The organism is Klebsiella michiganensis, from assembly GCA_000963575.1.
GTDB lineage: Bacteria > Pseudomonadota > Gammaproteobacteria > Enterobacterales > Enterobacteriaceae > Cedecea > Cedecea michiganensis_A.
In genome coordinates this window covers 1439981-1901353 of the sequence record CP011077.1, presented here as the reverse complement: position 1 = coordinate 1901353, position 461373 = coordinate 1439981, and the positions used below count along the sequence as shown (strand labels likewise).

Below are 461373 nucleotides of genomic sequence, written 5' to 3'. Positions count from 1 at the left end.
GCGTGCCGTGCCAGCTGCGGAGCTGATCGTTTAGCTGAGCGATAACCGTGATGGAATCGGAAAGCCGGGCGTTCGGATGAGGGGCATTATGACTACACCCCACCAACACGATGCATGCCACTGCAATAAGCCACAAACGCATTTTCAGACAACTCCCGGTCTTGCTGTTTCCAGTAATTTAGCCTGTCGCCCGGAATTATTGCAAGCTTTCCACGATGTTATAGCGGGCTTATCAGCATACTGTGCCCTTCGATACGCAATAATCGAAACGGCATTTGGTAGGCAGCCGCTAAATTTTTCGGCGTTAGCACGTCGTCCCGCGATCCCTGGGCCACCATTTTCCCCTCACGCAATAGCCATACTTTATGGGCGTGGCGCAGGCTATGGTTCAAATCATGGCTGCTCATCACGACCGCAATGCCGGCGTCGCAAAATCCGTGTAGCAGGCGATCCAGCGCGGCCTGCTGGGCCACATCCAGGCTATTCATCGGCTCATCCAACAGCATAAGCTGCCCTTCCGGGTTGACCGAAGGATCAACCTGCAGCAGCACGGCCGCAAGCCGAACGCGCTGCCATTCCCCCCCGGAAAGCTGATTGACCGGTCTGGTCAGCTTGTCTGAGAGCCACAGGGACTCCGCCAGACGCAGCATTGCCACTTCAGACTCAGGCGAAGATTGATGCAACTGCAGGTAATGCCAGACGGGCATCGCAAAAGGAGGAAGCTGTTGCTGGCTCAGCCAGGCACGATGCCGGGAAAGCTCGGCGGGCAACCAGCCGTCAAGCGGCCGCTGATTAAACAATAGGCGGCCTTGCCCGGCGCTTAACCCTGCCATCCGCGTGAGCAGCGTGCTCTTGCCCGCCCCGTTCGGCCCGACAAGATGGATAAGTTCCCCGGACTCCACCGCCGCAGATATCGGCCCAACCCGGCCCGCGACGGTGACGTCTGTCAGTTGCAACAGGGACAAATTACTTAGCCAAAGCCTGTTTAATGGCGTCCAGCACCAGCGGATCTTCCGGCGTCATGTCCGGAGAGAAACGCTGAACCACTTTGCCATCACGGCCAATCAGGAATTTTTCGAAGTTCCACAGGATATCATCAGGGTAAAGCGGGCCGCGCCCTTTGCTGCTCATCCGCTCCAGGAAACCGCTACCTTCCGGGGCAACAGCCGCCGGGCGAGCGTCAATCAGCTTTTGATAAAACGGATGGCGGTGCTCGCCGTTGACATCGATTTTGCTAAAAAGCGGGAACGTCACGCCATAGGTGGTGCTGCAGAAGGTTTTGATCTCTTCGCTGCTGCCAGGCTCTTGCCCCAGGAACTGGTTGCACGGGAAGCCCAGCACGCTGAAACCCTGTGCCTCAAAGTCTTTTTGCAGATTCTCCAGCTGCTCATACTGCGGCGTCAGGCCGCATTTGGAAGCGACGTTCACCACCAACAGCACTTTACCCTGCCAACTCTCCAGCGTGGTGTTTTCGCCGTCGATTGTGGTGACTTCGGTATTCAGAACATTACTTTGCATATCATCCTCTTCCTCAGTGAGCCGAATTAACGTCCGGCTTTCAATAATAGCCAGATAAACACCGGCGCGCCGAGCGTAGCGGTCACTACGCCAATAGGAAGCTCGGCGGAGCTTAAAGCGAGCCTCGCGACCACATCCGCACCGGTTAACACCGCGGCCCCTGCCAGCGCGCTGGCAGGCAGCAAAACGCGATGATCTGTTAGCCCGGTAAGCCTCAGCATGTGCGGGATAACCAGGCCGATAAATCCAATAGCCCCGGCAAGCGCCACGCTCACACCAACCAGCCAGCCGGTAGCCACAACTAAAATATTGCGCCACAGCCAGACAGAAAGCCCCAGCTGCCGGGCTGAGTTTTCGCCCAGCGCCATCAGGTTGAGGGGAGCATGCAGCCGGCACAGCCAGACAACGACCGGCAGCAGCGTCACCATTAACCAGCCCTGCCGCCAGTCCACGCCGCCAAAGCCACCCATCATCCAGTACATCAACTGGCGCAGATCCAGGCTTGAGCTAAAGTAGACCGCCCAGGTCATCAGGGCGCTACAGATAATCCCGAGCGCGACACCTGCAAGTAATAGACGACTGGTGGAAAGATGACGACGGGAAAAACGTAACAGAATAAGAGTGATCGCCAGGGCCCCAAGAATCGCGCACAGCCCCAGCGCCCAGCCCGGCAGCATCCCCTGCCCAAGCAGGAGAGCGAAGACCAGCGCGACGCCGGCGCCGTTGGAGACGCCCAGTAAACCAGGCTCAGCCAGAGGATTTTCAAACAGCGACTGCATAATCGTGCCGGTCACGGCCAGAGCCGCCCCCACCAGCAGGACGGCAAGCGTTCGCGGCAAGCGGATTTGCCAGATGAAGAGCCGGGCCTCATCACTCCCCCAGGAAAGGGGGGAAAACCAGACATCTCCGGCGCAAAGGCTCAAGACCAGCATAGCCGCCGTGGCTAAGACCAGGGCTATAAGCCAGCGTCGCTCAAAGCGGCGTTGTCTGGTTACAAAATTCAGCATTCCGTAAAGGCTCCCCCTGCCCCATTTATGCGCATGATTTTACGGGGAGTTTGCCGAAGAGGACAAGCAAAGAAAGGTCGTAATGGCACGCCTGTCCCGAATTACTCTTTGGCAGGTCGTTTGCGCGTAAACTGCTGTTCCAGCATTGAGCTTCCCCATTGTTCGCCCTGCCATTCCCGGGTTAACTCAAATCCCATCGATTCATAAAGATGGCGAGCCGCATTTAATCCGCTAAAGGTCCACAGCCGTACAGCGGAAAAACCGTAATCATCGCAAAAGCGCATCGCCTCACGTAAGAGCGCTCGCCCGATACCGCTGCCGCGGCACTCATCGTCGAGAATAAACCAGCGCAAATGCGCTTCGTGATTGCCCAGGTCCTCACCATCAATGGATACAGAGCCCACAATTTTGCCATTGCGGCATACTACCCAGATGCGGTTACAGGGCCTATCCAGACGCCCTGCAAACTCCGCCAGCCCGGCTGCCACTTTGCCTTCAAAAAAATGGCCAAAGTTATAATGTGTTGAGTAATAGCTGGCGTGCATTTCCGCCACCCGGCCAATCACGCCGGGCTGGTATCCCGTGAAGATCTCGAAATTATTTCTTCCCTCGTCATCAGCCGGCTCGCCGCGACAGGCTTTTAGCGCCAGAGCATAGTTGGACAGCCCATCAGCGACCGATTTCTGTGCCTGAGCATTCAGATGCGCCAGGGCTTTCTCTACGCGCATTCTGCCGTACCGATGAATGTCCCTGACCGTCTGTTTACCCTGGGTGGTCAACTGGAGCCGTCTGGCTCGGGCGTCTTCGTCTGAAACACTCTCGAACAGCTCCCCCGCCTTTCGCAGTTTGCCTATCATTCGGCTGACGCTCGACTTCTCCAGGCCAAGAACCTGAACCAGATCGGCTGCTGTGGCGTTCTCCCGCGAATCAATTTCCAGCAAAGCATGAACCGCAGAAGCGGAGTAGTTCGTTGCGGCAAGCGTTGAGTTCAGAAAACCAAGCTCGCGCACAACCTGCCGCGACGAGGCGCGGATAGATTCAATAAGAGTGCTGTCAGACATGAGCGTTACCGTTGAAATATAGTTGTACAATACAACCATTCAGGTGCAATGTTTGTCAAGCGCATGCCGCCAGGTAACAGGACTTAAAAGCAAAAGAAAAAGGCCGCGAATGCGGCCTTCATTTTCAAATCTAGTAAATTGAAATAAAAGGACTTATTTCAGGTCGCGTCCACATTCTGACCACATCGACATAAAACCCCGGTTATGAATTGGTTTATTTTTACATCCAGTGAATTTGTTGCTGTCCGCCAGTTGTGGGATGGGGCAGCATCAAATCCGCCGGGCTTTCACTCTACCAGAGTATCACCGGCATTAAGTTTCCTGAGCGCACGATTTTACCCCAACCTATTTGTCGATTTCCCGCAGATTCCATCCTCGAAAATTAGTTCACATCCCGCCCCATCCAGCGCGTCAGTCACGCTGTGGCGCGGTATTTTGCTCATTTATTGATAAGCGCACATAGCCAATCTGCATCAGTTTTCTCCATTCAAAAGCCGGAATGATGACAGTTAGGCTACAAATCTGCATTTTTCTTAAACCTTAGCTTAGTATTCATGATGTATGAATATGCATTTAATTAGCCAATTCCATTGGTATCTTCTTGGCAAATTACGATTCCACCAGTACAATTGTTAGATCTTCTAATGAAATTTGTATATATTTTCAATCTCAGCATAAGGTTGTGCATATGCTCTTTAGTTCATACCAATTCATTTTCTTTTTTCTACCGATAACTTTCTTTATATATTTCTGGCTTAACCACCTAAAGCTATCAATAGCTTCTAAAGTTTGGTTGATTTCTGCCAATTTGTTTTTTTATAGCTGGTGGGACATTAGTTCCCTTCCAATATTGCTTCTCTCAATAATTGTCAACTTTTCAATCGGTTCATATTTAAGAAGTGAAAATTTAAAACCAAATTCAACAAACAGAACAAATAGTCATAAAAAAGCAGCTTTTATACTCGGCATTGCATTCAACCTATTACTACTTGGGTACTATAAATACACAAATTTCTTTTTAGACAATTTGAATTCGTTAGGCACACATTTCAAGTTATTGCATATAACATTACCTCTCGCCATTAGTTTTTTTACATTCCAGCAAATTTCTTATCTTGTCGACAGTTACAAAGAAAGAACTAAAAACTATAGCCTTTTGAATTATTTCTTGTTTACAACATTTTTCCCACAGCTTTTTTCCGGACCCATCACTTATCACAAAGAAATAATCCCACAGTTCTCTTCCAAGTGGAACTCATTAAAAAACTATAGGAACATTTCGATTGGCATTTTTATTTTCTCCATCGGACTTTTCAAAAAAGTAGTAATTTCAGATGTGTTTGCAAAATGGGCGGATTCGGGCTTCGATGTTGCATCACATTTAACTACGATAGATGCATGGCTCACTAGCCTAAGCTATACATTTCAGTTATATTTTGATTTTAGTGGTTATACTGACATGGCAATAGGTGCTGCGTTATTGTTTAACATAAAATTACCAATTAACTTTAACTCACCTTATAAAGCATTAAACATTCAAGACTTTTGGAGGCGCTGGCACATTACCCTTAGCCGCTTTCTTAGAAACTACATTTACATTCCACTTGGTGGCAACAGGAATGGTGAAACAATAACATATGCGAACCTTCTAATAACTTTTTTATTAGGCGGGTTATGGCATGGTGCAAATTGGATGTTCATAATTTGGGGCTTATTGCATGGCTTAGCCCTTATAATCCATAGGATATGGAGCAAGCTAAAATTCTCAATGCCACGATTTTTCGCTTGGTTTTTAACCTTTAATTTTATTAACATCACATGGGTATTTTTTAGAGCAAAAGATCTTGATTCGGCAACTAAAATTTTAAGTGGGATGATTGGTTTACAAGATGCCTACATTAAAGCTCCAGTGGAAATAGAAACATGGAAGCTTTCTTGGTCCGGTTTTTTCTTAGAAAAATTCCTGCCAGGGATTCCTCTCGGAATATCCGAAAACATTATAACTTTTATTTTTATGATATTAGCCTTTGTCATTATCACCCAAAAAAATACAAGTGAACTATCTTCAAGCTATTCTGTAAGAAAACGAACAGCCGCATCTATCTTATTGTTCACCATTGCTATGCTAACTGCTCTTTCTGGAGCAAATAGCGTTTCACTGTATTCAAAATTCTGAGCCACAACATGAAAAAATTCGTCCTTACATTTCTTATTATTTCAGCGTTGATTCTCTTGCTACTACCAATTTACAATCTGACTCAGTGGAATAGAAGCTTAATAGAATACTTCACAACAAAGCAGTACTATAAACTGGACTCAGTAACAGCACCTGTTAGCAACATTTTATCAAAATTTGGAATTAGTCTTTTCCCTGATCAAGTAATAGTTGGGAATGATGGCTGGTTATTTTTAGGTGACCAAGAGTCTAACACAGTTTCAAATAGGCGCCTGGGGGCATCTGATAATGATTTGGAAAGTGCAAAAAAAATTGCAATTGCTATGCAAGAATGGAATAAATTCTTTTTAGATAATGGAGTCAAGGAATTTAAAGTATTAATCGGTCCTGATAAAGAAATTATATATAAAGAGCATTTGCCTAAATGGGCATACCCTTCGGAATACAGACAAATTAGCGCAGTCATTGATGCCGACAAAAATGGTATTTTTGTTGATCCAACAAAATATTTAATTGAACAAAAACAAAATTTTAAAGAACCACTTTATTATAAAACAGATACTCATTGGAATGCATTAGGAGGATGGTTAGCTTTTGATTACTTCATGAGTAAAGTCTTTGATAATGAAAAATACCATGCATATAAAACAGGAAAATATGTCGGATGGAACGAGAAACAAGGTGATGATCTATCTCGATTTCTTCGTACGGAAAATATCACCACCGATCATTATCAGAACGTTGATGTCATTTCAAATGATGAAATAAATATTTCGCGGTATGATCTAAAAACCAACTCTTTAATTAGTAGCGGCGTGAATGTGCTTATTGATGCACCAGACAATCCCATACGAATAATTTCAAAAAACGCCAGAAATAAAGCTAAAGTACTTTGGCTAAGAGACTCATTTGGGACAGCAATGTCGCCATTTATGGCCGCATCATTTAGTGACGTAGTCCAGCTTCACTACTTCGGTTCTAATCCCGAATGGTTATATGAAGTCATAAAGACCTACAAACCAGACTATGTATTTGTTACAAGCGTTGAACGAAGCATTATTAATAACTTCTTTCTATCGCCTCCGCCCCCCTCTGCTTTGAAATACTCGACTTCAGAAAATGGCATCGAAGGAAAGCTTGATATCACACATGATATCAAAACAAACAATAAAGAATATATAATTACTGGTGGAGATCCCTTTGCTGTATATGACTTTGACCCTAAGCTCATCACTAACGAAGACAATCTTTATTTAAATGTTAGCTGTAACAGATCTGAGTCTGATTTGATGATTCAAATCTTCTGGAGCACTAATAACGATTCATTTAGTGAGGAAAATAGTATCAACCTTATTTCACCTCAAAGAGGAGCAATTATCAATCTATCTAAAATAATAAAATCAACAGAGCCCTCTGGAAAATTAAAAATAAGACTCGACATACAACCCGAATCTATTTCTGACTGCATGGCATTCAAAATTAATACGATACAATTGATTCACCCCAGGCACTAAAAAGCATTAATTTATTAACAATACAATGAAAGGGAGTTAACTCCCTTTCATTGTATAAAGAACTATTGTTTTATAAATAACTTTTCGTCATGTCTCCGTAGTCACTCTGCGTACTGTAAAAAAGCAACGGATATGTAAATAGAGCCGTTTTAGTTCCATGCGGCGTTTTACGGGAGGAGATCATCATCACACCCTTTTCGGGGAATAAAACGCCTCAAAGAACAAACACCGGAGGCGAGGTATCTGACCACTGACGAAATTGAAATACTGCTATCCCGACTGAGTGGCGATAATAGCTTAATCGCGGTTTTATGCCTGAGTACCGGTGCCAGATGGGGCGAGGCTGAAAGATTAAAAGCGGAACATATCGTTCACAATCGTGTGTCGTTCGTAAAAACCAAAACGAACAAACCCAGAACTGTGCCAATTTCTGATGCAGTGGCTCAGGAATTAGTGGGCGATAAGAAAGGCTTTCTTTTTCCCAATGCTTCGTACAGGGAGTTTAGAGAGACGTTAAAACTGATGAACCTGACTTACCTGCGGGACAGGCAACTCACTCGTTGAGACATAGCTTTGCAACTCACTTCATGATCAACGGCGGGAGCATTATCACCCTGCAGAGGATACTCGGTCATACCAGGATTGAGCAGACAATGGTGTATGCGCATTTTGCGCCTGAGTTCTTACAGGACGCCATTACGCTTAATCCATTGAGGGGGAATTTATGTCCACAATGAGTCCACACTGCTATGGATTTTGGTGGGTTGTGATGGCCTTCTCAACCGCATTGCACCTTTGTATTCCGGCACGTTAGCGTGTCATAAGAAAAAAAAGGCCGCGAATGCGGCCTTTTGTTAACTCAGGTTACTCGTCTTTTGGCGACGCGTTTTCAACCCGACTTTTTAGCTTCTGACCAGGTCGGAAGGTCACCACACGGCGCGCCGTAATGGGAATATCTTCACCGGTCTTCGGGTTGCGCCCGGGACGTTGGTTTTTATCGCGTAAGTCAAAATTACCAAAGCCCGAGAGTTTAACCTGCTCACCGTTTTCCAGAGCGCGACGGATCTCTTCGAAAAACAGCTCTACCAGCTCTTTGGCATCTCGTTTGCTAAGCCCAAGCTTATCAAACAGATATTCTGACATTTCAGCTTTTGTAAGCGCCATACGTTCAATCCCTCAATGATGCCTGGAATCGCTCTTTTAATGCCTCTACACATTTTGCAACGGTAGCGGCCATCTCCTCTTCTTCGAGTGTACGGCCCGTATCCTGCAGGATAAGGCTTATGGCCAGGCTCTTGTAGCCATCGGCTACGCCCTTGCCACGGTACACGTCAAATAAGTTTACGCCAACTACCTGATTTGCGCCAACTTTCTTACACTCGGCCAAAACATCTGCTGCCGGGACGTTTTCAGCCACTACAACAGCGATATCGCGGCGGTTTGCCGGGAAGCGAGAAACGTCCTGCGCCTCAGGCACCACGCGGTCTGCGAGCTTGTTCCACAGCACCTCGAACACCACAGTGCGGCCGTTAAGGTCCAGTTTACGTTCCAGCTCAGGGTGAACAACACCAATGAAACCAATGCATTCACCTGCTAAATAAATGGCAGCACTTTGCCCAGGATGCAAGGCCGGATTTGTCTGCGCTCTGAATTCGATGTCTGAAAGTTTGCCGGTAAGGGCCAGAACGGACTCAAGATCGCCTTTCAGATCATAGAAGTCAACGGTGTTACGCGCCAGATCCCAGTGCTCTTCATAGCGGTTGCCGCAGATAGCGCCCGCCAGCATAAGATCCTGACGAATCCCAAGGTCTGCCTGAGTATCAGGCACAAAGCGCAGGCCGGACTCGAAAATACGCACGCGGCTTTGCTGGCGGTTCTGGTTGTAAACCACGGTTGTCAGCAGGCCACTCCACAGCGACAGACGCATGGCGGACATGTCGGTAGAGATAGGATTAGGAAGAATCAGATTTTCTTCGCCCGGGTGCAGAAGCTGCTGAATTTTCGGGTCGACGAAGCTGTAGGTAATAACTTCCTGATAACCTTTGTCCACCAGCATGGTTTTCACCCGCTTCAGAGAGAGGTCAGCTTCGCGATGGGTGCCCATCACCAGCCCAGCCTGTACCGGGCTGTTTGGAATACTGTTGTAGCCGTAAACGCGGGCCACTTCTTCCACCAGGTCTTCTTCAATTTCCATATCGAAACGCCAGCTTGGCGCAACGGCAGTCCACTGGGACTGTTCTTCGGTCACTTCGCAGCCCAGACGACGCAGAATGTCGCTGACCTGAGCATCTTCGATGTGGTGACCAATCAGACGGTCCAGTTTGCTACGACGAAGCGTAATGGTGGCGCGTTTAGGCAGATGCGCTTCGCTTGTGACATCGATAACCGGGCCAGCTTCACCGCCGCAGATATCCACCAGCAGACGGGTCGCTCGCTCCATCGCTTTGTACTGCAGCGCAGGATCTACGCCACGCTCGTAGCGGTGGGAGGCATCGGTATGCAGGCCATGACGGCGCGCCCGGCCGGTGATGGACAGCGGGCTGAAGAAGGCACATTCCAGCAGCACGTTCTGGGTTTCGTCGTTAACACCTGAATGCTCGCCGCCGAAGATACCGCCCATGGCCAGGGCTTTGGAGTGGTCAGCAATCACCAGGGTGTCGGCATTCAGCTTCGCTTCGCTGCCGTCCAGCAGCACCAGGGTTTCGCCCTCTGTCGCCAAACGCACCACGATCCCACCGTCAATACGGTCCAGGTCAAAGGCGTGCATCGGCTGGCCAAGCTCCAGCAGCACATAGTTGGTGACGTCAACCACCGCATCGATGGAACGGATGCCGCAGCGACGCAGCTTCTCTTTCATCCACAGCGGCGTGGGTGCCTTAACGTTGATGCCTTTCACAACGCGGCCCAGATAACGCGGGCAAGCTTCCGCCGCGTCTACACGAATTGGCAGCGTGTCATTGATAGTCGCGGCTACGGCTGTAATTTCTGGCTCAGCCAGCGGCAGTTTGTTCACAACCGCCACGTCGCGAGCCACGCCGATAATACCGAGGCAGTCGGCACGGTTTGGCGTGACGCTGATTTCAATGGTGTTGTCGTCGAGCTTCAGATATTCACGAATGTCGGTGCCGATTGGCGCGTCCGCTGGCAGCTCGATGATGCCGTTGTGGTCATCGGAAATACCCAGCTCGGAGAAGGAGCACAGCATCCCTTCCGATGGCTCACCGCGCAGTTTGGCAGCTTTGATTTTGAAATCACCCGGCAGCACAGCGCCAACGGTCGCCACGGCGACTTTCAGGCCCTGACGGCAGTTTGGGGCGCCGCAGACGATATCCAGCAGGCGATCGCCGCCTACGTTAACTTTTGTCACGCGCAGTTTGTCGGCGTTCGGGTGCTGGCCGCACTCAACCACTTCCCCGACCACAACACCGTGAAAAGCCCCTGCTACGGCATCAACGCCGTCCACCTCAAGCCCTGCCATTGTTATCTGGCTGGAAAGTTCGTCACTGCTGTTGGCTGGGTTTACCCATTCGCGTAACCAGAGTTCACTGAATTTCATTGGATATCCCGCCTTTATTTGAACTGTTTGAGGAAACGTAAATCATTTTCGAAGAATGCACGCAGATCGGTCACGCCATAGCGCAGCATGGTCAGACGCTCCATGCCCATACCGAAGGCGAAGCCGGAATAAACTTCCGGATCGATGCCCACGTTACGCAGTACGTTCGGGTGCACCATGCCGCAACCCAGAACTTCCAGCCACTTGCCGTTTTTACCCATCACGTCCACTTCTGCGGACGGTTCGGTGAACGGGAAGTAAGACGGGCGGAAGCGGATCTGCAGATCCTCTTCGAAGAAGTTATTCAGGAAGTCGTGCAGTGTTCCCTTCAGATTGGTGAAGTTGATGTTGGTATCAACGATCAGGCCTTCCATCTGGTGGAACATCGGGGTGTGGGTCTGGTCGTAGTCGTTACGATAGACGCGGCCAGGGGCGATAATACGAATTGGCGGCTGCTTGTCTTTCATGGTGCGGATCTGCACGCCAGAAGTCTGGGTACGCAGCAGACGGGTCGCGTCAAACCAGAAAGTATCGTGGTCAGCACGCGCCGGGTGGTGGCCTGGAATATTCAGCGCATCGAAGTTGTGATAGTCATCTTCAATTTCAGGACCGGTCGCTACGGTAAAGCCCAGTTCGCCGAAGAAGCTTTCGATACGGTCAATGGTGCGGGTTACCGGGTGCAGGCCGCCATTTTCGATACGGCGGCCAGGCAGAGAAACATCAATCGTTTCTGCCGCAAGGCGTTCGTTCAGCGCGGCGCTTTCCAGGGCGGCTTTACGAGTGTTCAGCGCTTCCTGAACCTGCTCTTTAGCTTCGTTAATCACCGCGCCCGCTGCCGGGCGTTCTTCCGCTGGCAATTCACGCAGGGTGGTCATCTGAAGGGTCAGGTGCCCCTTCTTCCCTAAATATTCGACGCGTACGTTATCTAACGCGGCAACATCCTGGGCATCGTTTATGGCTGCTTTGGCACTGGCAACCAGCTCTGCGAGATGTGGCATGGTATTCCTCTTATGCCGGCAAACTGCCGGGGTAGTTGGTCTGATTCGAAAACGAAACGCAAAAAAAAAGCCTCCGGACAGGAGGCTTTCGGCGCTGTTTTTCGTTTCTTTTCTTACGCGCAAAGCCCCCTGAGTCAGGCGCTAAAGTAAAAAAAGAAGCGGAAAATAGCAGCATTCATGCTTGCAGTTACCTTATTTGACATAATTTCGCTTTGGCTATTGAACGAGCTACGGCGTTGAAAGTCAATAATTTGATTGTGTTATGCCCTAATAATTCGATTTGTAGTAAGGCTGCAGGCTCGATTATCCCCGAGGCTTACTTAAGTAAGTGACTGGGGCCAGCGAGTGCAGTTAACGCAGCTACAGATTGAAGTATGACGGGGATAAATTAAAAGAGGGAGCAAGCTCCCTCTTAAAACTGGCTTATGCCAGAGCTGCTTTCGCTTTCTCAACCAGGGCAGTGAATGCCACTTTGTCGAATACGGCGATGTCAGCCAGGATCTTACGGTCGATTTCAACAGAGGCTTTTTTCAGGCCGTTGATGAATTTGCTGTAAGAGATACCGTTCTGACGAGCTGCAGCGTTGATACGTGCAATCCACAGCTGGCGGAACTGACGTTTACGTTGACGACGGTCGCGGTAAGCGTACTGACCAGCTTTGATAACAGCCTGGAAGGCAACGCGGTATACGCGAGAACGCGCACCGTAGTAACCTTTAGCTTGTTTGAGGATTTTTTTGTGACGAGCACGTGCAATTACACCACGTTTTACGCGAGCCATTTAGCTCTCCTGTTTCTATTCTGAATTAATTAAAAAAAGTTTACTTATGCGTACGGCAGGCAAGCGACAACCAGGCCCAGATCCCCTTTGGAGACCATGCCTTTCGGACGCAGATGACGTTTACGTTTGGTAGACTTTTTAGTCAGAATGTGACGCAGGTTAGCGTGCTTACGCTTAAAACCGCCAGAAGCAGTCTTTTTGAAGCGCTTAGCGGCGCCGCGTACTGTTTTAATCTTTGGCATTTCAATTTCCACTTCGCATTGTTAATAAAACGAACCAGTAGGCGAACAAAATCCGCGAGGCCGAAGCCCCACGGTCTGTTACTTGATGGCCTTACTGTTTCTTCTTCGGAGCAAGCACCATGATCATCTGGCGGCCTTCGATCTTCGTTGGGAAGGATTCGACTACTGCCAGTTCACTCAGATCGTCACGGACGCGGTTAAGCACTTCCATACCAATCTGTTGGTGTGCCATTTCACGCCCACGGAAACGCAAGGTGATTTTGGCTTTGTCTCCGTCTTCCAGAAAGCGAACCAGGCTGCGGAGTTTTACCTGATAGTCGCCATCATCGGTACCAGGTCGGAATTTAATTTCCTTAACCTGAATAACTTTTTGCTTCTTCTTCTGTTCCTTAGAAGATTTGCTTTTCTCGTAGAGGAACTTGCCGTAGTCCATGATGCGGCAAACAGGCGGCTCGGCGTTTGGACTGATTTCGACTAAATCAACCCCAGCCTCTTCGGCTTTTTCTAAAGCTTCATTCAGACTGACAATACCAATCTGCTCGCCATCAATACCGGTCAGACGAACCTCAGTGGCACGAATCTCTCTGTTAATGCGATTAGGACGCGCCGGTTGAACTCTTTTTCCGCCTTTAATACTTTATTCCTCCAGTTGATGAAGATTGCGGCTGCGAATTTCTTGCTGCAGCTTTTCAATCAATTCGTTGACGTCCATGCTCCCCAGATCTTTGCCGCGGCGGGTACGAACGGCAACTTTGCCTGCTTCGACCTCTTTATCGCCACAAACCAGCATATAAGGGACACGACGTAACGTGTGTTCACGGATTTTAAAGCCTATCTTCTCATTTCTCAAGTCCGCTTTTACGCGAATGCCCGCATTTTGGAGTTTACGAGTCAATTCGTTAACGTATTCCGCCTGGCCGTCAGTGATATTCATCACCACCGCCTGTACCGGAGCAAGCCAGGTTGGGAAGAACCCAGCAAACTCTTCGGTCAGAATACCGATGAAGCGTTCCATTGAACCTAAAATGGCGCGGTGAATCATTACCGGCACCAAACGCTCGTTATTTTCGCCAATGTAAGAGGCGTTCAAGCGGGTTGGCAGGGAGAAGTCAAGCTGAACGGTACCGCACTGCCATGCGCGATCCAGGCAGTCATACAGCGTGAACTCAATTTTCGGGCCGTAGAATGCACCCTCACCCGGCTGATAGTCAAACGGGATATTGTTTTCCTGCAGCGCAACGGCCAGATCCGCTTCCGCGCGATCCCACATTTCGTCGCTACCGATACGTTTTTCCGGACGGGTAGACAGCTTCACCACGATTTTCTCGAAACCGAAGGTGCTGTACATGTCGTATACCATGCGGATACAGCTGTTTACTTCATCACGAACCTGCTCTTCAGTACAGAAGATATGGGCGTCGTCCTGAGTAAAGCCACGCACACGCATCAGGCCATGCAGCGCGCCCGAAGGCTCATTGCGATGGCAGCTACCAAATTCCGCCATACGCAGCGGCAGGTCACGGTAAGACTTCAGACCCTGGTTGAAGATCTGTACGTGGCCCGGGCAGTTCATCGGTTTGATGCAGTATTCACGGTTCTCAGAAGAGGTGGTGAACATCGCGTCTTTATAGTTGTCCCAGTGGCCCGTTTTTTCCCACAGGACGCGGTCCATCATGAACGGACCTTTCACTTCCTGGTACTGGTACTCTTTCAGCTTAGAGCGCACAAACACTTCCAGCTCGCGGAAAATAGTCCAGCCGTCGTTGTGCCAGAACACCATACCCGGCGCTTCTTCCTGCATATGGTACAGGTCAAGCTGCTTGCCGATTTTGCGGTGATCGCGCTTGGAAGCTTCTTCCAGACGCTGCAGATAAGCATTCAGCTGCTTTTTGTCAGCCCAGGCGGTGCCGTAAATACGCTGCAACATCTTATTGTTGCTGTCGCCACGCCAGTATGCACCAGAGGTTTTCTGCAGCTTGAAGTGATGGCAGAAACGCATGTTTGGCACATGAGGCCCGCGGCACATATCCACGTATTCTTCGTGATGATACAAACCTGGTTTGTCATCATGGCTGATGTTTTCATCAAGAATGGCGACTTTATAGTTCTCACCGCGATTGACGAAAGTCTCGCGGGCTTCCTGCCAGCTCACCTTCTTCTTGATAACGTCGTAATCTTTCTCGGCCAGCTCGTGCATACGCTTCTCGAGCAGCTCAAGATCTTCCTGCGTCAGGGTGTGGTCCAGATCAACGTCGTAATAGAAACCGTTGTCGATAACCGGGCCAATCGCCATTTTGGTGTGCGGCCACAGCTGCTTGATGGCATGACCCAGCAGGTGAGCACAGGAGTGGCGAAGAATTTCCAGACCCGCTTCGTCTTTCGCGGTGATAATGGCAAGCTTCGCGTCGTTTTCGATAATATCGGAAGCATCAACCAGTTCACCGTCTACGCGGCCAGCGATACACGCTTTGGCAAGGCCTGGACCGATATCCAGCGCAACGTCCATTGGGCTAACGGGTTTGTCGTAATGGCGTTGGCTACCATCAGGAAGAGTAATAACAGGCATGTTAAGTCCTTATCTGCAGTGGTGACCCACACGAAAGATCACATACAGTAGAGAAATTGGATTTAGAACAGTTCGTTGCGTAACCATTTGACCAACAATCGCCGAATTGGTACGCAGTCTGGTATACAAATGAAAAATGGCATCGCTGCCATTTCACCTGAAGCTTTAATGGTAACACTAACGGAAAGGGGAATACATCCTTTGTTGCCCGGAACTGCCCTGATAAATAAGGCCTCCCCCCACCTTCTTCAGGGAGAATCAGGCCGCTTTTTCCTTCTCTTCCACCAGCACCAGCGGGCATTTTTTTACCTTACAAGCCTGGGAGTAAGCCAGTTCGCACACCGCGCAAAGGTCTCTTAGTTCCGACTCATATTCGTATTCCATGAAATAGCGAAAGGTCCCACCGCCGGACTCAGTGCGCCAGAATCGCTGCGGCTCCAGAATTTCGTCAAGCTGCCTGAAGGTCAGGGCTGAAGGGTTATGAAACCCCACTCGTACACGATAGATAGTCATGCACGATTATTCTCAGGACACGCCGAGTTTTGCCAGGCGGTTTTGGTTCTCAAAAAGATAGGAAAAAACGAAGAGTGGGCACACGAGGTGAAAAAAAGCCGGAGATCATCCGGCTTCTTAGTCTTACATCTTATACCCGAGCGTAATTTGCGTACGTCTGTCGGTATGGTTTGGTGCAGTTGACGGCGGATCGGAGTTCCAGGTCACGTTATAGCCTACTTTCAGGCCAAAATGCTCACTGATAGCCACATCCAGCGCCGTTTCGGAGTTCACCGTGGTGTCATCACTGCCCAGCACGGACACGCCCTGAATAAACTTAGCGTTGTCGGTTAGCTGCCAGTTATAAGTCGCAGACGCATAGCCCAGCGCCTGAGTCTCATTTTTACCATCGGTAAATTCGTCATAACGTACACCTGGACCAAATTCCACACGCAGGCTGTGAACCGGACCATTCAGCAACTGACGACCATAACCCGCGGTGAAAATATCGCGCGCATGATAGCCGTTGTACCGGTCAGTCAACCAGCTTGCCTGACCGAAGAGATAGTCATAGTCAGTCATGTTGTAACGACCACGCCCACCTGCTGAGTATTTCTCAGAAGAGCGCACGTCGTTGGAAGAGGTGTTACTGGCGGTACCCCAAATTGACCAGGCGGTAGCCGTGTTGTACCAGGTCATATTGGTGTTAGCAGTCAAGTTGGAACTTTTGGTATTGCCTGCCTGCGCAAGATAGCCTGCATTCAGATTACCTTCGAAGGGTTTCTTCGCGGTAGTCGGGTCATCCATGACAGTAAATACTGAGTCATCTGCCACTGCGAAGTGGCTAAAGAACGCTCCACCGGTGAGTAAAAGCGCAACCGGCACTGTCTTTAAAAGCTTCATTTATTAATCCGTACAACACAAAAAAGAAACCATTAAGGTTCCGGAATCTTTCCTCGGGATCAAATCTAAGCCGACGCGGAAAGGTTACAAATTATAAAAATTCCGCAATAACATAGCAATGGATTCTTGTTTCATTTTTTGTATAAGAGCACTCTTAAAACATCTTTATTTTCATAAGGATACGAAGATCATGGTTTTTGCATAATCATTCGATAAATCATGATTTTAATTAACTTTTCACTTCCCGCTTCGGTGCTAGGCTTTAGGACAATGGCTAAAAAAGGAGGAGACATGACCGCTATTTTTACACTCACCCTCGCCCCTTCCCTCGACAGCGCCACCGTCACGGCGCAAATCTATCCTGAAGGGAAGCTTCGCTGCACCTCGCCCATATTTGAGCCCGGCGGCGGCGGCATAAACGTTGCCCGTGCCATTGTGCATTTGGGTGGACATGCCACGGCGATATTCCCCGTTGGCGGCGCTACTGGCCAGCATCTTCGTGACCTGCTGCTCGAAGAGCGTGTCACCGTGGACACCGTTGAGGCGAAAGACTGGACCCGCCAAAATCTGCATGTCCATACCGAGTCTACCGGCGAGCAGTATCGATTTGTTATGCCCGGAGCCGCCCTGACGGATAATGAATTCCTGCAACTGGAACAAAAAGCCCTCGCCCTCCATCGCGGCGATATTCTGGCGATCAGCGGTAGCCTGCCCCCGGGCGTTGATCTCAATAAACTTTGTCGACTAGTCAAAACGGCACAGGAGAAAGGCATCCGCTGCATTGTGGACAGCTCGGGAGAAGCGCTGAAAGCCACCCTGGCACTGGGCAACCTCGAACTGGTGAAGCCGAACCAAAAAGAGCTAAGTGCATTAGTCCAGCGCGAGCTTACGCAGCCGGACGACGTGCGCGCCGCCGCACAGCACCTTGTTGACAGCGGTCAGGCAAAACGCGTTGTGGTTTCTCTGGGGCCTCAGGGAGCCCTGGCGGTTGATGCACGCGAATGCGTGCACGTCGTGCCGCCGCCGGTCAAAAGTCAGAGTACCGTCGGTGCCGGAGACAGCATGGTTGGCGCTATGACGCTCAAACTGGCGGAAAACGCGCCGCTGCTGGATATCGTTCGCTATGGGGTAGCGGCCGGGAGTGCCGCGACGCTGAACAAAGGCACTCGCCTCTGCTCGCTGGAAAATACGCAGAAAATCTACGCCTGGCTACGAGGCTAACGTTTCGTTGCAGAATAAACAGACTGCCGAGGGGCGAGAATATCGCCATTCCGGCAGCATGAACTATGCTAAAACCTTCAGGATAACAACGGGGTGACTATGAGTGATGTTGAACGCTATGTGATAACGGTGCAATTTGAGGAGCAAAGCCTGACCGACATCAACGAGCTGAACAATCAGCTCACCCGCGGCGGTTTTTCTCTTACACTCACCGACGATCAAGGCAAAATTCACGAACTTGGCCCGGGCAGCTTCGGGCTAATCAGTACGCTCGATGAACAAGAAGTTGAAGCGCTGGCCAGAGGGCTGGGGGCCGTGGCGCTGGGAGCAGAGCCTGCCGTCATCGTGACCCGCTGGGAAGTTTGGCAGAAACAAAAGTAAGTAGTGGCCGGGGTTGTGCGTCAGCGCGTGTTTTTGTCCGGCAAACGGCGATAAGCTATTGATTGCAGTGTCTACCAGCAAACCTGGGGAGAAAAGTCATGTGGCAAGCCATCCGTCATTTGTTAAGCGAGCAGTTGGGCGAGGCAGATATTGAACAGCGCACCGAGCTACCCGGCGGCGAAATTCACGCGGCATGGCATATTCGTTATGCGGGCCACGAGATCTTCGTCAAGTGTGACGAGCGCGAAATGTTGCCCATCTTCACGGCAGAAGCCGACCAGCTAGAACTGCTGTCGCGCAGTAAAACTGTCAGAGTGCCGAAAGTCTGGGCGCTCGGCAGCGACAGGGATTACAGCTTCCTGCTACTGGAATATCTGCCCTCTAAACCTCTCGATGCCCATAACGCGTTTCTCCTCGGCCAGCAGTTGGCCAGGCTTCATCAATGGAGCGACCAGCCGCAGTTCGGTCTCGACTTCGACAACGATCTCTCCACCACGCCACAGCCCAACGCCTGGCAGCGGCGCTGGTCAACCTTCTTTGCGGAGCAGCGCATTGGCTGGCAGCTGGAAATGGCGGCGGAAAAAGGCATCGATTATGGCGATATTGATTTGATCGTTGATTTTATCCAGCAGGCGCTGGCCTCTCATCAACCTCAGCCTTCGCTACTGCACGGCGATCTCTGGTCAGGCAACTGCGCCCTCGGGCCTGACGGGCCCTTTATTTACGACCCCGCCTGCTACTGGGGGGATCGGGAATGCGATCTGGCCATGCTGCCGCTGCACAGCGACCAGCCGCCGCAAATTTACGACGGGTATCAGTCCGTTTCACCGTTGCCAGCGGGCTTCCTCGACCGCCAGCCCATTTATCAGCTTTATACGCTGCTTAACCGGGCGATTTTGTTCGGCGGGCAACACCTGGTTACGGCACAAAAAGCGCTGGAAAAAGTGTTAGCGGCGTAGGCATAAAAGCGGGCCGCTCCTGAACGGAGTGGCTCGCTGTATTATAAAAAGCCGAGCAGCTTGAAGAAGAAATAACCCACCACGATGACAATCACCGGCAGGACATAAAGCGGGAAAATCTGTAGTAAGATCGTGTGATGCGGAACAATCACTTTCGCATCGAGCTGCGCTTTGCTGAGCCCTTCTGCCCCTTTAGCCTGCTCAAGAATCAGCTGATCCTGCACGCCCTCACGCAGGAATTTTGCCTGGCGGCTCATGCGGGCCCCGGAGTCCTGCAGCGCCAGACCGATAAAAATCAGCGCAAATATCAGCCAAAAGAAGACGTTCACCTGGCCGTTAAAATCCGGTAGCGGCGAGTTGTACCAGAAGAGATTCAGGAACGGCGTATTGAAACGCATCATCTCAATCATCACATGGGCGAAATCCATCATCACGGCGTCAATGCCCGGCTGTTTTTCGCTGTGCTGATACATAAATTTCAGGACTGAAATCACCGTCGACAACAGCGCCGGGATAAAGACAACCCAGCCTGCCACGCGCTTTAAAATCGCAATGCGTCCAGCTTGTTGATACGTCATGTACTCCCCTTTATTAGGACGTAACGTTATACGCTCAAAGTCTACCTTGTGTGGCACTATTTCGCCTGAGCTTTGCGGGCTAAATTCGCAAAAGCGGTAGCTTCGGGCTTCGTTTCCGGCTAAAGATACACAAACATTTTATTTTGACGAACAGAAAGGAGTCATTTTATGGCCGAAACGCGCCAAATCCTCGCGGCAATTTTTGATATGGATGGACTGCTGATAGATTCTGAACCACTTTGGGATCGTGCGGAGCTGGACGTGCTGGAGAGCATCGGCGTCGATATTACGCGTCGTCACGAACTGCCTGACACCCTGGGATTGCGCATCGATCTGGTGGTCGAACTTTGGTATTCGCGTCAGCCCTGGACTGGGCCTTCGCGCGAGGAAGTAACCGCGCGCGTTATCGAACGCGCCATTTCGTTGGTTGAAGAGCAACGCCCGCTCTTGCCTGGCGTTGTTGAGGCGGTGAAGCTGTGCAAAACGCTGGGCCTGAAGGTTGGCCTCGCCTCCGCATCTCCGCTGCACATGCTGGAAAAAGTGCTTGAAATGTTCGACCTGCGCCAGCACTTCGACGCTATAGCCTCCGCCGAACATCTGCCTTACAGCAAACCGCACCCACAGGTGTATCTGGATGCCGCCGCGAAACTGGGGATCGATCCGCTGTCCTGCGTGACGCTCGAAGACTCCGTCAACGGTATGATTGCCACCAAAGCGGCGCGGATGCGTTCCATTGTGGTGCCTGCCGATGAGAACTTTGCGGACCCACGCTGGTGCCTGGCGGACGTCAAACTCCCTTCGCTGGTTCAGCTGACCGAAGCAAGCCTGAAAGGCTAAACCTGTCGGGCGACTGATGTCGCCCATTTTTCTGACAAAATGTTACACCGTCACCTCTTCCGAATACTGTACAAAAACCCTATACTGGATGAATCGACAGTTTCTTCATTCAGGTTGTATCATGACGGCGGAAGGCCACCTGCTCTTTTCTATTGCCTGTGCAGTTTTTGCCAAGAACGCCGAACTGACGCCCGTCCTCGCCCAGGGTGACTGGTGGCATATTGTGCCGTCCGCGATCCTGACCTGCCTGTTACCCGATATTGACCACCCGAAGTCCTTTCTGGGCCAGCGGCTAAGCTGGATCTCAAAACCGGTAGCGCGAATGTGCGGCCATCGGGGATTTACCCACAGCCTGTTTGCGGTTTTCGCCGGGCTGGCGCTGTTTTATCTCAAAGTGCCGGAAAGCTGGGTCATTCCTGCCGATGCGCTGCAGGGCATGGTACTGGGTTATCTGAGCCATATTCTTGCCGACATGCTGACCCCGGCCGGGGTGCCGCTATTGTGGCCATGCCGCTGGCGCTTCCGCTTCCCGATTGTCCGGCCGCAAAAAGGTAACCAGCTCGAGCGGGCCCTGTGCATGGCCCTGTTTGGCTTTGCGGTCTGGATGCCCCAAAGCCTGCCCGAAAACGGTGCAGTACGCTGGTCTTCGCAGATGATAAATTCGCTGCAAACCACCTTTAATAGCTTTATAACCCACCAGTCTGAGCGTTAAACAGTCAAAATCATTCATTTGGTAATAATCAATTCCTTTTGAATATAAGCCAACGTCCTGCCATCTGTTACGCTTTGCAACATAACGGCCGCCCTTGCGCGGCCGCGTGACAATAAATCAGGAGATATGGGGATGAATTTTCCACTGGTAGCGAACATCGTGGTGTTCGTTGTACTGCTATTGCTGCTGGCGCAAACTCGCCATAAACAATGGAGCCTCGCCAAAAAAGTACTGGCGGGTCTGGTGCTGGGCGTGATCTTTGGCCTGGCGCTGCACACCATTTATGGTTCCGACAGCGCGGTGCTGAAAGATTCCATTCAGTGGTTTAATGTGGTCGGTAACGGCTATGTGCAGCTGCTGCAGATGATTGTTATGCCGCTGGTCTTCGCCTCAATCTTGAGCGCCGTGGCCAAACTGCATAACGCCTCCTCGCTGGGGAAAATCAGCGTTCTGTCTATCGGTACGCTGCTGTTTACCACGCTGATTGCCGCGCTGGTCGGGGTGCTGGTTACCAACCTGTTTGGCCTGACCGCTGAAGGCCTGGTTCAGGGCAATGCAGAAAACGCCCGTCTGGCGGCGATTCAGTCCAACTACATTGGTAAAGTTGCAGACCTGACCGTCCCACAGCTGATCCTCTCCTTCGTGCCGAAAAACCCGTTTGCCGATCTGACCGGGGCCAACCCGACGTCTATCATCAGCGTGGTGATTTTTGCCGCCTTCCTCGGCGTCGCGGCGCTGAAGTTGCTGAAAGATGATGCGCCGAAAGGCGAGCGCGTGCTGGTCGCTATCGACACCCTGCAAAGCTGGGTAATGAAGCTGGTTCGCCTGGTGATGCAGCTGACGCCATACGGCGTGCTGGCGCTGATGACCAAAGTGGTGGCGGGTTCAAACCTGCAGGACATCATCAAGCTGGGCAGCTTCGTGGTGGCGTCTTACCTTGGTCTGGCAATTATGTTTGGCGTTCACGCCGTTCTGCTGGCATTCAACGGCGTTAGCCCGGTGAAATACTTCCGCAAAGTTTGGCCGGTGCTGACCTTCGCCTTTACCAGCCGCTCCAGCGCAGCGAGTATTCCGCTCAACGTTGAAGCGCAAACCCGCCGTCTTGGTGTACCAGAATCGATTGCGAGCTTCTCTGCCTCTTTCGGTGCCACCATCGGCCAGAACGGCTGTGCGGGCCTCTACCCGGCTATGCTTGCCGTCATGGTGGCGCCGACCGTAGGGATTAACCCGCTGGACCCGGTCTGGATTGCAACCCTGGTAGGGATTGTGACCGTGAGTTCCGCAGGCGTTGCCGGCGTGGGCGGCGGTGCAACCTTTGCTGCGCTAATTGTTCTGCCAGCCATGGGGCTACCGGTAACGCTGGTCGCACTGCTGATTTCCGTTGAGCCGCTGATTGATATGGGCCGTACCGCACTGAACGTCAGCGGGTCGATGACCGCCGGGACCATCACCAGCCAGTTGATGAAGCAGACCGACAAAGAGATCCTGAACAGCGATGATGAAGTGGAATTAGCCCACCGTTAATCTGAACTGAGATGCAAAAAGGCCGCTATTTCTAGCGGCCTTAATTTGCGTCAAACAACCGAAAAATGGGATTTTCGATTGTTTGGGGCATACCAGAAAACATCATTCATTGCTTTTATTAGATTGAAGTTTAATCTCTCAAGAACAATCAATTCCGTCTGGATCTGGAGGCCGCTATCACTAGCGGCCTTTTTTATACTTCGTTTTCCTGCCGGACCTGTTTTGCCCAGCGCTGTGCCGACTCCGGCAGGGTAAACGGCGGTGACTGGCGGAAGGCATCGCCCAGTAAGACAAACGCTACATACTGCCCGCGCAGCAGATAGACATCTTTAAAACCGTCCACTCGCCATGCATGAGCCGGTGGCGCTGGCTCCACGCGAGGCGTGTAGGTAATGATTGGGCGTGTATTTGGTTGGCGCAGTGGTTTCATAGGCAACGGGATTTGAACTGAATTAGTAAACAACCTCACCATGATAGCGGATCTCCCCCATCTTCGTCGCCCCCCTCTTCTCTGCCTCCGCCCGTAAGGCAAAAAAAGCCCGGCGCAGAGGCTGCAGCCGGGCTCTTTACAACCGGATAGCTTAGGCTTTAGGTGCCTGCGGATCGGTGTCGTATTCAGCACAGGTCTGGTAACCGGAGTTCATCACCCGACCGGCGTCATCCAGCGCAACAAAGTAAGTTTCAGCTTTACCGTTCCTCTGGCCCAGAATATAAGTCTGGCAGGTTCCTTTGGCGTGAATCATGGTCACTTCAGAAGACGGTTTACCGGCAATCTGCTGTACCTGGGCACGGGTCATGCCTTTTTTCACATCTTTCACCACTGGCTCAGTCACCAGATCTTTGGTACGATCGTAAGCGGTACACCCTGCCAGCATAGCCATTACCGCTGCCGCGCCTAAAAATCCTGCAAATTTATTATTCATAATTATCCTCATCAATGAATGTATTGATCCTGCGTGTTAGATAAGCCTGGAATATAAAAGAACATTTTTCAACTCGTTAGCCTTAACGAGTGAAAATTCGGACAATGAGAGTATGCATAAGATTCCCGTCTGGTTTGCAGGAAAACTCGCCGCCTGCAAGGCGGGCAAGTCTTTGAGCCTTGTCGTTTTCAGCGCAACAGGGTAAGTTTTATGGCAATAAAATTTTGCGGCCTGCAGGTTGCAGGCAAAGCTTATTGGAGGGGTTAAATGGCTCTGCAACAAGAGATTATTCAGGCACTGGGCGTCAAGCCACAGATCGACGCCACAGAAGAGATCCGCGTCAGCGTTGATTTTCTGAAAACGTACCTTAAAACCTACCCGTTTATTAAATCTCTGGTGCTGGGGATAAGCGGCGGCCAGGACTCAACCCTGACGGGCAAACTTTGCCAGTTAGCCATCAGCGAACTGCGAAAAGAGAGCGGTGACGAAAGTTATCAGTTTATCGCCGTGCGCCTGCCGTTTGGCGTACAGGCCGACGAGCAGGACTGCCAGGACGCCATTGAATTTATTCAGCCCGACCGCGTGTTAACGGTGAACATCAAGGGTGCCGTGCTTGCCAGCGAGCAGGCGCTGCGCGAAGCGGGTATCGAACTGAGCGATTTTGTTCGCGGCAATGAAAAAGCGCGCGAGCGCATGAAAGCGCAGTACAGCATCGCCGGCATGACCAAAGGCGTGGTGGTAGGAACTGACCATGGCGCGGAAGCCGTCACCGGCTTCTTCACCAAGTATGGCGACGGTGGCACCGACATTAACCCTATTTTCCGCCTCAACAAACGCCAGGGCAAACTGCTGCTGAAAACGCTGGGCTGCCCGGAACACTTGTACCTCAAGGCCCCGACAGCCGATCTCGAAGACGATCGCCCTTCTCTCCCGGATGAAGCGGCCCTGGGCGTAACCTACGTGCAAATCGACGATTATCTGGAAGGCAAAACCGTTCCGGCCGAAACGGCAAAAATCATTGAGGGCTGGTATCTGAAAACGGAACACAAGCGCCGTCCGCCGATTACCGTGTTTGATGATTTCTGGAAAAAATAGTCTGGCATAGTTTTGCGTGAGCAATTCTTCAGGGCGGCACAGTGCCGCCCTTTCTACAGGATAGACATGGACACCTCCTCCCAGCGCGCCACGCTTATCGGCCTTATCGCAATTCTGCTCTGGAGCACCTCCGTTGGCCTGTTGCGCAGCATCAGCGAGCACTTTGGTGCTGTCGGCGGCGCGGCCCTGCTCTACACCGTCAGCGCGCTGTGCCTTTGCATCGTCCGGGGCTTGCCCAAAATACGCGAGCTCCCACCTCGTTATCTCTGGGTCGGCGGGCTGCTCTTTGTTGGCTATGAAATAAGCCTGGCGCTTTCGATCGGCTTTGCCCACACCCGCGCCCAGTCTCTGGAACTGGGGATGATTAATTATCTCTGGCCCTGCCTGACCGTCTTTTTCGCCCTGTTTATTAACGGCCAACGCAGCAACCTGTGGCTGTGGCCTGGACTCGCGCTCTCCCTTGCGGGGATTGTGCAGGTGATGAAAGGCGACGGCGACTGGTCTCCTCTTATGATGTGGCACAACATTCTCGATAACCCACTGGCCTACGGCCTGGCTTTTGCCGCCGCCGTTATCTGGGCGCTGTACTGCAACCTGACGCGACGCTGGAGCGAAGGTAAAAGCGGCGTCAGCCTGTTCTTCTGCGCCACCGCGCTGGTGCTGTGGATCAAGTTCGCCTTTGTTGAACACCCGGCAATACACTTCACGCTATCCGGTACGGCGCAGCTGTTATTTATGGGGATTTCCACCGCCGTCGCCTACTCAGCCTGGAATGTTGGCATTCAGCGCGGAAACATGACGCTGCTCGCCACGGCTTCCTACTTCACGCCGGTGTTATCCGCCCTGCTCGCCACGCTGTGGCTGGGTTTGCATCCCGGGTTTGCATTTTGGCAAGGCGTATTAATGGTGGTAGGCGGTTCTCTGCTCTGCTGGCTGGCCACCCGTCGCTATGGTTAACGGCGATTCACTCTTCACGGTTCGGGCTGCTATACTGGGAAAATAAACAGTAATCAGGAGTTCGATGTGGTCAGGCGGGCAAATACGTCGCGGCTGGAGTTTGAAGCCGCGGCGGTCTATGAATATCCGGAACATCTCAGGCCGTGGCTGGACTGTCTGCCCAAAGGGCCCGGCATCTATGTCTTTCACGGGGATAGCGACGTCATGCCGCTGTATATCGGCAAAAGCGTGAATATACGCACGCGCGTGATGTCCCATTTTCGTACGCCTGATGAAGCAGCCCTTTTAAGGCAGTCTCGCCGGATTACCTTCATCCGCACCGCCGGCGAACTCGGGGCGCTGCTGCTGGAAGCGCAAATGATCAAAGAGCAGCAGCCGCTGTTCAACAAGCGCCTGCGCCGTAACCGTCAGCTTTGTTCCCTGTCTCTTCAGGGGGAAACACCGCAGGTGGTGTACGCCAAAGATGTCGATTTTTCCCGCCAGCCGGGTCTGTACGGGCTGTATGCGAACCGTCGGGCCGCGCTGCAAACGCTACAGGGGCTGGCCGATGAGCATCGGCTCTGTTACGGCCTGCTGGGCCTGGAATCCCTGAGTAAAGGCCGGGCCTGTTTTCGCTCGGCGCTTAAACGCTGCGCCGGCGCATGCTGCGGCAAAGAGACTCAGGCCGAGCATCACGCCCGCCTGGTTCAGGCTCTCGAACAGGTGCGCCTGATTTGCTGGCCATGGAAAAACTCCGTTGCCATTGTGGAACGCAGCCCGGAGATGACCGAGTATCACCTGATAGATCACTGGTTTTATCTTGGCTCCGTACAGCGGCTGGCTGACGCCACAAACCGCCGACAGCCGCCGGAAGGCTTTGACAACGATGGCTACAAGATTCTCTGCAAGCTGATGCTGAGCGGGGAATATGAAGTGATAGAGCTGAAATAAAGACATTCCGGGGCACTTGTTTTAATTCATGATTGACGTTTGTCGATTAGCTGCAATAATGCCCCCCCTATCTTTGTGGGCTAATAATACGTGCTATGTCAGCAATGAAGGAAAGTAACTTGCCTGTTTTTCTGGTTCTTTGTTGCCATATCAATTGAGCAACATTTTGAAATATAATAAAAATAAAGTTAATTAAGGATAATGATGAACAAAGTTTTTATTTCAGTACCGGTTTTATTTTCTTTGCTGCTTGTAGGCTGTGCAACAAAACAGTATCCACAATCTCCATCAGTGACGACAGAAGAAGCCACGGCTCTCGATTGTAAGGCCCTGGACGTAGAGATAGCCAAACTCCATAGCGTTCAGTCAGAGATTGAATCTACCGGGCAATTTGACGGCAGAACAGTTCTTGGTTTTCTGGGTGACTTCGGTATCGGAAACGGGATGGCAAAGGACGAAGCTCGGCAAAAAGCCCAGTCGAGGCTCAATCAGCTTCAATCCCTTAAGCTAGCTAAATGCTTCGGGAACAATGGAAAGTAAAAACTAAAGGCCGCTGAAGCGGCCTTTATTACCTGAAGAAGCAGAAATCCTCTCTCCGCCCTAAACCAGCCAATGCCAAAATGTCTCTTACAAAGATGACGAAGGCAGAAGCCGGGTGATAGCCTCCGGCCAGCCGTCGCTGCAGCCCCAGAGGCGCATTTGCTCGATATCCGGTGCCAGCAGGCGGTCTTTTTCCAGGAACGCGACGCGCTCGCGAATATCCCCGAAGACCTTTTCAAGCAGCGGTGAACTGCTTAACGGCCTGTGAAATTCGATGCCCTGAGCCGCCGCCATGGCCTCAATTCCAACCACTGCCGCAGTGTTAAAGCACATTGCACCCAGACGTCGTGCCGCATAGGTTGCCATGGAAACGTGATCTTCCTGATTGGCAGAGGTGGGCAAACTGTCGACGCTGCCCGGGTGGGAGAGCGATTTGTTCTCGGAGGCCAGCGCTGCAGCGGTGACCTGCGCGATCATAAAGCCGGAGTTAATCCCGCCCTCTTTCACGAGGAACGGCGGCAGACCAGACAGCCCGGTATCCAGCAGCAGCGCCAGGCGGCGCTCCGAAATCGCACCAATTTCCGCCACCGCCAGCGCGATGATATCGGCGGCGAAGGCAACCGGCTCCGCGTGGAAGTTACCGCCGGAAATCACCTCCCCGGTGTCGCTGAACACCAGCGGGTTATCTGAGGCAGCGTTGGCCTCAATCTGCAGCACTCGCGCGGCATGGCGAAGGTTATCCAGACACGCCCCCATAACCTGCGGCACGCAGCGAATGGAATAAGGGTCCTGAACCCGGCCACAGTGGGCGTGGGAATCAACGATTTTACTGTCGGCGAGAAGCGCAGTAACCGCCGCAGCCACATCAATCTGTCCGGCCTGACCACGAGCCTGGTGGATACGCGCGTCAAACGGCTTCACGGACCCTTTGATAGCCTCCAGCGACAGCGCGCCCGCCACCAGCCCGGCCGCAAATACCTTCTCGCCCTCAAACAGCCCGCGCAGCGCAAGCGCCGTCGAAACCTGCGTGCCGTTCAGCAGCGCCAGACCCTCTTTTGGGCCCAGCACTAGCGGCTTAACGCCTGCCAGTTTCAAGCCCTCAACGGCCGGGATCTGTTCGCCGTTAACTCTGACATTCCCTTCGCCCAGTAACATCAGCGACAGGTGCGCCAGCGGCGCCAGATCGCCGGATGCCCCCACCGAGCCTTTCTCCGGGATCACCGGCATGACGCCGGCGTTAAACAGCGCAACAAGGCTGTCGATCACCAGCAGGCGAACGCCCGAATGCCCCCGTGACAGACTGATAATTTTACTGGCCATCACCAGCCGGACTACGTCATCCGGCAGCGCTTCCCCGAGCCCAACGCTATGTGACAGCACCAGGTTACGCTGAAGTTCAGCCAGATGATCGGTGGCGATGGTGGTTTGCGCCAGCTTGCCAAAACCGGTGTTAATGCCGTAGACCACATCGCCGTGGGCAACAATAGCCTCTACCGTCCCAAGTGCGCGCTCAACGGCGGCGACCGCGCCAGGGTCGAGCCTGAGCAGCACATTTCCGTGGTAGATCTCGCGCAGAGTGGCCAGTGAAACGGAACCTGGAGTGAGACTGCATAGCTTCTTTTGCGTTGACATGTCAGCATCCTGTTTGCATCGGGTTTTTGTCTATATTTGTATATACAACTTAACTAATAAACCAAATAATCCGCCAGCGGGTCATAGGACTTTTTTATCGAAGGGTGAGCCGGATCGCGCTTGTGAAATTTATCCAGCACGGGATGCTGCCGGGCGTTTACAGGAAGGGGAAATGGAGAGCAAAACCGCAGTAGCACAGCAGTTTCTGAGGATAATCAGCAGGCAGGAAGAGGATTGCCCGGCAGGCTCCCGGGCATTCAGTCTACAAATAGGTAATTTCGCTGAACAGCAATTGGCCTTCATTTTTTAACAGCCGCAGCGTGTGGCTTCCCTCCTGCCACCAGGCCCCCTGGTCCGGCGACAGCAGTTTATCTTCCAGCTGCCATTCACCACTCAGGACATAAACAACGCCGCCCCGGGTGCCAAAAGTGGTAAAGGTTCTGTCCGCCACCCTCACCTGGGCCCTGCAGCGATCCCGACGCGTCATCACGTTAAAGTCCATCGACATGCCGCGGGTCAGTTCTGCTTTTACCGGCTGCTCACCGGAAAAAGTAAAAGGCTGATAGCGCTTTAACGTATGCCGAAACGCCTTTCCGCCGTCCAGAACGACCTCGCTGCCCTCCAGCAGAGTCATTACCCGGTCAACCTGCGGGAAGACGGGAAACTCGCCGTTGTGGGCCAAAGAGGCGATGCTGGCCCGCCAGTTGAAATCTCGCGTCGCGGGCGGAAAACAGCATATCTCGCGCGTTTCCCCGGCACCGTTGCGCCAGAGGTTCACCGGCACCTTTCGTATATCAAAGAATTCCATCACCACTCCTGAGGACGCACGACATCAGCACGCCCTGGCATTTGCTCTTTAAATTGAGCGGCACCGGCCGGTCATCTTCGCGCCTGGCGGCCTGCTCATCAGTTCTCTGTTTTGTTCGTCAGATCTTTGCCTGACGCCAGTGTTATCGGCAGCCGCTGCCGGTTGCTGTAGCCCTGGTTCTATTTTTGTGACAATGATTTAGCGACTTTTTTATCAGGAAGCAAAGTAAATTTCTCACCCTCAGGCTCGTGCGGTGAATTCTGCGGAGTCAGCTGCAATTTTTTATGTAAGTTGCTGAAATTGAGTGTTTAAAATGGCTTGTCCCACCGACGTGATTATTGTCAGGCGGTATTATTTGAGTCGAGCGAAGGGTAAATGGCGGGGAAAAGGTCAAAAGAGAAAACCGCCGGTCCTGTTCACAGCGTACATCGCTATTGTGAACAAGACCGGCGGTCTTAATTTAGTCGCTCAGGCTTACTGAGCAGCTGGCATTTTACCTTCATGCGCTGGGCGTTCTGTCAGACGCTTCTCAAAATTCGCATTAAACTGTTTTTTCTGATCCGGAGTCAGGATGTTGTAAATCTTGTTCTGGGTTTGCAGATGCGCCAGCATGCGCGCTTTATTCTGCTCCGCCATTTTATCAACCTGCGCCTGTGCTTTGGCCTGGTCGAAGCTGTCGCTGGCAATCACGTCATGCATCGCACGGCGTTCGTCAACGGACGGACGCTGCATCTTGCCGCGCTGTTCTTTCATAATGTCTTTGATTTGCTGTTTCTGCGCATCGGTCAGGTTCAGGTCTTTAAACATCATGTCATGCATCGGGCCGCGCATCATTTTATGGTGCATCATCGGGGCATCCGTTTGCGGCGCCGCAGCCGGGGTTACGTCGGCTGCATGGGCAAGATTAGCGGCACCCAGAGCCAGGGTAGAAGCGACGAACAGTGCAGTTAATTTACGCATATTTTTAACCTTCTCTTTTCATTAAATTGACGACTCGCTAAAACGACGATGTCGTGTTGACGAGAATGAGTTTACGAGTCTTATCGTCAAGGAGACGGTGGCATCCGTAAATCATTGAAAGGGTATAAAACAAGAATGCATCAATTATGAAGAAAATAAGGATTAAGGCAGGAAATAGTGCAACAAAATATAACAACACACTGATTATAAAGACAATACGAAGAGTGTACAGCAATCAACCTGATGAATAAACCCTGTACCCAGGAATTATCCGTAAATAAATGCACAGTCCGAAATGATTAAGCAGCTCAATTATTCAGAGCTGCTTAAAGTTTAAATTTCCTCCAGCATTAACCCCGCTCTCAGCCCCAGAGCCACATCCGGGTTAGGGAATAAAACGTACTCTTTTTCCCCGTTAACGACATACCGCTTCTCGCCGTCTTCAGCCAACAGTGTCCCTCGTGGAAACGCGGTGAAGTTCTGCGTTTGGCCGGACATATACAGCACAAATTTCTCTGACTGCCGGGTGATTTGCTGTGCTACGCGGTAGCGCAGGGGTTCCACCTCGATGACTGGCGGTTCTGCCCCGCTTAACAACGCTGAGATTGCCTCTTTGGTTACCGCAAACTGACCAAGGTCGTTCTGCCCAAACGGCTGGGCTTTTCCCAGCTCCAGCGTGCAGCTCAGCGCCCCGAAATGCTCGCTGCTGAAGTGGCTAAAGGTGCCGCCGGGTTTTTGATGAAACACCAGCGCCTGCAGCCCGGCGCAGCCCAGCCACGTTAAGAAGCTCTCGCTATAAGGCAGCGGCCTCGCCGGGAGCACGCCAAACCGGGGATGATAAGAGCCGCGAATGGCGGTGTGCATATCCAGATGCCAGCGGGTTTGTTCCTCACTTCGCGACCAAAATTGCTCCAGAGCATGTTCCAGCCTGGCCGCCCGCTGAGTTTCCACGCTTTCCGGAAACTGCTGCCAGCGCCCGCCAAACATCCGATTCATGTCACTGTGGGTATAGCGCTTATTCGCGCGCAGCGCCGCCGGATTACCCAGGATAATCATCGTGCGCCACTGCAGAGGCAACTGGCCTGAGATCAAGCGTTCGGTCAGTTGGCTAAGGATTTCCACCGGGGCGGTTTCGTTGCCGTGGATCCCGGCCGAGACAGTCAGCGCTTTTCCTGTCGGCTGGTGCGGCGTCAACGTCAGAATCCCTTCGTCCCACCAGCGCCAGCTGAGGTGAGCATTCTCTCCGGAAATAGGTTCCGGCGCCTTGCCGGCCAGCGTCTGAGCCAGAAAATCTATCATTCTTTCCCCCCTATTGCTGGAACGGGTACACCGAACCTAAATCCAGAATACGCGTCAGTTCATCAAGTGCTTCACGCCCTTCACGCAGTAACTGCGGGTCAGCTAAATCGGCCTGCGTTAAACGGTCGCGATACCAGCGATCAACCCAGCCATTGAGCGTCATAAACAGCGTGTCGTTCATCATTACCGCCGGATTGACGGCGCTAAGCTCTTCGTCCGTCAGTACCACCCTCAGGCGTAAGCACGCCGGACCACCGCCGTTAGCCATGCTTTCCCGCAGATCGAACACCTCTAGCTCGCGGACAGGGTTATCCGCCTCCAGCAGTTGGTTCAGATAGCGCCAGACGCCAGGGTGCTGGCGTGACTCTTCCGGCAGCACGAGCGTCATGCCGCCGTCAGCGCGACTCAGCAACTGGCTGTTGAACAGGTAGGTCGAAACCGCATCAGCAACCGAAACCAATTCGTCCGGAACTTCCAGGGCCCTGAAGCCAGGGACTTTTTCCCGCAGGCGCTGGTAAAGCCCTTGCTGATCCACAAATGCATGCTGATGGCAGAATAACACCTCGCGGTTAGAGACCGCGATAACATCGTTATGAAAAACGCCCTGGTCGATAACCGCCGGGTTTTGTTGAGCGAAGATAACCTGCTCAGCACGAACCTGATTCAAACGCGCAACGGCCTGGCTGGCTTCCAGCGTCTGACGAGCGGGATACCGGGCCGGGGCCTGTCCGCTGTTCGAATCTTCACGGCCATAAACAAATAGCTGTACGCCCGGGTCGCCATACTCGCCGCCTAAGCGGTTATGGTTAGCGGCACCTTCGTCACCAAACAGCGCTACCTGCGGCAGCGCGCCGTGTACCACAAAACGCCCGGGGTCCCGGAACATCGCCCGCAGCACGCTTTCCGTCGTCGGTGCTTCGCTGGCGCGATGGAATTTATTGTTCAGGTTGGCGACGGTGAGATGCACTTTACCGTCCAGCGTATCGGCCGAGGGGGATACCGTCGCCGCATTCGCCACCCACATAGAAGACGCTGAACTGGCGGCGGACAGCAGCTGCGGTGCCTGCCGAGCCGCGCGCTCAACAACCTGCTCGTCGCTGCCGCTAAAGCCTATCTGCCGCAGCACGCCAATGTTCGGACGCTCCTGCGGGGCAATCACGCCCTGCGGATAACCCGCGTCCGCCAGCGCTTTCATTTTCAGCAGCCCCTGCTTCGCCGCCAGCTTCGGGTTGGAAACGCGAAACTGATGCTTCGTCGAGGCTTCATTGCCAAACGACAGCCCGGCGTAATGGTGGGTCAGCCCCACCAGTCCGTCGAAATTGGCTTCACGCGCGCGTTTCATGGCTGTCCCTCACGGCTGAAGTCGAGCCCCGGACTGAGCGTGGACGGCAGCGCGAAGCTCGTACTTTCCAGCGAGGCCATCGGCCAGGCGCAGTAGTCTGCCGCATACCAGGCGCTGGCACGGTGGTTACCAGAAGCGCCCACCCCGCCAAATGGCGCGGTGCTGGCGGCCCCGGTCAGCGGTTTATTCCAGTTCACAATCCCGGCCCGCGCTTCCAGCAGCAGCTGGTCAAACTGCTCGCGCGACGGCGAGATAAGCCCGCTCGCCAGGCCATAGCGCGTGTCGTTGGCCATACGGATAGCGTCGTCAAAGTTGGTATAGCGGTAAATCGCCAGCAGCGGGCCAAACACTTCTTCATCCGGCACGTCTGCCACGCCGCTAAGTTCGACGATGCCCGGCGTCAGTAAAGAGGTGCCCGGACGAATCATTTTTGGCTCCAGCAATGGCTTACCGCCGCGCGCGACGTGCTCCTGAAACGCGGTCAGCACCCGCTCTGCCGCCTGGACCGAAATAAGCCCACCGATAAACGGCTGCGGCATAGCATCCCATTCCCCCGGCTGCAGACGAGCAGACACTTCAACCAGGCGACGAATAAACGCATCCCCTTGCTCGCCCTGCTTCACCAACAAACGGCGGGCGCAGGTGCAGCGCTGCCCGGCGGTGATAAACGCCGACTGGATAGCGACATGAACGGCCCCGTCGATATCCTGTGGATCCTCGACGATCAGCGGGTTGTTGCCGCCCATTTCCAGAGCGAGGATCTTCTCCGGTTGCCCGGCAAACTGACGATGCAGGTGGTAGCCGGTGCCCGCGCTACCGGTAAACAACAGGCCATCGAGATCCGATTGCTGCGACAGCGCCTCGCCGGTTTCGCGCCCGCCCTGCACCAGATTCAGTACGCCAGCAGGAATACCGGCCTCTGCCCACAGCTTCATCACCTGCTCACCGATGCGCGGCGTTAGCTCGCTCGGCTTAAAAATAATGGTGTTGCCGGCAAGCAGCCCCGGCACGATATGGCCGTTAGGCAAATGGCCGGGTAAATTATAAGGGCCAAAGACCGCCAGCACTCCGTGGGGACGATGCCGCAAAGTGGCCGCCCCGTCCGGCATCGCGGTGTGCGTTTCGCCTGTTCTGGTGTGGTAAGACTTGATTGAAATGGCAATTTTGTTGACCATCGCGGTCGCTTCGGTGGCCGCTTCCCAGCGCGGTTTACCTGTTTCCAGGGCAATCGTTTCAGCGAGCGCGTCTTTATTGGCCTCAAGCAGACCGGCAAAACGCTCCACAATCTCCTGCCGCTCTGCAAACGGACGTTTCGCCCAGCCCGGGAACGCCGCGCGAGCCGCACGGCATGCTTCCTCGACCTGGGCTTTATCTGCTACCAGCCCTTCCCACAGCAGCGAGCCGCTCACCGGGTTATGTTTGAGCAGCGCTTCACCGCGGCCCGGTCCCCATTGTCCGTTGATCCAGTTAGTCATACTTTTTTCTCCTCGGGGCACAGGCGCACCACTCGCACGGTATCGCCGCTGGCGCACTTCAGCGCATCGGCAGTTGCGGCATCAATAACCAGTTTCTCGCCTTTGGGATCGGCTTTGATCAGCATCACGCGGAACTGGTGGTAATTTTCATTGGCGACCAGACATACCGGCAGTTCGTCGGTAGCGGGCTGGCCTACAGCGACGGTTTGCAGGCGGCTCTTGCGAATCGCCCGCACGCGGTCGATATCACACTCAAGCGTAGGGCCGCCGTCGAAGATGTCGACATAATTACGATAGCGGAATCCTTCAGCTTCGAGCACGGTACGCGCGGGTGCCGTTTGCGGATGCACCTGACCGATAACCGCCTGTGCCTCTTTGGAGAGGAAGTCGGTATAAATCGGGTGCTTTGGCATCAGCTCGGCAATAAAAGCCTTCTGCCCGGTGCCGCATAAGTAGTCGGCGCGGGCGAACTCCATAGAGAAGAAGCGATTCCCGAGGCTTTCCCAGAACGGCGAATGCCCGTGCTCGTCGATAACTCCGCGCATTTCGGCGACCACTTTGTCGTTAAATCGCTCGCGGAAGGCTGCCATAAACAGGAAACGAGACTTGGATAACAGATACCCGTTCCCCTCTTTGCGCCAGGCCGGGTCGAGGAAAAGCGTGCAAAGTTCACTCGCCCCGGTGTGGTCGTGGGTGAGAAAAAGCGTGGGCAGCGCGTTGTAGATGTTCAACTCTTTGGAGGCATGAACCAGCGTCCCTACCCGGTAGTTGTACCAGGGGTCGTTCAGCCCCACCGCCACCTCAATGGCACAAATCCCTGCCACCTGGCCACTGCGGGTATCTTCAAGCACAAAAACATAGCCCTGGTCTCCCTTCGGTAGCCCGCCCTGCCAGGTCTGCAGCGAGCGTTCGATTCGGTCGGCCAGCGTTTTTTCGTCGGCGGGCAGCGAGGTCAGCCCGCCGCCGGTTTTCCCGGCAAGCTTAAGCAGCCCCGACAGATCGCCCCGTTCAATCGGGCGGATTACCATCATGATGAGACTCCGGCAAGGAAGCGTTCGCAGGCACGTTCAAAGCGATCCAGACCTCGTTGAACTTCCGCTTCGCTGACAATGAGCGCCGGCGCAAAACGCAGCACGTTAGCCCCGGCAATGAGCATCATCAGGCCTTCCTGTGCGGCAGCCTGCAAAATAAGTTTTGCTTTACCTGCATGCTCAGGGCGCAGCGCGCAGCCGATCAGTAGCCCTAACCCACGTACTTCACTGAACAGCTGGTGTTTCTGGTTGATGTGATTCAGGCGCTCAACAAACCAGTCATGGCGCTGTTTCACGCCGTTCAGCACTTCAGGCGTGTTAATGATTTCCAGCACGCGACCGGCTACCGCACTCGCCAGCGGGTTACCGCCGTAAGTGGTGCCATGGGTGCCAACTACCATCACTTTGGCAAAACGGTCGGTTGTCAGCAGCGCTCCAATCGGGAAGCCCCCGCCCAGCGCTTTGGCCGTAGAGAGTACATCCGGCGTCACGCCATAATGCATATAGGCATACAGCGACCCGGTGCGGCCCACGCCGGTTTGCACTTCGTCAAAGATCAGTACCGCGTTGTGTTTGTCACACAGCTCGCGCAGCCCCTGAAGGAATTCTGGCGTGGCCGGGACGACACCACCTTCACCTTGCATCGGCTCGACGATCACCGCACAGGTTTGGTCATTAATCAGATCGCGGGCAGACTGCAGATCGTTAAACACCGCATGGTTAATCTGCGGCGGTAGCGGCGCAAAGTCCTGAGAATAAGCGGGCTGTCCCCCGGCCGTGACGGTAAACAGCGTGCGGCCATGGAACGCATTCTTGAACGCTACGATGCCGCTTTTCTGCGCGCCATAATTATCATGGGCATATTTACGCGCGAGCTTCAGCGCCGCTTCGTTAGCCTCTGCCCCTGAGTTACAGAAGAACACTTTCTCCGCAAAGGTGGCGTCGATAAGCTGCTTCGCCAGCTTCAAAACAGGCTCATTGGTGTAGCCATTGCCGGTATGCCAGAATTTTGCCGCCTGCTCTTCCAGCGCTTTGCGCATTTCGGGATGAGCGTGCCCCAGCGCGTTAACCGCGATGCCACCGGCAAAGTCGATGTAGTCTTTTCCCTGCTGATCCCACAGGGTGGAACCCTCGCCGCGAACCGGAATAAAAGGCGCAGGGGCATAAACCGGCATCATCCATTCGTCGAAATGTTGGCGTGTAATTGACTGCGACATAGTGACCCCTCACGGTAAATAAAAAGTTTATTAAATGTTAAATAATTGAGTGTTTGCGCTGTAAATGTAGATTGCAGGCATCGTGCCAGCCAGCGATAAAAATGCATAAACCGGAGAGGGAAACGAAAAATCAACAACTTAAAAACACCTCATATTCATATAAAGTGAATAAAAAGTGCATAGTTTTAACGTGCCGCCTGATTCGCGACACGAAAACAAGAAATATTATGCAGTGGTAAAATATAATGCTGGAATTGTGATCGCCTTCGGGATTTGCCTGCCGTTTTCGCCCCCTTTTTGCGCATTGAGATCAATTTTGGTGCAAATGTTGCTTTATTTATGCTCGCCGGACGCGCCTATGGCAGCGATTAGCTTCAGCGCAGCAACCCGCGCCGTTTTCTGCTACCATCCTGCAACAATTAACCTGACAACCTGGCAGCGACTATGAAATTTGTCTCTTTTAATATCAACGGCCTGCGCGCCCGTCCTCATCAGCTGGAAGCCATCGTAGAGCAGCATCAGCCGGACGTTATCGGTCTGCAGGAAACCAAAGTGCATGACGATATGTTCCCGCTGGAAGACGTGGAGAAACTTGGCTATCACGTGTTTTATCACGGGCAGAAAGGCCACTACGGCGTGGCGCTGCTGACCAAAGAGAAGCCGATCGCGGTGCGGAAAGGTTTTCCGACCGACGATGAAGAGGCCCAGCGCCGCATCATTATGGCGGAAATTCCGTCAGAGTTTGGCAACCTCACGGTGATCAACGGCTACTTCCCGCAGGGCGAAAGCCGCGATCATGAAACCAAGTTCCCGGCAAAGACCAAGTTTTACCAGGACCTGCAGAACTTCCTGCAAAGCGAGCTGCGCCCGGAAAACCCGGTGCTGATCATGGGTGATATGAATATCAGCCCGACGGATCTCGACATCGGTATTGGTGAAGATAGCCGTAAGCGCTGGCTGCGCACCGGGAAATGCTCGTTCCTGCCGGAAGAGCGCGAATGGATGGCTCGGCTGCTCGGCTGGGGCCTGGTGGATACATACCGCCACGCTAACCCGGAAGCGCAGGATAAATTCTCCTGGTTCGACTACCGCTCAAAAGGCTTCGACGATAACCGCGGCCTGCGTATAGACCTGCTGCTGGCAAGCCAGGGGCTGGCGCCGCACTGCGTGGCAACGGGGATCGACTACGATATTCGCGGCATGGAAAAACCGTCCGACCACGCCCCTGTTTGGGCACAGTTTAAGCTGTAAGGGAAATACTGAAGGTCGATACATCTGCAGACAAGGACAGCGAGATGCCGTTTTTTCCCCCTGACGAGGCGCTAACAGAATGCGTAAAACCCTGTTTTTGCTGCTGGCTACCCTGGTTATCTCGCTGTTAATCCTGCTACCGCCGGGCACCCTTAGCCTGGCGACGCTGCAGAAATATCACGCTCAGCTTACTCTCTGGCATGCCGAACGTCCGGCGCTGATGATGGGCGCCTTCTTCCTCGGCTATTTCCTTATTTCCGCCCTTTCCATCCCCGGCACACGCATTATGACGTTGATGGGCGGCGCGCTGTTTGGTCTGATTGAAGGCACAGTGCTGGTTGCCACGGCGGCCGCCAGCGGCGCAACCGTGGCCATGCTTCTGAGCCGTTACTTGTTGCATGACTGGGTGCAACGACGGTTTTCCAGCACTATGGCGAAGATCAACGCCAGCCTTAAGCACAATATCACGCACTGCCTGTTTGCCCTGCGCCTCGTGCCGGTTCTCCCCTTTTCCATCATCAACCTGCTGATGGGGCTGACGCCGATTTCCGCCGTTCGTTTTGCGGTGGTCACGATGCTGGGCCTGCTACCTTCTATCGTGCTGTACATCAGCACTGGCCGCCAGCTGAGTCAGATAGAAAGCCTGCGGGACATTATTTCCCCGACCATGCTGCTGTTGTTTGCGCTGATTGGCCTGCTGCCCATCGTCTCCCACTGGCTGATAAAAAGAACCCGCTTAAAAAATTAAACGCCTCCGGCTCGCGAAGGCGCCTGGCCGCTACCCCTGCGAAAGCAGTGTTACTTCAACGTTACCGGTAATCGCTCGCGAATAGGGGCACGTCGCGTGGGCGGTTGCCAGCAGCGTTTCCCGCTGGACTTCGCTCAGCCCCGGTAGCCTGACGTTAAGCGTAACCGCCAACGCAAAGTGGCTGTCTGCATCGACTTTCCCCAGCGAAACGCTGGCATCCACGGCGGTTTCCTCCGGAATGCGGATAGCCAGTTTTTTCCCCGCCAGCCCAATCGCCCCCATAAAACAGGCGGAGTAACCGACGGCAAAAAGTTGTTCCGGATTCGTACCTGGTTTGCCAGATCCCGGCGTACTGAGCTGCACGTCCAGGCTGCCGTCATCCGAGCGCCCGTGCCCACTTCGAGCGCCGACGGTGGTGGTATGGGCGGTATAAAGCACTTTCTCAAGTTTGCTGGACATCGTAATTCCTCAATGGTAGGTAAGAAGAGCCGCCATTTAACCGCCGCTATGTATCTGCAATATGTTCTCCGCCGGGCCAAAATGTATAAGTCTGTATCCGCTTCATGACCTGGCTCAAGCTCACTGTCACCCCCACTCCGCTATACTCCCCGCCTTTACGGCTGCGGGCGCGGAATGAAGATGGATGTGCAAAGCAAAAGGGGCGGGAGTGCGTAAGATTATCTTTGCGCTGCTGGTCGTTATGACGGGGCTGTTTCTCTCCCTGCTCCCTCCGGGCACGATAAGCCTGTCGGCGCTGCAGCACTCTCAGGCTGAGTTCGCGGACTGGCATGCTCAGCACCCAGTCCTGGCGGCTGCGGTATTTTTTTGCTGCTACTTTCTTACCGCCGCCCTTTCCATACCTGGGGCCACCCTGCTAACGCTGCTGGGAGGGGCTATCTTTGGTCCAGGGCCAGGCACAGTGCTGGTCACCCTGGCCGCCACCGCTGGCGCAACCGCCGCGATGCTAATCAGCCGTTATCTGCTGCGGGATTGGGTGCAGCGCCGCTTCTCTCGCATGATGGAAAAAGTAAATCAGGGCATACAGCGCGACGGCGGCCATTACCTCTTTGCCCTGCGGCTCGCCCCGGTATTCCCTTTTGTGCTGGTGAATTTATTAATGGGTCTGACGTCAATGGGCGTGGCCCGCTATGCCACTATCAGCCTGCTCGGCATGCTACCCGCGATCGTGGTCTACATTAACACCGGCAGGCAGCTGAGCCAGCTGCAAAGCCTGGGCGATATTCTCTCCCCCGGCATGATGCTGATGTTTGCCCTGTCAGGGCTATTGCCGCTGGCCACGCGCTGGCTGGCCAGACGAACAACGCCATAACGCGCTAAGGACTTACTCTTGCAACGTTTAATACCCGGCATTCGGGCGCTGATGCTTACCCTGACACTGGTCGGCCATAGCGCTATCGCACAGCCTCAAAGCTGGCAGTCCATCCGCCAGCAGGCCAACGGCCAGACGGTTTATTTCAACGCCTGGGGCGGAGATCCCGCGGTTAACAGCTACCTGGACTGGGTAAGCCGTGAGGTAAAGACGCACTACGGCGTGACGCTTAAACTCGTGAAGCTGGCGGACGCGGCCGATGCGGTGAGGCGTATTCAAAGCGAAGCTGCAGCGGGCAGAAAATCCGGCGGGTCGGTAGACCTGCTTTGGGTTAATGGCGAAAATTTTAGCGAACTCAAGCAGGCAGGCTTACTCCACGAAAGCTGGGCGGAAAAACTGCCAAACTGGCGCTATGTTGATGTGAAAAAACCTGTGCGGGAGGATTTCTCTGTGCCGGTAGACGGGGCTGAAGCGCCCTGGGGAAGCGCGCAGCTGATGTTTATCGGCGATAAGCAACGCACGCCCAACTTCCCGCCAAATGCCGAGCGACTGCTGGCCTTCGCCGAGGCCCACCCCGGCAAACTCAGCTACCCGCGTCCGCCCGACTTTACCGGCACGGCGTTCCTTGAGCAGCTGTTGATGGTCTTGACCAAACAGCCAGCCGCGCTGAAAACGGCGCCTGAGTCCGCGACTTTTGAACAAGTCACCGCCCCGCTCTGGCGCTATCTTGACCAGCTTCACCCGTTCCTCTGGCAAAAAGGTAAAACCTTCCCGCCAACGCCGGCGCGCATGGATCGTATGCTGGCCGATGGCGAACTATTGCTGTCGATGACCTTCAATCCGGCGCACGTCGACAACCTGATTGCGCGCCGCCAGCTTCAGCCGACGGCTGAGTCCTTTGGCTTCAGCGCAGGCATGCTGGGCAACGTGCATTTCGTCGCTATCCCGGCGAACAGTAGTGCCAAAGCCGGAGCACAGGTCGTGGCTAATTTTCTGATGTCCCCGGCGGCGCAAATCCGCAAAGCCGATCCGGCGGTCTGGGGAGACGCAAGCGTGCTGAGCAGCAATGCACTCCCGCTGCCGCAAAAAGCACAGCTTGAGGCTCTGGCACCCAAAAGCCAGCATCAGGTTCCTTTCCTGGCTGAACCTCATGCCGCCTGGGTCAGCGCGCTGGAACAAGCCTGGCTTAAGCGCTACGGATCGCGATGAGCCGCAGTTTTACCTTTGCCGGCGGGCTGGCAACAGGGCTGGTATTTATGCCGGTGCTACCGGGACTTGCTCTGATGGTGCCACCTTTAGTAAAAGGCGACGCCTGGCTTGCCCTCTGGCAGGATCCGCAGTGGCCAGAGGCCTTAATCGCCACGCTGGTCTCAACCGCGCTCAGCGTGGGCGGCGCGCTGCTGCTGACGTTGGTCATCCTCTGCGGTCTGTTTCCCGGCGAGCGCTGGCAGCGCTATCTTCAGCGTCTACCGCTATTGCTGGCCTTGCCGCACGTCGCCCTTGCCAGCGGCTTTTTCTTTCTGTTTTCAGACAGCGGCTGGCTGGCTCGGCTACTCCATCTCTCACTCCCGCCGGATAACTACGGCGTAGCCCTCGGCATGATGCTGGCGCTAAAAGAAGCCTGGTTCTTACTGTGGTTCTCAGCGGCGCAGCTGCAAAACGATCGGCTGAGCCGGCAGATCACGCTTGCCGGGACGCTTGGCTACGGTGAGTGGCAATCCCGCCTCCTTGTGCTTGTGCCGCAGCTTTTGCCGCGCCTGGGCTGGGCTTTAGTGGTAGTGACGGCATATAGCCTTTCCGCTGTGGATGCCGCGCTTATTCTCGGCCCAGCGAATCCGCCTACGCTTGCCGTTCTGGCCTGGCAATGGCTAACGGACAGCGATATCCCCCGGCAGAACATGGGGCTGGCGGTATCCTGTGTGCTGCTGCTTTTGCTCGGTGGGTTTGTTATTTTCGGGCGACTGGTCTGGGCACTGTTCCAGCCGTTCACCACGCAATTTTCAGGAAAACGCTATCCGTTGAGCATCACCTTTGTTGGCGCTGGAGTAGGCCGGCTTCTTTCACTGTTTGCTCTCGCGACTAGCCTGATACTCGCACTCTGGTCCTTCGCTGAAGGTTGGTTCTATCCGGCACGATTTCCTGAAAGCTTGACGCTTAGCGGCTGGCGGCAGGCTGAACTGGCGCCCCTGTGGACAAGTTTTGTGGCCGGGCTTATCAGCGCGTTTCTTGCGTTAATCGTGACAGTATTGTGGCTCAAAGGCTGCTCGCGCCGGTACGATCGCTGGCTGTATCTGCCCCTGCTGCTGCCTGCCCTGCCGCTCGCCGCCGGACAGTATCAACTCTTGCTCAGGCTGAACCAGGCCGGAACCTGGGCCGCGCTTATCTGGAGCCATCTTCTTTGGGTCGTGCCTTACACGCTGTTGATCCTGGCCCCGGCCTGGCAGCGCATCGACTCTCGCCAGGTGCTGACGGCGCGAACGTTCGGCTGGTCGCCGGGAAAAATTCTCTGCCGCATCCAGGCCCCGCAGCTTGTCCGTCCTTTACTGGCGGCGCTGGCCGTTGGTTTTTCCGTCAGTATCGCGCAATATTTGCCCACGCTTTATGCCGGAGCCGGCCGGTTTGCCAGCGTCACTACGGAAGCCGTAGCGCTAAGCAGCGGCGGCGATCCGCAACAGTTTGCCATACAGGCGCTGCTGCAAATGCTGCTGCCGATGGCCATATTTATCGCCACAATCTCCGTTAGCCGACTGGCTGGCACCCACAGAAAAGGATTACGTTAATGCTCAGCGTGCGAAATTGCGCCCTGCTACGCGACGGCGAACCGTTGTTGATGGATATCAGTTTTGATGTGGCAGCGGGTGAGGTGGTTACGCTGATGGGGCCGTCCGGCGCGGGTAAATCGACGTTCCTGCACTGGATGATCGGTGATTTACCCCCGGAATTCAGCGCCCATGGCACGCTGCAGCTTAACCAGCGCAGCCTAACGTCTCTGCCCGTCGAACAACGCCGCATCGGCATTCTGTTCCAGGATGCGCTGCTCTTTCCCCACCTTAACGTCGGGCAAAACTTGCTAATGGCGATGCCGGCCTCTGTCGTGGGCCGTTCCCGGCGGCAGCGTCTTATCACGGAAGCGCTGGAAAGTGCCGGGCTGGCAAACTGTGCCCACAGAGATCCAGCGACGCTTTCCGGCGGAGAACGAGCGCGCGTCAGCGTCCTTCGCGCCGTGCTGGCTGAGCCTGAAGCTTTGCTCCTGGATGAACCCTTTTCCCGGCTCGACCTGCCGCTGCGCGAAGGCTTCCGGGAATTTGTCTGGCAAAAAGCAAAAATGCTCAGGCTGCCGGTGGTCCTGGTCACCCACGATGAGCAAGATATTCCCCCCGGGGGACAGGTTATCCGGCTTTAGCCCAGCGAACATGAGATATCGCAAAGAAGCCCACTGAGGCGGGGACTAAACTGGCGGCTCTTTTGCTATCCTTCAGGTTATTAGATGAAACGTGTTTCTCAGCTAACCACCGCCCTGCTGCTTGCCGGGCTGTCCCATGTCGCCTTTGCTGCCCAGATGCCTACTGAAATGAACCTCTCCAGCGTAAAAGCCGAACACGGCGCCGTGATTGATACTCGCCCGAGCGCGTTTTATAACGGCTGGCCGCAGACTTTACAGGGTACTGGCGGCCACGAACCGGCCGCACTCAACCTTTCCGCCTCCTGGCTGGCGCTAATGAGTGACGAGCAGCTTTCGACGTGGGCGAAGCAGCACCAGTTGAATAAAACCGGATTGATGGCGCTGTATGGCGAACACGCTCAGGCCGTTAAAGCCCGTTTTGAAAAGCTGGGCTTTACGCGGATTTCAATGCTGACGGATGCGCTGCAGGATCCTGCCCGGCTGCAAAAACTGGCGCACTTTGAGCAGCTGGTGTACCCGCAGTGGATCGATGATTTACAGAATAAAAAACCGGTCACTGCCGCCCCTGCCGGGGAGTGGAAAGTCATTGAGGCGGGCTGGGGGGCACCGAAAAAATACCTGCTCAGCCATATTCCTGGGGCGGGCTACATCAACACCGAAGAGGTGGAGAGCGAGCCGCTGTGGAACAAGGTATCTGACGACAAGCTGAAAGCCATGCTGGCGAAACACGGCATCCGGCACGATACAACCGTCATTATGTATGGCCGTGATGTCTACGCCGCGGCGCGCGTAGCGGCAATTATGCTGTACGCCGGCGTGAAAGATGTGCGCCTGTTGGACGGCGGGTGGACGACGTGGAACGCGGCGGATCTGCCCGTGGAACGTGGCCTGCCCGCCCAGCCGACGCCAGCCTCCGATTTCGGGGCCCCAATTCCAGGCCAGCCTCAGCTGATGCTGGATATGGCACAGGCCCGGGCGCTGCTGCACCGCAAAGATGCTTCTTTGGTTAGCGTTCGTTCCTGGCCTGAATTTATCGGCACCACCAGCGGGTATAGCTACATCAAGCCAAAAGGCGATATTGCGGGCGCCCGCTGGGGGCACGCTGGCTCTGACTCCACGCATATGGAAGATTTCCATAACCCGGACGGCACCATGCGGGCCGGGGACGATATCGCCGCGATGTGGAAAAACTGGAATATCATGCCGGATCAGCACGTTGCCTTCTACTGCGGCACCGGCTGGCGCGCGTCAGAAACCTTGATGTATGCGCGGGCGATGGGCTGGAAAAACGTCGGCCTGTATGACGGCGGCTGGTACGAATGGAGCGCGGATCCTAAGAACCCTGTCGTTAGCGGCGAGCGTAAACCGAACTGATGCTGATTTGGGCATTGCGCCCCTCACCCTGACCCTCTCCCCAAAGGGGAGAGGGGATAAATAACATGCCCTTCGCCTCTTAGGTTGAGGGGTTTCAATCTGAGGATTTATCCTGCCGTTTTAACGTCTTATACCCGCCCCAGACGCGGTTGAACGTGGTCAGCCAGCACAGCCCGCCGAAAATCCACGCCAGCCAGGCAAACCAGCCCGGAAACAGGCAGCCCAGCACAAACAGCAGGATGGTTTCAGTGCCCTCCGTCAGCCCCCCCAAATAATAAAACGACTTATGGGCGTAGCCCGGATTGGCGATATCGTGCTTCTGCGCCAGCGCAGCGAACGCCAAAAAACTGCTGCCGGTGCCGATGAATGAAAACAGCAGCCACGCGCCGGCCAGCCCGTTTTGCACCGGGTCCGCGAGAATAAAGCCAAACGGCACAAGAGCATAAAACAGAAAGTCCAGCGTAATATCGAGGAAACCACCGGCGTCGGTTAACCCTCTTCGTCTCGCCAGCGCGCCGTCCAGACCATCAAGCAGCCGGTTAAACATGATGGCGACCAGCGCCGGGACATACCACTGCAGCGCCAGAAAAGGTAAAACCAACACGCCAGTGAAGAACCCTGCCAGCGTCAAACGATCCGGCGTGATGGCAGGCTTATCCAGCCCGGCGGCCATAAGATTGAGCGCAGGTTTAATCCGGGGATGCAGAAAACTGTCGAACATCTAATGGTTTCCCCTGGTCGGGCATAATCCCTGGGAGGGGATATCCAGCGCAGCGTTAAAGCGAGCCGAAAGATTCTGAAAGGCGATCAGCGCGGTTAGCTCGGTCACCGCCTGGTCGTTGAAATGCTGCCTGAGCGTCCGCGTGAGTTCGTCGCTTACCTGCGGCGGCGTGGCGGTCATCGCCTCGGCGTAGGCCAGCGCGGCCCGCTCTTTCTCGCTAAACACAGGCTCATTTTGCCAGTTAGCCACCGCCAGCACCTTATCCATCGACTGGCTGCGTTCCGCGAGGCGCAGGCTGTTGGCGTCGATACAAAACTCGCAGCTACACTGCTGTGACACGCGGGTCATGACCAGCGAGCGGGTCACCGGGTCTATTTTTGCCCGACGTCTTTCCAGAAAACCAACGAACAGCGCAACCAGCCAGAATAAATAAGGTAACCGCCCCCACCAGCGGGTCGGGTTTAGCACCGAGCCAAAATGCTTCTCCTGCATCGCCACGATCGGGCGCAGGCTCCGGGGCAGCGTTTTCAGGGGGGCAATCCAGGGCGTGCTTTTCGTTTCCATGCTTCAGTCACTCTTTTGCTGACATCTCATGGCGGGTATTATGCCACGCCAGCCCCACGAAGAATGGACACCCATGTTAAAAAACTTTGATGTTGTCGCGGCTATTATCGAGAGCGAAGGAAAAATTCTGCTCGCCCGCCGCCCTGAAAATGGCGATCAGCCCGGTCTGTGGGAATTTCCGGGCGGGAAAGTCGAAGCGGGAGAAACACAGCCCGCAGCGCTTGCGAGGGAGTTACTGGAAGAGCTGGGGATTACGGCGCAAATCGGCGACTACGTGGCCAGCCATCGTCGCGAAGTCACCGGGAGAATGATTCATCTCCACGCCTGGCATGTTGGAACCTTTAGCGGTGAACCTACCGCCCATTGCCACAGCGAGCTGGTTTGGTGTGACCCGCCGGCAGCGTTTGATTATGCCCTCGCCCCGGCGGATATCCCGCTGCTTAACGCGTTTATGGCTTCACGCGACGCCAGACCAGCGGATTAGTCCCTAAAACTTTGTCATCGCGCTGGCACTGCAGCAAAATACCTTCCGTTTTTACCACCGCCCCTTCGGAATAGTTTTTGTTTTCATAAACACAGCACTGGTTACAGGGTGGCGTCTGCGGCTGATTGCTGTTGGTAAACACTTCCGGCGGCACCATCACGTCAACGTCAGGCTGACGGTGCTGCACCGCCATCGCTGGCAGACTCATCATTAGCACCGCGGCGGCGGCGAGCAGGCTTTTTACTGGCATCATCACTTCCCTCTTTTTTGGCCCAACGTTTTGCTTTTTTTCCGTCATCCTGGGCTTTGATGCCCTTAAATGCATGGCGCACCGGGGTGGTTCGCGCCTGGTGAATCAGGTCATAAAGCGTTTGCACCAGCGGCTGCATAAAGTCCTGATATCTGCACTGCTTTTCGCTGATTTGCGTCAGCGTTGACTCCCAGTGCGCGGTCATGTCCGGCCTGGCGGCCAGCTCCGGCAGCGAGTGGATCAGCGCCCGCCCGGCTTCCGTAGAATGAATATAGCGCCCTTTCTTGACCAGGAAAGCGCGTTTGAATAACAGTTCGATGATCCCGGCTCTTGTCGCCTCGGTGCCCAGTCCGTCTGTCGCACGCAGGATCTTTTTCAGATCTTTATCCTGCACAAAGCGCGCAATCCCGGTCATCGCAGACAGCAGCGTCGCATCGGTAAAGTGGCGCGGCGGCTGAGTTTGCCGTTCAACCACTTCGCCATGCTCACACAGCAGCTCGTCCCCTTTCGCCACCACCGGCAGCGGCGTGCCGTCGTTCTCTTCGTCGCGCTCTTTACTGCCCAGCAGCGCCCGCCAGCCCGCCTCCGCAAGGAATCGCGCTTTGGCAATAAACTTGCCTCCGGCGATATCCAGATCGATGGTGCATTTGCGGAATACGGCGTCGGCACAGAACTGCATTAAGTATTGACGGGCGATCAGGCCATAAACTTTAGCCTCATTTTCACTCAATGAGATTGCAGAGCTGCGCGCGGTCGGAATAATCGCGTGGTGGGCATCCACTTTTTTATCATCCCAGCAACGGTTGCGCAGGTCGGCATCCACCGCAGGCTGCGGCAGCAAATCCGGCTGGTGTACGCCGATGGCATTCATTACTGCATGCCGCCCGGCAAAGTGTTCTTCGGGCAGGTAGCGACAGTCGGAACGCGGGTAAGTGATCAGCTTATGGGTTTCGTATAGCTTCTGGCAGATATCCAGCACATTCTGGGCGCTGAGCCCAAAGCGTTTCGCCGCTTCAATTTGCAGGCTCGAGAGCGAAAACGGCAGCGGCGCAGTTTCTGATTCCCGTTTATCGTTATAGGCGGTGACTAGCGCCGGGTGCCCGGCGATCCTCGCCACGACGTGCTCCGCCAGCTTGCGGTTCAATAACCGCCCTTCTTCGTCCTGATGCGGTTCGCAGGATTCGCTTGGCTGCCAAACTGCGACAAAACGCTCGTCGGCAGGCGTTACGATGTGGGCTTTCACTTCGAAATAATCTTTGGCGACAAAGTTTTCGATCTCTTCATCACGGCGCACAACCAGACCAAGCACCGGCGTCTGTACGCGCCCCACGGAAAGTACGCCCTGGTAGCCCGCATTACGCCCGAGAATGGTGTAGGCCCGGGTCATGTTAATCCCGTAAAGCCAGTCGGCACGGGCCCGAGCCAGCGCCGAAACGCAAAGGGGAATAAACTCGCTGTTGGCGCGCAGACGGGAAATCGCCCGCTCCACGGCCTGCGGGTTAAGGTCGTTGATCAGACAGCGCTGCACCTGCTGGCGTTTTTCCGGGGCCAGTTGCAGATAGTCCAGCACTTCGTCCACCAGCAGTTGCCCTTCGCGATCGGGGTCACCCGCGTGGACCACTTCGGTTGCCTGAGCCAGCAGCTTTTTAATCGCGTTGAGCTGTTTAGTCACGGACGGGCGAGGCTGAAGCTGCCATTTTTCCGGCACAATAGGTAAGTCAGCGAGGTTCCAGCGGGCATATCGCCCGTCGTAGGCATCCGGCTGCGCCTGCTCCAGCAGGTGGCCAATACACCAGGTCACGACCTGGCCATTGCCGCATTCAATAAACCCATCGCCGCGACGATGAGGCTTAGGCAGCACGTCGGCAATGGCCCGCGCAAGACTTGGTTTTTCCGCAATAAACAGCCGCATGAATTAACGGATCTCGATCATTGGGCGGCCAGCGCGGGCATCTTTCAGTTCACCGATAGCACTGAGCTTAATGCCGTTACGCTCAGCGGCCGCAAAGACTTCGGCTTCCGCGTCGGCACGCACCGCCAGCAGCAGACCACCGGAGGTTTGCGGATCGCACAGCAAATTGCGCCAGGCTTCTGGCATGTCGCCGACGAGTTGCCCGTAACTGGCGAAGTTGCGGGAGGTCCCTCCCGGCACACAACCCTGCTCAATGTAGCTCTCTACGCCCGGCAGTTTTGGCACACACTCGTACCAGACTTCCGCCTGGACGCCCGCCCCTTCGCACATTTCGCTCAGGTGGCCCAGCAGGCCAAAACCGGTTACGTCGGTCATCGCGGTCACCCCCGCAATGTCGGCAAATTCCGCACCGACTTTGTTGAGCTGGCACATAGTTTCTGCCGCCAGGCCCTGATGCTCCGGCTTCAGCAGTGATTTTTTCTCGGCGGTCGTCAGCACGCCAATGCCCAGTGGTTTAGTCAGGAATAGCTTACAGCCCGCTTCAGCAGAGCTGTTTTTCTTCACTCGCTCAGTAGGCACCACGCCGGTCACCGCAAGGCCGAAAATAGGCTCAGGGGCGTCAATCGAGTGGCCGCCGGCCAGCGAAATCCCCGCCTGCTGGCAGACAAATCGCCCGCCCTCAATCACCTCACGGGCAATTTCTGGCGCCAGGGTGTTGATCGGCCATCCAAGAATGGCGATCGCCATGATAGGTTTACCGCCCATCGCGTAAATGTCGCTGATGGCATTAGTTGCCGCGATGCGGCCAAAGTCGAAGGGATCGTCCACTATCGGCATGAAGAAGTCAGTGGTGCTGATAATACCGGTGCCGTTGCCCAGGTCATAAACCGCCGCATCGTCGCGGGTTTCGTTCCCCACCAGCAGATTCGGATCGACAAACTTCGCCTGCTCGCTGTGCAGGATGGTTTCCAGCACTTTCGGGGAAATTTTGCAGCCGCATCCTGCGCCGTGGCTGTACTGGGTCAAACGAACGGTTTGCTTCATGGACATCTCCTGTCGTTAGGTATTTCTACTCTGAATACTTCGATGCGGCCAATCCCCCCGCAGCCTGAAGTATGACGGGTATATGGTAGCGCTCAAACGCTCTGGTGGTAAGTCTGACAGTCCTAATTCGCGTGCCATTGCTCACTATGCAGGCAATACGTCTGTTTTGTGAAGCCAGGCCGCATTTTGCCGATACGCTCTTTTACTCGAATATGACAGAAATGTTACAACCATCTGGCAACGAATTGGACAACTAACGCAAGTAAGGAATAACAATGAAAAAACGCGTATTAGCCTTCTGTATTGCCGGCCTGTTCTCCTCAGCGGCCTTCGCACTTGCACCTCCGGGAAATGACACCACCACCAAACCCGATCTCTACTATCTGACTAACGCTCAGGCCATTGACAGCCTGGCCCTGCTGCCACCACCGCCGGAAATTGGCAGCATTGCATTCTTAAATGACCAGGCAATGTATGAGAAAGGCCGCCTGCTGCGCTCGACAGAACGCGGCAAACTGGCGGAAGAAGATGCCAACCTGAGCGGTGGCGGCGTGGCTAACGCTTTCTCCGGCGCGTTTGGTTCGCCGATTACCGAGAAAGAAGCGCCGGAGCTGCATAAGCTGCTGACCAACATGATTGAGGATGCAGGGGACCTGGCCACGCGCGGGGCGAAAGAAAAGTACATGCGCATTCGCCCGTTTGCCTTCTACGGTGTACCGACCTGTAACACCAAAGAGCAGGATAAGCTGTCGAAAAACGGCTCTTACCCGTCCGGGCATACCTCAATTGGCTGGGCTACCGCGCTGGTGCTGGCGGAAATCAACCCACAGCGCCAGAACGAGATCCTGAAGCGCGGATTTGAGCTGGGCCAAAGCCGGGTGATCTGCGGCTACCACTGGCAGAGCGACATTGATGCGGCTCGCGTTGTGGGCTCTGCCGTAGTGGCCACGCTGCATACTAACGCCGCCTTCCAGCAGCAGCTGCAGAAAGCGAAAGAAGAGTTTGCGAAACAGCAGAAGAAATAAGAAGTGAAGTCCCTGCCGGGTAGCGGCCCGGCAGGGTAATACCCAATCAGAAACGAGATACGAATGCTGAAGTGTCGGGGGCGCCGATCGTCGTCGATGCTTTCAACTGCGGGGTTCCGAGGTACAGGAAGCCCACCACTTTATCCTGTTCACGGCCGCCCAACCCTTCGCGAACCAGATCGTTTTCAGTCCATGCGCCGCTGCGCCAGATGCCGTTAAAGCCCTGGGCAACCGCCGCCATCTGCATCGCCATCACCGCACAACCTGCAGAAACCACCTGCTCCCACACTGGCACTTTGTGATTAGCATCGCAATGCGCGACTACAGCAATAATTTGCGGGGCGCGGAACGGAGAAGTACGCGCCTTTTCAATGCTTTTTTCGTCCATGCCGGCGGCAATGGCTGCTTTTTCTAAAAGTTGAGCGAAGCGCTCGCGCCCTTCCCCTTCAATAACAATGAAGCGCCACGGCTGGAGCGTACCGTGGTCAGGCGCACGCATCCCGGCACGCAGGATATTTTCCAGCACTTCACCTGCCGGAGCTGGCTCGGCCAGGCGGGACGCGCTACGGCGGTTAATCAAAAGTTCAAGTGCATCCATTTAAAAGCCCCTTACTGACGTGAAATGACTGGCAAAGCGCGGAGATTGCCCCAGTCTGTTAAATGATTTTCATTCACAAAATTAACACAGCCGTAGTTTTTGTTACAGCGCCGCCCCGATTTCCTGCTGACATTTCCTCGCCCTCTCTTTAGGATAGCCTTTACTTTCGCCGCTTTAGCCAGCGTCATTGCGGCGTGCGGGTAATACCCCTGTTGAAGGTTATGGAGAAAACATGCGCACCATTGGGCGATTTATTAGCGGCTTTTTTAAGTGGACCTGGCGTCTGCTTAATTTTATTCGGGAATTTATTCTCAACTTGTTCCTGATCCTTCTGATCCTGGTCGGGGTCGGTATCTGGATGCAGGTGAAAAGTACGCCAGCGGAGCCTGCGCGCGGGGCGCTGCTGCTGGACATCACCGGCGTGGTGGTGGACAAACCGTCGGTCAGCAATAAGCTGGGCGTGATTGGCCGCCAGCTGGTGGGCGCCAGTTCTGACCGTCTGCAGGAGAACTCCCTGTTCGACATCGTCAACGCCATTCGTCAGGCGAAAGATGACCGCAATATCACCGGCATCGTGCTGGATCTGAAAGATTTCGCCGGAGCCGACCAGCCTTCTATGCAGTACATCGGTAAAGCGCTGCGCGAGTTCCGCGACGGCGGCAAACCGGTTTATGCCATGGGCGATAGCTACAACCAAAGTCAGTACTACCTGGCAAGCTTTGCCAACAAAATCTGGCTCTCGCCGCAGGGCATGGTTGACCTGCACGGGTTCGCCACCAACGCGCTGTATTACAAAACCCTGCTGGATAAGCTGAAGGTCTCAACTCACGTCTTCCGCGTCGGTACCTACAAATCAGCGGTTGAACCATATATTCGCGACGATATGTCACCTGCCGCGCGCGACGCGGACAGCCGCTGGATTGGCGAACTGTGGCAAAACTATCTGAACACCATCGCGGCAAACCGCCAGATCACCGCTCAGCAGGCGTTCCCTGGCGCGCAGGCGCTGCTGGATAGCCTGCAGAAGCTGGAAGGGGATACGGCAAAATATGCGCTGGACAACAAACTGGTGGATGAGCTGGCAAGCAGCGCGACCGTGGACAAAGCGCTGGTTAAGCAGTTCGGCTGGAGCAAAGCTAACAAAGACTTTAGCTACACCAGCATTTACGACTACAACGTGAAAAAACCGTCTGACCAGGGCGATGCCATCGCGGTGATCTTCGCCAACGGCGCGATCATGGATGGCGAAGAAACCCCAGGTCAGGTCGGCGGCGACACTACCGCCATGCAGATCCGTGAAGCTCGCCTGGATCCGAAGGTGAAAGCCATCGTCTTCCGCGTGAACAGCCCTGGCGGCAGCGTAACTGCGTCCGAAACCATCCGTGAAGAGCTTGTTGCCGCGCGTGATGCCGGGAAACCAGTCGTGGTTTCAATGGGCGGCATGGCGGCGTCTGGCGGGTACTGGATCTCTACCCCGGCAAACTACATCATTGCCAACCCAAGCACCCTGACAGGCTCAATTGGTATTTTCGGCGTCATCAACACTGTAGAAAACACCCTCGACGCGATTGGCGTGCATACCGACGGCGTGTCAACTTCGCCGCTGGCCGACGTGGCCGTAACCAAGAAGCTGCCGCCTGAAGTTCAGCAGATGATGCAGCTCAGCATCGACAATGGTTACAAGCGCTTTATCGGCCTGGTGGCCGCTTCCCGTAAGAAAACGCCGGAGCAAATCGATCAGATTGCTCAGGGCCACGTCTGGACCGGAGAAGACGCTAAAGCTAACGGCCTGGTGGACAGCCTGGGTGACTTTGACGATGCCGTCGCCAAAGCCGCGGAACTGGCTAAGCTGAAAAGCTGGCACCTGGCGTTCTGGCAGGATGACGCAACCTTCACCGACATGGTCTTCAACGCCATGACCGGCTCGGTGCGCGCCGCACTGCCGCAGGCCATTCAGGCTTACCTGCCTGCGCCACTGGCGGACGCCGCGCTGGCAGTCAAAGCGCAAAATGATAAGTTCGGCACCATGAACGACCCGCAAAATCGGTACGCCTTCTGCCTCACCTGCGGCGATGTGCGTTAATTTACTCAAATGAAGCAAAGCCCGGTTAATGGACTGACGCCATAAACCGGGCTTTTTTTTTCCGTCATCCTCTCTATACTCTGCCGCAAATATCGAAAGCATCGAGCAAACCCATGCAAAAGAAATCCATCTACGTTGCCTACACCGGCGGTACCATCGGGATGCAGCGTTCTGAACACGGCTACATTCCTGTTTCCGGCCACCTCCAGCGCCAGCTGGCGATGATGCCCGAGTTCCATCGCCCTGAAATGCCGGACTTTACGATCCACGAATACGATCCGCTGATGGACTCTTCGGACATGACGCCCGAAGACTGGCAGCACATTGCCGACGACATCAAGGCCCATTACGACGAGTACGACGGCTTCGTGATCCTGCACGGCACGGACACTATGGCCTTTACCGCCTCGGCGCTCTCCTTCATGCTGGAGAACCTCAGCAAACCGGTTATCGTCACGGGCTCGCAGATCCCGCTGGCGGAGCTGCGTTCAGACGGGCAAATCAACCTGCTCAATTCGCTGTACGTGGCGGCCAATTACCCGATCAACGAGGTGACGCTGTTCTTCAACAACCGCCTCTACCGCGGGAACCGCACCACCAAAGCTCATGCCGACGGCTTCGATGCCTTTGCCTCACCTAACCTTGCGCCGCTGCTGGAAGCCGGGATCCACATCCGTAAATTGAACACGCCGCCGGCCCCGCACGGCGAAGGCGAGCTGATAGTCCACCCGATAACGCCGCAGCCGATTGGCGTGGTCACCATCTATCCCGGCATTTCTGCCGACGTCGTGGGCAACTTCCTGCGCCAGCCGGTGAAAGCGCTGATCCTGCGTTCTTACGGCGTGGGGAATGCCCCGCAACAGGGCGCATTCATTAAAGAGTTGCAGGAAGCCAGCGCGCGCGGCATCGTGGTGGTTAACCTCACGCAGTGTATGTCCGGCAAAGTGAACATGGGCGGCTATGCCACCGGCAACGCCCTGGCGCAGGCTGGCGTTATCAGCGGATTTGATATGACGGTGGAAGCGACGCTAACCAAGCTCCACTACCTGCTGAGCCAGGGTCTGGATGCCGAGGCAATCCGTGATGCGATGTCGCGTAACCTGCGTGGTGAACTCACTCCCGACGAATAAGGAACGCCAATGGCGCAACGTGCTTTGCTGTTGATTGATTTGCAGAACGATTTTTGTGCCGGTGGCACGCTTGCCGTACCGGAAGGTGACAGCACCGTTGAGGTGGCTAACCAGCTTATCGAGCTGTTTAACGTCCGCGGTGAAAGCGTGGTCGCCAGTCAGGACTGGCACCCGGCAAAGCATGGAAGTTTCGCCAGTACTCAAGGGACGGCCCCCTTCACGGAGGGCACGCTCGACGGCCTGACGCAAACCTGGTGGCCCGATCACTGCATCCAGAACAGCGAAGGGGCAAAACTTCACCCGCTGCTGAAGGCGTCCGGCATCGATAAAATCGTCTATAAAGGCCAAAATCCGGCTATCGACAGCTACAGCGCGTTTTTCGATAACGGCCACCGGCAGCAAACCGAACTGGATGCCTGGCTGCACGAGCATGGCATCCGCAGCCTGGTGGTGCTGGGGCTGGCAACAGACTTCTGTGTGAAATTTACCGTGCTGGACGCCCTGAAGCTGGGCTATGAGGTGACAGTCATCACCGATGGCTGCCGCGGTGTTAACCTGCAGCCGCAGAATAGCCTGCAGGCATTCCAGGAAATGGCCGTTGAGGGCGCAACGTTAATGACCTTCGCCGATTTTACCTGCCAATAATTGTAGGGGCGGCCCCCGCCCCACACTTTTGTATCGATTCCGCTCACACTCTACGCTTTTTTTGCTCGCCCTCGCCTGGGAGCGCTCTCATAATCATATTCAATGAATTTATTCAGCACGTTAGCTGATTTCGCTTTCCGCCGTTTTCGTCTCTGAACGTGGCCGGGAAGCTTTTATGTCGTGCCCGTCAAAGAGGAATCATTATGTCATTCACAGGTAAAATGTTACCGCTGGTGGCCGCGGTGACGCTCGCCTGCAGCGGCGTTGCGCAGGCTGAATCTTTGCTTTCCGTGGGTTACTTCAACGGCGGCGGTGACGTCACTGCCGGCCCCGGGGGAGATATCAATAAACTTGATGTTCGCCAGATAACCCACCTCAATTACTCCTTTGGCCTGATTTATAACGACGAGAAAGGCGAAACCAACGAAGCGCTGAAAGACGCGTCAAAACTGCATCAAATCTATCTTTCCCCAAAAGTTATCTCGGATCTTGAAACCCTGCCGACGCTGCGTAAACAGAACCCACAGCTGAAAATATTGCTGTCGGTGGGCGGCTGGGGTGCCCGCGGTTTCTCTGCCGCTGCGGCAACGCCAGAGAACCGCGCGGTATTTATCCGCTCGGTACAGGAAGTGATGGACAAGTATGGCCTGGACGGGATCGATCTCGACTGGGAGTTCCCAGTGAACGGGGCGTGGGGTTTGGTGGACAAGCTGGACGCCGACCGGGACAACTTCACCGCCCTGCTGAAAGAGCTGCGTAAAGCCGTGGGCGATAAAAAACTGGTTACTATTGCCGTCGGGGCCAACGCCGAAAGCCCGAAAAGCTGGGTTGATGTGAAGGCCATTGCGCCGGTGCTGAACTACATCAACCTGATGACCTACGACATGGCGTACGGCACGCAGTACTTCAACTCGAATCTTTATGATTCGAAAAAATGGCCGACGGTGGCCGAAGCCGACAAATACAGCGCTGACTTCGTGGTGAATAACTACCTGGCCGCCGGGCTGAAACCGCAGCAGATGAACCTGGGCATCGGCTTCTATGGCCGCGTACCTAAGCGCGCCGTAGAGCCAGGCATCGACTGGTCAAAACCCGATGCGCAGAAAAACCCTGTAACGCAGCCCTACTTCGGTGCACGCGAGCTGGAGCTGTTTAAAACCGCGCTGGGCGTGGATTTGACGAAAGACACTTACGTCAAATACAACGATCTGGTGAAGAAAATGCTGAACGATCCTCACAAGCGCTTTACCGAAGAGTGGGATGACGACGCGAAGGTGCCGTACCTGACGCTTAAGTCTGCTGAAGGTAAACCGCTGTTCGCGATTTCTTACGAGAACCCGCGCTCGGTGAAAATCAAAGCCGAGTACATCAAAGAGAAGGGTCTGGGCGGCGCGATGTTCTGGGAGTATGGCGCGGATGACAATAACCAGTTGGCGAAGCAGCTCGCCGAGTCACTGGGCATCGATCACGCTAAATAACGGTTAAAAAAGCAAAACTAAGGGAGACCAGCGAGTCTCCCTTCTTGTTTATTGCAGCTTCATCGTCACAAACGGCGCTGGCTCAATGCCAAACTCCGCTTTGAGCTGCTGCTTGCTCTTCATCACCATCTGACCATTGGTGTCGATAGTCATGTGCTGCGCCTCCGTGTTGTGGCGCGCCTGCCACAGCATCACCAGCTGGAGGCTGTTGTCTTTTTGCTCCTGGGTCAGCGCCACGCCATCAGGCCACTTTCCCAGTTCGACCGCGGTCGCCAGACGCTGATAAATTTCTGGCGTCATCACGCTCAACATCTCATCCAGATTGCTCATTTTGCACCCCGTCGCGGAATAATTAGCTGAATCGATTCTTCAGCCATCAACCTGTTCACTGTTTTGCCCGTCAGTGAAGCTCAGGGAGGCTGAGTTAACGCAATACCGCTCCCCGGTTGGCTGTGGACCATCCGGGAAAACATGGCCCAGGTGTGCGTCGCAGCTACCGCAGCGGATTTCAACGCGCTCCATGCCGTGTGAATTATCGGTCAGATAACGGATAGCATCGGGGCTGACAGGTTCGTAGAAGCTAGGCCAGCCGCAGCCCGAGTCGTATTTTGTTTCCGAAAGAAACAGCGGGGCCTCACACACCAGGCAATGATAAATCCCGTCACGCTTATTATGCAGCAAACGCCCGGAATAAGGCGGTTCAGTACCGTGCTTCTGGGTCACATAATATTGCATTTCGCTGAGGTTTTTCTTATTTGAATCAGGGGGTAATTGATTAGACATAGGTGTACATCTCGGTCAGTTCAATTGGGACAGCTCACGGCACCATTCTAACAAAAAATTAACAACGCCGTGCTGCTTTTTGTTCTAAACTTAGCCCTGAAATTCTGGCACGGCACAAAGCGTGACGTGAATCACATTATTGTTGGGACTGGCGTTTAAAATCCCCCGCATCGTCCCCATTTGGATTTAAGCCCAAAAGGAAGCGTGAGGCGTTCAGTCGTACAAACCCTGGTCACAGGATTGATTTGTCGCAATGATTGACACGATTCCGCTTGACGCTGCGTAAGGTTTTTGTAATTTTACAGCCAACCTTTTATTCACTAAAAAATAGCTGGTGGAATACTATGACTATCAAAGTAGGTATCAACGGTTTTGGTCGTATCGGCCGTATCGTTTTCCGTGCTGCTCAGGAACGTTCTGACATCGAAATCGTTGCAATCAACGACCTGTTAGACGCTGACTATATGGCTTACATGCTGAAGTACGACTCAACTCACGGTCGTTTCAACGGTACTGTAGAAGTTAAAGACGGCAACCTGGTTGTTAACGGTAAAACTATCCGTGTTACCGCAGAACGTGACCCGGCTAACCTGAAGTGGAACGAAGTGAACGTTGACGTTGTTGCTGAAGCAACTGGTCTGTTCCTGACTGACGAAACCGCTCGTAAGCACATCACTGCTGGCGCGAAAAAAGTTGTTCTGACTGGTCCTTCCAAAGACAACACCCCAATGTTCGTTCGCGGTGCTAACTTCGAAAAATACGCTGGCCAGGACATCGTTTCCAACGCATCCTGCACCACCAACTGCCTGGCACCACTGGCTAAAGTTATCAACGACAACTTCGGTATCGTTGAAGGCCTGATGACTACCGTTCACGCAACTACCGCTACTCAGAAAACCGTTGATGGCCCGTCTCACAAAGACTGGCGCGGCGGCCGCGGCGCAGCTCAGAACATCATCCCTTCTTCTACCGGTGCTGCTAAAGCTGTAGGCGTTGTACTGCCAGAGCTGAAAGGCAAACTGACTGGTATGGCGTTCCGCGTTCCTACCCCTAACGTGTCCGTTGTTGACCTGACCGTTCGTCTGGAAAAAGCTGCTTCTTACGAAGAAATTAAGAAAGCAATCAAAGCTGCTTCCGAAGGCGCAATGAAAGGCGTTCTGGGCTACACCGAAGATGACGTAGTATCTACCGACTTCAACGGCGAAGTACTGACTTCCGTGTTCGATGCTAAAGCTGGTATCGCACTGAACGACAACTTTGTGAAACTGGTTTCCTGGTACGACAACGAAACTGGTTACTCCAACAAAGTACTGGATCTGATTGCTCACATCTCCAAATAAGTTGAGATGAGAATCTGATTCTAAAGGGCGACTTCGGTCGCTCTTTTTTTTGCCTGAAAGCTCCAGGACTAAGGAAAAAAGAAATGATTAATAAAATTTTTGCACTTCCGGTCGTCGAACAAATTACGCCTTCTCTTACCCGCCGCGTAAACGATGAGCTGGACGTCATCGTCGTTGATCACCCGCAGGTCCGGGCATCTTTCGCGCTCCAGGGCGCACATCTGCTCTCCTGGCAGCCTGCCGGTGAAGATGAAGTGCTGTGGCTGAGCGACATCACCCCATTCCATAAAGGCAAAGCCCTGCGCGGCGGCGTGCCGATTTGCTGGCCGTGGTTTGGCCCGGCGGAGCAGCCTGGCCTGCCGGCACACGGTTTTGCCCGCAACCAACCGTGGACGCTGAGCGCGCACAATGAAGATGCCAACGGTGTGGTGCTGACCTTTGAGCTGCATAACAATGCAGAGACGCTGAAGCTGTGGCCGCATGAGTTCACGCTGTATGCCCGCTTTAAGTTGGGTAAAACCTGCGAAATTGAACTGGAAGCTCACGGTGAGTTCGAAACCACCTCTGCCCTGCACACCTACTTCAACGTCGGCGACATCGCGGAGGTGAAAGTCAGCGGTCTGGGTAATCCGTACATCGACAAAGTGCTGAATGAAGCCGCGGGCCAGTTGACGGACGGCGTACAAACCTTCCCGGACCGCACCGATCGTCTCTACCTTGAGCCGGAAGAGTGCAGCGTCATTCATGACGCAAGCCGCCTGAAGCGCACCCTGAACGTGGTGCATCACCATCATTACAACGTGGTGGGCTGGAACCCTGGCCCGGCGCTGTCCGTTTCGATGGGCGATATGCCGGATGACGGCTACAAAACCTTCGTCTGTGTAGAAACCGCCTGCGCTTCGAAAAAACAGAAAGCCAGCGCAGAGAAACCTACCCGCCTGAGCCAGGCTATCAGCGTGGCGAAGAGAGGCTAAAGGGCTTTTCACCAGCTTAGGGCAAAGGCGGCAAACCCTTGCCCCACAAAAAAGCAAACGGGGCGCCAGCGCCCCGTTTTAGTGCGTCAATTGCACCAATTAGAAGCTGTAGTTCACACCCGTCAGCAGCACACCGGTCCAGTTGCTGTCGACCATTGGGCTGTCGGTCACTTCTTTGGACAGACGCATATAGCGGCCCATACCGAACACGTTCCAGTCTGCATTCAGCTGGTAGTTAACGGACAGCTCAACATACGGCGACCAGCTGTTACCCGCGTCATACTCGTTCAGACCGCTGCGGTTGGATTCCTTGCCGCTCACGCCATAGTAGTAGTCGTTTTGATTCTTGCTATCCCACACGATACCAATCCCCGGCGTCACCGTCAGGCTATCCGCATTGTAGCGGTACAGCCAGGCAGTATCCCAGGTAATGCCGTTGCTGTTGTCGAGGATATCCCCGGCCAGCACGGTACGCAGGAAGCCATAATCGGTGTTATGTACCCAGGACAGGCCGGCCATCACGGTGGAGTGGCGGTAGTCCAGCGCACGCATGCTATCGTAGTTGCTGTCTTTCGGCCTGAAATGCAGCGGCGAATAGTAGGCGGTCACGGACAGCTTATCGGCCTGGTCATTCCACAAGTAGTAGCCCGCGTTAAAACCACGGAAGTAGAAATTGTCACCTTCATAGCCCAGCAGAGGCGCCGGATAGACGCGGTTCTGGTCACCTTTGTAAGGGTTTGGCGAAACCAGCGCACCCGCACCGATTGACCACGGGCCCTCTGCGTGCGCAGCGGTAACGGAGGAGGCAAGCAGTACGCCTAATGCGAGAAGTTTGAATTTGGTCACAATCCTTTCAGTCCTTTAATCAAATAATCAGCGCAGGAAGTGTAACCGCCCTTGGCTCCCATCCCAAATAATTTACTTAGTCACAACCTTCAACCAACTTATTAGCTTCCCGCAATCTGATGACGGCGGATTTTCAGCTTCATGTCAGTCTAATGACAGCGAACACTGCCCCTTATCTCAAATACGAAATTTTTAGGATGAGTTATTGATATGTCATTGAAATTGAGCGTTGGCCGTATGCAAGTTTTGCAAATGCCATCTACGCTTTATTTTAGGAAGGTGAATCGCTGAGACGGCAGCGTGAGCGCCCGGTACCAACCTGGCACAAGGGTTGCTGTTCATTTAGCAGACGTCTTCCGGGGAGCCTCTATTACACATACCAACGGCTCTTTAACCTGTGCTAAAAACGAAAGGACGGCATGCCATGAATATATTCGATCACTATCGCCAGCGTTATGAAGCTGCCAAGGACGAAGAGTTCACACTGCAGGAATTTCTTGCTATCTGTAAACAAGATCGCAGTGCCTACGCGAATGCGGCAGAACGGCTATTGACGGCCATTGGTGAACCAGTGATGGTAGACACTGCCACAGAGCCACGGCTGTCCCGTCTCTTTTCAAACCGGGTGGTTGCCCGTTACCCGGCGTTTGAAGAGTTTTATGGCATGGAAGAGGCTATCGAGCAGATCGTGGCCTATCTGAAACACGCGGCTCAGGGTCTGGAAGAGAAGAAACAAATTCTCTATCTGCTGGGGCCGGTGGGGGGCGGTAAATCATCGCTGGCAGAGCGCCTGAAAGCGTTGATGCAGCGCGTACCGATTTACGTGCTGAGCGCCAACGGCGAACGCAGCCCGGTCAATGACCATCCGCTCTGCCTGTTCAACCCACAGGAAGATGCCTCGATTCTGGAAAAAGAGTATGGCATCCCTAATCGCTACCTCGGCACCATCATGTCGCCGTGGGCAGCAAAACGCCTAAGCGAATTTGGCGGCGACATCACCAAATTCCGCGTAGTAAAAGTTTGGCCGTCCATTCTGGCCCAGATTGCCATCGCGAAAACCGAGCCTGGCGATGAGAACAACCAGGATATCTCTGCGCTGGTCGGTAAAGTGGATATCCGCAAACTGGAACACCACGCCCAAAACGACCCGGATGCTTACGGCTATTCCGGGGCACTGTGCCGGGCCAACCAGGGCATCATGGAGTTTGTGGAGATGTTTAAAGCACCCATCAAAGTGCTTCATCCACTCCTGACCGCCACCCAGGAAGGCAACTACAACGGCACAGAAGGCATCTCTGCCCTGCCATTTAACGGCATTATTCTTGCGCACTCGAACGAATCGGAGTGGGTTACCTTCCGTAATAATAAGAACAACGAGGCGTTCCTTGACCGCGTCTACATCGTCAAGGTGCCTTACTGCCTGCGCATCTCGGAAGAGATCAAAATCTACGAGAAGCTGCTCAACCACAGCGAGCTGTCCCACGCGCCATGCGCCCCGGGCACTCTGGAAACGCTTTCTCGCTTCTCAATCCTGTCGCGCCTGAAAGAGCCAGAAAACTCCAGCATCTACTCGAAAATGCGTGTCTATGATGGGGAAAGCCTGAAAGACACCGACCCGAAAGCCAAGTCCTACCAGGAGTACCGGGACTATGCCGGGGTCGATGAAGGCATGAACGGGCTCTCAACGCGCTTCGCCTTTAAAATCCTCTCCCGCGTGTTCAACTTTGACCACGTCGAGGTCGCGGCGAACCCGGTTCATCTGTTCTATGTGCTGGAACAGCAAATTGAGCGCGAGCAATTCCCGCAGGATCAGTCGGAGAAATACCTGGAGTACCTGAAAGGCTACCTGATCCCGAAATATGCGGAATTTATCGGCAAAGAGATCCAGACCGCCTACCTCGAATCTTACTCAGAGTACGGGCAGAATATTTTTGACAGGTATGTCACCTACGCTGACTTCTGGATTCAGGATCAGGAGTACCGCGACCCGGATACCGGCCAGCTGTTTGACCGGGAATCCCTGAATGCGGAGCTTGAGAAAATTGAAAAACCGGCCGGGATCAGCAACCCGAAAGATTTCCGTAATGAAATCGTCAACTTCGTGCTGCGAGCCCGGGCCAATAACAACGGCCGTAACCCAAACTGGACCAGCTACGAGAAGCTGCGGACGGTTATCGAGAAGAAAATGTTCTCGAACACCGAAGAGCTGCTGCCCGTTATCTCGTTCAACGCCAAAACCTCCACCGACGAGCAGAAGAAACACGATGATTTTGTCGATCGGATGATGGAGAAAGGCTACACCCGCAAGCAGGTTCGCCTGCTGTGTGAATGGTATCTGCGGGTCCGTAAGTCTTCTTAAGGGAGTTTCCTGCAGGTCACGCCGGGCGGCGTGACCTGTTTGCGCACCTGGCATAAGCAGTTGGGGGAACTATGGCCTACTTCATAGACAGGCGGCTTAACGGCAAAAACAAGAGCGCGGTCAACCGCCAGCGCTTCTTGCGTCGCTATAAGGCGCAGATCAAACAGTCGATTTCCGGGGCCATCAACAAGCGTTCGGTGACCGACGTGGACAGCGGCGAGTCCGTGTCCATCCCCATTGAGGATATCAACGAACCGATGTTTCATCAGGGTCGCGGCGGTCTTCGCCACCGCGTCCATCCCGGCAATGACCACTTTGTACAAAATGACCGTATCGAGCGCCCTCAGGGCGGTGGCGGCGGCGGTGGTAGCGGCCAGGGTCAGGCGAGCCAGGACGGCGAAGGCCAGGATGAATTCGTGTTCCAGATCTCCAAAGATGAATATCTCGACTTGCTGTTCGAGGATCTGGCTCTGCCTAACCTGAAGCGTAATCAGCACCGGCAGATCACCGAATTTAAATCCCACCGCGCCGGCTTTACCTCTAACGGCGTCCCGGCCAATATCAGCGTCGTTCGCTCGCTGCAAAACTCGCTGGCGCGCCGCACGGCGATGAGCGCGGGGAAACGCCGTTTGCTGCACGAGCTCGAAGAGACCCTCGACACCGTCAGCCGCAGCGAACCCGCTCAATTGCTTGAAGAGGAGCGTCTGCGTAAAGAGATTGCGGAGCTGCGGGAAAAAATTGCCCGCGTGCCGTTTATCGACACCTTCGATCTGCGCTACAAGAACTACGAGAAACGCCCGGAACCATCGAGCCAGGCGGTGATGTTCTGCCTGATGGACGTTTCCGGCTCCATGGACCAGGCGACGAAAGACATGGCCAAGCGCTTTTATATCCTGCTCTACCTGTTCCTGAGCCGGACCTATAAAAACGTGGAGGTGGTTTATATTCGCCACCATACTCAGGCGAAAGAGGTGGACGAACACGAGTTCTTCTACTCGCAGGAAACCGGCGGGACCATTGTTTCCAGCGCCCTGAAGCTGATGGATGAAGTGGTGCAGGAGCGTTACGACCCGGCGCAGTGGAACATCTATGCTGCCCAGGCTTCGGACGGTGATAACTGGGCAGACGACTCGCCGCTGTGTCATGAAATCCTGGCGAAAAAACTGCTGCCGGTGGTGCGCTACTACAGTTACATCGAAATCACCCGCCGGGCGCACCAGACCCTGTGGCGTGAGTACGAAAACCTGCAGGCCACCTTCGAGAACTTTGCGATGCAGCATATCCGCGATCAGGATGATATCTATCCGGTGTTCCGGGAACTGTTTCAGAAGCAGACGTCAGATTCGCACGGCTAACTCATGCAAATCATTGAGTTATATACTGAAAAACCTGTTGCCAGACTTATTCAATTGGCAACAGGTTAATGCCCTCAGGGACTGCCACAGGAATGAGGTCGTGTCTGTCTGCACAGAAACTGCCCTACATTCAAAAAATACACATCCAGACTGCCCCCCTATTTAACCGCGGCATTTCCCCCGTCAGCAAACAGGGCTGAGCCGGCGACAAAACTGGACATATTGCTTGCCAGAAACAGGGCGGCGCTGGCTATCTCTTCTGGCTGCGCCAGACGTTTCACTGCATGCAGCCCGGCAGCCCAGGCTCTCTGATGTTCATCACCTGCCATCCGGGTTTCCGTTCCTCCGGGCAATAAGGCATTGGCACGTATCCCCTGGTCGGCATAATCTGCGGTCAGACCCTTAACCAATCCCATCAGCCCGGCCTTAGCCGCCGCATATGCAGCCATCCCCGGCAGACCCACACTGGTTCCAACAAAGCTGGAGATAAAAATAAGAGAACCTCCACCTCTTTTAAGCATTAAAGGAACCTGACTACGGGCACCGAGATAACCGGCTGTCAGGTTAACGGCCAGCGTATGCTGCCATTCATCGGGTGTAATATCGGCCAGGGGGCGAATTGCTCCCGTTGTACCGGCATTATTGACTGCAATATCAATACCTCCGAATGCTTCAGCGGCCAGGGCAGCAATAGCCGTATGCGTTTTCTCTTCACCTGCATCCCCGGCAAAAACCCTGGCATCGCTCCCCGCGGAACGAAGCTGCACAGCCAGCTCATCCAGTGGTGTCCGACTCCTCGCATTCAGAATTAACGAAGCGCCATGGTGAGCAAACAAAATAGCAACCGCACGCCCGATACCCGTCGATGCTCCAGTAATAACGGCGACTTTTCCGTCAAGTAATTTCATCATCTTCCCCATTTCATGACTGAGATTCCGAAACTCATTTGAATCTTTCTGTTAATTTTCTTGATGTGTGTCACCGGTTGATTTCAGCGGCTTATCCGTAAGCTTATGTTCGGGCTATGCAATAAAAACTCTGTTTCTTGCTATTTAATTAAATTCTTGATGGATAAGAATGGAAGTGTCTAACCAGCATGGTGGTTGCCTGAAAGTTGGCAATTGTCGTCGCTACCCCAGGGCAGAGTGCTGGAGACCGGAGATTAAAATCCTCTGGTGCAGGCCAAATAAACAATGAAAATCCGTCCGTTAAGGCTGCTTTTTTGTGCCTGAATTTTGCCCGGGGAATTACCGGGGAGGACGAGGGAATGACTGCTGGCAAATCACAGGGTCAAACTCCTCGAGGCGGTTTGGGGAATTTTTTAGTCCATTTATATTCGCGAGTGACATCCTGGTGATGGCTCCGGACGCAGACCAGCAATAGCCAGGCCACCACGGGTGGCGGAAAATCAAAAGCCGGTGAAGCACCGGCTTTTTCTATTTTCAGTCGCGAAGATAACAAACGGGTAATCGGAATCAGGCATGCGCCCGCTTATTGATGAAGTTCAATGTCATATCCCCACTGCTTCCAGTGAGCAAGCTGCTCTTGCTGCGGTTCCGACAGCGTTTGTCCCGTCCACAAAAAAAGATGCTGCCCCGGGAAAAGCTCCGGGCGTAACGTTTCCACCGGTTCGGCAAGCACGTTAACATTCTTGTCTCTGCGGGATAAACGCCACGCTTCCAGCCACAAGGCTGTTCGATCGTCTGTTTGCCAGCCGATGAGCAGGATCTCTTCCCCACTTTGGCCCTGCGTTTCTGCCAGGCATTGAGCGCAGTGGCGGATTAATACCCCATCCAGCAGGCTGCGCATCAACGAAGCCGTCGATTCATCCTGAGCGAGTTTGTTTCTCACGGGTAGTAAAAGATTGTCGATAAGCAGGTCAGCGCTGTGTTCCCGGCTTAGAGACACAATTTTCTCACGCAGCTTTGCCGGGTTAACTTTCCTGAGCAGAAGCATCATTTCTTCCTGCAGCGTCGCCCACAGCTGCTCTTCCGGCACGTGGCTACGCTCCAGCAGGGCTTTCACTTTGCCCACGGAAACGCCTTTGCTCATCCAGTATTTAATTTCTTCAATGCGCTGCACGTCCGCATCATCAAACTGCCGATGGCCGCCCTCGCTGCGCTGAGGCTTCAGCAAACCGTAGCGGCGCTGCCAGGCACGCAATGTGACCGGGTTGATACCACATCGCTCTGCTACATCACCGATAGTGTAATAGGCCATAGTGTCCCTCCCCGTACACAGATCTCACGCTTCCATTAAAACACTAGTCAATCTGTTCAATGTGTACAATTTTTTCCCGGCTTGTACAAGTGAAACCTAAAAGCTTTTGAGCCCCCCCACCAGCACAGAAGTTACAGCTCGGCTTTACGCTCTGGCCAGGCAACCATAAAAGAGCCCCCCACATGGGGTTTGGCAAACAGGTCTCCCTGGAAGTGCGAGATGCCCGCCGCCTCCAGCCACATCCACTCTTCGGGTTGTTCAATACCCGTGGCGGAGACCGCAATTTCAAGCGAGGCGCAGCATCTGATGATCGCCATGATAATGGCCTGTCGCGGCCCACTTTTATGGATGTCCCGAATCAGCTCCCGGTTAATCTTGAGTCTTTCTGGTTGAAACTGCGCCAAGAGCTGCAGGCCGGCAAAACCCGCACCAAAATCGTCAATCGCCAGCTTGATACCTGCCGATTTAAGATGCCTGATGGCCTCGGTAAACGCTTCCATCTGCGGAATAATCTCGCTTTCGGTAAATTCAATCACCACCTGCTCGGGGACAAGTCTATTTACCTCGATATCCATCAGTAGCTGTTCTACGGTGCCGGGTATCATCACCAGCGTCATTGGCAGCAGATTAATGCATAGCGTTTGCTGGCCAATGCCCGCGGCCTGCGCTGCGGCAAAAGCCGCCTTCGCATTCAGCAGATCGAGCCGGTAAACATCGCCCCCCTGGTCTTCAGCGAAACAGGGATCCACTGTTAACGCCTCAATCGCCGCGACGGAACGGGCCATTGGATCAACCATAGGCTGAAAGGCTATTTTTTCACCGGAAGTAAGTTTGTCGGATGCCGGATGAGCTGGCGCATCGATAATAAATTCCCACGAGCCACGCGGAGGGATCTCAAAATAGTTCTCTTTTTCCGTCGACTCGATAAAAGTCCGGAAAAAACGCAAAGCGCGGTCATCGTAAGCCAATTGATAGCGGCTGGTGCCCTTCTCCAGAACGACCTGTAATACATCGTTTTTATCGTGCTCTCTTAAATCAAAAAGCTCCATTCCCACACGCCCGAAGCGTCGGGCCGGCGCGTAATCACAAAGCAGCTCAACAATGTTGTAATGGCGATCGTCTTGACGGATAGCGTCATAAATCTTCTGCACACCAGCTTCCGGCCCCTCCAGCAATTGGAAAAAATGCGTGCCGTTGAAAAGCAGTATTCCCGTCACATTCGCGTCAATATTTTTAGCGTTTGCCGCGGTAACCATCTCCTGCAAAACCTCGAAAGGGGTGCTGGTATGAATATGGCTGCGATAGATGACAGTGGTGAGCATGGTCGTTCCCTGCGGAAAGTGGAGGTCATAACTTAACAGATCCCCGCCCTGACGTCGCCAGAAACTCAACAAAACCTAAACAACTGAACAACATCCAGCATTCTGATCATCGTTACCCGCCAACCAAGATGTACAACTTCACGCATCGGTAAAGCTAAAGCAACACAAATATAACATCATGATAAATAAGAATTAGCACTTTTAATCAAAAAATAGCAAGCGAAGTAATACACCTTTATGTACAGTTTTTATAGCAATTGCATAACTTAGTTAACATCTTGCAAAGTGTGAACTTACAGGAGCGACTTATGCGACAGAACACTTTTTCACCCGAGAACAGCGCAGAAAACGATATTGCCCGTTACTTCAGCGGTGCAGCACCCCTGTCTCAGCAGGAAACGATGGGGCAAATCGTGCTCGAAATTCTGAGCGATGGCCGCAACCTGAATCGAAAAGCAATCTGTACAAAATTGCTCTCTCGCCTGGACCGCGTCTCTGAGCCTGCAGAAGAAAAGCACTATCAGGCACTGCTGGGCATGCTTTTCACTCGCTAACGAGATAACCGGCCCGGAGTTCTATCAGATTAACGGCCTGCGTTCTCCGCACAGAGCGTAGCCCCAGTTGTAAATGCTGAATCCTTCCTCATTCTCAGGCTCCGGCTAATGACTTCATGCCAGCGCAAACCCTGGCGAGGAAATCAGGAGTAAAGACGTGCAGAGAAGCGACGATGAACAATTAACGGACGAGATTATCGGTGAGGCAGCGTTATCGCTGCTTAACGGCAACAGCGCAATAAACACCCGCGCCTTAGTAGCCAAACTGGAAGCGATGTTGATATCAGACCCAGACCCACGGCGGCGTAACGTGCTGCAGAAAATTATCGGTGAAATCGAGGGCGGCGTTGCCCGGGTTTCCGCGGGCAAGACAGAAAAAGAAGCGCGTTCAAGAGCGGTAGAGACAAACCAGCATAACGTTAAAAACGTCCACTAGCGGCCCATGGCCAATAACTGAAAAACGGTGAGTGACTATGACACAGCTAATTTCCAATACCTCTGCAATGCACACCGGACTTGCTGACAAAGCATTATCCGACTACATCAGAAGCACCGGAGACAGGCATGCCGAAGAAAACGCAGCCATTTCTCAGGCAATCACGGCCATTCTGTCTGCCAATCAGTCCGTCTCCAACAAAGCCATTATTATCTGGCTGGTAGATGCACTGGAGACCACCGACGATGTGGTGATGTGCGATATCTACCGCAACGCACTGGAAATTGTTGTCGGCCACACAATGGACGATATTTAAAAAGTGCACCACGCATAAGAGGCCGGCATTGACCGGCCTTTATTCTTGTTGGCTAAAGCGCTTTCTTCATAAAGAAACGGCTGGTGCCTTCGGGCAAACAGTCTATTTTGCCAAACTCCTCCCAGCCGTGCTTGCGGTAGAAGTCCGGTGCCTGAAAACTGATGGTATATAAAAAGGCGGCCACACAGCCGCGCTGGCGCCCTTCTGCTTCAAACGTCCTGAGGATCTCGCTTCCCAGTCCATGGGCTCTTAGCTCAGGCGGCAGATAAAACAGATCGATAAACAGCACACCCAACGAGGAGCGCCCCAGCATTCCGCCCACGACTTTCCCGCTCTCGGGACTGCGCACCACAACCGCCAGCGGCCGGCGATCGTTTAGCCCACTCATGGCGGCGTTAAACTCAGCCAGCCCCGCGTCGATCGGCAGCGAATGCTCCTCGCTGATGTAATCAGAAATCTCTAGTTTGAAACCCGACATCGCGTTCTCCACTGATTCTCCCCTCGTCACCCTACCAGTTCTTGCGTTGAGCCCGGCCGACAACACTGTATATATTTACAGACCACAAAAGCAAGAGTCGAACATGATGAAAAGAGAACGCTACCAGCTTTCCGTTGCCGTATTTGTTGTCCTGCGCCGCTGCGACGAAATTTGTCTTATCCGCAGGGCCAACACCGGCTGGATGGACGGCTTCTACAGTCTGCCCGCAGGCGGCCTTGAAAGTGGTGAAACGCTACTTAACGCCGCGGCCAGAGAAGCAAAGGAAGAAACGGGCGTCACTATCAAGACGGAACAGCTAAAGCTCGGCCATTCGATGCACGTAAAAACCGAAGATCGTTCCTGGACGGGCCACTTCTTTCTCTGTTCTGCCTGGCTGGGGCAGCCTTACGTCGCCGAACCAGACAAGCATTCTGAGCTACGCTGGATCAATATCAGGCAACTGCCGGACAACACTGTGCCCTATGTTAAGCAGGCCATCAGCGCTATTATCAACGGCGAGATTTATTCCGAATACGGCTGGTGACTCTATCCCTGTGGATGTGCCCACAGACGCTGCGCCATCGGTAACCAGCCAGGCAACGTTGCCCGATACCAGTTGAGATATTTGGGTAATATCTGCGGATGACGATGGTGCAAAATACTCAGCACCTCCGTAATCAACCAGGCTTTTGCCACAACGACATGCCGGACCAGAACGGGGGCCAACCACTGAGGGGCGGCCTGTCGATAGCGCTCCACCATCTGGTTGATGTCGGCGGGATCGCCCATGCCTTTAATCAAAGGTGCAAGATCTATTGCCGGGCTGCCGTAGCCAAAACGCTCCCAGTCAAACAAGACCAACTCCCCCTTTGCACGGCGTCCCCAGTTCCCCACATTTGTATCACCCGACACCCACTGCTGCGGCTCAAACAGCTCATCGCTGCACGTCTGGAAGTTCAGCACTATCGCCTCTTGATCTGTTGGTAACTGGAGCATGCTCAGCGCCAGGTCGGTTTGCTCGGCACTCCAGGAATGCCGCCGGAATACTCCAGAAGGTTTCGGCGGGCTGTGATGAATTATCGCCAGCCTTTCACAAAGTTCGCTTGCTGCATGTAGTGTTTCCAGCGTTAAGTACTGCGGAATAAATTCGATGATCAGCCGTCGTTCCTGCCGATTTAGGGAGTAAACGTTGGGGATGCCAAGCCCCCTGGCCCTGAACGCAGGGGCATGATACTGATAAAAATAGAGTTCAACCTCAGAAGCATTTTGCTTTTCAATGGCAGGTTTTCCCTGGAAGCCACATTCACGGACGATGGCGTTCCCCATCTGCGTCAGCACGTTATCAGCCATCTTTTTCCCTAATTTTTGCATGTCAGATAACTATTATCGCGATAGGATTAAAATTCAAAACATAGGCTTAGAAAGGCGACAAGAGGCAGCGCAATGACACCCCACGCAAAAGGTGAAGACGTTCATCAACAACTCATCGAGTTACTCGAGCAACAGCGGGCACGCTACCGCGTGGTGAACCACGTCGCGGCCGGAAAATGTGAAGAGGTCTCGGCTATCCGCGGAACCGAACTTGGCCAGGGCGCAAAGGCGCTGGTCTGCAAAGTCAAAGGCAATGGCGTCAAGCTACATGTGCTGGCCATTCTTGCGGCGGATAAACAAGCCGATCTGAGCCAGCTGGCACTGCATCTGGGCGGCCTGAAAGCGTCGCTGGCAAGCCCGGCTGAAGTGGATGAACTCACCCGATGTGTGTTTGGCGCCATCCCACCGTTCAGCTTTCACGCACAGCTGCGGCTGGTGGCCGACCCGTCTATTTTCGAGCGTTTTTCGGAAATTGCCTTCAATGCAGGATTGCTGGAAAAGTCAGTGGTGATGGATACGCAGGATTACTTGCGCATTGCACGCCCGGAGCTGGTCAATTTTCATCGCCCCGAATAGTTACCCGAGGCGTTCGAGACAGAGGACAGACAGCACCAACCCCGAAGCGATCCCGAGAAATGCGGCTGTGATGCAAATCGTATCGAATAACGCTGGGTCGCTCATCCTTTTCTCCTGTAAGTCATCGCCCGCTGTCAAACCGCTCAATTATTGACCTAAAAAATGACAGAATGATGAACGGCCACAGAATCTCTGCCGGCCATTCGCCACAACAATAAAAGTGAAGAACCTCTTATTTGGCAAGGATATATGATGATTTTTGACCCCACGCTTTTGATCCTTCTGGCCCTGGCTGGATTAGGTTTTGTCAGCCATAACACCACCGTCGCAGTTTCAATTCTCGTGCTGATCATTGTGCGCGTGACCCCGCTGAACACCTTCTTTCCGTGGATTGAGAAACAGGGCCTGACGGTGGGGATTATTATTCTGACTATCGGCGTGATGGCCCCGATAGCCAGCGGCACCCTGCCCGCCAGCAACCTGATCCACTCTTTCACCCACTGGAAATCACTGGTGGCGATTGCCGTGGGGATTGCCGTGTCCTGGCTCGGCGGGCGCGGCGTGACGCTGATGGGAAGCCAACCGGGTCTGGTGGGCGGTCTGCTGGTTGGCACCGTCCTTGGCGTCGCCCTGTTCCGCGGCGTACCCGTTGGGCCGCTGATCGCCGCCGGGCTGGTTTCCCTTATTGTGGGTAAGCAGTAGCCCCCTGCCGCTGCCAGCGATGGATGCGCCAGGCAAGCGTGCTGCACAGCAGGTAATAGACCAGGCCGGTAAAGATGAAAATCGCCGCCGGGTATATCTGCACCCGGCTGTTGACCTGCCCGGCCACAGTTGTCAGTTCCGGTACGTTGACGATAAACGCCAGCGATGTGTCTTTGATAAGCGAGATAAATAGCCCGGCAAATGACGGCAAAGCGTTGCGCAGCGCCAGGGGCAGCAGTACCAGCCTCAGCGTTTGCCACGGCGTAAAACCGCCGGCGATAGCCGCCTCATTTTGCCCCTTCGCCAGCGCATTCAGCGCCGCCAGCGTGGTGTACATCACCGCCGCAGAGGTGAACCAGGCCAGTGCCAGCGTGACGGTTAATGGCCCCGGTAAATCACGCCCGGTAATGGCGGGCAGCAGGAAATAGAGCCAGAAGATAACAAATATCAGCGGAATGCCGCGGATCAGATCGGCCCAGATGAAGAGCACGCGCCGAACCATGCCGCCGTAACGCCAGGCGGCACAGGCCAGCAATAAACCGAGCACAAGGGCAAGCCCGCCAGCGCCCACGGCCATTATCAGCGTTAGCAGCACGCCCCCAGGTTCACCCTGAGCCATTCTGCCCCACAGTAAATAGTCGAGATTGTCGGTAATAACCGAAACGTTAGCTACCATGCTGTGCCTCCGGTTTTATTCCCCCTGCCTTATGCGGCCCAGGTTTCCCTGGAGCAAAGAGTGTAAACAGCCCGCTCATTGCCAGCCCCAGCAGCAGATAAAGCATCGTGCCTGCGGCAAAAGCCCCCAGCGCATGGGCGTTATAACTTTCAATCCGACGCACCTGACTGGTGAGTTCGGCAAAGCCAATTCCGGTGGCCAGCGAAGAGAGTTTCATCAGATTGAGATATTGCCCGACCACCGGCTGCCAGGCGTTGACCACGCCCTGCGGCAGCAGTACGGTACGAAAGAGCTGCCACTCAGAGAAGCCCTGAGAAAGCGCGGCTTCGGTTTGCCCCTTCGGCACCGCCTGTAATCCGCTGCGGATCTCTTCCACCAAAAATGCCGAGGTGAAAACCCCTAACCCCCACGCCGCACAGAGAAACTCCGGCGTCAGCCACCAGACGCCGCCGGGCAGCTGAGACCAACTGTGATCGTCGTTAATAAACCCGCGCCAGCTCTGCGGGAGCGCGTTCCACGCGGCGAAATACCAGAACAGAAGCTGCACCAGCAAAGGCGTATTCCGAAAAACGGAAACCCAGCTCGCCGTGAAGTAGCGCCCCGCCCGGCCACCGGCGAGCCGTAGCCCCAGCAGCAGAACGGCAAACAGCGTGGCAATCATCATCCCGGCGAGCGTCACCCACGCGGTAGTCAGCAAACCGGAGATAAGCCAGGCCCGAGGCGCCCCGCTTAACACTCCCGCCCAGTCAAAGTAGTTGTTCATAGCTCGGCCCTGGCGTCGGCATGCAGCGGATCGAGTACCTTTTGCAGAAAACGACGGGCGCGGGGATGCTGTGGCGAACGGAAAAACTGCGCCGGTGCCGCCTGCTCGAGAATGGCCCCCCCATCAATGAACACTACGCGGTCGGCTATTTCACGGGCGAACTGCATCTCATGCGTGACCACAATCATGGTAATGCCGCTGTGGGCGAGATCTTTCATCACCTGCAGAACTTCACCGATCATCTCCGGGTCGAGGGCCGAAGTCGGTTCGTCAAACAGGATAATTTGCGGCGAAGAAGCCAGCGCCCGGGCAATAGCCACGCGCTGCTGCTGCCCCCCGGAAAGCTGCGCCGGATAATGCCGGGCTTTTTCTGCGAGGCCGACCCGGGCAAGCAGCGCCAGAGCCTGCTGGTGCGCCGCCTCACGCTTCCAGCCGTGAACATGCGTTAAGGACAGCGTAATGTTTTGCTCCGCCGTCAGGTGGGCGTAAAGGTTAAACTGCTGAAACACAAAACCGATCCGGCTCCGCAGGCGGCGCAGCGCGCTGTTATTTAGCTCTCGGGTTGGTTTGCCATCGATGAAAATATCGCCATCGCTGAGGGTCTCCAGCTGGTTGATAAGCCGTATCAGGGTGGATTTTCCCGAGCCCGATGGGCCGCAAATCGCCACCACTTCCCCGGCCGCAATCGTCAGGTCTATCTCGCGCAGGACGGATGTTTCACCATAGTTTTTACTCGCTTTGCGAAACTCAACGCTGGCGGACTGCAGATGCAAAAAATCCGCAGCCGAAGCTGCGGACAAATGAGGCGGTCTTTTAAACATATTATTTGGCTACAATTTTAAAGCTGCGCGGCTGCGGGGTTTTGCTGTCGGGGCCAAACCAGGCATTGTAGATTTGCTCTGCCTGGCCATTTTGTTCCAGCTTCACCAGCTCGTCGTTAACCGCTTTCAAAAGGGCCGGCTCTCCTTTCTTCACGCCAACGCCAATCTCTTCCTTGCTCAGCAAATCCGGCAGGATTTTAAACTTCGCCTTATCCGGCGCTTCGGCCAGTAGCCCGGCAAGAATAGTGCTGTCCTGAGTGATAGCCTGGACGTTACCGTTGCGCAGCGCGGTAAACGCCAGTGGAATATCATCATAAGAAAGCACTCGAATTGACGGGAAACGCTGTACCAGCGCCTGTTCTCCGGTGGTGCCTTTAACCGCACCCACGCGCCCTTTCGCGTAATCATCAAGCTTATCCGGCCCGGATGCCGGCACCAGGAACTGCTGCCCGGTCACAAAATAAGGGGTAGAGAAGTCCACCACCTGGGCACGTTCCGGCGTAATCGTGATATCCGCCACGATCAGGTCAACCTTACCGGACTGCAGGAGCGGAATACGGTTGGCCGGGTTGGTGGCTACCAGCTCAAGCTTAACGCCCAGAGATTTGGCCAGTGCTTTCGCGAAATCAACGTCATAGCCCACGATATCGTGTGTTTTAGCATCTATTGAGCCAAAAGGTGGATTTGCGTCAAAAGTGGCCACTTTAACCACTCCCGCTTTTTGAATATCCGCCAGCTGGTCTGCGTGAACCGCGGTGGAGGCCAGGCCGGACAGGGCCAAAGCCAAAGCAGAGAGCGTTAACTTACGTTGCGTTGTACTGTGTGTAATTGTGTGCGTTAAAGCCTTTACCTGTGCCATTGATTTTCCTTGTTATCCCGTCTGTGAGCGAGCTATGTCTTTACGCTCGCACAAGCGCCGTCACCTCGCCAATGCTTAATCCTGCATTGCATATGCAGAAAACATATTAGTTAATCGTGAGTTAAATCTTTTACTTATAGATTTAACAAATAATTGAGTTAAGTGATTATTTTAAAAATAAAAAACTGACGATTTATGGCATAAATTTGTGACTAACCCGGTAGTTTTCAGATTTGGCGGAAAAGTTTCCCTTCTCCTGGACCGATAAGCTTTTCAAATAATAGGAGAGGCAAAATGAAATCACTGGCTCACAATTTGTTGTTATTAATTTGCTGTTCGATTTTGATGTCCGCCCTGGTTACCGCCATTTCACTCTACGGCAGCCACCGAAGTGCCCAAAGTACGGAAAGTGGCCTGCTGGCCAAAGATCTGATGTCCGACATCAAGCCGGCGCCGGTGTATTTAATTGAGCTGCGTCTGGTGCTTTCGCGCGTGGTGGAAGGCACGCTGAGCGTCGATCAGGCCGATGCCGAAATCAAGCGCCTCAGCGCGCAATGGCATCAGCGGGTTGACTACTGGAAAGCCACCCTGCCGCCTGAGCTGCAGCAAAACCTGCTCGGGGAGCAGTACAATGCCGGGATGGCGATGATTAAAGATGCCAACGATCTAGTGGAACTTATCCGCTCTGGCGCCCCGACGCCGCTGTTTGAAAAGCTGAAAGCGGCCGATAAAGACTTTTTCGCCCACCAAAAAGGCATTGAGTCATTTGTCAAAGCCTCCGCCGACTATGCCGATAACGCGGTGGAAAAAGCCCAACACAGCAGCGCCAACTCTACCCAATGGCAGTTGATTGGTTCCGGCGCTGCCGTGCTGCTGTTACTGGTGGTCGGCTGGTGGGTACACCGCACAATTTTCCGCTCGCTGGGCGGAGAGCCAAGTGAAGTGGCCGAGATTGCCAACGCCGTAGCCTGCGGGGATCTTACCCGCGAAGTGAAAGTGCGCGACGGCGACAGAACCAGCGTCATGGCCGCGATGGAAACCATGTGCCAGCAGTTAACCATGGTCATCCATCTGGTTCACGAAAGCAGCAACCAGATTTCCACCCGCTCCAGCGAAATTGCCAGCGGCAATATTGACCTGGCTTCCCGCACCGAAGAGCAGGCCAGCGCGCTTGAGCAAACGGCTTCATCCATGGAAGAGATGACCGCCACGGTTAAGCAAAACGCAGAAAATGCCCAGAGCGCCAGCCAGTTGGCCAATACCGCCTCGAGAAGCGCGGAACAGGGCGGCGCGGTAGTGGCGCAGGTCGTGGAAACCATGGACGGTATTTCAAGCTCCGCCAACAAAATCACCGACATCATCGGCGTTATCGACAGCATCGCCTTCCAGACCAACATTCTGGCGCTCAACGCGGCGGTGGAAGCCGCCCGGGCCGGCGATCAGGGGCGCGGTTTTGCGGTTGTGGCAGGCGAAGTTCGCAGCCTGGCCCAGCGCAGCGCCAGCGCGGCCAAAGAGATTAAAGAACTGATTGAAGATTCGGTGCATCAGGTGGCCAGCGGCAGCAAGCTGGTGAACGAGGCAGGCAAAACCATCAACACCGTGGTGCAGGACGTGAAGCGTGTCGCCGCGTTGATGGTGGAGATTACCCACGCCAGCGATGAGCAAAGCAGCGGCATTGAGCAGGTCAGCACGGCTATCAGCCAGATGGATGTCACCACCCAGCAAAACGCGGCGATGGTGAACCAGGCCTCCGAAGCGGCGGAATCGCTGCTGGCGCAGACCTATGAGCTGAATACCGCCGTGTCTCAGTTTAAGCTGGCTAGTCTGTAAAATCGTCCCCGCCCAGGGTGCTTAAATAGCGCCCTGGCGTGGTGCCAAGCGCCTTTTTAAACATGGTAATAAACGCCGTGGTGGAGTCGTACCCCAGCGACTCCGCCACGTTTTGCACAGTCATCCCGCTTATCAAATAACGCAGCGCAACGATGAGCTGCATCTGCTGCCGCCAGCGTATAAAACTCAGACCCGTTTCTTTCACCACCAGCCGGGCAAGATTGCGCTCGCTCATCGCCATTTCATCGGCCCACTGGGCCAGCGTTCTCTTTTCCTTCAGATTTTTCGCCATGCTGTCCGCCATCGCACGTATTTTGGGGTGCGAGGAGATTGGTAGCTGGAGCTGTTCCACCGGCTGATGGGGCAGCTCATCGAACAACACCTGCACCAGCCGTTGAGTGGGCGCGCAGCCGAGATGTTCATGGGCAACGTTAGACAAACGCAGAATCAGTTCCCGCACCAGCGGCGAGATCTTCAGCGTGCAACACTCCTGCGGCATGGCAACCACATCCGGCTCAATAAACAAAAAACAGAGCCGCGCGTCCGCCGTCACCCGGTTACTGTGCGGCATTTTCCCCGGCACCCAAACCGCATACTGCGGCGGCACCATCCACATCGAGTTGCTCACTTCGCTGGTGATGCCACCGTGGAGCGCCAGAATCAGCTGCCCTTTTCGGTGAGTGTGGATGGGCTTTTCGTTATAGGTTTGCGCGGCGCGAATGCGAAATGCCAGCGCGGGCGTCACGATGCTGTCCGGGTCAAAACCTTCGAGATCCAGGTCACGTTCCATAGCATGTCCGAATTTAGCGATAATCTGTCATTTTAGCTTGATTCGTAAAAAGGCAGAAGCGTGTATCTTTGCCTTACCGTTTTTCAGGATACCAACACATGACTTCCACGACTTCAGCGAGCAAGCAGAACCGAGCCCTGCTTCTGCTCGGCATTCTGATGATTGCCACTACCCTGCGCGTCACCTTTACCGGCGCGGCACCGCTGCTGGATATGGTGCGCGATGCACTTGCGCTGTCCACCGCACAGATCGGGATTTTAACCACCCTGCCCCTGCTGGCCTTTGCGGTTGTTTCCCCGCTTGCCGCCGGGATCGCCCGCCGCTTTGGCACCGAGCGCAGCCTGTTTGGCGCGCTGTTGATCATTTGTGCCGGGATTGCTTTGCGCTCCGCCGGCCACGCCGCACTGCTGTATATCGGCACGGCAATCATCGGCTGCGGGATAGCCATGGGCAACGTGCTGCTGCCCAGCCTGCTTAAGCGCGACTTCCCCGGCCAGGTCGCCAAACTCACCGGTGCTTACTCGCTAACGATGGGCGTTGCCGCCGCGCTGGGCTCCGTGATGGTGGTACCGATTGCCCTGCACGGCTTTGGCTGGTCCGGGGCAATGCTGTCGCTGATGATCTTCCCGCTGCTGGCGCTGATTGTCTGGCTGCCGCAGCTTGGCAGCAGCACGGTGATGAACCTTTCCGGCAACCCGGCGCTGCACAGCCGCGGTATCTGGTCCTCGCCGCTGGCGTGGCAGGTCACCCTGTATCTTGGCATTAACTCCCTGGTGTATTACGTGATTATCGGCTGGCTGCCTTCCATTCTGATAAGCCACGGCTACAACGAAGCTGAGGCCGGGTCGATACACGGCATTCTGCAGCTCGCCACCGCCATTCCGGGGCTGTTTGTCGGCCTGATCTTAAGCCGCCTGAAAGACCAGCGTGGGATTGCCGCTCTGATGGCGCTGCTGTGGTGCATGGCGACGCTCGGCCTGTGGTTGCTGCCGGCCTTCTCCATCTTCTGGGTATCGCTCGGCGGGTTTGGCTCCGGCGCGGCAATGATCCTGGGGCTCTCGTTCATTGGCATGCGCACCGGCTCCGCGCATCAGGCGGCGGCGCTGTCCGGCATGGCACAGTGCGTAGGCTATCTTCTGGCCGCCTTTGGCCCACCGGTGATGGGGAAAATTCATGACATCACGGGCAGTTGGGCAATACCTTTATTGGGTTGCGCGCTACTTTCTGTCGTCATGGGCATCTTTGGGGCTTATGCTGGGCGTCAGAAAGAGATTGGCGCGGCGGAAAAAGCCGCTGGCTGAGCAGGCCCGCAAGGAGGATCGAATGGCATCATCTGCACCGCAAAACATTTTTGACGACCCGGTATTTTTTGAAAATTACCGTCAGTTACGCGAGCAAGACTCCGGCCTTAACGGGCTGCTGGAGATCCCCGAGCTTTACTCTCTGCTGCCCGCGCTGGATGGCCTGAAGATCCTCGACCTGGGCTGTGGCTTTGGCGACTTTGCCCGTTTCGCCCGCGCCCACGGGGCGGCAAGCGTAACCGGTTTTGATATCTCGGAAAAAATGCTGGCTCAGGCGCGCGCCGCAACCCAGGACGCAAACATCAGCTACCACAATTTACCCCTGGAGCAGTTCTCGCCGAAGGGTGAAACCTGGGATCTGGCTATTTCGTCGCTGGCGCTGCACTACATCGAAGATTTTGCCCGGCTGAGCAACGCTATCTTTGCCGCGTTAAAACCCGGCGGGGAGTTTATCTTCTCCGTGGAGCACCCGATGTGCACCGCTTTCCCGGTAGGCTGGCAGCCGTACAAAGAAGAAGTTATCTGGCCGGTCAATCACTACCACCAGCAAGGCTTACGCCACACCAGCTGGTTCATGGAGGATGTGCAAAAATACCATCGCACCACGGAAACCTATGTGAATACCCTGCTCGACAGCGGCTTTGCTCTCACCCGAATGCTGGAAACTAAGCCGACGGCAGAAACCCTTGCGCAGCACCCGCGGCTGGCCAAAGAGATGCGCCGCCCGGCCTTTTTGATTCTCCGGGCGACGAAACCTCGTTAAAGAGAAAGCCCGCGATGCGATTTAAGCCAGAACCGTGCCTCACTTTATGCCCGGTACTGAATTAACCCGCAGATTCGCTTCTTTTTTACCCTCACCCTCCCCTGAGGGTGAGGGTAAAAACAATATTCTCAACGGCCTGTTTTCCCTCTCGCCCCTTTGGGGAGAGGGTTGGGGTAAGGGGCCTTTCTGTTTTATCTCTCCGCGGCGGCCAGAAAAGCCTCAACCAACGGGGAGGGTTTTCCTTTCAGCGCATTTCGCTCATGCTGGAACAGCGTCGCCACAAAGAACGGATGCCCCTGCAGTTCAACCGCGCGGATCTCGCCCTGTTTATCCCAGCCGGTTGGCTTCAGCGGTTCGTCGGCAAGCGCGGTGGCAAACAGCTCCGCGATACCGTAGTTGCAGTGGTATCCCTCTTCAATTTCCGTCTTGCCATAGGCGCGCCCGGCGACGGAATCGGCCAGCAGTGTAATCGTGTCCGAAACTTCGACCAGCGAGCAGCTCAGGCGTCCAATCACCAGCCGCCCTTCGCTTGCGGTTTCCGCATGGCCAGCATCTTCCCAGCCGAGCACGTTACGCGCATATTCCACTACCGCATACTGGAACCCGGCACAGGTACCGAGGAAAGGCACCCCGTTTTCTCGGGCAAAGCGAATGGCAAGATAAGCTGCGTCTTCGTTCAGGTAGGGGCTGGAAGGCACGCACCAGATTGCATCGTAGCCCACCAGATCTTCAGGGCTGGTCACGTCCAGCGAGGAGACCCAGTCATAATCCGCGCTGATGCCTAGCACGGCAGCGGCATTATCTAACGCCTGAGGAATGGCCTGATGCGCAATCACCGCCGGGTTATAATCACCGATAAGCGCAATACGTAAAGTGGATTTCAACTGTGAGTCTGACATGCTTCTGTTGGCCTTATGTTTGAGGGAAGAGAACAACATAAGGAATGATAGAGTAGGCGTTTTGCTTTACGCTGGCAACCGCAAAAATTGGCAGTCTTTCGCCTCTTTCCGCCATGGCAAACAATGTAGTAACGTGTCAGGTTCACTTCTGCGAACAAGAATATGAAAGCAAAAATACTGGTTAGCGCCTGCCTGATGGGGTTCAAAGTCCGCTATGACGGCCGCGAAAAATCGCAAACTGGCGCCGCCCTCGCCCGACTGCAGGCTGAAGGTCGCCTGGTTATCCACTGCCCAGAACTCGCCGCCGGACTGCCAACGCCGCGTCTCCCCGCTGAACTTAGCGGAGGCAGCGGGGAAGCCGCCCTGCAAGGTCGCGCCGTGATTCTGGAAAGCGATGGCAAAGACGTCACCGAACCTTATCTTCTTGCCGCCTGGCTCGCGCTTCAAACCGCCCGGGAGAATAACTGCCTGTTTGCTATCCTTACCGACGGCAGCCCAACCTGCGGCAGCCAGAAGATTTACGATGGCCACTTTGCAGGCAAAACAAGGCCGGGCCAGGGCGTAGCGGCAGCGCTGTTGCGTCAGCACGGCATCGAAGTCTTTGCCGACCATCAGATCCCGCTGTTGCTGAGCAGGCTAGAGGTCGTCGATAAGGAGGAGGCATGATCCGCTGCAAACGAGTCTATGAAGCCCCGGCTGAAGATGATGGCTACCGCGTCCTGGTGGACAGGCTGTGGCCAAGGGGGATGAAAAAAAGCGATTTGCGCTATGATGAATGGCCAAAGGAACTGACGCCCTCAAACGAGCTACGCAAGGCCTTTCACAGCGAAACCATCGACTTTGCGGCGTTCAGCGAGAGCTACAGACAAGAGCTAGAGCAACATCAGGACGCTGCCCGGGAGCTTGCCAGACATGGCGATAACGGCATCCTGACCTTGCTGTATGGCGCAAAAAATACCGACCAGAACCATGCGCTGGTACTGGCGGACTTTTTACGCCACTGCCGGGATTAATAGCTGAGGTGAAGCTCGTCTTCCTGCGGGGAAAAATCTTTGTCCAACGGCATTAAATGTTCGGCGCGCACGAAAGCGTAGCCCTGCCGGCCATCAAAGGCAATAACTTCGCCGGTTACCAGCCACAGCGGATAGTTTGCCTCCGGCGGCAACTGTGTCACCACGCCGGTTACCGGATTAACAAAGCGCTCCCCCGGCTGGCACAGCCCGAACAGTTCAACCGCTTTACCAATATTCACCCGCCCGGCGGCGGTACGCGCGCCGATAATCATCGCCAGGCCGCCCGGTTTTAATTGAAACATTGCTGCTCCCCTCACTTTTTCGCCGCAAGATCAGAACATTCCTGGGGCAAAAAGTAAACGGTATGGCCAGCTGAAACTAAGGTTTTTCTTAAATTATTTTGCGAGCCTGTCCGACAGCGCCGCAAGAAACAGCCTCAGCGCGGCAGGCAGATAGCTCCGGCTCCGGTATATACCGTAGATCCCCATCGAACGCGGCGGCCAGGCCTCAAGCACCTTAACCAGTTCTCCACTCTCGAACCGTGGCTTCGCATCCTGAACCGGCAGCATGGCAATCCCCACCCCGTCCGCTACCGCGTCCATCAGCACGACAGAGTCATTGGCACTAAAATTACCGCTAACCTCAACGTTCAGCGGCTCGCCGTTTTCATCCACCATTTGCCAGATATTGCGCAGGAAATAGCTATATTGCAGGCAATTGTGGTGCTCAAGATCGCCCGGCGTGCGGGGCATCCCTCTTTTCTCAATGTAGGACGGCGAGGCATAAAGCCGGGAGTCACATTCCCCCAGACGGCGGGCAATAATATTGGGATCGAGATCGTTGGTAATGCGAATAGCCAGATCGATACGCTCCTCAATCATATTCACCGCCTGGCTGCTAACGTGCAGCTCCACTCTAATGTCAGGATAGTCGCGCAGGAAATCGGACAAGAAAGGCACAATGTAATACCGGGCGCCAAACTGTGAACAGGCCACCCGTAGGGTACCCGAAGGCAAATCCTGCTGCTTCTGCGCCGCAATATTTTCCGCCACCTCGTTGAGCGCCCGGGTTTGCTGCAGCACCCGCTCACCGGTGGGCGTTATCGTCAGTTTCCGGGAGGATCGGTGCAGCAGCCGCTCTCCCGCCCAGTGCTCCATTTGCTCGAGATAGCGGCTAACCATTGGCCGGGACATATTTAACGCTCGCGCCGCCGCACTCAGGCTGCCCAGCTCGCAAATGCGGGTATAGACTTTTGCAGCAATGATTCTGTCCATTCCTTCGCCCATCTGTTCGATTTATGAAACTCATATTACCTGAATAAGGCCATTACGATTCACAAAATGCAATTTACACTGTTTCTCATTCCCAACCGGACCCATTGATTCAGTTAATCAGGATATAGCAGATGAAAACTCACACCCTTGCCGCCGCGACCGCCACGCTGTTATTCAGCAGCGCAAGTTTTGCCGCCCCGCTAACGCTTGATGTTTATAACCCTCAGGATAAGGGCGTCTTCCCGGTCACCTCTACGCTTGTCAGCGGCCCAACGGAAGCCACGCTGGTAGATGCCCAGTTCAGCGTCAAAGACGGTGAAGCGCTGGTGAAGATGATTCAGCACAGCGGCAAAAAACTGACCCGCGTTCTCATCACCGCCGGCGACCCGGATTACTACTTTGGCCTGGAGCCGATTGTTAAGGCTTATCCGCAGGTGAAAATTGAGGCCACACCGCTGGTCGTGGACCATATCAACAAAACTAAAGCAGAGAAGCTCAAATACTGGGGCCCTATCCTGAAAGATGGCGCGCCGAAAGAGGTCTTTGTGCCGCAGGTGACGCACGCGACAACCTTTACCGTTGACGGCGAAAAAATTGAGCTGCGCCAGCCCGCTTCTCACGCGGCGTATCTGTGGATCCCGGCCAATAAAACGATCCTCGGCGGCGTCGGCGTCAGCTCTGGTATTCACGTCTGGACCGCCGATTCCCAGACCAAAGCCGCCCGCCAGGAGTGGCGCGATGTGCTGGATGAAATGGCGGCCCTGAAGCCGCAGCGCGTGATCCCGGGACACTATATTGGCAAGGTCAATCCAGGGGCGGCCCCGGTGGTCTTCACCGGCGACTATTTAGCCGACTTTGAGCTGGCGCTGAAGAAAGGCAAAAGTGCCCCGGTAATTGCTGAGATGAAGCAAAAATATCCGGGCCTGGCCGATGAAAGCTCGCTGGAGATGAGCGCCAAAGTGAATACCGGCGAAATGAAGTGGTAATTCGCTAAACGTAAAAAGGGAGCCAAGGCTCCCTTTAATATTACGCACAAATTAAAAAGGGAGCCTGCGCTCCCTGTTTATTATTTGAAGTCGACCTTCATCAGCTCAGGAATCGAATAATCCCGGGTGGTTTCCACACAGCGGCTGATGTAATCCACAAAGCGCGGTGGCGGAGACATGCCTAAATCCAGCAGCTTCTCGTTGGAGAAACGGACGTTCAGCATAGAGAACTCCCCGTACAGGCGCATCGCACGCAGCATCAAACGCTCATTGCACGGCCCGTAAATGGATTTGAAGCTTCTGCGGCTCTTCACCAGTTCGCTGTAATCCACCTGCTCGTAATTGGAGAAGATAGGCGTCTGGTTCAGCGCGCTGGACATCGCTTCATCGATGTCAGCAAAACGAATGCTGCTCACATCCCCGGCGGAGATATGGTAGATCTTCTCTTTCAGCGAATCACTCTTCGCCAGCAGGAGCAGCGCTTCTGCGCAATAGTCCACCGGAATAACGTCGATTTTGTCATCCAGGGAGCACATGAATTTCCCGAGCATCAGCACCATGCGGAAGACCCAGAAGATGCTGCTGGACGGGCGGCAGCCCTGCTCGCTGTGGCCGACCACGATGGACGGACGAGCGATAACCAGCGGCAGCTGCGGGAACTGCTCGGACATCATGCGTTCGATGGTAGATTTAGACCAGGTGTACTGCACCAGGTGCTCTTCTTCTGGCTTGCTCGACATACTTTCGGTCACCAGCGTACCTGCATCTGGTACACAGGACATCGCGGTGCCGACGTGCAGGAAACGCTGCAGGCCCTTCACCTGGGACATACGGCGAGCAAACTGTAACGTACCCTCGACGTTTACCTTCCAGATCAGCGCATTCTCGCCAAACGATGCAACCGCCGCACAGTTAACAACGTGCGTGACGCTGGACAGTCTTTCATCATCGAGAAAATGCTCAGGCTCGGCTAAATCACCCAGCAATATATTTTCCGGGTTAATTTGTGCCAGCTGTGCTTCAGTACAGCCGAAATTAGCAAGGTTATTTCTGATTCTGGCCACGCCCTCCTGAGGAGAGTTCGCTCGCACCAATAACAATACGGAATTGAAAGATGATTCAGAGAGGGATCGGGCTAAAACCGCGCCGCCCAGGAAACCTGTCGCACCGGTAATCAAAAGTTGACTCATTATTATAACCTCAGGAGTGAAAACACGAGCATAGTAAGATGGCAAAAATAAACGCTTCCTCAATAAAGCGGATTACCCATACATAATGCCCAGCACTTTCGTGTAACGGTTTGTACATCCTTGTTTTAAAAGAAAAATAACCATTAAGAAATTAATTTCAGACGTAATTATTTTGACTATTTAATGATGTCGGGAATATTAAGAAAACCTTAATAGACGATAAACAAAACCGCTATTTCTCGGCAAAGATGAACTCTTTTAAATTTGCAGGAAATAAAAAGCCCACAAAAGTGGGCCAGAAGTGGGTTACAAAAACAGTCATCTTTTCCGGGCCGAAGGTGGCCCGACAGTGGCCGGGCAGGTCATTCCCGGGTTTGCACCCAGAACGCATGAATCAGGCCGGGGAAGTAGCCCAGCAGGGTAAGGATGATATTGAGGATGAAGGCCCAGCCAAAACCTTTGCCGATAAGCACACCCAATGGTGGCAGGATAATTGTGAAAACGACTCGCCAAAACCCCATATAAACTCCTGATAAATTCGGTTAATCCATGCTAAAAAACGACTTACCTTTAAAGCGTAGACGAATCTTAGACGTTTGCTCAGACCGATTATTCTGGAAAATTTAGTTTTATAACTCATCGTCGAAAAAAAATATCATGTGGCCCTTGCTAACCATAACAACTCAGGATAATTTCTTGCCTTCGGTAGCTTGATGAACCCTCATTCCGCTATCGAAATATGCCTATATTTCTCCTCCACTGGAGGGGCCGGAACCACTCAAAAAAAGATCCGGTCGATCACCAATTATATTAATGATGATAGCCTTATGGTGACCCGGCGTTTGCCGGGTTTTTTCGATTATATTCCCGCGAATAATGCAATCAACGCCAATGCCGCAGGTGCGGCCTGTACATAAAGTATTTTTTTGCTGGCGGTTAAACCGCCAAATAAACCAGCGACCAGCACGCAAATAAGGAAAAACAGTTTAAATTCATAGCCGCTGCTCGCCGCCAGCAGCCCATAAATTAATCCTACCGCTAAAAAGCCGTTGTACAGCCCCTGATTCGCCGCCAGGGTTTTCGACTGACGCGCAAACTCGGGAGACAACCCAAAAGCCTTTCTCCCCGCAGGCTTATCCCACAGCACCATTTCAAGCACCAGAATATAAAGGTGAATCACAGCCACCAGGCCGATAAGAATATTGGCAATCATTGGCAATTCCTGCAGGGGTTATAGTCTCGACGGCCGCCGGCTAAACTTCATAGCCAAGCGCCTTGATCACCTGCTCCATCGCTTCACTGGTCAGCGGGGAGCGTTTGATTTTATGATTTGCCAGCATGGTTCTGACCACGCCGGCAATCACGATATGTTTAGGCTCCTGCCCAAGATCCCGCATTTCCAGCACCACCTTGCCTACCACGCGGCACATCTCCTGATACAACACTTCATCTTTTGCTTTTTTATCCATCTCGCCTCCAGCTTATCTGTTTGATCTTACAGTAGCATTTAACGCCATCGGCGACTAAAAATAGCAAAATAATTTTTCACGCTTTTTGGAACAGCTCACGTTACAGGTTAGCTTCCGGTGAAATGCGTTCCACCAGCATAAACTCTTCAAATATTAAGGGCATATCTTCAGAAAATTCGCCATTTCGCTCAAAAAAGAGCTGATGCTCGCGCCGCCACCAGGAAAGGCTTAAATCCCCTTCCCCCTCCTTGCGGGCCTGCTCTGCACTGACCTGTGAAAACTTCAGAGTCATTACAGACAGCGTTTGGATAACACACACCGGGTCCCCGCTGCCGTTTAGAATAATGCTATATCCACCGGGCACGGGAGCTTCATCCCCGCTCTCATGGACTGGAGCCGCGGAGCATGTCGCTGTTTTACGCCCCTTTAAAACTAAATCCACCAGCTCGTCAGCCAGTTCAGGCGAATCGCCAAATGCCCATACCTGGGCATTGGCATATTTCTTTTGGTAGTCAGTGAGTCGCTTAGACATGGACTATTTCCCTCTCCTTTTGGGATTGAAATCCCCCCGCACAAGCCAGAGCACGACGTTATTCTATCTTCAGCGCTGGCTTTGAAACTGTTTCGATCGCAAATAATCCTCTTCAACCTGCATTTCAAACAATGTTTTTGAAGGGATGGCCAGGCAGGCCTGCATTTGCTGGCTCGCCAGATCGTATTCCAGGTGATGGCCGTTATTTAGCGGAGAGCTTCCGATTTGACGCCAGACTTCCCGGGAAGGCCATTGGGCATAGCCTATAAAATTTCCATTTTGATTCCTGTGCAGGCGCGAACCTAAAGAGCCACTCAACCGATAAATCCCTTCGGTTCTTTTAGCCCACGCGCGAATAAACGCCTCTTCCTGGCCAGCTTTGACGACAAATTCATACATCGCAATAAACATGTTAACCTCGGATACAGTTGAACGTATTCTTGATCGTAGAGAAAGGCAGAAGAAACATGTCTATTATTGTGCCCTGCCCTGCCATCAGACAATGACATTAACGGACAAACGAAAATCAATATGAAATATCAGTATCTGTTGCCACTTTTATTACTGGCGGGATGTGTCTCCCCGCCTCAACATCAGGGCGTTAACTGGGGGGAAGGAAATTGCCCACGCCCTGCCGTCGATAATATTTCCCCTGACAATACCCTGGTGCTGGAAGAGGGGAAAACGCTCAAATGCCAGATCCGGCCTTACGTATCACGCATGGCCTGCCAGGGCATCACCGATAAAACCGGCGCGGATGGGGTAATTTGCCAGAACAGTAGCGGAAAACAGGTGGCATTTCTGTTTGATAAGAAAGGGGTGCTCACGCAGCATCGATTTTTCTAGCGCATTGGCGATAAAATGAACCCACAATGAGAGCCCGCGGGCCCTCATTGTTCGAAATGGCAACCAGTCTAATCAAATTTAAATATTATGTCCGAGCATCTCATGATTTTATTTTTCTCTCGAGCGGATTTTGAATAAGGATCGTTGAGTCGTTTTGGGTCACTTTTATCAAGCTTGTCATAGATGTTAAGCTCCTCATTCTCTTCACCGCCCACGCCCAGGCAAATATTCGCGTAACGGCCTGGCTTATTTTCCGATTCTCCCCACACCAGCTCCGATGCAGGTTTATTCGCAGCATACGCATGGGCGGTTAGCAACACAGCGCAGATGATAAGCATCTTATTCATAAACAATCCCTTTTATGATAATGATAATCAACTGCAATTTTAACATTTTCGTGTGGCGTAAAGACAATCAGTTTAAAACTGAACATTATTGGCCAAAGCAGTAAAAAATTGGCGTACTGAAAGACGGCCCTGAACACGCTTACCCCAGGATCAGGACATCAACCGCCCTCTGTACCGCCACATCATCCAGGCCATTGGTATAGAGCTTATGTACCATATCGGCTATCGACTCGCGCGATAACGCCTCTTTTCGCGCCAGCAGCTGTACAACAGCCGCCCCGATTACCTGCAACGTTTCAGGATGAAGCTCCTCGAAGGCGTGCTGGTCCTTGTCCATACTTACTCCATAAATAAAATTCCCTGTCTTTCTAAACTAGCACAAGAGAACTCGGACAAAACGGGGATCTTGTCCTAATCCGCTTCCCTTTTACAACGTCGGCAAATAACTCATTGATACAACTCTGTAACATTTCACGGATTTTTTATGTCTGAATTTTACAAGAGGAAAAATGCCCACCGAATACTGACCTGTTCAACATCTTCGGAAGCGATTATCATTAAAAAATATATGGGCACTTCGGGGGAAGTATGCTGCATTTTGATGTCTTTGGCCGCCGAATGGGCGTAAAAAAAGTAGGTGAACAATGGCTGCTTTATCGCGTTGATCCCAATGAGGGGAAATATTCCCGGATTTATGATGTGGTCATCCCGGCATGGCTCGAGGAGGAGGAACTTCCCGGCTGGCTCGGGGATATTTACCATGAGGCAGCGAGTGAAAAGTATCCGGATGTCCGCGTAATTAATTCCGCAGCGTCGCCCTCAGGCAAAGCTTGAGCATATAATAAGGCTGGCATTTATGAGCAGAAGGCTTAACAGGGATCCTCGCACTAAAATCAGAAATATACCCAGACGCTTAAACGCGCTTGCCCATTGGGCCACAACGTTTAATAACCCTGAACGCGCTTTGTTCTCAGAAGATGAGTATTACTGGAATTTTAAAATCCCGGTAGAGATCAATCTTGTTCAGGGGAAATACAGCAAACTTAAAACCAGGGCCGCTTGTGCTCAGGCTTTAATTAACGCGTGTTCAAATCTTATTAAGGCCACTGCTGATATTAATTATCAGCCACGGATTACCACTGTTATATGCCTCCCGGATATGTTTACAAGCGAACTCTGTTTATATCGCTCGGAGGAGTATTACCAGAGCTTCATCACTGAACACCAGTCTGAGAAAGGCGCTTCTACATTGATCAAAGATCGCAGCCTTGCTGCTGAATGGGGACTCGTTCTGCCGGCTAATGTACAGGAGCTGGGTATCACGCTCGAAGACTATAGCAGCGAAGACCGTGATGAATGGTTCTGCGGGGAACGCTGGTATTATGGCCAGGTCATGTGAACGGGCTGCGTTGACGTGATGCAGGCTTCCCTGCATCATGCCTGCGGAATGTCTCCCAGCCGGGAATACACCGCCAGTCCATGCTGACGAGCCACCTCAATGTCCATATCAGCCCCTTTAGACTCGCCTTCAATACGGTATATGGCCCCAGCGTTGCTTTGGGGCTGATCGATAAACCTTTCATCGAGGTGATTTTGATTGGTGGCCGGCTGTACAAGCACTCAATTGTTACCGTTGGGGCGGCGGCTATTGAAGGCATCAGCAATATTCACGCGGATATTTTCTTTATGGGTGTGACGGGCGTGCACCCCGAAGCGGGGTTAACCACGGGGGATTACGAAGAAGCATGCATAAAACGTGCACTTTCCGGCAGAGCGGCAGAGCGGCAGAGCGGCAGAGACAGTCGTGCTGGCGTCACCGGAAAAGATCAACACCGCCTCATCATTCGTTATCGGCGACCTGGGATTAATCAACACGGTCGTGATTAACAGCGACACCGATGAGAATTGGGTCAACAGCATGGAAGCAAAAGGTATCACGGTGATGAAAGCTTAATGCCCGTTTACCAGCAGGCTCAGCCCGGATGGAGTGGGCCTGCGAGTGGCACAAAGTGAACAAACTGCGGCTATTCTAATATTGCCTTATATTTCTCAGGATATATGACTCAATTCCTGATGTATAAAATCAATCAGCGCTCTTATTTTACCGGGTAAATAACGCCGGTCGGAATACAGTGCATACAACTGCAGTGGGGCTGCCGATTGTTCAAACTCAATCTCGATTAACCGGCCATCGTTAATGTAGGGCTGGCAGGCTTGTTTCGCCAGAATGGCAAACCCGACACCGGAGACCGCCGCTCGCCCCGCCATCTCTCCGCTGTTGACCCGATAATGACTTTTCACCTTAATCGTCTCGAATCCCCCCTTTTTATTAACGAACTGCCAGGGTGCCCCTTTCAGGGCACTGACCGTGGTAATACAGGGCAATTCTTCAAATTGCTGTATACGAGCAGGCGTACCGTAACGCTGAATGACGGACGGCGCTGCCACAATGGTGCAAGGGATGGTCAACAGATGACGGGCGATGTAGTCGCTGTCATCCATCTGACCGCGACTAACAATAATCGCTAAATCCAGATCGTCCCGCAGGGATTCGAACCCGGACAGATTGGTGACGCAGCTGATTTCCAGGTCCGGGTGCCGGCAGGCGAAGTCGGCAATAACAGACCCGAGCAATGCAGGCCCCAGTTCATTAGGAATACAGATACGCAACGGGCCCTTGAGTTGCACTTGCCGCAAAGTCAGTTCTGTCTCAGTTTGCTCGAGCGCCTCCACTAATGGCTTCGCTCGGGTAAAGAGCAAATGCCCTGCCTGAGTGAGTTTCATATGTCGGGTACTGCGTTCAATGAGCTTCAGATTCAGTTTTTCTTCTAACTGAGCAATACAGCGGCTTACATTGGATGTCGGCATTTCAAGCACTTTCGATGCCCCGACAAAACTTTCTCTTTCCACCACGGCGATAAACACTTTCAGGGTATTAAAATCAAGAGCCGGACGCATCCACTATCCCATAAATGATAATAATAAGTGCCATTTCTACCACCTAATCACCCACTTTGATAGCAGTTAAACTCAGGCATCTTTCATCCACAGGTTGCCTGCTATGCCCCCGGTCACACAGATATTTAACGATAAATCCCTTATGCGGATAGCGCTTATCATGGCTTTTATCCAGTTCACTAACGCGCTGGAATACATGATGTTCAATCCTGTTTTTGCTTTTATGGCCGCAGATTTCTCGGTTCCCGTCGCCTTCGCAGGCTATGTTTCCGGGATGTATACGTTCGGCGCAGTTCTGTCGGGCATTATTGCCTTCTACTGGATAGGTGGTTTCAATAAGAAACGTTTTTTAATCGCCAATATGGCGCTGCTGGGTCTGCTGACGCTTTTGACCACTTTCACCGCCAGTTTTAGCCTCCTGCTGGCATTACGATTCTGTGCGGGCCTGGTAGGAGGGACGACAATGGGAGTGGGCATTAGCATATTGATCAACCACGCCCCGGCTAACTTGCGCGGAAAAATGCTGGCAACGGTGATTGCGTCATTTTCGATGGTCAGCATCGCAGGCATGCCCACGATATTATTTCTATGTACTCATTACGGCTGGCATACCGCGTTGTGGTTAATCAGTACCCTGTGTTTGTTAGCCTTGCCACTGATTGTCTCCTTTATCCCTCGGGATCCGGTCTCTGGCGGCGCATTCCCTGCACTGCCTCTTGATACGAATACTTTACTGTTCGCGTCAGGTAATGCACTGGTGCAGTTTAGCCCGATGCTGATCATCCCGGTTCTGGTGCCATTAATGACCCAGTTGCTGGGTGCTTCTGTGAACCAGTTGCCCGGGCTGTTCTTCGCCGGGGGGATTGCCGGGTACCTGTCTACTAAAATAACGGGCGCCTTAACCTCCCGCTTTTCTGCTTTGAGTCTGGCTACGGGCTCAACCGTCGTTTTTATACTGAGTTTACTACTTCCCTTTCTGGGCTATCCCCATGCGGCGCTGTTTATTATTTTATTTCTCGGGGCATCTTACGGTCGCCTGGTTTCATCTTCGGCGCTTACCATCCAGTTTCCTGATGACAGGCAACGAGCGGGATTTGCTTCCCTACAGACCTCAATCATGTATTTGATGACTACTGTCGCATTTTTCCTGTCCGCTTTTCTATTACCCGAGCATGACATAGCCCCACAGAATATGAACTCTTTGCTGGCGCTATGCGCCATCTCCGCATCAGGGTTCCCAGTTATCGTGATTATTTTGCAGAAGAAACTGGCTACACGGGCAATTCAGGCTGAACGCCTGATGAGTGATTAGTCTAGTGGCTGATGCGTGCAATGTGGACGGAAAGCAAGGACGCCAGGTTCGCGCTGAGCGAAGCGCGGAATTTGGTTTAATATCTTTGCCCGCGTGGTATATGGCAGCTAAAGCTCGACGTCCTTCAGGGAGAATAGTTGTTGAAAATGGTATTTACTCAGTGCTACAAGAAAAGGGCAGTTTGTATAATGACTACTCCAGAGACTCAACGAATACAAGAAGATCATAAAATGATTACATCAGCTCAGCCAGCAACCACAGTCACCACCACCGGTACCTTCATCGGTGTGGACGGATCTGTGACTGGCTTCTGACGAAACAGACTCTAAATCCCCGCCAAACCGGACGGGGAAAAAAATATCTCCGTTCATAACCCTCTGAATGGAGAAAAATATGATTTTATCTGAAAATGCACTTTTAATTATCGACATGCAGCAGGGACTTTTCCGTGGCCCCACTTCCCCGTATACCTCTGACGCCGTTCTGTTAAATATTCGACTGCTGATTGAAAAAGCGAGGCAGGCTCAGGTGCCCGTTTTTTTTGCCCGCCACACCGGCCCCAATGATTCCCGATTCTCAGAACAAAGTCCGTTAACACAACTGATACCCGAACTGAACGTAAACGCTGAACAGGATGTGGTGTTTATTAAAAAATTTCCTAACTGCTTTCGTGATACAGCGCTTCAGCTTCAGCTCAGACAGCGAGGTGTGAAACAGCTGGTTATCGCCGGTATGAAAACAGAATTTTGTGTGGATACTACCTGCCGCGCAGCGCCAGAACTGGGGTTCGGGACCGTGCTGATTTCAGATGCGCATACAACAATGGATAACGAATATTTGTCAGCGAGTGAAATCATCGCCCATCACAACGTTACGCTGGCTGGACCGTTTGTGACACTCGCCACAGCAGCTGGCTGGTGCTTTCATTCTGAGAAATGAGTGTTAACCTGGAGCCGCCCCACGGCGGCTAAAAATCCTAATGTTCGCTTTCGTCACAAAGTGGACGTTCAGCCCCATCATGATTCCTGCTTTGCTGGAGGCAGCAATTTTTTCGCTTCATGAATGAGCTTTTCAATCTCTACCAGAGGGATGCATCCTTCATAGCCTGAAAAAGAGAACTCATGAGTTACATCGGAATAGAAGACTTCAGCAATTTGCCGAAGCGGGGATGTTCCAGCCTCAGATAGTTCGAGATACATACCATCACGGATGACATCGCTTCCACGGGTTAGGTTGTACTTAACCTTAGCCATAACGTTTATTTTCCATTTTTCATGTTAATGACACTTCTGGTCGAACGCCATAAAATCTAAAATATATCCCAGAAGGTAGTTTGCACAAATCCGCTCTGAGCGAGGAGCGAACCTTGTATTCACACCTAAACGCCCTCTTACTCTGTTGTTCCCTGATGAAATACCAATTTCAATTAAGAATTACCCAGCCGAAATATCCCAACATGATAAGGGAAGAGATGCACTGCTGTGCATCTGGATTCAATGTTTTGTGGTGCAAAATGCGAAATTATCTCTAACGCTGTTAAGTCGGAACATTTTCTTCACCAGAAAGAGCTTAGATTGTCTCTGCACGATCAACTAACACGCCCGGAGTAATTCGACGAACCGGGGATCACTTCCAGTATTCGTATTTTGTCGTCATCACGGCTTTATGCTTGTCCGCATATTGTTTACCCGTTCGATCGGTTGGGACGATGGAGATATCCATATTGGCGCGTACGCATTCTCCATGTGAATTCCACTCCTCGCAGGTGGTAAGGGTTTTTTCGATGGTGAAATACGTCTGGGTCTTGCTGAGAGACAGCTCACGCCCCTTGTTATCATAGGAATACTCTTCGATGGTTGAAGGGGATTCAGTTTTGATCAGGCGATGGTTGTCATCATAGTTGTATACAAGAGTATAATTTTCTATCGCCAAACTGCCTTTGTTTACCGTCTGCGCCAGCAATCCTGATGCATTGAAAACATAGTCTATTGTGCCCACAGTGGTTTTGTCTTTATCTCCTGGCTTACTGGCCGCGATAATCGAGCGGTTAACCGCATGGCTGATAATTCCCTTATCGTTAAGCTGGTACATTCCCTCCAGAGTCTGCCGATATAATTGCGTAGTCTTGTCAGTGTTGTTATCGGCCACGACCCCATTTGCGTCCACCTGGATGCGCCAGCCAAATTCAGTTTTATTCAACTGAATTTCACTGTTTGCTGTGAAAACTGTTTTCGGGCCTGTTGAGGTTTTGACCTCTTTTATACGGCTGCCAAGTAGCTCACCGCATTGGCTAAAGTTGCTTTGAGCCGATACGCGGAGATATCCATCAGGGCTATCAACAGTGATTTCAACAGATTTGGGGACTTCTGTTTTTGCCTGCTGGCTCAGGAGGATAAAATTGTTCAGTTTGTTTTTAGCGAAGTCCTCCGCTGTGCATTGTGCTGCATGAGTCTGGAATGTGCAGAAGAATAAAAAAGTCATGAACAGATTTTTATTATTAAATAGCATTGTTGGTTGTCCTTATGAACGAAGTTTGAAGCCCAGTCGTCCAGAAATTTACGCTAAGTACATTTTTTGAATGATGGTGGCGGGTTATTTTTAAGACATGCGGCTGGATATACCCTGAAAATGCGAACGGTTACAATCTTCCTGGCTGATGATAGCGCACTGCCCGTCGGTGGATATGAGGTATTTCTATTCAGTCAGGCCATGGCACAGGTTCGCCAATATAAGTGTGTGTGCAACAGCGACACGCTATCTTAACCTCCTTCCCCGTAATCGAAGGATTTACCTGTTGCAGAATTCCATTCTCATCAACAAACAAACCCGGATAAAAGCTGCTTTCGTCAATGCAAACTAAATCCCTTTGCTGATGCTCATACAGCGCGACCAGCCAAAAAACAGGCTCGGTAGAATCAAGACGCCCACATACTTCGCTGAATATGTCATCCCACGGTTTACCGATCTGTTTGATCAGAAAGTGAAACAAGGGTGTGTAGTCCCGACCTCGTTTTTGCCCACTATGCATTGTCTCGCGCTTTACCAGTAGCTCATCTCCGCCTTTTTTGCGATTACGTTCCCAGCGATATTCAGCACCTGGGTTATTAGAATGGTGCCGTGTAGTCGTGTTAACACTACGATAGAGTTTTCGGGGCTTATTCTGTTGGTGAATACGCATGGCTCGATCTCGTGCATCCTTTCTTTTGAAATTCAGTAACTCCTGCCGGAGCTAGATTCAATAGCTTATGTCAGTATAAAAAATGGTCATGTTTGAAGGTGGTTTCATTTTGCTGAAATACCTTCCCACTGACAACTACCAAAAAGTCCACTCTTGTCACAAAGCAGACCTATTAGCAGGGTCAGCGCCACTCAACTTCTCAAGCTACCAGGGGAGATCGCGTGTCCTCCAGCAGCCTTACCACCACGTTCAAAAAAACCAGAAACAGATGCGGTGTTGAATGGGAGGAAGGAACAGCACCAACCTTCCACGAGCAGCGTTCTTTATCGGAGAGAATGTATAGAGAACAAGGGATAAATACCAAAAAATTACTTGGTCACCGTTCTTCAAAGATGACCGACAAATATAACGACGATCGAGGCAAAGACTGGGTAGTTATCGACTCTAAAACGGGGTAAATGAGGTGGAGTTTTGGGGAAGAATTTTGGGGAAAGTTTTGGGGAAGATTTTAAGGAAGCAATAAAAAACGGGAACCATCAGGCTCCCGTTGTCACATCACCAGCGGCGCTGATTACATGTGTTTAATGATAGCGTCGCCAAACTCTGAACATTTCAGCAGTTTAGCGCCTTCCATCAGACGCTCGAAGTCATAAGTTACGGTCTTAGCTTCGATAGCGCCTTCCATACCCTTAACGATCAGGTCAGCTGCTTCGAACCATTCCATATGACGCAGCATCATTTCTGCGGACAGAATGATGGAGCCTGGGTTTACTTTGTCCTGGCCTGCGTACTTAGGCGCAGTCCCGTGAGTCGCTTCGAACAGCGCGCAGTCGTCGCCGATGTTTGCGCCCGGGGCGATACCAATGCCGCCAACCTGTGCCGCCAGGGCATCAGAAATGTAGTCCCCGTTCAGGTTCATACAGGCGATCACGTCGTATTCCGCAGGGCGCAGCAGGATCTGCTGCAGGAACGCATCGGCGATTACGTCTTTTACAACGATCTCTTTGCCGGTGTTCGGGTTCTTGATTTTCACCCACGGGCCGCCGTCGATAAGCTCGCCGCCGAACTCTTCGCGAGCCAGCTGGTAGCCCCAGTCTTTGAACGCGCCTTCGGTGAACTTCATGATGTTGCCTTTGTGCACCAGAGTCACGGAATCACGGTCGTTGGTGATAGCGTATTCGATGGCCGCACGCACCAGGCGTTTGGTGCCTTCTTCGGAGCAAGGCTTGATGCCGATGCCGCAGTGCTCAGGGAAGCGAATTTTCTTCACGCCCATTTCGTCACGCAGGAACTTGATAACCTTGTCAGCTTCGGCGCTGTCCGCTTTCCACTCGATACCCGCATAGATATCTTCGGAGTTCTCACGGAAGATAACCATGTCGGTCAGCTCAGGCTGTTTCACCGGGCTTGGGGTACCCTGGTAGTAACGTACCGGGCGCAGACAAACGTACAGGTCCAGCTGCTGACGCAGGGCAACGTTCAGGGAGCGAATACCGCCGCCAACTGGGGTGGTCAGTGGGCCTTTGATGGCCACGCGATAGTCACGAATCAGGTCCAGAGTTTCTTCTGGCAGCCAGACGTCCTGGCCATAAACTTGGGTAGATTTTTCGCCGGTGTAGATTTCCATCCAGGAAATTTTCCGCTCGCCGTTGTAGGCTTTTGCCACGGCAGCATCCACCACTTTAATCATGGCAGGGGTCACGTCCACACCGATACCGTCCCCTTCAATGAACGGGATCACCGGGTTGTGAGGAACGTTGATTTTGCCATTTTGCAGGGTGATCTTTTTACCTTCCGCCGGAACGACTACTTTGCTTTCCATTCACCTCTCCTTCGAGCGCTTCTGGTTTTTTGTTAATGATTTGTAATTTGCGGGCTCATACTACTGCAATATCGGGCTCGCGCCAATCACTCATGTTTTCCGTTATAATGCGTCAATCCACCCGCGCTGAAAACACTATGAACAAAACTTCTTTTAGGAATCACCAAGTTAAACGATTCAGCAACCCACAAGCCGCCAGGCGCAAGAAGCCTGACGGGCCAAAGAAGCTGGTTATCTTCAATAAGCCCTACGATGTGCTGCCGCAGTTCACCGACGAAGCGGGGCGCAGTACGCTAAAGGATTACATTCCTTTACAAGGTATCTATGCCGCAGGCCGTCTTGACCGGGACAGTGAAGGGCTACTGGTGCTTACCAACGACGGGGCGCTGCAGGCAAAACTGACCCAGCCAGGCAAGCGCACCGGCAAAATCTATTATGTGCAAGTGGAAGGCGAGCCGACGGAGGAAGCGCTGAGCGCCCTGCGCAACGGCGTCGAGCTTAACGACGGCCCCACGCTTGCGGCAGGTGCCGAACGGGTTGCCGAGCCAGAGTGGCTCTGGCCGCGTAATCCGCCGATTCGCGAACGTAAGGCTATCCCCACCAGTTGGCTGAAAATCACGCTTTATGAAGGCCGCAACCGCCAGGTTCGCCGCATGACGGCACACGTGGGCTACCCTACCCTGCGCCTGATCCGCTATGCCATGGGCGACTACACGCTGGATGGTCTGGCCAACGGCGAGTGGCGCGAAATCTCCCCGGAGCAACTGAAATGAAAAAGATACTGCTGCTGAGCTTACTGATCGGCTCCACGACCGCTGGCGCGGCGAGCTTTGACTGCGCCAAAGCCAGTTCGCCAGATGAAAAAGCGATTTGTGCCAACCGGGCGCTGAATGATAAAGACGTCGAAATGGCCACCAAATACCAGTTTTTAAAGGGGCTGTTTGCCATGGGCGGCCAGGGCGCTATGCAGGATCAGCAACAGGCGTGGCTTAAAGAGCGTAAAACCTGTGGCGCAAACGTCGCCTGCCTGACCACACAGTACAATAAGCGCCTTAGCGCGCTGGATGCCATTTACGCCAAAATCGACAAACCGCTTTAACCCAGGAGAAGCGATGTTTAAACCGCACGTCACCGTGGCCTGCGTTGTTCAGGCCGAAGGTCAGTTTTTAGTCGTCGAAGAAACCATTCAGGGCAAAGCGCTGTGGAACCAGCCCGCCGGGCACCTCGAAGCCGACGAAACGCTGCTTCAAGCCGCGAAGCGCGAGCTGTGGGAAGAGACGGGTATTGCCGCCGAGCCGCAAAGCTTTATCCGCATGCACCAGTGGATAGCCCCGGACAACACGCCTTTCCTGCGTTTCCTGTTTGCTATCGACCTGGACAAACAGCTGCCGACCACCCCGCACGACAGTGATATTGACCGCTGCCTGTGGCTTGATGCCGACACCATTATCAATGCAGCCAATCTACGCTCGCCGCTGGTGGCAGAAAGCATTCGCTGTTATCAGCAGGAGCCGCGTTATCCCCTGTCGATGCTGGGGGCTTTTAACTGGCCGTTTACAGAGGGTGTCAAGTAGCAGGCTGCGTGTTAGAATACGCCGCTTTGAAGTTCAATGTCGTGAGTCTCTCCATGTCTGATAACAGCCAGAAAAAAGTGATCGTCGGGATGTCCGGCGGCGTCGATTCCTCCGTTTCCGCTTACCTGCTGATGCAGCAGGGCTATAAGGTGGAAGGCCTGTTCATGAAGAACTGGGAAGAAGACGATGGCGAGGAGTACTGCACCGCAGCGGAAGATTTAGCCGATGCGCAGGCCGTTTGCGACAAGCTGGGCATTGAACTGCACACCGTTAACTTTGCCGCAGAGTACTGGGACAACGTGTTCGAACTGTTCCTCGAAGAGTACAAAGCCGGGCGCACGCCAAACCCGGACATCCTCTGCAACAAAGAGATCAAATTTAAAGCCTTCCTGGAATTCGCCGCAGAGGATTTAGGCGCCGACTACATCGCCACCGGTCACTACGTGCGTCGCGCCGATGTGAACGGTAAAAGCCAACTGCTGCGCGGCCTGGACGGCAACAAAGACCAGAGCTACTTCCTTTATACGCTGAGTCACGAGCAAATCGCCCAGAGCCTGTTCCCGGTCGGCGAGCTGGAAAAACCAGAAGTGCGCCGCATTGCCGAAGAGCTGGATCTGATCACCGCCAAGAAAAAAGACTCCACCGGCATCTGTTTTATCGGCGAACGCAAGTTCCGCGACTTCCTGGGCCGCTACCTGCCAGCCCAGCCGGGTAAAATTATTACCGTGGACGGCGAAACCGTAGGCGAACACCAGGGGCTGATGTATCACACCCTCGGCCAGCGTAAAGGCCTCGGTATCGGCGGCACCAAAGAAGGGTCTGAAGATCCGTGGTACGTGGTCGATAAAGACGTCGCCAACAATATTCTTATCGTCGCCCAGGGCCATGACCATCCGCGCCTGATGTCGGTCGGGCTGATTGCCCAGCAGCTTCACTGGGTGGATCGCGAGCCGCTAACCGCGCCGCTGAACTGCACGGTGAAAACCCGCTATCGCCAGACGGATATCCCCTGCACGATTACGCCGCTGGACGACGAGCGCATAGAAGTGCGCTTTGAAGAGCCGGTGGCAGCCGTGACCCCAGGCCAGTCCGCGGTGTTCTACCTCGGCGAAGTGTGCCTCGGCGGCGGCATTATTGAGCAGCGTTTGCCGCTCGTCAGTTAATTACACACAAGGACGCAGCCTGGTGGCTAAAAACTACTACGACATTACTCTCGCGCTGGCGGGCATTTGCCAGTCAGCCCGTCTGGTTCAGCAGTTGGCACATCAGGGTCATTGCGACAGCGACGCCCTTCACGTCTCGCTCAACAGCGTGATTGACCAGAACCCGGGCTCAACCCTGGATGTTTTTGGCGGCAGCGAAGCGAACCTTAAGCTCGGGCTTGAAACCCTGCTTGGCGTGCTGAACGCCAGCAGCCGCCAGGGCCTGAATGCCGAGCTGACGCGCTATACGCTCAGCCTGATGGTGCTGGAGCGCAAACTCCACGCGGCCAAAGGCGCGATGGACACGCTCGGCAATAAAATTAACGGCCTGCAGCGCCAGCTGGAACACTTCGATCTCGAGTCCGACACGCTGTTAAGCGCCATGGCCGGGATCTACGTGGATGTCATCAGCCCGCTTGGCCCGCGTATTCAGGTCACCGGTTCCCCTGCCGTGCTGCAAAGCCCGCAGGTGCAAAGTAAAGTGCGCGCCGCGCTGCTGGCCGGGATCCGTGCCGCCGTGCTGTGGCATCAGGTTGGCGGTGGCCGCCTGCAGTTAATGTTTTCTCGTCGTCGCCTGACCGATCAGGCCAAACAAATTCTTGCTCATTGTTAACCTCTCAGGAGTTGTTATGGAATTATCCTCACTGACCGCCGTTTCCCCCGTTGACGGGCGCTACGGCGACAAAGTCAGCGCTCTGCGCGCTATTTTCAGCGAATTCGGTCTGCTGAAATTCCGCGTACAGGTCGAAGTACGTTGGCTGCAAAAGCTGGCCGCGCACGCAGCGATCAAGGAAGTTCCTGCTTTTGATGCGGACGCAAACGGTTACCTTGATAAAATCGTCGCGGAGTTCAGCGAGGCTGACGCCGCCCGCATCAAAACCATCGAGCGCACCACCAACCACGACGTGAAAGCGGTGGAATACTTCCTGAAAGAAAAAGTGGAAGCGATCCCTGCTCTGCACGCGGTGTCCGAGTTTATTCACTTCGCCTGTACTTCCGAAGACATCAACAACCTGTCCCACGCGCTGATGCTCGACACCGCGCGTAAAGACGTGGTGCTGCCGTACTGGCGTAAAATCATCGACGCTGTAAAAGATCTGGCCGTTCAGTACCGCGACATCCCGCTGCTGTCCCGTACCCACGGCCAGCCGGCTACTCCGTCCACCATGGGGAAAGAGATGGCGAACGTCGCTTACCGCATGGAGCGCCAGTTCCGCCAGCTCGGCAACGTTGAGATCCTCGGTAAAATCAACGGCGCGGTCGGCAACTATAACGCCCACATCGCCGCTTACCCGGAAGTAGACTGGCACCAGTTCAGCGAAGAGTTCGTGACTTCCCTGGGCATCCAGTGGAACCCGTACACCACCCAGATCGAGCCACACGACTACATTGCCGAGCTGTTTGACTGCATCGCGCGCTTCAACACTATTCTGATCGACTTCGACCGCGACGTGTGGGGCTACGTGGCCCTGAACCACTTCAAGCAGAAGACCGTTGCCGGTGAAATTGGCTCCTCCACCATGCCGCACAAGGTGAACCCGATTGACTTCGAAAACTCCGAAGGTAACCTCGGCCTGTCCAACGCCGTGCTGCAGCATCTGGCCAGTAAGCTGCCTGTCTCCCGCTGGCAGCGCGACCTGACCGACTCCACCGTGCTGCGTAACCTGGGCGTGGGTATCGGCTACGCGCTGATCGCCTATCAGTCCACCCTGAAAGGCGTGAGCAAGCTGGAAGTGAACCGCGACCGTCTGCTGGACGAGCTGGATCACAACTGGGAAGTGCTGGCGGAGCCAATTCAGACCGTGATGCGCCGCTACGGCATCGAAAAGCCTTACGAGAAGCTGAAAGAGCTTACCCGCGGCAAGCGCGTTGACGCCGAAGGCATGAAGCAGTTCATCGACAGCCTCGAGCTGCCGGAAGAAGAGAAAACCCGCCTGAAGGCCATGACGCCGGCCAACTATATTGGCCGCGCCATTACCATGGTTGACGAGCTGAAGTAATAAAGAATGGCCCTCTTCGGAGGGCTTGAGGTTGCTGGCCAGAAGGAAAAAAACGTGGTTTTTCCCTCCTGGTGGTTATCAGCCGAAAATCAATAAATTGATTTTCCTGTTTTCTTTAATAAGCCGTCTGGTAATTCTTCTCTCGCCAGAAGCTTTTCAGCAGTCTAAGGCCCTCTTCTGAGGGCTTTTTTTTGCCTGCTGTTTGCCCCCTCACCCGGCCCTTTCCCAAAGGGGATAGGGGAAAACAAGTGACCAAGCACATTTATTATCTCCTCTCCCCAAAGGGGCAACGTACAAACAAGTGACAAAGCGCATTTTTTATTCCCTCTCCCTCAGGGAGAGGGTTAGGGTGAGGGCCTCCAGCTTTATTAAATTATTGACTCAGCTTTAATCTCCATAAGGGCATTGTTTATACGAGGTTTATTTCCTGTCATTAATAATTAGCGCTAAACTAGCAATACTATGAATGGATTGAGGAAATACAATGCGCGTACTGGTCGTGGAAGATAATGCCCTGCTGCGTCATCACCTGAAGGTACAGCTGCGTGAAGCAGGCCACCAGGTGGATGCGGCCGAGGATGCCAAAGAGGCAGACTATTTCCTGAATGAACATACTCCGGATATCGCTATTGTTGACTTAGGCCTGCCGGATGAAGACGGCATGAGCCTGATCCGTCGCTGGCGCAGCCACGACGTAACCATTCCCATTCTGGTATTAACCGCCCGTGAAGGCTGGCAGGACAAAGTTGAAGTCCTGGGCGCCGGGGCCGACGATTACGTCACCAAGCCTTTCCATCTGGAAGAGGTTGTCGCGCGTATGCAGGCGCTGATGCGCCGTAACAGCGGCCTGGCCTCGCAGGTCATTTCCCTGCCGCCGTTCCAGGTCGATTTGTCCCGCCGCGAGCTGTCGATTAACGACAACCTGATCAAGCTCACCGCGTTTGAATACACCATCATGGAAACCATCATCCGCAACGCCGGGAAGGTGGTCAGCAAAGATTCGCTGATGCTGCAGCTCTACCCGGACGCCGAGCTGCGCGAGAGCCACACGATTGACGTGCTGATGGGCCGTTTACGTAAGAAAATTCAGGCTGAATACCCGCAGGAGGTGATCACCACCGTGCGTGGGCAAGGCTACAGATTCGATCTCCACTAAATGCTGAACATCTTCCGCCATATACTGCCGCTTTCGCTGCGGGTTCGTTTCTTACTGGCTACCGCCGTGGTTGTCATGGTGCTTTCCCTGGCTTACGGCCTGGTGGCGCTGGTTGGCTACACCGTTAGCTTCGATAAAACCACTTTCCGCCTGCTGCGCGGTGAAAGTAACCTGTTCTATACGCTCTCCAGCTGGAAGGACGGCAAACTGCAGGTAGATTTGCCCGACAACATCAGCATACAAAGCCCGACCATGGCGCTGATTTACGACGAGCACGGTAAACTGTTGTGGATGCAGCGCAACGTCCCGGACGTGGTACAGCATATCCAAAAAGAGTGGCTGACCGGCAACGGTTTCCACGAGCTGGAGGCAGACTACGCGACCAGTAGCGCCCTGCTGGACAACGACAAAGACCGCCTCGCCCAGCTGAAAGACATGCACGATGACGACAGCGACGACGGCAATGAGATGACGCACTCGGTCGCGGTCAACCTTTACCCGGCGACAGAGCGCATGCCGGCTCTGACCGTGGTGGTTGTGGACACCATTCCTATCGAGCTGAAGCGTTCCTACATGGTGTGGAGCTGGTTTTTTTACGTCCTGCTGGCCAACCTGCTGCTGGTCGTCCCGCTGCTGTGGCTTGCCGCCTGGTGGAGCCTGCGTCCGATTCAGGAACTGGCGCAGGAAGTACGCGAGCTGGAAAAACACGATCGCGACAGCCTCAACCCGGAAACAACCCGCGAACTGACAAGTCTGGTACGGAACCTGAACCAACTGTTGCGCACCGAGCGCGACAGGCACGACAAGTATCGCACCACGCTGACGGACTTAACCCACAGCCTGAAAACCCCGCTAGCCGTGCTGCAATCGACCCTCCGTTCGCTGCGCACCGACAAGATGAACGTCGAGCAGGCCGAGCCGGTGATGCTGGAGCAAATCAGCCGCATTTCCCAGCAGATTGGTTACTACCTGCATCGCGCCAGTATGCGCGGTAACAGCACATTGCTCAGCCGGGAGCTGCATTCCGTTGCGCCGCTGCTGGACAATCTGTGCTCGGCGCTGAACAAGGTTTACCAGCGCAAAGGGGTGAACATCACGCTGGACGTTTCGCCGGAAATCACCTTTATCGGCGAGCAAAATGACTTCATGGAAGTGATGGGCAACCTGCTGGATAACGCCTGTAAATACTGCCTTGAGTTTGTGGAAGTGACCGCCCGCCAGACCGACGACGCGCTGCATCTGATTGTGGAAGACGACGGCCCCGGCATTCCGGAAACCAAACGTGCAATGGTCTTCGATCGCGGCCAGCGGGCCGATACGCTGCGCCCGGGCCAGGGCGTCGGGCTGTCGGTTGCCCGCGAGATTGTTGAGCAGTACAACGGCGAGATTCAGGCCGGGTCCAGCATTCTGGGCGGCGCGCGCATGGAGGTGATTTTTGGCCGCCAGCAGCCGGAACAGAATGAAGGGTAGAATAGTCCCGTAACCTGGCTTGCTCTTATTTATACCCTAAATAATTGAGTTGCTGGCAGGCGGCAACGCAGGGAATCCCCTGAGGCTGACTTCGGTAAGTGACCGGGGTGAACGAGGAAAGCCCAACGCACATGTAACTTGAAGTATGAAGGGTATATAATTCGTGTCAGGCTCCTCCATTCGCAGGCAGACAATAATATGGATTATCACCTGGATTTAAACTGGCCCGACTTTATTGCACGCTACTGGCAAAAACGCCCTGTGGTGCTGAAACGCGGCTTCAAAAACTTCATCGACCCTATTTCACCGGATGAGCTGGCCGGCCTGGCCATGGAAAACGAGGTGGACAGCCGCCTCGTCAGCCACAAGGGCGGTAAATGGCAGGTCAGCCACGGCCCGTTCCAGAGCTACGATCACCTCGGGGAAAACAACTGGTCGCTGCTGGTGCAGGCCGTGAACAACTGGCATGAACCTTCCAGCGCCCTGATGCGCCCCTTCCGCGCCCTGCCCGACTGGCGCATTGACGACCTGATGATCTCCTTCTCTGTGCCCGGCGGCGGCGTAGGCCCGCACCTGGACCAGTACGACGTGTTTATTATTCAGGGCGTGGGCCGCCGCCGCTGGCGCGTGGGTGAAAAAGTTGCCATGAAGCAGCATTGCCCGCACCCGGACCTGCTCCAGGTTGAGCCGTTCGACGCCATCATCGACGAAGAGATGGAGCCGGGCGACATTCTGTACATTCCGCCGGGCTTCCCGCACGAAGGCTACTCGCTGGAAAACGCGCTGAACTATTCCGTGGGCTTCCGCGCCCCAAGTGGCCGCGAGCTTATCAGCGGTTTTGCCGACTACGTGCTGCAGCGCGAGCTGGGCGGGTTACGTTATACCGACCCGGACGTGCCTGAGCGCCAGCACCCGGCAGATATACTGCCGCAGGAAATAGACCAGCTGCGCGAGATGATGCTGGACATCGTTAATCAGCCGGAGACCTTCCACAGCTGGTTTGGCGAGTTTATTACCCAGTCCCGCCATGAGCTGGACGTTGCGCCGCCGGAGCCGCCTTATCAGCCGGATGAGATCTACGACGCGCTGCAACAGGGTGACAAGCTGGTGCGCCTGGGTGGCCTGCGCGTGCTGCGCGTGGCCGGAGAGGTGTACGTGAACGGCGAGAAGCTCGACAGCCCACACCGCCCGGCGGTGGAAGCGCTGGCCAGCCACATCAAGCTGGACGCCGAGAAGTTTGGCGATGCGCTGGAAGATCCTTCCTTCCTCGCCACGTTAGCCGCCCTGGTGAACAGCGGTTACTGGTTCTTCGAAGACTAAAGCCCTGCCCCGCCTTTGCCGTTTTTATCATGGCAAAGGCGGGATACTCCTGCCAACCGCGTGGCTCTCTCACGCCGCATCCAGCCGCCAGCCCTGTAACAACTGCACATTCACGGCCTGTTGCACCGCCAGCGGCGCAGAATGAAACGCGCTCAGCCCCTGCCCGTCCTGCAAACGTAGCTCCAGCAGATACCGCTCTCCCTGATAAATACAGCTTTCGACGCTGGCAACCGGCCCGCTGCCCGCGATCTGCACATGCTCCGGGCGAACCAGCACCGGCACGGTTTTATCGCGCCCCGACCGATCCAGGCCGCCATGCAATGCTGCGAGATCCAGACTTTGCAAACCCGGCGATACGGCGAGGGACAGCACGCTGCCCTGGCCGATAAACCCGGCCACCCAGCGATTTTGCGGCTGCTGATAAAGCTGCTGTGGCGTGCCCCACTGCATCAGTTCGCCCTGGTGCATCACGGCGATATGGCTGGCGAGCGCCATCGCCTCCGCCTGGTCGTGCGTGACGTAGACAAACGTCGCCCCCGTGCGGCGGTGAAATTCGCGGAAAGTCTGCTCCATGGTGGCGCGAAGATGGCGGTCGAGATTCGCCAGTGGTTCATCAAGCAGGACAACTCGCGGCTCCGAAACCAGGCAGCGCGCCAGCGCCACCCGCTGCCGCTGCCCGCCGCTAAGCTCCTGGGGCGAGCGCCCGACATAGGCCCCAAGCTCCACGATCTCCAGCGCCTCCATCACCCGCTTCTGACGCGCCGCGCCATTAATCTTACGCAGCTTCAGCGGGTAGCCAACGTTTTCGCCCACGGTCATGTGCGGCCACAGGGCGTAGGACTGGAACACCATCCCCATGTCACGCTGTTCCGGCGGAACGTGGGTGCCGCTGTCGGCCAGCAGCTTATCACCCAGCAGCAGGCGACCGCCGCTCAGCGACTCCAGCCCGGCGACAATCCGTAGCGTGGTGGTTTTGCCGCAGCCGCTCGGCCCCAGCAGGGCGGTAAACGCCCCTGAAGGGATCGTCAGGTTGAGATCCTTCACCACTGCCTGTTCACCAAAAAACTTACTGAGCTTGTCCAGCCTTAGCTCTGCCATGGAATGACTCCTTTCGGTAAATAACGGCCCAGCGTGCCGAGTAACAGCATCACCACGGCGACCAGCAGCACCACCAGCACGGAAATCGCCGAGGCCATCACCTTGTCGCCGCTTTCGTCGAGGTTGAAAATCACCACGCCGAGGGTTTCTTTCCCGGCGCTCCAGAGCAGCGCGGAGACGGTCAGTTCGTTCACCGCCGTGAGAAACACCAGCAGAGCACCGGCAAAGGCCGCCGGGGCCAGCAGCGGCAGCACGATGTGGCGTAACCGTTGGGAGGCATCCGCTCCCGCCAGGCTCGCGGCCTCCTCCATCGCCGGATCCAACTGCAGCATGCTGGTGTGAACCGGCTTCAGGCAGACGGTAAGAAAGCGGGCAAGGTAGGCGAAGAAAATAATCGTCAGCGTGCCGCTGAGGCTGACGTTCAGCAGCGGCAGCGGGCGCGCAAACAGCAGAATGCAGGCGATGGCCAGCACCACGCCGGGCAGCGTGTAAGGAATGTCGATCAGGCTGTGCAGCCAGCGCAGCGGCCGGCTGGGGCGGCGTACCAGCAGCCAGGCCAGCGGCAGGCTCAGCGCCATCAGCAGCCCAGCGGCACTGATGGAGAGCAGCAGGCTGTTGGTCAGCGCCCGCCAAGTGGCGCTTTGCTCATCAAAAATGCCGGTCCAGGCGGCAAACGTCAGCGTGTCGCCGTTGAGCGGCACGCCCAGGGTTGGCACCAGCGAGGTGGCGATCAGCGCCAGCAGCGGGGCCACCAGCATCCCGCCCAGTACGAGCGCGAGCAGGATCTCCACCGCCAGCCGCCCCTTCCCCGGCGCGATACTTGCCGCCCGCCCGGCCATGCCGATCAGCGGCAAAGCGTAACGCCGCTGCATGATGCCCTGCAGCGTCACAATGGCGACGGCCAGCACGCCCATCAGCACCGAGAGCGAGGCCACCTCGTTCAGCATCGACGGGCCAAAACTGGAGAGCGCCTGGTAGATGTAAACGGGCAACACGAAATATGAGATAGGGATGCCGAGCATCGCCGGGATCCCAAAGTTACCGAGGGCGGAAACAAAGGCCAGCGCCACCCCGGCCCACAACGCGGGTCGGCACAGCGGCAGAATGATGTCGATGAAAACCCGCCAAAGAGAAGCGCCATTCAGCCTCGCCGCCTCTATCTGTTCCTGCGGCAAACTTTGTAACTGCGTGCGCAGGGTGAGGAACACCAGCGGGGCGTGCTGGATGCCGAGCAGGAAGGCGATTCCCTCTGCGGAATAAAGCGGATTGGGGCTGCCAAACCCCGGCGCCAGGCCCAGGCTGTTGAGCAACACGCTGCCGGGGCCGAACAGCTGCAGCCAGCTCAGGGCCGTGACCTGCGGCGGGATCATCATCGGCAGCATAAAGAGAAACGCCCACCCCTGGCGGCCCCGGATGTTCATCAGCCCGAGGCAGAAGGCAAACAGGCTGCCCAGCAGAAGGGAAAGCAGCGCCCCCAGGCCGCTGGTATACAGGCTGTGCCATAGCGCGACCCAGGTGTTCGGGTTGCTGAGAACGCGGCCCAGGCTGCTGTTGCCGCCCAGCCGCCAGTCCAGCAGCGCGGAGACCAGCAGTTGCAGGGTGGGGAGCAGGCTCAGGAGCGCAATGACGACGATAAGCAGACGCAGCAGCCCTTTCATCAGGCTGCCGTCTTCAGGGCGGGACAATGCCGGGCTGAGCATCAATCAGCGGCTACCGAACAGGTCGGCAAATCGCTTTTTGTTCGCTTCGGTGTCCGCCAGCGCCTGGGCAGCATCAAACGGCATGATTTTGATGCTGTTGCGCGGCGGGAAACCCTGCGGCACCGGCAGGCTGGCATCGGCAGGCAGATAGCCCTGTTTCAGCACCTGCTCCTGGCCCGCTTTGGAGAGCACGAAATCGATAAACGCCTTTGCCGCTTCGGGATTTTTAGCGCCCTTCATCATCGCCACCGGCTCGGTGACAATACTCACACCTTCGGTCGGGAAGGCAAATTCAATCGGCGCGCCTTTGGCTTTCTCACGAATAGCCATGTAATCGACCAGCACACCGTAGGCTTTGCTGCCGGAGGCAATGGCGTTCATCACCGCCCCGTTGCCGCTCTGCGGCATTGCCCCGTTGGCTTTCAGTTTTTCGTAGTATTGCCAGCCCAGCGTCGGGGCGCCCATGACTGCGGCCTGATGGATCTGCGCCGCGCCGGAGTAAAGCGGGCTTGGCAGCGTGGTCATGTTCTTCAGCTCGGGTTTGAGTAAATCGAGCCACGAGGTGGGTTTGACCGGGGCTTTGCTGTGGTACGCGATGCCGGTGGTAATCAGCTTGGTGCCGAAGTAATAGCCGTCCTTGTCATACAGCTGGGCATCAAAACGCGCGGCTTCGGGTGACTTGTAAGCCGCCAGCAGGTTTTGCTGTTTCAGGGATTCCATGGTCACGCTGTCGGCAATCAGCAGTACATCCGGCACTGCGCCCCCGGCCGCCATTTCCGCCTGTAAACGGGCGGTCAGCTTGCTGGTGCCGTCGCGGATCCATTTCACTTCGATGTCCGGGTTCGCTTTTTCAAAGGCGCTGACGGTGGTCTGCGCGTCTTCATTGGGCTGGCTGGTGTAAAGCGTTAAGGTAGATTTTGCCAGAGCAGAAGTACTCATTACCGCCAGCAGCATCGTCAACAACACATGTTTTTTCATCATTTTATGTCCCTTTTTTCCGTTGCGACGATTAAACCAGCCGAATCTGACAAGAGTATGACCAGAACCTGGCGAGCAGATATTTCAGACTAGCAGGATAAGTAACCCCTCTGGCCGCCCGATGATAAAAAATGGCAATCCGATCGCCGCCTGACCATACTTGGGAGATATTAATAGGGACATTGAGCGCCATCCCATGAGCAAAACTTTGCATACTTTCCTCCTGACCTGTCTGTTATTTGTCGGCCTGTTTCTGAACGCTGCAAGTCCCCTTGCCGCGCAAACCGAAGGCCAGGAACCCAGCCTGAAAGAGATTGCCGGGCAGTTAAAGCAATATAAGACGCAAATAGACAACATTAAGCAGCAGGTTTCGCAGACCAATACCGACAGCCGGCTGATCAAGCTGTTCGACACCACGCAAAAGCTAGGCGTGGAGGTGGATAACCTGGCCGCCCTGCTGCAGCCGATGCATGAGAAAGTTCAGGCTCAGCTGCAGGTGCTGGGGCCGGCCCCGGAATCAGGGGCGGGAAATGAAACCGCCAGCGTGTCCCGGCAGCGCAAGGCGCTGAACAGTGACAAAAAGCAGATTGATGAGGCCATCAGTACCTCGCAAAGCCTGCAAACCAATATCCGCGCGCTCGGTATCCAGATTAACGATCTCCGCCGCACCTACTTTAAATCCCAACTGGCGTCGAACAGCGGGAGCATGTTGAGCGGCACCTTCTGGCTGCAGGAAGCCGATACCCAGGCCGTGGATATCCAGCGCTTCAATGCCTTCGGCGATCGGCTGCTGGAAACCTGGCAGGCGGCCTGGGAACCCGAGTGGTTCTGGGGCACCTTCTGGCTGCTCGTGGCCGCCGCCGGGATTGCGTTCTCCGGCTGCTACCTGATTGAGCGGCTGCTGGTCTGGATCAACATCACCTGGTTGCCGGATGGCCGCCTGCGCCGCAGCTTCAACACGCTGGCCAGCACGTTAGTAACCATGTTTACTATTATGCTGGCGCTTTCGATTGTGAAAAGTGCCTTTTCTCGGGTGGCAGAGTTCTCTCCCCAGGTTAACGATTTTGTCGATGGCTTCGTCCAGCTGGCCGTGTTCTGCTCATTAATATATGGCGCTGGCCGGGCGTTCCTTTCCCTGAAACGCCCCTCTTGGCGGCTGGTGCAAATCGACGACAGCGTGGCAGAAAGCGTGCGCTACTTCCCGCCGCTGCTGGCAATTCTGGGCCTGGTCATTGGCTGCCTCGACCTGATTAATAATACGATTGGCGCCAGTCTCGGCACCACGATCCGCGCCAACGGGCTAATTTCTGCCGTCATGGCCAGCGTGCTGCTGATAATGATGCTGCGCGTGCAGCACGCCCACCGGCGGCTGGAAAAGAATGGCGAACCCGCCGAGAAGCGCTCCCGGCTCGACGCCTTAGTCTGCCTGCTGGTCATGCTCGCTTCGCTGGTGATTCTGGCTTCGCTGCTGATCGGCTACATCGCCTTCGCCCGCTACCTGACTTACCAGGTCATCTGGTTCGGCATGGTGCTGGTGGCGTTTTTTTATCTGGTGACCTTCGCCACCGACTTTTTCGCCGCCGTGTTTTCACCGCACACCGCCACCGGCCAGGCGATGAAAAAGTCGCTGCGGTTTAAAGACCGGCACCTTGAGCAGCTGGCGGTGGTATTTACCGCCTTCACCAAATGCGCGCTGATACTCATGACCATCATCGCGCTGTTTAACGGCACCTTCGGCACCACCACGCCGAGCCTGTTGATCAGCAAGCTGGTGGCGATTTTAAGCGGCGACGGGCTGAAGCAGCTGCATATCGTGCCCGGTAACTTGCTGAACGCCTTGCTTTGCCTGGTGATTGGCCTGTACATTCTACGCGTGACCCAGCGCTGGCTCAGCCAGGAGCTGCTACCCAAAACCATTACCGATATCGGCATTCGCGCCTCGCTGATTACGCTGTTTACCAACGTTGGCTACGTGCTGCTGATCCTCATCACCCTGGCCGCGCTGGGCATTCAGTGGAACAACCTGGCCTGGATTGTCAGCGCCCTGTCGGTAGGGATTGGCTTTGGCCTGCAGGAGATTGTGAAGAACTTTATCTCCGGCCTGATCCTGCTGACAGAACGCCCGGTCAAGGTCGGCGACATGATCGGCATCGGCGGCATTGAGGGCGACGTGCGGCGGATCAACGTGCGCGCCACGGAGATCCAACTCAGCGACCGCTCGACGATGATCGTCCCCAACTCGCAGCTGATTTCCCAGAACGTGCGTAACGCGACGATGGGCAACGCGCAAGGGGTGGTCACCATCGCCCTGACCTTCCCGACCAACATTGACCCGGAGCTGGTGCGCGATTTGCTGCTCAGCGCCTATCAGGACTATGAGGTGATCCTCCCCACGCCTGCGCCGTATGTGCGCTTCAGCCAGCTGGGGCCGGAAGGCATTATCCTGAGCGTGACCGGCTACGTCGCCAGCCCGCGCATGGTCGGCTCCAGCAAAAGCGAACTGCTGTTTAATATCCTCAAGCTGCTGCGCAAAAATGAGGTGAACCTTTCCAGCCCGCAGGAAGTTGTTTTTATGAAGCAGCGGGCGAAGGCTTTAGACGATGACAATGAGTTTTCGTCTTAGGTTGCGCCGGGTTTCCTTAATACTTGCCAGACTCTCAGGTTCCCTGCCCGCCTTCGCCGTGCTTTGTCACAGAGAAGGCGGGACGCCGTTTATTTAGTGCAGACCCTGCACCAGTTCGCCATTAGTCCACGCCAACCCTTTCTTCGTGCGCACGAAGCGCGGCGCGGTTAAATTCTCTTCCAGCAGGCTGAACAGCTGGCAGAGCAGATCCGTCATCTGCGCCTGTTGCCCCTGCCCAAGCTGCTGGCCCAGCAACACCTGGGTCAAGGCTCCGCAATAGTCACAGAGCATATCGGAATCGGCTTCAGACACGGTACAGGGGGCTGCCTCTTGCCCCTCTTCCACCGTTAACCGCTCAATTAAGTGTGGCGGCAGCGGATGCTCCAGAACCACCCTTAGCACGTTAAACCCCGCCAGCAAACGCCCCACCAGCGCGATGTATTCCGCGTGGCTATGTGTTTCGATTAATTCATCCATCCAGCAGCGGCAAATATGCAGCACATGAAATAAATCGTCCCTGCCGCCCAGCGGTATTTTTAATAACGCCGCCATGTCCTGAGCAATAATGGTTTGATCCTGCGTCATTGTCGTGTGCGTGAATGTGTTACTATCGGCGTTAGCCATGATGTGACTCCTGGTTAGTTACGTTGTGGTTAGCCCCCGTCTGGTGTTGGTGCACCGTTCGGGGGCGAATTCTTTCCTGGGTTACTTTGATTGCTTCCTGAACACTACACTCTGTTTTTATACTGGATAAGTCAACAGTGGTTTTGTGGGAAAATACTGGAGATGGCAAAAAGTCGAGTGGGATCGCGGAAATATGATAACTGGAAACTGGGGTTGCATTGGGGAATGTCTTTTACTTCCGTTGCTCTTTTTGGCTGCTATTTAACTCTCTATATTTATGAGGCATGAAGCCTGCTCTAAAAATTGTCCAATAAATATTATTCCCATCCCAATTCTCTGTACGTCTTTTTATCCTGCTCAGGAAAATCCGTCGTATATTCTCCCCAGCCGCGGAAATGATAGTACTGTGTCATTGCTTCAAAGTGGGAAACTGCCTCGCAGGACCAAATCAATCTGGATCCTGGGTCGAGCAATTCACGAGCGGAGTCGCCTGGCTGACCTGCAAGGCAAAACAAGTCCAGCCCATCTTCATTTGTCCAAAGTTCATGTATCATCAAATATGCTTTCCAAATCTTAAGGTCAACTGTCAATCATAAGAGCGACTCAATAGCTATATTTATACCAGAAAATCGCTAAAATGAGCGTTAACATTAAACTACATGATCGGCCATGGAAAAAGTATGACATTGTTTGAAGAATGTAGGGCTGCACTTAAAGCCGATTTTACGATTGTTGAAGGTGAACAGCTGGATCAGGCTATGGGTGTTTTTCACCAATACCCATGGCAAAACGGAGACATTGCATGGTCAAAAATGGATTTTATTGATTATGAAATCAGAGATACGCTGCTGAGTGACATGGCATTGAAGGACATGCCCGTTTTTGTCATCACGGATGATGCAGACATCCCCGTGTTCAAAACACAGCTAAGTTTGATTATTAGCAATAGCTATGATGTGATGGCGCTGTCTCCTAAACTATTTATTTTTAATGAACAGATAATGATGAAATCATTGTTTCCACATGATGTTATGCGGGTTGGGATTAATCGAGAGTAAAGTGGAAAGTATTATTATCTTTATTTTTTATTTCTTTTTTAATGAATCAAAAATGCTGACGCCTCTTGTGTAGCAGTAAAGGCGATTATGCAATACATCATCTCCGCCCTTGATTACAGACGACTCACCACCGGCCTTATCCCTTCCCCCCTACAATTCAAAATTAACCCAATACCGAACATCACAGATTTATAGAGCAGGTTATACGCCACACCGTCTTCCAGCATTACGTTCAAACAATGATCAGGGTATTTTTGGTGATAAGCTCTTCAAATAGAAATGGATGGCTATTCTTTTGATAAACGCTGCCGCATGTCTAAACTCCAGCCGGGCATCAACCCAGCCAGAAATTATAAGCACCAGAATAAATAGAATATTTTCATGAGGGATAAGTCCCTTAATTTAAGGGGCGTCCCGCCCCTTTCCTTTCACTCATCTATCGCAAAGCGCACATCACCCCTTCTTCGCCGTCAACTCAGCAATCCGCACAATCACCGCCACCGCCTTCTCCATTCCTTCCAGGGTCACGAACTCGTGCTTGCCGTGGTAGTTATAGCCGCCGGTGAACAGGTTCGGGCACGGCAGGCCTTTGAAGGACAGCTGGGCGCCGTCTGTGCCGCCGCGAATAGGTTTCATGACAGGCTCGATGTCGCAGTCGCGCATCGCCTGCTGGGCCACTTCGACAATATAAGGATGCTCGGCCACCTTTTCGCGCATATTGTAATAGCTGTCCTCGATTACCAGCTCGATATAGCAGTCCGGGTGCAGGCCTTTGCCAACCTTTTGGGCGATATCCATCATCTTGCGTTTGCGGGCTTCGAACTGCTCGCGGTCGAAATCGCGGATGATGTAGTGCATCTCGGCCCGGTCGACGGAGCCTTTTATGGTGTTCAGGTGGTAGAAGCCTTCGTAGCCCTCGGTGCATTCCGGGCTTTCGTCCGCCGGGACTTCGGCGTGGATGCGCGCCGCCAGCGACAGGGCGTTAACCATTACGCCTTTGGCGGTGCCGGGGTGCACGTTGTTGCCGACGATTTTGATGGTCACGGAGGCGGCGTTGAAGTTCTCGCTTTCCAGCTCGCCCACTCCGCCACCGTCCACGGTGTAGGCCCACTCGGCGTTAAAGGCGTCGACGTCGAAGAAGTGCGCCCCCTTCCCGACTTCCTCGTCCGGGGTGAAGGCCACGCGAATATCGCCGTGCGGCACGTTTTTGCCTTTCAATACCGCCAGCGCGGTAATGATTTCCGCCACGCCCGCTTTGTCGTCCGCACCCAGCAAGGTTTTGCCGTCGGTGGTGATCAGCGTCTGGCCCATCAGCTGGTGCAGCACCGGGAACATCACCGGGGAAAGGATCTCATCGCCAATGCCGAGGGCGATGTCGCCGCCGCGGTAGTTCTCGACAATCTGCGGGTTCACGTTTTTGCCGGTGAAGTCCGGCGCGGTATCAACGTGGGAGATAAAGCCAATAGCCGGGACAGCATGCCCGACGTTCGACGGGAGCGTGCCCATCACCGTGCCGTGGTCGCTGAGCGTGACGTCCACCAGCCCCAACTGCTCCAGCTGCTCTTTTAACAGGCGCAGGAGCTTCCATTGCCCTTCGGTGCTCGGCACCTGCTTAACGCCGGGCTTGGATTGTGTATCCAGAGAGACATACTGCAAAAAGCGCTCAAGTAATTTATCCATTTAGCCACCCTCGTTTTTAGTGACATCAATTATCAATAAGCCGCATCGGGCAAATATTGCGTCAGGTCACTTTTAGTCGGTTACGGAAAAAAATAGTTTTCACGGAACGTAACAAAGCCAGGGTAAAACGTACCTTTAACCGTAGACGATAACGGCCAGGCTTTGTGGCCATCGGGATTGGCGATCCCGCCGCTTTGCCGTAGAATGCGAGCCCTTACTCAACGTGCCAAAACCCAAGGTGGTTAATCACAAACCCCGTATCCTTCGCTCCGGATACGTCATTTATGGGACAGCGTAAAAAATTGAAAAAACAGCCTCGTTCGCACTCCATGCTGGTCAACCTGGCGGGAGTCGCCAAGCGCTTTGATGGTAAATCTGTAATTTCTGACTTCTCTCTCACCATTAATCATGGTGAATTCCTGACGCTGCTCGGCCCTTCAGGCTGCGGCAAAACCACCGTACTGCGCCTTATCGCCGGGCTAGAAACCGTCGATGCCGGGCAAATCACGCTCGATAATCAGGACATCACCCATGTGCCTGCCGAGCACCGCCACGTCAATACCGTTTTCCAGAGCTACGCCCTGTTCCCGCACATGACGGTGTTCGAAAACGTTGCCTTTGGCCTGCGGATGCAGAAAACGCCGGCGGCAGAAATCCCCCCGCGCGTGACCGAAGCGCTGAAAATGGTGCAGCTCGAAGAATTTGCCCAGCGCAAACCGAACCAGCTTTCCGGCGGCCAGCAGCAGCGCGTGGCCATCGCCCGCGCGGTGGTGAACAAGCCTCGGCTGCTGCTGCTCGACGAGTCGCTGTCGGCGCTGGACTATAAGCTGCGCAAGCAGATGCAGAACGAACTGAAAGCCCTGCAGCGCAAGCTCGGCATTACGTTTGTGTTCGTCACGCACGATCAGGAAGAAGCCCTCACCATGTCCGACCGCATCGTAGTAATGCGCGACGGCAAGATTGAGCAGGACGGCACGCCGCGAGAAATTTACGAAGAGCCAAAGAACCTGTTCGTGGCGAGCTTCATCGGCGAGATCAATATCTTCGACGCGACGGTGCTCGAACGTATCGACGAGCAGCGCGTGCGGGCGAACGTCGAAGGCCGGGAATGCCACATCTTCGTGAGCCGGCCGGTTACCGTCGGGCAAAGCCTGAAGGTACTGCTGCGCCCGGAAGATTTGCGGGTGGAAGAGGTAAACGACGCCCGGGAAGTGGACGGGCTGATTGGCTACGTGCGCGAGCGCAACTATAAAGGCATGACGCTGGAGTCCACCGTCGAGCTGGAAAACGGCAAGCTGGTGATGGTCAGCGAGTTCTTTAACGAAGATGACCCGGACGTGGATCACTCCCTGGATCAGAAAATGGCGGTGACCTGGGTAGAAAGCTGGGAGGTTGTGCTGGCCGATGAAGAGCTCGCGTAAATTCCAGAATGTGGTGATTGCCACCGTGGTGGGCTGGCTGCTGCTGTTTGTCTTCCTGCCCAACCTGATGATCATTGTCACCAGCTTCCTGACTCGCGATAACGACAGCTTCGTGAGTCTGGTGTTTACGCTGGATAACTACACCCGGCTGGCCGACCCGCTGTACGCCCAGGTGCTGCTGCACTCGCTGAATATGGCGGCGATAGCCACGCTGGCCTGCCTGGTGCTCGGCTACCCTTTCGCCTGGTTTCTGGCGCGGCTGCCGGCCAAGGTGCGCCCGCTGCTGCTGTTCCTGCTGATTGTGCCGTTCTGGACCAATTCGCTGATCCGCATTTACGGGCTGAAGATTTTTCTCAGCACCAAGGGCTACCTCAACGAGTTCCTGCTGTGGCTGGGGCTTATCGACACGCCTATCCGTATCATGTTCACGCCAGGCGCGGTGATTATCGGCCTGGTGTATATCCTGCTGCCGTTTATGGTGATGCCGCTTTACTCCAGCATTGAGAAACTGGATAAGCCGCTGCTCGAGGCGGCGCGGGATCTCGGCGCCAGCAAGCTGCAAACTTTTGTGCGCATTATTCTGCCGCTGACCATGCCGGGGATTATCGCCGGCTGCCTGCTGGTGATGCTGCCGGCGATGGGCCTGTTCTACGTCTCGGACCTGATGGGCGGCGCGAAGAACCTGCTGATCGGCAACGTGATTAAGAGCCAGTTCCTCAACATCCGCGACTGGCCGTTTGGCGCGGCGACGAGCATTACGCTGACGCTGGTGATGGGCCTGATGCTGCTGGTGTACTGGCGCGCAGCGCGCCTGCTGAATAAAAAGGTGGAACTGGAATGATCGGACGCCTGCTTCGCGGCGGCTTCATGTCCGCCATTTACGCTTTTTTGTATATTCCGATCATCATCCTGATCGTGAACTCGTTTAACAGCTCGCGCTTCGGCATTAACTGGCAGGGGTTCACCACTAACTGGTACAGCCTGCTGATGAATAACGACAGCCTGCTGCAGGCCGCAAAGCATTCGCTGACGATGGCGGTGTTTTCCGCCAGCGCCGCCACGCTTATCGGCTCGCTTACCGCCGTGGCGCTGTACCGCTATCGCTTTCGAGGCAAGCCGTTCGTCAGTGGGATGCTGTTTGTGGTAATGATGTCCCCGGACATCGTGATGGCTATCTCGCTGCTGGTGCTGTTTATGCTGCTGGGGGTGTCGCTCGGCTTCTGGTCGCTGCTGTTTTCCCACATCACCTTCTGCCTGCCGTTTGTGGTGGTCACCGTTTACTCGCGCCTGAAAGGGTTCGACGTAAAGATGCTGGAAGCGGCGCGTGACCTGGGCGCCAGCGAGCTGACCATTCTGCGCAAGATCATTTTGCCGCTGGCGATGCCTGCCGTGGCCGCCGGCTGGCTGCTGAGCTTTACCCTGTCGATGGACGACGTGGTGGTATCTTCGTTCGTCACCGGGCCGAGCTATGAGATCCTGCCGCTAAAAATTTACTCAATGGTCAAAGTTGGCGTTTCACCGGAAGTGAACGCCCTGGCCACTATTCTGCTGTTACTTTCACTGCTGCTGGTCATCGCCAGCCAGCTGATTCTTCGCGATAAAACTCAACCTCAGGGGACGTTAAAATGAAAAAATGGCCACGCCACCTGCTTGCTGCGGGCGCTCTGGCGCTCAGCCTCGGCGCCGCTCATGCCGACGACAGCAAGACGCTTTATTTCTACAACTGGACCGAGTACGTACCGCCGGGCCTGCTGGAGCAGTTCACCAAAGAGACCGGCATCAAAGTGATTTATTCGACCTACGAGTCGAACGAAACCATGTACGCCAAGCTCAAGACCTACAAAGACGGCGCATACGATCTGGTCGTGCCGTCCACTTACTTTGTGGCGAAGATGCGCAAAGAAGGGATGATCCAGAAGATCGACAAGAGCCAGCTCAGCAACTTTAAAAATCTCGACCCTGAGATGCTGAACAAGCCGTTCGATCCGAATAACGACTATTCCATCCCGTATATCTGGGGCGCCACGGCGATTGGCGTGAACAGCGACGCCATCGATCCGAAGAGCGTCACCAGCTGGGCCGACCTGTGGAAGCCGGAGTATAAGCAAAGCCTGCTGCTGACCGACGACGCCCGCGAAGTGTTCCAGATGGCGCTGCTCAAGCTTGGCCTGTCCGGCAACACGACCGACCCGAAAGAGATTGAGGCCGCTTACCACGAGCTGCAAAAGCTGATGCCCAACGTGGCGGCGTTTAACTCCGACAACCCGGCCAACCCATATATGGAAGGCGAAGTGAATCTCGGCATGGTTTGGAACGGCTCGGCCTGGGTGGCCCGCCAGGCGGGAACGCCGCTGGAGATTGTCTGGCCGAAGGAAGGCGGGATTTTCTGGATGGATAACCTGTCGATTCCGGCCAACGCGAAGAACGTCGACGGTGCGCTGAAGCTGATCAACTTCCTGCTGCGCCCGGACGTGGCTAAGCAGGTGGCGGAAACCATCGGCTACCCGACGCCAAACCTCGAAGCCCGCAAGCTGCTGCCGAAGAACGTGGCGGAAGATAAGTCGCTGTACCCGGATGCGGAAGTGATTAAAGCCGGGGAGTGGCAGAATGATGTGGGTGATGCGAGCGCGCTGTATGAGTCTTATTATCAGCGGTTGAAGGCGGGACGGTGATTGTCCCCTCACCCTAACCCTCTCCCCAAAGGGGAGAGGGGACTGGATCGAGTTAGGTTTTCACTCCTCTCTTCAAAGAGGCAAGGGAACTGGATCGAGCTCTGTTTTCCCCCTCTCCCTTCCAGGGAGAGGGCCGGGGTGAGGGTTTACCGCCGACTACAATCCCTTCAAAAGCTTATCCACAAACTCAGGTACCACCTGACTCGCCAGCCCGTAATGCTTCTCTTCAAACTCGCTGCCGACCTGGCTCGGCTCCAGGTTCAGTTCCACGGTGTGCGCCCCCTGCAAACGCGCCTCATGCACAAAGCCCGCCGCCGGGTAAACGTGCCCGGACGTCCCAATGGCAATGAAGTAGTCTGCGGTGGCAATCGCCTGGTAAATCTCATCCATGCCCAGCGGCATTTCGCCGAACCAGACGATGTGCGGGCGCAACGCCGATGAAATCTGGCAGCAGTGGCAGCGGTCTTCCGGAGTGATGTCGTCCTTCCAGTCCAGCACCTGGCCGCTGCTGGCGCAGCGAACCTTCAGCAACTCGCCGTGCATGTGGATGACGTTTTTACTGCCCGCCCGCTCGTGGAGGTTGTCGATATTCTGGGTCACCAGCACAAAGTGGTCACCCAGCGCCTCTTCCAGCCTGGCCAGCGCCAGGTGCGCGGCATTCGGCTGGATTTCCGGCTGCTGAAGCTGGCGACGACGGTCGTTATAGAACCGCTGCACCAGCGCCGGGTCACGGGCAAAGCCTTCCGGCGTGGCCACGTCTTCGACGCGGTGCTCTTCCCACAGCCCGTCGGCGGCACGGAAGGTGCGAATACCTGATTCGGCGGAGATCCCCGCCCCGGTGAGTACAACGACTCTGGGTCTGTCCATCGCTTCCGGCCCTATCCTGTCTCTGAAAAAGATGCGCTGACGCAAACGTTGGCGCAGCAGGCGTTTGTTCTTCCGGAACCGGCTCAGCCGGTGCTGACGACGAGAAAGCATGACTTACTCCGTATAGTGGAGGAATGCCGCACCACGCATACCGCCTGCGTCCCCGTGGCGCGCCTGTTCAATACGCGGCACTGCGGCAACCGGCAGCAGATACTTCGGCAGGCGTTCCGGCAGTTGGGCGTAGATATCGCTAAAGTTAGACAATCCTCCGCCAATCACCACCAGATGCGGGTCAATTGAGGTCAATAAATTGCCGAGGCAGGCCGCCAGCAGCTCCAGGAAACGGTCCACATGCTCGATAGCCTGTTCGTCACCCTGGCGGTAACGGGAGATGATCTCTTTCGCGTCCAGCGGCTCCTGGTAGAAGTGCTGCCACAGCCAGGCAAAGCCGCGCCCGGAGAGGTAGTTTTCGATGCAGCCGTTTTTACCGCAGCCGCAGCGGGTGAAGGGAATATCGCGCCCGAGGATTTCCAGCGCGTCCACCGGCAGGCGGGTATGGCCGAATTCACCAGTGATGTAGCTCCGGCCGGTAACGGATTTACCGTTGATGATGATGCCGCCGCCGACGCCGGTGCCGAGGATCAGCCCCATCACCACCGGGTAGCTGAGGAATTCGTCGTCCCAGGCTTCGGAAAGCGCGAAGCAGTTGGCGTCGTTGTCGATGCGCACATCGCGCTCAAGCATGGCGCTGAGATCTGCGCGAAGCGGCTTGCCGCTGGCAGCGGGAACGTTAGCGGCGTACAGCGTGCCGTCGTCGGTTTCCGGCATGCCCGGAATGCCGATGCCAACCGAGCCACGGCAGTTAAACTTCTCGTCGGCCTGTGCCACCAGCCCGACCACCGCGTCGAGGAAACTTTCGTAACTGTCATGAGGAGTAGCAACCCGGGCTTCCCAAAGTAAACGCCGCTGTTGGTCGTAAACGCCGAGTGCAATCTTAGTGCCGCCGATATCAAATCCGTAATACATCGCTGCTCCCAATGCCCGTTGAGCTTCAAGCTGCGCCTGGGTTCTGCCGGATCACAGCTCGAAGTATGTAGGGCAAATTATAGTTAATTAAATTTATTGTCCGCTTAACACCCTTGCCGGATCGATATTGCTTGCGCGCCGGGCCGGGTACCAGCTTGCCAGAAGGCTAAGTACCAGCGCCGTCACCAGAACGTAAACCACGTCCAGCCAGTGCAGCTCAGAAGGTAAGAAATCAATGAAATAAATATCACCGGACAGGAAATGGTGCCCGATGAGCTTCTCAATTACGCCGATGATGTTGGTCAGTTGCCACGAGGCAAGCACCCCGACTACCACGCCGCTGACGCTGCCGAGCAGCCCGGCCAGCAGGCCGTACCAGACAAAAATAGCGCGAATCAGGCCGTCTTTGGCCCCCAGGGTGCGCAGCACCGCAATGTCGCTGCTCTTGTCTTTCACCGCCATCACCAGCGTGGAAACGATGTTAAAGCAGGCCACGCCTATCACCAGCACCATCGCCAGATACATGATGGCGCGGATCATCTGAATATCGCGGTACATATAGCCGTAGGTATCAATCCAACTGCTGATACGCACGTAGGAATTGGTTGCCAGCCCCGCGTCGCGCACCAACTGCCGGGCGTTAAAGACGTCATTCACTTTGATGGCTATCCCGGTGACGCTATCGCCCATATCCAGGTAGCCCTGAGCATCCTGCAGCGGCACCATTGCCAGGCTGTGATCCAGCTGGCCGCTTAGGGACAGAATACCGGCGATCTGCAGTCGGACGCGCTTCGGCTGCATCAGCTTGGTGCCGCCGTCATTGTTGGGGATCATGATAGATACCCAGTCGCCCTGCTTCACCTTCAGCGCGTCCGCCACGCCTTTGCCCATAATGATTTGCTGCTGCCCGGCCTTGAAGTTCGCCCAGGCATTGTTCTGGACGTATTGTGGCAGAGCGCTCAACTGCGTTTCCTGCACGGGGTCAACGCCCTTCACTTCAACGGCGCGCAGGTTTGCCCCGCTTTCCACCAGCCCGGTAAAACGAATATAAGGCGCGGCGGCCACGATGCCTTTGACGCCCTCCACCTCGGGCAGCGCACGCTGCCAGTTGGTAAAGGGCTGATTCACCGGCTCAATGTCACCGTGGGGCACCACGGCAAGAATGCGGTTTTTCAGCTCGCGCTCGAAGCCGTTCATCGCGCTCAGACCGACGATCAGCACCGCCACGCCAAGCGCGATGCCGAGCGTGGAGATCACCGAGATCAGCGACACCATGCCGCTGCGGCGTCGCCCGCGGCTAAAACGCAGGCCAATCAATAAAGAAAGCGGGGAAGCCATTACTGCGCTCCCATCAAGGTCAGTTCGTTGGTTAAGCGGCCATCGCGCATTTCCAGCTGGCGGGACATACGCTTAGCCAGCTGCAGGTCGTGGGTGACCACCAGGAAAGCGGTGCCCTGGCGCACGTTCAGCTCGCCCAGCAGCTCGAAAATGCTGTCGGCGTTGCGCGCGTCCAGGTTGCCGGTCGGCTCGTCCGCCAGCACCAGGCGCGGATTGTTCACCAGAGCACGGGCAATGGCCACGCGCTGACGTTCGCCCCCGGAAAGCTCTGACGGCCTGTGGCTGCTGCGGTGATCCAGCCCAACGGCGGCCAGCATTTCCAGCGCGCGTTTTTGCACCTCTTCCGGCTTTTTCTTGCCGATGAGCAGCGGCATCGCCACATTTTCCAGCGCGGTGAAGTCCGGCAGCAGGTGGTGGAACTGGTAAATAAAGCCCAGCTCGCGATTACGCAGTTCCGCCTTCGCCGCCGAGGAGAGTTTGCTCATCGCCTGGCCGTTAAATACCACATCGCCGGAGGTGGGCGTGTCCAGCCCGCCCAGCAGGTGCAGCAAAGTGCTTTTGCCGGAGCCGGAGCTGCCGACGATCGCCATCAGTTCACCCGCGTTGATGCTGAAGCTGACATCGTGCAGCACATCCGTTTGCACCTTGCCTTCCTGATAGCGTTTGCACAGGTTGTCACACTGCAACAGGACAGAATTACTCATAACGTAAAGCCTCAGCGGGTTGGGTCGCGGCGGCACGCCACGAAGGGTAAAGCGTAGACAGCAAAGCAATGGCCATCGCCACGATGGCAATCACCACAACCTGTACCGGTTCGATGGCGACCGGCAGGGCCGCGCCATCAAGCAGGATGCCGATTACCGGCATTAAATTATTCAACTGGCTGGCAAGTAGCGCCCCGAGTAAAGCCCCGAGCAGCGCACCAATCACGCCCGCCCCGGCGCCCTGAACCATAAACACCGTCATGATCTGGCGGCGGGTCAGCCCCTGTGTTTGCAGAATCGCCACCTCGCCCTGCTTTTCCATCACCAGCAGGCCAAGGGAAGTAATGATGTTAAAGGCGGCGACGGCGACGATCAGGCTCAGCAGCAGCCCCATCATGTTTTTCTCCATGCGCACGGCCTGGAACAGCTCGCCCTTGCGCTCGCGCCAGTCTTTCCATTCGGTGCCCTGCGGCAGCGTTTGCTGGCTGAGGACATCTACCTTGAGCGGCTCAGCCAGCCACAGACGCCAGCCGGTGATATTGCCCGCCGGGTAACGCATCAGGCGCGAGGCGTCCTGCTGGTTGACCAGCATCTGGTAACCGTCCACTTCGCTGTTGGCCGCGAAGGTGCCAATCACGGTGAACAGGCGCTGGCTCGGCAACCGCCCCATCGGCGTGAACTGGCTGGCGGACGGCACCATAATGCGGATGGTTTCCCCGCGCTTAACGCCCAGCGAACCGGCCAGTTGCTCACCGAGGATGACGTTATACTGCCCGGCCACCAGATCGGCCTGCTTAACGTTAACCAAATACGGTGAAAGCGGATCTTTCTCGTCCGGCTGCACGCCCAGCATGACGCCAACCCCGACGCTGCGGGCGCTTTGCAGTACCACGTCACCGGTGGTAAGCGGCGCAATACGCGTCACGCCCTGAAGCTTCAGGAAATCAGCGGGAAGTTGTTGAGGATTAATGGAGCCAGTGGATGAGGTGACCAACGCCTGCGGCATCAGGCCGAGGATGTTGTTTTGCAGCTCACGCTCGAAGCCATTCATCACCGAAAGAACCGTGACCAGCGCCATCACCCCGAGAGTGATGCCAATCGTCGACAGCCAGGAGACAAAGCGACCGAAGCGGTCCGCTGCTCGCCCACGCATGTAGCGCAGGCCTATAAATAACGCGACAGGTTGATACATGAAATCCGTCTTGTTGCGATGGTGTATTTGCTCTGAATAAGCCGGGTTGCAGGGTAGGCCTCTGCAGCATGAAGTATGACGAGCAAACAAAGATCCGGGAAGTATACGACAGCTATCCGGCCAAATGAATTCCGTCGACTAAATTATTCCCGTTACATCTCAAGTGCCTGCACCTTTTCTTAAATTTACCAAATCAGAGTCAAAAACAGACAATTGGGGTCGAGATCGCATCGGTTTGTCACCAGGATAGCAGGCCCATCATAACTGGAGCCCGTAACGACGCGGATATGGCATGAAGAAAAAGCAACTCTGGATTAACCAAATCAAAGGATTATGTATTTGTCTGGTGGTTATCTACCATTCGGTGATCACTTTCTACCCTCACCTCACTTCCCTCGGGCCTGGCCTGAATCAGTATGTCGCCAAACTCTGGGTTTACCTTAACCTCTACCTCGCCCCCTTCCGCATGCCGGTGTTCTTCTTTATTTCGGGCTACCTGATCACCCGCTATATACACGAAGTGAGATGGCGCGACAGCGTGGACAAACGGCTGTGGAACATTTTCTACGTGCTGCTGCTGTGGGGTTTGATTCAGTGGGTCGCGCTGACGCACCTCAACCAATGGCTGGCGCCAGATCTCGAGCGCAATCCGGTGTCTAACGCCGCGTATGCCGACTCGCTGGGGCAGTTTGCCCTGAGCATGGCGAAAGCCAGCACCAGTCTGTGGTATCTCTACGCCCTGTTGGTTTACTTCGTGATGTTTAAAGCGCTGCGCCGCTACCGCATCCCGGTGCTGATGGTGCTGATGGGCATCAACGTCGTTATCGCCTTTGTGCCGCTGCCGTGGTGGGGGCTGAACAGCGTGGTGCGCAACATGGTTTATTACGGCCTCGGCGCATGGTTTGGCCCTTTGCTGATGGCCTGGGTGAAGAACTTCCGCTTTTCGCAACACCCGTTTGTCTGCGCAGGCGTAGCCCTGGGATCGCTGGCGCTTTACTTTGTGAACGTGCCGCTGGTGATTTCTCTGGTGTCTATTGTCGTTATCCTGCGCGGGTTCTACCTGCTGAACGGCTGGCGCGAAGCACGCGAAGACGGCTTTCTGAACGTGGTTGGTTCGAATACGATTGCCATCTACACCACGCACCGCATTTTGATCGAAGCGATAAGCCTGATCGCGCTGGCTAAAATCAACGACGGTGACCTGTCCGACTCGCTGGTGCTGGCGATTCTGCTGGTCTATCCGTTTGTTAGCCTCGGCATTTGTACGCTGGTCGGACTCGGCTTCCGTAAACTCTCCGTGGCGCTGTTCGGCGACCTGTTTTTCTCGCCTCCCGCAAATATCGCCGCCAGCCGGTAAATGACTGAGCAGCCCGCCAGAGCGGGTTGCTTTTACATGGACTAAGCCTGTACGTCGCGAGGAACGGCTGCCGGCATGGCCGGTGTCTCCTGTGACGCTACCGCTGGCGGTACTTTGCGGTATTTGTCCAATAAGTGAATCTGAATTTTGCGAAGCCGGTCGCCGTTCAGGCGATAGAAGCGGAAATAGAGCCCCAGGGTAATGGCAAAGAATAAGGTCGGCAGCGCAATCATGATGAACTGCATCCCGAGAATGGTTTCGGCAGACTGTACCACGTTAGGCGTATAGCCAATCACGCCCAGCACAACCGCGATAAAGAAGGCCGCAAACGCCGAGCCGCCCTTCACTACCATCGTTTGTACCGCATAGGCAATGCTTTCACAGCGAACGTGAAACTTATACTCCCCGTAATCAACGGTATCCGCCACCATAATCACCTGCAGTACCCAGAACAGTGCGGTACCGACGTTCAGGAATACGCCCGCAAGGCAAATCACCAGCACATTAGCCGACCCCGTCAGCGCCATCACCAGCAGTACGCCGCTGCTGACTATCGGCAGAAGCGACGCTCCCGCCCATAAAATACGTCGGGACAGCGCTTTCGCCAGGCGTGGGAAGAGTATTAGCGTGAGCAAGTTTGCCGCCCCAGCATAGGAGAGATAGTACGGGAACAGATCGGCATTACCGACGACATAGGTGAAGTAGTAAATGGCAAAGCCAGTGATGATATTGGACGCGACGTTGTAGGCCAGGGCCATTCCCAACAGGCACGAAAGCTGATCATTTTTGTAGATCAGGGCAAGAATCGCTTTCAGCGACAGCCGGCTACTGTCCGCCGTGGCTTCGCTGTCTGACGAAAACACCTCATGCACGTTACGCAGCGTGACTATCGTTGAGGCGATAAAGAACGCGATCAGTACCAGCGTGAACATCTGAAAACCAAATCCGCGGTCTGCCCCACCCACATAGTTCACGAACGGCAGCGTCACTCCGGCAGTCACAAAGCCAGCCAGGCTCGCAAAAAAGCGCGGGAACGGCACCAGCTGCTCGCGTTCGCGTTTATCGAGCGTGATGGTTGGCACCAGGGACCAGAATGGGATGTCCATCAGCGTGTAGGTAGTCCCCCACAAAATATAGGTGACACAGACAAACACCAGCTGCGTAGTGCCTTCAAACAGGTGGGCGCTGAAGAGTAAAAACAGCACCAGCGAGTTCGTCAGCGTTCCGAGCAGGATCCATGGTTTAAATTTACCCCACCGGGAGCGCGTGGCGTTCACAATCCAGCCCATCACCGGGTCGTTAAACGCGTTCCAGATTTTTGCCACCAGAAACAGGGTTCCCACCACGCCTACGGACAAACCCACCACATCGGTGTAATAGTACATCAGGTACATGTAGACAATACCGATGGCGAAATCCTTACCAAATGCACCGAATCCGTAACTGAGTTTTGTTTTCAGAGAGATGCTCATAGGGTACCGGGTCGCTGTTACCAGCGCCCGCCTTCTGTTATTAGAGAGGTCAGCGCCGGGGCTTATGCCCGGCGTCATTTTTATTAGCGATGCAGCCAGGCTGGCAGCCAGTCACCGTGGGCGACGATCAGGTCATCCACCAGCGCGTAAATCTCGTCTATGCCCAGTACGGCGGCGGTATGCGGATCCATCAGTGCCGCATGGTAAACGCGGGCACGGTTTTCAGTCAGAATGGCCTCGGTCAGCAGCGTCTGCACGTTGATGTTGGTTTGCATCATGGCGGCCAGATGCGACGGAATCGCCCCGACTTTTGTGGGCTGTATACCGTTGGCGTCCACCAGGCAGGCCACCTCCACACAGCTCCCCTGCGGCAGGTTATCAATAAGCCCGTCATTACGGACGTTACCGTAAATCACGCTAGGCTCACCGGTCCAGATGGCATTCATAATGGTGCTGGCATACTCGCGCGACGGCTTAATATCGATGCGTTCAGCTGTTTTGTACTCTGCCAGCTCTTTATGCCAGGTCGCCAACTGCTCGACGCAGCGTTTCGGGTACTCATCCAGCGGCACTTTATAGCGCTCAATCAGATCTTCACGTCCCGGCTTGATAAACCACGGGGTATATTCCGCAAAGTGTTCTGATGATTCGGTGACAAAATAGCCCAGTTTTTTAAACATCTCATAGCGCACAATATTCTGGCAGCGTTCATTACCGTGAATATTCGGTTTCGGTGCCTGGCCCGCTTCATAGGCCGCGAGCAGCTCCGGATAGAGGTTGACGTAATAACCCTCCGCGGTTTTGCGTTCCAGCTCAAGATAGAACGCCATATGGTTAATCCCGGCGCTGCGGTAGCGCAGCGTGGCAGGATCAATGTTCAGGTCACGGGCCAGTTCTTCCGCCGTGCCCTGCACCGAATGGCACAGTCCCACTTGTTTGATATGCGGGTAGCGGGCATACATCGCCCAGGTGTTCATCGCCATCGGGTTGACGTAGTTAAGCATTGTCGCATCCGGGCAAACTTCGGTCATATCGTCGCAAATCCGCCACAGATGTGGAATGGTGCGCAGGGCGCGCATAATGCCGCCAGGGCCGAGCGTATCGGCAATAGTTTGCTCCAGCCCATGACGCTTACAAATCTCAAAATCGGTGACTGTACAAGGCTCGTAGCCGCCAATCTGGAAAGCAACCACCACGAAATCCGCCCCTTGCAGCGCTGTTTTTTGATCGGTGTGGCAGGTTATGTGGCCGGAAGCCCCGGCGGAATCCATCAGTTTACGCACCACGATGTGTGACTCTTCCAGACGCGTCTCGTCAATATCCATCAGCGCTATGTGTGCCGATTTGAGCGCTTCGCGATGAAAAACATCGCCCAGAATATTTTTGACGAAGATGGTCGACCCCGCGCCGATAAAGTTAATTTTTGGTGCTGTCATCATGACTCTCCAGATCAGTAGTTAACGTCTGCATCGTGGCACGCCCGCCCGGCAAAAACCTCCATCTTCCCCAATGAGCACTCCCGGAAACTCAGATCTGACGCCGGTCAATACGCGATCTGAGCTTTTGGGAGTAAATAGGCTGAAAAGCAGAGTATCCGGCCTGCTAACCAGGCTAATATCTCTCAATGAGGCGGAAGCAGCGTCCTTACTGATGGCATGATTCTGATAATTCAGGAACCGGAGTGACGATGAGCGACGAACCCATTACCTTTCTGCCGCCTGATCCACATATGTGCAACGGCGATGAGAAGCAGACCCGCAGCCCGCTATCGCTTTATTCTGAATATCAGCGTCTGGACATCGAGCTGCGCCGCCCGCACGCCATGGCCGCCAGCCACTGGCACGGCCAGGTGGAGGTCAACGTGCCGTTTGACGGCGATGTCGAGTACCTGATTAACAACGAAGTCGTGCAGATAAAACAAGGCCATATCACGATGTTCTGGGCCAGTACGCCGCACCAGTTAACGCGCCCGGGCCACTGCCGGCAAATGGCGATTTTTAGCCTGCCGATGCACCTGTTTCTCTCCTGGCCGCTGGACCGCGAACTGATTAATCACATCACCCACGGGATGGTGGTGAAATCGCTGGCGACCCAGCAACTCAGCACGTTTGAAGTCCTGCGCTGGCAGCAGGAGGCCAGCAGTCCGAATGAACAGATACGCCAGCTGGCGATCGATGAAATCGGCCTGATGCTTAAACGCTTTTGCCTTTCGGGATGGCAGCCTATCCTGAAAGACAAAACTTCGCGTACCCACAAGAACAGCGTCTCGCGTCATGCACAATTCTACGTCAGCCAGATGCTGGGCTTTATTGCCGATAATTACGATCAGGCACTGACCATCAACCACGTCGCGGATCACGTTAAACTCAACGCCAACTACGCGATGGGGATTTTCCAGCGCGTCATGCAACTCACCCTCAAACAGTACATTACGGCGATGCGAGTAAACCACGTGCGTGCCCTGCTCAGCGATACCGACAAAACCATCCTCGATGTGGCGATGATCGCCGGCTTCCGCTCCAGCAGCCGATTCTACAGCACCTTCAGCCGCTACGTCGGCATGTCGCCACAGCAATACCGCAGGCTCAGCCAGCAGAAAAGACAAATGCTCTGAACCGCACCGATGGTTATTTTCAGCGGTTGCACTCCCGCCGCCATCACGGATAATAAGTAGAGAAAATTTATATTATTACCGTGAAAACACGGCTTTCTGGAGAACGCGCGCTGACTATGCCTGTACATGTCCGTTACAACCTACCGAGTAAACCTGGCGAACAACGCCTGCTGGGCGAACTGACCGGTTCGGCCTGCGCCACCGAAGTCGCCGAAATCGTTGAACGCCACAGCGGCCCGGTGGTACTGATTGCCCCGGACATGCAAAACGCGCTGCGCCTGCACGATGAAATTACCCAATTCACCGACAACCTGGTGATCAATCTCGCCGACTGGGAAACGCTGCCTTACGACAGCTTCTCGCCGCATCAGGAAATCATCTCGTCGCGCCTGTCCACGCTTTATCAACTGCCGACCATGCAGCGCGGCGTGCTTATCATGCCGGTGAATACGCTGATGCAGCGCGTATGCCCGCACAGCTTCCTGCACGGCCACGCGCTGGTGATGAAAAAAGGCCAGCGTTTGTCGCGGGATACCCTGCGCGCGCAGCTGGAACAGGCCGGTTACCGCAGCGTCGATCAGGTGATGGCGCACGGCGAGTTCGCCACCCGTGGCGCCCTGCTTGACCTCTACCCAATGGGCAGCGACCAGCCGTACCGCATTGATTTCTTTGACGATGAAATCGACAGCCTGCGCGTCTTCGACGTGGATTCCCAGCGCACGCTGGAAGAAGTTGATGCCATCAATCTGCTGCCGGCCCATGAATTCCCGACCGACAAAAACGCCATTGAGCTGTTCCGCAGCCAGTGGCGCGACAGGTTCGACGTAAAGCGCGACGCGGAACATATCTATCAGCAGGTCAGTAAAGGCACGCTGCCTGCCGGGATCGAATACTGGCAGCCGCTGTTCTTCAGTGAACCGCTGCCGACGCTGTTTAGCTATTTCCCGGCCAACACGCTGCTGGTGAATACCGGCGATCTCGAAACCAGCGCCGAGCGCTTCTGGCTGGACGCGAACGCCCGCTTTGAGAATCGTGGGGTGGATCCGATGCGCCCTCTTCTGCCACCGGAAGATCTGTGGCTGAAGACCGACGCGCTGTTTAGCGAACTGAAAGCCTGGCCGCGCGTGCAGCTCAAAACGGATTCGCTGGCGAAGAAAGCCGCCAATGTGAATCTGGGTTACCAGTCGCTGCCGGATCTGGCCGTTCAGGCGCAGCAAAAAGCCCCGCTGGACAGCCTGCGTAAGTTCCTCGAGTCCTTCACCGGGCCGGTGATTTTCTCGGTCGAAAGTGAAGGCCGCCGTGAAGCGCTGGGCGAACTGCTTGGCCGCATCAAAGTGGTACCCAAACGTATTTATCGCCTGGAAGAAGCTGAAGGCAACGGGCGCTATCTGATGCTCGGCGCCAGCGAGCACGGCTTTATCGATACCCTGCGCAACCGGGCGCTGATTTGCGAAAGCGACCTGCTGGGCGAGCGCGTCAGCCGCCGCCGCCAGGACAGCCGCCGCACCATTAACCCGGACACGCTGATCCGCAACCTGGCCGAGCTGCATGCGGGCCAGCCGGTGGTTCACCTGGAGCACGGCGTGGGCCGCTACGCCGGGCTGACCACGTTGGAAGCCGGGGGCATCACCGCCGAATATCTGATGTTGACCTACGCGGGCGACGCCAAACTTTACGTCCCGGTTTCGTCTTTGCACCTGATCAGCCGTTACGCCGGCGGTGCGGATGAAAACGCGCCGCTGCACAAGCTGGGCAGCGATGCCTGGTCCCGCGCCCGCCAGAAAGCGGCGGAGAAAGTGCGCGACGTCGCCGCTGAACTGCTGGATATCTATGCGATGCGTGCCGCCAAAGAAGGCTTTGCCTTTAAGCACGATCGGGAGCAATACCAGCTGTTCTGCGACAGCTTCCCGTTTGAAACCACCCCGGACCAGGCTCAGGCTATCAACGCCGTGCTGAGCGATATGTGTCGCCCGCTGGCGATGGACCGGCTGGTCTGCGGCGACGTAGGCTTCGGCAAAACCGAAGTTGCGATGCGCGCCGCATTCCTGGCAGTGGAGAACAACAAGCAGGTAGCGGTGCTGGTGCCAACGACCCTGCTGGCCCAGCAGCACTACGACAACTTCCGCGACCGCTTCGCCAACTGGCCGGTGCGCATTGAGATGCTCTCCCGCTTCCGCAGCGCCAAAGAGCAGACCCAAATCCTGGAGCAGGCCAGCGAGGGGAAAATCGATATTCTTATCGGCACCCACAAGCTGCTGCAGGCCGATGTGAAATGGCGCGATCTGGGGCTATTGATTGTCGATGAAGAGCACCGCTTCGGCGTGCGCCACAAAGAGCGTATTAAAGCGATGCGTGCCGACGTGGACATTCTGACGCTGACCGCAACGCCTATTCCGCGAACCCTGAATATGGCGATGAGCGGGATGCGCGACCTGTCTATTATCGCCACGCCACCGGCCCGCCGCCTGGCGGTGAAAACCTTTGTGCGCGAGTACGACAATCTGGTGGTGCGTGAGGCCATCCTGCGTGAAGTGCTGCGTGGCGGCCAGGTGTATTACCTCTTTAACGACGTCGAAAATATCCAGAAAGCCGCCGACAAGCTGGCCGAGCTGGTGCCTGAAGCGCGCATCGCCATCGGCCACGGCCAGATGCGCGAACGTGAGCTGGAGCGGGTGATGAACGACTTCCATCACCAGCGTTTTAACGTGCTGGTGTGCGCCACGATCATCGAAACCGGGATCGATATTCCGACCGCCAATACCATTATCATTGAGCGGGCCGACCACTTTGGCCTGGCGCAGCTTCACCAGCTTCGCGGCCGCGTCGGGCGTTCTCACCACCAGGCCTATGCCTGGCTGCTGACGCCGCACCCGAAAGCGATGACCACGGATGCGCAAAAACGCCTGGAGGCCATTGCCTCGCTGGAAGATTTAGGCGCCGGGTTTGCGCTGGCTACCCACGACCTGGAAATTCGCGGCGCGGGCGAGCTACTGGGAGAAGACCAGAGCGGGCAGATGGAAACCATCGGCTTCTCGCTCTACATGGAGCTGCTGGAAAACGCCGTCGACGCGCTGAAAGAGGGCCGAGAGCCATCGCTGGAAGATCTCACCAACAGCCAGACGGAAGTCGAGCTGCGTATGCCCGCCCTGCTGCCGGATGATTTTATTCCCGACGTCAATACGCGCCTGTCGTTCTATAAGCGCATCGCCAGCGCCAAAGGTGAGCATGAGCTGGACGAGCTGAAAGTCGAGCTGATCGACAGATTTGGCCTGCTGCCGGATGCGGCCCGTAATCTGCTGGATATCGCCGCGCTGCGCCAGCAGGCACAGAAGCTTGGCGTGCGTAAGATTGAGGGCAATGAAAAAGGCGGCACCATCGAGTTCGCGGAGAAAAACCACGTCGACCCGGTGTGGCTGATTGGCCTGTTGCAGAAGCAGCCCCAGCATTACCGCCTTGACGGCCCTACCCGCCTGAAGTTCTTCCAGGAGCTTGAAGACCGGAAAACGCGTATGGAATGGGTGCGTAACTTTATGCGCAACCTGGCGGAAAACGCCGCGGCCTGACGCCTCTGCGCCTTACCGTCCGGTAAGGCGCAACTTTCTGTGACATTTACACATCCTTTGCAATCCCCAGGATTTCCCGACACGTAACTCAGCGATAATTGGCGTCTATCTGCCTCAAAGATTAGCCATTAAAATCGCAGGGTCTAAGCTATGTTTGCATCGCGTACTTTGTCTTTCCACCGCTGGTTTACCGCCGCAGCCTTACTGGGTGCCGTGGCAATGGCGCTGCCTGCCAGCGCTAACGATTATCCACTCCCCGCCGCTAACAGCCGCCTGATCGGCAAAAACCTGTTCCACCAGGTTGAAAACGATGGTGGTTCGCTGGAGGCCATCGCCAAAAAATACAACGTCGGCTTCCTGGCGTTGCTGCAGGCCAACCCCGGCGTTGATCCTTACGTTCCACGCGCCGGGAGCGTACTGACCATCCCGCGCCAGATGCTGCTGCCGGACGTCCCGCGCGAGGGCATTGTGATTAACCTCGCCGAGCTGCGCCTGTACTACTTCCCGGCAGGAAAAAATACCGTCACCGTTTACCCGATCGGCATTGGTCAACTAGGCGGAGATACGCTGACCCCGACGATGGTGACAAAAATTTCCGACAAACGAGCCAACCCGACCTGGACGCCAACGGCCAATATTCGAGCGCGCTACCTGGCGCAGGGGATTAAGCTCCCGGCCGTGGTTCCTGCCGGGCCGGATAACCCAATGGGCCACCACGCGATTCGCCTGGCGGCGTTCGGCGGCGTTTACCTGCTGCACGGCACTAACGCCGACTTCGGCATCGGCATGCGCGTCAGTTCCGGCTGTATCCGCCTGCGCGATGGCGATATCAAAGCACTGTTTAATACGGTTCCGGTCGGTACTTCAGTGCGTATCATTAACACACCAATCAAAGCCTCCGTTGAGCCTGACGGCTCCCGTCTGGTTGAGGTTCATCAGCCGCTGTCCAAAGCGATTGATGACGATCCTAAAGTCCTGCCTATTGTGCTGAACGAGCAGATGACGCAGTTCCGCAACGCGCCTAAAACCGATGCGCAGGTGATGCAACAGGCTATGGAGCACCGTTCCGGGATGCCGGTCAACGTCAATGCTCACGCGGCTGACCAGCCAATAAATGCAATCTAAGTCTGGTTTTACGCGTAAAAAAAGGCCCTGTCTTTCGACAGGGCCTTTTGCTTACAGTGGCATATAACGAATAAGGTCAAACGTATTGAGGGTTAACGTCTGGCTTATTTATAGATGACGGCAGTACCGTGCAGGGTGTTCGGACCGTTAACGGAGGTAATACGGAACGATTTAGCGCCCATTGCATCGGCCTTCGCGGCCAGCTGTTCTTCCAGGGAAGAGAGGTTGCTGCCCGCATCGGCGCTGATGTTGCCGACTTTTTGCTGGCCGGCAGGCGTAGCGGAGACTTCAACAGCCGCAAAGCTTGCAAATGAGAGTGAGCTAATCACGGCGGCAGCGAACAGAGTAGTTAAGGTTTTCATGATTTATGTCCTAAGCAGGTGAATGTTAGGTCGTTAAACTTAATTAGTTAACGATCGATAACTAAATCATAATCGTGATCTACATCACACGTCAACACATTTTAATAACGACCGTTAATTAATTAAAAAAAGCGCTATTTTTCATCGTGATAAGAAATAATTATTTTTCATAACGTGGCGCTGGCTACCGCCGCCGATTATTTTTATAATAAGTGTTCACTAATTAGACAGAGGTTAAACGGCACGTATGGCAACCGAGACATTAAGTTGCAGCAAAAAAAGCCGTGGCCGTCCAAAGGTGTTTGACAGGGAAGCTGCACTCGACAAGGCCATGACACTCTTCTGGCAGCATGGCTATGAAGCAACATCCATGGCGCATCTGGTAGAAGCCACCGGGGCAAAGGCCCCAACGCTCTATGCGGAGTTCAGCAACAAAGAAGGGCTGTTCCGCGCGGTGCTGGATCGCTATATCGCGCGCTTTGCCGCCAAACACGAAGCTTGCCTGTTCTGTGAAGAGCAGACCATGGAAGCCGCGCTGGAGAACTATCTTTCAGCGGTTGCACAATGTTTTACCGACAAGAGCACCCCTGCCGGCTGCTTTATCATTTGCACCTCATCCGTGCTGGCCGCGTCGTCGGAAGACATCGCCGCAACGATAAAAGCCCGCCATGCAGTGCAGGAACAAACGCTGCTGCGTTTCCTTGAAATACGCCAGCAAAAAGGTGAGATCCCGGCGGAACGCAATATTCGCTGCCTGGCGAAATATCTGTGCTGCATCATTCAGGGGATGTCGGTCAGCGCCCGCGAGAACGCCAGCTATGAAGAGTTAATGCAGATTGTGAAAACCACGGTAATGCTAATGCCGCAGTTGAAGAAGATCTGACGGGGCGGCCGATGGCCGCCTTATCTATTCTCTACGTAATTCGACTTGCAGGACAAAAAGACTTTCCGGTCTTTTTGAACAGCGTTTACGCTGCCCCGGAGGGGCGAGGCTTGCTGAATAACGGCTGCAGGCAACGCACCTGCAGCCTGAAGTATGACAGGTATATTAACGCACGCGCCCTTTCGCCCAATAGGCCATAAAGTTAATCGCCTCGTGCTCAACGCCGCGTTCGCCAATCAAATGGCGGCGCAGGAGCTTAACCACCGTCGACTCCGCCGCCACCCAGCCGTAAAACTCGTTGCTGCCGGTGGTGGCTTTATCCCACAGTAACTCACCTTCGGCCTCTTCCTGGACGGCTTCGTGGTGGCCGCTTTCCGGCACCCTCGCCTGCATTTTCACCGCCTGAATCAGGCACTCGCCGTGGGTAGCGGAGACGGTTTTACGGGGTAGCCAGTTGATCTCGGCGAAACCATAGGCGCTCAAGTCCACGCAATCGCCCTCTTCCGGCACCTCAATAAAGGCCTGCACTTTTGGCGGCTGAGCCTGGCGAGCCAGCATTTCCAGAATGCCGCGTGCTGCCGGCAAAGCTGTCTCATCGGCGATAATCAGCGCATTGCGCAGCCCGGCAGGCGGCGTCCATTCATAGCCGCCGCTGTCTTCCGGGTGGGCAGCGTTAGGGGCCACAATCTGGATCGCATCGCCGGGGGCTGAATTAATCGCCCATGCGGAAGCTGGCCCTTCGGTACCGTGACAGACAAACTCCACCGTCACTTCCTGCCGGGCAGGATCGACATGGCGCAGCGTATAAGTGCGGATCACCGGACGCTTCTCTTTCGGCATCCCCAGGGCAATCTGGTACCACTGCCCTTCGGCAGGCAGCGACGGCGGCGTCCCGTCTTCGGATGGGAAGAGCATTTTAATGCGCTGATCCGGCGAGTCACATTTCATCTGTGCCACCTCCGGCCCGCTAAATACCAGACTCAGCAGCGAAGGCGACACGGCCGTTTTCCGCGCCAGTTGAACGTTAAACAGACGGTAGCCCTGAACTCCAGCCATAACTTTTCCTTACGCTTAAATTGCAGAATGACGTGAACTGCGGCGGCTGCGCCAGATAACGCCAGACACCACGGTAAATAACACGGCGGCTAAAAAGGCCACCATAATCAGCGCCGCCTCGGCCCCGGTTTTAGACACCAGCGGCACCAGCATGGCGCAAAGCCCGTAGCCTAGCGTGTGGCTGGTCGCCACCCAGCCGGCCCCGGCACCATCGGCAAGCTTGTCGTTCAGCAGCAGCTGATAGGCCGGGGTCGCCAGCGCGGCCCCGAACGACAGTAGCGCACAGCCGACGTAAAACAGCCACAGCTGCACGGAAATCATCATGGCCAGGCCGACGATCATCAGCAACCCGGCGCTTAACAACAGTGCCATCGGCGTCAGGCGCTGTGGCCTGAGAACGCCAAACTGCGCGGAGAGCGAAGCCACCGCGGCCAGGCTCAGCAGCCAGGCAACCTGATGGCTAATCGCTGCGGTATCGGTGGCAAACTGGCGGGCAAGCGCCGGAGAAAGCCCGAGTTGCATCAGGCTGACAGAGGCCGAAAGCAGCAAGGCACACAGCAGATAAGGCAGACAGTCCGGGCGAAGACGAGCGCTTTTACGCTCGGTTGCCGGCTGCGGCGGCGTGCCCGGTAAGCGCAATAGCATCACCAGCGCAAGCAGGGGCGCTACCATCAGCAGTCCCAACGGGGCCAACGGATGAATCGCCAGCATGCCAGCGGCGCAAAGCGGGCCAAATAAGCGGCCGCTGCTCAGCCCGGAGCTGATGGTTGCCAATGCCGCCATACGCTTTCCTTCCCCGGCACGCTGCAGCGCCCAGACCTGACAGGCCGGCACCATCGCCGACACGGTCAGGCCGTAGATAATCCGCGCCACAATCAATATGCCAAGCCCGACGTAACCCGCGACCGCATCGGTGGCCAGCAGCAGGCTACCCAGCCCCAGCAGCATAAAGCTTGCGCCATATCCCCCCAGCGCCCAGAGCACCACGGGCTTACTGCCCAGGCGCGCGATCTGTTTCCCCCACCATGGCGAGGACGGTAAGAACAGCATCGACCCCAGGGTAAGCAGCGCCGCCCAGACGGACAGGCTCAAATGTGTCTGCATTACCAGCACCGGGATCGCCACCAGCAGGCCATTTTGCCCGACGCCAAGCAGCCCGGCGCTCAGCGCAAGTGGCCAACAAGAAAGGGATTTTTGCGGTGAATCCGCCAGTTCAAGAGATGTCACAATGTTGCTAATCCGTGGGGTTATTGTGCGTATTTGTAAAATTTATTTTATCTATTCTAACAATTGTTATTGATAATGAGAAACGTTATCGGCAGAATACGCATTATCATAACGCGTGGAAACTGTTTGATGATGACTTTGCCAAATAAAACTCTGGCCTGGGATGTGGCCGCACAGTGCTTTCTTAATTCCCTTGTCCGTGAAACCAGCGACTGGCGACTGACCGACAGCCACCCAGCCGAACTCATTATCCCCCTGGGGGAACAGCAGGCGCTCTACTTCAAAGTGGCCTATTTCTCCCCCACCCAGCATCACCGCTTCGAATTCCCGGCCCGCCTGGTCAATGCCACCGGCAGCCAGCCGATTGACTTCGCCACCCTTTCCCAGCTGATTGTCGACAAACTCCAGCACCAGCAAATGCTGCCGGCCACCGGCTGTGAGGCGTTTTATCAGCGCGTAATGGAAAGCCATGCCCACACGCAGCAGGCGATTGAAGCCCGCCATGACTGGAACGGTCTGCGCGAAAAAGCGCTGAATTTTGGTGAAGCCGAGCAGGCATTGCTGGTGGGACACGCCTTCCACCCGGCGCCGAAATCCCACGAACCGTTTAACCAGCAGGAAGCCGAGCGCTACCTGCCTGACTTCGCCCCGCATTTCCCGCTGCGCTGGTTTGCAGTAGATAAAAGCTATCTGGCGGGTGAAAGCTTGCACCTCAACCTGCAGCAGCGCCTGACGCGCTTTGCCGCTGAAAATGCGCCGCAGTTGCTGAGCGAGCTTAGCGACAATCAATGGCTGTTCCCGCTGCATCCGTGGCAGGCAGGCTATCTGCTGGAGCAGGACTGGTGCCAGCTGCTGGTCGCCAAAGGTTTGGTGAAAGATTTAGGTGAGGCAGGAGCCCCGTGGCTGCCGACCACTTCATCACGCTCGCTATACTGCGCCACCAGCCGCGACATGATTAAGTTTTCTCTGAGCGTACGCCTGACCAACTCCGTGCGCACCCTGTCGGTGAAAGAAGTTAAACGCGGTATGCGCCTGGCCCGACTCGCGCAAACTGACCGCTGGCAAACGCTGCAGGCTCGCTTCCCGACCTTCCGCGTCATGCAGGAAGACGGCTGGGCCGGGCTGCGCGATCTCCACGGCAACATTATGGAAGAAAGCCTGTTTGCCCTGCGTGAAAACCTGCTGGTTGGCCAGCCCCAGAGTCAGACTAACGTGCTGGTCTCCCTGACTCAGTCAGCCCCGGACGGCGGTGATTCCCTGCTGGTTGCCGCGGTTAATCGCCTGAGCACTCGCCTGGGAATTACGCCCAAACAGGCCGCACACGCCTGGGTCGACGCGTATTGCCAGCAGGTACTGAAGCCGCTGTTTACCGCCGAAGCGGATTACGGCCTGGTTTTACTGGCTCACCAGCAAAACATTCTGGTGGAGATGCAGCAGGATCTGCCGGTGGGGCTTATCTACCGCGACTGCCAGGGCAGCGCCTTTATGCCGCATGCCGCAGGCTGGCTCGACATGATTGGCGAAGCCCAGGCGGAAAACGTCTTCACCCACGAACAGCTTCTGCGCTACTTCCCTTATTACCTGCTGGTGAATTCCACCTTCGCCGTGACCGCCGCCCTCGGCGCTGCAGGCCTGGATAGCGAAGTGAACCTGATGAACCGTGTTCGCACTGCGCTCAGCGCCGTGCGCGATGAGGTGACGCATAAAGCTTGCCTCGATTACGTGCTGGAAAGCCCGCACTGGAACGTGAAGGGTAACTTTTTCTGCTACCTGCACGACCATAACGAAAACACCATCGTCGATCCTTCGGTGATTTATTTCGACTTTGTGAATCCGCTGCTGGCTCAGGAGGGCTGAATGTTTCAGGCATCTATTGTTCACGGCGGCCACGGGCTGCGCTGTGAAAAACTCAATAAGCCTCTGAATCTGAGCTGGGGCCAGGACGGCGGCGCGGTTCTGCACTGGCCGGGCGAACTGCCGGCAGGCTGGCTGCGTGACGCGCTGGATCAGATGTTCGTTGCGGCGCCGCAGCTTACGTCTATCGTGCTGCCTTATGCCGAATGGCGGGAAGAACCCCAGGCGCTGGTTCTGTTCGATCTGCTGAAAAGCGACATCGTTCACCGCGCGACCTTCTGGCAGCTGCCGCTGTGGCTCAGCGCTCCGGCGAATCAGGCTTCCGGCGAGATGGTGTTTGACGCAGAGCGCGAGATCTATTTCCCGCTGCGCCCAGCCCGCCCGACCGGAGAGGTTTACCGCCGCTATGACCCACGCGTTCGCAAAACGCTGAGCTTCCGCGTGGCCGACCCGGCGCAGGACGCAGAGCGCTTTACCCGCTGGATGAACGATCCGCGCGTGGCGTATTTCTGGGAGCAAAGCGGCTCGCTGGAGGTACAAACCGCGTATCTTGAGCGCCAGCTCACCGGTAAACACGCGTTTCCGCTGATCGGCTGCTTTGACGACCAGCCGTTCAGCTACTTTGAAATTTACTGGGCAGCGGAAGATCGCCTTGGTCGCCATTATCCGTGGCAGCCGTTTGACCGTGGCCTGCATTTGCTGGTGGGCGAACAGCAGTGGCGCGGCGCGCACCATGTGCAAAGCTGGCTGCGTGGACTGACGCACTACCTGCTGCTGGATGAGCCGCGCACGCAGCGCACCGTGCTGGAGCCGCGCGCAGACAATCAGCGCCTGTTCAAACATCTGGAGCCTGCGGGCTATGTGACGCGCAAGGAATTTGACTTCTCGCACAAGCGTTCACGCCTGGTCATGGCGGACCGCCACAACTTCTTTAGCGAGGTAGGCCTGTAATGAATCGCAAGGACTGGGATTTCGTTAACCGCCAGCTGGTGGCAAAAATGCTGGCTGAGCTCGAGTACGAGCATGTTTTTCAGGCCGAATCGCTGGGTGAAAATCGCTACTGCATCAGCTTAGCCGGTGCCGAGTGGCATTTTAACGCCGAGCGCGGTATCTGGGGCTGGCTGTGGATCGATGCGCAGACGTTGCGCTGCACAGACGAGCCTGTATTAGCCCAGACGCTACTCATGCAGCTTCAGCCGGTGCTGTCGATGAGTGATGCCACCGTGGCCGAGCATATGCAGGATCTCTATGCCACGCTGCTGGGCGACCTGCAGCTGCTGAATGCGCGCCGGGGCATGAGCGCGGACAACCTTATCGATCTGGACGCTGACCGCCTGCAGTGCCTGCTGAGCGGCCACCCGAAGTTTGCCTTCAACAAGGGCCGCCGCGGCTGGGGTAAAGAGGCGCTGGAGCGCTATGCGCCGGAGTATGCCAATACCTTCCGCCTGCACTGGCTGGCGGTCAAACGTGAGCATATGGTCTGGCGCTGCGACAGCGAGCTGGATATTCAGCAGCTCATCGCCGCCGCAATGGACGAGCAGGAACTGGCCCGCTTTACTCAAGCCTGGCAGGACAGCGGCCTGGACGACGGCTGGCTGCCGCTGCCGGTTCATCCGTGGCAGTGGCAGCAGAAGATCGCGCTGGATTTCGTGGCCGATCTCGCAGAAGGCAAGATGGTTTCTCTGGGCGAGTTTGGCGACCAGTGGCTGGCCCAGCAATCGCTGCGCACGCTGACCAACGCCAGCCGCCAAGGCGGTTTGGACATCAAGCTGCCGCTGACGATTTACAACACTTCCTGCTATCGCGGTATTCCGGGCAAATACATTGCCGCCGGGCCGCTGGCATCCCGCTGGCTGCAAAATGTTTTCGCCACCGACAGCACGCTGGTCAAAACCGGGGCGGCTATCCTCGGCGAGCCGGCTGCCGGCTATGTTTCTCATACAGGCTACACCGCGCTGGCTCAGGCACCCTATCGCTACCAGGAGATGCTCGGCGTCATCTGGCGCGAGAACCCGAGTCGCTGGCTGAAGCCTGACGAAACGCCAATCCTGATGGCAACCCTGATGGAGTGCGACGAAAACAATCAGCCGCTGATTGGGGCCTATATTGCCCGCTCGGGCCTGGACGCAGAAGCCTGGCTGACACAGATGTTCCGCGCGGTGGTGGTGCCGCTGTATCACCTGCTCTGCCGTTACGGCGTGGCGCTGATCGCCCACGGACAAAATATTACGCTCGCCATGAAAGACGGCGTGCCGCAGCGCGTACTGCTGAAAGATTTTCAGGGCGATATGCGTCTGGTGAAGGATGAGTTCCCGGAGATGGACTCCCTGCCTCAGGAAGTGCGGGACGTTACCGCTCGCCTGAGCGCCGATTATTTAATTCATGATTTGCAGACCGGCCATTTTGTGACGGTGCTGCGTTTTGTTTCGCCGCTCATGGCCCGCCTTGGCGTGCCGGAAAGCCGCTTTTATCAGCTGCTGGCCGCAGTGTTGAGTGATTACATGCAGGAACACCCGCAAATGTCGGCGCGTTTTGCGCTTTTCTCACTCTTTAAGCCACAAATCATCCGCGTTGTGCTGAACCCGGTAAAACTGACCTGGCCTGACCAGGACGGCGGCAGCCGCATGCTGCCAAATTACCTTGAGGATCTGCAAAACCCGCTGTGGCTGGTAACCAGGGATTGAATTATGACAAACACTGTTGATTTTATTGGCGTAGGTATCGGCCCGTTTAACCTGAGCATTGCGGCGCTGTCTCACGAAGCAGAGGGATTTAGCAGCCAGTTCTTTGACAGCCGCCCTGACTTTGCGTGGCACCCGGGCATGTTAGTACCGGACTGTCATATGCAGACCATGTTCCTGAAAGATCTGGTCAGCGCCGTGGCCCCCACCAGCCCGTTCAGCTTTGTGAACTATCTGGTGAAACGTAAAAAATTCTACCGCTTTTTGACCACCGAGCTGCGCACCGTCTCACGCGACGAGTTTTCGGACTACCTGCGCTGGGCCGCAGAAGGCATGAACAACCTGAAGTTTAACCAGACGGTTGAACGCGTTGATTTCGACGAGCAGCGCAAGCTGTTTGTGGTGCAGACCGACCAGGGAGAAACCCTGGCACGTAACATTTGCCTCGGGATTGGCAAACAGCCTCACCTGCCGCCGTGCGTAAAAACCGCCACGCCGACCTGCTTCCACGCCAGCGAAATGAGCCTGCGTCTGCCAAATCTGGCCGGGAAACGCGTTACGGTAGTCGGCGGCGGGCAAAGCGGCGCCGACCTGTTCCTGAATGCGTTCCGTGGCGCCTGGGGCGAAGTCGCCGAAGTTAACTGGGTTTCGCGCCGCAATAACTTTAACGCACTGGATGAAGCCGCCTTTGCCAACGAATATTTCACCCCGGAATACGTCACTGGCTTTGTGGGCCTGAATGAAGACGCCCGGCAGAAAATGCTCGATGAGCAAAAGATGACGTCCGACGGCATTACCGCCGATTCGCTGCTGACCATCTACCGCGAACTGTACCACCGCTTTGAAGTGCTGGGGCAGCCACGCAATGCGCGCCTGCTGCCAAGCCGCTCGGTGACAGGCCTTGAAAGCCGGGGCCAGGGCTGGCAGTTGCTGCTGGAGCACCACCTGGACAAGGGCTATGACACGCTGGACAGCGACGTGGTGATTTTCGCCACCGGCTACCGCCCAACGCTGCCGCAAATGCTTTCGCCGTTAATGCCACGGATGATGATGCTTGATGAGTGCAACTTCAAAGTGCGCGACGACTTTACGCTGGAGTGGAATGGTCCGGCCGGCAATAACATCTTCGCGGTCAACGCCAGCATGCAAACCCACGGGATCGCCGAGCCGCAGCTGAGCCTGATGGCATGGCGCTCCGCCAAAATTCTGAATCGCGCGCTGGGGCGTGATTTGTTCGATCTCAGTACGCCGCCCGCGCTGATTCAGTGGCGCAGCGGCAGCCGGGAAAAACCGCAGCACACCGCTGCTTCCTTAACTCACTATTCCTCTAAATCATTCGAAATGCAGCCCGGCGCTAACTGAGTTTATCCCCCGGAACGCAGGCCGCTGCTGGACGGGGGGTAACCGTTAACCCCGAGACAAATTGAAGAATGACGAGGACACAGCATATTTGGGCCGATGTTAGTCAGCCCATATGAAGGAACAATGATGATAACCAAAAAGCAAACGCTTTGGGCGCTCAATCCGTTACTGCTCGCCATGATGGCGCCGGCAGTGGCACAGCAAACCAGTGACGAGACGATGGTGGTTTCCGCCAACCGCAGCAACCGCACCGTCGCAGAGATGGCCCAAACCACCTGGGTGATCGAGAAAGCCGAACTGGAGCAGCAGATCCAGGGCGGCAAAGAGTTTAAAGACGCGCTGGCCCAGCTGATCCCCGGCCTCGGCGTCAGCAGCCAGAGCCGCACCAACTACGGCATGAACGTCCGTGGTCGCCCGCTGGTCGTGCTGGTTGACGGGGTGCGTCTCAACTCCTCCCGTACCGATACCCGTCAGTTGGACTCTATCGACCCGTTCAACATCGATCATATTGAAGTCATTTCCGGCGCGACCGCCCTGTACGGCGGCGGCAGTACCGGGGGGCTTATCAACATCGTGACCAAAAAAGGCCAGAAAGATACGCAGGTAGAGTTTGAAACCGGTATCAAGAGCGGCTTTAACAGCAGCAAAGATCACGATGAGCGCGTCGCCAGCGCCATTTCCGGCGGCAACGACCATATTTCTGGCCGCGCCTCAATTGCCTATCAAAAATTCGGCGGCTGGTTTGACGGAAACGGCGATGCCACCCTGCTCGACAACACCCAGACCGGTTTACAGTATTCCGACCGCCTGGACGTAATGGGCACCGGGACGCTGAACATCGATGAAAACCAGCAGCTGCAGTTAGTCACCCAGTACTACAAAAGTAAGGGCGATGACGATTACGGCCTGAATCTCGGGAAAAACTTCTCTGCCATCAGCGGCACAAGCAGCCCGTACGTCAGCAAAGGGCTGAACTCTGACCGAGTCCCCGGCACCGAGCGTCACCTGATCAGCATGCAGTATTCCAACAGCGACTTCCTCGGCCAGGAGCTGGTGGGCCAGGTTTACTACCGTGATGAATCGCTGCTGTTCTATCCGTTCCCGACAGTAAATGCGAGCAAAAAAGCGACCGCGTTCTCCTCTTCCCAGCAGGATACTAACCAGTACGGCGCTAAGCTGACCTTCAACAGCAAACCGCTCGACGGCTGGCAGCTGACCTACGGTCTGGACGCGGACCACGAGCGCTTCACCTCTAACCAGATGTTCTTCGATCTGGCCCAGGCCAGCGCTTCCGGCGGCCTGAACAACCAGAAAATCTATACCACCGGGCGTTACCCGGCGTATGACATTAGCAACATGGCCGCGTTCCTGCAGTCCAGCTATGACATCAACGAGATCTTCACCCTGAGCGGCGGCGTGCGTTACCAGTACACCGAGAACAAGATTGATGATTTCATCGGCTACGCGCAGCAGCAGCAAATTGCCTCAGGTAAAGTGAAATCCGCCGATGCTATCCCTGGCGGTTCCACAAACTACGACAACTACCTGTTCAACGCCGGCCTGCTGGTTCACCTCACCGAGCGCCAGCAGACGTGGCTGAACTTCTCCCAGGGCGTGGAGCTGCCTGATCCGGGTAAATACTATGGCCGTGGCACCTACGGCGCGGCGGTGAACGGCCATCTGCCGCTGACCAACAGCGTCAACGTAGGCGCGAGCAAACTGCAGGGCGTGAAGGTTGACTCCTACGAACTGGGCTGGCGTTACACCGGCGACAACCTGCGCACGCAGATTGCCGCTTATTACTCCCTGTCTAATAAGGAAGTCGTCACCAATACCGACCTGACCATTAGCGTGAATGACAATAAACGCCGGGTTTATGGCGTGGAAGGCGCGGTTGATTACTTTATCCCTGACACTGACTGGAGCACCGGGGCTAACTTCAATGTCTTAAAAACCGAGTCAAAAGTGAACGGTAGCTGGGCGAAGGTTGACGTTAGATCCGCCAGCCCGTCGAAGGCCACTGCCTATATTGGCTGGGCGCCGGACCCGTGGAGCCTTCGCGTGCAGAGCACAACGTCGTTTAGCGAGAGCGACAATGTGGGGAATGAACTTAAGGGTTACACCACGCTTGATTTGCTCGGCAGCTACCAGCTACCGGTGGGTAAACTCAGCTTCAGCGTTGAGAACCTGCTGGATCGCGACTACACCACCGTTTGGGGCCAGCGTGCGCCACTGTATTACAGCCCGGGCTACGGTCCTGCTTCGCTGTATGACTACAAAGGCCGTGGCCGCACCTTCGGCATGAACTACTCCGTGCTGTTCTAAGCCTCTTCCTTGCCCGGCAGTCGCCGGGCAAGTTCACACGCTTACCCTTCCTAACAGTTTATCCCTCGACCCTCGCAAAATCGTCTTTTAAAAATAAGGGATATTTTCCTCTCTTATGACCGGAGACAATATGCAAATTGGCTTTATTGGCGTGGGCAGCGTGATAGAAACGGCATATCTGCCGGCGATTCAGCGGCTTTCCCGACATGATGTAGTTTGCTACGGGTTTGATCCCGCCCCACGCTACAGCTCTGATGCCATCACGCTTCTCCCCTCCTTAAACCAGCTTCTGGCGCTGCCGCTTGATCTGGTGTTTATCACCACGTCATCGCTTCAGCATTGGCCGATGCTGAAGCAGGTGCTACAGCAAAGTTCGCTGCCCGTCGTGGTGGAAAAACCCGTCGCGGCAACGCTACAGCAGCTGGACGAACTCACATCGTTGTTGAGCGATCCGGCCATTGCCGCGCGGGTGCTCGCCCTGGATCACTGGATGGTAAGAACCGATGCGGCACGTTTTATCGACCGACTCGAAGATATCGACCGCATCGAAGGATTCCTGCTGGAACCCAGCGGGTTTAATGCCGCCGGAGAGCCCATTGCGCTGAATTTTGCCACCGGCGAGCCCGATACTCGCGAGCTGCGCCACCCGGACGGCGTTATCGTGGACATCGGCACGCACGTGCTGGCGATGATGCGGGAAACGCTGATACAAGCGGGCGCTGACGAAACGCTGGAGCTGGAGTTGCTGCTTGCCAAAGATCGACTCGGCAACGGTATTTTGCCCGGCGATGTCACCACGGCAGAAGGTCAGGCGCTGCTGCGCGGGGAAATGGGCGGCATCCCCTGCGTACTGCAGTTGAACAAATATGCCGGGCCAGCCGGGGGGCAAAAAGGCATCAATATCGTACTGAAGGATGGCCGAGTCATCGCCGTCGACCGCCGCGGGGCGGATGAAACCCTGAGCGTTGGCGATGAGTCCAAGCTGGATCTCAGCGGGCCGCTGTACGACCGCTGCCTGGGAGAGATTATTTTTGCCGGGAAAACGCTGTTTGAACGGGCTCCTGAGGCGATTCCCGCGCTGACCCGGCGCAGGATCCAGGAAGTCAGGGCGTTGCTGACGCTGCAGCAAACGCTGCGCGGCGAGCACTAAAAAAGCAAAACCCGCCGGGGGCGGGTTTGCTTTGAGGCTCGGCATCAAGCTTTGTTGAGTACCAGCTGGCCTTTGCTATCCAGCGGGATCTGGGTGACAGGGTCTTTATCCATGCGGATTTTGCCCTGCTGATCGCCGATTTTGTACGTCACATCATAACCGAGCATTTTTTCTGATTTGTCGTACACGGTCTTACAGCGCTGCTGGGTGGTGGTATAGGTATCCCCATCCTGCATCGCGCCCTGCACCTGGTTCCCGGCGTAACCGCCGCCCAGCGCACCCACTACCGTGGCAACATCCTTCCCGCGACCACCGCCGAACTGATGGCCAAGCACGCCCCCGGCGACGGCGCCCAGGGCAGAGCCTAAAATACGGTTCTCATCCTGAACAGGTTTACGGTGCGTCACGGCCACGTTTCGGCACTCCTGACGGGGTGTTTTAACCGTTTCCTTGATTGGCGTCGCTGACACCACCTGTGCATACTGGGGACCACGGTCGAACACGTTCAAACTGGCTACCGCGGCCACGCCCAGCGCAGCGGCCACGCCAATACCTATACCCGCTAACATTGATTTATTCACAGGACATCCTCCTGACCTTGTTGTTAACCTAATTTTGCACTGCGGTGACAACATTGAGAAATCAGACAACGGATAAAAAGTGCGGGATCGTGCGGCGAAAAGGCGTGTTTAAGACAACTCTGAGCAAGCCGTTAGGAATATGCCGAATTTTATGCTGCTCACCGGCAATAAAAAAACAGCACGGCGGCCTGATGCTTGCCGGTTAGCTTTTAAAGGGGAAAGAGGCCAATGATCTGTCAGCGTTTATTCGTAACTACTTGCGGAGGGTTGAAGTGATGGAACAGAACCACAGCAGCATCACCCAAATCGTGACGTCATTGATGTCATCAATGGACGCGCTCACGATTTGCTACTTTGCGCAGGAAAGCGGTGCGGTGCCGCCGCTGGCATTTCAGGTCGATTTCCCAAGGCTTGAGATTGTGCTGAAGGGAGAGATCAGCGACGGGCCGTATCAGCTCAAAGCCCATGATTTACTGTACGTCCCCGCGGGAAGCTGGAACTGCCCGCAGTGGGATAAACCGGCCACCACCCTCAGCATTTTATTCGGCAAGCAGCAGCTGGGCTTTAGCGTGCAGCGCTGGGATGGGCAGGAATTGCAGAATGTGATGAAACAGCACGTAGCTCGTCGTGGCCCGCGCGTGGGCTCTTTTTTATTACAGGCGCTGAATGAGATCCGCATGCAGCCGCAGGATAACAACACCGCGCGGATGATTGTGATGAGCCTGCTAAGTCACTGCGCCGACCTGCTAAACAGCCAGATCCAGACCGCTTCGCGCAGCCAGGCGCTGTTCGAAGCTATCCGCGATCATATTGATGCGCACTATGCCGGCGCCCTCAGTCGGGACTCGGTGGCGCACGCGTTCTACATTTCGCCTAATTATCTCTCGCACCTGTTTAATAAAAGCGGCGCCTTAGGCTTTAACGAATATCTGAACCACACCCGGCTCGAAAAAGCCAAAGCGCTGCTCAAGGGATATGACCTGAAAGTGAAGGAAGTGGCGCACGCCTGCGGCTTCACCGACAGCAACTATTTCTGTCGGCTGTTTCGCAAGAACACTGACCGCTCACCGTCCGAATACCGACGGCAGTACCACAGCCAGCTGCTGGCTAAAGAGTGATATGGGTGTGCTGAGGGGCCGAAAGCAGTTTGCGCACGGCGCTCATCACCTTTTGCGGCTCGCGCAAAAAAGTATTAATGCCTGAGCGAACATAGCGCGCGTCGCTAAAACGCGCTTCGCCGCTCAGGTCAATATCGGCGATCAGCAGTACAACGTCGGCGCGCCCTATCTCATCCATACTCAGCGGGTTTTCAATGCCCAGCGCGCCCTGAGTTTCAATTTTGACGATCCATTTTTCCTGCTGGCACAGCTTCTCCAGCCGCTCTGCCGCCATGTAGGTGTGGGCCACGCCGCTCACGCAGGCGGTGACCGCCACCAGAAATCTTCCGCCAGTTCCCGTCACCTTAACCTCCCACTGTTACCTGAAAACCCGCAGCCTCAGCCCGCACGCGCACGCGGGCAATCTCTTCGGCCGTTGGCGGCGGGCAGGCTTTCATCGCCCATTCGCCGCCCAGCAGTCGGTATTTTGGTTCGCCATACTGATGGAAGGGAAGCAAATGCAGCTCCCGGAGGCCCGTCGGGGCTAAAAAAACCAACACCCGTCGCACATTTTCGTCTTCCAGGGTAAACCCCGGGATCAGCGGAAGCCGCGGAATGACCCTGATCCCCGCGCTCACCAGCGCTAAAAAATTCTCCAGCACCCGCGGCTGGTTCATTTTCACCACCGTCTGAGCGCTGACGGGATCCATTATCTTTAAATCGAAGAGCACCTCATCGCACTGCTGAGCCAGCGGCAGCAGGCGGCTCAACGGCGCATCGCCTGCGGTCTCGATGGCGGTATGTAACCCCGCCTTGCGCAGCCGCCTGAGAAAGCGGGTGGCGAACCCCGCCTGCATCAATACTTCGCCGCCCGAGAGCGTGACGCCGCCGCCCGATGTGCGATAAAAAATCTCGTCTTTCAGCACCTCGCGCTCAAGCTCCTCCAGCGTGACATCCCTGCCAATGCGCTCAAACGCTCCCGAGGGGCACTCGTCCGCATCGCACAGGCAGGGCGCACAGTGCAGGCATTTACTCTCGCGCCGGACGATTTCAATGCCGGGCGAAATGGACTCCGGATTGGCGCACCACGGGCAGCGGTGCGGGCAGCCTTTGAAAAAAACCACCGTGCGGATCCCCTGCCCATCGTTCAGGGAGTAACGCTGAATATTGAAAATGCGCGCCATGTCAGCGCGCGTCTCCAGTACCTCACAGCTGATGCGCGGTGCGGCGGATAATGTCATCCTGAATCTCCTTCGACAGCTCCACGAAGAACGCGCTGTACCCGGCCACACGCACCACCAGCCCGGCGAAGTCCTGTGGCCGCCCCTGCGCTTCACGCAGAGTATCGGCATTCACCACGTTAAACTGGACGTGCTGCAATTTCAGACTGGTGAAAGCCCGCAGGAAATCGGCCAGTTTGTTCAGCCCGGCATCGCCCTTAAGCGTCTCGGGCGTGAATTTGACGTTCAGCAGCGTGCCGTTTGATAACAGCGTGTTATCCAGCTTACTCACGGATTTCAGCACGGCGGTTGGCCCCAGCATATCCTGCCCGAGCATCGGCGACAGCCCGCCGTCTGCCAGCTGTTCACCCGCATAACGCCCGTCTGGCGTGGCGCCCACCACCGCGCCCAGCGGCACATGCGCGGAGACCGTGTAAGAGCCGGGCGTAAACTGCCCGCCTCGCGGATTGCGGTACTTTTCTACCTCTTTGCAGTAATAACGCAGCAGATCGGCGCTGATGTTGTCCACTTCGTCGATATCGTTGCCGTATTTCTCAAAGCGGTTGATCAGCCTGGCGCGAATTTTCTCCCCTTCCGGCGTGGCAAAGTTCGCTTTCAGCACCGCCAGCAGCTCGTCGAAGCTCACTCTTTGTTGCTCAAACACCATGCCTTTCAGGGCGTGGAGTGAGTCGCTGAGGTTGGCAATGCCTATCCCCTGAACCCCCGAGAAGTTGTAGCGGGCGCCGCCCTCGGTGATGTCTTTGCCCTTTGCCAGACAGTCGCTGATGAACGACGACAGCAGCGGCACCGGAGCCCAGTCCCGGTGGCCGATATCGCAAATGTTGCTGCCCTCCGCCATCAGTGAAATGAAATGGCGGGTTTTCAGACGAATGGCTTCCAGCAGTGTTTCCCAGCTGATGTCCGCGTTGCCTTCGTTTTCCAGCAGCACGATTTCCATCACTTTCAGCAGATTGAACATCGCGATGTCGTGAAGCCCGTAGGTTTTGCCGGGAACTGAAAGCTCCACGCAGCCCACCACCGCATAATCACGGGCATCTTCAAGGGTTACGCCGCGGTTCAGGAACGCGGGCACGATCACCTCATCGTTAAAGATCTGCGGAATACCGGTGCCCAGCCGAATGGTTTCTGCGGTTTTGCGTAAGAACGGACCGTCAGTCAGCTCATTCACGCGCACGCCAAGATTGGGCTGCGGCAGGCGGACATTCTGATAGGCATCCAGGCACAGGAAGGAGAGGATGTTCACCGCGCTGCGCCCGTTTTCCGTCTGGCCACCGAGCAGGGCGGTGTAGCCGGTCGGGAAGCCCGCGAAATAGCGCGCACTGCTGGTTGAGCGCAGCAGTACCACATCGTTGCACTTCACCCACAGAGATTCGAGCATTTCACGCAGGAAAGCCGGATCCTCCCCCTGGCTCAGCGAGGCCTGATAGAAAGGCAGCATATACTGGTCGAAGCGGCCGATGGACAGCGAGCTGGCATTCGACTCGTACTGCAAAATCACATTCATGTACCAGAACAGCTGGCACGCCTGCCAGAAGGTCTTCGGCCTGTGCTCTGCGTTGTGGCGCGAAATGTCGGCCATCTGACGCAGCTCCTGCGCCCGCTGTGCGTTGCCACACTGAAGCGCCAGCGCGTCAGCGAGCACGGCATAGCGCAGAATATGGCGCTGTGAAGCTTTCAACAGCAGCAGCGCGGCGGTATAAAAGTCGTTATCCGGCTCGCGCTGGCAGAGTATTTGCAGCTCGTTCACCAGCGCCCCCAGCCCATTCTCCAACAGGCGCGGGTAATCAATGATGATGTGCCCCTGCCCTTTATCGGTTTGGTTCACGCTGAAAATTTGCGTCGCCACTGCCGCCTTCACCTCATCCGCCATTCTGGCATTGATGAAGTCCTTCATCGAACGCTTTTCCCAGTAGGGAAACAGTTTTTCGCGATAGATCCGCTTGTCCTCATCGCTGATAACAAACTTGTCCTGCGGGCGGGTGGCGAACTGATCCAGCTCCTTCAGCAGCCAGTACGGATCCATTTCCGGCGACATTATCCCGGCACGCGGCTGCACGGTGCGGTTACCGGCAATCAGCTCCTCATCACGGATCGCGATCGCCACCTTATCCAGAATATGCGCCGTCGCTTTGGCTCTGCGCAGGATCACCGGCTCACCTTCCGTCAGCCGATGGCTTTCGGTATAGAGCAGCGCGCGCTCGAGAGAAATTTCACGGGGTCTGGCAAACAGGGCGTGTTTCAGGCGTTGAATGCGATTCGTCATGGGGCACTCCTTCAGTCAGTTCAGGCGGCCCGCCCCGAACGGAGCGGGCCCGGGCGCTAGGCGGTTTGCGTCAGGTGGGCTTCAATCTTGTTCATGATGGCGTCGGCGCGCTTCACCGCGTCGCTAATGTTGACGCGGACAATGGTTTTACCCTGGAAACGCTCTTCAAATTTGATGCCGATATCCTTCGTGAGGATAACCATATCGGCCGCGGTCACCTCTTCCGCCGTCAGGGTATTTTCCTGGCCTATCGAGCCCTGAGTTTCCACTTTAACCTGCCAGCCTTTGGCTTTTGCCGCGGCCTCCAGCGCTTCAGCGGCCATGTAGGTATGAGCGACGCCGGACGGACAGGCGGTTACTGCGATAATTGAAATCATGATCATTCCCTCTTAGTTAATCTCGAAATCCAGCTCCAGGTCGTCTTCTTTCTCAGCGACCGGTTTACTCCGCGCCAGGCTTTTCAGGATGTTGACGCACACGGCTGTGACGACGGCCCCCACCGCAACGGCGGCAATATACCCCAGCTTGCCCTCGACCACCGGCAGGACAATCAGCCCACCCCAGCCCGCATAACACTGCGCGCCGACCATCGCAGCGGTCACCGCGCCGCAGGCGGAGCCCAGCATGATGGAAGGGATTACGCGCAGCGGATCGGCAGCGGCAAACGGGATAGCGCCTTCGGTCGCCCCTACGCAGCCCATCACCAGCGCCGCTTTTCCGGCTTCCCGCTCTTCCGCGCTATAGTTATTGCGCTTCATCAGCGTTGCCAGGCCCAGCCCAAGCGGCGGCACGCAAATCGCCACCGCGGCAATCGCCACAACTGCATACACCCCCTGCGCCACGCAGATAAGCATGAAGGCGTAGGCCACTTTGTTCACCGGGCCGCCCATGTCGAACGCCAGCATCAGCCCCATCACAATCGCCAGCAGCACGATGCTGCCCTGCTGCATGCCCTGCAGCCAGCTGGTGAGGCTGTGCGTCAGCGTCCCCACCGGCTCACCAAGACCCCACATCATGATCCCGGCGGTAATAAAGGTGCCGATAATCGGGATCACAAAGATGGGCATCACCGAGCGCAGCACCTTCGGCACCGGAATGCGCTTGAGATAGAAGACGACTATCCCGCCGATAACCCCGGCGACGATCGCGCCGAAGAACCCTGCGCCAAACCCGTTACCGACCCAGGCACCAATGGCGCAGGGTGCCAGCGCGGAACGTTCGGCGATGGAGTAGCCGATATAAGCTGCGAGAAAAGGCACCATCAGGGTCAGCCCCGCCACGCCAATATCAAACAGCTTTTTCAGGTTGGGATCTGTCGCGGCGTCTGGCACCGCGCCCTTGCCGTACAGCATGACGGACACCGCGAGCAAAATGCCTCCGGCGACCACAAACGGGATCATATGCGACACGCCGGTCATCAAATGCTGACGGGTGTTTTTGAGGATCTGCACCAACTCTTTCATTTGCTGCTCCCGGGACACAGGCCCATATTCATAAGGTTATTGAGGCCACAATAGGCAATCGGCAGCGCAACAGACAGTGGACAAAAAGGCCATTTACTGGACTTTTGTAATATCCGGTGAAAAATGCGATCGCTCTCAAAAAGTTGGTCATTTCGTTCACAAACGCCGATTTGCTGCAACCTGTGAGGCACATCGCATTTCGGCGGAGATATTACATTTATCTAGTTTTTAACAGTTTTGTCAGATAGCCCCTCCCCTTTTCCCCGCTCTATGCTGTCGCCAGACCCTATTTGAATTGAGGAGAACGGCCATGGCCCAGGTTGTGGAATTTATCTGTACCTTGCCCAACGGTGTACACGCCCGCCCGGCAAGCCTGGTGGAGACGCTGTGTAATACCTTCTCATCGTCGATTGAGTGGCACAATTTACGCAGCGGCCGCCGCGGCGATGCCCGCAGCGCGCTGGCGATTATCGGCACCGATACCCTCACCGGCGACGCCTGCGAGCTGCGGATCGAAGGGCCGGACGAAGCCTGCGCGCATCAGAAACTCAGCGTCTGGTTTCAGCGGGAGTTCCCGCACTGTGATTCGCCGCTGGAGCACGCCAGCGAGCAGGAGATGGATGCGCTGCCGGCATCGTTAACTCATCTGAACCCGACGCTTATCCGCGCCCGCGCCGTGTGCAGCGGCAGCGCGGGTGGCACGCTGACGGCAATCACCGCGCTGAACCTCGGTACGCTCAGAGATTTGCCGATAGCCGCCTCGCCGGAGGAGGAGCAGGCCGCGCTGGATAACGGCCTGGTCCTGCTGGTGAAAACGCTGGCGCTGCGCCAACTCGACAGCGACAGCACCACCAGCGCCATCCTCGACGCTCACCGCTCGCTGGCCACCGACACCAGCCTGCGCCAGCATCTGCTCGAGGGCATTATGGAGGGTTTAAGCTGCGCCGAAGCTATTGTCCGCAGCGCTCAGCACTTCAGCGACACTTTCGCACAGTCCGCCAGCCGCTATTTGCAGGAGCGCGTTCTGGACGTCACCGACGTCTGCTATCAGCTGCTTCAGCAGATTTATGGCGAGGCACGCTTCCCGGCTCCGGGTCAGCTGACCCGGCCCTCCATCTGCATGGCCGACGAGCTGACGCCGGGCCAGTTTCTCGAACTCGATAAAACCCTGCTGAAGGGTTTGATTCTGCAAAGCGGCGGCACGACGTCCCATACGGTGATCCTCGCCCGCTCTTTCAATATTCCCACGCTGGTCGGTGTGGATATTTCGGCACTTTCCCGCTGGCAGCATCAGCCCGTCTGGCTCGATGGCAACACCGGCTCGGTGGTTGCCGAACCGACGCAGGCCATCAACCGCTACTATCAACAGGAAGCCCGCGTGCAGGCCGCGCTGCGTGAGCAGCAGAGCGTTTGGCTGGAAAGAGAGGCCAGAAGCGCCGACGGCATCCGCCTGGAAGTGGCCGCCAACATCGCCCATGCCGTCGAAGCGCAGGCGGCCTTCGGCAACGGGGCCGAAGCGGTTGGCCTGTTCCGCACCGAAATGCTCTACATGGACCGCGCTTCCGCGCCTTCGGAAGATGAGCTCTACAACCTATTTTGCCAGGCGCTGGAGTCCGCAACCGGACGCAGCATTATCGTGCGCACCATGGATATCGGCGGCGACAAGCCGGTGGACTACCTCAATATTCCGGCGGAGAACAACCCGTTCCTCGGCTATCGCGCGGTGCGCATTTATGAAGAGTACGCGGCACTGTTTACTACCCAGCTGCGCTCAATCCTGCGGGCTTCCGCCCACGGCAAACTGAAGGTCATGATCCCGATGGTCTCCTCGATGGAGGAGATCCTGTGGGTGAAAGAGAAACTCGCCGAAGCCAGGCAGCAGCTGCGGGCCGCCCAGATCCCGTTTGATGAAAAAATTCCGCTCGGCATCATGCTCGAAGTACCCTCGGTGATGTTCATCATCGACCAGTGCTGCGAAGAGATCGACTTCTTCAGCATCGGCAGCAACGATCTGACCCAGTACCTGCTGGCGGTCGATCGCGATAACGCCAAAGTGACGCGCCACTACAACAGCCTGAATCCGGCCTTTCTCCGCGCGCTGGATTTTGCGGTCCAGGCCGTACACCGCCAGGGAAAATGGATTGGCCTGTGCGGCGAGCTGGGTGCGAAAGGCTCAGTGCTGCCGCTGCTGGTCGGGCTTGGTCTCGATGAGATCAGCATGGGCGCGCCCGCAATCCCCGCGACAAAAGCGCGCCTCGCGCAGCTCGACAGCCGCGCCTGTCGTCAGTTGCTCAACCAGGCCATGGCCTGCCGCACCTCGCTGGAAGTGGAGCACCTGCTGGCGCAGTTCCGCATGACCCAACAGGACGCGCCGCTGATCGCCACCCGCTGCATCTCGCTGGATAACGACTGGCAGAGCAAAGAAGAGGTGCTTAAAGGCATGACCGACAACCTGCTGCTGGCCGGGCGCTGCCGCTATCCCCGCAGGCTGGAAGCCGATCTCTGGGCCCGCGAAGCCGCCTTTTCGACCGGCCTCGGCTTCAGCTTCGCCATTCCGCACAGCAAATCGGAGCACATCGAACAATCAACCATCAGCGTGGCGCGCCTACTGAAGCCGGTTCAGTGGGGCGAAGAAGAAGCACAGTTCATCATCATGCTGACGCTGAATAAACACGCCGCGGGCGATCGGCACATGCGCATCTTCTCGCGCCTCGCCCGCCGCATCATGCATCAGGATTTTCGCCACGCGCTGGTGAACGCGACTTCGCCAGAAGCAATCGCCAGCCTGCTGGAACACGAATTAGAACTCTGACCTGAGGAAACCCCATGGAACTGTATCTCGATACCGCAAACGTCGCGGAAGTCCGTCGCCTGGCCTGTATTTATCCGATTGCAGGCGTCACCACTAACCCGAGCATTATCGCCGCCGGGAAAACGCCCCTGTGGGAAGTGCTCCCGCAGTTACAGGAGGCCATCGGCCCGCAGGGCAGACTTTTTGCTCAGACGATAAGCCGCCAGGCGGAGGGCATGGTGGCCGAAGCGAAACGTCTGACGAATCGGCTGCCCGACATCGTGGTCAAAATTCCGGTGACGGCCGAAGGGCTGGCGGCGATTAAGGTTTTAAAGAGTGAAGGTATTCCGACCCTCGGCACCGCGGTGTACAGCGCCTCGCAGGGCTTGCTTGCCGCGCTGGCGGGTGCGGAGTACGTCGCGCCTTACGTCAACCGTGTCGATGCGCAGGGCGGTGACGGGATCCAGACGGTGCGTGAGCTGCAGACCCTGCTGGATCTTCACGCCCCGCAGTGCAAGGTGCTGGCCGCCAGCTTTAAAACGCCGCGCCAGGCGCTGGACTGCCTGCTCGTCGGCTGCAAAGCGATCACCCTTCCTTTAGACGTAGCGCAACAAATGCTCGGCACGCCCGCAGTAGAGTCAGCTATTGAGAAGTTTGAGCAGGACTGGAAAAACGCATTTGGCAATCTCAACCTCTAAGGAGTGATGTATGGACCGGATCATTCAATCGCCAGGCAAATATATCCAGGGTGCGGATGTTCTCACCCGCCTCGGCGACTATCTCAAGCCCATCGCTGAACGCTGGCTGATCGTGGGCGATAAGTTTGTGCTGGGTTTTGCAGAGAAAACGCTGCGCGAAAGCCTCGACAGGAGTGGCTTAGCTGCCGATATCGAGCCGTTTAACGGCGAGTGCTCGCAAAATGAAATCACCCGCTTACGCGACATCGCCGTGAGCGCAAAATATCAGGCGGTGCTGGGTATTGGCGGCGGTAAGGCACTGGATACCGCCAAAGCGTTGGCGCATTTTATGGATCTCCCGGTGGCCATTTCGCCAACCATCGCCTCAACCGATGCGCCGTGCAGCGCGCTTTCCGTGCTCTATACCGACGCTGGCGAGTTCGATCGCTACCTGATGCTGCCGCACAACCCAAACCTGGTGATTGTTGACACCAAAGTGGTGGCCGGGGCGCCCGCGCGTTTGCTGGCCGCAGGCATTGGCGATGCCCTGGCCACCTGGTTTGAGGCCCGCGCCTGCTCGCGCAGCGGCGCAGCCACCATGGCAGGCGGGCGCTCTACTCAGGCCGCGCTGGCCCTGGCGGAGCTCTGCTACAATACGCTGCTGGAAGAAGGTGAAAAGGCGATGCTGGCGGCGGAAAAACACGTAGTGACGCCTGCGCTGGAACGAATCATTGAGGCTAACACCTATCTCAGCGGCATCGGCTTTGAAAGCGGCGGCCTGGCGGCAGCCCACGCGGTACATAACGGCTTAACCGCCATCCCGGATGCGCACCACTACTACCACGGGGAAAAGGTCGCTTTCGGCACGCTCACCCAACTGATACTGGAAAACGCGCCGCAGGATGAGATAGAAACCGTCGCCGCGCTCTGCTACGCCATCGGCCTGCCGATCACTCTGGCACAGCTGGATATTCAGAACGACGTGCAGGAAAAAATGCGTATTGTTGCGCAGACAGCCTGCGCCCAGGGCGAAACCATCCACAACATGCCGGGTGGCGCCACCGTTGATCAGGTGTACGCTGCGCTGCTGGTGGCCGATAAATATGGCCAGCAGTGTTTACTGCACTGGGAATAAGACAACGGCCCCTCATTGAGGTCACGCCGATCGGTTGGCGGATCCGGTGGCGGGGCAAGAATCCGTAGTCTCTTCAGGGATTACGGATTTTTTTATGTTACTCAGCCAGATTCTCAACACTGTTCATAAGTTTCCCCCCCAATTTGTTGTGCTTGCAGACCGGCTTTCCCCTGAACTGATTGATGAATGTCTGGCGGATACAGGCCTCGTCACCCTGCATAAGCGCCGTCTTTCCATGGAAATGATATCTGGGCTGTCACCGCCATGGCGCTGTTTCGTTCTCATTTCATGGGCCTGCTCGTGCCCCACATGGATATCCTGTTGCCGGGCAATCGACCCGTTGTCTGCCCGGGTGCCGTTTTCAGACCCGCCAGCGGCTCGGGGAGGATGCCCTCCGACTGATGAACGGGGTTAAAAAAGGCCGCAACGCTATGCGCTGCGGCCTCATGCAAAAGCTTAACCGTAAGCCCCCGGCACGGAGGCCGGATTTTCGGGAAGAGATAAACTTAGTGCAGTTTCAGACGCGGACGAATCACGCGGTTGATGCTACCCACCAGCATCATCAGGCCGGTTTTGAAGTAGCCGTGCAGCGCAATCTGGTGCATCCGGTACAGAGAGATGTACACGAAGCGGGCGATACGGCCTTCTACCATCATCGAGCCGCGCATCAGGTTCCCCATCAGGCTGCCAACGGTGGAGAATTTGGACAACGAAACCAGCGAGCCGTGATCTTTGTAGCTGTAAGCTTTGAGCGGCTGGCCTTTCATCTGCGCAAGGATGTTAGTCAGCGCGCGGGAAGCCATCTGGTGTGCAGCCTGGGCACGAGGAGGTACGAAACCGCCTTCCGGGCGAGCGCAGGACGCACAGTCGCCGATAGCATAGATGTCCGGGTCACGCGTGGTCTGCAGCGTCGGCTCAACGACCAGTTGGTTAATACGGTTAGTTTCAAGCCCGCCGATCTCCTTCATGAAGTCCGGGGCTTTAATACCCGCCGCCCAGACCATCAGATCCGCTTCGATAAACTCGCCGTCTTTAGTGTTCAGGCCATGCGCTTCGGCGCTGGTCACCATGGTTTGCGTCAGTACGCGAACGCCAAGTTTGGTCAGTTCGCTGTGGGCAGCGGCAGAAATGCGCGGCGGCAGCGCAGGCAGAATACGTTCCCCGGCTTCCACCAGCGTGACGTTCAGCGCTTCGTTGGTCAGCCCTTTGTAGCCGTAGCTGTGCAGTTGCTTCACGGCGTTATGCAGTTCTGCAGACAGCTCAACGCCCGTCGCGCCACCGCCAACGATAGCGATGTTAACCTTACCGCTCGCGCCGAGGTTGGCGGAGTATTTCAGGAACAGGTTCAGCATCTCGGAATGGAAGCGACGAGCCTGATGCGGGTTATCGAGGAAAATACAGTTCTCTTTCACGCCCGGCGTGTTGAAGTCGTTGGAGGTGCTCCCCAGCGCCATCACCAGCGTGTCATAAGGCAGTTTGCGCTCAGGCACCAGCAGCTCGCCCTTCTCATCGCGCAGTTCGGCGATAGTCAGCGTTTTGCTTTCGCGGTTGATATCCACCACGGAACCCAGCTGGAACTGGAAATGATGATTGCGCGCGTGAGCCAGGTAGCTCAGGGCATCCACGCCTTCATCCAGCGAGCCGGTAGCCACTTCGTGCAGCAGCGGTTTCCACAGGTGGCTGTGGTTACGGTCGACCAGAATAATTTTGGCTTTTTTGCCGCGCCCCAGTTTTTTACCCAACTGAGTCGCCAGCTCCAGACCACCAGCCCCGCCGCCGACAATCACTATTTTTTTCAATGGTGTAGTCAACTTGACCCCCTAAAATATTAACCAATTGTTAATTAAAAGTTATCTAAATAGCCTTTAATTAACAAAGGGTTACTGCACGTTTAACGCCAAACTTTATCGAGAATAACATGAAGGGTGCATTGGTCATACCAAAATTGATGTACATCAATTTTTATGCCGAAAAGATAAACAAAAAGGCCAGCGCGAGGCTGGCTATGACGTTCTCAATAATTCGAGCTGCAGGGCGGCTGCAGGCAACACACCTGCAGCTTGAAGTATGACGGGGAAAATTAGCCCAGAGTTTTAAAGGCTTTAATACGCTGTAAATGCGGGGAGATGTTTTTGAATTTGTGGGTCTGCTGCTCGTCCCAGACAATTTCATAATAGTGATGCAGCGCTTCTGCCGTGCGCCGGTTGTCCAGCGCTTCGTCATTACGCGAGAGGATAACCAGGCAGCGATCGCGGTTCTTCTCCCGGAAGTTTTGCACGCACTTGGTGGTGATATCCGCGTACTCTTCTGGCCTGTCGATTTTCCCTTCCATGTTTTCATGGGGGTAAAGGTTCGGGTTAAAAATAACCTGCCGCATATCGCAGAGAAAACCTATGCGCTCCGCCCAGAAACCGCCGAGGCCAACGCCGCAAATTAAGGGGCGTTCGTCGTCGGTAAGCTGCTGCATCTTGTCGACTTCTTTTAGCAGATGCTGCATGTCATGCTTCGGATGCAGCGTGCTGTAGCCAATCAGCCGCACATCGGGATCGATAAACTGAAGCTGCAGCACTTTTTCATGGTTACCGGGACTGTTTGAGTCAAAACCGTGCAAATAGATAATCATCGCATCCTCACCACCTGAATATTAGCCCGCCTTATGCGCCTGCCACTGTTCGTGCAGCGCTTCCAGCTGCTGGTTCACCTGTTTCCAGCGATCGGATGAACGCAGCTCCTCGCGGGTAAATGACCCTTTATGATACAAACCTGCAACACGCTCTGCTTTGACCGGCGACAGGTTATCCAGCACGCTCACCGCCCCTTTACGATTATTGCAGACGAGGATCATATCGCAACCGGCGTCCAGCGATGCCTGACCACGTTCGGCATAGCTGCCCATGATAGCCGCGCCTTCCATCGACAAATCATCGGAGAAAATCACGCCATCAAAACCCAGCTCGCCGCGCAGTACCGTTTTTAGCCAATACTCGGAGCCGCTCGCCGGGCGAGGATCTACTTCATCGTAGATAACGTGGGCAGGCATGATGGCATCCAGCTTATGCTCGCTAATCAGCGAGGCAAAAATGCGCATATCATGTTCGCGGATTTCCGCCTTCGGCCGCGGGTCGTGCGGCGTCTCTTTGTGGGAATCGGCGGTGACCGCCCCGTGTCCCGGGAAGTGTTTGCCGGTAGTTTTCATGCCAGCTGCATGCATCCCGTCGATAAAACGCGTGGCCATCGCCAGGGCTTTCACCGGATCTTCATGGTAAGAACGCTCCCCAATGGCCGCGCTGATGTGCCCGATGTCGAGCACCGGCGCAAAGCTGATGTCGATATCCATGGCGATCATTTCGCTCGCCATCAGCCAGCCCGCCTCTGCCGCCAGCTTGCCGCCCTCCTCCAGGCCACGAAGTGCCGCAAAAGATTGTGCCGCAGGCAGACGGGTAAACCCTTCGCGGAAGCGCTGCACGCGCCCGCCTTCCTGATCGACGGCGACAACCAGACGGTTGCGCGAAGCCTCACGGATCTGGCGCACCAGTTCCCGAAGCTGCTCCGGATCGTGGTAGTTGCGGGTAAAAAGAATCAGACCGCCCACCAGCGGGTGCTGCAAAATTTCACGTTCTTCAGCATCCAGCTCGAAGCCGGCCACATCTAACATTACTGGGCCCAAAGTTCTCTCTCCTGATGTTTGCTCGCCCGCAGCGCGCGCCACGCGTCGTCTGCCAGCGTAATAAAATAGTGCTCCCCGGTTTGCCGCCAGCGGCATTCATACCAGGACGCCATAAGTAACGTCATCCACGGCTGCCAGCGCGCAACCTGCCGGCGAAGGGCGCCGACGCTTAGGGAAGCCTGGGCAGCATACAGGGCCAGCAGCGCTTCACTGTCGACAGCGTTTGCAGCCAGCACAGCGGCCAGCTCCAGCGCAATATCGCCATCCCCGGCGTATTCCCAGTCTATAAGCCCCAGGCAATAGCCCGGTTGCCGCACCAGATTACCCGCATGAATATCCATATGCAGAGGCGCCAGCCGAAGAGGTCGGGGCTCCTTGCGCCGCTTCAGACGTTTTAATTCACGCAGCCAGGCCAGGGTTCTCCTGTTCGGATCGCTTTCCTGCCAGTAAAACTCAAGCAGCGGGATCAGGCTTATCCGCCAGCCGAACAGTTTCTGCCTGTGAAGATAATACAATAAGCCCGTTAATTCAGTGAGCGGGGGCAGGTTCGGCAAAACCTCACCGTCAAGCCAGCGGGTGAACAGCCAGCCCTCCGCCAGACACCAGGGCTCGGGCGCAATACCGGCAGGCAACTGCCTGAGCGCGAGATGATGCCGCCGGAGGGAAATCCCCGGCAAACGCTGTTCCGGTAGCTTTCTTGCCGTGAAGCTGCCTGCCCCTGTCTCCACGCGGTAACTTGTCCCGCTCAACCCTTCGAGCGCAGAAACACAACCGGCGGCCTGAGCCGCCGGAAGGTATCGAGTCACTACCGCATCGAGCGATGCTTTAGTTGGTTTGCTGAACAGCACCGCTACCCGACCAGATGATTTCGCCAGTTTGCACCAGCATCAGCTGCATTTTCAGCGTTGGCGTGTTCACGTTGCCGCTGGCGTTGGTGTAGAGCACGTACTGAGCGCCGGTGTTACGCGCAATACCAATCGCTTTGCTTCGCGTGCCCAGGCTGTCCTGTGGGGAAAGCCCAAGCTGCTGTTTAGCAATAGAGAGCTGCTGCGCAGAGACCAGCGTGAACTTGTTGTTGTTGGCTAGTGCTCCACGCAAGGCTTCCGTCGCGCTGCTAGTTTGCAGGCTGCCGTTGGTGCGGTTATTGACGCTGTCCACCAGCAACACGCTACCCGGCGTCACGCCGTCTGCCTGCAGCATTTTACCGACCATAGGCTGCATGGCGCTGTTCCAGTCGTAGGTGCGAACCTTAGGCTGAGCCGGAATAGTTGGCTCTGGTTGTTCAACAGGGCCAGGCTGTGTCGGCACGGTCGGTACCGTTGGCACAGTGGGTTCCGGCTGAGCAGGCTGCTCTACGCCAGGTTTAGCTTCTTCTACCGGGGCAGGCTGTTCGCCGCGATTAATACACCCGGTCAGGATCAGCGCCACCGCAGTGACGGCCAGATAACGATGAAGTCCCCTAATCAAAATTCGCTCCTTACAGAGAGAGAAAGACGTACTTTTTTGGCCCCCGGCCACGCTGCCGTCGACTCAATGCGCTGCGAAGACTGCGCCGGGAGGGTAATAGTGCGCACTTTTTCAAGCGGGTGGATTTCCAGCCCTTTTGCATCATACCAATAGAAACGGTAGTACAGCGTGACCGGCTTATGCTGCTCATTATACAGCGATGACTCGGCCACCGTGGCACCGTTCTGCTGAGAGATATCCGGTTTTTCCGCGCTAATCCCGGCCGCCAGCACCGCAGATTCCATGACCAACGTTTGGTCACCGTTCACCGGAATGGCGGGACGAGAGCTACAGCCCGCCACCAGCAGCATCGCTAACAGACTCAGAGAAAAGCGCGACATGGGATCAGTCCTTATGCGCCAGCATTGGGCCAAGCGGACGGCCACCCACCAGGTGCATGTGAATATGGTACACCTCCTGCCCACCGTGACGGTTGCAGTTCACAATCAGGCGGTAGCCATCAGCGGCAATGCCTTCCTGTTCTGCAATTTTAGCCGCAACGGTCATCATACGCCCCAGCGCAAGCTCATGTTCGGCTTTAACGTCATTGGCGGTAGGGATAAGCACATTTGGAATGATGAGGATATGGGTCGGTGCCTGAGGGGAAATATCACGAAACGCGGTGACCAGTTCGTCCTGGTAAACCACATCCGCCGGAATTTCACGACGAATAATTTTACTGAAAATAGTTTCTTCGGCCATGAGCGGTTCCTTGAAGGAGAAAACGGTGATGGGAGTATGAGCGAGGCGCTCAATTGACTCAACCTTCTACACGCTTTTCTTTCGTTAAGTGCTGGCCTTTAAAACAAATTCGTATTTATTCAGCAACAAAAAAGGGAGGCTTTCGCCTCCCTTATCGCTCCCCGAACAAACTTAGTTGTTACGGATCCACTCATCCATTTCGGTTTTCAGGTTATCGGACTTGGTGCCGAAAATAGCCTGAACGCCGGAACCTGCGACAACAACACCAGCTGCACCCAGTTTTTTCAGGCCAGCCTGGTCAACTTTAGCCACGTCGGCCACGCTAACGCGCAGACGGGTGATACAAGCGTCGAGGTTAGTGATGTTTTCTTTCCCGCCGAACGCGCTAACCAGAGCAGGTGCCATTTCGCTGGTTGCGCCAGCGGTGGTTTCTGAGGTGGCGTCTTCACGACCAGGGGTTTTCAGATCCAGTGCCTTAATCAGTACGCGGAAGATGGTGTAGTACACGATCGCGTAGCAGATACCGACAATTGGGAACAGCCACAGTTTGCTGCTGTTTCCGCTCAGCACGATGAAGTCAATCAGACCGTGAGAGAAGGACGTCCCGTCACGCATACCCAGCAGGATACAGATAGGGAATGCCAGACCAGCCAGAATCGCGTGAATCACGTACAGGATCGGCGCCACGAACATAAAGGAGAATTCGATTGGCTCGGTGATACCGGTCAGGAACGAAGTCAGCGCTGCGGAGATCATGATCCCGCCCACTTTTGCACGGTTCTCTGGTTTAGCAGAGTGCCAGATAGCAATTGCCGCAGCCGGCAGGCCGTACATTTTGAACAGGAAGCCGCCGGACAGTTTGCCCGCAGTTGGGTCGCCTGCCATGTAGCGAGGGATATCCCCGTGGAATACCTGGCCCGCAGCGTTGGTGTATTCACCGATCTGCATCTGGAATGGAACGTTCCAGATGTGGTGCAGACCAAACGGTACCAGGCAGCGCTCGATGAAGCCATAGATACCGAAGGCAACAACCGGGTTCTGGTATGCAGCCCACTGAGAGAAGGTCTGGATAGCCGTACCGATTGGTGGCCAGATGAAGGACAGGACTACGCCAGTGAAGATAGCCGCCAGACCGGAGATGATCGGTACAAAGCGTTTACCGGCGAAGAAGCCCAGATACTCAGGCAGCTTAATGCGGTAGAAACGGTTGAACATGTATGCCGCAATTGCACCGGAGATAATACCGCCAAGCACACCGGTATCCGCCAGGTGTTTAGCCGCAATTTCTTCCGCAGGCAGGTGCAGGACCAGAGGCGCCACCACGGCCATGGTTTTCACCATGATGCCATAGGCAACAACAGACGCCAGGGCAGATACGCCATCGTTGTTAGTGAAGCCCAGCGCCACACCGATAGCAAAGATAAGCGGCATGTTGGCGAAGACTGAACCGCCCGCTTCCGCCATAACATGAGAAACGACGACCGGCAGCCAGCTGAAGTTTGCAGACCCGACGCCCAGCAGGATACCTGCGATAGGCAGTACGGAGACTGGCAGCATCAGCGATTTACCCACCTTTTGCAGGTTAGCAAATGCATTCTTAAACATAATAGAGAGTGCTCCTGAGTATTTGTGCTTTTTTTGTACGCATTTACGCATCGAACCGGGGGGAGAACCGGTTCATAAACAGGACATCTAAGTGTCCTTTTATTTATTACGCAGAGTAAAATAAATAACGAAAACTTTGTTTGACGGCTATCACGTTTCTCAGCCGATCGCGCGAAAAACTTTCATTAATTTACATAACTCGCGTACAAATGGTTCAAAACGAGCGTGCACCGCTCATTTTATGGCGGTGCACTTTACTCGCTTAGACTATTAATTACGAGCTTTAAAATAACTATGGATATCAGAGAGATTGCAGGCGGGATAAGGGCATGTGGAACAAATCAGCAAAGTTCTGCGTGGTGGCAATAGCCAGTTCTTCCAGCGAAACGCCCTTCAATACGGCCATGTATTCGGCGACATCCCGCGTCATGGCCGGCTGGTTTTCTTTACCGCGGTGCGGCACCGGCGCAAGGTACGGTGAGTCCGTTTCTACCAGCATTCTGTCCAGCGGGACATAACGCGCGGCGTCACGCAGCTGCTCCGCATTCCGGAAGGTAACTATCCCGGAAAAAGAGATGTAAAAACCCATATCCAGCAGTTTACCCGCAGTTTCTCTGTCTTCCGTGAAACAGTGTAGTACCCCGCCGCACTCTGTCACTTTTTCTTCCTGCAGAATGCTCAGCGTATCGGCCCGGGCATCACGGGTGTGGACGATCACCGGTTTGTTCAGCTCGCGGCCAATGCGGATATGGTTGCGGAATGACTCCTGCTGGCGCGGTTTTGTTTCCGGCGTGTAGAAATAATCCAGCCCGGTTTCCCCCATCGCGATGACGCCGGGTTCGGCGGCAAGGCGGCGCAGCTCTTCAACGTCGTACTCTTCATCCTGGTTCAGCGGATGTACGCCACATGAGAAAGCCACGTTGTCACGCTCTCCCACCAGCTCACGCATTCCCCGATAACCTTCAAGGGTGGTAGCCACAGCCAGGCAAAATTTCACGTCCCTGGCGGCCGCTTTTTCCAGAACGTCATCAACGTTTTTATGCAGGGATTGATAATCCAGGCCATCGAGATGGCAGTGTGAGTCGACCAGAAACATAGTAATACTCTTAGAGATGATGTGAGTGAAGCAGTGCGCCGGGCTGAGCCAGACGCTCCCACGTAAGAAGACTTTCCGTGAGCAAAAGCTCGCGGTTAACCCCTACCACGTTAAGTAACGCATCGCGGCAGGTGAACCAGTGGTGAAGCAGATTTTGCAACACAGCCGGGGAATAACGTGCGCCGAGGCTTGCCACCAGTGGCTGCATATCCGCGTTAGTCAGCCATGCCCCTGCCCCCTGCTGCCACTTGAGGGCATCAACCAGAAGCGCGCAAAGCCAGTGCACGCGGCGGGCGGCGTCCTCATGATTTAATGCCGGTAAAAGCGACAGCATGTTATTCGCATCCCCCGCCTGAGTGAGCTTCTCGCAGAGCTGCTGGCGGGTCTTCCATTGCTCGGGCTGTAAAAGAGCCAGCGCGGCGGCAGGCGCCCCGGAGCTAAGCCGCAGCGCGGCCTGAAGCGCCTCCGCAGAGGCCGTTACCTCTCGCCCCAGCCACGCCAGGGCAAAACGTTCGTCCAGTGGCGCAAGGTGCCAGTAAAGGCAGCGGCTGCGCAACGTCGCGGGCAGGTGCGCGGGCTCGCGGCTGCTCAGAAAGAACCAGGTATTTTTTGGCGGCTCTTCCAGCGTTTTCAGCAACGCGTTCGCCGCGGCCTCGGTCAGCAGATCGGCATCTTTGAGCCAGACAACTTTCGCCCCACCCTGCTGAGCGTGGCCGTAAAGCTTCTCGGTAATGTCGCGCACGGCATCAATCCCGAGGCTGGATTTGCCTTTTTCTACTTCAAGGGAGTAGCTGTCGGGGTGCGTCCCCGCCTGCATCAGCTGGCAGCTATGGCAATGGCCGCAGCTTTTATTGCCTTCCGGGCTTTGGCACATCAGCCAGCGGCACAGCGCGTAGATTAACGCGTCGTCCCCCAGCCCCGGCAGCGCGTGAACCAGCAGAGCATGATGTCCGCGGCCGGCCTGATACTGGCCGATAAGCTGCTCAAACGGGCCGCGAAGCCACGGATACCATTTCACTATTGCTGCTCCCTGAACCAGCTCAGAACGGCCTCACGCACGGCCAGAGAGACATCATCCAGCGGCCGCGTTGCATCGATGGTTTTGATGCGGCTGTCGCTGCCTGCCAGTTCCAGATAGCGGGCGCGCGTACGGTTAAAGAAGTCGATAGATTCCTGTTCAATGCGATCAAGTTCGCCCCGGGCGCGAGCCCGGGTCAGCCCGACTTCCGGCGTCACATCGAGATAAATCGTCAGGTCAGGATAAAAATCGCCCAGCACGGTGTTGCGTAGCGCCATCAGCAGGTGCTGGTCAATCTGACGTCCGCCCCCCTGATAGGCCTGGGTGGAGAGGTCGTGGCGATCGCCGATGACCCAACTGCCACGCGCCAGAGCCGGTTTGATCACCGTCTCTACCAGCTGGATCCGCGCCGCGTAGAACATCAGCACTTCTGCTTTATCGGTCACCTTCTCATCGCCGATCCCGGCATTGTTGAGCGTTAGTTCGCGCAGGCGCTCGGCAAGCGGCGTGCCGCCGGGTTCTCGCGTGAAGGTCAGATCGCTGATACCCAGCTCTTTTAAGGTCGCCACGACGACGTTATGGGCATTGGTTTTCCCGGCGCCTTCCAGGCCTTCGATGACGATAAATTTACTGTCCATTTTTATCCTTGAGAGCTTTGATATACACCTGCACCGCCTTGTTATGGCTGGCGAGGTTGGTGCTAAAGGTATGACCACCTTTACCATCAGCAACAAAATAGAGATATGGCGTTTTTGCCGGGTGCGCTGCCGCCTGCAAAGAGGCTTCGCTCGGCACCGCAATCGGGCCCGGCGGCAAGCCGCTAATCACATAGGTGTTATACGGCGTAGGCGTCTCGAGATCTTTGCGCGTTAGCTTACCATTATAGCTGTCGCCCATCCCGTAGATAACGGTGGGGTCAGTTTGCAGGCGCATGCCAATACGCAGACGGTTAATAAACACCGAGGCCACCCGATCGCGCTCGGCGGCTACGGCCGTCTCTTTCTCGATGATCGAGGCCATGGTCACCAGGTCATTTTCGGTTTTATAGGGCAAGCCATCAACTTTGCTTTCCCATGCTTGCGCCACCGCTTTGACCATTTTTTGATGTACGCGCTTAAGCAAAGCGACATCCGTGGTGTGGGCGGTGTACATCCAGGTGTCCGGGTAGAACCATCCCTCGACCCATTCAGGGTGCTCAAATTTCAGCGCCTCTGCCACGGTCGCATAGCTGTCGTCTTTTAACGTGTGCTGGATGTATGGGGCATCGCGCAGTTGCTCGAGTAAATCACTCAGGCGCATACCTTCCACAAAACGCAGCGGGAACTGTGCCTCTTTTCCACTGGCCAGCAGGCTGAGCATGTCGGTAACCGTCATCCCTGGCGTGAGGCGGTATGTGCCGGCCTTAAATTTCGCCAGCTCCGGCTCGACGCGCAGCAACCATTGGAAGACTCGTGGACGTGTAATCAGTTTTTCTTCATAAAGCTGGGTGCCCAGAGCTAAACGCCCGGTGCCCTGCTTCAGGGTGAAAATGGTTTCCTGTTTAATCGGCAACGGCGCTTTTGCCAGCTGCCGTACCTTCCACATGCCTGCACCGGCGGCAATACCGAGCACAACCAGCAAAATCAGAAAGAAACGAAACATCTTTTTCATCGGTAATCGGTTACTCACAAAGTGGGGCTAAAAAACAGTAAAGTTCACGCGATGTGTAGTGCCAGTCCTGGGCCTGGTTCACCGGTACAACCGGCATCAGTGCGTTGCAAATGATGGCTTCATCCGCATCGGCCAGCGCTTGCGGGCCTTCACTCACTTCATGTACCCGCCAGGGGGAATCGTTCAGGCACGCAATAATACGCTGACGCATAGTGCCATTCACACCCGCCCCGTTAATTCGCGGCGTATAAACGTCGTCGCCTTTGCGCCAGAATAAATTAGCCGCACAGCATTCCACCAGGCTCCCCTGACTGTCAAGAACCAGCGCCTCCTGAGCGGCCGTCTGTTCAAGATGCGTTCGAATAAGAACCTGTTCAAGCCGGTTAAGATGCTTGAGGCCCGCCAGAGAAGGATTAATCCCTATTCTCACAGGACTCAGCGTCAGCGTAATCCCCTGCTCGCGCCAGGCGGGATAAAAGGCAGGGTAAGGCGAAAGAGAAAGCATTCGCGTGGGCTGCGTGCAGTTTGAAGCGCTGTAGCCGCGCCCTCCCGCCCCGCGAGAAATAATCACCTTAAGTACGGCCCTCGTTTCAGAGGCCGCCAGCGTATTCATCTCACCGTTGAGCCTGGCCCAGTCAACCGGCCCTATCATCAGCGCTTCGCAAGCTTGCTGCAGCCGGCGAAGATGATCGGCGTGAAAGCGCACCGAGCCATCCACAACGCGGGCGGTAGTAAAGCAGCCGTCGCCAAACTGAATCGCCCGGTCGTTCGCCGGCAGCGTTTCCTGCCACTGACCATTAATAAGATACATAGGGATTCCTCAGGATACGGAAACATAAGGTTGCCAGAGGGATTTGCGGCCGACAAGAGGGGAATTCTGAACAGCAAAAGGGCCCGCAAGCGGGCCCTTTATGAAACGATTAGATCTTCTTGAAGATCAACGAACCGTTGGTACCACCGAAACCGAAGGAGTTACACAGGGTGTACTCCAGACCGCTCACCTGACGTGCCTCATGTGGCACAAAGTCCAGATCGCAGCCAACATCCGGGTTATCGAGGTTGATGGTTGGCGGTACAGCCTGATCGCGCAGCGCAAGGATGGAGTAGATAGACTCTACCGCACCCGCCGCACCTAACAGGTGGCCAGTCATCGATTTGGTTGAGCTCACCATGACACGGCTTGCATCGGCACCAAAGATAGACTTAACTGCCTGCGTTTCAGCTTTATCGCCTGCTGGTGTAGAGGTGCCGTGGGCGTTGACGTAGCCAACCTGCCCCGCGGAGATCCCTGCATCGCGCAGTGCGTTTTCCATCGCCAGCGCAGCACCTGCACCGGTTTCTGGCGGAGAAGTCATGTGGTAGGCATCGCTGCTCATACCAAAACCAACAACTTCTGCATAAATTTTCGCGCCGCGTTTTTTCGCGTGCTCGTACTCTTCCAGCACGATAACACCAGCGCCGTCGCCCAGCACGAAGCCGTCACGATCTTTATCCCACGGGCGGCTTGCCGCTTGCGGATTGTCGTTACGGGTAGACAGTGCGCGCGCCGCGCCAAAGCCACCTACGCCCAGCGGGCTACTGGCTTTTTCTGCACCACCTGCCAGCATTGCGTCTGCATCGCCATACGCAATAATACGTGCCGCATGGCCGATATTGTGTACGCCAGAGGTACAAGCCGTGGCAATGGAAATGCTCGGACCACGCAGACCCAGCATAATGGTCAGGTGACCTGCCACCATGTTGACGATGGTTGAAGGCACAAAGAACGGGCTGATCTTACGAGGGCCACCGTTAACTAAGGAAGAGTGGTTCTCTTCAATAAGCGTCAGGCCACCGATACCAGAGCCAATTGCAGCGCCGATGCGGGTCGCATTTTCTTCCGTTACTTCGAGGCCAGAATCCTGCATGGCCTGAATGCCAGCAACAATTCCATATTGAATGAATTCATCCATCTTGCGCTGATCTTTGCGCGAGATGATGTCTTCACAGTTAAAATCCTTTACTAAGCCAGCAAATTTCGTTGCATAGGCGCTAGTATCGAAATGGTCGATCAGGCTGATGCCACTCTGACCGGCAAGGAGAGCTTTCCAGGTAGACTCTACGGTATTGCCGACAGGAGACAACATGCCCAGTCCGGTCACAACTACACGACGCTTAGACACGTTTGTCCTCCAGGGAGGGAAAAAATACTAGTGGGACAATTCAGATAAAACTCAGGCGGTCGAATGACCGCCTGGAGATGTTCACTTACGCCTGGTGGCCGTTGATGTAATCAATGGCAGCCTGAACGGTGGTGATTTTCTCAGCTTCTTCGTCCGGAATCTCAGTATCAAACTCTTCTTCCAGAGCCATTACCAGCTCAACGGTGTCAAGAGAATCAGCGCCGAGGTCCTCAACGAAGGAAGCGGTGTTCACTACTTCTTCTTGCTTAACGCCCAGTTGTTCGCCAATGATTTTCTTAACGCGTTCTTCGATAGTGCTCATACTCTTAAATTTCCTATCAAAACTCGCTTTCGCGATGGTTTTCGTAGTGTATAAAATGTTGAAAAAGATGCAACCAAATCCCGGCTGGTCAAACCACGATTTTACGCTATTTTGCGGGCATTCGCCCAAATAACGCAAATATTTTTCACCGTGATTAAACCATGTACATTCCGCCGTTGACGTGCAGGGTCTCACCAGAGATGTACCCAGCTTCGTCAGAGGCTAAAAATGCTACTGCACTGGCGATTTCATTTGCGTCGCCTAAGCGACCCGCAGGAACCTGCGCCAGAATACCCGCACGCTGTTCATCAGAGAGCGCACGCGTCATGTCCGTTTCAATAAAGCCCGGAGCAACAACGTTCACAGTAATACCGCGAGACGCGACTTCGCGCGCCAGCGATTTACTGAAGCCAATCAAACCAGCCTTCGCCGCAGCGTAGTTAGCCTGACCAGCATTTCCCATGGTACCAACCACAGAACCGATAGTGATAATACGCCCATGACGCTTTTTCATCATAGCTCGCATTACCGCTTTTGACAGACGGAAAACAGATGACAGGTTGGTTTCGACAATATCGTTCCACTCGTCATCTTTCATGCGCATCAGCAAATTATCGCGAGTGATACCGGCATTGTTCACCAGAATGTCCACTTCGCCAAACTCTTTGCGGATACTGTCCAGCACGGCTTCAATGGAAGCCGGGTCGGTCACGTTCAGCATGAAGCCTTTGCCGTTTTCGCCCAGATAATCGCTGATGGCCTGCGCACCGCTTTCGCTGGTCGCAGTCCCGATAACTTTTGCACCGCGAGCCACTAAGGTCTCGGCGATGGCGCGGCCGATACCACGGCTAGCGCCGGTAACCAGCGCAATTTTTCCTTCAAAACTCATGGTTTTCCTCGTTTTATTGTTCAAGCGCCGCTGACAGCGTTGCTGGCTCATTAATGGCCGTTGCCGTCATGGTGTCAACAATACGTTTGGTCAGCCCGGTCAGTACTTTACCTGGGCCAACTTCCAGCAGTTGGGAAACGCCCTGCGCCGCCATAAATTCTACAGATTTAGTCCACTGGACCGGGCTGTAGAGCTGGCGTACCAGCGCGCTACGGATGGCTTCCGGCGCGGTTTCACATTTCACATCAACGTTGTTAACGACCGGAATAGTCGGTGCATTAAAAGTGATGTTTTCCAGCGCCGCAGCCAGCTTATCAGCTGCAGGTTTCATTAGTGCGCAGTGGGATGGTACGCTAACCGGCAGCGGCAATGCACGTTTTGCACCGGCGGCTTTACAGGCAGCCCCCGCACGCTCAACGGCTTCTTTGTTACCGGCAATCACGACCTGGCCCGGAGAGTTAAAGTTCACCGGAGAGACAACTTGCCCCTGGGCGGATTCTTCACAGGCTTTTGCAATGGCGACATCGTCAAGCCCGATAATGGCGGACATCGCGCCAGTCCCTTCCGGAACAGCATCCTGCATCAGCTTGCCGCGCAGTTCAACCAGGCGAACAGCATCGGCGAAATCAATCACGCCGGCGCAAACCAGCGCGGAATATTCTCCCAGGCTGTGCCCTGCCAGCAGTGCAGGTGCTTTGCCGCCCTGCTGCTGCCAAACGCGCCACAAGGCGACAGAAGCCGTCAGCAGCGCAGGCTGAGTCTGCCAGGTTTTATTCAGCTCTTCAGCCGGCCCCTGCTGGGTCAGTGCCCACAGGTCATAGCCCAGCGCGTCAGAAGCTTCGCGGAACGTGGCTTCAATCACCGGATAGCTTGCCGCGAGATCGGCCAGCATGCCAACGGACTGGGAACCCTGTCCCGGAAACACCATAGCAAATTGCGTCATGTCGAAAATTCCTTTAATCAAAAACGAACCAGTGCAGAGCCCCAGGTAAAGCCACCACCGAACGCTTCCAGCAGGACCAGCTGACCGCGTTTGATACGGCCATCGCGTACTGCTTCATCCAGTGCAGCCGGGACGGAGGCAGCAGAGGTGTTGCCATGACGATCCAGGGTCACGACGACATTATCCATCGGCATACCAAGCTTCTTCGCGGTCGCGCTGATGATGCGGAGGTTAGCCTGATGCGGCACCAGCCAGTCAAGCGCGGTGCGATCGAGATTGTTCGCGGCCAGGGTTTCGTCAACGATATGAGCCAGCTCGGTCACCGCAACTTTAAATACTTCGTTCCCGGCCATCGTCAGGTGAACTGAATTTTCAGGATTCACGCGATCGATGTTAGGCAGCGTCAGCAGATCGCCATAGCTACCGTCTGCGTGCAGATGGGTAGAAATGATACCTGGCTCTTCAGACGCCCCGAGCACAACGGCGCCCGCGCCGTCGCCAAAAATAATAATGGTGCTGCGATCTTCAGGATCGCAGGTACGTGCCAGCACATCAGCCCCGATAACCAACGCATTTTTCACCGCGCCAGATTTCACGTACTGATCGGCAATGCTTAACGCATAGGTAAAACCTGCACATGCCGCCGCCACATCAAATGCCGGGCAGCCTTTAATCCCCAGCATGGCCTGGATTTGGCAAGCCGCGCTTGGAAAAGCATGCGTGGCAGATGTTGTCGCCACAACAATCAGGCCGATGTCATTTTTATCAATGCCGGCCATGTCCAGTGCACGGAGCGCAGCTTCGTAACCCATGGTTGAAACCGTTTCATTCGGGCCAGCAATACGGCGCTCACGGATACCTGTGCGGGTGACAATCCACTCGTCAGACGTATCAACCATTTTTTCCAGGTCAGCGTTAGTACGCACTTGTTCAGGCAGGAAGCTGCCGGTACCAATAATCTTCGTATGCATTTACGCTCAGTCACTCTTGGGTAATACAGATTCCAGGCGGGCAGCAATTCTGGTGGGAACTTGCCGCCGCACCGCCTGCACTGCCTGTTCAATCGCGACAGCAAACGCTCGCTGATTGGCCGCACCGTGGCTCTTAATCACCGTGCCGCGCAATCCTAACAGACAGGCGCCATTATACTGGTCGGGGTTGAGGTGACTGAATCGCCTTGTCAGGCGCTTTTGTAGCCACTTCTTCAATATAATCAGCCACCACGACCTTTTTTTTCCTTCCCCCTGCGATTTGAGCAGTGAAAGGAACATTCTGACAACACCTTCCATCGTCTTGAGTGTGACGTTGCCGACAAAACCATCACAGACTAAAACGTCCGTCTTGCCGGTGAGCAATTCGTTGGCCTCAAGGTATCCAATATAGTTCATTGAAGGCATTGTTTTTAATAATGCAGAGGCATCCCTGATACTGTCCAGCCCCTTGGTCTCTTCTTCGCCGATATTCAGCAGCGCAACGCGCGGGCGGGAAATCCCCAGCACCTCTTCTGCCATCACGGAACCCATAATGGCAAACTGCACCAGCATCGTGCTGTCGCAGTCAACGTTGGCGCCGAGATCCAGCACCACCGTTTTGCCTTTTTGCTGATGGGGTAATACCGTCATCAGCGCAGGGCGCTCAATACCGTCTATCGGCTTAAGCAGTAATTTCGCAAGCCCCATCAGCGCGCCGGTATTACCGGCACTGACACAAGCTTCTGCCCGCCCTTCTTTTACCAGCTCCAGCGCAACGCGCATTGACGATCCCCGACTGGCACGGATCGCCTGAGAAGGTCTGGCATCACTGGCAATAACCGATTCCGCAGGGATAATCTGCAGACGCGAGCGTTGCTCGAAATCAGCTTTGGCAAGTAATGGCGTGATTGCGTCGGGATTGCCGACTAAAAGAAGATTAAGCGAAGAGTTAGAGTCCAGTGCCTGCAAAGCTGCAGGCACTGTCACGGAAGGACCGAAGTCCCCACCCATGGCATCTAACGCTAGGGTTAGACGTGTCAAGGTTGCGCCAGATTACTTAGCGATAACCTTGCGGCCGCGGTAGAAACCGTCGGCAGTGATGTGGTGACGCAGATGAGTTTCGCCAGAAACTTTGTCCACGGACAGGGTGGTGGTGGTCAGCGCGTCATGGGAACGACGCATGCCACGTTTGGAACGGGTTGGTTTATTCTGTTGTACGGCCATGGACCTTACTCCTCAATTACTTACGCTTTAAACTGGCTAATACGGCAAATGGGTTTGGTTTTTCCGCCTCTGGAGGCAGTTCGCCAAAGACCATGTCCGCCTCGGACACTTCACAGTGTTCAGAATCATGCACCGGAACTACAGGCAGGGAGAGGATAACTTCATCTTCCACCAGCGCCCGCAGATCGATTTCACCGAATTCGTTAACCTCAATCGGTTCATACGCTTCCGGGAGTGCTTCAGCCTGTTCGTCAGAGCGGACCGGACTGAAACAATACGTTGTGTGAACATGATGTTCAAACGGTTTCCCGCAACGCTGGCATTCGAGCGTTACCGTGACCTTTGCATCACCGGTCAAGACCGCGAGGCGCTGGTTATCGATAGCGAATCTCATGGAGCATTCTACATCAGTATCCACACTGACTACAGACTCGGCGATACGCTCAACCTGATCGGAAGCATACACTCCTTCGTAATCAAGGCGTTTTTGAGCCGTACGAACCGGATCAAGAGTCAGGGGTAATTTTACCTTTTGCATAGGGCGCGCATATTAACTTTGTAACGTCATAGAGTCAAAGAAAAAGGCCTGGAAACAGCGCCTTTTGCCATTTCTACCCTAAATAGTTTAAGTTGCAGACAGACGCCCGGCCCAGGTAACTGAGCGCAGGTAACATCTCTGCGGCTTAAAATATGACGGGTATATTCGCACACATTGCGGTGGCACAGTTTAAAATGCCTTCATCCAATTCGCTATCTTTAATGAAAAAAATATGAAACCGATTGTACTGGCTTCCACTTCTCCGTTCCGCCGTAGCCTGCTTGAAAAACTCGGCATGCCTTTTATCACCGCAGCTCCAGATGTCGATGAGACGCCACTCCCCGGAGAAGATGCCCGGCATTTAGTGACCCGCCTCGCTCAGGCCAAAGCGCAGGCATTAAAAGAATGTTTTCCCGATCATCTCATTATCGGGTCCGATCAGGTTTGCGTATTGAATAACCAGATAGCGGGAAAACCGCACACCGAAGAGAATGCCGTCCAGCAATTATTGCTGGCCCGGGGCACCATTGTGACCTTTTATACCGGGATGGCGCTGTATAATTCCGCCAACGGCCAGCTACAAACGCTGTGTGAGCCCTTTGACGTTCATTTCCGCCATTTAACCGAGGAAGAGATTCGGCGCTATGTGCAGAAGGAACAGCCGCTTAGCTGTGCCGGAAGTTTTAAAAGCGAGGGGTTGGGCATTACGCTGTTTGAGCGCCTGGAAGGAAAAGATCCTAATACTCTGGTTGGGCTGCCGCTCATCAGCCTGTGCGAAATGCTGCGCCATGAAGGGTGCAACCCGCTGCTTCTTTAGCAGCGGGCGGGCAGAGGCTTACTTGACCGCACGTACAGCGATATACCTGAGCCGATCGCTGTTGCTGCGGAAGGTTTTAAACATCCGCAGGAACTGCTTGCGGTTCTCCCTTTTCAGCGCATTTCGCACAATGCGAAGCGCGCCCGGGAGGCCTTCGTCATAAATTAATCCTCGCGGTGATAGCAGCGTCATCCCGCCGCTATTATATTGAATGTCGCGAAATCCGGCTTCCTCAAACAGCCCCAGCCACTGCTGCAGACCCAGCGGCTGGGCGTTAACGTTGATCGCCTTGCGCATCCGGGCAACCACCTCTTCAGCCCCTGAGGGATCCTGCAGCATAATATCGTGAGTCAGCAGCAATCCGCCGGGCTTCAGTACCCGTAAATATTCATCCAGAAGACGCCGTTTCGCCTTGTCGGCGTACATCGTCAGCATCGCCTCGTTAATCACCACGTCAAACGCTTCATCCTCAAAAGGGAGCTTTGAGGCATCGGCTAACAGCACTGTTACGAGACTCGACACCCCTCGGGCGTCTATCGTCTGCTGCGCCTTTTGCAGGGCAGCACTGTCCATATCGATACCGATAACGTGGCAGCCAAAGCGTTCAGCAATGCCCACCGACGTGGTCCCCATATTACAGGCCACTTCCAGCACTTTTTTACTCGGCCCCAGCGCCGACGAAGCCAGCAGCCATTCCGTGGCTTTTTTCCCTCCCGGACGCAGGCGCGTTTTACCCAGCCTGGCAAGAAATTTATGCCCAGCCTCATGGCCGCCGTTACTGGAGGGGGTCATACCGCAGCCTCTTGCACCATTGGGACATTTTTGAGCATCACCAGCAGCATTTTCGAAGACTCGATTGCTTCCAGCGAGTGAGGGGCACCCGAAGGCATTCTAAGGATATCGCCTGCCCCAACGCTGACCGCCGTGCCCTCGATGGTCAGCACCACCTGCCCCTCAATGACAATAACGACGGCCTCAAAAGGGACCCGATGCTCTGAAATCGTTTGTCCCCGATCGAAAGCAAACAACGTCAGGTTTCCGCTGGCGTTTTTTGCCAACACCCGGCTGGCAATCCCCTGCTCCGTTAAGGTGATTAGCCCTGAAAGCTGAAGCGCCTCGCAGGCGCCAATGCCGTTCTTTTGCATATAACATTCTCCATTCTTATTTAACGAAACAGAGGGACTACGCCGCGAACGGCGCGCGCCTCACGAACCACATCGGTTAACGCAATGGGGATCTGATACAGGCGCTGCAGCCGCTCTTCCGTGATGGCCTGCTGCACCGGGCCAAACTCGGCACCGCTGCCGGGCCAGAGCATCAGCGCGTAATCAGCGACGTGGAGCGCATGCTGCGGGGAGTGGCTGGTGAATAAAATCGTCATACCGCGTTCTGCGGCTAGCGTTTTCAACACGCTAAGCACATTGTCCTGGTTATGCAGATCCAGCGCCGAAGTCGGCTCATCAAGGAGCAGAATGCGCGGTTCGCAGGCCAGGGCACGGGCAATCATCACCCTTTGCTTTTCCCCGCCGCTCAGACGATCAAAGGGTTGTTCCGCCAGCGCGCTCAGCCCCAGCCAGGCAAGGCACTCAGCAACGATTTCTCGGTCTTTCTTTCCCGGCACCGCGTACCACGGCAGGCGGCGAACGCGCCCCATGCTGACCATTGTCGCCACGTCATAGCTGAACGGACTTTCCGCTAGCTGCGGCACAAAAGCAGCGTCTGCGGCGAGTTCAATCTCGCCCTGTCGACAGGCATCCAGCCCAAGAATCAGTCGCAGCAGCGTTGTTTTACCCCGGCCATTTGCGCCCAGAACTGCGCAAACCTGGCCTTCAGGAATGCTGAAGCTGAGGGAATCAAACAGCGGCCGTGGCCCGAGAGCGAACGACAAATTTTTCACGTTAATCATCACGCGTTTCTCCGTTTATTTACGCTCCGGAGTAGCGCGGCAAAAATGGGCGCGCCGATCAGCGCCGTAATGACGCCCAGAGGGATCTCCGCGCTGGTCACGCTACGCGCCAGGGTATCTACGGCCACCATATAAGAGGCTCCGAGCAAGGCCGAGGCCGGGATAAGCCGACGATGATCGTGCCCGACGATAAAGCGCGCCATATGGGGAATAATCAACCCAACCCAGCCGATGGTGCCGGAAATAGCCACCGTTGCGCTGGTCATCAGGGTGACGCACAGCAGCACCGTCCAGCGCGTCATGCTGACCGGCATGCCCAGAGCCCGGGCGTCCCCCTCCCCCAACGACAGCACGTTGATGCGAAAGCGCAGCATAAAAATGAGCAGGCTACAGAGCGTAATTACCGGCAGGACCAGCCATAATTTGTCATACGTGGCCGACGCGAAGCTGCCCATCAGCCAAAAAACGATGGCCTGCAGGGTATTATTAGGATCGGCAAAATAGGTCATCAATGAGATCAGGGCGGCAAAAAAGGCGTTAATCACCACTCCTGCCAGGATCAGCATCAGCAGGCTCTCGCCTCCGCGTCGAAACCCGAGCACAAAGACCAGGAAAATTGCCGCAACGCCGCCCAGAAAAGCCAGGCTGACGGTCAGGATCATCGATGAGAAAAAGAAAATCGCCAGTACACCGCCAAAGGCAGCACCGGAGGAAACGCCCAGAATCTGAGGGCCTACCAGCGGGTTTTTAAAGATCCCTTGCAGCGCGGCCCCGCTTACCGCAAGCCCTGCGCCAACCAGCGCGGCAATCAACACTCTCGGCATACGCACGTACAGCACGACCTTACCGTCGGTCGGACTCCAGTCGGGGTCGGAATTGTCCCCGATGAAAACCGCATCCAGCAGAATTTGCCAGACGTGGCTCAACGCAACCGGATAGCGGCCAATGCTCAGTCCGCCTATCAACGCGGCCAGCAGCAAGAGCAGCCCCAGCCCCCAAATACCGCCATTTTTTAACATCGGAACTCTCATACAGGACTACCTTCCCATCAGCTCAAAATACCCCTGCGAAGCCCGGTTGACGGGCATTTGCAAAATGGCGTCGAGTTGTTCATCGCTGACGGCGTAGCGGTAAAGCTGCCGGTAACGCTGTCGGATCTCCTCGCGCAGCGGCAGGCTGAACTTTTGCGGATGCAGAATCATCGTCAGCCACTGCCAGTAGAGCGGGGTTTCCTGATTCGGGGCATCCCAAATGAACCCGCCGATCGGGAGCTTGTAGACCCGCAGCTGCTTAACCGCCCGCACGCTGCTTAACAGCGGATGGCGATAGACATCCTCCGGCACCAGGCCCGCTTCAAAATTGCCCAACAAAATCACATCGGGATCCCAAAGCAGTACCTGCTCAATATTTAGCGTTCGGGCGCCGGTCACCTCTTTGTTGAGGCTGATTCCCCCGGCTAAGTCGATATCAAAATTATTGTGCGAGGTGGAGCCAAAGGTCTGGATCCCGTCATTAAAGCGGGACAGATAGAGGACCCGCGGGCGCTGGGGGACTGCAATCATCCCGGTCACCGCCTGAATGTCGGCGATCGTTTTTTCGCGCCAGGCAATCATTTCTGCCGCCCTCTGCTCCTGCTTAAGCGTCACCCCCATCAGCTGTATCCAGCGCTGCGTCCAGACCTCCTTGCCATAATTCAGCGTGGCGACAGTTAGCCCGGCGTTGGTTAAAGGCGCAATGATATCCTCCCCGCGGTGCCCCCACTGCCAGACCAAATCGGGCTTAACGTTCAGTAAAGTCTCTATATTCGGTACAAAGTTGTTGCCTACCGTGTCGCGACGAACGTTCAGTACGTCAGGAAACATTTGGTTCAGCATGCCTTCCCTGGCGGCGACACCGGCAAACGGATGCATGCCCACCAGCTTTTGCGTCCCGCCATCCATACCGACCAGCATTGACGCTGCGGGGATAGGGATCACGACAATACGCTCGGCAGGTTTTTCCAGCGCCACTTCGCGCTGCGACATATCAGTGAAGTTTGTGGCGGTCTCCGCGTGACAGACCGTCGCCGCCGCCAGTAGTGCGGCCGCGCCAAATGGTGTTTGAAAAGCGGTTTTGACGGGATTGATCATGCACCCTCGTTGAGATGAGAATAGTTATCATTTATGATTGAGCATTCTATGCCCGGCAAATGGAGGACGCCTATGACAATTGTCAAAACCGCGCTGCTGGAAAAAAAAGCCTACGCGGCGCTACGCGCAACCGAGCTTTTCGGCGATTTATCTGATGAAGAAATCATGCGCCTGGCCGCCAACTGCGAGCATCTGCATTATCAGGCCGGAGAGATAATCAGGCGTGAAGGCGAGCGGTTCTGCCACTGTCCGTGTATCCTGTCAGGGCAAATTGAGGTTTTCCGGCATACCTGGTTCGGTGAAGAAAAGATATTCGGCATCTTCCGCAGATATGATGTGGTTGCCATTGCGGCCATCTTTATGCCGCATAACCGCTACCCAATGAATTTACGAGCCAGAGGCCCGGTGGAAGTGTTGCTGCTGGGCAGAAATGAAATACTCGGGGTCTGTCTGGGAAATCCCCAACTCATGCAGCGCCTGTTAGTCCATTTCAGCAGCAAGCTCTACGAGAATATCAATCATATTGACTGGCTGACCTCCAGCTCGGCGGAGCAGCGGCTGGCCGCGTGGCTTATCGAACTCCAGTGCCAGCAGGATAGCCAGCAGCTTCACCTGCCTCTGTCCCGGGCTCAGCTGGCGGCAAGGCTTGGGATCCGCTACGAGACGCTGAGCCGCCTTTTCTCGGGCTGGCGGCGCAAGGGCGTCATTGAGATCCAGCCGGGGTTCGTTATCATCAGAAACGGGGATTATTTGCTTGATATTAGCGCCTCGGCGAGGCGGATGTTTTGAGTATTTCTTGAAACAGGGGCGAATAGCCCCCTGCTGTAAGAGAGGATCAGAAACTGTAGGTTATCCCCCCATTCACGCTGAATCCCATCCCGGGGAAGAGGGTGCTGTCATTTTTCGAAACGCTGCGGTTGGCGACGGATGTTGTGGCGTAGCGCTTATTGGTCAGGTTATCCAGAGCAAGATAAGTTGACCAGCCTCTGCTGTCTTTATAGCTGGCTTTCAACCCCAGCACCGCATAACGTTCGCGCCGCTGAATGTTGAGATGGTTACCATGGTCGACGGCCGCATCGGTCGGCGACCAATGGAGATTGGGCCCCAAAGACCAGCCGCCCCATTTATACAGTACTTCACCGGCCACCATATTACGGGGAATACCGGCAATATATTTGCGGTTATATTCGCCGCCCATAAAGCGGAAATCACTCCATGTCCATGATAAACGGTACTCTATATCCCCCGGCCCGGCAGGCACAAGTCCGGTCAGCCCTGCCTCCAGCCCTTGATGTCGCGTTTTCGCCGCATAATTGAATACCCCCACCGCATTGCCCTGCGGGTCGTAGGTGGTGATGTATTCATCTTTTATCATGCTGCGATAAAGCGTCAGCTGCCAGTTCATGCCGGTAAAGAGCTGCCCTTCGCCCCCAATCTCCCAGGTCAGGCCTCGCTGGGGAGCAAGAGGTACCAGCTCACCCTTGCCTGGACTGATTATCTGATTAAACGTCGCTGGCTCATAGCTGGAACTGACGTTGGCAAACAATCGCTGATTGTCGGCAGCCTGCCAGATCAACCCAGCTTTGGGCGTCCAGAATGTCCAGGCCTGATCCCGTGAGTCTCCGGTCTTTTTGGCGGTAACATCACGGCGTGCATGGGTGCCTTTTAGATCGAGATTAAGCAATAACCTGTGGCTCATTTTCCAGCCAGCACCCAGCGTCCCGTAAACATTTTCGGCCCGGCCTTTATAATTCCCGATGCTTTTTTTATCCGCGGCCGTACCCCGACGGTTCTGGAGCAGCGTGCGGTCCAGATTCATATGATCCCATGATGTCGAGGCCTGCCAGGTTACCGGCCCTGTTTCCAGAGCGTAGCTAATCTGTACGCCCTCCGAGTTACTGTTGCTAAGGCGGTAATTCGCCGGGGTAACAAAGTTATCGTGGGTCTTTATGTACCACAGGCCGATGTCCAGCCATTGGTTATCGCCCTGCCAGCTTGACCGGTTTGCCACCCTGGCCTGCTGCACGTTGCGGTGCGGATCGCGCAGGTTAACCATCGGATAAACATCTTTAGGATCCTTTTTCAACACCGCCGGTGAAACGGGGCCAGCAACGTCAAAGCGCAGATCGGTCCAGCCAAACCAGGTTCTGTTTTCAAAATTGTCTACCCGGTAACCCAGGTTACTCCTGACGGTTTTCCGCTGGGAGGCAGAATGGTTACGGTAACCTGCAAAGCGGTCCATGGTAACGGCCAACCGGCCGTCAACGCCGTACTGTTCATTTAGACCGCCCAGCGCCCCCTGAAAACCTTCCCGCCCGAACGACCCATATTCATAGCGAACTCGTCCGGTCTCATCGCGCCCGGTGTAGGAGATAAGATCCAGCTCGCCGCCGAGACTGTTACTTTGAGGATTGATGCTGTTGGCGCCGCGGCGCACGCTGACAAGGCGCGCCTCACGCATATCCAGCGTGCTGATATGGAAACTTCCGTCAGCGTCCGTTGCCGGCAGGCCATCCTGTAGCAGCAGCACGCCGTTTGAAAGCGGTGCACTTTGAACACCGGAGCCCCGAATATTCAACCGCGGCTGATCCAGCCCACCAAAGAAGTTTTGGATTAACACCCCGGGCTGATAATCCAGCGCGTCCTGCAACGTTGCCAGCCGGTTCTCTTCGTCGATAGCCACAAGATTGCTGCCTCCGGCAATCCGCTCCAGCTTTCGCTTTTCTTGCGAATAGTCCGGGGCGAGCCGTCGAAACTTTTCTCGCCCGTCTTCAGCCCTGACAACAATCGTCTCCTCGGCGGCCCTGGCCTCCCCCCCGCAGGCCAGGCACAGCGTCAGACAAAGTAATCTGTAGGGCAGCACCTGCCCGGTAGCGTAGTTTTCCATGCATCCTTCCCTGTATAATAATGAGAATCATTCCCGGTTATTATTCAAACAAAGCTGCGCGGAACCTATGACATTTGTCACAACGAAAATGAGGGGGAAACAGGCGGGCGTACCCGGCCGAAGCCGGGACTTTAGGGCATTCAGGAAACGCGGCGTAAAGCTTTCAGGCAGCGCTTAAGCTGATCGTCCATAGGCGCTTCAATGCGGATCACCTCCCCGGTGTTCGGGTGGGTAAACTTCAGCGCTGCGGCATGCAGGAACAGACGGTTCAGTCCGGTCCCTGCAAGCTGCTTGTCAAACTCGCGGTCGCCGTAGCGATCGTCAAAGGCAATTGGATGCCCGGCGTGGAGGGTATGCACACGAATCTGGTGCGTGCGCCCGGTCACAGGACTGCAGCGAACCAGCGTCGCGAACTCGTAGCGCTCTTCCACCTTAAAGCGCGTCTCAGAAGGCTTACCTTCGCTATTCACCCTGACGATACGCTCTCCGCTTTGCAGAATATTCTTCAGCAGAGGCGCCTGCACCACTTTTACGTGCGACTGCCATTGCCCGCGCACCAGCGCAAGGTAATCCTTCTGCATACCTTTCTCACGCAGTTGCTCATGAAGCGCGCGCAGCGCAGAGCGTTTTTTAGCGACCAGCAAAACGCCGGACGTATCGCGGTCAAGGCGGTGCACAAGCTCAAGGAAACGGGCCTCCGGGCGCAGGGCTCGCAGCCCTTCAATTACCCCGAAGCTCAGCCCGCTGCCGCCGTGTACCGCAGTACCGGAAGGCTTGTTTAGCACAAGAATATGGTCATCTTCATAAAGGATGACGTCGCTCAGCGCGGCGACTTTTTGCAAATGCGGAGAAACGGTCTCTTCCTCACGCTCGGCAACACGCACCGGCGGGATACGTACTTCGTCCCCGGCTTCCAGTTTGTATTCAGGCTTGATGCGTTTTTTATTCACCCGCACCTCGCCCTTACGGACGATGCGATAAATCATGCTTTTTGGCACGCCTTTCAGACGGGCGAGCAAAAAGTTGTCGATACGCTGCCCGGCCTCATCGGCCGAAATTGCAACGATTTTTACTGAAGGAGTCTCTGTTTTCATGGTCGGCGATTCTAATTAGCCCACGCGCATAGCGCCACTCATTTTTATGTGCTTAACTGACAATCTGTTCTGTTTTAAACCGTCCAGACCGCCTTTTTTCATCCCCTTAGTGGCGAGGTAAAAATTGCGGTTAAAAAACTGTAAGAAACAGGACGCTAATAGCAAAAGTCATCTTGCTATAACAAGGTTAGCAGTGGAATAATGTTGCGGTTTTCCGTGTTGAATCTTGTTAGAGCAAGAAAGTTTGCGGAATACCCATTTTGCCTGAACGTCCATCCACGCAGCAATGGCGTAAGACGTATTGTACTTTCAGGCAGTTAGCGGGCTGCGGGTTGCAGCCTGACCGGTAATATGGAATCAACTCTTAAGAAATATTCTAAGGTTATTCCCACGATAATTGCGCTGTATTTCCGTATGAAATACAGGCAACCGACACTTTGCGCCTCTCAGCAAACGACAACCGTGAGGTTGGCGACACGCGTTTAGTCACGAGGCCATCGGTTCACTCCCGGTTAGCGTCACCATGCCCGCAGCTCTGTCGCCAATGTAAGAATAATGAGTAAGTTACGATGAAAAGAATGTTAATTAACGCAACTCAGCAAGAAGAGTTGCGTGTCGCCCTTGTAGATGGGCAACGTCTGTACGATCTGGACATTGAAAGCCCGGGACACGAACAGAAAAAAGCAAACATCTATAAAGGCAAAATCACCCGTATTGAACCAAGTCTGGAAGCGGCGTTTGTTGATTATGGCGCAGAAAGACACGGTTTTCTTCCTCTGAAAGAAATCGCTCGCGAATACTTCCCTTCGAACTACTCTTCCCACGGTCGCCCGAACATTAAAGACGTTCTGCGCGAAGGCCAGGAAGTGATCGTCCAGATTGATAAAGAAGAACGCGGCAACAAAGGCGCGGCGTTAACCACCTTTATCAGCCTCGCGGGCAGCTATCTGGTTCTGATGCCAAACAACCCTCGCGCCGGCGGTATCTCTCGCCGTATCGAAGGTGATGACCGCACCGAATTAAAAGAAGCGCTTTCTTCCCTTGAACTGCCGGACGGTATGGGTCTTATCGTACGTACCGCAGGCGTGGGCAAGTCTGCCGAAGCGCTGCAGTGGGATTTGAGCTTCCGCCTGAAGCACTGGGAAGCCATTCAGAAAGCCGCTGAGAACCGCCCTGCTCCTTTCCTGATTCACCAGGAGAGCAACGTTATCGTTCGCGCCTTCCGCGACTACCTGCGCCAGGACATCGGCGAAATCCTGATCGACAACCCGAAAGTGCTTGAGCTGGCTCGCCAGCATATCGCCGCCCTGGGTCGCCCGGATTTCAGCAGCAAAATTAAGCTCTACACCGGTGAAATCCCGCTGTTCAGCCACTACCAAATTGAGTCGCAGATTGAGTCCGCCTTCCAGCGCGAAGTCCGTCTGCCGTCCGGCGGTTCTATCGTCATCGATACTACCGAAGCCCTGACCGCCATCGACATCAACTCCGCGCGAGCAACCCGCGGCGGCGATATCGAAGAAACCGCCTTCAACACCAACCTTGAAGCGGCCGATGAAATTGCCCGTCAGCTGCGTCTGCGCGACCTTGGCGGCCTGATCGTTATCGACTTCATCGACATGACACCGGTTCGCCACCAGCGCGCGGTTGAAAACCGCCTGCGTGAAGCCGTTCGTCAGGACAGAGCGCGTATTCAGATCAGCCACATTTCACGCTTCGGCCTGCTGGAAATGTCACGTCAGCGTCTGAGCCCGTCTCTCGGCGAGTCCAGCCACCATGTGTGCCCACGCTGTAGCGGTACCGGCACCATTCGCGATAACGAATCTCTGTCACTCTCCATTCTGCGTCTGATTGAAGAAGAAGCGCTGAAAGAGAACACCAAAGAAGTTCACGCCATCGTACCTGTGCCGATTGCCTCTTACCTGCTGAACGAAAAACGTGATGCGGTAAGCGCGATTGAAAAACGTCAGGGCGGCGTGCGTGCGATTATCGTGCCAAACGATCAGATGGAAACCCCGCACTATTCCGTACTGCGCGTGCGTAAAGGCGAAGAAACCCAGACTCTGAGCTACATGCTGCCTAAGCTGCATGAAGAAGAGATGGCGATGCCATCGGATGAAGAGTACACCGAACGTAAGCGTCCTGAGCAACCTGCTCTGGCTACCTTCGTGATGCCAGAAGTACCGCCGGCACCGCAGGAAACCGCGGCGGAAAAACCTGCCGCTGCAGCGGTGAAGCCTGCCGCTCAGCCAAAAGCAGATGCCGCTGAACAACCCGGTCTGGTTAGCCGCTTCTTCTCTGCACTGAAAAAACTCTTCGCCGGCGATAGCGCTGCCGCAGAAGTAAAAGAAGTGAAGGAAGAGAAAGCCGCGGGCTCTGATACCCAGCGCCAGGATCGCCGTAATAACCGTCGTCAGAACAACCGCCGCGATCGTGGCGAGCGTAACGACCGCGGTGACCGCAATAATCGCGATAACCGTGAAAACCGTAATAACCGCGATGACCGCAACAATGAAGGCCGCGAAGCTCGCGAGCCGCGTGAAGGTCGTGACGAAAACCGTCGCAATCGTCGTAACGGGCAGCAGCAGAATGCGGAAGTCCGCGAAGCTCGCCAGAACGTTAATGCCGTAGACGACGCGGATAAGCAGCAGAAATCCCGTGACGAACAGCAGCCACGCCGTGAGCGCAACCGTCGTCGTTCTGACGAAAAACGTCAGGCACAGCAGGAAGTCAAAGCGCTGCAGCAGGACAATGTTGTTGAGCAAGATGCCGAGCAGGAAGAACGCACGCAGGTTATGCAGCGCCGTAAGCCGCGTCAGCTAAGCCAGAAAGTACGTATTGAGTCTGCGGATGCATCTTCTGCAGTGGAAGAGACTCAGGTTGCGCAGGCAGTTACCGAGCAGGCACCAGTTGCGCTTCCTGCGGTTGTAGAAGCCCCGGGAAATGCAGAGCAACAGGATGAAAACGGCGAAAACCGTGAAACTGCCGGTATGCCTCGTCGCTCACGTCGCTCTCCTCGCCACCTGCGCGTAAGCGGCCAGCGCCGTCGTCGCTATCGTGACGAGCGCTACCCGGCGGTATCTCCGATGCCACTGGCAGCAGCATGCGCTTCTCCAGAGCTGGCGTCAGGGAAAGTGTTCATCACCTACCCTGTTGCTCGTCCACACGATCAGCTTGCCCAGGAAGAGGCATTCCAGGCTCACGAAGAGGTCCAGCACGTCAACGTGGCTGAGGCTGCAGCAGTAGAAGCCGTTGCCCCTGAGGAAGATGTTCAGGCTATCGAGCCGGTGAAAGCGGTGGAAACCGTTATTGAACCTGCTGTGGTGGAAACAACCCTGCCAGAAGTTATTGCAGCACCGGAGGCAGAACAGCCGCAGCCTGTTGCTGCAGTAGATGAAGCGCCTGCCGCAGAGACCGTGGAACACATTACTCCTGCACAGGAAGAAACTGTTCAGCCGGCAGCAGAAACCAGCGAGCCGGCCCCGGTAGCGGTAGAAGCCCCGGCGGTCGAAGAAGTCCCGGTCGCGGTGGTTGAAGAGGTGAAACCTGTTGTGGAAGCGGCGCCTGTAGTAGCCGCGCCAGCGACGCAAGAAGTTAACACTGAATCTTCGGCTGTCGCTAAGCACGCCACAGCGCCAATGACCCGTGCTCCGGCTCCGGAATACACGCCTGAAGCGCCGCGTCACAGCGACTGGGTTCGCCCGGACTTTACCTTCAGCGGGAAAGGCTCTGCCGGCGGCCACAGCGCCAGCCATCAGGCAACGGCGCCAGCCACTCGCCCACAAAGCGCTGAATAATCTCCTGCGCTAAGTAAAAAGCCGGTCACCTGACCGGCTTTTTTTATTTCCCTGACCTACAAATATGCGGCAGAATTGCCACCCTGTAAGATGCATTTAAAATGCATTTTATGATAAACACTTCGGTCAATTGTATGATGTAATGCCTGCAGAACTTGTTGAGGAGAACACGCCATGCTCCCTGTGCCGAAAAACTGCATTCACACCCACTCTTCTCCCTTCTGGGATAAAGACTCTGCCCCGGCGGGTCTGTTTCAACGACATCTCGATAAAGGCACTCGCCCCGGGGTGTATCCCCGCCTGAGCGTCATGCAAGGAAAAGTTCGTTACCTGGGTTATGCCGATGCCACCACGCCCGAACCGGAAGCCGAGCTCATCGTTGAAGCGGGTCACTTCGGGGTATTCCCGCCAGAGAAATGGCATCATCTCGAACTAATCACCGATGATGCCGTCTTCAACATCGACTTTTTTGTCGCCCCGGAAGTGCTCCGCTCAATGTAATGACAGAAGGAATCTTATTATGCTGACTATTCCCAAAAACTACGTACATACCCGCGCCACGTCGTTCTGGACCAAAGAGACCGCCCCTGCCGCGTTGTTCACCCATCACAACACCAAAGCCGGCGTTTATGGGCGCCTTTCGGTGATGCAGGGCGCGGTGAAATATTTTGGTTTTCCTGACGCCGATTCGACCACTCCTGATGTGGAAATCGTTATTGAGGCCGGAGCCTTTGCTATTTCTCCGCCGCAAAAGTGGCATCGCATTGAGCTTCTGACCGACGACACTTATTTCAATATCGACTTCTTTGCCTCCCCGGAAGCGAAGCTGGAAGGCACTGGCCTGGGTAAAGTGGTCAACAGCCAGAGGCATTCATGATGAGCAAAGCAACCTACACCGTCAGCGTGACCAACAACAGCAACGGCGTCTCGGTGGACTATGAGACCGAAACGCCAATGACGCTCCTGATCCCGGATGTCGCTGCCGACGTGGTCAAAGACCTGGTCAACACCGTCCGCGCTTATGACACGGAAGACGAACACGAAGTTTGCGGCTGGTAAAATGAACAAAAAAAAGCCCGCTCCGGGGTGCGGAAGCGGGCATATAAAGCGCGTGCAGTTTCATCACGCGCCCAAAACGTTGAAGACTATCGGCTATTAAGCTGGAACAGTGACATGCCTTGCATATCGCTGAAAGCCTTATAGGAGGCTTGCAATGCAGCCTGCTGTTGTACGTAGTTAGAGATGGTGGCATTCCAGTCAGCCCCCACCAGTTGGCTCATCTGATCGGTCTGCGCCAGCGCACGTTGGCTTCCCAAATCATCAAGATTACTCAGCTCGTTCAGCTGCGAACCCAGTTCAGCGCGAACCGTTGATACGTTACTCAACGCATTGCTTAAACCACGGTTTGTTTTTGCTACTGCGGCATCAAGCGCTTTTTTGCCCGCATCGTCCTGCCCCGCCATTGGGGTTTTCAGCGCAGTAATCGCCGAGTCCAGCATATTGAACAGGTTCGTTTCGCTCGGCGTGCCGTCTGGCTCCGGCGTGGCATTACTGGAGATATGATTAAAGACCTGGTCTCCGGTATGGCCAATAGTCATGGTACGGGAAGTGTCTACCTGCTGGGTGATAGGAATGTTCCCGCCGTTGTAGGTCACGCTGCCTGAACCTCCGGTGAACGGTGCCGCTTCTGTTTTATAACCAGCAAAAATATAGCGTCCGTTACCATCGGTGCTATTTGCCAGGTTTAACAGCTGGTTACGGATCCCCTCCAACTCCGTGGCTAAAGAAGCACGGTCATCATCGTTCAGCGTCCCGCTGTTCCCTGCTTTAACCACCTTTTCCTGAGCAGTGGTGATAGACGACGTCACCTGCTGTAAAACACTCTCTTCCAGCGAAACTTTCTGGTTAGCAAACGTTCGCGCTAGCTTGTACTGATCGTTCATGGACTGGGCCTGGGAAAGCACCACGGCCTGCGCTGCCGCAACCGGATCATCTGATGGCCTGTTCACCCGATTACCGGTGCTCATCTGCTCGCCATAATTCAACCATAAACTCTGCGCATCGCTGATGCCGCGCATGTTCTGGTCATATAACATCTGGGTACTGATACGCATGACGCTGGCTCCCGTTAGCGAATATTCAGCAACGCATCAAACAGCGTTGATGCAGTCTGGAGGACCTGGGCGTTAGCCATGTAGTACTGCTGGTAACGCTGCAGGTTGCCATACTCTTCGTCGAGGTTAACGCCCGAGATAGATTGCTGCTGCTTGGTTAGCTGCGTCACCACGTTCCCCTGCGTTGTGCTGGTCACTTTCAGGCTCGCCGTTTTGTTACCCACATCGCTGACCAGGGTGGCATACGCATCGTTAAACGACTTGTTGCCCTCGATCTGCTTGGAGTTTTGCAGATCCAGCATGGCCTGGGCGTTACGGTTATCGCTCTTGCCTGAAGTAGGATCGCTTGCCAGCGCCAGTTTCGCCTCATCTTTAACGGCCAGGCTCATGTTGACCACCGCATCGGATACCGGTTTAACGGTGAAGCTTTCATTGTTGGCGGGCGTGCCGCTCACGCCAACTTTCAGTCCGTCAAAGTTCAGGCTCACGTTGCCGCCAGCGTCCGTGGTAGTGCCAGGATTGATATTGGCGTTGTCCGACAGACGGGTCACTTTCCAGTTCCCGCCCACAAACTCAACCTTGTAATCGCTGGCCTGAATCTGCTTGCTGTCGGTGGGGGTGGCGGTGAGCTGAGTGCCGCTGGTATTGCGGCTGTTGCTCAGGACGGTTGGGCCACCGATAGTAAACAGATCGGTCCCTTTATCGCCGTTGGCATCATAGCCCTGGGTGTGCTGGCTGTTCATTGCCGTAGCAAAAGCTTGTGCCATCTGGCCCAGGCGGTTACGGGCGCTGTCCAAATCCTGAGTGCGGAAGGTGAACAGACCGCCCAAAGAGCCGGTATTCAGCTGGCTTTCTGGAATTTCCACCTTACCGGCGATAGGGTCGACAAATGCCACCGTGGTACGGGAAGGATCTGCGCTGGAGTTAACGGCCGCCAGTTGGTTAGCCGTGTCGCCCTGCACCAGGCTAATACCGTTGCCGATAGAGACGTTATAGGTGCCGCCATCCTGCACGCTAACGTCTACACCCACGATCTGGTTTAGCTGGCTAACCAGCTGATCGCGCTGATCAAGCAGGTCATTCGGTGCTGAGCCAGCCCCCACGCCCTTCAGGCGAGAAATCTGATCGTTAAGGTTAGCAATTTGCTTAGCGTAGGTATTGATTTGGTCCACGCTGCTGCTGATCGAAAGGTTAACCTGCTTGTCCTGATCGCGCAGATACTGGTCGGTCACCTTAAACTGGTTTACCAGACCGTCCGCCTTGCCCAACAGCGCCTGACGAGCCGCCGGATCCTGAGCATTACTGGTCAGCGTCTGCAGCGATGAGAAGAAGTCCTGCATGGTTTTTGACAGCGAGTTGGTGGTCCCGGACAGAATGTTGTCAATTTTTGACATCTGCTGGTACTGGGTTGTCAGCCCGCTGCTTTGCGTCTGAGCCGCACGCAGCTGGTTAGTAATAAAGGAGTCGTATTCACGCTGCACGCCGTTAACATACACGCCGTTGCCAATATAGCCGCCCCCGGTCAGGGTGCTTTTTGACTGGGACAGGATCGTCGTCTGGCGGGTATAACCGCTTACGTTATAGTTAGAAATGTTATTGCCGACGGTGCTTAATGCCGCCTGGGCAGCACTCAGGCCACTCATGGCGCTGTTAATCAGGCTATTGGACATGAAGGTTCCTTGATAGCGTGTGGTCAAAGGTTCTGCTACTTATTATCGGCAGCAGGCCACGGGACTTGAGTCTCTTCAGAACAAATTCGACAAATCAGTGCTGTAGGCTTTAGATACCTTGTCGCTCATGGCTTTCAGCTGCTGGATCATGCCGGTTAACTTGCGCGCATAGTTAGGGTCCGTTGCGTAACCGGCGTTTTGCAGCGCCTGAGCGCCCTGCTCCGCTGAAGACGCATTGGTCACGGCGGCATAGCGTGGGTTTTTCGTCAGCAGGCCAACGTAGTCCGACAGCGCTTCAAGGTAAGAGCTATACACGCGGAACTTCGCTTTCACCTTCTTCGCCTCACCGTTTTCAAACTCGGTGGTGGTAATTTCCGTCGTCGGCCCTTTCCAGCCTGGTGTCGCCTTGACGCCAAACAGGTTAAAGCTTGGCTCGCCTTTCTCGGTGCGGATCTGGCGCTGTCCCCAGCCGGACTCCAGCGCGGCCTGCGCCAGAATCAGGTGGTGCGGAATACCGCTGGCTTCACTGGCTAAACGCGCCGGGAGCGAGAGCTGCGCCAGGAAGTCTTTGCTGTCTCCGCTCATCGGCTCTTCGTTCGACGGCGCACGAGGCACGGCCTGACGCACCATTTGCGTTAGCGTCTGGTTCTGGTAGCTGGTGACAGTTTGCGGATCAAGTTTCATCGGCACCTGACCTGCGGTTTCCAACGGCTCAACCTGCTCGTTGCTCATTTGCTTAACCATCGCATCCGCCAGCCCCAGCCCTTTCGCACTCAGCTGTTGAGCTATTTGCTGGTCATACATGCTGGTATACATGCGCGTGGACTCGCTGCTGAAAATGCCATCTTTCGGCAGCGCCTCACGCATGCTTTTCAGCATCATCTGTACGAACATCCCTTCCACCTGATGGGCAACCTCCTTCAAGTTGCCCTTAGGATCCTGTCCGGCCTTCGCCTTTAAATCATTGAGCGAGTTAGCGTCAAACGCGGCATTGGCAAGTGAACGGGCGTCAGTCAGCATTAGATGATTTCCAGTTTTGCACGCAGGCAGCCTGCGCTTTGCATGGATTGCAGGATAGACATCAGATCGATAGGCGATGCCCCCAGCGCGTTCAGCGCGCGCACCACGTTATTCAGGTTCGCGCTGGAGTTAACGCGCTGCACCGAACCGCCGCTCTGGCGTAAATCAATCTGGGTTTGCGGCGTGACGACGGTCTGGCCACCGCCAAATGGCGTATTCGGCTGGCTGACCTGATTTTGGCGATTTACGGTCACCGACAGGTTCCCCTGAGCAACGGCACAGTTATCCAGCGTCACTTCGCGGTTCATCACCACAGAGCCTGTACGAGAGTTAATCACCACCCGTGCATCCTGCACCGGCATACTCACCTCAAGGTTCTGGATATCCGCCAGCAGACGGACCTGAGAGCTACCGCCGCTTGGCACGCGGATCTGGATGGTACGGCCATCCAGTGCAGTTGCGCTGCCAAAGCCACGGGAGCGGTTAATGGTGTCGGTAATCCGCTGGGCCAGGCTGAAATCATCATCATTAAGCTGCAGATTGAGGGTGTTGCCGTTGCCGAAAGTACCGGCCAGCTCACGTTCAATGACCGCGCCGCCGGTGATACGCCCGCCGTTAAGCTGGTTTACCTGGACGCTACTGCCCCCCGCTGCCGCGCCCGCGCCGCCCACCAGCACGTTGCCCTGCGCCAGGGCATAAACCTGGTTATCCACGCCCTTGAGCGGCGTCATCAGCAGCGTACCGCCGCGCAGACTCTTCGCGTTACCCATAGAGGACACGACAACATCAATATTTTGCCCTGCCCGCGCAAACGCCGGGTATTTTGCCGTCACCATCACCGCCGCAACGTTTTTAAGCTGCATGTTGGTGCCGGTCGGGACGGTAATGCCCAGTTGAGAAAGCATGTTGTTCAGGCTTTGGGTGGTAAACGGCGTTTGCGTCGTCTGGTCACCGGTTCCGTCCAGCCCGACGACCAGGCCATAGCCAATCAGGGAGTTTTCACGCACGCCCTGCACGGTCGTCAGGTCACGAATGCGGTCAGCTGATGCATAAGCCGCGGTCAGCAGCACAACCAACCCGAATAAATATTTAACCATGGTACCCTCGCTTACATCGGCGATACGTTAAGGAAGAAGCGCTGCAGCCAGCCCATATTCTGCGCTTCATTAATGTAGCCGTTACCGACATACTCAATTCGGGCATCCGCCACCTGGGTCGACGCAACGGTGTTGCTGCCGCTGATGGTGCGCGGGTTCACTACGCCAGAGAAGCGGATAAACTCCGTCCCCTGGTTGATGGCAATCTGTTTTTCACCTACAACGTGCAGGTTTCCGTTGGCCAGCACCTGATCCACGGTCACCGTCAACGTGCCGCTGAAGGTGTTGCTGGCGTTGGCGCCGCCTTTACCGTTAAAGCCATTGCTGCCAGAGGCGTTCAGGTCAGCTTTTCCATTCCCCAATAATCCCGAAGCAAAGGTCGGTACCGTGTCAAAGCCAAGCGACGATTTTCCATCGCGACTGGCATTCGCCGAGGAACTCTTACTGGCGCTAACGTTTTCCTGAAGCTGGATGGTCAGGGTGTCGCCGATATTACGTGGGCGACGGTCTTCAAACAGCGGCTGATAGCCGTAGTTCATCGGCTGCGCGGTCTGGAATATTGAACCGTTAATCGTTGGCGCAGGACCAGGCACCGGCTGGGCAGATGTCGCCCCCTCAACCAGCGGTTTACTAGGTACTAAGGCGCAGCCGCTTACGGCCAGCACCAGACTCAGGACAACAGGACGGAGCACCATTGGGTTTTGCATTGCTTTCATCTTCAGGTCACGGCAGCCGACGCGCTTTCACGCGCCGGCACACGCCTTACATTTGCGTCAGTTTTTGCAGCATCTGGTCGGTCGTGCTGACCGCTTTGCTGTTGATTTCGTACGCGCGCTGAACCTGGATCATGTTCACCAGCTCTTCAGCAACGTTTACGTTTGAGGTCTCAACATAGCCCTGATAGAGCAGACCTGCGCCGTTCAATCCCGGCGTGGAATCGTTTGGCGCACCGGATGCCTGCGTTTCGGTGTAAAGGTTCTCACCGATACTTTCCAGCCCGGTATCGTTCATAAAGGTCGTCAGGTTCAGCTGTCCGACCTGTACTGGCGCGGTCTGCCCCTGTAAGGTTGCGCTCACCACACCGTCACGGCCGATAGTCAGGCTCAGGGCGTTTGCCGGCACGGTAATCGCAGGCTGCACCTGGAAACCGCCCGCCGTCACCAGCTGACCATTCTGGTCAACCTGGAAGGAACCGTCGCGCGTATAAGCGGCTGTACCGTCCGGCAGCAGAACCTGGAAGAAACCTTCGCCTTTGATGGCCACATCTTTGCTGTTGTCCGTTTTAGACAGGTTGCCCTGGCTGTGCAGACGCTCGGTGGCAACCGGGCGAACACCGGTCCCGATCTGTAGACCAGACGGCAGCGTCGTCTGCTCAGAAGACTGAGCCCCCGGCTGACGAATAGTTTGATAAAGCAAATCTTCAAACACGGCGCGCTGACGCTTAAAACCGTTGGTGGAGACGTTTGCCAGGTTGTTGGCAATCACATCCATATTGGTTTGCTGAGCATCAAGACCCGTTTTGGCGATCCATAAAGAATTGATCATGTTTGAATCCTGTAATAAGTAAGCCGGGCGTTAGGTCATTTGCAGCAGCGTGTTAGCGCGCTGTTCGTTTTCATCAACGTTGGCGATAACTTTCATCTGCATCTCAAAACGGCGGGCGTTGGCAATCATATCCGCCATTGCCTCTGCCGGTTTGACGTTGCTGCCTTCCAGTACGCCGGACATCACCTTAATGGTTGGGTCGGCCTGCGCTATAGCACCGCGTGTCGCCTGGGCGGTGGCGTTTAAACGAAACAGCCCGTCATCACCGCGCACCACCTCCTGCTGCGTGGCTTTCACCAGCTTCAGTCGGCCAATGGGCGCCACGGTATTCGGCGGGTCGCCCGGATTCAGCGCGGAGATAGTCCCGTCCGCGGCAATGGTAAGCTGCGAACCTTCCGGCACCGCAATAGGGCCACCTTCGCCGATAACAGGCCGGCCACCAATGGTCAACTGACCGGCAGGGCTGACCTGAATGTTACCGTTGCGGGTATAGCCTTCTCCGCCGTCCTGCGTCTGCACCGCCAGCCAGCCATCCTGCTGCAAAGCAACGTCCATCGGGCGCGAGGTGTAGTCCAGCTGACCCGGCGTCATATCGGCTCCTGGCGTTGAGGCAACGACCAGGGTACGGGTTGGCAGAGAAAGCCCTTCAACCGGGACCGCCCGCAACGCATTAAGCTGCGCGCGGAATCCCGGTGTGGAAGCGTTCGCCATGTTGCTCGCCGTGACGGACTGCTGATTCAGCGTCTGGCTGGCAGCGCCCATGGCGGTGTAGATTGCATGATCCATTAAGCCGTCCCTTCAGGCGCTTAGCGCAGGTTAACCAGGGTGTTGAGGATCTGGTCCTGGGTTTTGATGGTCTGCGCATTCGACTGATAGTTACGCTGCGCGACGATCATGTTGACCAGTTCTTTACTCAGATCCACGTTCGAAGACTCCAGCGCCCCGCTGGTCAGGGTACCGAAGTTACCTGTCCCCGCGAGCCCCAACAGCGCCACGCCGGAAGAGTTCGTCGCGGTCCAGACGTTATCGCCCTGGGACTGCAAACCTTCAGGGTTAGCAAAGTTGGACAGCACGATTTGTCCCAGAAGCTGAGTCTGCTCGTTGGAGTAGTTCCCGACCACGGTGCCATCATCGTTAATCTGGTAAGAGACCAGGTCGCCCGGCTTATAGCCGTTCTGGTTGGTGGCCACGATGTTGTTAGACCCGGTGTTCTGCTGCATGGAGTTCAGGAAACTCAGCGCGAAGGTGGCTGGCGTCGCGCCGTTGGTGACGCCGGTCGTCACGTTGATGCTGGTTGGCAACGTGTTCGGGTTTGGAATCGGATCGGCGGCATTGGCAGTAATACCCTGCAGGTTGCCGTTATTGTCGAAACGCATAAACCCGGCGGAGGTCGGCGTGGAACCTGCTACCGAAGAGTCTTTGGTGTAGACCTGCCAGGTATTGTCTGCGGTTTTCACGTAGTACACGTCCATGCCGTGGGCGTTACCCTGGCTGTCGTAAACGGTTACCGTGCCTTTCTTGTTGTAGCTGTTCGCGTTGGTCGGATCGAACGGCGTCACAGTTGGCAGTTTGTCGGTAGAGTTCAGGTTGATCTGCTGGGATGCGGTGGTGGTGGTTTTCGCCGCCATCAGCGTGTTCGGCACGGACAGACCTACCGGGTTCGCACCCTGCTGGATAGTTGGCGGCGTACCGGTTGCCGGGTAGCCGGTCAGCTGCAGCCCCTGCATGTTGACCAGATTGCGGTTTTCGTCCAGCTTGAACTGCCCGTTACGGCTGTAGAACACGGAACCGGAGCTGTCCACCAGGCGGAAGAAACCGTTCTGGCTGATAGCCACATCCAGGCCACGGCCGGTGCTGGTGGTGGTACCGTCGCCAAAGTTCTGGGTCACGCCGGCGACTTTAACGCCCAGGCCCACTTTAGAGCCGGCAAACATATCGGCAAAAGAGACCGAGCCGGATTTAAAACCGTAGGTGGCGGAGTTGGCAATGTTGTTACCAATCACGTCCAGGTTGGTGGCCGCAGCATTTAAGCCGCTGACCGCTTGAGAAAACGCCATGTCTTACTCCTGCTTAGGTTATAGGCTTAAATAATTTGCCTGATTGCATCGAGGGTCGTAGAACCGTAGGTCCCGAGATCCAGTTTGAGGCCATCTTTGCCGTTGATAACACCGCTCACCATGGCGAAGTTCAGCGGCTGAGCCACCAGCTGTGTCCCACCATTCGTGGCATTGATCGCCACGGTGTAAGAGCCGTCCGGCACGTTGGTGCCGTCGTTGGCGCTGCCGTCCCAGGTAAAGGTATGCACCCCGGCACTCAGCCCACCAATCTCGATAGTACGAACCACTTTGCCGTCTTTATCGGAGATAGTGGCCGTGACTTTGTCCGCCGCCTGCTGCAGCTCGACGCCAAACGGCGTGGTGCTGATGGTGTTGGTTTTTGAATCGGTCCCCGCCAGGATTTTGTTGCCCGGGATCATCACGCCATGGCCAATCAGGGCGCTGGCCTGCAGAGACTGGTTCTGGTTGATCTGGCCGGAAACTGAGCCCAGCGTGGTATTGAGTTTTTCGATGCCGCTAACGGTACTGATCTGCGCCAGCTGCGTGGTCAGTTCGTTGTTCTGCATCGGGTTGGTCGGATCCTGGTTTTTTAACTGCGCCACCAGCAGGGTCAAAAAGCTCCCCTGCAGGTCTGCGGCGCTGTTGCCCGTCAGGCTGTTTTTCGATGCGCCAGCCGTAGGATCAACATTGTTAGTCGGATCGTTCATTTTGACTGCAATGGACATATAGGCTCCTGTTACTGACCGAGAGTGAGCGTTTTCATCATCATGCCCTTCACGGTGTTGAGCACCTCGACGTTGGCCTGATAACTCCGGGAGGCGGACATGCTGTTGACCATCTCCCCAACCACATCGACGTTAGGCATACGCACATAGCCACGCGCGTCCGCCAGCGGGTTACCCGGCTGGAAAACCAGCTTGTCCGGGGCATCGCTTTCCACCACTTTGGTCACTTTAACGCCGCCGGTCGCCGCACCGGGTGCGGCGTCAACCTGGAAAACGACCTGTTTTGCGCGGTAAGGCTGGCCGTCAGGTCCGGTGACGCTGTCCGCGTTGGCGAGGTTACTTGCCGCCACGTTCATGCGTTTAGACTGGGCCGTCATTGCCGAACCGGCGATGTCGAAAATATTGAGTAAGGCCATCGATTATCCCTGTAGCACCGACATCATGCTTTTGATTTGCCCGCCAAGCACCGTGAGGTTTGTTTGGTAATTCAGGCTGTTATCGGCAAACTGCGTACGTTCACGGTCCATATCGACGGTGTTACCGTCCATGGCTGGCTGGTCAGGTACGCGGTAGAGGAGATCGAGCGACGGAGTGGAGTGGGTTTGTGCCGGAATATGGCGTGCCGAAGTGAGCGCCAGAGACATGCCGCCTCCTTCAACGCGTCCGCGCTCCATCACTTTTTTCATTTCACTGGCAAAGTCGATATCGCGCGCCTGAAAGCCCGGCGTGTCGGCATTGGCGATATTCGCGGCCAGAATCTCTTGGCGCTGGGCACGCAAATTAAGCGCTTCTTGCTGAAATCGCAGTGCGGCGTCCAGTTTATCGAGCATGCTTCCTCCATGGTCCATAGAATTAGGAATCGTCCGAAAGCTTAAAGCGCCTTACGCGTACGCGATGGGTGGAATAAACGCAAAATACGTCGCTATTTATCGCCTTGATCAAAACGGCTCGCGGTTAAAATCACCGCAATCTGAATACGGAGAAGCGCGATGAGAAGCCTGAAAATCTTGAGCGGCATAGCCAGTTTACTGGTCAGTCAGTTGGCCCTGGCGAGCGCACTCGATGGGCCGCTGACTGAGTATTTCCAACAGCGGCTGGCGGGAATTAGCAATGACGTCAGCGTCAAGGTGAAAACGCCGGAGGCTCAGCTTCCCGCCTGCCCTCAGCCAGAATTCTCAACGCCCGGAAATGCCAAACTGTGGGGCAACGTCAGCGTCATGGCCCGCTGCGGCAGCGACAAACGTTTTATCCAGGTTCAGGTGATGGCCACGGGTCAGTATGTGGTTGCCAGTCGCCCTATCGCCCGCGGCGCAAGGATCGAGGCAAATAGCGTGCAGTTAACACAGGGGCGTCTTGACCAACTGCCGCCACGCACTATGCTGGATATCGGCCAGGCGACAGATGCCGTTTCGCTCCGGGATATTGCCCCCGGGCAGCCGGTTATTCAGTCAATGGTGCGCCAGGCATGGCGGGTGAAGGCCGGTCAGCAGGTTCAGGTGATTGCTTCCGGCGAAGGCTTTAGCGTTAACGGCGAAGGCAAGGCGCTGAATAACGCTGCGGTCGCGCAAAATGCCCGCGTTCGGATGTCCTCAGGACAGGTGGTCAGCGGGACAGTGGATGCTGATGGGAATATTCTGATTAATCTATAATCTTTTTAAAGATTCCGCGGCGACTGCCGATAGTACTATCAACAAATGATACTGACTGGCTCTTACGCCGCGAGCCCCTCGATGAGGAGAGAACAATGAGCATTGATCGCACGTCGCCACTGAAACCGGTAAGCACCGTACAACCGCGTGAAACCAGCGATCCACAGACGCTGAAAAGCCGTCTTGAGAAATCCACAACCGCCAACAGCACCAGCGTTAAGTTGAGCGATGCCCAGGCTAAACTGATGCAGCCCGGCACCGGCGATATCAACATGGAACGCGTTGAAGCGCTGAAGACGGCTATTCGTAACGGTGACCTGAAGATGGATACCGGCAAAATCGCCGATGCACTGCTCCAGGAAGCCCAAAGCTATTTGTCGAGTAAATAACGGTGAGTCGTCTGTTAGAAGTGCTGGACCAAATGACCGCAGTGCTGAATTCACTGAAAGAGGTGATGGACGCTGAACAGCTGCAGCTTTCCGCAGGCCAGATAAACAGCAATGCGCTGCAACGTATAACTGAAGATAAAAGCTCGTTGCTGGCTACGCTGGATTACCTGGAACAGCAGCGTCGCGTAGAGCAAAATGCCGGGGGGGTAACCAGCCTGGACGTTAGCCAGCGGTGGCAGACGATTACGCAAAAAACCCTGCATTTGCGGGACATTAATCAGCATAACGGCTGGTTACTGGAAGACCAGATGGCCCGCAATGAGCAGGCGATCGCGGTGTTAAAACCGCATCAGGCACCCGACTTCTATGGCGCCGACGGGCAGGCAACGTCGCAGGGTAACCGCGGCGGTAAAAAAATCACTATCTGATTTTCCTCGCCAATGAAAGCTGCTGGTCAACACTCTCCTTGACCAGCAGATCGTTTATTTCAGTGAATTCAACACTTTTACCGTAGCGTCGATGTCAATCTCATCTTCTGAAAAGAGATGAGTGGTGCCCTGGAACGTCGTCACCGCCAGTTTTTTCACCGTCCGCATTTCACCCTCTTTTTTCTCGACCTTCGGGCGAATACTGTTCATCAGCAGGCCCACTGAGAGCACCGCATTTTCTTTATCGATCTTGCTGTCCGCGGGTTCTTCTTCGCTGTAGACCACGAAAGACTTGATCGAGGTGATTTTAAGCCGCTCGCCCGCAATAAACAGATGCTTGCTCTCGGGCTCCACTTTCACGGCAAACGCCGACAGCCCTTTATTGTTGGTACCCGGCTCGAAGGTCACCGACGCGTCCTTCTTAATAAGCTCCGGGTTGGCGACTTTAATCACATGGAAATAACGGTTTTCGCCGTTTTCATCTTTGATAAATCCGAAGCCCTTGTCTTCGAACCAGGTTGTGATTATTCCTCTCATCGCTCTGTCACCTAATTAACCTTTCAACATATAAAGAATAGGGTGGCCTGACGAAACCGTCACCCACCCAGAAAAAATCAAATCGTGCGGCGGGCGAAATCTTTCAGCCTGAACCCCAACAGCAGCAGTGTCGCAAAATAAGCGACGACACCTGCCACCACGACCACCATCAAACGCAGCAGTCGATAAGGCATATTGCCCAGATCCCACGCCGGCATAACGTACATTATCCCGATCAGTACCGCGGACATGACCAGCACGGCCACTACCAGACGAAGCAGAAACGCGGCCCAGCCCGCCTGCGGCTTGAAGATGTCCTGCTTACGCAGCTGCCAGTACAATAGCGAGGCGTTAATACAGGCTCCCAGACCAATCGACAGGGAAAGCCCGGCATGTTTCAGCGGGCCGATAAACGCGAGGTTCATTAGCTGGGTCAAAATCAGCGTCACGATGGCTATTTTAACCGGCGTTTTAATGTCCTGCCGGGAGTAGAAACCTGGTGCCAGAACCTTGACGACGATAAGCCCCATCAGGCCGACTGAATACGCCACCAACGCCCTCTGGGTCATCAGGGCATCAAAAGCGGAGAATTTACCGTACTGGAACAAAGAGACGGTCAGCGGTTTGGCCAGAATCCCCAGCGCCACCGCGCTTGGGAGCGCCAACAGGAAGCAGAGACGCAGCCCCCAGTCCATCAGCCGGGAATACTCATCATGATTGCCGGTGGCAAAACTCTTCGCCAGCGACGGCAGCAAGATGGTGCCGAGTGCCACGCCTAAAACGCCGGACGGAAACTCCATCAGGCGGTCAGCATAATACATCCAGGAAACCGAACCGGACACCAGGAACGAAGCAAATATGGTGTTGATGATCAATGAAATCTGGCTGACGGAAACGCCGAGGATCGCCGGGCCCATCTGCTTGATAACCCGCATTGCCCCCGCATCCTTAAAGCTGATACGCGGCAGCACCAGCATGCCAATTTTCTTCAGGTGCGGCAGCTGGTAGGCCAGCTGTAACACGCCCCCTACCGTCACCGCCCAGGCCAGAGCCAGAATCGGCGGATTAAAGTGCGGGGCGGCAAACAGCGCAAAGCCAATCATGCTGAGGTTAAGGAACGTCGGGGCGAACGCCGGAACAGAAAAGCGGTTCCAGGTATTTAAAATCGCGCCCACCAGCGACGCCAGCGAAATCAGTAAGATGTATGGGAAGGTGATGCGTAGCAGGCTTGAGGTCAGCGCAAATTTATCCGCCGTGTCGGCAAAACCCGGTGCCGTAACCAGAATAACCCACGGGGCAGCGAGCATCCCGAGCACGGTGACCAGCGCCAGTGCGAGGGTTAACAGCCCGGACACGTACGAGATAAAGACGCGCGTTGCATCTTCGCCTTGCTTACTTTTGTATTCGGCCAGAATCGGCACAAACGCCTGGGAGAACGCGCCTTCGGCAAAGATTCGGCGCAGCAAATTCGGCAACTTAAACGCGACAAAGAAGGCATCTGTCGCCATCCCTGCCCCAAATACCCTTGCCACAATGGCGTCGCGCGCGAAGCCAAGCACGCGTGAAAACATGGTCATCGAGCTGACGGCCGCCAGCGATTTTAATAGGTTCATTTATTCTGTTATTCCACAAACATGAACGCCTGCAATGCAGGCGTACATGGATGATGACAAGTCGGCATAGTCTACCGATACGGCGCTGAATTGCTACCGCGATATGTTACAGCTTATTCGCTAATTGCCTCGCGCCAGAGCTTCTCCACGACACGCTGCGCCACCAGAGCCTGCTCGCCGGACGTTTCAGGCGCAGTCTGGTTTGCCACACAGTCGATAAAGTGCCGCGCACACCCCGTAAAGCCGCGCTGTTCCAGGGTGGTTTGCCAGCCCGGAATCGGCTGCTCTACCACGCCAGCCCCGCACTCTTCCCGCCACTGACGCATGTCGGTCACTTCATACAGCCCGCCGTCAGTCACCGCCTGCACCCACTCACGCTGGCTTCCGGCGCGGCGATGCATACTGGTGGTCACGCTCAGACTTCCCTGACTGAAATGGTGTTCGGCGTACAGCATTTGCCCCGACTCGTTGGTTTGCAACGTCCCGCTTTGCAGTTGGGCGGAGCCGCCTCCAAGCCAGAGTGCGGTATCCACGACGTGAAGATAGTCATCGAGCAGCGTGAAGCGCAGGTCTCCAGGGCCAACGCTGTCGCTGCGATGTTTATCCATGCGCAAAGATGCCCCGGCAGAGAGCTTTGCCTTTAGCTGCTGATAGCGCGGGGCAAAACGGCGATTAAAGCCCACCATCAGGGTGCGTTTTTTGCGCCCGGCAAGCTCCACCAGCCTTTCGGCGTCGGCCAGGTTTTCAGCCAGGGGTTTATCCACGCAGACGCTAACGCCCGCATTGAGCAGCTCATTCACCACCGCGTAGTGGGCACTGGTAGCGCTATGGACAAAGACGGCGTCGCACTGCGCCGCGAGATTGCTCAGGGAATCGACATACGGAATGCGCCAGGTTTCACACACCGGTAATGCTTTAGCTTTGGTTGGTGAAAATGCCCCCACCAGCGACCAGTCGCCGGATGCACCGAGCACTGGCAACCAGGCTTTCTGCGCGATACCGCCCAGCCCCACGACACCGATACGTAATTTAGTCATCCTTAATCCCCCAGATGGGCGAGCAATGAATCCAGTCGCTGTTTAAGTTCGGCGACCTCGGTTTCCAGCGCGTCCACTCGCGCGCTGAGATCGTCTGGAACCGGGCTGGCGATTTGCTCCTGGGCCACAGAGGCTTCAACCTCCCCGCTAAAAAGATGCATATAGCGGCTTTCGCGTTTGCCGGGCTCCCGCGGCAGACGCACGACAAACGGCCCGTCGTCACGGCCGGCCAGCCCTTCCAGCGTCGCTTCTACCTGCGCCATATCGGTGAACTCAAACATTCGCCCGGCCCGGCTGCGCAGCTCACCCGGCGTTTGCGCGCCACGCAGCAGCAAAGTGGTGATGACCGCCACTTCTGCCGGCGTCAGCTTTAAATTACCAAACTCTGAATTGCAAAAACGCTGCTCGTATTTCGTCACGCGGTTACCAAACCCGCTGACGGTACGCAAATAGTGGCCTTTTACCAGCCCGTCCAACGTGTCCTGGACGTCATGCTCTTTCAGATCCATCACCGGTTCACGGTTGGTTTTCTGATTACAGGCGGTCACTACGCCGTTGACCGACATCGGATATTGCTCTGGCGTAGTGAGCTGTTTTTCCAGCAGGCTGCCGATGACGCGAGCTTCAATCGCCGTTAACTGATATTTCATCTTTTAAACTCCACGACCTGGGGTCCAGTCTTGATTAACCAGCGCGGTGAGAACGTGATCTCGCCATACTCCGTCAATCAGCAAATAATCCTTTGCGTAACCTTCTTTTTCGAAGCCCAAACGCGCCAGCAAATCGCCGCTGCGCTGATTATGCGGCATATAGTTGGCCATAATACGATGGACATTCTGGCTACGCTGCATATAGCGAATTGCGCTGGTCAGCGCCTCATACATCAACCCCTGCCCCTGCCACTTTTCAGCGATGGAATAACCGAGGTAGCAGGCATGGAACGAACCGCGCACGACGTTGGAAAAGTTAGCGACGCCGATGACCTCTTTTTCTTCCGGGTCGAGCAGCGCAAAGTAGTACGCACTGCCCTGCTTGTGCATTTCACTTATCATGCCCAGCCTGGCCTGCCAGCCCGAAGGATAGCAGTAGCTCTCATCCCGAATGGGTTCCCAGGGTTTCAGAAATTGGCGATTCTCGGTGTAGTAATCTGCCATACGCCAGGCGTCTCGCTCATGGACCAGACGCACCACCAGTCGGTCAGTCACCAGGCGAACTTTTGGGGCGTTACTGCGGTAGCCAAACATGTTTATCCCACTCCTTCATCCCGGTTAACGGGGGTCATCTGGTTACTATACCTGTGCCTGGCCGTCGTGTGAAAACAACAACATGACGCAACATCACTTTTTTCGATGAAAGCCTTGAATCAAACTCGTTGAACGATAAAAAAATATTGTCCTGCATCAGGTATTAAAAGCCCGAACGGCAAGCGAGAATAAGTACTTGTCGCGTTTAATTAAGTTCCCTGGAGGGGAGATGTCGCGGGTGGCGCAGGCAAGGAGCCTGGGTAAATATTTCCTGCTGCTTGATAACATGTTAGTGGTATTGGGCTTTTTCGTTGTCTTCCCTTTGATTTCCATCCGCTTCGTTGACCAGTTGGGCTGGGCCGCTTTAATGGTCGGGATTGCCCTGGGGCTGCGTCAATTCATCCAGCAGGGACTGGGCGTCTTTGGTGGCGCAATTGCCGACAGGCTGGGGGCAAAACCGATGATCGTCACCGGGATGCTGCTGCGTGCCGCCGGGTTTGCCACCATGGGTATCGCGACTGAGCCCTGGATGCTGTGGCTTTCCTGCCTGCTCTCCGCCATTGGCGGGACGCTGTTTGACCCACCTCGCTCGGCGCTGGTTGTCAAACTGGTTCGCCCTCAGCACCGGGGACGTTTCTTCTCAATCCTGATGATGCAGGACAGCGCTGGCGCGGTTATCGGCGCCCTGTTGGGTAGCTGGCTGTTACAGTATGACTTCCGCCTGGTGTGCGCCGTCGGGGCCGTGATGTTTGTCCTGTGTGCGGCGCTTAACGCCTGGCTGCTGCCGGCCTATAAGCTTTCAACTATTCGCACCCCGATGCGCGAAGGCATGGGCCGCGTGTTCCGCGATAAACGTTTTATTACCTATGTCCTGACGCTCACCGGCTATTACATGCTGGCGGTGCAGGTCATGCTGATGCTACCGCTAATGGTCAACGACATCGCCGGTACCGCGTCGGCGGTAAAATGGATGTATGCCATTGAAGCCGCGCTTTCGCTGACGTTGCTCTACCCTATCGCCCGCTGGAGTGAAAGACGCTTCCGCCTGGAGCAACGCTTAATGGCCGGCCTTGTGCTGATGACTGTGAGCCTGATGCCTATTGGCCTGGCGTCCAATTTACAGCAGCTTTTCGCCCTGATTTGTACCTTCTACATCGGCTCAATCATCGCTGAGCCCGCCCGGGAAACGCTCAGCGCTTCGCTGGCGGATGCTCGCGCTCGCGGTAGTTACATGGGGTTCAGCCGTTTAGGCCTGTCGCTGGGCGGCGCGCTCGGCTATACCGGCGGAGGCTGGCTGTTTGACGCGGGAAAAGCCCTGCAGCAACCGGAATTACCCTGGGTTATGCTCGGTATTATCGGCTGTATCACCCTTGCCGCCCTGTGGTGGCAGTTTAGCCTTAAACCCGTGGAGCCAACGATGCTTGAGCCCGGTGGTCAGGGATAATTTTCTCGTATCATCTTTTTCCGGTAGCCGCTCCCGCCGTGCCGCATTATGCTGATTAAGAAAGGCACGGCATTGGAGCCACTATTTTGAGGAAGCCTATGAAGAAGATTGTTTTTGCCGCAGCATTGATGCTCAGCGGCCTGCTCTCAGGATGCAACCAGTTAACGCAGTACAGCGTGAGCGAACAGGAGATTAACCAGTCGCTGGAAAAACACAATAACTTCTCGAAGGACATTGGCCTGCCCGGCGTGGCCGAAGCCCATGTGGTGTTAACCCATTTAGTCAGCCAGATTGGACGGGAAGAGCCGAATAAAATTACGCTGACTGGCGATGCCAATCTCGACATGACGTCACTGTTTGGTAACCAGAAAGCTATCCTGAAGCTCAAACTGAAAGCGCTGCCGGTGTTTAATAAAGAGCAAGGCGCCATCTACCTGCAGGAAATGGAGGTGGTGGACGCTCAGGTCGAACCGCAAAAAATGCAGACCGTACTGCAAACTATGATCCCCTACCTTAACCAGTCCCTGCGCAGCTACTTCAATCAGCAGCCTGCTTACATCCTGAGCGAGGACCACAGCACAGGTGAGTCGCTGGCGAAGAAATATGCCAAAGGCATTGAAGTTAAGCCGGGAGAAATCATCATTCCCCTAACGGAATAGCCCCGCCCCCTCAGAGCCATTTTTCTGCTCTGAGGGTTTTGCACAACATCTGCAACATAAGGGGTGCAAACGATAACGTTTCCCCTTATCCTTAGTGCCCGGCATAAAACCAGCCCTTGATGACTGATTTCCCTCTCACGCCGGAGCACATTGATGACCGCATTACCTCAGGTATTAAAAATCCGCCGCCCAGATGACTGGCATATTCACCTTCGTGACGGTGAGATGCTGAAAACCGTGGTGCCATACACCAGCCAGACCTATGGCCGTGCGATTGTCATGCCCAATCTTGTGCCTCCTGTCACCAGCGTGGACGCCGCTATCGCTTATCGCCAGCGTATTCTTGATGCGGTCCCGGCCGGGCAAAAGTTCGAACCACTGATGACCTGCTACCTGACCGACACTCTTGATCCCAACGAAATAGAGCGCGGTTTCAATGCAGGGGTATTTACCGCCGCCAAGCTTTACCCCGCCAATGCGACGACCAACTCCGCTCACGGCGTGACCAGCACCGCGGCGATCCTGCCAGTGCTTGAACGTATGCAGAAAATTGGCATGCCGCTGCTGGTGCACGGCGAAGTCACCCATGCTGACATCGATATTTTCGATCGCGAAGCACGCTTCATTGAAACCGTCATGGAGCCTCTGCGCCGCCAGTTGCCTGAGCTGAAAGTGGTGTTTGAACATATCACCACCAAAGATGCCGCCCAGTATGTGAAAGAAGGCAACTCGCTGATTGGCGCGACCATCACGCCTCAGCACCTGATGTTTAACCGCAACCACATGCTGGTGGGCGGGATTCGTCCGCATCTTTACTGCCTGCCCATCCTGAAACGCAGCGTCCACCAGGAGGCACTGCGCGAACTGGTGGCCAGCGGCTGTGAGCGCGTGTTCCTTGGTACCGACTCTGCGCCACACGCCCGTCATCGCAAAGAAGCCAGCTGCGGCTGCGCCGGGTGCTTCAACGCGCCGTCCGCGCTGGGTGCCTATGCAACGGTATTTGAAGAGATGAATGCGCTGCAGCATTTTGAAGCTTTCACGTCACTGAACGGCCCGCGCTTCTACGGCCTGCCGGTCAATGAAGAGCACATCGAGCTGGTTCGTGTGGCAGAGAAAATGCCAGAGCTGATTGAAGCCGGTGACGACAGCATCGTGCCGTTCCTGGCGGGTGAAGAAGTCGTCTGGTCGGTTAAAGGCTAAATTTTTCAACGCCCCCTGTTGCTTACCGGATATTTAACCTGTATAAATATCCAGTATATTGTACAGGGGGTCGTTATGCGTATTGAAGTGACTATAGCCAAAACCACACCGTTGCCACCCGGGGCTATCGACGCCCTTGCCAGTGAGCTTTCCCGCCGTATCAATCAACATTTTCCCGACACCAGCAGTGAGGTGCAGGTACGTTATGCATCCGGCAACAATCTTTCCGTGCTGGGCGGCGCCAAAGAAGACAAAACGCGAATCAGCGAGATACTCCAGGAGACCTGGGAAAGCGCTGACGATTGGTTCTCTGCCGACTAATACCCTCAATTATGTTGGTACTTTTTTGCCGGGTGTCGCCATCCGGTTTTTTTATTCCCCTCGTTTACCTGATTATTTTTTAAACGCCACTAAAGTCTTTCTTACCCTTCTTTTCGATAACGCCAGAATAGTCTGTCGATTTATTGTTCGCTTTTCCTGAATAATGCGGAAAAATTGTTACCAGGTGATTATTTCATCCCCATGAAGGCCGTAGTATTGATATACTTAAGTCGCTTCACGATAAATCACGCATGAACCTCACTAGCCGTTGTCTTTAAACACGTATAAAAGGGGTTATGATGGAAAAAAATAGTGATGTTATTCAGACTCATCCCCTCGTCGGATGGGACATCAGCACCGTCGACAGCTACGACGCCATGATGCTGCGCCTGCATTACCTGACATCCAATAATCAGAAGCACGATGAAACCGAGATAGGCCAGACGCTCTGGCTGACCACCGATGTCGCCCGGCAATTTATTTCCATCCTTGAGGCCGGGATAGCCAAAATTGAATCCAGTGATTACCAGGAAAGCGATTATCGCAAGCATTGACGACACATGCTTAACAATGGCCACAGGCACCCAGCGGGGTGCCTTTTTTATTTTAAGCGACGCCGTTAATTGCATCGCTCCGGTGAATTAATTACCCTGCTACAGATAATTTTCCACAGAGAAAAGCTTATGAACTACGACCTCATCATTGTCGGCAGCGGCTCCGTCGGTGCCGCCGCAGGCTGCTATGCAACACACTCGGGCCTGAAGGTACTGATGATCGACAGCGGCCACCCGCCTCACGACCAGGGCAGCCACCACGGCGATACCCGCCTGATGCGCCATGCCTATGGCGAAGGTGAAAAATATGTTCCGCTGGTCTTGCGCGCGCAAAAGCTGTGGGATGCCCTAGCCGAGGCCAGCGGCGAGAAGCTCTTCCATCGCACCGGGGTCATTAACCTGGGGCCGGCTGATTCTCCGTTTATTCGCAATGTCGCCTCCAGCGCAGAGAAATTTTCCCTGCCGGTTGAAACGCTGGACGCCGCCGCCATTACCGCCCGCTGGCCGGAGATTGCGGTGCCTGAAAACTACGTAGGCCTGTTTGAGACGGACTCCGGGGTATTGAGAAGTGAGCTCGCCATCGAGACCTACATCAACCTTGCTAAACAGGGTGGCTGCGCCCAGCTTTTTAACTGCAAGGTGACGGCAATCCGCCACGGCGACGACGGCGTGACGGTCGTGACCGAAGAAGGTGAATATCACGGGAGTAAGCTGCTGGTCAGCGCGGGTACCTGGGTCACCAAACTGCTGCCTGACCTGCCGGTCACGTCGGTACGCAAAATCTTTGCCTGGCACCAGGCCGATGGCCGCTACAGCGAGAACAACAAATTCCCGGCGTTTACCGCAGAAACACCCAACGGCGATCAGTATTACGGTTTCCCGGCGGAAGACAACGAACTGAAACTGGGCAAGCACAACGGCGGGCAGGTGATTGACTCGCCCGAGCAGCGCAAACCCTTTGGCGCCGTCGCCAGCGATGGGTCTGAAGTCTTTCCTTTCCTGCGCGAATTTTTACCCGGCATCGGCTGTTGCCTGCACGGCAAAGCCTGTACCTATGACAATTCACCGGATGAAGACTTCATCATTGATACCCTCCCCGGCCACGACAACACCCTGATCATCACGGGGCTGAGCGGGCACGGGTTTAAATTCGCCTCCGTTTTAGGCGAAATCGCCTGCCAGTTTGCGCTGGGTCAAAAACCCGCCTTTGATTTATCTCCATTCGTACTTTCTCGCTTCAAAACGGCGTAGAATCCCCAGGTGGCGGGCACTTCCGCCACTTTTCTGCGGGGCAATCATGATTCGGTTTATTCAATTTTTAACCAACAATATCCGCACACATTTTATTCTGTATCTTATTCTCTGGGCAATTCTTGCGCTGCTCGATCTGGCTTATATCTATTTCTTTTAATTACTCAGGCGTATGCTATATTGACAAATACTGACGAAAAATTAATTAAATATAGTTTTACGACAAATAATTAACCGCCAATTTATATTCCTTCCAACCAAAAAACCATATTCATTCGACTATATTGAATGCATTATGCAAGTGTTATTCAAAAAAACAGATATACAATAAATATATTTCGAAATAAGAATATTTATGTTGATCTGCTGTTAACAGTACGCCTATGTTTTAACTTCTTTAGAAGACTCATGGACGCACAAATATGCAATGGCGAAACTCATCCGAACGCTATGGACATTTTTCGGTTCTGCTCCACTGGCTGGTCGCCGCCACGGTTTACGGCATGTTTGCGCTCGGACTGTGGATGGTCACGCTAGGCTATTACGACATCTGGTATCATAAAGCCCCTGAGATACATAAAAGCATCGGCATATTGTTAATGTCCGTTCTGGTTATCCGTATCCTCTGGCGTTTTATTTCCCCTCCGCCGCCACCGTTAAAAAGCTATTCACGCCTGACGCGCATCAGTGCACTTATCGCACATATTTTGCTGTATGTATTATTGTTCGGCATTTTGCTGAGCGGGTATCTGATTTCAACGGCTGACGGAAAACCTATTAGCGTATTTGGCTGGTTTGATGTGCCTGCCACTCTGACGGATTTCGGGGTCCAGGCCGACTTTGCCGGGACAATTCATCTCTGGCTGGCGTGGACAGTGGTAATAGTTTCCCTGCTACACGCCCTCGCAGCCCTGAAGCACCATTTTTTGGATAAAGATGACACCCTCAAACGCATGCTGGGGAAAGCCCCCCGTTAACTATGGAGAGTAAGACAATGAAGAAAATCCTGCTGGGAGCCACCTTAAGTGCTCTGTTATTCACCACCGGCTCTGCCGTTGCCGCTGATTATAAAATTGATAAACAGGGTCAGCATGCGTTTGTGAACTTCCGCATTCAGCATCTCGGCTATAGCTGGCTGTACGGCACCTTCCGAGATTTTGACGGAACCTTTACTTTCGACGAGGCAAACCCTGCGGCGGATAAAGTCAACGTCACCATCAATACCACCAGCGTGGATACCAATCACGCCGAGCGTGATAAACACCTGCGTAGCGCAGAGTACCTCAACGTGACTAAGTTCCCGCAGGCCACCTTCGTCTCAACGGAAGTGAAGAAAGACGGTGAGAAGCTGGATATTACCGGTAACTTGACGCTGAACGGCGTGACGAAGCCGGTCACCCTGAACGCTAAACTGATTGGCCAGGGGAACGATCCGTGGGGGGGCGTACGGGCAGGCTTTGAAGCTGAAGGAAAAATCAAGCTGAAGGACTTCAATATCACCCAGGATCTGGGCCCGGCATCCCAGGACGTTGACCTGATTATTTCTGTCGAAGGCATACGCCAGTAAAAAAAACAACGCCCCCGGTCAGCCGGGGGCATTTTATTACTTCTCCGGATCCGGAATACCCAGCGTGGTATTCAGCATCCCGCGAGATTTATTAAAGATCTTATTCCCGTTTTCGCGGCCAGCCCTGCGGCGGCGCTGCTCTTCAGGAGATAATGCCAGCTCATCGCGACAAACTTCACTGCAGCAGCCTGAGAATTTCTCTGCGCAGGCCGGGCACTGAATAAACAGCAAGTGGCAGCCGTCATTTTTGCAGTTAGTGTGGCTGTCGCACGGCGTTCCACACTGATGACAATGGGCGATCACATCGTCAGAAATACGCTCCCCCATGCGCTCATCGAAAACAAAGTTTTTTCCGACGAAACGCACCGGCAGCCCTTGTTCACGCGCGCGGCGCGCATATTCAATGATCCCACCCTCAATGTGATACACGTTTTTGAAGCCGTTATGGCGCATCCAGGCGCTGGCTTTTTCACAGCGAATGCCGCCGGTGCAATACATGACAATTTTCTTCTCTTTGTCATCCTGCATCATATCCACGGCTTTCGGCAGCTGTTCACGGAAGGTATCGGCCGGGATCTCCACCGCGTCCTCGAAATGCCCCACTTCATATTCGTAATGGTTACGCATATCGATAAATACCGCGCTCGGATCGTCGAGCATGGCGTTCACTTCTGCAGCTTTCAGATACTCACCCACGTCACTTGCATCGAACGTAGGATCGTCAATACCGTCAGCCACAATACGGTCACGCACTTTCATGCGCAGCACCCAGAAGGATTTGCCGTCATCTTCAAGCGCAATATTCAGGCGCAGATTATTTAATGCCGGATGGAAGGCGTAAATCGCTTCCCGGAGGGCATCAACGCGGCTTTCCGGGACGCTAATCTGAGCGTTGATCCCTTCATGCGCCAGATAGACGCGGCCAAACACGTTGAGGCTCAGGAACAGCTGATACAGAGCATCGCGGGTCGCCTGTGGCGCTTCGATATTGAAATATTTGTAGAATGAGATGGTCGTGCGCGGCTCGGTTTCGGCAAGCATGCGCTCACGCAGCTCCTCATTCGATACGCGGTTGTGTAACACTGGCATGGTGTTCGCTCGCAATCGTTGGAAAAAAAGTGGGCTGCATCATAAAGCAAATAACGCTTATTTACATCCCCACGTTTTGCGCTACATTTTCCTCACTCAACGGCATTCGCGGCAACAATCGATGAAATATCAGGCACTCTGCCGCCGCTTATTTTGGCTCCGCGCCAAAAAATGTCACAATGGAATGATTAGAAGATCCGGCAATTGCCGTCACAAAGGTTTTACATGACGAACTTACCGCAATTCTCTCGTGCATTGCTGCACCCGCGCTATTGGCTCACCTGGCTGGGCATCGGCTTTTTATACCTGCTTGTACAACTCCCCTACCCGGTACTTTACCGCGTTGGCTGCGGACTAGGCCGGCTGGCAAAACGCCTGATGAAACGTCGCGCGAAAATAGCCTATCGCAACCTTGAGCTCTGTTTCCCGGAGATGAGCGAGGAAAAACGCGAACAGATGGTGGTCGCCAACTTCGAGTCCGTTGGTATGGGGCTGATTGAGACCGGCATGGCCTGGTTCTGGTCCACTAAACGTATCAATAAGTGGTGCCACTACGAAGGTGTCGACATCGTTAAGGGTATCGAAAAAACGGGCCAGGGCATTCTGCTGATTGGCATTCACTTCCTGACGCTTGAGCTGGGCGCCCGCATTTTCGGGATCAAAACCCCGGGCATAGGCGTCTATCGCCCAAACGACAATCCGCTGCTGGACTGGCTGCAGACCTGGGGGCGCATGCGTTCCAATAAGAGCATGATTGACCGCAAAGATCTGAAAGGCATGATCCGCGCGCTTAAAAATGGCGACATCATCTGGTACGCCCCGGACCACGATTACGGCCCGCGAGGCAGCGAGTTTGTACCGTTCTTTGCCGTTGAACAAGCGGCCACCACGACGGGAACCTATACGCTAGCCAAACTCTCCGGCGCCTGCGCCGTGCCGTTTGTTCCCCGTCGCCTGCCAGGCGGCAAAGGCTACGAACTGACAATTATTGAGCCAGAGTTGAACCCGCCGCTTGAAAGTCCGGCTGAAACAGCGCGCTGGATGAACAAAATCGTCGAGAAGTGCATCCTGATGGCGCCAGAGCAGTACATGTGGCTGCATCGCCGCTTTAAGACACGTCCGGAAGGGATGCCGGACCGCTACAAGTAACGTTCAGAGGCCGCCTTTTCAGGCGGCTATTTTTTTGCCGATCGTTTGATCGAAAAAGCCCTTTGATTTGCCAGCCCAATGCCAACAGGCGCATAATTAGCAGAGTAATAATTCCCTCTCTTTTCTTTGGCACTGGCAACTTCGGAGCGGTATGACTCCCCCTGACAGCACTATCAACTGGAAGCGTAATCTGGCCGTCGTCTGGGTTGGCTGCTTCCTGACCGGCGCGGCCTTCAGCCTGGTCATGCCCTTCCTCCCGCTCTACGTCGAACAACTCGGGGTCACCGGCCACAGCCAGCTCAACATGTGGTCCGGGCTGGTCTTCAGCATTACTTTCCTGTTTTCTGCCGTGGCCTCCCCTTTCTGGGGCGGGCTTGCCGACCGTAAAGGCCGAAAACTCATGCTGCTGCGTTCCGCGCTTGGCATGTCTATCGTGATGCTGCTGATGGGTCTGGCGCAAAACATTTGGCAATTTCTGGCGCTTCGGGCTCTGCTCGGCCTGCTCGGTGGGTTTGTGCCCAATGCCAACGCGCTGATAGCCACCCAGATACCGCGCCATAAAAGCGGCTGGGCGCTCGGCACGCTGTCTACCGGGGCGGTCAGCGGTGCGCTGTTAGGCCCGCTGATGGGCGGCCTGATGGCGGACAGCTACGGGCTGCGCTCGGTGTTCTTTATCACCTCGCTGGTGTTGTTTATCTGCTTTGTGATGACGCTATTTTTTATTCGCGAGTCGTTCACGCCGGTTTCCAAAAAAGACATGCTGCACGCCCGCCAGGTGCTGACCTCATTGAAAAATCCCCGCCTGGTACTGAGCCTGTTTGTCACCACGATGATCATACAAGTCGCCACCGGCTCTATCGCGCCGATTTTAACGCTCTACGTGCGCGATCTGGCCGGCAACGTCAGCAATCTGGCGTTTATTAGCGGAATGATTGCTTCCGTGCCCGGCGTAGCGGCGCTAATCAGCGCCCCAAGACTCGGCAAGCTAGGCGATCGCATTGGCCCGGAAAAGATCCTGATTGGCGCGCTGACGATCTCCGTTCTGCTGCTCATCCCAATGTCGCTGGTACAGAACCCGTGGCAGCTCGGGATCTTGCGCTTCTTGTTAGGTGCCGCCGACGGCGCGCTGCTCCCCGCCGTGCAAACGCTGCTGGTCTATAACTCTTCCAACCAAATCTCAGGCCGGATCTTCAGCTACAACCAGTCTTTCCGCGATATTGGTAACGTCACCGGCCCGCTGCTCGGGGCCGCTGTTTCCGCCAGCTACGGCTTCCGTACCGTATTCCTGGTCACCGCCAGCGTGGTGCTGTTTAACGCCCTTTACTCATGGATGACGCTGCGCCAGCCCGCCGAACGAATGCGAATTCCGGGGGAATAAGTCTCTGCCTTGCAGATTTTCCCTCCGCGTCGACACTTAACTGGAAATCGTAACGGAGCACCCGCGCCCTGGTCTTTACCACAGGGAGATGGGTATGGGCATGGGTATGGGTATGGGTATGGGTATGGGTATGGGTATGGGTATGGGTATGTATTTTGAAGACCTTTCAAATTTTTTACCCATATTCTATATCAGTTATAAACAACCATCTCAAATTGCTTAATTATCAGAAATCAAAATACTCTAAAAGCTTATACTTACTATCTTTCACTTTATTTAAATAATCTTTAAGCTCTTTATCCATGTCTATGAGCATACTAAATCGGCCAATAGCAACATTATGAATGCCTTGATTAATAATACTAATAAAGCCATCCATGATGCATAACCCTCCCATTCATATGGTATATATATGTGTTATTAAATAAAATCAATGCAAATTTGTTTCATAACAAAATCAATTAACTCATTGATGAGTTCTTTATATTTATCAACTTAAGCTATCAGCATCTTCCCAGTAACACACTAATGGATATACCACACATTTTAATCTGTGATATCAATTTATTACATGTGTCATTTAAATTATTCATTTCATTATTTGTTGATGCTTTCCTTTTTTCGATGTATAAAAATATTTCCATTGCATATCCTCAATTATTATTTAAAGCCACTTCCAGAGAAGATGGATCCATATCAAGCCACATATTTATACCATTTAATAAACTCTGTATAATCTTAATATTATATAAGGCTGATGATGATGCTTGTATAATGAGAACTACTCAATTAGCAACTTCCATGCATATTTATGGCAAACACCACCGCTCCCTACGGTACAATTCATACGCCATAGTTTGCAAAATTTGCGGCATGGGTAATAACCTTGTATTCGGATTCTGTCCCATATAAGAGCCTATAACAGCTTCTGACGTTTTAATCTTACCGAATGGTGGGTTGTCATACGAGATATCAAAACGTTCACTGGTGGGGTACTGGAGAGTATCCCTGATATTGATACTTCCATTGATATTCCTTTGTTAGATTGTTTTCCTTGTAGGTTTCAGTAGTTAAAAAAGCTGATTTCATGGGGGATGTTACGCCCCCCACTAATTTTTGCAGTAGTGAAAATCCATTCAATGAATTAAACTGGAATTTATGTTCAAAAATACACATCATTATAACAGAGCGGGAATTATGAGCATCTTGAAAAAAATAAGAGAATATATTGTAGACAGTGGTAACTCTCATCCTTCAACACCGCATCAATTACAATGCAATAATGCAGATGAGCAATTATTCAGGAATGGTTACTTCAAAGAAAAAAATTCCTACTTTAAAAGTTTGCTTGGCAAAAGATTAGAGGGTAGAGATTGCCTCATAGATAGTGACATGCCAATTCTCAAAGAAGCATATGATAAAGCACATCTGAAGGTTCAATTTGAAATTGACCTGCACTGGAGAAGAACAACTCATATTTTGACTTTGATTCTCGCATTGCTTGTCGCAACAGGCACGATTCTAGGGTTATATTTAACAGCAAAAAATGAACAAAAGTATTTTTATGCTGTAATTACACTTATATTATCTATTATCAGCATATTTGCATCTCGAACATCTCTCGCGATGCTTAACATGAGTCATAAATGGTGCCAAAACTGGGAATTACATGTTGTTATCTTAGAGCCTTTGTTTGCTGGAAAGCTTTATCAAACACATTTAGGAATTGGTAAAAAACGCCCATCCATGTCAAAACTTAATAACATATTTATTTGGATTGCGTTTTCATGTTGGATGACACTTTTTGAAATATCGATACTAGTTTTATCATCAAATATTATAAACTTTTTAATTGCAACAATTATAACATATGCTTTCATGTCTTTCTCTTATTTTCTGATAGGACATGCAATTTTGTCAGAAGATGAAAAAACAATTCATTATGAACTTACACAATATGGAGCAACACCAATTGATAATAACGATCACTTTTATTATCTAAAAATAAATCTTAAAAACATAAAAAGACAGCTAACTTACTTCATCAGTTTTATTTCCGCAATGCTCATTGCAACATTCTTGCTTGTACATTACACATCGACAGTAGAAATAAACTTGACTGATTTACCTGACTTATTGAAAATGAATACAAACATTCTTATACCTTATCTTTTTTAATAAAGGACTTCACAAATGAAAACAGTTTATCATTACTGTAGTGCAGAGACATTTTTAAGCGTGATAAGGTATAAGAAACTCTGGCTAGGTGATATCCGATATATGAATGATCATATGGAAGTAAAATGGTTCATGGAGGCTTTTAAACAGCTATTAGATTCAGAACTCACTGATTATCAACACAAAGCACTTTATAAAAACATAATTGAAAACCAATTAGTAACAAAACCTTATATAAGCTGCCTATCGCAATCTGGTGATATTTTAAGTCAATGGAGAGCATATGCACAGGATGGGCAAGGTATAGCCATAGGTTTAGATTCATGTAAACTTGAAGTAGAAATGAATAAAACCATACGTATAAACACACTTGTTAAAAATAGTTTTTATTTGAACAAAGTAAATTATCTATCGGTTGAGGATGTTAAAGATCTTATTATTAAGACTCTAAATGAATACCCAGATGTCCTCACTTTTTTCTCTAATGAAAACCTTGATTTCTCTAATATCCCACAGGAACTACAGAATAGAATTGCATTTTTAGGAAGGACAATATTACATATGTCTTTACATTTTAAAAACCCAGCCTTCAATGAAGAAAAGGAAGTCCGACTAATTTACAACCACCTACCGGATCATCATACTGATAAAAAAGAAAACCGTAGCCATTCTGATTTTTTAAAAAGTAAGACCATACGTATATCACAAGGGAATTTGACATCACATTATGAATTCCCTATTCCAAACGGTGCCATATCAGAAATAATAATTGGCCCAAAATGTAAGTTTGATATAGATGATGTTAGAGAGTTTGCTAAATTAAGTGGACTCTCACAGGATATTTTTGTGGAAAAATCCAAGGCAAGTTATCGCTAACAAAATCATACTTTGATAATGATAGCAGCCTCTCCATAGCGTGTTAGTTTCAGTATAGATAATCCTATAGTGCTGTAGTTCCACGCTATTAATACAAACATCACCTGACCCTGATCCAAAATCCTGCTCCATTCAGAAACAGAATTCCGGCATGATGACCACTCCCCCGAGCGGAGGTTGTGCCGATGAAAAAGTCACGATTCACCGAAGAGCAGATTGTCTTTGCCCTGAAACAGGCCGAACTGGGGACGTCCGTACCTGACGTCTGCCGAAAACTCGGTATCTCCGATGCCACTTTTTACACATGGCGTAAGAAATACGGCGGAATTTCCCCGTCTGAACTCAAACATATGCGCCAGCTGGAAGAGGAAAACTTGCGACTGAAGAAGCTGGTTGCCGATCTCAGCCTCGACAAGGCCATGCTGCAGGATGTGCTGGCAAAAAAGAACTGACGCTGGCGCGTCTGCGTGAATGGGTCCGTGACCTGCAGGCACGTTACGGGGCCAGGGAGCGGCAGGTCTGTTTGCGCTACGGATCAGCCGCAGCTCTTTCCGCTACCGCTCTGTAGCGGCAGACGACAGTGCACTCCGCCTGCGAATCAGGGAAATCACCGAAACCCGGATCCATTATGGCTACCGCAGGGTTCACGTCATTCTCAGACGGGAGGGCTGGCGGGATAATCACAAACGCATTTACCGACTCTATCGCGAACAGGGTCTGTCCCTGCGTCTCAAACGCCCACGGCGGAACAAATCGGCGCAGCGACGACAACCGCAGCCTCAGGGGTTGTATCCGAATCACGTTTGGGGCATGGATTTTGTCTCTGATGCCCTGTTTGACGGGCGACGGCTGCGCCTGCTGACAGTTATCGACCTGTATACTCGCGAATGCCTGGGAATTTGCGTGGGCCAGAATTTGCGTTCAACAGAAGTGGCGAAAATGCTGAACAGCATCGCGTTCAGACGGCCCTTACCTCAGTTGCTGAAAACCGATAATAGTTCTGAATTTGCAGGGAAAATGCTGGACAGGTGGGTGTATGAAAGGGGTATCCGCATAGACTTCTCACGCCCGGGAACACCCACGGACAATGCGACCGTGGAGTCGTTCAACGGCAGGCTGCGGCAGGAGTGTCTGAACGAGAACTGGTTCATGTCCCTGGAGAATGCCCGGTGCAAAATCGAGGCCTGGCGCATACACTATAACCAGAGTCGTCCCCATTCTGCACTGGGCTGGATGACACCATCTGAATTCGCCGGGAAATCTGCCGGTTGCCAGAATATGCAACCAACATGAGGCCGGTTATTCCTGATTATGACTGGGGCATATTCGGGGTCAGGGTTACAACCTCGATGATATCTATGTTACGTTTTTTCAAAAACATTAACTCTTCAATCGCATCTTATCCTTGCTTACGCGAGAAGCGGTCTACAGATTCGATGAGTAAACAACCTTCAGTAATCTCTCCATTTGCTGCACGCTAAACTTCCCTTTATAAAATTGCGCCCCTTGTGACCAGACAAAACTGCGTCCGATTCCATAATCTTATGGTTGTTCGAGTCTAATTGACATCAAAGTTCAAAAGGTAATTTCACATCTTCAAGAAAATCTTAAATGGTAGTAATTTTACGAGAAATACCCGACAAATCAAATTGTTGAACACTATATACTCTACTATAGATCCACGCTTTGACAGTTTTCAACTCACCACCTATATCTTTTAGTTAAGCCAACCACGCACTCAATCAGGATGATACTATGAATTCACGAGATGATGTATTTTACAATACCCTGGAAGAAGCCATTGATGCCGCGCGGGAGCAGTATCTTGCCGATAACCCGAGCGTGGATGAAGAGAGCGCCAGCGTCGAGCAGTTCAATTTCCAGAAGTACGTTTTGCAGGATGGCGACATCATGTGGCAGGCCGAGTTCTTTACCGACGACAGCGCGGAAGGCGAATGCCTGCCGATGCTCAGCGGCGAAGCGGCGCAAAGCGTGTTTGACGGTGATTTCGATGAGATTGAGCTGCGCCAGGAGTGGCTGGAAGAGAATACGCTGCACGAATGGGACGAAGGTGAATTTCAGCTTGAGCCGCCGCTGGACACCGAAGAGGGGCGCACGGCGGCAGACGAGTGGGATGAGCGCTAGTCGCTATTCATAAGGCCCGTGGCTGGCGTCAATCGGCAAAAGCAAAGTGTCAAAGATCAGCGAAAACGGCAGGTCGAGCACGGTAATATAACGCCATGCGCCCTCGCGTACATCCCAGCGCACGCCGGGGTAATACTGGTTTCCGTGCCCCTGCCCCGGCACCGTCCGGCTAATAATGCTGCCGCAACCGCTCAGCAGAAAGGCCATTATCAGTACCGCAATTATTTTACCCACACACGCTCTCCTGTTCGGAAGCGCTGAGTATAACCATCGCCGGATAAAAGGCAAAAAAATGCCGACCCTGAGGTCGGCATTGGCGGTTGCTGACAAAGAGGGAAAAAGCGTGTTTTTTCCCTCTTTGTGGTTATCAGCCGAAAATCAATGAATTAATTTTCCTGTTTTTATTAACGAGCCGTTGGCTATTTTTTCTCTCGCCAAGGGTTTGTCAGCCGTCTGAAATGCCGACCCTGAGGTCGGCATTGTCACTGCGTTACGGCCTTACTTTGCCGTCAGCGCCAGCGGATTAAGCTGCAGCTTTTTGTAGCTCTCTACCCAGGAGGAATAACGCTCCGGGTTCGCCCACACGCGGTAATGCAAGCGCGACATGGTCATCGGGTCACTCAGCAGTACCAGGCGGCGGTCACGGTTGAGTTTGTCCGGCGTTTCGTTCAGCGCCTGCTCAACGTGGCGGTCACGGGCAATCTCCAGCACCAGACTCTTACGGTGACGAGCCGTTGCCATCGCGGTGCTCAGGGCGTTAAACGACGGATTAAACACCGCGTGCATAAAGCCATCCTCCAGCGTACGGCTGCGGTTCAGCTCCAGATAGTTCTCGGTGTCCACCAGCACCTGAGGCGGGGAATACTCTTCCGGGATCAGGAACAGCTTCCAGCGCTTGGTGCGCAGGCCAAGGCTCGCCCGGCTTGAGAGCACGGACACGAACGGCGACAGGATCAGCGAGAAGACAATCGGCGCCAGCCAGAACAGGAAGCGCAGATCCAGCCAGGCCATGCCTACTGCCCAGACCAGGCCCAGCAGCAGCTGAGAACCGTGGCGCATAAAGGCTTCGCCCCACGGCGTGGAGTCATCGTCACGCTGCGGTGAGTTCCAGACCACTTCCCAGCCCAGGAACGCGCTGACCACAAACACGGTGTGGAACAGCATACGCACCGGCGCCAGCAGCACGGAGAACAGCACTTCCAGCAGCAGTGAACAGGTCACGCGCAGGAAGCCGCCGTACTCTTTAGAACCTTTGCACCAGATAAGAATGATGCTCAGGAGCTTAGGCAGGAACAGCAGAACCATGGTCGAAGCAAACAGCGCTATAGCCAGCTCTGGACGCCACTGCGGCCAGACCGGGAACAGCTGCCGCGGCTGGAGGAAGTACTGCGGCTCGGTCAGAGCGTGTACAACCTGCAGCGCGGTAGAGAGTGCCAGGAACATAAACCATAGCGGGGCGGACAGATACGACATAACGCCGGTCAGGAACACCGCACGGTGAACCGGGTGCATACCCTTCACCAGGAACAGACGGAAGTTCATCAGGTTACCCTGACACCAGCGACGGTCGCGTTTCAGCTCGTCCAGCAGGTTCGGCGGCAGTTCTTCGTATGAGCCAGGCAGATCGTAAGCAATCCACACGCCCCAGCCGGCACGACGCATCAGCGCGGCTTCTACGAAGTCGTGGGAAAGAATCGAACCGGCAAAGTTACCTTCACCCGGCAGCGGCGCCAGCGCACAGTGTTCGATGAACGGCTTCACGCGAATAATGGCATTGTGGCCCCAGTAGTGGGATTCCCCCAACTGCCAGAAGTGCAGGCCCGCGGTAAACAGCGGCCCGTAAACGCGGGTAGCAAACTGCTGGCAGCGCGCATACAGGGTGTCCATACCGGATGCTTTTGGCGAAGACTGAATAATACCGGCCTTCGGGTTCGCTTCCATCAGGCGCACGAGGTTGGTCAGGCAGTCACCGCTCATTACGGAGTCGGCGTCCAGCACCACCATGTAGCTGTACTGGTTCCCCCAGCGACGGCAGAAGTCATCGATATTGCCGCTTTTACGCTTCACGCGGCGGCGGCGGCGGCGGTAGAAGATCTGCCCCTCGCCCTGCACTTCCGCAATCAGCTCCATCCAGGCTTTTTGCTCCGCAACGCAGATATCCGGGTTGTAGCTGTCGCTCAGGATATACACATCGAAGTGCGCCTGCTGCCCGGTGGCTTTAACGGATTCCCACGTTGCCCGCAGGCCGGCAAACACGCGATCTACGTCTTCATTGCAAATCGGCATGATAAGCGCGGTGCGGTGCTCAGGGTTGATAGGCTCATCCCCCACCGTTGACGCAGAAATGCTGTATTTGTCTTTGCCCATCAGCAACTGCAGGAAACCCATCAGCGCGGTCCAGAAACCGGCAGAGACCCAGCAGAACAGCACGGCAAACAGGATCAGGATGCCGCTTTGCAGGATGTACGGCAGCAGCTGCATGAAGGAGACCCACAGATCCTGGCCCCCCATGTCCGCCGGGTTAATCAGCGCCCAGCCCTGGTACGGAAGAATCGTCTTCATGTACCAGGTCGCGACCACGGTTTGGGCCAGCGTGAGGATCAGCAGAATGTAGCGGCGAATCGTGCCGACGGTACGCCATTTCTGCTCAGAGGCCTCTTCTTCTTTAGACGCGAACTTAGACTTCGTTTCGCGGCCAAGCAGGCGATCCCAGAAACGGCCAATCGGGTTGGTACGCCACGGATCCGGGAACATAGAAGCACGCGTCGCTTTCGGCATGGCCTGAAGCTGAGTGCGCCCTTCATCATCGGTAATCAGCTGTTCGCCGCCGAGGGAACCCGGCCAGCTCGCCTCAAGGCGAGCTTTTACCGAAGCCAGAGGAGAATCATCCGCACGTTCAAAATGGTGATGCTGCGCATCAAGCGCCTCATGCACCGCCTGAAGGTCAGATGCAGGCAGACCCGCCTTCTGCTCAGCAGAAAGCGGGAGTGCTTCGATGTAATCGGGCGAGAATTCAGTAGACTTATTCATTGGCAGGCAGCTGGTAGCTCCAGGTTTCACTCAATGTCTGCTCGCCGTTGACCAGCGCAGCACGCATTTCCGTCGTCTTCTTCTCATCTTTCAGCTTCACGCGCAGCGTCAAACGCCAGCCTTTGTTGACCGGGTTATAGCGCACCTGGCTGTCAACGATTTCACCGTTGTCGCCGATGCTGGTCTGTGCGGTGACTGGCGTATCGGCTGGCAGTTTTTTCATGTCTGCCCCGGTAAAGTCCACCACAAACGCAATAGTGCCGTCCGGCTGGCGGATCAGGTTCGACTGCTTCACATCCCCGGTAGAACGACGAGTTTGCAGCACATACGCGTTATCCGGCGCATGCATTTTGTCTTCGTCGCGGCTAAAGGTGATGGTGTACTTAAAGTTCATCTCTTTGCCCGGATCCGGCAGCTGGTCCGGCGTCCAGTAGGCAACGATGTTGTCATTAGTTTCGTCGTTGGTTGGGATTTCAACCAGCTCTACGCGGCCTTTGCCCCAATCCCCTACCGGAGCAACCCACGCGCTCGGGCGCTGATCGTAACGATCGTCTAAATCTTCAAAGCGGGAGAATTGACGGCCACGCTGCAACAGACCAAAGCCAACCGGATTTTCCGTGGCGTAAGAGCTTACGGCCAGGTGTTTCGGGTTGTTCAGCGGACGCCAGATCCACTCGCCGTTACCGGCATGGATAGACAGGCCGTTAGAGTCATGCAGCTCCGGGCGGAAGTTAGTCGTTGGGGACGGCTGATTTGGCCCAAACAGGAACATACTGGTCAGTGGCGCGACGCCCAGTTTGCCCACTTTGTCACGCAGATAAACTTTGGACTGCACGTTCACCACGGTGTCGCGCCCTGGGGTGATAACAAACCGGTACGCCCCGGTCGCTCGCGGGGAATCAAGCAGTGCATACAGGGTTAACGTTTTATCCGTTGGTTTCGGACGTTCAATCCAGTATTCGCGGAAGCGCGGGAACTCTTCGCCAGACGGTAACGCGGTATCAATCGCCAGACCGCGGGCAGACAGGCCATACACCTGGCCGGCGCCAATCACGCGGAAGTAACTCGCCCCGAGCATGCTGACAATTTCGTCGTTCTTATCTTTGCTGTTGATCGGATAGAGCACTTTGAACCCGGCAAAACCGAGATCTTTTACGGTGTCTTTATCGTGCTTTACATCACCGAAGTTAAAATAGTCCGGATTGTATTTGATCTGGTGCACCGCGGTGGCGGTCACTTCGTTGATGGTTACCGGCGTGTCGAAGTACATACCCTGATGGTAGAACTCGAGCTTGAATGGGGTCTTGATGTTGTTCCAGTAAGCTTTATCGTGATTAAACTGGATCTGCTGGTAGTCCGCGTATTTCATCTCGCGGAATTGCGAAGGCAGGTTGCTTTTCGGTGCTTCGTAGCTCTTGCCCGCTAAGGTTTTCGCCTGTTTTGCGACATCATCGATAGTGAACGCCCAAACCGAGGTGGTATAAAGGGACAACATTACCGCAGCGCCAAGCCAGGACACTTTCATCATATTTGCTTTATGTTTCATATTAACCAGCACATCCCCCTTTGTGTGCTTAAATCAATCTATCCATTTTAATGGAAAGTTTTGCTTTCCGACAACCAAATCACCGCTTTGTTCAGCGTACTGGCTCAGGGTTTAAGCAAAATAAAGACAACTGCTTACGCTTTAAGAGTTCATCCTGGCGACAGGATGACATGCTTAGTGTAGGGTTGCCACGAATATGTAGACTGAACTGGACTTTTAGCCTGATGGGATAGGGTCTTAAGGATAAGACGAATAGTCTGAAAATGTCTGGAGTATTATGAGTAAAGCACCGCAACAACGTGAGTTTTTCCTGGATTCTATTCGTGCATGGTTGATGCTGTTGGGGATTCCATTCCACATCTCGCTAATCTATTCGAGCCATCACTGGCACGTCAATAGCGCGGAACCTTCCGCGAGTCTGACGCTGTTTAATGATTTTATTCACGCGTTTCGTATGCAGGTGTTCTTCGTTATTTCTGGCTACTTTTCCTACATGTTATTTCTGCGCTACCCGCTGAAACGCTGGTGGACCGTGCGCGTAGAGCGCGTCGGCATCCCAATGCTTACCGCGATACCGCTGCTGACGCTGCCCCAGTTCATGATGCTGCAATACATCAACGACAAAGCCGGCCTGTGGCATACGCTCACCGGCTATCAAAAATACAATACGCTGGTGTGGGAGCTTGTGTCTCACCTGTGGTTTTTACTGGTACTGGTGATATTAACGACCCTGGGCATGGTTTTGTTTCAAAAAATTAATAATTTTATAATTAGAAACGAACAGAATAATAATTCGCCAATCACCCTGGGAAAACTCTCACTTTTATTTCTCGGCTTCGGCATTTTATACGCCGCGATTCGCCGGACTATTTTTATTATCCACGCGCCGTTATTAAGCGACGGGCTGTTTAATTTCGTGGTGATGCAAACGCTATTCTATCTGCCGTTCTTTATGCTTGGCGCGCTGACATTCAAACGCGAGTCGCTGAAGATCCTGTTCACCACGCCTTCACGCTGGAGCCAGGTGGGCGCGGTTTTTGCGTTTGCCGCTTATTTATTAAACCAGCGCTACGGCAGCGGCGATGCATGGATGTACGAAACTGAAAGCGTGATCACCATGCTAATGGGGCTCTGGATGGTCAACGTGGTGTTTTCGCTGGGCTATAAAATGCTGAATTTTAAATCCGCGCGAGTGACCTATTTCGTTAATGCATCGCTGTTTATTTATCTGGTTCACCACCCGCTGACGCTGTTTTTCGGCGCATTTATCACGCCGCACATCACGTCCAACATCTTAGGCTTCTTTAGCGGGCTGGTCTTTGTGGTCGGCATCGCACTGCTGCTCTACGAGCTGCACCTGCGCATCCCCCTTCTTCGCTTCCTGTTTTCAGGCAAGCCAAAGGAGAAAGCGGCCACACCACAATCATTCGCTGGATAACACAGTAAAGGCCGGGTATAAACACCGGCCTTTTGGTCTCTGCGAAGGCAGAATAGCCTCCACACATTGAAAATTTATGAAAGCTGTGTGATTTATTTATGACACCCGGCTGCAATCTGCTGATAAATCTGCGTGTTCTCATCATCAAAGCAGACAAACACCGCGCGTTCCGGCAGCGGACGCTGGCCAATGTATTTGTAAACCACATCCCACGCTATCCGGGCGGCCTGAGCCTTCGGGAAGCCATACACACCGGTGCTTATCGCCGGGAAGGCAATAGAGCGATAGCCGTTAGCGGCGGCTAAATCCAGGCTATTGCGGTAGGCCAGCTCCAAAAGCTCTGCTTCGTTCTGCTCACCGCCGTGCCAGACCGGCCCCACGGCGTGAATCACCGCTTTTACCGCAAGGTTCCCGGCCTCGGTAATCACCGCGTGGCCTGGGGCGCATTCCCCCTGTAGCTGGCGTACCGCTTTACAGGCTTCCAGCAGCGCAGGTCCGGCGGCGCGATGAATCGCCCCATCCACTCCCCCACCGCCCATCAGCGAAGGGTTTGCCGCGTTGACAATCACATCGACCTCAATCTGCGTGATGTCACCCTGGACGACCTGTATGCGTTCACTCATTAACCATTCTCCAACTGTACTTTGCCGTAGTCTATTCTCGTCGGACGGGGCGCGTACATGACTATTATCGTTTCCGGACATTACAACTTTTGAAAATGTCCGGATATCAGTCACAAAAAACCCCGCCTTAACGGGGTTTCTGTTATTGGATTAGAAATCAACAGTCATAGAAAGTTTCAACGTGCGCGGATCGCTTTGCGTAATATACGAACCACTGTCGTCTACGGAAGCCCAGTATTTCTCGTTGGTGACGTTTTCCACACTGGCGCGCCAGGTCAGCGTCTGCTCGTTAACCTTCGTGCTGTAACGCAAGCCGAGATCGAGCCGTGTCCAGCCGTTGAGCTTGATGCTGTTGTCGGCGCTGGCGTATTGTGACCCGGTACGGATCAGCGTCCCCGTCGCGGTCAGGTTCTGCACCCACGGCAGATCCCACTCACCGCCCACGGACCAGGAATAACGCGGGACGCCAATCGCGTCCTTGCCGTCGTTTGTCCCACCGTTAGTCTTCACCATTTCAGGCTGAAGCCACAGGGCACTGCCCAACAGACGCACGCCGTACACTGGCTCACCGAAGACGTTCAGCTCCATGCCGCGGCTACGCTGCTCGCCATACAGGCCGTAAACATTGTTGCCGTCGATCATTCCCACCGGCTTTTTGATCTCAAACAGCGCCAGGCTACCGCCCACGCGGCCGAAGTCCATCTTCATGCCGACTTCGTTCTGCTTCGACTGCACGACACCGACCACGTTACCGGCATTGGTGGCCTTAGACGTTGCCGTAGGCCCAGGCTGTAATGCTTCGATATGGTTGGCGTAGAAAGAGACCGGCTCCCACGGTTTCACCACCAGGCCGTAAACCGGCGTAACCTTGAAAGCGTCAAAGCGCGATTTCTGGTCTTCCACACCGGTGTAGCTGTAGTTGCGAACCCGCACGTCCTGACGACGAGCGCCCACGGTCAATAACACCTTATCGTCCAGCGCGGAGAGCGTATCTGAGAGCGAGACACCGCCTGTTATAGTGCGGCTCCGCTGGGTTGGGTCGTCCATATTGCTACCGGAGGCAACGGTCGGGAAACGGCTCAGGTCAAGATAAGACGGATCGTAGATATTATTCCCGACAGCAGTTTTACTGGATGACATGGTATAGGCCGCGCGGGTTTTACGGTAAACCCCGGAATAGCCGAGGTTCACGCTGTGGCCGATAAAGCCGGTATCAAATTTCCCCCGCACGCCTCCCATGCCGGAGAAAGCGTCGGCAATGTAACGCGTAGACAGGCGAGTCTGGCTGGTGTGACCATTGTTATCAACCAACTTAGGCACGCTGTAATTGCCTCGTTCGTCGGTTTCACTGGTGCCCAGCGCGCCGTAAAGCGTCCAGTCGTTCGTCACATCATACTCGCTGTGCAGCGCGGCAAAGCGAGATCTCATATCTGAATACACCCACGGTTGCCCGTAATTTGTGCGGTTATCCGGCACGTCAGGCATCTGCGTAATCGCCCCAACCCCTACCCCAATGCGGCCATTATGTACCGTCATCTTCTGGTAGCCACCATCGAAGGAAGTTCGCAGCTTGTCGCCTTTGTAATCCAGCCCCACGCTTGCCAGCGAGGTTCGGTTCTTCTGATCGTGAACTTCACTCTCACCTTCACGGTGCAGCAGGTTAACGCGGGCGCCAAACCGATCGTCTTCCCCAAATCTGCGACCGGTGTCCAGAGAGCCCCCAACCTGCGAGCGTCCGGTGTAATCTACGCCAAGTTGGGTACGCGGCTCATTTTCTGCACGCTTGGGCTCAATATTAATGGCCCCACCCACGCCAGAACCGCCCGGAGGAACACCATTCAGGAAAGCCGTTGAGCCTTTAATCACCTCAACGCGCTCCGCAATAGCCGTGCTGGTTATCTGACGCGGCAATACGCCATACAGGCCGCCGTAAGAGATGTCATCCCCATCCAGCAGGAAACCGCGCACGCGGTAAGATTCGCCGAAGTTACCGTAGCTGCGCACGGGCTGAATGGTCGCGTCATTGCGGATAATGTCACTAATGGTATTGGCTTGCTTATCCTCGATCATTTTTGAGGTATAGCCGATGATGTTGAACGGCACATGGCGTGCATCCTGCTCACCGAGCATGCCCAGACGGCCGCCATTGGCCACCTGCCCGTCCAGGTAAGCAGGCACCAGATCGTTACCGCCCGCCCGGAATTGATTATCCGGAGAGCCCGTTACGGTCATGGTTTCTTCTTTGGCTAAAGTTTTTTGCTGAGGATTTTGCTGTGGCGCGGCGACGGCGGGCATACAGGCAGCAGCGATCAACGCGGCGATCAGGCGCGGTTTAAACCCTACCTGATGAGAAGGTTGGTGAGGCATTTAAATTCCCTGGTAAAATAAAAACAATTAATAAGAACGATTATGATTTTGATCGTGATTATCGTTTCGGAATCAAAAATTGCAAGAAAAATGCCCTGCGAGCACTCGCCTGCCGGGATTCGAGTTATATCGATGGATGAAAATTCGAACGCGGAACGCCCAAAACTGATTTTGAACGTCCCGGTTTATGCACTGTATTACGCTTTGCGTAACAACCAGATAAAGTACGGCGCACCGCAGAGCGTGGCCAGCAATCCAGCCGGGATCTGGAACGGGAAGATAAGGCTTCGGCCCAGCCAGTCGGCCAACAGCATCAGTCCGGCCCCAATGGCTATTGCCACAGCGAGCTGAGGCATTGCGCGGCGAAAGCCGAGCATTCTCGCCATGTGGGGTGCCATCAGTCCGACAAAACTCAGCGGCCCCACGCAGAGCGTTGCCGCGGCGACAAGTCCGGCAGCCAGCACCAGAATACTAATGCGCGATCGGCTCAGGGCAACCCCCAGCGCCTGAGCCGCCTCTCCGCCCAGCGGCAGTATTGTGAGCCAGCGACGTACCAAGGGCGTAAGCCCTATCAATGCCAGCGCCATGCCCCCACTCACCAGCGCTTGCTGCCCGGTCACTTTCCAGGTGGAGCCTGACAGCCACGTCAACACTGACCCACTGCGCGGATCGCCGCTTGCCAGATACAGCGTGAGCAGCGTGGCAAAGACGGTACTCAGCGCCACACCGGTCAGTAAAAGCCTTCCAGGAGCGAGCCCGGTACGGGCTAAAACGAGCATTGCCAGGAGCGTGAGCGCCGCGCCGGCAAACCCTGCCGGTAGCTGCCACGCGCTGACGTCGCCGGGCACGAGAAAGATCAGTAGCACTATGGCGCAGGCCGCGCCGGAACTCACGCCCAATACCTCGGGGCTTGCCATCGGATTGCCGGTCATTTTTTGCACCAGCGTACCGGCCGCCGCCAGCATGGCGCCCGCAGCAAGCGCCGACAGCACTCTCGGCCAGCGCCACTGCCACATTTCCTGTATGCCGATAAACCAGCCTCCGCTTTCCCGCCCAACGCCCAGCGCCAATAAGGCCACCAGCGCCAGGACAGCAGTAATCAGCCACGCCGTGCCGGGAGAAAGCCGGCGTTCCGCAACCGCGCTGACATCAGCGGAAGCAGCCAGACGCTGATGGCGCAGGCGGGGCAATAACCACAGCATTAACGGGGCACCCACCAGCGCCGTCACGGCCCCGGTCGGCAACTCTTGCCAAAAACTGCCAATCCAAATAACCAGCTGATCGCTTAGCAGCAGGAGCAGCGCCCCCGTCACCATCGAAGCCAGGAGCTTAGGCAACAGGCGTCTGACGCCAAACATCCCGGCCAGTACCGGGGCAAACAGGCCAATAAACCCAATAACACCCACCACGCTGACCAGCATCGAACTCAGCAGCAGCGCCAAAAAAAGCCCGCCCACGCGCACCAGAGCCAGCTTCATCCCCAGCCCCCGCAAGACCGTGTCATCCAGGGCCAGCATGCCCAGCGGGCGAATCATTAATACGATGAGTACCAGTACGGCCAATAACCTCGGCCAAAGAAAATCCACGCCGGCCCAGTCATACTGGTTCAGCATCCCGCTGCTCCAGATAAACAGGTTCTGCAGGCGTTCATGATTGAACAGCACGAGGAAGCTTTTCACTGCCCCGCAGTACAATCCCAGCACAAGCCCGGCAAGAATTAGCGTGACCGGCGACATACGCTTGCCCCAGGCTGCGCCTAGCACAATGCTGCCGACGGCCATTGCGCCAGCCAGCGCCGCAAGCTGTTTACCGGTTTCCCCTGCCCCCGCCAGGAACAGCGTGGCGAGGGTCAGTCCCAGCTGTGCCCCAGCCGCAACCCCGAGGGTTGCCGGTTCGGCCAGAGGATTACGCAGGATATGCTGAAACAGACAACCGGCCAGCGCCAGCCCGGCTCCGGTAAGCAGCGCAAGCATGGTCCGCGGCAGCAGACTGTAGTGAAAAAGCATCTGCGAAACATCGGTGACCTGAGGCAGGGTTATCGCTTTCCACCAGAGATCGGCGGGCAGCATTTGCTGGAAGTTGTAGCCGGTCAAAAACAGCGTGAAGGCGCAGAGTAAAAGAAGGATCAGGCGCACAGTGCCTCCGGCAAAAGTTGGCAGAAACGCAGCGCCGAAAAACTGCCGCCGTAAAACCATACCGCGGGCAGCAGGTGTAGCTGGCCATTGCGCACGAAGGGCATAACCCGCCATAACGCAGATTTTGCCACCGTTTTGACCGGATCATCATCGCCGTGCATAAAACAAATCGCCGTAACATTTTCCAGCCTGACCAGGGTTTCAATGCCCACGATGGCGCTGCCCCAGGCATTGGTTTTCCCATCCCAGGCGTTACGCATCCCCAGCCGCTCCAGCAGGTCGTTGAACAAACTGTTGCGGCCAAAGATCATCACCCGGCGGCTATCCAGAAATGAAAACAGCACCAGCGGATTGGGATTATCCGGCAGTTTTCCGCGGGTGGCGGCAATCTGTTGGTGAAAATGGGCCAGGTGTTCGTCCGCCTGCCGCTCGCGACCTAAAAACTGCCCGAGCCTGAGGAGATCTTGTTCCAGCAGCGCCAGCGGGCGGCCAGAAGTATCATTAAAGGCGGTCGACCAGCAGGGCGCGATAGGCGCTAAGTCTGACTCGGCCGGCCCGAAGCCTTTGGAGATCAGAAAGAGAGAGGGATTGAGACGCTGCATCAGTTCGCGGTTGGGCTCGTTTCGCAGCCCGACATCAACGACGGTATCAGGCAGCTTTGGCTCCCCGACCCAGCGGTGATAATTCCGCTTGTCCGCGATGGCCATCGGCATGATCCCCAGCGCCAATAGCATTTCGACCGGGCGCCACTCCAGGGCAATAATGCGTGCTAAATCAAAGCGACTCGCTTCTGCCCAGCAGGGCAGAACTGCCGCCAAAGGCAGTAGGGTAGAAAGCGCCAGCAGGCGTCGACGGCTGAGGTACACATCCATATAAATAGCAATAGTTATCGTTCTAATTACGTTTTGCACATTATGCCGTTGCCCGGCGACAACGCAATCAAAAACTCAGCCCGCAACCAATGCCCCACCCGGCCCGTATGCTGGGACATTATTTAAAAGACGAAACGTTTGCGCTCATCCTGACTAAGCCGGCGGGGTTCAAACTGATAATGCGTGAAAGTTATCTCCGTAGAGTCATCCTCCACATCATTAAGCTCAATCCGGTCAATCGACTTCTCGCCATACAGCGTAATAGAGCGGAACAACCCACTGAGCGTTTCCGCGAAGGGAATTAACACCAGCCGCCATTTCCCCTCCCCAAGGTCGGAAAATTCGCTGATGAAATCTTTCTCAAGCGTTTTTCGGTCAATATAAAACAAGGAGCGTAACAGTTGGTTGAACTGGAACATCTGCGGGTTACTTTCAGCGGTGATCGCCTGAGGCGGCTGGTTTCCCATCACCTGGACCATGCGGTTCTCCCCCACAACCAGTCTCATCGGGAAAGGCTGACGCTGCTGCCACCACAGCCCTTTATGCTTCGTGACCACAATCCGCCCGCTGGAATGCAGGGGCTGCGTCATACCTTTTATCTGGCGTTCCTGTTCAAACTGCGCGCGCATTACCGGCACGGCGGCAAATCGCTTTTGAATATCATCCAGCGTCACCGCCCCGGCCGCCTGTGCCGCCAGCAGAAGAGAAAGGAGCAAACTTTTTTTCACAGCAGTAACCCTATACGTTCAACTCAAACCGACCCGCGCTAGTTTACTCTGCTCTGCAGCCTGAAACCAAAAATACACGGCCCGTTTTGTACGGGCCGTGTAATTACTGGTAAGTCACGTACAGCACGGCTGTTTTGCGCTGTGGGTCGAGGTATTGCACTCGGGTTTGCATCGTACTGTCATTATGAAGGGTTATGCCATCAAGGGAACTGAGGGCAACGGTCTGAGTGACGGGTTTGCCTTTTTCGGTACAGGTCATGGCAACACTGGAATTGGCAGGAGCCCACTGGCAGCCGCCTTCTACGATTTCACCTCGAAAATGGATAATGCCAGAGGATGCGGCCTGCGAAAGCGGTGAAACCGCAATGCCCAGTGCCAGGCAAAGCAAATACTGCTTATAACTTGCTTTCACGTTCATTACTCCTCGATTGCTGTCGTCCCTGAAGGTTATCGGCAGAAAATCAAAGATAATTAAACAGTGATCCATGTTTTTTGTTCTTGCAATACCTCCGTCACAGATATTTGCTCGCCGTCAATACTTCCCCGTCTCTCGCCACTGTTGCTCAAGGTGAAAGGCTTTTCCGTCGCTCAATGTCACGGTGACCGTAACGCTGTCGCCGGGATCAATATTCAGGCTTAACTGCGACAGATCAACTGCCTCATGCGCTTTTATAAATAGTTCACTGCTTTGGTGACTGGAACTTTGCCCCGACGGGCCGCTTTTGGTTGCCACCAGCGTCATGGTGCACTGGCAATCCGCTGCAAGCGTGGCGCTGGGTGTTATCGTGTATATGTTTTCCTGCTGTCGGGTATTAAACGTCAGCTGACTTGAGAGTGCGGCAAGCAACACAAGGGTATGCATACAACCTCCAAAGAAAAACAGGGCCCGGGGCCCTGTTTGCGCGATAACCAGGCCGCTTAATACTGGGAAGCAGTGGCGTGATTGCCGTTCCCGAACTGGGTGACGGACACCAGAGAACTTGAAGCCGTCTGGTTAACCACTGCCCCGTTGTTAGTCCCGAACTGCTGAACATCAATCTGTGCGTTTTTACCGTTCCACTGGCTGAGGGTGGCATTGTTACCGTAGCCATCCTGCAGCAATTTAATATCGCTGCTGTCCGAGCCCTGGCCAACTTTTGCGCCATTAACGGTACCCAACTGTTTAATTTCGGTCTTCGAATAGAAAGCATTTGACTGCAGCGCAGTGGCATTATTCCCGTTACCTTGCTGATATATTTTCAAGGTCGAGTGCTGAGCCTGTTGCGGGTAGGTCGCCATAGCGCCTGCGGAAACAACCAATGCTGCTAATGCTGCAACTTTGAAAAGATTCATACTTAAACCCCCATCGGATTGATAGTTTCAGCCCAAATGCGTTGCTTATCGCTGAATAATGCGAATCGCCATTTGTGACTGGTTTTGCACAACAACTGCTGACTTCTGGGTACCGTATTGGGTAATGTTCGCTTTATTACCAGAACCTCGTTGAATAATCAGCGCCGCATTACCAAATGAATCCTGCTTTATGCTCGCATCGTTGGCGATGCCCTCTTGCGAGATATAAGCGAGGTTATAACTACCTGATTGTTCAATGTTTGCCCGGTTACCTGCTCCGCTTTGCGTAACCTCAGAAAATTGCTTCTGCCCTCTCTGAACCACCGCAGTATTATTATTACTACCAGACTGGCCAATAATGGCCGTTTGATTAAATTGAGGATTACTCAATTCGTTAACGGCAAAATTATACTCAGCGGTTGCGAGATCGTTACTCGCTGCAAGGCAATGACCTGCAAGGCCGACAAACATTGTTAAAACAAAATATTTTTTCATTCTGTCACCCTGCACCAGTTAATTCCGGAACAATATGACGATTAACAAAATGGTAATTTATAACGAACTGACAACGACGTGTTATCGAACCGTTACGCAAATGAGTATGTTACGACAGCCATTAAAAATATCTCATGCCTGGGTGGTATTTTGCATAATAAAATTCACACCAAAGTATTAATACAAAATAAATTTAATAATTACCTCTATTACAACTACCTGATCCAGGGATCGGATAATCATTAGCACACTTATTTAAAGTCACCTTTACTCTCACTGACTTAGCACAACTTAAGCGATGCTTAGTCGGTTTATGAAAAAACCTCGTCACCATGACCAGATTTCTTAAGCGAAGCGGGTAAAAGCTGGAAACACTGTTTTTAAAATTATGAACAGAGTAAGTAAAACAGAAAAAACGAAAATAAAAAACAAAAAATACAACAATTTAAAAGAAAAAAACAAAATAAACTCGTTATACAAAAAGGAAAAACAGTACAACTTTACTATTAATTTTAAATAGCAAAAAACTTTAACTGAAACATTTTAATATCCATAGAAACATTTAGTTACATAGTTAACACTTGCTTTAAAATATCCAATCGCTAAATTAAAAACAGTTACCACTTCTTCAGTTAATTTTCTTTTGCTGACTGAAACAGAATCATTTCGGCGATTAAAACTATTTAACATACAGCACAGTCGCGGCATTCATCACATTATAGAGAATTAATTCTTATTAATTCAAAAGGTAGCGACATAAACCAGGTGGAGTTTCATCATGTATAATGAAGTCCATGCCCTACAGGGCCCTACGTTATTGTTAATGACAAAACCCTCTCTTCAGGCTTCAGCATTATTACAGCACCTGCGTGCCTCTTTAGAATTAAACGGCCGCATTCATAATATTCAACGCCCACTGGATGACGTCCCCGGTAATGTTCTGATTTTGTTTGATATGGCGGAAACCGATAAAAAGACCATCCTGTTCTGGCAGGATAAATTAAGCCGTAAAAACAGTCAGATAAAATTGTTATTGCTTAACACACCGGAGGAATACCCCTTCCGGGAAATTGAAAACTGGCCGCATATCAATGGCGTTTTTTATCTTGCCGCAGAAGAACACAAGGTTATCGAGGGGCTGCGTGGGGTACTGGAAGGTGAATGCTACTTCTCGCAGAAGCTTGCCAGTTATCTGATAAGCCATTCCGGAAATTATCGCTTTAACAGCTCAGAGTCCTCCCGCCTGACGCAGCGCGAAAAGGAAATACTGAACAAGCTGCGCGTTGGCTCTTAGAACGTTGAAATCGCACGTTCGTTGTTTATCAGCGAGAACACGGTGAAAACGCATCTGTACAACTTGTTCAGAAAGATAGCCGTCAAGAATCGCACTCAGGCCGTTTCCTGGGCCAACGATAACCTCCGGCGATAGCCCCATGAAACGTTCAGCCGTATTTATGCTGGCGGCCTGCTGCTGCCTGATGAGCAACGCCCTGGCCGAAGAGGTCGAGATCCCTGGGCTGCTAACAGACCATACCGTCACGTCCGTTGGACACAGCTTTTATCGCGCCTTTAGCGACAAATGGGAAAGCAACTATACCGGCAATTTAACGATCAATGAACGCCCCAGCGCCCGCTGGGGAAGCTGGATAACGATTACCGCGGGCCAGGACGTTGTTTATCAGGCTTTTCTTTTTCCGACAAAACGCGACTTCGACAAAAACGTTGACGTTGCACTGGTCCATACCGATGAGGCGCTTAAACGCAGGCTGATCGATAAGCAACTATTGAGCACCAGCGATTTAACCCACGACGAATTCTAGGAGACAATGATGCGTATTTATCATGCCGTACTGCCCGTGCTGCTATTTACGCCGCTTGCCTGGGGCGGGAATATGGTTTTCCAGTTTGTTAACCCCAATTTTGGCGGCAACCCCAATAACGGCTCCTATTTGTTAAATTCGGCCCAGGCGCAAAACTCTTATAAAGATCCGAGCTACAGCAGCGATCTTGGGATTCAGATGCCCAGCGCGCTGGATAACTTTACCCAGGCACTGCAGTCGCAGGTGCTGGGTGGCCTGCTGACCAATATTAATACCGGCAAACCAGGGCGCATGGTCACCAATGATTTTATCGTCGACATTGCCAATACCGACGGCCAGCTTCAGCTCAACGTCACCGACCGAAAAACTGGCAAAACTTCAACAATTCAGGTGTCCGGCCTGCAGGCGAACTCCACGAATTTTTAGTGGCTTAAAATCATAAATACCTCTTAAAGGATCACGATCATGCAGCGCATACTTCTGATTATGGTGGTGTTTTTATTGAGTGGCTGTTTAACGGCGCCGCCGAAAGAAGCGGCCAAGCCAACGTTATTACCGCGCGCGCAAAGCTACCTCGACCTGACGCATTTGCCGGAAGCAAAAGGCAAGCTCTATGTTTCGGTGTATAACATTCAGGACGAAACGGGCCAGTTCAAGCCCTATCCTGCCAGCAACTTTTCTACCGCCGTACCGCAGAGCGCGACGTCTATGCTGGTCACGGCATTGAAGGATTCTCGCTGGTTTATCCCCCTTGAACGCCAGGGGCTGCAAAACCTGCTGAACGAACGCAAAATTATTCGTGCTGCGCAGGAAAACGGGACCGTCGCCGATAACAACCGCGCTCCGCTGCACTCTCTGATGGCAGCCAATGTGATGATCGAAGGCTCGATCATTGGCTACGAGAGTAACGTGAAGTCGGGTGGCGCTGGCGCCCGCTACTTTGGCATTGGGGCAGACACGCAGTATCAGCTTGATCAGATTGCCGTCAACCTGCGGGTGGTGGACGTCAGCACCGGCGAAGTCATGTCGTCCGTCAATACCAGCAAAACAATCCTGTCATACGAGGTACAGGCCGGCGTCTTCCGGTTCATTGATTATCAGCGCCTGCTGGAGGGGGAAGTGGGTTATACCAGCAACGAGCCGGTGATGTTATGCCTGATGTCCGCCATTGAAACGGGGGTCATCTATCTGGTGAACGACGGTATCGACAGAGGCCTCTGGGATCTGCAGAACCCAGCCGATATTAACAATCCGGTGCTGGTGAAGTACAAGGAACTTTCAACGCCTCCCGCCTCCTGACACTGTCTGCACGAATAAAAAAACCAGCTTCCGCTGGTTTTTTTATTCGCTTAACAATGAACTGGCTTTAGGTTTCGGCTTTTCTCGCCGGGCCGCGAGCCACAGTCCACTGCTTTTCATGGCAAAGCCAAACACCAGGCCTAAAAGCAGCGAAGGCACAACGTTATGCCACTCGCCCTGATTGGCAAAGGTTGCACAGGCGCCGATAAACGTTCCGGGGACAAACGACAGCAGCACATGGCGAGCCTGAATACACATCAGGAAGGCGACAACGCCGGTCATGATATAGCCCAGGATTTCAGCCTGAGGCGCCAGCGCGCTACCGTGAATAATCACCAGCGCCCACAGCACACCGCTGCACAGGGTACACAGTGAAATAAAAAACCCCTTCAGTCCGCCCTGCGGACAGGCAAACCAGGCGGTACAGCCGAGGAAACCGGCCCAGCTCAAAAGGCCGAGACTCACCGCCACCCAGCCCCAAAGGCCTGAGAGAATACCGGTGGTAATTGCTAATGGAATAAGTGTCTTCATGGCGCCGTATCATAGCAGAGGCTTCTCCGCTCACTACGATCTGGCGCACATTTTTTGTAAATCAAAAATCAGCGTTGCATTTTAATTGTGATAAATATCACAATTATTCTTCTTCTGACTCCTGCAGCTCATCGCGCATGGCCTGCAGTGCCTCACGGCTGATCGCCGCCAGGGTGCGGTAGAATGGCGTTGTGGCATGGGCTTCCACTTTGCCAAGGAAAGTCCCACACCACGGCATCAGGTAGTCATCAAACAGCGTCACCTGCGCTTCAAACTCATCTTCCTGAGACTGGTCTTCCAGCCACGAGGCCGCCAGCAATAGCGTTCCGAAATGATCGGCCGGCGACTCGCCCAGCGGCATGCCACGCTGCTTCAGGAACTGGCGTACTTCACCTTCATCACTCCCCGCTTCCCAGGCGGAACGGAATGGCGGCACGCTGCATTTTTCCCCGACAAACAGTGCGTTAAAGTCGGCCGCCAGTAGCTGCGGATCGCAGCTGTTTTGCAGCCGGCCCAACAGTTCATCCTGCTCCAGTGGCCAGCTTGCCGCCAGCTTCCCTTCACGGATCAGCGTAAAAAGAGGTACCAGCAGAGGATCCTGCGGCTGGCGATAAAAAAGCGATCCGAGTACGCGGCAAATAATTGAAAATTCATTCATGACTGGCTCTATCCATTACGGGTGTTAATTACAGTGTGGCAAATTCAGCAATTGGCGCCATCCCACGAGCTTCAAGGAAGCCCAGCAGGCGCCGTGGAGAGACGTTCAGGATCCGCTCTTCCGGGAAATTAATTTCATCGAGGATTTTACGGCATTCGGTGAAGTCGCCCAGCGTAAAGGCTGTGTGGGAGTCAGACCCTAAGGCCAGCCAGCCCCCAGCATCACGCACCGCTTCAGCAATAGCGCGGCAGTTTGGGCCACTGCCAATGCGCGAATGGGTAAATGAGGAGTTATTCAGCTCAAGCGCTACGTTGTACTTTGCCGCCGCCGCCGCAACCGCCGGGATATCAATTTCAAACTTAGGATTACCCGGATGGCTGATGATGTGCACGTCGCCGTTTGCCATCGTCGCGATCATCGCCTCGGTGTGTGTCGCTTTATCTTTCGGCGGGAAAACCGGCTCATGGAAGCCCGCGATAATTAAATCCAGCGCATCCAGCATCGGGCCCGTGCAGTCAATTTCACCGGCGGTGTTTTTAATGTTCGACTCAATACCGCGCAAAATGCCAACGCCGTCTACCAGACGCGGCCAGATACGCATATTCACAAAGTGCCAGTAATGTGGCGCATCCGCCATATCCGGGCCGTGGTCGGTAATGGCGAACAGCTTGATGCCTTTGGCTTTCGCAACGGCAATGTAATCGTGGAGGGTACTGTAGGCGTGGGTGCTGGCAACGGTATGCATATGCAGGTCAACGGGATACATGGCTTTCTCCTTTTCTATTTTGGCTTAAGGATACCAGCAATCCATGACAATTTTTAGCCTGCTTCTGGAACGTTATCAGCCCGGCCAAAGCCGGGCGTCATGGTTAATAGCCGTGCTGAAGCGACACTTCGCCGGAGACCGCTTCCCCGTTTTCCAGTTGAGTAATCGTTTTTGCGATATAGGCAATCGCCTCATCAGGGCGAGTTACCGCCGCAACATGTGGGGTGATAGCCACGCGAGGATGCGCCCATAGCGGGTTGTTCTCCGGCAGCGGCTCTTTAGAGAAGACATCCAGCATCGCGCCCTTGAGCTGTCCGGCATCCAGAGCCGCAAGCAAATCGGCCTCGACCAGATGAACGCCGCGCGCGAGATTTATCACGTAAGCATCTTTAGCCAGTTGGCTCAGTAGTTCACGGTTGATGATGCCGACGGTCTGCGGCGTATTCGGCAGCAGGTTGATCAGCACGCGAGTCCCCTTTAAGAAGGCAGGCAGCCCTTCGCCACCGGCAAAACTCTCTACGCCAGGGAGATCTTTTTTACTGCGGCTCCAGCAGCGAACCGGGAAGCCCCAGGCCACAAGGCTTTCCGCCACTTTCCCGCCCAGCACGCCCGCGCCGAGAATACCGATGGTGAAGTCTTCACGGCGATAATCGTCCAGCGGCCGCCATTCCCCCTGCTGTTTTTGTCTCTGGTAGTCGTCAAAACGACGGAACCAGTGCAGCACCTGGCTGACCGCGTACTCCTGCATCTGCAGACCCATGCCTGTGTCTTCAAGACGGAACAGCGGCACGCCGTCGGGCAACATGTCAGGATGAGCCTGAAGTTTGCTGAGAATAGCGTCAACGCCCGCCCCCAGCGCAAATACACCTTTAAGCCCTTTGCGGCCGCTAAGCATTTCCACCGGAGGATGCCAGACAAGGGCATAATCGGCGGGTTGCTGGTCCCCCTGCTTCCACTGGCGAACGCGCGCGCCGGGCAAGGCCTGCTGAAGGTGATTTAGCCAATACTCGGTGTCAAAAGTGGGGTGATGAAAAATAATGTCCATACTGCCTCCTTTTTTTTCTTAGGCTTACCCGAATCGAAGAGCCATGCAAGTCCCAAAGCAATAAAAAGCAGCATCTTGTGATGGTTTAAGAATCAAGTTGGATGAAGTTTGGCTAAACGCACCAAAAACATGAAATTAGCATTGACGGCGAAGCCCATTTTCCCTAAATTAGCGCCCGTTCCAGCAGCGCTGGAGCGACAATATGGTGAGGTGTCCGAGTGGCTGAAGGAGCACGCCTGGAAAGTGTGTATACGGCAACGTATCGAGGGTTCGAATCCCTCCCTCACCGCCATATTTAAAGAAGAGCTCGCATGCAAATGCGGGTTTTTTTTCGCATGTTGCACCGCGAGGGACGGATGAGAACCCTCGACCAGGGTTCGACAACCTGCTTTAGCAGGTTGGACAGCGGTATCACTTGTGATAACGCTGCCCCGAAGGGGTGAGCTTGCGAATCCATCCCTCCCTCACCGCCATATTTAAAGAAGAGCTCGCATGCAAATGCGGGCTTTTTTTTCGCATGTTGCACCGCGAGGGAGCGGATGAGAACCCTCGACCAGGGTTCAACAAAACGGCAGGACAGCCGTTTTGCATTGCCTCCGGCAACCCGCAGGGCGAGCGCCACGGACGGCGCGAGTGATATCCCTCCCTCACCGCCATATTGACCTTCGCAATCCCCATAATATTTATAAGTCTACTTACATTTACCCCGACCAATAAACCTTATTAAGATAAAGGCTAACAACCGTTAATCACGCCCTACTCACCGGCCCACAAAAATTACCTCAATTAAAAACAGTCAGTTATAAACAAACTAAAAAAAATCTTTCCAACACCTCATTGCGACGTATAATTAACACAAATGAGAACGATCATTCTCATAAATTAAAATACGGAGCCAGCAATGAGTAGCAAGCTAGAAGCCCGGCACAAAGCCCGGCAAAACGACATTATTGCCGCCGCCAGACGCTGCTTTACCAGCAGCGGTTTTCACGCGGCCAGTATGTCGCAAATTGCCACAGAGGCGCAGCTAAGCGTCGGGCAAATTTATCGCTACTTCAGCAATAAAGACGCCATTATTGAAGCCATTATTCACCGTATTATCGATAAGCGTATTGCCGACATGTCGGATAAAAGCCCGACGGATATTATCCCCAACCTGCTTGCCAGCCGAATTAGCCTCAACGAAGAAGATGACACTTTAATGCTGGAAATCTCGGCCGAAGCCACGCGTAACCCACAGGTGGCCGCCTGGCTTGCCGAGGCCGATGAACGTATTTTCAAAACCGCATGTTTACACCTTAAAAAAGACCACCCTCATTTAACCGAAGAGCGTGTGCGCTGCAGCGTTGAAGTCACGGCTGTGATGATGGAGGGTACGATTTATCGCCGCCTGACATCGCAGAAAGTTGAACCCCAGGCCATGGAAAAAGTGTATCGCGAAATCATTAATATGCTGATTGGCATTAACTAGTTTTATTTAAACCAACACCAGGGGAATAACACCTCCCCTACTTTTATTATTTCCGAATATTCGGAGAGAGACGAGTGCCTGAAACTTTATTCCTTGCGCAATAGCGAGGCGGACATCCTTCACCCTGAGAAAAGAGATGAAATATATTCAAACATCTGTAGTCACATTATTTCTCCTGAGCGGATGTAATAATGAAGATATATCGGCACCGACACTTCCCTTCCCGGAAGTGGGGATTACTACATTAGCCAGCCAGCCTGTATCCGTTATTAGCGAGCTTACCGGGAGAACCGCGGCCGCAATGAGCGCAGAAGTTCGCCCTCAGGTCACAGGTATTATCCAGAAGCGGCTGTTTAATGAAGGAGATAACGTTAAAGCCGGCCAGCCGCTTTACCAGATTAATCCAGCCAGCTTCCAGGCCGCTTACAACGAAGCCGCTGCGTCACTAAAACAGGCGCAGGCACTGGTCGTTGCCGATTGCCAGAAAGCCCGGCGCTATGGGCAATTAGTGAAAGAAAACGGTGTCTCCCGGCAGGATGCCGACGATGCGCAATCCGCCTGTCATCAGGACCAGGCCAGCGTGGAATCAAAAAAAGCCGCGCTGGAAAGTGCGCGAATCAACCTCAACTGGACAACCGTCACTTCGCCAATCGCCGGGCGAATCGGGATATCTTCCGTTACTCCTGGGGCACTGGTCTCGGCTGAGCAAGAGAGTGCCCTGGCCACCGTTCGCGGGCTAAACACGATTTATGTGGATCTCACCCGCTCCAGCGTGGATTTGTTACGCCTGCGCAAGCAAACGCTGACCACAAACGACGACACGCTCAGCGTCTCTTTGCTGCTGGAAGATGGCAGCACTTACGCGCAAAAAGGCCGCCTCGCGCTGACGGAGGTTGCCGTGGACGAATCAACCGGGTCCGTCACCCTGCGGGCCGTTTTTGCCAACCCCCAGCAGCAGCTTTTGCCCGGCATGTTTGTCCGCGCCCGGGTTGATGAAGGCATTATGAATAACGCAATTCTTGCCCCGCAGCAGGGCATTACCCGCGATGCCAAGGGCAATGCCACCGCACTGGTGGTCGATGATGAAAATAAAGTCGAGCAGCGGACGTTGGAAACCGGCGCCACCTATGGCGATAAATGGCTGGTACTGAGTGGCCTGAACGCCGGCGACAGGCTGATCGTTGAAGGTACAGGGAAAGTAAGCGTCGGGCAGCAGGTTACCCCCGTGGAAATAACCAAAGACGGAGGTAAAGCCTGATGTTCTCCACCTTCTTCGTTCGACGGCCGGTTTTTGCCTGGGTCATAGCGATTCTTATTATGCTGGCCGGGGTACTGGCGATTCGCACCCTACCGGTCGCCCAGTATCCCGATGTGGCGCCTCCCGCCATTAAAATTTCGGCCACCTACACCGGGGCTTCGGCTGAAACGCTGGAAAACAGCGTGACTCAGGTTATTGAGCAGCAGTTGACCGGACTGGATAACCTGCTCTATTTCAGCTCTACCAGCAGCTCAGACGGTTCCGTCAGCATTACCGTGACCTTTGAGCAGGGCACCGATCCCGATACTGCGCAGGTTCAGGTACAAAACAAAGTTCAGCAGGCAGAGTCCCGTCTGCCGAGTGAGGTGCAGCAGTCCGGCGTGACGGTGGTCAAGTCCCAGAGCAGCTTCCTGATGATAATGGGCGTTTACGACCAGCAGGATAAAGCCAACAGTTCCGATATCGCCGACTGGCTGGTCAGCAACGTTCAGGACCCGATGGCCCGACTTACCGGCGTCGGCAGCTTGCAGGTGTTCGGCGCTGAATATGCGATGCGGATCTGGATGGATCCAGCCAGGCTGGCTTCTTATGCGCTGATGCCTTCCGATATTCAAACGGCGATTGAAGCGCAAAACATCCAGGTTTCTGCCGGTAAAATTGGCGCCCTGCCGGCCTCTGATGCCCAGCAACTCACCGCGACGGTTCGCGCACAGTCCCGGCTACAAACCGTGGAGCAGTTCAAAAATATCATCGTAAAAAGCCAGGCTAACGGGGCAACTATTCGCCTTGCCGACGTTGCCCGGGTGGAAATGGGCAGCGAGGATTACACCTCTATAGCCAAACTGAACGGCCACCCGGCAGCGGGAATTGCCGTGATGCTTGCGCCCGGGGCAAACGCGCTGGACACCACCACGCGAGTGAAAGAGAAAATTGCCGAGTTTGAGCGCACCATGCCGGAAGGCTACAAAATTGCCTTCCCCAAAGACAGCACCGAGTTCATCAAAATTTCCATTGAGGATGTGATTCAAACGCTGTTTGAAGCCATTCTGCTGGTGGTCTTCGTAATGTATCTCTTTTTGCAGAACGTTCGCGCCACGCTGATTCCTGCGCTGGCGGTGCCGGTCGTGCTGCTGGGAACCTTTGGCGTGCTGGCCCTCTTTGGCTATTCCATTAACACGCTGACGCTGTTTGCCATGGTTCTGGCCATCGGCCTGCTGGTAGACGACGCCATTGTGGTGGTGGAAAACGTGGAACGAATCATGCGCGATGAAGGGCTCCCGGCGCGCGAGGCCACTGAAAAATCCATGGGTGAAATATCCGGCGCCCTGATAGCCATCGCCTTAGTACTCTCCGCCGTCTTTCTGCCGATGGCGTTTTTTGGCGGCTCGACGGGGGTCATTTACCGCCAGTTCTCAGTCACCATTATCTCCGCCATGATCCTGTCGGTGATAGTCGCCCTGACGCTGACGCCGGCGCTTTGTGGCAGCGTCCTGAGGCATACCACGTCGCATAAACTTGGCTTTTTCGCCGGCTTTAACCGTCTTTACCGTACCACCGAGCGCAGCTATAAACGCCGCGTAATAGATACGCTTCGTCATTATGCCACCGTCATGCTGGCTTACGTTGCCATCTGCGGCGCGATGGGGCTGGTCATGTGGAAGCTACCGGGTAGCTTCCTGCCCGTAGAGGATCAGGGGCAGATCATGGTGCAGTGGACTTTACCCCCAGGGGCAACCGCCGGGCGCACGGCAGAAATCAACCGCGCCGTCACCGACTGGTTCCTGACCAAAGAAAAAGCCAACACCAACGTCATTTTTACCGTCGACGGCTTTAGCTTCAGCGGCAACGGGCAAAACACCGGCATGGCTTTCGTGTCGCTAAAAAACTGGTCAGAACGTGAAGGTGAAGAGAATACGGCCCAGGCTATCGCCCTGCGGGCGACGAGAGAGCTCAATACGCTACGGGATGCGTCGCTGTTTGCCATGATCCCCCCTTCCGTTGACGGGCTGGGCAGAAGCAACGGGTTTACCTTTGAGCTGCTTGCCAATGGCGGAACTGACCGCGATGCGTTGTTTATCCTGCGCAACCAGCTTATTGCCAAAGCGAATCAGGACCCAGGCCTGCAGGCCGTTCGCGCCAACGATCTGCCGCAAATGCCACAACTTCAGGTGGATATCGACAGCAATAAAGCCGTTTCGTTAGGACTTTCGCTGAGCGAGGTTTCCTCCACGCTTTCCAGCGCCTGGGGCGGGACTTATGTGAATGATTTTATCGATCGTGGTCGCGTGAAAAAGGTCTATATCCAGGGAGAAAGTGATACCCGGGCGGCACCATCCGATCTCGGAAAATGGTTTGTACGCAGCGAAAATCAAAGCATGACTCCGTTCTCCGCATTCGCCACCACTCGCTGGCAATACGGCCCGGAAAACCTGGTGCGCTACAACGGCTCGGTGGCCTTCGAAATTCAGGGAGAAAACGCCGCCGGGTACAGCTCCGGTGCGGCAATGGAAAAAATGGAGGTGCTGGCAAATAGCCTACCAACAGGTACAAACTGGGCATGGAGTGGGCTCTCCCTGCAGGAGAAGCTGGCCAGCGGCCAGGCGCTCAGCCTGTATGCGGTCTCCATTCTCGTCGTGTTCTTGTGCCTGGCCGCTCTCTATGAAAGCTGGTCCGTGCCGCTGTCGGTGATTCTGGTCATTCCTTTGGGGCTGCTGGGCGCCGCGCTTGCCGCGTGGATGCGTGACTTAAGTAACGACATTTATTTCCAGGTAGCACTGCTTACCACGATTGGCTTATCGTCTAAAAACGCCATTCTGATTGTTGAATATGCCGAAGCTGCCGTAAATAAAGGCTATTCGCTTAGCCATGCCGCCCTGCATGCGGCGCAAACGCGCCTGCGCCCCATTATCATGACGTCTCTGGCATTTGTCGCCGGGGTCACGCCGCTGGCCGTCGCCACCGGGGCGGGGGCGAACAGTCGTATCGCCATCGGGACAGGCATTGTGGGCGGCACGCTGACCGCGACCCTGCTCGCGATTTTCTTTGTTCCTCTTTTCTTTGTCCTGGTGAAACGCCTGTTCGCCGGTCAACGTCGTACGAAGGGGTAAACCATGATTCGTCTCTCCGTTATCCTGCTGGCGCTGCTCAGCGCCGGCTGCGTTTCTCTGGATCCTGATTATGAGCGCCCCGCCGCCCCCATCCCGGCCACTCTGCCGGGCACAAATGGCGAATCCCGCGCGGTGGTGGGCCGCTGGCAACAGGTGGTGAACGATACCCGCCTGCAGCAAGTGGTGGGCATGGGGCTGAACAGCAATCGCGATGTGCAAAAAGCGATTGCCGATATTGAAGCCGCCAGAGCCCAGTATGGTATTCAACGTGCTTCGCTGTTTCCCTCACTCAACGCGGAGTTAAGCTCCACGCGCAGCCGCACCACAGAAAGCGGGCTGACATCCAGCGCCCAGGCCGACGGCGCGGTGACCAGCTTTGAGCTTGATTTGTTTGGCCGCAATCAAAGTCTTTCCCGGGCAGCCAGAGAAACCTGGCTTGCCAGCGAATTCACCGCACAAAATACTCGTCTGACGCTGGTGGCCGAGCTAACGACAGCGTGGCTCACGTTAGCGGCCGATAACAGCAATCTTGAGCTGGCGCAGCAAACGATGTCCAGCGCGGAAGCCTCGCTGCAGATAGTGCAAAAACAGCAGCAGATTGGCACCGCGGCCGCAACGGATGTTTCCTCGGCCTTCAGCGTTTACCAGCAGGCGCGAGCCAGCGTGGCCAATTACCAAACGCTGGTTATCCAGGACAAGAACGCCATCAATCTGCTGGCGGGCAGCAGCGTGCCGCCATCATTACTGCCCGGCTCACTGGAAAGCCTGAACCAAAATACCATCACGCTGGTTCCTGCCGGAGTCTCTTCATCTGTGCTGCTGGCAAGGCCGGATATTCAGGAAGCCGAACATAACCTGAAAGTAGCCTATGCCAACATCGGTGCCGCCCGGGCCAGCTTCTTCCCCTCAATCTCGCTGACCGCCAGCGCGGGGGTAGGCAGCGACTCACTCTCCTCGCTGTTTAGCCATGGGATGCAGGTTTGGTCATTTTCACCGTCGATCTCGCTACCGCTGTTTGCCGGCGGCAGCAATTTATCTCAATTGCGCTATGCCGAAGCAGAGCAGAAGGGGCTGATCGCGAGCTACGAAAAAACTATCCAGAGCGCGTTTAAGGACGTGTCGGATGCTTTAGCCCGTCGCTCGACGCTAAACGAAGAGCTGGATGCCCAGCGTCAGTATGTGGCAGCCGAGCAGCAAACTTTTGATCTGGCGATAAAACGCTACCAGGCAGGCATCGGCGATTATCTGACGGCCTTAACGGCCCAGCGCACGCTATGGAGCGCACGTCAGTCGCTGATTTCACTGCAACAAACTGAACTGGAGAACCGCATTACGCTCTGGCAATCGCTGGGAGGCAACGCCAGCTAGCATAATGATTGACCCTCTCCCGCCCAAAGGGATTTGCCGGGCGGGAGCTTTTTCCGACGAATTTGCCTTAAAACCACCCTGACCGCTCACACCTTAACCGAACGCGGCATAATCCATAAATTAGGCTTGACCGAAGAGGGCTGACTCCCTATAGTAGCGCCCCGTTGCCCACCTAAGGTGTGCAGCAAAACAATATGGTGAGGTGTCCGAGTGGCTGAAGGAGCACGCCTGGAAAGTGTGTATACGGCAACGTATCGAGGGTTCGAATCCCTCCCTCACCGCCATATTTAAAGAAGAGCTCGCATGCAAATGCGGGCTTTTTTTTCGCATATTGCACCGCGAGGGACGGATGAGAACCCTCGACCAGGGTTCAACAAAACGGCAGGACAGCCGTTTTGCATTGCCTCCGGCAACCCGCAGGGCGAGCGCCAGGGACGGCGCGAGTGATATCCCTCCCTCACCGCCACATTTAAAGAAGAGCTCGCATGCAAATGCGGGCTTTTTTTTCGCATATTGCACCGCGAGGGACGGATGAGAACCCTCGACCGGGGTTCAACAAAACGGCAGGACAGCCGTTTTGCATTGCCTCCGGCAACCCGCAGGGCGAGCGCCAGGGACGGCGCGAGTGATATCCCTCCCTCACCGCCATATTCAAAGAAGAGCTCGCATGCAAATGCGGGCTTTTTTTTCGCATATTGCACCGCGAGGGACGGATGAGAACCCTCGACCAGGGTTCAACAAAACGGCAGGACAGCCGTTTTGCATTGCCTCCGGCAACCCGCAGGGCGAGCGCCAGGGACGGCGCGAGTGATATCCCTCCCTCACCGCCATATTTAAAGAAAAGCTCGCATGCAAATGCGGGCTTTTTTTTCGTATATTGCACCGCGAGGGACGGATGAAAACCCTCGACCAGGGTTCAACAAAACGGCAGGACAGCCGTTTTGCATTGCCTCCGGCAACCCGCAGGGCGAGCGCCAGGGACGGCGCGAGTGATATCCCTCCCTCACCGCCATATTTAAAGAAGAGCTCGCATGCAAATGCGGGCTTTTTTTTCGCATATTGCACCGCGAGCGACGGATGAGAACCCTCGACCGGGGAACAGACGCAAATGTAGCCCTCGGTTACTGCTTCCCGGCTCTATGCGACAGGTAGTGGTCTATATAAATCCTGTATTCATCCTTTGTCTCTGCCGGGATCTCACTTGCCGCAAAGAAGGTTAGCGCCAGGCCTTCGGCAGGATCATTACTCATGCTGCCTGACCAGCTTGTCACCTCGTACAGCGAGGTAATAACGTTAATCCTGTCTTTATTTTCAAGCGTAAACGTATAGTCCGCGCCTGAAAAAGTGCCGAGTAATGTCAGGCCGTGAACATCAAGATTCGTCTCTTCTTTCACTTCACGAATAGCGGTTTGTTCCAGACTTTCACCCGGCTCAAGCAACCCGCCAGGTAATCCCCAGCCGCCATCGCGCCTGAGCTGCAACAGAATGCGCTGCTTATCATCAGTGATGATGACATTCGCCCCGGCCAGTAACAAAAGCCGGTGGCCCACCAGCGCCCGCATGTCTTCCACATACCCCATGGTTTTCACTCCTGATACACCGCCCAGTTTTTCCAGCGTTTATTTTTATACATGCTTAAGATGAAACCAGCGTGACTCACTCCGTCACTCTTTCTTGCGCTGATATTTCTCCGGCAGTGGTGGAACCGGCCGGCGATCGTCAATCAAATGAAGCACGGTCAGAATCGGATGGTGGAACAGCATACGCGGGCCGCCCCAACGCATTACCTGCTTCATCTCTTCCCGTTTTGCGGACTGATAGCAATGAATGGGGCAATGTTTGCAGGCGGGTTTCTCTTCGCCAAACGCACAGCGCTCTAACCTTTTGGCTGCGTAATCGTAAAGCTGTTGGTAATGATTGGGTTCGGGGCTGGCAGCAGGATTTTTGCGCTCGTACAAGGCGAGCATTTTAGCGATGGTGAGCTTTTCGCGCTGGATACGTTTTCCGGACATGGCAGTACCTGTTTGACCGGTCAAGCGTCCAGCCAATGATTGTCGATAAGGTGCAACTATAATACACCTTATCGACGATGGGCTGAAATACGAACAGATAATTAGATGTCGCGGAAGGTGCCCAGCCGGTAGCCCCTTTCAGCGATAGCGTACTTCAGCGCGGCGGAAGTCAGTACTTCCAGCTCCGCAAGGCGTGGGTAGCAGTAATTGCTTTTCAACAACGTGTTATCCACAAACGACGGGTGGCACATCACTTCCAGCGAAGCTTCCTGCCGCTTAGCCGAGGCATCCACGCACTCCAGCAGCAGGTTTTCTGAAATCGCGTCGCCGTAGAACTCACTGCTAAATCCTTGCGTAGTCCGCACCCCAGCCAGTGAAATATTATCCCGGGTGGCGGCATCCCGATCGACACGCAGCGGAATACCTTTCGCTTTGGCAAATGACGCAACAACAGGGAAAATTTCCGGGATCATGTGTACATGATGGTGGCTATCAAGATGGGTTGGCTCAATACCAAAAATCTCGATAAAGCGCTGATACTGGCTTTCAAGCTCACGCTTGATCTCATCCAGGGCAAGCTGCCCCTGCTCCGCCATTTCCCAAATCCACTTACCCAGCACGCCTGTTTCGCGAGTCAGAACCGGCATGTTGGTCAACGGCTGTCCCAACGTCAGCACAAAATGCATGCCGACCCCCAGCCCCGGGTAGCGAGCGCATAGTCCGGCGGCGTGTTTAATGGCTTCAGCATTAACCATCGCGGTGGTTGACGTCACCACGCCGTGGTGAAACGCTTCGATAATGCCGTAGTTTTGCGCCTTACTCAGGCCAAAGTCATCGGCATTAATAATCAGTAAGCGATCCATAGCATCCCTCTTGAGTGGCCCTCCCCGTCCGGGGAGGGCAAGACATTAAGCCAGTTTTTCGATAGCTTTCGCAAAGTTTGGCAGATGGGCTTTATGGGCAAGCAGCATCTCTTTGGCAATGACTTCCGCATCCTTGTCCGAGTGAATAAGCGGGCTCAGGTTCAGCGCCAGCAGCACGTCGTTGAACTCACCGCTCAGCGCCGCCTGGCTTGCAGCCACTTCGAAACCTTTGATGGTATGAATCAGCCCCATCACTTTCTCGTCAAAGTGAGTCACGCGCGGGTGTGGTCTCGCGCCATCACGCCCAATGATACTGGTCGTCTCGATAGCCCAGTCAGCCGGAATGTTGTCCACGTGACCGTGGTGAGGAATGTTCACGTAGTGTTCAGTCTGCTTATCGTTGTAGATAGCGCTGATCACTTCGCACGCGGCGTCAGAGTAGTAAGCCCCGCCGCGCAGTTCCAGCTCTTTCGGTTTCACATCCAGGTTAGGGTCTTTATAAAGTTCGAACAGCTGTTTTTCGACTTTCTGTACCACGGAAGCGCGCGCGCCGCCTTTGTAGAACTCGCCCATTTCGATGGCCAGCATCTCTTTCTGCTTGAAGTAATACAGCAGGTAAGAGCACGGCAGCAGGTTCAGGGAGCGAATCAGCCCTTCGCTAAACGGCATATCGAAGATGTTTTTCACCGAGTTTGCACTCAGTTTGCCGCTGGCCACGCCGTCCAGCAGTTCAGCAAAGCGGGACTCACCGTTCACCAGCACATCTTTGATGAACACCATATGGTTCAGACCAAAGAGATCGATCCCCAGGTCATCTTCCGGGGTAAGTTTCAGCACGTCGGTAATAAACATCTTCATGCCAACAGGGATGTTGCACACGCCAATGAATTTTTTGAAATTGGTGTGGCGGAATACCGCTTCGGTCACCATACCGGCCGGGTTGGTGAAGTTGATAACCCAGGCATCCGGGCAAATTTCCTGTACGTCTTTGATGATGTCGAAAATCACCGGAATGGTGCGCAGCCCTTTGAACAGGCCGCCTGCGCCGTTGGTTTCCTGGCCGAGATAGCCGTGGCTCAGCGGAATACGCTCATCCAGTTCACGCGCTTTCAGTTGGCCCACGCGCAGCTGGGTGGTCACGAAGTCCGCGTCTTTCAGCGCTTCACGGCGGTCGAGGCTTTTGTGTACCGTCATCGGCACGCCGGCGTGCTCAATCATACGCTGGCAAAGATTGAAAATGATGTCCTGCTTTTCTTTACCGGCTTCGACATCCACCAGCCAAAGTTCGGTAATCGGTAATTCATGGTAGCGCTTAATAAAACCTTCAAGTAATTCTGGGGTATAGCTGCTGCCGCCACCGATAGTAACAACTTTTAATTTCTTAGTCATATAGGCTCCCGTACAGCGCCACGCGCCGTATTTAGAAAATTGAATAAACTAATAAAAATACAATATTGACCGTGGTCGTTAACCAGCACCTTAATTAATGCTGTACAATTTTTTCCGATAACTATTTGGCGTAAAAGAGGTGACTTTCTTAAAGTTCTTAATAAACATACTGGGGCTGCTATAGCCGGACTCAAAGGCAATATCGGTCACCGATGAGTTAGTAATCTCCAGCTGTTTCTTGGCAAAGTTAATGCGGATTTCATTAATAATCTGCATCGGTGTTTTGCCATAATAGCGCTGCGTGGCGCGCGTTAAATACTCCTGCGACTTACCCGAAAGCGCAACCATGTTTAATAAGGCTTTATCACCAAAACGCATTTTGTCGTGCATCCCTTCAACGGTGGATTTTAACCACAATGGAATATCATCCTGATTTTCCGACTCTCGATAATGGCGCAGTCGATTGACAACATAAAAGCTCACCATTTCGAGAAACTCGTTAAACTCCCCTTCGCGGAAATTAAACGAGGCAATAACCGATTCCATAAACGCCAGGAATTCATCCTTAATCTGATAAACCTGTGAGGCCACCAGGTGGGACGGCAACAGCGGCATATAATGCTGTTCAAAAAACTGCTGACTAATCCCAACGTTAAATAACCGGGTCGCGCCAAACTCATAGAAACTCTGATGATGGGAACCGACCGGGATAAAGACGAAATCACCTCGCTCCATCAGCACACGTTTACCGTTAATTTCCTGGTAGTAGCGTCCGGTCAACACAATCGTGAATTCGTAGTAATCATGCTGGTGCAGCCCGCTCACGCTCTCTTCTTTGGTGTAGATAAACGCATGGAAACACTTGCCGTTAAACAGCTGGCTTTCACGAACAATGTTTATTTCCATATTGTCTATCTCTGGCTGCATATGCTGACCTGCTACTTGTCCATTTTTTCGTGTAATTCAATCAACTCGGTGACCAGCTCACGAGCCAGCATCGAGGTCATCAGGTGATCCTGAGCGTGAACCAGCACCAGGCTCACTTTGGTTTTGCCTTCGCCCTGGTCGCCTTCAATCAGCTTAGTCTGCACCAGATGCGCTTCGTTCAGCGCGGCACGAGACTGACTCATCATCTCTTTGGCTCCGGCGAAGTCGCCCTGTTTGGCCTTTTTGAGCGCGCCGTAGGCAAGGCTACGGGCCTGCCCTGAATTGATGATTAATCCCATCACGACTTCTTCGAGGTCGTCCACATCGACTTCAGTTTCAACAACATTATCTAAATCAAACATAATAGTGCTCCCCGGATTCTGAAAACGGGGGAGGCATTCCCTCCCCCGGCTGAACTTAGAATTTCAGTGCGTTAGCGATATCTTCTTCGCTTTCTTCTTCTTCAATTACCGCCTGTGCCTTGTTGGACAGGATAACGAACGGCATGTACACCATCGTTGCGACACCCAGGTTGAACAGCGCCACCAGCAAAGCGGCGACGCTGCCGTTACTGTTGAAGAAGGCGCCCAGGCCGGTAGGCATGGTCCACGGTGCCAGGTTGGTTACCGGCGGAATAATGCCCATGGAGTACGCAATCAGGGTGATAGCGGCCAGAATCGGCTGTACCGCCACAAACGGGATGAACATCACCGGGTTCATGATGATCGGCAGACCAAACAGAATCGGTTCGTTAATCTGGAAGATGCCTGACGGCAGCGCCAGCTTAGCCACCTGACGGTGATCGGCGCGGCGTGAAGCGATGAAGATAGCGATGATCAGACCCAGCGTCGCACCAGAACCACCCAGCAGGATGTAGGAGTCGAGCATTGGTTTTGCCCAGAAGTGGAACTGTTTGCCCGCTTCGATAGCAGCTTCGACAGAACCGTACTGCTGGTACAGCGCCACGTTTTCCAGCGCCCATGGGGTCATGATGCCGTTATCCAGTGCGGTAAGCGCCAGAGAACCGTGAACACCGAAGAACCACAGCAGGGAGTTGAAAATTACATATGCCCAGCCAACCACGCTCCCCATTGACGCCAGCGGAGTCGAAATGGAGTCCATGATGATCTGGTGGAAGTTACTGCCGTAGTGAGACAGCGCCCAGGAGATGATCCCGAAGATAGACAGAATCAGGAAACCTGGAATTAATGCCGAGAACGAACGGGATACCGAGGCCGGCACGCTGTCTGGCAGGGTAATAACCCAGTTCCGACGCACCACAAAGGTGAACAGTTCCGCGACAACCAGACCGATAATCATACCGGAAATAATATTCTGGCCGCCTAACCAGTTGGCGCCCACGGCATAGGCTTCGCCCACGCTATATGGCGTAACGGTCATAAAGGCTGCTACGGATAATAAGCCCGCAGCCAAAGGATCAACCTTTCTTTCTTCAGCCAGCGCCATACCAATGAAAAAAGGTGCCATCAGCGACATTATGCCCAACGTACCGTTGTACACATTGCCGCCGATAGCTTTAAACCCATTCAGGGTTTCAATGGTCTCGGGGTCTAAACGGATGCCTAACGAGTAGAAGAATGATCCTGCGCCGAAGCTCAGGAATACGTTGTTGATCAGAACAAACATTGCCCCAGTGAGGGTTAATGGCATTAATTTAATAAAACCGTTTTTAATGGCATTAACGTGAGGCTGCTTTCCTATTTTTACAGCAAAAGGCAGGAGAACCTTCTCAAGTGAATCAATGACTTTACTCATATTATAAATATCCTTGAAAGCCGTAATTGCTATTACGGCTGTAGGTGTAAGTCGCTCTTTGACGGAAAATTAAACAAAACAAGAATAAAAAATTAACTCTCGGCCGCTGCTTTCTTAATTGCTGCCACAGCCGCTTTCAACACACCCAGCCCATCGACTTTACCGTACAGAGCAGAATCGATAACTTCTACAGGCTTGGTGGGCAACAATTTCTTGATATCTGCCTGCATGTAGGCAATTTGTGGCCCGAGTAACACCAGGTCCGCGTGCTTTCCTTTCTCGCTGGCTAAAGACTCAGAGAAGGCTTCAATTTCTACCGGAACTTCATACTTTTCGGCCTGCGCTCGCATTTTGGTCACTAACAGCGAGGTTGACATCCCAGCGGAGCAGAACAGGTAAATTTTTTTCTTTTGCATAAGTTGTTCCTCAAGTCTCAATACGCTGTAACGGACTTCCGTGGCGTATTGTTGCTGTTCCAAAGCGGGTTTGTGGATAGAGACTATTGTCTCTGCTTGAGGAAAGTATACGGCATGGTTTCTGAAGAGAGATAATTCCTGGGTCTCATAAATTGTCTCTCCTTGACCTGGCGTTATGACCCTCTTCACAGTTTGGCCAAATAATTCGCGCAAATAAAAAAGCCCAAACCGAAGTTTGGGCTTTTGTCTAAATCGTTGAAGACCGTCAGTCGTAGGCGTTCAGCGTGCGCTGACACAGTGCCGAACGCACACAATCCTGCTTGCCAAAGCGAACAACACCAACCATGTCATCCTCTTCAAAACGGTTAAGCGCGTCGCTTAAACCGGACGGTACGCCCGCAGGTAAATCACACTGAGTGATATCGCCGTTGACGATGACCGTCACGTTTTCCCCGAGGCGGGTGAGGAACATTTTCATTTGCGCTGCGGTGACATTCTGCGCCTCATCCAGAATAACCACGGCATTTTCGAAAGTACGTCCGCGCATATAGGCGAACGGCGCAATCTCAACCTTACCAATCTCAGGTCGCAGGCAGTACTGCATAAAAGACGACCCTAAACGTCGCACCAGGATGTCATACACCGGGCGGAAATAGGGGGCGAACTTCTCTGAAATATCTCCGGGGAGGAAGCCGAGATCTTCATCGGCCTGCAGCACCGGACGGGTAACAATAATCCTGTCAACATCCTTATGTATCAGGGCCTCAGCGGCTTTCGCCGCGCTGATAAACGTCTTGCCACAGCCGGCTTCGCCGGTAGCAAATATCAGCTGCTTTTTCTCGATGGCATTAAGATAGTGCGCCTGAGCTTCATTGCGCGCTTCGATAGGTGAATGGTCGCGGCTATCGCGCGCCATGCCTATAGATTCTACGCCGCTCATCTGCACAAGCGTGGTGACCGATTCCTCTTCACGCTGCCGGTGGCTACGCGAATCCCGTCTCAGCACACGTTTTGCTTCGCGACGAGCTTTGATCACAGCTTTCTGTCTTCCCATGGATGGCACCTTACAGTTGGTTTCATTTCCCGCGCCGCCTGAACAGGCGCGATTATGCCCACTAACGGATGAGGTTTGGCTTCCTTGTAAGCCATTAACTGCCGGTTGAGAGGGTGCGTTAAGCGAACGCGAAACGTTGCCTGACGCACCGTTAGGACGCTGATTTGACTCTGAATGGGGAAATTTAGCGGTGAAGATAGCGAAGCCGGAGGAGAGGCCTCCGCGCTGGGTAGTGCGGGTAAAGTGTTTAAGTAACCGTCCAGTACAGGACCCAACCATTCGCGATCTCCGTAGTGATTAAACGTCACAGCAGGGAACTACCGCTCATACTTTTAGTACAACAAACGCCACCCAAAATGCAACATAAATTTCACTTTTAAGTAACGTCTAATCGCAATCCGCTGCTGGATACTGTTTTCGCACATCAATATTACAGAAATATATCAGCGGGATAGCCATAGGGAATTGTAATGAATAATAAGGGCGGTGAATTGTTAGCAAATGAAAAATGAGGGGCATCAGGATTAAGTTGTTTCCATCGGAAAAGCATCTCTGCTTAACCCGCACTCTGAAAGAACGGCTAAGTGTCATTTTTTCTCCCTCGCCCCTATGGGGAGAGGGCCGGGGTGAGGGGAAGAATTATGTCAGGCTCTCATCAACCCCGAATGTTTGTGATGGCCGGTGGGCTTACCGCTTCAGCGGCGATGAGCTCGCCGGGTGCCGGGGGTTGTCAGACGAAATGGCGTTATCCCCCTGCACGTTCACCGTCTCGGAACGTGCAGGGGAAACCGATCTAAGGGAGAACGGAACAATTGAGGTGTAACAGATATCTCTTCAGAAGAGATCCAAAGCAATAATTAAGCCTCAATCATCCCCTGCCCCAAATAATGCTGCTTATCCTGCACGCCGGGCAGCGCGAAGAAATACCCGCCGCCAATCGGCTTCACGTACTCTTCCAGCGCCTCACCGTTCAGCCTGCCCTGCACCGTCAGGAACCCCTTTTCAAGGTCGTGCTGGTAACAGACGAACAGCAGCCCCATATCGAGCTGGCCGGATTTGGTGGCTCCCAGCGAATAGCTGTAGCCTCGACGCATCATAAGCCCCGACTGCGTCTCTTTGGTTCTGGGGTTTGCCAGGCGGATATGGGCATCGAGCGCGATGACATTGCCATCAGGATCGGCGGCGTAGTCCGGTACATCGTGCTCATTTTTCATGCCCAGCGGCGCCCCGCTGTGCTTGTCACGTCCGAAGATAGTTTGCTGCTCTTTCAGCGGCGTGCGGTCCCAGGACTCGACGTGGAACTGAATAATACGCACGGCCTGATAGCTGCCGCCGGTAGCCCAGGCTGGCTCCTGCTGTTGCCTGGTCACCCACACCACGTCATCCATCAGCGGCTTATCATGGCTGTCCGGGTTCGCCGTGCCGTCTTTGAAGCCCAGCAGGTTGATCGGCGTCTCTTTCCCCCGGCTGCGCGCCGCGTGGTTGGAGATAAACCCTTCCCTCTTCCAGCGCACGCTGAGGAGATCGGGTGTGTGCTTGATGATATCGCGCAGCGCGTGGATCACCGTGTCATTGGTGTTGGCGCAAATTTGCAGCAGTAAATCACCATGGCACAGGCCGGCATCCAGTGAATCGTTCGGGAAGCTGGTCATTTGCTGTAGCTTTTTCGGCATCTGCTTTTGCAGACCAAAGCGCTCATCAAACAGTGAACTGCCGACGGAAACCGTGATCGTCAGGTTATCCGGGTAAATTTCTGCCCCAAGGATGCCCGAGTCCATCGGCGGTAACCGTGGATTTGGCGTATCCGGCGCCGGGCCACCGTGGGTCAGGAAGTCAAAGCGCGCGGTTAGCAGGCGGAACAGGCGCTCAAGGTCGGCTTTATCGCTGGCCAGTACGTCAAACGCGACCAGCATCATGGCGGCCTGCTGAGGCGTCAGAATACCGGCCTGGTGCTCACCGTACAGCGGCTGGCTTTCCAGACGACCATCCGGCGGCAGCGTACCCGGTGAAGAGGCCGGATTCGCCGCATGGGCCGCCATCGGGCAACCGCCGCCCACGGCAAAAGCGCCCCCAAGGGCGCCCAGTGTTTTCAGAAGCTGGCGGCGCGCCGGTTGGTGCGCGCCGGTATTGTCCTTATCACTCATGATGCTTAGTCCAGACCCATCACGCCACGCAGCTGAGACAAGTCTTCCGCAAGCGTAGTGATTGGCCCCTTCAGGGCTTTGCGGTCAGCGTCAGTCAGCTTGTCGTAGGTTTCAAACCCGTCTTTGGTGCGGTATTTCGCCAGAATGGCGTCAACTTTCTTGAAGTTGGCATCCACTTTCGCCAGCAGCGCCGGATCCTCTTTGGTCAGTTGAGGACGCAGCAGGTCAACAATTTTCTGCGCGCCGTCGACGTTCGCCTGGAAGTCCCACAGGTCAGTGTGGCTGTAACGATCTTCTTCGCCGCTGATTTTGGTCGCCGCAACTTCTTCAATCAGACCGGCCGCACCACCAACCACTTTGCTCGGCGGGAACGCCAGCTCAGAAACGCGAGTCTGCAGATCCAGCACGTCAGCGTTCAGTTTGTCAGCAAACTGCGCGGCGTCTTTGGTCGTGTTGTCGCCAAAGAGAATTTTCTCCAGACGGTGGAAGCCGGTGAATTTAGGATCATCCGCTTTTTTCTCGAAATCGTCTTCACGGGCATCAATGCTGCTGTCCAGATCGGAGAACAGCTCGGCGATCGGTTCAATACGCTCGTAATGCTGGCGAGTTGGTGCATACAGCGCTTTGGCTTTCTCTAAATCACCGGCTTTCACCGCATCGGTAAAGGCTTTGGTGCCTTTGACCAGCTCCGCTACTTCGGCGGTCACATAGGCTTTGTATTCAGTGATTGGGCCAGTCAATGCCAGAAGATCGGATTTAGGTGCTTCCTGTTTGCCGGTCGCTTTCACCACCAGCTTGCCTTTCGGGTTGGTCAGCAGACCGCAGGTCATGTCGTACTCACCCGGCTGCAGGTTGGCGGTCAGTTTCTGCGAGAAGCCCGGCGCGATGTTCTCGCGCTCCTCGACCACCATCACCCCTTTCAGGATCTCCCACTCCAGCGCTTTCTGGCTGTTGTTCTGAATAATGAACTGGGTCTTCCCGGCGTTCACGGTCACATTCATCGGCTCACATTGTTTATCCGTGACGGTGACTTTTACCTGGGGAATATCCGCCGCCTGCGCGGCAAACGTGGAAGAGACAAGCGCGAGCAGCGCAACGTGCAGTGCCTTCAGACGAAAATGTTTGGTCATGACCTATCCCTATTAAGCAATGAGTAGTTATCACTAAACGGCGGGATGGCCCGCCGGAAATAAATTAACGAGCCGTATTGGTCGCCTGGTTGTCCACGCGTGGCGGCATAAAGAACAGCACCAGCGCAGGAATCAGATAGATGAAGTACATCGCCACTTCGCTAACGGTTGGGGTTTCCTGATAACCAAAAATCCCCTCCAGCAAGGTGCCGGTCAGCGAGTGGGTCGAGAGCGTGTTGCTCATATCGAATGCGATGTCCTGAAAGTGGTTCCACAGCCCGGCTTCGTGGAATGCGCGAACGGCACCGGCAGCAAGACCTGCGGCCACCAGCAGAATAAACAGACTCGTCCATTTAAAGAATGCGCCGAGGTTGAGACGAATCCCGCCCCAATAGATAAGGAAACCTAAAACAATGGCTGTAGCCAGGCCGAGCATCGCCCCCAGCGGCGGCCAAATACCGACGTCCTGCTGGAAAGCCGCCAGCAAGAAGAACACCGACTCCAGGCCTTCGCGCGCCACGGCGAAAAAGACCATCATGATCAGCGCCCAGCCGTGGTTACCTTTGCTATGCAGCGCATTATCCACCGCCTGCTCCAGCTGCACTTTGACGTTGCGGGACACTTTACGCATCCAGAACACCATCCAGGTCAGGATAAACACGGCGATTACCGCCACTATGCCCTCAAACAGCTCCTGCTCTTTCTGCGGGAACTCGCCGGTAGTTTCATTGATAAAGATACCGAGGCCCAGGCAAAGCGCTGCGGCGGCGAAAACGCCAATCCACATCACGGCTATCCACTGGCCGCGCTGGGTACGCTTCAGATAGCTGGCAATCAGGCTAACGATGAGCGCAGCCTCCAGCCCTTCGCGTAACATGATGAGAAACGGAACAAACATGCCTGACACCTCAGATGTGAATACAAGTCAATTGACGTAAAGAAAAGTAAACCATAACGATTGTGATTATCATTAGCGCTGGAAAGAAAAACAAGAGACGGGGGTTACATATTTATGACCAGATGTAAAAAGGGCCGGATGACCCGGCCCTTCAGACTGATGACAAACTTCTGACGAGAGAAGAAATATCAGACGGCTCGTTAAAAAAAACAGGAAAATCAATTCATTGATTATCGGCTGATAATCACAAAGAGGGAAAAACCACGCTTTTTTCCTCTTTGTCAGCAACCTATAAAGGGCCGGATGACCCGGCCCTTGTAAATCATTGCCTGTTACTCAGGCTGCAGCTTGCTCGGCGGCGCGGTGTGATAAACCGCATCGGCCTCGGCGAAACGCTTCTGCATGGAGGCTGACGGCGCTTTGCCCAGCAGGCTCACCGCCACAATCGCCAGGCTGGCGAAGGCAAAACCAGGGATAATTTCGTACAGCCCCAGCCAGCCAAACTGCTTCCAGACCAGAACGGTAGCCGCTCCGACGATCATGCCCACCAGTGCCCCGTTGCGGGTCATGCGTGACCATATCACAGAGAACAACACAACCGGACCGAACGCTGCGCCAAAACCGGCCCAGGCGTAGCTAACCAGGCCCAGCACGCGGTTTTCCGGGTTAGCGGCAAGGGCAATAGCCACCAGCGCCACCACCAGCACCATCATGCGCCCTACCCACACCAGCTCTTTCTGGCTCGCGCCTTTACGCAGGAATGCTTTGTACAGATCTTCGGTAATCGCGCTGGAGCACACCAGCAGCTGGCAGCTCAGCGTAGACATCACCGCGGCCAGAATCGCCGAGAGCAGCACCCCGGCAATCCACGGGTTAAACAGGATTTGTGCCAGCTCGATAAACACCCGCTCGCCGTTTTGCGTCACCGCCCCGGCTTGCTCAGGGTTGTTGTTAAAATAGGCAATGCCGAAGAAGCCCACCGCGCAGGCGCCGGCCAGGCAGAGGATCATCCAGGTCATACTGATCCGACGCGCGTTCACGATGGTGTGGTGTGAGTCTGCCGCCATAAAGCGCGCCAGAATATGTGGCTGACCGAAGTAGCCCAGGCCCCAGCCCATCAGTGAAACGATAGCGACAAAGTTCAGCCCTTTCAGCATATCGACGTTTTCGATGCTCTTCTGCTTAATCACCATCAGGGAATCATCGAGGCCGCCGACGGCAATGATCACCATTACCGGCGTCAGAATCAGCGCGAAGATCATCAGGCTTGCCTGCACGGTATCCGTCCAGCTCACCGCCAGGAATCCGCCCACGAAGGTGTAGAGGATAGTCGCCGCCGCCCCGGCCCACAGCGCCGTTTCGTAGCTCATGCCAAAGGTGCTTTCAAACAGGCGCGCCCCGGCCACGATGCCGGAAGCACAATAAATGGTGAAGAACAGCAGGATCACCAGCGCGGAGATAATACGCAGCAGGCGACTGGAGTCTTCAAAACGCCCGGTAAAGTAATCCGGCAGCGTCAGCGCATTGTTGTTCACTTCGGTGTGAACGCGCAGCCGCCCGGCCACTAATTTCCAGTTGATCCACGCCCCTAAGGTCAGGCCGATGGCGATCCAGCTTTCTGAAATACCGGAGATAAAGATCGCGCCCGGCAGCCCCATTAACAGCCAGCCGCTCATATCCGAGGCACCTGCCGACAGCGCGGTAACCACGCTCCCGAGACTGCGGCCGCCAAGAATATAATCGTCAAAGCTGCGGGTTGAACGCCAGGCGATAAAGCCGATGAGAATCATGCCAAAGATATAAACGAGGAAGGTCACCAGCATCGGTGTGCTAATTGTCATTCAGACTTCTCCATAGCTATTACGCCTGCTCTCTCTGACCAGGCTGCTTCGCGCCGGAACGAGGCGCTGTGTTGTTATCGTGATGTAATGGGGAATGCATCCTGCCGGAACCCTTTATTTTTCACAAACGATTTAACACGGCATTTACATCGTTTGCATCCGGGTTAGGCAAGCATTTTTCACCAGGTTGCACTTACTCACACTTTTAGCGGTTGCACCGTTAAAAAGTGTTAACTTCGTCAATAAATCTAGCGTTCCGCTTAGCTCTCCGTCAGACGAATTTCTTATCTCAGTGGTAACAAATCACCTTTTTTGAGAGTCCGTTATCGGCTTCGATTTAACAAGGTTGCACAAAGTTGCAACTTCATAGATATTGCTGGCTAACAAAGCACAACCCCGAATCATCATTAACCTGGAGACTGTCGTATGGGCACCACCACGATGGGCGTAAAACTGGATGAAGCGACGCGCGACCGTATTAAAGAGGCCGCCTCGCGCATTGACCGCACCCCGCACTGGCTGATTAAGCAGGCGATCTTTAATTACCTCGAGCGTCTGGAAAGCAGCGATGAGCTGCCTGAGCTTCCAGCCCTGCTGGCCGGTGCGGCCAATGAAAGTGAAGAATCCCCGGTTCAGCCTGAAGAAGTGGCGCAACCGTTCCTCGACTTTGCCGAACAGATCCTGCCCCAGTCCGTCAGCCGGGCGGCGATTACCGCCGCGTGGCGTCGCCCTGAAACCGACGCAGTCCCGATGATCCTTGAGCAGGCGCGCCTGGCCCCGGCCATCGCCGAGCAGACGCAAAAACTGGCGTACCAGCTGGCCGACAAACTGCGCAACCAGAAAACGGCTTCCGGCCGTGCGGGCATGGTTCAGAGCCTGCTGCAGGAGTTCTCCCTCTCTTCCCAGGAAGGCGTGGCGCTGATGTGCCTTGCGGAAGCGCTGCTGCGTATCCCGGATAAAGCCACCCGCGACGCGCTGATCCGCGACAAAATCAGTAACGGTAACTGGCACTCACACATTGGCCGCAGCCCGTCACTGTTCGTGAACGCCGCCACCTGGGGCCTGCTGTTTACCGGTCGCCTGGTGTCTACCCATAACGAAGCGAGCCTTTCCCGCTCCCTGAACCGCATCATCAGCAAAAGCGGCGAACCGCTGGTGCGGAAAGGTGTGGACATGGCGATGCGCCTGATGGGCGAGCAGTTCGTCACCGGTGAAACCATCGCCGAAGCGCTGGCTAACGCCCGCAAGCTGGAAGAAAAAGGTTTCCGCTATTCCTACGACATGCTGGGCGAAGCCGCACTGACCGCCGCCGACGCACAGGCCTACATGGTTTCCTACCAGCAGGCGATTCACGCCATCGGCAAAGCGTCCAACGGCCGCGGTATTTATGAAGGCCCGGGCATCTCCATCAAGCTTTCCGCCCTGCATCCGCGCTACAGCCGTGCGCAGTATGACCGCGTCATGGAAGAGCTTTACCCGCGCCTGAAGTCCCTCACGCTGCTGGCGCGCCAGTATGACGTAGGCATCAACATTGACGCCGAAGAAGCCGATCGCCTGGAGATCTCCCTCGATCTGCTGGAAAAACTGTGCTTTGAACCTGAACTCGCGGGTTGGAACGGCATCGGCTTTGTTATTCAGGCCTATCAGAAGCGCTGCCCGTTTGTGATTGATTATCTGGTTGACCTGGCGACCCGCAGCCGTCGCCGCCTGATGATTCGCCTGGTAAAAGGCGCCTACTGGGACAGCGAAATCAAACGCGCCCAGGTCGATGGCCTGGAGGGTTACCCGGTCTATACCCGCAAGGTATACACCGACATCTCCTACCTCGCCTGCGCCAAAAAACTGCTGGCCGTGCCGAACCTTATCTACCCGCAGTTTGCAACCCATAACGCCCACACGCTGGCAGCGATTTATAACCTTGCCGGGCAGAACTACTACCCAGGCCAGTACGAATTCCAGTGCCTGCACGGCATGGGCGAGCCGCTGTATGAGCAGGTGGTGGGGAAAATTGCCGACGGCAAGCTGAATCGCCCTTGCCGCATCTACGCCCCGGTGGGTACGCACGAAACGCTGCTGGCTTACCTGGTACGTCGCCTGCTGGAAAACGGCGCCAACACCTCTTTCGTCAACCGCATTGCCGACGCAACCCTGCCGCTGGACGAGCTGGTTGCCGACCCGGTGAGCGCAGTGGAAGCCATGGCCGCCAAAGAAGGCCAGCCTGGATTACCGCATCCTAAAATCGCCCTGCCGAAAGCGCTGTATGGGGCCGAACGCACCAATTCCAGCGGCCTTGATTTGGCTAACGAACACCGCCTGGCTTCACTTTCTTCTGCCCTGCTGAACAGCGCCGCACAGAAATGGCAGGCCACGCCTGTGCTGGAACAGCCGGTTGTTGAAGGCGAATTAACGCCGGTGAAAAACCCGGCAGAGCCAACGGACGTGGTGGGCTACACCCGCGAAGCCACGAGCGAGGAGGTTTCACTCGCCCTTGAGAATGCCGTCAACCACGCGCCAATCTGGTTTGCTACCCCGCCGCAGGAACGTGCCGCTATTCTCGAACGCGCCGCGGTGATGATGGAAAGCCGCATGCAGCAGTTGATCGGCATCCTGGTACGTGAAGCAGGGAAAACCTTCAGCAACGCCATCGCCGAAGTGCGTGAGGCGGTGGACTTCCTGCACTATTACGCAGGCCAGGTACGAGACGACTTCGACAATGAAACGCACCGTCCGCTCGGCCCGGTGGTCTGTATCAGCCCGTGGAACTTCCCGCTCGCAATCTTTACCGGCCAGATTGCCGCCGCGCTTGCCGCCGGCAACAGCGTACTGGCAAAGCCCGCGGAGCAAACCCCGCTGATTGCCGCTCAGGGCGTCGCTATCCTGCTTGAGGCCGGCGTGCCTGCTGGCGTGCTACAGCTGTTGCCTGGCCGCGGTGAAACCGTCGGAGCCCAGCTCACGGGCGACCCACGCGTACGCGGCGTGATGTTCACCGGCTCAACCGAAGTGGCCTCTCTGCTGCAGCGTAATATCGCTGACCGCCTCGATCCTCAGGGGCGCCCAACGCCGCTGATTGCGGAAACCGGCGGCCTCAATGCGATGATCGTGGACTCCTCCGCGCTCACTGAACAGGTTGTAGTGGACGTGGTTTCCTCTGCGTTCGACAGCGCAGGACAACGCTGCTCCGCCCTGCGCGTACTCTGCCTGCAGGAAGACGTGGCTGACCACACGCTGCAAATGCTCCGTGGCGCCATGGCGGAATGCCGCATGGGTAACCCGGGCCGCCTTACCACCGACATCGGGCCGGTTATCGACGCCGAGGCACAGCAGAATATCGAGAAACACATCCAGGCGATGCGGGCGAAAGGCCGTACCGTATTCCAGGCCGTGCGTGAAAACAGCCTGGACGCGCGTGAATGGCAGTCCGGCACTTTTGTCGCCCCAACCCTTATTGAGCTGGAAAGCTTCGACGAGATGAAAAAAGAGGTGTTCGGTCCGGTGCTACACGTAGTGCGCTACAGCCGCAACAACCTTGAATCATTAATTAAGCAGATCAATGCGGCGGGGTATGGCCTGACGCTCGGCGTGCACACCCGTATCGACGAGACGATTGCCCAGGTCACCGGCTCCGCCCACGTCGGCAACATGTACGTTAACCGCAACATGGTCGGCGCCGTGGTCGGGGTTCAGCCGTTCGGCGGTGAAGGCCTGTCCGGTACCGGCCCTAAAGCCGGCGGCCCGCTGTATCTGTACCGCTTGCTGGCCAGCCGCCCGGAAAATGCGCTGCAAACCACCTTCAACCGCCACGATGCTGAAACCCCGGTGGATGCATCCCTGAAGAGCGACCTGCAGGTTGCCCATCAGGCGCTGAGTGAATGGGCGACCAACCGCGAAGAGCTGAAAGCCGTTTGCCAGCAGTTTGGCGAACTGGCACAAAGCGGGACGCTGCGCGTGCTGCCTGGCCCGACCGGGGAACGCAATACCTACGCTCTGCTGCCGCGGGAACGTATTCTCTGCGTCGCTGACGATGAGCGCGATGCGTTAGTGCAGCTGGCGGCGGTCACCAGCGTGGGCAGCCGTGCGCTCTGGGCGGATGACGGCCTGCACCGCGACCTGGCCAAACAGTTACCTAAAGTCGTACAGCAGCAGATTGATTTTGCGAAGCAGGAAGATCTGTTGAAGCAGCCGTTTGAGGCGGTGATTTACCACGGCGACTCCGACCAACTGCGCAAACTTTGCGAAGCCGTCGCGGCTCGCACCGGGGCGATTGTTTCCGTTCAGGGCTTCGCGCGTGGGGAAACGAATATCCTGCTCGAGCGTCTTTACGTGGAGCGTTCACTGAGCGTGAACACCGCCGCCGCTGGCGGTAACGCCAGTCTGATGACAATCGGTTAACACTCCGCTACCCTACGAAGGCTCTCATCTGAGAGCCTTTTTTTATTTGAGGACAGCTAAATGAAACGCGTGTGTTTACTTGTTGGCGGGCTACTGCTGAGCGGGGCCGCAATGGCCGATGGCTGTGATTCCGCCGCCACCCAGGCCGATATGAACCAGTGCTATGCCGCAGAGTATAAAAAGCAGGACGAGCGGCTGAACAAAACCTACAAAGAAGTGATGTCCCGGGCAACCGACAAGCAAAAAGAGCTGCTTAAAAAAGCGCAGAACGCGTGGATTGCCTTCCGCGATGCGGACTGTGATTTCATGAGTTCTGGCGCAGAACAGGGCTCGGTCTACCCTATGGTACGCGCCAACTGCCTGGCGGATAAAACGCTGGAACGTACCGAGCTGCTGAAGGGAACTCTGGAGTGCGAAGAGGGTGACGTCAGCTGCGTCCTCCCCCCGAAGTAAGCGTGATTAACGAACCCGAATCCCCTCAATAATCATCCGCTGCACGTTTTCTACCGTGCGGCGGAAGAAATCTTCGTCCTGCAGCGTATGGCCGGTGACGGCCTCAACCTGGCTGGCAAAATCCGCGTAGTGCTGAGTCGTGGCCCAGAGCATAAAAATAAGATGATGCGGATCTATCCCCGCCAGTTTGCCGCTCGCGACCCAACCCGCAATAATCGCCGACTTCTCGTCCACCAGCGCTTTCAGATCCCCCGTCAATTCGCCTTTTAGCAGTGGCGCGCCCTGCAGCATCTCCAGGCAGAACAGCTTAGAGGCCTGCGGGTGATCCCTTGAAACTTCAAGCTTGAGGCGAATGTATTCCCCAATCGCCACCAGCGGCTGCAGATCTTCCCGAAAGGCGCGCAGCGGCGCCAGCCAGATGTCGAGGATCTGCTTTAGCACCGCAATGTAGAGCGCTTCTTTGGAAGGGTAATAATAAAGCAGGTTGGTTTTAGACACCTCGGCACGCTCGGCCACCTGCTCAAGACTGGTTCCGTGAATGCCGTACTGCGAAAAAAATGCCAGCCCTGCGTCAAGAATGGCCTGCTTTTTGGCCGCGACGGCTCTTGAGCGGCGTCCAGGGGTTTTAATGTCAGTTGCGGCGGCCATGCGAGCTCTCCTTTTTTTCGCTGACCTGAAGTATAGCTCAGACGCCCTCGCCTTCGGTATCTTCCTGCCAGCCGGGCTCCGCGTTTGCCGCTTTCTTGCGCTTGAGCTTCAGCTCGCTGACCAGCACGCCGAGCACGATCAACGCCCCGCCCACCAGCGCAAGCACCGGGAGACGCTCACCCGCCATGCGGCCAAAGATCCCCGCCCAAACCGGCTCACCGGTATAAATTACCGTGGCGCGGGTCGGCGACACGCTGCGCTGCGCCCAATTCATCGTCACCTGAATGATGGCGCTGAAAATCCCGAGGCCCAGGGCAATCACCACCAGACCAGGGCTGAAATGCGGCACGCTTTCCCCGGCGGGAACCATCGCCGCAAACGACACCAGCGAAGCCGTTGCCAGCTGCACGACGGTCACGCGCTTGATATCCACTTTCCCGGCCCAGGCGCTGATCAGGATGATCTCCGCCGCAATCGCCACGGCACCGATAAGCGTAATAATTTCCCCTGCCCCCAGCGAAAGGCTGGTGCCCTCCGGCCCGGCAAGAAAAATGAGGCCAACAAACGCCAGCGCTACGCCAATCCAGGACATCAGCCCAGGCATGCGGCCAAGGCAGACCCACTGCAGAAGCGGCACAACGGGCACGTACATCGCGGTGATAAATGCGGATTTGCTGCTGGGAATCGTTTGTAGCCCCCAGGTCTGCATACTGTAGCCGATGGCAATCGCCACGCCGATCATCACTCCGGCTTTGATTTCAAGCCATGTCAGCCCGCGCAGCGATTTCAGCGACAGCAGCCCCACGGCAATGGCGGCGGTGGCAAAGCGCAGACCAACAAAGAAAAACGGGTCGCTCATCGTCATGGCGTATTGCACGGCCAGGAAGGTGCCGCCCCAAAACATAGTGATGAGGATAAGCAGCGCTTCCTGCGGCTTAACGGAGAATTTATAACGGCTTAATGGCGCAGACATTGGAGGAGACCGGAAACATGAGGGTGAAAGTCGATGTTCTATAGTGCTTCCAGTCACATTTTGTTGCAATGGGAAAATAAGAAGCTGCCCCTGAAGACGACCTTGCCTAATCGAATAGCCATTTGCCTGCCTGGGCTGATTCTGCAAGCATACGAAGTGTTAAGGGTTTGGGTTCCTCATCATCCCCTCCGCAGGTACACAGCGCGAACAAAAAGAAAGTTTCAGCGGGCCAGTACTTGTAAAAGTCAAAACCGGCAGGGTCAACATTAAATCGCTCGAAATACGCTTTCATAATATCCGCTCCCGTTTCACTCGCCCAAACATGATCGCCAGTGCTTAAACTTGTTTCGATCGTGGCGGGCCAGCATTTACCGGAGAATAAGCCCGGTCTATTAAAACGCTCACAGTACCAGGCGATTACATCATTATCGGTCACCATAACTTGTCCTTTCCCCTTGCTATGGTGTTATATTTCGTGGTTGCTTTATAGGCAATGGTTGAAACATCAGAGGCAACAATGAAGATCCCAAGAATAGGGATCCACCGCCCTGTGAATGCGCCCAAATTTGTCACATAGGCAAACTTTAATCTTTTAATACTGCCAGTGGTTAACGTGGGCAAGCGTCTGGTTTCAATATTCAGATGATGGCGTAACTGCGAACTAAGAATAGATGTTCCAGGCGTCGCGCCAATAGGCTTACCTCTCGTTGTTATCTCTGGCTGGCCTAATAAAATCAGACCAACAGTCAGAAAATCTTTCACGCCAAACTGTTCACTTGCTTGGTCGAGAAATACCCAGAACAATAATTCACCAGCAGATAGGTTAGAATAACCTCTATAAAAATACGTTCCGTTGAGTTCTTCAACTGTATCCATCAGTTTATCACCTATCCGGTTACACGCTCATTCCATGCATCAGAGTATTTGATGTTGCCGTCAAGGTAATGCCATGTAATTTTGCCGTAGCGTAGTTGAACCTGCTCAAGATGACCTGTATTTATCACCCTTTTGGTATCATGCATCATCGGGGTAACTGAGACGATCTTCACACCTTCAAGCAGCATATTGTAATACTCCACCTCCTGCCCTGCATGATTAACTCTGTACCATTTGAATTCAGCGGATCGCAGCGTCTGGCCCGTGGCAACTGCCTTGAACAAGTACGGTGATGAGCTATCAAATTCCTTTTCAAAAACTAATGCGCCATGAACACGCGTTCCCGTCAGTTTCCCTGTAGCGCCATCGGTTGGAATGTATAGGTTATGACTGAAAGACGTAATCTCTATAGAGTAATCTCGATTTTCAACATCAACTGAACCTTTAATGAGAGCACCACCATCATCTTTTAGCCACAGGTAAGCTGGTATTGCCATCCTTACAATCCCCATAGTTTCCATTGTTAATTACCGGCAAGTGTAAACATATTAGGGTGTTCAGTAAATTAGCGACTCAATTAACGCATTGAATTAAATATAAAAATAAACAAAAACCCCACTTTCACCCCAATAAAAACCGCCGGCTAACCGGCGGTTGGGGTACTTTCGGCGCGAGCGTCAATCCGCCGGGCGCTTAACAAAACAACGGCTATTTATTCTTGCTGCCGTGGCTGTTTTTACCCCCTTTCTGACCCGCTTCTGAGGCTCGCTGCGGATCGTTTTTGAAGTTACCGCCGCTATGCTGGCCACCTTTACGGCCTGCTTCTGATGCTCTTTCACGGTCTTCAGCGAAATTACCTGAACCACCACGATGGTTTGCCATTTCTAACCTCCGGATTTAGGACATCATCTTGCATTCAATAAAAGAGAACGTTTTACCACGCGGCCAGGCGGGCCTGCCGCCAACGTAACCGCGTGGGTCTAAGCTTAGTGCACCGGCGCGATTAGGCTTCTATTCAGAAATATCCAGAAACATGCCGGTGAGCTTATCGATTTATCTCCATGGCCCGCGACGATAAGCCGCTCTTATGCATGGTCAAAAAACACCCAATTAAATGTTAGCTAATGCTACAGGGTTAAAATTTCATCTGCGTTTGTGATGTATCAAGGAAAGGTCACTCAGGTTTGCACTCTGCGCCAGAGGTCATATCTTTAAAGGAGTGCAGGAAAACTGCAGTTCAACTGAGGAGTGAAGCAAGATGGCTAAAGTACTGGTGCTTTATTATTCAATGTATGGACACATCGAAACCATGGCCAAAGCCGTGGCAGAAGGTGCACAAAAAGTCGATGGGGCGGAAGTGACGATAAAGCGTGTGCTCGAAACCATGGCCCCGGAAGCCTTTGCTAAAGCCGGGGGCAAAACCCACACTGCCCCGGTCGCCACGCCGCAGGAATTGGCTGATTACGACGCTATCATCTTCGGCACGCCTACCCGTTTCGGCAATATGGCCGGGCAGATGCGTACCTTCCTCGATCAAACGGGCGGCCTTTGGGCCTCCGGCGCGCTTTACGGAAAACTGGGCAGCGTATTCAGCTCCACCGGAACCGGCGGCGGCCAGGAGCAGACCATCACCTCCACCTGGACAACGCTCGCCCACCATGGGATGGTGATTGTTCCTATCGGCTATGCGGCGCAGGAGTTGTTTGATGTTTCTCAGGTCCGCGGCGGCACGCCTTACGGTGCCACAACCATTGCCGGCGGCGACGGCTCACGGCAGCCAAGCCAGGAAGAGCTGGCAATTGCCCGCTACCAGGGAGAGCACGTCGCAGGTCTGGCGGTAAAACTGAAAGGTTAACGGAGGAGTGATGACCACACCACAAGCAAAAGCCCATCACGTTGGCGAGTGGGCAAGTCTACGCAACACCTCACCAGAAATTGCAGAAGCCATTTTTGAGCTGGCGAAATACGACGAAAAGCTGGCCGAAAAAATTTGGGAGGAAGGGAGCGACGAAGTGCTGCCGCTCGCCTTTGCTAAAACGGATAAGGACTCGCTCTTCTGGGGCGAACAGACCATCGAGCGCAAAAACGTTTAACGTTTCCCCTGCCCCTGTCGGGGCAGTTCAGGTTGCAGGAAAACCTCAGACAAGAGAGTAAACATCTGCGGGTAGCTGAACATAAACGAGGAAAATCAATTTATTGATTTTTGGCTGATGATCACACAGAGGGAAAAACCACGTTTTTCCCTCTGTGTCAGTACCACTCATCTGCCCCCTGCCGGGGGCAGACTCTGCTTACTTCACGGCTTCATTCAGCACTTCGCTAAACTTATCCCATGCACAGTAACCGTTGGCATCCGTCGGGCAGCCTTCCAGCTGCAGCGTCACGCGTTTTGGCGGGTGTTTCAGGGTTAATACATCGCCATTGCGCAGCTGTTCGGCGCTCTGATAAACGTATTCCACTTTCAGCAGGTCGCGGTTGCTGTTCTTATCGTGCCAGCGCTGGAACAGAATATTGCCGCCAATCGGGGTACGCTCATATTGCCCAGGCAGCTGATAAGGTTTGAACTGCAGCGCGGTCAGCAGAGAAGCGATGTTAGAGTCATGCCCCACCATCAGCGTCACTTTCGGCCCGGAAGCCGCCTCTTTTGAGGTTAATGCGTTCTGAATGTATTTCACCAGCGGAGCCGCGACGTTGCGGGCGACTTCCGGGGAAGTAAACAGCGTGTCCTGGTAGCTGTTTTTAAGCCGGGAAAGCACGCGCCACTGTTCCGCCGTTTTGATTTTGCCCCACGCAACCTGATCCATCGGGAAGCCTTCGTAATACTGTAGCGTGAACGCATCGACCAGAGCATTGCCCACCTTCAGCGAGCCGTTAACGCCTGGCTCCTGAGTCACATTGGCGCTAAAGACGTCTTTGGGCCCGTTCAACTCACACTGCTGCTTCTCTTTGCAGGTCGGTGAGTTTTTATAGCCGACAATGTGCTCCAGCATTTTGTAGCTGTCGGCCAGCTTATATTCAGTGCGCTGCTTTTCCATCGCCTGGACGGCTTTCGCTTTAAACTCTGGCGAGTCGTTGGTGATAACCGGGTTGAACACCGGGTCCATGGTGCCCATTTTTTCCTGATGATGAACAGGCACATCGCAGCCTGGGAAAGCCCCGGTAATGAAGAACTGCGCAGTAGCGACGGTGCGCTGGAGGCTGTTGGCGTAGGCATAAACGCTGTCCGGTGCCGGGCATTCGCCGCTGGTTACCAGGTTCTGGCTCGCCAGCCATTCACGCATGTAATGCCCCATATACACTTCCAGCACGCCACCTTTGGTGGTGAGCTGCCCGCCAGGTACATCCCACTCCGGCCATGCCTGAGCGGTAGACTGCTCAAGCACGCTGCCGTTGTTGGCCAGCGGCGCGCGCAGATTATGACGGCTCATCAGCAAGACTTGCTGCAGCTGATAGCCGTCCGGCACTGTGTCCGCTTTCGCCAGGCCTGGGGCAAGACAGGCGGCAGCCAGCAATGAGGCAACAATTTTCTTCTTCATTACTTATTCCTCAGGGAGTGATTAATAAATTGTGAAGAATATATTGTGACAGAAAAATGACAGCCGGCCTGCCCGGCGGATCGCAAAAAGCCCTATTATTCCGTTTGTTGTTTCAGCTGTGCTGCAAAGCGCTGGCGGGAGAGTTCCACATAGCGTTGTAACCCATCTCTGTCGATAAAGGCGTTGCTATCTCCCGCGGCAAGCCGGGCCTGTTTCTCCGCCAGGCCAAAGCGGTCTCCTTTGTTTGCCACAAAAATGTCCACCTTCTGCGCGGCGAGCGTGGCAAAGCTGTGGCGGATATCGTCCACCAGCGTCGGATAGTTTTTATTCGCCACCAGATAGTAGTCCGGCGTGGCGAGACTGTCGGCGTATATAAGCGTGTGCCCGTCGGGCAGCACAAACAACCATGATGTACTGCCCGGCAGGTGCCCCGGCGTCAGCAGCGCGGTCGCGGTCACACCGCCCAGCTTCAGCGTCTGGCGGTCGTGAATAATTTTATCCACGGTGACCGGCGGGAAGGGCAGCGCGTCTCCCAGCGCAAAGTCCTCTTTTCCGCCCCGCGCCATTTGGTCAGCATTCGCCCTGCTGGCAACCAGTTTCGCCCCGCTCCACTGCTTCAGTTTGGCTATGCCTCCGGCCTGATCAAGCCGGGCATGGCTATTGAGGATGAACCTCACGTCGCGGATATCAAAACCCAGAGAAGTAATATTCTCTTTGATACCACCGGCGCTGGCGTCAAGCGCGCCGTCGACGAGAATATGTCCCTCGGGTGTGGTAATCAGAATAGACGAGAGGTTTTCAGTGCCGACATACCAGACATTTTCTGCCATGCGGAATGGTTTAACCGGTTTGGCCCAGCCTTCAAAAAGCGAATAAGGCGGCGCCGCAGACAGCGGTTGCGCTGGGTTTATCGACGCAAAACTGCCGGCAGAGAAGGTCGAAATAATACAGGTAAACAACAGGCTATAACGGTTCACAGGTAGCTCCTTTTTGTCAGGAGGCGCAGTATACTGCCGGGCAATTTAGTCCGATGCAATTGAGAATGCATATCGTGAATATCCTGCAATTAGACATGAACCTGCTGAAGGTGCTGTACGTGATGTTAACCACCGGCTCAACCAGCCGAACGGCACAGAAGCTGGCTCTCAGCCCGTCCGCCGTCAGCCATGCGCTTGCTCGCCTGCGTGACGCGCTGGGGGATCCGCTCTTCCGCCGGGAGGGAAACAGCCAGCTTCCCACGCCTTACGCCCTCGGCATTAAAGAGCGTCTAATCCCGCTCTTTGTCTCTCTGAATGAAGAGTTATTTGGTGAAGAACACACTGAGGTGCGCCGCTTTCGTCTTGTCCTGCCCCCGGCGCTTAACGTATTACTCACCCCTGAACTCGCCCGCAAAGGGCATCAGGCCGGGGCCATTATTGAATGCCTGACGTTTGAGCGGCGGGCGTGGCGTGATGAACTGCTGGAAGGCAGAATAGATTTGCTGCTTGCGATCGGCGATCATCAAAAACGCGTCAGCGCCCTGCATTATGAACGCGTAGGCAGCACGCGCCTGATCGCCGTTTTCGGCCAGCCGCTCTCCTCCAGACTCAGCGGGCGGGAAACCCTGGCCTTTGACGAGCTGGCGCAATTTGAACATTTTTATTGTCATCCCTGGCCGCAGGACATTAACGAGCTTGATCGCCAGCAGGCGCGAGCCGGGCTCGAACGCCGTCTGGCATTTACCTGCAGCGACTACGGCCAGCTTGCTCCCGCCTTGCGTAACGCACCGCTGATGGCTATTGTGCCTGCCCCGTGGTTTGCTACCCTGAATGACAAGACCCAGCTTTTTACGCTGCCGCTGTCTGGCGACCAGGCTATTGGCAGCCTGTTTTTGCAGTACCGGACGTCCACCGTGGAATGGAAGCAGCGTCTGATAGACAGCCTGCGCCGCACGCTGGCCGCCTGGTACCATTGAAATTACCGCTCAGCCTCTCAGCAAAAAGTTTTATAATAGAACCTGACAAGCCCATCAGGAGGAATGATGAAACGCAAAAGCCTTGAAGACAGCGTCTGTTCGGTTGCCCGCACGCTGGACGTGATCGGCGACTGGTGGTCACTGCTTATCGTGCGCGATGCACTGAACGGCATGTCTCGCTTCGGAGAGTTTCAAAAAAACCTCGGCATCGCCAAAAATATGCTGACCGTTCGACTGAAACAGCTCGTAGATAACGGAATTTTTGAGCTTCGTCCGGCCTCTGACGGTAGCGCCTGGAGCGAGTATGTGCTGACGGAGAAAGGCCGGGCGCTGCAAACCGTGCTGGCGGCCCTTTCTCAGTGGGGCTGTGAACACCTTTATGCCAGGGATGAAACGCGCAGCGTTCTCGTCGACAACCAGCAGCATCGCCCCATCCGCAAGCTGACCCTGCAGGCCGACGATGGCCGGGAGCTGCAGCCGGGCGAAATCATCACCCAGGCCCGCACCTCCGCCTGAAAAATAAGCACTTGTTATTCAGGTGCTTACTAATTCCCTTTTTATCAATTCCTGCGCATAACGGAAAAACATCCCGCACATTGGTTGCATAATAAAACCATTGCATCTACATTTCCTGAAAGGTTTCATAATGAAACCAAATCACTGTTGTTTAATTTCTTATGAGGTGTTTTATGGCTAATTCCCGTTCTGTCGCGGTAATCACCGGCGCGTCTTCCGGTATTGGTGCTGTTTATGCCGACCGTTTCGCGGCCAGAGGTTTTGATTTGCTGTTGGTGGCCCGGCGCGAAGATCGTCTGCGCGATCTTGCCGCGAAGCTTGAAGCCCGGCACGGCATTACCGTGACCACGCTAAAAGCTGACCTGGTTAACGACCAGGATATTGCCGCCGTTGAGGCTGCCCTGAAAGATCAGCGTATTAGCGTACTGATTAACAATGCGGGTACCGCCCACAGTGCAGCTTTTACCGCCGCCAGCGTGGAACAACACCAGGCGCTTATCACGCTGAACATCACGGCGTTAACTCGCCTGAGCCATGCCGCTCTGCTTAATTTCCAGCAAAAAAACAGCGGGACATTGATCAACATATCCTCAATTCTGGCGGTACAGAGCTGGGTAGGCAGTGCGGTATACAGCGGCACAAAAGGCTATGTTCTGAACCTGACGAAAGTGCTTCAGGCCGAAGCAGCGGGTACCGGTATTCGTATTCAGGCGGTGCTGCCCGCAGCCACGGCAACGGAAATTTGGGATCGCGCAGGCGTGTCGGTGGACTCACTGCCGGAAGGCGCGGTGATGAAAGTGGAGGATTTGGTGGATTCAGCCCTGGCGGGGCTGGACAGCGGCGAAGCCATTACCATCCCGCCATTGCACGACATCCGCCTGTGGGAAACCTACGCCACAACGGCGCAGGCGATGTTTGATGCGGCAGGCGTCGGCCAGCCAGCGCCGCGCTACGTGCGTTAATTTTCCAGGGGCAGATGTCAGGCGGCATCTGCCCCGCACGCCATCATTTACTGACAGGCCACAATGTCTCGCTATAATGGGACAAATTTCTGCCAATATGATGCTGTGATGAAACTGTTTTACTATTCGGCCGCCGGCATGGTTGCTGCGCTGATTGTCCTCTGGGGAGCGTTGATCGTGGACAGCGCCAATATCCTGCAACAAATGTCTGAGCTGATGCACCACATTGAAGATCTGTTCAAGCCCCGTGAACGCTAGCGGTTAAACGCCAGCGCTTGCCCGGAAACGCCCTCGGCAACGGACTCGCCATCCCAGACGAGGCGCCCGTTCACCAACGTGCTTTCAACCACGCCCCCCTGCAAGGTGTGCCCTTCGAAGGGTGACCAGCCGCATTTGTAGGCAATATTGCTTCCCTCAACGCTGGCTCGCTTCCAGGGGTTGATCACCGCCAGATCGGCCCAGTAACCTTCCCGGATATAACCGCGATCCTTAATCTGAAAACGCTCGGCTACCGCATGGCTGGTTTTTCTGACGATAAGTTCTGGAGTAAAAATTCCTCTGGCGCACATATCAAGCAGCGCAGGCAGCGCGTGCTGCACCAGCGGCAATCCCGAAGGTGCGGAGAAATAATCATTCTGCTTTTCCGCCAGCAAATGCGGCGCATGGTCTGTCGCAATAATATCAATCACTCCGGCTTTAACCGCCTGCCATAGCGCCCTCTGGTGCGCGGCGCCCTTCACCGACGGGTTGCACTTCAGCCTGTGCCCCTGCGCCGCGTAGTCATCCTGATTAAAATAGAGATGATGAATACAGGCTTCCGCTGTGATGGTTTTTCTGCGCAGGTCTTCAAGCGTGGGAGCCGGGTCAAACAGCGCCAGCTCGTCGGCCGTGGTGATATGCAGCACATGAAGCCGCGTGCCATGCTTTTTCGCCAGCGCAACCGCCCGGGACGAAGACAGCAGGCAGGCCTCTACCGAACGAATGGCCGCGTGTTCTGCGGCTGGGATCTGCTCCCCATACCGCTTTCGCCACAGCGCCTCATTGCGTTTGATGGTCGGCGTATCTTCGCAATGCGTGGCCACCAGCCCCGGCGCATGCTGGAAAATCGCCTCCAGAATACGTTCATCATCCACCAGCATATTGCCGGTGGAGGCGCCCATAAAAACTTTTACACCACAGGCTGCCCCGGCAGGAAGCGCCTTAAGTTCCTCCAGATTGTCGTTGGTGGCGCCGAAATAGAAACTGTAATTCGCCAGCGAACATTCGGAGGCCCGCTGAAATTTGCCTTCCAGCGCCTGTCTCGTGGTGGTCGGCGGTGAAACGTTGGGCATTTCCATGTAGCTGGTGATCCCGCCCATCACCGCCGCGCGGGACTCGCTGGCTATCGTGCCCTTATGCATCAACCCCGGCTCGCGAAAATGCACCTGATCGTCAATCATGCCCGGCAGCAGCCATTTACCGCCAAGATCGAGCACGGACCACGCTGGCCGGGCCGGGATAGCCGTAGCAATCTTTTCAATTCGGCCATTCACGATCAGCAGATCGCCTTGATAACGCCGCTCTTCATTAATCACCAGCGCGTTGGTCAGTAACAGGGGTTTCATCAGTCGTTCTCTCCGGCTTAAAAAGGCTGCGCTAGCGTCGGGCAACCATCACAACAATAAACAGCCCGCCAATCCCGGCAGTAATAATGCCAATGGGCAGCTCCTGCGGCGCAACCAATACCCGGCTGGCGAGATCGCCGCCGCACAATAAACAGGCGCCGGCCAGGGCGCACAAAGGCAGCAGACTGACGTGCTTAATGGCGGAAAAATGGCGGCAAAGATGCGGCACCATCAGCCCGACAAAACCAATCACGCCGGTCAGCGCTACAAATATGGCGGTCGAAAAAGCGCAGCACAGAAAAATTTCGGTGCGCAGGCGGTTGACGTTGATACCCAGCGAAAATGCTGTGCGATCGCCCGCAAGTAGTCCATCCAGCGACCGCCATCTCAGCAGGCAAAACGCGGCTAACAGCAGCAAACCCCCGAGCGCGAACCCCAGGTTATCCCACCGCGCCAGCCCCAGGCCGCCGAGCGACCAGAACAAAACCGAGCTGGCGGTGCGCTGGTCACCGGCGAATATCAGGTAGCTGGTTAACGCGCCGAACAAAAAAGAGATCGCCAGCCCGCAAATAATCAGCGTTTCGGCGCCCCGCTCGCGTTTAAGCTGAAATAGAGACAGCACCGCCACTGAGGAAAGTAGCCCTCCGCCAAAAGCCGCCGCCGGCAGCGTCCAGGCTCCGAAGAAGTCGCCTAAGCGGGTAAAAACCAGCACGGCCCCGGCTGACGCGCCGGAAGAAAGCCCGAACAAAAAAGGATCTGCCAGTTCATTGCGCGTGGCCGTTTGCAGCAACGCGCCTACCACCGCAAGCCCCGCGCCGGTCATCAGGGCCAGCAGCGTTCTTGGTAGTCGGATGTCCAGCACTATCCCGCGAATCATCGGTGAAACGTCCGTGGCCGTGAGATGCAGCGCGCTTGTCACCTGGTGCAGGCTCAGCCGGACCGAGCCTTCCGTTAAGCTAAGTGCCGTAAACAGCATGCTGAGGCACATAGCCAGACATACCGCCCGGCCGTAACGAGAAGCTAAAAACATCACTGTACCGAGTACAGGACGTGAGCCAGCTTCTCAACCGCGGAGATATTTGCCGGGCCTGGCGTCAATTCGGCGTACTGCAGCTTCAGATAACGGTGCTGTTTAACCGCCGGGGTGAGTTTCATCAGCGGGTGGCGCTCAAGGAACTGGCGCAGCGAATCGGCGCCACCGCTGTTTTGGTAATCCAGCAGGATAATGACATCCGGCTCGGCGGCCGCCACGCTTTCCCAGGAAGTGGTGCCCCAACTGGTGTCCAGCCCTTCCATGGCATTTTTGCCGCCTGCGGCTTCGATAATGGCCTGCGGCATGGCATATTTTCCGCTGGTAAACGGCTTGTCTTCCCCGGAGTCAAAAACAAAGACTTTTAGTGGCCTTGCGCCCGGCTGTGCTTTGGGCAGGGCCGCCAGCCGCGCCTTCCAGCCATCAACAAGCTTCTGAGCAGCCTCTGCCTTACCAAATATTTTGCCAAGCGTAAGCTCATCGTTATAGAGCAGATCCAGGGTGGCTTTGGTTTTGCTTTCGCCGGAGATAGCACAGCTTTCGCTGAGCACAAAAGTTTTGATGCCGTATTTCGCAAGACTTTGGGGCGTAACATCGCCTCCCACTTTCATGCCGTAATTCCAGCCCGCAAAAAAGAAATCGGGCTCGGCGGCCAGCAGCGTTTCAAGTGAGGGATACTTGGGCGCAAGCTCGGGGATCGTCCCCATTTGCTGCTTAAATTCAGGCGTCATTTTGTACCAGCCGGAGATGCCCGTCAGGCCCACAATCTGCGGTTGCAAATGAAGGGCGAAAGCCATCTCTGACATGTTCAGGTCATTTATGACCGCACGCTTAGGCGCCGCGTTAAAGACCACGGGTTTACCGCAGCTAGTGATGGTCACCGGGAAGCCGGAGGCAAAGGCTGTAAAGGAGGTAAAGGCAAGCAAGAAGCCGGTAGCTATTTTTAACATCATAACGATCCCTGAAAATTTACTGTTGACGTGTAGGTTCAAAAAAACGGACTCGTCTGCCTTGCTGGCCGGGATGGTCGACCGTAAAGCTGTCAAGACCGAAAACGGGACGGAGGATTTCTGTTTTTAGAGCCGCATCGGGCACGTTAAAAGCCTGCTGTTGGCCCGCAGACAAAATAAGTACCTTGTCGGCAAACCCTTCGATTAAGTTAAGATCGTGTAAGACGGCAATAACCGTTGTGCCGCGAGCTTTTACCAACATCAGCAGCTCTTCCCGCGCCGCCAGATCGAGGTGGTTGGTGGGTTCATCCAACAAGAGCAAGCGGGAGGTTTGCGCCAGCGTTCGTGCCAGAATCGCCCGCTGTCTTTCCCCGCCGGACAGGCAGGCCAGCGATTTATGCCGCATCCCGAGGACGCCAACCTCTTTCATCGCCCCACAGACAATGCAGCGGTGTTCTGGCTCAGGCATATCCCGGGCAAACGGTAGCCGGCCTAAGGCAACATAATCTTCAATGGACAGACGTAGATCGGGGAGATCGTTTTGCGACATTACCGCTACGAGCTTCGCCCGCAGCAGCGAGTCCAGTTTATTCAAGGGCCGCCCCGCAAGGGTTATCTCTCCTTCGGCCTTTAGCTCCTGGCTCAGCGCCCGCAGCAGCGACGTTTTGCCGCTGCCGTTTGGCCCAATCACGCTTAGCCGCTCCCCTTTTAGCAGCTGAAAATTAATCGCCACCGGCCAGGCTGCGCCCTGCGGACGGGCAATCGCCCGCAGGGAAACGCTTAGCTCGGGTGCTGACTCGGCGGATGGAAAAGACATGCTCAGAACTCGTTGCGCAGCAGTTGGTAACCTTCCACCAGCTTGACGTTGGTGTTAGCCACCTCTTCAGAAAACTGCACTGAGGCAGGGTCAACCCGTGAGTATTGAGTTAAATCAGAGTCAGGCCCGACGCGCTCGGTGGACGGAATATACGTTTGCTGCGGCAGTGTCACCCCATCCACCACCGCGTTATAGCGAATGACGCAGCCGGTTTGTACGTGGCAGTTAAACAGCACGCTGTTAAAGCCGATAAACACTCTCTCGTCGACCCGGCAAGGGCCGTGCACGATAGCCCGGTGCGCAATGGACGTGCCGCTGCCAATGGTCACCGGCGCCCCGCTTTTCGAGTGGATAACCACGCCGTCCTGAATATTCGAATGGGAATGGATAACGATAGGATCCATGTCGCCTTCGGCGTTCAGCTCGTCGGCACGGATCACCGCATAAGGCCCGACATACACATAGTCATGAATAATGACCCGGCCACAAATTACCGCCGTGGGATCGATATACGCTTTGGGAGAGACCTGCGGCAAATGGCCTGAAGGATTTTTACGCAACATGGTGATTTCCTGTCCAGTGAATACGGGCCACCGCGTTATGCGCATGGAGGCTTTCCTGATGCTCAACGCGAAGGCTAAAAGCCTCGCTAAAAGGCGCGTCCAGCATCGCCTTGTTCAAACGGCGAGCGGCGTCTTCGCAAAACATCAAATTCTGTCCGTTTGCCCAGGCGAAAGCCTGTTCGTCGCCGCGCTTAACCACCGTCTGCACCGCCGTCCCAAGCGTGGCCTCACCGAGGTCAATAAGCGCCAGAAACGGCAGCGTGGCAACATCCGGCTTCAGCTGAGAGCTGATCCACGCCCAGCTTCTCTGACTGTGGGGCGTCCCCGGCATGCCCTTCTCGCCCAGCCAGGCCATCATTTCTTCGACGGACACGCCATCGTGCCGCGAGCCAAAATCCCGCAGAAACTGCTGCTGAGCGAGATTGCGGCTAAGCGCCGCCGATGCCGGACAGGTGGATGAATACGGGATCCCCACCCGGATCGTGACGGCAAAAGATTTCCCACACTCCGCCAGGATACTGATGGGATAAGCTTTCCAGCCAAAGTGGTTTGAGATTAAAGATTTGCGCGACAGCAGCAGCTCGCCGGTAATTTCGACGCTGGCGCGGTCGCTGCTGCGCTGGTGCGAAACCAAAAATTCACCCAGCAAGTGGCGCAATACCGCAGGCGTAATTTCGCCCTGGGTTAGCTCGTCCAGCAGCAGATAGATCCGGGACATATGAATGCCCTTTTCGGCTTCCGGAGAACTGAGCAGATTGATCCCGGCGTTCACTTTCGCCGTCATCGGTCGGCCAGCCACCTCCACCGGAAGATCAATCTTTTCCATGCCGACCCACGACAGGGCCGTATCGAATTCGTGGCTTCTAAGGGACTGAATATCAGGCAGCGTTTTAGGGCATAGCATTGGGGTGACCGTCATATAGCGCATCGTCTTCTCGTTAATTTGTAACGTTATAACATAACAATATTGAATGATGCAAAGCGACGTTTCTACTGCAAAGCGAAACCGTCCAGTCACAGGAGAAAACTCGGTGAAAAACCACTGATTTGCTCGATATATCTTATAACCCGGCAAGTGTTGCCCGTGTGTTCACACAATGATAGCATCATGTAAACAGCCATTTAGACGGCTAGACACTTAAACTAAAAAGCATTGAGGAATACCCTATGTGGCAAGAAAGACTCGCGCAGTTGGTCACCACCTGTCATTGGATTGGCGCCAAAGGCTGGGCCCCGGCAACCGGCGGTAATATGTCCATTCGCCAGGATGCCGAGTGGTGCTGGCTGAGTGAATCCGGGCGCGACAAAGGCAGCCTGACCAGCGAGGATTTCCTGCAGGTAGACATTGCCACTAATCAGGCGCCTTCGGGGCGAAAACCTTCTGCCGAAACCGGGCTGCATACTCTGGTTTATCGCCTTTTCCCCGAAGCAAACGTCGTACTTCACGTCCACACCGTGAACGCCACCGTCCTGTCGCGGATTGAGAAAGGCCCGGCGCTGAACATCAGCGGCTATGAAATGCAAAAAACCCTTACCGGCCAGCAGACGCATCTCAACACGGTGCCGATTGCCATCTTTGATAACGATCAGGACATCGACGCGCTGGCAAAGCGCATTGAACGTTATGCCGAACAGATTCCACTTAACTATGGTTTCCTGCTCCGCGGCCACGGTCTGACCTGCTGGGGCAAAGACGTAGCCGAAGCGCGCCGCCAGCTTGAAGGGCTGGAATTCCTGTTTGAATGCGAAATGCAGCGCCGCCTGTACGAGCGTGATTAACCCGCCATTTTCCTGTGTCTGTTCGATAGCGTGAGGCTTGAGGTATGGAGTATTTCCTGGGTATTGATATCGGCACGTCGAGGGTCAAAGCCGTGCTGTTTGACAGCAATTTCCATGCGGTAGCCAGCGCCGCGGAAAACACCTCTCCCACGCTCTCCCCACAGGGCTATGCCGAACAGGATATGGAGCAGCTCTGGCAGTCCGTTGTACGGACGCTGCGGGAAGTGGCCGACAGCCCTGCATTACAACAGGGCAAACTCAAAGCAATAGGTCTGGCGGGCCAGGGGGAAGGCGTTTGGCTCAGCGACAAAAACGGCGAGCCGGTGGGCCCGGGCATACTCTGGAGCGACACCCGCAGCCGGACGCTGATGGACGAACTTCTGCAGTCACCGGGCCTGGATAAAGCCCTGTTCGATGAAACCGGATCTCAGCTACAGCCCTGTAACACCAGCCTTCAGCTATGCTGGCTGAAGCGGAATCAGCCCGAACGCCTCGCCGCCGCCGACTATATCTTCTTCGCCAAAGACTGGATTCGCTTTCGCCTGACGCAGGTCGCCGCCCTTGAGCTGACCGACACCAGCGCTTCGCTGCTGAACCAGTCGAGCGGTGAGATTTCTGATTTCGCCCTTCAGGCTCTGGGTATCGATGACCTGAAAACACGTTTTCCGCCCTTACTTCGACCTGACGCACAGGCCGGGAGCTTAAGCGAAGCCGCCGCGCGGCTTTGCGGCCTGCCGCCAGCGACGCCCGTTGCCGCGGGCGCACTCGACGTCTGCAGCGCGGCGCTGGGCTGCGGCGCGATCCACGATGGGGATATTTATACCATTCTCGGCACCACCTGCTGCACCGGCGTAGTTTGCCACGGGCGCGAAACCGTCAGCAGCGGCACCCGCTTTGTCACCCATACCGAACAGGGCAGCTTTATTAACCTGTTCCCTATGCAGGCTGGCACGCCAAACATCGACTGGCTGCAGCAGCACATTTCCCTGACGCCGGATCTTGTTGCGCTGGAGAAAGAGATTGCCGCTATCCCCCCGGGCAGCGGGGGCGTTTTCTGGCAGCCTTATCTGAATGGCGAACGCGCCCCGTTCTACAGCCCCACTGCCCGCGCCGGGTTCTTTGGCGTGGACCAGCATACTTCCCGCGCGACGCTTCAGCGCGCCGTTTTTGAGGGGCTGGCCTATGCGATTGTGGATTCTCTGACGGGCTATGCCAGCGAGGGCGATCTCTACCTTACCGGCGGCGGGGCAGCCTCCGCGACCTGGCTGCAAATTATCGCCGACTGTACGGGGCGAACCGTCATCGCCAGCCACTTTAATGAGCTCAGCGCCCGAGGCGCGGCGCTGCTTGCCGCCCGCAGCGTGGGCGCGCTGGAACGCTATCCGACTCTCGAACAAACCCGCTATCTGCCCCAACCTCAGGCCCATGCTGCCTACCGGGCGTTGTTCCCGGTATTCCGCCTGCTGCGTGAACAACTCCAGCCGGTATGGCAGGCCCGGCATCAGGCCTTACAACGTCTTTCTCAGGATAATGCACAATGAAAATCGTCTTTACCGCCGAGTATGCAGGCAGCCTTGAACCTTTTAGCCAACTGGGCGAGCTGATTATCGAAGGCTGGGCCATCGGTAAACCCAAGCTTAAGGCCTCACAGATTATCGATCTCGCCCATGACGCCGAGGTGATTGTCACCAGCTATGACGACATCACCGAAGAAGTGATCCACAGCTGCCCTAAGCTGAAAGTGATTGCCTGCACCCGCGCTAACCCGGTCAACATTGATGTTCAGGCCGCGCGGGCTCGTAACATCACCGTACTTTATACGCCAGGACGCAACGCAGATGCCGCCGCCGAGCTCACTCTGGGCCTGATGCTAGGCCTGATGCGCCACATCCCACAGTCCCATGCCGCCCTGAAGCGCGGAGCATTTACCCGCGAAAGCCAAAGCGAGCAGCAAACCCAGTCCGGCCTGCGCAAAGATGTGGTCTGGGACGTTAGCCCGGAAAGCCCTTATGAAGTGTTCAAAGGCGGCGAACTACGCAATAAAACGCTGGGGCTGATTGGCTACGGCAATATTGGGCGACGCGTGGCACGTATTGCCCGCGCTTTCGGGATGAATATTTTGGTAGTAGATCCGTTTGTCGCCGCCGAAGATATCGACGAGCCGGGCTTGCATAAAACCACGCTGGAAGCGTTGTTCCGCGAGTCAGATATTGTCAGCCTGCACTTAAGCAGCGGCCCGCACAGCGATGGTCTGGTCAGTGCGCCGCTGCTGCAAAGCATGAAGCCGGGCGCGAAGCTTATCAACACTTCCCGTGCTTCGGTGGTTGTGGAGGCCGATCTTATCGATGCCTTACGCCATGGGCCACTCGGCGGCGCGGCGCTGGACGTTTACCACCAGGAACCGCTGTGGCGCGATCATCCGTTTATCAGCGAGCTGGATAACGTCATTATTACGCCGCACATCGCCGGAGCGACCCGGGAAAGCATCCAGAAACACACCGCAATGATCGCCGCCGATCTCCAGCGGTTTGTTGCCGGAGAGCCGCTGCTGTACGCCTGGCGCTAAGACAGAAAAACGGCCCCGAAGGGCCCGTTTTTTATGCCAGCAAAGGCGTGGTCGCCATAAAATTCTGCAAATGTTCCCAGTTCACCACGCCAGCGTCGGAGCCTAACCCGGTCGCGACCAGGGCAGCAGTCGCAGACGCTGCCCGGCAGGCTTCGTCCTCCGAAAGCCCCCGAGCCAACGCGGCGATAAATCCGCCGCAATAGCTGTCACCGCAGCCGGTTGTGTCGCTGGCAATCACTTTATAGGCCGGGAAATGCCGGGTCTTGTCACGGCTGAATAGCCAGGAGCCGCGCACGCTGTCTTTAAAAATGCAGCATTTCGCTCCCAGCGCCAGGAAGAAATCCGCAATCTCTGCTGGCGCCTGTCGCCCGGAGATAAACGCGGCTTCTTCAAGCGCGGGCATAAAATAGTCCACATGTGGCAACAGCGGGCGTAGCAGCGCCAGCGTATTTTCATCGGGTGCGATTAAATCGAAGCTGGTGATGACCCCCCGCGCTTTCGCCGCGGCCAGTAAACCAGCGCTCTGGCCGGTATCCATGGCCGCAAGCAGCCCGGTGCCGCCGTGGTGAAGATAACGCGTGTTCAGCACCCGATCAAAATCAGCCTCATCGACGTACAGCTTGTCGGATGCGCCCCGGCAGTGCAGCGCAGGCCGCTCACCGTTCGGGCGAATGGGTAAAATTGTCGCCGACGTCTCTGTTTGCGACGTGCGCTGGATCAGCGAGCAGTCAATCCCCAGGCGGCGATAGCTGCCCAGAATAAATTCGGCTTTTTCGTCTTCTCCCAGGCAGGCAACGGTTGAAGTGCGAATCCCCAGTTTGGCAGCATTCACCAACGCCCCGGCGGCGGTTCCCGCCGGGTTGAGGCGAATTTGCTCGATAAACTGCACACCACCGCCCGGTGGGATCTCCACCACCGGGCGACCAGCAATATCCAGGATGGTCAGACCCACGAAAACAGCGTCAAATTTGCTCATAGTCCCTCAACGGTGTTGCTGGCGCAGACGCGCCTGCCAGAATGAAACGGCCAGCGCCACCACCAGGATCACGCCCACCAGCGCATCTTTCACCAGATAGTTCAGCCCCATCAGGTTAAGCCCGTTATCAATAATCGCGAGGAATAACACGCCGCCAAGAGTGCCGCCCATGCTCACGCGTCCCTGCCGCTGGAATGCGGTGCCGATAAACACGGCGGCAATGGCATCCATCAGATAGGACTGCCCGGCGAGCGGCGTGAACTGACGCAGGTTGGCAGACAAAATAATGCCGCCCACGGCGCACATTGCCGAAGCGGCAATCAGCACCCAGAACAAGGTTCGCTTATCGGCTATCCCGGCAATACGGGCGGCCTCGCTGTTTTGACCAATCGCGCGCACTCGCTTCCCAAACAGCGTCCGCTCGGTGAGTAGCCAGGCGGCGAGCCAAACCACCAGCACGATAAGCACCGACGTGGGGATCCCCCAAACATTGCCCACCGCCAAATCGTGGTATTCCGGGGCCATGCGCCGCCAGGAAATCGCCCCGCCGCCGTCGGTGTAAATGCGCTCGGCACTGCTGGCAATAAACCAGGTGCCGAGCGTTGCCAGAAACGGCTTGATGCGACAGGCGAGGATAAGAAAAGCATTTACCAGGCCTATCACCACACCGCCCAGCAGGGCGCACAGCACCGCCACCTGCCAGGGAAGCTGCCAGGTTTTGAGCGCAATCAACGCCAGCATGGCGCCAAAGTCGATAGCCACGCCGACGGAGAGATCGATCGCCCCGGCACTGACAATCAGCGTCATCGCCAGCGCCACAATCAGCAGAATGGCGCTGCCCTGGAGCAAATTGCTCCAGTTATCCAGCGTCAGGAAGACCGGATTAGACCAGCTGAACAGGGCAATGAAAAACAGCGTTACCAGCGCAAAACCCGCGCGCGACAGCCAGGCCAGTGGTTTTCTCCCGGACTCACCGACCGGAAGCGTTGCCGCCAGAGCAGAAAAAACTTTCATTATTTATTGGCCCCTTTCTGCTGCAGGGCAGAAGCCGCCAGCACCACGAGAATCAACACGCCTTTGATAGCGCCTACCCAGAAAATATTCACCCCCAGCAATCCCAGGCCGTTAGACAAGGCGTTCACCAGGATAGCCCCCAGCAATGCCCCCCAAACGGTGACCACGCGGCGGCGCGAAAACGCCGCGCCAAGGAAGGTAGCCAGCACCGTTTCCATCAGCAATGGCGTAGCGGTTCCGCTGGAGCTGCCCGAGCCCTGTGCGAGCAGCGGGAAGACAGCCAGGCCCGCCGCAACGGCGGCGATAAGCCAGGACGCGAGAATAAGCCGGGGTACGTTAAGCCCGGACATCTGGGCCATATCTTTGCTGCCGCCCGTCGCCTGCAAATGCTGGCCAAAGCGGGTGTGATGCAGCACAAGCTGGAAGCCAACGAACACCAACAGCAGATAAATCAGCGCATAAGGAATACCCAGTACGCTACCGTCGCGAAACGCCACCATCATCGGGTCACTGACGCCGATCCGGCGCTGCCCGGTAAGCAGGTCGGTCAGGCCGGTAAAGGCCACCGAGGTTGAGAGCGTTGCCAGCAGAGGTGGCAGCCCGGCGACCAGCACCAGCAGCGCGTTGATCCCCCCGCACAGCAGACTCAGCGCTGCCACCAGCAGCAATAACAGCGGCCACGGCGTCAGCCACTCGGTCATGCCCAGGCTCAGCAGCGCCACGCCGAAAACGGCAATGGCCGGTAGCGAGAGATCGATCCCCCCAGAAACAACGTCATCTCCCCCGGCCGCAATCACACAAACAAGGCCAAAACTCAGGATCGCCAGCGGGACGCTTTGCACCAACATCAGGCTGATGTTCTGCCAGCTAAGGAACCAGGGTGATTGAATGCTGAGCCAGACCAGCAGGCCGACAAACAGCAGTAGCGGGAATTTTTCAAACAACACAGCGGAACGGCGCGCGCCGAAACGGCGAATTTCAGTACTCATAGCGAATGTTCCTGCCCACCGTTAATCGTCGCCAGCAGCGCATCAAGCGTCAGCCCCTGGGTAGCTAAATCCGCCACCAGCGCACCGCGCCACATCACCAGAATGCGGTCGCACAGGCCAAGCAGTTCGGTTGCGTCGCTGGAAGAGACCAGTACCGAACGCCCCTGTTCGGCAAGCTGGCGAGTGCGCTGATAAATATCGCTACGTGCGCCAATATCGACGCCGAGCGTGGGTTCATCGAGAATAAAAAGTCGTGCCTCGGTGCCCAGCCAGCGGGCAAGAATCACCTTTTGTTGATTCCCTCCGCTCATGAAGCGCACCGGTAGCGCCGGGATAGCAGGGCGAATACTCAGCCGCTCAATCCAGTCGCGGGCTTTTTGCAGCGCCCTGGTGCGGTGCTCCCAGCCAAACGTTGCCGTATCCGGCAGCGAGGCAAGGTTGATGTTATCGGCCGCCGAAAACGGCAGGATCAGCCCCTGATGTCGTCGGTCACGAGGCACCAGCGCCATACCGGCCCGGATAGCCTGCCGCGGCGACCGGATACGACGCGCGCGCCCTTCTATGACGATCTCGCCCTGTTTCGCCGTATTCAGCCCGTAAAGCGTATCCACCAGCACATCACGCCCTGCGCCCAGTAAGCCCGCCACGCCAACAATTTCACCCGGGCGGATCTCAAAGCTGATGTTCTGCAACTGCTGTCCGTCTGAAAGCCCGCGAACGGAAAGCAGCGGCGTTTCGTTCACCGGGGCATTAGCTGCGTGCTCACGCGGGGTATAAAGCCGGTCGATTTCTCTGCCGACCATCATATGAATCACGGCATCGGTATTCTGCAGCACTTCGCGATCCGGATAACCCACCACTTCTCCATTGCGCAGCACGGTTCCGGCATCACACAGCGCGGCGATTTCATTGAGGTAATGGGAGATGTACAGAATGGCGATGCCCTGCTCTTTAAGACGCAGGATAGCGTCGGACACCAGGCTCGCCTCGTGCGCTTCAAGCGGTGCCGTAGGCTCGTCAAAGACCACCAGTTTTGCCGCACCGTCGATCAGCGCTCTGGCGATTTGCACCAGCTTGCGCTCGGCCAGGCTCAGTTGCCGGATCAAACGGTCGGGGTCGAGATCCAGTTGCCAGGTATGGAGGAAAAAGTCTCTCGTCGCCTGCCGCATACGCCGGCTGTCCAGCAGCCCGCCGGCATGGCGGTATTCCTGCCCCAGGAACACCGATTCAGCCACGGTAAAGTGAGGGATCAGATTGAGCTCCTGGTGAATAACGCGTATCCCCTGAGCCTCAATCGCCGCGGGCTTACCTAGCGGAAGCGCGACGCCATTTAGCGTGGCCGTCCCGCCGTCCGCCTTGTAAACCCCGGCAAGAATTTTGATCAATGTGGATTTGCCCGCGCCGTTTTCACCGATAAGCCCGTGAATTTCCCCCGGGCCTATCGTCAGGGTGACCGCGTTTAACGCGGTCACATTGGCAAATCGCTTACTGATGCGGTCCATCACCAGACCGCGTTGCGTTTTTGCAGCGTCCACTACTTCAGCTCACCGTAGCCCAACTTTTTGTACACCGCTTTGGCTTCATCCGGGCCTTTCACCGGGATAACCGGAATAAAGGTCTGGATCGGCAGCTTCTGGCCGGCGAAGTAACGCGCCACGTTTTCGGCAGAAGTCTGGCCAATCAGGTGCGGCTGCTGGGCGACGTTGGCCACCAGCGGACTGTCTTTTTCCGCCATGATTTCCAGCGTTTCCGGGCCGGCGTCGATGGCGGTAACCTTCACGTCTTTATCACGTCCGGTCTCTTCCAGCGCCTGCACGATGCCGATAGCCGGCTGGTCCCAGCAGGCGACATGGATAGCATCCAGCTTACCCTTCGGGTATTGGCTAAGTAACTCAAGGGTTTTCTTCCGGGCATCTTCCGGCGAGTTAGCAAATTGCTCTGCCAGCTCCGGCTGAATAATTTTAATGTCCGGGTAGTCTTTCAGGACATATTTCCATTGGTCATAACGTATGCCGCAAATGCGTAATGAATTAGAGAACGCATTAAATACCGCGACATTACCTTTGCCGCCCAGTGCATCAGCCATATAACGGCCAATAGTTGAGCCCAACGTGTAGTTGTCAGATGTCGTGTTATTCACGGAATACTGAGAAACATGGTCGACGGTAAAAACGGGAATACCGGCATCGCGCAATGCTTTGAATTTAGGCTCCACGGCACTGTCGCCCAAAATACTGATTACGGCATCCACCTTACGGGACAGCAGAATATCGTGGTTATTAGCATGCACCTGGTTATCCCTGCCGCCATCAACGCCGATAACCTTGCCGCCCAGTTTTTCCACTTCTTCGGTCGCGCCCTTATAGGCTTCTCGATCCCAGAAATGCTGAGTGCCCACGACGGCAACGCCGATTGTTTTCCCCTGTAATGACAGCGTGTCTGCGGCGAACGCAACACCCGATGCCAGTGACATCAGGCCAACGGCGGCAGACAAAAGTCTTTTTTTACCCTTCATTGCTATAGTTATCCTGTATTTATTATTCACACTCGCGCCTGATGATCCGGGTTTCAGCCTCGCAGCCAGGGCTTATTCCGCTACGCTTATTTGAAGCAATAAACGTCCCGAACACCCTTGCCCTTCGGCAAAAAAATGACCATTAAGCGACAGCATGACAACAAGCATTATCAAGCCAAAATAAAAAATAGATATATCTTATACTTTCATAGCAATGTCATTAAGTCACTTCAGAATCTGGATATTGAACATGAAAAAAATGCATGTAAAACATATCACAAGAAAATAATTCAACCACACTAAAGGAAAGGCTTAATTATTTTTTCTCAAAAATAAAACCTCGCGAAAATAATATTAAAATGCGATATATCCTCCCCTCATAATTAGAAACACTGCCAGCCGATATAAATGAAACAGCATTCGCTATAGTTTTGCCCATTTACCTGATTTTTCATCGTGAGATGAATTTCCTCTTTGCTGGCACCTCCTCGTATGATGCCGCTTTAGCCCTATCGAAAACGCATGGTATAAGCATGAAAGCGGAACATCAGCTGGCGGTAATGCACTGGGGAACCTACCAGGTCACCACCGAGGGCGATCGTATCGCCGCCATTTCCCCCGTATCCTGGGACAAAAATCCCTCCCGCATCGGCCAGTCTCTGGCGGATTCGGTCACCGGGAATACACGGATTCGCCGCCCGGCGGTTCGCCTGGGTTACCTGCAAAACGGCCCCGCCTCTCGCGAAGGCAGAGGCAAGGAACCGTTTGTGGAGGTGAGTTGGGAGCAGGCGCTGGATCTGCTGGCACGGGATCTTCGCTCGGTGCAGGAGCGCTTCGGCAACGAAGCGATTTTTGGCGGCTCTTACGGCTGGGCCAGCGCCGGGCGCTTTCACCATGCCCAAAGCCAGCTGCATCGCTTCCTGAAAGCCTTCGGCGGCTATACGGCCAGTACAAATACCTACAGCAGCGCGGCCGGAGAGCGGATCCTGCCACATATTCTTGGCCCCTTAAGCCCTCTGCATAAACAACATACTCACTTCTCCGTGCTGGCAGAACACTGCGAAATATTTGTGGCTATCGGCGGGTTGCCGCTTAGAAATGCTCAGGTAAACGGCGGCGGCGCAAACGATCACATGCTGAAGCACTGGCTTGAACGTCTTGAGCAAAATGGCGTGCAGTTCGTGAACATCAGCCCGGTACGAAACGATCTCAGTGCCGTAGAAAGCGCCCGCTGGCTGGCGATTCGCCCCGGCACAGATACCGCGCTACTGCTGGCGCTCTGTCATACGCTGATCGCTGAATCCCTGCACGACGAGGCCTTTATCGACGGCCATACCGTTGGCTTCGAACAGCTGCGCCGCTATCTGTTCGGCGAGCACGACGGCGTGCCCAAAACCGCAGGCTGGGCGGCAAACATCACCGGAATTGATGAGCAACAAATCTTAACGCTGGCCCGAACCATGGCGGGCAAGCGCACCATGATCAACATTTCCTGGTCTATTCAGCGCGCCCGCCAGGGGGAACAGGCCTATTGGGCAACCGTGGCACTGACTTCCCTGCTGGGCCAGATTGGAACGCCCGGCGGAGGCCTGGCTTTTGGCTACGCCTGTACTAATCTTGCGGGTGCCCCTCGCGTGCCTTTTTCCGGCCCTCGCCTTCCCGCCGGGGAAAACAAAATCAAAACGGCAATTCCCGTGGCTCGCCTGTCGGACATGTTGCTTCACCCCGGTGGTGAATATGAATTTGATGGCAAGCTCTGCCGCTATCCCGATATTCGCCTCGTCTATTGGGCAGGTGGCAACGCTTTCCATCATCACCAGGATCTCAACCGTCTGGTTGAGGCGTGGCGCCGCCCGGAAACCATCGTTGCCCACGAGCAGTACTGGACGGCGCAGGCGAAGTTTTCCGACATTGTGTTACCGGTGACCACGTCCCTTGAGCGCGACGACATTGGCAGCGGTAGCCACGACGGCTTTATGATTGCCATGCGCCAGCAAATACCGGCGCAGGCTGAAGCTCAGGATGACTACACCATCTTCTGTGGGCTTGCGAAAAGACTGGGGTTTTATGAAACCTTCAGCGAAGGACGTACCGCAGCTGACTGGTTGCCGCATCTGTATGAATCCTCAAGGGAAAGAGCGCAGGCAGATGGTGTGGAGCTACCGCCTTTCGACACCTTCTGGGAACAAGGGAAACTGGAGTTTACACCTCCCGCTAAACCACAAATTTTCCTGGCTGATTTCCGCGCAGACCCGGGGCGTTTTCCCCTTTCCACGCCGTCGGGAAAAATCGAGCTTTATTCAGCGACCGTGGCCGGGTTCGGCTACCGGGAATGTCCGGGCTTTCCGTTCTGGGATGAAGAAGAGGCGGCTTATCAGCAACAGCAGGCTAAGCAGTGGCCTTTACATCTGCTTTCCAGCCAGCCACGCACCCGACTGCACAGCCAGTACGACCACGGTAGCGTAAGCCGGGCCACAAAAATTCAGGGACGTGAGCCGCTCTGGATGCACCCAACCGATGCGCAAAAACGCGGCATTCAGGAAGGGGAAGTGGTAAAGGTCTTCAATGGCCGGGGGGCAATTCTGGCCGGCGTTCACCTCAGCGACCAGATCCTGCCGGGGGTGGTTCAAATCTCGACAGGCGCGTGGTATGACCCGCAGGATCCTTCCACGCCAGGCTCGCTGGACAAGCACGGTAACCCGAACGTATTGACCGAGGATCGCGGTTCTTCGCGCCTCGGTCAGGGCTGTAGCGCCCAAAGCTGCCGGGTGGAAATAGAAATTTGGCGCGAAGCACTCCCGCCGATTACCGCGTTTGATCCTCCCGCATTTGTGGCCTGAGAGCCAGGTATAGGTACAACGCCGGTGGCTCTGCTGGCGTTTTAACGCTTAATCAAAGTGTGCAAATGTTGCAGGGTGATGTCATCCGGCGCCATCTTCAGCTCGTGGCGAAGAGAAACAGCGAGGTGGTATTCAGCCTGACTAATAGGTACATCCTCTTCACTTAAATAATCGCAAATCGTTTCAAAGGCCAGACCTGTTTCATTGTAATCCACATAATCAATTGCAAACTGGAGACGTTCGTTATCCAGCCGCCCCCGAAATAGCTCGCCAAATTTTTTGACTCTGCTATCCAGGCCCGGCATCACCTGTGTGAACACTTTTTGAATGAAAAAGGGCTCCATCAGCTGTTGGAAATCAGATCTCTTATTACTTTTCATAAAAATCCTGCAAATTTGCCGCGAGCGTCTCTTTCAGGAAAGCAACGCAGGCGCTGACCTCGCGGGAGGCTTTATTTATTGGCGGATAAAGCAAATAGGCGCTAAAAGACGGCACGATATAGCCCGGCAGCAGCGCGACAAGCAGGCCATTTTTCATCGCTTGTTGGCATACCGGATACTGCAGCACGCCAATCGCTTCCCCCGCCCTCAGCATCGTGTAGAGCGGCCGCCAGTGATTGGCGCTGAACACCACGTTTAGACGGGCGCTAACAACTTGGTTATTTTGCGAAATAAGCGGCAGACGACTGTCGTTAAACAGGCCGGAAACTCGCGCAAAGGCGTGATGGATCAGCTCATCCGGAGAGGCTGGCGTACCGTTTCGCACCAGATAATCTGGCGAAGCAACCAGCACCCGCCGCACATCACCCAGCGGATGCGCCACAAAATCGCCCTCACCGGGGTCGCCAAGTCTGAAAGAAATGTCGACGCCCTCCGTAACCGGATCGACGACACGGTCATTCAGGACCAGCTCGATATTTAGCTCGGGGTGTTTTGCTCTCAGCTTTAACAAGGCAGGCATCAGGACTTCTTCCCCCGCGCCATAGGGCGCCGCGATACGAATCAGCCCTTTTAACGCCACCCGCTCATCCACAACCGCCAGGGCAAGATCTGCCGCTGAAATCGCGACTTTACTGCGCTCATAGAATAAAGCGCCGCTGTCGGTCAGGGACATTCGGCGCGTGTTTCGCCGCAGCAGACGGGTGCCAAGGTGAGCCTCCAGCCGCTCTATCCTCTCACTCACCGCCGGCTGTCCGATGCCGATATCGCGCGCGGCGGCGGACATACTGCCCCGCTCCACCACCCGCACATAAATTCGCATTGCCGCCAGAAGATCCATGACCTGAGTATATTGGTTTTTCCGATAGATGAAAGCAGTGGCAGGCACCTACTGCCCCAGCGTGATTTTGGTAACACTGAGGCCTGATGTTATTTACAGCGCTTATCAAGCGCGATTATTAATCAGGAGAATCATCATGACAGAGATCAGACTTTATCTTTTCCAGTCCGGCACTCAGCGCTGTAAGTATCACGATATCAGGATGAATCAGGGTGAAGGGAGCCACTATGAAATCCCCGTCCCCTGGTTTCTTCTGACTCACCCAAAAGGCCACACCATTATTGACGGCGGGCTGGCTTCGGAAGGCCTGGCCGATCCTCGAGCCTATTGGGGAGATGCGGTCGAACATTACCAGCCGTTGATGACCGAAGAACAGGGATGTGTGGCTCAGCTAGGCGCGCTGGGCATTCAGCCCGAAGAGATTCGTTATGTATTACTTTCTCACCTGCACGCTGACCACACGGGCGCGATTGGGCGCTTCCCAAACGCCCTGCATATCGTGCAACGGCAGGAATACGATTATGCATTTCAGCCGGACTGGTTCACTGCAGGCGCCTATTGCCGCAAGGATTTTGCCCGCCCAAACCTGAACTGGCAGTTACTGGATGAGGACGGTTTTGATGTGTATGGCGACGGGACGCTGCGCTGCATCTCAACCCCGGGGCATTCGCCGGGGCATCAGTCGTTCCTGGTGACGCTCGCCAGCGGCCAGGCCTTCACGCTGGCGATTGATGCTGCCTATACGCTGGATCATTTTTATGACCGGGCGCTTCCAGGCTTGATGACGTCTGCCAGCGACGCCGCACGTTCGGTAGCAAAATTGAGGCACCTGACCGAGCGCAACGGGGCAAGGCTGATTCCCGGCCACGATCCCGACGCCTGGCCGCAGTTTACCCTGGCTCCGGCGTGGTACGAGTAATTCAGGTTTCATCTTCGCTCAGCGGCACGGGCAGGTTTATCGTCATCAGCAACCCGCCTGCGGCAGGCAAGCTGGCGCGGATATCCCCTTGATGCGCGTGACAGATTTCTCTGGCGATAGATAGCCCCAGCCCGCTGCCGCCTGAATCTCTTGCCCGCGAACGCTCGCCGCGCGTAAAACGCTCAAAAATATGCGGCAGATAATCCCCGGCGACGCCAGGCCCGGTATCAAGAAACTGGATTTCAATGCTCTGCTCAAGATGGCGAAAACAAATGGACATGCGATCGCCCCTGCTGCAATAGCGAAGCATATTCTCAATGATAATGGTGAAGACCTGTCCCAGACGGGCTTCATCCCCCGAGTAATAGAACTCATCTTCCGCTTCAACCGTAATGGACATACCGGCCGCTTCCAGCTGGGGTTTTAGCCATACGATCCTCTCGTTCAGGACCTCAGAAAGCGCGAATACGCTGCGATGGAGCGAGAGCTGCCCCGCGCTCGCCAGGGAAAGGAGATGCAAATCATCGGTGAGGTGACTGAGGTTTTTCAGCTGCGTCATCACCATGTTTAACTGTTTCTCATCGGCCGGAAACACATTATCGATCATGCCCTGCAGCCGCCCCATAGCCGCGGTGAGCGGAGAGCGCAGTTCGTGTGCGGCGGCCACATGCGCGGCCTTAAGTTCACGTTCGTACAACGCCAGTTGGCTAATCATTTTATTGAAGTTGCTGGCAAAGCGAGTCACCTCAGCCGGGCATTCATCCACCCTTTTCGCCTGCTGATTAAAATCCCCTTGGGCAACAATCTCTGCGACGTCCGTCAGGCTGCGAAACTGCGCGGCAAGCGGGCGTGTGGCCCGTAAACAGCTGACGATAACAAACGGGGTCGCCATTGAAATAAAGATGAACAGCCAGCCCCAGTTAAGCGAGCTGATGGAGGGTGTGCTGTATTCGATTCCCCAGCGGGCATCCACAATTTGATGAAAACGGACAATGTCTAAATCAGGATCCGCCCGCAGCGTCAGGAACTCCTGGTAAGCAGCAGGCGACATATGATGCACAACCCAGTAATACTGAACCGCGTAGATACTCCACATCGCCAGCACAATGAAAAACAGTACGCTAACGGCAACCACGATGATACGAATCGATATCCACAGCAGGAGCGATTTGCTTTTTTTGTTTTTCATGGTTTGCAGAACCTGTACCCGATGCCGCGCACGTTCAGAATCAGATTATCAATTCCCGCCGCCTCAAGCTTTTTCCTTAAGTTGTAGACATGCGTGTCCACCACTCGCTCCAGGGCGTCGCTTTCCGGGAGACACTTTTCAAGCAGAAACTGGCGGCTTAGCGGCCTCGTGGAGGCACGCATTAGCGTTTTCAAAATAGAGAACTCGGTAAGCGTTAAATCCAGACGTAACGGGGAAGCCCCCTCGGGCAACACCTGTGCCACCATATTGGTAACATCAACTTCCAGTGGGCCCCAGCGTAAAACATCCTCTTCGGGGAGTTGGTTAGCCTGAGTGCGTCTGAGCACGGCCTGCACCCGGGCCATAACTTCACCGGGATTATAGGGCTTAACCACATAGTCATCGGCGCCATACCGTAAAGCGCCGATCTTGTCATAGGGTTCGCCCATCGCGGTGATCATAATTACCGGGGTATTGCCCTTCCGCCTGACGGCAGCAAGAATTTCCGTGCCGTTCATCCCGGGGAGCATGACATCCAGCAAAATAAGATCGGGCCTCCAGGTTAGCACCGTGTTCATGCCTGCCAGGCCATCACCTGCCACCGAAACGCTATAGCCTTCGCGCTTTAGATAGGCCTCTAACACATTTGCCGCATCGGCGTCGTCTTCGATCACCAGGACCCGTTTATTTTTCATTTAATGTTACCTTGACAGTTTCTTCACAAATCCCTGGTTGTTCATTGATAAGCCACCAGCATAATCCTTTTACTTACTGAGTGAAGTATGCACAAAAATATAAACACCTGACGATGAGAATCATTATGTTAACGAAGAAAAGCATAAAATACATAATCGCGCCGCTGCTAATTTCCGGTATTTCATCCGCGTATGCAAGTGAATTTAATTCTGATGAAACCATGACAACCTTTGGTCTTGGAGCTATATCCTCGCCGCGATACAGCGGGGCTAACGAACAAAGCACTGCTATTATTCCACTGATACATATTCAGACGGGTAATATCTTCTTTGATTCCATGAATGGACTTGGCATTCATCTTCAAAGCGATAATGGATTATATTTAGAGCCAACGCTGGGTTATGATTCTGGCCGCACAGATAAAAATTCAGGCTGGCGAAAAGGTTCAAATAAACTTAAAGGCATGGGTGACATTTCCTCCACGGTCAACTCAGGTATTGCCCTGGGCTGGGCGGCAGTTCCCTGGCTAGTTTTTGAAGGAAAAACCACGCTACCGTTAAACGATGGCCAGGGCGTATCTTATTCCACCTCGATTAATTACATTCCTGTAATGGATGAGGATAATACGCTGACATTTCAGGCCAGCGCGTTGTTCGGCGATGCTCGTTACATGAATACCTGGTATGGGGTTAATGAGCAGCAGCACAGCCGTTCAGGTTTCTCGCGCTACAGCAGCGCCGGTGGGTTTTACGGCACGGACACCAGCCTGACGCTGACCCATCAGTTTAGCGAGCACTGGGGAGGCTTGATTAGCCTGGGTTACGCCTGGCTTAATAAGAAGGCATCCAACAGCCCCATCGTCATGAGAAAAGACGGCACGACCGGCATGCTTGCCATCAATTATACCTTCTGATCTCTTTTGCCATTATTTATTCATTAAACCAGCTAACCGAAGCACCGTTATGAAGATCGCTCTGACGATGATTTTCATCTTCGTGGCATTTTTCCCTTCGACGGGAGCCCACGATTTTAGAACGTGCTTTTATGGAAATAGTAATTTTCACACCGGCAATGAAACATGTATTAAATGCGTACACTCAAAGTATTATAAGAAACCATTCGCGTATAAAAACAACATGACACATTGTGACTTAGCGAAAACAAAAAACATCAATAATTATATTTCACCTTACTATCTTCGCCACTTTATTAAATCACTCCTGAGGTGATGACCGCGTAAAAAAACTTATCAACATTGAGAGATAACAACATGAAGATTTCAGAAAAAGTGATCGACACCATCACCGGATGGATTGACAAAAACATTCACCACAGATTAAGAATAGAAGATGTTGCCCGTTATTCTGGCTACTCCAAATGGCACTTCCAGAGAATTTTTTTATATTACAAAGGCGAAAGCATAGGCCGGTACATCAGAATCAGGAAATTGCAGCTGGCGGCACAGGATCTCAAAAACACCAGGGAGCGGATCGTAGACATTTCAGCGAAGTATGGCTTTGATTCACAGCAGAGCTTTAACCGGCTTTTTACCCGCAGCTTTAAGATGTCTCCCGGAAACTACAGGAAGGCTAAAGGTTCAGAAAGCTGAGCCTGTTCGCACAGAAAAGCTGCCCCGAGATGGTCGCCACCATATACGGCAGCTCTCAGGCTCAGCTTTCTGAAAGACCCGGGATTAATATGCGCTGCGACACGCATTTGGTTTGCTGCGGGAATAAAAAGCCCGACCGAGGTCTGGCTATTAATCGTTTGTGTTATTCTCAGGCATTGTTCGCAAGGAGGCGTAAATGCACATAAATACCAAGGTCAGAATTGCAACGCTTATCTGTCTTATGGCTGCATATGCCATAGCCCTTCCTACAATGGCTCTTTTCGCAGACTTACTCATAGCTGGTGGTATCGTTGACATATGGAAAGGATCGTACTCATTTGCCGGCCTGCTCAGTTTTCGAAAAATTCTCTATCTGAAATTAGCCGCGCTGGGGGCCGTACTTGGATTTTTCTACTGGCTGTTTTTCTATAGCAGATATAAGCATTACGATCCTTTAGATAAATATTTCAAGTAGCTATTTAAGACACTGCTGCCTGATGTAGTCCTGCAGGCAGTTAACCTGGCCGGTCACTGTTCCGAGTCGCTGTCTGAGAATGAAATAATCCCTCAGCGGAGTCTGTCGTTCCAGGACCGGTGGCATCATTCATGCCGGGCTCGCTGGGGATGGTAAGCACTGGCTGGCAGGTGACGTTGAGGCGCAGCCGCTTATCACCAGCAAAAACGGCGGCGAGCAGCTCTTCAATAGTGCTGATTTGCATCGGCCAGTATTTCGAGTCCCGCGCCGCAACATCGCGCTGGCGGGTCTGCATGCCATTGATCGTTTGCTGGCATTGTTTGCCAACAGCCCCGCATCATCAGACCGTGCTCCAGAACGGCAGGAACTTGAGTGTCTTCAAAAAAACACACATTTCTGCAATTTAGAAATACCCATTTCCAGAAATTACAACAGGTGGTAAGTTGCAAATTCTGAATGGAATAACTGCCGCGGAACTTCAAGGATGAAAAAATATTCATACCCCTATCTGATGTCTGTCACGGTTTTATGCCTTACTGTCATTTTTCTTCTTGTCTGGTGGCATGTATCCATCTGCAGAGCTACGTTTCTGAACTCACTCGCATATCGTTACGCCATTATTGCCTCTGTGACTGTCTCGTTCTTTATCACTGTGTTTCTGGTGAGCAAAGGGATGGTGAAAAGTGGCGGGCTTAATGTTTATATGAAAATTTTTGGTGGCATGAGCATCTTGCTGTTAATGCTCTCATTTTTTCCGGTTGTGACAATTACATACATTTTACCTGGCACATATTCATCTTATTCAGCCCCATACAAGTATACTTCCGGCAGCTCTAAAAATTGCTCTGGCGCTTATGTTGACGATCCCGACCTGGATACCAATATTAGAATTTGTTACCCCTATGGCAATTACAAATATGGCAACATAATCTACATTGAAAAACGAAGTAATTCTTTGGGGATGGTCGTAACCTACGCCGAAACCTCCTGGCAGGGTTATGATTAGCCTGTCGATTTCAATCACTACTACAAGCAATTGCTTTTTTAATAGGTCGCCTATTTCCCCTCAGCCACGGTGAGCCCTCTCCAGTGAGGGGATATAAAATGCCGCCCTGTAGCGACCGAGGCTTTATCTCCTCAACCGGCAGGGTGTGTCACTATCCCCGCCATCCGAAAATTCACGCTCATCGACCGGGACGTTTATATCCCCGACGAAGATTACCTGGCTGTGTACGAATGCGCCGCCCCGGCGATCCAGGTGGCCATGGAGATTTCATATCTTTGCGTCGCGCGCGAAGGCGACGTACTGGATCTGCGGCTCGCAGACATCAGGCATGAAGGGATTTTTATTGAGCAAAATAAAACGGGTAAAAAGCAGATCAAGCAATGGCCCCCTCGCCTCCGGGCGGCGCTTGACCTGGCTATTGAGAAGTTGTCCGGAAGGTCTGCGGCTGGCTTTCTGATTCGTGGGCCATCAGGCGGAGCCATGCATAAGAAAACGTTCAACACCTGGTGGAATAAGGCAAAGAAAGCTGCAGCGATAAAGTTGGGTCGCTCCGTTCCAGGAACGTTTCACGATATCAAAGCGAAGGCCATTTCAGACTACGAAGGGAGCAGCAGGGGCAAGCCACTTTTCTCTGGCCATAAAACTGAAAGTCAGGTGACGACGTATGGCCGCAAAGTGAAAATTTCACCAACGCTCGCGGCACCGGTGCTGAGCCAAACAGAGGGATAATGAGGGAGCTGAAGGCAAGAATATACCAAGTGAATATACCAACACTGTACCAACAGCCCAAAACAAAAAGGGGCTGCCTTTCGGCAACCCCTTAGAATGTTGGCGGAAGCGCAGAGATTCGAACTCTGGAACCCTTTCGGGTCGCCGGTTTTCAAGACCGGTGCCTTCAACCGCTCGGCCACACTTCCAACGAGGCGAACTATAAACATACCCATACTTCATGTAAAGCATGATTTTGTTCAATCGCCTGAAATTTCATCACATTTGTGTTATTTGCCTGAAACAGCAGCAACATGCTCAGTTTGAAGCCGCTTTTTCTGCCCTCCAGAGAGGGCAGCGTCGGCATTAGTGTTTTTTGATGTAGAGATCCTGGGTTAAATATTTGCCCAACGTGCTCGGGGCGTACCCTCCCACGTAAGGTTTCACCAGTTGAACTTTCACATAGTGATAGATAGGGATAGTCGGGACGTCTTTCGCAAGAATGTCTTCGGCCTGCTGATAGTACTTAGCACGTTCTTCCAGGCTGGTGGCCTGCGAAGCTTTGGCAATAATCTCATCGTAAGCAGGATTGCTGTATTTGGAACTGTTCTGGCTATCGCCAGTACGGAAGTTGTTCAGGTAGGTCGCCGCATCATCGTAGTCGGCAATCCAGCCGTAGCGCACCAGGTCGTAGTTGCCAGTGCGTTTAGTATCCAGCATGGTTTTCCATTCCTGGTTTTGCAGCTTCGCCTCAACGCCGATGTTTTTCTTCCACATCGAGCTGGCAGCAATGGCAATACGCTGGTGAGATTCAGACGTGTTGTATAGCAGGTTGAACTGCAGTGGATGCTTCTCATTGAAGCCTGCTTCTGCCAGCAGTTTTTTTGCTTCAGCAATACGCTTGTCGTGGCTCCAGCTGCCGTACTCGGCAGGTTTAAGATCAATACCGCCGATTTTAGGCTGGCTAACCAGCCACGCAGGCGTTTGCCCCTGCCCTAATACTTTCCCGGCGATGATGTCTTTATCGAGCGCCAGATTTAGCGCCAGGCGAACGCGTGGGTCGTTAAATGGCGCCTTAGTGGTATTGAACTCGTAATAGTAGGTGGACAGGTAAGGCGTGACATGAACCTGATCCGGGATCGTTTTTTTAAGTGAGGCGAAGAGCGTTTCCGGCACGGTAGAGGTGATATCAATCTCGCCCGCTTTATAACGGTTGATATCTGCAGTACCGGAAGCTATCGGCAAATAGGTGACTTTATTGATCACCGTATGAGCATCGTCCCAGTACTGCTTATTACGCTCACCAACAACTTTTTCGTTCACCACCCACTGAGAGAGTTTATACGGGCCGCTGCTGACGAAGTTGGCAGGCTGGGTCCATTTATCCCCAAATTTTTCTACCGCAGCTTCGCTCACGGGCACCATAGAGGTGTGGCCGAGCATCAGCAGGAAAACTGAAGTTGGCTGATCCAGCGTCACCTGAACGGTGTTGGCATCCAGCGCCTTCACGCCCAGGCTATCGACCGGCTTTTTGCCTTCGGCAATGTCATTGGCATTTTCGATATGCATCGTGCCCGGATAAGTCGCGTAAGGGGAGCCTGTTTTAGGATCGACTAAGCGTTTCCAGCTCCAGACCACGTCCTGCGCGGTGATAGGTTCACCGTTAGACCACTTGATGCCCGGGCGCAGATGGAACGTCCAGACTTTGTTGTCCTGGTTTTCCCATTTTTCGGCCAGATGAGGCTCGATAGAGCCGTCGTTTTTGACGCGAATCAGGCCGTCAAAAAAGTCGCCGATAATATTACTTTCAACGTCGCTCTCCACTTTGTGAGGATCCAGCGATGCCGGTTCACTGCCGTTGTTACGTACCAGCTCCTGTTTGGCTGCAAGCTCGGTTCCTGGCGGAACCTCTGCTGCCCATGCGCTGGAAATAGCGCTGAGCAGACCCAGAGCAACCAATGATTTTGAAAATGTGTTGTTGTTTGCTTTCATGACCTACGCCTTATTGATGTTATTTAACGACGGTACGGCTAACACTCTTAGTCGGCTTTAGGTAATAAAGCAATATTTTTCAGCCACCTATAAGTGGGTGTTATGGCATTAATTTTGTACAGTGTGATAAAGTGCACGAGGTAAAGATGGGTAAAAAGGCTTTTGTCTAATAAAGGCGGGCATTATGCTCATGACCATAAAACACCTGTAAAAGAGAGAGTTTTAGAATGGATCGCATTATTACCTCCTCGCGTGACCGTTCGTCACTGCTCAGCACCCACAAGGTGCTACGTAATACCTATTTCCTGCTGAGTTTAACGCTGGCGTTTTCAGCGTTGACGGCAACCGCCAGCACCGTATTGATGCTGCCATCTCCAGGGCTAATTCTGACGCTGGTGGGTATGTACGGTCTGATGTTCCTGACCTACAAAACCGCTGATAAACCAGTGGGCATTCTGTCTGCATTCGCCTTCACCGGCTTCCTGGGCTATATCCTTGGGCCAATGCTGAATGCCTATCTGTCCGCCGGCATGGGGGACGTTATTGGTCTGGCGTTGGGTGGCACCGCACTGGTCTTCTTTAGCTGTTCCGCTTATGTGCTGACAACCCGTAAAGACATGTCCTTCCTCGGCGGCATGCTGATGGCGGGCGTGGTGGTGGTGCTGATTGGTATGGTGGCTAACATCTTCCTGCAGCTCCCGGCTCTGCACCTGGCGATTAGCGCGGTGTTTATCCTGATCTCTTCTGGTGCCATCCTGTTTGAGACCAGCAACATCATTCGCGGCGGCGAAACAAACTACATCCGCGCGACCGTCAGCCTGTATGTTTCTCTTTACAACATCTTCGTTAGCCTGCTGAGCATCCTTGGTTTTGCCAGCCGCGACTAACTGATGCGGTAATCCCCAAAAGAGAATGCCTTGTGCATTCTCTTTTTTTTGCCCTCAATCCTGCCGTATTCCGCCCTTAAGCCCACAGAGAAAATTTGCTACACTTCGCCCGATTTGACGTAAATAGCGGATAACTATGTTGACCTTTGAAGGCAGAGAAATAGAGACAGACGCCGACGGCTACCTGAAAAATAGCCAGGAATGGAGCGAGCCGCTGGCGGAAGAGATTGCCGCCAAAGAAGGCATTACCCTGGCGGTAGAACACTGGGAAGTGGTTCGCTTCGTACGCGACTTTTACCTGGAGTTTAATACCTCCCCGGCCATTCGCATGCTGGTTAAAGCCATGGCGAACAAGTTCGGCGAAGAGAAAGGCAACAGCCGCTACCTTTATCGCCTGTTCCCGAAAGGCCCGGCCAAACAGGCCACAAAAATCGCTGGCCTGCCAAAACCGGTGAAGTGTATCTAGTAGCGGATGCCAAAGTTGATCCATTCGCGTTCGGGTTGATGCGGTTCAGTCAGAACTTTATCAACCCTGGCGCTACGTGGCCCGCCGGCTTTTAGCCACGCCAGCAGCTTTTCAACCTGCTCCGCCTCTCCGCAGGCCACCACCTCCACGCTGCCATCATCCAGGTTACGGGCATAGCCGGTTAAGCCAAGCTTTTCGCCCTCACGCTGAGTGCTGTAACGAAAGCCCACGCCCTGAACCATGCCGTGTACCCAACACTTCACGCACTGCTTGTCTGAGTTCACCTTTACCTCCCCTGACGCTCAACTTGCTCTCAGTTTAACAAACCACAGCGTTTTTTCTTTGCAGGCACCCTACACAGTGAGGCTTTTAACGTGAATAAATTGCAATTAGCGGCCCTAAACCGGAAAATGGCGCCCATTTCTTAGCGAAGCAGCAAATAAATTATGAGCGTACGTTTAGTGTTAGCCAAAGGGCGCGAGAAGTCGTTATTGCGCCGTCATCCATGGGTTTTCTCTGGGGCTGTTGCGCGCCTGGAAGGCAAGGCCAGTCTCGGTGAAACGATTGATGTGGTGGACAGCCAGGGCAAGTGGCTCGCCCGCGCGGCCTGGTCCCCTGAATCACAGATCCGCGCCCGCGTCTGGACCTTCAATCAGGATGAGAGCATTGATATTGCCTTCTTTACCCGCCGCCTGCAGCAGGCCCAACAGTGGAGAGACTGGCTGGCTAAGCGTGACGGACTGGACAGTTACCGCCTGATCGCTGGTGAATCTGACGGCTTACCGGGCGTGACAATCGACCGGTTTGGCAACTTCCTGGTGCTGCAGCTGTTGTCCGCGGGCGCAGAGTATCAGCGTCCGGCCCTGGTCGCCGCCCTGCAGTCTCTCTACCCTGAGTGTTCTGTTTACGATCGCTCAGATGTTACCGTGCGTAAGAAAGAAGGCATGGCTTTAACTCAGGGGCCTGTCAGCGGGGAACTACCTCCTGCCCTGTTGCCGATTGAAGAGCACGGCATGAAGTTGTTGGTAGACATTCAGGGCGGGCATAAAACAGGTTATTACCTCGACCAGCGAGACAGCCGTTTCGCCACTCGCCGCTACGTGGATAATAAACGCGTACTGAACTGCTTCTCCTACACCGGCGGTTTTGCCGTTTCTGCGCTGATGGGTAATTGCAGCCAGGTGGTGAGCGTGGACACCTCCCAGGATGCACTGGATATCGCCAGAAAAAACGTTGAGCTGAACAAGCTTGACCTCAGTAAAGCTGAGTTTCTTCGTGACGACGTGTTCAAACTATTGCGCAAATACCGCGACCAGGGCGAGAAGTTTGACGTCATCGTAATGGACCCGCCTAAATTTGTTGAAAACAAAAACCAGTTGGCGGGCGCGTGCCGCGGCTATAAAGACATCAACATGTTAGCAATTCAGTTACTGAACCCTGGCGGCATTCTGATGACATTCTCTTGCTCCGGGCTGATGACCACAGATTTATTCCAGAAAATCATCGCCGATGCCGCCGTAGATGCCGGGCGTGATGTACAATTTATAGAGCAGTTCCGTCAGGCGGCCGATCACCCGGTGATCGCAACCTACCCGGAAGGGCTGTATCTGAAAGGGTTTGCCTGTCGAGTCATGTAGCTTGAAAAGGCGAAAATTGCCCGCATATTCGTATGCAGAGTAATATTCCCGGGAGGTGACTATGATTGCCAGCAAATTCGGTATTGGCCAGCAGGTTCGCCATTCTTTACTGGGCTATCTGGGCGTAGTGGTCGACATTGACCCCGAGTATTCGCTCGATGAGCCACAGGAAGATGATCTGGCCGACAATAGCGCACTCCGCGCGGCGCCGTGGTACCACGTTGTCATGGAAGATGAAGATGGCCAGGCGATTCATACCTATCTCGCCGAAGCTCAGCTCAGTTCTGAAGACGACGACGAGCACCCTGAACAGCCATCAATGGACGAATTGGCTGCCTCGATACGCCAGCAGCTTCAGGCCCCACGCCTGCGTAACTGATTAAAAAACCCCGCGTAAGCGGGGTTTTTCTTATTTTGCCAGCCCAAGACGAGGTATTTCGATCGCCGGGCATTTATCCATCACGACGCTTAACCCCGCATTCTGCGCCAGCACCGCAGCCTGCTCATTAATCACCCCAAGCTGCATCCATAGCGTTTTTGCCCCCACGGCGATAGCTTCCTGCGCCACGCCCCAGGCCGCCTCAGAATTACGGAACACATCAACCATATCAATTTTCTTCGGTACTTCCGCAAGCGTTGCATAACCCTGCTGCCCCAACAGCGTTTTACCCGCGACCTTCGGCGACACGGGAATAACCTCATAGCCTTGTTTTAGCAGGTAATCCATCACCCGATAGCTCGGGCGATCGGGTTTGTCGCTGGCCCCCACCAGCGCAATGGTGCGGGTGGTTTTCAGGATATTTTCGATATCACTTTGTTTCATAGCGCCCCCTAAGATGTTGTCTGAAGTGTATGCCAAAGCCCGCCACCCAGCCATCTTTCTACCGGAAACTCAGGAGCGCAATTTCTAAAAATATGTCTATATGTTAATAGGTAGGGTTCAGGAAAAACTTTGAAACATCCACTCAGCATGTTCACCAGGGAGAGTGAAATGAGAGCAGGTCTGCCACTTGCAGGGCTAATTTTTATGATACCGACCCTGGTATGGGGAACCACGCTGCGCCTTTCCACCGACCTGGATTTACTGGTTCTGGACGGTAAAAGAGTTTCCAGCTCGCTCCTTAAAGGGGCTGACAGCATTGAAATAGATAATGGGCCGCATCAGCTGGTTCTGCGTATTGAAAAAAAAATAGCCAGAGCATACGCCCGGTCTTCTGGGATATCCCCACCGATGGTGATCAGTTTTGACACTAAAGAGATAGACCAGGTCAATATTGTTCTGCAGCTAAAAGATCCCAATCGTTCTATAGCCGCTTTTCAAATTAAGCTGCTGGACGGCCAGGCCCACCCTATTCCCATCCGAACCGATATTTTGGAGATAAAACCGGACCCAACCGGAACAGATTACGAAGAAGAGACGCAACGCTATAATAAATCAGGGAAAAAAGCGTCAATGCCCGGGTTCGCGAACCTCAAGGCCAACGATGACAGTCAGAAATTTGCCATGGCGGATCCAGGCCTTCCACCAGCACAATCTGAAGCATTCACAGAACAACGGTTGAGATACTGGTTCAGTCAGGCCGATAAGCCGACACGGGCACGTTTTTTACGCTGGGCAAATGAGACACCAAACCCATAGCAATGCCGCGAGATACCTCGCTTTTTTGACGTTCTACTCTTGCAGCCCTGGGCGCTTTTAGTAATCTGTTAGCAGCCTAAAACTATCCAGGAAAACAGAATGGAACTAACTACCCGCACCCTTGCGGTAAAAAAACATATCGCACTGGTTGCCCACGATCACTGTAAGGATGCACTTTTAAAGTGGGTACAACGCCACAAAGCAACGCTTGCTAACCACACGCTATATGCCACCGGGACAACGGGTAATTTAATTCAGCGAGCAACGGGCCTTGAAGTCAACGCCATGCTCAGTGGCCCAATGGGGGGCGACCAACAGGTAGGCGCCTTAATTTCTGAGGGAAAAATTGACGTCCTGATTTTCTTCTGGGACCCGCTCAATGCCGTTCCTCACGATCCAGACGTTAAGGCTCTGCTGCGTCTGGCGACCGTCTGGAATATCCCGGTCGCCACCAACCTTTCTACCGCCGATTTTATTATTCATTCACCGGGCTTCAATGAAAGCGTGGATATTCTTATACCGGATTACCAACGCTACCTGAATGAACGCCTGAAATAATCACGGGCGGTTAGTCGCTGGCACCCCAAGCCGCTTAAGTGCTTCAACAAAGACGGAAGGTTCTTGCTTGTTGAACATAAGCCAGACCCGATGGCGCGCTCGCGTCAGCGCGACATAAAGTAAACGCCGCTCCTCTGCATCCGGGAAATCCTCCGGCTGTGGCAGGAGCGCCTGCTCCATGATTGACTCCCGTGCGGGGGCCGGAAAGCCTTCTTTCCCATCCTGCAAGCCAAGAATGATCGCATAATCTGCTTGCTGCCCTTTGCTGGCATGGATGGTCATAAAATCAATATTGAGCTTAGGCCAACGCGTCGAGGCTTTTTCCAGGCTATCCGGACGTAAATGGTGGTACCGCGCCAGCACCAAAATTCGCTGTTCGGGCAAGGCGTACCCACTCAGCTTGTCCAGTAAATCATCGAGCCTGTCATCGGCAAGCAGAGTCACTGCTTTTTTGTCCCCTTTGGAGAGGCTATTGAGCGGCTTGCGCAGTTGATACGGGTTTTGCTGCACAAAACCGTTAGCAATCTCGCCGATTCGATCGTTAAAGCGATACGTGGTATCCAGCGCGCAACTATCGCCTTCACCAAAATGGTGGCTGAATGCCGTTGTGAGCGTCATTTCCGCCCCGCTAAATCGGTAGATAGCCTGCCAGTCATCCCCCACGGCATAAAGCGAAGTATGGGAGTTTTGTCGTCTTAAAGCGGCCAGTAAGGCGGCTCGCTGTGGGGAGATGTCCTGAAACTCATCGACAAGGATATGCTTCCACGGGCTGATAAACCGGCCCTTTTCAAGCACATTAATTGCCTGATGAATCAGGCCAGAAAAATCAACCGCCTCTTCGGCTTTCAGGGCCGCTTTCCAGTTTTTTAACAACGGCGCCATCAGCTTAATACGCTTAGTGAAAAGCTCCCTGACCTCTTCCGGTGCGCTGTCTATCATTTCTGCCTGCGAACCGCCGTGCATCCGCATCAGGCCGAGCCAGCGATCGAGCCGGCTGGCAAGCCGCTTCGCCAGCCGCTTATCCTGCCAGTATTCGCCTTCAGGAACATCCCACTCGAGTTCTTCGCTAAGCCACTGCCGCCAGCCTTTGGCCATCGCTTTTTTTTCCCGGCATTGCTGCTGCCAGCTGTCGATCAGCAATTGATGGCGAGCGGCGGTATCACTCTCAAGCTCACTGACTCGAGGGACTTTTTTACTCCCCTGCTGAATGATGTGTAGTGCCAGCGAGTGGAAGGTTCTGGCAGAAATAGCCTCGGTATTAAGGCGGCTTGATATACGCTCATCCATTTCCTGTGCGGCCTGACGCCCAAAGGCTAACAGCAGAATTTGATCCTCCGTAGCTTCGCCGCGCTGTAACAACCAGCCCGCACGCGCCACGAGAACGGAAGTTTTGCCGCTACCGGCCCCCGCCAGGACTAACAATGAGTCCTCACCATTGACCACGGCACGAGCCTGGGACGGATTGAGGGGTGAACTTTCGACCTGTTCAAAGAAGGAGGCGTATTTTTCCAGCATCCGTTCGGTATAGGCGCTATTGCGTTGGTGGCGACGTTCTTCACCTTGTTCAAGCCAGGCTTTGCATATGGCCCACGCTTCACGGCAGTTCTCGAACTCGCCGAGCCGGGAATGGGGAATCGGTAGGGCCGCAATAGCTCCGCGGAGGTTATCCTGCAACGCCTGCATATCGCTCCGTCGGAACCACACCTCTTTGCGGGTACGCCGGGCTATCTCTTCTCGTTGAGCGGTTAAAACTTCAGCAGCCACCTCGCTCATCTCCGTGCTCCAGTTGAGCCAAAGCGAATTCAGATGGTGGAAAAAACGCTGAGTCTCCGCCCATTCGGTACCGTGCAGGCGCACAACTTTGTCTTCAGGAAGAACGAATTCCAGCTCGCCCCAAACCAAGCCACGCTTGCAGTTAATCGCTATTAACTGATTGAATGGGATGAGGTATTCATGGCGGTCGCCTTTGACCTCAACGCCGGCAGGCAACAGTTTAACCCGATTATAAGGGTGCTGCGCCAAATGCTTGCCGAGAGAAGTTGCTTTGAGTTCCATTACGTTGCCCGATCCGATGTGGGAATTGTTACTCAAGTTTAACTGCCGATGTAATGACGCTCCAGAGTAAAAACGCGTTATAATTTCTGCAGTTAATCATTCTTTATTTTTCTGTCAGGGAAGCGTCACTATGCGTACCGTACTTAATGTTCTGAACTTTGTGCTGGGAGGCTTCTTGACCACCCTATCATGGTTATTTGCCACGCTTATCAGCATCGTGCTGATTTTCACCCTGCCGCTGACTCGCTCCTGCTGGGAAATCACCAAGCTTTCCTTTGTGCCCTACGGCAACGAAGCCATTCATGTCGATGAACTTAATCCACAGGGTAAAAATACGCTGCTAAATACGGGGGGAACCCTGCTGAATGTGCTTTGGCTGATCTTCTTCGGCTGGTGGCTATGCATTATGCATATCATGGCAGGTATAGCGCAGTGTATTACCATTATCGGGATCCCTGTAGGGATTGCGAACTTCAAGATTGCAGCTATCGCATTATGGCCCGTTGGCCGACGGGTTGTGCCGGTTGAAGTAGCAAGAGCCGCGCGCGACGCCAATGCTCGTCGCCGTTTCCAGTAAGGAGCCGTTGTGCTGACCCTAAGCCCACTGGTACGTCGTTATACCTGGAACAGCGCCTGGCTCTATAACTTGCGCATATTTATTGCCCTCACAGGCACTGCGGCGCTTCCGTGGTGGCTTGGTGAAGTCAAGCTGACTATCCCTCTCACGCTGGGCGTTGTGGCCGCCGCCCTGGCCGATCTCGACGATCGCGTAAGCGGTAGGTTACGAAATTTACTGATAACTTTGGTCAGCTTTTTCATTGCTTCAGCATCCGTTGAGTTACTGTTCCCCTGGCCGTGGTTGTTTGCAGTTGGTTTAACGGTATCCACCAGCGGGTTTATCCTCCTTGGAGGATTAGGGCAGCGCTATGCCACCATAGCCTTTGGGGCGCTGCTTATCGCCATCTACACGATGCTCGGTATTTCCCTCTATGAGCACTGGTATCAGCAACCGCTTTTCCTTTTAGCAGGCGCCGTCTGGTACAACCTGCTGACGTTAGCAGGCCATTTGATTTTCCCGATACGCCCGCTACAGGACAATCTGGCACGCTGTTATGAAAGCCTCGCGAGCTTTCTTGAAATTAAAGCCACGCTGTTTGATCCTGATATCGAAGAAGAAAGTCAGGCTCCGATGCTCCAGTTGGCCATGGCTAACAGCCAGTTAGTGACCATGCTAAACCAGACGAAAAGCTCATTACTGACTCGCCTTCGTGGCGATCGGGGCCAGAGAGGAACTCGCCGAACACTTCACTATTATTTCGTAGCCCAGGATATTCACGAGCGCGCGAGCTCGTCCCATATTCAGTATCAGGCGTTGCGGCGATAAGTTTCGCTATAGCGACGTGATGTTCCGCTTCCAGCGTCTGCTCACGATGCAATCCCAGGCCTGCCAGCAGCTGTCTCGTTCTATCCTGCTGCGAGTCCCGTATCAGCACGACCCGCGATTTGAACGCGCCTTTACCCATCTGGACTCCGCTCTGGACCGTATTCGTGCGAGCCATGCAACTGCCTCAGAGATAAAAGCACTGGGCTTTCTGATTACTAATCTGAGGGCCATTGATGCGCAGCTGGCAAACATTGAGTCAGAACAGGCTATTGCCGAGCCGCAGAACGATCCCGAGAACCGTTTAGCCGACGATAAGCTGACCGGCTTCGATGATATCTGGCAGCGACTAAAGCTTAACCTCACGCCAGAATCCGCACTCTTTCGCCATGCGGTGCGTATGTCACTGGTTCTCTGTGTGGACTATGCGTTTATTCAATTCACGGGTTTGCAGCATGGTTACTGGATACTTCTGACCAGTTTGTTTGTTTGCCAGCCCAACTACAGTGCGACCCGTAGACGCTTAGCGCTGCGTATCATCGGTACATTGGTTGGGGTAGCCGTTGGCCTGCCCTTACTTTGGCTTGTCCCGTCTCTCGAAGGCCAGCTAATACTGATAGTCATCACCGGCGTATTGTTCTTCGCTTTCCGCAATGTGCAATACGCCCATGCGACCATGTTTATTACGCTGTTAGTGTTGCTGTGCTTTAACCTGCTGGGAGAAGGCTTTGAAGTCGCCCTGCCGCGAGTGATTGATACACTCCTGGGCTGCGCTGTAGCCTGGGCCGCGGTAAGTTTTGTGTGGCCTGACTGGCGATTCCGTCGACTTTCCCGGGTAGTTGAACGTGCGTTCAACGCCAATTGTCGCTATCTGGATGCGATTCTTGAGCAGTACCACCAGGGGCGTGATAACCGCCTGGAGTATCGCATTGCGCGGCGGGATGCCCATAACAGAGACGCTGAGCTCGCCTCCGTTGTTTCAAATATGTCCTCTGAACCTCGGGTCTCAGCCGAGATGCGGGAAGCAGCGTTCCGCCTGCTTTGCCTGAATCATTCCTTTAATAGCTATATCTCGGCATTAGGAGCACACAGGGAACAACTTAGCCACGGTGATACGCTAATGCTGCTTGATGACGCCGTCTGCTATGTTGATGACGCACTACACCACCTGCCTGTCGATGAAGAACGTGTTCAGACTGCTCTGGCAGAGCTCTCCGCGCGCATCTCACAGCTTGAGACTCGGGCAGAGACAAAAGAACCCCTGGTTCTGCAACAAATTGGGCTATTGATTGCTCTTCTGCCAGAGATCTCTCGTCTTCAACAGCAAATCTCTCAGTGCTCCGAGTAAGGATGTTGGCGCTGCTCATAGCGGCGCCACCAGTCCGTCAATTCTTTTCGAACATCGGCGGGCAGTACCGCCTCATGAACACCACGAATAGCCCCCGCAAGCGCGAGCAACACTTTAATGCCTACCGTTTTCCTGGTGCTGCGTAATTTTAGCCATGACCGTTTGGGACCAAAGAGTTGCAGCGTTTGTGGATCATTGATACCCACCTCACGAAGCATAACTTCAATATTCAGGGAAATGTTGGGGAGATCCTTCAGGCGGCGAGAACGTATCTTAATCTGCGTCTTCTCACGTTGGGCACTTCTTAACGCCTGGGAAGAGAGCTGGATGAGTTTGTCCGGATTTTCCCAAAGTTCTTCATCAACACGGTAGTAATTCAGCGCGACAGGAAGCCCACGTTTACTGTACATCAGAGGGGGGGCCGATTTTTGGATGAAATACTGCGCACACTTTTCACAAGCTCGCAGGTAAAGCTCGCCTTCCGCCACCATAGCAAAAACCACACCTTCGACGGTCAGACTATAACCGCCAAATAATGGCCGACAACCGATTTTACCCAGTGACGAAAGATATTCCCGTGATTTATTAATTCTAAGAAATGTCACCCTTTTCATAATATGTCCTTATATATCAACTGGTAAATAGCAGTTTTAGTTACTCATCCTCTTAATCTCTGAAAATAAGCAAGGTTAAAGGTAATGGCAATGAGAATTTCATCCGTACCGCTTTTGCATACGGAAAATGCGAGACACTTTCCGAAATTCCGGTTGATCTTTGTTCGTACAGGCATTACTGTATATGCATACAGTAACCCATTAGGCGGGATTCACTATGCACTCACATAACGTTCAAACTCACTTTCGTCATGTTGCAGTTACTGCGCACTCCCCGGCGCAGTCTCTCTCTGATAACAGCGTACAGGGGTTAATCAGCGAAGTGGTCTACAGTGAAGAGAGCCCATGGGTTACGCAGTTTATTCTGCTACCTTTATTACAGCAGTTGGGACAACAATCTCGCTGGCAGCTATGGCTGACGCCACAGCAAAAACTCAGCCGCACATGGCTGCAGGCGGCCGGGCTGCCGCTGGCAAAAGTGATGCAGGCAAATCAGTTAGATCCTCTTTGCACCGTTGATGCAATGGTGAAAGCTCTACAGACGGGAAATTACAGCGTCGTCATCGGCTGGCTGCCAGAAGAATTAACAGATGAAGAACATTTACGGCTAACGAAAGCTGCGGAAACGGGTAACGCGATGGGCTTTATTATGCGTCCAACCAGCACAGGAACATCCGGTTCAAGACCACGAAATGGCCTAAAAATTCATTCTAGTTTGTATCATTAAGTAAATTTAGGAGAAATCCTGGAATTTTTTACGCACGCCATATAATCCGCTGCCATGACTCAAAAATGCCCGTGATATGGCGGTTTGACTGGGTTCATTGGACAGGGAGCGAGTTCAAAAAACAGTCCATTCTGTAAAAAAATATGTATGCAAGTCGTTTTTTTTCATATGCCTGACGGACTTCACACTTGTAACTTTCCAACTACGTTGTAGACTTTACCTCGCCAGGGTTGCTCTTCATAACACCGATATATCGGTAGAGTAACAATTGAGCGTAAACCCGGGCGAAGGATTTAACCCTGGGCTTTAAATTGGTTTAGAGCTCATGGCCTTTTGGATGATAATGAGGCGCAAAAAATGAAAAAGACAGCTATCGCGATTGCAGTGGCACTGGCTGGCTTCGCTACCGTAGCGCAGGCCGCACCGAAAGATAACACCTGGTATGCAGGTGGTAAACTGGGCTGGTCTCAGTTCCACGATACCGGCTGGTATAACAAGGACCTGCAAAACAACGGTAACACCCACGAAAGCCAGCTGGGCGCTGGTGCCTTCGGTGGTTATCAGGTTAACCCGTACGTTGGCTTTGAAATGGGTTACGACTGGCTTGGCCGTATGCCTTACAAAGGCAGCGAAGTTAGCGGTGCCTTCAAAGCTCAGGGCGTGCAGCTGACCACCAAACTGGGTTACCCAATCACTGACGACCTGGACATCTACACCCGTCTGGGCGGCATGGTATGGCGTGCAGACTCTACAAACACCATCGCTGGTAAAAACCACGACACCGGTGTTTCCCCAGTATTCGCTGGTGGTGTTGAGTGGGCAGTTACCCGTGACATCGCTACCCGTCTGGAATACCAGTGGGTTAACAACATCGGTGACGCACAGACCGTTGGCGTTCGTCCTGACAACGGCATGCTGAGCGTAGGTGTTTCCTACCGCTTTGGCCAGCAGGAAGAAGCAGCACCAGTTGTAGCTCCTGCTCCGGCTCCAGCTCCAGAAGTACAGACCAAACACTTCACTCTGAAGTCTGACGTTCTGTTCAACTTCAACAAAGCAACCCTGAAACCAGAAGGTCAGCAGGCACTGGATCAGCTGTACACCCAGCTGAGCAACCTGGATCCTAAAGATGGTTCCGTTGTTGTTCTGGGCTACACCGACCGTATCGGTTCCGAGCAGTACAACGTGAAACTGTCTGAAAAACGTGCACAGAGCGTTGTTGATTACCTGATCTCTAAAGGTATCCCAGCGAACAAAATCTCTCCACGTGGCATGGGCAAAGCTAACCCAGTTACCGGCAACACCTGTGACAACGTAGCACCTAAAGCTAAACTGATCGACTGCCTGGCTCCAGATCGTCGTGTTGAGATCGAAGTTAAAGGTATCAAAGAAGTTGTAACTCAGCCTGCGGCATAAGTTACCCTTCCTTGAACAAAAACCCCGCCATGGCGGGGTTTTTTATTGTTTGAGACTTGGTGATGGCTCGGTCACACGCGCTTTCACAGCGTCATTTTTTGCCCAGCATCGCCTGTAGATCCTGTTTAAGCGTCGACATCTTGCTTTCCACCTTCTCTTTGCGTTCCGCATCTTCAATCAGTTGAACAACTGTTTCCGAAAGCGTATTGCCGCGGCGCTGCGCAAGCCCTGCCAAACGTTGCCAGACAAGATACTCAAGATCGATGGATTTCTTACGGGTATGCTGATGCTCAGCGTTAAAATGCCTTTTACGCCGTGCACGAATCGTTTGCTTCATGCGGTTATGCAGCGCCGGGTTCATGTGCTGATCAATCCAGCTCTGAACCAAAACCGGCACATTCTCCAGCGTCAGGAGCTGCTCTACCGCCTCTTGGGCTGCACTGGCTTCAATGTATCGCGTGATTAATTCCCCTTCGCGATGTTTCTTAACCAGATACTTCCACTTCCAGCCGCTCTCGAGATTTTCCAACTGTTGATATTTCATTGTGATCTCAGTGTGACCGTGTAACTTAGTTCAGAATAACAGTTTTTCCGCCATTCGCTGAACTGAAAATCAAAGCTGTGAGGGGGATAAAACTGTGTTACTGCTTTATCCGTGTGCTACCCGAACGATTCTTGTATAATCGCGCCTTTGACATCTCATTAAAAAATATAGCGACTTTGACGACTAATCGACTTGACTGGCGTGCCCTGGTGCCTGATACCGAAAGCTATCAGGAAATTTTTGCACAGCCTTATGATACCGACTCTGCCCCTCTTTCCGCGGTTCAACCTCGTTTAGTTTACGGGATTGAACAACTCAACCTTTCTGTTTCTTCCGCTGACCTGATGCTGGTAAAAGCTCCGGAAGAACAAGAATACCTGGATCTTATCGCCGCCGCCGTTGAAGCATCCCGAGATCGCGCTGAAGAGATTACCGGCGGGCATTATCTCATTGAAGGTGGCCGGGTTACGCTGCGTCCGGCCGAGCACGCTGACGATAACTTTGCGTCCAGCGGAGAAGTGATTACCGCTGACTGGGTTGAACCGGAGCAGCTGTTCGGCTGCGTGCGCCAGTTTGCCGGAGAGGTGTCGCTTGAACCAGGCCTGATCCATCGCGTTAACGGCGGCGTACTGGTACTGTCGATGCGTAGCGTTCTTGCCCAGCCGCTGCTGTGGCTGCGCCTGAAACAAATCATGACTCAGGGGCGTTTCGACTGGATTTCACCTGACGAAACTCGCCCTCTGCCGGTAAAAATTCCGTCATTAACGTTGGATTTCAAACTGGTATTGGTAGGTGAGCGCGACTCGCTGGCCGATTTCCAGGAAATGGAGATGGATCTGGCCTCAGCCGCTATCTACAGTGAATTTGAAGACAATCTGCAAATTGCTTCTGCTGATGAAATGGCGCTTTGGTGCCAGTGGATCTATGCCATTGCCGCAGAGAAGTCATTGCCTGCCCCCGCGGCTGATGCCTGGCCACCGCTGATTCGTGAGGCCGTGCGTTACACGGGCGATCAGGAAATGCTGCCGCTCTGCCCTTCCTGGATTTCACGCCAGCTGCGTGAAGTCGCACCATTTACCGAAGAAAACAGCTTTAATGCTGAACAACTCCAGCAAATGCTCGAGCAGCGTGAATGGCGGGAAGGTTTCCTGGCCGAGCGCATGCAGGATGAAATCCTGATGGAGCAAATCCTGATTGAAACCGAAGGCGAAATGGTTGGCCAGATCAATGCGCTGTCGGTCATTGAATTCCCGGGGCATCCACGGGCGTTTGGTGAACCTTCCCGTATTAGCTGCGTGGTTCATGTCGGTGACGGGGAGTTTACAGACGTAGAGCGCAAGGCGGAACTTGGCGGCAACATTCACGCCAAAGGCATGATGATCATGCAGGCATTTCTGATGTCTGAACTGCAGCTTGACCAGCAAATACCGTTTTCAGCATCCATTACTTTCGAGCAATCTTACAGCGAAGTTGACGGGGACAGCGCTTCCATGGCGGAGCTTTGTGCCCTGATAAGTGCCCTGGCTAACGTTCCGATTTATCAGCACATCGCTATCACTGGCTCTGTGGATCAGTTTGGTCGCGTGCAGCCCGTTGGCGGTCTGAATGAAAAGGTGGAAGGCTTTTTCCGTATTTGTCAGCAGCGTGAATTTAGCGGCGTTCAGGGGGTGATTATTCCTCTGGCGAACGTGCGTCACCTGTCGCTGCACAAAGATGTACTGGAGGCTGTCGAACAAAATAAATTCTCGATTTGGGCAATTGACGACGTGGCTGATGCCCTGCCGTTATTGACCAATCTCCCGTGGGATGGCGAAGGGCAAAACACCCTGATGCGTGCGGTGCAGGAGCGTATTGCTCAGGCTACGGCGCCGGATGTTCGCCAGCGCTTTCCGTGGCCGCTACGCTGGCTCAACTGGTTCAACCACAACTGATCGGACTTGTTGAGCGTACACGTGTTAGCTAACCTGCGTGCTTCATTATAAAAAGGCTTACTGTAGACATGGTAGATAAACGCGAATCCTATACGAAAGAAGATCTTCTTGCCTCAGGGCGTGGCGAACTGTTTGGGGCTGAAGGCCCGCAGTTACCTGCACCTTCCATGCTGATGATGGACCGCGTAGTCAAGATGACCGAGGACGGCGGTAACTTTGATAAAGGTTACGTGGAAGCCGAGCTGGATATTAACCCTGACCTGTGGTTCTTTGGTTGCCACTTCATTGGCGACCCGGTGATGCCTGGTTGCCTGGGCCTTGATGCCATGTGGCAGTTGGTTGGTTTCTACCTCGGCTGGCTCGGTGGCGAAGGTAAAGGTCGCGCGCTGGGCGTGGGCGAAGTTAAATTTACCGGTCAGGTTCTCCCTACCGCGAAGAAAGTCACCTACCGTATTCACTTCAAACGTGTTGTGAATCGCCGCCTGATCATGGGCCTGGCTGACGGTGAAGTACTGGTTGATGGCCGTGTGATTTACACCGCGACCGACCTGAAAGTGGGTCTTTTCAAAGACACTTCCGCTTTCTAATACAGCGCTATTTAGCTTCCCCCTAAAAGCACCCATTGTTCACACTGGGTGCTTTTTTGTTTCTGCCGTAGGCCAGGACTATGCTTTCTCGCCGTGGTTTTTATGGTGTTAATTGCTTAAACAACGTTCGAAATCACAAATCGTGAAGATAAAAAACGCTCCCTCTTGCCTGAAAAACGTTATGGGTTATGTTGATTTTTAGTTTCTCAAATGTAACTAGAGGTTAACAATAATGTCGAATAAGTTACGTATATCTTGCCTTGCTGCGACCGTGCTGCTCTCTACCTCCGCGTTTTCTGCCGTGCCTCAGGGCTATCCGGCGGATTATCAAAAAATCATCGATGCCGCGATCAAAGAAGGTAAAGTGGTGCTCTACTCCACCACCGATACCAAAACCGCTGCCCCGCTTATTCAGGGCTTTGAGGCCGCATATCCGGGCATCAAAGTAGAATATAACGACATGAACAGTACCGAGTTGTACAACCGTTATATCAGCGAGCAGGCTGCCGGCGGCACCAGCGGTGACGTGGTCTGGAGCTCCTCCATGGACACGGCATTGAAGCTCGCCACCGATTATGCCCAGGAGTACAAATCCCCGGAGCAAGGCCAGCTACCGAAGTGGGCTGTCTGGAAAGACAAGGCCTACGGTACCACCTATGAGCCAGTCATTTTTATCTACAACAAACGTCTGATCCCGGCCAACGAAGTGCCTGACAGCCATGAAGCTTTAGCCAAACTCATCGCCAGCCAGCCCGAAAAATTCAGCAAAAAAGTCACCACCTACGATATTGAAAAATCCGGTCTCGGCTTTATGCTTTCGGTGCAGGATCACAAAGCCGATCCAAATTACTTCAAAACTCTCGCCGATGTGGCTAAAGGTGGCCTTTCAGTTCAGTCCTCAACCGGCACCATGATGGAGCGCGTTTCCTCCGGCGAAAACCTGATTGGCTTCAATATCCTGGGCTCCTACGCGGAAGCTCGCGCCAAAACGGACGCCTCCCTGGGCATTGCTTATCCGAAGGACTACACCCTGGTACTGTCTCGCGTTTCCTTTATCAGCAATGAAGCGAAAAACAGCAACGCGGCGAAGCTGTGGATTGACTACGTGCTGTCGGAAAAAGGGCAAAATATTCTCGCCAATCAGGCGGACATTCCTTCCATCCGCAATGATATCGACGGGGACAACGACATCGACGGCATGACCCAAAAACTCGGCAACGCCCTGAAGCCGATTCCGGTGGATGAAACCCTGCTGGAATACCTGCAGCAGAAAAAACGTCTGGACTACATCAAGCAGTGGCGCGAAGCCGCAGCGAAATAACCCTTGATGAGGCGCACCGTCCGGCTGCGCCTCGCTTAACCCGAACACATTAGGCTATTCAGGCTGACAGACCTGAGGGATCGTTACATGGATGCATTACGCAGAAAGTGGCAGAGCCTGCCCCGCGGCATCGTGGTACTGATAACTGCACTGGTTATCTATATTCCGCTGTCGTTTATCGTTATACAGAGCTTTCTTTCGGCCCCGTTCTTCTCCCCGTCGAAGGAGTGGAGCCTCGAATCTTTTGAGTTTATCTTTACCGACTCCGACTTTTACCTGGCGCTGAAAAGCGGCTTTATTCTGGCTTTTGGGCTGGTGATTATTGCCATCCCGTTGGGCGGCATTCTGGCCTTCTTAATGGTCCGTACCGACCTGCCGGGCAGACGGATCATTGAACCGCTGATTCTGGTGCCTATTTTTGTGTCTCCTATGGTACTGGGATTTGGTTACGTAGTGGCCGCCGGTCCGGTGGGCTTCTTCTCCCTGTGGGCACAGTCGCTGCTTGGCTTCGTGCCGTGGAATATCTACGACATGTCGAGCATCGTGGTGATTGCCGGCCTGACGCATGTGCCACATGCCTACCTGTACATTTCCTCGGCCCTGCGCAGCGTAGGCTCCGACGTAGAAGAAGCCGCCCGTACCGCCGGCGCAACGCCGCTTCAGGTCATGACCGCCGTCAGCCTGCCGATGGTTCGCCCGGCGATGCTTTATGCCACCGTGTTACTGTTCTTCCTCGGGCTGGAAGTTTTCGGCCTGATGCTCGTTTTAGGCGATCCGGAAGGCAACATGGTGCTGGCGACTTATCTCTACAAGCTCACCAATAAACTTGGGACGCCTTCTTATCACCTGATGGCCGCAGTTGCGGTGGTGCTGATTTGCATCACTATCCCTCTGGTGATGCTGCAACGCCGCCTGATGCGGACCGCAAACCGTTTTGTCACCGTCAAAGGTAAAGCCTCTCAGGCACGAGCCTTGCCGCTGGGTAAATGGCGCTGGATCGCAGGCGCTGTGGTGGCTTTCTGGCTGACCGTCACCATCGGTGTGCCTCTGATTGGCGTTATCCTGCGCTCCTTTATTTCCAACTGGGGCGTGGGGGTGTCGCTGTGGGATGAGCTGTCGCTCAACACCTTCCGCACTATCTGGGAACAGCCAAACCTGCTGCGGGCCATCGTCAACTCAATGGCGATTGGAGTCATCGGTGGCGCACTGGCGGTGGTTTGCTATCTGTTTATCGGCATCGCCATGCACAGAAAACCAGACAACGTGACCCGCTTCCTGGACTACAGCGTCCTGGTACCTCGCGCCGTACCCGGCCTGCTGGCCGGTCTGGCCTTCCTGTGGGTGTTTTTATTCCTGCCCATGTGGCTTGATAACGCGCTGAAGTCCGGCTGGCTTTCCGGGATGCCCTGGTCCCAATGGCTGCGGGATAACCTTATCGTCTGGCTCCGCTCACTGCGCAGCACGATATTCAGCGTCTGGCTGGCCTATACCGTCGTGTGGATGGCCTATGGCCTGCGCCTAATCTCATCTACCCTGCTGCAGGTTGGCCCGGAGCTGGAAGAGGCCGCCCGCAGCACCGGGGCAAGCCGCGGGCAGATTACCCGTCACGTCACCATCCCGCTGTCGCGTTACGGCCTGATTGGATCCTGGCTGCTGATGTTCCTGATCTTTGAGCGTGAATATTCCACCGGCGTCTACCTGCTTTCGCCCGGCACGGAAACCATCGGTTCCATGCTGGTTTCGCTTTGGGCCGCAGGCGCCATCGATATTGTCGCCGCACTTTCCTTTATCAATATTCTGTTCGTGGTGCTAGGGCTCGGCATTGCCCTTCGTTTTGGAGTGAAATTACATGATTGAGTTATCGGTCGAGAACCTGCACTTAACCTACGGCGACAACCCCGTGCTGAAAGGCGTTTCCATGGATCTGAAACGTGGCGAAGTCGTGTCTCTGCTTGGCCCTTCCGGCAGCGGTAAAACTACGCTGCTGCGCGCCGTCGCCGGGCTGGAAAAACCCACCCAGGGCACCATTGTTATCGGCAAAAGCAACGTTTACGACGGCGCGTCCCGCAAAGAGATCCCGGCCGAAGAACGTAATCTCGGGCTGGTCTTTCAGTCTTACGCCCTGTGGCCGCATAAAACCGTCTTTGAAAACGTGGCTTATCCGCTAAAGCTTCGTAAAGTGTCGACGGCTGAAATCAACCAGCGCGTACAGGCAGTTTTAGATCAGTTGGGGCTTGGACACCTCGGTCAGCGCCACCCGTATCAGCTATCCGGCGGGCAGCAGCAGCGCGTCGCGATTGGCCGGGCACTGGTTTATAACCCGCCGGTGATTTTACTGGATGAACCGCTTTCTAACCTGGACGCGAAGCTGCGCGAAGAAGCTCGCGTGTTCCTGAGGGAACTGATTATCAAGCTCGGGCTGTCGGCGCTGATGGTCACCCACGACCAGAACGAAGCGATGGCAATTTCCGACCGTATTCTGCTGCTGAATAACGGCAAAATCGAGCAACAGGGCACGCCTCAGGAAATGTATGGCTCACCGCAAACGCTGTTCACCGCAGAGTTTATGGGCAGTAATAACCGCCTGAACGGTAAAGTGACTGAAGTCCGCGACGGTAAAGCACGCATTGAGGGCAGCGGCTGGGCGCTCTGGGGCAAAGCCGGGGCGGGCGTCGTGGCCGGGCAGGAAGGCACGGCGGTGATTCGCGTTGAGCGCGTGCGGATTGCCGATCTGCCGGGGGAAAACGGTATGACGCTGCCGCTGTTGACCAGCATGTACCTCGGTGACCGCTGGGAATATCTCTTCCGTACCTCTGGAGATGATTTTGTGATACGCGCCTATGGCAATGAGATGCGAGATGCTCAGCCTCATCATCTGCAGTTGCCTGAACAGCACGTCTGGATTTTCCCTAAACCCTGATTGATTAACCCAGGTTCATAAAGGCGAAACCTCCGCGATGCGGAGGTTTCTTTTTCTAAAGAGACAGTGATTACGCAGTAACCGCCCTGTCTTCCATGGCTTCTCGCCAGCCTCCCATCCAGTACGACCTCTGATTCAGAGTCTGATATGGACAAATCTCTTTTGAGCGTCCGGCGATACCTGCTTGATAACCACGTTGATGTGCCCGTTCCAGGCGATCTCGTTTTTGTCTCTTCATGCCTCGTTTCCCTCATTACATTGTCTGGTGGAAAAGAAAACAGTGATTACAAAATGTGCAACCACGGATAACCAATAACGCGAAATCCAGTGAGCGTCAATGCGCAAAATTCACGCCAATGTCATATTTCTGCGCTATTCTGGTTGTCTTTTCGACAAAAAGTCAGGCTCTCCTGCGGCTAACCGGTTCAGCAAAAAAGAAAAGCTGCGACCACCCGAGGGTGAAAATCGCAGCTTTTTCGTACCAATCATTTTACCTATTAATTAAGGCGTGTGAGCGTCGAAGCAATACTCTTCGCCTCCTGCTGCCAGCCCTGAGCCAGGGTTTTCACCATGGCATCGTAGCCGTCATCCTGCTGCTTCAGTTCGATGTGGAACGGGCGCTTCACAATCTCGCCCTGGCGCTTCAGAAGCCACTCTCCGCTGACAATAACCTTGCCATCATAGCGTCCGTGGAAGCCGGTCACATTCACGCTCAGCGCATCCTGCTCGTGACCTAGCGGCTGGGATGCAACCACCCAGCCCGGCAATGCGCCGCTGAGATTAGTGACCAACGCATTGCGTAGCTGCTGATCGAGCGGGCTGGCCCAAAGGTTGCTGGTAGCGATGACATACTGCACATCGGTCGTCTGGTAAACCACCCCTGTGCCGGCAAGGAAATCAGGCACGGTGACCTGATCGACCCACAGTAAGTGGCTTCCTGGCTGGCTTACGGCCTGCACAGCGGGCTGTGACGTCTGTGGCAGCTGGTAGTATGTTTTGCCGTTATCGCTCCCGCTACATGCAGTGAGCGTTAAGACGGCGGCTAGCGTGAGCCACTTTTTCATGGTTGTGCCCTCTTCGGCTGCGGATCCTTTTTATCCTTCGCTTCAAATACCAGCGAGTTGCTCTTATCGTTCAGCGTGCGCAATACCGGTTGCAGCTCGCGTAGCACCTGGTCAAGACGCTGCATATCCGCCACCATCTTGTTGTACGCCGCAGAGCCTGGCTGGAAGCCTTGCATGCTGCGGTTCAGCTCGCGAAGCGTTTTCTGCATATCTTCCGGCAGCTGCTGCATCGACTGGCTGGAGGTAATCTTGTTCAGGTTATCCAGCGTCTGCTGCAGGTGGCGCATCGTTTTCTGGCTTTCTGCCAGCGTATTCGTGGCCTGTTCCAGCATCGGGTTAATCGGCAGGTTGTTGATTTTATCCAGCGTCTCCAGCAGTTTTTGCTGAATTTGCGCCAGGCCGCCGCTCACCGTTGGAATAATCGGGTAACCCGCGATCTGAGGCAGATCGCCTAATCCTTTATCTTTCGGATAGAAATCGAGGTCGATAAACAGCGCCCCGGTCACCAGGCTTCCGGTTTTCATCGAGGCACGCAGGCCGCGCTTAATCAATACCTGCAGATTTGTCGAAATATCCGCGCCATCTTCGAGCATATTTTTCAGGCGTTCTGGCTCAATACGGATCAGCACCGGAATGCGGAAGTCGTCATTCAGGCTTTGACGCATTTTATCGTTGAAGAACGGAACCTGTGCCACAGTCCCCAGGCGAATGCCGCGGAATTCCACCGGTGCGCCGGGCTGCAGGCCACGCACAGAGTCTTTGAAGAACATCAGGTAATCAATATGGTTGGTGTACAGCGAATCCTGAATACTTTTCTGGTCGTCGAACAGTTGGAAGTCAGCGCCCGTTTCAACCGGCTTACCCCACTCCCAGCCTTCAGGCACGTCGAAGCTTACGCCCCCGCTAAACAGCGTGGTTAAAGACCCCATCTCCACGCGCATCCCCTGGGCGGACATATCCACGGCGATGCCGCTGTCTTTCCAGAAACGGACGTTGCTGGTAATCAGTCGGTCATTTGGCGCCGCAATAAACAGCTGATAGCTAATCGCTCGCTTATTGGTGTCGAAGGTGCTGGTTTCTACCGAGCCTACGCGATAACCGCGGAACAGGACCGGGTCGCCGGGGGTAAGCTGGCCAGCTTTTTTGCTGTCGAGCGTAATGCGAATACCTTTTGCATCAGGGGGAGCCAGCGGCGGAGCATCCAGCAAAGCATAATTCTCAAGCTGTTCACCTTTGGTTCCTGGCTGCAGCTCAATATAGGCGCCGGACAGCAACGTGCCGAGGCCGGAGATCCCTTCGCGACCCACCTGCGGTTTTACCACCCAGAATACGGAATCTTTATGCAGCAGCTTCTCCATCCCGGAATTTAGCCGCGCCTTGATCTCTACATGATGCAGATCGTCAGTTAGCTGCGCGCTCTCCACCACCCCGACGTCTACGCTGCGGCTTTTGATGGTGGTTTTTCCGCCCTCAATCCCTTCTGCGTTGGCGGTTATCAGGGTCACTTCCGGCCCCTGATGGCTGTAGTGATAAAACAAAATCCAGGCGCCAATCAGCGCCGTTACGATGGGAAAGATCCAAACCGGCGACCAGTTTTTTACCTTCTGTACTTTCGCCTCGCCGCTCTTATTTTCCATGTTCGGAAGACTCCTCATCAGTTACATCGTCAGCTCGATCCCAGGACAAGCGAGGGTCAAAGGTCATCGCAGCAAACATCGTCAAAATTACCACTAACGCAAACATTAATGCCCCTAAAGCCGGGTAGATATTCATCAACCCGCCCATGCGCACCAGCGCGGAGAGAACGGCAATCACAAACACGTCGATCATCGACCAGCGGCCAACAAATTCAACAACTTCATAAATCAGGTGCATTCGCTCACTGTCGCGCCTGCCGTGCCCTTTTGCATCCCAGCACAGCCATGCAATGGCGATCATTTTCAGCGTGGGCACCATAATACTGGCGATAAAAATCACCATTGCCACCGGATAAGATCCCTCACTCCACAGCAGGATCACCCCGGCCAGAATTGTGGAAGGGTATTTATTCCCCAGCATTTCAGTGATCATGATCGGCAAAATGTTCGCCGGCAGATAAAGCATAATGGAGGTGATCAGCAGCGCCAGCGTCCACTGTAAGCTGTGCCGGCGGCGAACGTGACCGTGCGTCCCGCATCGTGGGCAAGCCAGGGTGTCCGCCGCAACGATAGCCGTGCAGCAGGAACAGGAGCGCAGCCCCTGCTTAATGCCCGACACGCCGACCTTTAGAGGCCGATGCACCGGCGGCATAGGCGCAATGTCATCCCACAGCCAGCGCCGGTCCACGCACTGGAAAGCACGAAGCTGCAAAATGCAAAACAGGCACCAGGGAATAAAGCTGCTGCCAACGCCAATGTCCCCGTAGGCCATCAGCTTAACGAAGCTGACCAATACCCCGGCGAGAAAGATTTCCGCCATGCCCCAACTCTTCAGTTGGAACAGCACTCGCGCCAGCCAGCGTTTAAGCCCAAGAGGCAATTTAGCCTGGTTAACCAGCAGCAGGATGGTTATCAGGCAAAAAGCCGGCACCGCCTGGACAAAAAGTAGAAAGAAGGTGCCGAGGCTGGCGTAATCCTCAGAAAACATCACGCCGGGAATTTGCATCAGCGTGACTTCACTGCTGATCCCGGCCACCTTCATATTGATGAAAGGAAACAGGTTGGCCAGCAGCAGCATAAACAGCCCCGCCAAAGCGTAAGCCGTTGGCCGCTGACGCGGCAAATACCACTGCGTGACCAACGGTGTGCCACAGCGCGGGCAGGAGGCTTTGTGGCCGTCCTGTAAGGCAGGCAGCGCCACCAGCAAATCACATTGTCGACACAAAATATGCGAGCGATGGTGGTGCGTGGCACACATCGTAACTCTCCTTAGATTACGAGCCGTTTTTCAACGCTTCCAGATACTCCCAGCGTTCAAATGCTTCTTCCAGAGCCTGTTCCGCTGCGGCCATTTCCGCGAGGACTTTTTGGGTCACATCGTGCGGCTGGTTGAAGAAATCAGCATCGGCGACCTTCGCCTGCAGAGCACCTAAATCAGCTTCAAGCTGCTCAAGACGCTGCGGTAATTGCTCCAATTCGCGCTGCAGGTTATAGCTTAGTTTGCTATTGGCACGTTTAACAGGTTCTGCTTTTTGCGCTTCTGCCTTCTCGGATTTAGCCGCAGAAGCCTGACGCAGCGGCTGAGCGGAACCTTGCTGCCCTTTTGCATCATGGTAACCACCGACATAGCGGCCAATTTTGCCCTGGCCTTCGAAAATCCAGCACTCGGTCACGGTATTGTCGACAAACTGACGGTCGTGGCTAACCAGCATGACGGTGCCCTGGTAGCCATCAATCAACTCTTCCAGTAGCTCCAGTGTTTCGACGTCCAGATCGTTGGTTGGTTCATCGAGAATCAGCAAGTTACTGGGTTTTAAGAACAAACGAGCCAGCAGCAGACGGTTTCGTTCCCCGCCAGACAGCGCACGCACCGGCGTCATCGCGCGTTTTGGATGGAACAGGAAGTCCTGAAGATAACCCAGAACGTGGCGCGGCTTGCCGTTCACCATCACTTCCTGCTTACCTTCCGCCAGGTTATCCATCACGGTGCGATCGGGATCCAGCTCGGCGCGGTGCTGATCGAAGTAGGCCACTTCCAGCTTGGTGCCGCAGTGTACGCGGCCGCTGTCGGCCTGAAGCTGGCTAAGCATCAGCTTAAGCAGCGTGGTTTTGCCGCAGCCGTTCGGCCCTACCAGTGCAATTTTATCGCCACGCAGCACTTGCGCGGAGAAATCACGCACCAGCGTTTTGCCCGCTACCTGGTAGTTAACGTCTTCCATCTCGAAGACAATTTTGCCTGAGCGGCTCGCCTCTTCAACCTGCATCTTAGCGCTGCCCATCACTTCGCGGCGCTCACCGCGCTCGCGGCGCATCGCTTTCAGGGCACGAACGCGACCTTCGTTACGGGTCCGACGGGCTTTAATACCCTGACGGATCCACACTTCCTCCTGCGCCAGTTTGCGGTCAAACTCGGCGTTTTGTAACTCTTCCACGCGCAGGGCTTCTTCTTTGGCCAGCAGATACTGATCGTAATCGCCTGGGTAAGAAACCAGCTTGCCACGATCGAGATCGACAATGCGGGTAGCCATATTGCGGATAAACGAACGGTCGTGGGAGATAAAGATAATGCTGCCCTGAAACTCTTTCAGGAAGCCTTCCAGCCAGTCGATGGTTTCTATATCGAGGTGGTTAGTCGGTTCGTCCAGCAGCAATACGCGCGGGGAGCTGACCAGCGCACGGCCCAGCGCCGCTTTACGCAGCCAACCGCCCGACAGCGCAGACAGCTCGGTATCTGCCTCCAGACCAAGCTGCTCCAGCACTTCATTAATACGGCTATCCAGCTGCCACAGGCCCTGATGGTCAAGGATCTCCTGAATGCGCGCCATCTCGTTGAGGTTCTTCTCGCTCGGATCGCTCATCACTTTGTGAGAGATATCGTGGTAAGCCTTCAGATATTCCGCCTGCTCTTCCACCCCTTCCGCCACAAAGTCGTAGACCGTACCCGCAACGTTACGCGGCGGGTCCTGCTGCAGGCGGGCGACGATCAGATCCTGTTCATAAACCATACGCCCGTCATCCAGCGGGATTTCACGGTTGAGGATCTTCATCAACGTTGATTTGCCCGCACCGTTGCGGCCAACCAGACAAACGCGTTCGTTTTCTTCGATGTGTAATTCGGTGTTATCTAACAGCGGCGCGTCGCTAAACGACAGCCAGGCACCGTGCATACTAATTAATGACATGACTATTAATCCCGGGATTCGTGAGTGACTAACCAGCAGTTATGGATCTGGCGGTTGCGCGCAAAGTCCTGCGACTGCGTTTTTTGTGTTATTTCCTGTGCAACCAGGCCCAGCTCCGCCAGGCCGGCGAAGTCCATTTTGAAGCCACGTTTATTGTTGGAGAACATAATGGTGCCACCGCGACGCAGCAGACGCTTCAGATCTTTCATCAGCGCAATGTGGTCACGCTGCACGTCGAAAGAATCTTCCATACGCTTGGAGTTGGAGAACGTCGGTGGATCAATAAAGATCAGATCAAACTGTTCGTCGCTGTCGCGCAGCCAGCCAAGGCAATCCGCCTGAATCAGACGGTGAGCGCGGCCAGTGAGCCCGTTCAGGCGCAGGTTGCGCTCGGCCCACTCAAGATAGGTGCGGGACATATCTACCGTAGTGGTGCTTTTCGCCCCGCCCAGCCCTGCATGGACCGTGGCAGTACCGGTGTAGGAGAACAGGTTCAGGAAGTCTTTACCTTTGCTCATCTGCCCCAGCATACGTCGGGCAATGCGGTGGTCAAGGAACAGACCGGTGTCCAGATAGTCGGTCAGGTTGACCCACAGGCGAGCGTCATACTCGCTCACTTCCATGAAATCGCCCTTCTCGCCCATCTTCTGGTACTGATTTTTGCCTTTCTGACGTTCGCGGGTTTTCAACACCAGCTTGTTGGTTGGCAGCTCAAGTACCGCAAGCGTTGCCGCGATGACGTCAAACAGACGCTGGCGGGCTTTGTTCGGGTCGATGGTCTTCGGTGGTGCATACTCCTGTACCACGACCCAGTCGCCGTAGCGGTCAACTGCCACGTTGTAATCAGGCAGATCGCCGTCGTACAGGCGGTAGCATTCAATCCCTTCCTGACGGGCCCACTTGTCTAACTTCTTGACGTTTTTGCGCAGGCGGTTGGCGTAATCTTCGGCAATCTGGCCACTGGCGGCAGCAACGCCGGCAGGGTTAGCCGCTAGCTGATAGTTTTTCTGTACGCAATCCAGCGGGCCGTTTTTGGCCTTAAACTGACGATCGGCGCGCAGCTGCAGGCAGCTCAGCAGTTCAGGCGAGGCGCTGAACAGTGACAAATGCCAGCCGCCGAACTGGTTTTTCAGGTGGCGACCCAGCAGGCTGTGCAGGGCAATCAGCGCAGGTTCGCTTTCCAGACGCTCACCGTAAGGCGGGTTGCTGACAACCGTCCCCGCCGGGCCTTCCGGCAGCGGATTGGTCAGATTTGCCACATCCTTAACGTCGAAGCTGATAACGTCGGCAAGACCCGCTCGGCGAGCGTTGGCCCGGGCGCGTTCGATCACGCGGCTGTCGTTATCGGAACCGAAGAAACGAGACGGATATTCTGTGAGGCCACGACGAGCGCGAACCTGAGCTTCGGTCACCACTTCTTTCCAGACGTCGGCATCATGCTTCGCCCAGTTCAGGAAGCCCCAGTGCTTACGGTGCAGGCCGGGCGCACGATCGGTGGCGATCATCGCCCCTTCAATCAGCAAGGTGCCGGAGCCGCACATCGGATCCAGCAGCGGTGTGCCATGCTGCCAGCCGGAACGCATGACAATAGCTGCCGCCAGCGTTTCTTTAATAGGGGCCGCCCCGGTTGCATCGCGGTAGCCACGCTGATGCAGACCTTCGCCGCTGAGATCCAGCGCGATACTGGCCGTGTCTTTATTCAGCCAGACATTAATACGCAGGTCCGGCTGCTCACGATCAACATCCGGACGCGGCAGATTTTTACGCGTAAAGGAATCAACGATGGCATCCTTTACCTTGAGCGCCCCGTACTGACTGTTGCGGATAGTTTCGTTCAGGCCGCTGAAGTGCACGGCAAACGTTGCGCCCGGCCCGAATAGCGCGGGCCAGTCGATAGCCATAACCCCGAGGTAAAGATCGAGATCGCTGTAAACTTTGCATTCGCTAAGCGGTAGCAAAATGCGCGAAGCCAGGCGGCTCCACATCAGGCTTTGATAGAGTAGACGAGTATCCCCCTGGAAATGTACGCCGCCCTGAACCACCTGGCAGCTTTGAGCCCCCAGGTTTTCCAGTTCAGTTTTTAACAGCTCTTCAAGCCCACGCGCCGTACTGGCAAACAGAGAATTCATATCGTCACTTATCTGGTAAAAAGAAAATTGTGGCGCATTATAGCTAATCCGCAACGCATGTCATAAAGTTGCCCTCTTAATTTATTTCCCACGGAGGGCGCCATGATTACTTTGTCTCAACTCTTTATTCATCCGGTGAAATCCATGCGCGGCCTGGCGCTCTCCCACGCACAGGCAACCACCAGCGGCTTAGCCTTCGATCGCATCTTTATGGTCACCGAACTGGATGGCACCTTTATTACCGCTCGCCAGCACCCACAGATGGTGTTGTTCACCCCCGCATTCCTGCACGACGGCCTTTATTTATCCGCACCGGACGGCAGCTCGGCCAGCATTCGCTTTGCTGATTTTGCCGCGACGCCTGAGCCGACCGAAGTCTGGGGCTCGCACTTTACCGCCCTTATTGCCCCCGATGAAATCAATCAGTGGCTAAGCGGTTTCTTCTCCCGGCCGGTGCAGCTTCGCTGGGTAGGCGAACACCCAACCCGTCGGGTGAAACGTCACGAAGAAGTCCCGCTCTCTTTTGCCGACGGTTTCCCCTATTTGTTGACCAATGAAGCATCGCTGCGCGACCTACAAAACCGCTGCCCCGCGAGCGTAAAAATGACCCAGTTTCGCCCGAATATTGTGGTAACCGGCGCCTCTGCGTGGGCAGAAGATACCTGGAAAGTTGTGCGCATTGGCGGTGTCACTTTCGACGTGGCCAAACCCTGCAGCCGCTGTATCTTCACGACGGTTAGCCCGGAGCGCGGCCTGAGGCATCCGAGTGGCGAACCTCTGAAAACGCTGCAGAGCTTCCGCAGCGCGCAGGACAACAGCGGCGCAGTAGATTTCGGCCAGAATTTAATAGCCCGTAACAGCGGGGTTATCCGCGTTGGCGACGAGCTGGAAGTGCTGGCCCACAGACCGGCGAATGTTTATGGCCCGGGCGAAGTGGTGGAAAGTCTTGAACCTCAGAGTCAGCCTGAAAGCAGCGTCAATATTGACTGGGAGGGCACGACGTTCCAGGGCAATAACCAGCAGATCCTTTTGGAGCAGCTGGAAAACAAAGGGATCCGCGTCCCCTATTCTTGTCGGGCCGGGATATGCGGAAGCTGCCGGGTTCGTTTACTGGATGGCGAAGTGAAGGCGCTGAAGAAAGGCGCGATTGGCGCCGACGGCACCATTTTATGCTGCAGCTGTGTTCCCGCAGGAAATGTGAGCGTAGCGGCTCGCTAAACGGCCTGATCGAGACTGAGGCCGCTGCTTAAAGGCTGCGGTTTCAGCCGGTCATTCATCACCTTAATGGCATCCCCCAGCTGCATAGTGCGGCCAGCTAACGTTAGCCCTTGCTGAGCAAGCAGGCAAAGTGCGGCATTATCGCCAGTTTCCACCACCAACAGGTTAACCTGCTGCATATTCTCGCTTAGCCACACGCAGGCCCCATCTCCGATCCCCGGCTGCCAGCGGTCACCGTGGGAGACAAAATGCCAGCTTTTCGGCATCTGCGGCTTGAGGAAACGAATCGCCACCAGAGCGTTGAGCACCAGTTCGGCACGCTGTTCTTTCCCTAGCGGTAAATCACGGCATTTTTCTTCGAAGGAGAAATAGAGCGCGGCATCATCGACACAAAAACCTGAGTTTTCAAAGGCATCCGGCGTCAACATTTTACGCGGAAAGCGCGAACGGAAAAGCATACCATTGGCCAAATCGAGCATCATTCGATCGTGCTCTTCATCGAAATACCAACGCCAGTTATCGTCCGGTTTTATTCGCATAATGCTTACCCTTCATTTATCCCGCTGCCGAATTGCATCTCAAATTCGTACCATATTAATAAAAGACCAATATGTTTAAATAATCAACAGTAGTGGAATATAAAACAACCAGGGCCGAAAATAAAGCCCTGGTTGTCTGTAAAAGGTAAATGATCAGAGATGGGTAACGATTTCTTTAATCAGCGGTGGGCCTTTAAAAATGAAGCCTGAGTATATTTGAACCAACGAAGCACCTGCCGCTATCTTCTCACGAGCAGCGACAACGGAATCAATACCCCCCACGCCAATAATCGGCAAACGGCCATTTAATTCCTGAGACAGGCGACGAATAATTTCCGTGCCTTTTAATTGCACAGGACGCCCGCTTAAGCCCCCTGTTTCATCGCAGTGCTTCATGCCCTGAACAAGGCTTCGGTCTAAAGTGGTATTAGTTGCAATGACCCCGTCAATATTATGGCGAACTAAACTGTCCGCCACCTGGATCAATTCTTCTTCAGAAAGATCCGGCGCGATCTTCACCGCCACAGGAACATATTTATGGTGGATCGTTTGCAGCGCCTGTTGCTTATTTTTAATGGCGCTTAAAAGATCGTCTAACGCTTCACCATATTGCAAGGTACGCAGCCCTGGCGTATTCGGTGATGAGATATTGATCGCAATATAGCCAGCATACGGATAAATTTTATCCATGCAGATCAGATAATCATCTTTTCCCTGTTCAACGGGGGTATCTTTGTTCTTGCCGATATTAATCCCGAGCACGCCGTCGAAATGCGCTTTTTTTACGTTTTCGACCAGGTTATCCACCCCGAGATTATTAAATCCCATTCGGTTAATCAGCCCTTCGGCCTCCACCAGACGGAAAATGCGCGGCTTGTCGTTCCCCGGCTGCGGACGCGGCGTCACGGTGCCAATCTCAATGGAGCCAAAGCCCATCGCCCCGAAGGCATCAATACATTCCCCGTTTTTATCCAGACCCGCGGCTAAGCCCAGCGGATTCTTGAACGTTAACCCCATGCAGGTCACAGGTTTTGACGGCACGTTCTGGCGCACCAGCCACTCAAGCGGCGTGCCGGTGACAAAGCGTAATTGCTGAAAAGTTAACTCATGGGCGCGCTCTGGATCGAGCTGAAAAAGGGCTTTACGAACGAAGGGGTAGTACATGAACTCTCCTGGATTCCCGGTGTGCAGACCGGGGCGTTATTATTCACGATCCAGGGGATGATTGGAATTGACCTGTCGCAAAAAAGCCTGAATAGAAGCAAACGTTTTCTTTCCAGGCACGCAATATGCGCTTTTTCGCAAATCTATCCCGGAAAAATCACTTAGCCACGGAAATCATCTCTGCGAGTATCAAGCTAATTGTTATCAATGTTAGATAAAAACAAACAATTAGTTATAAGGAGTCGTGATGCGTGTGATTACCCTGGCCGGAAGCCCTCGCTACCCGTCCCGTTCCAGCTCGCTGCTAGAGTATGCGCGGGAGAAGCTGAGCGCCCTGGATGTTGAAGTCTATCACTGGCACTTACAGAACTTCGCGCCGGAAGACCTGCTCTACGCCCGCTTCGACAGCCCGGCGCTGCTGGCGCTCACCGAACAACTCAGCGCCGCCGATGGCCTGATTATCGCTACGCCGGTCTATAAGGCCTCGTTTTCAGGCGCGCTAAAAACGCTGCTCGATTTGCTCCCCGAGCGCGCGTTGGAGAAAAAGGTTGTTCTGCCTCTCGCCACCGGCGGCACCGTCGCCCATATGCTCGCCGTGGACTACGCCCTTAAGCCAGTGCTGAATGCGCTGAAGGCTCAGGAGATCCTGCACGGGGTGTTTGCCGACGATAGCCAGATAGCCGATTACCAGCACAAACCCCAGTTCACCCCGAACCTGCAAAAGCGCCTGGACGAAGCGCTGGAAACCTTCTGGCAGGCGCTTCATCGCCGTGACTTTGCGGTGCCGTCTCCGTTTAACGTCCGGGGGGTGAGCCATGTTTAATCTGCTCAAACGCCGCTCTCCGTGGCTGGCATTGGCCGGTTTACTCGCCTTTTCAACCTACAGCAACGCCTCGGGTAACAGCCCGGAACAGCTGCGCATTGGTTACCAAAAAGGCTCCGTCAGTATGGTGTTAACAAAAAGCCATCAACTGCTGGAGAAGCAATACCCGAACACCAAAATCTCGTGGGTTGAGTTTCCCGCCGAGCCGCAGATGCTGGAGGCGCTGAACGTCGGCAGCATCGATTTGGGCAGCACGGGCGATATTCCCCCGATCTTCGCGCAGGCCGCCGGGGCAGATCTGCTGTATGTGGGTGCCGAGCCGCCGAAACCTAAAGCGGAAGTGATTTTGGTCCCAGAAAATAGCCCATTGAAAACCGTGGCGGACTTAAAAGGCCACAAGATTGCCTTTCAGAAAGGCTCCAGCTCACACAATCTGGTCCTGCGCGCGCTACAAAAAGCCGGACTGAAGTTTGCCGATATTCAACCCGCTTACCTGACACCCGCCGATGCTCGCGCAGCCTTTCAGCAGGGGAATGTAGATGCCTGGGCTATCTGGGATCCGTACTATTCGGCAGCGCTGCTCAACGGTGGCGTTCGCGTCTTAACGGACGGCAGCGAACTGAATCAAACCGGATCGTTCTATTTAGCCTCCCGCCCATATGCGGAAGCGAACGGCACTTTCCTTCAACAGGTGCTGAAGACTTTTAGCGACGCCGACGCGCTCACCCGCACGCAGCGGGCGGAAAGCGTCACCCTGCTCGCCCAAACGATGGGCCTGCCGGAAGCAGTGATCGCCACCTATTTCGACCACCGTCCCCCTTCAGAAATTACGCCGGTAAGCGAGGCGACCGCAGACAAGCAGCAAAATACCGCTGACCTGTTTTATGAAAACCGCCTCGTCCCGAAGAAGGTCGACATCCGTACCCGAGTCTGGCAGCCCGCCGCCCCGACACAAGGAGCTAAGTCATGAGTCTGAATCTGTTCTGGTTTTTACCCACCCACGGTGATGGCCATTATCTTGGCAGCGATACGGGCGCGCGTCCGGTCGACTATGGCTATCTGCAGCAAATTGCCCAGGCCGCCGACCGCATCGGATTCACCGGCGTGCTGATCCCCACCGGGCGCTCCTGCGAGGATGCCTGGCTGGTAGCGGCTTCGATGATCCCGGTTACTCAACGACTTAAATTTCTGGTCGCACTGCGCCCGAGCGTTGTCTCCCCTACCCTCGCCGCCCGCCAGGCAGCCACGCTGGACCGCCTTTCAAACGGGCGGGCATTGTTTAACCTGGTGACCGGCGGCGACGCCGAGGAACTGGCTGCCGAAGGGGTATTTCTGGATCATGAAGAGCGCTATGAGGCCTCGGCAGAATTTACCCGCATCTGGCGACGCGTCCTCGAAGGCGAAACCGTCGATTACGACGGCAAACACATAAAAGTGAAAGGCGCGAAACTGCTCTATCCACCGGTTCAGCAGCCGCGCCCACCGCTCTATTTTGGCGGATCGTCCGACGCCGCCCAGGATCTTGCGGCCGAGCAGGTTGACCTTTACCTGACCTGGGGCGAGCCTCCCCATCTGGTAAAAGAAAAAATCGAGCAAGTGCGGGCCAAGGCTGAAGCGCACGGGCGGCAGGTTCGCTTTGGTATCCGTCTGCACGTTATCGTACGCGAAACCAACGAAGAAGCCTGGCAAGCAGCAAACCGGCTTATTTCTCACCTCGATGACATCACCATAGCCAAAGCGCAGGCCGCCTTTGCTCGCAGCGACTCCGTTGGGCAGCAGCGCATGGCCGCCCTGCACGGGGGTAAGCGAGACAAACTGGAAATCAGCCCTAATCTTTGGGCCGGTGTCGGCCTGGTTCGCGGCGGCGCTGGCACCGCGCTGGTAGGCGATGGGCCAACCGTCGCGGCCCGCATAAATGAATACGCCGATCTGGGCATCGACAGCTTTATCCTGTCGGGCTATCCGCACCTGGAAGAAGCCTATCGCGTGGGCGAACTGCTATTCCCTCATCTTGACGTTTCGATTCCTGCAATCCCTCAGCCACGACAGGTTCAGGAGAAAGGCGAAGTGGTCGCCAACGATTTTATCCCGCGTAAAGTGGCGCAAAGCTAGGGGGCCCGATGCAAGCATCCGTTCACAAAGTCTTGCTGCGCCTGGCGCCCTGGGCGCTGCCGGTGGCGATTGTCCTTTTCTGGCAACTGGCTTCGTCTGCCGGCTGGCTTTCCACGCGTATTTTGCCTTCTCCAGAGGGCGTCGTGCTGGCTTTCTGGAACCTCTCAGCCAGCGGTGAACTCTGGCAACATCTGGCCATCAGCTCCTGGCGCGCGGTTATCGGTTTTAGCATCGGCGGATCGCTGGGCATGATCTTAGGCCTGATTAGCGGCCTGTCGCGCTGGGGGGAACGCCTGCTGGACAGCTCTGTTCAGATGCTGCGCAACGTTCCGCACCTGGCGCTGATCCCGCTAGTGATCCTATGGTTTGGTATCGACGAGACGGCCAAGATCTTTCTGGTGGCGCTCGGGACGCTGTTCCCTATTTACATCAATACCTGGCACGGCATCCGCAATATCGATCGTGGCCTGCTGGAAATGGCCCGCAGCTACGGCCTCTCCGGGTTTAGCCTGTTCGTACACGTCATTTTGCCGGGCGCTCTGCCTTCCATTATGGTCGGCGTACGTTTTGCTCTGGGTCTGATGTGGCTGACGCTTATCGTCGCCGAGACCATCTCGGCAAATTCAGGGATTGGCTATCTGGCGATGAATGCCCGGGAGTTCCTGCAAACCGACGTAGTGGTGGTTGCCATCGTACTGTACGCGCTGTTGGGTAAACTCGCCGATGTCAGCGCCCGCCTGCTGGAGCACGTCTGGCTACGCTGGCATCCGGCTTATCAATCAAAGGAGGAGATGGTATGACAACTGCTCGTCTGAACCAGGGCACGCCGGTATGGCTCCACGGCGTGAGTAAACGCTACGGCGATAAAAGCATTCTTAATCAGCTTGAACTGCGTATTCCCGCCGGGCAGTTCGTGGCGGTGGTCGGCCGCAGCGGCGGCGGGAAAAGTACGCTGCTGCGCCTGCTGGCCGGGCTGGAAACGCCCAATCACGGAGCGCTGTTCGCAGGTAATACCCCGCTACGTGACAGCCAGGAAGATACGCGGCTGATGTTCCAGGACGACAGATTGCTGCCGTGGAAAACGGTGATAGATAACGTCGGGCTCGGGCTAAAAAATAACTGGCGTGAGGCCGCGCTTCAGGCACTTACAGCCGTTGGCCTTGAAAATCGGGCCGCAGAATGGCCAGCGGCACTTTCTGGCGGGCAGAAGCAGCGCGTAGCGCTGGCGAGGGCACTCATTCATCGTCCGCGCTTATTGTTGCTCGACGAACCCCTGGGTGCGCTGGATGCCCTGACGCGGATTGAGATGCAGGAACTGATTGTTTCTTTATGGCAGGAACATGGCTTTACCGTGCTTTTGGTCACCCACGACGTCAGCGAAGCCGTCGCCATGGCCGACCGCGTGTTGCTTATAGAAGAAGGGAAGATTGGCCTGGATCTGACGGTTGATTTGCCTCGCCCGCGCCGCCTGGGATCGGTGAAGCTGGCCGAACTGGAGGCCGAAGTGCTTGCCAGAGTGATGAAACGAGGTTCAGAGGAGCCGGCACGCGCGGTGCGTACCGGCTGATTTTATACCCTATCCCTGAAAGGGATAGGGGCGAAGCTTATGCCAGCGCTTTGGCAATCTTCTCGAACAGATCCCCGGACAGATTTTCCAGGCCTTTCAACTGCTCCAGTGCCGCACGCATCTTAGCCTGACGTTCCGCGTCATAACGCTTCAGGCGAATCAACGGCTCAACCAGACGAGAAGCAATTTGCGGGTTACGGCTATTCAGCTCGGTCAGCATTTCTACCATAAACTGGTAGCCGCTGCCGTCTTTGGCATGGAACGCTGCCGGGTTGGCTGAGGCAAACGCGCCAATCAGAGAACGAACCCGGTTCGGGTTGCCCAGGCTGAAGGAACGGTGGTTGAGCAGCTCGCGAACCTTCGCCAGCGTGTTGCTGGCCGGGCTGGTCGCCTGCAGCACAAACCACTTGTCCATCACCAGGCCATCTTTGTGCCACTTCTCATCGTACTGAGCCAGCAGCGCTTCACGGCACGGCAGTTGCGCGGCCACCGCTGCGGACAGCGCAGCGATAGAATCGGTCATATTGTCCGCCTGCTGATACTGCTCGCGCACCAGTTGCTCAGCGAGTTCAACCTCGCCAAACGCCAGATAGCGCAGGCAGGTATTGCGCAATGCACGTTTGCCAATATCGCCATGATCCACGCGATAGCTGTCGAGCTTATTCGCGTTATAAATTGCCAGGAACTCATCGGCCAACTCCGCTGCCAGGGTACGGGTCAGCGCCCCGTGAACTTCAGCGATGGCGATCGGATCGATGGTCTGGAACAGCTCGGCAATTTCATTCTGCGATGGCAGAGTCAGGATCTCCGCGGCGAGCGCAGGATCGATCTTCTCATCCAGCAGAATGGCGCGGAATGCGTCGGCCACATGCAGCGGCAGAGAGAGCGGCTGCCCTTGCTGGCTGCGGTTCACGTTGATCTTGATGTAGTTTGCCAGCAGGCTCTGCGCCGCATCCCAGCGGGAGAAGTCATTGCGCGCGTGGCGCATCAGGAACGTCAGCTGCTGGTCACTCCATTTGTACTCGAGCTTCACTGGCGCAGAGAATTCGCGCAGCAAAGACGGCACCGGCTGGAAGTAGACCTTGTCGAAGACGAAAGTCTGCTCTGCCTGGGTCACGTTCAGCACATGGTGAACCGGATGGCCGTCCTTCTGCAGCGGAATAACCTTCCCTTCGTTATCGTAAAGCTCGATATCAAACGGGATATGCAGCGGGTGTTTTTCCTGCTGCTCGGCGGTCGGCGGCGTCATCTGGCTGATAGTCAGCGTGTAATGCTCAGTTTCCGGGTTGTAGTCGTCACGCACGGTGACAACCGGCGTCCCGGCCTGGCTGTACCAGCGGCGGAAATGAGACAGGTCAACGTTGGACGCGTCTTCCATCGCCTGCACGAAATCATCACAGGTTGCCGCGCTACCGTCATGGCGCTCAAAGTAAAGCTGCATCCCCTTCTGGAAGTTTTCCTCACCCAGCAAAGTGTGCAACATACGAATAACTTCCGAGCCCTTCTCGTACACCGTCAGGGTATAGAAGTTATTCATTTCGATAACTTTGTCCGGGCGGATCGGGTGTGCCATCGGGCTTGCATCTTCGGCGAACTGCATCGCGCGCATGGTACGCACGTTTTGAATACGGTTTACCGCGCGAGACCCCAGGTCAGAACTGAATTCCTGGTCACGGAAGACGGTTAGGCCCTCTTTCAGGCTCAGCTGGAACCAGTCACGGCAGGTCACGCGGTTGCCCGTCCAGTTGTGGAAATATTCGTGACCGATAACGCGTTCGATGTCGAGGTAGTCTTTGTCGGTCGCGGTCTCGGCGCGGGCCAGAACATACTTCGAGTTGAAGATATTCAGCCCTTTGTTTTCCATCGCGCCCATATTAAAGAAGTCGACGGCGACAATCATATAGATGTCGAGGTCATACTCCAGGCCGAAGCGGGTTTCGTCCCACTTCATCGACGCCTTCAGAGAGGTCATCGCCCAGTCAGCGCGATCGAGGTTACCGCGGTCAACGAACAGCTCCAGCGCAACGTCACGGCCGGAACGGGTTTTAAAGCTGTCGCGCAGGACGTCAAAATCACCGGCCACCAGCGCAAACAGGTAGCAAGGTTTTGGGAACGGGTCTTGCCACTGCACCCAGTGACGGCCATTTTCCAGCTCGCCTTCAGCAATGCGGTTGCCGTTAGCCAGCAAATACGGGTATTTATTTTTGTCGGCGATAACTTTGGTCGTGAAGCGCGCCAGCACGTCCGGGCGGTCCAGATACCAGGTGATATGGTGGAAGCCTTCCGCTTCACACTGGGTACATAACGCTTCCCCGGATTGATACAGCCCCTCAAGCGCAGTGTTGGTTGCCGGACTGATTTCGTTCACAATCGTCAACGTAAAGGCCTCAGGGACCTGCTCCAGAATCAGCGCGCCATCTTCCTGGCGATAGTGCGGCCAGGCGCTACCGTTTACGGCAATGGAGACCAGCGTGAGGTCTTCGCCATCAAGATGCAGCGGAGTGCCCGCATCACCCTGACGGACAATTTTGCTGACTGCGGTGACCTGCGTTTTTGTGGCATCAAGGTCAAAGGTCAAATCGATATCGGTTATCGTATAATCCGCCGCGCGATAGTCGTGGCGATATTTGGCTTGTGGCTGTTGTGTCATAAAAAACCTTATACATCGTCCGTAAGATAACGGACTTCAGTCTATTCCTGTTGCCGGAATGTTGCTACGCAGAATCTTCATCTTTGGCGGCCCGTAGCCCAAATTTTTTACCGCTTTATGCGGTATTCCCTTTTTCTCTCCAGCCCCTTCTGACCCGGAACTCTTCCTTTTCCTCCGCCACTCAATACCGCCCCTTCCGCATGAGAGAACTAAATATGCGTATTCCCCCTTCCGGTCCCATGGCCTTTCATCAGGCCGTTGCCCAAAACGATATTGCAACTATCCAAAAGCTAAGGCAGCAGGGATATAAACCTGTCGCTCTGGACCAGCACGGAAACTCTCCGCTGGATGCGCTGGCTACCCGTCGTGATATTGACGGCCCCACGCGAGCGCGGCTGTACCACAGTCTTTTGGCCTCACTGAATCCCAGTGCGCCTGCAGGCTACGTCAAACCGGAAGCATTTCATGGCTCTCCCTGGGGCTTTGAGATACTACGCAGCGGGGCGCTGAAAGGCGGAGTGAACGATCCCAAAGGCGGTTCACAGTCGCTGGAGGGAAAAGTGTTCTTCTCTGACCGGACGCGAGAGTCGAGCAATAAATTTGAAACACGGGAGAATCTTCGCCAGAAACCGCGCGTGTACGCCAAAGGACTGGGCATTAAGCCCACCACGGTGGAGACGCGGTCAAACCTTTATGTGCTGAGCAAAGCGATTAACCATGCTTCGTCCGCCAGCCATTTCCCGGCCTCAACGCTGACGCTGAAAAGCAGCAATAATCTTGAAGAGGCGGTGTATGACAGCCTGGTGCGCCTTTTGTCAAACAACGGCTATCGGCTAAAAAAGGAAACACCGGAGCAAATCCTGCAGCAAACCGGCGTCCCGGCGCATATCAAGTTTGTTGATAACAGCCACCCGCCCGGCGGGGAACAGACGCGGAAACTGATCGGTAACGCTTTTAAGCGTATTGAAAACGAAATGGTGGGCGGGAAATTACCGTTCCTGAATTTGCTCAACGACGGGCAAACCCTGCCGCTGGTTTTTGGTTTCAGTAAAGTTAATAACCTGAAAACGCATACTATCCATAATTCGTTAAGCAACACCGCCTCGATGTTTAACTATCAGGCTGAAAATCATCCCCTGAGCGGGACAGCCAACGGCGGTAAGCTCAAAGAGATTGAAGTGAAATCCCTGGCCGATCTCGCCACGCTGACGCTGGCCTGTAAGGCACAAAACGTCGCGTTGCCGAAAGATACGCTGATTCGTATCAACCCTACCCCCAATGAAAAAAAGCAGCATGGGCTGAAGGCGCTGTATCTGGACTCATCCGCACTCGCCAGATTCAGCCACGCTCTGCTGGGGTCAGACACGGCGAATATGGGAAGAATGACGCTGGGGCAGCTTCAGTCCCTGAACCACAGCCTGCGTGAAAAAGCGGAGAACGGCAGCCTCCGTATTCGCTAGTCGCCGATAATAACCGGCGGCCATTTACCGCCGGTTATTTCGCTGAGGAATGGAAGCCGCACGTTTTGTTTAGTACCCTAAACACATTGTAATTCAACACATTGTCATGGTTTGGAGTGGCAAATAGCCCTCAGACCACTCCCCACACCGCCCCCCAATTGTTGTGATCCTGCTTCAATAAACAGATAATCAGGGTATACTCCCGCGTCTTTATTTGCCCGGACTGATGGAAACGCTCCTGTGAGAGGATGCTGAAACGCGCCATGACACGACACGCTTCCCCGATTTTGCAAACGCTTCTGGATACTGACGCCTATAAGCTTCATATGCAGCAAGCGGTTTATCACCGCTATTACGACGTTAACGTCGCAGCGGAATTCCGCTGCCGCGGCGACGACCTGCTGGGTATTCATGCCGAGGCTATTCGTGAACAGGTCGCGGCTATGCAGCACCTGCGCCTCAGCGACGAAGAATTTCACTGGCTGAAAAGCCTGCCCTTTTTCAAAGCCGATTATCTCGACTGGCTGCGTGACTTCCGCTATGACCCTTCTCAGGTCCAGGTGACCAATAATCATGGCCATTTAGATATCCGCCTCAGCGGGCCGTGGCGAGAAGTTATTATGTGGGAAGTTCCCCTGCTGGCGGTGATCAGTGAAGTCGTACATCAGCATCGCGCGCCTGGCGTAACCCCAGATATGGCTCTGGCTCACCTGGAAAGTAAGCTGCAGGAATTTAATGCACTTACCGCAGGGCTGGATCTTTCCCATTTCCGACTGATGGACTTCGGCACCCGCCGCCGTTTCTCTCGGGAAGTGCAGCAGGCCATTGTTGAGCGCCTTAAGCAGGAGCCGTGGTTTATCGGCACCAGCAACTATGATCTGGCCCGCCGTCTTGACCTGACGCCGATGGGCACCCAGGCGCACGAATGGTTCCAGGCGCATCAGCAGATAAGCCCAGACCTGGCGAACAGCCAGCGTGCGGCGCTACAGGCATGGCTGGATGAATATCCCGATCAGCTCGGGATTGCCCTGACTGACTGCATCACCATGGATGCTTTCCTGCGTGACTTCGGCAAGGAGTTCGCGACTCGCTACCAGGGGCTGCGCCATGATTCAGGCGACCCGGTTGAGTGGGGAGAAAAAGCCATTGCCCACTACCAAAAGCTTGGCATCGATCCGCTAAGCAAAGTGCTGGTGTTTTCCGATAACCTGGATTTAAAAAAGGCCGTGGAGCTTTACCGCCGCTTCTCATCCCGGGTTAACCTCAGCTTTGGCATCGGCACTCGCCTTACCTGCGACATTCCGCAGGTTAAGCCGCTGAACATCGTGATTAAGCTCGTGGAATGTAACGGCAAGCCGGTCGCGAAGCTTTCGGACAGTCCGGGAAAAACCATCTGCCACGATAAAGCCTTTGTACGGGCACTGCGCAAAGCCTTTGACCTTCCGCTGGTAAAAAAAGCCAGCTGATTCAGCGATAACGGGTGAATAGCGGCTTCGCTATTCACCACGCTTCTCTCTTTCCTTTATTTCTTCATAAGTAACGCGAATTCTGCTTGTCTGATGGCGCGCGACAGGTAACATAGATAACCCCCATCTGCGGGTTACTATTTTTTTTGTCATTGACCATTTAATAGAGAGAAAACTATGAGCGTTGTGCCTGTAGCCGACGTACTCCAGGGCCGTGCCGCCGTTGACAGCGAAGTCACCGTGCGCGGGTGGGTACGTACTCGAAGAGATTCAAAAGCTGGTATCTCCTTCCTCGCCGTCTATGACGGTTCCTGCTTTGATCCTGTACAGGCCGTCATTAATAATTCTCTGCCCAATTACAATGAAGACGTTCTGCGCCTGACCACTGGCTGTTCGGTGATTGTTACCGGCGTGGTGGTTGAGTCTCAGGGCCAGGGTCAGGCCTTCGAACTTCAGGCGACCAAAGTGGAAGTCACCGGCTGGGTTGACGATCCGGACACCTATCCGATGGCGGCAAAGCGCCACAGCATCGAATACCTTCGCGAAGTGGCTCACCTGCGCCCGCGTACCAACATGATTGGTGCCGTGGCTCGCGTCCGTCACACCCTGGCTCAGGCGCTGCATCGCTTCTTCCATGAAAACGGTTATTTCTGGGTATCTACTCCGCTCATCACCGCTTCGGACACCGAAGGTGCCGGCGAGATGTTCCGCGTTTCAACGCTGGATCTGGAAAACCTGCCTCGCACCGCAGAAGGCAAAGTCGATTTTGATAAAGACTTCTTCGGTAAAGAAGCCTTCCTGACCGTTTCCGGCCAGCTGAACGGCGAAACCTACGCGAGCGCCCTGTCCAAGGTCTATACCTTCGGGCCAACCTTCCGCGCCGAAAATTCCAACACCAGCCGGCACCTGGCTGAGTTTTGGATGCTGGAGCCGGAAGTGGCCTTTGCCGACCTGGACGATGTTGCCGGGCTGGCCGAAGCCATGCTCAAGTACGTCTTTAAGGCCGTCCTGGAAGAACGTATGGACGACATGAAGTTCTTTGCTGAGCGCGTAGATAAAGAGGCCATTGAGCGTCTGGAGCGTTTCATCTCCGCAGATTTCGCCCAGGTGAACTATACCGATGCGGTGGAAATCTTGCTGAACTGCGGGCATAAGTTCGAAAACCCGGTCTACTGGGGCGTCGATCTCTCCTCAGAGCACGAACGTTACCTGGCCGAGCAGCACTTCAAAGCGCCGGTGGTAGTGAAAAACTATCCGAAAGACATCAAAGCTTTCTATATGCGCCTTAACGAAGACGGTAAAACCGTTGCCGCAATGGACGTCCTGGCCCCGGGCATCGGTGAAATCATCGGTGGCTCCCAGCGTGAAGAGCGTCTGGATGTACTGGATGCACGCATGGCCGAAATGGGCCTGAACAAAGAAGATTACTGGTGGTACCGCGACCTGCGTCGCTACGGTACCGTACCGCACTCAGGTTTCGGCCTGGGCTTCGAGCGTCTGATTGCCTATGTTACCGGTGTTCAGAACGTGCGTGATGTTATTCCGTTCCCGCGCACGCCGCGTAACGCCAGCTTCTAAGTTAGAGAAAATCAAAGGCCAGCTTTCAGCTGGCCTTTTTTACATTTGAGAATAAAAGGTCTATTTTCTTCAACGCTTATTAAACAAACGTCAATTTCAACCCTCATTCCCGACAACCCCGTTACCAACTGTTTCTGACTCACACTCTTTAACAAAAATTGCGCTTAAGTTTGCTCGCATTTCAAAACAGTGATGGGCATAGCACAATTGCTCACTTTTCACACAGCCGTCCAGCCATCCAAAAACAAGTCAAAAAATGAACAATTGTGAACAAGAAATACCCATTCCTTGAGCTTATGCGGATTAAACATAAGTAATTCATATATATATAGTAAGAAGTGACGCATTTTTGTTGCGCTAAGAATGAAATTTGAAATGGTTCACAAAGTTCCCTTAATTTAATATCTTGTTACACATATTTTCCTTTTGAAACTCAGTTTAGACATTTGTAGCACTTTCAGGCTAGCGAAACGGTTTCATGGATGGAAAGATGCCTGACAGATACAGAAAGACACCAAACTATCATCAATAGTTCCGTAAAGAATTATTGACGGCAGTGGCAGGTGTCCATAAAAACCACAATGAGGGTAATAAATAATGATGAAGCGCAATATTCTGGCAGTGGTTATCCCTGCTCTGCTGGTAGCCGGTGCAGCTAACGCTGCTGAAATCTATAACAAAGACGGCAACAAGGTTGACCTGTACGGTAAAGCAGTAGGCCTGCATTACTTCGCTAAAGACAACGGTGTTAACGCCCAGGGTAACGGCGACAAAACTTATGCCCGTCTTGGCTTCAAAGGCGAAACCCAGATTAACAGCCAACTGACCGGTTACGGCCAGTGGGAATACAACTTCCAGGGTAACAACTCTGAAGGCGCTGATGCTCAGAAAGGGAATAAAACCCGTCTGGCCTTCGCTGGTCTGAAATTCGGTGACGCAGGTTCCTTCGACTACGGCCGTAACTACGGTCTGGTTTACGATGCAATCGGCGTGACCGATATGCTGCCAGAGTTCGGTGGCGATACCGGCAACAGCGACAACTTCTTCTCCGGTCGTAACGGTGGCCTGGCCACTTACCGTAACCACAGCTTCTTCGGCCTGGTTGACGGTCTGGACTTCGGCGTTCAGTACCTGGGTAAAAACGACCGTGATGGTAACCCAACTCGTTCTAACGGCGACGGCTGGGCAAGCTCCGCAAGCTACACCGTTGATGGTTTCGGTATCGTAGGTGCTTACGGCGCGGCTGACCGCACCAACGCACAGCAGGCTCTGACCTATGGTCACGGCGCTAAAGCTGAGCAGTGGGCTACCGGTCTGAAATATGACGCGAACAACATCTACCTGGCCGCGCTGTACGGTGAAAGCCGTAACGCTACCCGTCTGACCATTAACGGTACCGACGGCTTCCTGAACAAAACTCAGGACTTCTCCGTTGTGGCACAGTACCAGTTCGATTTCGGCCTGCGTCCATCCATCGCTTACTACAAATCTAAAGCGAAAAACGTTGAGAACATCGGCAGCGAAGATTACATCAACTACATTGATCTCGGCGCTACCTACTACTTCAACAAAAACATGTCTACCTACGTTGACTACCAGATCAACCAGATCGACAAAAACAACAAGCTGGGCGTTGGTTCAGACGACACCGTTGCTGTTGGTATCGTTTACCAGTTCTAATTTCAGCCATTTGTTTGTCTGAAATGTTTAAAAACAGGGCCTCGGCCCTGTTTTTTTATGGAAAAAAAGTAGAATAAACCCGATGTTATCGCTAACCGTCTCTTTTTGTCGCAAACGGTTGGCAATTCGTAAAACAGCAGTTAACCTGAAAGCGATTTCCCCCGATATCACTAATGGAACCCGTCATGTTTGAGAACATTACCGCTGCCCCTGCCGATCCTATTCTTGGTCTGGCTGACCTGTTTCGTGCCGACGACCGTCCAACCAAAATTAACCTCGGCATCGGGGTCTATAAGGATGAGACCGGTAAAACACCTGTCCTGACCAGCGTGAAGAAAGCTGAGCTTTATCTGCTGGAAAATGAGACCACCAAAAACTATCTGGGCATTGATGGTATTCCAGAGTTTGGGCGTTGCACGCAAGAGCTGCTGTTCGGCAAAAGCAACCCGCTCATCGCCGACAAACGCGCGCGTACGGCACAAACCCCAGGCGGGACCGGTGCACTGCGCGTTGCCGCTGATTTCCTGGCGAAAAACACCTCGGCAAAACGCGTCTGGGTAAGCAACCCTAGCTGGCCTAACCACAAAAGCGTGTTTAACTCCGCGGGCCTGGAAGTGAAAGAGTACGCCTATTATGATGCGGAAAATCACAGCCTGGACTTTGATGGTCTGGTCGCCAGCCTGCAGGCGGCGGAAGCCGGTGACGTAGTGCTGTTCCACGGCTGCTGCCATAACCCAACCGGGATCGATCCTACCGCCGAACAGTGGAAAACGCTGGCAGAGATGTCGCTGGCCAAAGGCTGGCTGCCGCTGTTTGACTTTGCTTACCAGGGCTTTGCTCGTGGCCTGGAAGAAGATGCTGAAGGCCTGCGTATTTTCGCGGCCAGCCACAAAGAACTGCTGGTGGCCAGCTCTTACTCCAAGAACTTCGGTTTGTACAACGAACGCGTGGGGGCTTTCACGCTGGTTGCTGCCGATGCCGACACCGCTGACCGTTCATTCAGCCAGGTAAAATCGGTTATTCGCGCCAACTATTCCAACCCACCGGCGCACGGTGCATCCGTTGTGGCGACTATTCTGAGCAACGACGCACTGCGTACCATGTGGGAACAAGAACTGACCGATATGCGCCAGCGTATTCACCGTATGCGTCAGCTGTTTGTGAATACCCTGCAGGAGAAAGGTGCCAACCGCGACTTCAGCTTCATCATTAACCAGAACGGGATGTTCTCGTTCAGCGGCCTGACCAAAGAACAGGTGCTGCGCCTGCGTGAAGAATTCGGCGTTTACGCCGTCGCATCCGGTCGCGTTAATGTGGCGGGCATGACGCCGGATAACATGGCGCCGCTGTGCGAAGCCATCGTTGCCGTGCTGTAATCCCCCCCGCACAGTAAAAGAGGGAAAAAACGTGGTTTTTCCCTCTGGGTGGTTATCAGCCGAAAACCAATAAATTGATTTTCCTGTTTTCTTTAACAAGCCGTCTGGTATTTCTTCTGTCATCAGAGGTTTGTCAGCAGTCTGAAAGAGCCGCCTAAGCGGCTCTTTTTTTACTGAAAAACGGCGTTACCAGACCGGCTGCTCATCCTGCAAAAAAGGATTGTGCAGGCGTTCGTAGCCCAGGGTAGACATTGGGCCGTGGCCGGGAATAAAGGTCACATCATCCCCCAGCGGCAGCAGCTTACGTTTGATCGAGTCAATCAACGCCGCGTGGTCACCGCGAGGGAAGTCGCTGCGCCCCACTCCGCCTTTAAAGATGACATCACCAGAGACCAGCAAACGAGAGGCCGCATCGAAGAAGACAATATGGCCAGGCGTATGCCCCGGACAATGCAACACCTGTAAAGTTACATTCCCTACGGAGACACATTCCCCTTCGTTTAACCAGCGATCCGGCGTCAAAGGCTGACACTCGTCGAGACCAAACATCCGGCTTTGCTGCGGCAGTCCCTGCAGCCAGAACTCATCTTCTTTTTCCGGCCCCACAACGGGCACGCCGTAGTGTGCCGCCAGCTCAGCCGCCGCGCCGACGTGATCGAGATGACCATGCGTCAACAGGATCTGGCCAATCTGCACGCCTTTCTGTGCCACTTCTTGCATAATGCGAGCCGCATCGCCGCCGGGATCCACCAGCGCCGCCTGCTGCGTTTCCTCGCACCAAATAAGAGAACAGTTCTGGGCAAAAGCCGTGACCGGAATAATGTGATAGTTCATGCTGCTCCATTACCGACAACAAAGCCGGATTCCGTTGTTTTACCAGTGCCTTACCGGCCCGGTATCAATATGCACAAAGTCGCTGCTGGGGTAGTATCCTACACCACCTGCCCGCATAGATAATGCTGCTTTGCGAATATTGCTTAACGAAACGCCTTCAATATGGAAATCCATCGCCTGGCCTTTAGTGTGGTAGCTTTTTTTCGCCACACCGCGGCTGTGAGCGCGAAGTTCATTATTGGTGTCGATGGAACGGTAGCCAGAAATCAGCTGAACCGGTTTGTTAGTCCCTAAAAGCCCCTGCAGGCGATAGAGTTGGTCAAACAGGGAAGGATCGATGGATTTAATCTTGTTCGCCCGGTAGTCCCGGAAGAAGTGATTAAGTTTTGCTAATTCATCCTGAATATAGCCTCTGCCATCAAAAAACTCAGCTTTCAGTGACTCTCCAGTATGCAGGTTATTGAGAGTCAAAATACGCGGGCGTGGTGTCGAGAGGGTGGCAAACGACGGCAAAGGCATGAGAGCGGCACCGAAAGCCACGCCCCCCAAAGCCAGTAGCTTGCGGCGATTAGCGTCAAATTTGTCCATGATATCCAGGTCTACAGGTAATAAAATGATGGTTTAATATGCACTTTTGCGCACTGCCATCGCACCATAACTGCCCGAATCCGGGGAGTCAAGGCACGATAAAACCCAGCAACGGCGGGCCCTGTAGAGGGCCCGGCTGCGTTTTACATTTTCTACGACCACTAATTCATTAGAAATGTTGCGTTTAGCGGATTAATAACCCGGCTTTTGCGAGGTTTTGTGCGCCAGATCGCGCGGTGAGATCATAATTGTAAATATCTGTACGAAACTCGGTGCGGCCATCTTTTCCGACAAAAGCGGTCAGATAGTAGAGATTAACCGGAATGTTATGACGGATATTAACATACTTAGTGTTTCCTTCCTGCAACGTGCTGGATATCCGGGAATCATTCCACCCGGCATCCTGCAGCAGCATATTTGCAAGTTCGGATGCCTTATTGACGCGCACGCAGCCTGAACTCAACGCCCTTGCATCCTTCTGGAACAGGTTATGATTTGGCGTGTCGTGCAGGTAGATGGCATCGGAACTCGGCATATTGAACTTGTAGCGCCCAAGGGAGTTCTGCGTGCCGGGCTTCTGCTGGAAGCGGAACGGCAGGTTATTCTCGGTGATCGTCGACCAGTCTACGCGCCACGGATCGATCATCTCGGCATTGTTGCTCCAGCCGCGAATCACGCTATAGCCGTGCTGCTCCAGGTAACCCGGATTCTGACGAACCTTCGGCAAAATATCTTTTCGCGCCAGCGTTGGGGGCACGTTCCACGGCGGGTTAACCACGACATTGTTCAGCGCGCTGCTCATCATCGGGGTTTTGCGATCCGGACGCCCGACGATAACGCGAGAAGCCAGGGCCTCGTTCCCGTTGAGGTAATACACCAGCGAATAGTTAGGAATGTTCACCATAATGCCGGTCTCAAGCTTGTCCGGCAGCAGGCGTAAACGCTGAATATTCAACGCCACCAGTGCCGCACGCTGCTGAGGCGTGACGTTAAGCCAGTCGCGCGTCAGTTGGCCAATCGCCCCGTCCGAGCCCAGCCCTTGCCATTGCTGGAAACGTTTCACGCCGTCGACCAGATCCCGGCTGTAAACGCCGCGGGCAGCAGCCTGAGATTTCTTCTTACCCGCCTGAGGAGAAGCGTCTTCGACATTAATCGCGGACGGGCTTACGGTAACATCGGCCATGCTGGTCATCCCCGATGGCTTATCCTGGAGCATACCAGTTCGGGCAAGAATTTCTCTCAGCGCCCCCACGTCGTTGCTCCACTGCCCAGGTCTCAAGGTCTCTTTGCCAGACATCTGCGGCCACGGGCGGGTATCTGCCAGCAGATGAATCAGAGACTGGTGCAGTTGGGCATACTGCGGATGCTGCGGCGCAAGGCTGTCGATAAAGTTCACCAGTGAGCCCTGGTCGACGGCCACCTGCCACTGGTTAATCACCGACAGAGGCGGCGTTTTTAACTTGTAAGGCGTGCTGCTATAGAGCCAGCGATTGCCGTCAATCGGGATCCCTGAAACGAATTGCAGGTAGCCCATCATGGCATCGGAAAGCACCACATCGCGCGCCATACCGGTCACCGCGGGGTCGGTCAGCAGCTCAACCCACTGGTTAAACTGCGGCTGTATTCCGGCAATGGCCACTTCTGCCAGCTGTTGCTGAAAAGCTTTAACCGCATCGCGATTTTCCCACATCGGCTTCATATCGCGCGCGGCATAGAAGGCCGACAGGGCATTAAGATAAACCGGCGTGTAGCCCGCAGGCAGGCCCGCCATAAGCTGAGAACGGCTTTGCGCCGCCGACATCGTGGACGTGTTTGTTGGCAAAGTCCCGGCCATCGTGGCCGTCGCCGTAGACTGCGCCAAAGGCTGATTGAGTTCCATTGGCCGATCGGTCTGAAAAGCAGAACTGTCGGAGGGAACGACGGCAGGCTCGTCGGCCTGGGCCACAAACAGCGGAGCGAAACTGAGCGCCAGGCAGTAACCGACTGCCGACAATCGAAAATCTTTAACTTTTCTAAGCAACATCCCTTGCCCCCTGTTTATTACTGTGCTCACCGTCAAAGGCGGGAAGTATTCACCACTAGTATATAAACAGTAAAAACCATTTGCCTGACAAAATGTAAAGAAAATTAAAGATTAAGACTGTTCGCGACAAAGAAAAAGCGGGCCGTAGCCCGCTTAGTCGTTTGCCCCACAGGATCGCCTTTTATGAGGCGTCCGCGGTTTCCGAACCTTGCTGTGGCTCCGGCTCCGGCAACGCCGGGGCAGCAAAGCCACGCAGGCCAACAACGTGAACATGCTCGCTGTTCTGGAAGACCTTACGCACCAGCTTATAGGTGGTCCCTTTTTCCGGGCTGATGTTTTCTGGTGCAGCAATAATTAATTGCATTTCCAGACGTTCACACAGCTCAAACAGCGTGGCGATGGACTTGGCATCCAGTCGCGCCGCTTCGTCAAGGAACAGCAGGCGGCAAGGGGAAATGTCTTTCCCACGCAGACGCTGCGACTCATCTTCCCAGCTCTGAACGACCATCACCAGAATAGACATACCGGTGCCGATAGCTTCCCCGGTGGACAGCGCCCCGCTCTCCGCGCGCAGCCAGCCGTCCGAACCACGGTTTACCTCAACTTCCATTTCCAGGTAGTTACGGTAATCCAGCAGCTCTTCGCCGATGGTCTGCGGCGTGCGCTGCCCCATGTCGATTTGCGGGTTCAGACGCTGATAGAGCTTCGCCAGTGCTTCGGAGAAGGTTAGACGATTGCTGTTAAACAGATCCTGATGCTGTTCGTGCTGCTCGGAAAGTACGTTCAGAAGCGTTGCGTGAGCCTCGCGCACGTTGACGTTCAGACGAACGCTCTTCACCTGCCCGAAGGAGACGCTTTGCAGGCCCTGGTTGAGCATGCGAATACGGTTCTGCTCGCGCTGGATAGTCTTGCGAATGATGTTCGCCACGCTGCGGGAGCTGATCGCCAGCTTCTGCTCACGTGAAGTCAGCTCTTCTGTCAGACGGCTCAGTTCGATTTCCATCTGCTCGATGGCTTCAACCGGATCGTCGGTACGAATGATGTCCTGGCGGATACGCTCGCGCAGATGCTGGTATACCGCAACGAAGAACTGAATCTTACGTTCAGGGCGCTTCGGATCTTCCGACAGACGAAGCACGTCGCGCAGATGTTCGTTGTCGGCAACCGCCAGGCGCAGCGCACCCAACGCTTTATCCGACATTGAACGCAGATCGTCCCCGGAAAGATAAGCCAGTTCACGACGATGCAGACGGCGCTCGACGCCATTGTCTTTCACCATACGCATCACCGCGCACCAGCCCGCTTTCGCCGTCACAACCTGCTCGCGCATTTCGAGGTAATTACGCTCCAGCTGCTTCAGTTTACGGGTCAGGTTGCTCATCTCCGCTTCGCAGTAAGTCAGCTGCTTCTCAAGCTGATTACGACGCGAGCGGTTGTTGCTGAGCGCAGTATGAAGCTCATCGCGACGCGCACGCGCCCTTTCCTCTGCGCCGGCATCAGCGCGAACGCCGATGTCCTGCAGCTCTTTATGCAGATCCGTCAGCAGCTCTTTTTTGGTATCAAACGAACTTTTCAGCGACGCCAGCAGCTGGCTGTACTGACCCAACTGCTGAGCATGCTGGCGCAGCGCTTCACGGGAACGCGTACGCTCCACTTCAGCCTGCTCCAGACGCTGGCGCAGCTTCTCGTTCAGGTCGCTGTTACCGTCCAGCATAGCGGCAGAATCGCTGTAGCTGAAGTGGGCTCGGCGCTGCACGACTTCGGTCAGGGCAAACGCACGCTGACGAGCATCACGCTGTATTTGCTGGGCATGAGCGTAGTCATCTTTGAGCTGTTCGAACTGCTCAGGGTCGCTCTGCAGAACGCTGACAACGCCTTCCAGCTTGATCAACTGGTTACCGTGCTGGTGAATAAAGCGGGCTGACTCTTCGGCTTCATCCAGGCGCTCCTGGATTTCATCGCAGCGATCGGCCAGGGTTTCGTCATTCAGCAGGCTAATACGCGGCAGCAGACGGTTAAGCTGGGCCACACCCTCTTTCGCTTGCTCGAACTGCTGGCGCTGCTGCTGATTATCATTTTCGTGGTTGTTAATAGCCCGCTCAATCTCGCCCCGACGGCTGTTGAGATGGCGAATTTCCGCCTCTGGATCGTCTTCAAACGCCACGCCCAAATGCTGACCAATAAAACGGCTAAACGACTGGTGCAGGCGCTGGTTTTTCTGCACATCGAAAGAAAGCGTCGCGAAGCGCTCGGCCAGCGACTCACGTTCGTTATGCAATGCTTCAAGGCGATTTTCACGCGCGGCGCGACCAAACAGCGGCAACTCCGGCAAACGGGAATAGCGCCACTGGCGTTCAGCTGTTTTGACAAGTACCGCCGCATCCATCTCTTCAACGGTGAACACGCTGTCATCAAACGAAGACGGGTCCCCTTCAATCAGGTACAGGTCTTCCGGACAATCTTCCAGATTTTCCAGCTGCTCACGCACCAGAGAAAGATCGGGCACCACGATGGCGTGGCGGGATGGGCCGTACAGCGCGGAGAAGTACGGCGCGTCTTCGAGGCCGATGTCGTCATAAATTTCAGACAGCAGCACGCCACCAAAGCGTTCGGCCAGCGCGTTGAGGCGCGGGTCTTCGGCACCGCCAGGCTGGCTGAGGCGCTCGATTTCATCATCCACGGCGCGTTTCCGCGCCCCGACTTCGTCACGCTCAACGGTGGATTCGCGCTCGCGCTCCAGCAGTTGCTGCATGTACTCAGTCACCTGCTGGCTGGCTTCGAACTGCTCCCCGCTTTGTTCACACAGCTGGGTCAGGCTGGTTTGCGCCGCAATCCATCTTGGCGCGCGCAGGTTCAGCGTTTTAATGCTCGCCTGAATCTGTTCCAGCTCCTGGCGCAGGGCCATGCGCTGTTCGCTCGCCTCAGAGACGGTTTGCTGTAGCGCGCCGATTCGCTCTTCCAGCTCTTCATGCAGCGCTTCAAGCTCTTCTGGATCGAACTGTTTCCCCTGGCGTTTACAGAAGTCGGCAAGCAGACGCTCGGCTTCCTGCTGTTCACGCAGGCGCTGTTCCAGCTCGTTGAGGCGCATACGCAGCGGCTGAACCTGATCGGCCAGATGACGCTGGTTGCTGCTGTCGCGCAGCAGTTCACGCGCGGTGTCCCAGGCTTCGCTGCGGCTCACCGGGCCGCTGATCGCAGTCACCAGTTGGTAAGCATGCTCGAACTGGCTATGCGCCGCCTGAGCTACGCTCATCTTCTGCTCGAGCGATAGCAACTTGTCGGTTGCCTCAATCTCTTTCGCTTTGAAGGTGTCCAGCCATTCATCGGCGCTGTCGGCGGTTAAATCCGGCAGGTGACAAAGTTCACGAGCGCGTTCCAGCGCCAGTAACGCCTGCTGATACTGAATCGCACGGGTCTGCTGTACATCCAGCGCCTGCTGGTAATCGGCAAGCTGGCTTTTCAGCTCATCCACTTCCAGCTCGGCGGCTTCGGCCCGGGCCTCGTTTTCTTCCTGCTGCTCGTGCGCCTCGGCAACGATTTCATTTTGCTCTTCCAGACGAATTTGCAGCTCGTCGAGGTCAGCTTCATAGCGCTCGATCTTTTCCTGCTGGCGAATCGCCGTTTGTACCAGGTTCAGGTGATCGCTTGCGGCCTGGTAATCCGTTTCCAGATCGCCCTCCGCGCCGCTGTGCTCGCCCAGCTCGCGCGCCATATCAACGTGCTTATACTGTTCAGCGGCCAGCTGCTGCCGGCTGATCAGCAGCTCACGCCGAAATTCCAGCGCTTTATCGAGGTGGATACGCCGTTCGTTGGCGTGGCGCATGTAGTCCGCCGCCACGTAATCAGTCGCTTCCGAGATTAAATGCTTGAACAAATCACGGTCAGACTGGGTAACGCGAATCGCTTCCAGCGTCATGCGGTTTTCACGTAGCGCCGCTTCCATATCCTGGAAGGCTTTACGCACGCCGCCGTTTTCCGGCAGCAGGTAATCACGCAGGGAACGGGTAATCGCGCTGGAAATACCGCCGTACAGCGAGGCTTCAATCAGACGATAGTATTTGCTGCGGTCTGCGGCGCTGCGCAGGCGACGAGCAACAATACCCAGATCGAACATCAGCGAGTGGTAGTCGGTGATGGAGTTGAACTGCTTGAACTGCACGCCTTCAATGGCTTCAACTTTATCCTTCAGCTCCTGCAGACTGAGCACGCGAGCCTGACGCTCATTTAGCGTTTCAGTCAGTAACTGCGTCGGCTGAATAGAAGTCGGCAAGCCCTGAATAGCAAACGGTTTAATATCGACTTTACGGTCACGCCCGGCGACCTGCTGCAGGCGAACCCCCACCACAACGCGCTGATGGCGCGAGTTGATGACGTCCAGCGTGGAGTAACACACGCCCGCTTTCAGCTTACCGTGAAGACCTTTATCACGAGAGCCGGAGGTTGCGCCAGCCTCGGTGGTATTACGGAAGTGCAGCAAGGTTAAGTCCGGGATAAGCGCCGTAACGAAAGCCGCCATCGTAGTGGACTTACCCGCCCCGTTGCCCCCGGAAAGCGTGGTAACCAGCTCATCGAGATCGAAAGTACGCGCGAAGAAACCGTTCCAGTTAACCAGCGTCAGCGAGCGAAATTTTCCGCGTTCAATCATTCCTGTTCATCCTCCGCGTTATCCAGTCCTGGTTGTGGCTCATCGCTCTCATCATTGAGCTGCAGGCGGCTTTCGACCGCCATGGCTTCGCCGTCGCGAATCATGCGCAGCTGAGCTTCGCGCGGGTCATCGCCGGTACGCACATCGGCACCGAAGCGGAAGACCGATTCGGTGATGCGGAATTTGCTGCTGTCGTGGCCCATAAACCAGATCATGCCGAGGCGGCGCAGGCGGGTCAGTGAAGCACGCACCTTCTCCTGCAGCTTTTGGCGGTCAAGATCGGACCCGGTGGAACGGTTGTTCACCAGCTTCAGCAGCTTATTTTCATCCGCCAGCGTTAGCAGCTCGTCGTACAGCTCCTGCTGGGTGAAGATCCCTTCGTTGGCCAGTCGTTCCGGACTCAGATAGAGGTAGCACAGGATTTTACCCACCATCATATCCAGCTCGGAGAGCACAGAACGTGGGATTAGCGTGGTGGAACGCGGACGCAGATAGAAAAAGCCTTCCGGCGCTCGAATCAGTTCCACGTTATAGCGCGCGTAAAACTCTTCCAGATATTCCTGGAAATCCATCAAAAAGGCGTGGTTGTCCAGCTCTTCGAGGCCAATATGGCGCCCGGCGCGCAGTTGGCTGTCGAGCGCAGGAAAGAGAGGGTTAGCCAGCGCCTGTGCCAGTTTAACCGGCATCACTTGTTCAATATTTGTTGATGACATGCGCCTGTACCTTGGCTCCGTAATCGTTAATGGTTTGCCACTTCGCCGGCAATCCTGTGAAATCCGCTTCCGCTACGCCCAGGCGTACCGCCTGGTCTACAACAATACGTGCGACGTCAAAATGGCGCGCACGCGGGTATTGCACCAGGTAGTCACGTACCACAACCCCCAAATCAAGGGGCACTTGCTTCGTTTTGTAGACCTGCAGCGCCGCTTCAATCAGCGCCGCCAGCTGTTCACGAATTTCGTTAAATTCTTCAAACTCGAGTTCACTTGGCAATTCACCGGTGACCTCTTCATCGCGTAGCGCCATCTCTTCGTCACGCATGTCCAGCAAGCGGTCGGCACTGGAATAGGTCAGCGCCCATGGCGCATCGAAGTAGCTTTGCACCGACTGGCGCAGACGTTGCGCAAAGACGCGGTTTTTATCCATATCAATCGCGGTACGGATAAATTTATGTACGTGGCGGTCATACCCGATCCACAGATCGATGGCCTGCTGCCCCCAGCTGATAATGCGATCGAGCTTGCTTTGCAGGTCGAAGACGAGGCGGTCGACAAAGTGAAGATCGTCGCGCCCCATGGTGGAATCCTGAACGCGCAGAAGGTTGGCCTGCAGCTTATCCCCCGCGGCTTCGAGCGTATCCTGCAGTTCACGCAGCGTGCCGGAGGTCTCTGATAGCAGCAGCTCACAGCTTGAAATCGCCGCCCGCCAGTCTTTGTTCAGCAGTTGAGCAATATCGTCTTTTACCTGCTGCTGCTGTTCGTCCATGATGCGCTGGGTAAGATCGATGCTGTCAAAAATCTCCGCCACGGAATATTTCAGCGGCGCGTAAACATTTCGATGCCAGTGGAATTCGTCGCCGCCTTCATCGGCCGCATCGGCGGCGCGCTTAAGCTCGCCCGCAACGATAGAAAGCTGCATGGACAGTCTCAGCGTGGAAAACTCACGCTGGCGAATGTAGTAGTCGGTGATGCCTATCCCCAGAGGCGTCAGGCGATAAATCGCGTTGCCTTCGGTAAGCTCGCTCACAAAGCGGTTGAGCAGACGCTGACGTACCATATCGTTGATTGCGTTGTTAGCGCGCACGTTGATGGTTTCGCTCGTTTGTTCAAAACCATCGCTGACGTGACGAAACGCATCGATCAGCTCTCCCTCGCTCAGCTCGCCATCAAGCCGCTCGCCGTTTAAGGTGGCCACGGCCAGCAAAAACGTCAGGCGCTCCGTAGGTAGCGAGATCGAAAAATCATTTTTCCTGGCCCAGGCAACCAGTTCAGGCACTGTCTGGGAAAAATCACTCATAATTTATCCTTGGCTCTGCGGCTTAAACGCGGTTACGTGAATATAGCGGCCGAGACTGATAAACGGCTCCTGCCGACAATAACGCGTCTCCAGCGTCAGCAAATCGTCAAAACCATCTCGTTGTTTGTGTTTATCTCGCAGGTAATCGTGAAACACCCGCACGCCGGTTTTACCGGTAATTTGCCAGCCAATTTGCTCCAGCCAGTGGTAGACCTGTTCTGGCTGCAGCGGATTGTCGGGCGAAAGGGTTTTGCGCTTATTTTTTTTCATCCCCTGCAGCACATATTCGAAGTTTCCGACAAACATGTTTCGCATCAGCAGGCCGTTTGCATTGTAGAACATTAGCGACAAAGTGCCGCCGGGACGCAAACAATCCCAAAGCGCCTTTAGCACGGCCTGAGGATCGGTTACCCACTCAAGCACCGCATGAAACAATATCAGATCAACCGGGCTTTCCAAATGTTGAGCCATATCCTGAGCGGCAGATTGTACAAAATGCATGTTGTCGCTCACACCTTTCTCCTGAGCGAGCATTTTTGCACGAGCAATCATTTCGGCGGACACATCGCAAAGCACGACTTCGTGACCCCGCTCAGCAAAACGGGTGGCCGTTTGCCCCTCCCCACCGCCGGCATCCAGCACCTTTAAGGCTGCGGGCTGTGTCGCAAGGAAAGCATCCAGATCCTGCCAGAGGATCGCCTGCCGCAACTGGCCTTTGGTTGTGCCATAGATATTGTGCGAAAACTTCTCGGCAATATCGTCAAAATTGCGGTCACCCATGGGTACAGCTCCGTGGCAAAAGAGGTCATCTGACAAAAGCGCTATTTTGGCACAGCCGGGACGAGAATGAACCCATCTGGTGTAATATCACGGAGGTTTACCTGCCGGATGGTTAAAAAGGATCCTAATTTCATGCTTTTTATACTGAAAAAAATCATTGGTGGCCTGCTGCTTCCCCTGCCTTTCCTGCTGTTAACCATGGGCGTGGCCCTGGCACTGCTGTGGTTTACCCGCTGGCAAAAAACAGCCAAAGGGTTACTCACGGCAAGCTGGCTGGTACTTTTTCTGATTAGCCTGCAGCCCGTCGCGGACTGGATGCTGAAACCTATCGAAGACACTTACGCCACTCGTCAGCACGGCGATAACGCTCGCTACATCGTTGTGCTGGGCGGCGGCTACACCTGGAACCCGGCCTGGGCCCCCAGCTCGAATCTGATCGACAACAGTTTACCGCGACTCACCGAGGCGATTCGTCTGAAACAGCTAAATCCGGGGGCAAAACTTATCTTTACCGGGGCGAGGGCCAGGACTAACCCCGTGAGCGCCGCAGAGACTGGAGCCAGAGTTGCGGAAAGTCTGGGCGTTACCAGAGACGACATCATTACTCTGGACACGCCCAAAGACACGGAAGAGGAAGCACACGCCGTGGCTAACCTGATAGGCCAGCAGCCCTTTATTCTGGTGACGTCCGCTTCGCACCTGCCACGGGCGATGATCTTCTTCACCCGGGCCGGACTGCACCCTCTCCCTGCCCCGGCCAACCAGTTGGCAGTAACCTCTCCGCTAAATCCGTGGGAAAAGGCTATTCCCGACCCGGTATGGCTGATGCACAGCGAGCGCGTAGGCTACGAAACCCTCGGGCGCGCCTGGCAGTGGCTGAAAGGTTCTTCAGGAGAGCCAGGGCAGTAATGACTTAGATGCGTTGTCAAAAACCGGCCTATTCAGGCGACCGGTTTGCAGCAGCTGCGCCACCTCATCCCACAACACATATAGCCAGCGCCGCCAGAGGAAAGATTCTGCGACCGGGGCACGCTGTAAATAGTGCCAAAGCAGGCTCTCGGCCTGACCGGGTTCAGCCAGACGAAACAGCTCATACTCCCGCGGCGCCCAAAGCATAACCCCGGGATTCACCATCGCCAGCAGTTGATCGCTGCGGGGATCCTTGAGCATGCTGCGAAGAGAGAAGTTGCCGTGAATAAGCACGCAGTTATCGCTGAAGTCTTCGAACATGCGCGGCAGACATTCGCGGGTGCGGAACAAAATACGTTTATCCTGCATGGTTAACCCGGTGTTCTGGTACTGATTAAGCGTACTCCAGAGCACTTCGAGCCGCTGCCGGTACCAGTGCGGCCAGATATTTTCCTGAGTGCTGTCAACGTTGCCCACGCAGCCGCTGCTGTCCACGCGATGCCAGGCTAACAGGCCTTCAACAATCTGGTCTTTAAGCTGCTCCCAGCGGTTTGGCGTGCGGGTCGGCGCTTCTCCGGGAACCCCTCGCAGGCGCTCCATCAGCAAAACATCCGGGCCAGGATGTTCTTCGTGAGTCAGCACTCCGTACACCACTGGCATACGGACAGTGCCAGAACGCGCCAGCATCGACATTTTCCAGGCCAGCTGTGTTGCCAGGCCCGGGGAGGTAAAACTCTTGGCGAGCAGCGGTATCGCGTGGCCACCGCTGTCGTAGAGGGACCAAAGCGCAGTTTCCGCATGTTCGCTGATGCACTCAATACGGCTTAATTTCTCACCCAGCAGGTGACTTAGCTCCTTACGCAGCAATTCCATACCGATTTCCCCTGGTAATACTGTTGATTTAATAATGAGCGCACCAGGCGAAGTTGTCACCACTCCAGATCAATTGGGTTTCAGAAAAAGAAAAACCGGCATGGTTAGCCGGTTTTGTTCATCACGCTGAAGGTGAATTAACGCATCGCGAGACGGACGCGTTCAAGATCTTCAGGGGTATCCACCCCAATACTTGGGATGGCTTTCGCCACGGCAACGTGAATTTTTTCGCCGTTCCACAAGACGCGCAGCTGTTCAAGCATTTCGATTTGCTCGAGCTGGCTCGGTGCCCAGCTGACGTAGCGACGGATGAAACCGGCACGATAGCCATAAATGCCGATATGACGCAGGAAGGTATCGCCAATCTCTTCACGCGAAGCGGCAAAACGCTCTCGATCCCATGGAATGGTGGCGCGTGAAAAATAGAGCGCATAGCCCTGTGCATCCATGACCACCTTAACCGCATTTGGGTTAAACGCTTCTTCCGCTGATTCGATAGGCACCGCAAGCGTCGCCATACCGGCTTGACTGGTAGCGACGTTGTTAGCAACCTGCTGAATAATCACCGGCGGGATCATCGGCTCATCGCCCTGCACGTTCACAATTACCGTGTCGTCGCTGAAGCCGCATTTCTCAATGACTTCAGCCAGGCGTTCAGTCCCGGACTGATGATCGGGGCTGGTCAGGCAAACTTCTCCGCCTGCCGCTTCGACAATACGGGCCACATCCGGATGATCGGTCGCGACGATGATACGTTCGGCCCCGGATTCACGCGCGCGATCCAGCACATGCAGAACCATTGCTTTGCCGTTAATCTCTTTTAAAGGCTTACCCGGCAGACGCGTAGACGCATATCGGGCGGGAATAATGGCGACAAAACTCATGGGTTGGTCTCGTCTGAAGTCAGCGTCCGGGCTTCACTTTCCAGCAGAACAGGAATACCGTCACGCAGCGGGAAGGCCAGACCATCAGGCTTGCAGATAAGCTCTTGCTTTTCCTGGTTATAGTAGAGCTTGCCGTTACAGACCGGGCAGGCAATGATTTCAAGTAAACGACTTTCCATAATTACTCCAGATGAGTGCCATCAACGGCACCAGAATAGCATAAATGACTAGCCAGCCGGGGCCATTTCCCAACCGGGCCCCCAGCTTTCGCTTAATTCAGCAGGCAAAATTCCCAGGGTAAGATGCGTTGCGGATTGCCAGCGCGCAAATTCCGTCAGCGCACCGCGCAGGCCTTCCTGCAAAGCATCAGTAACTTTTACGCCTTCTTCAAGATAGAGGCTTATCACCTCTAACTGCCCCTGCTTGCGGTGCATTTTGGCGTCTATCCTGCCGACCAGTACGCCTTTATGCAGTAGCGGCAAGACAAAATAGCCATAGCGGCGTTTTTCCGCCGGGGTGTAGCACTCCAGCCGATAGGAAAAGTTAAACAGCACCTCTGCTCTGCGGCGATCCCAGACTACCGGGTCAAACGGTGAAAGCACGGCGCTGTGGGTCGCTTTAAGCTGATTTTGCTGCGCTTTTTCAAGTAACGGCAGCAGCGAATGATGCAGTAACATATCCCCCAGCTTATCAACCCGGACACCAATGACATTCCCCGATGAAAGCCAACTTTCTATCAGGGGTTTTAACGCCAGGTTTTTCAGCCGGTAGTAATCGGCCAGCCATTCAGGACGAAAGATCCCCAGGCTACGGGCGCTGTTTTCCAGCATCAACTGCTCCGCTTCTGGCTGCTTAATCAGGTGCAGATCGTCGTTCCAGTGGGGCATAACCCGATGGGTTAAATCGTATACTCTTTGAAAATTACGCCGCTCCGTTACCATCACCTGCCCGGCGGTAAATAACCCTTCGAGGTGTTTTTTCTGTGGCTTCCACTCCCACCAGCCGCTCGCCCCTTTACGGGGGTGTTCAAAATCTGCGGAGCGGACGGGGCCATTTTCTTTGATATAAGCGAGTAACTGGCTGATATCTTCCGCATGCTCATTCATCCATTCGGGGCGGTATTTCCAGCCCATATTTTCAGGACTCAGCATCCGATGGCGAATGAGCGCAAAATCTTTTTTCGGCAAAAAACAGGCTTCATGCGCCCAGTATTCGATAAGCTCCCCGCTCGCAAGGGCACCGTCAAGCCAGCCGGACTCATACTGCCCAAGGCGGCTGAACAAAACCAGGTAAGGGCTGCGGGCCACAATATTAATGGTGTCAATTTGCAGCAACGACATGCGTGAAATTGCATCGGTGACATCAGAGGGCCGTGCACGACGGCGAGGTTTTTGGAGCAATCCCTGGGCTGCAAGGTGAAGATTTCGGGCTGCTCGTAATGAAAGTTGTGAAACGGTCATGGCACACCTGTAATCAACGAACGAATAACCGGTGCCGCAAAGATTAACGCACCAGCCCGAGTAATTCCTTGAGGAGCGTTTCCGCGAGAGGTGAATCAAGCTCGGCATCCACTGGCAGATACCACCAGTTTTTATGGCCTTCGGCAAACGAGCGGCATTTTACGGCATCTTTTTCCGTCATCAGCACGACTTGCTCCGCCGTCGCGATAGTCAACATATCCCGTTCGGTAATAGCCTGATGATCGGCCAGTGCAACGGTTTTCACCGGCGTAATACCGCACTGCTCAAGCGTGGTAAAGAAACGCGGTGGATGCCCAATACCGGCCATAGCCACAACGTCAGTAAAATCGGTTACCGGGCGACGTTCACCGGAGAGGAGATTAATGGCGAGGCCAGGCTTCAGGCGCATGGCAATTTCACCAGCCTGCGGTTCCCCCCCGTTCACGATAACTGCGTCCACGCTGCGTAGACGCCCCGCTCTTTCGCGCATCGGCCCGGCAGGTAACCACCAGCCATTGCCGAATCGGCGCGCCCCGTCAATAACAACGATTTCTTTATCACGCGCCAAAGCGTAATGCTGCAGACCATCGTCGGTAATAATGATTTGCGGAGCTTCGGCCGCGATGAGGGCTTTTACAGCCTCGCTGCGTTTTGGGGCAACGGCGACGGGCGCCCCGGTACGTTGAAAAATAAGTACCGGTTCGTCACCCGCTTCAGAGGGAGTGGTTTTTACGTCAAGCAACAGAGGATAAGCTGCAGCTTTTCCGCCGTAGCCTCGGGACACAACGCCAACCCGCACACCGCGCCGCTGTAGCTGCTCCACAAGCCAGATAACAACAGGCGTTTTCCCGTTCCCTCCGGCGGTCAGATTCCCGACGACAACCACAGGCACAGGGGCACGCCATACCGCGCGTAGACCAATACGATAAGACAGGCGAATAACGCCGCTCACCAGGCCATAAAGCCAGGAAAGCGGCAGCAGCAGCAGGTAGAGAGGCGATTTTCCCGACCAGATACGCTCAATCATTCGCCGAATTGCATCTTATGTAGCTGGGCATAGACGCCCCGATGAGCCAGCAACTCCAGGTGAGGCCCGCGTTCGACGATGCGACCATCTTCGACAACCACGATTTCGTCAGCCTGTTCAATCGTCGACAGGCGGTGAGCGATCACCAGTGACGTGCGGTTTTTTTGCAATTCATCCAGGGCAGATTGAATCGCGCGTTCTGATTCAGTGTCGAGGGCAGAGGTTGCTTCATCCAGAACCAGGATTGGGCTATCACGCAGCAGAGCACGAGCGATTGCGATACGCTGACGCTGGCCGCCTGAGAGAAGCACACCATTCTCACCGATCATGGTATCCAGCCCGTTGTCCATTTTGCTAATGAAGTCCATCGCGTAGGCCATGCGTGCGGCTTTTTCGATATCTTCACGGGAATACTCGCCGGTACGCGCATAGGCGATATTATTCGCCACGGTATCGTTAAAGAGATGAACGTTTTGGGACACCAGCCCCACCTGATTGCGCAGAGACGCAAGGGTGTATTCACGTATATCGTGCCCGTCAATCAGGATTTCACCTTCCTGCTGCTCGTAGAAACGCGTAATCAGGCTGGCAATGGTCGACTTACCCGAACCTGAACGCCCTACCAGCGCAACAGTTTTTCCTGCCGGGATAGTCAGGTTGATATTGCGCAGTGCTGGAGTATCACGCCCAGGGTAGGTGAAGGTCACATTGCGGAATTCAACGTCACCTTTAGAGCGATCAATCACCAGCTTACCACCGTCTTTTTCCTGCTCAGAATCAAGAATAGAGAACAGCGTTTGGCAGGCCGCCATCCCGCGCTGGAACTGAGCATTGACGTTAGTCAGTGACTTAAGCGGACGCATCAGCGCAATCATGGAGGAGAACACCACCGTAATGGTACCGGGAGTGAGAGTTTCCATCACACTTGGGAAGCTGGCGGCATACAGAACAAAAGCCAACGCCAGGGAAGCAATGAGCTGAATAATGGGATCGGAGATAGACGAAGCAGAGACCAGCTTCATCCCCTGGTTACGCATGCGGTTGCTGACTTTGTCAAAGCGGTCGGTTTCCACCTGCTGCCCGCCGAAAATAAGCACTTCTTTGTGCCCTTTCAGCATCTGCTCTGCGCTGGTTGTAACCTGCCCCATGGTGTTCTGCATGTTTTTGCTGATATTACGGAAGCGCTTAGAGACAAAGCGAATGGCAAAGGACACAACCGGAGCCAGCACGATCAGAATCACTGAAAGCTGCCAGCTGTACCAGAACATCAGCACAAACAGGCCAATAATTGATGCACCCTCACGTACAACGGTGATCAGCGCCCCGGAGGAGGAAGACGCAACCTGCTCCGAGTCATAGGTAATGCGGGAAAGCAGTGTCCCGGTGGACTGCTGGTCGAAAAATGAAACCGGCATCCCCATCATGTGGCTGAACAGGCGGCGACGCATGTTCATGACCACCATGCCTGACACCCATGAAATACAGTAGCTTGAAACATAACTGGTCACGCCACGCAGCAGCATCAGCGCAATCACCGCCAGAGGCATCCACAGCAGTACAGAAGAGTTCGTTTTACCAAAACCGTCATCCAGTAATGGTTTAAGCAGCGAAAGCATGTAGGTATCGCTCGCCGCATTGAGGATTAACGCTATCCCAGCCACAATCAGACCCGTTCTAAAGGGAGAAATCATCGGCCAGAGCCGGCGGAAGGTCTGCCATGTGGAGAGATCTTTATCGTTCTGCATTAAGTCGAACCAGCCTTTTATGAAATAGCCGCATATTCTACCCATTATCACGGGTGACGCCAAACCACTGATGATACCAACGGGGCAATATTTGTTCTCTGAAGCCAAAGATTTGCCATTTATCACCCTTTATTTCAATTGTCAGTTGCCCGGACTGGGCCGTGTCATGCCACTGATAACCGTATTTTCGGTAACGATCGATAACTGTTGAAGACGGTAAGCGCCAGGCGTTAAATCTGGAAACAGAGGCCAGCGCCACGCGGCCTGAAACAGCTCTCAGCAGAGGGCCACTGGATGACGTTCGGCTCCCGTGATGAGGCACCTGCAAGATATTGACCTCCAACGTCTGCCAACGCTTTCTCAGCATAGCCAATTCTGCACTTGCTTCCAGGTCCCCTGTCAGCAAGAGGCTAACCCCTCCATGGCTTACCTTAACCACACAAGAGCGATTATTGCTGCTCCCCTCATACTCTTCGGGCGGCCACAGTACATCGAATTGAATCCCCCGCCATGCCCAGTGCTGGCCACGAAAACAGGGTTCATGCCCAGCCCAGCGGAGAGGACTGCGAATACTTAACCCAGGCCACTGCTGTTTAAGGCTTTTCAGCCCACCAATATGGTCAAGATGTTCATGGCTAATAATCACCCGCTCCGGCTGCAGGTTACGCCATTTTAACCAGGGAATAATCACGGTTTTTGCCGCGTCGCCGCCAGGCCATACATTGCCTGTATCATAGAGCAACGCTTTGCCTTCACGCTCAACAACCATGGCAAGCCCATGACCAACATCCAGCATATGCACGGCCCAGCTATTGGTCTCTGGTTTGCGCCAGAAAGGGAGCGTCATCAAAAGCAACGCCGTCGCGACGGTAGCCGGAGATGTTCGCCAAAAACCGAAACGCCATATCACTATGGCCCACCAGGCAATGAATGCCAGAAATTGATAGCGGCGATCCAGTTCTTTCCACCCCTCCGGTAATTCAGCCAATAAGGCGAATACTCCGGCAAGGGACTTATCCGCCAGAGCCCAAAACCACGCCCCGAGGACAGGAACCTCTCCGAATACCATGCCAGCTAAAATTAAGGGAACGCTAACGAGGGTAATTAAGGGGACCGCGAAGAGATTAGCGACCAGCGAAGTCATACTGATACCGTGAAATAAAATCACCTGAAGCGGAATGAGCAGTAATGTGACGCCAGCTTGTAAATAAAGCAGATCGGCAAAAGGTCGAAGCCAACGATTTATCGCCATGCGTGGCAGCGGCACCCATTGGTACCAAAAGATAAGCCCACAGACAGCAAACGCTGAGAGCCACAAACTTTCAGACAAAATCGCCATCGGGTCGCTAAACACAATGCCGGCGACACAACACAGCAGCACATCCCAGGAAGACCACTTTCTGCCGCTCAGACGTAATATCGCCCAGATCCCCATTCCAACCAGCGTTCTGACCGCCGGCGGGTTCATCCCCGACAGCCAGGAATAAAATAGCGCAACGCTAAAACTCATCAACAAAGGAAAACGAAACCCCATCAACGTGACGGGTAGAAAAAATTGCATTCCTCTCGCAAAAATCCAGCCAATCCCGCCGGCTAACCCAATATGCAACCCTGAAATGGCCATAAGATGCGCAGTCCCGGTATCACGCATGATCCTTTTGACGTCTTCGCTGACATGGATACGTTCCCCAAAGCCAAGGGCAATAATCACCCCCTGCCATGGGAGATGTGCGGTGGAATTTTTGACTTGCTGAAGCCATTTACCTCGAAGATTGCAGCCTTCTGATAGCAGGTTTGCCTTCAGTACCCGGCCCTTAAACGGCAGCAGCTGTGAAAGTGCGTAACGCTGCCCGTCAAAAATACCTTCATTGAGGCGCCCATGCACCGGGCGAAGCCGCAGCGTCATTAACCACGTCTGCCCTTCGCAAACGGGTTCAGGCAATACGCTATTTCGCAACACAACGCCCGGCGCAGGAAAAAGATAGCGCTCATCCCGTTTAACTATCCGCATCTCATGCCGTTTTTCCCCATCGCTTTTCGTCATTTTCACCTGCACAGTCAGCGGCTTCGTCTCAAAATCAGAGAACATATCCAGCATTTGCCGTGCGTCCAACAGGCTCCAGCTTAAAAATAAAAGGCACAGCCCCAGATAGCGCCCCCAAACGACGCGTCCAAAGACGCAGGCCAGCGCCAGCGCAGCAGCCAGGAGCAGCAAAATATCCTTTTGTTCCGGAATAACCGGCAGCCATAACAGTGGCATAGCGCCGATCAGAACGGCGCCAGCAACGGCAGGAATTGAAAACACATCCACCTCCTTGTTGCAGGCAGTGTGCGGCAATATTGAGATTAAATCAGAAAGCGATCGGGGAAATACGCGATGGCCTGGGCTACGTTGAGGCCGGTTTAACAATGTTGCGTGAGCCCTCTGGAAATGGCTCGCAAAAGAGTAAAATTAGTAAAAAAAATGGCACCTCAAATGAGGTGCCATTTTTGCTAACTCCAGGGAATTAGCCGTAAATATTGGCGCGGTCACGCAACTCTTTACCTGGCTTGAAGTGAGGAACGTATTTGCCTTCCAGATCCACTTTGTCGCCGGTTTTAGGGTTACGTCCGGTGCGAGGAGCGCGATAGTGTAAGGAGAAACTGCCGAAACCCCGGATTTCAATACGTTCACCTTCGGCGAGCGTAGAGGCCATATGCTCCAGCATTTCCTTCACCGCATCTTCTACTGCTTTCGCAGGGATGTGAGATTGCTGGGTTGCAAGTCTTTCGATCAATTCTGACTTGGTCATGATTCCTCCGGTTTCCTTTCAGGAAAATTAGCTTACAGCTCTCAATCGAACAAGGGCGGCCGAAGCCGCCCTGATTTTATACCCTGGCAGAAGCCGGGATACAACGCTCGGACGATTACTCGCCTTTAGCTGCTTTGAATGCTTCAGCCATTGCGTTAGAGAAGTTGCCTTCTTCCTGTTTGTTGTTAACAGTCGCAATTGCATCTTTCTCGTCAGCTTCGTCTTTAGCACGAACAGACAGGCTCACAACACGGTTTTTACGATCAACGCCGGTGAATTTAGCTTCAACGTCGTCGCCAACGTTCAGAACCAGAGTTGCATCTTCAACGCGGTCACGGGAAGCTTCAGAAGCACGCAGGTAGCCTTCTACGCCATCTGCTAATTCAACTGTAGCACCTTTCGCGTCAACTGCCGTTACTTTACCAGTAACGATAGTACCTTTCTTGTTCAGCGCAACGTAGTTGTTGAACGGATCTTCTGCGAGCTGTTTAACGCCCAGGGAGATACGCTCACGCTCTGCGTCAACCTGCAGAACAACAGCTGCGATTTCGTCGCCTTTTTTGTATTCACGTACTGCTTCTTCGCCTGCAACGTTCCAGGAGATGTCAGACAGGTGAACCAGGCCGTCGATGCCGCCGTCCAGGCCGATGAAGATACCGAAGTCAGTGATAGACTTGATTTTACCTTCAACGCGATCGCCTTTGTTGTGGGTCTCAGCGAACTGCTGCCATGGGTTGTTTTTGCACTGCTTCAGACCCAGGGAGATACGACGACGTTCTTCGTCGATATCCAGAACCATCACTTCCACTACATCACCAACGTTAACAACTTTGGATGGGTGGATGTTTTTGTTGGTCCAATCCATTTCGGAAACGTGAACCAGGCCTTCAACGCCTTCTTCGATTTCAACGAAGCAGCCGTAGTCGGTCAGGTTGGTCACGCGACCAGTCAGTTTGGTACCTTCTGGATAACGCTTAGCGATAGCTACCCATGGATCTTCGCCCAGCTGTTTCAGGCCGAGGGAAACACGGGTACGCTCGCGGTCGAACTTCAGCACTTTAACAGTGATTTCGTCGCCAACGTTCACGATTTCGCTTGGATGCTTAACGCGTTTCCATGCCATATCGGTGATGTGCAGCAGGCCATCAACGCCACCCAGGTCAACGAATGCACCGTAGTCAGTGAGGTTCTTAACGATACCTTTAACTTCCATGCCTTCTTGCAGGTTTTCAAGCAGCTGATCGCGCTCTGCGCTGTTCTCAGACTCGATAACCGCACGACGGGAAACAACAACGTTGTTGCGTTTCTGGTCCAGCTTGATCACTTTGAACTCAAGCTCTTTGCCTTCGAGGTGCAGAGTGTCACGAACTGGACGAACGTCAACCAGGGAACCTGGCAGGAACGCACGAATACCGTTCAGCTCAACAGTGAAGCCACCTTTAACTTTGCCGTTGATAACACCGACCACAGTTTCAGCTTCTTCGTAAGCTTTTTCCAGCGTGATCCAAGCTTCGTGACGCTTAGCTTTCTCACGGGACAGCAGGGTTTCGCCGAAGCCATCTTCTACTGCGTCCAGCGCAACGTCAACTTCGTCACCGACCTGGATTTCCAGTTCGCCGGCTGCGTTTTTGAACTGCTCTGCAGGGATTGCAGATTCAGATTTCAGGCCCGCATCAACCAGAACGACGTCTTTGTCGATAGCAACAACAACGCCACGAACGATGGAACCCGGACGGGTTTCGATTTCTTTCAGGGATTCTTCAAACAGTTGAGCAAAAGATTCAGTCATGTTTAATCTTCAAAAGTTAGATTAACGTCCATCTGGCCTCATGCCGGATGGGGTTGTTTTACATACCCGCTCACACTCCGTTGCAGCGGGGGTACTACAAAATGGGGTCGCTATCTCAAGCGAGCGCCAGCTTTTCGCGGGCGTATTGTAGCGCTTTTTCAATCACTTGCTCAATACTCATACTGGTTGAATCCAGTACTAAAGCATCAACAGCAGGCACTAACGGCGCTACAGACCGATTACGGTCGCGATCGTCGCGTTCCTTTATCTCGGCCAAAAGGCGCTCAAAGTTAACACTAAAGCCCTTCTCCTGCAACTGTAGCATGCGCCTGTGGGCGCGCTCTTCAGAGGAGGCATCAAGGAAAATTTTCACCGGCGCGTCCGGGAACACAACGGTCCCCATATCCCGGCCATCGGCAATCAAGCCAGGGGCTTCACGGAAAGCACGCTGGCGGCGCAGCAGGGCTTCGCGTACGCGCGGGAACGCAGCCACCTGAGAAGCCGCGTTTGCCACTTCCTGAGTGCGGATTTCAGCGCTAACGTCTTCCCCTTCCAGGACCACTTCAAGATTGCCATCGGTAGAAATAAACCGAACATCCAGGTGAGCAGCAAGAGGCACGAGTGCGTCTTCAGAAGCCACATCAACATGGTGATGTAACGCAGCCAGCGCCAGAACGCGATAAATCGCACCAGAGTCCAGCAGATGCCACTGCAGCGCTTCGGCCATGGCCTTACAAAGCGTGCCTTTACCGGCGCCACTTGGGCCATCAATCGTTATTACCGGGGCGGATGCCGTCATCGTTTTCTCCTCTATCGCTGGATTCGCGGGTGGTAAACGCCGCGCATTATACGCCGCAACCGCCAGGACTGTTATCTTTCCTGGCAAATATCCACGGGAATCAGGCTGAGTGTAGAAGAATTGCGCAACTGGCGTTGTAAGGAATCGTAGAGAGAAAGAAAAACCGCATCAGACGATGCGGTTTTACGAAGGTTATGCCGGGGTACTGATGCGCGCGAGCTGCTCGAAATAATCAGGGAAGGTTTTCGCCGTGCAGCCAGGGTCAAGAATTGTCACTGGCGTATCGGACAATGCCACCAGCGAGAAACACATCGCCATACGGTGGTCGTTGTAAGTGCCGATCTCAGCAAACGTCAGCTTAGCCGGTGGCGTAACGCGAATGTAGTCCTCGCCCTCTTCAACTTCTGCGCCGACTTTCCTTAACTCAGTGGCCATCGCGCTCAGGCGATCGGTCTCTTTCACGCGCCAGTTATAAATATTACGCAAGGTGGTCGTGCCTTTAGCAAACAGCGCCGCTGTCGCGATAGTCATTGCCGCATCCGGGATGTGGTTCATGTCCATGTCGATAGCGTTTAGTTCGCCGCGTTCACAGCTAATGAAGTCATCGCCCCAGGTCACTTTCGCGCCCATTTTCTCAAGCACATCAGCAAAGCGGATGTCACCCTGCACGCTGTTACGCCCGATGCCGGTTACTTTGACCACACCGCCTTTAATTGCCCCGGCGGCCAGGAAGTAAGAGGCGGAGGAAGCATCCCCCTCAACCAGATAAGCTCCCGGAGATTGGTACTGCTGTGCGCCACGAATGAGGAAGCTGCGGTAGTCGCGGTTTTCAACTTCCACGCCGAAGGTTTTCATCAGATGCAGCGTGATATCGATATAAGGTTTGGAAACCAGCTCACCTTTAATGGTGATTTCCGTGTCATTTGCTGCCAGAGGGGCCGTCATCAGCAGAGCGGTCAGAAACTGGCTCGATACGCTGCCGTCTACTTCAACCTTACCGCCGCCAAAGCCACCACGCAGACGCAGCGGCGGGTAATTCTCTTGCTCCAGATATGTAATGTTGGCTCCGCCCTGGCGCAGCGCATCGACAAGATGGCCGATTGGACGCTCTTTCATGCGCGGCTCGCCGGTCAGCACAATGTTGTTACTTCCGAGGCACAGCGCCGCAGCCAGCGGACGCATAGCGGTGCCCGCATTCCCTAAAAAGAGTTCCAGCTCACCTTGTGCCTGCAGAGGCCCGGCCACGCCGGTGACTTCACAACGGGTACGATCCGCCGAAAGCGTATAGCTCACGCCCAGCGCCTTCAGCGCGTTAAGCATATGGCGAACATCATCGCTATCCAGCAGATTGGTCAGCACCGTCGTGCCTTTAGCCAGTGCCGCCAATAACAGCGCACGGTTAGACACGCTTTTTGAACCCGGCAGATTAATGGTGCCGTCGACCAGCGCGATAGGTTGTAACGTCAGGGATTCCAGCATGGGAAAAATACTCTCAACTCAAACAGAATAAAAACCCCGCAGACGGGCCGCGGGGCGAAGTGCTAATGCATTAATTAACCGTGGCGACGCTCGAAGTCCACCATGAAGTCAGTCAGGGCTTTGACGCCATCGAGCGGCATAGCGTTATAAATCGAGGCACGCATACCGCCTACAACCCGGTGACCTTTCAGGGAATGCAGGCCCGCCGCGAAGGATTCCTCAAGGAACACTTTGTCCAGCGCGCTATCCGCCAGCTGGAACGGGACGTTCATGCGGGAACGGTTAGAAGCCGCAACATCGTTACGATAAAAATCGCTGTTATCAATCACGCCGTACAGCAACTCGGCCTTGGCCTGGTTGATGCGATCCATCGAAGCAACGCCACCCTGCTCTTTCAGCCATTTAAAGACCAGGCCTGCCAGATACCAGGCAAAAGTTGGCGGGGTGTTAAACATTGAGTCGTTATCGTTCAGCACGGTGTAGTCGATAATCGACGGACACGCTGTATGCGCCTTGCCCAGCAGGTCTTCACGAACAACCACCAGCGTCAGACCAGCAGGGCCGATGTTTTTCTGTGCGCCAGCATAGATCACGCCGAAACGACTGACGTCGATAGGGCGAGACAAAATGGTAGAAGAGAAGTCAGCGGCAACGATGGTATCGCCAAAATCAGGGGTTTCGTCGATCGAGATACCGTCAATAGTCTCATTCGGGCAATAATGCAGAAACGCGCTGTTGTCAGACACCTGCCATTCGCTCATCGGCTTGATGGCCCGCTTGCCGTCCACGGTGATTTTCACGTCATGGGCAATCGGCTGGCAGTATTTTTTCGCTTCTTTTATTGCGCTATTCGCCCAGTACCCACCGTCGATGTAGTCGGCCGTGGTTTTATCGCCGAGAATATTCAGCGGTACGCCTGCGAACTGGCCGCGCCCACCGCCGTGGCAGAATAAAACTTTATAGTTAGAGGGGATTTGCAGCAGATCGCGAAAATCTTTTTCCGCCTCTTCAGCGACCTGAATAAACTCTTTACCACGGTGGCTAATTTCCATTACGGAAGTGCCCAGACCGTGCCAGTCGCACAGTTCCTGTTGTGCACGACGAAGTACTTCAGCCGGCAGCATCGCCGGACCAGAACTAAAATTGTATACCTGTGTCATTTCCCCTCACCACGCCTCGAGCAATAAGTTTTTATTACATTATCGGTTTTATCATTCAGCGGCGCAGTGTTGCAATGGTTAATCCCGCGCGGGTAGTCAATGTGAGCAAAATCACACAACACAATCTTCCGGCAAGAGAAAAAACTGCCCGATTTCCGACGCTAAGGCAATACGGCGGATATGCCCAATGACGGCTCGTCATTTTACTACCATAACAGTGAGTTACTGTAAGCAGGCATAGCCTGTTATGCTAGCGTCGCCTGCACCGGGCGGAGGATAGCGTCTGCCCGGTAAAACCCGTATCATTGCGCGTTTTGCGTACCATTAAAGTGAACCCCATGACCCAGACATTTATCCCTGGCAAAGATGCCGCCCTGGAAGACTCCATCGCTCGCTTCCAGAAAAAGCTGACCGACCTCGGTTTTAATATCGAAGAAGCCTCCTGGCTTAACCCGGTACCGAACGTTTGGTCGGTGCATATCCGCGACAAAGACAGCGCCCTGTGCTTCACCAACGGTAAAGGCGCGACCAAGAAAGCCGCGCTGGCATCCGCGCTGGGTGAATATTTTGAACGTCTGTCGACTAACTACTTCTTCGCTGACTTCTGGCTGGGCGATACGATTGCCAACGGCCCGTTCGTGCATTACCCGAATGAGAAGTGGTTCCCGCTGCCGGAAGATGACCAACTGCCTGAAGGCATCCTCGACGATCGTCTGCGCGCTTTCTACGACCCGGAAAATGAAGTCGGCGCCGGGATGCTGATCGACCTGCAGTCCGGGAACGAAGAGCGCGGTATTTGTGCTCTGCCGTTCACCCGCCAGTCAGACCTGCAGACGGTTTATATCCCGATGAACATCATTGGTAACCTGTACGTTTCCAACGGCATGTCTGCGGGCAACACGGCTAATGAAGCGCGGGTACAGGGTCTGTCTGAGGTCTTCGAGCGCCATATCAAAAACCGCATCATCGCAGAAAGCATTAGCCTGCCAGAGATCCCACAGGACGTGCTGGCCCGCTATCCGGGCGTCGTGGAGTCCATTAAAACGCTAGAAGCTGAAGGCTTCCCTATTTTTGCGTACGACGGTTCTCTGGGCGGCAAGTACCCGGTTATCTGCGTCGTGCTGTTCAACCCGGCCAACGGAACCTGTTTCGCGTCCTTCGGTGCGCACCCTGATTTTGGCGTAGCGCTGGAGCGTACAGTCACCGAGCTGCTGCAGGGGCGCGGCCTGAAAGATCTGGACGTGTTTACACCTCCAACCTTCGATGATGAAGAAGTCGCCGAACACGCGAATCTGGAAACGCACTTCATCGATTCCAGCGGCCTGATTTCATGGGATATGTTCAAGCAGGATGCAGACTACCCGTTTGCTGACTGGAGCTTCGCAGGCACCACGGAAGAAGAGTTCGCCACGCTGATGGCTATCTTCAAATCGGAAGATAAAGAAGTGTATATCGCCGATTACGAGCATTTGGACGTCTACGCCTGCCGGATTATCGTCCCGGGCATGTCTGATATTTACCCTGCCGACGACCTGCTGCTGGCCAACAACAGCATGGGCAGCCACCTGCGTGAAACCATCCTTGCTCTGCCGGACAGCGAATGGGAGCAGCAGGACTATCTGGATCTGATTTCCCAGCTGGACGATGAAGGCCATGATGACTTCACCCGCGTGCGTGAATTACTGGGTCTGGCAACCGGGAAAGATAACGGCTGGTACACGCTACGCATTGGCGAACTGAAAGCCATGCTGGCGCTGGCCGGTGGCGATCTTGAACAGGCGCTAATCTGGACCGAATGGACCATGGAGTTCAACGCCTCCATCTTTAGCCCGGAGCGTGCGAACTACTACCGTTGCCTGCAAACGCTGCTACTGTTGTCTCAGGAAGAAGAGCGCGAGCCTCTGCAATACCTGAACGCTTTCGTGCGTATGTACGGCGCTGAAGCTGTAGATGCCGCCAGCGCAGCAATGAGCGGCGAAGCCGCCTTCTATGGGCTGCAGCCAGTGGATAAAGATCTAAAGGCTTTCCCGGCGCATCAGGCTCTGCTGGCCGCGTACGAAAAATTACAGCGTGCTAAAGCCAAATATTGGCAGGTAAAGTAATTTACTGACAACTTACAGGTGCGCACGACACCTTGTCTGAGCTATATTACGGGGCGCTTTTTGCGCCCCTTTTTATTATTGCAACAACAATAATTTATTATGTAATTTTTTAGTTAATTTTGAGTAAATGGTTATTTTTTGATAACGGCGGTAATGTTATCAAAATATAAAAATACCCCATTATAATTAACCAATTTCGTGCGAGGGCCAGAGCAAATTCAATTTTAATTGCAATTATTAAAATTTATTTTTTCATTTAAAATCAATAAATTATGATGAAAAACAGGCAAAGACCTGCTTTTTCAGTGCCTATTAGCTTGGCGAGATATGATCCACATCAAATTTTACTCTATAATGCTTTGTTAGTATCTCCTCGCCGAATTAAATAAGAGAGAGTTAGTGTGAAAGCTGACAACCCTTTTGATCTAGTACTCCCACCAGCGATGGCAAAAATTGCCGAAGATGCTGGCGTCTATAAAGCAACAAAACAACCGCTAACGACCTTTTACTTAGCGATTACCGCTGGCGTCTTCATTTCGATTGCCTTCGTGTTCTACATCACCGCCACAACCGGCACATCCACGATTCCTTTTGGAATTGCCAAACTGATTGGCGGTACATGCTTCTCACTGGGTTTAATTCTCTGCGTTATCTGCGGTGCAGACCTCTTCACCTCCACCGTACTTATTGTGGTTGCCAAAGCCAGCGGTCGCATCACCTGGGGTCAGCTGCTGCGTAACTGGGCTAACGTCTACATCGGTAACCTGATAGGTGCTCTGCTCTTTGTGCTGCTGATCTGGCTGTCCGGCATGTATATGACCGCCAACGGCGCATGGGGCCTGAACGTCCTGCAAACCGCCGACCATAAAATGCATCACACATTTGTTGAGGCCGTCTGCCTTGGCATTCTGGCTAACCTGATGGTGTGTCTCGCCGTCTGGATGAGCTACTCCGGCCGCAGCCTGATGGACAAAATGTTTGCTATGATCCTTCCGGTTGCCATGTTTGTTGCCAGCGGCTTTGAGCACAGCATCGCAAATATGTTCATGATCCCGATGGCTATCGTGGTTCGTGACTTTGCCAGCCCGGAATTCTGGACCGCCGTAGGGTCTTCTCCGGAAAGTTTCTCGCATCTGACCGTGCTGAACTTCATCACCGATAACCTGATTCCAGTCACCATCGGAAACATCATCGGCGGAGGTTTACTGGTTGGGTTGACATACTGGGTAATTTATCTGCGCGGTGGCGATAAGCACTAAGCTAAGCCAGTACGCAGGTTTAAGAACTCCACATTAGAAGGTAGGTGTTACATGTCCGAGCAAAATGAAAAGTTAGCCACAGCCTGGGAAGGTTTTGCTAAAGGCGACTGGCAGAATGAAGTCAACGTGCGTGACTTTATTCAGAAAAACTACACCCCGTACGAGGGTGACGAGTCCTTCCTGGCAGGTGCTACTGACGCAACTACCAAACTGTGGGACAGCGTAATGGAAGGCATCAAACTGGAGAACAGCACTCACGCTCCAGTTGACTTCGATACCGACCTCGCGTCTACCATTACCGCTCACGATGCGGGTTACATCAATAAGTCCCTCGAAACCATCGTGGGTCTGCAGACTGATGCTCCTCTGAAACGCGCCATCATTCCTTTCGGCGGCATCAAAATGGTTGAAGGTTCTTGCAAAGTATACGGTCGTGAACTCGACCCAATGCTGAAAAAGATCTTCACCGAATACCGCAAAACGCATAACCAGGGCGTGTTTGACGTTTACACCAAAGACATCCTGAACTGCCGTAAGTCCGGTGTTATTACCGGTCTGCCAGATGCGTATGGCCGTGGTCGTATCATCGGTGACTACCGTCGCGTCGCGCTGTACGGTATCGACTACCTGATGAAGGACAAGTTCGCTCAGTTCAACTCACTGCAGACCAAACTGGAAAACGGTGAAGATCTGGAAGCCACTATCCGTCTGCGTGAAGAAATCTCCGAACAGCACCGTGCGCTGGGTCAGATCAAAGAGATGGCAGCTAAATACGGCTACGACATCTCCGGTCCAGCGACCAACGCGCAGGAAGCTATTCAGTGGACTTACTTCGGCTACCTGGCTGCGGTTAAATCTCAGAACGGCGCTGCAATGTCCTTCGGTCGCGTATCCACCTTCCTGGATGCTTACATCGAGCGCGACATCAAAGCAGGTAAAATCAACGAGCAAGACGCTCAGGAAATGATTGACCACCTGGTCATGAAACTGCGTATGGTTCGCTTCCTGCGTACCCCAGAATATGATGAGCTGTTCTCCGGTGACCCAATCTGGGCAACCGAATCTATCGGCGGTATGGGTGTTGATGGCCGTACTCTGGTAACCAAAAACAGCTTCCGTTTCCTGAACACCCTGTACACCATGGGACCGTCTCCGGAGCCGAACATCACCATTCTGTGGTCTGAAAAACTGCCACTGAACTTCAAAAAATACGCGGCTAAAGTCTCCATCGATACCTCTTCTCTGCAGTACGAGAATGACGATCTGATGCGCCCTGACTTCAACAACGACGACTACGCTATCGCTTGCTGCGTAAGCCCAATGATTGTTGGTAAGCAAATGCAGTTCTTCGGTGCTCGTGCTAACCTGGCGAAAACCATGCTGTACGCTATCAACGGCGGCGTTGATGAAAAACTGAAAATGCAGGTTGGCCCTAAAGAGGCACCAATCACTGCGGACGTTCTGGACTACGACAACGTGTTGGATCGTCTGGATCACTTCATGGATTGGCTGGCTAAACAGTACGTGACCGCGCTGAACATCATTCACTACATGCATGATAAATACAGCTACGAAGCGTCTCTGATGGCTCTGCACGACCGTGACGTTGTTCGCACCATGGCTTGTGGTATCGCGGGTCTGTCCGTTGCGGCTGACTCCCTGTCTGCAATCAAATACGCGAAAGTGAAACCTATCCGTGACGAAGACGGTCTGGCTATCGACTTCGAAATCGAAGGTGAATATCCACAGTTCGGTAACAACGATCCTCGCGTAGATGACATCGCCGTTGACCTGGTTGAACGTTTCATGAAGAAAATTCAGAAACTGACCACCTACCGTGGCGCTATCGCGACCCAGTCTGTTCTGACCATCACCTCTAACGTGGTTTATGGTAAGAAAACCGGTAACACCCCAGACGGTCGTCGCGCAGGCACTCCGTTCGGCCCAGGCGCTAACCCAATGCACGGTCGTGACCAGAAAGGTGCTGTTGCCTCTCTGACCTCCGTCGCTAAACTGCCGTTTGCCTACGCGAAAGATGGTATCTCTTATACCTTCTCCATCGTGCCAAACGCGCTGGGTAAAGACGATGACGTGCGTAAAACCAACCTTGCGGGCCTGATGGACGGTTACTTCCACCACGAAGCTAACATCGAGGGTGGTCAGCACCTGAACGTCAACGTGATGAACCGTGAAATGCTGCTGGACGCGATGGAAAACCCTGAGAAATATCCTCAGCTGACCATTCGTGTATCCGGTTACGCAGTCCGCTTCAACTCGCTGACCAAAGAGCAGCAGCAGGACGTAATTACCCGTACCTTCACTCAGTCCATCTAATTCCTTGTTAGACTGAAGAAGCGTACTATATAAAGGCTCCACTCCCGTGGGGCCTTTTTACTCACCTCCCCACCCTCAGCCTGCTTTGCCAGCTATCTATACTCTGGGTATCTGCCAAAACAGACTTAACACAGCCGGCTTGAGCTGTGCACGACACAGGCCCTGGACGGGCCACATCTGGAGAGATCACCGCAATGTCAGCAATCGGACGAATTCACTCTTTTGAATCCTGTGGTACCGTGGACGGCCCCGGTATCCGTTTTATCACCTTCTTCCAGGGCTGCCTGATGCGCTGCCTGTACTGCCACAACCGCGACACCTGGGACACCCACGGTGGCAAAGAAGTGACGGTGGAAGATCTGATGAAAGAAGTTGTCACCTATCGCCACTTCATGAATGCCTCCGGCGGTGGCGTCACCGCGTCCGGTGGCGAGGCAATCCTGCAGGCCGAGTTTGTACGTGACTGGTTCCGCGCCTGTCATAAGGAAGGGATCCATACCTGCCTGGACACCAACGGCTTTGTTCGCCGCTACGACCCGGTGATTGATGAGCTGCTGGAGGTCACCGACCTGGTGATGCTCGATCTCAAGCAGATGAACGACGAAATCCACCAAAACCTGGTGGGCGTTTCAAATCACCGCACGCTCGAATTTGCTCAATATCTGTCGAAAAAAGACATTAAAGTGTGGATCCGATACGTAGTCGTGCCGGGCTGGTCTGACGATGACGATTCCGCGCATCGCCTGGGTGAGTTCACCCGTGATATGGGCAACGTTGAAAAAATCGAGCTGCTGCCGTATCACGAGCTGGGCAAACACAAGTGGGTGGCGATGGGCGAAGAATACAAGCTGGATGGCGTACATCCGCCGAAGAAAGAAACAATGGAGCGGGTGAAAGGTATTCTGGAGCAGTACGGTCATAAAGTAATGTACTGATCCGACACCGTGCTCCCCTCTGTGGGAGCACGTCTATTTGCCTTCCGCTCGTTCCTCAGTTGAGCCTCACATGACTCAACCAGTCACCAGTACAAATACTTCTGATGTGAGAGAGTCACAGACCCAAGACACTGATTAAGCGTGAGCCACCGGCCCAGGATGATGGCCCGCCTTACGCAGCAGCATCATCAGGTAAACAAATGACACCGCGGCCATCATGATAAACAAGACGTTATCAGAGTAATTTTGCATGAGCAGCGCAGTCACCGTCGGCCCAATCAGGCTGCCGATGGTGTAGCTCAACAACAGCGCCTGATTCATCGCCACCAGCTGATGGCGCTCAATTCTTTCACAAGCCCAGGCCATCGCCACCGGGTAGAGAGTGAAACCGAAAGCCCCCAGTACGAATAGCGCAGGCCCCATGGCGGCGTTGCTGAGCATTGCCAGGCAGCCGAGAATCACCACAAACACCTGCACACGCAGCACCAGCAGACGGCCATATTTGTCCGCCAGACGCCCCATCGGCCACTGGCCTACAATGCCCGCACTGATCATCAGCGCCATCCAGAAGCCAATGCCGGAGTCACTCACGCCCTGATGATTCAAATACAACGGCATCAGACCATACAGAGAACCGAGTACGATGCCTGACATAATGCAGCCGTTCACGCCCAGCCGAGCCTGGCGCAGACGCAGCATCGGCCAGACCGGGGTGTTATCCCGGTGCTCATCGCCGTCGCTGACGATATGGGTAAACAACAATGGAAGGATAGCGGCCAGCACCAGCGCGGTAGCCCACGGCAGAACGCTCATCAGTTCAGTAGAAAGCTTGCTGACCATCAGCTGGCCGACAACCATCCCGATATAGTAAACGGTCATATAAGCCGCCAGCAGGCGGCCGCGGTTACGGGAAGTCCCGCTGCACATCAGCGCGCTTTCAACCACAACCCAAATCATGGCGCAGCCCACGCCGGCCACAAACCGCCAGACCATCCAGCTCCAGAAACCGACCATCAGCCCGAGGCCAACACAGCCCACGGCAAAAATAATAGAGGCAAGATAGTAGCTGCGGTTAAACCCGTGACGCTTAATCACCCATCCGGTAATCAATGTTCCGACCAGGTTGCCGGTAAAGTAGGCGGAGCCCACCATCCCGACCTGCCAGGTAGGAAGATTATCGTGAGCCAGCCAAAGCGGGACGAGCGTGTTTAAAACCGCCATCGCCAGAGTCAGCAGCAAAAGCCCGCAAAGCAGTAGCAATACGGGACGGGTATAGATGGTCATGGGTATCAAACCGTGAGGAAATCAGGAAATTTGTGCGCATCATGCCACCGGCAAATTGATTGTCAATCCAGCAATAATGGGGGGTATAGAGGGTTTTAGCGGGTACGATTTGAAAAACTTATCTTGCTAATAAGTGACCGGGGTCACGTAAATTGTATCTCTCTGTTTTTGATGCGATATAGCGGAAAGCTTACCAAAATGAGCAATGAAAAATTTCATGGATATTCAGGTGAAATTTTCTTATGCGAAAGGATTAAAAAGCGCGCCCGCAGGCGCGCTTATAACGCGATGAAATGTTAGCTCGCTATCGCCATACCAACAGTCATATGCAGCCCGTAGAAGACACCACGACCAATTAGCTCACCTGCAACAACAAATATCATTGCCAGCGCCATCAGGCCGATGCCAGGACGAGAGCCTTTCAGCTGCGGGACGATCCAGCCAACCAGGCCAATCACTAGCAGAACCATGCGCCAGGCCATCAGCGAACCATACTCTGGCACCAGCGCAGACGCCTGCTGAATAGAATTATGCAGCGTTGCCAGCTCCATGCCCTGCATCAGCACAACGACCATGCTAATCAGCAGGGCAAGCAGCGAGACGGCTGGCAAAATACGCATCCCCCAGCCGCTAACCCCGGCGGCACTGAGCAGCAGATAGCCAAGCAGCGGACCACCGATAAACATCGTCAGGAAGAAGCTCAGCGGCGTCCAGACGCTAAACCAGGTCGGTACGGTGTCGATCAGGTAAACCCGGCTCATCATCCAGACAAATACCACGCCCAGAACCATGGTCACCACGGCCCAAATTTTACCGAGCGTCGGAGGCATTTTTCCGAGTACGGTCAAAAGCCACCAGAAACCACCCGCCGCAAAGAATACCGATCCGCTGGCAATTTCATTACTCAACGCCGAACTGCCGAGGCGGTTCAGGGAGTTGAAAGCGCGCAGCGGCGACCCGAGATGCAGAATTGAGGCGATAAAACCGATGCCCATCAGGATCCACAGCACCACCATCAGCAATTCGGCGCGCCTGCGAACAGCCCTGTCCTTGACACCATACAACAGCGCCAATGCCATAACGATAAATCCACCGGCGACGCACTGGCCTAACACCGTAAAGACCATCAGCGGCCATTCATGCCATCCGTTTCCCATCTTACACCTCCTTCGGGTTGGCCAGATAACCGCTGGTATCCCCACTTGGGCGGCTGTTGGCGTTAGGTTTAATCACGATATTAGGTTGGGTAAAGTGCGACGCTGGCAGCGGTGCAATCGCGGCCTGAGTACCGTACTTTTGGCGTAATTCATCGATGGGAGCCAGATCCAGCGCGCGCAGCGGGCAGGACTCCACGCAAATTGGCTTTTTCCCCTCGGCAACGCGCTCATAGCAGCCGTCACACTTGGTCATGTGGCCTTTCGCCTCGTTGTACTGAGGCGCACCGTACGGGCATGCCATGTGGCAATAGCGGCAGCCGATACAAACCTCTTCGTTTACCACCACAAAACCATCTTCGCGCTTATGCATGGCGCCGCTCGGGCATACCTTCGTGCAGGCCGGATCTTCACAGTGGTTACAGGAAATAGAGAGGTAGTAAGCAAAAACATCCTGATGGAAAACGCCATTGTTTTCCTGCCAGTTACCGCCCGCATATTCATAAATGCGGCGATAGCTGACTTCCGGAGTCAGGTTCTTAAAATCCTTACACGCCAGTTCGCAGGTTTTGCAGCCGGTGCAGCGGCTGGAGTCGATATAAAAGCCATATTGGGTTGTCATTTACTGCTCCTTACGCCTTTTCAACCTGGACCAGGTTACTGTGGGATGGATTGCCTTTTGCCAGCGGTGACGGGCGCTGTGTGGTAAGCACGTTGATGCTGCCAGCTCGGTCTACTTTATTGGCATCGGGGCTATACCAGGCTCCTTCTCCTAAGGCGACAACGCCTGGAATGATGCGTGGCGTGACTTTGGCGCTAATGCGCACTTCTCCGCGATCGTTGAAAATACGGACCTCATCACCGTTCGCGATCCCGCGCCGCTGTGCATCAAACGGGTTGATCCACATCTCCTGGCGGCAGGCGGATTTCAAAACGTCGACATTGCCATAGGTTGAATGCGTCCGCGCTTTGTAATGGAAGCCCGTCAGCTGCAGCGGCCATTTCTCCGCCAGCGGATCGCCAACGTTCTCAAAGCCAGCGCTATACACCGGCAGCGGGTCGATAACATCCCCTTCCGGCAGTTCCCAGCTGGCAGCAATATCAGCCAGCTGAGCGGAATAGATCTCAATTTTTCCTGACGGTGTCGTTAACGGGTTAGCGTGGGGATCTTCACGGAAGGCTTTGTAGGCGACGTGATGCCCTTCAGGGTCACGTTTTTTAAACATCCCCAACTGGCGGAACTCATCAAAGCTCGGCAGTTCAGGGATCGCTTCCTGCGATTGGGCGTAGAGGTGACGCATCCAGCCCTCTTGTGTCCGCCCTTCCGTAAAGCGCTGCTCCACGCCCATGCGCTTCGCCAGTTCGGTGGTCATTTCATAGATAGTTTTGCATTCAAAACGCGGCTTGATGGCCTGCCCGGCAAAAATCACATAGGACATGTTGCCGCAGGACGCATCCAGGCAGAAATCCATCTGCTCAGAAGCCGTGCAATCCGGCAGAAGAATATCGGCGTATTTCGCCGAGGAAGTCATGTGGTTGTCGATCACCACGATCATTTCGCATTTTTTATCATCCTGCAGAATGTCGTGCGTGCGGTTGATCTGGGAATGCTGATTGATCAGACAATTACCGGCATAGTTCCAGACCATTTTAATCGGCACATCCAGCTTCTCTTTGCCACGGACGCCGTCGCGAGTAGCGGTCATCTCTGCGCCGCGCTCAATGGCATCGGTCCACATAAACATGGAGATACTGGTTTGAACCGGATTTTCCAGCGTAGGCATCCGCACAAACGGCAGGCTATAAGAGCCTTCGCGCGCCCCGCTGTTACCACCGTGAATACCGACATTACCGGTCAGAATGGAAAGCATGGCAATAGCGCGGGAAACCAGTTCCCCGTTGGAATGGCGCTGAGGTCCCCAGCCCTGGCTGATAAAGGCCGGTTTAGCGCTGCCAATCTCCCGGGCGAGCTTGATAATACGATCAACCGGAATACCGGTTATCTTCGAAGCCCATTCAGGGGTTTTGGCTATGCTATCCGCCCCCTGGCCGAGAATATAAGCTTTATAGTGGCCATTGCGCGGCGCGCCCGCCGGGAGCGTTTTTTCATCATAGCCAACGCAATATTTGTCCAGAAAAGCTTGATCCACGAGGTTTTCGTCGATCATCACCCACGCCAGCGCGGAGATCAGCGCACCATCCGTGCCCGGACGGATAGGGATCCATTCGTCTTCCCGGCCTGCACCTGTATCGGTATAGCGTGGGTCGATGATAATCATTCGGGCATTGGACTTTTGACGCGCCTGCTCGAGGTAATAAGTCACCCCGCCGCCGCTCATCCTCGTTTCCCCCGGATTATTACCAAACAGCACGACCAGCTTGCTGTTTTCAATATCAGACGGGCTGTTACCGTCCGCCCAGCCGCCGTAGGTATAATTCAGGCCGGCGGCAATCTGTGCGGTGGAATAGTCCCCGTAATGATTCAGGTAACCACCGCAGCAATTCATCAGGCGGGCAATCAGCGTGGAACCCGGCGGCCAGGAACGTGTCATGGTGCCGCCCAGCGTACCGGTGCCGTAATTTAGATAAATAGCCTCGTTACCGTACTCTTTAATGATGCCCTGCATGCTATTGGCAATGGTGTTGAACGCCTCATCCCAGCTGATGCGCTCAAACTTCCCTTCACCGCGCGCGCCAACGCGCTTCATCGGGTATTTGAGGCGGTCGGCATTATAGACGCGTCGACGCATTGAACGCCCACGCAGGCAGGCCCGAACCTGGTGTAAACCTTCATAATCGTCATCGCCGGTATTGTCGGTTTCAACGTATTTGATTTCACCGTCCACCACATGCATCCGCAACGGGCAGCGGCTGCCGCAGTTTACCGTACAGGCGCTCCAGACCACTTTTTCACTGCCGCCGGGGTTAACGGCGTGATCGGCAAAAGCGAGCCTGGAAAAGGGAAGCGAGAAGGCGCTAGTTGCAGCAGCTAAACCACCGATTGCCGTGGTCTGGACCAGCTTACGACGGCTGACCTCTGCCGCGAGGATCGCGTTAGGGGTTTTATCAGTCATAGTGACCTACTTGTTTTGCTCACAGTTGAAATAAGCCGACAGCGGTCACGCGGGTTGAGAGCCCACATTCCGTTGCGCAGCTAAAGGATGAAAGGGGTGTCCGGTTTGTTTTTATTGAAGGATTGACCTGGCCGCGTCACGCCTTGTGAAGCACGGCCGTCAAATGATGATTAGGTTAAAGTTTTAATTGAACAATCATCACCCGCTTTCCGGTGAGCAATAATACTTCTTTGGGAGTAGGGGTTATTGTCTGGTATCAAGAAAGGCTGTATTGGCGTAAAGCCTTTGACTTACGACATAAAAAAAGCGCCCTGAGGCGCTTTTCAATCGTTCATAAACGGTGGATTACCCGATGTATTCCAGGCCGTTCATGTAAGGGCGCAGCACTTCTGGCACCTGAATGCGGCCATCGGCCTGCTGGTAGTTTTCCAGAACGGCGACCAGAGTACGACCCACAGCCAGACCAGAACCGTTCAGGGTGTGCACCAGGCGAGTTTTCTTGTCTGCTTTACTGCGGCAGCGGGCCTGCAGGCGACGCGCCTGGAAGTCCCAGCAGTTGGAGCAGGATGAGATCTCACGGTAGGTGTCCTGGGCCGGCAGCCAGACTTCCAGATCGTAAGTTTTGCGTGCACCGAAACCGATGTCACCGCTGCAAAGCAGCACTTTACGATATGGCAGACCCAGCAATTGCAGAACCTTCTCCGCATGGCCGGTCATCTCTTCCAGCGCGTCCATAGAGTCTTCCGGGCGAACGATCTGCACCATCTCAACTTTGTCGAACTGGTGCATACGAATCAGCCCGCGAGTATCACGGCCATAGGAGCCAGCTTCAGAGCGGAAGCACGGCGTGTGTGCAGTCAGCTTCAACGGCAGGGAATCTTCGTCGATGATCTCGTCGCGAACCAGGTTGGTTAACGGCACTTCTGCGGTAGGGATCAGCGCATAGTTGCTGCTGTCCGCTTCTTCTTCCAGCGGACGGGTGTGGAACAGGTCACCGCCGAATTTAGGCAACTGGCCGGTACCGTAAAGCGTGTCCTGGTTAACCAGATACGGGACATAGTTTTCCATGTAACCGTGCTGCTCGGTGTGCAGATCCAGCATAAACTGGCTCAGTGCGCGGTGCATACGCGCTACCTGCCCCTGCATTACCACGAAGCGGGAACCGGTGAGTTTCACCGCCGCAGCGAAGTCCAGGCCTTTGGCCAGTTCGCCCAGGGTGACGTGATCGCGCACTTCGAAATCAAATTTACGCGGCTCGCCCCAGCGGCTGACTTCGACGTTTTCGCTGTCGTCTTTGCCCAACGGCACGCAATCATCAGGAATGTTTGGCAGGGTCAGCGAGATATCGCGAATTTCTGCCAGCAGAGAATCAAGCTCGTTTTTCGCTGCATCCAGCTCTTCGCCCAGCTGGTTAACCTGCAGGCGCAGCGGCTCAATGTCTTCTCCGCGCGCTTTCGCCTGGCCGATGGATTTCGATCGCGAGTTACGTTCAGCCTGCAGATTTTCCGTTTTGACCTGCAGTACTTTACGACGCTCTTCCAGAGAGCGCAGCGTGTCTACATCCAGCTTAAAGCCCCGGCGTGCCAGTTTTTCAGCGACTGCGTCTGGCTCTGTACGCAGCAGATTGGGATCGAGCATGCTTATCCTGTGCTTATCGAATTGAATTTATAGGAGTGCGGCCACAGCCTGCGGCCGCTTTGATAGTCTTGCTAACCTTACCGCAACGCCTGCATTAGCGGTAGCGTTTTGTGGGGCTTTTCTGATCCTGCTCGGTGAGCCAGGTTAGCTTTTCGCCAATCTTACCTTCCAGGCCTCTGCTGGTCGGCTGATAGTAGCGTGTTTGCGCCATTTCAGGCGGAAAGTACTCTTCCCCGGCGGCATAGGCGTTGGGTTCGTCGTGAGCGTAACGGTATTCCTGGCCATAGCCCATTTCTTTCATCAGCTTCGTTGGGGCGTTGCGCAGATGAACGGGAACGTCATAATCGGGGCGCTCACGCGCATCCGCCATTGCGGCTTTGAATGCGGTGTAAACGGCATTACTTTTCGGGGCGCAGGCCAGATAGACGATTGCCTGAGCAATGGCTCTCTCCCCTTCCGCTGGCCCTACCCGGGTGAAACAATCCCAGGCAGCAATGGCTACTTGCATCCCTCTGGGATCGGCATTGCCAACGTCTTCAGATGCAATCGCGAGTAAACGCCTCGCGACATACAGCGGATCGCCCCCTGCGCTGATAATGCGTGCATACCAGTACAGGGCCGCATCCGGGGCAGAACCGCGGATTGATTTATGCACCGCTGAAATCAGATCGTAAAAACGATCGCCCTTATTATCGAAACGAGCACTACGTTCGCCGGCAATCTCCGTCAGCAGTTGGGTTTGCAAAATCCGGTTGCCGCTGGCGTCACTTTCAGCCATGTCGGCCATCATTTCCAGCGTATTCAGCGCCCGGCGCGCATCGCCATTCACCAACTCGGCAATGGCTTTACGCGTTTCATCCGGCAGCACGATATTTTGCCCGCCGTAGCCCCTTTCTTTATCGCTCATCGCCTGATCGAGTACCTGTTCGATGTCCGCCACGGTCAGTGATTTCAGCAGATAAACGCGGGCCCGGGAAAGCAGCGCCGAGTTCAGCTCAAAAGAAGGGTTTTCGGTTGTCGCCCCAATAAAAGTAATGGTGCCGTCTTCAATATGCGGCAGGAAGGCATCCTGCTGGCTTTTGTTGAAGCGATGAACTTCGTCCACAAACAGAATAGTGCGACGCCCGGCATTGCGATTTTGCCGCGCGCGCTCAATGGCTTCGCGGATCTCTTTCACGCCGGAGGTTACCGCAGAAATACGTTCGACGTCCGCGCTGGCATAGCGAGCAATCACCTCGGCGAGGGTCGTTTTCCCGGTGCCCGGCGGCCCCCACAGGATCATGGAGTGCAGATGACCTGCTTCAATGGCTCTGGGCAGCGGTTTTCCCGCGGCCAGCAGATGCTGCTGGCCGATGTACTGCGCCAGGTTTTCTGGCCGCATACGCGCGGCCAGCGGCTGGAAGGTATTATCTGAAAAATCGAGCGACAGGTTGCTCACTCAAGCCTCTACTTACGTTGATCGTCCACCGTGACGCCTTTTGGCGGGGTGAAAGTAAACTTTCCGGCATCCACCGCGCCGTTTTGCTGAGCTTTCAAAGTATAGCTGCTGCGCTGGTCGTCCTGCTCCACCGCGCTGAACTGATGGATAGTGCCGTCACGGCCCACGTTGATGGTGAACTGCTTCAGGTTACCCGAGCTGCTTTTTGGCGTCAGTACAAAATCATCGCCGTTTTGCTTGATGTTGTACTGCTTCCAGTCGCTGGACTGGTTGCGGGCAATCAGCATAAATGGCGTATTGCTGGTGGCATCTTTTAGCCAGGTGGCCGTAACCTGCTCAACAAACGGGTTGTAGAACCACAGCGTTTTCCCGTCGGACACGAGGATGCTTTCATCAGGCTGGGTCATGTGCCAGTTGAACAGGTTGGGACGCTTAACCCACAGGTCGCCCTGACCTTCCTGCACGGCAGCGCCGCTGCCATCGGTCACTTTCTGGGTGAAGCTGGCGTGGAAACTCCCGACTTTATCAAGACGGCCCTGCAAATCTCCGGCTGCGTCAGCCCAGGCTCCGGTTGCGGTCATGCCAGCTAACAGCGCGCAGGTCATTACGATTTTTTTCATTATTTTCCCTCTGGATTCATTGACCACCTGACGATGGCGCTTCTGTTGCTCACTCTAGTGAAGTCTTTAGCTACCGCAACAGAAGAATAAGCTGATTTTCCGGTAATTTACCCATCTTTGCAAAAAGAGCCGCAGAAGCGGCTCTTTTTTACTCAGCGGGCTGATGCTCAGACGGATTACTCAAACTGAGGCGGGGCCAGCACCTCTCGGTTACCGTTATGCCCCTGCGGGCTCACGATCCCTTGCGCTTCCATCTGCTCAACAATTCTTGCCGCGCGGTTGTAGCCGATGCGGAACTGGCGCTGTACGCCGGAGATGGATGCTTTGCGTTTCTCAACCACGAAAGCGACAGCCTGATCGAACAGCGGATCCAGCTCTTCGTCACCATCCATGCCGCCGCCATTACCATCCCCGCTGCCTTCATCATCGGTAATACCGGTAATGTATTGCGGACGACCACGCGCTTTCCAGTCCTGAACTACCGCGTGAACTTCTTCGTCGCGGACAAAGGCGCCGTGCACGCGAATTGGCGTCGTGGAGTTTGGCGCAGAATAAAGCATATCCCCCATGCCGAGAAGTGATTCAGCGCCGCCCTGGTCAAGGATGGTACGTGAGTCGATTTTACTCGAGACCGTAAATGCAATACGGGTCGGGATGTTAGCTTTGATAAGCCCGGTAATAACGTCCACCGAAGGACGCTGGGTTGCCAGCACAAGGTGAATACCAGCCGCACGCGCTTTCTGCGCCAGGCGGGCAATCAGCTCTTCAACCTTTTTGCCTACCGTCATCATCAGGTCGGCAAACTCGTCAACCAGCACCACGATGTACGGCAGTTTCTCCAGCATCGGATGGGTCGCATCCATGCTGTCGCCAGGTTTCCAGAACGGGTCAGGAATCGGGCGGCCCATACGCTCAGCTTCCAGCACACGCTCGTTGTAGCCCGCCAGATTGCGCACCCCAAGAGCGGACATCAGCTTGTAGCGGCGCTCCATCTCGTTCACGCTCCAGCGCAGCGCATTCGCGGCATCTTTCATATCCGTAACCACCTCGGTCAACAGATGTGGGATGCCTTCATACACCGACAGTTCAAGCATTTTCGGGTCGATCATGATGAAGCGAACGTCTTCCGGCGTTGCTTTATACAGCATACTGATGATCATGGCGTTCACGCCGACCGACTTACCGGAACCGGTTGTACCGGCTACCAGCAGGTGAGGCATTTTCGCCAGGTCTGCGACCACCGGCTCACCGCCGATGTCTTTACCCAGAACCACGGTCAACGGAGAGCTGTTGTCGCGGAATTTAGCGCAGTCGAGTACTTCGCGGAGATAAACGGTCTGACGCTTTTTATTCGGCAGTTCAAGACCGACGTAAGGTTTACCCGGAATAACCTCCACCACACGCACCGCAACGGTCGACAAAGAACGCGCCAGGTCACGGGAAAGGTTAGAAATGCGGGCAGCCTTCACGCCCGGAGCCAAATCCAGCTCGAAGCGAGTAATGACCGGGCCCGGAGAATAATCCACTACATCAGCTTTAATGCGGTAATCCGCCAGACGTGCTTCCACCAGACGCGCCATCTGCTCCATCGCGAAGGTATCTACCGGTTCAACCTCGGTTGGAGGAGAAGTCAGCAGATCCAGCGATGGCAGCGGCGTGGTAGGTTTCTGAAGCGGGCGGTCATCGCCGTTACGCATCAGGAACGGGTGGATCAGGCTCTCTTTCGGCTCAGGCGCAGCGGGCTGATGCTGAGCCGCCTGTGCATATTGAGAAGGCTGTACGGCGGGTTGACTGTGCTGAGCCGGCGGCGGAACAGGTTCAAAGCTCGGCGTAAACAGCGGCTCACTCGGCGTATCATCCACCAGTTCTTTCAGCGATGACTGGAAATCAAAATCATCCAGTGAGAACGGCGCATTGCTCTGCGGCTGCGGCTCGCCGTAACGCTGTTGTTGCTGAGCGGCAAACTGACGCGCAAGTTCAGCTTCTTCTGCTTCGGCCTGATCGGCTTCAGACCAGCTCTCATCTGCGTACTCTTCGCCATAGCGCTGCTGTTGCTGGGCAGCAAACTGACGGGCCAGCTCATGCTGCTGCAGCGCATCGCTTTCATCGCCGTAATCGTCTTCAGACTGCTGACTCTCGGCGAGCCTGGCCTGCTCTTCTGCCATTCGCTGGGAAGGCAGCTTTATGCCGTAGGACGCCAGTTCACGGCGAGTCGGAACGCGTACCCGGTTCGGACGCGGAAGTTGAGGGCCAATACCTTCTTTTACCTGAGAACGCGGCGCATCGCTGGCGATACTAAACACCGGTGAAAACGCTGCCGCGGTAGCCGCAGCTTTTGCCGCCTGCTGAACGCCTGATGTCGTCTGCGTTACATCCGGCACCGGCATTTCTGCGGCAGATAACGGCGCGGAAACTGGCGCAGATGCCGGCATAGAAGGTTGAGCCGGTTCAGGCGTAGCAGGTTTTACTGGCGCATAGCTGTAAGGATCCGGCTTCGGCTCATTAACAGGCTGGTACCACGCCGCAAGCTGTTCACGTTCCCGGGCTCGCTTCTCTTCCACTTCTTCAAAGTGGTACATCGGCGGACGAACGTATTTCACCTCTTCTACCGGCTCAGGCGCAGGCTGTGGTTCAACCACTGGCTGGGCCACAGGCACAACGGGTTCAGACCAGCTTTGATGCGTTTCAGGCGTAACCTGTTGTTGTGCTCTTGCCGGGTGCGGAGAAGTGTAATGATCCGGGGCAGGCGCAATAACCGGGTCTGGCGTGACCGTTGTTGGAGCAGGTTCCCAGGCAATCGCAGGGGCAGAAGGCTCAGCGTCAACGGCTGGTGCCGGTGTGGAGACTGGCGGCATGGGTGCAACCGGCGGTACCGGCGCAGCCCAGGACTGGTTAGCCGTTGTTGCCGCGGCTGCCGCAGCAATCGGTTCAACGGCAGAATGCCCACTGAACAGCGGATCGTATTCCTGGTCTTCCGGCAAAGTCGCTTTATGCCCGGAGAACAGCACATCGTTCGGATCGGCCTCTACGCCACGAGCGCTGAACAAGACGTCGTCTTCAGCGTCATCCATACGTTTGCCGGAGAACAGCGCAGCATCCGTTTTACGGCCGTTAGGATTAGCAAACTTCTGCGACAAGCGCTGCTTACGCGCAAGCGCCCCACGTAAAATGCGCGCCCGGCGAGATTCGCGTTTCTCAGCGGAAGCCTGCGGCGCGTCGTCTTCATCATGCTCTTCTTCGTATTCGTCCTCATCCTGCCAGGTGTTATCCCGACGGGTGCGGTTGCTGGCAAACGTCAGCACGGTAAGCACTGCGCTACCGAGTTTCTCGGCGATGCTGACCCACGACCAGCCGGTGAACAGCGTAAGACCAGCGGCCCAAACGCAAAGCAGCGCAATTGTGCCGCCGCTGCTGTTCAACAGCGGCATCATAGCTGTGCTAAGCAAACTGCCCAGCACGCCGCCCGAGGCGAAGTACCAGATATCGTCCGCATTGATGGCAGCCAGACCACAAGAGGTCAGCACCATCGCAAGTACGCCGATAAGGCGCAGCGAAACGGCAAAATAATCGATGAACTCTTCACTGTCGCGCTGGCGCCAGGTAAACCAGCAGCCACCGATGATGATCACCGGAATGGTGTAGGCCATTACGCCAAAAATGAAGAACAGCGTATCGGCAAACCACGCTCCCGGCGCACCACCCAAATTATGGATAGGCTCATGCCACGCGGTTTGCGACCAACTGGGGTCTGAGGGGTTAAAGCTTAACAAGGCAACCATCAAATAGATGGCAAATAAGGCAACAAGGATCAGCAACGCCTCGAGTAAACGGCGCCCGCTGCTCAGTTTCCGCAATGTTACTTCTTTATCTTCGGTATATTCCTGGCTCAAGAAAGGCTCTCCAGGTCCTTAAACTCAATGGAGACAACAGCACCGGCGACCTGCCGGAGCTGTTGCTGTATGGATTCCCAGGAGTGTAACCAAAATACGCCAATTTTGCACCTGGCCCGTATTAACGGGTCTTAATGACCAAACGGTTACTCTGTTTGACCTCTTCCATGACAACATAAGTACGGGTGTCGTTAACGCCCGGCAGACGCAGCAGGGTCTCACCTAAGAGTTTACGATACGCCGACATATCCGGCACGCGTGTTTTCAACAGGTAGTCGAAATCACCGGATACGAGATGACACTCTTGAATTTCTTCAAGTTTCTGCACTGCGGCGTTAAATTGCTCAAACACATCCGGGGCGCCACGATTCAGAGTAATCTCAACAAATACCAGCAGCGAGGCATCCAGATAATGCGGGTTTAACAGCGCCGTATAGCCCTGAATAAAACCCTGACGTTCCAGACGACGGACGCGCTCAAGGCACGGCGTCGGCGAAAGCCCAACACGCTTGGAAAGCTCAACGTTAGAAATGCGCCCATCCTTTTGCAATTCGTTGAGAATATTGCGATCGATACGGTCGAGATCTTTGCCCGGGCGCTTCTTGCTATCTACCATTATTATTGTCTCTCTCTATTCCTTCCTTCACCTGCCATAACCCTGGTGACGTCAATGTTCAGGGTGTACGTGAGAAGACCGATGCCTTTCGGCTGCTATCGACATCACGCATAGCGTCTGTCCACGTCATGCGTAAATTTCAATAACTCGGTAAATTTGCATCAGGTTTGCGCGAGAGCACGCGGCTTCCACATCACCAAATGTTTTTCTTCCTCGAATGTTTTCGCAAATGCTTAGGGGATTGTCAAAGCAAAACATCTATTTTTAGTGGAACGTGCCAGATATTCCTTCTGGCTGATGATTATTCATCATTTTCGCACCGTGATTACCGTGGTATTACAATGATTATTTATGCACATGACGGTGATATTCATTGGGCTTATAGGCAGCATCAATGACACACATCGTTAACAACATTGCTGCACTCTTTTTTTAATGCAGCGAATTCCCTACAATCACCCTCATTGTCTGTAAACGTTCAATGAGGATCTCATGGGCACAGCTAAACACAGTAAGCTGCTTATTCTTGGCTCCGGCCCTGCGGGCTATACCGCAGCGGTCTATGCTGCACGCGCCAACTTAAAACCGGTTCTGATTACCGGGATGGAAAAAGGCGGTCAGCTGACCACCACGACCGAAGTCGAAAACTGGCCTGGCGATCCTAACGACCTGACCGGTCCGTTACTGATGGAACGTATGCACGAGCATGCGGCCAAGTTTGAAACCGAAATTCTGTTCGACCACATCACCAGCGTCGATCTACAGAACCGTCCTTTCCGTCTGGTGGGCGACAGCGGCGAATACACCTGTGACGCACTGATCATTGCGACGGGGGCTTCCGCACGCTACCTTGGCCTGCCTTCCGAAGAAGCCTTCAAAGGCCGCGGCGTTTCTGCCTGCGCCACCTGTGATGGTTTCTTCTATCGTAACCAGAAAGTCGCGGTCATCGGCGGCGGGAATACCGCAGTTGAAGAAGCACTTTATCTGGCAAACATCGCTTCAGAAGTGCATTTGATCCACCGCCGCGATAGCTTCCGCGCGGAGAAGATCCTGATTAACCGTCTGATGGATAAAGTGCAGAATGGCAACATTGTGCTCCACACCCACCGCACGCTGGAAGAAGTAACCGGCGATCAAATGGGCGTGAGCGGTCTTCGCCTGCGCGACACGCAAAACACCGATATTACCGAAGAGCTGGACGTTGCCGGCCTGTTTGTGGCTATCGGCCACAGCCCGAACACCGCTATCTTCAACGGTCAGTTGGCGCTTGAAAACGGCTATATTAAAGTGCAGTCCGGCATTCACGGCAACGCAACCCAGACAAGTATTCCAGGCGTGTTTGCCGCGGGCGACGTCATGGATCATATTTATCGTCAGGCCATCACTTCCGCCGGAACCGGCTGTATGGCCGCTCTGGACGCCGAGCGCTATCTCGACGGCCTGGCCGAACAATGTAAATAATTTAAAGATGTTAAAAAAGGCGGCCTTGCTGGTCGCCTTTCTTGTTTCTGCCATGTAACATTGCCTGTCAAAATTGCCTGAGAATTCCTTCTTCTACCAGCATCTGGCACGCGATGAATAAAACCCGTCAGCAAGAACTTAGCCTCTGGCTAAAGCAGCAAAGTCTTATCTCTCGCCGTTGGCTCGGCCTGTCACGCCTGCTCGGTTTGGTCAGCGGTTTACTGATTGTTGCCCAGGCATGGCTGCTTGCCCGCATTCTCCAGCACATGATTATGGAAAATATTCCGCGTGAAGCATTGCTCATGCCGTTTATTTTACTGGTGCTGGTATTTGTGCTGCGCGCGTGGGTCGTGTGGCTGAGGGAAAAGGTCGGATTCCACGCCGGGCTACATATTCGCCTGGAGATTCGCCGCCAGGTACTCGACAGATTACATCAGGCTGGCCCGGCCTGGATTCAGGGTAAACCCGTTGGAAGCTGGGCGACGCTGGTGCTTGAACAAATAGAAGACATGCACGACTACTACGCGCGCTATTTGCCGCAGATGTCGCTGGCAGTCATGGTGCCCCTGCTGATTATTATCGCCATTTTCCCGATCAACTGGGCTGCCGCGCTTATCCTGCTGGGTACCGCGCCGCTTATCCCCATTTTCATGGCGCTGGTAGGCATGGGCGCAGCCGATGCAAACCGCCGTAATTTCCAGGCGCTGGCACGGCTCAGCGGCCACTTCCTCGATCGCCTTCGCGGGATGGAAACCCTTCGCGTATTTAACCGTGGCGCGGCGGAAACCGAAAATATTCGGGCAGCCAGTCAGGACTTCCGCCAGCGGACAATGGAAGTACTGAGGATGGCGTTTCTTTCTTCCGGCGTGCTGGAATTTTTCGCCTCTTTATCTATCGCCGTGGTTGCCGTCTATTTCGGGTTTTCTTACCTTGGCGAGCTGAATTTCGGCCACTACGGTACTGGGGTCACGTTATTCGCTGGCTTCCTGGCACTCATTCTCGCGCCAGAATTCTTTCAGCCGCTGCGTGATATGGGCACCTTCTATCACGCCAGGGCTCAGGCAGTTGGGGCCGCAGAGACCCTGAAGACTTTCCTCGACGCACCGCTGCAGCATCCTGAGCAAGGTAGCGTGCAGCTGTCCGGCAACGGGCCGTTCACACTCGAAGCCCGCGAGATGACAATCTTGTCCGCAGAAGGGAAAGTGTTGGCCGGTCCGCTGAACTTCATGCTTCCCGCAGGGCAACGCGTAGCGCTGGTAGGGCAAAGCGGTGCAGGCAAAAGCTCCCTGCTAAATGTTCTGTCTGGCTTCCTCCCCTACCAGGGCCAGTTGCTGATCAATGGCGTCGAACTGGCGCAACTTTCGCCTGACTGGTGGCGCACACAGCTTAGCTGGGTAGGACAAAATCCCCAGCTACCGGCGGCTACCTTGCGCGACAACGTGCTGCTGGGTATGCCGGACGCGGACGATGCTCGTTTGCAGGCAGCCCTGGATAAAGCGTCGGTGACAGAGTTCTTGCCGCAGTTGCCTGAAGGCATCGACACTCCTATTGGCGATCAGTCCATCCGCTTATCCGTGGGTCAGGCGCAGCGCGTGGCCGTTGCTCGGGCATTGATCTCCCCTTGCGCCGTTTTGCTGCTGGATGAGCCTGCCGCAAGCCTGGACGCCCACAGCGAACAGCGCGTCATGGAAGCGCTCACAGAAGCATCTCGTCAACAAACCACGCTGATGGTGACTCATCAGTTGGACTACATCAGCGATTGGGATCAAATCTGGGTGATGCGAAACGGGCAGATTGTTCAGCAAGGGAACTTCGAACAGCTTTCCGTGGAAGAAGGGCCCTTTGCAGTATTACTGGCGAGTCGCCAGGAGGAGATTTAATGCGCGCATTGCTGCCTTATCTGGCGCTTTATCGTCGCCATAAATGGTTACTGTCTTTAGGCGTTGTGCTGGCTATTGTCACGCTGCTTGCCAGCATTGGCCTGTTAACGCTCTCCGGTTGGTTCCTTTCTGCCTCTGCCGTGGTGGGCGTGGCCGGACTCTACAGCTTTAACTACATGCTACCTGCCGCTGGCGTTCGTGGCGCCGCGATCACCCGCACCGCTGGCCGCTATTTTGAGCGTCTGGTCAGCCACGATGCCACCTTCCGCGTCCTGCAGCATTTGCGCGTTTCAACCTTTAGCAAGCTGCTGCCGCTCTCCCCTGCCGGGCTGGCGCGTTTTCGTCAGGGAGAATTGTTAAACCGAGTGGTGGCGGACGTCGATACGCTCGATCACCTCTACTTGCGGGTCATATCCCCGCTTGTCGGCGCTTTGGCCGTTATCCTGGTGGTGACTTTTGGCCTGAGTTTTCTCGACACAACCCTGGCGTTAACCCTCGGGGGAATTTTACTCGCGACCCTGCTTCTTCTGCCTCCACTGTTTTATCGCGCCGGACAGCCCACCGGGGAAGCACTGACCGTCCAGCGCGGAAACTATCGTCAGCAGCTCACCTCCTGGCTGCAAAGCCACGCCGAATTAACAATTTTCGGTGCGGCAACACGCGCGCGTGAACAGTTAGATGCCACGGAAAATAGCTGGCAGGAAGCGCAGCGCCGCCAGGCTGGCTTAACCGCCCTGTCGCAGGCCGTGATGCTGCTTATCAGCGGTATTGCCGTGCTGACGATGCTGTGGATGGCATCCGCTGGCGTCGGTGAAAACCAGTCTCCCGGCGCGCTGATTGCGCTGTTTGTTTTCTGTGCGCTGGCAGCTTTTGAAGCAATGGCTCCGGTTACCGGTGCGTTCCAGCATCTCGGCCAGGTTATTGCCTCTGCGCTACGGGTAACGCAAATCACCAGCCAGGTTCCGGAAGTTACCTTCCCTGAAGTTTCGCACCTCGAGCAACAGCAGGCGGCTCTGGAAGTTCGTGGAGTAAGCTTTACCTATCCAGGGCAAAGTCAGCCGGCGCTGAAAGATATCGCGATGTCGGTCAACGCCGGGCAACGCATTGCTATCCTCGGCAAAACCGGCTGCGGTAAATCCACTTTGCTGCAATTGCTGACCCGCGCATGGGATGCCCAGCAGGGAGAGATTCAACTTAACGGTATTGCCCTCAACGCTTTTGATGAAGCAACGCTGCGTAACACGACGAGCGTTGTCCCGCAGCGCGTACACCTTTTTAGCGCTACGCTGCGCGATAACCTTTTACTGGCTTCTCCAGAGGCCAGCGATGAGCAACTCAGTACTGCTTTGGTCCAGGTTGGGCTTGAGAAACTTCTGGAAGACAGCGGGCTTAACGGTTGGCTCGGTGAAGGCGGTCGTCAGCTTTCCGGCGGGGAGCTTCGTCGCCTTGCCATTGCGAGGGCAATATTGCATAACGCTCCTCTTATGTTATTGGACGAACCTACCGAAGGATTGGATGCAGAAACCGAACGCCAAATTCTTGATTTATTGGCCGAAGTGACAAGGGATAAAACCGTGTTAATGGTCACCCACCGGCTGCGTGGTTTGAACGCTTTTGACAGCATAATTGTGATGGACAACGGGCAAATAATTGAGCAAGGTAATCACGCCGAATTGATGGCGTCCGGTGGACGTTATTATCAATTTCGCCAGCGCCTGTAGGCGTTCTGAATAGACTATTATCAATTTATTATTGCTCTATTGCTCTGGAGTGTTGGCCGTCATGCGCCTGGTGCAGCTTTCTCGTGACTCGATTGCCTTTCCTTCGCCGGAAGGGGCGTTGCGTGAACCTAATGGGTTACTGGCGCTTGGCGGCGACCTGGCACCCGCACGCCTGCTGATGGCCTATCAGCGAGGTATCTTTCCGTGGTTTTCTCCCGGCGACCCTATTTTGTGGTGGTCGCCCGATCCCCGCGCCATTCTTTACCCGGCGCAGTTTCACCTCAGCCGCAGCATGAAGCGCTTTCACCGCACTTCGCCCTATACGGTTACGCTGAACCACGCCTTTGAGAGCGTATTGTACGGCTGCGCGAGCGACCGAAATGAAGGAACCTGGATCACCGCAGAGATTGTGGAGGCCTATTTACGCCTGCATGAATTGGGCCACGCCCATTCGATTGAAGTGTGGGATGGAAAAGAGCTGGTAGGCGGTATGTACGGCGTGGCACAGGGGGCATTATTTTGCGGCGAATCCATGTTCAGCCGCCGGGTGAATGCTTCCAAAACGGCGCTGCTGGTTTTCTGTCAGCACTTTATTCGCCACGGCGGGAAATTGATCGACTGCCAGGTCTTAAATGATCACACAGCGTCACTGGGCGTGATTGAAATCCCCCGTCGGGAGTATCTCCAGGCATTAGCGGAACTTCGTCCACAGCATTTAGGCTCTCACTGCTGGGTTCCACAGACGCTGGAGCAATAATGTTTAACAACACATTTTATGTGAGGGTGTTATAATTAGCGCCGCTAAGTGGCTTTTGCCTGCTACCCCGCCATTGTCTGGGATTTATTGTTTAAGGGAATACCCTCTCATTTATCTCCTTGCGTTCTTTATCGCAGATGTTGCCATGCGGCAAGCTGCTAACCGGCGGGTAATAAGCAAAATGCACTTTCACTGGTGATTTCACCAACAATTCTTTACATGATAAGCGAACTTCGGCATTATCTTGCCGGTTCAAACTACGGTAGTGATACCCCAGAGGATTAGATGGCCAAAGAAGACAATATTGAAATGCAGGGTACCGTACTGGATACGTTACCTAACACCATGTTCCGCGTTGAGCTGGAAAACGGGCACGTGGTTACCGCTCATATCTCCGGTAAAATGCGCAAAAACTACATCCGCATTCTGACGGGCGACAAAGTCACCGTTGAGCTGACCCCGTACGACCTGAGCAAAGGCCGCATTGTCTTCCGTAGCCGTTGATAGTTTTTATTCCGCGGCCTGAGATGGGCGGCGCTGAGAGTTAGTTGTAATAAAAAGGCCGGGCAATGCCCGGCCTTTTTTACATCCTTAGCCAGCGCTAGTGCGCGGCCTCGGGCTTGTGCTTCTGAGCACTGACAAAGTTGTAGGTCAGCTGCTGCTGATCTTTATCCAGCGCAACGGTTACCTGCCCACCGTCCACCAGGCTACCAAACAGCAGTTCGTTGGCCAGTGGTTTTTTCAGGCTATCCTGAATGACACGCGCCATCGGGCGAGCGCCCATCGCACGGTCATACCCCTTCTCTGCCAGCCAGTCACGCGCTTCCTGGCTAACTTCCAGCGAAACGCCTTTCTGATCCAGCTGCACCTGAAGCTCGACGATAAATTTATCCACCACCTGATGAATCACCTCGGTGGAGAGGTGGTTGAACCAGATAATGTTGTCGAGACGGTTACGGAACTCCGGCGTAAAGATCTTTTTGATCTCTTCCATCGCATCGGTGCTGTTGTCCTGACGGATAAGCCCGATGGATTTGCGTTCGGTTTCCCGTACCCCGGCGTTGGTGGTCATCACCAGAATCACGTTGCGGAAGTCCGCTTTACGCCCGTTGTTATCGGTCAGCGTACCGTTGTCCATCACCTGCAGCAGCAGGTTGAAGACATCCGGGTGCGCTTTTTCGATTTCATCGAGCAGCAGAACCGCGTGCGGATGCTTAATGACCGCGTCCGTTAACAGGCCACCCTGATCGAAGCCGACATAGCCCGGAGGGGCACCAATCAAGCGGCTCACGGTATGGCGTTCCATGTACTCGGACATGTCGAAACGCAACAACTCAATACCCAGCGACTTCGCCAGCTGGACGGTGACTTCAGTCTTACCAACCCCCGTAGGGCCCGCAAAGAGGAACGAACCGACAGGCTTATGATCCTGCCCCAGGCCAGCGCGGCTCATCTTGATAGCTTCGGTCAACGCTTCAATCGCTTTATCCTGGCCAAACACCAGCATTTTCAAGCGATCGCCCAGACTTTTCAGCGTATCGCGATCGCTCGCGGAAACACTTTTTTCCGGAATACGCGCAATGCGAGCGACCACGGTTTCGATGTCCGCCACGTTGACGGTTTTCTTACGCTTGCTGACCGGCATCAGGCGGCTACGCGCGCCAGCCTCATCAATGACGTCAATAGCCTTATCCGGCAGATGCCTGTCATTGATGTATTTCACCGCCAGCTCAACCGCCGCGCGAATTGCCTTCGCGGTGTAGCGAACATCGTGGTGCGCTTCGTATTTTGTCTTCAGGCCATTGATTATCTGCACCGTTTCTTCAACGCTTGGCTCAGTAATATCAATCTTCTGGAAACGACGCGCCAGGGCACGATCTTTTTCGAAGATGTTGCTGAATTCCTGATAGGTTGTCGAACCAATCACCCGAATTTTACCGCCGGAAAGCAGCGGTTTAATCAGGTTCGCGGCATCGACCTGGCCACCGGAAGCGGCACCAGCGCCAATGATGGTGTGGATTTCATCGATAAACAGAATACTGTTTTGATCCTGTTCGAGCTGCTTCAGCAACGCTTTAAAACGTTTCTCAAAATCACCGCGGTATTTGGTTCCCGCCAACAGAGAACCGATATCCAGCGAGTAGATGGTGCAGTCGGCCATCACTTCCGGCACGTCGCCCTGCACGATTCTCCAGGCCAGCCCTTCGGCAATCGCCGTTTTACCCACGCCTGATTCACCGACCAGCAGCGGGTTATTTTTACGACGGCGGCACAGAACCTGGATAGCGCGCTCCAGCTCTTTATCACGGCCAATCAGCGGGTCTATCCCGCCAACGCGCGCAAGCTGGTTAAGATTGGTGGTGAAGTTTTCCATACGTTCCTCCCCGCCTGCTTGCTCTTCATTGACCGGGTTTTCAGAGCCCGATGACTGATTCGGTTCGTCTTTGCGCGTGCCGTGAGAGATAAAGTTCACCACGTCAAGGCGGCTCACTTCATGTTTGCGCAGCAGATAGGCCGCCTGGGATTCTTGCTCGCTGAAAATGGCCACCAGCACGTTAGCACCGGTGACTTCGCTGCGCCCGGAGGACTGGACGTGGAAGACCGCTCGCTGCAGCACACGCTGAAAGCTGAGCGTCGGCTGCGTGTCGCGCTCTTCAACGTTAGGTGGCAGGACCGGCGTAGTTTGTTCGATGAAGGCTTCGAGTTCCTGTCGCAGCGCCACCATGTCCACAGAACACGCTTCCAGCGCTTCGCGGGCAGATGGGTTACTGAGCAATGCCAGTAACAAATGCTCGACGGTCATAAACTCATGTCGGTGCTCGCGCGCTCTGGCGAAAGCCATGTTTAAACTGAGTTCCAGTTCTTGATTGAGCATAGGCACCTCCCCAAATTATCGGCCTTATCAGGCTTTTTCTAGCGTACACAGCAACGGGTACTCGTTCTCCCTTGCATACTGGTTCACTAACGCCACTTTGGTTTCCGCTACTTCTGCAGTAAAGATGCCACAGATAGCTTTACCCTGATAGTGAACCGTGAGCATCAACTGCGTGGCACGTTCAACATCATAAGAAAAGAACTTTTGCAGTACGTCAATAACAAATTCCATTGGCGTGTAGTCATCGTTCATCAGTATAACTTTATACATGGAAGGCGGTTTTAGCGTTTCGCGCAGTTTATCCGCCGCCATTTGGTCAAAGTCCAACCAGTCGTTCGTCTTACCCATTGCGATTTATCATCGTTTGTTGAAGCCCAACACACTGTCAGGCAAGGCCTTATATTGAGTGTAATACGCTTTTCGCAAACGTATGACAACGTATTCGATCCCGTGACTTATTCCCTTAAGCGAGCTACATCACATTAATAGCAATAGCGTTAACTGCTTCAAATTTTTGACTCATTGTTGCCTTACCTGCCCCGCCAGACGCTTGACGCAGTGTATAAAATATCTACATTGTAGCGGGGTGAGTTGGCGAGGTTTTGAACAGCCCGCCCTTACCCACCGGTTGATTCCATCTCACTATTAAGATTTACGAAGGATGTCGAAGCATGGAGACGGGTACTGTTAAATGGTTCAATAACGCCAAAGGGTTCGGTTTCATCTGCCCGGAAGGCGGCGGCGAAGATATCTTCGCCCACTACTCCACCATTCAAATGGACGGATACAGAACGTTAAAAGCCGGACAACTTGTCAGGTTTGATGTACATCAGGGACCTAAAGGCAACCATGCCAGCCTGATCGTTCCCCACGAAGCGGAAGCGGTCGCGTAGTTTCCCCATTAATTGTGTACATCCCGCAAATAAAATGCCAGCCCATAAGGCTGGCATTTTTATGACCAACCGCCGGGATTACTCACGGGCTAATGCATCGATAGGGTTTAGTCGCGCCGCGTTTCTGGCCGGCAACCAGCCAAAGAGCACGCCCGTTGCCGTTGAACAACCAAACGCGGTCAGCAGCGCCACCGGCGAGAAACCAATCTGCCAGCCCGGCAACACTAGCTGAAGCGTGAAGGCGATAACCAGCGACAGCGATATCCCCAGCGCGCCGCCGACGAGGCAAACCAGCACCGCCTCAATTAAAAACTGCTGCAGCACATCGCTGGCCCGGGCGCCCACCGCCATGCGGATACCGATCTCTTTCGTGCGTTCAGTGACCGACACCAGCATGATATTCATCACCCCAATGCCTCCGACCAGCAACGAAATAACCGCCACCAGCGTCAGGAACATCTGAAGAGTACGTGTGGTCTTTTCCGCCGTTTTCAACAGCCCGTCCATGTTATAGGTGAAAAAGTCTTTCTTGCCGTGGCGCAGCGACAGCAGGCGATTAAGCTGCTGCTCCGCTTCGTGGCTGTCGTAGCCCTCTTTAACACGGACAGTTATCGAGTTGAGCCAGCTTTGCCCCATCACTCGCCCGGCCATCGTGTTATAGGGCAGCCAGACACGCAGCACTTTGCTGCTGCCAAACATCGACTGCTTCTCTTCCGCCACGCCAATCACCGTCGCCGGCATATTGCCGACCAGCAGGATTTCACCGACAACGTCACTTTTGTTCGGGAATAACTGCCTTTTACTGTTCGCATCCAGCACCACAACCTGCGCGCGGCCATTCATTTGCTCGTCGTTAAAGCTCGCGCCCTGGCTCATAGTCATACCGTACACATCAAAATAGTCGCCGCTCACGCCATTGACGCTGGCCGCCGCATCCACGTTTCCGTAACGCAGACGCAAATTACTGGAAATAGAAGGCGTGGCCGAACTCACCCACGGCTGCTGGCCAATAGCCAACAAATCATCGTATTTCAATGCCTGCTGGAACTGCGGATTATCATCGCCAAAATCTTTACCGGGATAAACGTCAATCGTATTGGTGCCGATAGAGCGAATATCTTCCAGCACCATCTGCTTGGCGGCATCACCCACCACGACAATGGAAACCACCGAGGCAATACCAATAATGATGCCAAGCATAGTCAGCAGCGTGCGCATCTTGTTCGCGGCCATTGCCAGCCAGGCCATACCCAGAGCCTCGCGGAAGCTGCTGATGAGTTGCTGGATTGACGAGCCGCTCCCCAGAGCCTGATTTTCAACCGTGCGCGCTGCAGGCTGATGCACCGGCGGAGGGTTGCTGATAATTTCCCCGTCGCGAATTTCGATAATACGCTGAGCTTGCGCCGCCACGGCAGGATCGTGAGTCACGATAATCACCGTATGCCCGCGCTCACGGAGCTGCTTCAGCGTGGCCATCACATCTTCGCCGGAGTGGCTGTCCAGCGCGCCCGTGGGTTCATCCGCCAGAATCACCTGGCCGCCGTTCATCAGCGCCCGGGCGATACTGACGCGCTGCTGCTGCCCACCCGAAAGCTGTGAAGGAAGATATTCCACCCGCTCCTTCAGCCCAAGGCGCCCCAGCAATTCATGCGCGCGCTGCTGCCGCTGGGCTCTCGTTGTCCCGGCATAGACCGCCGGGACTTCAACATTTTGCGAAGCATTCAGGTGAGAAAGCAGGTGATAACGCTGGAAGATAAAGCCGAAGTGCTCGCGGCGCAGCGTCGCCAGCGCATCGCTATCCAGCCCCGACACATCCACACCCGCCACTTTGTAGCTCCCGCTGCTGGGTTTATCCAGGCAACCGAGGATGTTCATTAGCGTCGATTTACCGGAACCTGACGCGCCTACAATCGCCACCATCTCCCCGGCTTCAATCGTCAGGCTGATGCCCTTCAGCACTTCAACCTGCTCTTCACCGGAGGGATAGCTGCGGCGAATGTCCTTTAGTTCAAGCAGCGCCGTCATTTACCGCCCCCGGCATTGGCGCGACCAGTCACCACCTCTTCGCCTTCTTCCAGCCCGTTAACGACCTGAACCTGCGTGTCGTTACGCATGCCGATAGTGATTTCTCGAGGTTTCTCTTCCCCGTTGCGCAGCACCGTGATGTTATAGCGATTATCTCCAATTGGTTCGCCCAGCGCGGCCAGAGGAATAGTCAGCACATCTTTTACGCCCCCCAGTTGAATATGCACCTGCGCGGTCATATCGAGGCGCAGAATGCCTTTCGGGTTAGGCACCTCAAAGCGCGCATTATAGAAAATGGCCTCGTTGACTTTATCTGGCGTCGGCAGGATATCTTTCAGCACGCCTTCATAGCGCGTCATCGGGTCGCCAAGTACCGTAAACCAGGCTTTCTGGCCCGGCTTGAGGTGTATAACATCAGCTTCAGAGACCTGGGCTTTCACCAGCATGGTGCTTAAATCCGCCAGCGTCAGGATATTCGGCGCCTGCTGCGCGGCAATCACAGTTTGGCCTTGCAGGGTCGTAATTTGCGTCACTTCCCCCGCCATTGGCGCAACAATCCGGGTAAATTCAAGGTTAGTCTTAGCGGTACTTAAAGAGGCCTGATTACGCTTAATCTGCGCGTCAATGGTGCCAATTTGTGCCTGTTTAACCGCCAGATCGGTTGCCGCTTTATCAAGATCCTGGCGGGACACCGCCTGGGTTTTCGCCAGCGCCTGTTGGCGGGACAGCGTCACCGCGGCAAGCTTACTTTCGGCTTCGGACTGCATGCGCTGTGCACGCAGCTCCATCAGCGTGGCTTCAACCTCTTTGACCTGGTTCTCCGCCTGTTCGGGATCGATAACCCCCAGAAGCTGATCTTTTTTCACCTTATCGCCAATGCTAACCGACAGCGTTTTTAACTGCCCGCTCACCTGCGCCCCGACGTCAACTTTGCGCACGGCATCGAGCTTTCCTGTTGCCAGGACGCTTTGCTGAAGCGAAGCCTTACGCACAATCATCGTCTGGTATTGTGGGGTTGGTGCATGCAAAAATTGCCAAAGCCAGAGGAAAAATATCACCACTAACAGCGCGTAAAGCCAATAACGTTTTTTAAATTTTCCCTTAACTTTCATATAAATCCTGAAATAGCTAACGCATGATTAAACGGTTCATAAACAAACTTCACAATGTGAAGATATGTAACAGTTATTGAATGTCGGTTGACATCCGGCATGTTGAAATATTGGCATCTTTCTCGAATTCAGGTTTTTATCATGTCTCAGATCGCTGCCGCGCAAGCTACCGAAACCCTGCCTCAAACAGGCTGGAAACTCTTCCTTTCATTAGCAACGGGTGAGTGGCAGCCGGGAGCATCCTGGGGTAAAAAGGCTTATCGCCGCAAGTTTATTTTACGCTCACTAGCGATGCCTGTGTATACCGCCAGCCTGATGAAAAGCCTGGCAAGCCAGCCTCATCTCGCCAACATGCTGAACGCTCAGCCAGGGCTGCCGTGCCGTCTGCATCGCCCTTACCTTGCGCTGCCGCTGAAACGTAAGCATACGCGGGATACTATCGCTTACCACTACCAGAAAATTGCCGAGAAAATGCCGAAAAAGCTGCTTAACGGGCATTTTTCCACCGAAGGTTATCGTCTGGCCACGCTAGTGGGTAAAAACAACGAGCTGATGTTTATCGACCTCACCTCACACGATATTGAAGGTAAAGAAGGCGAAGCATTCCTGAACTTCTGCAATGAAGAAGGCGTTCCGCTGGCGCGTATGACCTTCACTCTCAACCAATTCGAAGGCAAAAACACCTTCTTTATCGGTTGCCTGCAGGGGGCAAAAACCTGGGTGCCTCACGAAGCTATTCAGGCAGCCACTAAAGCCTGCCACGGATTGTTCCCTAAACGTATACTGCTTGAAGTTGCGTGTGAACTGGCGAAACTTCTCGACGCCGAGCGCATTCTGGCCGTAGGCAACAGCACTCATATTTATCGCTCATGGCGCTATGAGAAAAAGAAAAAAGACAGCCTGCACGCGGACTATGACAGTTTTTGGCAGTCCATGAGCGGCGAACCGCGCGCAGATGGCCTGTATGCCTTGCCGTCCAGCGTTGAGCGCAAGCCACTGGAAGATATTGCCAGTAAAAAACGTGCAGAATACCGCCGCCGCTATGAGCTGCTCGACGGTATGATGAGCAACATCAACAGCCATTTCTAAAGTGACATTGCCAGCCGGGCGCTAATCCGCCCGGCCACGAGCCAGCCAGAGCACCCTGGAAAACATTTTCCGCAGCAAAGGCGGTACCGCATCCACGCCCCGTCGCCCGGCCTCCAGCGCCACTTCGATAGCTAAATCCGGCTTTGATGAACGATGAATGGCCTTCGTAATAATTCGGCGCAAATTCATCGGCACATTTTCAGGCAGTTGAGCCACGCGATGAAACACATCCGAAAACCCCTGCCGATACATAAAATGTTCCATATCCAGCGCCGGCAATGCCGTCAGGTGATCGCGTTCCTGATCGCGGTCGTTGTCCAGCAAGCCGCGCACGGTAGCCGCATATTTTTTACCGGCATCATCACCGTCCACCAGCACATGCCATTCAATACCCATCCGGCGAGCAAACTTAATCAACGGGCGCAGTCCGGATTGCGCAAACTCAATGACCTTCACGCCTTCGGCATCAAAATGGTGCCCACACTGCCGCGCCAGTTCGTTCATCACCCACACTTCGGTCTCGCCTTCCACCAGCAGCCAGCAGCGGGCAAAGAGTGAGGACGCGCGGTTAAAACGAATATGGAAAGCAATTCTCCGGCTATCTTCCGCGTTCATGCCGCCCGGCCCTAACCGCCACGCGGCCACGCGAGAGGATTCACGCACCAGCCGACAAACCTGTTCCACCGGCGTCAGCGAGAGCAACTCTCCAGAATTTGTCGTGGTAATTTTTTGCAGCGGCAGCAAATTCAGCAGATGCCAGGCAACAGAAAGCATAATCGGGTGCAGCCGGGTTTCAGGATCCTCCACCAGCAGCAGCGGACGCGCGTCCCTATCGAGCGCAATACTGCCCTTCGCCTGCAGCAACGTGGAAAACATGCCCAGCAGGATCATGCGATGCGAACGGCTGCCCGGTTTGTCTATCATACGGTTGATCACATCCAGATAGCGCCAGCTGCGCTGCTCATCATGAGAGCGCCGCCGCATCAGGCGCTGATGGGCTATCGCGCCCTGTTCAGAGAAATAGTGTTCAAGCAGTTGCACCATGGCCGACAGCCCCTGGCGCAGCTGCGCATCGGTGAGATTTTGCGGCCTTGATACCAGCTCTCTTGCCAGAAAATCCAGCTGGCGGGCGGTCAGCTCCGTTTCCGGCATTTCTGGCATGCTGCCGTTGCGCAGTCGCCGCATAAATCGGGCATCTCTCAGGCGCAGCACAGGGTTCAGGCGCGTAATGTTCATCGCCATTTCGTCGATGGCGTCCAGCGTCAGCGGCTGGCCGTGGGCATTGAGAAAACTTCGCAGCGTTAAAACCGTCCCTTCATCCCCAAGCTCCCCTTCCAGACGGTAATAAATGCGATGAAAGCCGTCGTTCCCCGCCACCCAGACCGGGGAGAGATTACGATAACGCCGCCCTAAATGGTGCCCGGATGCCGCCTCGCGGAAGGTCAGGATGATTTGCAGATGGCTTTCGCGCCCGTGAAGCTCGCCGGGAGGGAAATAGAAATCCTCACGAACAAAATGGTAGAGCTCCCGGTGCGGTGAAAGCAGCAAGGTCAGCACATCTAACAGGCTGGATTTACCCCAGGCATTTTCGCCAATCAGGACATTGTTTTGCTCAAGCATCAACGACAAACGGTTAATACCGCGAAAACCAACCACCTCAACCCGCTCGAGAAACATACCGCCTCCTGTGCATCCACTTTTATCCATCGCTCTTTTCGAGTATAGCGGCAAGCGAGAGGGCAATGTAACCACACAATGTCAAAGCGTTACGCGATAAAAACATACCGCACTTACCATAATCAATTCGCGCTGAGGCGTAGTTTTTTATTATCCAGAATATTCTTACTTCATTCAAAGATAACCTATACTTCTGACACCTATCCTCATAAAAGGAATAACACCTCATTGCCCTAAATCAAAAAACAGGAATTTATTGTGCTGGTGGCGAATTGACGAAATACCTAATATTAACGCGCATTTAATATTACTTTCGTCATTCACTTAATGACGGTGAATTAGCGACAATCAGGGGCGTGTGATTTAGCGCGTGAACCGTGAATTGTTTCTGGCTTTTAGCAGAGGTGGTTATGTTTAGAAAATTAGCAGCCGAGTTCTTCGGGACGTTCTGGCTGGTATTTGGTGGTTGTGGTAGCGCAGTATTAGCGGCAGCATTCCCGGAATTAGGTATTGGTTTTGTGGGCGTCGCGCTGGCATTTGGTTTAACCGTACTGACCATGGCCTTTGCCGTCGGCCATATCTCCGGCGGCCACTTTAACCCAGCCGTTACTCTTGGCCTGTGGGCCGGCGGCCGCTTCCCGGCTAAAGAAGTGATTGGCTACATTATTGCCCAGGTGATTGGCGGGATTGTGGCAGCTGCTATTCTTTATTTAATCGCGAGCGGTAAAGCAGGCTTTGACGCGGCAGCCAGCGGTTTTGCTTCTAACGGCTATGGCGAACATTCCCCGGGTGGATATTCCATGCTGTCCGCCATTGTGATTGAAATCGTATTAACCTGTGGCTTCCTGATTGTTATTCATGGTGCAACGGATAAATTTGCTGCACCGGGTTTTGCTCCAATAGCCATTGGCCTGGCATTAACCTTAATCCACTTAATTAGTATTCCGGTTACCAACACCTCCGTAAACCCTGCACGCAGCACCGCTGTGGCTATTTTCCAGGGTGGCTGGGCGCTGGATCAGCTGTGGCTTTTCTGGGTTATGCCTATTATTGGCGGGATTCTGGGCGGTATTATTTACCGTACTCTGCTGGAAAAACGTAGCTAAAGCTTTATGAAGGCTCACCGCGGTGAGCCTTCTCTCTATTTTTCCCCTCGCCAACCTTTTTCTTCGCCCCTACTCGACTCAATTCCTTTCTTTCGGTAGTGTGACATCCGTCGTAACATTTTAACTACAAGGATAGTCATTCCCATGCTGTCAGGATTACTTATTATCCTGGTGCCGTTGCTCGTCGGTTACCTAATCCCACTGAAACAAACCCACTTACTCAGGCTGATTCACCGCCTGCTGGGCTGGATTGTTTACGTGATCCTATTCCTGATGGGCATTAGCCTGGCATTTCTCGATAATCTCGCCAGCAACTTGCTGACTATTCTGCATTACTCGGTGATAAGCGTAGCGGTGATTCTGCTGTGCAATATCGCCGGCCTCTTGCTGCTGGAACGTTCTCTCCCCTGGCGGCACCAGCATAAACAGGAAAAACTGCCTTCACGCCTGGCAATGGCGCTGGAGTCATTGCAGCTCTGCGGCGTGGTGGCCCTCGGCTTCCTGCTGGGGCTGACCGGGTTCGAAGTGCTGAAACATGCCACTGAGGCAAGCGAATACACGCTTATCTTCCTGCTGCTGCTGGTCGGTATTCAGTTGCGTAACAGCGGCATGACCATCAAGCAAATCGTCCTCAACCGTCGCGGTATGATAGTCGCCGTCGTGGTTGTCCTGAGTTCAATGGTCGCCGGGGTGATTAACGCCCTGCTGCTTGGCCTGCCGATTAAAACGGGCCTCGCTATGGCCTCCGGGTTCGGCTGGTACTCGCTGTCCGGGATCCTGATGACCGAGTCTTACGGGCCGGTGATTGGCAGTGCCACCTTCTTTAACGATCTGGTGCGCGAACTGCTGGCTATTATGCTGATCCCTGCCCTTGTTCGCCGCAGCCGCTCCACGGCGCTGGGCCTTTGCGGTGCCACCTCAATGGACTTTACCCTGCCGGTACTGCAGCGCAGCGGCGGCGTAGAAATAGTGCCTGCCGCCATCGTACACGGGTTTATTCTTAGCCTGCTGACGCCGCTGCTGATCGCCTTTTTCGCCGCCTGATACCTCTCTGGCGGTAGCCTGCTGCCGCCAAAGTTGAGCTATATCAATCTCCCTTTAAGTTGCACCAAAAAGTCCTTTTAACCCGTCAAACCACGGCCTAACCTTAAACATGCATTTAAAATATAACTTTAAGGTGACATCATGTTTTGTGTGCAATGTGAACAGACCATTCGTACCCCAGCCGGCGACGGCTGCGCCTATGCCCAGGGCGTATGCGGTAAAACGGCCCAGACTTCCGACCTACAGGATCTGCTGATCGCGACATTGCAGGGACTTTCAGCCTGGGCGGTAGCGGCTCGCGAACGCGGTATTATCGACCACGAGATTGATAACTTTGCTCCCCGGGCCTTCTTCTCCACGCTGACCAACGTGAACTTCGACTCCGCCCGCATCGTAGGCTATGCCCGCGATGCCATTGCCATGCGCGAAGATCTGAAAACCCGCACGCTGGCTATCGATCCTGCAGCAACCGTAACCCACCCCATGGCAGAGCTTCAGCTGGTCAGCAGCGATCTCGGCGAACTCCAGCGCCAGGCCGCAGAATTCACCCCTAACCGCGACAAAGTCGACATCGGTGAAGACATTCTTGGCCTGCGCCTGCTGTGCCTGTACGGCATGAAAGGCGCTGCCGCCTATATGGAACACGCGCATGTGCTGGGCCAGTACGACAACGATATCTACGCCCAGTACCACAAAATCATGGCGTGGCTCGGCACCTGGCCTGCAGATATGGGCGCTCTGCTGGACTGCTCAATGGAAATCGGCCAGATGAACTTCAAAGTGATGAGCATTCTGGATCTGGGGGAAACCGGCAAGTACGGCCACCCAACGCCAACCCAGGTTAACGTCCGCCCGGTGGCCGGGAAGTGCATCCTGATTTCCGGCCACGACCTGAAAGATCTCTACAACCTGCTCGAACAAACCGAAGGCACCGGCGTGAACGTCTACACCCACGGCGAAATGCTCCCGGCACACGGTTATCCAGAGCTGCGTAAATTCAAACACCTGGTCGGCAACTACGGCAGCGGCTGGCAGAACCAGCAAACCGAATTCGCGCGTTTCCCTGGCCCTATAGTGATGACCTCCAACTGCATCATCGACCCAACCGCGGGCGCGTACGATGATCGAATCTGGACCCGCAGCATTGTCGGCTGGCCGGGCGTCAGCCACCTGGAAGGGGACAACTTTGGCCCGGTAATCACCCAGGCGCAGCAAATGGCGGGCTTCCCGTACAGTGAAATCGAGCACCTGATCACGGTCGGCTTTGGCCGCCAGACCCTACTGGGCGCGGCTGACACGCTTATCGACCTGGTCAGCCGTGAAAAACTGCGTCATATCTTCCTGGTCGGCGGCTGCGACGGGGCCCGCGGGGAACGTAACTACTTCACTGACTTCGCTACCAGCGTGCCGCAGGACTGCCTGATTCTGACCCTGGCCTGCGGTAAATATCGCTTTAACAAACTGGACTTCGGCAACATTGAAGGTCTGCCGCGTCTGGTGGATGCCGGTCAGTGTAACGACGCCTACTCGGCGATTATTCTGGCAGTAACTCTTGCCGAGAAACTGGGCTGCGGCGTGAACGACCTGCCGCTGAGCCTGGTGCTCTCCTGGTTTGAGCAAAAAGCGATTGTGATTCTGCTGACGCTGCTGTCGCTCGGCGTTACCAACATCGTGACCGGTCCCACCGCACCGGGCTTCCTCACGCCAAATCTGCTGGCGGTGCTGAACGAGAAATTTGGCCTGCGCGCCATCACCACCGTTGAGCAAGACATCCAACAGTTAATGAGCGCGTAAGGAGCAACTATGACCATGCCAACGCCGCTGTGCCCATATCGCATGCAGGTGCATCATATTCATCGGGAAACGCCGGATGTCTGGACGCTGTCGCTGATCAACCACGACTTCTATCCCTACCAAGCCGGGCAATATGCGCTGGTGAGTATTCGCAACGGCAGCGAGACGCTGCGGGCCTACACTATCTCTTCCACGCCGGGCCTCAGTGAGTTTATTACGCTGACTGTGCGACGCATCGCCGGCGGCGCTGGCTCTGAGTGGCTGACCGGAGAAGTGAAAGTCGGTGACTACCTGTGGCTGTCTGAAGCCCAGGGAGAGTTTAGCTGCGAGAATCTGTCGTCAGAGAACTATCTGCTGATGGCGGCAGGCTGCGGCGTCACGCCGATTATGGCCATGCGTCGCTGGCTGGCAAAGCATCGCCCGCAGGCAGACGTGCAGGTCATCTACAACGTGCGCTCTCCGCAGGACGTGATTTTTGCTGACGAATGGCGACATTACCCGGTCACGCTGGTGGCAGAAAACAACGCCACCCACGGCTTTATTGCCGGGCGACTGAGCCGCGAAATCCTCGCCGCAGTGCCGGAAATCGCCAGCCGTACGGTTATGACCTGCGGGCCTGCGCCTTATATGACTCTGGTCGAGCAGGAAGTTAAAGCGCTTGGCGTGAAAGAGTTTTATCAGGAAGTGTTCTTTACGCCATCCGCTGCCCCCTCAACGGATGGCCTGAAGTTCACCACGCTCCAGCCGGTGCGCGAGTTTTATTCGCCGGTGGGCAGCACGCTGCTTGCCGCGCTCGAAAGTAACGGTGTGCCGGTGAATGCCGCCTGCCGCGCCGGGGTTTGCGGCTGCTGTAAAACTAAAGTGATCTCCGGGGACTATACCGTCTCGAGCACCATGACGCTGACGGAAAAGGAGATTGCCAGCGGCTACGTGCTGGCCTGCTCCTGCCATCCACAGAGCGACCTGGTACTCGCATAACCTTCAAAAGGCACCTCACGGTGCCTTTTCTTCTTTTACCGCCAGGCTGACCTGCCAAACGAGTAACGCCCTGCGCCGCAAAAGACTATCGCCAGCGCGCCGAGGAAAAAGTACATCAGGCTTTCAATGCCCCATGCCCCGGTTTTATCCAGCATAAAGGTTTCTCCCACGCCCACCAGCAGCCAGGCCACAATCATCGTGCACGCCAGCCCAAGCGCGGACAGCCGAGTCAGGATCCCCAAAATAATCAGCAGCGGCGCAACTACCTCGCCCAGCAGCACGCCGTAGGCGACAAACTCCGGGATACCATGCGCGGCCAGCATTCCTTTAATGCCGCCCACACCGCCAAACAGCTTATGCAGGCCGTGGAACAGCATCAGGCCGCCTACCGCCAGGCGCAGCAAAAGTTTTCCCAGATCGTCTTTATTTAGCGCACCATTCACTGCATTTAACAATTTAGTAACCATATGAATTGCCATCCCTTTAAAATGATAACGAGAATAATTTACGCTTAATATTCGGTAACAAATAGCCCTAATTTTAGGGAGGCCTTTACCTGCCCTTACGTGGAATTGAACTAAGCTTGTAAGCGCTATCACACTGGACAAGGAAAACCGATGAAACAATCCGTAGCGGCCTGGCTGGCCAAAACGCTTGAAAGCGCGGGCGTGAAACGTATTTGGGGCGTCACCGGCGATTCACTGAACGGCCTTAGCGACAGCCTCAACCGGATGGGCACCATCAAATGGATGCCAACCCGGCATGAGGAAGTTGCCGCTTTTGCTGCCGGGGCAGAAGCACACCTCACCGGAGAGCTTGCTGTCTGCGCCGGTTCATGCGGGCCAGGCAACCTGCACCTGATTAACGGCCTCTATGACTGCCATCGCAATCACGTCCCCGTTCTCGCCATTGCAGCCCACATTCCCTCAAGCGAAATCGGCAGCGGTTATTTTCAGGAAACACATCCCGAAGAGCTGTTCCGCGAATGCAGCCACTATTGTGAACTGGTTTCTAACCCGGAGCAGATCCCGCAGGTACTGGCGATAGCCATGCGTAAAGCCATCCTGAACCGGGGCGTTTCCGTGGTGGTGTTGCCCGGTGACGTGGCGCTAAAACCAGCGCCAGAGCATGCCACGACGCACTGGTATCCGGCCCCACAACCCATTGTGGTTCCTCCTCACGATGAGCTTAAAAAGCTCGCCCAGCTGCTGCGCTACAACGACAATATCGCCCTGATGTGCGGCAGCGGCTGCGCCGGTGCACATGCTGAGCTGGTGCAACTGGCGGCAACGCTGAAAGCGCCCATTGTTCACGCCCTGCGCGGCAAGGAGCACGTTGAGTACGACAATCCCTACGACGTTGGCATGACCGGGCTGATTGGTTTCTCATCCGGCTTCCACACGATGATGAACGCCGACACGCTGATCCTGCTCGGCACCCAGTTCCCTTATCGGGCGTTCTACCCCACGGATGCAAAAATAATCCAGATTGATATCAACCCTGGCAGCATCGGCGCACACAGCAAGGTCGACATGGCGCTGGTGGGTGATATCAAAGCCACGCTGTCTGCCCTGCTGCCCATGCTGGAAGAGAAAACCAATCGCAGCTTTCTCGATAAAGCGCTGGAGGATTATCGCAAGGCGCGGGAAGGGCTGGACGAGCTGGCGAAACCCACCGAAGGTAAGTCAATCCATCCACAGTATCTGGCGCAGCAAATCAGCCATTACGCTGCCGACGACGCCATTTTTACCTGCGACGTGGGCACTCCCACCGTCTGGGCCGCACGCTACCTGAAAATGAACGGCAAACGCCGCCTGCTGGGATCGTTTAACCACGGCTCAATGGCTAACGCTATGCCCCAGGCGCTGGGCGCCAAAGCCACCGCACCCGATCGCCAGGTGGTGGCAATGTGCGGCGACGGCGGATTTAGTATGCTGATGGGCGACTTCCTGTCCGTGGCGCAAATGAAATTGCCGATTAAGATCGTGGTGTTCAACAACAGCGTGCTCGGGTTTGTGGCGATGGAGATGAAAGCCGGGGGCTACCTCACCGACGGCACCGAACTGCACGACACCAACTTTGCCCGCATAGCCGAAGCCTGTGGCATTACCGGGATCCGCGTTGAAAAACCTGAAGAGCTGAACGCCGCGCTGGAACGGGCCTTCAGCACCGACGGCCCGGTGCTGGTCGATGTCGTCGTCGCCAAAGACGAGCTGGCTATCCCGCCACAGATCAAGCTGGAGCAGGCGAAGGGATTCAGCCTGTATATGCTGCGCGCCATCATCAGCGGGCGCGGAGATGAAGTGATCGAGCTGGCGAAAACCAACTGGTTCCGGTAAAAAAGAAGGTTGCCTCAGACGCCCGGATAACCGTCCGGGCGCAGCCTCTCGATAAAGGACCCGTCATGATCGATTTACGCAGCGATACCGTTACCCGCCCTTCCCGCGCCATGCTGGAGCAAATGATGGCCGCCCCGACCGGGGATGATGTTTACGGCGACGATCCGACCGTCAACGAGCTTCAGGCATACGCGGCAAAAATCAGCGGTAAAGAAGCTGCCCTGTTTTTACCCACCGGCACTCAGGCCAACCTCGTGGCTTTGCTAAGCCATTGCGAACGTGGCGAAGAGTATATCGTTGGCCAGGCCGCGCATAACTACCTCTACGAAGCCGGCGGCGCAGCGGTCCTGGGCAGCATTCAGCCTCAGCCCATTGAAGCGGATCGCGACGGCACGCTGCCGCTGGATAAAGTGGCGGCAAAAATTAAACCGGACGACATTCACTTCGCCCGCACCAAACTGCTGAGCCTGGAAAACACCCATAATGGCAAAGTGCTGCCGCGCGAATACCTCGCGCAGGCCTGGGAATTCAGCCGCAAGCATAACCTGGCGCTGCACGTTGACGGCGCGCGTATCTTTAACGCCGTGGTGTCCTACGGCTGTCAGCTGGAAGAGATTACCCGCTACTGCGACAGCTTCACTATTTGCCTGTCAAAAGGCCTGGGCACGCCGGTAGGCTCCCTGCTGGTCGGCAGCCAGGACTACATCAAGCGAGCAATACGTTGGCGCAAAATGACGGGCGGCGGTATGCGCCAGGCCGGCATTCTGGCGGCGGCTGGCCTGTATGCGCTGAAAAATAACGTTGAGCGTCTGAAAGAAGACCACGACAACGCCCACTGGCTGGCCGGTGAGCTGCGCGAAATCGGCGTCGATGTGATGCGCCAGGATACCAATATGGTATTTGTACGCATGACGGCGGAAGAAGCGGAAGATTTAGGGCCATATATGCGCGAGCGCGGCATAATCATCAGTGCAGGCCCGGCCACGCGTCTGGTTACCCATCTGGACGTCACCCGCAGCCAGTTGGCTGAAGTCGTCGCCCACTGGCGCAGCTTCCTGCAAAACTAACGGGGATCAGGGACGATGGCAGAACCTCAAAGGATAGTGGTCCTCGGCGCCAGCGGCTACATTGGCCAGCACCTGGTGCCGTTACTCGTGGCGGCGGGGCATCACGTCACCGCCGCTGCCCGCCGCATAGACTGGCTGAAGAAACAACCCTGGCAGGGCGTGGAATGCAGGCACGTAGATTTACACTGGCCGCATCGCCTGGGCGCCCTGCTCGAAGGTGTAGACACCGTTTATTACCTGATCCACAGCATGGGCGACGGGGATGATTTTCTTGAGTTCGAACGCCAGGCGGCGCTGAATATGCGCGACGCGCTGACCGAGCATCCGGTCAAGCAGGTCATTTTCCTCAGCTCATTACAGGCCAAAAGCGGGTCAACCCACTCGAAGCACCTTAAGGCACGGCAGATCACCGCGGATATCTTGCGTGATTCCGGCGTGCCGGTCACCGAACTGCGGGCAGGAATTATCGTTGGCGCAGGCTCAGCGGCCTTCGAAGTCATGCGGGATATGGTTTACAACCTGCCGGTGCTGACGCCACCGCACTGGGTACGCTCCCGGACTTCACCGATTGCTTTGGATAATCTGCTGCATTATCTCGTCGCACTGCTGGATCATCCGGCAACCGGGCATCGCCTGTTTGAAGCCGCCGGGCCGGAAGTCCTGAGCTATCAGCAACAGTTTGAGCGCTTTATGGCTATCAGCGGCCGCCGTCGCCCGCTGATCCCCATTCCACTCCCCACCAGCTGGATTTCTGTATGGTTTCTGAACGTCATCACCTCGGTGCCACCCGGCATTGCTAAAGCCCTGATTCAGGGGCTTGAACACGATTTGCTGGCGGACGATCGTAGTCTGCGGGAGTGCATCCCGCAGCAGCTCATCACTTTTGACGACGCCGTGCGCCTGACGCTGGCGAACGAACACAGGCTCGTCAACTCCCAGGACTGGGGCTACGACGCCCAGGCTTTTGCCCGCTGGCGACCCGACTACGGTTTTTTTGCTAAACAGGCGGGCTGCACGCTGACCACCCGGGCCTCTCTCTCTTCGCTCTGGCGGGTCATTAACCAGCTTGGCGGCAAAGATGGCTACTTTTTTGGCAACGCACTGTGGAAAACCCGCGCGCTGATGGATCGATTGATGGGGCATCAGCTGGCCAAAGGCCGGCCTGACAAAGCCCTGCTCGACGTGGGCGACCCCGTGGATAGCTGGAAAGTAATTATCGCCGAGCCGGAAAAAGAACTGACGCTGCTGTTCGGCATGAAGGCCCCGGGTCTCGGGCGACTCTCGTTCACCTTACAGGATGACGGCAACCAGCGTCGGCTGGACGTCAGAGCCTGGTGGCACCCTCACGGCTGCGCCGGTTTGCTCTACTGGCTGGCGATGATCCCCGCCCATTTATTTATCTTTAAGGGAATGGCGCGGCGAATTGTTCATTTAGCGGAACAAAACTCGATCAAAAAGAGAAGTTAGCTCCTAATCTTTCAGTATTCCCATTGCATGCGCTGCCGTTTCACGGAAAAATGCGCAGCGTTAATCTCAAACATAACGAGTTGGTCACATGAAGGTACTGGTCACGGGCGCCACCAGCGGTTTAGGCCGAAACGCGGTCGAGTATTTACGCGCCAGGGGCATCAGCGTTCGGGCAACCGGACGCAACGAAGCTATGGGCAAACTGCTGCAGAAAATGGGCGCCGAATTTGTCCATGCCGACCTGACGGAGCTGGTCTCCTCCCAGGCAAAGGTGATGCTCGCGGACGTCGATACGCTCTGGCACTGCTCCAGCTTCACCTCGCCCTGGGGCACCCAGCAGGCCTTCGACCTCGCCAACGTCCGCGCGACCCGCCGACTGGGCGAATGGGCCGTGGCCTGGGGCGTGCGTGACTTTATTCATATCTCATCGCCGTCGCTCTACTTCGACTACCATCATCACCGAAACATCAGCGAAGATTTTCGCCCGGTGCGCTTCGCCAACGAATTTGCCCGCAGCAAAGCCGCCAGCGAAGAGGTGATCCAGCTGCTGGCGCAGGCCAACCCGAACACGCGCTTTACCATCCTACGGCCACAAAGCCTGTTTGGCCCGCACGACAAAGTGTTTTTCCCGCGCCTGGTGCAGATGATGCGTCACTACGGCAGCGTGCTGCTACCGCGCGGGGGCGATGCGCTGGTGGATATGACCTATCTGGAAAACGCAGTGCACGCGATGTGGCTGGCGACGCAGAAACAGGATTTACCTTCTGGTCGCGCCTACAACATCACCAATATGGAAGCGCGCCCGCTGCGGACTATCGTGCAGAAGCTGATCGACGAACTGGGCATCAAATGCCGCATTCGCTCGGTGCCGTATCCGATGCTCGATATCATCGCCCGGAGCCTGGAGCACTTTGGCAATAAATCGGCCAAAGAACCGGTGCTCACGCACTACGGCGTCTCCAAGCTGAACTTCGACTTAACCCTGGACACCACGCGCGCGGAAACGGAGCTGGGGTACCAGCCTATCGTTACCCTTGATGAAGGCATTCGCCGTACCGCGCTGTGGTTGAAAGATCACGGCACGCTGCACCGAGGCTAGCCCTGGCCGTATTTTTCCAGTAATGCCTCGGCAATCGCCAGGCTCTCAGCATCCGCCTCGCCGCTATAGTTGGCCGGGCGGAAGTGCATCTGGAAGGCGGTAATCACCCTTTTCTGCTGCGCATCAGTCATGCCCGGAAGCACTTCGTAGCCATAGCGGGAAAGCACATCCAGCAGATCTTTTTTATCCACCGGCTGCAGCGGCCCGCGGCCGTTAAGGTAAAATGCCACTCTTGCGGCGTCCGGCCATGCGCCAATCCCGTTGTCCGCAAATTGCTTCCAGGGGAACAACGGGCCCGGATCAACCTTGCGCTGCGGCGCGATATCTCCGTGAGCCACTACGTTCTGCGGCGCAATGTTATAGCGCGCAATAATCTGCTTAGCTAAATCTTCAAGCACCGCAATCTGCGGCTGTCTGAATGGGTAGAAGCGCTGAATACCCCCCACCCGCGTGTAGCCCTGGTTTTCCAGCTCAATGCCCACGGACGTGTCGTTAATCCGCGTCGCACCGCGCCAGAAACTGACCCCGGCATGCCAGGCTAGCTGTTCTTCCGGCACAAGCTGCCAGACAACGGGTTTCCCACCGGACAGCGGCGGGTTAGCCGGGACCAGATAATGGGCGCTGACGTTACGGTCGGTCAGCGTCGAGAGCGAGCCCGAAAAGTCATCCGCTGTGTAGTGAATCACCAGAATCTTTATCCGCGGGTAGGCGGCCTGCGCCTGGCGCGTGGTGTCCACCTTATAGCTCCCCCGATCGACAATCCCTTTTTGGCCGGCGCAGCCCGCCAGCAACAGCGCCAGGGCAAGCGCTAAGATCCTGGTTTTCATTTACGCGTTTTCACCGCCGTCCCGCTGACGCAAACCATCAGCATACTGCCGTCCTTGCCGACGGTTTCATAGTCGATATCAATCCCGACCACCGCATTGGCGCCCAGGCTTTCGGCCTGTTCCTGAATTTCACGAAATGCGATGTCCCGCGCTTTGCGTAACTCTTTCTCATAAGCCCCGGAGCGACCGCCGACGATGTCGCGAACCCCGGCAAAAAAATCGCGGAAAATATTGGCCCCCAGGATAGCCTCCCCGGTGACCACGCCGCAGTATTCAGTAATGGTGTGGCCTTCCAGGCCTGGCGTCGTCGTAAACTGCATCACGTTCTCCTCTCTTTGCCATCAACACGTTAGCCCGGCAATCGCCACGCGATTTTGAGCCAGTACGCTATGCTAAGGTAGTCCTCCTGAGAAAATAAGGAAATAAAAATGCGCAGCTCAGCTTTGGCTCTTCTCCCCTGTGCGCTGGTGTTGTCGGCCTGTACCAGCGTCACCCCGGCCTTCAAAGACATTGGCACCCGCAGCGGCCCCTGCGTCAGCGGCGGCCCGGATGACGTCGCTCAGCAGTTCTATGATTACCGTATCGCGCACAAGGGCGAAGGCCTGAACTCCGTTGCCGCGCTGCGCCCTTATCTGAGCGATTCCCTGTTCCAGCTCCTGCAAAAATCCAGCAGTTCTCCTGCCGCGCAAAGCGCGTTTACCCGCAGCGATATTTTCTCCAGCCGGTCAGAAGGGCCTGACAAAGCCAGCGTAGCTTCGGCGTCAACGATTCCGAACACCGATGCCCGCAATATTCCTCTGCGCGTCGAGCTAACCCGCGGCAGTCAGACCTGGAAAGATGAAGTACTGATGGTCCGCGAAGGCCAGTGCTGGACGGTGGACGATGTGCGTTATCTCGGGGCGGCGAGCCACGCGCCAACCGGCACGCTGCGTCAGGCAGTTGAAGGGAAATAGCGGCAATTTATGCTTACGCTATGCGGGTGGGAGAAACGTAACCCCTGTAAATAGTCTGGTATATTCAGGGATCTCGGTTTTTTATACTTAGCCACCACCCGCCTCGATATTTTGTGCTAACTTTAGGCAAGGTAAGCCGTTGTTTATAAGTTTTAACGCACAAAGATTGCATAACTATTCTGTTAAAGGTACCCTTTGCGGCCTCAATTGCTATTCAACTTCAGCGCATGAGTATTCAACTAGACAGCATTAATTGCTTTTACGGTGCCCATCAGGCGCTGTTCGATATCACACTACATTGCCCGCAGGGCGAGACACTGGTGTTGCTGGGCCCGAGCGGTGCCGGCAAGAGCTCTCTGCTGCGCGTTCTTAACCTGCTTGAGATGCCGCGTTCCGGCAAACTCAGCATTGCGGGCACGACTTTCGACTTCGCCAAAGCTCCCGGTGACAAAGCGATTCGCGATCTGCGCCAGAACGTCGGCATGGTCTTCCAGCAATACAATCTGTGGCCGCACCTCACCGTGCTGCAAAACCTGATTGAAGCGCCTTGCCGCGTGCTAGGGTTAAGCAAAGATAAAGCGCGTGAACGCGCCGACAAACTGCTTGAACGCCTGCGTCTGAAGCCCTACATGGACCGCTATCCGCTGCACCTTTCCGGCGGCCAACAGCAGCGCGTCGCGATTGCTCGCGCCCTGATGATGGAGCCGCAGGTTCTGCTGTTTGATGAGCCAACCGCCGCCCTGGATCCGGAAATTACCGCGCAGATCGTTAGCATTATCCGCGAACTGGCGGAAACAAACATTACTCAGGTCATCGTGACCCATGAAGTAGAAGTGGCGCGTAAAACCGCCAGCCGCGTGGTGTATATGGAAAACGGCCACATCATCGAACAAGGTGATGCCAGCTGCTTTGCTGACCCGCAAACCGATGCGTTTAAATTCTATCTCTCTCACTGATGTTGAACGGGAAAACGACAATGAAAAAAGTTTTGCTGGCCACTCTTTTAGCCACTCTGAGCCTTTCTGCTACCGCCGCACAGACTATCCGTTTTGCTACCGAAGCCTCTTACCCTCCGTTTGAGTCTATCGACGCCAACAACAAGATCGTCGGCTTTGACGTTGACCTGGCTAACGCCCTGTGCAAGCAGATCGATGCCACCTGTACCTTCACCAACCAGGCGTTCGACAGCCTGATCCCGAGCCTGAAATTCCGCCGTATTGACGCGGTGATGGCGGGGATGGACATCACCCCTGAGCGTGAAAAGCAGGTTCTGTTCACTAAACCTTACTACGACAACTCCGCGCTGTTTGTGGGCGTGAAGGGCAAATATGCCGATATTGCCGCGCTGAAAGGCAAGAAAGTGGGCATCCAGAACGGCACCACTCACCAGAAATACATCACCGACAAGCATCCGGAAATCACCACCGTGCCTTACGACAGCTACCAGAACGCTAAGCTGGATCTGCAGAACGGCCGTATCGACGCTGTCTTCGGCGATACCGCCGTGGTGACCGAGTGGCTGAAAGCCAGCCCGGAACTGGTTGCAGTGGGTGACAAAGTGACCGACAAAGATTACTTCGGTACCGGCCTCGGCATCGCCCTGCGCCAGGGCAACACTGACCTGCAGAGCAAATTCAACGCCGCGCTGGACAAAGTGAAACAAGACGGCACCTACAAAGCCATCTACGACAAATGGTTCCAGAAGTAATCGACTCGATGAACGAATTGTTTCCATTAGCAAGCGCCGCCGGGATGACCGTCGGCCTTGCCGTTTGTGCCCTCATCGTCGGCCTCGTGCTGGCGATGATCTTTGCCGTCTGGGAATCCGCCAAATGGCGCCCGGTGGCATGGATAGGCTCCGGGCTGGTCACACTATTCCGCGGCCTGCCTGAAATTCTGGTGGTGCTGTTTATCTACTTCGGCTCCTCCCAGCTGCTGCTGATACTCTCTGACGGTTTTACCCTCAACCTCGGTTTTACCGCCATTCCGGTCAAAATGGAGATTGAGAACTTTGACGTCAGCCCGTTCCTTTGCGGCGTGATTGCTCTCTCCCTGCTATATTCCGCCTATGCTTCGCAGACGCTGCGCGGCGCGCTCAAAGCAGTACCAATTGGGCAATGGGAATCGGGTCAGGCGCTGGGATTATCCAAAACCGCTATTTTCTTCCGGCTGGTGATGCCGCAGATGTGGCGCCACGCGCTGCCGGGCCTCGGTAACCAGTGGCTGGTGTTGCTGAAGGACACCGCGCTGGTGTCGCTTATCAGCGTGAATGACCTGATGCTGCAAACCAAAAGTATCGCCACGCGCACGCAGGAACCCTTTACCTGGTACGTGATTGCCGCGGCCATTTATCTGGTCATCACCCTGCTGAGTCAGTACATCCTGAAGCGTATCGATTTGCGCGCCACGCGCTTTGAACGGAGACCTGGCTGATGCTCGAGTATTTACCAGAGCTGATGAAGGGTCTGCACACCAGCCTGACGCTCACCGCCGCTTCCATTGCCGTAGCATTGGTGCTGTCGCTGCTTTTCACCATCGTTCTGACGTTGAAAACGCCAGGGCTGGTGCACATTGTGCGCGCCTACATCACGCTGTTTACCGGCACGCCGCTGCTGGTGCAGATCTTCCTGATTTACTATGGCCCAGGGCAGTTCCCGTCGCTTCAGCATTATCCCGTGCTATGGCATCTGCTTTCCGAACCATGGCTGTGCGCGTTAATTGCGCTGTCGCTTAACAGCGCCGCGTATACCACGCAGCTGTTTTACGGGGCTATTCGCGCCATACCGGAAGGTCAGTGGCAGTCCTGCAGTGCCCTGGGGATGAGCAAGAAAGACACGCTGGCCATCCTGCTGCCTTATGCCTTCAAGCGCGCACTCTCGTCTTACTCGAACGAAGTCGTGCTGGTGTTTAAGAGCACCTCCCTGGCCTACACCATTACGCTGATGGAAGTGATGGGCTACGGGCAGCTTCTGTATGGCCGCACCTATGATGTGACGGTCTTCGGTGCAGCCGGTCTTGTCTACCTCATCGTCAACGGGCTGCTTACGCTGCTGATGCGCCTGATTGAACGCCGGGCGCTGGCCTTTGAGCGCCGCAGCTAGAAAAGCTAACACGAAAAGCGGGGCAACCCGCTTTTTTTACGCCCAGAAAAATATAAATATACATTTTTATTGAATATAAATTCACACTTTGGCATGGTGGTTTGACGCCGGGAAACGGCGACTTAAAACAATATTGACAGACAGGAGCAACACGCATGAAAAAGTTACTGTTAGCCGCTATGTTCGCTACAACCGCATTCAGCGCGGCTGCAGCGGAGAAAATCAACTTCGGCTCTTCGGCAACCTATCCTCCTTTTGAATCTCTGGATGCAAGCAATCAGATCGTTGGTTTCGATATCGATCTGGCCAAAGCATTATGCAAACAAATGCAGGCTGAATGTACCTTCACCAACCACGCATTCGACAGTCTGATCCCTTCCCTGAAGTTCCGTAAATACGACGCCGTTATTTCCGGGATGGATATCACGCCTGAACGCGCCAAACAGGTCGCCTTTACCAATCCGTACTACGCCAACTCGGCGGTGGTGATTGCAAAAAAAGGCCAGTTTACTTCGCTGGATGAGCTCAAGGGCAAACGCATCGGGATGGAAAACGGCACCACGCACCAGAAATACCTGCAGGATAAACACCCTGAGGTGAAAACCGTCTCCTACGACAGCTACCAGAACGCAATTATTGATCTGAAAAATGGCCGTATTGATGGCGTGTTTGGCGATACCGCCGTGGTGAACGAATGGCTGAAGACCAACCCGCAGTTAGGCACCGTGGGTGAGCATGTAACCGACGCGCAGTACTTTGGCACCGGTTTAGGAATTGCGGTTCGCCCGGATAATCAGGCGCTGTTGAAGAAGCTGAACGACGCCCTGGCGGCGATTAAAGCGGACGGGACTTACCAGAAGATCAGCAATCAGTGGTTCCCGCAGTAAATTTGTTCTCACTCCGGGCCGCTCCTTAGTCACAAATATGTTTTATGTAAGGCCCGATAAGATTCCGTTCACCTCAAATACAAGCTCATATGCTGTCACCGAGCGTAGTGAACCTGTCCGGGGGATAACGCCATCCCCCGGAAGCCCCCCGCGCCCGGCGAACTCATCGCCTCTGAAGCGGTAACCCCACCGGTTATCACCCAAACATTCGGGGTCGTTCGCAATTCGTTCCCAACGATCGCTCTCTTTCGCTGCTCCCCGCAGCTCAACCCCGCCTGAGTTGGGTCATAGTCGGGGGCGATGAGAGCCGGGAGGCAATTCAACCCTCACCCCGGCCCTCTCCCGGAGGGAGAGGGGGAAAACAGCCGACGTGGAATCATGTTTATTCCCTCTCCCTTCCAGGGAGAGCGTCGGGAACGCATCTCGGCCGCCCCAGGACCAGGAGATAAAACGGAGGTCTGCCGCTTTAGCGGTCGATTTATTTGGCCGGGAGTCCGGGGTCTCGGGGAAGTGACGGTGACTTCCCCGAGTCGTTCACCGGTTCGGGGGGGATATATGAAACAGGGCTGGAAGTGAACGGAACCTTAGCCGAGACCGCCGGTACGAATGCCAGGGTTAGGGACAACGCTCCAGCAGCGTCAACACTTCGTAATGCGAAGTGTGCGGGAACATATCAAACAGTTGGGTACGCACTACCCGGTAACCGGGCAGCATCTGAATATCCTTCGCCATGGTCTGCGCGTTGCAGCTGGAGTAGACGATAAACGCCGGGGCCATCTGCGTCAGATAATCGCACAGCGCTTTGCCTATCCCACGGCGCGGGGGGTTAACCAGCACCAATTGCGGAATATCCCGCTGGGCAACGGCGAACCGGGTGGAATCCAGCGCCTGAAAATGAATATTATGCAGACCCAGTTTTTCGGCCGACTGCTTTGCGCTGGCAATCGCCTCTGGTGCAATTTCGATGCCGGTTAGCTTCATCTCCGGCGTGGCACAGTGCAGGCCAAATCCCCCCACACCGCAGAATAGATCCCACATATGGTTGACGGGGAGCGCACGCACCCAGTCACGGGCGGTGGCGTACAGCCGGGACGCAACCTGGGGGTTAGTCTGGAAGAAACTTTGCGGGCGAATATAAAGCGGCACGCCGTTGAAGACTTCTTCGAGCGCACGCTGTTCGGTTAGCGGAATTTCCTGTTCGCCTTCCATAATGGCCATGTGCACCGGCTGAATGTTGGCCGAAATCACTTTCAGCTGTGGCAGCTGCTGCTGAAGCCACGGCAGTGCCGCTTGTAGCTGCTCCAATTTGCTTTGCGAACGCAGGACAAAGCGCAACATCATACCGCCATCGGCCTGGCTTTCGGTTAGCAGCAGATACTTAAGCTCCCCCCGCTTACGCGCTACGTTATAAGGCGTTAAGCCCGCGCGGGCAATAAAGGGCTTCAGCGCCGCAAAGACAGGTTCAAATGAGGCAGGATAAAGCGGGCAGTCGGTTAAATCTTCGGGCGTACCGTCACGGTGTAGCATCCCCAGCAGCGGTTTTTCCACGCTGCCGCTGACCACCATTTTGGCTTTATTGCGAAATGCCTGCTCAGGGCCGCTGACCGGCTGGCACCACTCGCCCACCATAATGCCTTCCAGCAGTTGCCGGAGATCGGTCATTTTAGCGAGAAGCTGGTCTTCAACCTGCAGTTCAATCCACTGGCAGGAGCGACACCGGCCGGCATCATAGAGCGCGCATTGCATAGAAAAACCCTGAGAAAAAACGAGGGCGCAGATTGTAGCACTCTGCGCTTACTGAAGTCTGAAAAAAAGCCGGCTGCGGGCGGGGACAAACAGCAGACACAGCACCAGGATGTCGGGCAGCTTTTGGGTAAACAGTGACCGGAAGATCTCGCGTTTACTGCCCCCGGCAACGCTGAATAACTCAGGGTATCCCCAGCCCAGGGAGGACAGAGACAACCAGGCCACGGACACAATTTGGGTCAGCAAAAATAGCCAGCGCCCCCAGTTGCGCCCTTTAATAATCACGAACGCACAGCGAAGTTCAACGAAGAGCATCAGCAGACTGCCGAGAAAAACCAGCGTCAGGGGCCAGGTTTGCACGCTGCGGTGCACAAAATCCATCACCCCGCGTACCCCGAGCATATTAAACAGCAGCAGCAAATCGAGACATCGGGTAGTAACGATGCCAATAGCCGCCACCATCACCAGCGTGGGGACGTTTAATTTTGCATGAGATGACCGCTGTTTCCTGATAATTTCCACAACCTCGCGTTCCTTACGTCACGGTGCCGCGACAAGCGCGGCACCGGAGGCACATCATTGCAGATTTTAGGCGTTTTAACCACGTCTTGCACTCTGGATATCGCGCAGCCGCTGCTTTTCTGCCCGAGCCATAAACCACCATGCAATCAAGCCGATAACGCCCACAACGCCGAGAATAATCGACGCCAGCGCGTTAATTTCCGGGTTAACCCCCATGCGCACATTCGAGAACACCAGCATCGGCAGCGTAGTGGCGCCCGGCCCGGATACGAAGCTGGCGATAACCAGATCGTCAAGCGAAAGCGTGAACGCCAGCAGCCAGCCGGAGATAATGGCAGGTGAGATCATCGGCACGGTGATCACAAAGAACACTTTCAGCGGCGTCGCCCCCAGATCCATCGCCGCTTCTTCAATGGAGCGGTCCAGCTCCCGCAGGCGTGAGCTAATCACCACGGCAACATAAGCGGTACAGAACGTCACATGCGCCAGCCAGATGGTGAGCATCCCTCTGTCGCTCGGCCAGCCTATTGCATGCGCCAGCGCCACGAACAGCAGCAACAGAGAAAGCCCGGTGATCACATCCGGCATAACCAGCGGCGCGGTCAGCATAAAGGCAAAGCCGTTTGAGCCACGAAAACGGCCAAAGCGCACCATCACCACGGCGGCAATTGTGCCGAGGATCACCGCCATCGTAGCGGCAGCCGCGGCGATGGTCAGGCTCAGGCCAACGGCGTTCATCATCGCCGAATCCCTGAACAGCTCGCCGTACCAGCGCGTTGACCAGCCGGCCCATACCGTTACCAGTTTAGAACTGTTAAACGAGTAGATGACCAGCATCAGCATTGGCGCATACAGGAAGGTAAAACCAATAAACAGAATCAGAAGACGCCACGGAGAGCGCACCACCGGTAAGTTGTTCATGCGTGGTCCTCCGCCGCTTTGTTCTGGTATTTATGGAACCACATGATCGGCACAATCAGCAGCAAAAGCATGATAATTGCCACGGCTGAGGCCACCGGCCAGTCGCGGTTATTAAAGAATTCCTGCCACAGGACGCGACCAATCATAATGCTGTCCGGTCCGCCAAGCAGTTCCGGGATCACAAACTCCCCTACTGCCGGAATAAACACCAGCATCGAACCCGCGATAATCCCACCTTTGGTCAGCGGCACAATCACGCTAAAGAAAGTTTTCAGCGGGCGGGCGCCGAGATCTAACGAAGCCTCTACCAGTGAGTAATCAATGCGCGTCAGCGCGGTATAAATCGGCAGCACCATAAACGGCAGATAGGCATAAACAATCCCGATGTAGACCGCAAGATTGGTATGCAGGATAGTCAACGGCTGGTCGATAACCCCGAGCCAAAGCAGCACATTATTCAATATGCCGTTGTTTTTCAGTATGCCCATCCACGCATACACGCGGATCAGGAACGAGGTCCATGACGGCAAGATCACCAGCAGCAGCAGAATGTTTCGCGTGGAGGGTTTACTGTGCGCTACCGCCCACGCGAGCGGATAGCCCAGCGCCAGGCAGCACAGCGTTGAAATCGCCGCCACCTGCAAAGACTGTAGATAAGCCTCGAAATAGAGCGGATCGTCCGTCAGCTGGAAGTAATTCGCCAGATTCAGGGTGATCGACAGTTGCCCATCGGCCCAGCTCACCAGATCGCTGTATGGCGGGATCGCACGGGCTATTTCCGAAAAGCTGATCTTAAAGACGATGAGAAATGGCAGCATAAACAGCAGGATCAGCCACAGATATGGCAACGCGATCGCCAGCTTGCGCCCGTGTGCCATCTGCAAACGGGCGAGCAAACGCTTCATGCCCGAGGGCTTAAGCACGGCCGTCTCTGCCGGGCCTTCAGAAAGTGTTGTCATCTTGCCTCCTTAAACCGTCAGAACCACGCAGCTGTCGGCATCCCAGCACAGACGAACTTCATCCCCCCAGGTGGGCGCCCCTTTACGATAGCGGTGCTCATTCTGCAGCTGGGCGCTGATCATCTGCCCACTTTTCAGGCGAACGTGGTAGATGGAGAGATCGCCGAGATAGGCGATATGCACCACTTCTCCGACGGCAAAGTTATAGCCATCGGCGGGCGGCTCTTCGCAAAGCATCACCTTTTCCGGGCGCAGCGCGACGAAAACCGGCACGCCATCTACCACGGAAGCGTCAGGATCCACCTTCAGCGGATGCACTAGTCCAGGACTATCTATCACCAGCCCGTCGTCCTGACGCTCTTTTAATACCCCTTCGAAGACGTTAACCGAACCGATAAACTCCGCGCTATAGCGGGTGGTTGGGTGCTCATAAATCTCTTCCGGCTCGCCGATTTGCACGAACTTACCGCGATTCATGATCGCAATTCGCCCGGCCATGGTCATCGCCTCTTCCTGGTCATGGGTCACCATCACGCAGGTCACGCCGACGCGTTCAAGAATGTCCACCACTTCCAGCTGCATCCTGTCGCGCAGTTTTTTATCCAGCGCCCCCATAGGCTCGTCAAGCAACAGCAATTTGGGGCGCTTAGCCAGGCTACGGGCTAGCGCCACGCGCTGACGCTGGCCGCCTGAAAGCTGGTGAGGTTTGCGTTTTGCAAATTCCTGCATGTGCACCAGGGTCAGCATTTCTGCAACCCGGCTGGTAATCTCCGACTTCGGCAGTTTGTCCTGCTTCAGGCCAAAGGCGATGTTCTGCTCCACGGTCATGTGCGGGAACAGCGCATAAGACTGGAACATCATATTGATCGGACGCTGGTAAGGCGGCACATGAGACAAATCGACGCCATCAAGCATGATTTGCCCCGCGCTTGGCTGCTCAAACCCCGCCAGCATACGCAGCAGCGTAGATTTGCCGCAGCCTGAGGCGCCCAGCAAAGCAAAAATTTCGCCTTTATAGATGGTCAGGCTGACGTCATCCACGGCATGTTGGCCATCAAACGATTTAGTAAGGTTACGAATTTCCAGCAGCGGCGTCAGCGCTTTGGGTGTTTTGGACTGCGGGCGAGGGATTGCGTCGTTCAATTCTGTTGCTCTCCGGCAAAAGCAAAAAGAAGATACGGCCCGGTTGCCGTACTTTTAGCCCTCCCGGAAACAAGGGCTTCCGTTCAGGCTGGGGCGATTGCACAACTCTGGTGCAACCGCCCGGTGCAGGGTGTAACAGGACTACTTGCCTGTTTTAACCTTAGTCCACGCGCGGGTGATAACCCGGTCAATCTTCGCTGGCATCACCGTTTGTGTGAACAACTTGGCACGAATATCCGCCGGCGGGTAAATTCCCGGGTTGCTGCGGACTTCTTCGCTCAGTAACGGCGTAGCTTCTTTATTGGCGTTCGCGTAGTAAATATGATTACTGATGTTGGCGATAACGTCCGGCTTCATCAGGTAGTTAAGGAACTGGTACGCTTCGTCTTTGTTCTTCGCGTCTACCGGCAGGGCAAACATATCGAAGTAGACCATCGCGCCTTCCTTAGGAATGGAATAAGCAACATTCACGCCATTTTTAGCTTCTTTGGCGCGATTTGCTGCCTGCAGAATATCCCCGGACCAGCCAATCGCCACGCAAATATCACCGTTGGCGAGATCGTTGATGTACTGGGATGAATGGAAGTAACGAATATTTGGACGCAGCTTCATCAGCAAATCGTTAGCCGCGCCGGTGTAGTCTGCGGCGTTGGTGCTGTTCGGATCTTTGCCCAGGTAGTGCAACACGGTGGCGTAAATTTCACTAGGCGCGTCCAGGAACGACACGCCACAGCTTTTCAGTTTTTCAAGGTTCTCTGGCTTGAAGATCAGATCCCAGCTGTCCACCGGGGCGTCTTTGCCCAGCGCGGCTTTCACCTTCTCAACGTTATAGCCAATGCCGGTCGTCACCATCATGTACGGAATACCGTATTTATTATCGTGGTCGTTTTGCGCCACCAGCTTGAGCATTTCCGGGTCGAGGTTTTTGTAATTCGGCAGTTTGCTTTTATCCAGAGGCTCGAAAATACCGGCCTGAGCCTGGCGCTCAAGGAACTGCGAAGACGGCACCACCAGGTCATAACCCGTGCTGCCCGCCATCAGTTTGCCTTCCAGCACCTCGTTGGAATCGAACACGTCGTAAACCACTTTGATGCCGGTCTCTTTGGTGAAGTTTGCCAGGGTATCCGTGGCGATATAGTCTGACCAGTTATAGACGTGCAGCGTCTTTTGTTCGGCGGCAGAGCTGGCGGCAGAGGCCACCATCAGCGCACCGGCAACCATCCCCAACAACCCTTTTTTACGTAGGTAGAGCATAATTTCATTCCTTCTGAATAAAGGCCAAACCAGACTCGAATGAGCCGAATTTACGCAATGTGGCTTATCCGCATTCGCCGCACGCTGTTTTTAGCATGCAAAATTCATGCATCTCTATTCATTCTGCAGAAAAAGAATTTGGGCAATCTTCACGCAGACGTTGCTCGTTTTTACGGCCACGCAAGAATAACTGTAGCCAGGGTTGGCGACTATAGCCCGGATGAAAAAACGCCTTTTATCAACTTTCCAGACATCTTTCGTCTATACAGGCGGCAAATAATTGCCTTATGGCAGGGATTTGTCTGGCTATGACGGCAATATGACAGAATAAAAACATGCGGAACGCGGCGGCGCTGGTGGCCGCTGCGTTAAAATAAGAAAGGATCAGTGCAGAGAGTGAGTGTGAATAATTGTGCTGTCGCGCTCTTCTTCTTCAGCCACAAACAGCAGCTGATTAGCACAGGCTTCGAGGATCACCATCGAAACCTGCTCTTCGCTCTGCTGAACGAAGGCGGCAAACTGCTCGCGGGTAATACCCACCGAGGCATACAACGACTGACATACCACCAGCTTGGGCAGGTTATCATCCTGTATGTCGAGGAAAGCTTTCACCGTCAGCGAGCTGGCATTGATCGAGGAAAGATCGGACGCCAGCGGCAACAGCGCCGACGGCTTAACTTCGGCCAATGCAGAAAACAGGATAATGTTGTCCACAAGATCGATTTTCGCGTCGTATACGCCATCGAAGTTCTGCATATGGGGCAAATGCAATGCCTGACAGGTATCGCACTCGAAAAAGGTTACGCCGATTTCATCCAGCCAGCGGCGTAAAGTGTCCAGAGTCGGGACCACGAGTGAATCCATAAACGCAAAAACCTCATTACCGGTTCAAAAATTAACGTGCCATCTTACGCAAAAATGACACGTCATACTATGCATAAGCGCCGATTTGGCGATTATCCGCCGGTTTTAAGACAGTACCCAGGGCGCGCCTGCTGCTCTATCCATTTGATCATCAGCCCGGCGATATCGACACCGCTTGTGTTTTCAATGCCTTCCAGCCCCGGCGAGGCGTTCACTTCCATCACCAGCGGCCCACGATCGGCGCGTAAAATGTCCACCCCGGCGATATCCAGCCCCAGCGTGCTGGCCGCTTTTAGCGCCACCTCGCGCTCAAGATCGGTAATGGTCACCTGGTGCGCGACGCCGCCCCGGTGCAGGTTTGAGCGGAAATCGCCGGGTTTGGCCTGCCGCTCAATGGCGGCAACAACCTGGTCACCCACCACCAGGCAGCGAATATCCCTTCCCTTCGCTTCTTTGATGTATTCCTGCACTAAAATATGGGCATTCAGACCGCGAAACGCATCAATCACGCTTTCCGCCGCCTGCCGCGTTTCGGCCAGCACCACGCCAATGCCCTGCGTGCCTTCCACGAGCTTCACCACCAGCGGCGCACCGCCCACCATATCAATCAGGTCACTGGTATCGTCGGGTGAGTGGGCGAACCCCGTTACCGGCAAATCAATCCCCTGCTTCGCCAGCAACTGTAACGAACGCAGTTTGTCCCGCGCGCGGGTGATGGCCACCGATTCATTGAGCGGGTAGCTGCCCAGCATTTCAAACTGGCGCAGCACCGCCGTGCCGTAAAAAGTGATAGCCGAGCCAATACGCGGAATTACCGCGTCATAATGCGGCAGTTGACGCCCCTTGTAGTGCACGGAAGGCGCGGCCGGATTAATGTTCATATAGCAAGAAAGGGGATCGATGATCTCCACCTGATGACCGCGACGCGTCGCCGCCTCGCGCAGGCGCTTGCATGAATAGAGCGTTCCATCCCGGGATAAAATAGCGATTTTCAACCTGCACCTCTGAGCAACCAGACCAAAATTAACCGCCCGCTAATCATACCACTGCCCTCACCTTTCAACGATGGGCTAATCGGCGGGAGACTTCTTAAGTGCCTCAATTAATTGCTTTGTGGTCAAGGTGAGATGCACGGGATCAAAAACGGCATAAAGATCGGCAGGAATCGGCCGGGAGGGAGGACGAAACACCACGCCAGGCCAGTTCATTTGCGCGTAGCTGTCGGCAATAATAGTTAGCCCGAAACCGATACTCACCAACGCCAGCACGGTTTGCGGCTCCACCGCCTCACGAACAACCCGTGGGGTAAAACCGGCTTCGCGGCAAACGCGCTGCAGGAAAGTCCAGTCAGAGTGAATGGCGGTCATCGTCACGAACGGCTCATGGCGCAGTTGGGTAATGTCCACCGTCTGCTGCCGGGCTAGCGGATGACTCTCCGGCAGCGCCACCATAAATGTTGCCTCATGCAGTTTTTCGCTCTGCAGGCCCCCAGGCGGGCAGGTTTCCATCCGCCAGATCCCGGCATCAATCTCGTGGCGTTCAAGCAGTGCGAGCTGATCCCCTGGGGACTTTTCGCGAAAGGTCACGTCAATAGCGGGATAGTCAGCAATAAACCGCTGTAGCCCAAGCCGCAGCCCGCCCCAGATTGCAGTCCCGACAATCCCTAACTGAATGCGCCCGCCTTCGCCGCGGCCAATTTGTTCAACTCTCGCCAGCGCAAGACTGGCATTGTTAAGCAGCTGTTTTGTCTCTTCCAGCAGGACAACGCCTGCATGGGTCAGCGCTACGTGCCGGGAATGGCGAATAAACAGAACCGTACCCAGTTGAGCCTCCAGCTCTTTAATATGGAAGCTCAGGGGAGGCTGCGACATGTTCAGCCGCGCGGCAGCCCGGCCAAAGTGCAGTTCCTCGGCTACGGCCTGAAAATAACGCAGCAGCTTAAGGTCGGTGCGATAGATACGCTGAGATGTATTCATGAGGCTCCCTGAGTAGCAAGCCTCATAAATTAACATCGCTTACGCTAGCTGTAAGGCCGGGAGCCTTAATGTGCGAGCGATGCCGAAGAATCACTTATCTGGCGGTGGCGATAATGGAAGCTAAAGTGGAAGACGATAGCGAGCACCAGCGCATAGCCAGCAAACACCAGCCAGATGGTCGGCCAGTCTTTGACGCCATCGGCTGTGAAATAATCCACCACGTAGCCGCTGACAATCGCGCCGAGATACGCACCAATTCCGTTCACCATGGTCATAAACAACCCTTGGGCGCTGGCGCGAATGCGTGAATCCACCTCCTGCTCAACAAAGACGGAGCCTGAGATATTAAAGAAATCAAAGGCCCAGCCGTACACCACCATCGACAGCAACAGCAGCACAAAGCCAAAAGCCGAGGGGTCGCCCCAGGCAAACAGCGCAAAACGCAGCACCCAGGCGACCATGCTCATCAGCATGACCTGCTTGATCCCGAAACGGCGCAGGAAAAAGGGAATCGTCAAAATAAAGACCACTTCAGACATCTGTGAGACGGACAGCAAAATCGAGGGGTACTGCACCACAAAACTGTCGGCAAACTCCGGCTGGCGGGCGAAATCATGCAGGAAAGGGTTGCCGAAAGTGTTGGTGATTTGCAGGACCGCACCAAGCAGCATGGCGAACAGGAAAAAAACTGCCATCTGTGGCTTTTTGAACAGCACAAACGCGTCCAGTCCCAGGCGGCTCACCCAACTGCGCGCGGCCTGGTGTTTTACCACCGGAATGGTCGGCAGCGTAAGCGCATACAGCGCCAGCAAGCCTGACGTCGCTGCGGCAATATAGAGCTGAATGCTACTCAGTTCGATACGCATCAGGCTGACGGTCCACATAGCCGCAATAAAGCCTACGGTACCGAACACCCTCACCGGCGGGAAATGAGTCACCGTATCCAGACCGGCTTTTTCCAGGCAGGCGTAAGAAACGGTATTGGACAGGGCGATGGTCGGCATAAAGGCCAGCGCATTACCCAGCATTGCCCAAAACATCAGCCCCGGCTGGTTAATACTGGCCGCCCAGACCAGCATCCCTGCCCCCACCAAATGGCAGAGAGAGTACACCCGATTGGCCGGAAGCCATTTATCGGCAACAATGCCGATAAGCCCCGGCATCAGCAGCGCAGTAAGCCCTTTGGTGCTGTAAACCATGCCAACATCTGCACCTTTAAAGCCGAGCGTATTGATCATGTAAGATCCCAACGTGACCAGCCACGCCCCCCAGATAAAGTACTGCAAAAACAGCATGATTTTTAAGCGGAGTTTGATCGCCATCTGTTTTCCCTGCCTTGGTCAGTGAGGATCAGGCCAGTTTGCTGAGGAAGCCGCAAATCAGGTTAATGAAGTTCTGGCGCGACAGCACAGCCGCTTTCAGCGTCTGTTCGTGGGAAAGCTGAATACTGCCTAACCCTTCTGCAAGGTTGGTAATTGCCGAGACAGCAACCACCTTCAGGCCGCAATGGCGGGCGCTGATCACCTCCGGCACAACTGACATCCCCACTACGTGACCACCAATGATTTGCATCATGCGAATTTCCGCTGCGGTTTCGAAATTGGGCCCCGGATAGGAAACAAACACCCCCTCGTGCAGAGGGAAACCCTGCTCGCGCGCAACCTCCTGTAGCACAGCGCGGTAGTCAGCGTCGTAGGCGTTTGCCAGCGAGAAAAAGCGCTCACCAAACCGCTCATCATTTGGCCCAACGGTCGGAGTGCCCGGCATCGTATTAATATGATCGTTGAGTGCCACCAGGCTACCTGGCTCCACTTCAGGGCGCAGCGAACCGGCGGCGTTGGTAGAGAAGAGAATTTCGCATCCCAGTAGCTTAAAAGTGCGAATTGCGCTGGTCATTACCGACATCCCGCGCCCTTCATAAAAATGCCCTCGCCCTTTCATGCAGGCTACCGGCACGCCAGCCAGCGTGCCGACGACCAGCTCGCCTGCATGGCCGTGGACGGTGCTGACCGGGAACCCCGGCAGCTCTTCGTATGAAAAAGTTATCGGGGAGTCGATTTTTTCCGCCAGTTCCCCCAGCCCGGAGCCAAGAATAAAAGCGATGCGTGGCACCAGACCGTTAATTCTGGAGCGAATAATGTCAGCGGCGTAGAAAGGAGCGTTATCAAAAACAGCGGTTGGCATAGGAGGTTCCTTGTCAGATAGTCGTTATAACTTCAGCAGTTATAACGACTCACCGACGGATGAAACCAATACCGTTTGAGGCAACGATTAATACTGAAAATGTATCAATCCCAGCAGTGATGGTCCGGACCCCTGTTGATTAGCGGGTCGCCCAGCCCTGTTTGTGCAGGTAATCCAGAATGAAAGGCCGGCTTTCTTTAATAATGGTGCGGCTGATGTGGTCGCTCCAGGTATCACGCCGGGTATTGCTGTCCCGGCTGAGATAATACTGCGCCAGCTGCTCGTCGTATTCGTCCAGCAGCGCCCTGTTCAGCGGCTGATAGCGGTTTTCATGCACCAGCATCGCGGCAGGCATACGCGGCTTGATATCCGGTGTGGCGGCAGGCCAGCCCAGGCAAAGCCCGAACAGCGGCAGCACGTATTTTGGCACGCCCAGCAGTTCTCCCACCGCTTCAATATTGTTACGGATGCCGCCAATATAAACGCCACCTAACCCCAGAGACTCTGCGGCGGTAAACGCATTTTGAGCCAGAATCGCGGTATCTACCGCGCCAAGCAGCAGCTGTTCCGCCAGTCCAGGCCGGGCGTCCGGGCAGATTTGCAGGTTGCGGTTAAAGTCGGCACAGAACACCCAAAACTCGGCCGCCTCTGCCACATGCTTTTGCCCACCGGTCAGCGGCACCAGTTGCTCACGTAGCGCTTTATCCGTAACGCGAATGATTGAACTGCACTGGAGGAAACTGGAAGTAGAAGCCGCCTGTGCGCTGGCAATAATGGCCTCGCGCTGCTCGTCGGTAATGGGTTCGCCGGTAAAATGACGAATTGAACGGTGGGAACGAAGCAGATCAATGGTCGGCGTCATCACGATTTTCCTTTGGCTTTTTTAAATCAGAGTGTTGCGAAACAGAATCAGGCTGTGTCAGCTGCGGCGCGAGGCGCCTGGCAATATTCCACGCCATCACAATTGCCGCCGGGAGCATCAGCCCAAGGCCAATAAATACCATGACTATGGCCGCCGTTGCACTGGCCAAAGGTGCTGGCAGCGTCAGGTATCCCTGTAGCGAGAGAAAGGCGAGCGCCAAAAAGCCTATACCAACCGCTTCCAGCACACCCACTGATTTGGGTAACGATCCGACCGCGCGCATATTATCGCCTCCGGTGTTTAGGCCAGCTATCATCGAGGCCGAGCCCCTGCCACTCAGGGCAGATAGCCTACGGGCATCAAACTAACAGGCACGACCTTCTTTAAAAATGTGACGGATGTCGGCATTATAAGCGCATTCGCCGTTTCGTATCGGCCATAAAAACTGAGGAGAGAGCATGTTTGCAGTAATTTTTGGACGCCCTGGCTGCCCATATTGTGTTCGCGCTAAAGAACTGGCTGAGAAACTGACCGCCGAGCGTGATGACTTCAACTTCCGCTATGTGGATATCCACGCCGAAGGCATCACTAAAGCTGACCTGGAAAAAACCGTGGGTAAACCGGTTGAAACCGTGCCGCAGATCTTCCTGGATCAGAAGCACATTGGCGGCTGCACGGATTTTGAAGCTTACGCAAAAGAACACCTGAACCTGTTCCAGACCGCGCAGTAAGCCTTCAGCACGCAGAAAACCGACTCTCAGGAGTCGGCTAGTTTGCTGACAAAGAGGGAAAAGCGAGGTTTTTCCCTCTTTGTGGTTATCAGCCGAAAATCAACGAGTTGATTTTCCTGTTTATTTTAACGAGCCGACTGGTATTTCTTCTATCGCCAGAGGTTTGTCAGCAGTCTGAAACCGACTCTCAGGAGTCGGTTTTTTTATGCCGGCGAGTCCGGTTCTTGCACATAATAAATAGCAGATAACACAGCGAACCGAGGGATGACCAGAACACAGCGCTGAGCAGCCAGGCCATTTCTTGCCAGAAAGAGCGCGTTACGGGAAAAAACAGATGGGCAATCAACAGGCAGAACGGCGACGCAAGCATAGCCCCGATCAACGGTTTGACTACTTTATCGCCGTGGGAAAAAAAGCTGGCAGCTGCCCCCGGGAAGAGGAAAAACAGAAGCCCAAGCTCATAATGTCCGCTCGCAATAAACCGCCCCATCACGTTCAGGCGCAGCGAAAGAAAAACCAGAATAAAGAGCACGAAGCAGCAGGTAATTCCCAACCACCTTTGCGCGCGTCTGTGCATTTTACCTCCTGACATCTGCTTTTACTCGAAAATACCCTGCCGGAAACTTCAGCAGCGTCTTTACCCGATTTGATAATGCCTGGCCATCCATGCCGATAAAGCATTGCCACATTTAGCACAATATTCTTACTAGCCGCTGATACTGAGAAAGATTAAACTAGCGACGGAAACTCGGTCGTGCGTGAGATATTTATATGCGTGATGAGTTGCCGGTTCTCACTGACAGAACCGTCAAAACATTAGCGCATAACCCTATCTCTTTCAATAGCTTACTGGTAAACAAGAAGTTAGCCTTCGTGAATATAAACGTCGCAGATTTGTTAAACGGGAATTACATCCTTTTGTTATTTGTTGTACTAACGCTCGGACTCTGCCTGGGGAAATTACGCCTCGGTCCGGTGCAACTGGGTAATTCCATTGGTGTTTTAGTGGTCTCTTTATTACTCGGCCAACAGCATTTCTCGATCAATACCGACGCGCTAAATCTTGGTTTTATGCTGTTCATTTTCTGCGTTGGCGTCGAAGCCGGGCCAAACTTTTTTTCTATTTTCTTCCGCGATGGCAAAAATTATCTGATGCTGGCCCTGGTAATGGTCGGCAGCGCGCTGCTGATTGCATTGGGGCTGGGCAAACTCTTCGGCTGGGATATTGGCCTGACAGCTGGTATGCTCGCCGGCGCGATGACCTCCACCCCCGTTCTGGTTGGTGCGGGCGATACCCTGCGTCACTCAAGCATCCCCGCGGCGCAGCTCGCGACTTCGCTGGATAACCTGAGCCTGGGCTATGCCCTGACCTATCTGATTGGCCTGGTCAGCCTGATCGTGGGAGCGCGTTATTTGCCGAAGCTGCAGCATCAGGATCTGCAGACCAGCGCCCAGCAAATTGCCCGTGAGCGCGGCCTGGATACCGACGCGAGCCGTAAAGTTTACCTCCCGGTGATCCGCGCTTACCGCGTCGGACCGGAGCTGGTGGCCTGGGCTGACGGTAAAAACCTGCGCGAACTGGGTATTTATCGCCAAACCGGCTGCTACATCGAACGTATTCGCCGCAACGGTATTCTGGCTAACCCGGACGGGGACGCCGTCCTGCAAATGGGGGATGAAATCTCCCTGGTGGGTTACCCGGACTCCCATGCCCGCCTTGACCCAAGCTTCAGAAACGGCAAAGAGGTTTTCGACCGCGATCTGCTGGACATGCGTATCGTCACCGAAGAAATTGTGGTGAAAAACCACAATGCCGTGGGCCGTCGTCTGGCCCAGCTCAAGCTCACCGACCACGGCTGCTTCCTGAACCGCGTGATCCGTAGCCAGATTGAAATGCCTATTGATGACAACATCGTGCTAAACAAAGGCGATGTTCTGCAGGTCAGCGGCGATGCCAGACGCGTCAAAACCGTTGCCGAGCGCATCGGCTTCATCTCCATCCACAGCCAGATAACCGACCTGCTGGCCTTCTGTGCCTTCTTTGTTATTGGCCTGATGGTGGGTATGGTCACCTTCCAGTTCAGCTCGTTCAGCTTCGGCATCGGTAACGCTGCCGGCCTGCTGTTCGCGGGCATCATGCTTGGCTTCCTGCGTGCCAACCACCCAACCTTTGGCTACATTCCGCAGGGCGCGCTGAACATGGTGAAAGAATTTGGCCTGATGGTGTTTATGGCGGGGGTGGGCCTGAGCGCCGGCAGCGGCATCAGCAACGGCCTCGGCGCAGTGGGCGGCCAGATGCTCATTTCCGGCCTTATCGTGAGCCTGGTGCCGGTGATTATCTGCTTCCTATTCGGCGCCTATGTTCTGCGTATGAACCGCGCGCTGCTGTTCGGGGCGATGATGGGGGCACGAACCTGCGCACCTGCGATGGAGATCATCAGCGACACCGCCCGCAGCAACATTCCTGCGCTGGGGTACGCCGGCACCTATGCTATCGCTAACGTGTTGTTAACGCTGGCCGGGACGCTAATTGTCGTGATATGGCCAGGTTTGTGATCGCAACCGCAGACAAAGAAAAATACTTTTTTTTTATACCTGAGCGAACTTTCTTTCGGGGCATCAGTCTGAATTAGTGCCACTGCTTTTCTTTGATGTCCCCAATTTGTGGAGCCCATCAACCCCGCCGTTTTCGGTTCAAGGTTGATGGGTTTTTATTTTTTAGGGGATAAATAACAATGCATTAGCAGATTCTTCGTTCGTTTTATGCCGCACTCCGCCTGAAAAACTATTCCCCCGCCCCCACAATCCTGCGCACCATCACCCGCATATCATCCCGGCTCATCGGCTCGCGATCGGTGACGTAGTGTAGCGTCATACCTTCCAGAAAAGCGTCCAGCGCCCGGGCAGTCAGCGGGTCGAAAAACGGCTCCAGCGCCTGCTGGCTGCGGATCATCCACTCTTGCATAATGTCTTTCAGCTGCGGATTACAGCTGGCATAAGCATAAAGCTGGTACATCACCTGCATGTTGTAAGGCGTAGCCACGCAGCCGCCGCAAATCATATCGACAATCGCTTCGCAGGCCTCATCGCGATTGGTGGCCTGCTGCATACGCTCCCGGTAGCTGTCCGACATTTGATGGGCAAACAGGGTAAAGGCTTCGCAAAGCAGCGACTCAATGCCGGCAAAATAGTTGGTCATCGACCCCAGCGAAACGCCAGCCTCAGCGGCAATTTTGCGGTGTGTGATATCGCTTATACCGTGCTTTACCACCATATCCAGCGTCGCCTGCAAAATACGCGAGCGGCGTTCGGGGTCATTCCGGCGCGGGGCTTTGCTCATCATTACCTACCTGAATTTAGAGTATGACAAAGAGTCTATACCGGGATGTGTACAAATGTACACAAGCTTGCTAGTCTGCACCCCTGTTTCTCTTTTATGGTTTTTTGTTCATGTCTGTCTCACAGAGAAAAGCCTTACAGCTCCGCACCTGGGCTCTGTTCACCTTCTTCTTCCTCCCGGGTCTGGTGATGGCATCCTGGGCCACACGCACCCCCGCAATCCGCGATACGCTCAGCGTTTCTACTGCCGGGATGGGTATCGTATTATTTGGCCTGTCGATAGGATCGATGGGGGGTATTCTCTGTTCCGGCTGGCTGGTGAAACGCTTTGGCACCCGCACCATTATTCGCAGCGGCATGACGCTGATGGTCGCCGGGATGCTGGTGATGAGCTTCGCGCTGTACCTTGCTTCCCCGGTGCTGTTTGCCCTGGGCCTGGCGCTGCTCGGCAGCGGCATGGGCTCATCAGAGGTGGCCATGAACGTGGAAGGAGCCATTATCGAGAGCCTGATGAAGAAAACGGTGCTGCCGATGATGCACGGCTTCTTTAGCCTGGGCACGCTGGTGGGTGCCGGGATTGGCCTGAGCCTGACCGCGTGGAACGTCGTTTCCTGGGGGCACCTGCTGCTGATTGGTCTGCTGACCATCGCACCGATTGCTATCGCGCTTATCGCCGTGCCCCACGGCGTGGGCAAAGATAACCCGGAAAAAGCCGAAGCCCACGAGCCGCACCGCCCATTTTATAAAGATATTCAGCTGCTGCTGATTGGTTTTGTCGTACTGGCGATGGCCTTCGCCGAAGGCTCAGCCAACGACTGGCTGCCGCTACTGATGGTGGACGGGCACGGCTTTAGCCCGACCTCCGGGTCGCTTATCTACGTTGGTTTCACCCTCGGCATGACGGTCGGGCGCTTCACCGGCGGCTGGTTTATTGACCGTTACAGCCGCGTTATTGTGGTCCGCGCCTGTGCGATCATGGGCATTATAGGCATCGGCACCATTGTGTTTGTCGACAACGCTTTCCTTGCGGGCGTGTCAGTTATTCTGTGGGGCCTGGGCACCTCTTTAGGTTTCCCACTGACCATTTCTGCGGCGGGCGATACAGGCCCCGATCCAGCCAGCCGCGTCAGCGTCGTTGCAGCTTCAGGCTATGTCGCCTTTTTAGTGGGGCCGCCGCTGCTGGGCTTCCTCGGCGAGCATTATGGGCTGCGCCAGGCGATGCTGGTGGTACTCACGTTGATGGTGATTGCGGCGCTGGTTGCCCGCGCCGTGGCTAAACCCGCGCAGCCTTCCCGGCAGACTTTAGAAACTGAATAATGGAGAGTTCAATGAGCATCAAACTGATTGCAGTAGACATGGACGGCACTTTTCTTAATGACGAAAAAACCTACAACCGTGAACGCTTTACTGCGCAATATCAGCAGATGAAAGAACAGGGCATCCGCTTTGTGGTCGCCAGCGGGAACCAGTATTTCCAGCTTATCTCCTTCTTCCCGGAGATTGCCCACGAGATCTCTTTCGTGGCCGATAACGGCGGCTGGGTAGTTAGCGAAGGCGAAGACCTGTTCAACGGCGAGCTGACCAGGCAAGAGTTCAACACGGTGGTCGATCATCTGCTGACGCTGCCGCATGTGGAGATCATCGCCTGCGGCAAGCGTAACGGTTATACCCTCACCGGCTATGACGACGATTTTAAAGCGCTGGCAGCGAAGTTCTATCACCGCCTTGAACACGTGGAAAATTTCTCCGGCCTTGACGACGTGTTCTTCAAATTTGCCCTGAACCTGCCGGACAGCCAGCTCGATGACACCATGGACGCCCTGGGCGCAGAGCTGGAAGGTATTATGGTGCCGGTAACCAGCGGGCACGGCTCTATCGACCTGATTATTCCGGGTATTCATAAGGCTAACGGCCTGCGGATCCTGCAGGAAAAATGGGGCATCAAAGACAGCGAAGTCGTGACCTTTGGCGACGGCGGCAACGACATCGAGATGCTGACCCAGGCCCGATACGGATTTGCAATGGCCAACGCGCCGGACAAAATCAAACGCATTGCCAGCTACCAGGCCGGACACTGCAATCAACAAGGCGTGCTGGATGTGATCGACAAGATCCTGAAGAAAGAAGCGCCGTTTAACTAACGACCTCTGAGAACAAGAATGTTAACGATAAGAAAAGCAACCCCGTCGGATTTTGATGCGCTGGCGGAGATCTGGGAGGCGTCCGTTCGCGCCACGCATGATTTTTTACCTGAGGAAAATATCAGGGCATTGAAACCCCAGGTACGCGAACTCTACATGCCGCAGATCCCAATGCGGCTGGCATCCGGCGAAAGCGGTGAGCCACTGGGTTTTATCGGCTGCCACGAAAACCGGATTGAAATGCTGTTTGTTTCGCCTGAAAGCCGCGGCACCGGCGTGGGCAAGCAGCTTCTGCAGTACGCCATTGAGCATTTGCAGGTCGATGAGGTGGACGTGAACGAGCAGAACCCGCAGGGCGTAGGTTTCTACCTGCACATGGGATTTACGCAAACCGGGCGGTCAGAACTTGACGGTGAAGGGAATCCTTTTCCTTTGCTGCATTTGAAGCTGAGCCGGTAGTTTACCCCTCCCTCCGGAAGAGGGCCGGGAGTTGCCAGGGGCATGGCCTAATGTCCCCTGGCACCTTCACCGGTGCGGCAGCTACATATGAAGATGCACGCAAGGGGAACGGGACCTTAGCCCATTCAGCATAATCGTGGATATTTTGGCGATGATAGGGCTACTACTTCCTGAACGCCACCAGCGTCACGGCAATCCCCAGCACCGCAGAAATTGCTCCAGCCATAAATACCGACGAATAGCCCATGGATGTTGCCAGAATCCCGGTCAGCGGCCCGGTGACGCCATATGAAATATCCTGGAAAGCAGCATACCCGCCCAGCGCCGTACCACGCACCTGAGGCGGAACACGTTTAACCACTTCAACGCCCAACGCCGGGAAGATCAGCGAACAGCCGCAGCCGGTCAGCGCCGCACCCAGCAGCGCGGTCCAGGCTCCAGGTGCGTGCCATAGCAGCAGCAAGCCCACGGTTTCAACCGCAAGCGAAAACAGCGCCACGCGCACTCCCCCGTAGCGATCGGGCATCCAGCCGAACAGCACGCGCACCAGCACAAACGCGCCGCCAAAAGCCGTTAAAGTGAAGCCCGCATGGGCCCAGCCGTTTGCAGCAAAATAGAGTGAAACAAAGGTGCCGATAACGGCAAAACCAACGCCCTGCAGTGCCAGCCCCAGACCCGGCTGCCAGATGAGCCCGATAACGGTAAGTAGCGAAGGGCGTTCGCCTTTGTGGGCCGGAACAGACTTCACGGTGCCGTTAAACAGCAGCCCAATCAGCGGCAGAGCAATAGTTGTCACGCCCAGCGCCACGAACCCCCACTGACTGTTCAGCATCAGACCAAGCGGCGCGCCGGCGGCCAGCGCGCCGTAAATCGCCATTCCGTTCCAGGACATCACCTTGCCCGAGCGACCCGGGCCAACCAGCCCCAATCCCCAGGTCAGGTTTCCGGTCAACAACTGACTTTCACCAAAGCCAAGGATCAGCCGCCCGACAATCAGCAAACCAAATTTCACCGCGGGCTCTACCGGCAGCAGCGCGGCAAGCAGGTAGGCAGCACCCGCCAGACCGCAGGCAAACATCCCCTGCAGGACGGAGCGTTTAGCACCCATTTGATCTGCGAGTCGACCGGCGTAACCACGGGTCAATACGGTGGCAAGAAACTGAATGCCCACCGCCACGCCAACCATCATGTTGCCGTAGCCCAGCTGCTGGTGAACAAAAAGCGGGATAACGGGCAGCGGCAGGCCAACGGTCATATAGGTAAGAAAGACCGCAAAGGTTATCCTGAAAAGCGACGTATTTGCCGATTTCGACGTTTTAAGAGTGGAATCAGGTACTGCAGACATACTGCTTACTCCATAAATTCAGAGCAAGGCGCAGGTTAACCGCGCCCTTTCCTCTGAGTGTTCAGATGACAGGGTGCGTTGGTTAACGTTAAACGCTTACGCATTATCAAAATGATAATGGAGGGGATTGCATAGTGCCTTTCGGTTAACCGGCTGTCAATGCTGAACAATGGGCAAAAAAATGGGGCACCTGCAGGCACCCCATTCTGAATCAACCCTGGTAATTAAGCGCTAAGCTTACGCATTACCAGCGTGGCGTTAGTACCGCCGAAGCCGAAGCTGTTGGACATCACGGTGGTCAGCGTCGCCTCGGTTGGCTTAGTGACGATATTCAGGCCAGCGGCCTGCTCGTCCAGCGCTTCCACATTGATACTTGGCGCGATGAAACCGTGTTCCAGCATCAGCAGGGAATAGATTGCTTCCTGTACGCCTGCCGCACCCAGAGAGTGGCCGGTCATTGCTTTAGTTGCGGAAATCGCCGGGCTGTGGTCAGCGAAGACTTCGCGAATCGCACCCAGTTCTTTCACGTCGCCTACCGGGGTAGAAGTCCCGTGGGAGTTCAGGTAGTCGATTGGGGTATCGACGCCGTGCATCGCCATCTTCATGCAGCGCACCGCGCCTTCGCCTGATGGGGCAACCATGTCTGCGCCGTCGGACGTTGCGCCGTAGCCAACGATCTCAGCGTAGATGTGTGCGCCGCGAGCCAGCGCATGCTCCAGTTCTTCAACCACAACCATACCGCCGCCGCCAGCGATGACGAAGCCGTCGCGGTGTGCGTCATAGGTACGGGAGGCTTTTTCCGGCGTTTCGTTGTACTTGGTGGACAGCGCGCCCATCGCATCGAACTCGCAGGCCATTTCCCAGCCCAGCTCTTCGCCGCCGCCGGCAAAGACGATGTCTTGTTTACCAAGCTGAATCTGCTCTACCGCGTTACCGATACAGTGGGCGGAAGTTGCACAGGCGGAGCTGATGGAGTAGTTCACGCCGTGAATTTTGAACGGCGTTGCCAGGCAAGCAGAAACCGCAGAGCCCATAGCTTTGGTTACTACGTAAGGACCCACGGCTTTCAGGCCGCGCGGACTACGCATGGCGTCAGCGCCAAAGACCTGTGCTTTAGAAGAGCCACCGGAGCCGGCAATCAGACCAACGCGCGGGTTGTTCTGGTAAACTTCTTCGCTCAATCCAGCATCCGCAATAGCTTCCTGCATGGAAAGATAGGCATAGATAGAGGCATCGTTCATGAAACGAACCACTTTACGGTCAATCAAACCAGTGGTATCCAGCTTGACGTTACCCCAGATGTGGCTGCGCATTCCCGCTTCTTTAAACTCTTCCGAGAAAGTGATCCCGGAGCGTCCTTCTCGCAGAGATGCCAGGACTTCCTGTTGGTTATTACCAATGCTGGAAACAATGCCCAGGCCAGTAATCACTGCACGTTTCATTCAAATACCTCGTTCACTGCACTATGTAGGATTTCGTGTCGCACAATAGCGTACAGTTGTAAGCCGAACAAGTCCGATCAGCCAAATTGTGCGGAAATTTGCGCCGCTCCGCTCGCACCGTTATGATCGAGCCACTGCCTGTCAGACGAGCAACTTACGTGAAACATTCCCCTATACAATCCGCCAACCTCGGTTTTAATGAAGAAGGTACACCTGTATCCCGAGATTTTGACGACGTTTACTTCTCTAACGATAACGGGCTGGAGGAGACGCGTTATGTATTCCTCGGCGGAAACCATCTCCCTGAACGCTTTGCAACCCACGAAAGACCGCTTTTTGTCGTGGCGGAAAGTGGATTTGGCACCGGCCTTAACTTTTTGACTTTATGGCAGGCGTTCGATGAATTTTGTGTGAAATATGGGGATGCCAGCCTAAAACGGCTGCATTTTATCAGTTTTGAAAAATTCCCCCTCACCTCAACCGACCTGGCGCTGGCCCATAAACACTGGCCGGAGCTAAGCCGGTTTGCCACCGAGCTCCAGCAACAATGGCCGCTGCCGGTTCCCGGCTGCCACCGCCTGCTGCTGGACAGCGGACGCATCACGCTTGACTTGTGGTTTGGCGATATTAACGAGCTGATATCTCAGTTAGATGACACCCTTAATCAGCAGGTGGATGCCTGGTTCCTGGACGGCTTCGCGCCCTCTAAAAACCCGGATATGTGGACGCCGCAGCTCTTTCAGGCCATGGTTCGTATGGCTCGCCCCGGCGGCACGCTGGCGACCTTTACCTCCGCAGGCTTCGTACGCCGTGGGCTGATTGAAGCAGGCTTCACCGTGACACGCAGCAAAGGGTTTGGCCGCAAACGTGAAATGCTCGTCGGGTCTTTGCAACAGCCCGTAGACATCCCTGTCCGCACGCCCTGGTACGCTCGCCCCGGCACAAGTGAACGGGAAACCGCAATTGTTGGCGGCGGCATTGCCAGTTCACTGCTCGCTCTGGCGCTACTGCGTCGTGGCTGGAAAGTCACCCTGTATTGTGAAGATGCCGCCCCTGCCCAGGGCGCATCCGGCAATCGACAGGGCGCTCTTTACCCGCTTCTTACCGCGCATGATGCCGCGTTAACCACCTTTTTCCCCGCGGCGTTCACCTTCGCGCGTCGCCTGTACGATACCCTTCCGGTCACCTTTGATCATGCCTGGTGCGGCGTAACCCAGCTCGCCTGGGATGAAAAAAGCGCCCATAAAATCGAACAAATGCTCGGCCTCGGCCTGCCAGACTTGCTGGCGCATGCCGTCGATGCTGAAACCGTGGCGGAAACCTGCGGTGTGGCAACGCAGTGCAGTGGCATTAGCTATCCGCTGGGCGGCTGGCTCTATCCGGCACAGCTTACCGCCGGCGCCCTTGCGCTGGCTGAACGGCAAGGCCTGAGGATTCAGTATGGGCATCGGGTGACCGGCCTAGCGGCTGAGAATAGCGGCTGGAAAATAGATTTTGCTCAGCAGGACGCCGCTCATCACGCCGCTGTCGTGCTGGCCAACGGCCATCAAGTCAGCCGGTTTACACAAACGCAAAACCTGCCGGTTTATTCTGTGGGCGGCCAGGTCAGCCATATTCCAACCACGCCGGGATTGAGCCAACTCCGCCAGGTACTGTGCTACGACGGCTATCTGACGCCGGTCAACCCGCAAAACCAACAGCATTGCATTGGTGCCAGCTATCATCGTGGCCGGGATGAAATGACCTGGAACGAAGAGGATCAGCGGCACAATCGCCAGCGCCTGCTCGACTGTCTGCCGAATGCCGAATGGGCAAAAGAAGTGGATGTGTCCGCGAACGAAGCCCGCTGCGGCGTGCGCTGTGCTTCGCGCGATCATTTACCGATGGTAGGCAGCGTTCCGGATTATGAAGCCACCCTTGAGCAATATGCCGGGCTGGCTGAGGACCGTGAGAATGCACAGCCGGCACCGGTTTACGCCAATCTTTATATCCTGGGTGCATTAGGATCTCGTGGGCTGTGCAGCGCGCCGCTGGCCTCGGAGATTCTGGCGGCGCAAATGAGTGAAGAACCTATTCCGCTGGATGCCGTCACGCTCGCGGCGCTGAACCCGAACCGGCTTTGGGTCAGAAAGTTATTGAAAGGAAAAGCGGTGAAGTGATGTTCCCCTCGCTCTGACCTTCTCCCCGCAGGGGAGAGGAAGAAAAACGGGGTTCTTTACTTTTAATAAACTGAGCGTTACACCGATGATTCCCCTCTCCCTTTTCGGGAGAGGGTTAGGGAGAGGGTAAAGCTTAAAACTTCGCCTTCTCAAAAAGCGTATCCCACATGCCCAGCACCAGCGCCTGGTCGCGCGGCGAGAGCTCACCGGCCTGAATCGCCTTTTGCAGGCTATCGCTCACCACCACATGCAGCGCGTCTGGCGTGTGGTTTTCGCCGTTTTCCAGCTCGGCTACCGCCAGAGTCAGGTGCCCACGCAGATAACCGCTGGCAAACAGGTCGTCGTCACTGGCGTGCTCCACCATCTCATCAATCAACGCCAAAATACGTGACTCAAATTCCGCGATCATCATACATCCTCTTCATACAGGTGATTTTTAGTTTAGGTCTTCCGGCCAGGCAAACTGCCCGGCTTCCAGCGCAGGGGTGCCATAATACGCCCTTAGCGCGTCAATCAGACGTGCCGGACGCTCAGGGATCCCTTCTTTCAGATAAGTCATAACCTGAGCATGAACCCGGCGCTGAAACGCAATGCGGTCAGGCTCAAAATCGCCGCTCAGGTTGTCGCAGCTGACGTTAAACGGGAAGCCTGCGGCGGTGCTGAGCATCCACTCCAGCGCCTGCGGCTTGACCTCCACATCTTCGAACTTGCCCTGGGTCTCAGCATCACGCCCGTCCGGGCAATACCAGTAGCCGAAGTCTACCAGCCTGCGGCGCTCTGCCCCCGCCACGCACCAGTGGGAAATTTCATGCATTCCGCTGGCATAATAGCCGTGCGCAAAGACGATACGGTTATACGGCACGTCATCGTCTGCGGGCAGATAAATGGGTTCATCATCGCCCTTGATCAGGCGGGTATTAAACTCTGCCAGGAAGCAGCTATCAAACACGTCAATCAGTTCCTGGTAGTGGTGCTGTTTGCTCATTGTTACATCATTCATTTCAGGCTATCCCTAACCAATGGAGGATTTCCGGTCCATGGCTGTCATACAGCAGCTTGGCGCTCATCACCGCCGAAACAACGACAATCATCGGGCGAATCAGCTGCTGCCCTTTGCTTAAGACAAGACGCGATCCCGCTCTTGCCCCTAAAAATTGTCCGGCCATCATCACAAAGCCGGTGCCCCAAATCACCTTGCCGCCAATGATAAACAGCAGCAGTCCGCCAAGGTTGGACGTGGCATTCAGCACTTTCGCGTGGGCGGTGGATTTGGCGAGATTGAAGCCGCAAAGCGTCACAAAGGCCAGCGCGTAAAACGAGCCGGCACCGGGGCCAAAGAAGCCATCATAAAAACCGACGCATCCCCCGGCAATTAACGCGAACGGTAAACCGTGCAGGCGGCGCTGTCTGTCTTCTTCCCCGAGCTTTGGCATCAGCAGGAAATAGAGCCCGATGCCGATGATCAGCAGCGGCAGGATCTGGCGCAAGATATCGGACTTAACGTGCTGCACCAGCAGCGCGCCGCAGGTGGAACCGATAAAAGTCATCAGAATATTGAGTTTCTGATCCGCAAGGCTGACCACCTTGCGGCGAATGAAATAGAGAGAGGCCGAAACCGACCCGCCGCAGGCCTGAAGCTTGTTGGTTGCCAGCGCCTGAGCCGGAGACATCCCGGCAGCCAGTAAGGCCGGGACCGTCAGTAATCCACCCCCGCCCGCAAGCGCATCAATAAACCCGGCCAGCATGGCGACGAAAAACAGCGCCACCAGCAGCAGCGGGGAAACCATAAACCATTCCATTTATAGAACGTGCTCATCCAGTAATGCCTGACAGGAGGCGGGTAGCGGTGGTGGCGTTGTTTTTTTCGGCGGCGTACTGCCTGGCGCTGGCGGCGCGAACCAGCTTTGCAGCTCGGCACCACAGCCGTCTCCAGGTGGAGGCAGAGGCTGATCCTCACACTCCAGGCTATTAGCCGGGCAGCGCAGGCGAACGTGCATGTGGGCACGGTGGGCAAACCACGGGCGCACCTTACGCAACCAGTCGCGGTCAGCGCCCGCATCTTCGCAAAGCCGCTGCTTAATAGCCGGGTTCACAAAGATACGCGTCACGTCATTATCTTTTGCCGCGAGCTTAATCAGGCTGTCGATTTCCGGCTTCCACAGCGACGGCACCACACGCTTGCCGTCGGCAGCAACCAAATCCAAAGCCTGAGGGCGCAGCAATTGTGCCGACGTCCAGCGTGTTTTTGGCAACTGCAGGAAGATATCAACATCAAGCCCGGTCTGGTGACTGGCGTGGCCGGAGCTAAAGCGCCCGCCTGCCGCCATGCCCATGTCGCCAATCAACACTGTACCCAGGCCAAGCTGATTTACCTGATTACTCAGGCGCTGAATAAACATCACCAGATCGGGGTGACCAAAATAGCGACGCTGATCCGGACGCATCACCTGATAGCGAGCGTCTTCAAGGGGCAACGCGTTAGCCCCCACGATGCAGCCGTTGGAAAACGCGCCGATTGACTGCGCGCTGCCGGCAATCGGGTGGTCTATTTTTTGCCACGGCGTCGCCGCTAAAGTCTGAGCGCTGGCGGCCAGCGCCAGCATCCCGATCAGGAGTTTTTTCATTGTCTTACCAGCGAGGCAGCGGGGAAGAAACGTCAGCGTTCTGGGCGCGCTGGCGCAGCAGGTGATCCATCAGCACGATAGCCAGCATCGCTTCAGCGATCGGCACCGCGCGGATCCCTACGCACGGATCGTGACGCCCTCGGGTGATCATCTCCACTTCTTCGCCTTCGCGATTAATGGTTTTACCCGGCACGGTAATGCTGGATGTTGGCTTCAGGGCCATGTTGGCCACAATCTGCTGGCCGCTGCTGATGCCGCCCAGAATGCCGCCCGCATGGTTGCTCTGGAAACCCTGTTGGGTGATTTCATCCCGGTTCTGGCTGCCGCGCAGGTTAACCACGCCGAAGCCTTCGCCAATTTCTACGCCTTTCACCGCGTTGATGCTCATCAGCGCATGGGCAATGTCCGCGTCCAGACGGTCAAAGACCGGCTCACCCAGGCCCGGCGGTACGTTGTCAGCGACGACGGTCACTTTTGCACCGATGGAGTCGCCCTCTTTTTTCAGGCCTCTCATCAGCTCGTCCAGCGCCTCGATTTTATCCGGATCCGGGCAGAAGAACGGGTTCTGCTCAACCTGATCCCAGTCTTTCATTTCCAGCGGAATATCGCCCATCTGCGTCAGGCAGCCGCGAATTTTAATGCCGAATTTCTGCTCAAGATATTTCTTGGCAATGGCACCTGCCGCGACGCGCATAGCGGTTTCACGCGCAGAAGAGCGGCCGCCGCCGCGATAATCGCGCAGGCCGTATTTTTGTTCGTAGGTGTAATCCGCATGCCCCGGACGGAACACGTCTTTGATAGCGCTGTAATCCTGGGAGCGCTGATCGGTGTTTTCAATTAGCAGGCCGATGCTCGTACCGGTCGTTACGCCTTCAAACACGCCGGAGAGAATTTTTACCTGGTCAGGTTCACGGCGCTGGGTGGTGTAACGCGAGGTGCCCGGGCGGCGGCGATCGAGATCGTGCTGCAGATCGGCTTCGGTCAGCGGGATGCCCGGCGGAACGCCGTCAACAATGCAGCCCAGCGCGATGCCGTGAGATTCACCAAATGTCGTTACGCGAAAAACCTGTCCAATACTGTTACCAGCCATCACGGCTCCTTAATCACCGTTCTCGTTATTGTGTTGTGCGCGGGAAGTAAAACGAGCCCGAAGGCTCGTTTACGTTCGGCAATTAATCTTTGTAGATACTGAAGTACTCGCGAGCGTCAATCAGCTGTGCTTTCGTCAGCATAAATACGCCGTCGCCGCCGTTGTCGAACTCAAGCCAGGTGAACGGCACCTCCGGGTACTGCTCCATCAGGTGTACCATGCTGTTTCCGACTTCACAAATCAGGATCCCACCGTCGGCCAGGTAATCCGGCGCGCAGGCAAGAATACGGCGAGCCAGCTTCAGGCCGTCGCTGCCGGCCGCCAGGCCGAGTTCTGGTTCGAAGTGGTATTCACCCGGCAGATCCGCCATGTCTTCTTCATCAACATACGGCGGATTCGTCACAATCACGTCGTACTGCACTTTAGGCAAGTCGCGGAACAGGTCCGAGCGAATCGGCGTGACGTTGTGGTCCAGACCGTGCTCGGCAATGTTCTGCTCGGCCACGGCGATAGCGTCCGGGGAAATATCAACGATGTCCACTTCCGCATTCGGGAACTCATAGGCGCAGGCAATACCGATGCAGCCGCTGCCGGTGCACATATCCAGAATGTGTTGAGGCTCGTGGTCGATCATCCCGGCAAAGCGATTATTAATCAGCTCCCCAATTGGCGAACGCGGCACCAGCACGCGTTCATCCACGTAGAACTCGTGGCCGCAGAACCAGGCTTTATTGGTCAGGTAGGCAACCGGAATACGTTCGTTAACACGGCGAATCACTCGCTCAACGATGCGATGGCGCTCGCTTGGCGTCAGACGCGCGGTGCGCATGTCTTCAGGAATATCCAGCGGCAGGTACAAGCTTGGCAGAACCAGCTGAACGGCTTCATCCCATGGATTGTCGGTGCCGTGCCCATACCAGATGTTGGCGGCGCTAAAGCGGCTGACCGACCAGCGCAGCATGTCCTGAATGGTATGCAGCTCGTTTACTGCCTCATCGACGAAAATTTTATCCACGTGCCCTCCGCAGGCGACTCACGCTAGTTCAATAATAATCGGCTAGTTTGCCATGAAGGAGGCGACAAATCAGCATTCATCGACGCCGGGA

At 54.7% G+C, this 461373-nt stretch carries 436 protein-coding genes, 3 tRNA genes and 5 pseudogenes (1 of these 444 running past the window's edge); 187 read left to right on the top strand and 257 right to left on the bottom strand.

Annotated features, from left to right (window positions below; all coding sequences use genetic code 11):
- From VW41_09045 to VW41_09025, 5 genes are all read right to left on the bottom strand, one after another.
- Window positions 1–142, bottom strand: partial view of an endopeptidase gene (locus VW41_09045; GenBank protein ID AJZ89172.1) — the 5' portion only. The gene continues 320 nt to the left of window position 1, outside the view; the window shows 142 of its 462 coding nt (coding positions 1–142); it begins with the start codon at window positions 140–142; its stop codon lies beyond the left edge, outside the window.
- 76 nt (window positions 143–218) lie between these two features.
- The gene (locus tag VW41_09040) at window positions 219–965 is read right to left on the bottom strand and encodes a vitamin B12-transporter ATPase (GenBank protein AJZ89171.1); all 747 of its coding nucleotides are present in this window, start codon (window positions 963–965) and stop codon (window positions 219–221) included.
- Window position 966: 1 nt separating this feature from the next.
- Window positions 967–1518, bottom strand: a complete 552-nt coding sequence (gene btuE, locus VW41_09035) for a glutathione peroxidase (protein ID AJZ89170.1) — start codon at window positions 1516–1518, stop codon at window positions 967–969.
- 26 nt (window positions 1519–1544) lie between these two features.
- Window positions 1545–2525, bottom strand: a complete 981-nt coding sequence (locus tag VW41_09030; GenBank protein AJZ89169.1) for a Vitamin B12 import system permease BtuC — start codon at window positions 2523–2525, stop codon at window positions 1545–1547.
- Window positions 2526–2626: 101 nt separating this feature from the next.
- Window positions 2627–3586, bottom strand: a complete 960-nt coding sequence (locus tag VW41_09025) for a MarR family transcriptional regulator (protein ID AJZ89168.1) — start codon at window positions 3584–3586, stop codon at window positions 2627–2629.
- A gap of 688 nt (window positions 3587–4274) precedes the next feature.
- On the opposite strand from VW41_09025, the gene VW41_09020 reads away from it, so the two are divergent.
- Together VW41_09020 and VW41_09015 are read left to right on the top strand one after the other, a co-directional pair.
- Window positions 4275–5762, top strand: coding sequence for an acetyltransferase (locus VW41_09020; protein ID AJZ89167.1), 1488 nt, complete (start codon window positions 4275–4277; stop codon window positions 5760–5762).
- A gap of 8 nt (window positions 5763–5770) precedes the next feature.
- The gene (locus VW41_09015) at window positions 5771–7276 is read left to right on the top strand and encodes a hypothetical protein (protein AJZ89166.1); all 1506 of its coding nucleotides are present in this window, start codon (window positions 5771–5773) and stop codon (window positions 7274–7276) included.
- Between the two features lie 864 nt (window positions 7277–8140).
- On the opposite strand, the gene ihfA is transcribed toward VW41_09015, so the two are convergent.
- The 9 genes from ihfA to VW41_08970 form a co-directional block, all read right to left on the bottom strand.
- Window positions 8141–8440 carry an integration host factor subunit alpha gene (ihfA, locus tag VW41_09010; GenBank protein AJZ89165.1) on the bottom strand — a complete coding sequence of 100 codons (300 nt, stop codon included), beginning with the start codon at window positions 8438–8440 and terminating at the stop codon, window positions 8141–8143.
- 4 nt (window positions 8441–8444) lie between these two features.
- The gene (gene pheT, locus VW41_09005) at window positions 8445–10832 is read right to left on the bottom strand and encodes a phenylalanine--tRNA ligase (protein ID AJZ89164.1); all 2388 of its coding nucleotides are present in this window, start codon (window positions 10830–10832) and stop codon (window positions 8445–8447) included.
- A 14-nt stretch (window positions 10833–10846) separates the two neighbouring features.
- Window positions 10847–11830, bottom strand: a complete 984-nt coding sequence (locus VW41_09000) for a phenylalanyl-tRNA synthetase (protein ID AJZ89163.1) — start codon at window positions 11828–11830, stop codon at window positions 10847–10849.
- A gap of 423 nt (window positions 11831–12253) precedes the next feature.
- Window positions 12254–12610: a 50S ribosomal protein L20 gene (gene rplT, locus VW41_08995; GenBank protein AJZ89162.1), complete on the bottom strand. Its 357-nt coding sequence runs from the start codon at window positions 12608–12610 to the stop codon at window positions 12254–12256.
- 44 nt (window positions 12611–12654) lie between these two features.
- On the bottom strand, window positions 12655–12852 hold the full coding sequence (locus tag VW41_08990) for a 50S ribosomal protein L35 (GenBank protein AJZ89161.1): 198 nt from the start codon (window positions 12850–12852) through the stop codon (window positions 12655–12657).
- Between the two features lie 91 nt (window positions 12853–12943).
- Complete coding sequence (locus tag VW41_08985; GenBank protein ID AJZ89160.1) at window positions 12944–13432, bottom strand: translation initiation factor IF-3; 489 nt, start codon at window positions 13430–13432, stop codon at window positions 12944–12946.
- A gap of 57 nt (window positions 13433–13489) precedes the next feature.
- A complete protein-coding gene (thrS, locus tag VW41_08980) occupies window positions 13490–15418 on the bottom strand; it encodes a threonine--tRNA ligase (protein AJZ89159.1) in 1929 nt (642 codons plus the stop codon).
- Window positions 15419–15676: 258 nt separating this feature from the next.
- The gene (locus VW41_08975; protein ID AJZ89158.1) at window positions 15677–15931 is read right to left on the bottom strand and encodes a hypothetical protein; all 255 of its coding nucleotides are present in this window, start codon (window positions 15929–15931) and stop codon (window positions 15677–15679) included.
- A gap of 123 nt (window positions 15932–16054) precedes the next feature.
- On the bottom strand, window positions 16055–16813 hold the full coding sequence (locus VW41_08970) for a membrane protein (protein AJZ89157.1): 759 nt from the start codon (window positions 16811–16813) through the stop codon (window positions 16055–16057).
- Between the two features lie 291 nt (window positions 16814–17104).
- Between VW41_08970 and VW41_08965 the strand changes: the two genes are divergently transcribed.
- The 3 genes from VW41_08965 to VW41_08955 all read left to right on the top strand — a co-directional run bounded on the left by VW41_08965 (window position 17105) and on the right by VW41_08955 (window position 19374).
- A complete protein-coding gene (locus VW41_08965; protein ID AJZ89156.1) occupies window positions 17105–18034 on the top strand; it encodes a 6-phosphofructokinase in 930 nt (309 codons plus the stop codon).
- A 99-nt stretch (window positions 18035–18133) separates the two neighbouring features.
- Window positions 18134–18415 (top strand): hypothetical protein, encoded by a 282-nt coding sequence (locus VW41_08960; protein AJZ89155.1) that lies wholly within the window; start codon window positions 18134–18136, stop codon window positions 18413–18415.
- Window positions 18416–18513: 98 nt separating this feature from the next.
- The gene (locus VW41_08955; protein ID AJZ89154.1) at window positions 18514–19374 is read left to right on the top strand and encodes a hypothetical protein; all 861 of its coding nucleotides are present in this window, start codon (window positions 18514–18516) and stop codon (window positions 19372–19374) included.
- 41 nt (window positions 19375–19415) lie between these two features.
- On the opposite strand, the gene VW41_08950 is transcribed toward VW41_08955, so the two are convergent.
- Window positions 19416–19952, bottom strand: coding sequence for a membrane protein (locus tag VW41_08950; GenBank protein AJZ89153.1), 537 nt, complete (start codon window positions 19950–19952; stop codon window positions 19416–19418).
- A 168-nt stretch (window positions 19953–20120) separates the two neighbouring features.
- Here VW41_08950 and VW41_08945 point away from each other — a divergent pair, with 168 nt between their 5' ends.
- From VW41_08945 to VW41_08935, 3 genes are all read left to right on the top strand, one after another.
- Window positions 20121–20789 (top strand): 2-deoxyglucose-6-phosphatase, encoded by a 669-nt coding sequence (locus VW41_08945; protein AJZ89152.1) that lies wholly within the window; start codon window positions 20121–20123, stop codon window positions 20787–20789.
- 121 nt (window positions 20790–20910) lie between these two features.
- On the top strand, window positions 20911–21501 hold the full coding sequence (locus tag VW41_08940; GenBank protein AJZ89151.1) for a hypothetical protein: 591 nt from the start codon (window positions 20911–20913) through the stop codon (window positions 21499–21501).
- A 132-nt stretch (window positions 21502–21633) separates the two neighbouring features.
- Window positions 21634–23025, top strand: a complete 1392-nt coding sequence (locus VW41_08935; GenBank protein ID AJZ89150.1) for an L-cystine transporter tcyP — start codon at window positions 21634–21636, stop codon at window positions 23023–23025.
- 193 nt (window positions 23026–23218) lie between these two features.
- On the opposite strand, the gene VW41_08930 is transcribed toward VW41_08935, so the two are convergent.
- Window positions 23219–23455 (bottom strand): cell division modulator, encoded by a 237-nt coding sequence (locus VW41_08930; GenBank protein ID AJZ89149.1) that lies wholly within the window; start codon window positions 23453–23455, stop codon window positions 23219–23221.
- 151 nt (window positions 23456–23606) lie between these two features.
- Complete coding sequence (locus tag VW41_08925) at window positions 23607–23948, bottom strand: transcriptional regulator (protein ID AJZ89148.1); 342 nt, start codon at window positions 23946–23948, stop codon at window positions 23607–23609.
- 267 nt (window positions 23949–24215) lie between these two features.
- On the opposite strand from VW41_08925, the gene nadE reads away from it, so the two are divergent.
- The 4 genes from nadE to VW41_08905 all read left to right on the top strand — a co-directional run bounded on the left by nadE (window position 24216) and on the right by VW41_08905 (window position 27470).
- The gene (gene nadE / locus VW41_08920; GenBank protein AJZ89147.1) at window positions 24216–25043 is read left to right on the top strand and encodes an NAD synthetase; all 828 of its coding nucleotides are present in this window, start codon (window positions 24216–24218) and stop codon (window positions 25041–25043) included.
- Between the two features lie 66 nt (window positions 25044–25109).
- Window positions 25110–26000 carry an aromatic amino acid exporter gene (locus VW41_08915; GenBank protein AJZ89146.1) on the top strand — a complete coding sequence of 297 codons (891 nt, stop codon included), beginning with the start codon at window positions 25110–25112 and terminating at the stop codon, window positions 25998–26000.
- A 66-nt stretch (window positions 26001–26066) separates the two neighbouring features.
- The gene (locus tag VW41_08910) at window positions 26067–26930 is read left to right on the top strand and encodes a nucleotide excision repair endonuclease (protein AJZ89145.1); all 864 of its coding nucleotides are present in this window, start codon (window positions 26067–26069) and stop codon (window positions 26928–26930) included.
- A gap of 204 nt (window positions 26931–27134) precedes the next feature.
- Window positions 27135–27470, top strand: a complete 336-nt coding sequence (locus VW41_08905) for a lipoprotein (protein AJZ89144.1) — start codon at window positions 27135–27137, stop codon at window positions 27468–27470.
- A gap of 87 nt (window positions 27471–27557) precedes the next feature.
- On the opposite strand, the gene VW41_08900 is transcribed toward VW41_08905, so the two are convergent.
- From VW41_08900 to VW41_08865, 8 genes are all read right to left on the bottom strand, one after another.
- Entirely contained in the window at window positions 27558–29102 is a 1545-nt protein-coding gene (locus tag VW41_08900; GenBank protein AJZ89143.1) for a histidine ammonia-lyase, read from the bottom strand.
- Between the two features lie 262 nt (window positions 29103–29364).
- A complete protein-coding gene (locus VW41_08895) occupies window positions 29365–29910 on the bottom strand; it encodes a hypothetical protein (GenBank protein ID AJZ89142.1) in 546 nt (181 codons plus the stop codon).
- Window positions 29911–30384: 474 nt separating this feature from the next.
- Complete coding sequence (locus tag VW41_08890) at window positions 30385–30870, bottom strand: periplasmic protein (protein ID AJZ89141.1); 486 nt, start codon at window positions 30868–30870, stop codon at window positions 30385–30387.
- A 333-nt stretch (window positions 30871–31203) separates the two neighbouring features.
- Complete coding sequence (locus VW41_08885; protein AJZ89140.1) at window positions 31204–32169, bottom strand: succinylglutamate desuccinylase; 966 nt, start codon at window positions 32167–32169, stop codon at window positions 31204–31206.
- Between the two features lie 10 nt (window positions 32170–32179).
- Window positions 32180–33511, bottom strand: coding sequence for a succinylarginine dihydrolase (locus VW41_08880; GenBank protein ID AJZ89139.1), 1332 nt, complete (start codon window positions 33509–33511; stop codon window positions 32180–32182).
- Complete coding sequence (gene astD / locus VW41_08875; protein ID AJZ89138.1) at window positions 33508–34986, bottom strand: succinylglutamate-semialdehyde dehydrogenase; 1479 nt, start codon at window positions 34984–34986, stop codon at window positions 33508–33510. Before astD ends, VW41_08880 begins: the two co-directional genes overlap by 4 nt.
- Complete coding sequence (locus tag VW41_08870) at window positions 34983–36017, bottom strand: arginine succinyltransferase (GenBank protein ID AJZ89137.1); 1035 nt, start codon at window positions 36015–36017, stop codon at window positions 34983–34985. Before VW41_08870 ends, astD begins: the two co-directional genes overlap by 4 nt.
- Window positions 36014–37234 carry an acetylornithine aminotransferase gene (locus VW41_08865; GenBank protein AJZ89136.1) on the bottom strand — a complete coding sequence of 407 codons (1221 nt, stop codon included), beginning with the start codon at window positions 37232–37234 and terminating at the stop codon, window positions 36014–36016. The genes VW41_08870 and VW41_08865 overlap by 4 nt, the downstream gene beginning before the upstream one ends.
- A 444-nt stretch (window positions 37235–37678) precedes the next feature.
- On the opposite strand from VW41_08865, the gene VW41_08860 reads away from it, so the two are divergent.
- Together VW41_08860 and VW41_08855 are read left to right on the top strand one after the other, a co-directional pair.
- On the top strand, window positions 37679–38485 hold the full coding sequence (locus VW41_08860; protein AJZ89135.1) for an exodeoxyribonuclease III: 807 nt from the start codon (window positions 37679–37681) through the stop codon (window positions 38483–38485).
- A 79-nt stretch (window positions 38486–38564) separates the two neighbouring features.
- Complete coding sequence (locus tag VW41_08855; protein AJZ89134.1) at window positions 38565–39233, top strand: pyridine nucleotide-disulfide oxidoreductase; 669 nt, start codon at window positions 38565–38567, stop codon at window positions 39231–39233.
- A gap of 30 nt (window positions 39234–39263) precedes the next feature.
- Here VW41_08855 and VW41_08850 read toward each other — a convergent pair whose 3' ends face one another.
- A complete protein-coding gene (locus tag VW41_08850) occupies window positions 39264–39692 on the bottom strand; it encodes a peroxiredoxin (protein ID AJZ89133.1) in 429 nt (142 codons plus the stop codon).
- Window positions 39693–39876: 184 nt separating this feature from the next.
- Here VW41_08850 and VW41_08845 point away from each other — a divergent pair, with 184 nt between their 5' ends.
- The 5 genes from VW41_08845 (at window position 39877) to VW41_08825 (ending at window position 45340) form a co-directional block, all read left to right on the top strand.
- The gene (locus VW41_08845; protein AJZ89132.1) at window positions 39877–40563 is read left to right on the top strand and encodes a pyridine nucleotide-disulfide oxidoreductase; all 687 of its coding nucleotides are present in this window, start codon (window positions 39877–39879) and stop codon (window positions 40561–40563) included.
- Between the two features lie 51 nt (window positions 40564–40614).
- Entirely contained in the window at window positions 40615–41772 is a 1158-nt protein-coding gene (locus VW41_08840) for a hypothetical protein (GenBank protein AJZ91910.1), read from the top strand.
- Window positions 41769–43343, top strand: a complete 1575-nt coding sequence (locus tag VW41_08835; GenBank protein ID AJZ89131.1) for an ABC transporter permease — start codon at window positions 41769–41771, stop codon at window positions 43341–43343. The genes VW41_08840 and VW41_08835 overlap by 4 nt, the downstream gene beginning before the upstream one ends.
- Entirely contained in the window at window positions 43343–43966 is a 624-nt protein-coding gene (locus VW41_08830; protein AJZ89130.1) for an ABC transporter ATP-binding protein, read from the top strand. Before VW41_08835 ends, VW41_08830 begins: the two co-directional genes overlap by 1 nt.
- Window positions 43967–44050: 84 nt before the next feature.
- Window positions 44051–45340: a thiosulfate sulfurtransferase gene (locus VW41_08825; protein ID AJZ89129.1), complete on the top strand. Its 1290-nt coding sequence runs from the start codon at window positions 44051–44053 to the stop codon at window positions 45338–45340.
- Window positions 45341–45434: 94 nt separating this feature from the next.
- Here VW41_08825 and VW41_08820 read toward each other — a convergent pair whose 3' ends face one another.
- Together VW41_08820 and VW41_08815 are read right to left on the bottom strand one after the other, a co-directional pair.
- Window positions 45435–46061 carry a membrane protein gene (locus tag VW41_08820; protein AJZ89128.1) on the bottom strand — a complete coding sequence of 209 codons (627 nt, stop codon included), beginning with the start codon at window positions 46059–46061 and terminating at the stop codon, window positions 45435–45437.
- The gene (locus VW41_08815) at window positions 46062–46625 is read right to left on the bottom strand and encodes a hypothetical protein (protein ID AJZ89127.1); all 564 of its coding nucleotides are present in this window, start codon (window positions 46623–46625) and stop codon (window positions 46062–46064) included. It lies immediately after the preceding gene.
- A gap of 73 nt (window positions 46626–46698) precedes the next feature.
- Here VW41_08815 and VW41_08810 point away from each other — a divergent pair, with 73 nt between their 5' ends.
- On the top strand, window positions 46699–47109 hold the full coding sequence (locus VW41_08810) for a pyrimidine (deoxy)nucleoside triphosphate pyrophosphohydrolase (GenBank protein ID AJZ89126.1): 411 nt from the start codon (window positions 46699–46701) through the stop codon (window positions 47107–47109).
- Here VW41_08810 and VW41_08805 read toward each other — a convergent pair.
- From VW41_08805 to VW41_08795, 3 genes are read right to left on the bottom strand one after another with little or no spacing between them, the layout of a single operon-like run.
- Window positions 47075–47359: a hypothetical protein gene (locus tag VW41_08805; GenBank protein AJZ89125.1), complete on the bottom strand. Its 285-nt coding sequence runs from the start codon at window positions 47357–47359 to the stop codon at window positions 47075–47077. The two genes, VW41_08810 and VW41_08805, sit on opposite strands and share 35 nt — an antisense overlap.
- Window positions 47277–49271 carry a DNA topoisomerase III gene (locus tag VW41_08800; GenBank protein AJZ89124.1) on the bottom strand — a complete coding sequence of 665 codons (1995 nt, stop codon included), beginning with the start codon at window positions 49269–49271 and terminating at the stop codon, window positions 47277–47279. The genes VW41_08805 and VW41_08800 overlap by 83 nt, the downstream gene beginning before the upstream one ends.
- 3 nt (window positions 49272–49274) lie before the next feature.
- The gene (locus tag VW41_08795; protein AJZ89123.1) at window positions 49275–50321 is read right to left on the bottom strand and encodes a selenophosphate synthetase; all 1047 of its coding nucleotides are present in this window, start codon (window positions 50319–50321) and stop codon (window positions 49275–49277) included.
- 269 nt (window positions 50322–50590) lie between these two features.
- Here VW41_08795 and VW41_08790 point away from each other — a divergent pair, with 269 nt between their 5' ends.
- Complete coding sequence (locus VW41_08790; protein ID AJZ89122.1) at window positions 50591–51340, top strand: acid phosphatase; 750 nt, start codon at window positions 50591–50593, stop codon at window positions 51338–51340.
- 46 nt (window positions 51341–51386) lie between these two features.
- Here the strand turns inward: VW41_08790 and VW41_08785 are convergent, their stop codons facing one another.
- Window positions 51387–51938, bottom strand: coding sequence for an oxidoreductase (locus tag VW41_08785; GenBank protein AJZ89121.1), 552 nt, complete (start codon window positions 51936–51938; stop codon window positions 51387–51389).
- Between the two features lie 232 nt (window positions 51939–52170).
- Here VW41_08785 and VW41_08780 point away from each other — a divergent pair, with 232 nt between their 5' ends.
- The 4 genes from VW41_08780 to VW41_08765 all read left to right on the top strand — a co-directional run bounded on the left by VW41_08780 (window position 52171) and on the right by VW41_08765 (window position 57274).
- Window positions 52171–54021 (top strand): protease 4, encoded by a 1851-nt coding sequence (locus tag VW41_08780; GenBank protein AJZ89120.1) that lies wholly within the window; start codon window positions 52171–52173, stop codon window positions 54019–54021.
- Between the two features lie 113 nt (window positions 54022–54134).
- The gene (gene ansA, locus VW41_08775; GenBank protein ID AJZ89119.1) at window positions 54135–55151 is read left to right on the top strand and encodes a cytoplasmic asparaginase I; all 1017 of its coding nucleotides are present in this window, start codon (window positions 54135–54137) and stop codon (window positions 55149–55151) included.
- 9 nt (window positions 55152–55160) lie between these two features.
- On the top strand, window positions 55161–55796 hold the full coding sequence (locus tag VW41_08770) for a nicotinamidase/pyrazinamidase (protein ID AJZ89118.1): 636 nt from the start codon (window positions 55161–55163) through the stop codon (window positions 55794–55796).
- Window positions 55797–55999: 203 nt separating this feature from the next.
- Window positions 56000–57274, top strand: a complete 1275-nt coding sequence (locus VW41_08765; protein ID AJZ89117.1) for a chitinase — start codon at window positions 56000–56002, stop codon at window positions 57272–57274.
- Between the two features lie 48 nt (window positions 57275–57322).
- Here the strand turns inward: VW41_08765 and VW41_08760 are convergent, their stop codons facing one another.
- Together VW41_08760 and VW41_08755 are read right to left on the bottom strand one after the other, a co-directional pair.
- A complete protein-coding gene (locus VW41_08760; protein ID AJZ89116.1) occupies window positions 57323–57604 on the bottom strand; it encodes a hypothetical protein in 282 nt (93 codons plus the stop codon).
- Window positions 57605–57643: 39 nt separating this feature from the next.
- Window positions 57644–58057, bottom strand: a complete 414-nt coding sequence (locus tag VW41_08755) for a methionine sulfoxide reductase B (GenBank protein AJZ89115.1) — start codon at window positions 58055–58057, stop codon at window positions 57644–57646.
- Between the two features lie 344 nt (window positions 58058–58401).
- On the opposite strand from VW41_08755, the gene VW41_08750 reads away from it, so the two are divergent.
- Both VW41_08750 and VW41_08745 read left to right on the top strand, forming a co-directional pair.
- Window positions 58402–59397 carry a glyceraldehyde-3-phosphate dehydrogenase gene (locus tag VW41_08750; GenBank protein AJZ89114.1) on the top strand — a complete coding sequence of 332 codons (996 nt, stop codon included), beginning with the start codon at window positions 58402–58404 and terminating at the stop codon, window positions 59395–59397.
- A gap of 83 nt (window positions 59398–59480) precedes the next feature.
- Complete coding sequence (locus VW41_08745) at window positions 59481–60371, top strand: glucose-6-phosphate 1-epimerase (protein AJZ89113.1); 891 nt, start codon at window positions 59481–59483, stop codon at window positions 60369–60371.
- A gap of 99 nt (window positions 60372–60470) precedes the next feature.
- On the opposite strand, the gene VW41_08740 is transcribed toward VW41_08745, so the two are convergent.
- Window positions 60471–61217 (bottom strand): MltA-interacting protein MipA, encoded by a 747-nt coding sequence (locus tag VW41_08740; GenBank protein ID AJZ89112.1) that lies wholly within the window; start codon window positions 61215–61217, stop codon window positions 60471–60473.
- Window positions 61218–61641: 424 nt separating this feature from the next.
- Here VW41_08740 and VW41_08735 point away from each other — a divergent pair, with 424 nt between their 5' ends.
- Both VW41_08735 and VW41_08730 read left to right on the top strand, forming a co-directional pair.
- Window positions 61642–63576 (top strand): serine/threonine protein kinase, encoded by a 1935-nt coding sequence (locus VW41_08735; protein ID AJZ89111.1) that lies wholly within the window; start codon window positions 61642–61644, stop codon window positions 63574–63576.
- Window positions 63577–63647: 71 nt separating this feature from the next.
- Entirely contained in the window at window positions 63648–64931 is a 1284-nt protein-coding gene (locus tag VW41_08730) for a hypothetical protein (GenBank protein AJZ89110.1), read from the top strand.
- 158 nt (window positions 64932–65089) lie between these two features.
- Here VW41_08730 and VW41_08725 read toward each other — a convergent pair whose 3' ends face one another.
- The 3 genes from VW41_08725 to VW41_08715 form a co-directional block, all read right to left on the bottom strand.
- Window positions 65090–65839 carry a short-chain dehydrogenase gene (locus tag VW41_08725; protein AJZ89109.1) on the bottom strand — a complete coding sequence of 250 codons (750 nt, stop codon included), beginning with the start codon at window positions 65837–65839 and terminating at the stop codon, window positions 65090–65092.
- A gap of 583 nt (window positions 65840–66422) precedes the next feature.
- The gene (locus VW41_08720) at window positions 66423–67151 is read right to left on the bottom strand and encodes a transcriptional regulator (protein ID AJZ89108.1); all 729 of its coding nucleotides are present in this window, start codon (window positions 67149–67151) and stop codon (window positions 66423–66425) included.
- A 131-nt stretch (window positions 67152–67282) separates the two neighbouring features.
- The gene (locus VW41_08715) at window positions 67283–68473 is read right to left on the bottom strand and encodes a diguanylate phosphodiesterase (GenBank protein AJZ89107.1); all 1191 of its coding nucleotides are present in this window, start codon (window positions 68471–68473) and stop codon (window positions 67283–67285) included.
- Window positions 68474–68781: 308 nt separating this feature from the next.
- Between VW41_08715 and VW41_08710 the strand changes: the two genes are divergently transcribed.
- From VW41_08710 to VW41_08700, 3 genes are all read left to right on the top strand, one after another.
- A complete protein-coding gene (locus tag VW41_08710; protein AJZ89106.1) occupies window positions 68782–69027 on the top strand; it encodes a two-component-system connector protein YcgZ in 246 nt (81 codons plus the stop codon).
- Window positions 69028–69184: 157 nt separating this feature from the next.
- Window positions 69185–69463: a hypothetical protein gene (locus VW41_08705; GenBank protein AJZ89105.1), complete on the top strand. Its 279-nt coding sequence runs from the start codon at window positions 69185–69187 to the stop codon at window positions 69461–69463.
- A gap of 37 nt (window positions 69464–69500) precedes the next feature.
- On the top strand, window positions 69501–69779 hold the full coding sequence (locus tag VW41_08700) for a two-component-system connector protein AriR (protein AJZ89104.1): 279 nt from the start codon (window positions 69501–69503) through the stop codon (window positions 69777–69779).
- A 52-nt stretch (window positions 69780–69831) separates the two neighbouring features.
- Here the strand turns inward: VW41_08700 and VW41_08695 are convergent, their stop codons facing one another.
- Window positions 69832–70257: a GCN5 family acetyltransferase gene (locus tag VW41_08695; protein AJZ89103.1), complete on the bottom strand. Its 426-nt coding sequence runs from the start codon at window positions 70255–70257 to the stop codon at window positions 69832–69834.
- 106 nt (window positions 70258–70363) lie between these two features.
- Here VW41_08695 and VW41_08690 point away from each other — a divergent pair, with 106 nt between their 5' ends.
- The gene (locus VW41_08690; protein AJZ91909.1) at window positions 70364–70801 is read left to right on the top strand and encodes a DNA mismatch repair protein MutT; all 438 of its coding nucleotides are present in this window, start codon (window positions 70364–70366) and stop codon (window positions 70799–70801) included.
- A 2-nt stretch (window positions 70802–70803) separates the two neighbouring features.
- Here the strand turns inward: VW41_08690 and VW41_08685 are convergent, their stop codons facing one another.
- Window positions 70804–71607, bottom strand: coding sequence for a hypothetical protein (locus tag VW41_08685; protein ID AJZ89102.1), 804 nt, complete (start codon window positions 71605–71607; stop codon window positions 70804–70806).
- A 93-nt stretch (window positions 71608–71700) separates the two neighbouring features.
- Between VW41_08685 and VW41_08680 the strand changes: the two genes are divergently transcribed.
- Together VW41_08680 and VW41_08675 are read left to right on the top strand one after the other, a co-directional pair.
- Window positions 71701–72204 (top strand): hypothetical protein, encoded by a 504-nt coding sequence (locus VW41_08680; protein AJZ89101.1) that lies wholly within the window; start codon window positions 71701–71703, stop codon window positions 72202–72204.
- A gap of 255 nt (window positions 72205–72459) precedes the next feature.
- A complete protein-coding gene (locus VW41_08675) occupies window positions 72460–72906 on the top strand; it encodes a membrane protein (protein AJZ91908.1) in 447 nt (148 codons plus the stop codon).
- On the opposite strand, the gene VW41_08670 is transcribed toward VW41_08675, so the two are convergent.
- The 4 genes from VW41_08670 to VW41_08655 are packed head-to-tail and all read right to left on the bottom strand — an operon-like array spanning window position 72887 to window position 76025.
- Window positions 72887–73582, bottom strand: coding sequence for an amino acid ABC transporter permease (locus tag VW41_08670; GenBank protein AJZ89100.1), 696 nt, complete (start codon window positions 73580–73582; stop codon window positions 72887–72889). The two genes, VW41_08675 and VW41_08670, sit on opposite strands and share 20 nt — an antisense overlap.
- Window positions 73572–74345 (bottom strand): membrane protein, encoded by a 774-nt coding sequence (locus VW41_08665; GenBank protein ID AJZ89099.1) that lies wholly within the window; start codon window positions 74343–74345, stop codon window positions 73572–73574. The genes VW41_08670 and VW41_08665 overlap by 11 nt, the downstream gene beginning before the upstream one ends.
- Window positions 74342–75166, bottom strand: a complete 825-nt coding sequence (locus VW41_08660) for an ABC transporter (GenBank protein ID AJZ89098.1) — start codon at window positions 75164–75166, stop codon at window positions 74342–74344. The genes VW41_08665 and VW41_08660 overlap by 4 nt, the downstream gene beginning before the upstream one ends.
- Before the next feature lies 1 nt (window position 75167).
- Window positions 75168–76025 carry a cysteine ABC transporter substrate-binding protein gene (locus VW41_08655; protein AJZ89097.1) on the bottom strand — a complete coding sequence of 286 codons (858 nt, stop codon included), beginning with the start codon at window positions 76023–76025 and terminating at the stop codon, window positions 75168–75170.
- Window positions 76026–76319: 294 nt separating this feature from the next.
- Between VW41_08655 and VW41_08650 the strand changes: the two genes are divergently transcribed.
- Entirely contained in the window at window positions 76320–77855 is a 1536-nt protein-coding gene (locus VW41_08650) for a chemotaxis protein (GenBank protein AJZ89096.1), read from the top strand.
- Here VW41_08650 and VW41_08645 read toward each other — a convergent pair.
- The gene (locus VW41_08645) at window positions 77845–78645 is read right to left on the bottom strand and encodes an AraC family transcriptional regulator (protein ID AJZ89095.1); all 801 of its coding nucleotides are present in this window, start codon (window positions 78643–78645) and stop codon (window positions 77845–77847) included. The two genes, VW41_08650 and VW41_08645, sit on opposite strands and share 11 nt — an antisense overlap.
- A gap of 98 nt (window positions 78646–78743) precedes the next feature.
- On the opposite strand from VW41_08645, the gene VW41_08640 reads away from it, so the two are divergent.
- Together VW41_08640 and VW41_08635 are read left to right on the top strand one after the other, a co-directional pair.
- Window positions 78744–79946: a membrane protein gene (locus tag VW41_08640; GenBank protein ID AJZ89094.1), complete on the top strand. Its 1203-nt coding sequence runs from the start codon at window positions 78744–78746 to the stop codon at window positions 79944–79946.
- A gap of 22 nt (window positions 79947–79968) precedes the next feature.
- Window positions 79969–80709 carry a methyltransferase gene (locus tag VW41_08635; GenBank protein ID AJZ89093.1) on the top strand — a complete coding sequence of 247 codons (741 nt, stop codon included), beginning with the start codon at window positions 79969–79971 and terminating at the stop codon, window positions 80707–80709.
- 191 nt (window positions 80710–80900) lie between these two features.
- Here the strand turns inward: VW41_08635 and VW41_08630 are convergent, their stop codons facing one another.
- Complete coding sequence (locus VW41_08630; protein AJZ89092.1) at window positions 80901–81608, bottom strand: hypothetical protein; 708 nt, start codon at window positions 81606–81608, stop codon at window positions 80901–80903.
- Between the two features lie 162 nt (window positions 81609–81770).
- Between VW41_08630 and VW41_08625 the strand changes: the two genes are divergently transcribed.
- Together VW41_08625 and VW41_08620 are read left to right on the top strand one after the other, a co-directional pair.
- Complete coding sequence (locus tag VW41_08625) at window positions 81771–82274, top strand: purine nucleoside phosphorylase (GenBank protein ID AJZ89091.1); 504 nt, start codon at window positions 81771–81773, stop codon at window positions 82272–82274.
- Window positions 82271–82621, top strand: coding sequence for a MarR family transcripitonal regulator (locus VW41_08620; GenBank protein AJZ89090.1), 351 nt, complete (start codon window positions 82271–82273; stop codon window positions 82619–82621). Before VW41_08625 ends, VW41_08620 begins: the two co-directional genes overlap by 4 nt.
- Here the strand turns inward: VW41_08620 and VW41_08615 are convergent.
- Both VW41_08615 and VW41_08610 read right to left on the bottom strand, forming a co-directional pair.
- Window positions 82618–82923 (bottom strand): periplasmic protein, encoded by a 306-nt coding sequence (locus VW41_08615; protein ID AJZ89089.1) that lies wholly within the window; start codon window positions 82921–82923, stop codon window positions 82618–82620. The two genes, VW41_08620 and VW41_08615, sit on opposite strands and share 4 nt — an antisense overlap.
- Before the next feature lie 93 nt (window positions 82924–83016).
- Complete coding sequence (locus tag VW41_08610; protein AJZ91907.1) at window positions 83017–83895, bottom strand: LysR family transcriptional regulator; 879 nt, start codon at window positions 83893–83895, stop codon at window positions 83017–83019.
- Between the two features lie 131 nt (window positions 83896–84026).
- Here VW41_08610 and VW41_08605 point away from each other — a divergent pair, with 131 nt between their 5' ends.
- Window positions 84027–84881 carry a beta-lactamase gene (locus VW41_08605; GenBank protein AJZ89088.1) on the top strand — a complete coding sequence of 285 codons (855 nt, stop codon included), beginning with the start codon at window positions 84027–84029 and terminating at the stop codon, window positions 84879–84881.
- Between the two features lie 80 nt (window positions 84882–84961).
- Here VW41_08605 and VW41_08600 read toward each other — a convergent pair whose 3' ends face one another.
- From VW41_08600 to VW41_08575, 6 genes are all read right to left on the bottom strand, one after another.
- On the bottom strand, window positions 84962–86071 hold the full coding sequence (locus tag VW41_08600) for a thiamine biosynthesis protein ThiF (protein AJZ89087.1): 1110 nt from the start codon (window positions 86069–86071) through the stop codon (window positions 84962–84964).
- Window positions 86072–86433: 362 nt separating this feature from the next.
- Window positions 86434–86592 (bottom strand): membrane protein, encoded by a 159-nt coding sequence (locus VW41_08595; GenBank protein ID AJZ89086.1) that lies wholly within the window; start codon window positions 86590–86592, stop codon window positions 86434–86436.
- A 338-nt stretch (window positions 86593–86930) separates the two neighbouring features.
- Window positions 86931–87281, bottom strand: coding sequence for a membrane protein (locus tag VW41_08590; protein AJZ91906.1), 351 nt, complete (start codon window positions 87279–87281; stop codon window positions 86931–86933).
- 43 nt (window positions 87282–87324) lie between these two features.
- On the bottom strand, window positions 87325–87540 hold the full coding sequence (locus VW41_08585) for a hypothetical protein (protein ID AJZ89085.1): 216 nt from the start codon (window positions 87538–87540) through the stop codon (window positions 87325–87327).
- Between the two features lie 100 nt (window positions 87541–87640).
- Entirely contained in the window at window positions 87641–88072 is a 432-nt protein-coding gene (locus VW41_08580) for a cytoplasmic protein (protein AJZ89084.1), read from the bottom strand.
- 69 nt (window positions 88073–88141) lie between these two features.
- The gene (locus tag VW41_08575; protein AJZ89083.1) at window positions 88142–88483 is read right to left on the bottom strand and encodes a hypothetical protein; all 342 of its coding nucleotides are present in this window, start codon (window positions 88481–88483) and stop codon (window positions 88142–88144) included.
- A 120-nt stretch (window positions 88484–88603) separates the two neighbouring features.
- Here VW41_08575 and VW41_08570 point away from each other — a divergent pair, with 120 nt between their 5' ends.
- Entirely contained in the window at window positions 88604–88918 is a 315-nt protein-coding gene (locus VW41_08570; protein ID AJZ89082.1) for a hypothetical protein, read from the top strand.
- A 68-nt stretch (window positions 88919–88986) separates the two neighbouring features.
- Here VW41_08570 and VW41_08565 read toward each other — a convergent pair whose 3' ends face one another.
- The 3 genes from VW41_08565 to VW41_08555 form a co-directional block, all read right to left on the bottom strand.
- Entirely contained in the window at window positions 88987–89265 is a 279-nt protein-coding gene (locus tag VW41_08565) for a hypothetical protein (GenBank protein AJZ89081.1), read from the bottom strand.
- 139 nt (window positions 89266–89404) lie between these two features.
- Entirely contained in the window at window positions 89405–89602 is a 198-nt protein-coding gene (locus VW41_08560) for a hypothetical protein (protein AJZ89080.1), read from the bottom strand.
- 158 nt (window positions 89603–89760) lie between these two features.
- Window positions 89761–90027, bottom strand: coding sequence for a hypothetical protein (locus VW41_08555; GenBank protein ID AJZ89079.1), 267 nt, complete (start codon window positions 90025–90027; stop codon window positions 89761–89763).
- A gap of 94 nt (window positions 90028–90121) precedes the next feature.
- On the opposite strand from VW41_08555, the gene VW41_08550 reads away from it, so the two are divergent.
- Complete coding sequence (locus tag VW41_08550) at window positions 90122–90664, top strand: hypothetical protein (GenBank protein AJZ89078.1); 543 nt, start codon at window positions 90122–90124, stop codon at window positions 90662–90664.
- Between the two features lie 35 nt (window positions 90665–90699).
- Here the strand turns inward: VW41_08550 and VW41_08545 are convergent.
- Window positions 90700–90810: pseudogene (locus VW41_08545) on the bottom strand (NUDIX hydrolase).
- Here VW41_08545 and VW41_08540 point away from each other — a divergent pair.
- A pseudogene (locus tag VW41_08540) lies at window positions 90805–91219 on the top strand (DeoR faimly transcriptional regulator). The pseudogenes VW41_08545 and VW41_08540 sit on opposite strands and share 6 nt — an antisense overlap.
- Before the next feature lie 95 nt (window positions 91220–91314).
- Here the strand turns inward: VW41_08540 and VW41_08535 are convergent.
- Window positions 91315–92223, bottom strand: a complete 909-nt coding sequence (locus tag VW41_08535) for a LysR family transcriptional regulator (protein AJZ89077.1) — start codon at window positions 92221–92223, stop codon at window positions 91315–91317.
- Between the two features lie 103 nt (window positions 92224–92326).
- On the opposite strand from VW41_08535, the gene VW41_08530 reads away from it, so the two are divergent.
- Entirely contained in the window at window positions 92327–93535 is a 1209-nt protein-coding gene (locus VW41_08530) for an MFS transporter (protein AJZ89076.1), read from the top strand.
- Between the two features lie 393 nt (window positions 93536–93928).
- Entirely contained in the window at window positions 93929–94474 is a 546-nt protein-coding gene (locus tag VW41_08525; GenBank protein AJZ89075.1) for an isochorismatase, read from the top strand.
- 77 nt (window positions 94475–94551) lie between these two features.
- Here VW41_08525 and VW41_08520 read toward each other — a convergent pair whose 3' ends face one another.
- The 4 genes from VW41_08520 to VW41_08505 all read right to left on the bottom strand — a co-directional run bounded on the left by VW41_08520 (window position 94552) and on the right by VW41_08505 (window position 98535).
- On the bottom strand, window positions 94552–94788 hold the full coding sequence (locus VW41_08520; protein ID AJZ89074.1) for a hypothetical protein: 237 nt from the start codon (window positions 94786–94788) through the stop codon (window positions 94552–94554).
- Window positions 94789–95161: 373 nt separating this feature from the next.
- Window positions 95162–96043 (bottom strand): hypothetical protein, encoded by an 882-nt coding sequence (locus tag VW41_08515; GenBank protein AJZ89073.1) that lies wholly within the window; start codon window positions 96041–96043, stop codon window positions 95162–95164.
- A gap of 190 nt (window positions 96044–96233) precedes the next feature.
- Complete coding sequence (locus VW41_08510; protein AJZ89072.1) at window positions 96234–96713, bottom strand: hypothetical protein; 480 nt, start codon at window positions 96711–96713, stop codon at window positions 96234–96236.
- A gap of 571 nt (window positions 96714–97284) precedes the next feature.
- Window positions 97285–98535, bottom strand: a complete 1251-nt coding sequence (locus VW41_08505) for an isocitrate dehydrogenase (GenBank protein AJZ89071.1) — start codon at window positions 98533–98535, stop codon at window positions 97285–97287.
- Between the two features lie 107 nt (window positions 98536–98642).
- On the opposite strand from VW41_08505, the gene VW41_08500 reads away from it, so the two are divergent.
- From VW41_08500 to VW41_08460, 9 genes are all read left to right on the top strand, one after another.
- Window positions 98643–99308, top strand: coding sequence for a 23S rRNA pseudouridylate synthase (locus tag VW41_08500; protein AJZ91905.1), 666 nt, complete (start codon window positions 98643–98645; stop codon window positions 99306–99308).
- On the top strand, window positions 99305–99634 hold the full coding sequence (locus VW41_08495; GenBank protein ID AJZ89070.1) for a periplasmic protein: 330 nt from the start codon (window positions 99305–99307) through the stop codon (window positions 99632–99634). The genes VW41_08500 and VW41_08495 overlap by 4 nt, the downstream gene beginning before the upstream one ends.
- A gap of 13 nt (window positions 99635–99647) precedes the next feature.
- Window positions 99648–100109 carry a phosphatase gene (locus VW41_08490; protein ID AJZ89069.1) on the top strand — a complete coding sequence of 154 codons (462 nt, stop codon included), beginning with the start codon at window positions 99648–99650 and terminating at the stop codon, window positions 100107–100109.
- Window positions 100110–100162: 53 nt separating this feature from the next.
- On the top strand, window positions 100163–101272 hold the full coding sequence (gene mnmA, locus VW41_08485; protein ID AJZ89068.1) for a tRNA 2-thiouridylase: 1110 nt from the start codon (window positions 100163–100165) through the stop codon (window positions 101270–101272).
- A 22-nt stretch (window positions 101273–101294) separates the two neighbouring features.
- Window positions 101295–101924, top strand: coding sequence for a lysogenization regulator (locus tag VW41_08480; protein ID AJZ89067.1), 630 nt, complete (start codon window positions 101295–101297; stop codon window positions 101922–101924).
- Window positions 101925–101940: 16 nt separating this feature from the next.
- Complete coding sequence (locus VW41_08475) at window positions 101941–103311, top strand: adenylosuccinate lyase (protein ID AJZ89066.1); 1371 nt, start codon at window positions 101941–101943, stop codon at window positions 103309–103311.
- Between the two features lie 484 nt (window positions 103312–103795).
- Entirely contained in the window at window positions 103796–104467 is a 672-nt protein-coding gene (locus VW41_08470) for a transcriptional regulator (GenBank protein AJZ89065.1), read from the top strand.
- On the top strand, window positions 104468–105937 hold the full coding sequence (locus VW41_08465) for a sensor protein PhoQ (protein AJZ89064.1): 1470 nt from the start codon (window positions 104468–104470) through the stop codon (window positions 105935–105937). It begins immediately after the preceding gene.
- Between the two features lie 198 nt (window positions 105938–106135).
- Window positions 106136–107257, top strand: coding sequence for a 50S ribosomal protein L16 arginine hydroxylase (locus VW41_08460; protein AJZ89063.1), 1122 nt, complete (start codon window positions 106136–106138; stop codon window positions 107255–107257).
- Between the two features lie 69 nt (window positions 107258–107326).
- Here the strand turns inward: VW41_08460 and VW41_08455 are convergent, their stop codons facing one another.
- The 3 genes from VW41_08455 to VW41_08445 are packed head-to-tail and all read right to left on the bottom strand — an operon-like array spanning window position 107327 to window position 111036.
- Window positions 107327–108355, bottom strand: coding sequence for an ABC transporter ATP-binding protein (locus tag VW41_08455; GenBank protein ID AJZ89062.1), 1029 nt, complete (start codon window positions 108353–108355; stop codon window positions 107327–107329).
- A complete protein-coding gene (locus VW41_08450; protein ID AJZ89061.1) occupies window positions 108343–110055 on the bottom strand; it encodes an ABC transporter permease in 1713 nt (570 codons plus the stop codon). Before VW41_08450 ends, VW41_08455 begins: the two co-directional genes overlap by 13 nt.
- A 3-nt stretch (window positions 110056–110058) precedes the next feature.
- A complete protein-coding gene (locus VW41_08445; GenBank protein ID AJZ89060.1) occupies window positions 110059–111036 on the bottom strand; it encodes an ABC transporter substrate-binding protein in 978 nt (325 codons plus the stop codon).
- A 193-nt stretch (window positions 111037–111229) separates the two neighbouring features.
- On the opposite strand from VW41_08445, the gene VW41_08440 reads away from it, so the two are divergent.
- The gene (locus VW41_08440; protein AJZ89059.1) at window positions 111230–113656 is read left to right on the top strand and encodes a mechanosensitive ion channel protein; all 2427 of its coding nucleotides are present in this window, start codon (window positions 111230–111232) and stop codon (window positions 113654–113656) included.
- Between the two features lie 93 nt (window positions 113657–113749).
- Here VW41_08440 and VW41_08435 read toward each other — a convergent pair whose 3' ends face one another.
- Window positions 113750–114280, bottom strand: coding sequence for a hypothetical protein (locus VW41_08435; GenBank protein ID AJZ89058.1), 531 nt, complete (start codon window positions 114278–114280; stop codon window positions 113750–113752).
- Between the two features lie 317 nt (window positions 114281–114597).
- The gene (locus tag VW41_08430) at window positions 114598–114834 is read right to left on the bottom strand and encodes a hypothetical protein (protein ID AJZ89057.1); all 237 of its coding nucleotides are present in this window, start codon (window positions 114832–114834) and stop codon (window positions 114598–114600) included.
- A gap of 126 nt (window positions 114835–114960) precedes the next feature.
- Here VW41_08430 and VW41_08425 point away from each other — a divergent pair, with 126 nt between their 5' ends.
- A complete protein-coding gene (locus VW41_08425) occupies window positions 114961–115338 on the top strand; it encodes a hypothetical protein (protein ID AJZ89056.1) in 378 nt (125 codons plus the stop codon).
- Between the two features lie 453 nt (window positions 115339–115791).
- On the opposite strand, the gene VW41_08420 is transcribed toward VW41_08425, so the two are convergent.
- The gene (locus VW41_08420) at window positions 115792–117018 is read right to left on the bottom strand and encodes a peptidase T (GenBank protein AJZ89055.1); all 1227 of its coding nucleotides are present in this window, start codon (window positions 117016–117018) and stop codon (window positions 115792–115794) included.
- 284 nt (window positions 117019–117302) lie between these two features.
- Between VW41_08420 and potA the strand changes: the two genes are divergently transcribed.
- From potA to potD, 4 genes are read left to right on the top strand one after another with little or no spacing between them, the layout of a single operon-like run.
- Complete coding sequence (gene potA / locus VW41_08415) at window positions 117303–118439, top strand: putrescine/spermidine ABC transporter ATPase (protein ID AJZ89054.1); 1137 nt, start codon at window positions 117303–117305, stop codon at window positions 118437–118439.
- Window positions 118423–119280, top strand: coding sequence for a spermidine/putrescine ABC transporter permease (gene potB, locus VW41_08410; GenBank protein AJZ89053.1), 858 nt, complete (start codon window positions 118423–118425; stop codon window positions 119278–119280). Before potA ends, potB begins: the two co-directional genes overlap by 17 nt.
- Complete coding sequence (potC, locus tag VW41_08405; GenBank protein AJZ89052.1) at window positions 119277–120068, top strand: spermidine/putrescine ABC transporter permease; 792 nt, start codon at window positions 119277–119279, stop codon at window positions 120066–120068. Before potB ends, potC begins: the two co-directional genes overlap by 4 nt.
- Window positions 120065–121111 carry a spermidine/putrescine ABC transporter substrate-binding protein gene (gene potD / locus VW41_08400; protein AJZ89051.1) on the top strand — a complete coding sequence of 349 codons (1047 nt, stop codon included), beginning with the start codon at window positions 120065–120067 and terminating at the stop codon, window positions 121109–121111. The genes potC and potD overlap by 4 nt, the downstream gene beginning before the upstream one ends.
- 156 nt (window positions 121112–121267) lie before the next feature.
- Here the strand turns inward: potD and VW41_08395 are convergent, their stop codons facing one another.
- The 5 genes from VW41_08395 to VW41_08375 all read right to left on the bottom strand — a co-directional run bounded on the left by VW41_08395 (window position 121268) and on the right by VW41_08375 (window position 126238).
- On the bottom strand, window positions 121268–122089 hold the full coding sequence (locus VW41_08395; protein AJZ89050.1) for an NAD-dependent deacetylase: 822 nt from the start codon (window positions 122087–122089) through the stop codon (window positions 121268–121270).
- Window positions 122090–122092: 3 nt separating this feature from the next.
- Window positions 122093–123004 (bottom strand): N-acetylglucosamine kinase, encoded by a 912-nt coding sequence (locus tag VW41_08390; protein AJZ89049.1) that lies wholly within the window; start codon window positions 123002–123004, stop codon window positions 122093–122095.
- 93 nt (window positions 123005–123097) lie between these two features.
- Window positions 123098–124342 carry an outer membrane-specific lipoprotein transporter subunit LolE gene (locus tag VW41_08385; protein ID AJZ89048.1) on the bottom strand — a complete coding sequence of 415 codons (1245 nt, stop codon included), beginning with the start codon at window positions 124340–124342 and terminating at the stop codon, window positions 123098–123100.
- Window positions 124342–125046, bottom strand: coding sequence for a lipoprotein ABC transporter ATP-binding protein (gene lolD, locus VW41_08380; protein AJZ89047.1), 705 nt, complete (start codon window positions 125044–125046; stop codon window positions 124342–124344). Before lolD ends, VW41_08385 begins: the two co-directional genes overlap by 1 nt.
- On the bottom strand, window positions 125039–126238 hold the full coding sequence (locus tag VW41_08375; protein AJZ89046.1) for an outer membrane-specific lipoprotein transporter subunit LolC: 1200 nt from the start codon (window positions 126236–126238) through the stop codon (window positions 125039–125041). The genes lolD and VW41_08375 overlap by 8 nt, the downstream gene beginning before the upstream one ends.
- Before the next feature lie 292 nt (window positions 126239–126530).
- Between VW41_08375 and VW41_08370 the strand changes: the two genes are divergently transcribed.
- Window positions 126531–127595, top strand: coding sequence for a membrane protein (locus VW41_08370; protein AJZ89045.1), 1065 nt, complete (start codon window positions 126531–126533; stop codon window positions 127593–127595).
- 41 nt (window positions 127596–127636) lie between these two features.
- On the opposite strand, the gene VW41_08365 is transcribed toward VW41_08370, so the two are convergent.
- Entirely contained in the window at window positions 127637–129067 is a 1431-nt protein-coding gene (locus VW41_08365; protein ID AJZ89044.1) for a melibiose:sodium symporter, read from the bottom strand.
- Window positions 129068–129150: 83 nt separating this feature from the next.
- Entirely contained in the window at window positions 129151–130503 is a 1353-nt protein-coding gene (locus tag VW41_08360) for an alpha-galactosidase (GenBank protein ID AJZ89043.1), read from the bottom strand.
- Window positions 130504–130754: 251 nt separating this feature from the next.
- Between VW41_08360 and VW41_08355 the strand changes: the two genes are divergently transcribed.
- The 3 genes from VW41_08355 (at window position 130755) to VW41_08345 (ending at window position 136369) form a co-directional block, all read left to right on the top strand.
- Window positions 130755–131681, top strand: a complete 927-nt coding sequence (locus VW41_08355) for a transcriptional regulator (GenBank protein AJZ89042.1) — start codon at window positions 130755–130757, stop codon at window positions 131679–131681.
- A gap of 116 nt (window positions 131682–131797) precedes the next feature.
- The gene (locus VW41_08350; GenBank protein ID AJZ89041.1) at window positions 131798–135244 is read left to right on the top strand and encodes a transcription-repair coupling factor; all 3447 of its coding nucleotides are present in this window, start codon (window positions 131798–131800) and stop codon (window positions 135242–135244) included.
- A gap of 150 nt (window positions 135245–135394) precedes the next feature.
- Complete coding sequence (locus VW41_08345; protein AJZ89040.1) at window positions 135395–136369, top strand: peptigoglycan-binding protein LysM; 975 nt, start codon at window positions 135395–135397, stop codon at window positions 136367–136369.
- A 104-nt stretch (window positions 136370–136473) separates the two neighbouring features.
- Here VW41_08345 and VW41_08340 read toward each other — a convergent pair whose 3' ends face one another.
- Complete coding sequence (locus VW41_08340; protein AJZ89039.1) at window positions 136474–136731, bottom strand: multiple stress resistance protein BhsA; 258 nt, start codon at window positions 136729–136731, stop codon at window positions 136474–136476.
- A 247-nt stretch (window positions 136732–136978) separates the two neighbouring features.
- Here VW41_08340 and VW41_08335 point away from each other — a divergent pair, with 247 nt between their 5' ends.
- Complete coding sequence (locus tag VW41_08335; protein AJZ89038.1) at window positions 136979–137614, top strand: TetR family transcriptional regulator; 636 nt, start codon at window positions 136979–136981, stop codon at window positions 137612–137614.
- A 165-nt stretch (window positions 137615–137779) separates the two neighbouring features.
- Here VW41_08335 and VW41_08330 read toward each other — a convergent pair whose 3' ends face one another.
- Both VW41_08330 and VW41_08325 read right to left on the bottom strand, forming a co-directional pair.
- On the bottom strand, window positions 137780–138670 hold the full coding sequence (locus tag VW41_08330) for an iron utilization protein (GenBank protein AJZ89037.1): 891 nt from the start codon (window positions 138668–138670) through the stop codon (window positions 137780–137782).
- Window positions 138671–138685: 15 nt separating this feature from the next.
- Entirely contained in the window at window positions 138686–139897 is a 1212-nt protein-coding gene (locus tag VW41_08325) for an MFS transporter (protein AJZ89036.1), read from the bottom strand.
- 132 nt (window positions 139898–140029) lie between these two features.
- Here VW41_08325 and VW41_08320 point away from each other — a divergent pair, with 132 nt between their 5' ends.
- From VW41_08320 to VW41_08295, 6 genes are all read left to right on the top strand, one after another.
- Window positions 140030–141754: an aerobactin synthase IucA gene (locus VW41_08320; protein ID AJZ91904.1), complete on the top strand. Its 1725-nt coding sequence runs from the start codon at window positions 140030–140032 to the stop codon at window positions 141752–141754.
- Window positions 141755–142702, top strand: coding sequence for a hydroxylysine acetyltransferase (locus tag VW41_08315; protein ID AJZ89035.1), 948 nt, complete (start codon window positions 141755–141757; stop codon window positions 142700–142702).
- Window positions 142702–144435 carry an aerobactin synthase IucC gene (locus VW41_08310; GenBank protein AJZ89034.1) on the top strand — a complete coding sequence of 578 codons (1734 nt, stop codon included), beginning with the start codon at window positions 142702–142704 and terminating at the stop codon, window positions 144433–144435. Before VW41_08315 ends, VW41_08310 begins: the two co-directional genes overlap by 1 nt.
- 3 nt (window positions 144436–144438) lie before the next feature.
- Complete coding sequence (locus VW41_08305) at window positions 144439–145794, top strand: lysine 6-monooxygenase (GenBank protein ID AJZ89033.1); 1356 nt, start codon at window positions 144439–144441, stop codon at window positions 145792–145794.
- Window positions 145795–145917: 123 nt separating this feature from the next.
- Entirely contained in the window at window positions 145918–148119 is a 2202-nt protein-coding gene (locus VW41_08300) for a ligand-gated channel protein (protein AJZ89032.1), read from the top strand.
- Window positions 148120–148249: 130 nt separating this feature from the next.
- Window positions 148250–149269 carry an oxidoreductase gene (locus VW41_08295; protein AJZ89031.1) on the top strand — a complete coding sequence of 340 codons (1020 nt, stop codon included), beginning with the start codon at window positions 148250–148252 and terminating at the stop codon, window positions 149267–149269.
- A gap of 44 nt (window positions 149270–149313) precedes the next feature.
- On the opposite strand, the gene VW41_08290 is transcribed toward VW41_08295, so the two are convergent.
- A complete protein-coding gene (locus tag VW41_08290) occupies window positions 149314–149838 on the bottom strand; it encodes a hypothetical protein (protein ID AJZ89030.1) in 525 nt (174 codons plus the stop codon).
- Between the two features lie 287 nt (window positions 149839–150125).
- Between VW41_08290 and VW41_08285 the strand changes: the two genes are divergently transcribed.
- Window positions 150126–150968: an AraC family transcriptional regulator gene (locus VW41_08285; GenBank protein ID AJZ89029.1), complete on the top strand. Its 843-nt coding sequence runs from the start codon at window positions 150126–150128 to the stop codon at window positions 150966–150968.
- Here VW41_08285 and VW41_08280 read toward each other — a convergent pair.
- Genes VW41_08280 through VW41_08260 form a run of 5 tightly spaced genes read right to left on the bottom strand, consistent with a single transcriptional unit; the run spans window position 150958 to window position 155914 of the window.
- Window positions 150958–151311, bottom strand: a complete 354-nt coding sequence (locus VW41_08280) for a PTS system fructose-like transporter subunit EIIB (protein ID AJZ89028.1) — start codon at window positions 151309–151311, stop codon at window positions 150958–150960. The genes VW41_08285 and VW41_08280 overlap by 11 nt on opposite strands.
- A gap of 1 nt (window position 151312) precedes the next feature.
- On the bottom strand, window positions 151313–152188 hold the full coding sequence (locus VW41_08275; protein ID AJZ89027.1) for a pyruvate formate lyase II activase: 876 nt from the start codon (window positions 152186–152188) through the stop codon (window positions 151313–151315).
- The gene (pflD, locus tag VW41_08270; GenBank protein AJZ89026.1) at window positions 152154–154451 is read right to left on the bottom strand and encodes a formate acetyltransferase; all 2298 of its coding nucleotides are present in this window, start codon (window positions 154449–154451) and stop codon (window positions 152154–152156) included. Before pflD ends, VW41_08275 begins: the two co-directional genes overlap by 35 nt.
- Before the next feature lie 56 nt (window positions 154452–154507).
- Window positions 154508–154828: a PTS system fructose-like transporter subunit EIIB gene (locus VW41_08265; protein AJZ91903.1), complete on the bottom strand. Its 321-nt coding sequence runs from the start codon at window positions 154826–154828 to the stop codon at window positions 154508–154510.
- Window positions 154829–154840: 12 nt separating this feature from the next.
- Complete coding sequence (locus tag VW41_08260; protein ID AJZ89025.1) at window positions 154841–155914, bottom strand: PTS system fructose-like transporter subunit EIIC; 1074 nt, start codon at window positions 155912–155914, stop codon at window positions 154841–154843.
- A 310-nt stretch (window positions 155915–156224) separates the two neighbouring features.
- Here VW41_08260 and VW41_08255 point away from each other — a divergent pair, with 310 nt between their 5' ends.
- From VW41_08255 to gldA, 3 genes are read left to right on the top strand one after another with little or no spacing between them, the layout of a single operon-like run.
- On the top strand, window positions 156225–158726 hold the full coding sequence (locus VW41_08255; protein AJZ89024.1) for a PTS fructose transporter subunit IIA: 2502 nt from the start codon (window positions 156225–156227) through the stop codon (window positions 158724–158726).
- Window positions 158727–158740: 14 nt separating this feature from the next.
- The gene (locus VW41_08250; GenBank protein AJZ89023.1) at window positions 158741–159403 is read left to right on the top strand and encodes a fructose-6-phosphate aldolase; all 663 of its coding nucleotides are present in this window, start codon (window positions 158741–158743) and stop codon (window positions 159401–159403) included.
- A gap of 10 nt (window positions 159404–159413) precedes the next feature.
- Entirely contained in the window at window positions 159414–160517 is a 1104-nt protein-coding gene (gene gldA, locus VW41_08245) for a glycerol dehydrogenase (protein AJZ89022.1), read from the top strand.
- Between the two features lie 506 nt (window positions 160518–161023).
- Here the strand turns inward: gldA and VW41_08240 are convergent.
- From VW41_08240 to VW41_08140, 21 genes are all read right to left on the bottom strand, one after another.
- Window positions 161024–162328, bottom strand: a complete 1305-nt coding sequence (locus tag VW41_08240; protein AJZ89021.1) for an NADH dehydrogenase — start codon at window positions 162326–162328, stop codon at window positions 161024–161026.
- Window positions 162329–162597: 269 nt separating this feature from the next.
- Entirely contained in the window at window positions 162598–163140 is a 543-nt protein-coding gene (locus VW41_08235; GenBank protein AJZ89020.1) for a hypothetical protein, read from the bottom strand.
- A gap of 21 nt (window positions 163141–163161) precedes the next feature.
- Entirely contained in the window at window positions 163162–164184 is a 1023-nt protein-coding gene (locus tag VW41_08230) for a beta-hexosaminidase (GenBank protein AJZ89019.1), read from the bottom strand.
- Window positions 164172–165032 carry a thiamine kinase gene (thiK, locus tag VW41_08225; protein AJZ89018.1) on the bottom strand — a complete coding sequence of 287 codons (861 nt, stop codon included), beginning with the start codon at window positions 165030–165032 and terminating at the stop codon, window positions 164172–164174. Before thiK ends, VW41_08230 begins: the two co-directional genes overlap by 13 nt.
- Window positions 165010–165651: a penicillin-binding protein gene (locus VW41_08220; protein ID AJZ89017.1), complete on the bottom strand. Its 642-nt coding sequence runs from the start codon at window positions 165649–165651 to the stop codon at window positions 165010–165012. The genes thiK and VW41_08220 overlap by 23 nt, the downstream gene beginning before the upstream one ends.
- The gene (locus VW41_08215; GenBank protein AJZ89016.1) at window positions 165648–166031 is read right to left on the bottom strand and encodes a membrane protein; all 384 of its coding nucleotides are present in this window, start codon (window positions 166029–166031) and stop codon (window positions 165648–165650) included. Before VW41_08215 ends, VW41_08220 begins: the two co-directional genes overlap by 4 nt.
- A 4-nt stretch (window positions 166032–166035) precedes the next feature.
- The gene (locus tag VW41_08210) at window positions 166036–166392 is read right to left on the bottom strand and encodes a purine nucleoside phosphoramidase (protein AJZ89015.1); all 357 of its coding nucleotides are present in this window, start codon (window positions 166390–166392) and stop codon (window positions 166036–166038) included.
- A 171-nt stretch (window positions 166393–166563) separates the two neighbouring features.
- The gene (locus tag VW41_08205; GenBank protein ID AJZ89014.1) at window positions 166564–167997 is read right to left on the bottom strand and encodes a PTS glucose-specific subunit IIBC; all 1434 of its coding nucleotides are present in this window, start codon (window positions 167995–167997) and stop codon (window positions 166564–166566) included.
- A gap of 301 nt (window positions 167998–168298) precedes the next feature.
- Window positions 168299–169093 (bottom strand): DNAse, encoded by a 795-nt coding sequence (locus VW41_08200; GenBank protein AJZ89013.1) that lies wholly within the window; start codon window positions 169091–169093, stop codon window positions 168299–168301.
- Between the two features lie 10 nt (window positions 169094–169103).
- Window positions 169104–170111, bottom strand: coding sequence for a DNA polymerase III subunit delta' (locus VW41_08195; GenBank protein AJZ89012.1), 1008 nt, complete (start codon window positions 170109–170111; stop codon window positions 169104–169106).
- Window positions 170111–170749 (bottom strand): thymidylate kinase, encoded by a 639-nt coding sequence (locus VW41_08190; protein ID AJZ89011.1) that lies wholly within the window; start codon window positions 170747–170749, stop codon window positions 170111–170113. Before VW41_08190 ends, VW41_08195 begins: the two co-directional genes overlap by 1 nt.
- Entirely contained in the window at window positions 170739–171761 is a 1023-nt protein-coding gene (locus VW41_08185; protein ID AJZ89010.1) for an aminodeoxychorismate lyase, read from the bottom strand. Before VW41_08185 ends, VW41_08190 begins: the two co-directional genes overlap by 11 nt.
- Before the next feature lie 10 nt (window positions 171762–171771).
- Window positions 171772–172572 carry a 4-amino-4-deoxychorismate lyase gene (locus VW41_08180; protein ID AJZ89009.1) on the bottom strand — a complete coding sequence of 267 codons (801 nt, stop codon included), beginning with the start codon at window positions 172570–172572 and terminating at the stop codon, window positions 171772–171774.
- Between the two features lie 109 nt (window positions 172573–172681).
- Window positions 172682–173887, bottom strand: coding sequence for a 3-oxoacyl-ACP synthase (locus VW41_08175; GenBank protein ID AJZ89008.1), 1206 nt, complete (start codon window positions 173885–173887; stop codon window positions 172682–172684).
- 121 nt (window positions 173888–174008) lie between these two features.
- A complete protein-coding gene (locus VW41_08170) occupies window positions 174009–174245 on the bottom strand; it encodes an acyl carrier protein (GenBank protein AJZ89007.1) in 237 nt (78 codons plus the stop codon).
- A gap of 154 nt (window positions 174246–174399) precedes the next feature.
- Window positions 174400–175134: a 3-ketoacyl-ACP reductase gene (gene fabG, locus VW41_08165; GenBank protein ID AJZ89006.1), complete on the bottom strand. Its 735-nt coding sequence runs from the start codon at window positions 175132–175134 to the stop codon at window positions 174400–174402.
- Window positions 175135–175147: 13 nt separating this feature from the next.
- Complete coding sequence (locus VW41_08160) at window positions 175148–176077, bottom strand: malonyl CoA-ACP transacylase (GenBank protein AJZ89005.1); 930 nt, start codon at window positions 176075–176077, stop codon at window positions 175148–175150.
- A gap of 17 nt (window positions 176078–176094) precedes the next feature.
- Window positions 176095–177048: a 3-oxoacyl-ACP synthase gene (locus tag VW41_08155; protein AJZ89004.1), complete on the bottom strand. Its 954-nt coding sequence runs from the start codon at window positions 177046–177048 to the stop codon at window positions 176095–176097.
- Between the two features lie 6 nt (window positions 177049–177054).
- Window positions 177055–178059 (bottom strand): phosphate acyltransferase, encoded by a 1005-nt coding sequence (locus VW41_08150; GenBank protein AJZ89003.1) that lies wholly within the window; start codon window positions 178057–178059, stop codon window positions 177055–177057.
- A gap of 42 nt (window positions 178060–178101) precedes the next feature.
- Window positions 178102–178272: a 50S ribosomal protein L32 gene (gene rpmF / locus VW41_08145; protein ID AJZ89002.1), complete on the bottom strand. Its 171-nt coding sequence runs from the start codon at window positions 178270–178272 to the stop codon at window positions 178102–178104.
- A gap of 16 nt (window positions 178273–178288) precedes the next feature.
- Entirely contained in the window at window positions 178289–178810 is a 522-nt protein-coding gene (locus tag VW41_08140; GenBank protein ID AJZ89001.1) for a hypothetical protein, read from the bottom strand.
- Window positions 178811–179042: 232 nt separating this feature from the next.
- Here VW41_08140 and VW41_08135 point away from each other — a divergent pair, with 232 nt between their 5' ends.
- Entirely contained in the window at window positions 179043–179627 is a 585-nt protein-coding gene (locus VW41_08135; protein ID AJZ89000.1) for a septum formation inhibitor Maf, read from the top strand.
- 18 nt (window positions 179628–179645) lie between these two features.
- On the opposite strand, the gene VW41_08130 is transcribed toward VW41_08135, so the two are convergent.
- The 5 genes from VW41_08130 to VW41_08110 are packed head-to-tail and all read right to left on the bottom strand — an operon-like array spanning window position 179646 to window position 183662.
- On the bottom strand, window positions 179646–180419 hold the full coding sequence (locus VW41_08130) for a hypothetical protein (GenBank protein ID AJZ88999.1): 774 nt from the start codon (window positions 180417–180419) through the stop codon (window positions 179646–179648).
- Window positions 180416–180772, bottom strand: a complete 357-nt coding sequence (locus tag VW41_08125) for a cupin (GenBank protein AJZ88998.1) — start codon at window positions 180770–180772, stop codon at window positions 180416–180418. Before VW41_08125 ends, VW41_08130 begins: the two co-directional genes overlap by 4 nt.
- A 20-nt stretch (window positions 180773–180792) precedes the next feature.
- Entirely contained in the window at window positions 180793–181533 is a 741-nt protein-coding gene (locus VW41_08120; GenBank protein ID AJZ88997.1) for an ABC transporter, read from the bottom strand.
- Entirely contained in the window at window positions 181533–182564 is a 1032-nt protein-coding gene (locus VW41_08115) for an ABC transporter permease (protein ID AJZ88996.1), read from the bottom strand. Before VW41_08115 ends, VW41_08120 begins: the two co-directional genes overlap by 1 nt.
- Before the next feature lie 6 nt (window positions 182565–182570).
- The gene (locus VW41_08110; GenBank protein ID AJZ88995.1) at window positions 182571–183662 is read right to left on the bottom strand and encodes an ABC transporter substrate-binding protein; all 1092 of its coding nucleotides are present in this window, start codon (window positions 183660–183662) and stop codon (window positions 182571–182573) included.
- Between the two features lie 72 nt (window positions 183663–183734).
- Here VW41_08110 and VW41_08105 point away from each other — a divergent pair, with 72 nt between their 5' ends.
- Window positions 183735–184451: a diacylglyceryl transferase gene (locus VW41_08105; protein AJZ88994.1), complete on the top strand. Its 717-nt coding sequence runs from the start codon at window positions 183735–183737 to the stop codon at window positions 184449–184451.
- A gap of 46 nt (window positions 184452–184497) precedes the next feature.
- Here the strand turns inward: VW41_08105 and VW41_08100 are convergent, their stop codons facing one another.
- On the bottom strand, window positions 184498–186549 hold the full coding sequence (locus VW41_08100; protein ID AJZ88993.1) for a membrane protein: 2052 nt from the start codon (window positions 186547–186549) through the stop codon (window positions 184498–184500).
- A 140-nt stretch (window positions 186550–186689) separates the two neighbouring features.
- Window positions 186690–187643 (bottom strand): 23S rRNA pseudouridylate synthase, encoded by a 954-nt coding sequence (locus VW41_08095; GenBank protein AJZ88992.1) that lies wholly within the window; start codon window positions 187641–187643, stop codon window positions 186690–186692.
- Between the two features lie 569 nt (window positions 187644–188212).
- Here VW41_08095 and rne point away from each other — a divergent pair.
- The 4 genes from rne to VW41_08075 all read left to right on the top strand — a co-directional run bounded on the left by rne (window position 188213) and on the right by VW41_08075 (window position 192496).
- Window positions 188213–191437: a ribonuclease E gene (rne, locus tag VW41_08090; protein ID AJZ88991.1), complete on the top strand. Its 3225-nt coding sequence runs from the start codon at window positions 188213–188215 to the stop codon at window positions 191435–191437.
- Between the two features lie 174 nt (window positions 191438–191611).
- Window positions 191612–191938 carry a hypothetical protein gene (locus VW41_08085; GenBank protein AJZ88990.1) on the top strand — a complete coding sequence of 109 codons (327 nt, stop codon included), beginning with the start codon at window positions 191612–191614 and terminating at the stop codon, window positions 191936–191938.
- Between the two features lie 19 nt (window positions 191939–191957).
- Window positions 191958–192314: a cytoplasmic protein gene (locus VW41_08080; protein AJZ88989.1), complete on the top strand. Its 357-nt coding sequence runs from the start codon at window positions 191958–191960 to the stop codon at window positions 192312–192314.
- Window positions 192314–192496 carry a hypothetical protein gene (locus VW41_08075; protein ID AJZ88988.1) on the top strand — a complete coding sequence of 61 codons (183 nt, stop codon included), beginning with the start codon at window positions 192314–192316 and terminating at the stop codon, window positions 192494–192496. Before VW41_08080 ends, VW41_08075 begins: the two co-directional genes overlap by 1 nt.
- Window positions 192497–192582: 86 nt before the next feature.
- Here VW41_08075 and flgL read toward each other — a convergent pair whose 3' ends face one another.
- The 11 genes from flgL to VW41_08020 form a co-directional block, all read right to left on the bottom strand.
- Complete coding sequence (gene flgL, locus VW41_08070) at window positions 192583–193551, bottom strand: flagellar hook protein FlgL (GenBank protein ID AJZ88987.1); 969 nt, start codon at window positions 193549–193551, stop codon at window positions 192583–192585.
- Between the two features lie 14 nt (window positions 193552–193565).
- Entirely contained in the window at window positions 193566–195221 is a 1656-nt protein-coding gene (flgK, locus tag VW41_08065; protein AJZ88986.1) for a flagellar hook protein FlgK, read from the bottom strand.
- A 75-nt stretch (window positions 195222–195296) separates the two neighbouring features.
- Entirely contained in the window at window positions 195297–196241 is a 945-nt protein-coding gene (gene flgJ / locus VW41_08060; protein ID AJZ88985.1) for a flagellar rod assembly protein FlgJ, read from the bottom strand.
- On the bottom strand, window positions 196241–197338 hold the full coding sequence (gene flgI, locus VW41_08055) for a flagellar basal body P-ring biosynthesis protein FlgA (protein ID AJZ88984.1): 1098 nt from the start codon (window positions 197336–197338) through the stop codon (window positions 196241–196243). Before flgI ends, flgJ begins: the two co-directional genes overlap by 1 nt.
- Window positions 197339–197349: 11 nt before the next feature.
- Entirely contained in the window at window positions 197350–198054 is a 705-nt protein-coding gene (flgH, locus tag VW41_08050) for a flagellar basal body L-ring protein (protein AJZ88983.1), read from the bottom strand.
- Between the two features lie 46 nt (window positions 198055–198100).
- Window positions 198101–198883, bottom strand: a complete 783-nt coding sequence (gene flgG / locus VW41_08045) for a flagellar basal body rod protein FlgG (GenBank protein ID AJZ88982.1) — start codon at window positions 198881–198883, stop codon at window positions 198101–198103.
- 30 nt (window positions 198884–198913) lie between these two features.
- Complete coding sequence (gene flgF / locus VW41_08040) at window positions 198914–199669, bottom strand: flagellar basal body rod protein FlgF (protein AJZ88981.1); 756 nt, start codon at window positions 199667–199669, stop codon at window positions 198914–198916.
- Between the two features lie 20 nt (window positions 199670–199689).
- The gene (gene flgE / locus VW41_08035) at window positions 199690–200940 is read right to left on the bottom strand and encodes a flagellar hook protein FlgE (GenBank protein ID AJZ88980.1); all 1251 of its coding nucleotides are present in this window, start codon (window positions 200938–200940) and stop codon (window positions 199690–199692) included.
- Between the two features lie 26 nt (window positions 200941–200966).
- A complete protein-coding gene (gene flgD / locus VW41_08030) occupies window positions 200967–201665 on the bottom strand; it encodes a flagellar basal body rod modification protein (protein ID AJZ88979.1) in 699 nt (232 codons plus the stop codon).
- Window positions 201666–201676: 11 nt separating this feature from the next.
- On the bottom strand, window positions 201677–202081 hold the full coding sequence (gene flgC / locus VW41_08025) for a flagellar basal body rod protein FlgC (protein ID AJZ88978.1): 405 nt from the start codon (window positions 202079–202081) through the stop codon (window positions 201677–201679).
- Window positions 202082–202084: 3 nt separating this feature from the next.
- Window positions 202085–202495 carry a flagellar biosynthesis protein FlgB gene (locus VW41_08020; protein AJZ88977.1) on the bottom strand — a complete coding sequence of 137 codons (411 nt, stop codon included), beginning with the start codon at window positions 202493–202495 and terminating at the stop codon, window positions 202085–202087.
- A 159-nt stretch (window positions 202496–202654) separates the two neighbouring features.
- Here VW41_08020 and flgA point away from each other — a divergent pair, with 159 nt between their 5' ends.
- The 3 genes from flgA to VW41_08005 all read left to right on the top strand — a co-directional run bounded on the left by flgA (window position 202655) and on the right by VW41_08005 (window position 204131).
- On the top strand, window positions 202655–203314 hold the full coding sequence (flgA, locus tag VW41_08015; protein AJZ88976.1) for a flagellar basal body P-ring biosynthesis protein FlgA: 660 nt from the start codon (window positions 202655–202657) through the stop codon (window positions 203312–203314).
- A gap of 95 nt (window positions 203315–203409) precedes the next feature.
- Window positions 203410–203703 (top strand): Negative regulator of flagellin synthesis, encoded by a 294-nt coding sequence (locus VW41_08010; protein ID AJZ88975.1) that lies wholly within the window; start codon window positions 203410–203412, stop codon window positions 203701–203703.
- A 2-nt stretch (window positions 203704–203705) separates the two neighbouring features.
- A complete protein-coding gene (locus VW41_08005; GenBank protein ID AJZ88974.1) occupies window positions 203706–204131 on the top strand; it encodes a flagellar biosynthesis protein FlgN in 426 nt (141 codons plus the stop codon).
- Between the two features lie 54 nt (window positions 204132–204185).
- On the opposite strand, the gene VW41_08000 is transcribed toward VW41_08005, so the two are convergent.
- The 5 genes from VW41_08000 to VW41_07980 form a co-directional block, all read right to left on the bottom strand.
- Window positions 204186–204668: a cold-shock protein gene (locus VW41_08000; GenBank protein AJZ88973.1), complete on the bottom strand. Its 483-nt coding sequence runs from the start codon at window positions 204666–204668 to the stop codon at window positions 204186–204188.
- Between the two features lie 77 nt (window positions 204669–204745).
- On the bottom strand, window positions 204746–206281 hold the full coding sequence (locus tag VW41_07995) for a membrane protein (GenBank protein AJZ88972.1): 1536 nt from the start codon (window positions 206279–206281) through the stop codon (window positions 204746–204748).
- A 113-nt stretch (window positions 206282–206394) separates the two neighbouring features.
- Window positions 206395–207318, bottom strand: a complete 924-nt coding sequence (locus tag VW41_07990; GenBank protein AJZ88971.1) for a virulence factor MviM — start codon at window positions 207316–207318, stop codon at window positions 206395–206397.
- A 2-nt stretch (window positions 207319–207320) separates the two neighbouring features.
- Complete coding sequence (locus VW41_07985) at window positions 207321–207968, bottom strand: hypothetical protein (protein ID AJZ88970.1); 648 nt, start codon at window positions 207966–207968, stop codon at window positions 207321–207323.
- Window positions 207969–207971: 3 nt separating this feature from the next.
- Window positions 207972–208562 (bottom strand): ribosomal-protein-alanine acetyltransferase, encoded by a 591-nt coding sequence (locus tag VW41_07980; protein ID AJZ88969.1) that lies wholly within the window; start codon window positions 208560–208562, stop codon window positions 207972–207974.
- Window positions 208563–208791: 229 nt separating this feature from the next.
- On the opposite strand from VW41_07980, the gene VW41_07975 reads away from it, so the two are divergent.
- From VW41_07975 to VW41_07940, 8 genes are all read left to right on the top strand, one after another.
- A complete protein-coding gene (locus VW41_07975) occupies window positions 208792–210006 on the top strand; it encodes a multidrug resistance protein MdtH (GenBank protein AJZ88968.1) in 1215 nt (404 codons plus the stop codon).
- Between the two features lie 98 nt (window positions 210007–210104).
- Window positions 210105–210665, top strand: coding sequence for a lipoprotein (locus VW41_07970; protein AJZ88967.1), 561 nt, complete (start codon window positions 210105–210107; stop codon window positions 210663–210665).
- A gap of 153 nt (window positions 210666–210818) precedes the next feature.
- Window positions 210819–211865, top strand: a complete 1047-nt coding sequence (locus VW41_07965) for a dihydroorotase (GenBank protein ID AJZ88966.1) — start codon at window positions 210819–210821, stop codon at window positions 211863–211865.
- Between the two features lie 75 nt (window positions 211866–211940).
- Window positions 211941–212186: a damage-inducible protein I gene (locus VW41_07960; protein AJZ88965.1), complete on the top strand. Its 246-nt coding sequence runs from the start codon at window positions 211941–211943 to the stop codon at window positions 212184–212186.
- Between the two features lie 299 nt (window positions 212187–212485).
- Window positions 212486–212740, top strand: coding sequence for a biofilm formation regulatory protein BssS (bssS, locus tag VW41_07955; GenBank protein AJZ88964.1), 255 nt, complete (start codon window positions 212486–212488; stop codon window positions 212738–212740).
- 129 nt (window positions 212741–212869) lie between these two features.
- Window positions 212870–213991 carry an N-methyltryptophan oxidase gene (solA, locus tag VW41_07950; protein AJZ88963.1) on the top strand — a complete coding sequence of 374 codons (1122 nt, stop codon included), beginning with the start codon at window positions 212870–212872 and terminating at the stop codon, window positions 213989–213991.
- 422 nt (window positions 213992–214413) lie between these two features.
- On the top strand, window positions 214414–214968 hold the full coding sequence (locus VW41_07945; protein AJZ88962.1) for a cytochrome B561: 555 nt from the start codon (window positions 214414–214416) through the stop codon (window positions 214966–214968).
- Between the two features lie 17 nt (window positions 214969–214985).
- The gene (locus VW41_07940; GenBank protein ID AJZ88961.1) at window positions 214986–215558 is read left to right on the top strand and encodes a hypothetical protein; all 573 of its coding nucleotides are present in this window, start codon (window positions 214986–214988) and stop codon (window positions 215556–215558) included.
- Between the two features lie 36 nt (window positions 215559–215594).
- Here the strand turns inward: VW41_07940 and VW41_07935 are convergent, their stop codons facing one another.
- Complete coding sequence (locus VW41_07935) at window positions 215595–216647, bottom strand: sulfurtransferase (protein AJZ88960.1); 1053 nt, start codon at window positions 216645–216647, stop codon at window positions 215595–215597.
- Window positions 216648–216872: 225 nt separating this feature from the next.
- Between VW41_07935 and VW41_07930 the strand changes: the two genes are divergently transcribed.
- From VW41_07930 to VW41_07900, 7 genes are all read left to right on the top strand, one after another.
- A complete protein-coding gene (locus VW41_07930; GenBank protein ID AJZ88959.1) occupies window positions 216873–217796 on the top strand; it encodes a lipid A biosynthesis lauroyl acyltransferase in 924 nt (307 codons plus the stop codon).
- A 151-nt stretch (window positions 217797–217947) separates the two neighbouring features.
- Window positions 217948–219174: a multidrug transporter gene (locus VW41_07925; protein ID AJZ88958.1), complete on the top strand. Its 1227-nt coding sequence runs from the start codon at window positions 217948–217950 to the stop codon at window positions 219172–219174.
- Between the two features lie 1158 nt (window positions 219175–220332).
- Complete coding sequence (locus VW41_07920) at window positions 220333–221352, top strand: hypothetical protein (protein ID AJZ88957.1); 1020 nt, start codon at window positions 220333–220335, stop codon at window positions 221350–221352.
- A 15-nt stretch (window positions 221353–221367) separates the two neighbouring features.
- Entirely contained in the window at window positions 221368–222228 is an 861-nt protein-coding gene (locus tag VW41_07915; GenBank protein AJZ88956.1) for a hypothetical protein, read from the top strand.
- 185 nt (window positions 222229–222413) lie between these two features.
- Complete coding sequence (locus VW41_07910; protein ID AJZ88955.1) at window positions 222414–222680, top strand: transposase; 267 nt, start codon at window positions 222414–222416, stop codon at window positions 222678–222680.
- A gap of 199 nt (window positions 222681–222879) precedes the next feature.
- Entirely contained in the window at window positions 222880–223521 is a 642-nt protein-coding gene (locus VW41_07905) for a transposase (protein ID AJZ88954.1), read from the top strand.
- A 462-nt stretch (window positions 223522–223983) separates the two neighbouring features.
- Entirely contained in the window at window positions 223984–224373 is a 390-nt protein-coding gene (locus VW41_07900) for a secY/secA suppressor protein (GenBank protein ID AJZ88953.1), read from the top strand.
- Window positions 224374–224376: 3 nt separating this feature from the next.
- Here the strand turns inward: VW41_07900 and VW41_07895 are convergent, their stop codons facing one another.
- From VW41_07895 to mdoG, 3 genes are all read right to left on the bottom strand, one after another.
- Window positions 224377–224580 carry a lipoprotein gene (locus VW41_07895; protein ID AJZ91902.1) on the bottom strand — a complete coding sequence of 68 codons (204 nt, stop codon included), beginning with the start codon at window positions 224578–224580 and terminating at the stop codon, window positions 224377–224379.
- A 291-nt stretch (window positions 224581–224871) separates the two neighbouring features.
- Window positions 224872–227403, bottom strand: a complete 2532-nt coding sequence (locus VW41_07890) for a glucosyltransferase MdoH (protein AJZ88952.1) — start codon at window positions 227401–227403, stop codon at window positions 224872–224874.
- Window positions 227396–228949, bottom strand: coding sequence for a glucan biosynthesis protein G (gene mdoG / locus VW41_07885; protein AJZ91901.1), 1554 nt, complete (start codon window positions 228947–228949; stop codon window positions 227396–227398). The genes VW41_07890 and mdoG overlap by 8 nt, the downstream gene beginning before the upstream one ends.
- A 277-nt stretch (window positions 228950–229226) precedes the next feature.
- Here mdoG and opgC point away from each other — a divergent pair, with 277 nt between their 5' ends.
- Entirely contained in the window at window positions 229227–230387 is a 1161-nt protein-coding gene (opgC, locus tag VW41_07880) for a glucans biosynthesis protein (protein AJZ88951.1), read from the top strand.
- Between the two features lie 92 nt (window positions 230388–230479).
- On the opposite strand, the gene VW41_07875 is transcribed toward opgC, so the two are convergent.
- From VW41_07875 to csgB, 9 genes are all read right to left on the bottom strand, one after another.
- Window positions 230480–231010, bottom strand: coding sequence for an RNase III inhibitor (locus VW41_07875; protein ID AJZ88950.1), 531 nt, complete (start codon window positions 231008–231010; stop codon window positions 230480–230482).
- 150 nt (window positions 231011–231160) lie between these two features.
- On the bottom strand, window positions 231161–233377 hold the full coding sequence (locus tag VW41_07870; GenBank protein ID AJZ88949.1) for a TonB-dependent receptor: 2217 nt from the start codon (window positions 233375–233377) through the stop codon (window positions 231161–231163).
- Window positions 233378–233574: 197 nt separating this feature from the next.
- A complete protein-coding gene (locus VW41_07865; GenBank protein AJZ88948.1) occupies window positions 233575–235512 on the bottom strand; it encodes an iron ABC transporter in 1938 nt (645 codons plus the stop codon).
- Complete coding sequence (locus VW41_07860; GenBank protein AJZ88947.1) at window positions 235503–236384, bottom strand: iron-hydroxamate transporter substrate-binding subunit; 882 nt, start codon at window positions 236382–236384, stop codon at window positions 235503–235505. Before VW41_07860 ends, VW41_07865 begins: the two co-directional genes overlap by 10 nt.
- A gap of 122 nt (window positions 236385–236506) precedes the next feature.
- Window positions 236507–237112, bottom strand: coding sequence for a membrane protein (locus VW41_07855; protein AJZ88946.1), 606 nt, complete (start codon window positions 237110–237112; stop codon window positions 236507–236509).
- A 103-nt stretch (window positions 237113–237215) separates the two neighbouring features.
- Window positions 237216–237530: a hypothetical protein gene (locus tag VW41_07850; protein ID AJZ88945.1), complete on the bottom strand. Its 315-nt coding sequence runs from the start codon at window positions 237528–237530 to the stop codon at window positions 237216–237218.
- 114 nt (window positions 237531–237644) lie between these two features.
- Window positions 237645–237974 carry a Curli assembly protein CsgC gene (locus VW41_07845; protein ID AJZ88944.1) on the bottom strand — a complete coding sequence of 110 codons (330 nt, stop codon included), beginning with the start codon at window positions 237972–237974 and terminating at the stop codon, window positions 237645–237647.
- A 56-nt stretch (window positions 237975–238030) separates the two neighbouring features.
- Window positions 238031–238444 (bottom strand): curlin, encoded by a 414-nt coding sequence (locus VW41_07840; GenBank protein ID AJZ88943.1) that lies wholly within the window; start codon window positions 238442–238444, stop codon window positions 238031–238033.
- A 45-nt stretch (window positions 238445–238489) separates the two neighbouring features.
- Window positions 238490–238939: a curlin minor subunit CsgB gene (gene csgB, locus VW41_07835; GenBank protein ID AJZ88942.1), complete on the bottom strand. Its 450-nt coding sequence runs from the start codon at window positions 238937–238939 to the stop codon at window positions 238490–238492.
- Window positions 238940–239717: 778 nt separating this feature from the next.
- Here csgB and VW41_07830 point away from each other — a divergent pair.
- From VW41_07830 to VW41_07815, 4 genes and pseudogenes are all read left to right on the top strand, one after another.
- Window positions 239718–240368: pseudogene (locus tag VW41_07830) on the top strand (transcriptional regulator).
- Between the two features lie 4 nt (window positions 240369–240372).
- Window positions 240373–240759 carry a curli assembly protein CsgE gene (locus VW41_07825; GenBank protein ID AJZ88941.1) on the top strand — a complete coding sequence of 129 codons (387 nt, stop codon included), beginning with the start codon at window positions 240373–240375 and terminating at the stop codon, window positions 240757–240759.
- A gap of 9 nt (window positions 240760–240768) precedes the next feature.
- A complete protein-coding gene (locus VW41_07820) occupies window positions 240769–241185 on the top strand; it encodes a curli assembly protein CsgF (GenBank protein AJZ88940.1) in 417 nt (138 codons plus the stop codon).
- 39 nt (window positions 241186–241224) lie between these two features.
- Complete coding sequence (locus VW41_07815; protein ID AJZ88939.1) at window positions 241225–242058, top strand: curli production assembly/transport protein CsgG; 834 nt, start codon at window positions 241225–241227, stop codon at window positions 242056–242058.
- A gap of 42 nt (window positions 242059–242100) precedes the next feature.
- Here VW41_07815 and VW41_07810 read toward each other — a convergent pair whose 3' ends face one another.
- The 4 genes from VW41_07810 to ghrA form a co-directional block, all read right to left on the bottom strand.
- The gene (locus VW41_07810) at window positions 242101–242589 is read right to left on the bottom strand and encodes a membrane protein (protein AJZ88938.1); all 489 of its coding nucleotides are present in this window, start codon (window positions 242587–242589) and stop codon (window positions 242101–242103) included.
- Window positions 242590–242692: 103 nt separating this feature from the next.
- Window positions 242693–243247: a molecular chaperone gene (locus VW41_07805; GenBank protein AJZ88937.1), complete on the bottom strand. Its 555-nt coding sequence runs from the start codon at window positions 243245–243247 to the stop codon at window positions 242693–242695.
- Window positions 243248–243275: 28 nt separating this feature from the next.
- Entirely contained in the window at window positions 243276–244013 is a 738-nt protein-coding gene (locus VW41_07800; GenBank protein ID AJZ88936.1) for a hydrolase, read from the bottom strand.
- A 103-nt stretch (window positions 244014–244116) separates the two neighbouring features.
- Window positions 244117–245058, bottom strand: coding sequence for a bifunctional glyoxylate/hydroxypyruvate reductase A (gene ghrA / locus VW41_07795; protein ID AJZ88935.1), 942 nt, complete (start codon window positions 245056–245058; stop codon window positions 244117–244119).
- Window positions 245059–245262: 204 nt separating this feature from the next.
- Between ghrA and VW41_07790 the strand changes: the two genes are divergently transcribed.
- From VW41_07790 to VW41_07765, 6 genes are all read left to right on the top strand, one after another.
- A tRNA-Ser gene (locus tag VW41_07790) sits at window positions 245263–245350 on the top strand.
- 609 nt (window positions 245351–245959) lie between these two features.
- The gene (locus VW41_07785) at window positions 245960–246529 is read left to right on the top strand and encodes a TetR family transcriptional regulator (protein ID AJZ88934.1); all 570 of its coding nucleotides are present in this window, start codon (window positions 245960–245962) and stop codon (window positions 246527–246529) included.
- Window positions 246530–246665: 136 nt separating this feature from the next.
- Window positions 246666–247787, top strand: a complete 1122-nt coding sequence (locus tag VW41_07780) for an acriflavine resistance protein E (protein ID AJZ88933.1) — start codon at window positions 246666–246668, stop codon at window positions 247785–247787.
- Window positions 247787–250894 (top strand): multidrug transporter, encoded by a 3108-nt coding sequence (locus tag VW41_07775; protein AJZ88932.1) that lies wholly within the window; start codon window positions 247787–247789, stop codon window positions 250892–250894. Before VW41_07780 ends, VW41_07775 begins: the two co-directional genes overlap by 1 nt.
- Window positions 250895–250897: 3 nt before the next feature.
- Window positions 250898–252262, top strand: coding sequence for a multidrug transporter (locus VW41_07770; GenBank protein ID AJZ88931.1), 1365 nt, complete (start codon window positions 250898–250900; stop codon window positions 252260–252262).
- 196 nt (window positions 252263–252458) lie between these two features.
- Window positions 252459–252546 (top strand) — tRNA-Ser (locus VW41_07765).
- Window positions 252547–253383: 837 nt separating this feature from the next.
- Here VW41_07765 and VW41_07760 read toward each other — a convergent pair.
- The 13 genes from VW41_07760 to VW41_07700 all read right to left on the bottom strand — a co-directional run bounded on the left by VW41_07760 (window position 253384) and on the right by VW41_07700 (window position 266712).
- The gene (locus tag VW41_07760) at window positions 253384–253842 is read right to left on the bottom strand and encodes an NUDIX hydrolase (protein ID AJZ88930.1); all 459 of its coding nucleotides are present in this window, start codon (window positions 253840–253842) and stop codon (window positions 253384–253386) included.
- Window positions 253843–253926: 84 nt separating this feature from the next.
- Entirely contained in the window at window positions 253927–254274 is a 348-nt protein-coding gene (locus VW41_07755) for a hypothetical protein (protein ID AJZ88929.1), read from the bottom strand.
- Window positions 254275–254375: 101 nt separating this feature from the next.
- Window positions 254376–255137: a hypothetical protein gene (locus VW41_07750; GenBank protein AJZ88928.1), complete on the bottom strand. Its 762-nt coding sequence runs from the start codon at window positions 255135–255137 to the stop codon at window positions 254376–254378.
- 45 nt (window positions 255138–255182) lie between these two features.
- Window positions 255183–256526, bottom strand: a complete 1344-nt coding sequence (locus tag VW41_07745) for a diacetylchitobiose-6-phosphate hydrolase (GenBank protein AJZ88927.1) — start codon at window positions 256524–256526, stop codon at window positions 255183–255185.
- A gap of 90 nt (window positions 256527–256616) precedes the next feature.
- Window positions 256617–257453, bottom strand: a complete 837-nt coding sequence (locus VW41_07740; GenBank protein ID AJZ88926.1) for a transcriptional regulator — start codon at window positions 257451–257453, stop codon at window positions 256617–256619.
- An 11-nt stretch (window positions 257454–257464) separates the two neighbouring features.
- Entirely contained in the window at window positions 257465–257815 is a 351-nt protein-coding gene (locus VW41_07735; GenBank protein AJZ88925.1) for a PTS system N,N'-diacetylchitobiose-specific transporter subunit IIA, read from the bottom strand.
- A 55-nt stretch (window positions 257816–257870) separates the two neighbouring features.
- Complete coding sequence (locus tag VW41_07730; GenBank protein ID AJZ88924.1) at window positions 257871–259229, bottom strand: PTS system N,N'-diacetylchitobiose-specific transporter subunit IIC; 1359 nt, start codon at window positions 259227–259229, stop codon at window positions 257871–257873.
- Between the two features lie 92 nt (window positions 259230–259321).
- Entirely contained in the window at window positions 259322–259645 is a 324-nt protein-coding gene (locus VW41_07725) for a PTS system N,N'-diacetylchitobiose-specific transporter subunit IIB (protein ID AJZ88923.1), read from the bottom strand.
- Between the two features lie 265 nt (window positions 259646–259910).
- Window positions 259911–260699 carry a hypothetical protein gene (locus VW41_07720; protein ID AJZ88922.1) on the bottom strand — a complete coding sequence of 263 codons (789 nt, stop codon included), beginning with the start codon at window positions 260697–260699 and terminating at the stop codon, window positions 259911–259913.
- Between the two features lie 857 nt (window positions 260700–261556).
- Window positions 261557–262843 (bottom strand): peroxidase, encoded by a 1287-nt coding sequence (locus VW41_07715; protein ID AJZ88921.1) that lies wholly within the window; start codon window positions 262841–262843, stop codon window positions 261557–261559.
- 5 nt (window positions 262844–262848) lie between these two features.
- Window positions 262849–263973: a ferrous iron transporter gene (locus VW41_07710; GenBank protein AJZ88920.1), complete on the bottom strand. Its 1125-nt coding sequence runs from the start codon at window positions 263971–263973 to the stop codon at window positions 262849–262851.
- 64 nt (window positions 263974–264037) lie between these two features.
- Window positions 264038–264871: an iron permease gene (locus tag VW41_07705; GenBank protein ID AJZ88919.1), complete on the bottom strand. Its 834-nt coding sequence runs from the start codon at window positions 264869–264871 to the stop codon at window positions 264038–264040.
- A gap of 332 nt (window positions 264872–265203) precedes the next feature.
- Window positions 265204–266712 (bottom strand): proline:sodium symporter PutP, encoded by a 1509-nt coding sequence (locus VW41_07700; protein AJZ88918.1) that lies wholly within the window; start codon window positions 266710–266712, stop codon window positions 265204–265206.
- A 426-nt stretch (window positions 266713–267138) separates the two neighbouring features.
- Between VW41_07700 and putA the strand changes: the two genes are divergently transcribed.
- Together putA and VW41_07690 are read left to right on the top strand one after the other, a co-directional pair.
- A complete protein-coding gene (gene putA / locus VW41_07695; protein AJZ88917.1) occupies window positions 267139–271101 on the top strand; it encodes a transcriptional regulator in 3963 nt (1320 codons plus the stop codon).
- A gap of 60 nt (window positions 271102–271161) precedes the next feature.
- The gene (locus VW41_07690; GenBank protein AJZ88916.1) at window positions 271162–271554 is read left to right on the top strand and encodes a hypothetical protein; all 393 of its coding nucleotides are present in this window, start codon (window positions 271162–271164) and stop codon (window positions 271552–271554) included.
- Between the two features lie 6 nt (window positions 271555–271560).
- Here VW41_07690 and VW41_07685 read toward each other — a convergent pair whose 3' ends face one another.
- The 6 genes from VW41_07685 to VW41_07660 form a co-directional block, all read right to left on the bottom strand.
- Window positions 271561–272202 (bottom strand): transcriptional regulator, encoded by a 642-nt coding sequence (locus VW41_07685; protein AJZ88915.1) that lies wholly within the window; start codon window positions 272200–272202, stop codon window positions 271561–271563.
- A 37-nt stretch (window positions 272203–272239) separates the two neighbouring features.
- Window positions 272240–273175 (bottom strand): membrane protein, encoded by a 936-nt coding sequence (locus VW41_07680; protein AJZ88914.1) that lies wholly within the window; start codon window positions 273173–273175, stop codon window positions 272240–272242.
- A gap of 106 nt (window positions 273176–273281) precedes the next feature.
- On the bottom strand, window positions 273282–273614 hold the full coding sequence (locus tag VW41_07675; protein ID AJZ88913.1) for a hypothetical protein: 333 nt from the start codon (window positions 273612–273614) through the stop codon (window positions 273282–273284).
- Window positions 273608–274051 (bottom strand): membrane protein, encoded by a 444-nt coding sequence (locus tag VW41_07670; GenBank protein ID AJZ88912.1) that lies wholly within the window; start codon window positions 274049–274051, stop codon window positions 273608–273610. The genes VW41_07675 and VW41_07670 overlap by 7 nt, the downstream gene beginning before the upstream one ends.
- Before the next feature lie 11 nt (window positions 274052–274062).
- Window positions 274063–274548 (bottom strand): Hcp family T6SS protein CtsH1, encoded by a 486-nt coding sequence (locus VW41_07665; protein ID AJZ91900.1) that lies wholly within the window; start codon window positions 274546–274548, stop codon window positions 274063–274065.
- 211 nt (window positions 274549–274759) lie between these two features.
- Entirely contained in the window at window positions 274760–274933 is a 174-nt protein-coding gene (locus tag VW41_07660; GenBank protein ID AJZ88911.1) for a stress-induced protein, read from the bottom strand.
- Window positions 274934–275309: 376 nt separating this feature from the next.
- Between VW41_07660 and VW41_07655 the strand changes: the two genes are divergently transcribed.
- The gene (locus tag VW41_07655; protein AJZ88910.1) at window positions 275310–275906 is read left to right on the top strand and encodes an NAD(P)H:quinone oxidoreductase; all 597 of its coding nucleotides are present in this window, start codon (window positions 275310–275312) and stop codon (window positions 275904–275906) included.
- A gap of 10 nt (window positions 275907–275916) precedes the next feature.
- On the top strand, window positions 275917–276144 hold the full coding sequence (locus VW41_07650) for a hypothetical protein (GenBank protein AJZ88909.1): 228 nt from the start codon (window positions 275917–275919) through the stop codon (window positions 276142–276144).
- 198 nt (window positions 276145–276342) lie between these two features.
- Here VW41_07650 and VW41_07645 read toward each other — a convergent pair whose 3' ends face one another.
- Together VW41_07645 and VW41_07640 are read right to left on the bottom strand one after the other, a co-directional pair.
- Window positions 276343–277587 carry a glucose-1-phosphatase gene (locus VW41_07645; GenBank protein AJZ88908.1) on the bottom strand — a complete coding sequence of 415 codons (1245 nt, stop codon included), beginning with the start codon at window positions 277585–277587 and terminating at the stop codon, window positions 276343–276345.
- Window positions 277588–277682: 95 nt separating this feature from the next.
- Complete coding sequence (locus tag VW41_07640) at window positions 277683–278564, bottom strand: Zn-dependent hydrolase (protein ID AJZ88907.1); 882 nt, start codon at window positions 278562–278564, stop codon at window positions 277683–277685.
- A gap of 74 nt (window positions 278565–278638) precedes the next feature.
- Here VW41_07640 and VW41_07635 point away from each other — a divergent pair, with 74 nt between their 5' ends.
- From VW41_07635 to VW41_07625, 3 genes are all read left to right on the top strand, one after another.
- Window positions 278639–279541: a LysR family transcriptional regulator gene (locus VW41_07635; GenBank protein AJZ91899.1), complete on the top strand. Its 903-nt coding sequence runs from the start codon at window positions 278639–278641 to the stop codon at window positions 279539–279541.
- A gap of 66 nt (window positions 279542–279607) precedes the next feature.
- Window positions 279608–280057: an HxlR family transcriptional regulator gene (locus tag VW41_07630; GenBank protein ID AJZ88906.1), complete on the top strand. Its 450-nt coding sequence runs from the start codon at window positions 279608–279610 to the stop codon at window positions 280055–280057.
- A 173-nt stretch (window positions 280058–280230) separates the two neighbouring features.
- The gene (locus tag VW41_07625) at window positions 280231–281019 is read left to right on the top strand and encodes an AraC family transcriptional regulator (GenBank protein AJZ88905.1); all 789 of its coding nucleotides are present in this window, start codon (window positions 280231–280233) and stop codon (window positions 281017–281019) included.
- Window positions 281020–281273: 254 nt separating this feature from the next.
- Here VW41_07625 and VW41_07620 read toward each other — a convergent pair whose 3' ends face one another.
- Genes VW41_07620 through VW41_07595 form a run of 6 tightly spaced genes read right to left on the bottom strand, consistent with a single transcriptional unit; the run spans window position 281274 to window position 286911 of the window.
- Entirely contained in the window at window positions 281274–282623 is a 1350-nt protein-coding gene (locus VW41_07620) for a dihydroorotase (GenBank protein AJZ88904.1), read from the bottom strand.
- Between the two features lie 31 nt (window positions 282624–282654).
- Complete coding sequence (locus VW41_07615) at window positions 282655–283611, bottom strand: ABC transporter permease (protein AJZ91898.1); 957 nt, start codon at window positions 283609–283611, stop codon at window positions 282655–282657.
- A gap of 41 nt (window positions 283612–283652) precedes the next feature.
- Window positions 283653–284603, bottom strand: a complete 951-nt coding sequence (locus VW41_07610; GenBank protein ID AJZ91897.1) for an ABC transporter substrate-binding protein — start codon at window positions 284601–284603, stop codon at window positions 283653–283655.
- 19 nt (window positions 284604–284622) lie between these two features.
- Window positions 284623–285420, bottom strand: a complete 798-nt coding sequence (locus tag VW41_07605; GenBank protein ID AJZ88903.1) for an ABC transporter — start codon at window positions 285418–285420, stop codon at window positions 284623–284625.
- Window positions 285421–285422: 2 nt separating this feature from the next.
- Window positions 285423–285983, bottom strand: coding sequence for a carbonate dehydratase (locus VW41_07600; GenBank protein ID AJZ88902.1), 561 nt, complete (start codon window positions 285981–285983; stop codon window positions 285423–285425).
- Entirely contained in the window at window positions 285973–286911 is a 939-nt protein-coding gene (locus tag VW41_07595) for a GTP cyclohydrolase (GenBank protein AJZ88901.1), read from the bottom strand. The genes VW41_07600 and VW41_07595 overlap by 11 nt, the downstream gene beginning before the upstream one ends.
- Before the next feature lie 239 nt (window positions 286912–287150).
- Here VW41_07595 and VW41_07590 point away from each other — a divergent pair, with 239 nt between their 5' ends.
- Genes VW41_07590 through VW41_07580 form a run of 3 tightly spaced genes read left to right on the top strand, consistent with a single transcriptional unit; the run spans window position 287151 to window position 290328 of the window.
- Complete coding sequence (locus VW41_07590) at window positions 287151–287762, top strand: methylthioribulose-1-phosphate dehydratase (GenBank protein AJZ88900.1); 612 nt, start codon at window positions 287151–287153, stop codon at window positions 287760–287762.
- Window positions 287763–287806: 44 nt separating this feature from the next.
- A complete protein-coding gene (locus tag VW41_07585; GenBank protein ID AJZ88899.1) occupies window positions 287807–289303 on the top strand; it encodes a carbohydrate kinase in 1497 nt (498 codons plus the stop codon).
- Window positions 289300–290328 (top strand): dihydrofolate reductase, encoded by a 1029-nt coding sequence (locus VW41_07580; protein ID AJZ88898.1) that lies wholly within the window; start codon window positions 289300–289302, stop codon window positions 290326–290328. The genes VW41_07585 and VW41_07580 overlap by 4 nt, the downstream gene beginning before the upstream one ends.
- A 31-nt stretch (window positions 290329–290359) precedes the next feature.
- Here the strand turns inward: VW41_07580 and VW41_07575 are convergent, their stop codons facing one another.
- Genes VW41_07575 through VW41_07555 form a run of 5 tightly spaced genes read right to left on the bottom strand, consistent with a single transcriptional unit; the run spans window position 290360 to window position 295822 of the window.
- Window positions 290360–291304 carry a kinase gene (locus tag VW41_07575; GenBank protein ID AJZ88897.1) on the bottom strand — a complete coding sequence of 315 codons (945 nt, stop codon included), beginning with the start codon at window positions 291302–291304 and terminating at the stop codon, window positions 290360–290362.
- 6 nt (window positions 291305–291310) lie between these two features.
- On the bottom strand, window positions 291311–292318 hold the full coding sequence (locus VW41_07570) for an ABC transporter permease (GenBank protein ID AJZ88896.1): 1008 nt from the start codon (window positions 292316–292318) through the stop codon (window positions 291311–291313).
- Window positions 292318–293307, bottom strand: a complete 990-nt coding sequence (locus VW41_07565; protein AJZ88895.1) for a membrane protein — start codon at window positions 293305–293307, stop codon at window positions 292318–292320. Before VW41_07565 ends, VW41_07570 begins: the two co-directional genes overlap by 1 nt.
- Entirely contained in the window at window positions 293304–294809 is a 1506-nt protein-coding gene (locus tag VW41_07560) for a sugar ABC transporter ATPase (GenBank protein AJZ91896.1), read from the bottom strand. The genes VW41_07565 and VW41_07560 overlap by 4 nt, the downstream gene beginning before the upstream one ends.
- Window positions 294810–294841: 32 nt before the next feature.
- Window positions 294842–295822: an ABC transporter substrate-binding protein gene (locus tag VW41_07555; GenBank protein ID AJZ88894.1), complete on the bottom strand. Its 981-nt coding sequence runs from the start codon at window positions 295820–295822 to the stop codon at window positions 294842–294844.
- A gap of 533 nt (window positions 295823–296355) precedes the next feature.
- Here VW41_07555 and VW41_07550 point away from each other — a divergent pair.
- Window positions 296356–298662, top strand: coding sequence for a biotin transporter BioY (locus VW41_07550; GenBank protein AJZ88893.1), 2307 nt, complete (start codon window positions 296356–296358; stop codon window positions 298660–298662).
- A 41-nt stretch (window positions 298663–298703) separates the two neighbouring features.
- On the opposite strand, the gene VW41_07545 is transcribed toward VW41_07550, so the two are convergent.
- Both VW41_07545 and VW41_07540 read right to left on the bottom strand, forming a co-directional pair.
- Window positions 298704–298967, bottom strand: a complete 264-nt coding sequence (locus tag VW41_07545; GenBank protein AJZ91895.1) for a hypothetical protein — start codon at window positions 298965–298967, stop codon at window positions 298704–298706.
- A 64-nt stretch (window positions 298968–299031) separates the two neighbouring features.
- Window positions 299032–299922: a LysR family transcriptional regulator gene (locus tag VW41_07540; GenBank protein ID AJZ91894.1), complete on the bottom strand. Its 891-nt coding sequence runs from the start codon at window positions 299920–299922 to the stop codon at window positions 299032–299034.
- 154 nt (window positions 299923–300076) lie between these two features.
- Here VW41_07540 and VW41_07535 point away from each other — a divergent pair, with 154 nt between their 5' ends.
- A complete protein-coding gene (locus VW41_07535; GenBank protein ID AJZ88892.1) occupies window positions 300077–300859 on the top strand; it encodes a beta-lactamase in 783 nt (260 codons plus the stop codon).
- Between the two features lies 1 nt (window position 300860).
- Here VW41_07535 and VW41_07530 read toward each other — a convergent pair whose 3' ends face one another.
- Window positions 300861–302048, bottom strand: coding sequence for a BaeS (locus VW41_07530; protein ID AJZ88891.1), 1188 nt, complete (start codon window positions 302046–302048; stop codon window positions 300861–300863).
- Window positions 302045–302743, bottom strand: a complete 699-nt coding sequence (locus VW41_07525) for a chemotaxis protein CheY (protein AJZ88890.1) — start codon at window positions 302741–302743, stop codon at window positions 302045–302047. The genes VW41_07530 and VW41_07525 overlap by 4 nt, the downstream gene beginning before the upstream one ends.
- Before the next feature lie 125 nt (window positions 302744–302868).
- On the opposite strand from VW41_07525, the gene VW41_07520 reads away from it, so the two are divergent.
- The 3 genes from VW41_07520 (at window position 302869) to VW41_07510 (ending at window position 304828) form a co-directional block, all read left to right on the top strand.
- Window positions 302869–303657 (top strand): MltA-interacting MipA family protein, encoded by a 789-nt coding sequence (locus VW41_07520; GenBank protein ID AJZ88889.1) that lies wholly within the window; start codon window positions 302869–302871, stop codon window positions 303655–303657.
- Window positions 303658–304014: 357 nt separating this feature from the next.
- Window positions 304015–304353, top strand: a complete 339-nt coding sequence (locus VW41_07515; GenBank protein ID AJZ88888.1) for a transcriptional regulator — start codon at window positions 304015–304017, stop codon at window positions 304351–304353.
- Window positions 304354–304549: 196 nt separating this feature from the next.
- Entirely contained in the window at window positions 304550–304828 is a 279-nt protein-coding gene (locus VW41_07510) for a membrane protein (GenBank protein ID AJZ88887.1), read from the top strand.
- On the opposite strand, the pseudogene VW41_07505 reads toward VW41_07510, so the two are convergent.
- Window positions 304829–305135: pseudogene (locus tag VW41_07505) on the bottom strand (hypothetical protein). It abuts the gene before it with no gap.
- A gap of 177 nt (window positions 305136–305312) precedes the next feature.
- Between VW41_07505 and VW41_07500 the strand changes: the two are divergent.
- Together VW41_07500 and VW41_07495 are read left to right on the top strand one after the other, a co-directional pair.
- Entirely contained in the window at window positions 305313–305834 is a 522-nt protein-coding gene (locus VW41_07500; protein AJZ88886.1) for a membrane protein, read from the top strand.
- Window positions 305835–306092: 258 nt separating this feature from the next.
- Complete coding sequence (locus tag VW41_07495) at window positions 306093–306563, top strand: integrase (protein AJZ88885.1); 471 nt, start codon at window positions 306093–306095, stop codon at window positions 306561–306563.
- Between the two features lie 100 nt (window positions 306564–306663).
- Here the strand turns inward: VW41_07495 and VW41_07490 are convergent.
- Window positions 306664–306751 (bottom strand) — tRNA-Ser (locus tag VW41_07490).
- Window positions 306752–306908: 157 nt separating this feature from the next.
- Complete coding sequence (locus VW41_07485; protein AJZ88884.1) at window positions 306909–308534, bottom strand: peptide ABC transporter substrate-binding protein; 1626 nt, start codon at window positions 308532–308534, stop codon at window positions 306909–306911.
- Window positions 308535–308761: 227 nt separating this feature from the next.
- On the opposite strand from VW41_07485, the gene VW41_07480 reads away from it, so the two are divergent.
- Together VW41_07480 and VW41_07475 are read left to right on the top strand one after the other, a co-directional pair.
- On the top strand, window positions 308762–309421 hold the full coding sequence (locus VW41_07480; protein ID AJZ88883.1) for a membrane protein: 660 nt from the start codon (window positions 308762–308764) through the stop codon (window positions 309419–309421).
- Between the two features lie 136 nt (window positions 309422–309557).
- Entirely contained in the window at window positions 309558–309887 is a 330-nt protein-coding gene (locus VW41_07475; GenBank protein ID AJZ88882.1) for a sulfur transfer protein TusE, read from the top strand.
- Here VW41_07475 and VW41_07470 read toward each other — a convergent pair.
- The gene (locus VW41_07470; GenBank protein AJZ88881.1) at window positions 309884–310129 is read right to left on the bottom strand and encodes an acylphosphatase; all 246 of its coding nucleotides are present in this window, start codon (window positions 310127–310129) and stop codon (window positions 309884–309886) included. The genes VW41_07475 and VW41_07470 overlap by 4 nt on opposite strands.
- A gap of 204 nt (window positions 310130–310333) precedes the next feature.
- Here VW41_07470 and VW41_07465 point away from each other — a divergent pair, with 204 nt between their 5' ends.
- Together VW41_07465 and VW41_07460 are read left to right on the top strand one after the other, a co-directional pair.
- Entirely contained in the window at window positions 310334–311524 is a 1191-nt protein-coding gene (locus VW41_07465; protein ID AJZ88880.1) for a 23S rRNA methyltransferase, read from the top strand.
- Window positions 311525–311585: 61 nt separating this feature from the next.
- Complete coding sequence (locus VW41_07460; protein ID AJZ88879.1) at window positions 311586–311903, top strand: heat shock protein HspQ; 318 nt, start codon at window positions 311586–311588, stop codon at window positions 311901–311903.
- A 30-nt stretch (window positions 311904–311933) separates the two neighbouring features.
- Here VW41_07460 and VW41_07455 read toward each other — a convergent pair whose 3' ends face one another.
- Window positions 311934–312347: a hypothetical protein gene (locus VW41_07455; GenBank protein ID AJZ88878.1), complete on the bottom strand. Its 414-nt coding sequence runs from the start codon at window positions 312345–312347 to the stop codon at window positions 311934–311936.
- 168 nt (window positions 312348–312515) lie between these two features.
- Between VW41_07455 and VW41_07450 the strand changes: the two genes are divergently transcribed.
- Both VW41_07450 and VW41_07445 read left to right on the top strand, forming a co-directional pair.
- On the top strand, window positions 312516–313163 hold the full coding sequence (locus VW41_07450) for a hypothetical protein (GenBank protein ID AJZ91893.1): 648 nt from the start codon (window positions 312516–312518) through the stop codon (window positions 313161–313163).
- 99 nt (window positions 313164–313262) lie between these two features.
- Window positions 313263–313721 carry a methylglyoxal synthase gene (locus tag VW41_07445; protein AJZ88877.1) on the top strand — a complete coding sequence of 153 codons (459 nt, stop codon included), beginning with the start codon at window positions 313263–313265 and terminating at the stop codon, window positions 313719–313721.
- Here the strand turns inward: VW41_07445 and helD are convergent, their stop codons facing one another.
- Window positions 313722–315776 (bottom strand): DNA helicase IV, encoded by a 2055-nt coding sequence (gene helD / locus VW41_07440; protein AJZ88876.1) that lies wholly within the window; start codon window positions 315774–315776, stop codon window positions 313722–313724. It lies immediately after the preceding gene.
- Window positions 315777–315906: 130 nt separating this feature from the next.
- On the opposite strand from helD, the gene VW41_07435 reads away from it, so the two are divergent.
- The gene (locus VW41_07435) at window positions 315907–316353 is read left to right on the top strand and encodes a hypothetical protein (GenBank protein ID AJZ88875.1); all 447 of its coding nucleotides are present in this window, start codon (window positions 315907–315909) and stop codon (window positions 316351–316353) included.
- 12 nt (window positions 316354–316365) lie between these two features.
- Window positions 316366–318505: pseudogene (locus VW41_07430) on the top strand (membrane protein).
- On the opposite strand, the gene VW41_07425 reads toward VW41_07430, so the two are convergent.
- On the bottom strand, window positions 318490–319119 hold the full coding sequence (locus VW41_07425) for a competence protein (protein AJZ88874.1): 630 nt from the start codon (window positions 319117–319119) through the stop codon (window positions 318490–318492). The pseudogene VW41_07430 and the gene VW41_07425 overlap by 16 nt on opposite strands.
- A 217-nt stretch (window positions 319120–319336) precedes the next feature.
- Here VW41_07425 and VW41_07420 point away from each other — a divergent pair, with 217 nt between their 5' ends.
- Together VW41_07420 and VW41_07415 are read left to right on the top strand one after the other, a co-directional pair.
- Window positions 319337–319846: a cell division protein gene (locus VW41_07420; protein ID AJZ88873.1), complete on the top strand. Its 510-nt coding sequence runs from the start codon at window positions 319337–319339 to the stop codon at window positions 319844–319846.
- A gap of 357 nt (window positions 319847–320203) precedes the next feature.
- Window positions 320204–321259 (top strand): membrane protein, encoded by a 1056-nt coding sequence (locus VW41_07415; GenBank protein AJZ88872.1) that lies wholly within the window; start codon window positions 320204–320206, stop codon window positions 321257–321259.
- Between the two features lie 91 nt (window positions 321260–321350).
- On the opposite strand, the gene VW41_07410 is transcribed toward VW41_07415, so the two are convergent.
- Window positions 321351–321803, bottom strand: coding sequence for a Ter macrodomain organizer matS-binding protein (locus VW41_07410; GenBank protein AJZ88871.1), 453 nt, complete (start codon window positions 321801–321803; stop codon window positions 321351–321353).
- Between the two features lie 176 nt (window positions 321804–321979).
- Here VW41_07410 and VW41_07405 point away from each other — a divergent pair, with 176 nt between their 5' ends.
- From VW41_07405 to VW41_07385, 5 genes are all read left to right on the top strand, one after another.
- Complete coding sequence (locus VW41_07405; GenBank protein ID AJZ91892.1) at window positions 321980–323734, top strand: Lon protease; 1755 nt, start codon at window positions 321980–321982, stop codon at window positions 323732–323734.
- Window positions 323735–323802: 68 nt separating this feature from the next.
- On the top strand, window positions 323803–324321 hold the full coding sequence (locus VW41_07400; protein ID AJZ88870.1) for a 3-hydroxydecanoyl-ACP dehydratase: 519 nt from the start codon (window positions 323803–323805) through the stop codon (window positions 324319–324321).
- A 232-nt stretch (window positions 324322–324553) separates the two neighbouring features.
- Window positions 324554–325642: an iron ABC transporter substrate-binding protein gene (locus VW41_07395; protein ID AJZ88869.1), complete on the top strand. Its 1089-nt coding sequence runs from the start codon at window positions 324554–324556 to the stop codon at window positions 325640–325642.
- Window positions 325643–325729: 87 nt separating this feature from the next.
- Complete coding sequence (locus VW41_07390) at window positions 325730–327499, top strand: spermidine/putrescine ABC transporter permease (GenBank protein ID AJZ88868.1); 1770 nt, start codon at window positions 325730–325732, stop codon at window positions 327497–327499.
- Window positions 327492–328562 carry a lipase gene (locus VW41_07385; protein ID AJZ88867.1) on the top strand — a complete coding sequence of 357 codons (1071 nt, stop codon included), beginning with the start codon at window positions 327492–327494 and terminating at the stop codon, window positions 328560–328562. The genes VW41_07390 and VW41_07385 overlap by 8 nt, the downstream gene beginning before the upstream one ends.
- Window positions 328563–329059: 497 nt before the next feature.
- Here VW41_07385 and VW41_07380 read toward each other — a convergent pair whose 3' ends face one another.
- The 5 genes from VW41_07380 to rlmL are packed head-to-tail and all read right to left on the bottom strand — an operon-like array spanning window position 329060 to window position 336574.
- Complete coding sequence (locus VW41_07380) at window positions 329060–329626, bottom strand: lipoprotein (protein AJZ88866.1); 567 nt, start codon at window positions 329624–329626, stop codon at window positions 329060–329062.
- Window positions 329623–331263 carry a paraquat-inducible protein B gene (locus VW41_07375; GenBank protein AJZ88865.1) on the bottom strand — a complete coding sequence of 547 codons (1641 nt, stop codon included), beginning with the start codon at window positions 331261–331263 and terminating at the stop codon, window positions 329623–329625. Before VW41_07375 ends, VW41_07380 begins: the two co-directional genes overlap by 4 nt.
- Window positions 331253–332521: a paraquat-inducible membrane protein A gene (locus VW41_07370; protein ID AJZ88864.1), complete on the bottom strand. Its 1269-nt coding sequence runs from the start codon at window positions 332519–332521 to the stop codon at window positions 331253–331255. The genes VW41_07375 and VW41_07370 overlap by 11 nt, the downstream gene beginning before the upstream one ends.
- 16 nt (window positions 332522–332537) lie before the next feature.
- Complete coding sequence (locus VW41_07365) at window positions 332538–334445, bottom strand: ABC transporter ATPase (GenBank protein AJZ88863.1); 1908 nt, start codon at window positions 334443–334445, stop codon at window positions 332538–332540.
- 5 nt (window positions 334446–334450) lie between these two features.
- Window positions 334451–336574, bottom strand: coding sequence for a 23S rRNA methyltransferase (rlmL, locus tag VW41_07360; protein AJZ88862.1), 2124 nt, complete (start codon window positions 336572–336574; stop codon window positions 334451–334453).
- A 102-nt stretch (window positions 336575–336676) separates the two neighbouring features.
- On the opposite strand from rlmL, the gene VW41_07355 reads away from it, so the two are divergent.
- On the top strand, window positions 336677–337792 hold the full coding sequence (locus VW41_07355) for a hypothetical protein (protein ID AJZ88861.1): 1116 nt from the start codon (window positions 336677–336679) through the stop codon (window positions 337790–337792).
- Here VW41_07355 and VW41_07350 read toward each other — a convergent pair.
- Together VW41_07350 and VW41_07345 are read right to left on the bottom strand one after the other, a co-directional pair.
- The gene (locus VW41_07350; GenBank protein ID AJZ88860.1) at window positions 337789–338331 is read right to left on the bottom strand and encodes a cell division protein ZapC; all 543 of its coding nucleotides are present in this window, start codon (window positions 338329–338331) and stop codon (window positions 337789–337791) included. The genes VW41_07355 and VW41_07350 overlap by 4 nt on opposite strands.
- A gap of 153 nt (window positions 338332–338484) precedes the next feature.
- A complete protein-coding gene (locus tag VW41_07345) occupies window positions 338485–339495 on the bottom strand; it encodes a dihydroorotate dehydrogenase (protein AJZ88859.1) in 1011 nt (336 codons plus the stop codon).
- 247 nt (window positions 339496–339742) lie between these two features.
- Between VW41_07345 and VW41_07340 the strand changes: the two genes are divergently transcribed.
- The 5 genes from VW41_07340 to ssuB are packed head-to-tail and all read left to right on the top strand — an operon-like array spanning window position 339743 to window position 343997.
- Window positions 339743–340318, top strand: coding sequence for an NAD(P)H-dependent FMN reductase (locus VW41_07340; GenBank protein AJZ88858.1), 576 nt, complete (start codon window positions 339743–339745; stop codon window positions 340316–340318).
- Entirely contained in the window at window positions 340311–341288 is a 978-nt protein-coding gene (locus VW41_07335) for an alkanesulfonate transporter substrate-binding subunit (protein AJZ88857.1), read from the top strand. Before VW41_07340 ends, VW41_07335 begins: the two co-directional genes overlap by 8 nt.
- Window positions 341285–342430 (top strand): alkanesulfonate monooxygenase, encoded by a 1146-nt coding sequence (locus VW41_07330; protein AJZ88856.1) that lies wholly within the window; start codon window positions 341285–341287, stop codon window positions 342428–342430. Before VW41_07335 ends, VW41_07330 begins: the two co-directional genes overlap by 4 nt.
- Before the next feature lie 8 nt (window positions 342431–342438).
- The gene (gene ssuC / locus VW41_07325) at window positions 342439–343230 is read left to right on the top strand and encodes an alkanesulfonate transporter permease subunit (GenBank protein ID AJZ88855.1); all 792 of its coding nucleotides are present in this window, start codon (window positions 342439–342441) and stop codon (window positions 343228–343230) included.
- On the top strand, window positions 343227–343997 hold the full coding sequence (ssuB, locus tag VW41_07320; GenBank protein ID AJZ88854.1) for an aliphatic sulfonates transport ATP-binding subunit: 771 nt from the start codon (window positions 343227–343229) through the stop codon (window positions 343995–343997). The genes ssuC and ssuB overlap by 4 nt, the downstream gene beginning before the upstream one ends.
- Before the next feature lie 37 nt (window positions 343998–344034).
- On the opposite strand, the gene pepN is transcribed toward ssuB, so the two are convergent.
- Entirely contained in the window at window positions 344035–346647 is a 2613-nt protein-coding gene (gene pepN / locus VW41_07315; GenBank protein ID AJZ88853.1) for an aminopeptidase N, read from the bottom strand.
- A gap of 221 nt (window positions 346648–346868) precedes the next feature.
- On the opposite strand from pepN, the gene VW41_07310 reads away from it, so the two are divergent.
- The 5 genes from VW41_07310 to VW41_07290 all read left to right on the top strand — a co-directional run bounded on the left by VW41_07310 (window position 346869) and on the right by VW41_07290 (window position 354207).
- On the top strand, window positions 346869–348107 hold the full coding sequence (locus tag VW41_07310; protein ID AJZ91891.1) for a hypothetical protein: 1239 nt from the start codon (window positions 346869–346871) through the stop codon (window positions 348105–348107).
- Between the two features lie 263 nt (window positions 348108–348370).
- Entirely contained in the window at window positions 348371–349573 is a 1203-nt protein-coding gene (locus VW41_07305; GenBank protein ID AJZ91890.1) for a nicotinate phosphoribosyltransferase, read from the top strand.
- Between the two features lie 177 nt (window positions 349574–349750).
- A complete protein-coding gene (locus tag VW41_07300; protein AJZ88852.1) occupies window positions 349751–351151 on the top strand; it encodes an asparaginyl-tRNA synthetase in 1401 nt (466 codons plus the stop codon).
- A 597-nt stretch (window positions 351152–351748) separates the two neighbouring features.
- Window positions 351749–352831 (top strand): porin, encoded by a 1083-nt coding sequence (locus tag VW41_07295; GenBank protein AJZ88851.1) that lies wholly within the window; start codon window positions 351749–351751, stop codon window positions 352829–352831.
- A 185-nt stretch (window positions 352832–353016) separates the two neighbouring features.
- Window positions 353017–354207 (top strand): aromatic amino acid aminotransferase, encoded by a 1191-nt coding sequence (locus tag VW41_07290; GenBank protein ID AJZ88850.1) that lies wholly within the window; start codon window positions 353017–353019, stop codon window positions 354205–354207.
- A 186-nt stretch (window positions 354208–354393) separates the two neighbouring features.
- On the opposite strand, the gene VW41_07285 is transcribed toward VW41_07290, so the two are convergent.
- The 7 genes from VW41_07285 to VW41_07255 all read right to left on the bottom strand — a co-directional run bounded on the left by VW41_07285 (window position 354394) and on the right by VW41_07255 (window position 365093).
- On the bottom strand, window positions 354394–355041 hold the full coding sequence (locus VW41_07285; protein AJZ88849.1) for a hypothetical protein: 648 nt from the start codon (window positions 355039–355041) through the stop codon (window positions 354394–354396).
- 39 nt (window positions 355042–355080) lie between these two features.
- A complete protein-coding gene (locus VW41_07280; GenBank protein AJZ88848.1) occupies window positions 355081–355629 on the bottom strand; it encodes a hypothetical protein in 549 nt (182 codons plus the stop codon).
- Window positions 355630–355813: 184 nt separating this feature from the next.
- Window positions 355814–357652 (bottom strand): murein L,D-transpeptidase, encoded by a 1839-nt coding sequence (locus VW41_07275; protein ID AJZ88847.1) that lies wholly within the window; start codon window positions 357650–357652, stop codon window positions 355814–355816.
- Between the two features lie 181 nt (window positions 357653–357833).
- Window positions 357834–362297 carry a cell division protein MukB gene (gene mukB / locus VW41_07270; protein AJZ88846.1) on the bottom strand — a complete coding sequence of 1488 codons (4464 nt, stop codon included), beginning with the start codon at window positions 362295–362297 and terminating at the stop codon, window positions 357834–357836.
- A complete protein-coding gene (locus tag VW41_07265) occupies window positions 362294–363010 on the bottom strand; it encodes a condesin subunit E (GenBank protein ID AJZ88845.1) in 717 nt (238 codons plus the stop codon). Before VW41_07265 ends, mukB begins: the two co-directional genes overlap by 4 nt.
- The gene (locus VW41_07260) at window positions 362991–364313 is read right to left on the bottom strand and encodes a condesin subunit F (protein ID AJZ88844.1); all 1323 of its coding nucleotides are present in this window, start codon (window positions 364311–364313) and stop codon (window positions 362991–362993) included. The genes VW41_07265 and VW41_07260 overlap by 20 nt, the downstream gene beginning before the upstream one ends.
- Before the next feature lie 3 nt (window positions 364314–364316).
- Entirely contained in the window at window positions 364317–365093 is a 777-nt protein-coding gene (locus VW41_07255; GenBank protein ID AJZ88843.1) for an SAM-dependent methyltransferase, read from the bottom strand.
- A gap of 132 nt (window positions 365094–365225) precedes the next feature.
- On the opposite strand from VW41_07255, the gene VW41_07250 reads away from it, so the two are divergent.
- Entirely contained in the window at window positions 365226–366002 is a 777-nt protein-coding gene (locus VW41_07250; GenBank protein AJZ91889.1) for a hypothetical protein, read from the top strand.
- On the opposite strand, the gene VW41_07245 is transcribed toward VW41_07250, so the two are convergent.
- The 12 genes from VW41_07245 to VW41_07190 all read right to left on the bottom strand — a co-directional run bounded on the left by VW41_07245 (window position 365982) and on the right by VW41_07190 (window position 380010).
- Window positions 365982–366875 (bottom strand): hypothetical protein, encoded by an 894-nt coding sequence (locus tag VW41_07245; GenBank protein AJZ88842.1) that lies wholly within the window; start codon window positions 366873–366875, stop codon window positions 365982–365984. The genes VW41_07250 and VW41_07245 overlap by 21 nt on opposite strands.
- A 137-nt stretch (window positions 366876–367012) precedes the next feature.
- Window positions 367013–367759: a 3-deoxy-manno-octulosonate cytidylyltransferase gene (locus tag VW41_07240; protein ID AJZ88841.1), complete on the bottom strand. Its 747-nt coding sequence runs from the start codon at window positions 367757–367759 to the stop codon at window positions 367013–367015.
- Entirely contained in the window at window positions 367756–367938 is a 183-nt protein-coding gene (locus tag VW41_07235) for a hypothetical protein (protein AJZ88840.1), read from the bottom strand. Before VW41_07235 ends, VW41_07240 begins: the two co-directional genes overlap by 4 nt.
- Window positions 367939–367986: 48 nt before the next feature.
- Window positions 367987–369219 (bottom strand): hypothetical protein, encoded by a 1233-nt coding sequence (locus VW41_07230; protein AJZ88839.1) that lies wholly within the window; start codon window positions 369217–369219, stop codon window positions 367987–367989.
- Between the two features lie 43 nt (window positions 369220–369262).
- Entirely contained in the window at window positions 369263–370246 is a 984-nt protein-coding gene (lpxK, locus tag VW41_07225) for a tetraacyldisaccharide 4'-kinase (GenBank protein AJZ88838.1), read from the bottom strand.
- The gene (locus VW41_07220; GenBank protein AJZ88837.1) at window positions 370243–371991 is read right to left on the bottom strand and encodes a lipid transporter ATP-binding/permease; all 1749 of its coding nucleotides are present in this window, start codon (window positions 371989–371991) and stop codon (window positions 370243–370245) included. The genes lpxK and VW41_07220 overlap by 4 nt, the downstream gene beginning before the upstream one ends.
- 37 nt (window positions 371992–372028) lie before the next feature.
- Window positions 372029–374251 (bottom strand): competence protein ComEC, encoded by a 2223-nt coding sequence (locus VW41_07215; GenBank protein ID AJZ91888.1) that lies wholly within the window; start codon window positions 374249–374251, stop codon window positions 372029–372031.
- Between the two features lie 247 nt (window positions 374252–374498).
- Window positions 374499–374783, bottom strand: coding sequence for an integration host factor subunit beta (gene ihfB, locus VW41_07210; protein ID AJZ88836.1), 285 nt, complete (start codon window positions 374781–374783; stop codon window positions 374499–374501).
- A 115-nt stretch (window positions 374784–374898) separates the two neighbouring features.
- Complete coding sequence (gene rpsA / locus VW41_07205) at window positions 374899–376572, bottom strand: 30S ribosomal protein S1 (GenBank protein ID AJZ88835.1); 1674 nt, start codon at window positions 376570–376572, stop codon at window positions 374899–374901.
- A gap of 115 nt (window positions 376573–376687) precedes the next feature.
- On the bottom strand, window positions 376688–377371 hold the full coding sequence (gene cmk / locus VW41_07200; GenBank protein AJZ88834.1) for a cytidylate kinase: 684 nt from the start codon (window positions 377369–377371) through the stop codon (window positions 376688–376690).
- 192 nt (window positions 377372–377563) lie between these two features.
- A complete protein-coding gene (locus VW41_07195) occupies window positions 377564–378847 on the bottom strand; it encodes a 3-phosphoshikimate 1-carboxyvinyltransferase (protein ID AJZ91887.1) in 1284 nt (427 codons plus the stop codon).
- Between the two features lie 77 nt (window positions 378848–378924).
- Complete coding sequence (locus VW41_07190; GenBank protein AJZ88833.1) at window positions 378925–380010, bottom strand: 3-phosphoserine/phosphohydroxythreonine aminotransferase; 1086 nt, start codon at window positions 380008–380010, stop codon at window positions 378925–378927.
- 338 nt (window positions 380011–380348) lie between these two features.
- On the opposite strand from VW41_07190, the gene VW41_07185 reads away from it, so the two are divergent.
- The 4 genes from VW41_07185 (at window position 380349) to pflA (ending at window position 386640) form a co-directional block, all read left to right on the top strand.
- The gene (locus VW41_07185) at window positions 380349–382112 is read left to right on the top strand and encodes a ribosomal protein S12 methylthiotransferase accessory factor YcaO (protein ID AJZ91886.1); all 1764 of its coding nucleotides are present in this window, start codon (window positions 380349–380351) and stop codon (window positions 382110–382112) included.
- Between the two features lie 401 nt (window positions 382113–382513).
- Window positions 382514–383371, top strand: coding sequence for a formate transporter (locus VW41_07180; GenBank protein AJZ88832.1), 858 nt, complete (start codon window positions 382514–382516; stop codon window positions 383369–383371).
- 51 nt (window positions 383372–383422) lie between these two features.
- Window positions 383423–385705 carry a pyruvate formate-lyase gene (locus VW41_07175; protein AJZ88831.1) on the top strand — a complete coding sequence of 761 codons (2283 nt, stop codon included), beginning with the start codon at window positions 383423–383425 and terminating at the stop codon, window positions 385703–385705.
- Window positions 385706–385899: 194 nt separating this feature from the next.
- Window positions 385900–386640: a pyruvate formate lyase-activating enzyme 1 gene (gene pflA / locus VW41_07170; protein ID AJZ88830.1), complete on the top strand. Its 741-nt coding sequence runs from the start codon at window positions 385900–385902 to the stop codon at window positions 386638–386640.
- Between the two features lie 135 nt (window positions 386641–386775).
- Here the strand turns inward: pflA and VW41_07165 are convergent, their stop codons facing one another.
- The 9 genes from VW41_07165 to VW41_07125 form a co-directional block, all read right to left on the bottom strand.
- Window positions 386776–387924 (bottom strand): MFS transporter, encoded by a 1149-nt coding sequence (locus VW41_07165; GenBank protein ID AJZ88829.1) that lies wholly within the window; start codon window positions 387922–387924, stop codon window positions 386776–386778.
- 296 nt (window positions 387925–388220) lie between these two features.
- Window positions 388221–389081: a dimethyl sulfoxide reductase gene (locus VW41_07160; protein AJZ88828.1), complete on the bottom strand. Its 861-nt coding sequence runs from the start codon at window positions 389079–389081 to the stop codon at window positions 388221–388223.
- A 1-nt stretch (window position 389082) separates the two neighbouring features.
- A complete protein-coding gene (locus VW41_07155; protein AJZ88827.1) occupies window positions 389083–389700 on the bottom strand; it encodes a dimethyl sulfoxide reductase in 618 nt (205 codons plus the stop codon).
- Between the two features lie 10 nt (window positions 389701–389710).
- Window positions 389711–392152, bottom strand: coding sequence for a dimethyl sulfoxide reductase (locus tag VW41_07150; protein AJZ88826.1), 2442 nt, complete (start codon window positions 392150–392152; stop codon window positions 389711–389713).
- 345 nt (window positions 392153–392497) lie between these two features.
- Window positions 392498–393790, bottom strand: coding sequence for a seryl-tRNA synthetase (locus VW41_07145; GenBank protein AJZ88825.1), 1293 nt, complete (start codon window positions 393788–393790; stop codon window positions 392498–392500).
- A 94-nt stretch (window positions 393791–393884) separates the two neighbouring features.
- Window positions 393885–395228, bottom strand: a complete 1344-nt coding sequence (locus VW41_07140) for a recombination factor protein RarA (GenBank protein AJZ88824.1) — start codon at window positions 395226–395228, stop codon at window positions 393885–393887.
- 8 nt (window positions 395229–395236) lie between these two features.
- On the bottom strand, window positions 395237–395848 hold the full coding sequence (gene lolA / locus VW41_07135) for a lipoprotein chaperone (protein AJZ88823.1): 612 nt from the start codon (window positions 395846–395848) through the stop codon (window positions 395237–395239).
- 176 nt (window positions 395849–396024) lie between these two features.
- Window positions 396025–399738 carry a cell division protein FtsK gene (locus VW41_07130; protein ID AJZ88822.1) on the bottom strand — a complete coding sequence of 1238 codons (3714 nt, stop codon included), beginning with the start codon at window positions 399736–399738 and terminating at the stop codon, window positions 396025–396027.
- Window positions 399739–399859: 121 nt separating this feature from the next.
- A complete protein-coding gene (locus VW41_07125) occupies window positions 399860–400354 on the bottom strand; it encodes a leucine-responsive transcriptional regulator (GenBank protein ID AJZ88821.1) in 495 nt (164 codons plus the stop codon).
- Window positions 400355–400846: 492 nt separating this feature from the next.
- Here VW41_07125 and VW41_07120 point away from each other — a divergent pair, with 492 nt between their 5' ends.
- The 5 genes from VW41_07120 (at window position 400847) to VW41_07100 (ending at window position 406677) form a co-directional block, all read left to right on the top strand.
- Window positions 400847–401815 (top strand): thioredoxin reductase, encoded by a 969-nt coding sequence (locus VW41_07120; GenBank protein AJZ88820.1) that lies wholly within the window; start codon window positions 400847–400849, stop codon window positions 401813–401815.
- A gap of 113 nt (window positions 401816–401928) precedes the next feature.
- Window positions 401929–403695 carry an amino acid ABC transporter permease gene (locus tag VW41_07115; protein AJZ88819.1) on the top strand — a complete coding sequence of 589 codons (1767 nt, stop codon included), beginning with the start codon at window positions 401929–401931 and terminating at the stop codon, window positions 403693–403695.
- The gene (locus VW41_07110) at window positions 403695–405416 is read left to right on the top strand and encodes an amino acid ABC transporter permease (GenBank protein ID AJZ88818.1); all 1722 of its coding nucleotides are present in this window, start codon (window positions 403695–403697) and stop codon (window positions 405414–405416) included. The genes VW41_07115 and VW41_07110 overlap by 1 nt, the downstream gene beginning before the upstream one ends.
- 61 nt (window positions 405417–405477) lie before the next feature.
- Complete coding sequence (gene aat, locus VW41_07105) at window positions 405478–406173, top strand: leucyl/phenylalanyl-tRNA--protein transferase (GenBank protein ID AJZ88817.1); 696 nt, start codon at window positions 405478–405480, stop codon at window positions 406171–406173.
- A gap of 285 nt (window positions 406174–406458) precedes the next feature.
- On the top strand, window positions 406459–406677 hold the full coding sequence (locus tag VW41_07100; protein AJZ88816.1) for a translation initiation factor IF-1: 219 nt from the start codon (window positions 406459–406461) through the stop codon (window positions 406675–406677).
- Window positions 406678–406774: 97 nt separating this feature from the next.
- Here VW41_07100 and clpA read toward each other — a convergent pair whose 3' ends face one another.
- A complete protein-coding gene (clpA, locus tag VW41_07095; GenBank protein AJZ88815.1) occupies window positions 406775–409048 on the bottom strand; it encodes a Clp protease ClpX in 2274 nt (757 codons plus the stop codon).
- Window positions 409049–409075: 27 nt separating this feature from the next.
- Window positions 409076–409396 carry a Clp protease ClpS gene (clpS, locus tag VW41_07090; protein ID AJZ88814.1) on the bottom strand — a complete coding sequence of 107 codons (321 nt, stop codon included), beginning with the start codon at window positions 409394–409396 and terminating at the stop codon, window positions 409076–409078.
- A gap of 323 nt (window positions 409397–409719) precedes the next feature.
- Here clpS and VW41_07085 point away from each other — a divergent pair, with 323 nt between their 5' ends.
- On the top strand, window positions 409720–409941 hold the full coding sequence (locus tag VW41_07085; GenBank protein AJZ88813.1) for a stationary phase/starvation inducible regulatory protein CspD: 222 nt from the start codon (window positions 409720–409722) through the stop codon (window positions 409939–409941).
- Window positions 409942–410019: 78 nt separating this feature from the next.
- Here the strand turns inward: VW41_07085 and VW41_07080 are convergent, their stop codons facing one another.
- Window positions 410020–411966, bottom strand: a complete 1947-nt coding sequence (locus VW41_07080; protein AJZ88812.1) for a macrolide transporter — start codon at window positions 411964–411966, stop codon at window positions 410020–410022.
- Entirely contained in the window at window positions 411963–413078 is a 1116-nt protein-coding gene (locus VW41_07075) for a macrolide transporter (protein AJZ88811.1), read from the bottom strand. Before VW41_07075 ends, VW41_07080 begins: the two co-directional genes overlap by 4 nt.
- 141 nt (window positions 413079–413219) lie before the next feature.
- Here VW41_07075 and VW41_07070 point away from each other — a divergent pair, with 141 nt between their 5' ends.
- Window positions 413220–414167: a hypothetical protein gene (locus tag VW41_07070; protein AJZ88810.1), complete on the top strand. Its 948-nt coding sequence runs from the start codon at window positions 413220–413222 to the stop codon at window positions 414165–414167.
- Window positions 414168–414188: 21 nt separating this feature from the next.
- Here the strand turns inward: VW41_07070 and VW41_07065 are convergent, their stop codons facing one another.
- Complete coding sequence (locus tag VW41_07065) at window positions 414189–415844, bottom strand: hypothetical protein (protein AJZ88809.1); 1656 nt, start codon at window positions 415842–415844, stop codon at window positions 414189–414191.
- A gap of 410 nt (window positions 415845–416254) precedes the next feature.
- Between VW41_07065 and VW41_07060 the strand changes: the two genes are divergently transcribed.
- The 4 genes from VW41_07060 to VW41_07045 all read left to right on the top strand — a co-directional run bounded on the left by VW41_07060 (window position 416255) and on the right by VW41_07045 (window position 420766).
- On the top strand, window positions 416255–416950 hold the full coding sequence (locus VW41_07060) for a porin (protein AJZ88808.1): 696 nt from the start codon (window positions 416255–416257) through the stop codon (window positions 416948–416950).
- Window positions 416951–417094: 144 nt separating this feature from the next.
- Window positions 417095–417994, top strand: a complete 900-nt coding sequence (locus tag VW41_07055; protein AJZ88807.1) for a membrane protein — start codon at window positions 417095–417097, stop codon at window positions 417992–417994.
- 141 nt (window positions 417995–418135) lie between these two features.
- Window positions 418136–419788: a hydroxylamine reductase gene (locus VW41_07050; protein AJZ88806.1), complete on the top strand. Its 1653-nt coding sequence runs from the start codon at window positions 418136–418138 to the stop codon at window positions 419786–419788.
- Between the two features lie 9 nt (window positions 419789–419797).
- Window positions 419798–420766 (top strand): HCP oxidoreductase, encoded by a 969-nt coding sequence (locus VW41_07045; protein AJZ88805.1) that lies wholly within the window; start codon window positions 419798–419800, stop codon window positions 420764–420766.
- Between the two features lie 35 nt (window positions 420767–420801).
- Here VW41_07045 and VW41_07040 read toward each other — a convergent pair whose 3' ends face one another.
- On the bottom strand, window positions 420802–421233 hold the full coding sequence (locus tag VW41_07040; GenBank protein AJZ88804.1) for a GntR family transcriptional regulator: 432 nt from the start codon (window positions 421231–421233) through the stop codon (window positions 420802–420804).
- 150 nt (window positions 421234–421383) lie between these two features.
- On the opposite strand from VW41_07040, the gene VW41_07035 reads away from it, so the two are divergent.
- The 4 genes from VW41_07035 to VW41_07020 all read left to right on the top strand — a co-directional run bounded on the left by VW41_07035 (window position 421384) and on the right by VW41_07020 (window position 426738).
- Complete coding sequence (locus VW41_07035) at window positions 421384–423105, top strand: pyruvate dehydrogenase (GenBank protein AJZ88803.1); 1722 nt, start codon at window positions 421384–421386, stop codon at window positions 423103–423105.
- A gap of 65 nt (window positions 423106–423170) precedes the next feature.
- Complete coding sequence (locus VW41_07030; protein AJZ88802.1) at window positions 423171–424172, top strand: threonine aldolase; 1002 nt, start codon at window positions 423171–423173, stop codon at window positions 424170–424172.
- 15 nt (window positions 424173–424187) lie between these two features.
- Entirely contained in the window at window positions 424188–425639 is a 1452-nt protein-coding gene (locus VW41_07025; protein AJZ88801.1) for a hypothetical protein, read from the top strand.
- Between the two features lie 88 nt (window positions 425640–425727).
- Window positions 425728–426738, top strand: a complete 1011-nt coding sequence (locus VW41_07020) for a hypothetical protein (protein ID AJZ88800.1) — start codon at window positions 425728–425730, stop codon at window positions 426736–426738.
- On the opposite strand, the gene VW41_07015 is transcribed toward VW41_07020, so the two are convergent.
- Both VW41_07015 and VW41_07010 read right to left on the bottom strand, forming a co-directional pair.
- Window positions 426735–427565 carry an N-acetylmuramoyl-L-alanine amidase amid gene (locus tag VW41_07015; GenBank protein ID AJZ88799.1) on the bottom strand — a complete coding sequence of 277 codons (831 nt, stop codon included), beginning with the start codon at window positions 427563–427565 and terminating at the stop codon, window positions 426735–426737. The two genes, VW41_07020 and VW41_07015, sit on opposite strands and share 4 nt — an antisense overlap.
- On the bottom strand, window positions 427562–427885 hold the full coding sequence (locus VW41_07010; protein ID AJZ88798.1) for a hypothetical protein: 324 nt from the start codon (window positions 427883–427885) through the stop codon (window positions 427562–427564). Before VW41_07010 ends, VW41_07015 begins: the two co-directional genes overlap by 4 nt.
- Window positions 427886–427993: 108 nt before the next feature.
- On the opposite strand from VW41_07010, the gene VW41_07005 reads away from it, so the two are divergent.
- The 6 genes from VW41_07005 to VW41_06980 all read left to right on the top strand — a co-directional run bounded on the left by VW41_07005 (window position 427994) and on the right by VW41_06980 (window position 432506).
- Window positions 427994–428518 (top strand): lipoprotein, encoded by a 525-nt coding sequence (locus VW41_07005; GenBank protein ID AJZ88797.1) that lies wholly within the window; start codon window positions 427994–427996, stop codon window positions 428516–428518.
- A 227-nt stretch (window positions 428519–428745) separates the two neighbouring features.
- Window positions 428746–429474 (top strand): arginine ABC transporter ATP-binding protein, encoded by a 729-nt coding sequence (locus VW41_07000; GenBank protein ID AJZ88796.1) that lies wholly within the window; start codon window positions 428746–428748, stop codon window positions 429472–429474.
- Between the two features lie 20 nt (window positions 429475–429494).
- On the top strand, window positions 429495–430226 hold the full coding sequence (locus VW41_06995; protein ID AJZ88795.1) for an arginine ABC transporter substrate-binding protein: 732 nt from the start codon (window positions 429495–429497) through the stop codon (window positions 430224–430226).
- An 8-nt stretch (window positions 430227–430234) separates the two neighbouring features.
- Window positions 430235–430951 (top strand): arginine transporter permease subunit ArtQ, encoded by a 717-nt coding sequence (locus VW41_06990; GenBank protein AJZ88794.1) that lies wholly within the window; start codon window positions 430235–430237, stop codon window positions 430949–430951.
- On the top strand, window positions 430951–431619 hold the full coding sequence (gene artM, locus VW41_06985) for an arginine transporter permease subunit ArtM (protein AJZ88793.1): 669 nt from the start codon (window positions 430951–430953) through the stop codon (window positions 431617–431619). The genes VW41_06990 and artM overlap by 1 nt, the downstream gene beginning before the upstream one ends.
- A 155-nt stretch (window positions 431620–431774) precedes the next feature.
- Entirely contained in the window at window positions 431775–432506 is a 732-nt protein-coding gene (locus VW41_06980; GenBank protein ID AJZ88792.1) for an arginine ABC transporter substrate-binding protein, read from the top strand.
- A 615-nt stretch (window positions 432507–433121) separates the two neighbouring features.
- Here VW41_06980 and rumB read toward each other — a convergent pair.
- From rumB to VW41_06950, 6 genes are all read right to left on the bottom strand, one after another.
- Window positions 433122–434252: a 23S rRNA methyltransferase gene (gene rumB / locus VW41_06975; protein AJZ88791.1), complete on the bottom strand. Its 1131-nt coding sequence runs from the start codon at window positions 434250–434252 to the stop codon at window positions 433122–433124.
- A gap of 48 nt (window positions 434253–434300) precedes the next feature.
- Complete coding sequence (locus VW41_06970; protein AJZ88790.1) at window positions 434301–434774, bottom strand: membrane protein; 474 nt, start codon at window positions 434772–434774, stop codon at window positions 434301–434303.
- Window positions 434775–434849: 75 nt separating this feature from the next.
- Complete coding sequence (locus tag VW41_06965; GenBank protein ID AJZ88789.1) at window positions 434850–435695, bottom strand: spermidine/putrescine ABC transporter permease; 846 nt, start codon at window positions 435693–435695, stop codon at window positions 434850–434852.
- Window positions 435692–436654, bottom strand: coding sequence for a spermidine/putrescine ABC transporter permease (locus VW41_06960; protein AJZ88788.1), 963 nt, complete (start codon window positions 436652–436654; stop codon window positions 435692–435694). The genes VW41_06965 and VW41_06960 overlap by 4 nt, the downstream gene beginning before the upstream one ends.
- Window positions 436655–436663: 9 nt before the next feature.
- Window positions 436664–437797 (bottom strand): putrescine transporter ATP-binding subunit, encoded by a 1134-nt coding sequence (gene potG / locus VW41_06955; GenBank protein AJZ88787.1) that lies wholly within the window; start codon window positions 437795–437797, stop codon window positions 436664–436666.
- A gap of 141 nt (window positions 437798–437938) precedes the next feature.
- Entirely contained in the window at window positions 437939–439051 is a 1113-nt protein-coding gene (locus VW41_06950) for a spermidine/putrescine ABC transporter substrate-binding protein (protein ID AJZ88786.1), read from the bottom strand.
- 57 nt (window positions 439052–439108) lie between these two features.
- Here VW41_06950 and VW41_06945 point away from each other — a divergent pair, with 57 nt between their 5' ends.
- Window positions 439109–439363 (top strand): hypothetical protein, encoded by a 255-nt coding sequence (locus VW41_06945; protein AJZ88785.1) that lies wholly within the window; start codon window positions 439109–439111, stop codon window positions 439361–439363.
- A gap of 72 nt (window positions 439364–439435) precedes the next feature.
- Here VW41_06945 and VW41_06940 read toward each other — a convergent pair whose 3' ends face one another.
- The 7 genes from VW41_06940 to VW41_06910 form a co-directional block, all read right to left on the bottom strand.
- Entirely contained in the window at window positions 439436–439915 is a 480-nt protein-coding gene (locus tag VW41_06940; GenBank protein AJZ88784.1) for a hypothetical protein, read from the bottom strand.
- Window positions 439916–440007: 92 nt separating this feature from the next.
- A complete protein-coding gene (locus tag VW41_06935) occupies window positions 440008–440910 on the bottom strand; it encodes a ribosomal protein S6 modification protein (GenBank protein ID AJZ88783.1) in 903 nt (300 codons plus the stop codon).
- Between the two features lie 75 nt (window positions 440911–440985).
- The gene (locus tag VW41_06930) at window positions 440986–441891 is read right to left on the bottom strand and encodes a transcriptional regulator (GenBank protein ID AJZ88782.1); all 906 of its coding nucleotides are present in this window, start codon (window positions 441889–441891) and stop codon (window positions 440986–440988) included.
- A 65-nt stretch (window positions 441892–441956) separates the two neighbouring features.
- Complete coding sequence (locus VW41_06925; GenBank protein AJZ88781.1) at window positions 441957–443213, bottom strand: nucleoside permease; 1257 nt, start codon at window positions 443211–443213, stop codon at window positions 441957–441959.
- Window positions 443214–443241: 28 nt separating this feature from the next.
- Entirely contained in the window at window positions 443242–444075 is an 834-nt protein-coding gene (locus tag VW41_06920) for a purine nucleoside phosphorylase (GenBank protein AJZ88780.1), read from the bottom strand.
- Window positions 444076–444214: 139 nt separating this feature from the next.
- A complete protein-coding gene (locus VW41_06915; GenBank protein ID AJZ88779.1) occupies window positions 444215–444937 on the bottom strand; it encodes a nitroreductase A in 723 nt (240 codons plus the stop codon).
- A complete protein-coding gene (locus tag VW41_06910) occupies window positions 444921–445220 on the bottom strand; it encodes a hypothetical protein (protein AJZ88778.1) in 300 nt (99 codons plus the stop codon). The genes VW41_06915 and VW41_06910 overlap by 17 nt, the downstream gene beginning before the upstream one ends.
- Before the next feature lie 175 nt (window positions 445221–445395).
- On the opposite strand from VW41_06910, the gene VW41_06905 reads away from it, so the two are divergent.
- Window positions 445396–445668 carry a glutaredoxin gene (locus VW41_06905; protein AJZ88777.1) on the top strand — a complete coding sequence of 91 codons (273 nt, stop codon included), beginning with the start codon at window positions 445396–445398 and terminating at the stop codon, window positions 445666–445668.
- A gap of 187 nt (window positions 445669–445855) precedes the next feature.
- On the opposite strand, the gene VW41_06900 is transcribed toward VW41_06905, so the two are convergent.
- Window positions 445856–446245: a membrane protein gene (locus VW41_06900; protein AJZ88776.1), complete on the bottom strand. Its 390-nt coding sequence runs from the start codon at window positions 446243–446245 to the stop codon at window positions 445856–445858.
- 296 nt (window positions 446246–446541) lie between these two features.
- On the opposite strand from VW41_06900, the gene VW41_06895 reads away from it, so the two are divergent.
- Window positions 446542–448224: a transporter gene (locus VW41_06895; protein AJZ91885.1), complete on the top strand. Its 1683-nt coding sequence runs from the start codon at window positions 446542–446544 to the stop codon at window positions 448222–448224.
- Window positions 448225–448453: 229 nt separating this feature from the next.
- Here VW41_06895 and VW41_06890 read toward each other — a convergent pair whose 3' ends face one another.
- Window positions 448454–449008 (bottom strand): DeoR faimly transcriptional regulator, encoded by a 555-nt coding sequence (locus VW41_06890; GenBank protein ID AJZ88775.1) that lies wholly within the window; start codon window positions 449006–449008, stop codon window positions 448454–448456.
- Between the two features lie 110 nt (window positions 449009–449118).
- Here VW41_06890 and VW41_06885 point away from each other — a divergent pair, with 110 nt between their 5' ends.
- From VW41_06885 to VW41_06875, 3 genes are read left to right on the top strand one after another with little or no spacing between them, the layout of a single operon-like run.
- Entirely contained in the window at window positions 449119–450324 is a 1206-nt protein-coding gene (locus VW41_06885; GenBank protein AJZ88774.1) for a membrane protein, read from the top strand.
- Window positions 450325–450335: 11 nt separating this feature from the next.
- Entirely contained in the window at window positions 450336–451148 is an 813-nt protein-coding gene (locus VW41_06880) for a sugar phosphatase (protein AJZ88773.1), read from the top strand.
- A gap of 18 nt (window positions 451149–451166) precedes the next feature.
- Complete coding sequence (locus VW41_06875) at window positions 451167–451607, top strand: GCN5 family acetyltransferase (GenBank protein AJZ88772.1); 441 nt, start codon at window positions 451167–451169, stop codon at window positions 451605–451607.
- Window positions 451608–451770: 163 nt separating this feature from the next.
- Here the strand turns inward: VW41_06875 and VW41_06870 are convergent, their stop codons facing one another.
- A complete protein-coding gene (locus VW41_06870; GenBank protein ID AJZ88771.1) occupies window positions 451771–452952 on the bottom strand; it encodes a membrane protein in 1182 nt (393 codons plus the stop codon).
- Window positions 452953–453176: 224 nt separating this feature from the next.
- Window positions 453177–454394 carry a 3-oxoacyl-ACP synthase gene (locus VW41_06865; protein AJZ88770.1) on the bottom strand — a complete coding sequence of 406 codons (1218 nt, stop codon included), beginning with the start codon at window positions 454392–454394 and terminating at the stop codon, window positions 453177–453179.
- Window positions 454395–454552: 158 nt separating this feature from the next.
- Here VW41_06865 and mnmC point away from each other — a divergent pair, with 158 nt between their 5' ends.
- Window positions 454553–456553, top strand: a complete 2001-nt coding sequence (gene mnmC / locus VW41_06860) for an FAD-dependent oxidoreductase (GenBank protein ID AJZ88769.1) — start codon at window positions 454553–454555, stop codon at window positions 456551–456553.
- Window positions 456554–456686: 133 nt separating this feature from the next.
- Here the strand turns inward: mnmC and VW41_06855 are convergent, their stop codons facing one another.
- From VW41_06855 to VW41_06830, 6 genes are all read right to left on the bottom strand, one after another.
- Complete coding sequence (locus VW41_06855) at window positions 456687–456962, bottom strand: hypothetical protein (protein AJZ88768.1); 276 nt, start codon at window positions 456960–456962, stop codon at window positions 456687–456689.
- Between the two features lie 27 nt (window positions 456963–456989).
- Complete coding sequence (locus tag VW41_06850; protein AJZ91884.1) at window positions 456990–457538, bottom strand: elongation factor P hydroxylase; 549 nt, start codon at window positions 457536–457538, stop codon at window positions 456990–456992.
- A gap of 16 nt (window positions 457539–457554) precedes the next feature.
- Entirely contained in the window at window positions 457555–458352 is a 798-nt protein-coding gene (locus VW41_06845) for a hypothetical protein (protein ID AJZ88767.1), read from the bottom strand.
- Window positions 458353–459177 (bottom strand): murein endopeptidase, encoded by an 825-nt coding sequence (mepA, locus tag VW41_06840; protein AJZ88766.1) that lies wholly within the window; start codon window positions 459175–459177, stop codon window positions 458353–458355.
- A gap of 4 nt (window positions 459178–459181) precedes the next feature.
- Window positions 459182–460267, bottom strand: coding sequence for a chorismate synthase (locus VW41_06835; GenBank protein AJZ88765.1), 1086 nt, complete (start codon window positions 460265–460267; stop codon window positions 459182–459184).
- An 82-nt stretch (window positions 460268–460349) separates the two neighbouring features.
- Entirely contained in the window at window positions 460350–461282 is a 933-nt protein-coding gene (locus VW41_06830) for an SAM-dependent methyltransferase (protein ID AJZ88764.1), read from the bottom strand.
- Window positions 461283–461373 lie beyond the last annotated feature (91 nt).

Coding starts and splice junctions, on each gene's coding strand:
- VW41_08660 (AJZ89098.1), bottom strand. CDS start 75,166: ATGTTTAAAAGACCGCCTCATTTGTCCGCAGCTTCGGCTGCGGATTTT.
- VW41_08500 (AJZ91905.1), top strand. CDS start 98,643: ATGCGTCAATCCACCCGCGCTGAAAACACTATGAACAAAACTTCTTTT.
- VW41_07305 (AJZ91890.1), top strand. CDS start 348,371: ATGACACGACACGCTTCCCCGATTTTGCAAACGCTTCTGGATACTGAC.
- VW41_08155 (AJZ89004.1), bottom strand. CDS start 177,048: ATGCATACGAAGATTATTGGTACCGGCAGCTTCCTGCCTGAACAAGTG.
- VW41_08835 (AJZ89131.1), top strand. CDS start 41,769: ATGAGCCGCAGTTTTACCTTTGCCGGCGGGCTGGCAACAGGGCTGGTA.
- VW41_08290 (AJZ89030.1), bottom strand. CDS start 149,838: ATGTTAGCGGGTATAGGTATTGGCGTGGCCGCTGCGCTGGGCGTGGCC.
- VW41_07655 (AJZ88910.1), top strand. CDS start 275,310: ATGGCTAAAGTACTGGTGCTTTATTATTCAATGTATGGACACATCGAA.
- VW41_07540 (AJZ91894.1), bottom strand. CDS start 299,922: ATGCGAATTTATGTGCGGGTGGTGGAGCGGGGCAGTATGTCCGCCGCC.
- VW41_08375 (AJZ89046.1), bottom strand. CDS start 126,238: ATGTATCAACCTGTCGCGTTATTTATAGGCCTGCGCTACATGCGTGGG.
- VW41_06900 (AJZ88776.1), bottom strand. CDS start 446,245: ATGCACAGACGCGCGCAAAGGTGGTTGGGAATTACCTGCTGCTTCGTG.
- VW41_07265 (AJZ88845.1), bottom strand. CDS start 363,010: ATGTCATCAACAAATATTGAACAAGTGATGCCGGTTAAACTGGCACAG.
- VW41_07110 (AJZ88818.1), top strand. CDS start 403,695: ATGCGCGCATTGCTGCCTTATCTGGCGCTTTATCGTCGCCATAAATGG.
- VW41_07420 (AJZ88873.1), top strand. CDS start 319,337: ATGCACTCACATAACGTTCAAACTCACTTTCGTCATGTTGCAGTTACT.
- VW41_07660 (AJZ88911.1), bottom strand. CDS start 274,933: ATGGCAAACCATCGTGGTGGTTCAGGTAATTTCGCTGAAGACCGTGAA.
- VW41_07370 (AJZ88864.1), bottom strand. CDS start 332,521: ATGTGTGCCACGCACCACCATCGCTCGCATATTTTGTGTCGACAATGT.
- flgG (AJZ88982.1), bottom strand. CDS start 198,883: ATGATCAATTCTTTATGGATCGCCAAAACGGGTCTTGATGCTCAGCAA.
- VW41_07165 (AJZ88829.1), bottom strand. CDS start 387,924: ATGACCATCTATACCCGTCCCGTATTGCTACTGCTTTGCGGGCTTTTG.
- VW41_08810 (AJZ89126.1), top strand. CDS start 46,699: ATGTTAAAAAACTTTGATGTTGTCGCGGCTATTATCGAGAGCGAAGGA.
- VW41_07910 (AJZ88955.1), top strand. CDS start 222,414: ATGAAAAAGTCACGATTCACCGAAGAGCAGATTGTCTTTGCCCTGAAA.
- VW41_08700 (AJZ89104.1), top strand. CDS start 69,501: ATGACACAGCTAATTTCCAATACCTCTGCAATGCACACCGGACTTGCT.
- VW41_08955 (AJZ89154.1), top strand. CDS start 18,514: ATGTGGCAAGCCATCCGTCATTTGTTAAGCGAGCAGTTGGGCGAGGCA.
- VW41_07900 (AJZ88953.1), top strand. CDS start 223,984: ATGAATTCACGAGATGATGTATTTTACAATACCCTGGAAGAAGCCATT.
- VW41_08345 (AJZ89040.1), top strand. CDS start 135,395: ATGTTTGCATCGCGTACTTTGTCTTTCCACCGCTGGTTTACCGCCGCA.
- VW41_07000 (AJZ88796.1), top strand. CDS start 428,746: ATGAGTATTCAACTAGACAGCATTAATTGCTTTTACGGTGCCCATCAG.
- VW41_08565 (AJZ89081.1), bottom strand. CDS start 89,265: ATGAATAAGATGCTTATCATCTGCGCTGTGTTGCTAACCGCCCATGCG.
- mepA (AJZ88766.1), bottom strand. CDS start 459,177: ATGAAAAAACTCCTGATCGGGATGCTGGCGCTGGCCGCCAGCGCTCAG.
- VW41_08200 (AJZ89013.1), bottom strand. CDS start 169,093: ATGTTTCTGGTCGACTCACACTGCCATCTCGATGGCCTGGATTATCAA.
- VW41_08535 (AJZ89077.1), bottom strand. CDS start 92,223: ATGCGTCCGGCTCTTGATTTTAATACCCTGAAAGTGTTTATCGCCGTG.
- VW41_08655 (AJZ89097.1), bottom strand. CDS start 76,025: ATGGCACAGGTAAAGGCTTTAACGCACACAATTACACACAGTACAACG.
- flgJ (AJZ88985.1), bottom strand. CDS start 196,241: ATGCTGACTGACGCCCGTTCACTTGCCAATGCCGCGTTTGACGCTAAC.
- VW41_07545 (AJZ91895.1), bottom strand. CDS start 298,967: ATGCCGGGCCTGGATAGCAGAGTCAAAAAATTTGGCGAGCTATTTCGG.
- VW41_07500 (AJZ88886.1), top strand. CDS start 305,313: ATGAAAAAATATTCATACCCCTATCTGATGTCTGTCACGGTTTTATGC.
- VW41_07045 (AJZ88805.1), top strand. CDS start 419,798: ATGACCATGCCAACGCCGCTGTGCCCATATCGCATGCAGGTGCATCAT.
- VW41_07410 (AJZ88871.1), bottom strand. CDS start 321,803: ATGAAATATCAACAGTTGGAAAATCTCGAGAGCGGCTGGAAGTGGAAG.
- VW41_08355 (AJZ89042.1), top strand. CDS start 130,755: ATGAGCGACGAACCCATTACCTTTCTGCCGCCTGATCCACATATGTGC.
- VW41_07735 (AJZ88925.1), bottom strand. CDS start 257,815: ATGTTTGATTTAGATAATGTTGTTGAAACTGAAGTCGATGTGGACGAC.
- VW41_07380 (AJZ88866.1), bottom strand. CDS start 329,626: ATGAAAAAGTGGCTCACGCTAGCCGCCGTCTTAACGCTCACTGCATGT.
- VW41_07475 (AJZ88882.1), top strand. CDS start 309,558: ATGTTGACCTTTGAAGGCAGAGAAATAGAGACAGACGCCGACGGCTAC.
- VW41_08185 (AJZ89010.1), bottom strand. CDS start 171,761: ATGAAAAAGATGTTTCGTTTCTTTCTGATTTTGCTGGTTGTGCTCGGT.
- VW41_08805 (AJZ89125.1), bottom strand. CDS start 47,359: ATGCCAGTAAAAAGCCTGCTCGCCGCCGCCGCGGTGCTAATGATGAGT.
- VW41_07450 (AJZ91893.1), top strand. CDS start 312,516: ATGAGAGCAGGTCTGCCACTTGCAGGGCTAATTTTTATGATACCGACC.
- VW41_07945 (AJZ88962.1), top strand. CDS start 214,414: ATGCAATGGCGAAACTCATCCGAACGCTATGGACATTTTTCGGTTCTG.
- VW41_06880 (AJZ88773.1), top strand. CDS start 450,336: ATGAGCATCAAACTGATTGCAGTAGACATGGACGGCACTTTTCTTAAT.
- rplT (AJZ89162.1), bottom strand. CDS start 12,610: ATGGCTCGCGTAAAACGTGGTGTAATTGCACGTGCTCGTCACAAAAAA.
- VW41_07175 (AJZ88831.1), top strand. CDS start 383,423: ATGTCCGAGCAAAATGAAAAGTTAGCCACAGCCTGGGAAGGTTTTGCT.
- VW41_07680 (AJZ88914.1), bottom strand. CDS start 273,175: ATGTCTGCGCCATTAAGCCGTTATAAATTCTCCGTTAAGCCGCAGGAA.
- VW41_08135 (AJZ89000.1), top strand. CDS start 179,043: ATGAAACCGATTGTACTGGCTTCCACTTCTCCGTTCCGCCGTAGCCTG.
- VW41_07055 (AJZ88807.1), top strand. CDS start 417,095: ATGCTGTCAGGATTACTTATTATCCTGGTGCCGTTGCTCGTCGGTTAC.
- ghrA (AJZ88935.1), bottom strand. CDS start 245,058: ATGGACATTATTTTTCATCACCCCACTTTTGACACCGAGTATTGGCTA.
- VW41_06945 (AJZ88785.1), top strand. CDS start 439,109: ATGTGGCTTATCCGCATTCGCCGCACGCTGTTTTTAGCATGCAAAATT.
- VW41_08840 (AJZ91910.1), top strand. CDS start 40,615: ATGCTTACCCTGACACTGGTCGGCCATAGCGCTATCGCACAGCCTCAA.
- rlmL (AJZ88862.1), bottom strand. CDS start 336,574: ATGAATTCTCTGTTTGCCAGTACGGCGCGTGGGCTTGAAGAGCTGTTA.
- VW41_08635 (AJZ89093.1), top strand. CDS start 79,969: ATGGCATCATCTGCACCGCAAAACATTTTTGACGACCCGGTATTTTTT.
- VW41_08690 (AJZ91909.1), top strand. CDS start 70,364: ATGAAAAGAGAACGCTACCAGCTTTCCGTTGCCGTATTTGTTGTCCTG.
- VW41_08105 (AJZ88994.1), top strand. CDS start 183,735: ATGACAATTGTCAAAACCGCGCTGCTGGAAAAAAAAGCCTACGCGGCG.
- VW41_06950 (AJZ88786.1), bottom strand. CDS start 439,051: ATGCTCTACCTACGTAAAAAAGGGTTGTTGGGGATGGTTGCCGGTGCG.
- VW41_07550 (AJZ88893.1), top strand. CDS start 296,356: ATGAAAGCGGAACATCAGCTGGCGGTAATGCACTGGGGAACCTACCAG.
- VW41_07470 (AJZ88881.1), bottom strand. CDS start 310,129: ATGGTTCAGGGCGTGGGCTTTCGTTACAGCACTCAGCGTGAGGGCGAA.
- VW41_07665 (AJZ91900.1), bottom strand. CDS start 274,548: ATGGCAATACCAGCTTACCTGTGGCTAAAAGATGATGGTGGTGCTCTC.
- VW41_08115 (AJZ88996.1), bottom strand. CDS start 182,564: ATGAGAGTTCCGATGTTAAAAAATGGCGGTATTTGGGGGCTGGGGCTG.
- mdoG (AJZ91901.1), bottom strand. CDS start 228,949: ATGAAACATAAAGCAAATATGATGAAAGTGTCCTGGCTTGGCGCTGCG.
- VW41_07070 (AJZ88810.1), top strand. CDS start 413,220: ATGTCTCAGATCGCTGCCGCGCAAGCTACCGAAACCCTGCCTCAAACA.
- VW41_07395 (AJZ88869.1), top strand. CDS start 324,554: ATGTCGAATAAGTTACGTATATCTTGCCTTGCTGCGACCGTGCTGCTC.
- pflD (AJZ89026.1), bottom strand. CDS start 154,451: ATGACGAATCGCATTCAACGCCTGAAACACGCCCTGTTTGCCAGACCC.
- VW41_08000 (AJZ88973.1), bottom strand. CDS start 204,668: ATGAGAGGAATAATCACAACCTGGTTCGAAGACAAGGGCTTCGGATTT.
- cmk (AJZ88834.1), bottom strand. CDS start 377,371: ATGACGGCATCCGCCCCGGTAATAACGATTGATGGCCCAAGTGGCGCC.
- VW41_08650 (AJZ89096.1), top strand. CDS start 76,320: ATGAAATCACTGGCTCACAATTTGTTGTTATTAATTTGCTGTTCGATT.
- VW41_07075 (AJZ88811.1), bottom strand. CDS start 413,078: ATGAAAGTTAAGGGAAAATTTAAAAAACGTTATTGGCTTTACGCGCTG.
- VW41_07100 (AJZ88816.1), top strand. CDS start 406,459: ATGGCCAAAGAAGACAATATTGAAATGCAGGGTACCGTACTGGATACG.
- VW41_07705 (AJZ88919.1), bottom strand. CDS start 264,871: ATGTTTGTTCCGTTTCTCATCATGTTACGCGAAGGGCTGGAGGCTGCG.
- VW41_08585 (AJZ89085.1), bottom strand. CDS start 87,540: ATGGATAAAAAAGCAAAAGATGAAGTGTTGTATCAGGAGATGTGCCGC.
- VW41_08235 (AJZ89020.1), bottom strand. CDS start 163,140: ATGATTATCTATTTGCACGGTTTTGACTCAAACAGTCCCGGTAACCAT.
- VW41_07615 (AJZ91898.1), bottom strand. CDS start 283,611: ATGTGCCTCAGCATGCTGTTTACGGCACTTAGCTTAACGGAAGGCTCG.
- VW41_07785 (AJZ88934.1), top strand. CDS start 245,960: ATGAGTAGCAAGCTAGAAGCCCGGCACAAAGCCCGGCAAAACGACATT.
- VW41_08815 (AJZ89127.1), bottom strand. CDS start 46,625: ATGGAAACGAAAAGCACGCCCTGGATTGCCCCCCTGAAAACGCTGCCC.
- potD (AJZ89051.1), top strand. CDS start 120,065: ATGAAAAAATGGCCACGCCACCTGCTTGCTGCGGGCGCTCTGGCGCTC.
- VW41_07235 (AJZ88840.1), bottom strand. CDS start 367,938: ATGGAAAGTCGTTTACTTGAAATCATTGCCTGCCCGGTCTGTAACGGC.
- VW41_07010 (AJZ88798.1), bottom strand. CDS start 427,885: ATGCAGTTTACGACGACGCCAGGCCTGGAAGGCCACACCATTACTGAA.
- VW41_07860 (AJZ88947.1), bottom strand. CDS start 236,384: ATGGATGTGTACCTCAGCCGTCGACGCCTGCTGGCGCTTTCTACCCTA.
- VW41_08645 (AJZ89095.1), bottom strand. CDS start 78,645: ATGGAACGTGACCTGGATCTCGAAGGTTTTGACCCGGACAGCATCGTG.
- VW41_07335 (AJZ88857.1), top strand. CDS start 340,311: ATGTTTAATCTGCTCAAACGCCGCTCTCCGTGGCTGGCATTGGCCGGT.
- VW41_07285 (AJZ88849.1), bottom strand. CDS start 355,041: ATGAACTATCACATTATTCCGGTCACGGCTTTTGCCCAGAACTGTTCT.
- VW41_07780 (AJZ88933.1), top strand. CDS start 246,666: ATGAAATATATTCAAACATCTGTAGTCACATTATTTCTCCTGAGCGGA.
- VW41_08395 (AJZ89050.1), bottom strand. CDS start 122,089: ATGCTTTCTCGTCGTCAGCACCGGCTGAGCCGGTTCCGGAAGAACAAA.
- VW41_08905 (AJZ89144.1), top strand. CDS start 27,135: ATGAACAAAGTTTTTATTTCAGTACCGGTTTTATTTTCTTTGCTGCTT.
- VW41_08255 (AJZ89024.1), top strand. CDS start 156,225: ATGGCCCAGGTTGTGGAATTTATCTGTACCTTGCCCAACGGTGTACAC.
- VW41_08940 (AJZ89151.1), top strand. CDS start 20,911: ATGACGGCGGAAGGCCACCTGCTCTTTTCTATTGCCTGTGCAGTTTTT.
- VW41_06915 (AJZ88779.1), bottom strand. CDS start 444,937: ATGACGCCGACCATTGATCTGCTTCGTTCCCACCGTTCAATTCGTCAT.
- VW41_07675 (AJZ88913.1), bottom strand. CDS start 273,614: ATGGTGACCGATAATGATGTAATCGCCTGGTACTGTGAGCGTTTTAAT.
- VW41_07415 (AJZ88872.1), top strand. CDS start 320,204: ATGAAAAAGACAGCTATCGCGATTGCAGTGGCACTGGCTGGCTTCGCT.
- VW41_07495 (AJZ88885.1), top strand. CDS start 306,093: ATGGAGATTTCATATCTTTGCGTCGCGCGCGAAGGCGACGTACTGGAT.
- VW41_08560 (AJZ89080.1), bottom strand. CDS start 89,602: ATGGACAAGGACCAGCACGCCTTCGAGGAGCTTCATCCTGAAACGTTG.
- VW41_08960 (AJZ89155.1), top strand. CDS start 18,134: ATGAGTGATGTTGAACGCTATGTGATAACGGTGCAATTTGAGGAGCAA.
- VW41_08895 (AJZ89142.1), bottom strand. CDS start 29,910: ATGGAATTCTTTGATATACGAAAGGTGCCGGTGAACCTCTGGCGCAAC.
- VW41_07840 (AJZ88943.1), bottom strand. CDS start 238,444: ATGAATCTTTTCAAAGTTGCAGCATTAGCAGCATTGGTTGTTTCCGCA.
- VW41_07400 (AJZ88870.1), top strand. CDS start 323,803: ATGGTAGATAAACGCGAATCCTATACGAAAGAAGATCTTCTTGCCTCA.
- VW41_08215 (AJZ89016.1), bottom strand. CDS start 166,031: ATGTCGCGCTTTTCTCTGAGTCTGTTAGCGATGCTGCTGGTGGCGGGC.
- VW41_08685 (AJZ89102.1), bottom strand. CDS start 71,607: ATGGCTGATAACGTGCTGACGCAGATGGGGAACGCCATCGTCCGTGAA.
- VW41_07555 (AJZ88894.1), bottom strand. CDS start 295,822: ATGAAGGGTAAAAAAAGACTTTTGTCTGCCGCCGTTGGCCTGATGTCA.
- VW41_07940 (AJZ88961.1), top strand. CDS start 214,986: ATGAAGAAAATCCTGCTGGGAGCCACCTTAAGTGCTCTGTTATTCACC.
- VW41_08830 (AJZ89130.1), top strand. CDS start 43,343: ATGCTCAGCGTGCGAAATTGCGCCCTGCTACGCGACGGCGAACCGTTG.
- VW41_06910 (AJZ88778.1), bottom strand. CDS start 445,220: ATGCGCGCGGTCGGATCGTTACCCAAATCAGTGGGTGTGCTGGAAGCG.
- helD (AJZ88876.1), bottom strand. CDS start 315,776: ATGGAACTCAAAGCAACTTCTCTCGGCAAGCATTTGGCGCAGCACCCT.
- VW41_08615 (AJZ89089.1), bottom strand. CDS start 82,923: ATGTTTCAATTAAAACCGGGCGGCCTGGCGATGATTATCGGCGCGCGT.
- VW41_08260 (AJZ89025.1), bottom strand. CDS start 155,914: ATGAAAGAGTTGGTGCAGATCCTCAAAAACACCCGTCAGCATTTGATG.
- VW41_07810 (AJZ88938.1), bottom strand. CDS start 242,589: ATGAAGACACTTATTCCATTAGCAATTACCACCGGTATTCTCTCAGGC.
- VW41_06835 (AJZ88765.1), bottom strand. CDS start 460,267: ATGGCTGGTAACAGTATTGGACAGGTTTTTCGCGTAACGACATTTGGT.
- VW41_07815 (AJZ88939.1), top strand. CDS start 241,225: ATGCAGCGCATACTTCTGATTATGGTGGTGTTTTTATTGAGTGGCTGT.
- VW41_07215 (AJZ91888.1), bottom strand. CDS start 374,251: ATGCCACTGTTATGGCTGCCGGTTATTCCGGAACAAAAGGATATTTTG.
- ihfB (AJZ88836.1), bottom strand. CDS start 374,783: ATGACCAAGTCAGAATTGATCGAAAGACTTGCAACCCAGCAATCTCAC.
- VW41_09030 (AJZ89169.1), bottom strand. CDS start 2,525: ATGCTGAATTTTGTAACCAGACAACGCCGCTTTGAGCGACGCTGGCTT.
- VW41_07590 (AJZ88900.1), top strand. CDS start 287,151: ATGTGGCAAGAAAGACTCGCGCAGTTGGTCACCACCTGTCATTGGATT.
- VW41_07805 (AJZ88937.1), bottom strand. CDS start 243,247: ATGAATGAATTTTCAATTATTTGCCGCGTACTCGGATCGCTTTTTTAT.
- VW41_06855 (AJZ88768.1), bottom strand. CDS start 456,962: ATGATCGCGGAATTTGAGTCACGTATTTTGGCGTTGATTGATGAGATG.
- VW41_08695 (AJZ89103.1), bottom strand. CDS start 70,257: ATGTCGGGTTTCAAACTAGAGATTTCTGATTACATCAGCGAGGAGCAT.
- VW41_09015 (AJZ89166.1), top strand. CDS start 5,771: ATGAAAAAATTCGTCCTTACATTTCTTATTATTTCAGCGTTGATTCTC.
- VW41_08425 (AJZ89056.1), top strand. CDS start 114,961: ATGACATTGTTTGAAGAATGTAGGGCTGCACTTAAAGCCGATTTTACG.
- VW41_07710 (AJZ88920.1), bottom strand. CDS start 263,973: ATGACCAAACATTTTCGTCTGAAGGCACTGCACGTTGCGCTGCTCGCG.
- VW41_08310 (AJZ89034.1), top strand. CDS start 142,702: ATGAATCGCAAGGACTGGGATTTCGTTAACCGCCAGCTGGTGGCAAAA.
- VW41_07530 (AJZ88891.1), bottom strand. CDS start 302,048: ATGAAAAACAAAAAAAGCAAATCGCTCCTGCTGTGGATATCGATTCGT.
- clpA (AJZ88815.1), bottom strand. CDS start 409,048: ATGCTCAATCAAGAACTGGAACTCAGTTTAAACATGGCTTTCGCCAGA.
- VW41_06925 (AJZ88781.1), bottom strand. CDS start 443,213: ATGGCGATCAAACTCCGCTTAAAAATCATGCTGTTTTTGCAGTACTTT.
- VW41_06980 (AJZ88792.1), top strand. CDS start 431,775: ATGAAAAAGTTACTGTTAGCCGCTATGTTCGCTACAACCGCATTCAGC.
- rumB (AJZ88791.1), bottom strand. CDS start 434,252: ATGCAATGCGCGCTCTATGATGCCGGCCGGTGTCGCTCCTGCCAGTGG.
- VW41_07525 (AJZ88890.1), bottom strand. CDS start 302,743: ATGAAAAATAAACGGGTCCTGGTGATCGAAGACGACGCCGATGCGGCA.
- VW41_08100 (AJZ88993.1), bottom strand. CDS start 186,549: ATGGAAAACTACGCTACCGGGCAGGTGCTGCCCTACAGATTACTTTGT.
- VW41_08440 (AJZ89059.1), top strand. CDS start 111,230: ATGAGCAAAACTTTGCATACTTTCCTCCTGACCTGTCTGTTATTTGTC.
- VW41_08275 (AJZ89027.1), bottom strand. CDS start 152,188: ATGACATTATCCGCCGCACCGCGCATCAGCTGTGAGGTACTGGAGACG.
- thrS (AJZ89159.1), bottom strand. CDS start 15,418: ATGCCTGTTATTACTCTTCCTGATGGTAGCCAACGCCATTACGACAAA.
- flgC (AJZ88978.1), bottom strand. CDS start 202,081: ATGGCCTTACTCAATATTTTCGACATCGCCGGTTCGGCAATGACGGCC.
- VW41_08580 (AJZ89084.1), bottom strand. CDS start 88,072: ATGTCTAAGCGACTCACTGACTACCAAAAGAAATATGCCAATGCCCAG.
- VW41_06870 (AJZ88771.1), bottom strand. CDS start 452,952: ATGTCTGCAGTACCTGATTCCACTCTTAAAACGTCGAAATCGGCAAAT.
- VW41_08870 (AJZ89137.1), bottom strand. CDS start 36,017: ATGATGGTAATCCGCCCGATTGAACGGGGCGATCTGTCGGGGCTGCTT.
- VW41_07455 (AJZ88878.1), bottom strand. CDS start 312,347: ATGAAACAAAGTGATATCGAAAATATCCTGAAAACCACCCGCACCATT.
- VW41_08370 (AJZ89045.1), top strand. CDS start 126,531: ATGAAGAAAAAGCAACTCTGGATTAACCAAATCAAAGGATTATGTATT.
- VW41_08855 (AJZ89134.1), top strand. CDS start 38,565: ATGCGTAAAACCCTGTTTTTGCTGCTGGCTACCCTGGTTATCTCGCTG.
- nadE (AJZ89147.1), top strand. CDS start 24,216: ATGGCTCTGCAACAAGAGATTATTCAGGCACTGGGCGTCAAGCCACAG.
- VW41_08750 (AJZ89114.1), top strand. CDS start 58,402: ATGACTATCAAAGTAGGTATCAACGGTTTTGGTCGTATCGGCCGTATC.
- bssS (AJZ88964.1), top strand. CDS start 212,486: ATGGAAAAAAATAGTGATGTTATTCAGACTCATCCCCTCGTCGGATGG.
- VW41_07435 (AJZ88875.1), top strand. CDS start 315,907: ATGCGTACCGTACTTAATGTTCTGAACTTTGTGCTGGGAGGCTTCTTG.
- VW41_08495 (AJZ89070.1), top strand. CDS start 99,305: ATGAAAAAGATACTGCTGCTGAGCTTACTGATCGGCTCCACGACCGCT.
- VW41_07150 (AJZ88826.1), bottom strand. CDS start 392,152: ATGACTGATAAAACCCCTAACGCGATCCTCGCGGCAGAGGTCAGCCGT.
- VW41_07240 (AJZ88841.1), bottom strand. CDS start 367,759: ATGAGTTTTGTCGCCATTATTCCCGCCCGATATGCGTCTACGCGTCTG.
- clpS (AJZ88814.1), bottom strand. CDS start 409,396: ATGGGTAAGACGAACGACTGGTTGGACTTTGACCAAATGGCGGCGGAT.
- VW41_07375 (AJZ88865.1), bottom strand. CDS start 331,263: ATGGAAAATAAGAGCGGCGAGGCGAAAGTACAGAAGGTAAAAAACTGG.
- VW41_08670 (AJZ89100.1), bottom strand. CDS start 73,582: ATGGTAGCTAACGTTTCGGTTATTACCGACAATCTCGACTATTTACTG.
- flgD (AJZ88979.1), bottom strand. CDS start 201,665: ATGTCCATTGCAGTCAAAATGAACGATCCGACTAACAATGTTGATCCT.
- VW41_07510 (AJZ88887.1), top strand. CDS start 304,550: ATGCACATAAATACCAAGGTCAGAATTGCAACGCTTATCTGTCTTATG.
- VW41_07985 (AJZ88970.1), bottom strand. CDS start 207,968: ATGAAATATCAGTTAACGGCGATTGAAGCTCGCGTCATCGGCAGCCTG.
- VW41_08110 (AJZ88995.1), bottom strand. CDS start 183,662: ATGATCAATCCCGTCAAAACCGCTTTTCAAACACCATTTGGCGCGGCC.
- VW41_08625 (AJZ89091.1), top strand. CDS start 81,771: ATGAAAGCAAAAATACTGGTTAGCGCCTGCCTGATGGGGTTCAAAGTC.
- VW41_07605 (AJZ88903.1), bottom strand. CDS start 285,420: ATGTCTTTTCCATCCGCCGAGTCAGCACCCGAGCTAAGCGTTTCCCTG.
- flgE (AJZ88980.1), bottom strand. CDS start 200,940: ATGGCGTTTTCTCAAGCGGTCAGCGGCTTAAATGCTGCGGCCACCAAC.
- VW41_07145 (AJZ88825.1), bottom strand. CDS start 393,790: ATGCTCGATCCCAATCTGCTGCGTACAGAGCCAGACGCAGTCGCTGAA.
- VW41_07915 (AJZ88956.1), top strand. CDS start 221,368: ATGAAAACAGTTTATCATTACTGTAGTGCAGAGACATTTTTAAGCGTG.
- VW41_08520 (AJZ89074.1), bottom strand. CDS start 94,788: ATGGCTAAGGTTAAGTACAACCTAACCCGTGGAAGCGATGTCATCCGT.
- VW41_08460 (AJZ89063.1), top strand. CDS start 106,136: ATGGATTATCACCTGGATTTAAACTGGCCCGACTTTATTGCACGCTAC.
- VW41_06850 (AJZ91884.1), bottom strand. CDS start 457,538: ATGAGCAAACAGCACCACTACCAGGAACTGATTGACGTGTTTGATAGC.
- flgI (AJZ88984.1), bottom strand. CDS start 197,338: ATGGTTAAATATTTATTCGGGTTGGTTGTGCTGCTGACCGCGGCTTAT.
- VW41_08150 (AJZ89003.1), bottom strand. CDS start 178,059: ATGGGTGGGGACTTCGGTCCTTCCGTGACAGTGCCTGCAGCTTTGCAG.
- VW41_07825 (AJZ88941.1), top strand. CDS start 240,373: ATGAAACGTTCAGCCGTATTTATGCTGGCGGCCTGCTGCTGCCTGATG.
- VW41_08795 (AJZ89123.1), bottom strand. CDS start 50,321: ATGTCCATGAAGCAAACCGTTCGTTTGACCCAGTACAGCCACGGCGCA.
- VW41_08710 (AJZ89106.1), top strand. CDS start 68,782: ATGCGACAGAACACTTTTTCACCCGAGAACAGCGCAGAAAACGATATT.
- VW41_08975 (AJZ89158.1), bottom strand. CDS start 15,931: ATGACTATCTATCGTGTACGAGTGGGGTTTCATAACCCTTCAGCCCTG.
- VW41_08915 (AJZ89146.1), top strand. CDS start 25,110: ATGGACACCTCCTCCCAGCGCGCCACGCTTATCGGCCTTATCGCAATT.
- VW41_07670 (AJZ88912.1), bottom strand. CDS start 274,051: ATGGATACAGTTGAAGAACTCAACGGAACGTATTTTTATAGAGGTTAT.
- VW41_08085 (AJZ88990.1), top strand. CDS start 191,612: ATGCTCCCTGTGCCGAAAAACTGCATTCACACCCACTCTTCTCCCTTC.
- VW41_08205 (AJZ89014.1), bottom strand. CDS start 167,997: ATGTTTAAGAATGCATTTGCTAACCTGCAAAAGGTGGGTAAATCGCTG.
- VW41_07345 (AJZ88859.1), bottom strand. CDS start 339,495: ATGTACTACCCCTTCGTTCGTAAAGCCCTTTTTCAGCTCGATCCAGAG.
- VW41_07115 (AJZ88819.1), top strand. CDS start 401,929: ATGAATAAAACCCGTCAGCAAGAACTTAGCCTCTGGCTAAAGCAGCAA.
- VW41_07645 (AJZ88908.1), bottom strand. CDS start 277,587: ATGAAGAAGAAAATTGTTGCCTCATTGCTGGCTGCCGCCTGTCTTGCC.
- VW41_07040 (AJZ88804.1), bottom strand. CDS start 421,233: ATGGTTACTAAATTGTTAAATGCAGTGAATGGTGCGCTAAATAAAGAC.
- VW41_08210 (AJZ89015.1), bottom strand. CDS start 166,392: ATGGCCGAAGAAACTATTTTCAGTAAAATTATTCGTCGTGAAATTCCG.
- VW41_08350 (AJZ89041.1), top strand. CDS start 131,798: ATGCCTGTACATGTCCGTTACAACCTACCGAGTAAACCTGGCGAACAA.
- VW41_07035 (AJZ88803.1), top strand. CDS start 421,384: ATGAAACAATCCGTAGCGGCCTGGCTGGCCAAAACGCTTGAAAGCGCG.
- VW41_06885 (AJZ88774.1), top strand. CDS start 449,119: ATGTCTGTCTCACAGAGAAAAGCCTTACAGCTCCGCACCTGGGCTCTG.
- VW41_08605 (AJZ89088.1), top strand. CDS start 84,027: ATGAAAACTCACACCCTTGCCGCCGCGACCGCCACGCTGTTATTCAGC.
- VW41_07155 (AJZ88827.1), bottom strand. CDS start 389,700: ATGACAACCCAATATGGCTTTTATATCGACTCCAGCCGCTGCACCGGC.
- VW41_07700 (AJZ88918.1), bottom strand. CDS start 266,712: ATGACAATTAGCACACCGATGCTGGTGACCTTCCTCGTTTATATCTTT.
- putA (AJZ88917.1), top strand. CDS start 267,139: ATGGGCACCACCACGATGGGCGTAAAACTGGATGAAGCGACGCGCGAC.
- VW41_07970 (AJZ88967.1), top strand. CDS start 210,105: ATGAAGAAGATTGTTTTTGCCGCAGCATTGATGCTCAGCGGCCTGCTC.
- rne (AJZ88991.1), top strand. CDS start 188,213: ATGAAAAGAATGTTAATTAACGCAACTCAGCAAGAAGAGTTGCGTGTC.
- VW41_08525 (AJZ89075.1), top strand. CDS start 93,929: ATGATTTTATCTGAAAATGCACTTTTAATTATCGACATGCAGCAGGGA.
- potC (AJZ89052.1), top strand. CDS start 119,277: ATGATCGGACGCCTGCTTCGCGGCGGCTTCATGTCCGCCATTTACGCT.
- VW41_07485 (AJZ88884.1), bottom strand. CDS start 308,534: ATGAAAGCAAACAACAACACATTTTCAAAATCATTGGTTGCTCTGGGT.
- VW41_08550 (AJZ89078.1), top strand. CDS start 90,122: ATGAGCAGAAGGCTTAACAGGGATCCTCGCACTAAAATCAGAAATATA.
- VW41_07610 (AJZ91897.1), bottom strand. CDS start 284,603: ATGTTAAAAATAGCTACCGGCTTCTTGCTTGCCTTTACCTCCTTTACA.
- mnmA (AJZ89068.1), top strand. CDS start 100,163: ATGTCTGATAACAGCCAGAAAAAAGTGATCGTCGGGATGTCCGGCGGC.
- fabG (AJZ89006.1), bottom strand. CDS start 175,134: ATGAGTTTTGAAGGAAAAATTGCGCTGGTTACCGGCGCTAGCCGTGGT.
- VW41_07275 (AJZ88847.1), bottom strand. CDS start 357,652: ATGTTGCTTAGAAAAGTTAAAGATTTTCGATTGTCGGCAGTCGGTTAC.
- VW41_07600 (AJZ88902.1), bottom strand. CDS start 285,983: ATGTTGCGTAAAAATCCTTCAGGCCATTTGCCGCAGGTCTCTCCCAAA.
- VW41_06990 (AJZ88794.1), top strand. CDS start 430,235: ATGAACGAATTGTTTCCATTAGCAAGCGCCGCCGGGATGACCGTCGGC.
- VW41_08075 (AJZ88988.1), top strand. CDS start 192,314: ATGAGCAAAGCAACCTACACCGTCAGCGTGACCAACAACAGCAACGGC.
- VW41_07965 (AJZ88966.1), top strand. CDS start 210,819: ATGACCGCATTACCTCAGGTATTAAAAATCCGCCGCCCAGATGACTGG.
- VW41_08170 (AJZ89007.1), bottom strand. CDS start 174,245: ATGAGCACTATCGAAGAACGCGTTAAGAAAATCATTGGCGAACAACTG.
- VW41_07990 (AJZ88971.1), bottom strand. CDS start 207,318: ATGACTAAATTACGTATCGGTGTCGTGGGGCTGGGCGGTATCGCGCAG.
- VW41_08390 (AJZ89049.1), bottom strand. CDS start 123,004: ATGTATTACGGATTTGATATCGGCGGCACTAAGATTGCACTCGGCGTT.
- VW41_07960 (AJZ88965.1), top strand. CDS start 211,941: ATGCGTATTGAAGTGACTATAGCCAAAACCACACCGTTGCCACCCGGG.
- flgA (AJZ88976.1), top strand. CDS start 202,655: ATGAGAAGCCTGAAAATCTTGAGCGGCATAGCCAGTTTACTGGTCAGT.
- VW41_07585 (AJZ88899.1), top strand. CDS start 287,807: ATGGAGTATTTCCTGGGTATTGATATCGGCACGTCGAGGGTCAAAGCC.
- VW41_07290 (AJZ88850.1), top strand. CDS start 353,017: ATGTTTGAGAACATTACCGCTGCCCCTGCCGATCCTATTCTTGGTCTG.
- VW41_08190 (AJZ89011.1), bottom strand. CDS start 170,749: ATGGACAGTAAATTTATCGTCATCGAAGGCCTGGAAGGCGCCGGGAAA.
- VW41_07565 (AJZ88895.1), bottom strand. CDS start 293,307: ATGAGTACTGAAATTCGCCGTTTCGGCGCGCGCCGTTCCGCTGTGTTG.
- VW41_08465 (AJZ89064.1), top strand. CDS start 104,468: ATGCTGAACATCTTCCGCCATATACTGCCGCTTTCGCTGCGGGTTCGT.
- VW41_08160 (AJZ89005.1), bottom strand. CDS start 176,077: ATGACGCAATTTGCTATGGTGTTTCCGGGACAGGGTTCCCAGTCCGTT.
- VW41_07690 (AJZ88916.1), top strand. CDS start 271,162: ATGAAACGCGTGTGTTTACTTGTTGGCGGGCTACTGCTGAGCGGGGCC.
- VW41_08665 (AJZ89099.1), bottom strand. CDS start 74,345: ATGAACAACTACTTTGACTGGGCGGGAGTGTTAAGCGGGGCGCCTCGG.
- lpxK (AJZ88838.1), bottom strand. CDS start 370,246: ATGATTGAGCGTATCTGGTCGGGAAAATCGCCTCTCTACCTGCTGCTG.
- VW41_08125 (AJZ88998.1), bottom strand. CDS start 180,772: ATGCAAAAGAACGGCATTGGCGCCTGCGAGGCGCTTCAGCTTTCAGGG.
- pheT (AJZ89164.1), bottom strand. CDS start 10,832: ATGAAATTCAGTGAACTCTGGTTACGCGAATGGGTAAACCCAGCCAAC.
- VW41_07750 (AJZ88928.1), bottom strand. CDS start 255,137: ATGGATCGCTTACTGATTATTAATGCCGATGACTTTGGCCTGAGTAAG.
- VW41_08450 (AJZ89061.1), bottom strand. CDS start 110,055: ATGCTCAGCCCGGCATTGTCCCGCCCTGAAGACGGCAGCCTGATGAAA.
- ansA (AJZ89119.1), top strand. CDS start 54,135: ATGCAAAAGAAATCCATCTACGTTGCCTACACCGGCGGTACCATCGGG.
- VW41_07870 (AJZ88949.1), bottom strand. CDS start 233,377: ATGCCTCACCAACCTTCTCATCAGGTAGGGTTTAAACCGCGCCTGATC.
- pflA (AJZ88830.1), top strand. CDS start 385,900: ATGTCAGCAATCGGACGAATTCACTCTTTTGAATCCTGTGGTACCGTG.
- VW41_07300 (AJZ88852.1), top strand. CDS start 349,751: ATGAGCGTTGTGCCTGTAGCCGACGTACTCCAGGGCCGTGCCGCCGTT.
- VW41_07755 (AJZ88929.1), bottom strand. CDS start 254,274: ATGTCCGGAAAACGTATCCAGCGCGAAAAGCTCACCATCGCTAAAATG.
- VW41_08780 (AJZ89120.1), top strand. CDS start 52,171: ATGCGCACCATTGGGCGATTTATTAGCGGCTTTTTTAAGTGGACCTGG.
- VW41_07355 (AJZ88861.1), top strand. CDS start 336,677: ATGATTACTTTGTCTCAACTCTTTATTCATCCGGTGAAATCCATGCGC.
- VW41_08305 (AJZ89033.1), top strand. CDS start 144,439: ATGACAAACACTGTTGATTTTATTGGCGTAGGTATCGGCCCGTTTAAC.
- VW41_08095 (AJZ88992.1), bottom strand. CDS start 187,643: ATGAAAACAGAGACTCCTTCAGTAAAAATCGTTGCAATTTCGGCCGAT.
- potA (AJZ89054.1), top strand. CDS start 117,303: ATGGGACAGCGTAAAAAATTGAAAAAACAGCCTCGTTCGCACTCCATG.
- VW41_07740 (AJZ88926.1), bottom strand. CDS start 257,453: ATGCAGCCAGAGATAGACAATATGGAAATAAACATTGTTCGTGAAAGC.
- VW41_07845 (AJZ88944.1), bottom strand. CDS start 237,974: ATGCATACCCTTGTGTTGCTTGCCGCACTCTCAAGTCAGCTGACGTTT.
- VW41_07025 (AJZ88801.1), top strand. CDS start 424,188: ATGGCAGAACCTCAAAGGATAGTGGTCCTCGGCGCCAGCGGCTACATT.
- VW41_07190 (AJZ88833.1), bottom strand. CDS start 380,010: ATGACACAGGTATACAATTTTAGTTCTGGTCCGGCGATGCTGCCGGCT.
- VW41_07365 (AJZ88863.1), bottom strand. CDS start 334,445: ATGTCATTAATTAGTATGCACGGTGCCTGGCTGTCGTTTAGCGACGCG.
- VW41_08435 (AJZ89058.1), bottom strand. CDS start 114,280: ATGGCTAACGCCGATAGTAACACATTCACGCACACGACAATGACGCAG.
- artM (AJZ88793.1), top strand. CDS start 430,951: ATGCTCGAGTATTTACCAGAGCTGATGAAGGGTCTGCACACCAGCCTG.
- VW41_08770 (AJZ89118.1), top strand. CDS start 55,161: ATGGCGCAACGTGCTTTGCTGTTGATTGATTTGCAGAACGATTTTTGT.
- VW41_08725 (AJZ89109.1), bottom strand. CDS start 65,839: ATGAAATTACTTGACGGAAAAGTCGCCGTTATTACTGGAGCATCGACG.
- VW41_07715 (AJZ88921.1), bottom strand. CDS start 262,843: ATGAGTGATAAGGACAATACCGGCGCGCACCAACCGGCGCGCCGCCAG.
- VW41_08340 (AJZ89039.1), bottom strand. CDS start 136,731: ATGAAAACCTTAACTACTCTGTTCGCTGCCGCCGTGATTAGCTCACTC.
- VW41_08470 (AJZ89065.1), top strand. CDS start 103,796: ATGCGCGTACTGGTCGTGGAAGATAATGCCCTGCTGCGTCATCACCTG.
- opgC (AJZ88951.1), top strand. CDS start 229,227: ATGAGTAAAGCACCGCAACAACGTGAGTTTTTCCTGGATTCTATTCGT.
- VW41_08865 (AJZ89136.1), bottom strand. CDS start 37,234: ATGTCGCAGTCAATTACACGCCAACATTTCGACGAATGGATGATGCCG.
- VW41_08020 (AJZ88977.1), bottom strand. CDS start 202,495: ATGCTCGATAAACTGGACGCCGCACTGCGATTTCAGCAAGAAGCGCTT.
- VW41_08330 (AJZ89037.1), bottom strand. CDS start 138,670: ATGGCTGGAGTTCAGGGCTACCGTCTGTTTAACGTTCAACTGGCGCGG.
- VW41_07050 (AJZ88806.1), top strand. CDS start 418,136: ATGTTTTGTGTGCAATGTGAACAGACCATTCGTACCCCAGCCGGCGAC.
- VW41_07020 (AJZ88800.1), top strand. CDS start 425,728: ATGAAGGTACTGGTCACGGGCGCCACCAGCGGTTTAGGCCGAAACGCG.
- VW41_07775 (AJZ88932.1), top strand. CDS start 247,787: ATGTTCTCCACCTTCTTCGTTCGACGGCCGGTTTTTGCCTGGGTCATA.
- VW41_08610 (AJZ91907.1), bottom strand. CDS start 83,895: ATGGACAGAATCATTGCTGCAAAAGTCTATACCCGCATTTGCGAGCTG.
- VW41_08825 (AJZ89129.1), top strand. CDS start 44,051: ATGAAACGTGTTTCTCAGCTAACCACCGCCCTGCTGCTTGCCGGGCTG.
- VW41_07770 (AJZ88931.1), top strand. CDS start 250,898: ATGATTCGTCTCTCCGTTATCCTGCTGGCGCTGCTCAGCGCCGGCTGC.
- astD (AJZ89138.1), bottom strand. CDS start 34,986: ATGACTAACTGGATCAACGGACAATGGGGACCGGGCCGCGGTGAAGCG.
- VW41_08890 (AJZ89141.1), bottom strand. CDS start 30,870: ATGCGTAAATTAACTGCACTGTTCGTCGCTTCTACCCTGGCTCTGGGT.
- gldA (AJZ89022.1), top strand. CDS start 159,414: ATGGACCGGATCATTCAATCGCCAGGCAAATATATCCAGGGTGCGGAT.
- VW41_08420 (AJZ89055.1), bottom strand. CDS start 117,018: ATGGATAAATTACTTGAGCGCTTTTTGCAGTATGTCTCTCTGGATACA.
- VW41_08715 (AJZ89107.1), bottom strand. CDS start 68,473: ATGCTCACCACTGTCATCTATCGCAGCCATATTCATACCAGCACCCCT.
- VW41_08745 (AJZ89113.1), top strand. CDS start 59,481: ATGATTAATAAAATTTTTGCACTTCCGGTCGTCGAACAAATTACGCCT.
- VW41_07350 (AJZ88860.1), bottom strand. CDS start 338,331: ATGCGAATAAAACCGGACGATAACTGGCGTTGGTATTTCGATGAAGAG.
- VW41_08880 (AJZ89139.1), bottom strand. CDS start 33,511: ATGAAACGCGCGCGTGAAGCCAATTTCGACGGACTGGTGGGGCTGACC.
- VW41_08490 (AJZ89069.1), top strand. CDS start 99,648: ATGTTTAAACCGCACGTCACCGTGGCCTGCGTTGTTCAGGCCGAAGGT.
- VW41_09000 (AJZ89163.1), bottom strand. CDS start 11,830: ATGCCACATCTCGCAGAGCTGGTTGCCAGTGCCAAAGCAGCCATAAAC.
- csgB (AJZ88942.1), bottom strand. CDS start 238,939: ATGAAAAAATATTTTGTTTTAACAATGTTTGTCGGCCTTGCAGGTCAT.
- VW41_08900 (AJZ89143.1), bottom strand. CDS start 29,102: ATGTCAACGCAAAAGAAGCTATGCAGTCTCACTCCAGGTTCCGTTTCA.
- VW41_08930 (AJZ89149.1), bottom strand. CDS start 23,455: ATGAAACCACTGCGCCAACCAAATACACGCCCAATCATTACCTACACG.
- VW41_08620 (AJZ89090.1), top strand. CDS start 82,271: ATGATCCGCTGCAAACGAGTCTATGAAGCCCCGGCTGAAGATGATGGC.
- btuE (AJZ89170.1), bottom strand. CDS start 1,518: ATGCAAAGTAATGTTCTGAATACCGAAGTCACCACAATCGACGGCGAA.
- VW41_07595 (AJZ88901.1), bottom strand. CDS start 286,911: ATGCGCTATATGACGGTCACCCCAATGCTATGCCCTAAAACGCTGCCT.
- VW41_08265 (AJZ91903.1), bottom strand. CDS start 154,828: ATGATTTCAATTATCGCAGTAACCGCCTGTCCGTCCGGCGTCGCTCAT.
- VW41_07280 (AJZ88848.1), bottom strand. CDS start 355,629: ATGGACAAATTTGACGCTAATCGCCGCAAGCTACTGGCTTTGGGGGGC.
- VW41_07760 (AJZ88930.1), bottom strand. CDS start 253,842: ATGGGGTATGTGGAAGACATGCGGGCGCTGGTGGGCCACCGGCTTTTG.
- VW41_08180 (AJZ89009.1), bottom strand. CDS start 172,572: ATGTATCTTATTAATGGTCAGTGGCAGGAAACGCTGCCGGCGAACGAC.
- VW41_07295 (AJZ88851.1), top strand. CDS start 351,749: ATGATGAAGCGCAATATTCTGGCAGTGGTTATCCCTGCTCTGCTGGTA.
- VW41_06995 (AJZ88795.1), top strand. CDS start 429,495: ATGAAAAAAGTTTTGCTGGCCACTCTTTTAGCCACTCTGAGCCTTTCT.
- VW41_07060 (AJZ88808.1), top strand. CDS start 416,255: ATGTTTAGAAAATTAGCAGCCGAGTTCTTCGGGACGTTCTGGCTGGTA.
- VW41_08785 (AJZ89121.1), bottom strand. CDS start 51,938: ATGGATGCACTTGAACTTTTGATTAACCGCCGTAGCGCGTCCCGCCTG.
- VW41_07650 (AJZ88909.1), top strand. CDS start 275,917: ATGACCACACCACAAGCAAAAGCCCATCACGTTGGCGAGTGGGCAAGT.
- VW41_08510 (AJZ89072.1), bottom strand. CDS start 96,713: ATGCGTATTCACCAACAGAATAAGCCCCGAAAACTCTATCGTAGTGTT.
- VW41_08385 (AJZ89048.1), bottom strand. CDS start 124,342: ATGGCTTCCCCGCTTTCTTTATTGATTGGCCTGCGTTTTAGCCGCGGG.
- VW41_06965 (AJZ88789.1), bottom strand. CDS start 435,695: ATGAACAACTTACCGGTGGTGCGCTCTCCGTGGCGTCTTCTGATTCTG.
- VW41_08845 (AJZ89132.1), top strand. CDS start 39,877: ATGTGCAAAGCAAAAGGGGCGGGAGTGCGTAAGATTATCTTTGCGCTG.
- VW41_08600 (AJZ89087.1), bottom strand. CDS start 86,071: ATGAGTCAACTTTTGATTACCGGTGCGACAGGTTTCCTGGGCGGCGCG.
- VW41_08445 (AJZ89060.1), bottom strand. CDS start 111,036: ATGATGAAAAAACATGTGTTGTTGACGATGCTGCTGGCGGTAATGAGT.
- VW41_08820 (AJZ89128.1), bottom strand. CDS start 46,061: ATGTTCGACAGTTTTCTGCATCCCCGGATTAAACCTGCGCTCAATCTT.
- flgH (AJZ88983.1), bottom strand. CDS start 198,054: ATGAAAGCAATGCAAAACCCAATGGTGCTCCGTCCTGTTGTCCTGAGT.
- VW41_09025 (AJZ89168.1), bottom strand. CDS start 3,586: ATGTCTGACAGCACTCTTATTGAATCTATCCGCGCCTCGTCGCGGCAG.
- VW41_07385 (AJZ88867.1), top strand. CDS start 327,492: ATGATTGAGTTATCGGTCGAGAACCTGCACTTAACCTACGGCGACAAC.
- VW41_08570 (AJZ89082.1), top strand. CDS start 88,604: ATGAAATATCAGTATCTGTTGCCACTTTTATTACTGGCGGGATGTGTC.
- VW41_07465 (AJZ88880.1), top strand. CDS start 310,334: ATGAGCGTACGTTTAGTGTTAGCCAAAGGGCGCGAGAAGTCGTTATTG.
- VW41_08800 (AJZ89124.1), bottom strand. CDS start 49,271: ATGCGGCTGTTTATTGCGGAAAAACCAAGTCTTGCGCGGGCCATTGCC.
- mukB (AJZ88846.1), bottom strand. CDS start 362,297: ATGATTGAACGCGGAAAATTTCGCTCGCTGACGCTGGTTAACTGGAAC.
- VW41_08885 (AJZ89140.1), bottom strand. CDS start 32,169: ATGATAGATTTTCTGGCTCAGACGCTGGCCGGCAAGGCGCCGGAACCT.
- VW41_06940 (AJZ88784.1), bottom strand. CDS start 439,915: ATGGATTCACTCGTGGTCCCGACTCTGGACACTTTACGCCGCTGGCTG.
- VW41_08335 (AJZ89038.1), top strand. CDS start 136,979: ATGGCAACCGAGACATTAAGTTGCAGCAAAAAAAGCCGTGGCCGTCCA.
- VW41_08250 (AJZ89023.1), top strand. CDS start 158,741: ATGGAACTGTATCTCGATACCGCAAACGTCGCGGAAGTCCGTCGCCTG.
- VW41_06845 (AJZ88767.1), bottom strand. CDS start 458,352: ATGGAATGGTTTATGGTTTCCCCGCTGCTGCTGGTGGCGCTGTTTTTC.
- VW41_08935 (AJZ89150.1), top strand. CDS start 21,634: ATGAATTTTCCACTGGTAGCGAACATCGTGGTGTTCGTTGTACTGCTA.
- VW41_07520 (AJZ88889.1), top strand. CDS start 302,869: ATGTTAACGAAGAAAAGCATAAAATACATAATCGCGCCGCTGCTAATT.
- VW41_08530 (AJZ89076.1), top strand. CDS start 92,327: ATGCCCCCGGTCACACAGATATTTAACGATAAATCCCTTATGCGGATA.
- VW41_07800 (AJZ88936.1), bottom strand. CDS start 244,013: ATGTATCCCGTTGACCTGCATATGCATACCGTTGCCAGCACCCACGCC.
- VW41_08430 (AJZ89057.1), bottom strand. CDS start 114,834: ATGATACATGAACTTTGGACAAATGAAGATGGGCTGGACTTGTTTTGC.
- pepN (AJZ88853.1), bottom strand. CDS start 346,647: ATGACACAACAGCCACAAGCCAAATATCGCCACGACTATCGCGCGGCG.
- VW41_08950 (AJZ89153.1), bottom strand. CDS start 19,952: ATGACGTATCAACAAGCTGGACGCATTGCGATTTTAAAGCGCGTGGCA.
- VW41_06960 (AJZ88788.1), bottom strand. CDS start 436,654: ATGACAACACTTTCTGAAGGCCCGGCAGAGACGGCCGTGCTTAAGCCC.
- VW41_08730 (AJZ89110.1), top strand. CDS start 63,648: ATGGCCTACTTCATAGACAGGCGGCTTAACGGCAAAAACAAGAGCGCG.
- VW41_09020 (AJZ89167.1), top strand. CDS start 4,275: ATGCTCTTTAGTTCATACCAATTCATTTTCTTTTTTCTACCGATAACT.
- VW41_08130 (AJZ88999.1), bottom strand. CDS start 180,419: ATGACCCCCTCCAGTAACGGCGGCCATGAGGCTGGGCATAAATTTCTT.
- VW41_07255 (AJZ88843.1), bottom strand. CDS start 365,093: ATGGGTGACCGCAATTTTGACGATATTGCCGAGAAGTTTTCGCACAAT.
- VW41_08010 (AJZ88975.1), top strand. CDS start 203,410: ATGAGCATTGATCGCACGTCGCCACTGAAACCGGTAAGCACCGTACAA.
- VW41_08120 (AJZ88997.1), bottom strand. CDS start 181,533: ATGATTAACGTGAAAAATTTGTCGTTCGCTCTCGGGCCACGGCCGCTG.
- ssuC (AJZ88855.1), top strand. CDS start 342,439: ATGCAAGCATCCGTTCACAAAGTCTTGCTGCGCCTGGCGCCCTGGGCG.
- VW41_07890 (AJZ88952.1), bottom strand. CDS start 227,403: ATGAATAAGTCTACTGAATTCTCGCCCGATTACATCGAAGCACTCCCG.
- VW41_07080 (AJZ88812.1), bottom strand. CDS start 411,966: ATGACGGCGCTGCTTGAACTAAAGGACATTCGCCGCAGCTATCCCTCC.
- VW41_07015 (AJZ88799.1), bottom strand. CDS start 427,565: ATGAAAACCAGGATCTTAGCGCTTGCCCTGGCGCTGTTGCTGGCGGGC.
- rpsA (AJZ88835.1), bottom strand. CDS start 376,572: ATGACTGAATCTTTTGCTCAACTGTTTGAAGAATCCCTGAAAGAAATC.
- VW41_08990 (AJZ89161.1), bottom strand. CDS start 12,852: ATGCCAAAGATTAAAACAGTACGCGGCGCCGCTAAGCGCTTCAAAAAG.
- VW41_07620 (AJZ88904.1), bottom strand. CDS start 282,623: ATGAAACCCCTGTTACTGACCAACGCGCTGGTGATTAATGAAGAGCGG.
- VW41_08295 (AJZ89031.1), top strand. CDS start 148,250: ATGCAAATTGGCTTTATTGGCGTGGGCAGCGTGATAGAAACGGCATAT.
- VW41_07630 (AJZ88906.1), top strand. CDS start 279,608: ATGAAACGCAAAAGCCTTGAAGACAGCGTCTGTTCGGTTGCCCGCACG.
- VW41_06930 (AJZ88782.1), bottom strand. CDS start 441,891: ATGAATACATCTCAGCGTATCTATCGCACCGACCTTAAGCTGCTGCGT.
- VW41_07730 (AJZ88924.1), bottom strand. CDS start 259,229: ATGAGTAAAGTCATTGATTCACTTGAGAAGGTTCTCCTGCCTTTTGCT.
- VW41_08285 (AJZ89029.1), top strand. CDS start 150,126: ATGGAACAGAACCACAGCAGCATCACCCAAATCGTGACGTCATTGATG.
- VW41_06890 (AJZ88775.1), bottom strand. CDS start 449,008: ATGAGCAAAGCCCCGCGCCGGAATGACCCCGAACGCCGCTCGCGTATT.
- VW41_07330 (AJZ88856.1), top strand. CDS start 341,285: ATGAGTCTGAATCTGTTCTGGTTTTTACCCACCCACGGTGATGGCCAT.
- VW41_07570 (AJZ88896.1), bottom strand. CDS start 292,318: ATGAAAGTTTTTTCTGCTCTGGCGGCAACGCTTCCGGTCGGTGAGTCC.
- VW41_08455 (AJZ89062.1), bottom strand. CDS start 108,355: ATGGCAGAGCTAAGGCTGGACAAGCTCAGTAAGTTTTTTGGTGAACAG.
- VW41_07480 (AJZ88883.1), top strand. CDS start 308,762: ATGGATCGCATTATTACCTCCTCGCGTGACCGTTCGTCACTGCTCAGC.
- VW41_08755 (AJZ89115.1), bottom strand. CDS start 58,057: ATGTCTAATCAATTACCCCCTGATTCAAATAAGAAAAACCTCAGCGAA.
- VW41_08860 (AJZ89135.1), top strand. CDS start 37,679: ATGAAATTTGTCTCTTTTAATATCAACGGCCTGCGCGCCCGTCCTCAT.
- VW41_06905 (AJZ88777.1), top strand. CDS start 445,396: ATGTTTGCAGTAATTTTTGGACGCCCTGGCTGCCCATATTGTGTTCGC.
- lolD (AJZ89047.1), bottom strand. CDS start 125,046: ATGAGTAATTCTGTCCTGTTGCAGTGTGACAACCTGTGCAAACGCTAT.
- flgL (AJZ88987.1), bottom strand. CDS start 193,551: ATGCGTATCAGTACCCAGATGTTATATGACCAGAACATGCGCGGCATC.
- VW41_07085 (AJZ88813.1), top strand. CDS start 409,720: ATGGAGACGGGTACTGTTAAATGGTTCAATAACGCCAAAGGGTTCGGT.
- VW41_08315 (AJZ89035.1), top strand. CDS start 141,755: ATGTTTCAGGCATCTATTGTTCACGGCGGCCACGGGCTGCGCTGTGAA.
- VW41_08735 (AJZ89111.1), top strand. CDS start 61,642: ATGAATATATTCGATCACTATCGCCAGCGTTATGAAGCTGCCAAGGAC.
- VW41_07685 (AJZ88915.1), bottom strand. CDS start 272,202: ATGGCCGCCGCAACTGACATTAAAACCCCTGGACGCCGCTCAAGAGCC.
- VW41_07580 (AJZ88898.1), top strand. CDS start 289,300: ATGAAAATCGTCTTTACCGCCGAGTATGCAGGCAGCCTTGAACCTTTT.
- VW41_08080 (AJZ88989.1), top strand. CDS start 191,958: ATGCTGACTATTCCCAAAAACTACGTACATACCCGCGCCACGTCGTTC.
- VW41_07575 (AJZ88897.1), bottom strand. CDS start 291,304: ATGAGCAAATTTGACGCTGTTTTCGTGGGTCTGACCATCCTGGATATT.
- VW41_07030 (AJZ88802.1), top strand. CDS start 423,171: ATGATCGATTTACGCAGCGATACCGTTACCCGCCCTTCCCGCGCCATG.
- VW41_07720 (AJZ88922.1), bottom strand. CDS start 260,699: ATGGGAAGACAGAAAGCTGTGATCAAAGCTCGTCGCGAAGCAAAACGT.
- VW41_08945 (AJZ89152.1), top strand. CDS start 20,121: ATGGCCGAAACGCGCCAAATCCTCGCGGCAATTTTTGATATGGATGGA.
- VW41_07005 (AJZ88797.1), top strand. CDS start 427,994: ATGCGCAGCTCAGCTTTGGCTCTTCTCCCCTGTGCGCTGGTGTTGTCG.
- VW41_07245 (AJZ88842.1), bottom strand. CDS start 366,875: ATGGAATTGCTGCGTAAGGAGCTAAGTCACCTGCTGGGTGAGAAATTA.
- VW41_08140 (AJZ89001.1), bottom strand. CDS start 178,810: ATGCAAAAGGTAAAATTACCCCTGACTCTTGATCCGGTTCGTACGGCT.
- VW41_07260 (AJZ88844.1), bottom strand. CDS start 364,313: ATGAGTGATTTTTCCCAGACAGTGCCTGAACTGGTTGCCTGGGCCAGG.
- VW41_07850 (AJZ88945.1), bottom strand. CDS start 237,530: ATGAACGTGAAAGCAAGTTATAAGCAGTATTTGCTTTGCCTGGCACTG.
- aat (AJZ88817.1), top strand. CDS start 405,478: ATGCGCCTGGTGCAGCTTTCTCGTGACTCGATTGCCTTTCCTTCGCCG.
- VW41_07895 (AJZ91902.1), bottom strand. CDS start 224,580: ATGGCCTTTCTGCTGAGCGGTTGCGGCAGCATTATTAGCCGGACGGTG.
- VW41_08595 (AJZ89086.1), bottom strand. CDS start 86,592: ATGGGGTTTTGGCGAGTCGTTTTCACAATTATCCTGCCACCATTGGGT.
- VW41_08515 (AJZ89073.1), bottom strand. CDS start 96,043: ATGCTATTTAATAATAAAAATCTGTTCATGACTTTTTTATTCTTCTGC.
- VW41_07995 (AJZ88972.1), bottom strand. CDS start 206,281: ATGAACCTATTAAAATCGCTGGCGGCCGTCAGCTCGATGACCATGTTT.
- VW41_08965 (AJZ89156.1), top strand. CDS start 17,105: ATGACCGCTATTTTTACACTCACCCTCGCCCCTTCCCTCGACAGCGCC.
- flgK (AJZ88986.1), bottom strand. CDS start 195,221: ATGTCCAATAGCCTGATTAACAGCGCCATGAGTGGCCTGAGTGCTGCC.
- ssuB (AJZ88854.1), top strand. CDS start 343,227: ATGACAACTGCTCGTCTGAACCAGGGCACGCCGGTATGGCTCCACGGC.
- rpmF (AJZ89002.1), bottom strand. CDS start 178,272: ATGGCCGTACAACAGAATAAACCAACCCGTTCCAAACGTGGCATGCGT.
- VW41_08300 (AJZ89032.1), top strand. CDS start 145,918: ATGATGATAACCAAAAAGCAAACGCTTTGGGCGCTCAATCCGTTACTG.
- VW41_08790 (AJZ89122.1), top strand. CDS start 50,591: ATGAAAAAACGCGTATTAGCCTTCTGTATTGCCGGCCTGTTCTCCTCA.
- VW41_07185 (AJZ91886.1), top strand. CDS start 380,349: ATGACCCAGACATTTATCCCTGGCAAAGATGCCGCCCTGGAAGACTCC.
- VW41_08320 (AJZ91904.1), top strand. CDS start 140,030: ATGACTTTGCCAAATAAAACTCTGGCCTGGGATGTGGCCGCACAGTGC.
- VW41_08680 (AJZ89101.1), top strand. CDS start 71,701: ATGACACCCCACGCAAAAGGTGAAGACGTTCATCAACAACTCATCGAG.
- VW41_08765 (AJZ89117.1), top strand. CDS start 56,000: ATGTCATTCACAGGTAAAATGTTACCGCTGGTGGCCGCGGTGACGCTC.
- VW41_07250 (AJZ91889.1), top strand. CDS start 365,226: ATGCTTTTTATACTGAAAAAAATCATTGGTGGCCTGCTGCTTCCCCTG.
- VW41_08505 (AJZ89071.1), bottom strand. CDS start 98,535: ATGGAAAGCAAAGTAGTCGTTCCGGCGGAAGGTAAAAAGATCACCCTG.
- VW41_08575 (AJZ89083.1), bottom strand. CDS start 88,483: ATGTTTATTGCGATGTATGAATTTGTCGTCAAAGCTGGCCAGGAAGAG.
- VW41_07725 (AJZ88923.1), bottom strand. CDS start 259,645: ATGCAAAAGAAAAAAATTTACCTGTTCTGCTCCGCTGGGATGTCAACC.
- VW41_07920 (AJZ88957.1), top strand. CDS start 220,333: ATGTTCAAAAATACACATCATTATAACAGAGCGGGAATTATGAGCATC.
- flgF (AJZ88981.1), bottom strand. CDS start 199,669: ATGGATCATGCAATCTACACCGCCATGGGCGCTGCCAGCCAGACGCTG.
- lolA (AJZ88823.1), bottom strand. CDS start 395,848: ATGAAAAAAATCGTAATGACCTGCGCGCTGTTAGCTGGCATGACCGCA.
- VW41_07975 (AJZ88968.1), top strand. CDS start 208,792: ATGTCGCGGGTGGCGCAGGCAAGGAGCCTGGGTAAATATTTCCTGCTG.
- VW41_07875 (AJZ88950.1), bottom strand. CDS start 231,010: ATGAGTGAACGCATACAGGTCGTCCAGGGTGACATCACGCAGATTGAG.
- VW41_08555 (AJZ89079.1), bottom strand. CDS start 90,027: ATGGTAAATATCCCCGAGCCAGCCGGGAAGTTCCTCCTCCTCGAGCCA.
- VW41_07515 (AJZ88888.1), top strand. CDS start 304,015: ATGAAGATTTCAGAAAAAGTGATCGACACCATCACCGGATGGATTGAC.
- VW41_07560 (AJZ91896.1), bottom strand. CDS start 294,809: ATGGACCGCATCAGTAAGCGATTTGCCAATGTGACCGCGTTAAACGCG.
- VW41_07930 (AJZ88959.1), top strand. CDS start 216,873: ATGACGAACTTACCGCAATTCTCTCGTGCATTGCTGCACCCGCGCTAT.
- VW41_07220 (AJZ88837.1), bottom strand. CDS start 371,991: ATGCAGAACGATAAAGATCTCTCCACATGGCAGACCTTCCGCCGGCTC.
- VW41_08630 (AJZ89092.1), bottom strand. CDS start 81,608: ATGTCAGACTCACAGTTGAAATCCACTTTACGTATTGCGCTTATCGGT.
- VW41_07445 (AJZ88877.1), top strand. CDS start 313,263: ATGGAACTAACTACCCGCACCCTTGCGGTAAAAAAACATATCGCACTG.
- VW41_07230 (AJZ88839.1), bottom strand. CDS start 369,219: ATGACCGTTTCACAACTTTCATTACGAGCAGCCCGAAATCTTCACCTT.
- VW41_08475 (AJZ89066.1), top strand. CDS start 101,941: ATGGAATTATCCTCACTGACCGCCGTTTCCCCCGTTGACGGGCGCTAC.
- VW41_08175 (AJZ89008.1), bottom strand. CDS start 173,887: ATGTTGTCTCCTGTCGGCAATACCGTAGAGTCTACCTGGAAAGCTCTC.
- VW41_07745 (AJZ88927.1), bottom strand. CDS start 256,526: ATGACTAAGAAATTAAAAGTTGTTACTATCGGTGGCGGCAGCAGCTAT.
- VW41_07390 (AJZ88868.1), top strand. CDS start 325,730: ATGGATGCATTACGCAGAAAGTGGCAGAGCCTGCCCCGCGGCATCGTG.
- VW41_07820 (AJZ88940.1), top strand. CDS start 240,769: ATGCGTATTTATCATGCCGTACTGCCCGTGCTGCTATTTACGCCGCTT.
- VW41_06875 (AJZ88772.1), top strand. CDS start 451,167: ATGTTAACGATAAGAAAAGCAACCCCGTCGGATTTTGATGCGCTGGCG.
- VW41_08760 (AJZ89116.1), bottom strand. CDS start 57,604: ATGAGCAATCTGGATGAGATGTTGAGCGTGATGACGCCAGAAATTTAT.
- VW41_07425 (AJZ88874.1), bottom strand. CDS start 319,119: ATGAAAAGGGTGACATTTCTTAGAATTAATAAATCACGGGAATATCTT.
- ihfA (AJZ89165.1), bottom strand. CDS start 8,440: ATGGCGCTTACAAAAGCTGAAATGTCAGAATATCTGTTTGATAAGCTT.
- VW41_07125 (AJZ88821.1), bottom strand. CDS start 400,354: ATGGTAGATAGCAAGAAGCGCCCGGGCAAAGATCTCGACCGTATCGAT.
- VW41_07535 (AJZ88892.1), top strand. CDS start 300,077: ATGACAGAGATCAGACTTTATCTTTTCCAGTCCGGCACTCAGCGCTGT.
- VW41_08640 (AJZ89094.1), top strand. CDS start 78,744: ATGACTTCCACGACTTCAGCGAGCAAGCAGAACCGAGCCCTGCTTCTG.
- VW41_08925 (AJZ89148.1), bottom strand. CDS start 23,948: ATGAATAATAAATTTGCAGGATTTTTAGGCGCGGCAGCGGTAATGGCT.
- VW41_07340 (AJZ88858.1), top strand. CDS start 339,743: ATGCGTGTGATTACCCTGGCCGGAAGCCCTCGCTACCCGTCCCGTTCC.
- VW41_07980 (AJZ88969.1), bottom strand. CDS start 208,562: ATGTTTGGCTACCGCAGTAACGCCCCAAAAGTTCGCCTGGTGACTGAC.
- VW41_06865 (AJZ88770.1), bottom strand. CDS start 454,394: ATGAAACGTGCAGTGATTACTGGCCTGGGCATTGTTTCCAGCATTGGT.
- VW41_06920 (AJZ88780.1), bottom strand. CDS start 444,075: ATGCCAACCGCTGTTTTTGATAACGCTCCTTTCTACGCCGCTGACATT.
- solA (AJZ88963.1), top strand. CDS start 212,870: ATGAACTACGACCTCATCATTGTCGGCAGCGGCTCCGTCGGTGCCGCC.
- VW41_07120 (AJZ88820.1), top strand. CDS start 400,847: ATGGGCACAGCTAAACACAGTAAGCTGCTTATTCTTGGCTCCGGCCCT.
- VW41_07625 (AJZ88905.1), top strand. CDS start 280,231: ATGGCTAATTCCCGTTCTGTCGCGGTAATCACCGGCGCGTCTTCCGGT.
- VW41_07160 (AJZ88828.1), bottom strand. CDS start 389,081: ATGGGAAACGGATGGCATGAATGGCCGCTGATGGTCTTTACGGTGTTA.
- VW41_08720 (AJZ89108.1), bottom strand. CDS start 67,151: ATGGCCTATTACACTATCGGTGATGTAGCAGAGCGATGTGGTATCAAC.
- VW41_08365 (AJZ89044.1), bottom strand. CDS start 129,067: ATGAGCATCTCTCTGAAAACAAAACTCAGTTACGGATTCGGTGCATTT.
- VW41_08850 (AJZ89133.1), bottom strand. CDS start 39,692: ATGTCCAGCAAACTTGAGAAAGTGCTTTATACCGCCCATACCACCACC.
- potB (AJZ89053.1), top strand. CDS start 118,423: ATGAAGAGCTCGCGTAAATTCCAGAATGTGGTGATTGCCACCGTGGTG.
- VW41_07460 (AJZ88879.1), top strand. CDS start 311,586: ATGATTGCCAGCAAATTCGGTATTGGCCAGCAGGTTCGCCATTCTTTA.
- VW41_07925 (AJZ88958.1), top strand. CDS start 217,948: ATGACTCCCCCTGACAGCACTATCAACTGGAAGCGTAATCTGGCCGTC.
- VW41_07065 (AJZ88809.1), bottom strand. CDS start 415,844: ATGTTTCTCGAGCGGGTTGAGGTGGTTGGTTTTCGCGGTATTAACCGT.
- VW41_07935 (AJZ88960.1), bottom strand. CDS start 216,647: ATGCCAGTGTTACACAACCGCGTATCGAATGAGGAGCTGCGTGAGCGC.
- VW41_08360 (AJZ89043.1), bottom strand. CDS start 130,503: ATGACAGCACCAAAAATTAACTTTATCGGCGCGGGGTCGACCATCTTC.
- VW41_08970 (AJZ89157.1), bottom strand. CDS start 16,813: ATGAAGCTTTTAAAGACAGTGCCGGTTGCGCTTTTACTCACCGGTGGA.